The organism is Streptomyces sp. NPDC002499, assembly GCF_053595415.1.
On record NZ_JBSFXO010000003.1, the window covers coordinates 238,152 to 699,524 of the forward strand.

General features: G+C 70.1%; 358 protein-coding genes and 15 pseudogenes (2 of these 373 running past the window's edge). 177 read left to right on the forward strand and 196 right to left on the reverse strand.

Annotated elements, in window-relative coordinates; genetic code table 11:
• Positions 1-944 carry the 3' portion of an effector-associated domain 2-containing protein gene (locus tag ACWD5F_RS09120; RefSeq protein ID WP_451252577.1) on the forward strand. Its footprint begins 211 nt before the window's first position, so 944 of the gene's 1,155 nt are visible here — the last part of the coding sequence; its start codon lies off the left edge, out of view; it ends in the stop codon at positions 942-944.
• A gap of 9 nt (positions 945-953) precedes the next feature.
• Here the strand turns inward: ACWD5F_RS09120 and ACWD5F_RS09125 are convergent, their stop codons facing one another.
• On the reverse strand, positions 954-1,853 hold the full coding sequence (locus tag ACWD5F_RS09125; protein ID WP_451252579.1) for a hypothetical protein: 900 nt from the start codon (positions 1,851-1,853) through the stop codon (positions 954-956).
• Positions 1,850-2,953, reverse strand: coding sequence for an SPFH domain-containing protein (locus ACWD5F_RS09130; RefSeq protein ID WP_451252580.1), 1,104 nt, complete (start codon positions 2,951-2,953; stop codon positions 1,850-1,852). The genes ACWD5F_RS09125 and ACWD5F_RS09130 overlap by 4 nt, the downstream gene beginning before the upstream one ends.
• A 140-nt stretch (positions 2,954-3,093) precedes the next feature.
• Between ACWD5F_RS09130 and ACWD5F_RS09135 the strand changes: the two genes are divergently transcribed.
• Positions 3,094-4,317, forward strand: coding sequence for an arginine deiminase (locus ACWD5F_RS09135; protein WP_401721841.1), 1,224 nt, complete (start codon positions 3,094-3,096; stop codon positions 4,315-4,317).
• Positions 4,318-4,419: 102 nt separating this feature from the next.
• Entirely contained in the window at positions 4,420-5,427 is a 1,008-nt protein-coding gene (gene argF / locus ACWD5F_RS09140; RefSeq protein WP_451252583.1) for an ornithine carbamoyltransferase, read from the forward strand.
• A gap of 18 nt (positions 5,428-5,445) precedes the next feature.
• On the opposite strand, the gene ACWD5F_RS09145 is transcribed toward argF, so the two are convergent.
• The 7 genes from ACWD5F_RS09145 to ACWD5F_RS09175 form a co-directional block, all read right to left on the reverse strand.
• A complete protein-coding gene (locus tag ACWD5F_RS09145; RefSeq protein ID WP_401721837.1) occupies positions 5,446-5,901 on the reverse strand; it encodes an ATP-binding protein in 456 nt (151 codons plus the stop codon).
• Between the two features lie 269 nt (positions 5,902-6,170).
• The gene (locus ACWD5F_RS09150; RefSeq protein WP_451252585.1) at positions 6,171-7,370 is read right to left on the reverse strand and encodes a sulfate adenylyltransferase subunit 1; all 1,200 of its coding nucleotides are present in this window, start codon (positions 7,368-7,370) and stop codon (positions 6,171-6,173) included.
• A 2-nt stretch (positions 7,371-7,372) separates the two neighbouring features.
• Entirely contained in the window at positions 7,373-8,293 is a 921-nt protein-coding gene (gene cysD / locus ACWD5F_RS09155; RefSeq protein ID WP_451252587.1) for a sulfate adenylyltransferase subunit CysD, read from the reverse strand.
• The gene (cysC, locus tag ACWD5F_RS09160; RefSeq protein WP_451252589.1) at positions 8,290-8,841 is read right to left on the reverse strand and encodes an adenylyl-sulfate kinase; all 552 of its coding nucleotides are present in this window, start codon (positions 8,839-8,841) and stop codon (positions 8,290-8,292) included. The genes cysD (ACWD5F_RS09155) and cysC (ACWD5F_RS09160) overlap by 4 nt, the downstream gene beginning before the upstream one ends.
• A 151-nt stretch (positions 8,842-8,992) precedes the next feature.
• Positions 8,993-9,811: a PaaX family transcriptional regulator gene (locus ACWD5F_RS09165; RefSeq protein WP_451252590.1), complete on the reverse strand. Its 819-nt coding sequence runs from the start codon at positions 9,809-9,811 to the stop codon at positions 8,993-8,995.
• Between the two features lie 15 nt (positions 9,812-9,826).
• Positions 9,827-11,443 carry an AMP-binding protein gene (locus ACWD5F_RS09170; RefSeq protein ID WP_451252592.1) on the reverse strand — a complete coding sequence of 539 codons (1,617 nt, stop codon included), beginning with the start codon at positions 11,441-11,443 and terminating at the stop codon, positions 9,827-9,829.
• Between the two features lie 287 nt (positions 11,444-11,730).
• On the reverse strand, positions 11,731-11,919 hold the full coding sequence (locus ACWD5F_RS09175; protein ID WP_451252594.1) for a DUF5999 family protein: 189 nt from the start codon (positions 11,917-11,919) through the stop codon (positions 11,731-11,733).
• Positions 11,920-12,190: 271 nt separating this feature from the next.
• Here ACWD5F_RS09175 and ACWD5F_RS09180 point away from each other — a divergent pair, with 271 nt between their 5' ends.
• The 9 genes from ACWD5F_RS09180 to ACWD5F_RS09220 all read left to right on the forward strand — a co-directional run bounded on the left by ACWD5F_RS09180 (position 12,191) and on the right by ACWD5F_RS09220 (position 20,656).
• Complete coding sequence (locus ACWD5F_RS09180; RefSeq protein WP_451252596.1) at positions 12,191-12,622, forward strand: DUF6299 family protein; 432 nt, start codon at positions 12,191-12,193, stop codon at positions 12,620-12,622.
• A 127-nt stretch (positions 12,623-12,749) separates the two neighbouring features.
• The gene (locus ACWD5F_RS09185; RefSeq protein ID WP_451252598.1) at positions 12,750-13,916 is read left to right on the forward strand and encodes an NAD(P)/FAD-dependent oxidoreductase; all 1,167 of its coding nucleotides are present in this window, start codon (positions 12,750-12,752) and stop codon (positions 13,914-13,916) included.
• Complete coding sequence (locus ACWD5F_RS09190; protein WP_451252600.1) at positions 13,913-14,266, forward strand: (2Fe-2S)-binding protein; 354 nt, start codon at positions 13,913-13,915, stop codon at positions 14,264-14,266. The genes ACWD5F_RS09185 and ACWD5F_RS09190 overlap by 4 nt, the downstream gene beginning before the upstream one ends.
• Positions 14,214-15,662, forward strand: coding sequence for an FAD-dependent oxidoreductase (locus ACWD5F_RS09195; protein WP_451252602.1), 1,449 nt, complete (start codon positions 14,214-14,216; stop codon positions 15,660-15,662). Before ACWD5F_RS09190 ends, ACWD5F_RS09195 begins: the two co-directional genes overlap by 53 nt.
• 92 nt (positions 15,663-15,754) lie before the next feature.
• Entirely contained in the window at positions 15,755-16,654 is a 900-nt protein-coding gene (locus ACWD5F_RS09200; protein WP_451252604.1) for a dihydrodipicolinate synthase family protein, read from the forward strand.
• Between the two features lie 45 nt (positions 16,655-16,699).
• Entirely contained in the window at positions 16,700-17,701 is a 1,002-nt protein-coding gene (locus tag ACWD5F_RS09205; RefSeq protein WP_451252606.1) for a proline racemase family protein, read from the forward strand.
• A 40-nt stretch (positions 17,702-17,741) separates the two neighbouring features.
• A complete protein-coding gene (locus ACWD5F_RS09210) occupies positions 17,742-18,422 on the forward strand; it encodes a GntR family transcriptional regulator (RefSeq protein ID WP_401721807.1) in 681 nt (226 codons plus the stop codon).
• A 210-nt stretch (positions 18,423-18,632) separates the two neighbouring features.
• Entirely contained in the window at positions 18,633-19,910 is a 1,278-nt protein-coding gene (locus ACWD5F_RS09215; RefSeq protein ID WP_451252608.1) for a methyltransferase domain-containing protein, read from the forward strand.
• A 56-nt stretch (positions 19,911-19,966) separates the two neighbouring features.
• On the forward strand, positions 19,967-20,656 hold the full coding sequence (locus ACWD5F_RS09220; protein WP_451252610.1) for a M24 family metallopeptidase: 690 nt from the start codon (positions 19,967-19,969) through the stop codon (positions 20,654-20,656).
• Position 20,657: 1 nt separating this feature from the next.
• On the opposite strand, the gene ACWD5F_RS09225 is transcribed toward ACWD5F_RS09220, so the two are convergent.
• Positions 20,658-20,903 (reverse strand): hypothetical protein, encoded by a 246-nt coding sequence (locus tag ACWD5F_RS09225; RefSeq protein WP_451252612.1) that lies wholly within the window; start codon positions 20,901-20,903, stop codon positions 20,658-20,660.
• Between the two features lie 139 nt (positions 20,904-21,042).
• Between ACWD5F_RS09225 and ACWD5F_RS09230 the strand changes: the two genes are divergently transcribed.
• Complete coding sequence (locus tag ACWD5F_RS09230) at positions 21,043-21,519, forward strand: potassium channel family protein (RefSeq protein WP_451252614.1); 477 nt, start codon at positions 21,043-21,045, stop codon at positions 21,517-21,519.
• 149 nt (positions 21,520-21,668) lie between these two features.
• Positions 21,669-22,502 (forward strand): helix-turn-helix transcriptional regulator, encoded by an 834-nt coding sequence (locus ACWD5F_RS09235; RefSeq protein ID WP_451252615.1) that lies wholly within the window; start codon positions 21,669-21,671, stop codon positions 22,500-22,502.
• A gap of 4 nt (positions 22,503-22,506) precedes the next feature.
• On the opposite strand, the gene ACWD5F_RS09240 is transcribed toward ACWD5F_RS09235, so the two are convergent.
• Positions 22,507-23,271 (reverse strand): SDR family oxidoreductase, encoded by a 765-nt coding sequence (locus tag ACWD5F_RS09240; protein WP_451252617.1) that lies wholly within the window; start codon positions 23,269-23,271, stop codon positions 22,507-22,509.
• A gap of 341 nt (positions 23,272-23,612) precedes the next feature.
• Here ACWD5F_RS09240 and ACWD5F_RS09245 point away from each other — a divergent pair, with 341 nt between their 5' ends.
• Positions 23,613-24,419 carry a class I SAM-dependent methyltransferase gene (locus ACWD5F_RS09245; protein WP_451252619.1) on the forward strand — a complete coding sequence of 269 codons (807 nt, stop codon included), beginning with the start codon at positions 23,613-23,615 and terminating at the stop codon, positions 24,417-24,419.
• Here ACWD5F_RS09245 and ACWD5F_RS09250 read toward each other — a convergent pair.
• A complete protein-coding gene (locus ACWD5F_RS09250; protein ID WP_451252621.1) occupies positions 24,416-25,021 on the reverse strand; it encodes a flavin reductase family protein in 606 nt (201 codons plus the stop codon). The genes ACWD5F_RS09245 and ACWD5F_RS09250 overlap by 4 nt on opposite strands.
• Before the next feature lie 232 nt (positions 25,022-25,253).
• On the opposite strand from ACWD5F_RS09250, the gene ACWD5F_RS09255 reads away from it, so the two are divergent.
• Positions 25,254-25,913, forward strand: coding sequence for a hemerythrin domain-containing protein (locus ACWD5F_RS09255; RefSeq protein WP_451252623.1), 660 nt, complete (start codon positions 25,254-25,256; stop codon positions 25,911-25,913).
• 1 nt (position 25,914) lies between these two features.
• On the opposite strand, the gene ACWD5F_RS09260 is transcribed toward ACWD5F_RS09255, so the two are convergent.
• From ACWD5F_RS09260 to ACWD5F_RS09280, 5 genes are all read right to left on the reverse strand, one after another.
• Complete coding sequence (locus ACWD5F_RS09260; protein ID WP_451252625.1) at positions 25,915-26,808, reverse strand: dihydrodipicolinate synthase family protein; 894 nt, start codon at positions 26,806-26,808, stop codon at positions 25,915-25,917.
• 10 nt (positions 26,809-26,818) lie between these two features.
• The gene (locus ACWD5F_RS09265; protein ID WP_451252627.1) at positions 26,819-27,775 is read right to left on the reverse strand and encodes a redoxin family protein; all 957 of its coding nucleotides are present in this window, start codon (positions 27,773-27,775) and stop codon (positions 26,819-26,821) included.
• A 250-nt stretch (positions 27,776-28,025) separates the two neighbouring features.
• Positions 28,026-29,555 (reverse strand): helix-turn-helix domain-containing protein, encoded by a 1,530-nt coding sequence (locus ACWD5F_RS09270; protein WP_401721767.1) that lies wholly within the window; start codon positions 29,553-29,555, stop codon positions 28,026-28,028.
• Positions 29,556-29,619: 64 nt separating this feature from the next.
• On the reverse strand, positions 29,620-29,817 hold the full coding sequence (locus ACWD5F_RS09275) for a DUF4236 domain-containing protein (protein ID WP_401721764.1): 198 nt from the start codon (positions 29,815-29,817) through the stop codon (positions 29,620-29,622).
• Positions 29,818-29,905: 88 nt separating this feature from the next.
• Entirely contained in the window at positions 29,906-32,233 is a 2,328-nt protein-coding gene (locus ACWD5F_RS09280; RefSeq protein ID WP_451252629.1) for a hypothetical protein, read from the reverse strand.
• Positions 32,234-32,402: 169 nt separating this feature from the next.
• Between ACWD5F_RS09280 and ACWD5F_RS09285 the strand changes: the two genes are divergently transcribed.
• From ACWD5F_RS09285 to acnA, 6 genes are all read left to right on the forward strand, one after another.
• Positions 32,403-33,452 carry a LacI family DNA-binding transcriptional regulator gene (locus tag ACWD5F_RS09285; RefSeq protein WP_451252631.1) on the forward strand — a complete coding sequence of 350 codons (1,050 nt, stop codon included), beginning with the start codon at positions 32,403-32,405 and terminating at the stop codon, positions 33,450-33,452.
• 5 nt (positions 33,453-33,457) lie between these two features.
• Positions 33,458-35,053 carry an FAD-dependent oxidoreductase gene (locus tag ACWD5F_RS09290; protein ID WP_451253170.1) on the forward strand — a complete coding sequence of 532 codons (1,596 nt, stop codon included), beginning with the start codon at positions 33,458-33,460 and terminating at the stop codon, positions 35,051-35,053.
• Between the two features lie 36 nt (positions 35,054-35,089).
• A complete protein-coding gene (locus ACWD5F_RS09295) occupies positions 35,090-36,352 on the forward strand; it encodes an ABC transporter substrate-binding protein (RefSeq protein WP_451252633.1) in 1,263 nt (420 codons plus the stop codon).
• Positions 36,349-37,326 (forward strand): carbohydrate ABC transporter permease, encoded by a 978-nt coding sequence (locus ACWD5F_RS09300; protein WP_451252635.1) that lies wholly within the window; start codon positions 36,349-36,351, stop codon positions 37,324-37,326. Before ACWD5F_RS09295 ends, ACWD5F_RS09300 begins: the two co-directional genes overlap by 4 nt.
• Complete coding sequence (locus ACWD5F_RS09305) at positions 37,316-38,149, forward strand: carbohydrate ABC transporter permease (RefSeq protein WP_451252637.1); 834 nt, start codon at positions 37,316-37,318, stop codon at positions 38,147-38,149. The genes ACWD5F_RS09300 and ACWD5F_RS09305 overlap by 11 nt, the downstream gene beginning before the upstream one ends.
• Positions 38,150-38,438: 289 nt before the next feature.
• Positions 38,439-41,153 (forward strand): aconitate hydratase AcnA, encoded by a 2,715-nt coding sequence (acnA, locus tag ACWD5F_RS09310; RefSeq protein ID WP_451252639.1) that lies wholly within the window; start codon positions 38,439-38,441, stop codon positions 41,151-41,153.
• A gap of 66 nt (positions 41,154-41,219) precedes the next feature.
• Here the strand turns inward: acnA and ACWD5F_RS09315 are convergent, their stop codons facing one another.
• Together ACWD5F_RS09315 and ACWD5F_RS09320 are read right to left on the reverse strand one after the other, a co-directional pair.
• Positions 41,220-42,221, reverse strand: coding sequence for a helix-turn-helix transcriptional regulator (locus tag ACWD5F_RS09315; RefSeq protein WP_401721756.1), 1,002 nt, complete (start codon positions 42,219-42,221; stop codon positions 41,220-41,222).
• Positions 42,222-42,325: 104 nt separating this feature from the next.
• Entirely contained in the window at positions 42,326-46,057 is a 3,732-nt protein-coding gene (locus ACWD5F_RS09320; RefSeq protein WP_451252640.1) for a S8 family serine peptidase, read from the reverse strand.
• Between the two features lie 311 nt (positions 46,058-46,368).
• Between ACWD5F_RS09320 and ACWD5F_RS09325 the strand changes: the two genes are divergently transcribed.
• Both ACWD5F_RS09325 and ACWD5F_RS09330 read left to right on the forward strand, forming a co-directional pair.
• Complete coding sequence (locus tag ACWD5F_RS09325) at positions 46,369-47,094, forward strand: response regulator transcription factor (protein ID WP_451252642.1); 726 nt, start codon at positions 46,369-46,371, stop codon at positions 47,092-47,094.
• Positions 47,091-48,734: a sensor histidine kinase gene (locus ACWD5F_RS09330; RefSeq protein WP_451252644.1), complete on the forward strand. Its 1,644-nt coding sequence runs from the start codon at positions 47,091-47,093 to the stop codon at positions 48,732-48,734. The genes ACWD5F_RS09325 and ACWD5F_RS09330 overlap by 4 nt, the downstream gene beginning before the upstream one ends.
• Here the strand turns inward: ACWD5F_RS09330 and ACWD5F_RS09335 are convergent.
• A complete protein-coding gene (locus ACWD5F_RS09335; RefSeq protein ID WP_451252646.1) occupies positions 48,718-50,985 on the reverse strand; it encodes an NEW3 domain-containing protein in 2,268 nt (755 codons plus the stop codon). The two genes, ACWD5F_RS09330 and ACWD5F_RS09335, sit on opposite strands and share 17 nt — an antisense overlap.
• 332 nt (positions 50,986-51,317) lie before the next feature.
• Here ACWD5F_RS09335 and ACWD5F_RS09340 point away from each other — a divergent pair, with 332 nt between their 5' ends.
• Together ACWD5F_RS09340 and ACWD5F_RS09345 are read left to right on the forward strand one after the other, a co-directional pair.
• A complete protein-coding gene (locus ACWD5F_RS09340; protein WP_451253172.1) occupies positions 51,318-52,421 on the forward strand; it encodes a lytic polysaccharide monooxygenase auxiliary activity family 9 protein in 1,104 nt (367 codons plus the stop codon).
• 466 nt (positions 52,422-52,887) lie between these two features.
• Positions 52,888-56,154, forward strand: coding sequence for a GH92 family glycosyl hydrolase (locus ACWD5F_RS09345; protein WP_451252647.1), 3,267 nt, complete (start codon positions 52,888-52,890; stop codon positions 56,152-56,154).
• Positions 56,155-56,226: 72 nt separating this feature from the next.
• On the opposite strand, the gene ACWD5F_RS09350 is transcribed toward ACWD5F_RS09345, so the two are convergent.
• A complete protein-coding gene (locus tag ACWD5F_RS09350) occupies positions 56,227-56,709 on the reverse strand; it encodes a carboxymuconolactone decarboxylase family protein (protein ID WP_401721739.1) in 483 nt (160 codons plus the stop codon).
• A 188-nt stretch (positions 56,710-56,897) separates the two neighbouring features.
• Here ACWD5F_RS09350 and ACWD5F_RS09355 point away from each other — a divergent pair, with 188 nt between their 5' ends.
• Positions 56,898-57,800, forward strand: a complete 903-nt coding sequence (locus ACWD5F_RS09355) for an RNA polymerase sigma-70 factor (protein WP_451252649.1) — start codon at positions 56,898-56,900, stop codon at positions 57,798-57,800.
• Positions 57,801-57,891: 91 nt separating this feature from the next.
• On the opposite strand, the gene ACWD5F_RS09360 is transcribed toward ACWD5F_RS09355, so the two are convergent.
• Positions 57,892-61,695 carry a GH92 family glycosyl hydrolase gene (locus tag ACWD5F_RS09360; protein ID WP_451253174.1) on the reverse strand — a complete coding sequence of 1,268 codons (3,804 nt, stop codon included), beginning with the start codon at positions 61,693-61,695 and terminating at the stop codon, positions 57,892-57,894.
• A 382-nt stretch (positions 61,696-62,077) separates the two neighbouring features.
• Between ACWD5F_RS09360 and ngcE the strand changes: the two genes are divergently transcribed.
• The 9 genes from ngcE (at position 62,078) to ACWD5F_RS09405 (ending at position 74,407) form a co-directional block, all read left to right on the forward strand.
• Positions 62,078-63,544, forward strand: a complete 1,467-nt coding sequence (ngcE, locus tag ACWD5F_RS09365; RefSeq protein ID WP_451252651.1) for an N-acetylglucosamine/diacetylchitobiose ABC transporter substrate-binding protein — start codon at positions 62,078-62,080, stop codon at positions 63,542-63,544.
• A 302-nt stretch (positions 63,545-63,846) separates the two neighbouring features.
• Positions 63,847-64,782, forward strand: a complete 936-nt coding sequence (locus ACWD5F_RS09370; protein ID WP_451252653.1) for a carbohydrate ABC transporter permease — start codon at positions 63,847-63,849, stop codon at positions 64,780-64,782.
• A 15-nt stretch (positions 64,783-64,797) separates the two neighbouring features.
• A complete protein-coding gene (locus tag ACWD5F_RS09375; protein ID WP_451252654.1) occupies positions 64,798-65,733 on the forward strand; it encodes a carbohydrate ABC transporter permease in 936 nt (311 codons plus the stop codon).
• Positions 65,734-65,917: 184 nt separating this feature from the next.
• Entirely contained in the window at positions 65,918-67,117 is a 1,200-nt protein-coding gene (locus ACWD5F_RS09380; RefSeq protein ID WP_401721722.1) for an ROK family transcriptional regulator, read from the forward strand.
• Positions 67,118-67,250: 133 nt separating this feature from the next.
• Positions 67,251-68,354 carry a sugar ABC transporter substrate-binding protein gene (locus ACWD5F_RS09385; RefSeq protein ID WP_451253176.1) on the forward strand — a complete coding sequence of 368 codons (1,104 nt, stop codon included), beginning with the start codon at positions 67,251-67,253 and terminating at the stop codon, positions 68,352-68,354.
• Between the two features lie 203 nt (positions 68,355-68,557).
• Positions 68,558-69,349 carry an ATP-binding cassette domain-containing protein gene (locus ACWD5F_RS09390; RefSeq protein WP_402346258.1) on the forward strand — a complete coding sequence of 264 codons (792 nt, stop codon included), beginning with the start codon at positions 68,558-68,560 and terminating at the stop codon, positions 69,347-69,349.
• Positions 69,346-70,638, forward strand: a complete 1,293-nt coding sequence (locus tag ACWD5F_RS09395; RefSeq protein WP_401721717.1) for a sugar ABC transporter permease — start codon at positions 69,346-69,348, stop codon at positions 70,636-70,638. The genes ACWD5F_RS09390 and ACWD5F_RS09395 overlap by 4 nt, the downstream gene beginning before the upstream one ends.
• A 206-nt stretch (positions 70,639-70,844) precedes the next feature.
• A complete protein-coding gene (gene dxs, locus ACWD5F_RS09400) occupies positions 70,845-72,764 on the forward strand; it encodes a 1-deoxy-D-xylulose-5-phosphate synthase (RefSeq protein WP_451252657.1) in 1,920 nt (639 codons plus the stop codon).
• 140 nt (positions 72,765-72,904) lie between these two features.
• Positions 72,905-74,407 carry an amino acid permease gene (locus ACWD5F_RS09405; protein ID WP_451252659.1) on the forward strand — a complete coding sequence of 501 codons (1,503 nt, stop codon included), beginning with the start codon at positions 72,905-72,907 and terminating at the stop codon, positions 74,405-74,407.
• Positions 74,408-74,411: 4 nt separating this feature from the next.
• On the opposite strand, the gene ACWD5F_RS09410 is transcribed toward ACWD5F_RS09405, so the two are convergent.
• Together ACWD5F_RS09410 and ACWD5F_RS09415 are read right to left on the reverse strand one after the other, a co-directional pair.
• On the reverse strand, positions 74,412-74,786 hold the full coding sequence (locus tag ACWD5F_RS09410; protein ID WP_451252661.1) for an NTP pyrophosphohydrolase: 375 nt from the start codon (positions 74,784-74,786) through the stop codon (positions 74,412-74,414).
• A 42-nt stretch (positions 74,787-74,828) separates the two neighbouring features.
• A pseudogene (locus ACWD5F_RS09415) lies at positions 74,829-75,737 on the reverse strand (NAD(P)-dependent oxidoreductase); the annotation flags it as partial.
• 125 nt (positions 75,738-75,862) lie between these two features.
• On the opposite strand from ACWD5F_RS09415, the gene ACWD5F_RS09420 reads away from it, so the two are divergent.
• From ACWD5F_RS09420 to ACWD5F_RS09430, 3 genes are all read left to right on the forward strand, one after another.
• Complete coding sequence (locus tag ACWD5F_RS09420) at positions 75,863-76,879, forward strand: hypothetical protein (RefSeq protein ID WP_451252662.1); 1,017 nt, start codon at positions 75,863-75,865, stop codon at positions 76,877-76,879.
• Between the two features lie 215 nt (positions 76,880-77,094).
• On the forward strand, positions 77,095-78,366 hold the full coding sequence (locus ACWD5F_RS09425) for a nucleotide sugar dehydrogenase (RefSeq protein ID WP_451252664.1): 1,272 nt from the start codon (positions 77,095-77,097) through the stop codon (positions 78,364-78,366).
• Complete coding sequence (locus ACWD5F_RS09430; protein ID WP_451252666.1) at positions 78,363-80,075, forward strand: glycosyltransferase; 1,713 nt, start codon at positions 78,363-78,365, stop codon at positions 80,073-80,075. The genes ACWD5F_RS09425 and ACWD5F_RS09430 overlap by 4 nt, the downstream gene beginning before the upstream one ends.
• 62 nt (positions 80,076-80,137) lie before the next feature.
• On the opposite strand, the gene ACWD5F_RS09435 is transcribed toward ACWD5F_RS09430, so the two are convergent.
• From ACWD5F_RS09435 to ACWD5F_RS09465, 7 genes are all read right to left on the reverse strand, one after another.
• Positions 80,138-81,571: a polysaccharide deacetylase family protein gene (locus tag ACWD5F_RS09435; protein ID WP_451252668.1), complete on the reverse strand. Its 1,434-nt coding sequence runs from the start codon at positions 81,569-81,571 to the stop codon at positions 80,138-80,140.
• A gap of 14 nt (positions 81,572-81,585) precedes the next feature.
• Positions 81,586-83,010, reverse strand: coding sequence for a cellulose binding domain-containing protein (locus ACWD5F_RS09440; RefSeq protein WP_451252670.1), 1,425 nt, complete (start codon positions 83,008-83,010; stop codon positions 81,586-81,588).
• Positions 83,011-83,184: 174 nt separating this feature from the next.
• On the reverse strand, positions 83,185-85,314 hold the full coding sequence (locus ACWD5F_RS09445; protein ID WP_451252672.1) for a 3-hydroxyacyl-CoA dehydrogenase NAD-binding domain-containing protein: 2,130 nt from the start codon (positions 85,312-85,314) through the stop codon (positions 83,185-83,187).
• Positions 85,311-86,528, reverse strand: coding sequence for a thiolase family protein (locus ACWD5F_RS09450; RefSeq protein WP_123997096.1), 1,218 nt, complete (start codon positions 86,526-86,528; stop codon positions 85,311-85,313). The genes ACWD5F_RS09445 and ACWD5F_RS09450 overlap by 4 nt, the downstream gene beginning before the upstream one ends.
• A gap of 265 nt (positions 86,529-86,793) precedes the next feature.
• Positions 86,794-88,083: an HRDC domain-containing protein gene (locus ACWD5F_RS09455; protein ID WP_451252674.1), complete on the reverse strand. Its 1,290-nt coding sequence runs from the start codon at positions 88,081-88,083 to the stop codon at positions 86,794-86,796.
• A 129-nt stretch (positions 88,084-88,212) separates the two neighbouring features.
• Positions 88,213-88,875, reverse strand: coding sequence for a response regulator transcription factor (locus tag ACWD5F_RS09460; protein ID WP_019073943.1), 663 nt, complete (start codon positions 88,873-88,875; stop codon positions 88,213-88,215).
• Positions 88,876-89,126: 251 nt separating this feature from the next.
• On the reverse strand, positions 89,127-89,798 hold the full coding sequence (locus tag ACWD5F_RS09465; RefSeq protein WP_451252677.1) for a DUF3000 domain-containing protein: 672 nt from the start codon (positions 89,796-89,798) through the stop codon (positions 89,127-89,129).
• 105 nt (positions 89,799-89,903) lie between these two features.
• On the opposite strand from ACWD5F_RS09465, the gene hemE reads away from it, so the two are divergent.
• A complete protein-coding gene (gene hemE, locus ACWD5F_RS09470) occupies positions 89,904-90,971 on the forward strand; it encodes a uroporphyrinogen decarboxylase (protein ID WP_451252678.1) in 1,068 nt (355 codons plus the stop codon).
• Between the two features lie 7 nt (positions 90,972-90,978).
• Here hemE and ACWD5F_RS09475 read toward each other — a convergent pair whose 3' ends face one another.
• A complete protein-coding gene (locus tag ACWD5F_RS09475; protein ID WP_451252680.1) occupies positions 90,979-91,803 on the reverse strand; it encodes a rhomboid family intramembrane serine protease in 825 nt (274 codons plus the stop codon).
• Positions 91,804-91,928: 125 nt separating this feature from the next.
• Here ACWD5F_RS09475 and ACWD5F_RS09480 point away from each other — a divergent pair, with 125 nt between their 5' ends.
• Entirely contained in the window at positions 91,929-92,255 is a 327-nt protein-coding gene (locus ACWD5F_RS09480) for a hypothetical protein (protein ID WP_451252682.1), read from the forward strand.
• 78 nt (positions 92,256-92,333) lie between these two features.
• On the opposite strand, the gene ACWD5F_RS09485 is transcribed toward ACWD5F_RS09480, so the two are convergent.
• Entirely contained in the window at positions 92,334-93,722 is a 1,389-nt protein-coding gene (locus ACWD5F_RS09485) for an FAD-dependent oxidoreductase (RefSeq protein WP_451252684.1), read from the reverse strand.
• 27 nt (positions 93,723-93,749) lie between these two features.
• Entirely contained in the window at positions 93,750-94,748 is a 999-nt protein-coding gene (locus ACWD5F_RS09490; protein WP_451252686.1) for a DUF4349 domain-containing protein, read from the reverse strand.
• A gap of 159 nt (positions 94,749-94,907) precedes the next feature.
• Between ACWD5F_RS09490 and hemG the strand changes: the two genes are divergently transcribed.
• Both hemG and hemQ read left to right on the forward strand, forming a co-directional pair.
• Positions 94,908-96,500 (forward strand): protoporphyrinogen oxidase, encoded by a 1,593-nt coding sequence (gene hemG, locus ACWD5F_RS09495; RefSeq protein ID WP_451252688.1) that lies wholly within the window; start codon positions 94,908-94,910, stop codon positions 96,498-96,500.
• A 4-nt stretch (positions 96,501-96,504) separates the two neighbouring features.
• Positions 96,505-97,236 carry a hydrogen peroxide-dependent heme synthase gene (gene hemQ / locus ACWD5F_RS09500; protein WP_451252690.1) on the forward strand — a complete coding sequence of 244 codons (732 nt, stop codon included), beginning with the start codon at positions 96,505-96,507 and terminating at the stop codon, positions 97,234-97,236.
• On the opposite strand, the gene ACWD5F_RS09505 is transcribed toward hemQ, so the two are convergent.
• The 6 genes from ACWD5F_RS09505 to ACWD5F_RS09530 all read right to left on the reverse strand — a co-directional run bounded on the left by ACWD5F_RS09505 (position 97,237) and on the right by ACWD5F_RS09530 (position 104,121).
• Positions 97,237-98,871 (reverse strand): alpha/beta hydrolase, encoded by a 1,635-nt coding sequence (locus ACWD5F_RS09505; protein ID WP_451252692.1) that lies wholly within the window; start codon positions 98,869-98,871, stop codon positions 97,237-97,239.
• Positions 98,872-98,968: 97 nt separating this feature from the next.
• A complete protein-coding gene (locus tag ACWD5F_RS09510) occupies positions 98,969-99,769 on the reverse strand; it encodes a TIGR04222 domain-containing membrane protein (protein WP_451252694.1) in 801 nt (266 codons plus the stop codon).
• Positions 99,770-99,891: 122 nt separating this feature from the next.
• Positions 99,892-100,671 (reverse strand): DUF4142 domain-containing protein, encoded by a 780-nt coding sequence (locus ACWD5F_RS09515; protein WP_451252696.1) that lies wholly within the window; start codon positions 100,669-100,671, stop codon positions 99,892-99,894.
• Between the two features lie 121 nt (positions 100,672-100,792).
• Positions 100,793-102,394 (reverse strand): DUF692 domain-containing protein, encoded by a 1,602-nt coding sequence (locus ACWD5F_RS09520; protein ID WP_451252698.1) that lies wholly within the window; start codon positions 102,392-102,394, stop codon positions 100,793-100,795.
• 196 nt (positions 102,395-102,590) lie between these two features.
• The gene (locus ACWD5F_RS09525) at positions 102,591-103,379 is read right to left on the reverse strand and encodes a DUF4142 domain-containing protein (protein WP_451252700.1); all 789 of its coding nucleotides are present in this window, start codon (positions 103,377-103,379) and stop codon (positions 102,591-102,593) included.
• A 157-nt stretch (positions 103,380-103,536) separates the two neighbouring features.
• The gene (locus ACWD5F_RS09530) at positions 103,537-104,121 is read right to left on the reverse strand and encodes a TetR/AcrR family transcriptional regulator (RefSeq protein WP_401721663.1); all 585 of its coding nucleotides are present in this window, start codon (positions 104,119-104,121) and stop codon (positions 103,537-103,539) included.
• 197 nt (positions 104,122-104,318) lie between these two features.
• On the opposite strand from ACWD5F_RS09530, the gene ACWD5F_RS09535 reads away from it, so the two are divergent.
• The gene (locus ACWD5F_RS09535) at positions 104,319-105,206 is read left to right on the forward strand and encodes an aldo/keto reductase (RefSeq protein WP_451253178.1); all 888 of its coding nucleotides are present in this window, start codon (positions 104,319-104,321) and stop codon (positions 105,204-105,206) included.
• A 446-nt stretch (positions 105,207-105,652) separates the two neighbouring features.
• Here ACWD5F_RS09535 and ACWD5F_RS09540 read toward each other — a convergent pair whose 3' ends face one another.
• A complete protein-coding gene (locus ACWD5F_RS09540; protein WP_451252702.1) occupies positions 105,653-106,336 on the reverse strand; it encodes a TetR/AcrR family transcriptional regulator C-terminal domain-containing protein in 684 nt (227 codons plus the stop codon).
• Between the two features lie 52 nt (positions 106,337-106,388).
• Complete coding sequence (locus tag ACWD5F_RS09545; RefSeq protein ID WP_451252704.1) at positions 106,389-107,333, reverse strand: AraC family transcriptional regulator; 945 nt, start codon at positions 107,331-107,333, stop codon at positions 106,389-106,391.
• A gap of 153 nt (positions 107,334-107,486) precedes the next feature.
• Between ACWD5F_RS09545 and ACWD5F_RS09550 the strand changes: the two genes are divergently transcribed.
• Positions 107,487-108,578 (forward strand): polyprenyl synthetase family protein, encoded by a 1,092-nt coding sequence (locus ACWD5F_RS09550; protein WP_451252706.1) that lies wholly within the window; start codon positions 107,487-107,489, stop codon positions 108,576-108,578.
• Between the two features lie 65 nt (positions 108,579-108,643).
• Here the strand turns inward: ACWD5F_RS09550 and ACWD5F_RS09555 are convergent, their stop codons facing one another.
• Together ACWD5F_RS09555 and ACWD5F_RS09560 are read right to left on the reverse strand one after the other, a co-directional pair.
• Positions 108,644-109,045 (reverse strand): RidA family protein, encoded by a 402-nt coding sequence (locus tag ACWD5F_RS09555; RefSeq protein ID WP_451252708.1) that lies wholly within the window; start codon positions 109,043-109,045, stop codon positions 108,644-108,646.
• Positions 109,046-109,091: 46 nt separating this feature from the next.
• Positions 109,092-110,303, reverse strand: coding sequence for an FAD-dependent monooxygenase (locus tag ACWD5F_RS09560; protein WP_451252710.1), 1,212 nt, complete (start codon positions 110,301-110,303; stop codon positions 109,092-109,094).
• A gap of 227 nt (positions 110,304-110,530) precedes the next feature.
• Between ACWD5F_RS09560 and ACWD5F_RS09565 the strand changes: the two genes are divergently transcribed.
• Positions 110,531-111,511, forward strand: a complete 981-nt coding sequence (locus ACWD5F_RS09565) for an RNA polymerase sigma factor (protein WP_451252712.1) — start codon at positions 110,531-110,533, stop codon at positions 111,509-111,511.
• 84 nt (positions 111,512-111,595) lie between these two features.
• Positions 111,596-112,489 (forward strand): alpha/beta fold hydrolase, encoded by an 894-nt coding sequence (locus ACWD5F_RS09570; protein WP_451252714.1) that lies wholly within the window; start codon positions 111,596-111,598, stop codon positions 112,487-112,489.
• Between the two features lie 188 nt (positions 112,490-112,677).
• On the opposite strand, the gene ACWD5F_RS09575 is transcribed toward ACWD5F_RS09570, so the two are convergent.
• On the reverse strand, positions 112,678-113,250 hold the full coding sequence (locus tag ACWD5F_RS09575) for a PadR family transcriptional regulator (protein WP_451252716.1): 573 nt from the start codon (positions 113,248-113,250) through the stop codon (positions 112,678-112,680).
• A gap of 195 nt (positions 113,251-113,445) precedes the next feature.
• Here ACWD5F_RS09575 and ACWD5F_RS09580 point away from each other — a divergent pair, with 195 nt between their 5' ends.
• The 4 genes from ACWD5F_RS09580 to ACWD5F_RS09595 all read left to right on the forward strand — a co-directional run bounded on the left by ACWD5F_RS09580 (position 113,446) and on the right by ACWD5F_RS09595 (position 117,047).
• Positions 113,446-114,021 carry a hypothetical protein gene (locus tag ACWD5F_RS09580; protein ID WP_451253180.1) on the forward strand — a complete coding sequence of 192 codons (576 nt, stop codon included), beginning with the start codon at positions 113,446-113,448 and terminating at the stop codon, positions 114,019-114,021.
• A 23-nt stretch (positions 114,022-114,044) separates the two neighbouring features.
• Positions 114,045-115,406, forward strand: coding sequence for a carotenoid oxygenase family protein (locus ACWD5F_RS09585; protein WP_451252718.1), 1,362 nt, complete (start codon positions 114,045-114,047; stop codon positions 115,404-115,406).
• Positions 115,407-115,574: 168 nt separating this feature from the next.
• Positions 115,575-116,258 carry an RNA polymerase sigma factor gene (locus tag ACWD5F_RS09590; protein ID WP_451252720.1) on the forward strand — a complete coding sequence of 228 codons (684 nt, stop codon included), beginning with the start codon at positions 115,575-115,577 and terminating at the stop codon, positions 116,256-116,258.
• A 105-nt stretch (positions 116,259-116,363) separates the two neighbouring features.
• On the forward strand, positions 116,364-117,047 hold the full coding sequence (locus ACWD5F_RS09595) for an alpha/beta fold hydrolase (protein ID WP_451252722.1): 684 nt from the start codon (positions 116,364-116,366) through the stop codon (positions 117,045-117,047).
• 124 nt (positions 117,048-117,171) lie between these two features.
• Here ACWD5F_RS09595 and ACWD5F_RS09600 read toward each other — a convergent pair whose 3' ends face one another.
• Positions 117,172-120,009, reverse strand: coding sequence for an ATP-binding protein (locus tag ACWD5F_RS09600; protein WP_451252724.1), 2,838 nt, complete (start codon positions 120,007-120,009; stop codon positions 117,172-117,174).
• A gap of 237 nt (positions 120,010-120,246) precedes the next feature.
• Between ACWD5F_RS09600 and ACWD5F_RS09605 the strand changes: the two genes are divergently transcribed.
• Positions 120,247-120,942 (forward strand): alpha/beta fold hydrolase, encoded by a 696-nt coding sequence (locus tag ACWD5F_RS09605; RefSeq protein ID WP_451252726.1) that lies wholly within the window; start codon positions 120,247-120,249, stop codon positions 120,940-120,942.
• Positions 120,943-121,015: 73 nt separating this feature from the next.
• Here ACWD5F_RS09605 and ACWD5F_RS09610 read toward each other — a convergent pair whose 3' ends face one another.
• The 4 genes from ACWD5F_RS09610 to paaI all read right to left on the reverse strand — a co-directional run bounded on the left by ACWD5F_RS09610 (position 121,016) and on the right by paaI (position 125,174).
• Positions 121,016-121,867, reverse strand: a complete 852-nt coding sequence (locus ACWD5F_RS09610) for an isoprenyl transferase (RefSeq protein ID WP_451252728.1) — start codon at positions 121,865-121,867, stop codon at positions 121,016-121,018.
• Positions 121,868-121,877: 10 nt separating this feature from the next.
• On the reverse strand, positions 121,878-123,194 hold the full coding sequence (locus tag ACWD5F_RS09615; protein WP_451252730.1) for an amidohydrolase family protein: 1,317 nt from the start codon (positions 123,192-123,194) through the stop codon (positions 121,878-121,880).
• A 175-nt stretch (positions 123,195-123,369) separates the two neighbouring features.
• Complete coding sequence (gene paaK, locus ACWD5F_RS09620; protein WP_451252732.1) at positions 123,370-124,743, reverse strand: phenylacetate--CoA ligase PaaK; 1,374 nt, start codon at positions 124,741-124,743, stop codon at positions 123,370-123,372.
• On the reverse strand, positions 124,740-125,174 hold the full coding sequence (paaI, locus tag ACWD5F_RS09625; RefSeq protein ID WP_451252734.1) for a hydroxyphenylacetyl-CoA thioesterase PaaI: 435 nt from the start codon (positions 125,172-125,174) through the stop codon (positions 124,740-124,742). The genes paaK and paaI overlap by 4 nt, the downstream gene beginning before the upstream one ends.
• A 139-nt stretch (positions 125,175-125,313) precedes the next feature.
• Here paaI and ACWD5F_RS09630 point away from each other — a divergent pair, with 139 nt between their 5' ends.
• From ACWD5F_RS09630 to paaE, 8 genes are all read left to right on the forward strand, one after another.
• The gene (locus tag ACWD5F_RS09630) at positions 125,314-126,534 is read left to right on the forward strand and encodes a thiolase family protein (RefSeq protein ID WP_451252736.1); all 1,221 of its coding nucleotides are present in this window, start codon (positions 125,314-125,316) and stop codon (positions 126,532-126,534) included.
• Positions 126,531-127,373, forward strand: a complete 843-nt coding sequence (locus tag ACWD5F_RS09635; RefSeq protein WP_451252738.1) for an enoyl-CoA hydratase/isomerase family protein — start codon at positions 126,531-126,533, stop codon at positions 127,371-127,373. The genes ACWD5F_RS09630 and ACWD5F_RS09635 overlap by 4 nt, the downstream gene beginning before the upstream one ends.
• Entirely contained in the window at positions 127,370-128,221 is an 852-nt protein-coding gene (locus ACWD5F_RS09640) for a 3-hydroxyacyl-CoA dehydrogenase family protein (protein ID WP_451252740.1), read from the forward strand. The genes ACWD5F_RS09635 and ACWD5F_RS09640 overlap by 4 nt, the downstream gene beginning before the upstream one ends.
• Before the next feature lie 102 nt (positions 128,222-128,323).
• Positions 128,324-129,310, forward strand: a complete 987-nt coding sequence (paaA, locus tag ACWD5F_RS09645) for a 1,2-phenylacetyl-CoA epoxidase subunit PaaA (RefSeq protein ID WP_451252742.1) — start codon at positions 128,324-128,326, stop codon at positions 129,308-129,310.
• The gene (paaB, locus tag ACWD5F_RS09650; protein ID WP_401721605.1) at positions 129,307-129,609 is read left to right on the forward strand and encodes a 1,2-phenylacetyl-CoA epoxidase subunit PaaB; all 303 of its coding nucleotides are present in this window, start codon (positions 129,307-129,309) and stop codon (positions 129,607-129,609) included. Before paaA ends, paaB begins: the two co-directional genes overlap by 4 nt.
• A 9-nt stretch (positions 129,610-129,618) precedes the next feature.
• Positions 129,619-130,467: a 1,2-phenylacetyl-CoA epoxidase subunit PaaC gene (gene paaC / locus ACWD5F_RS09655; RefSeq protein ID WP_451252744.1), complete on the forward strand. Its 849-nt coding sequence runs from the start codon at positions 129,619-129,621 to the stop codon at positions 130,465-130,467.
• Complete coding sequence (gene paaD / locus ACWD5F_RS09660; protein ID WP_451252746.1) at positions 130,461-130,976, forward strand: 1,2-phenylacetyl-CoA epoxidase subunit PaaD; 516 nt, start codon at positions 130,461-130,463, stop codon at positions 130,974-130,976. The genes paaC and paaD overlap by 7 nt, the downstream gene beginning before the upstream one ends.
• Positions 130,977-130,987: 11 nt before the next feature.
• A complete protein-coding gene (paaE, locus tag ACWD5F_RS09665; protein WP_451253182.1) occupies positions 130,988-132,088 on the forward strand; it encodes a 1,2-phenylacetyl-CoA epoxidase subunit PaaE in 1,101 nt (366 codons plus the stop codon).
• A 9-nt stretch (positions 132,089-132,097) separates the two neighbouring features.
• On the opposite strand, the gene ACWD5F_RS09670 is transcribed toward paaE, so the two are convergent.
• Entirely contained in the window at positions 132,098-132,763 is a 666-nt protein-coding gene (locus ACWD5F_RS09670; RefSeq protein ID WP_451252748.1) for a TetR/AcrR family transcriptional regulator, read from the reverse strand.
• 164 nt (positions 132,764-132,927) lie between these two features.
• Here ACWD5F_RS09670 and ACWD5F_RS09675 point away from each other — a divergent pair, with 164 nt between their 5' ends.
• Both ACWD5F_RS09675 and ACWD5F_RS09680 read left to right on the forward strand, forming a co-directional pair.
• On the forward strand, positions 132,928-133,941 hold the full coding sequence (locus ACWD5F_RS09675; RefSeq protein ID WP_451252750.1) for a M28 family peptidase: 1,014 nt from the start codon (positions 132,928-132,930) through the stop codon (positions 133,939-133,941).
• Between the two features lie 377 nt (positions 133,942-134,318).
• Positions 134,319-135,626, forward strand: coding sequence for an MFS transporter (locus tag ACWD5F_RS09680; protein ID WP_451252752.1), 1,308 nt, complete (start codon positions 134,319-134,321; stop codon positions 135,624-135,626).
• On the opposite strand, the gene ACWD5F_RS09685 is transcribed toward ACWD5F_RS09680, so the two are convergent.
• Positions 135,619-136,248, reverse strand: a complete 630-nt coding sequence (locus ACWD5F_RS09685) for a TetR/AcrR family transcriptional regulator (protein WP_401721588.1) — start codon at positions 136,246-136,248, stop codon at positions 135,619-135,621. The genes ACWD5F_RS09680 and ACWD5F_RS09685 overlap by 8 nt on opposite strands.
• 93 nt (positions 136,249-136,341) lie before the next feature.
• Here ACWD5F_RS09685 and ACWD5F_RS09690 point away from each other — a divergent pair, with 93 nt between their 5' ends.
• Positions 136,342-137,973: a CocE/NonD family hydrolase gene (locus ACWD5F_RS09690; RefSeq protein ID WP_451252754.1), complete on the forward strand. Its 1,632-nt coding sequence runs from the start codon at positions 136,342-136,344 to the stop codon at positions 137,971-137,973.
• On the opposite strand, the gene ACWD5F_RS09695 is transcribed toward ACWD5F_RS09690, so the two are convergent.
• Together ACWD5F_RS09695 and ACWD5F_RS09700 are read right to left on the reverse strand one after the other, a co-directional pair.
• Positions 137,942-138,466 carry a hypothetical protein gene (locus tag ACWD5F_RS09695; RefSeq protein WP_451252756.1) on the reverse strand — a complete coding sequence of 175 codons (525 nt, stop codon included), beginning with the start codon at positions 138,464-138,466 and terminating at the stop codon, positions 137,942-137,944. The genes ACWD5F_RS09690 and ACWD5F_RS09695 overlap by 32 nt on opposite strands.
• Positions 138,467-138,594: 128 nt before the next feature.
• Positions 138,595-138,990 carry a hypothetical protein gene (locus tag ACWD5F_RS09700; protein ID WP_451252757.1) on the reverse strand — a complete coding sequence of 132 codons (396 nt, stop codon included), beginning with the start codon at positions 138,988-138,990 and terminating at the stop codon, positions 138,595-138,597.
• Between the two features lie 143 nt (positions 138,991-139,133).
• Between ACWD5F_RS09700 and ACWD5F_RS09705 the strand changes: the two genes are divergently transcribed.
• The 3 genes from ACWD5F_RS09705 to ACWD5F_RS09715 all read left to right on the forward strand — a co-directional run bounded on the left by ACWD5F_RS09705 (position 139,134) and on the right by ACWD5F_RS09715 (position 142,022).
• Positions 139,134-140,180 carry an EsaB/YukD family protein gene (locus ACWD5F_RS09705; protein ID WP_451252759.1) on the forward strand — a complete coding sequence of 349 codons (1,047 nt, stop codon included), beginning with the start codon at positions 139,134-139,136 and terminating at the stop codon, positions 140,178-140,180.
• Between the two features lie 243 nt (positions 140,181-140,423).
• The gene (locus ACWD5F_RS09710; protein WP_451252761.1) at positions 140,424-141,038 is read left to right on the forward strand and encodes a helix-turn-helix transcriptional regulator; all 615 of its coding nucleotides are present in this window, start codon (positions 140,424-140,426) and stop codon (positions 141,036-141,038) included.
• 216 nt (positions 141,039-141,254) lie between these two features.
• On the forward strand, positions 141,255-142,022 hold the full coding sequence (locus ACWD5F_RS09715) for a GNAT family N-acetyltransferase (protein ID WP_451252763.1): 768 nt from the start codon (positions 141,255-141,257) through the stop codon (positions 142,020-142,022).
• A gap of 59 nt (positions 142,023-142,081) precedes the next feature.
• On the opposite strand, the gene ACWD5F_RS09720 is transcribed toward ACWD5F_RS09715, so the two are convergent.
• The 8 genes from ACWD5F_RS09720 to zapE form a co-directional block, all read right to left on the reverse strand.
• Positions 142,082-142,975: an SGNH/GDSL hydrolase family protein gene (locus tag ACWD5F_RS09720; protein ID WP_451252765.1), complete on the reverse strand. Its 894-nt coding sequence runs from the start codon at positions 142,973-142,975 to the stop codon at positions 142,082-142,084.
• A gap of 108 nt (positions 142,976-143,083) precedes the next feature.
• Complete coding sequence (locus tag ACWD5F_RS09725) at positions 143,084-143,860, reverse strand: peptidyl-tRNA hydrolase (protein ID WP_401721574.1); 777 nt, start codon at positions 143,858-143,860, stop codon at positions 143,084-143,086.
• Between the two features lie 26 nt (positions 143,861-143,886).
• A complete protein-coding gene (locus tag ACWD5F_RS09730; protein ID WP_451252767.1) occupies positions 143,887-144,714 on the reverse strand; it encodes a polysaccharide deacetylase family protein in 828 nt (275 codons plus the stop codon).
• A 56-nt stretch (positions 144,715-144,770) separates the two neighbouring features.
• Positions 144,771-145,661: a polyphosphate kinase 2 family protein gene (locus ACWD5F_RS09735; RefSeq protein WP_451252769.1), complete on the reverse strand. Its 891-nt coding sequence runs from the start codon at positions 145,659-145,661 to the stop codon at positions 144,771-144,773.
• 107 nt (positions 145,662-145,768) lie between these two features.
• On the reverse strand, positions 145,769-147,232 hold the full coding sequence (locus ACWD5F_RS09740; protein WP_451252771.1) for a SulP family inorganic anion transporter: 1,464 nt from the start codon (positions 147,230-147,232) through the stop codon (positions 145,769-145,771).
• 8 nt (positions 147,233-147,240) lie between these two features.
• The gene (locus tag ACWD5F_RS09745) at positions 147,241-147,819 is read right to left on the reverse strand and encodes a carbonic anhydrase (RefSeq protein WP_401721563.1); all 579 of its coding nucleotides are present in this window, start codon (positions 147,817-147,819) and stop codon (positions 147,241-147,243) included.
• Between the two features lie 149 nt (positions 147,820-147,968).
• Positions 147,969-148,361, reverse strand: a complete 393-nt coding sequence (locus tag ACWD5F_RS09750) for a hypothetical protein (protein WP_451252774.1) — start codon at positions 148,359-148,361, stop codon at positions 147,969-147,971.
• A gap of 174 nt (positions 148,362-148,535) precedes the next feature.
• Entirely contained in the window at positions 148,536-149,642 is a 1,107-nt protein-coding gene (zapE, locus tag ACWD5F_RS09755) for a cell division protein ZapE (protein ID WP_451252776.1), read from the reverse strand.
• Between the two features lie 37 nt (positions 149,643-149,679).
• Between zapE and ACWD5F_RS09760 the strand changes: the two genes are divergently transcribed.
• The 4 genes from ACWD5F_RS09760 (at position 149,680) to msrB (ending at position 153,239) form a co-directional block, all read left to right on the forward strand.
• The gene (locus ACWD5F_RS09760) at positions 149,680-150,621 is read left to right on the forward strand and encodes a pyrimidine reductase family protein (protein ID WP_451252778.1); all 942 of its coding nucleotides are present in this window, start codon (positions 149,680-149,682) and stop codon (positions 150,619-150,621) included.
• Positions 150,622-150,755: 134 nt separating this feature from the next.
• Positions 150,756-151,229, forward strand: coding sequence for an indole-3-glycerol phosphate synthase (locus tag ACWD5F_RS09765; RefSeq protein WP_123997036.1), 474 nt, complete (start codon positions 150,756-150,758; stop codon positions 151,227-151,229).
• A gap of 200 nt (positions 151,230-151,429) precedes the next feature.
• The gene (gene murC / locus ACWD5F_RS09770; RefSeq protein WP_451252780.1) at positions 151,430-152,818 is read left to right on the forward strand and encodes a UDP-N-acetylmuramate--L-alanine ligase; all 1,389 of its coding nucleotides are present in this window, start codon (positions 151,430-151,432) and stop codon (positions 152,816-152,818) included.
• A 13-nt stretch (positions 152,819-152,831) separates the two neighbouring features.
• Positions 152,832-153,239: a peptide-methionine (R)-S-oxide reductase MsrB gene (msrB, locus tag ACWD5F_RS09775; RefSeq protein WP_451252782.1), complete on the forward strand. Its 408-nt coding sequence runs from the start codon at positions 152,832-152,834 to the stop codon at positions 153,237-153,239.
• Between the two features lie 161 nt (positions 153,240-153,400).
• On the opposite strand, the gene ACWD5F_RS09780 is transcribed toward msrB, so the two are convergent.
• Positions 153,401-153,607 (reverse strand): hypothetical protein, encoded by a 207-nt coding sequence (locus tag ACWD5F_RS09780; RefSeq protein ID WP_451252784.1) that lies wholly within the window; start codon positions 153,605-153,607, stop codon positions 153,401-153,403.
• 123 nt (positions 153,608-153,730) lie between these two features.
• Here ACWD5F_RS09780 and ACWD5F_RS09785 point away from each other — a divergent pair, with 123 nt between their 5' ends.
• From ACWD5F_RS09785 to ACWD5F_RS09795, 3 genes are read left to right on the forward strand one after another with little or no spacing between them, the layout of a single operon-like run.
• Positions 153,731-154,141: a hypothetical protein gene (locus tag ACWD5F_RS09785; RefSeq protein WP_451252786.1), complete on the forward strand. Its 411-nt coding sequence runs from the start codon at positions 153,731-153,733 to the stop codon at positions 154,139-154,141.
• Positions 154,142-154,177: 36 nt separating this feature from the next.
• Positions 154,178-154,519, forward strand: a complete 342-nt coding sequence (locus ACWD5F_RS09790; RefSeq protein WP_451252788.1) for a PadR family transcriptional regulator — start codon at positions 154,178-154,180, stop codon at positions 154,517-154,519.
• Positions 154,520-154,966 carry a hypothetical protein gene (locus ACWD5F_RS09795; RefSeq protein WP_451252789.1) on the forward strand — a complete coding sequence of 149 codons (447 nt, stop codon included), beginning with the start codon at positions 154,520-154,522 and terminating at the stop codon, positions 154,964-154,966.
• A 171-nt stretch (positions 154,967-155,137) separates the two neighbouring features.
• Here ACWD5F_RS09795 and ACWD5F_RS09800 read toward each other — a convergent pair whose 3' ends face one another.
• Positions 155,138-155,572: a hypothetical protein gene (locus ACWD5F_RS09800; RefSeq protein ID WP_451252791.1), complete on the reverse strand. Its 435-nt coding sequence runs from the start codon at positions 155,570-155,572 to the stop codon at positions 155,138-155,140.
• Positions 155,573-155,915: 343 nt separating this feature from the next.
• On the opposite strand from ACWD5F_RS09800, the pseudogene ACWD5F_RS09805 reads away from it, so the two are divergent.
• Positions 155,916-157,094, forward strand: a pseudogene (locus ACWD5F_RS09805) (IS110 family transposase).
• Between the two features lie 6 nt (positions 157,095-157,100).
• Here the strand turns inward: ACWD5F_RS09805 and ACWD5F_RS09810 are convergent.
• Positions 157,101-157,358, reverse strand: a complete 258-nt coding sequence (locus ACWD5F_RS09810; RefSeq protein WP_451252793.1) for a transposase — start codon at positions 157,356-157,358, stop codon at positions 157,101-157,103.
• A gap of 458 nt (positions 157,359-157,816) precedes the next feature.
• Between ACWD5F_RS09810 and ACWD5F_RS09815 the strand changes: the two genes are divergently transcribed.
• From ACWD5F_RS09815 to ACWD5F_RS09830, 4 genes are all read left to right on the forward strand, one after another.
• Complete coding sequence (locus ACWD5F_RS09815; protein ID WP_451252795.1) at positions 157,817-161,479, forward strand: helicase-related protein; 3,663 nt, start codon at positions 157,817-157,819, stop codon at positions 161,477-161,479.
• The gene (locus tag ACWD5F_RS09820; RefSeq protein ID WP_451252797.1) at positions 161,479-163,383 is read left to right on the forward strand and encodes a hypothetical protein; all 1,905 of its coding nucleotides are present in this window, start codon (positions 161,479-161,481) and stop codon (positions 163,381-163,383) included. The genes ACWD5F_RS09815 and ACWD5F_RS09820 overlap by 1 nt, the downstream gene beginning before the upstream one ends.
• 145 nt (positions 163,384-163,528) lie before the next feature.
• On the forward strand, positions 163,529-164,995 hold the full coding sequence (locus ACWD5F_RS09825) for an esterase/lipase family protein (RefSeq protein ID WP_451252798.1): 1,467 nt from the start codon (positions 163,529-163,531) through the stop codon (positions 164,993-164,995).
• 16 nt (positions 164,996-165,011) lie between these two features.
• A complete protein-coding gene (locus ACWD5F_RS09830; RefSeq protein WP_451252800.1) occupies positions 165,012-169,223 on the forward strand; it encodes an nSTAND1 domain-containing NTPase in 4,212 nt (1,403 codons plus the stop codon).
• A gap of 43 nt (positions 169,224-169,266) precedes the next feature.
• On the opposite strand, the gene ACWD5F_RS09835 is transcribed toward ACWD5F_RS09830, so the two are convergent.
• The 6 genes from ACWD5F_RS09835 to ACWD5F_RS09860 form a co-directional block, all read right to left on the reverse strand.
• Complete coding sequence (locus ACWD5F_RS09835; protein ID WP_451252801.1) at positions 169,267-170,568, reverse strand: restriction endonuclease; 1,302 nt, start codon at positions 170,566-170,568, stop codon at positions 169,267-169,269.
• A 106-nt stretch (positions 170,569-170,674) separates the two neighbouring features.
• Positions 170,675-171,355 (reverse strand): DUF6339 family protein, encoded by a 681-nt coding sequence (locus ACWD5F_RS09840; protein ID WP_451252803.1) that lies wholly within the window; start codon positions 171,353-171,355, stop codon positions 170,675-170,677.
• A gap of 86 nt (positions 171,356-171,441) precedes the next feature.
• Positions 171,442-172,368: a hypothetical protein gene (locus tag ACWD5F_RS09845; RefSeq protein WP_451252805.1), complete on the reverse strand. Its 927-nt coding sequence runs from the start codon at positions 172,366-172,368 to the stop codon at positions 171,442-171,444.
• The gene (locus ACWD5F_RS09850; protein WP_451252807.1) at positions 172,365-174,305 is read right to left on the reverse strand and encodes a hypothetical protein; all 1,941 of its coding nucleotides are present in this window, start codon (positions 174,303-174,305) and stop codon (positions 172,365-172,367) included. Before ACWD5F_RS09850 ends, ACWD5F_RS09845 begins: the two co-directional genes overlap by 4 nt.
• Entirely contained in the window at positions 174,302-175,336 is a 1,035-nt protein-coding gene (locus tag ACWD5F_RS09855; protein WP_451252809.1) for a PD-(D/E)XK motif protein, read from the reverse strand. Before ACWD5F_RS09855 ends, ACWD5F_RS09850 begins: the two co-directional genes overlap by 4 nt.
• Positions 175,333-177,930 (reverse strand): Z1 domain-containing protein, encoded by a 2,598-nt coding sequence (locus tag ACWD5F_RS09860; protein ID WP_451252811.1) that lies wholly within the window; start codon positions 177,928-177,930, stop codon positions 175,333-175,335. The genes ACWD5F_RS09855 and ACWD5F_RS09860 overlap by 4 nt, the downstream gene beginning before the upstream one ends.
• Before the next feature lie 586 nt (positions 177,931-178,516).
• On the opposite strand from ACWD5F_RS09860, the gene ACWD5F_RS09865 reads away from it, so the two are divergent.
• A complete protein-coding gene (locus ACWD5F_RS09865) occupies positions 178,517-178,747 on the forward strand; it encodes a hypothetical protein (RefSeq protein WP_451252813.1) in 231 nt (76 codons plus the stop codon).
• 17 nt (positions 178,748-178,764) lie between these two features.
• On the opposite strand, the pseudogene ACWD5F_RS09870 reads toward ACWD5F_RS09865, so the two are convergent.
• Positions 178,765-179,889: pseudogene (locus tag ACWD5F_RS09870) on the reverse strand (IS630 family transposase).
• A 115-nt stretch (positions 179,890-180,004) separates the two neighbouring features.
• Positions 180,005-181,180, reverse strand: a complete 1,176-nt coding sequence (locus ACWD5F_RS09875) for a DNA cytosine methyltransferase (protein WP_451252815.1) — start codon at positions 181,178-181,180, stop codon at positions 180,005-180,007.
• A 148-nt stretch (positions 181,181-181,328) separates the two neighbouring features.
• Here ACWD5F_RS09875 and ACWD5F_RS09880 point away from each other — a divergent pair, with 148 nt between their 5' ends.
• On the forward strand, positions 181,329-181,517 hold the full coding sequence (locus tag ACWD5F_RS09880; RefSeq protein WP_451252817.1) for a hypothetical protein: 189 nt from the start codon (positions 181,329-181,331) through the stop codon (positions 181,515-181,517).
• A gap of 79 nt (positions 181,518-181,596) precedes the next feature.
• Here the strand turns inward: ACWD5F_RS09880 and ACWD5F_RS09885 are convergent, their stop codons facing one another.
• Together ACWD5F_RS09885 and ACWD5F_RS09890 are read right to left on the reverse strand one after the other, a co-directional pair.
• Positions 181,597-181,788 carry a hypothetical protein gene (locus ACWD5F_RS09885; protein ID WP_451252819.1) on the reverse strand — a complete coding sequence of 64 codons (192 nt, stop codon included), beginning with the start codon at positions 181,786-181,788 and terminating at the stop codon, positions 181,597-181,599.
• Positions 181,789-181,832: 44 nt separating this feature from the next.
• On the reverse strand, positions 181,833-182,327 hold the full coding sequence (locus ACWD5F_RS09890; protein WP_451252821.1) for a very short patch repair endonuclease: 495 nt from the start codon (positions 182,325-182,327) through the stop codon (positions 181,833-181,835).
• A gap of 68 nt (positions 182,328-182,395) precedes the next feature.
• Between ACWD5F_RS09890 and ACWD5F_RS09895 the strand changes: the two are divergent.
• A pseudogene (locus ACWD5F_RS09895) lies at positions 182,396-182,689 on the forward strand (TSUP family transporter); the annotation flags it as partial.
• A 54-nt stretch (positions 182,690-182,743) separates the two neighbouring features.
• Here ACWD5F_RS09895 and ACWD5F_RS09900 read toward each other — a convergent pair.
• Positions 182,744-183,347: pseudogene (locus tag ACWD5F_RS09900) on the reverse strand (MFS transporter); the annotation flags it as partial.
• Between ACWD5F_RS09900 and ACWD5F_RS09905 the strand changes: the two are divergent.
• Positions 183,345-183,551, forward strand: a pseudogene (locus ACWD5F_RS09905) (peptide-methionine (R)-S-oxide reductase); the annotation flags it as partial. The pseudogenes ACWD5F_RS09900 and ACWD5F_RS09905 overlap by 3 nt on opposite strands.
• Positions 183,552-183,647: 96 nt before the next feature.
• On the opposite strand, the gene ACWD5F_RS09910 reads toward ACWD5F_RS09905, so the two are convergent.
• Together ACWD5F_RS09910 and ACWD5F_RS09915 are read right to left on the reverse strand one after the other, a co-directional pair.
• Positions 183,648-184,523 (reverse strand): hypothetical protein, encoded by an 876-nt coding sequence (locus ACWD5F_RS09910; RefSeq protein WP_451252823.1) that lies wholly within the window; start codon positions 184,521-184,523, stop codon positions 183,648-183,650.
• Positions 184,520-188,917 (reverse strand): hypothetical protein, encoded by a 4,398-nt coding sequence (locus ACWD5F_RS09915; RefSeq protein ID WP_451252825.1) that lies wholly within the window; start codon positions 188,915-188,917, stop codon positions 184,520-184,522. The genes ACWD5F_RS09910 and ACWD5F_RS09915 overlap by 4 nt, the downstream gene beginning before the upstream one ends.
• 512 nt (positions 188,918-189,429) lie before the next feature.
• On the opposite strand from ACWD5F_RS09915, the pseudogene ACWD5F_RS09920 reads away from it, so the two are divergent.
• From ACWD5F_RS09920 to ACWD5F_RS09945, 6 genes and pseudogenes are all read left to right on the forward strand, one after another.
• Positions 189,430-189,642: pseudogene (locus ACWD5F_RS09920) on the forward strand (peptide-methionine (R)-S-oxide reductase); the annotation flags it as partial.
• Between the two features lie 124 nt (positions 189,643-189,766).
• Positions 189,767-190,116, forward strand: a pseudogene (locus ACWD5F_RS09925) (site-specific integrase); the annotation flags it as partial.
• 25 nt (positions 190,117-190,141) lie between these two features.
• Complete coding sequence (locus tag ACWD5F_RS09930) at positions 190,142-190,627, forward strand: hypothetical protein (protein ID WP_451252826.1); 486 nt, start codon at positions 190,142-190,144, stop codon at positions 190,625-190,627.
• 373 nt (positions 190,628-191,000) lie between these two features.
• Entirely contained in the window at positions 191,001-191,312 is a 312-nt protein-coding gene (locus ACWD5F_RS09935) for a trypco2 family protein (RefSeq protein ID WP_451252828.1), read from the forward strand.
• Positions 191,313-191,429: 117 nt separating this feature from the next.
• A complete protein-coding gene (locus ACWD5F_RS09940) occupies positions 191,430-193,532 on the forward strand; it encodes an NACHT domain-containing protein (RefSeq protein ID WP_451252830.1) in 2,103 nt (700 codons plus the stop codon).
• A 29-nt stretch (positions 193,533-193,561) separates the two neighbouring features.
• A complete protein-coding gene (locus tag ACWD5F_RS09945; RefSeq protein ID WP_451252832.1) occupies positions 193,562-194,395 on the forward strand; it encodes a hypothetical protein in 834 nt (277 codons plus the stop codon).
• Here the strand turns inward: ACWD5F_RS09945 and ACWD5F_RS09950 are convergent.
• The 3 genes from ACWD5F_RS09950 to ACWD5F_RS09960 all read right to left on the reverse strand — a co-directional run bounded on the left by ACWD5F_RS09950 (position 194,369) and on the right by ACWD5F_RS09960 (position 205,094).
• Positions 194,369-194,866 carry a S1 RNA-binding domain-containing protein gene (locus ACWD5F_RS09950; protein ID WP_451252834.1) on the reverse strand — a complete coding sequence of 166 codons (498 nt, stop codon included), beginning with the start codon at positions 194,864-194,866 and terminating at the stop codon, positions 194,369-194,371. The two genes, ACWD5F_RS09945 and ACWD5F_RS09950, sit on opposite strands and share 27 nt — an antisense overlap.
• Positions 194,867-194,977: 111 nt before the next feature.
• Complete coding sequence (locus ACWD5F_RS09955; RefSeq protein WP_451252836.1) at positions 194,978-201,454, reverse strand: RHS repeat-associated core domain-containing protein; 6,477 nt, start codon at positions 201,452-201,454, stop codon at positions 194,978-194,980.
• A gap of 100 nt (positions 201,455-201,554) precedes the next feature.
• A complete protein-coding gene (locus ACWD5F_RS09960; protein WP_451253184.1) occupies positions 201,555-205,094 on the reverse strand; it encodes a LamG-like jellyroll fold domain-containing protein in 3,540 nt (1,179 codons plus the stop codon).
• Between the two features lie 624 nt (positions 205,095-205,718).
• Between ACWD5F_RS09960 and ACWD5F_RS09965 the strand changes: the two are divergent.
• A pseudogene (locus ACWD5F_RS09965) lies at positions 205,719-205,937 on the forward strand (peptide-methionine (R)-S-oxide reductase); the annotation flags it as partial.
• A 159-nt stretch (positions 205,938-206,096) separates the two neighbouring features.
• Positions 206,097-206,845: pseudogene (locus ACWD5F_RS09970) on the forward strand (IS5 family transposase).
• A 25-nt stretch (positions 206,846-206,870) separates the two neighbouring features.
• Here the strand turns inward: ACWD5F_RS09970 and ACWD5F_RS09975 are convergent.
• Positions 206,871-207,461, reverse strand: a complete 591-nt coding sequence (locus ACWD5F_RS09975) for a hypothetical protein (RefSeq protein WP_451252838.1) — start codon at positions 207,459-207,461, stop codon at positions 206,871-206,873.
• Positions 207,462-207,819: 358 nt separating this feature from the next.
• Here ACWD5F_RS09975 and ACWD5F_RS09980 point away from each other — a divergent pair, with 358 nt between their 5' ends.
• From ACWD5F_RS09980 to ACWD5F_RS09990, 3 genes and pseudogenes are all read left to right on the forward strand, one after another.
• Positions 207,820-208,353, forward strand: coding sequence for a hypothetical protein (locus tag ACWD5F_RS09980; RefSeq protein ID WP_451252839.1), 534 nt, complete (start codon positions 207,820-207,822; stop codon positions 208,351-208,353).
• A gap of 36 nt (positions 208,354-208,389) precedes the next feature.
• Positions 208,390-208,638 carry a hypothetical protein gene (locus ACWD5F_RS09985; RefSeq protein WP_451252841.1) on the forward strand — a complete coding sequence of 83 codons (249 nt, stop codon included), beginning with the start codon at positions 208,390-208,392 and terminating at the stop codon, positions 208,636-208,638.
• 791 nt (positions 208,639-209,429) lie between these two features.
• Positions 209,430-209,636 (forward strand): annotated as a pseudogene (locus ACWD5F_RS09990) (peptide-methionine (R)-S-oxide reductase); the annotation flags it as partial.
• Positions 209,637-210,556: 920 nt separating this feature from the next.
• On the opposite strand, the pseudogene ACWD5F_RS09995 reads toward ACWD5F_RS09990, so the two are convergent.
• The 4 genes and pseudogenes from ACWD5F_RS09995 to ACWD5F_RS10010 all read right to left on the reverse strand — a co-directional run.
• A pseudogene (locus ACWD5F_RS09995) lies at positions 210,557-210,682 on the reverse strand (IS5 family transposase); the annotation flags it as partial.
• Positions 210,683-210,809: 127 nt separating this feature from the next.
• Positions 210,810-212,510 carry an alpha-amylase family protein gene (locus ACWD5F_RS10000; RefSeq protein ID WP_451252843.1) on the reverse strand — a complete coding sequence of 567 codons (1,701 nt, stop codon included), beginning with the start codon at positions 212,508-212,510 and terminating at the stop codon, positions 210,810-210,812.
• Entirely contained in the window at positions 212,501-213,505 is a 1,005-nt protein-coding gene (locus ACWD5F_RS10005; RefSeq protein ID WP_451252845.1) for a TIGR03885 family FMN-dependent LLM class oxidoreductase, read from the reverse strand. Before ACWD5F_RS10005 ends, ACWD5F_RS10000 begins: the two co-directional genes overlap by 10 nt.
• Positions 213,506-213,533: 28 nt before the next feature.
• The gene (locus ACWD5F_RS10010; RefSeq protein WP_451252847.1) at positions 213,534-213,857 is read right to left on the reverse strand and encodes a hypothetical protein; all 324 of its coding nucleotides are present in this window, start codon (positions 213,855-213,857) and stop codon (positions 213,534-213,536) included.
• Positions 213,858-214,136: 279 nt separating this feature from the next.
• Here ACWD5F_RS10010 and ACWD5F_RS10015 point away from each other — a divergent pair.
• The 4 genes and pseudogenes from ACWD5F_RS10015 to ACWD5F_RS10030 form a co-directional block, all read left to right on the forward strand.
• Positions 214,137-214,349, forward strand: a pseudogene (locus tag ACWD5F_RS10015) (transposase); the annotation flags it as partial.
• A 518-nt stretch (positions 214,350-214,867) separates the two neighbouring features.
• Positions 214,868-215,254: a hypothetical protein gene (locus tag ACWD5F_RS10020; RefSeq protein ID WP_451252849.1), complete on the forward strand. Its 387-nt coding sequence runs from the start codon at positions 214,868-214,870 to the stop codon at positions 215,252-215,254.
• Between the two features lie 321 nt (positions 215,255-215,575).
• A complete protein-coding gene (locus tag ACWD5F_RS10025) occupies positions 215,576-217,780 on the forward strand; it encodes a glycoside hydrolase domain-containing protein (RefSeq protein ID WP_451252851.1) in 2,205 nt (734 codons plus the stop codon).
• Between the two features lie 49 nt (positions 217,781-217,829).
• Positions 217,830-218,483 carry a hypothetical protein gene (locus ACWD5F_RS10030; protein ID WP_451252853.1) on the forward strand — a complete coding sequence of 218 codons (654 nt, stop codon included), beginning with the start codon at positions 217,830-217,832 and terminating at the stop codon, positions 218,481-218,483.
• 72 nt (positions 218,484-218,555) lie between these two features.
• Here ACWD5F_RS10030 and ACWD5F_RS10035 read toward each other — a convergent pair.
• Positions 218,556-219,032: pseudogene (locus ACWD5F_RS10035) on the reverse strand (phospho-N-acetylmuramoyl-pentapeptide-transferase); the annotation flags it as partial.
• Between the two features lie 48 nt (positions 219,033-219,080).
• Between ACWD5F_RS10035 and ACWD5F_RS10040 the strand changes: the two are divergent.
• The 3 genes from ACWD5F_RS10040 (at position 219,081) to ACWD5F_RS10050 (ending at position 221,728) form a co-directional block, all read left to right on the forward strand.
• Positions 219,081-219,437: a hypothetical protein gene (locus ACWD5F_RS10040; protein WP_451252855.1), complete on the forward strand. Its 357-nt coding sequence runs from the start codon at positions 219,081-219,083 to the stop codon at positions 219,435-219,437.
• A 169-nt stretch (positions 219,438-219,606) separates the two neighbouring features.
• The gene (locus ACWD5F_RS10045; protein ID WP_451252857.1) at positions 219,607-220,401 is read left to right on the forward strand and encodes an ArsR/SmtB family transcription factor; all 795 of its coding nucleotides are present in this window, start codon (positions 219,607-219,609) and stop codon (positions 220,399-220,401) included.
• Positions 220,402-221,503: 1,102 nt separating this feature from the next.
• Positions 221,504-221,728, forward strand: coding sequence for a hypothetical protein (locus ACWD5F_RS10050; protein ID WP_451252859.1), 225 nt, complete (start codon positions 221,504-221,506; stop codon positions 221,726-221,728).
• Positions 221,729-221,993: 265 nt separating this feature from the next.
• Here the strand turns inward: ACWD5F_RS10050 and ACWD5F_RS10055 are convergent, their stop codons facing one another.
• The 6 genes from ACWD5F_RS10055 to ACWD5F_RS10080 form a co-directional block, all read right to left on the reverse strand.
• On the reverse strand, positions 221,994-222,419 hold the full coding sequence (locus tag ACWD5F_RS10055) for an SRPBCC family protein (protein ID WP_451252861.1): 426 nt from the start codon (positions 222,417-222,419) through the stop codon (positions 221,994-221,996).
• Between the two features lie 119 nt (positions 222,420-222,538).
• Positions 222,539-222,754 (reverse strand): hypothetical protein, encoded by a 216-nt coding sequence (locus tag ACWD5F_RS10060; protein ID WP_451252862.1) that lies wholly within the window; start codon positions 222,752-222,754, stop codon positions 222,539-222,541.
• Between the two features lie 310 nt (positions 222,755-223,064).
• Positions 223,065-223,904, reverse strand: coding sequence for an RNA polymerase sigma factor SigF (locus ACWD5F_RS10065; RefSeq protein WP_451252864.1), 840 nt, complete (start codon positions 223,902-223,904; stop codon positions 223,065-223,067).
• Between the two features lie 256 nt (positions 223,905-224,160).
• Complete coding sequence (locus ACWD5F_RS10070) at positions 224,161-224,514, reverse strand: PRC-barrel domain containing protein (protein WP_451252866.1); 354 nt, start codon at positions 224,512-224,514, stop codon at positions 224,161-224,163.
• Positions 224,515-224,631: 117 nt separating this feature from the next.
• Positions 224,632-224,802 carry a hydrophobic protein gene (locus ACWD5F_RS10075; protein ID WP_365736791.1) on the reverse strand — a complete coding sequence of 57 codons (171 nt, stop codon included), beginning with the start codon at positions 224,800-224,802 and terminating at the stop codon, positions 224,632-224,634.
• Between the two features lie 418 nt (positions 224,803-225,220).
• A complete protein-coding gene (locus tag ACWD5F_RS10080) occupies positions 225,221-227,239 on the reverse strand; it encodes an RICIN domain-containing protein (protein ID WP_451252868.1) in 2,019 nt (672 codons plus the stop codon).
• A 637-nt stretch (positions 227,240-227,876) separates the two neighbouring features.
• Between ACWD5F_RS10080 and ACWD5F_RS10085 the strand changes: the two genes are divergently transcribed.
• The 4 genes from ACWD5F_RS10085 to ACWD5F_RS10100 all read left to right on the forward strand — a co-directional run bounded on the left by ACWD5F_RS10085 (position 227,877) and on the right by ACWD5F_RS10100 (position 240,099).
• The gene (locus tag ACWD5F_RS10085) at positions 227,877-228,488 is read left to right on the forward strand and encodes an SLATT domain-containing protein (RefSeq protein ID WP_451252870.1); all 612 of its coding nucleotides are present in this window, start codon (positions 227,877-227,879) and stop codon (positions 228,486-228,488) included.
• A gap of 89 nt (positions 228,489-228,577) precedes the next feature.
• On the forward strand, positions 228,578-233,743 hold the full coding sequence (locus ACWD5F_RS10090) for an FtsK/SpoIIIE domain-containing protein (RefSeq protein ID WP_451252872.1): 5,166 nt from the start codon (positions 228,578-228,580) through the stop codon (positions 233,741-233,743).
• On the forward strand, positions 233,740-235,737 hold the full coding sequence (locus ACWD5F_RS10095; protein WP_451252873.1) for a metallophosphoesterase family protein: 1,998 nt from the start codon (positions 233,740-233,742) through the stop codon (positions 235,735-235,737). The genes ACWD5F_RS10090 and ACWD5F_RS10095 overlap by 4 nt, the downstream gene beginning before the upstream one ends.
• 15 nt (positions 235,738-235,752) lie before the next feature.
• The gene (locus ACWD5F_RS10100; RefSeq protein ID WP_451252875.1) at positions 235,753-240,099 is read left to right on the forward strand and encodes an FtsK/SpoIIIE domain-containing protein; all 4,347 of its coding nucleotides are present in this window, start codon (positions 235,753-235,755) and stop codon (positions 240,097-240,099) included.
• 21 nt (positions 240,100-240,120) lie between these two features.
• On the opposite strand, the gene ACWD5F_RS10105 is transcribed toward ACWD5F_RS10100, so the two are convergent.
• The 3 genes from ACWD5F_RS10105 to ACWD5F_RS10115 all read right to left on the reverse strand — a co-directional run bounded on the left by ACWD5F_RS10105 (position 240,121) and on the right by ACWD5F_RS10115 (position 243,073).
• Complete coding sequence (locus ACWD5F_RS10105; protein ID WP_451252877.1) at positions 240,121-241,140, reverse strand: VOC family protein; 1,020 nt, start codon at positions 241,138-241,140, stop codon at positions 240,121-240,123.
• A complete protein-coding gene (locus ACWD5F_RS10110; RefSeq protein ID WP_451252879.1) occupies positions 241,137-242,009 on the reverse strand; it encodes an alpha/beta fold hydrolase in 873 nt (290 codons plus the stop codon). Before ACWD5F_RS10110 ends, ACWD5F_RS10105 begins: the two co-directional genes overlap by 4 nt.
• 434 nt (positions 242,010-242,443) lie before the next feature.
• The gene (locus ACWD5F_RS10115) at positions 242,444-243,073 is read right to left on the reverse strand and encodes a TetR/AcrR family transcriptional regulator (protein WP_451252881.1); all 630 of its coding nucleotides are present in this window, start codon (positions 243,071-243,073) and stop codon (positions 242,444-242,446) included.
• 285 nt (positions 243,074-243,358) lie between these two features.
• On the opposite strand from ACWD5F_RS10115, the gene ACWD5F_RS10120 reads away from it, so the two are divergent.
• The 3 genes from ACWD5F_RS10120 to ACWD5F_RS10130 all read left to right on the forward strand — a co-directional run bounded on the left by ACWD5F_RS10120 (position 243,359) and on the right by ACWD5F_RS10130 (position 246,444).
• Positions 243,359-245,182 carry an AMP-dependent synthetase/ligase gene (locus ACWD5F_RS10120; RefSeq protein ID WP_451252882.1) on the forward strand — a complete coding sequence of 608 codons (1,824 nt, stop codon included), beginning with the start codon at positions 243,359-243,361 and terminating at the stop codon, positions 245,180-245,182.
• Between the two features lie 66 nt (positions 245,183-245,248).
• A complete protein-coding gene (locus ACWD5F_RS10125; RefSeq protein WP_451253186.1) occupies positions 245,249-245,824 on the forward strand; it encodes an RNA polymerase sigma factor in 576 nt (191 codons plus the stop codon).
• Positions 245,821-246,444 carry a hypothetical protein gene (locus ACWD5F_RS10130; RefSeq protein WP_451252884.1) on the forward strand — a complete coding sequence of 208 codons (624 nt, stop codon included), beginning with the start codon at positions 245,821-245,823 and terminating at the stop codon, positions 246,442-246,444. Before ACWD5F_RS10125 ends, ACWD5F_RS10130 begins: the two co-directional genes overlap by 4 nt.
• 80 nt (positions 246,445-246,524) lie before the next feature.
• On the opposite strand, the gene ACWD5F_RS10135 is transcribed toward ACWD5F_RS10130, so the two are convergent.
• Positions 246,525-246,941 (reverse strand): TetR-like C-terminal domain-containing protein, encoded by a 417-nt coding sequence (locus ACWD5F_RS10135; RefSeq protein ID WP_451252886.1) that lies wholly within the window; start codon positions 246,939-246,941, stop codon positions 246,525-246,527.
• Positions 246,942-246,987: 46 nt separating this feature from the next.
• Between ACWD5F_RS10135 and ACWD5F_RS10140 the strand changes: the two genes are divergently transcribed.
• The 3 genes from ACWD5F_RS10140 (at position 246,988) to ACWD5F_RS10150 (ending at position 249,219) form a co-directional block, all read left to right on the forward strand.
• A complete protein-coding gene (locus ACWD5F_RS10140) occupies positions 246,988-247,206 on the forward strand; it encodes a hypothetical protein (RefSeq protein ID WP_451252888.1) in 219 nt (72 codons plus the stop codon).
• On the forward strand, positions 247,199-248,056 hold the full coding sequence (locus ACWD5F_RS10145; RefSeq protein WP_451252890.1) for a carboxylesterase family protein: 858 nt from the start codon (positions 247,199-247,201) through the stop codon (positions 248,054-248,056). Before ACWD5F_RS10140 ends, ACWD5F_RS10145 begins: the two co-directional genes overlap by 8 nt.
• Before the next feature lie 173 nt (positions 248,057-248,229).
• Positions 248,230-249,219, forward strand: coding sequence for a L,D-transpeptidase (locus tag ACWD5F_RS10150; RefSeq protein ID WP_401717087.1), 990 nt, complete (start codon positions 248,230-248,232; stop codon positions 249,217-249,219).
• A 22-nt stretch (positions 249,220-249,241) separates the two neighbouring features.
• On the opposite strand, the gene ACWD5F_RS10155 is transcribed toward ACWD5F_RS10150, so the two are convergent.
• Positions 249,242-250,270, reverse strand: coding sequence for a thaumatin family protein (locus ACWD5F_RS10155; protein WP_451252892.1), 1,029 nt, complete (start codon positions 250,268-250,270; stop codon positions 249,242-249,244).
• A 249-nt stretch (positions 250,271-250,519) separates the two neighbouring features.
• Between ACWD5F_RS10155 and ACWD5F_RS10160 the strand changes: the two genes are divergently transcribed.
• Positions 250,520-252,499 carry a sigma-70 family RNA polymerase sigma factor gene (locus tag ACWD5F_RS10160; RefSeq protein ID WP_451252894.1) on the forward strand — a complete coding sequence of 660 codons (1,980 nt, stop codon included), beginning with the start codon at positions 250,520-250,522 and terminating at the stop codon, positions 252,497-252,499.
• A gap of 94 nt (positions 252,500-252,593) precedes the next feature.
• Here the strand turns inward: ACWD5F_RS10160 and ACWD5F_RS10165 are convergent, their stop codons facing one another.
• Positions 252,594-253,679 (reverse strand): thaumatin family protein, encoded by a 1,086-nt coding sequence (locus ACWD5F_RS10165; protein WP_451252896.1) that lies wholly within the window; start codon positions 253,677-253,679, stop codon positions 252,594-252,596.
• 240 nt (positions 253,680-253,919) lie between these two features.
• Here ACWD5F_RS10165 and ACWD5F_RS10170 point away from each other — a divergent pair, with 240 nt between their 5' ends.
• The 4 genes from ACWD5F_RS10170 (at position 253,920) to fxsT (ending at position 262,224) form a co-directional block, all read left to right on the forward strand.
• Positions 253,920-254,948, forward strand: a complete 1,029-nt coding sequence (locus ACWD5F_RS10170) for a trypsin-like peptidase domain-containing protein (RefSeq protein WP_451252898.1) — start codon at positions 253,920-253,922, stop codon at positions 254,946-254,948.
• 52 nt (positions 254,949-255,000) lie between these two features.
• Entirely contained in the window at positions 255,001-256,431 is a 1,431-nt protein-coding gene (locus ACWD5F_RS10175) for a VMAP-C domain-containing protein (RefSeq protein WP_451252900.1), read from the forward strand.
• Positions 256,432-256,627: 196 nt separating this feature from the next.
• Positions 256,628-257,746 carry an AAA family ATPase gene (locus tag ACWD5F_RS10180; protein ID WP_451252902.1) on the forward strand — a complete coding sequence of 373 codons (1,119 nt, stop codon included), beginning with the start codon at positions 256,628-256,630 and terminating at the stop codon, positions 257,744-257,746.
• Entirely contained in the window at positions 257,743-262,224 is a 4,482-nt protein-coding gene (gene fxsT, locus ACWD5F_RS10185) for an FxSxx-COOH system tetratricopeptide repeat protein (protein ID WP_451252904.1), read from the forward strand. Before ACWD5F_RS10180 ends, fxsT begins: the two co-directional genes overlap by 4 nt.
• Positions 262,225-262,258: 34 nt before the next feature.
• On the opposite strand, the gene ACWD5F_RS10190 is transcribed toward fxsT, so the two are convergent.
• On the reverse strand, positions 262,259-264,193 hold the full coding sequence (locus tag ACWD5F_RS10190; RefSeq protein WP_451252906.1) for an aKG-HExxH-type peptide beta-hydroxylase: 1,935 nt from the start codon (positions 264,191-264,193) through the stop codon (positions 262,259-262,261).
• Positions 264,194-264,199: 6 nt separating this feature from the next.
• Positions 264,200-264,409, reverse strand: a complete 210-nt coding sequence (locus tag ACWD5F_RS10195) for a hypothetical protein (protein WP_401717111.1) — start codon at positions 264,407-264,409, stop codon at positions 264,200-264,202.
• Between the two features lie 250 nt (positions 264,410-264,659).
• On the opposite strand from ACWD5F_RS10195, the gene ACWD5F_RS10200 reads away from it, so the two are divergent.
• Complete coding sequence (locus ACWD5F_RS10200) at positions 264,660-264,998, forward strand: CU044_2847 family protein (RefSeq protein ID WP_401717114.1); 339 nt, start codon at positions 264,660-264,662, stop codon at positions 264,996-264,998.
• Between the two features lie 239 nt (positions 264,999-265,237).
• Here the strand turns inward: ACWD5F_RS10200 and ACWD5F_RS10205 are convergent, their stop codons facing one another.
• From ACWD5F_RS10205 to ACWD5F_RS10215, 3 genes are all read right to left on the reverse strand, one after another.
• The gene (locus ACWD5F_RS10205) at positions 265,238-267,148 is read right to left on the reverse strand and encodes a M64 family metallopeptidase (protein WP_451252908.1); all 1,911 of its coding nucleotides are present in this window, start codon (positions 267,146-267,148) and stop codon (positions 265,238-265,240) included.
• A gap of 9 nt (positions 267,149-267,157) precedes the next feature.
• Positions 267,158-267,595: a hypothetical protein gene (locus ACWD5F_RS10210; RefSeq protein WP_451252909.1), complete on the reverse strand. Its 438-nt coding sequence runs from the start codon at positions 267,593-267,595 to the stop codon at positions 267,158-267,160.
• 195 nt (positions 267,596-267,790) lie between these two features.
• Positions 267,791-268,930 carry a lysylphosphatidylglycerol synthase transmembrane domain-containing protein gene (locus ACWD5F_RS10215; RefSeq protein ID WP_451252911.1) on the reverse strand — a complete coding sequence of 380 codons (1,140 nt, stop codon included), beginning with the start codon at positions 268,928-268,930 and terminating at the stop codon, positions 267,791-267,793.
• Positions 268,931-269,314: 384 nt separating this feature from the next.
• On the opposite strand from ACWD5F_RS10215, the gene nagZ reads away from it, so the two are divergent.
• A complete protein-coding gene (nagZ, locus tag ACWD5F_RS10220; RefSeq protein WP_451253188.1) occupies positions 269,315-270,862 on the forward strand; it encodes a beta-N-acetylhexosaminidase in 1,548 nt (515 codons plus the stop codon).
• A gap of 16 nt (positions 270,863-270,878) precedes the next feature.
• Positions 270,879-272,033, forward strand: coding sequence for an N-acetylglucosamine kinase (locus ACWD5F_RS10225; protein WP_451252913.1), 1,155 nt, complete (start codon positions 270,879-270,881; stop codon positions 272,031-272,033).
• Positions 272,034-272,085: 52 nt separating this feature from the next.
• Here the strand turns inward: ACWD5F_RS10225 and ACWD5F_RS10230 are convergent.
• Both ACWD5F_RS10230 and ACWD5F_RS10235 read right to left on the reverse strand, forming a co-directional pair.
• Positions 272,086-272,742, reverse strand: a pseudogene (locus tag ACWD5F_RS10230) (NEW3 domain-containing protein); the annotation flags it as partial.
• Positions 272,743-273,212: 470 nt separating this feature from the next.
• A complete protein-coding gene (locus ACWD5F_RS10235; protein WP_451252915.1) occupies positions 273,213-274,097 on the reverse strand; it encodes a MurR/RpiR family transcriptional regulator in 885 nt (294 codons plus the stop codon).
• A gap of 161 nt (positions 274,098-274,258) precedes the next feature.
• Here ACWD5F_RS10235 and ACWD5F_RS10240 point away from each other — a divergent pair, with 161 nt between their 5' ends.
• Positions 274,259-275,023: a sugar isomerase domain-containing protein gene (locus ACWD5F_RS10240; protein WP_451252917.1), complete on the forward strand. Its 765-nt coding sequence runs from the start codon at positions 274,259-274,261 to the stop codon at positions 275,021-275,023.
• Between the two features lie 21 nt (positions 275,024-275,044).
• On the opposite strand, the gene ACWD5F_RS10245 is transcribed toward ACWD5F_RS10240, so the two are convergent.
• The 7 genes from ACWD5F_RS10245 to ACWD5F_RS10275 all read right to left on the reverse strand — a co-directional run bounded on the left by ACWD5F_RS10245 (position 275,045) and on the right by ACWD5F_RS10275 (position 291,942).
• Positions 275,045-276,142 carry a class I SAM-dependent methyltransferase gene (locus ACWD5F_RS10245; RefSeq protein WP_451252919.1) on the reverse strand — a complete coding sequence of 366 codons (1,098 nt, stop codon included), beginning with the start codon at positions 276,140-276,142 and terminating at the stop codon, positions 275,045-275,047.
• A complete protein-coding gene (locus tag ACWD5F_RS10250; RefSeq protein WP_451252921.1) occupies positions 276,139-277,389 on the reverse strand; it encodes a glycosyltransferase in 1,251 nt (416 codons plus the stop codon). The genes ACWD5F_RS10245 and ACWD5F_RS10250 overlap by 4 nt, the downstream gene beginning before the upstream one ends.
• Entirely contained in the window at positions 277,386-278,213 is an 828-nt protein-coding gene (locus tag ACWD5F_RS10255) for an alpha/beta fold hydrolase (protein WP_451252922.1), read from the reverse strand. The genes ACWD5F_RS10250 and ACWD5F_RS10255 overlap by 4 nt, the downstream gene beginning before the upstream one ends.
• A 3-nt stretch (positions 278,214-278,216) precedes the next feature.
• Positions 278,217-278,474 carry an acyl carrier protein gene (locus ACWD5F_RS10260; protein ID WP_451253190.1) on the reverse strand — a complete coding sequence of 86 codons (258 nt, stop codon included), beginning with the start codon at positions 278,472-278,474 and terminating at the stop codon, positions 278,217-278,219.
• Between the two features lie 98 nt (positions 278,475-278,572).
• Positions 278,573-283,132: a beta-ketoacyl synthase N-terminal-like domain-containing protein gene (locus ACWD5F_RS10265; protein WP_451252924.1), complete on the reverse strand. Its 4,560-nt coding sequence runs from the start codon at positions 283,130-283,132 to the stop codon at positions 278,573-278,575.
• A gap of 1 nt (position 283,133) precedes the next feature.
• Positions 283,134-290,153 carry an SDR family oxidoreductase gene (locus ACWD5F_RS10270; RefSeq protein ID WP_451252926.1) on the reverse strand — a complete coding sequence of 2,340 codons (7,020 nt, stop codon included), beginning with the start codon at positions 290,151-290,153 and terminating at the stop codon, positions 283,134-283,136.
• 472 nt (positions 290,154-290,625) lie between these two features.
• Positions 290,626-291,942 carry a hypothetical protein gene (locus ACWD5F_RS10275; RefSeq protein WP_451253192.1) on the reverse strand — a complete coding sequence of 439 codons (1,317 nt, stop codon included), beginning with the start codon at positions 291,940-291,942 and terminating at the stop codon, positions 290,626-290,628.
• Positions 291,943-292,139: 197 nt separating this feature from the next.
• Here ACWD5F_RS10275 and ACWD5F_RS10280 point away from each other — a divergent pair, with 197 nt between their 5' ends.
• Both ACWD5F_RS10280 and ACWD5F_RS10285 read left to right on the forward strand, forming a co-directional pair.
• The gene (locus tag ACWD5F_RS10280) at positions 292,140-293,384 is read left to right on the forward strand and encodes a molybdopterin-dependent oxidoreductase (RefSeq protein ID WP_451252928.1); all 1,245 of its coding nucleotides are present in this window, start codon (positions 292,140-292,142) and stop codon (positions 293,382-293,384) included.
• On the forward strand, positions 293,384-293,911 hold the full coding sequence (locus ACWD5F_RS10285; RefSeq protein ID WP_451252930.1) for a hypothetical protein: 528 nt from the start codon (positions 293,384-293,386) through the stop codon (positions 293,909-293,911). Before ACWD5F_RS10280 ends, ACWD5F_RS10285 begins: the two co-directional genes overlap by 1 nt.
• On the opposite strand, the gene ACWD5F_RS10290 is transcribed toward ACWD5F_RS10285, so the two are convergent.
• Genes ACWD5F_RS10290 through ACWD5F_RS10300 form a run of 3 tightly spaced genes read right to left on the reverse strand, consistent with a single transcriptional unit; the run spans position 293,845 to position 295,891 of the window.
• Positions 293,845-294,549, reverse strand: a complete 705-nt coding sequence (locus ACWD5F_RS10290; protein ID WP_451252932.1) for a class I SAM-dependent methyltransferase — start codon at positions 294,547-294,549, stop codon at positions 293,845-293,847. The genes ACWD5F_RS10285 and ACWD5F_RS10290 overlap by 67 nt on opposite strands.
• Before the next feature lie 5 nt (positions 294,550-294,554).
• Entirely contained in the window at positions 294,555-295,172 is a 618-nt protein-coding gene (locus tag ACWD5F_RS10295; RefSeq protein ID WP_401717162.1) for a TIGR04282 family arsenosugar biosynthesis glycosyltransferase, read from the reverse strand.
• Positions 295,169-295,891, reverse strand: a complete 723-nt coding sequence (locus tag ACWD5F_RS10300; protein ID WP_451252934.1) for a glycosyltransferase family 2 protein — start codon at positions 295,889-295,891, stop codon at positions 295,169-295,171. The genes ACWD5F_RS10295 and ACWD5F_RS10300 overlap by 4 nt, the downstream gene beginning before the upstream one ends.
• Positions 295,892-296,002: 111 nt before the next feature.
• On the opposite strand from ACWD5F_RS10300, the gene ACWD5F_RS10305 reads away from it, so the two are divergent.
• Positions 296,003-296,809 (forward strand): response regulator transcription factor, encoded by an 807-nt coding sequence (locus ACWD5F_RS10305; RefSeq protein WP_451252936.1) that lies wholly within the window; start codon positions 296,003-296,005, stop codon positions 296,807-296,809.
• Positions 296,810-296,812: 3 nt separating this feature from the next.
• Complete coding sequence (locus ACWD5F_RS10310; RefSeq protein ID WP_451252938.1) at positions 296,813-297,931, forward strand: sensor histidine kinase; 1,119 nt, start codon at positions 296,813-296,815, stop codon at positions 297,929-297,931.
• Between the two features lie 30 nt (positions 297,932-297,961).
• Here the strand turns inward: ACWD5F_RS10310 and ACWD5F_RS10315 are convergent, their stop codons facing one another.
• Genes ACWD5F_RS10315 through ACWD5F_RS10325 form a run of 3 tightly spaced genes read right to left on the reverse strand, consistent with a single transcriptional unit; the run spans position 297,962 to position 301,153 of the window.
• Entirely contained in the window at positions 297,962-298,954 is a 993-nt protein-coding gene (locus tag ACWD5F_RS10315) for an NAD-dependent epimerase/dehydratase family protein (protein ID WP_451252940.1), read from the reverse strand.
• A gap of 52 nt (positions 298,955-299,006) precedes the next feature.
• Positions 299,007-300,467 carry a sensor histidine kinase gene (locus ACWD5F_RS10320; protein ID WP_451252941.1) on the reverse strand — a complete coding sequence of 487 codons (1,461 nt, stop codon included), beginning with the start codon at positions 300,465-300,467 and terminating at the stop codon, positions 299,007-299,009.
• On the reverse strand, positions 300,464-301,153 hold the full coding sequence (locus ACWD5F_RS10325) for a response regulator transcription factor (RefSeq protein ID WP_401717175.1): 690 nt from the start codon (positions 301,151-301,153) through the stop codon (positions 300,464-300,466). The genes ACWD5F_RS10320 and ACWD5F_RS10325 overlap by 4 nt, the downstream gene beginning before the upstream one ends.
• A gap of 154 nt (positions 301,154-301,307) precedes the next feature.
• Here ACWD5F_RS10325 and ACWD5F_RS10330 point away from each other — a divergent pair, with 154 nt between their 5' ends.
• Genes ACWD5F_RS10330 through ACWD5F_RS10340 form a run of 3 tightly spaced genes read left to right on the forward strand, consistent with a single transcriptional unit; the run spans position 301,308 to position 304,136 of the window.
• The gene (locus ACWD5F_RS10330; protein ID WP_451252943.1) at positions 301,308-302,645 is read left to right on the forward strand and encodes a ferredoxin reductase family protein; all 1,338 of its coding nucleotides are present in this window, start codon (positions 301,308-301,310) and stop codon (positions 302,643-302,645) included.
• Positions 302,646-302,665: 20 nt separating this feature from the next.
• Positions 302,666-303,391 carry an FMN-binding protein gene (locus ACWD5F_RS10335; RefSeq protein WP_451252945.1) on the forward strand — a complete coding sequence of 242 codons (726 nt, stop codon included), beginning with the start codon at positions 302,666-302,668 and terminating at the stop codon, positions 303,389-303,391.
• A 1-nt stretch (position 303,392) separates the two neighbouring features.
• Complete coding sequence (locus ACWD5F_RS10340) at positions 303,393-304,136, forward strand: FAD:protein FMN transferase (protein ID WP_451252947.1); 744 nt, start codon at positions 303,393-303,395, stop codon at positions 304,134-304,136.
• Between the two features lie 92 nt (positions 304,137-304,228).
• Here the strand turns inward: ACWD5F_RS10340 and ACWD5F_RS10345 are convergent, their stop codons facing one another.
• Positions 304,229-306,352 carry an ArnT family glycosyltransferase gene (locus tag ACWD5F_RS10345; RefSeq protein ID WP_451252949.1) on the reverse strand — a complete coding sequence of 708 codons (2,124 nt, stop codon included), beginning with the start codon at positions 306,350-306,352 and terminating at the stop codon, positions 304,229-304,231.
• Positions 306,353-306,631: 279 nt separating this feature from the next.
• On the opposite strand from ACWD5F_RS10345, the gene ACWD5F_RS10350 reads away from it, so the two are divergent.
• The 3 genes from ACWD5F_RS10350 to ACWD5F_RS10360 are packed head-to-tail and all read left to right on the forward strand — an operon-like array spanning position 306,632 to position 309,140.
• Complete coding sequence (locus tag ACWD5F_RS10350; RefSeq protein WP_401717192.1) at positions 306,632-307,762, forward strand: ABC transporter ATP-binding protein; 1,131 nt, start codon at positions 306,632-306,634, stop codon at positions 307,760-307,762.
• The gene (locus tag ACWD5F_RS10355; protein WP_401717194.1) at positions 307,759-308,475 is read left to right on the forward strand and encodes an ABC transporter permease; all 717 of its coding nucleotides are present in this window, start codon (positions 307,759-307,761) and stop codon (positions 308,473-308,475) included. Before ACWD5F_RS10350 ends, ACWD5F_RS10355 begins: the two co-directional genes overlap by 4 nt.
• Positions 308,472-309,140: an ABC transporter permease gene (locus tag ACWD5F_RS10360; protein WP_451252950.1), complete on the forward strand. Its 669-nt coding sequence runs from the start codon at positions 308,472-308,474 to the stop codon at positions 309,138-309,140. Before ACWD5F_RS10355 ends, ACWD5F_RS10360 begins: the two co-directional genes overlap by 4 nt.
• A gap of 66 nt (positions 309,141-309,206) precedes the next feature.
• Here the strand turns inward: ACWD5F_RS10360 and ACWD5F_RS10365 are convergent, their stop codons facing one another.
• From ACWD5F_RS10365 to ACWD5F_RS10380, 4 genes are read right to left on the reverse strand one after another with little or no spacing between them, the layout of a single operon-like run.
• On the reverse strand, positions 309,207-309,809 hold the full coding sequence (locus tag ACWD5F_RS10365; protein WP_280874662.1) for a GTP-binding protein: 603 nt from the start codon (positions 309,807-309,809) through the stop codon (positions 309,207-309,209).
• The gene (locus tag ACWD5F_RS10370) at positions 309,796-310,239 is read right to left on the reverse strand and encodes a DUF742 domain-containing protein (RefSeq protein WP_401717200.1); all 444 of its coding nucleotides are present in this window, start codon (positions 310,237-310,239) and stop codon (positions 309,796-309,798) included. Before ACWD5F_RS10370 ends, ACWD5F_RS10365 begins: the two co-directional genes overlap by 14 nt.
• 39 nt (positions 310,240-310,278) lie before the next feature.
• A complete protein-coding gene (locus ACWD5F_RS10375; protein WP_123996961.1) occupies positions 310,279-310,755 on the reverse strand; it encodes a roadblock/LC7 domain-containing protein in 477 nt (158 codons plus the stop codon).
• Positions 310,752-313,502 carry an ATP-binding protein gene (locus ACWD5F_RS10380; RefSeq protein WP_451252953.1) on the reverse strand — a complete coding sequence of 917 codons (2,751 nt, stop codon included), beginning with the start codon at positions 313,500-313,502 and terminating at the stop codon, positions 310,752-310,754. The genes ACWD5F_RS10375 and ACWD5F_RS10380 overlap by 4 nt, the downstream gene beginning before the upstream one ends.
• A gap of 382 nt (positions 313,503-313,884) precedes the next feature.
• On the opposite strand from ACWD5F_RS10380, the gene ACWD5F_RS10385 reads away from it, so the two are divergent.
• Positions 313,885-314,841 (forward strand): ABC transporter substrate-binding protein, encoded by a 957-nt coding sequence (locus ACWD5F_RS10385; protein WP_451252955.1) that lies wholly within the window; start codon positions 313,885-313,887, stop codon positions 314,839-314,841.
• Positions 314,842-314,946: 105 nt separating this feature from the next.
• On the opposite strand, the gene ACWD5F_RS10390 is transcribed toward ACWD5F_RS10385, so the two are convergent.
• The 6 genes from ACWD5F_RS10390 to ACWD5F_RS10415 all read right to left on the reverse strand — a co-directional run bounded on the left by ACWD5F_RS10390 (position 314,947) and on the right by ACWD5F_RS10415 (position 322,758).
• Positions 314,947-316,347, reverse strand: a complete 1,401-nt coding sequence (locus tag ACWD5F_RS10390) for a glycoside hydrolase family 43 protein (RefSeq protein WP_451252957.1) — start codon at positions 316,345-316,347, stop codon at positions 314,947-314,949.
• 189 nt (positions 316,348-316,536) lie between these two features.
• Positions 316,537-317,487, reverse strand: a complete 951-nt coding sequence (locus tag ACWD5F_RS10395) for an ROK family protein (RefSeq protein ID WP_451252959.1) — start codon at positions 317,485-317,487, stop codon at positions 316,537-316,539.
• Positions 317,484-319,163, reverse strand: coding sequence for a dipeptide ABC transporter ATP-binding protein (locus ACWD5F_RS10400; protein ID WP_451252961.1), 1,680 nt, complete (start codon positions 319,161-319,163; stop codon positions 317,484-317,486). Before ACWD5F_RS10400 ends, ACWD5F_RS10395 begins: the two co-directional genes overlap by 4 nt.
• Entirely contained in the window at positions 319,160-320,041 is an 882-nt protein-coding gene (locus ACWD5F_RS10405) for an ABC transporter permease (protein ID WP_401717215.1), read from the reverse strand. Before ACWD5F_RS10405 ends, ACWD5F_RS10400 begins: the two co-directional genes overlap by 4 nt.
• Positions 320,038-320,997 carry an ABC transporter permease gene (locus tag ACWD5F_RS10410; protein WP_402346034.1) on the reverse strand — a complete coding sequence of 320 codons (960 nt, stop codon included), beginning with the start codon at positions 320,995-320,997 and terminating at the stop codon, positions 320,038-320,040. The genes ACWD5F_RS10405 and ACWD5F_RS10410 overlap by 4 nt, the downstream gene beginning before the upstream one ends.
• A 3-nt stretch (positions 320,998-321,000) precedes the next feature.
• A complete protein-coding gene (locus ACWD5F_RS10415) occupies positions 321,001-322,758 on the reverse strand; it encodes a peptide ABC transporter substrate-binding protein (protein WP_451252965.1) in 1,758 nt (585 codons plus the stop codon).
• 182 nt (positions 322,759-322,940) lie between these two features.
• Here ACWD5F_RS10415 and ACWD5F_RS10420 point away from each other — a divergent pair, with 182 nt between their 5' ends.
• Together ACWD5F_RS10420 and ACWD5F_RS10425 are read left to right on the forward strand one after the other, a co-directional pair.
• Complete coding sequence (locus ACWD5F_RS10420; RefSeq protein ID WP_451252967.1) at positions 322,941-324,134, forward strand: ROK family protein; 1,194 nt, start codon at positions 322,941-322,943, stop codon at positions 324,132-324,134.
• Positions 324,135-324,212: 78 nt separating this feature from the next.
• Entirely contained in the window at positions 324,213-325,721 is a 1,509-nt protein-coding gene (locus ACWD5F_RS10425; protein WP_451252968.1) for a M81 family metallopeptidase, read from the forward strand.
• On the opposite strand, the gene ACWD5F_RS10430 is transcribed toward ACWD5F_RS10425, so the two are convergent.
• From ACWD5F_RS10430 to ACWD5F_RS10465, 8 genes are all read right to left on the reverse strand, one after another.
• Positions 325,702-326,313, reverse strand: a complete 612-nt coding sequence (locus ACWD5F_RS10430) for a GTP-binding protein (protein WP_451252970.1) — start codon at positions 326,311-326,313, stop codon at positions 325,702-325,704. The genes ACWD5F_RS10425 and ACWD5F_RS10430 overlap by 20 nt on opposite strands.
• A complete protein-coding gene (locus ACWD5F_RS10435) occupies positions 326,300-326,656 on the reverse strand; it encodes a DUF742 domain-containing protein (RefSeq protein ID WP_401717230.1) in 357 nt (118 codons plus the stop codon). Before ACWD5F_RS10435 ends, ACWD5F_RS10430 begins: the two co-directional genes overlap by 14 nt.
• A 1-nt stretch (position 326,657) precedes the next feature.
• On the reverse strand, positions 326,658-327,089 hold the full coding sequence (locus tag ACWD5F_RS10440) for a roadblock/LC7 domain-containing protein (protein WP_401717231.1): 432 nt from the start codon (positions 327,087-327,089) through the stop codon (positions 326,658-326,660).
• A 14-nt stretch (positions 327,090-327,103) separates the two neighbouring features.
• Positions 327,104-329,500 (reverse strand): nitrate- and nitrite sensing domain-containing protein, encoded by a 2,397-nt coding sequence (locus ACWD5F_RS10445; RefSeq protein ID WP_451252973.1) that lies wholly within the window; start codon positions 329,498-329,500, stop codon positions 327,104-327,106.
• 131 nt (positions 329,501-329,631) lie between these two features.
• Positions 329,632-330,633: a substrate-binding domain-containing protein gene (locus ACWD5F_RS10450; protein WP_401717237.1), complete on the reverse strand. Its 1,002-nt coding sequence runs from the start codon at positions 330,631-330,633 to the stop codon at positions 329,632-329,634.
• A gap of 226 nt (positions 330,634-330,859) precedes the next feature.
• Complete coding sequence (locus tag ACWD5F_RS10455) at positions 330,860-331,678, reverse strand: SAM-dependent methyltransferase (protein WP_451252975.1); 819 nt, start codon at positions 331,676-331,678, stop codon at positions 330,860-330,862.
• 204 nt (positions 331,679-331,882) lie between these two features.
• Complete coding sequence (locus ACWD5F_RS10460) at positions 331,883-332,299, reverse strand: DUF6114 domain-containing protein (RefSeq protein ID WP_451252977.1); 417 nt, start codon at positions 332,297-332,299, stop codon at positions 331,883-331,885.
• Positions 332,300-332,313: 14 nt separating this feature from the next.
• The gene (locus ACWD5F_RS10465; protein ID WP_451252979.1) at positions 332,314-332,967 is read right to left on the reverse strand and encodes a DUF6230 family protein; all 654 of its coding nucleotides are present in this window, start codon (positions 332,965-332,967) and stop codon (positions 332,314-332,316) included.
• Positions 332,968-333,617: 650 nt separating this feature from the next.
• Here ACWD5F_RS10465 and ACWD5F_RS10470 point away from each other — a divergent pair.
• Positions 333,618-334,274: a Tat pathway signal sequence domain protein gene (locus ACWD5F_RS10470; RefSeq protein ID WP_401717248.1), complete on the forward strand. Its 657-nt coding sequence runs from the start codon at positions 333,618-333,620 to the stop codon at positions 334,272-334,274.
• Between the two features lie 33 nt (positions 334,275-334,307).
• Here ACWD5F_RS10470 and ACWD5F_RS10475 read toward each other — a convergent pair whose 3' ends face one another.
• Positions 334,308-335,240: a lytic polysaccharide monooxygenase auxiliary activity family 9 protein gene (locus tag ACWD5F_RS10475; protein WP_451252982.1), complete on the reverse strand. Its 933-nt coding sequence runs from the start codon at positions 335,238-335,240 to the stop codon at positions 334,308-334,310.
• A 421-nt stretch (positions 335,241-335,661) separates the two neighbouring features.
• On the opposite strand from ACWD5F_RS10475, the gene ACWD5F_RS10480 reads away from it, so the two are divergent.
• The 8 genes from ACWD5F_RS10480 to ACWD5F_RS10515 all read left to right on the forward strand — a co-directional run bounded on the left by ACWD5F_RS10480 (position 335,662) and on the right by ACWD5F_RS10515 (position 344,668).
• A complete protein-coding gene (locus tag ACWD5F_RS10480) occupies positions 335,662-336,309 on the forward strand; it encodes a ScbR family autoregulator-binding transcription factor (protein ID WP_451252984.1) in 648 nt (215 codons plus the stop codon).
• A 22-nt stretch (positions 336,310-336,331) separates the two neighbouring features.
• Complete coding sequence (locus ACWD5F_RS10485) at positions 336,332-337,510, forward strand: damage-control phosphatase ARMT1 family protein (protein WP_451252986.1); 1,179 nt, start codon at positions 336,332-336,334, stop codon at positions 337,508-337,510.
• Positions 337,511-337,661: 151 nt separating this feature from the next.
• Positions 337,662-338,525 (forward strand): TIGR03619 family F420-dependent LLM class oxidoreductase, encoded by an 864-nt coding sequence (locus tag ACWD5F_RS10490; protein WP_451252988.1) that lies wholly within the window; start codon positions 337,662-337,664, stop codon positions 338,523-338,525.
• 226 nt (positions 338,526-338,751) lie between these two features.
• Positions 338,752-340,953, forward strand: a complete 2,202-nt coding sequence (cyc2, locus tag ACWD5F_RS10495) for a germacradienol/geosmin synthase Cyc2 (protein ID WP_451252990.1) — start codon at positions 338,752-338,754, stop codon at positions 340,951-340,953.
• 105 nt (positions 340,954-341,058) lie between these two features.
• A complete protein-coding gene (locus tag ACWD5F_RS10500) occupies positions 341,059-341,691 on the forward strand; it encodes a PDZ domain-containing protein (RefSeq protein ID WP_451252992.1) in 633 nt (210 codons plus the stop codon).
• Positions 341,692-341,789: 98 nt separating this feature from the next.
• The gene (locus ACWD5F_RS10505; protein WP_401717266.1) at positions 341,790-342,425 is read left to right on the forward strand and encodes a LysE family translocator; all 636 of its coding nucleotides are present in this window, start codon (positions 341,790-341,792) and stop codon (positions 342,423-342,425) included.
• Positions 342,426-342,542: 117 nt separating this feature from the next.
• The gene (locus ACWD5F_RS10510) at positions 342,543-343,670 is read left to right on the forward strand and encodes an aminopeptidase P family protein (protein WP_451252994.1); all 1,128 of its coding nucleotides are present in this window, start codon (positions 342,543-342,545) and stop codon (positions 343,668-343,670) included.
• A gap of 50 nt (positions 343,671-343,720) precedes the next feature.
• Positions 343,721-344,668, forward strand: coding sequence for an aminoglycoside phosphotransferase family protein (locus ACWD5F_RS10515; RefSeq protein ID WP_451253194.1), 948 nt, complete (start codon positions 343,721-343,723; stop codon positions 344,666-344,668).
• Positions 344,669-344,712: 44 nt separating this feature from the next.
• On the opposite strand, the gene treZ is transcribed toward ACWD5F_RS10515, so the two are convergent.
• Complete coding sequence (gene treZ / locus ACWD5F_RS10520; RefSeq protein WP_451252996.1) at positions 344,713-346,458, reverse strand: malto-oligosyltrehalose trehalohydrolase; 1,746 nt, start codon at positions 346,456-346,458, stop codon at positions 344,713-344,715.
• A gap of 173 nt (positions 346,459-346,631) precedes the next feature.
• Between treZ and ACWD5F_RS10525 the strand changes: the two genes are divergently transcribed.
• The 3 genes from ACWD5F_RS10525 to ACWD5F_RS10535 all read left to right on the forward strand — a co-directional run bounded on the left by ACWD5F_RS10525 (position 346,632) and on the right by ACWD5F_RS10535 (position 349,175).
• The gene (locus ACWD5F_RS10525) at positions 346,632-347,183 is read left to right on the forward strand and encodes an FHA domain-containing protein (RefSeq protein ID WP_123996929.1); all 552 of its coding nucleotides are present in this window, start codon (positions 346,632-346,634) and stop codon (positions 347,181-347,183) included.
• A gap of 214 nt (positions 347,184-347,397) precedes the next feature.
• The gene (locus ACWD5F_RS10530) at positions 347,398-348,762 is read left to right on the forward strand and encodes a M14 family zinc carboxypeptidase (RefSeq protein WP_451253000.1); all 1,365 of its coding nucleotides are present in this window, start codon (positions 347,398-347,400) and stop codon (positions 348,760-348,762) included.
• A complete protein-coding gene (locus tag ACWD5F_RS10535) occupies positions 348,759-349,175 on the forward strand; it encodes an SSI family serine proteinase inhibitor (RefSeq protein ID WP_451253002.1) in 417 nt (138 codons plus the stop codon). Before ACWD5F_RS10530 ends, ACWD5F_RS10535 begins: the two co-directional genes overlap by 4 nt.
• A gap of 45 nt (positions 349,176-349,220) precedes the next feature.
• Here ACWD5F_RS10535 and ACWD5F_RS10540 read toward each other — a convergent pair whose 3' ends face one another.
• From ACWD5F_RS10540 to glgX, 3 genes are all read right to left on the reverse strand, one after another.
• Positions 349,221-350,471 carry a M14 family zinc carboxypeptidase gene (locus ACWD5F_RS10540; protein ID WP_451253004.1) on the reverse strand — a complete coding sequence of 417 codons (1,251 nt, stop codon included), beginning with the start codon at positions 350,469-350,471 and terminating at the stop codon, positions 349,221-349,223.
• A gap of 526 nt (positions 350,472-350,997) precedes the next feature.
• Positions 350,998-353,352 (reverse strand): malto-oligosyltrehalose synthase, encoded by a 2,355-nt coding sequence (gene treY / locus ACWD5F_RS10545; protein WP_451253006.1) that lies wholly within the window; start codon positions 353,350-353,352, stop codon positions 350,998-351,000.
• 114 nt (positions 353,353-353,466) lie between these two features.
• Positions 353,467-355,575: a glycogen debranching protein GlgX gene (glgX, locus tag ACWD5F_RS10550; protein WP_451253008.1), complete on the reverse strand. Its 2,109-nt coding sequence runs from the start codon at positions 355,573-355,575 to the stop codon at positions 353,467-353,469.
• 183 nt (positions 355,576-355,758) lie between these two features.
• On the opposite strand from glgX, the gene ACWD5F_RS10555 reads away from it, so the two are divergent.
• The 4 genes from ACWD5F_RS10555 to ACWD5F_RS10570 all read left to right on the forward strand — a co-directional run bounded on the left by ACWD5F_RS10555 (position 355,759) and on the right by ACWD5F_RS10570 (position 360,137).
• A complete protein-coding gene (locus tag ACWD5F_RS10555; protein WP_450356653.1) occupies positions 355,759-356,574 on the forward strand; it encodes a Tat pathway signal sequence domain protein in 816 nt (271 codons plus the stop codon).
• A gap of 66 nt (positions 356,575-356,640) precedes the next feature.
• Positions 356,641-357,960 (forward strand): copper amine oxidase, encoded by a 1,320-nt coding sequence (locus tag ACWD5F_RS10560; protein WP_451253010.1) that lies wholly within the window; start codon positions 356,641-356,643, stop codon positions 357,958-357,960.
• Positions 357,961-358,063: 103 nt separating this feature from the next.
• Entirely contained in the window at positions 358,064-359,302 is a 1,239-nt protein-coding gene (locus ACWD5F_RS10565) for an SAV2148 family HEPN domain-containing protein (RefSeq protein WP_401717293.1), read from the forward strand.
• 112 nt (positions 359,303-359,414) lie between these two features.
• On the forward strand, positions 359,415-360,137 hold the full coding sequence (locus ACWD5F_RS10570; RefSeq protein ID WP_451253012.1) for an exonuclease domain-containing protein: 723 nt from the start codon (positions 359,415-359,417) through the stop codon (positions 360,135-360,137).
• Between the two features lie 42 nt (positions 360,138-360,179).
• Here ACWD5F_RS10570 and ACWD5F_RS10575 read toward each other — a convergent pair whose 3' ends face one another.
• On the reverse strand, positions 360,180-361,088 hold the full coding sequence (locus ACWD5F_RS10575) for a phosphotransferase enzyme family protein (RefSeq protein ID WP_451253014.1): 909 nt from the start codon (positions 361,086-361,088) through the stop codon (positions 360,180-360,182).
• A 186-nt stretch (positions 361,089-361,274) separates the two neighbouring features.
• On the opposite strand from ACWD5F_RS10575, the gene ACWD5F_RS10580 reads away from it, so the two are divergent.
• From ACWD5F_RS10580 to mgt, 5 genes are all read left to right on the forward strand, one after another.
• The gene (locus tag ACWD5F_RS10580; RefSeq protein ID WP_123996918.1) at positions 361,275-362,183 is read left to right on the forward strand and encodes a carbohydrate ABC transporter permease; all 909 of its coding nucleotides are present in this window, start codon (positions 361,275-361,277) and stop codon (positions 362,181-362,183) included.
• Complete coding sequence (locus ACWD5F_RS10585) at positions 362,180-363,013, forward strand: carbohydrate ABC transporter permease (RefSeq protein ID WP_451253017.1); 834 nt, start codon at positions 362,180-362,182, stop codon at positions 363,011-363,013. The genes ACWD5F_RS10580 and ACWD5F_RS10585 overlap by 4 nt, the downstream gene beginning before the upstream one ends.
• Positions 363,013-364,317, forward strand: coding sequence for an ABC transporter substrate-binding protein (locus tag ACWD5F_RS10590; protein ID WP_451253019.1), 1,305 nt, complete (start codon positions 363,013-363,015; stop codon positions 364,315-364,317). Before ACWD5F_RS10585 ends, ACWD5F_RS10590 begins: the two co-directional genes overlap by 1 nt.
• A 306-nt stretch (positions 364,318-364,623) precedes the next feature.
• The gene (gene erm / locus ACWD5F_RS10595; protein WP_451253021.1) at positions 364,624-365,403 is read left to right on the forward strand and encodes an ErmE/ErmH/ErmO/ErmR family 23S rRNA (adenine(2058)-N(6))-methyltransferase; all 780 of its coding nucleotides are present in this window, start codon (positions 364,624-364,626) and stop codon (positions 365,401-365,403) included.
• An 87-nt stretch (positions 365,404-365,490) separates the two neighbouring features.
• Complete coding sequence (gene mgt / locus ACWD5F_RS10600; RefSeq protein WP_451253023.1) at positions 365,491-366,729, forward strand: macrolide-inactivating glycosyltransferase; 1,239 nt, start codon at positions 365,491-365,493, stop codon at positions 366,727-366,729.
• A gap of 21 nt (positions 366,730-366,750) precedes the next feature.
• Here mgt and ACWD5F_RS10605 read toward each other — a convergent pair whose 3' ends face one another.
• Both ACWD5F_RS10605 and ACWD5F_RS10610 read right to left on the reverse strand, forming a co-directional pair.
• Positions 366,751-367,611: a DUF1963 domain-containing protein gene (locus ACWD5F_RS10605; protein ID WP_451253025.1), complete on the reverse strand. Its 861-nt coding sequence runs from the start codon at positions 367,609-367,611 to the stop codon at positions 366,751-366,753.
• A 108-nt stretch (positions 367,612-367,719) separates the two neighbouring features.
• Positions 367,720-369,981: an MMPL family transporter gene (locus ACWD5F_RS10610; protein ID WP_451253027.1), complete on the reverse strand. Its 2,262-nt coding sequence runs from the start codon at positions 369,979-369,981 to the stop codon at positions 367,720-367,722.
• A 423-nt stretch (positions 369,982-370,404) separates the two neighbouring features.
• On the opposite strand from ACWD5F_RS10610, the gene ACWD5F_RS10615 reads away from it, so the two are divergent.
• The 4 genes from ACWD5F_RS10615 (at position 370,405) to ACWD5F_RS10630 (ending at position 375,466) form a co-directional block, all read left to right on the forward strand.
• A complete protein-coding gene (locus ACWD5F_RS10615) occupies positions 370,405-370,959 on the forward strand; it encodes a DUF1697 domain-containing protein (RefSeq protein ID WP_451253029.1) in 555 nt (184 codons plus the stop codon).
• 56 nt (positions 370,960-371,015) lie between these two features.
• On the forward strand, positions 371,016-372,038 hold the full coding sequence (locus ACWD5F_RS10620; RefSeq protein WP_451253031.1) for a ketopantoate reductase family protein: 1,023 nt from the start codon (positions 371,016-371,018) through the stop codon (positions 372,036-372,038).
• A 67-nt stretch (positions 372,039-372,105) separates the two neighbouring features.
• The gene (locus ACWD5F_RS10625; protein ID WP_451253033.1) at positions 372,106-372,735 is read left to right on the forward strand and encodes a mycothiol-dependent nitroreductase Rv2466c family protein; all 630 of its coding nucleotides are present in this window, start codon (positions 372,106-372,108) and stop codon (positions 372,733-372,735) included.
• 124 nt (positions 372,736-372,859) lie between these two features.
• Positions 372,860-375,466: a right-handed parallel beta-helix repeat-containing protein gene (locus tag ACWD5F_RS10630; protein WP_451253034.1), complete on the forward strand. Its 2,607-nt coding sequence runs from the start codon at positions 372,860-372,862 to the stop codon at positions 375,464-375,466.
• 131 nt (positions 375,467-375,597) lie between these two features.
• On the opposite strand, the gene ACWD5F_RS10635 is transcribed toward ACWD5F_RS10630, so the two are convergent.
• The 21 genes from ACWD5F_RS10635 to ACWD5F_RS10735 all read right to left on the reverse strand — a co-directional run bounded on the left by ACWD5F_RS10635 (position 375,598) and on the right by ACWD5F_RS10735 (position 399,438).
• The gene (locus ACWD5F_RS10635) at positions 375,598-376,335 is read right to left on the reverse strand and encodes a sirohydrochlorin chelatase (RefSeq protein WP_451253036.1); all 738 of its coding nucleotides are present in this window, start codon (positions 376,333-376,335) and stop codon (positions 375,598-375,600) included.
• Positions 376,336-376,343: 8 nt separating this feature from the next.
• Entirely contained in the window at positions 376,344-377,234 is an 891-nt protein-coding gene (locus ACWD5F_RS10640) for an ABC transporter permease (RefSeq protein ID WP_451253038.1), read from the reverse strand.
• Complete coding sequence (locus ACWD5F_RS10645) at positions 377,221-378,006, reverse strand: ABC transporter ATP-binding protein (protein WP_401717336.1); 786 nt, start codon at positions 378,004-378,006, stop codon at positions 377,221-377,223. The genes ACWD5F_RS10640 and ACWD5F_RS10645 overlap by 14 nt, the downstream gene beginning before the upstream one ends.
• Before the next feature lie 31 nt (positions 378,007-378,037).
• Entirely contained in the window at positions 378,038-379,150 is a 1,113-nt protein-coding gene (locus tag ACWD5F_RS10650) for an aliphatic sulfonate ABC transporter substrate-binding protein (RefSeq protein WP_451253040.1), read from the reverse strand.
• Positions 379,151-379,385: 235 nt separating this feature from the next.
• The gene (locus ACWD5F_RS10655; protein WP_401717342.1) at positions 379,386-380,723 is read right to left on the reverse strand and encodes a sulfate adenylyltransferase subunit 1; all 1,338 of its coding nucleotides are present in this window, start codon (positions 380,721-380,723) and stop codon (positions 379,386-379,388) included.
• A gap of 2 nt (positions 380,724-380,725) precedes the next feature.
• Positions 380,726-381,661: a sulfate adenylyltransferase subunit CysD gene (gene cysD / locus ACWD5F_RS10660; RefSeq protein WP_123996901.1), complete on the reverse strand. Its 936-nt coding sequence runs from the start codon at positions 381,659-381,661 to the stop codon at positions 380,726-380,728.
• Complete coding sequence (cysC, locus tag ACWD5F_RS10665; RefSeq protein WP_401717345.1) at positions 381,658-382,194, reverse strand: adenylyl-sulfate kinase; 537 nt, start codon at positions 382,192-382,194, stop codon at positions 381,658-381,660. Before cysC (ACWD5F_RS10665) ends, cysD (ACWD5F_RS10660) begins: the two co-directional genes overlap by 4 nt.
• 35 nt (positions 382,195-382,229) lie before the next feature.
• Positions 382,230-382,940: a phosphoadenylyl-sulfate reductase gene (locus ACWD5F_RS10670; RefSeq protein WP_451253043.1), complete on the reverse strand. Its 711-nt coding sequence runs from the start codon at positions 382,938-382,940 to the stop codon at positions 382,230-382,232.
• Positions 382,937-383,116, reverse strand: coding sequence for a hypothetical protein (locus ACWD5F_RS10675; RefSeq protein ID WP_123996898.1), 180 nt, complete (start codon positions 383,114-383,116; stop codon positions 382,937-382,939). The genes ACWD5F_RS10670 and ACWD5F_RS10675 overlap by 4 nt, the downstream gene beginning before the upstream one ends.
• Positions 383,113-384,810: a nitrite/sulfite reductase gene (locus tag ACWD5F_RS10680; RefSeq protein ID WP_451253045.1), complete on the reverse strand. Its 1,698-nt coding sequence runs from the start codon at positions 384,808-384,810 to the stop codon at positions 383,113-383,115. The genes ACWD5F_RS10675 and ACWD5F_RS10680 overlap by 4 nt, the downstream gene beginning before the upstream one ends.
• Before the next feature lie 122 nt (positions 384,811-384,932).
• Entirely contained in the window at positions 384,933-385,016 is an 84-nt protein-coding gene (locus ACWD5F_RS10685; RefSeq protein WP_309486338.1) for a putative leader peptide, read from the reverse strand.
• 127 nt (positions 385,017-385,143) lie between these two features.
• Positions 385,144-385,716, reverse strand: a complete 573-nt coding sequence (locus tag ACWD5F_RS10690) for a GNAT family N-acetyltransferase (RefSeq protein ID WP_401717354.1) — start codon at positions 385,714-385,716, stop codon at positions 385,144-385,146.
• A gap of 37 nt (positions 385,717-385,753) precedes the next feature.
• Positions 385,754-387,031, reverse strand: a complete 1,278-nt coding sequence (locus ACWD5F_RS10695; protein WP_451253048.1) for a hypothetical protein — start codon at positions 387,029-387,031, stop codon at positions 385,754-385,756.
• 193 nt (positions 387,032-387,224) lie between these two features.
• Entirely contained in the window at positions 387,225-388,514 is a 1,290-nt protein-coding gene (locus ACWD5F_RS10700) for a GAF domain-containing protein (protein WP_451253050.1), read from the reverse strand.
• Between the two features lie 296 nt (positions 388,515-388,810).
• Positions 388,811-390,445, reverse strand: a complete 1,635-nt coding sequence (locus tag ACWD5F_RS10705) for an acyl-CoA dehydrogenase family protein (protein WP_451253052.1) — start codon at positions 390,443-390,445, stop codon at positions 388,811-388,813.
• A gap of 65 nt (positions 390,446-390,510) precedes the next feature.
• The gene (gene sbnA / locus ACWD5F_RS10710; protein ID WP_451253054.1) at positions 390,511-391,500 is read right to left on the reverse strand and encodes a 2,3-diaminopropionate biosynthesis protein SbnA; all 990 of its coding nucleotides are present in this window, start codon (positions 391,498-391,500) and stop codon (positions 390,511-390,513) included.
• A gap of 35 nt (positions 391,501-391,535) precedes the next feature.
• The gene (gene sbnB / locus ACWD5F_RS10715; protein WP_451253056.1) at positions 391,536-392,564 is read right to left on the reverse strand and encodes a 2,3-diaminopropionate biosynthesis protein SbnB; all 1,029 of its coding nucleotides are present in this window, start codon (positions 392,562-392,564) and stop codon (positions 391,536-391,538) included.
• Entirely contained in the window at positions 392,561-393,553 is a 993-nt protein-coding gene (locus ACWD5F_RS10720; RefSeq protein ID WP_451253058.1) for a TauD/TfdA family dioxygenase, read from the reverse strand. Before ACWD5F_RS10720 ends, sbnB begins: the two co-directional genes overlap by 4 nt.
• A gap of 15 nt (positions 393,554-393,568) precedes the next feature.
• On the reverse strand, positions 393,569-395,650 hold the full coding sequence (locus ACWD5F_RS10725) for a non-ribosomal peptide synthetase (protein ID WP_451253060.1): 2,082 nt from the start codon (positions 395,648-395,650) through the stop codon (positions 393,569-393,571).
• The gene (locus ACWD5F_RS10730; RefSeq protein ID WP_451253062.1) at positions 395,647-398,166 is read right to left on the reverse strand and encodes a Pls/PosA family non-ribosomal peptide synthetase; all 2,520 of its coding nucleotides are present in this window, start codon (positions 398,164-398,166) and stop codon (positions 395,647-395,649) included. The genes ACWD5F_RS10725 and ACWD5F_RS10730 overlap by 4 nt, the downstream gene beginning before the upstream one ends.
• Before the next feature lie 30 nt (positions 398,167-398,196).
• Positions 398,197-399,438 (reverse strand): heparan-alpha-glucosaminide N-acetyltransferase domain-containing protein, encoded by a 1,242-nt coding sequence (locus tag ACWD5F_RS10735; protein ID WP_451253064.1) that lies wholly within the window; start codon positions 399,436-399,438, stop codon positions 398,197-398,199.
• A gap of 498 nt (positions 399,439-399,936) precedes the next feature.
• Here ACWD5F_RS10735 and ACWD5F_RS10740 point away from each other — a divergent pair, with 498 nt between their 5' ends.
• Entirely contained in the window at positions 399,937-401,091 is a 1,155-nt protein-coding gene (locus tag ACWD5F_RS10740; protein ID WP_401717384.1) for a YihY/virulence factor BrkB family protein, read from the forward strand.
• 61 nt (positions 401,092-401,152) lie between these two features.
• Here ACWD5F_RS10740 and ACWD5F_RS10745 read toward each other — a convergent pair whose 3' ends face one another.
• Complete coding sequence (locus ACWD5F_RS10745; protein WP_451253066.1) at positions 401,153-401,998, reverse strand: NmrA family NAD(P)-binding protein; 846 nt, start codon at positions 401,996-401,998, stop codon at positions 401,153-401,155.
• Between the two features lie 80 nt (positions 401,999-402,078).
• Here ACWD5F_RS10745 and ACWD5F_RS10750 point away from each other — a divergent pair, with 80 nt between their 5' ends.
• Complete coding sequence (locus ACWD5F_RS10750; protein WP_451253068.1) at positions 402,079-403,044, forward strand: cupin domain-containing protein; 966 nt, start codon at positions 402,079-402,081, stop codon at positions 403,042-403,044.
• Between the two features lie 55 nt (positions 403,045-403,099).
• The gene (locus ACWD5F_RS10755; protein WP_451253070.1) at positions 403,100-403,780 is read left to right on the forward strand and encodes a helix-turn-helix domain-containing protein; all 681 of its coding nucleotides are present in this window, start codon (positions 403,100-403,102) and stop codon (positions 403,778-403,780) included.
• 15 nt (positions 403,781-403,795) lie between these two features.
• Here ACWD5F_RS10755 and ACWD5F_RS10760 read toward each other — a convergent pair whose 3' ends face one another.
• From ACWD5F_RS10760 to ACWD5F_RS10800, 9 genes are all read right to left on the reverse strand, one after another.
• Positions 403,796-404,191 carry a VOC family protein gene (locus ACWD5F_RS10760; RefSeq protein WP_451253072.1) on the reverse strand — a complete coding sequence of 132 codons (396 nt, stop codon included), beginning with the start codon at positions 404,189-404,191 and terminating at the stop codon, positions 403,796-403,798.
• A 76-nt stretch (positions 404,192-404,267) separates the two neighbouring features.
• Positions 404,268-404,897, reverse strand: coding sequence for a VOC family protein (locus tag ACWD5F_RS10765; protein WP_451253074.1), 630 nt, complete (start codon positions 404,895-404,897; stop codon positions 404,268-404,270).
• A 107-nt stretch (positions 404,898-405,004) separates the two neighbouring features.
• Positions 405,005-406,030 (reverse strand): DUF5954 family protein, encoded by a 1,026-nt coding sequence (locus ACWD5F_RS10770; RefSeq protein WP_451253076.1) that lies wholly within the window; start codon positions 406,028-406,030, stop codon positions 405,005-405,007.
• A 144-nt stretch (positions 406,031-406,174) separates the two neighbouring features.
• The gene (locus tag ACWD5F_RS10775; protein ID WP_451253196.1) at positions 406,175-407,194 is read right to left on the reverse strand and encodes a LacI family DNA-binding transcriptional regulator; all 1,020 of its coding nucleotides are present in this window, start codon (positions 407,192-407,194) and stop codon (positions 406,175-406,177) included.
• Positions 407,195-407,378: 184 nt separating this feature from the next.
• Positions 407,379-409,028, reverse strand: coding sequence for a family 43 glycosylhydrolase (locus ACWD5F_RS10780; protein ID WP_451253077.1), 1,650 nt, complete (start codon positions 409,026-409,028; stop codon positions 407,379-407,381).
• 32 nt (positions 409,029-409,060) lie between these two features.
• Complete coding sequence (locus tag ACWD5F_RS10785) at positions 409,061-409,969, reverse strand: carbohydrate ABC transporter permease (RefSeq protein ID WP_401717407.1); 909 nt, start codon at positions 409,967-409,969, stop codon at positions 409,061-409,063.
• Positions 409,969-410,853: a carbohydrate ABC transporter permease gene (locus tag ACWD5F_RS10790; protein ID WP_451253079.1), complete on the reverse strand. Its 885-nt coding sequence runs from the start codon at positions 410,851-410,853 to the stop codon at positions 409,969-409,971. Before ACWD5F_RS10790 ends, ACWD5F_RS10785 begins: the two co-directional genes overlap by 1 nt.
• 19 nt (positions 410,854-410,872) lie before the next feature.
• A complete protein-coding gene (locus ACWD5F_RS10795; protein WP_451253081.1) occupies positions 410,873-412,207 on the reverse strand; it encodes an ABC transporter substrate-binding protein in 1,335 nt (444 codons plus the stop codon).
• Positions 412,208-412,458: 251 nt separating this feature from the next.
• Positions 412,459-413,340 carry a helix-turn-helix transcriptional regulator gene (locus ACWD5F_RS10800; protein WP_451253083.1) on the reverse strand — a complete coding sequence of 294 codons (882 nt, stop codon included), beginning with the start codon at positions 413,338-413,340 and terminating at the stop codon, positions 412,459-412,461.
• 206 nt (positions 413,341-413,546) lie between these two features.
• On the opposite strand from ACWD5F_RS10800, the gene ACWD5F_RS10805 reads away from it, so the two are divergent.
• Positions 413,547-414,398 carry an oxidoreductase gene (locus tag ACWD5F_RS10805; protein WP_451253085.1) on the forward strand — a complete coding sequence of 284 codons (852 nt, stop codon included), beginning with the start codon at positions 413,547-413,549 and terminating at the stop codon, positions 414,396-414,398.
• A 246-nt stretch (positions 414,399-414,644) separates the two neighbouring features.
• On the opposite strand, the gene ACWD5F_RS10810 is transcribed toward ACWD5F_RS10805, so the two are convergent.
• Entirely contained in the window at positions 414,645-415,742 is a 1,098-nt protein-coding gene (locus tag ACWD5F_RS10810; protein ID WP_451253087.1) for a LacI family DNA-binding transcriptional regulator, read from the reverse strand.
• Between the two features lie 402 nt (positions 415,743-416,144).
• Positions 416,145-417,155, reverse strand: coding sequence for a hydroxyacid dehydrogenase (locus ACWD5F_RS10815; protein WP_451253089.1), 1,011 nt, complete (start codon positions 417,153-417,155; stop codon positions 416,145-416,147).
• Between the two features lie 295 nt (positions 417,156-417,450).
• Here ACWD5F_RS10815 and ACWD5F_RS10820 point away from each other — a divergent pair, with 295 nt between their 5' ends.
• The 7 genes from ACWD5F_RS10820 to ACWD5F_RS10850 all read left to right on the forward strand — a co-directional run bounded on the left by ACWD5F_RS10820 (position 417,451) and on the right by ACWD5F_RS10850 (position 428,695).
• On the forward strand, positions 417,451-418,800 hold the full coding sequence (locus ACWD5F_RS10820) for an extracellular solute-binding protein (protein ID WP_451253090.1): 1,350 nt from the start codon (positions 417,451-417,453) through the stop codon (positions 418,798-418,800).
• Positions 418,797-419,840: a carbohydrate ABC transporter permease gene (locus tag ACWD5F_RS10825; protein WP_451253092.1), complete on the forward strand. Its 1,044-nt coding sequence runs from the start codon at positions 418,797-418,799 to the stop codon at positions 419,838-419,840. Before ACWD5F_RS10820 ends, ACWD5F_RS10825 begins: the two co-directional genes overlap by 4 nt.
• Positions 419,837-420,751, forward strand: coding sequence for a carbohydrate ABC transporter permease (locus tag ACWD5F_RS10830; protein ID WP_451253094.1), 915 nt, complete (start codon positions 419,837-419,839; stop codon positions 420,749-420,751). The genes ACWD5F_RS10825 and ACWD5F_RS10830 overlap by 4 nt, the downstream gene beginning before the upstream one ends.
• A 56-nt stretch (positions 420,752-420,807) precedes the next feature.
• Positions 420,808-422,343, forward strand: a complete 1,536-nt coding sequence (locus tag ACWD5F_RS10835; RefSeq protein ID WP_451253096.1) for a glycosyl hydrolase family 28 protein — start codon at positions 420,808-420,810, stop codon at positions 422,341-422,343.
• The gene (locus tag ACWD5F_RS10840; protein WP_451253098.1) at positions 422,340-425,696 is read left to right on the forward strand and encodes a putative Ig domain-containing protein; all 3,357 of its coding nucleotides are present in this window, start codon (positions 422,340-422,342) and stop codon (positions 425,694-425,696) included. Before ACWD5F_RS10835 ends, ACWD5F_RS10840 begins: the two co-directional genes overlap by 4 nt.
• A gap of 27 nt (positions 425,697-425,723) precedes the next feature.
• Entirely contained in the window at positions 425,724-426,974 is a 1,251-nt protein-coding gene (locus ACWD5F_RS10845; RefSeq protein WP_451253100.1) for an alginate lyase family protein, read from the forward strand.
• Between the two features lie 128 nt (positions 426,975-427,102).
• Positions 427,103-428,695 (forward strand): carboxylesterase/lipase family protein, encoded by a 1,593-nt coding sequence (locus ACWD5F_RS10850; RefSeq protein ID WP_451253102.1) that lies wholly within the window; start codon positions 427,103-427,105, stop codon positions 428,693-428,695.
• On the opposite strand, the gene ACWD5F_RS10855 is transcribed toward ACWD5F_RS10850, so the two are convergent.
• The 4 genes from ACWD5F_RS10855 to ACWD5F_RS10870 form a co-directional block, all read right to left on the reverse strand.
• Positions 428,577-430,451: a glycoside hydrolase family 127 protein gene (locus ACWD5F_RS10855; RefSeq protein WP_451253104.1), complete on the reverse strand. Its 1,875-nt coding sequence runs from the start codon at positions 430,449-430,451 to the stop codon at positions 428,577-428,579. The genes ACWD5F_RS10850 and ACWD5F_RS10855 overlap by 119 nt on opposite strands.
• Positions 430,452-430,579: 128 nt before the next feature.
• Positions 430,580-431,635, reverse strand: a complete 1,056-nt coding sequence (locus ACWD5F_RS10860; RefSeq protein ID WP_451253106.1) for a LacI family DNA-binding transcriptional regulator — start codon at positions 431,633-431,635, stop codon at positions 430,580-430,582.
• Positions 431,636-431,849: 214 nt separating this feature from the next.
• Positions 431,850-432,797, reverse strand: coding sequence for a homocysteine S-methyltransferase (mmuM, locus tag ACWD5F_RS10865; RefSeq protein ID WP_451253108.1), 948 nt, complete (start codon positions 432,795-432,797; stop codon positions 431,850-431,852).
• 100 nt (positions 432,798-432,897) lie between these two features.
• Complete coding sequence (locus ACWD5F_RS10870) at positions 432,898-435,030, reverse strand: autotransporter (RefSeq protein WP_451253198.1); 2,133 nt, start codon at positions 435,028-435,030, stop codon at positions 432,898-432,900.
• Between the two features lie 196 nt (positions 435,031-435,226).
• Between ACWD5F_RS10870 and ACWD5F_RS10875 the strand changes: the two genes are divergently transcribed.
• Both ACWD5F_RS10875 and ACWD5F_RS10880 read left to right on the forward strand, forming a co-directional pair.
• A complete protein-coding gene (locus ACWD5F_RS10875) occupies positions 435,227-436,321 on the forward strand; it encodes a glycoside hydrolase family 43 protein (RefSeq protein WP_451253110.1) in 1,095 nt (364 codons plus the stop codon).
• Position 436,322: 1 nt separating this feature from the next.
• Positions 436,323-437,732, forward strand: coding sequence for an RICIN domain-containing protein (locus ACWD5F_RS10880; RefSeq protein WP_451253112.1), 1,410 nt, complete (start codon positions 436,323-436,325; stop codon positions 437,730-437,732).
• Positions 437,733-437,744: 12 nt separating this feature from the next.
• Here ACWD5F_RS10880 and ACWD5F_RS10885 read toward each other — a convergent pair whose 3' ends face one another.
• The gene (locus ACWD5F_RS10885) at positions 437,745-439,412 is read right to left on the reverse strand and encodes a rhamnogalacturonan lyase B N-terminal domain-containing protein (protein WP_451253114.1); all 1,668 of its coding nucleotides are present in this window, start codon (positions 439,410-439,412) and stop codon (positions 437,745-437,747) included.
• A 187-nt stretch (positions 439,413-439,599) separates the two neighbouring features.
• Here ACWD5F_RS10885 and ACWD5F_RS10890 point away from each other — a divergent pair, with 187 nt between their 5' ends.
• From ACWD5F_RS10890 to ACWD5F_RS10905, 4 genes are all read left to right on the forward strand, one after another.
• Positions 439,600-440,643, forward strand: coding sequence for a rhamnogalacturonan acetylesterase (locus ACWD5F_RS10890; protein WP_451253116.1), 1,044 nt, complete (start codon positions 439,600-439,602; stop codon positions 440,641-440,643).
• 233 nt (positions 440,644-440,876) lie between these two features.
• Positions 440,877-442,568, forward strand: coding sequence for a DUF2264 domain-containing protein (locus ACWD5F_RS10895; RefSeq protein ID WP_451253118.1), 1,692 nt, complete (start codon positions 440,877-440,879; stop codon positions 442,566-442,568).
• A 120-nt stretch (positions 442,569-442,688) separates the two neighbouring features.
• The gene (locus tag ACWD5F_RS10900; RefSeq protein WP_451253120.1) at positions 442,689-443,057 is read left to right on the forward strand and encodes a VOC family protein; all 369 of its coding nucleotides are present in this window, start codon (positions 442,689-442,691) and stop codon (positions 443,055-443,057) included.
• 106 nt (positions 443,058-443,163) lie between these two features.
• Complete coding sequence (locus ACWD5F_RS10905) at positions 443,164-443,592, forward strand: NUDIX hydrolase (RefSeq protein ID WP_123996856.1); 429 nt, start codon at positions 443,164-443,166, stop codon at positions 443,590-443,592.
• 39 nt (positions 443,593-443,631) lie between these two features.
• Here ACWD5F_RS10905 and ACWD5F_RS10910 read toward each other — a convergent pair whose 3' ends face one another.
• From ACWD5F_RS10910 to ACWD5F_RS10920, 3 genes are all read right to left on the reverse strand, one after another.
• Positions 443,632-444,363: a hypothetical protein gene (locus ACWD5F_RS10910; protein WP_451253122.1), complete on the reverse strand. Its 732-nt coding sequence runs from the start codon at positions 444,361-444,363 to the stop codon at positions 443,632-443,634.
• 40 nt (positions 444,364-444,403) lie between these two features.
• Entirely contained in the window at positions 444,404-445,786 is a 1,383-nt protein-coding gene (locus tag ACWD5F_RS10915; protein ID WP_451253124.1) for a hypothetical protein, read from the reverse strand.
• Between the two features lie 111 nt (positions 445,787-445,897).
• Positions 445,898-446,479, reverse strand: coding sequence for a TetR-like C-terminal domain-containing protein (locus ACWD5F_RS10920; RefSeq protein ID WP_451253126.1), 582 nt, complete (start codon positions 446,477-446,479; stop codon positions 445,898-445,900).
• Between the two features lie 272 nt (positions 446,480-446,751).
• On the opposite strand from ACWD5F_RS10920, the gene ACWD5F_RS10925 reads away from it, so the two are divergent.
• From ACWD5F_RS10925 to ACWD5F_RS10935, 3 genes are all read left to right on the forward strand, one after another.
• Positions 446,752-448,497: a PHP domain-containing protein gene (locus ACWD5F_RS10925; protein ID WP_451253128.1), complete on the forward strand. Its 1,746-nt coding sequence runs from the start codon at positions 446,752-446,754 to the stop codon at positions 448,495-448,497.
• Entirely contained in the window at positions 448,494-449,009 is a 516-nt protein-coding gene (locus ACWD5F_RS10930) for a hypothetical protein (protein ID WP_451253130.1), read from the forward strand. The genes ACWD5F_RS10925 and ACWD5F_RS10930 overlap by 4 nt, the downstream gene beginning before the upstream one ends.
• A gap of 413 nt (positions 449,010-449,422) precedes the next feature.
• Complete coding sequence (locus ACWD5F_RS10935; protein WP_451253132.1) at positions 449,423-449,899, forward strand: hypothetical protein; 477 nt, start codon at positions 449,423-449,425, stop codon at positions 449,897-449,899.
• Between the two features lie 31 nt (positions 449,900-449,930).
• Here the strand turns inward: ACWD5F_RS10935 and ACWD5F_RS10940 are convergent, their stop codons facing one another.
• From ACWD5F_RS10940 to ACWD5F_RS10980, 9 genes are all read right to left on the reverse strand, one after another.
• A complete protein-coding gene (locus ACWD5F_RS10940; protein ID WP_451253134.1) occupies positions 449,931-450,731 on the reverse strand; it encodes an ABC transporter permease in 801 nt (266 codons plus the stop codon).
• Between the two features lie 5 nt (positions 450,732-450,736).
• The gene (locus ACWD5F_RS10945; RefSeq protein WP_401717489.1) at positions 450,737-451,540 is read right to left on the reverse strand and encodes an ABC transporter permease; all 804 of its coding nucleotides are present in this window, start codon (positions 451,538-451,540) and stop codon (positions 450,737-450,739) included.
• A gap of 1 nt (position 451,541) precedes the next feature.
• On the reverse strand, positions 451,542-452,543 hold the full coding sequence (locus ACWD5F_RS10950; protein ID WP_401717492.1) for an ABC transporter ATP-binding protein: 1,002 nt from the start codon (positions 452,541-452,543) through the stop codon (positions 451,542-451,544).
• On the reverse strand, positions 452,540-453,709 hold the full coding sequence (locus tag ACWD5F_RS10955) for an MFS transporter (RefSeq protein WP_451253200.1): 1,170 nt from the start codon (positions 453,707-453,709) through the stop codon (positions 452,540-452,542). Before ACWD5F_RS10955 ends, ACWD5F_RS10950 begins: the two co-directional genes overlap by 4 nt.
• A 14-nt stretch (positions 453,710-453,723) precedes the next feature.
• Positions 453,724-456,600 carry a glycoside hydrolase family 2 TIM barrel-domain containing protein gene (locus ACWD5F_RS10960; protein ID WP_451253137.1) on the reverse strand — a complete coding sequence of 959 codons (2,877 nt, stop codon included), beginning with the start codon at positions 456,598-456,600 and terminating at the stop codon, positions 453,724-453,726.
• Positions 456,601-456,634: 34 nt separating this feature from the next.
• Complete coding sequence (locus ACWD5F_RS10965) at positions 456,635-457,501, reverse strand: carbohydrate ABC transporter permease (protein ID WP_401717501.1); 867 nt, start codon at positions 457,499-457,501, stop codon at positions 456,635-456,637.
• Entirely contained in the window at positions 457,498-458,466 is a 969-nt protein-coding gene (locus ACWD5F_RS10970) for a carbohydrate ABC transporter permease (RefSeq protein ID WP_451253139.1), read from the reverse strand. Before ACWD5F_RS10970 ends, ACWD5F_RS10965 begins: the two co-directional genes overlap by 4 nt.
• 20 nt (positions 458,467-458,486) lie before the next feature.
• Positions 458,487-459,752 (reverse strand): ABC transporter substrate-binding protein, encoded by a 1,266-nt coding sequence (locus ACWD5F_RS10975; RefSeq protein WP_451253141.1) that lies wholly within the window; start codon positions 459,750-459,752, stop codon positions 458,487-458,489.
• A gap of 258 nt (positions 459,753-460,010) precedes the next feature.
• On the reverse strand, positions 460,011-461,373 hold the 3' portion of the coding sequence (locus ACWD5F_RS10980) for a glycoside hydrolase (protein ID WP_451253202.1). The gene runs 497 nt beyond the window's last position; the window shows 1,363 of its 1,860 coding nt (coding positions 498-1,860); its start codon lies beyond the right edge, outside the window — the gene reads right to left on this strand; the stop codon is at positions 460,011-460,013.

Sequence of the window (461,373 nt, forward strand, 5' to 3'; positions counted from 1 at the left end):
TGTCGGCGTACGTCCCTGACGTGCCGTTCGCGCCCGCCGACCAGGCCACCCTGCGCCGGGTTCTCGTGCGCGAGCTGTCGTCGGCGCCTGGCGACGTGCTGTGGGTGTGGTGGGGCGGGCACGGTGTCCTCGACCGGTCCGAACGGCTGAGGCTGTTCTGCGCGGATGCCACCACCGCCGACAAACTGGCCATCGATCTGGACTCCGCTCTCGCCCGGTACGCCGGCGACGCGGTGCCCGCTCTTGCCGAGCAGTTGTGGGTCGTGGACGCCTGCGAGACGTTCGAGGAGGAACTCGACTTCCGGGAGCAACTGCCGCCCGACGCCCTGCCGATGGGGCGGCGCACGCTCGTGCATCGGCAGACCGTGTTGCGTGCCGCGGGCCGTGGACGGGTCGCCGGCAACGACCCGGTGCGGGGCACCGGACTCTTCTCCGACGTCCTCCTGGATCTGCTCGTCGAGCGCGCCGCCGTCCTGCCCGCGCTGCCCGATCCGGAGGAACTGTTTCCCGCGGTGCAGACGCGCCTTGCGGCCCTCAGAGAATCGGGCCGAACCCTGCAGCATCCCGAGATCAGGCTGCAGAGCCTCGGACGCACCGAGATCCTGCCGCCGGCAGGCGATGACGTGGGGGAGCGGTCGGCGTCGCCGCTGCAGCGGGCCGTGGACGCCCTGCTCGCCTATCCGTTGGTGAACGATCCCACCGAGCGGCAGACGGTGATCGGTGCGATGGATCCAGCCGTCACCGGCACGCTGCCGCGTCACGCCAAGGCCCGTATCGACGTCGCGGCGATCCTCACCGGACTCACCCGGCACCACCCGGAGGCGTTGTGGGAGCTCTTCGACGCCGTGGTGTCTATCGACGACCACCCGGGCCGCAGCCGCGAACTCTCTCAGGCTCTGCGCGAGTTCGAGGCGGCGGCGCGACGCCCGCGCGGCCGCCGGTGACCCGTCCGCTCACCCCACCAACCGCAACCGCTCCCCACAAACCCCCACCCGCACCGTCTGCCCCCAGGTCAACTCCACCGCATCCCCCTCCATCCCGTCCCCGAACGCGATCAGCCGCTCCGACTCGACGGTGAGGGTGAGGTGGGACGTGGCCGAGAGGTGGCCGGCGACCTGGGAGGTGCCGGTGGCCGGGGAGGGCCAGGCCTCGCGGACGAACCACACCAGGTGGGGGTCGGTGGGGCGGGGGAGGGGCAGGTCGCTGCCCCGCTCCTGCCACACCGACCGGAGCCAGCCCGTCGACCCCGTGCCCGTGCCCACCAGCACCCCGGAAGAAGCCTGGGCCTCGACGACACCCCCGTCGCCCTCCAGGCCCAGGCGGTATCTGGCCGTCTGATGTCCGACGGCTCCGACGTAGATCTCGTTGAGCGCGACCAGCCGCTGGGTGTCGTCGGCGACGGCCTCGACCATGGTGAGTTCGTCCACGGCGGTGCCGGCCGCGTGGGCCGACGGGAGGAGCGCGGCGGCCGCCGACGGGCGGTGGCGGACCAGGACGCCCGGGTTGCGGCCGGGGTCCGTGTCGAAGCCCAACACCGGTTGTCCGGTGAGGTACTTGGCCACATTCGCCACCAGGCCGTCCTGGCCGACCACGACCACGACGTCCTCGGGGGCGAACAGGAACCGGTCCAAGTCCACCCGCTCCACCCGGGCCTGACGCCAGGTCAGCGGGATCGCCGAGGAGACCTCGGCCAGGGCCCGCCTGGTCGCTCGGTGGCGTTCGGCGATCTCCTCGATGTCCCGTCCCCGTGAGGCGAGGAAGAAGGCGGCCTGGCCGTGCGTGCCGTGATGGGCCACCAACTCCTCGTACTCCGTGGTGCGATGGACCAGGACGACCCGCGGTGCGAGACTCACGCCCGCTCTCCGGCACCGAGCCGCGCCAGCAGACCGGTCAGGACGTCCGGCGAGATCGTGACGCTGTCGATGTTCGGCAGGTTCTCCGCAAGACGCGTCCCGGTCAGCGCGTTCAGGGTCGCCACGTCCACGTCGCCGTGCACCCGCAGCCACGCCGCCTGGGCCTGCGCCCGTGCCTCGCCCACCTCGCGGGCGCCCTCGGCCTCCGCGCGGGCCAGCCGCACCGACCGGGCCGCCTCGGCGTCGGCCAGCTTCACCGTGCGCGTCGCCTCCGCCTCGGCGAGCTTGACCGAGCGCTCCGCCTCCGCCTCCGCGAGCTTCACCGACCGGGCCGCCTCCGCACTCGCCCGTACCGCGTCCGCCGCCGCGTGCTCCTCCGCCTCGCGGCGGGCGTTGGTGCCGCGCTGGTCGACCAACTGCTCCTCGCGGCGGGCGAGTTCGATCTGGCTGGCCAGTTCGTTCTCGGCGATGGTGCGCTCCCGCTCGACGGCCACCGCCCGCCGCTCGTAGGTGGCCCGGTCGGCCTCCTGCTGGATCTGCTCCCGGGCCGGCGTGCGCAGCGCCCGCTCCACCTCGGGCTCGGGGCGCAGCGCCACCACGCGCACCGCGACCACCTCGATACCGGTGGCGGGCAGGCGGGGTTCCGCCGCCAGTCCGGAGGCCACGCGCTCGCGCACCGACGCCACCCCGTCGACCAGCGCCGCCGACAGTGTCGTACGAGCCAGCACGTCGAGCGCGTGCTGCTGGGCCGTCTCCGTCATCAGCGTGCCCAGCTGCTCCAGCGGAGCGCCCCGCCACACCCCGGTGTCCGGGTCGATGGAGAAGTCGAGGCGGGCCGCGGCGAGCGCCGGGTCGCTGACCCGGTAGGTGACCGTCGCCTGCACCGCCACGTCCTGGAAGTCGGACGTACGGGCGTGGAAGGTCATCGCCAGCTCCCGGTCGTCGACCGGTACCTCGGAGAGCGCCGCGGTCAGCGCGCGGTACCAGAAGCTGAGCCCCGGCCCGTCGTGCAGCAGCTTTCCGTCCCGGTGGTGGCGGACGTGTGCCGTCGGCGCTCCGCGCAGATGGCGCCAGCCCAGGCGCCGGGTGATGTCGGCCATGTGTGTGCGACCCCCTCCGTGTTTCTCGTCATCGCGACGATAATCCGCGAAGCCGTTAATCGTCAAGGGGACGAGAACAAGGAATCGCGGAAACGGGCGAGTAGGGGGTGAAGTCGGTCATGGGTGGTCAGGATGGAGGCATGGCATACCACGTCGACTCCGAAGCCGGGCGGCTGCGCCGCGTCATCCTGCACCGGCCGGATCTGGAGCTCAAAAGGCTCACCCCCAGCAACAAGGACGCCCTGCTCTTCGACGACCTGCTCTGGGTGCGCCGGGCGCGCGCCGAGCACGACGGCTTCGCGGACGTCCTGCGCGACCGAGGGGTCACCGTCCATCTCTTCGGCGACCTGCTCACCGAGGCCCTGGCGATCCCGGCGGCCAGAACGCTCGTCCTGGACCGGGTCTTCGACGAGAAGGAGTACGGGGTCCTGGCCACCGACCACCTCAGGGCCGCCTTCGAGAACCTGCCCTCGCCGGATCTCGCCGAGGTCCTGATCGGCGGGATGACCAAGCGCGAGTTCCTGGACGCGCACCCGGAGCCGACCTCCGTGCGCTTCCATGTGATGGACCTCGACGACTTCCTGCTCGGCCCGCTCCCCAACCACCTCTTCACCCGGGACACCTCCGCCTGGATCTACGACGGCGTCTCCATCAACGCCATGCGCTGGCCGGCCCGGCAGCGCGAGACGGTCCACTTCGAGGCGATCTACCGGCACCACCCGCTCTTCCGTGGCGAAACGTTCCGCGTCTGGTCCGAGGGGCAGGCCGACTACCCCTCCACCATCGAGGGCGGGGACGTCCTCGTCATCGGCAACGGAGCCGTCCTGATCGGCATGAGCGAGCGCACCACGCCCCAGGCCGTCGAGATGCTCGCGCACAAGCTGTTCGCCGCCGGCTCCGCGCAGACCATCGTCGCCCTGGACATGCCGAAGGCGCGCGCGTTCATGCACCTCGACACCGTGATGACGATGATCGACGGCGACACCTTCACCCAGTACGCGGGCCTCGGCATGCTCCGCTCGTACACGATCGAACCGGGCGTCGGCGACAAGGAGCTGAAGGTCACCGACCACCCGCCGGAGCACATGCACCGCGCGATCGCCGCCGCCCTCGGCCTGAACGAGATCCGTGTGCTGACCGCCACCCAGGACGTGCACGCGGCCGAGCGCGAGCAGTGGGACGACGGCTGCAACGTCCTGGCCGTCGAGCCGGGCGTGGTCGTCGCCTACGAGCGCAACGCCACCACCAACACCCATCTGCGCAAGCAGGGCATCGAGGTCATCGAGATCCCGGGCAGCGAACTGGGCCGGGGCCGCGGTGGACCGCGCTGCATGAGCTGTCCGGTCGAACGTGAGGCCGTATAGCGGCCCTGTGACGCCCCTTACCTGCTGTATATAAATGCGAATCGTCGTATAGACTTCCAGGGTTCCTGTTTCCGCATTCCCTCGCACTCCTGGAGCGCCCCCATGGCGACAGTCCCGACCGCCCTCGCCGGCCGCCACTTCCTCAAGGAGCTCGACTTCACTGCGGCGGAGTTCGTCGGCCTGATCGAGCTGGCGGCCGAGCTGAAGGCGGCCAAGCGGGCCGGGACCGAGACGCGGCACTTGAGCGGCAAGAACATCGCACTGATCTTCGAGAAGACCTCGACGCGCACCCGCTGCGCGTTCGAGGTCGCCGCCGCCGACCAGGGCGCCTCGACGACGTATCTCGACCCGTCGGGCTCGCAGATCGGGCACAAGGAGTCCGTGAAGGACACCGCGCGGGTGCTGGGGCGGATGTACGACGGGATCGAGTACCGCGGGGACAGCCAGGCCAAGGTCGAGGAGCTGGGGGCGTACGCGGGCGTGCCCGTCTACAACGGGCTGACCGACGACTGGCACCCCACCCAGATGCTCGCCGATGTGCTCACCATGACCGAGCACACCGCCAAACCGCTGACCGACATCGCCTACGCCTACCTCGGCGACGCCCGCTTCAACATGGGGAACTCGTACCTGATCACCGGCGCCCTGCTCGGCATGGACGTCCGGATCGTCGCCCCGAAGTCCTACTGGCCGGCCCAGGAGATCGTCGACCGCGCCCGGGAACTGGCCGAGTCGAGCGGAGCCCGCGTGACTCTCACCGAATCCTTGACGGAGGGCGTCCAGGGGGCCGACTTCGTCGCCACCGACGTCTGGGTCTCGATGGGTGAGCCCAAGGAGGTCTGGGACGAGCGGATCACGGCTCTCGCCCCGTACGCCGTGACGATGGACGTCCTGCGGGCCACCGGGAACCCGGACGTCCGGTTCCTGCACTGCCTCCCGGCCTTCCACGACCTCGGTACGAAGGTGGGCCAGGAGATATACGAGACCCATGGCCTCGACTCGCTCGAAGTGACCGACGAGGTGTTCGAGTCGGCCTACTCGGTCGTTTTCGACGAGGCGGAGAACCGTCTGCACACGATCAAGGCCGTCCTGGTGGCGACCCTCGCCTGACCTGGGGTTTCCCTCAGGTCACGCGGAACGCCGCTGCGGCGGCACCACCGGCAGCCTGAACCAGACCGCCTTGCCCGACTCGGTCGGACGGTGTCCGCAGGACGAGCTGAGAGCGCGGATCAGGAGCAGTCCGCGCCCGTGTTCCTGCCACGGGTCGGGCTCCCCGCAGTCGGGCCGGGTCAGGTCCCCGGGCGGCGCCGGGTCCGGGTCGTGCACCTCGACCTGACACCCGGAGGGCATCAGCTCCACCACGAGTTCTATCGGGGAGTCGCCCGCGGTGTGCTCCACGGCGTTGGCGACCAGCTCGGCCGTGAGCAGCTCCGCGGTGTCACTGTCGGCCCCGTACTCCAGCTCGGTCAGCGCCGTGCGCACCAGCGCACGGGCGACGGGCACGGCCGCGGCGGAGTGCGGCAGCGCGATGCGCCAGGAGGCGGCCGAGGAGGAGGGGCGATCGTACAAGGCGGTTCCGTTCATGAGCAGGCTGTCCTGCTTTCAACCTTATGTATGGTACGGCGCCGCCCGGCAGAGTCGTCCGACGGGCACCGTGCGGGACCTTCGACCCCGTACCGAGCGGCTTACCCAGTCCAACGCCCCGCCTCGCATGAGTGAGCCCGTTGTTACCGCGTTATTGACGAGCGGTGACATTGGCGCATCGCGAAGGTTTGTATCGTCATCCTGACGACAGTCAGGAACAGGCCCCGCCCCAGAGGCCTCCAGACGACCGGTCCTGCAGACGACCGGTGCTACAGCTCCACCATGCCCGCCGTCAGCGTCGCCCCGTCCGCCGGGTCGATCACCAGGAACGCCCCGGTGCGCCGGGAGACCGCGTAGTCGTCGAGGGCCAGCGGCTCCGCCGTCCGCAGACCGATCCGCCCCAGATCGTTCGCGCGCAGCTCGCTCACCCCGCCCAGGTCCTTGACGATCGCCTTGACGGTCCTGGTCGTGTGCCGGACCAGCACCCGGTCGCCGACCCGCAACGGCCGATCGGCGAGATGGCAGACGGCCGCCCGGACCTCCTGCGTGAGCGCGGGGACGCCGACGCCCGTCGTGAGCATGTCGCCGCGCGAGATGTCCACCTGGTCGGCGAGACGCACCGCGATCGACTGCGGCGCGTACGCCACCTCCGCCTCGGCGCCGAGCACGTCGATGCCGGTGATCTCGGAGTTCGCGCCGGACGGGTGCACGGTGACCCGGTCGCCGACCCGCAGCGAGCCGGACGCCAACTGGCCCGCGTAGTAACGGAGTTCGCCGTGCCGGATGACGTACTGCACCGGGAAACGGGCGGGCGCGTCGGCCGCCTCCGTGCCGACCGGGACGCTCTCCAGGAAGTCCAGCAGGGACGGGCCCCGGTACCAGTCCATGTGCGCCGAACGCTCCACCACGTTGTCGCCGACCAGCGCCGAGACCGGGATCGGCGTGAAGTCGGGCAGGCCCAACTCGGCCGCGTGGCCCGCGAAGTCCTCGACGATCCGTCGGAAGTCCTTCTCCTCGTACCCGACCAGATCCATCTTGTTGACGGCCAGGACCACGTGCGGGACGCGCAGCAGGGCGGCCACGGCCGCGTGCCTACGGGTCTGTTCCACCACGCCGTTGCGCGCGTCGATCAGGACGACGGCCAGCTCGGCGGTGGAGGCGCCGGTGACCATGTTGCGGGTGTACTGCACGTGGCCGGGGGTGTCGGCGAGGATGAACCGCCGCCTGGGTGTGGCGAAGTAGCGGTAGGCGACGTCGATGGTGATGCCCTGCTCGCGCTCGGCGCGCAGACCGTCGGTCAGCAGGGCGAGGTCGGGGCCTTCCTGACCTCGGCTCAGGGAAGCCCGCTCGACGTCCTCCAGTTGGTCGGTGAGGATCGACTTGGAGTCGTGCAGCAGCCGTCCGACGAGCGTCGACTTGCCGTCGTCGACCGAACCCGCGGTGGCGAACCGAAGCGTGTCCACGGCCATGACTAGAAATACCCCTCGCGCTTGCGGTCTTCCATCGCGGCCTCGGACATCTTGTCGTCGGCCCGGGTCGCGCCGCGCTCGGTCAGCCGGGAGGCGGCGATCTCGGCGATCACCTTCTCGATGCCGTCGGCATCGGAGTCGACGGCGCCGGTGCAGGACATGTCGCCGACCGTGCGGTAGCGAACCTGCCGTTTCTCCACGCTCTCGCCGGACTTGGGCCCGCCCCACGCGCCGGCGGTCAGCCACATGCCACCCCGGTCGAACACCTCGCGGTAGTGGGCGAAGTAGATGTCGGGCAGCTCGATCCGCTCACGGGCGATGTACTGCCAGACGTCCAGCTCGGTCCAGTTGGACAGCGGGAACACGCGGACGTGTTCGCCGGGCGCGTGACGCCCGTTGTACAGGTTCCACAGCTCGGGCCGCTGCCGGCGCGGGTCCCACTGCGAGAACTCGTCCCGCAGCGAGAACACCCGCTCCTTGGCCCGGGCCTTCTCCTCGTCCCGACGCCCACCACCGAACACGGCGTCGAACTTCTCGGCCTGGATCTTCTCCGTCAACGGCAGCGTCTGGAGCGGATTACGGGTCCCGTCCGGACGTTCGCGCAACACACCCCGGTCGATGTAGTCCTGCACGGACGCCACATGGAGCCGCAGCCCGTACCGCTCCACCGTGCGGTCCCGGTACTCCAGGACCTCAGGGAAGTTGTGGCCCGTGTCGACGTGCAGCAGCGAGAAGGGAATCGGCGCCGGCGCGAACGCCTTGAGCGCCAGGTGCAGCATGACGATGGAGTCCTTGCCGCCGGAGAAGAGGATCACCGGTCGCTCGAACTCGCCCGCCACCTCGCGGAAGATGTGCACCGCCTCGGACTCCAGCGCGTCCAGATGGGAGAGGCTGAAGCCCGTCGCGGGCGGCGCCGCGCTCACACCAACCCCCGCTCCGCCAGCAGCGCGTGCACCGCGTCCGCCGACTCCTCGGGCGTCTGCACCTGCGTCGGCAGCACGAGGTCCGGGTCGAAGGGCGGCTCGTACGGGTCGTCGATACCGGTCAGGCCGGTCAACTGCCCCGCCGCCTGGCGGGCGTAGAGGCCCTTCACGTCCCGCGCGCTGCACACCTCGATCGGAGTGGCGACATGCACCTCGATGTACGGCGTCGCGCTGGCCTGGTGCCGCTTGCGCACGGCCTCGCGGCTGTCGGCGTACGGGGCGATGACCGGGACGAGGGACAGCACGCCGTTGCGGGCCAGGACCTCCGAGACCAGGCCGATGCGCTGCACGTTGGTGTTGCGGTCCTCTCTGGAGAAGCCGAGTCCCGCGGAGAGGAAGCGGCGTATCTCGTCACCGTCCAGGACCTCCACGCGGTGCCCCTCGGCCGTCAGCCGATCCCCCAGGTGGCGGGCGATCGTCGTCTTGCCCGCGCTCGGCAGCCCCGTCAGCCAGACCGTGGCTCCCTGAGTCCTTGGCGTGGTGGTCATGCGCAACAGTCCTCTTTCCTACCCGTCGTGCGACGCGTGGAACGGTAGGTAAGAAGTCTGAGAGGAGGTGTTAAGGAGCCTGAGGTTTGGCTGAGTGACTCATGGGACGTCTCTCATGCGCCCGATGAGGAGGGGCCCGTCCGCATGCCCGTCATACGCCCGCGAAACCGGCCCCCGCGGCCCTGAGTCGCTCGTGCAGTCCCCGGAACACCGCCGCCGACCGTGCCCCCGGCCAGTCCTCGGGGAGCAGCCTGGCGGGCAGCCCGGGGTCGACGTAGGGGAGGTGGCGCCAGGAGTCCAGGGCGAGGAGGTAGTCGCGGTAGGCCTCCTCGGGCCGGGTGTCGGCGGCCGGGCGCCCTTGCCAGTCCCGCAGCACGCGTGCGTGGCGGTCGAGGAACGCGTCGTGCTCCTTGGCGATGGCGGCCAGGTCCCACCAGCGGGCGACCGCTTGGACGGTGGGCGCGAAGCCCAGGTGCTCGCCGCGGAAGAGATCGACGTACGGGTCCAGTCGTAGTCGTACGAGGGTGTGCCGGGTCTCCTCGTACAGCCGGGCCGGGGCGATCCACACGCCCGGTGCCGCGCTGCCGAAGCCGAGGCCGGCCAGGCGGGAGCGCAGGACGTGCCGTTTCTGCCGCTCCGACTCCGGTACGGAGAACACGGCGAGGACCCAGCCCTCGTCCTCGGGCGGCACCTCCGCGTAGATGCGGCGGTCGCCGTCGTCGAGCAACTGGCGTGCCTCCGCCGAGAGTTCGTATCCCGCGGTGCCCTGGGCCGTGCGGGCCGGCAGCAGCAGCCCGCGCCGTTTGAGACGGGACACCGAGGAGCGTACGGAGGGCGCGTCCACGCCGACCGCGGCGAGCAGCCGGATCAGTTCGGCGACGGGCACGGGGCCCGGCACGAAACGGCCGTACGCGCCGTAGAGCGTGACGATGAGAGACCGTGGGGCAGGCTGGTCGGACACGTTGATCATCTTAGGTCTTCGACATCACTGCTGGTCACCATCGGTGTCAACACCGGAGTGATCTTCGGTGCGCAGTCTGAACCGCTGGAGCTTGCCGGTGGCCGTGCGCGGCAGCGCGTCCAGGAAGACGATCTCGCGCGGGCATTTGTACGGCGCCAGCTCGGACTTGACGAAGGCGCGCAGGGCCTCGACGTCCCGTTCGGCGCCCTCCTTGAGGACGGCGTAGGCCACCACCACCTGACCACGGGCCTCGTCGGGCCGCCCCACGACCGCCGCCTCGACCACGTCCGGGTGACGCAGCAACGCGTCCTCGACCTCAGGTCCCGCGATGTTGTAGCCGGCCGAGATGATCATGTCGTCGGCGCGGGCGACGAAGCGGAACCAGCCGTCGCTCTCGCGCACATAGGTGTCACCGGTGACGTTCCAGCCGTCGCGCACGTACACGCGCTGGCGCGGGTCGTCCAAGTACCGGCAGCCGACCGGCCCTTGTACGGCGAGCAGCCCAGGCTCCCCGTCCGGCACCGGAGTTCCGTCCGCGTCCTGCACGCGCGCGTGCCACCCCGGCACCGGTTTCCCCGTCGTGCCGGGCCGGATGTCCTCGTCGGCGGCGGAGATGAAGATGTGCAACAGCTCGGTGGCGCCTATGCCGTTGATGATCGGCAGCCCGGTCCGCTCCCGCCAGGCCTGCCAGGTGGCGGCGGGCAGGTTCTCCCCGGCGGAGACACAGCGACGCAGGGACGAGACGTCGTACGCGTCGACCTCGCCGAGCATCGCGCGGTAGGCGGTCGGCGCGGTGAACAGCACCGAGACCCGGTGGGCGGCGATCGCGGGCAACAGCTGCCTGGGGCCCGCCTGTTCGAGCAGCAGCGCACTCGCGCCGACGCGCATCGGGAAGATCACCAGACCGCCCAGGCCGAAGGTGAAACCGAGCGGCGGACTCCCCGCGAAGACGTCGTCCCGCCGTGGCCTCAGCACATGCTTCGAGAAGGTGTCGGCTATGGCGAGCACGTCCCGGTGGAAGTGCATGCACCCCTTCGGGCGGCCGGTGGTGCCCGAGGTGAACGCGATCAGCGCGACGTCGTCGGCCGCGGTCCCGACCGCCGGATACGGGGTGTCGGGCGCCGGACGGTTCAGGAGGTCGCCGGGGGCGTCACCGCCGTACGTCGTGATGCGCAGCCCCGGTATCTCCGCCTTGGCGAGGTCGTCGACGGCCCGTATGTCGCACAGGGCGTGCCCTATGTCGGCGATCCCGCACATCGTGGCCAGCTCGTGCGGCCGCTGCTGCGCCAGCACCGTCACGGCGACCGCGCCCGCCTTCAGCACCGCCAGCCAGCAGGCCACGAGCCACGGTGTGGTCGGTCCGCGCAGCAGCACCCGGTTCCCGGGAACCACGCCGAGGTCGCCGGTCAGGACATGCGCGAGCCGGTCGACGCGGGCGCGCAGTTCGCCGTACGTCCAGGAGGGTCCTGTGGGGGTGTGGAACGCGGAGCTTTCGGCGTCCGGGCCGGTCAGCAGCTCGGCGGCACAGTTCACCCGATCGGGGTACCTCAGCTCCGGCAGCTCGAAGCGCAGGTCCGGCCATTCCTCGCGCGGCGGGAGGTGGTCACGCGCGAAAGTGTCGACATGCGCCGAGTCGATCATGGCGGTACGCCCCCTTGCCTGATGGGCGGGGTCCGGGCTCGCGCAACGAGCGTATCGCCTTGGTGACGACAGTCAACGGGGCGCGATACCGCCGGGGGCGGGGAGGCCGTGCGTCCGCGGGGCGGAGGGGCGCGGGAGAAGCGGGAGGGGGTGCGGACGCAAGGGGGCCGGCGGTCTTCGCAGTGTCGCTCGAACCGGCCGGGGCCGCTCGGTGGCGCCCGCTGGGGAGTCGTACGGGGGGTGGGGCGGCGGTGCTGTTACCGCGCCCGCGACTGCATCGGCGTGACTCAGGCCGCCATCGTCAGCGAAGCGACCCGGTGCGGCGCGACCGCGCGGCCGTCGGGGGTCAGTTCACCGGAGTCGTCGAACACGATCGCCCCGTCGCAGAGCAGGCTCCAGCCCTGCTCGGGGTGGGCGGCGACGACATGCGCGGCGATGTTGTCGGAGGAAGAGCTCGAAGGCTGGTGGGAACACATGTCGCACCTCCAGGTCGGTGGGGTTGCGCCGGTCGGCGTCCCCATGGAAGAGACCATCCTCCCGCCGTGAACTCATCGGAACAGCGCATCGGGAAGCGTGACAACACGCGGACAACTCCCGGACGGTTCCACGACCGTCGGTGCGGACTCGCCACCGAAGGAGTGACGAGCGTGACCATCGGTGTGGACTCGCCACCGAAGGAGTGACGATCACGGCCGTGGGCCCGCGCGCCCGGTACCAGTGGAGGCCCCACACTCAGGAGGTTTCCCCGTGTCCCTGCGCCCCGCGATCCGCACCGCCGTCTGCGCCGCGCTGTTCCTGCTGGCCGCCGCCCCGGCCGCGCCCGCGTCCGCCGACCCCTTCGAGACCGTGACCGTCGACCCGACGGGGTACATCGCCCCCGACGGCACCGTCACCCTCTCCGGCACCTACCGCTGTCTCGGCAACGGCAGCCCGGTCTTCGTCAGTTCCTCGGTCGCCCAGAACTCCCCGAACGTCCGCCACGGCATCGGCGGCACCCGCGCCGTGTGCGACGGCATGGAACACCGCTGGCAGAACACCGGCAAGACCTCGTCCGACAGCCTCGAACCCGGTGCGGCGAACGTCGAGGCGACCCTGATGGAACTCAACGCCCACGGCGGCCTGCCGCTGCCCCGCTTCCACGCGGCCCAGCGCGAGGACATCACGCTGACGGAGGGCTGACGGAGAGTTGACGGCCCTGGTGGGCGGTCGACCGTGCGGCTCCCGGTGGCGGAGGGCGGGACCCTCGGCCGCCGGGGCCTGCGTACGACCCCTTGGCGAGGACAGAGACATGTGACATTGTACTGACGTGAGCAGCCCACTGACCTGCGACGTCGTAGTCATCGGGGCCGGCATGGTGGGCGCGGCCTGCGCTCTCCACGCGGCCCGGGCAGGCTTGCGGACCCTCCTCGTGGACCGCGGCCCCGTGGCCGGCGGCACCACCGGCTCCGGCGAGGGCAACCTGCTCGTCTCCGACAAGGAACCGGGCCCCGAACTCGACCTCGCCCTCCTGTCCCGACGTCTGTGGGCCGACCTCGCCGCCGAACCCGGCCTGGGCGAAGCCGTGGAGTTCGAGCCGAAGGGCGGAGTCGTCGTCGCCTCCTCGCCCGAGGGCATGTCCGCACTGACCGGCTTCGCCGCCGGACAGCGGGCGGCCGGAGTCGACGCGCAGGTCGTCGCCGCCGACCAACTCCCCGAACTGGAGCCGCACTTGGCCCCCGGGCTGGCAGGAGGCGTGCTCTACCCGGAGGACTGCCAGGTGATGCCGACCCTGGCCGCCGCCCATGTAGTACGAGCCGCCCGACGCGCCGGCGCCGACCTGCGCACCGGGACCGCCGTCACCGACATCCTGCGCGCGAAGGACGGCTCCGTGCGCGGAGTCCGGACCGCGCACGGCGACGTGCACGCGCCGGCCGTCATCAACGCGGCCGGCACCTGGGGCGGCGAGGTCGCCGCGCTGGCCGGGGTGCAGCTGCCGGTGCTGCCGCGCCGCGGCTTCGTGCTGGTCACCGAGCCGCTGCCGCGCGGGGTGATCCGGCACAAGGTGTACGCCGCCGACTACGTGGCCGACGTGGCCAGCGGGGACGCGGGGCTCCAGTCCTCGGCGGTCGTCGAAAGCACGGACGCGGGACCGGTGTTGATCGGGGCCAGTCGCGAACGGGTGGGCTTCGACCGGACGTTCTCGCTCCCGGTCGTGCGCAGACTGGCCGCGCAGGCCACCGAGCTCTTCCCGATGCTCGGCAGGGCGCACGCGATGCGCGGCTATCTCGGCTTCCGGCCCTATCTGCCGGACCATCTGCCGGCCATCGGCCCCGACCCCCGGGTGCCGGGGCTCCACCACGCCTGCGGCCACGAGGGCGCGGGCATCGGACTCGCGGTCGGTACGGGGCACTTGATCGCCCAGACGCTGACCGACCGGACACCGGACCTCGACCTGACGCCGTTCCGCCCGGACCGTTTCGAGGAGGGGGAATGAGAAGAGGCGAGACCCCGCTGGAGCTGGCCCGGGCCCACCCCGGACCGGCCTTCACCGTCACCGTCGACGGCCGTGAGATCGACGCCCTGCCAGGCCAGACCGTCGCCGCCGTGCTCTGGACGGCCGGCATCACCTCCTGGCGCGGAACCCGCGGGAGCGGCGCACCGCGCGGAGTCTTCTGCGGGATCGGCGTCTGCTTCGACTGCCTCGTCATCGTCAACGACCGCCCGAACCAAAGGGCTTGCCTCGTCCCGGTCCACCCCGGCGACACGATCCGCACGCAGGAGGGCACCGGCCATGACGACCTCGCCCGGGACGGCGCTGACCACGACGACCTCGACCATGACTAGCGCCGACCTCGCCGTGATCGGCGCGGGCCCCGCCGGGCTCGCCGCCGCGCTCACGGCCGCCGACCGGGGCGTACGGGTCACCCTCCTCGACGCGGGTGCGCAGGCAGGCGGACAGTTCTACCGGCAGCCCGCGGTCGGGCTCGGCGCCCGCAGACCACAGGCGCTGCATCACGCCTGGGGCACTTGGGAGGCGCTGCGGGACCGGTTGGCCACACATGTGGCGGCGGGCCGGATCACCCACCTGGCGGACCGTCATGTCTGGTTCGTGGAACCGGAGTTCAGACCGGGTCGCTTCGGCGTCCACGCCCTGCTCGGCCCCGACCAGCAGACCTCGGAGACGGTCGCCGCCGATGCCGTCCTTCTCGCCACCGGCGGCTACGAGAAGGTGCTGCCCTTCCCCGGCTGGACCCTCCCCGGAGTGGTCACCGCGGGCGGCGCCCAGGCCATGCTCAAGGGCGGGCTCGTCCTGCCGGGGCGCACGGTGGTCGTCGCGGGGACCGGCCCGCTGCTGATGCCGGTCGCGGCCGGGCTCGCCGCGGCGGGCGCCGAAGTCGTCGCGTACGTCGAGTCCGTACGCCCCGCCGGGTTCGTACGGCACGCGGCCACCCTCGCCGCGCATCCGGGCAAGGTCGTCGAGGCGGCCGGGTACGCCTCCCAACTCCTGCGGCACAAAGTGCCGGTGATGGTCCGTCATGCGGTCGTGGCGGCCCACGGCACCGATCGGGTCGAGGCCGTCACCGTCGCCGCGCTCGACACCGACGGTCGGGTCAGGCCCGGCACCGAGCGGCGGATCGACTGCGACACCTTGGCCGTCGGGCACGGCATGCTCGCGCACACCGACCTCGCGGAGTCCCTCGGCTGCGCGATCGATGACACCGGTGACCCGCTCGTGGTCACCGACGCCGAGCAGCGCACCGACGTCGACGGAGTCTGGGCGGCGGGTGAGGCCACCGGGGTCGGGGGAGCGGTGCTGGCGCTCGCCGAGGGTGAGATCGCCGGGTACTCGATCGCCGCCCGCCTCAAGGGAGTTGAACCCCGGTCCGGCGGCTGGGCGGCAGCCACCCGCACCCGGTCCCGGCTACGGCACTTCTCCGCCGCCCTCGCCATCGCCTACGCCCCGCCCGCCCACTGGGTGGACCAGGTCACCGACGACACCGTCGTCTGCCGCTGCGAGGAGGTCCCGGCGGGCGCGATCCGCACGGCCACCGCCGAACTCGGCGCCACCGACCTGCGTACCGTCAAGCTCCTCACCCGCGCCGGAATGGGCTGGTGCCAGGGCCGGATCTGCGCGCCCGGAGTCGGCGGAGTGGCGGGCTGCGCGCCGGGACCGGCCAAGCGGCCCTTCGCCAGGCCGGTACCGCTGGAGGTACTGGCCCGGGAACCGGAGGGGCCCTGAGCGGCGCCCATTGGCTGACCAGGCCTTCCGACCACCGTCACCCAGGACATCCGTCAGCGATACGTCACCCCCATCGGAAAGTTGAGGCTCCCATGACCGTCACGCCCCCTCACCCCGTCTGGCGCGGCGTCCTCGTCGCCACCGCGCTCCCGCTGCACGACGACCTGAGCGTCGACTTCGACGGGTTCGCGGACCACTGCCGGTGGCTCGTCGCGAACGGCTGCGACGGGGTCGTCCCCAACGGCTCGCTCGGCGAGTACCAGGTGCTCACCGACGAGGAGCGCGCTCGGGTCGTCGAGACTGCCGTCGCGGCCATAGGCGGCGACAAGGTCATGCCGGGCGTCTCGGCCTACGGTTCCGCCGAGGCCGCCCGCTGGGCCCGACAGGCCAAGGAGGCGGGGTGTGCCGCCGTCATGCTGCTGCCGCCCAACTCCTATCGGGCCGACGAGCGTTCGGTGCGCGCGCACTACGCCGCCGTCGCCGAGGTCGGCATCGACATCGTCGCCTACAACAACCCGCACGACACCAAGGTCGACCTCACCCCCGAACTCCTCGCCGAACTGCACGCGGCCGGGCTCATCAAGGGCGTGAAGGAGTTCTCCGGCGACCCCCGACGCATCTACCAGATCCAGGAACTCGCCCCCGAATTGGACGTGTTGATCGGCGCCGACGACGTCCTGCTGGAGCTGGCCGTGGCCGGCGCCAAGGGCTGGATCTCCGGCTACCCCAACGCCCTGCCGAAATCGACGGTCGAGCTGTACCACGCGGCCGTCAAGGGCGACCTGGCCACCGCCGTACCCCTCTACCGCCACCTGCACGCGCTGCACCGCTGGGACTCCAAGGTGGAGTTCGTCCAGGCGATCAAGCTCTCCATGGACATCGTCGGGCGCCGTGGTGGTCCGGTCCGGCCGCCCCGGGTGCCGTTGCTGCCGGAGCAGGAGAAGGCCGTCCGCGAGGCCACCGAGAAGGTCGTCGCCCTCGGGCTCTCCTGACCCGTCCCGCGCCCCACCGAGGCCGCGCCACCGAGAGGAACTCCCATGCGCAGCAAGCTGGTTCTGCACGCCGTGGACTCGCACACCGAGGGCATGCCCACCCGCGTCGTCACCGGCGGCATCGGCACGATCCCCGGCGCCACGATGGACGAACGCCGGCTGTGGTTCCGCGAACACCGCGACGACGTACGGCACTTCCTCATGGACGAGCCCCGCGGGCACTCCGCGATGAGCGGGGCGATCCTCCAGCCGCCCACCCGCCCCGACTGCGACTACGGCGTCGTCTACATCGAGGTCTCCGGCTACCTCCCGATGTGCGGCCACGGCACGATCGGGGTGGCCACCGTCCTCGTCGAGACCGGCATGGTGCCGGTCGTCGAGCCGGTCACCACCGTCCGCCTGGACACCCCGGCCGGTCTGGTGGTTGCCGAGGTCGCCGTCGAGGACGGTGCCGCGAAGGCCGTCACCCTCCGCAACGTGCCCTCCTTCGTCGTCGGCCTGGACCGCAAGGCGACCCTCGCCGCCGGCCGCACGGTGACGTACGACCTGGCCTTCGGCGGCAACTTCTACGCGATCCTGCCGCTCGACCAGTTCGCACTGCCCTTCACCCGCGACCGCAAGGACGACATCCTCGCCGCGGGACTCGCCCTGATGGACGCGATCAACTCCGAGGCCCCGCCCGTCCATCCGGAGAACCCGACCATCAACGGCGTTCACCACGTCTACCTCGCCGCACCCGGCTCGACCGCCACGCACTCGCGGCACGCGATGGCCATCCACCCGGGCTGGTTCGACCGTTCACCGTGCGGCACCGGCACCTCGGCCCGCATGGCCCAGCTGCACGCCCGCAGCGAACTCCCGCTGCACCAGGACTTCTTGAACGAGTCCTTCATCGGTACGTCCTTCACCGGCCGCCTCGTCGAGACCACCGAGGTCGCCGGTCGCCCGGCGGTCGTGCCCACGATCACCGGGCGGGCCTGGATCACCGGCACCGCGCAGTACCTTCTTGATCCGGCCGACCCGTTCCCGTCCGGCTTCGTCCTCTGACCCCGCTCCTCCTCCCGCAGCCGAGGAAAGGACCCCTCCCATGGCCAAGGCCGCCGCACGGTCCCGCCCCGCCCTGCCCCTCCTCGGCGGCTCCCGTCCCAGCTACCGCGAGAGCGTCGCCAACGCCCTGCGGGCCGCGCTCGTCGCCGGTGAGCTGCGCCCCGGCGAGGTCCACTCCGCCCCCTCGCTCGCCGCCCGCTTCGGCGTCTCGGCGACCCCCGTGCGCGAGGCCATGCTCGACCTCGTCAAGGAGGGCCTGGTCGACACCGTGCCCAACAAGGGCTTCCGGGTCACCGCCGTCTCCGAGCAGCAGCTCGACGAGTACACCCACATCCGCTCGCTGATCGAGATCCCCACCACCACGGCGCTCGCGGCCACCGCCGACCCCGCCGCCCTCGAAGCGCTGCGCGCGGACGCCGAGGACATCGTCGGCGCGGCGGCCGACGGCGACCTCATCGCCTACGTCGAGGCCGACCGCCGCTTCCACCTGGGCCTGCTCGCGCTGGCCGGCAACCAGCACCTGGTCGAGGTCGTCGGCGACCTGCGCAAGCGGTCCCGCCTGTACGGCCTGACCGCGCTGGTCGAGCGGGGGCTGCTGACCTCCTCGGCCGAGGAGCACCTGGAGATCCTCGACGCGCTCCTCGCCCGGGACGAGGACCGGGTCCGGGCCGTCATGACCCGCCACCTCGGCCATGTGCGGGGCGACTGGGCCGCCCGCTGACGACTCCGACGCCGGCCCGTTCGCCGGGCGGCCGTGGACGGCGTGGCGCATCATGGTCACTGCACCCGCGGGGGAAAACGGCGCGCTGCGCACCTGCGGGACGATCGATGTCGTAGGACCGCACCTGCGGCCGTCTTCGTGCCATTACCTATGCATATGCGGTTGTGGCGCGTGGTCGCTCGGGTACGGTCGTCCGGGAGGTGGTGGCCCGTGATCCAGGTCGTGGAGCACGCACAGGGCGAGGGGCCCTACGCCGTCGGCGCCGCGCTGGCGGCGGCCGGACTGCCGTACCGGATCTGCCGGACCTGGGCCGGGGAGCCGGTGCCCGACTCGGTCGAGGGGCTGGCGGGTCTGGTCGTGATGGGCGGGCCGATGGCGGCGTACGAGGACTTCCCGGGACGCTCCGCCGAACTGGCGCTGCTCGCCGCCGCGTTGGAGGCCGAGGTGCCGGTGCTCGGGGTGTGTCTGGGGGCGCAGCTGCTGGCCGTCGCCGCGGGCGGTACCGGCCGCCCCGGGTCGGGGACGCAGGTCGGCTGGAGCGACGTACGGATGGCGCCCGCCGCGGCCTCCGACCCGCTGTTCGCCGGCGTCCCCGAGCGGCTGCGGGTGCTGCACTGGCACGGCGACACCATGGACCTGCCGGCCGGGACGACGCTGCTGGCCTCCTGCGAGCGGTATCCGGTGCAGGCGTTTCGGGTGGGCGGCTCGGCCTGGGGCATGCAGTTCCACCTGGAGGCGGACAAGGCGACGGTCGACGCCTTCGTCGCGGCCTTCCCGGAGGAGGCGGCCATCGCCCCCGGGCTGTTGGAGTCCGCGCCCGCCGAACTGGCCGCCGTGGCCCCGCACCGGGACGGCGTGTTCGAGCGCTTCGCCGCGTTCGTGGCGGACCGCGCCGAACAGACCGCCACCCGGGCCTTCTTCACCCACCGGGCGGCCACCTGGGAGGAACGCTTCGCGGCCGACCAGCCCCGGTACACGGCCGCGGTCGAGCGGATGGGACTCCGCCCTGGACAGTCGGCCCTCGACGTCGGCTGCGGCACCGGCCGCGCCCTGCCCGCCCTCCGCGCACAGGTCGGTGACGCGGGTGTCGTCCTCGGCGCCGACCTCACGCCCGCGATGCTGACGGCGGCGCGGCGCGAAGGCCGCGCGGACCTCGCCCTGCTCCTGCTCGCCGACGCCACCCGGCTGCCACTGGCGACCGCCACCATGGACGGCGTCTTCAGCGCGGGTCTCGTCGACCACGTGCCCGACCCCGCGGCGGCGCTGCGCGAGTGGGCCAGGGCCACCGCGCCCGACGGCATCCTGCTGCTCTTCCACCCCTCCGGCCGCGCCGAACGCGCCGCCCGCCACGGACGCCCCCTCGACCCCGCCGACCTGCTGGCCGAGGAGAACCTCCGCCCGGCCCTCCGCGCCGCCGACTGGGACCTGGTCCACTACGAGGACGCCACCCACCACTTCCTGGCCCGCGCGGTCCGCGTCCACCCTTGAGCGCGGACGGCGAAATCACATTGCCGGAAACGATCAGACGCCGTTACGTTCGGCCCATGGCGGACGACGAACCCACGCGCGCGGCGCGACTGCTGGACGCGCAGGCCAAGGCCGAACGACTCTTCGCGGAGATCGAGACACGGGGACTGGTGGCGCCCGGCGAGGGCGAGGGAGCGGTCAGCGACCGGATCCGCGACCTGGCGAACGACCTCTTCGGCACCACCCGCCACTGGCACAAGCGCATCGTCCGCTCCGGCCCCAACACCCTCAAGCCCTACCGGGAGAACCCGCCGGACCGGGTGATCGAGGCCGACGACATCGTGTTCGCCGACTTCGGCCCGATCTTCGAGGAGTACGAGGCCGACTTCGGCCGCACCTTCGTGCTCGGCGACGACCCGGTCAAGCGCCGCCTGCGCGACGACCTCCCGAAGGCCTTCGCGGCCGGCCGGGCCTTCTACGAGGCCGACCCCGACATCACCGGCGCCCGCCTCTACGCCGAGGTCGACCGCCTCGCCACCGAAGCCGGCTGGGAGCTGGGCGGCTGGCACGCCGGACACCTCGTCGGCGAGTTCCCGCACGAGACCATCGACGGCGCGGACACCGAGTCGTACATCACCCCCGCCAACGACACCCCGCTGCGCCGCACCGACAAGGCCGGCCGCGTCTGCCACTGGATCCTGGAGATCCACCTCATCGACCGCGAACGAGGCTTCGGCGGCTTCTACGAGGAACTGCTCGACCTCTGACTCAGCCGGACCCGGCGGACGCGGAACCGGGGGACGACACCCGCACCGCCCGGCTCCCGCAGCGCGGGCAGACGGCCACCGCCAGCGGCGAGCTGAGGGGCTCGTCGTTCTCGTCGACGTACTCCTGGATGTCCGGACGGCCGGGATCGGTGAAGAACATGAGCTTGAAGGTCCGTTCCCAGGTGTGACCGCAGTCGCCGCAGGTGAAGACGAACGTCTCGGTCACCGCGTCGGGCTCGGCTGTCATGGCGCAAGGCCATCATCCGACCGCGCCCCTCACCACCGTCCGGACCCGTCCGGGTGAGCGCCCGCCGATGGGGTGACGGCGGCGGTCCGCAGGCGCGCCGGGCCCGGGCGGCGGCCGTGCGTCGCGCAGGATCCGGGCCATGGTGCCCGGACTGTGGACCAGGACGGTCGCGCTGCTGCTCGGCCGGCACGGACGCTCGCTGCATCTCAGGGCCGCGGGCGGGGCGACCGCCGTCCTCGTGGCGGTGATGCTGGCCGGCTCGTACGTGGTCGTGGCCGCCGAGCGGGGTGCGCACGGGGCGCAGATCACCTCGTACCCCAGGGCGTTGTGGTGGTCGATCGAGACGGCGACCACGGTCGGTTACGGCGATTTCTTCCCGGTGACCCCGTGGGGCCGCGTCATCGGCTCGGTGGTGATGGTCGTCGGGATCACCGCGTACGGCATGGTCACCGCGGCCCTCGCGACCTGGTTCGTGGGCCGGGACGACAAGCGCCGCCATCACCTCGCGCGCGAGGCGGAGGACGCGGCGCGTGCGATGCGCGAGGACGCGACCCGGGCCCTGCACGCGCGCTTCGACCGCCTTGAGCGGCTGCTGGAGGACCGGGGAGACCCGTAGGACGACCGGGTGCGCGGACAGGGGGGACACCCCGTAGGGCGGCCGTGTGCAGGGACGGGGGGGGAACCTCGTAGGGCGGCCGTGTGCAGGGACGGGGGGGAACCTCGTAGGGCGGCCGTGTGTACGGCGCCGGGGGTACTGTCGCTCGTATGCGGAACGTGCCTGTCAACGCCCTCGGGGACTTCCTGCGGGCCGGCCGTTCCCGCCTGGAACCGGCCGATGTCGGGCTGCCGGTCGGTGGCGGCACCCGTCGGGTCAAGGGGCTGCGGCGGGAAGAGGTGGCCGTCCTCGCGGGGGTGAGCGCCGACTACTACATCCGGCTGGAACAGGGCCGCGAGACCAACCCCTCGCCGCAGGTCGTCGACGCGCTCGGCAGGGCGCTGCGCCTGGATGCCGACGCGCGCGGTCACCTGTTCCGCCTGGCCGGCATCAATCCCCGCGCGCAGTCCGCCGGCCCGCGCGACCAGGTGCACCCCGATCTGCTGCGGCTGCTCGACGCCTTCCCTACGGCCGCGGCCTACGTCCTGGGCCCCGCGTTCGACATCCTCGCCACCAACGTCGTCGCCGACGCCCTGCTGTCCCCCTTCGCGGGGGAGACCAGCATGCCGCGCATCCTGTTCACCCACCCGCTGGCCCAAGAGGTCTTCCCCGACCGGCAGTTGGTGACCTCGGCGACCGTGTACGCGCTGCGGCTGAACGCGGCCCGGTTCAGCGACACCCCCGAGATCGACGCCCTCGTCCGTGAACTGCTGGAGATCTCGGGGGAGTTCAGGACCCTGTGGAACGACCAGACGGTCCGGGCCCTCACCCGCGCCTACAAGGTGTTCGTCCACCCGGAGGTCGGCCGCGTCGAACTCACCTATCAGAGCTTCGACGTACGCGACGCCCCCGGCCAGGAGCTGCTCGTGGGCTCGGCGGAACCGGGAACCCGCAGCGCGGAGGCCCTGACGTACCTCGCGTCGATGGCGGCTCCGCGCCACTGAAGGGTCAGTTCTGGACCGTGGGGCGTACGACGATCTCGTTCACGTCGACGCCCGCGGGCTGGGCGATCGCGTAGCCGACGGCCTCGGCGACCGCCGCCGCGGGCAGCCCGATCAGCTCGGTAGCGGTGCGTGCCGCGCCCTGCGCCTCGGCGTCGCCACCCTTGGCGGTCAGCTCGGAACGGGTGAAACCGGGGCTGACGACCGTGACCCTGACGTCGGAGTTCTCCTGCCGCAGCCCCTCGGACAGGGCCCGCACCGCGTACTTGGTCGCGCAGTACACCGCGGCCGTCGGGTCGACGCGGTGGGCGGCGGTGGACGCGATGTTCACGACGTGCCCGGAACGCCGCTCCCGCATCGACGGCAGCACGGCCGCGATCCCGTACAGCACACCCCGCAGATTCACGTCGATCATCTGGTCCCACTCCTCCACACGCAGGGCGGCCAGCGGGGCGAGCGGCATCACCCCCGCGTTGTTGACCAGCACGTCGACGCGCCCGTGCCGAGCCAGCGTCGCTTCGACGAAGACACGGACACCGGCCCGGTCGGTGACGTCCAACTCGGCGTGTTCGGCGCTGTGTCCGGCCTCCCTCAGCTCCTTGGTGAGCAGCGCGAGACGGTCGGTGCGGCGGGCCCCGAGCACGACATGGTGGCCGGCCGCGGCGAGCCGGCGGGCGGTCGCCGCGCCGATGCCGCTGGACGCGCCCGTCACGATGACGATCTTGGGGGCGATCGGGGTGGCCGGGGTGGATGGGGTGGAGGCGGTGGTCACGGGGGTCTCCTGGGGGATACGGGGAGGGGAACTGAGGTGGGTCGGGCGCGGAGTCGGCGACTGCGCTGGGGAGTCGGGCGCGGAGTCGGCGACTGCGCTGAGGGGGTCGGGCTCGGAGTCGGCGACTGCTGACGATCCGCGTCCTCGCCCGACGATCCGAGTCTTCGCCCGCCCGCCTCGACGAGGAAGGCCGTACGGAGGTGGGTGCCGCGCACCCTCCCTCAGGCCTTTCCTCAGGTGTTCCCTCAGGCCTTCCCTCGGACCGGACCTCGCGCCCACGGGAAAGGGCTGTTCGTCGACGCGCAAGCGGCATGGCCGGAGCCTTGGCAGAGTCGTCGGACATGAGCACATACGCGATGGGCACCACCTCCGCGGAGACCGGCCGGCTGGACGTTCAGGACGCGCTGTACGGCGGTTTCACCGAGTACCTCTTGAGAGCCGCCGGCCTACGGGAGGGGATGCGGGTCCTCGACGTCGGCTGCGGCACGGGCGGCGTGTCACTCGCGGCCGCGCGCATCGTCGGACCGAGCGGTCAGGTCGTCGGCGTGGACATGAACGCGCAGGCGCTGGAGACAGCGCGGGGGAACGTCGCCGCGTCCGATCTACGCAACATCCGTTTCGAGCACCGGGTGTTGCCCGACGTCGAACTCCCGCAGCCTGTCGACGCGTTGGTGGGCCGACTGATCCTCATGCATCTGGAGGACCCGGTGGCGGTCGTGCGGGAGCTGACCGGATCGGTACGCCCCGGCGGTCTCGTCACGTTCCAGGAGGTCAACATCTCCCGGGCACGGGCCATCCCCGAGGTACCCCTGGTGACGACATGCCAGGAGTGGATCTGTGCGGGTCAGCGAGAGGCGGGCAGCAATCCCGACATGGGCGAACAAGTGGCCCAGGTACTGCGGTCCGTCGGGGTGCCCGACCCCAGCGTCGCCGTGGCGGTACCGACCGGCGTCGCGGACTCGGCGGCGATGACCCTCGTCACCGAAACCGTCCGCAGCCTCCTCCCGTTGATCGAGCGCAGCGGAATCGCCGACGCCAGGGAAGTGGACATCGAGACGCTGCACGGCCGTCTGTCGGAAGCGTGCGCGGCGGCGGAGGCGACGGTCTATCTGTCGGAACTGGTCGCGGCGTGGGGACGACTCGCCTAGCTGTCCGGCCAGTCCGCGTAGCGAATGCGGCGCAGGTCGAGAACCTCGCCGATAGTGCTCCATTCGTCCTTGCCCAGGCGGGCCAGTGGGCGCATACGGGTGACCTCGGGATGGCCGTCGGACAGGACGGCTTCGTCGACCGCGATGTGAACCACCCGTCCGAAGACCACAGTTGAGTCGCCCAGCCGGAGCGTGCTGTGCAGTTCGCACTCCAGCGCCACGGGGGAGCCGGCGACGCGGGACGCCTTCACGCGGGCGCCGGGCTCGCGCGCCACTCCCACGGCGTCGAACTCGCTCACGCCGTGCGGGAAGTCCGTGGCTGTCCTGTTGACCTCCTCGACCAGCGACTCCGGGGCGAGATTGACCACGAACTGCCCGGTGGCCTCGACATTGCGCAGGGAGTCCTTACGGCCGACCGAGGTGAACTGGACGATCGGCGGCTTGACCGACGAGACCGTGAAGAAGGAGTGCGGGGCCAGATTGTCGACGCCGTCCGCGGAGACGGTCGAGACCCAGGCGATGGGGCGCGGCAGGACGGACGCCGTGAGCAGTCGGTAGACGGCCGTCGGCTCAAGCCTGGACACGTTGAATTCGGTGCGCATAGCAGGGGTTTATCAGATGCCCCCGAGGCTCCGGGCAGCCCGCTGCAGCGTGCGGTCCTCGTCCGGCTGCTGCTCGCGGAAGGCCGCGGCCCAGCATGTGTACGAGGTGAGCGACCGCCTGCGGAAGGCAGCGGCACAGCGCTGACCAGCGCTTTCATCTGCCGTCGATCAGACGTTGATCCGTGTTCGGCACGGTGGTCCGAGAACAGCTGAGCAAAGGCTAGGGAGCACCATGTCCGACGTAGTCACCGAGAAGCCCGATGTCCACGACATGGTCGTGGTGCACCGCACGTTCCGGCGGTCGTGCGCCGAACTGCCGGATCTGCTGCGTGGGTTGCGGCCCGGTGACACCGCGCGGGCCGCGCTGGTCGTGGACGCGGTGCGGTTCCTGCTCATGGGTCTTGAAGCCCACCACGTCAGCGAGGACGAGTTCCTCTGGCCCCGGCTCGCGGCACGGGCCGCGGACCAGGCCGAGACGATCGCGCGCATGGAGGAACAGCACCACCGCCTCGACGAGTTGGTCACGCGGGTGACGGGCGCGCTGGACGGACTGGCGGCCGATCCCCGACAGCCCCTCTGCGCGCAGGTCGCGGACCAACTCGCCGAACTGGGCGCGGTGTTGACCTTTCACATGGACGAAGAGGAGCGCACCATCCTGCCGTTGGCCTCCGAATGCCTGACCGTCGCCGAATGGGAGCGGCTCGGCGAGATCAGCCTGGCCAAGCTGGACAAGAAGCATCTGCTGCGTGCCTTCAGCGCGTTGATGGCGGTGGCGACTCCCGAGGAGCAACGGACGATCCTCACCAAGGCACCCGTACCCGCCCGCCTCCTGTGGCGCCTGACCGGCCGCCGCTCACACGCCCGCTGGGAGGCCCGCCTGTACGGGACCTGACCTACGCGCGCAGTCCCAACTGCTCGACCACGTCCGCTACTTGAGCTCGGTCCTCGGCGCCGAGGCCGCGCAACGGTCGGGGAAGGCTGCGCGGCGGGGTCAGGCCGACGTACTCGGCCGCCTCGGCGATCACGCGCAAGGAGCCGTGCCGGGCGAAGAGGTCCCACAGGGGTTGGAGTCGCTGCGCGGCCTGTCGGGCCCCGTCGGCGTCGCCGGACTGTGCGGCCCGGGTGATCGTCAGTGCCGGCTCCGGGAAGGTGCCGGCGATCACCGAATACCAGGCGTCACACCCGGCGTTGAGCCCGGTGGCCCCGTAGGCGTCGCCGCTGACCCCCACGGTCACACGGTCGGGAAGGATCCGGCGCAGCTCCTCGACACGCGTCCGGGCGGCTTCGGGGTCGGCGGGCACACCGGGGATCTTGATGGACGCCACGTGCGGCAGCTCGGTCACGCGTGCGTACAGCTGGTCGGTGAAGGTGAAGTGCGTGGTGCCCGGGTTGTCGTAGACGACCAGCGGGACCGAGAGGTTCGCCGTGACGTCCTCGAAGAGTCCGAACACCTCGTCCTCGGTCAGCCGCTGGTACGACATCGGCGCGAGCAACACCCCGGCGACACCGGCGAGTTGGGCGTCCTCCGCCGCCTCCAGCACGTTCCGGGTGCGCAGTGCGCCGATGCCCGCGACGACCGGGGTCGAGCCGGCGTTCGCCATCGCGATCCGCAGCGCGCGGGCCCGTTCCTCGCGGGTCAGGTAGGCGTAGGACCCCGTGGAACCCAGGGCGCCGATCGAGTCGACGCCGGCCGCGGCGAGCCGGGCGACCAGCGCGGCGAACGAGTCCTCCTCGATGCCGTCCTCGGTGACCGGGGTGAGGGGAAAGGCACTCAGGCCGGTGAACATCGACTTCTCCTTACAGGGAGTTGGCCCGCAGCCACGCCAGCACCTCGTCCGCGTGGTCGTTCGGCGGGAAGACGGGATAGAAGACGTGCTCGATCACGCCGTCGCGGACGACGAGCGTCAGCCGTTTGTAGAGCGTCAGCCCGTTGGTCTCGAAGAGGGGGAGGTCCAGTGCTCCGGCCAGGCTCCGCTCCGGGTCGGAGAGCATCTCGAAGGGCAGGTAGAGCCGCTCGACCACCTCACGCTGGTAGTCGGGTTCCTGGCTGGACAGGCCGAACACCCGGACCGCTCCGGCGGCCAGCAGTTCCTGGTAGTGGTCACGGAAGCCGCACGCCTCGGGCGTACAGCCGCGCGCCCCGGGAATCGCGTCCCAGCCCTCGGGCAGGTCCGTGCCCGGCCGGCCGGTGAGCGGATACACGTACACCACCGTCCGCCCCTCACCGAGCGCGTCGAGCCGGACGGACGACCCGCCACTGCTGCGCAGCTTCAGGGGTGGGACCGGCAGGCCGGGCAGGTGGGCGGCCGTGCCGTCGTCCTGGGGGACGGGCAGGTCGGCGGGCAGGCTCGTGTAGTCCATCAATGGCTCCTGACGTCCGTCGGCCGGTGCGGCACAGCTGTTGCGGTGGGCGGCCGTCAGCAAGTGCGCGACCAGCGTGGTCCGGCGGGCGGTGAGGCCCGCGATGCGTTGCGAGAGATCGTCGATCGCCTCCCGGTACCCGGCCAGCGAGGCGGGACAGTCGTCGCCGTGCTCATGGCCGACCGCCAGGCATTCCAGGAAGGGACGGGTGCGCTCCACGGGGATCCCGAGGTCGCTCAGCGCCCGGATCTCCCGTACGAGCCGCAGGTCGTGCTCGTCGTAGTTCCGGTAGCCGTTGGGCAGCCGCTCAGGCGTCAGCAGCCCCAGCGATTCGTAGTAGCGCACCGCCTTGGTCGTCACGCCTGCCCGGCCGGCCAGTTCACCGATCTGCATGTCTCTCACCTCGAAGAACGCTAAACCCTGCCCCCGGGGGCAAGGTCAAGCCGCCCCCACTGGGCAGCACCGGCACCGGCACCGGCACCGGCACCGGCCCGGCACACGGACGCCGCCGCACCCCGACCCGATCCGCTGGACAGCAGGTCGGGTGGGGTGCGGCGGCGTCCGCGGTCGCAGTTCACATCTCCGGGAAGATCACATCTCCCGGAAGGCCAGATGCCCCGGAAGATCAGATGTCCTGGAAGGTCTAGATGTCCCGGAAGATCTCGATCTGCGCCCCGATGGAGTTCAGACGCTCGGCGAGGTCCTCGTACCCCCGGTTGATGACGTACACGTTGCGCAGCACGGACGTGCCGTCGGCCGCCATCATCGCCAGCAGGACGACCACGGCCGGGCGCAGGGCGGGCGGGCACATCATCTCGGCGGCCCGCCAGCGGGTCGGACCCTCGACCAACACGCGGTGCGGGTCGAGGAGTTGGAGCCGGCCGCCGAGGCGGTTGAGGTCAGTGAGGTAGATCGCGCGGTTGTCGTAGACCCAGTCGTGGATGAGGGTCTTGCCCTGCGCGACCGCCGCGATGGCCGCGAAGAACGGCACGTTGTCGATGTTCAGGCCCGGGAACGGCATCGGGTGGATCTTGTCGATCGGCGCCTCCAGCTTGGAGGGCCGGACCGTGAGGTCCACCAGGCGCGTACGGCCGTTGTCCGCGAAGTACTCGGGCGTACGGTCGTGGTCGAGGCCCATCTCCTCCAGGACCGCGAGCTCGATCTCCAGGAACTCGATGGGGACGCGCCGGACCGTCAGCTCCGACTCCGTCACCACCGCCGCGGCCACCAGGCTCATCGCCTCGACCGGGTCCTCGGAGGGGGAGTAGTCGACGTCGACGTCGATGTTCGGTACGCCGTGCACGGTCAGGGTGGTGGTGCCGATGCCCTCGACCCGGACGCCGAGCGCCTCCAGGAAGAAGCACAGGTCCTGGACCATGTAGTTGGAGGACGCGTTGCGGATGACCGTGACACCGGAGTGCCGGGCGGCGGCCAGCAGCGCGTTCTCGGTGACCGTGTCCCCGCGCTCGGTCAGCACGATCGGGCGGTCGGGGCGCACGCTCCGGTCGACCTGCGCGTGGTACTGGTTCTCGGTCGCCGCGATGTCCAGGCCGAACCGGCGCAGCGCGATCATGTGCGGCTCGATGGTCCGCGTACCGAGGTCGCAGCCGCCGGCGTAGGGCAGCTTGAAGTGGTCCATGCGGTGCAGCAGCGGGCCCAGGAACATGATGATCGAGCGGGTGCGTACGGCCGCCTCGGCGTCGATCGCCGCCATGTTCAGCTCGGCCGGCGGCACGATCTCCAGGTCGACCCCGTCGTTGATCCACCGGGCGCGCACGCCGATCGAGCTGAGCACCTCGAGCAGGCGGTAGACCTCCTCGATCCGCGCCACCCGGCGCAGCACTGTGCGCCCCTGGTTGAGCAGAGAGGCGCACAGCAGTGCCACACACGCGTTCTTGCTGGTCTTGACGTCGATGGCGCCGGACAGACGACGACCACCGACGACTCGCAGATGCATCGGACCCGCATAGCCCAGCGAGACGATCTCGCTCTCCAGCGCTTCACCGATTCGAGCGATCATCTCAAGGCTGATGTTTTGGTTACCGCGCTCGATGCGGTTGACCGCGCTCTGACTGGTGCCGAGCGCCTCCGCGAGCTGCGCCTGTGTCCAGCCACGGTGTTGCCGGGCGTCACGGATGAGCTTGCCGATGCGTACGAGGTAGTCGTCTGCCATGGGGTTGAGGCTATCTCAGATATGAGATGGCGCCTCCTGGGGGGTCCGTTCGGGTGACGGCCGGTCAGTCGTCCTTCTTGGTGCGCGTCTTGCGCCACCCGAAAGGTCCGGGCAAATCCATAGATGTCGTACGTCGTCCGGTCGTGCTGCGCGTGTGTCGCGGACCGTGCTTCCCGCCGGTGGTGATGGACATCGAGCGCTTGTTGATGTTCAACCGAAGCCAAGGAAGGATCCGGAAGCTCTTGCGGAACGTGAGCGGCATGCCCGCCCCCTTTCGTCCTGGAGCGGGTACCCCGAAGGTGCGCGGGTATGGCGGTCGGCACACACCGGATGTCGGGCCGCGTGCCCCGTCAGCCGCAGCCCGCAAGGGAGTTGGCGTCGGGTCCGGCCACCGGTGTCAGGCCGTAGAAGACGCGCGGCGCGCCGTCGAGGGTGAGGGTGACGCGGCCATGGACGGGTGACAGCTGCCGGCTGCGGCCGACGGCGTCCAGCTCGCGTACGGCGGTGGCGGCGGTGGCCTTGAGGCGGGTCTTGGTCGGCCAGGGATCCACCCAGACCTCGGGGGCGGGGAAATGCCAGTCGGTACGCGCGCCGGAGGTGTTCAGCAGGTAGCCGTCGGCCCGGTTCCACAGGACGACCGCCGGGCCGTCGGGTGTGTCGAACCACAGGCCGAAGGTCTTCGGGTCGGGGAAGGTCAGCCGGCCCCGGAAGACGGCCTCGTCGAGGACGCGGGCCGCGGTCGCGTACGCCAGCAGCGACGGCTTCGGGCTGAGGTCGCGGTTCATCAGCCCGTAGTGGTACTCGACGTTGTCCGGATCGGCGACCTGCGGCATGCCCAGCACGCTGTCGTGAAACTGGTACCAGCACACGCAGGTGACGCCCTCGGCCTTGGCCAACGCCAGGGAGAGCAGGACGTTCTCGGCGGCGTGCCGGTAGGTGTCGTGCCACCAGCTGTTCGGCTTGGTCGGCGCGTAGGCCTCGGTCAGCCAGATCTCCTTCTCGCCGTGCTGCGCCATCAGCGCCTTCAGCTGCTTGAGGCCGCCGTAGAAGTTCCAGTACGTGCCCGCCGAGCCGGTGCTCCAGTCGTCGCCCGGCGGTATGTAGTCCGGGGTGAAGTTGCCGCGGCCGGGGTGGTAGGCGAACGCGTCGATGAGGTCCCAGCCGCCGGCGGCGACGAAGTTCTCCACCCACGGCTTGTCCATCCCGGCGAGTCCGTTGTTCATCAGCTTCACGGCGGCCCCGGTCGCGGCCCGTCGGTCGAAGACCGGGCGCAGCGCCTTGTCCAGGTAGGCCTGGGCGGCCGTGCCGGTGTTGAACGGCTTGTTCAGCTCGTTGCCGACCTCGAAGTACCCGGCCCCGGCGCCCTGCGCCACGGCCAGCTTGTCGGCCGCCCAGGCCGCCGCCTCGGTGTCGGTCGCGTCGAGGGACGGCTGGAGTTCGATGTTGTGGCGCATGCCTCGCGCGTCGAACGCCGAGGGCGGCAGGCCCGGGCCGCCGTCGTAGGCGATGCGGACCAGGGAGATGCCGGCCCGCTGCCAGAGGTCGAGCACGGCGTCGGCGCTCGGCCGTTGCAGCCAGGGGTAGTTGGCGATGCCGAACATGCTGTCCGCGCCCGCCTGGTAGGAGAACGACGGCAGGATCGCGAGGTTGGTCCGGGCGAACGCCTCGTCGTCCCCGGACCGTACGACGACCTCGGCGAACGCGAGACCGGCGGCCGGCGCGGGCACGGTGAACGTGTGCTGCCAGGTGCCCGCGGCGGCGATGCTGCCGGTCACGGTGGCGGTCGACTGCGTGCCGTCGAAGTCCCGTACGGACAGCGCCAGTTCGGCCGTACGCGCGCCGCCGCCGTTCGCCACCAGGGCGGTGAGCAGCATCGGCTCGCCGGGGACCTGGTAGAGGTTGAAGTCGCGGTCGGTGGTCAGCTCCAGGCCGAGTTCGACACCGCGGCCGATGGTGGCCGTGGCCGACGGTCTCGTCTCGGAGAAGAAGAAGTCGGCGCGGCTGGTCCAGCCGCCGGCCGGGTCGGCCGTTCCCGGAGCGTGGATCCAGGTCGCGTTCGTCCAGGCCTGGCGTGAGCGGTCCAGCAGGAACAGTCCGTGCCGGCCGCCCCAGGTCGAGGTGTGCGCGACGCCGGCGGTCTCCTCGTAGGGGATGCCGCCGCCGGAGTCGCGGACCCACTCGGTGATCGCGATGTAGTCGTCGGGCGCGGTCGGCGCCTGGATCGCCCGGCTGAACAGGAAGCCGTCCGGCAGCAGGGTGGCCGCGCCGGTGATCCGCCACTCCAGCCGGGCGTGGCCGGTGCTCACGCTGAACCAGCCGGTGACGGTGGTCGGCCCGGCGGCCGCGTCGAAGCTGTAGTCCATCCGGATCGCCGGTGTCCCGTCCGGCAGGGCGGCCAGCGCGGGGGTGCCGCCGGTCGACAGGTGGATGCCGGTGAGCTGGTCCTTGATCTGGAATCTCGACCCGGCGCTGCGGGTGACACCGGCCGCGTCGCGGATGGCGAGCCGGCCGCCGACGCTCGCCAGCAGGCTGATCCCGCCGGCGGTCAGGGTGACGTCGCCGTCCGCGGCGTGGGCGGTCACGGGGGTGGACTCGGCGATCAGTACGACGCCGGCCGCGAGCGCCGCGCCGAGAAGTCCGCGACGGCTGAGGCGGCCGCCTTCGGCAGGTGGGGTCATCGTCTGCTCCTGTCTGGCCGGGAACCGCTGTGATAATGCCTATCATCAACTTCGTGCCACGGACCGTCTCAATCGGACATGCCGTCGGTCAAGGGGTATTGCGCATTTGTTTCGGTCGGTTTAACGTCACCGACGTCCGCTGAAGTTACGCATTATCAACGGAGGATCGATGCCAACGAAGCCGCGCCGGATCACCCAGCGCGAGGTCGCCGAGATCGCGGGGGTCAGTCAGACCACCGTCTCGCTGGTGCTGAACGACCGTGACGGCACCAACGTGCGCATCCCGGAGGAGACCCGGGCGCGGGTGAAGCGGGCTCTTGAGGAGGCGACCTACGTCGCCGATCCGGCGGCCCGCCGGCTGGCCGGCCTGGACAACCAGATCATCGGCGTCTTCACCTACGAGGAGGCCCTGTCGCCGGAGAGCCTCGACTTCTACGGCCCCCTGCTGAACGGGATCGAGGGCGCGGCCGAGGCGATCGGCTGGGACCTGCTGCTCTTCACGTCCTCACCGGTCGAGAACGGCACCCGCAGCCTCTTCCACCGCAAGACCCGGCTGCGGCTCACCGACGGCTGCGTCCTGCTCGGCCAGCAGATGGTCGGCTCGGAGCTGGAACGGCTGGTCGCCGAGCAGTTCCCGTTCGTCGCGGTCGGCCGCAGGGACGAGACGACCGCGGCCGTGCCGTACGTCGGCGTCGACTACGTCACCCCGGCGAACGCCCTGATCGATCAGGCCGCCGCCGGCGGACACAGCCAGGCCCTGTACGTGCACCGCGGCCGGGACACCGCCACCGCCCGGGACCGGCGCGGCGCGGTCGAGGCCGCCTCGGCGGCGGGCCGGATGGCGTTCATGCTGGTGGGCGAGGAGCGGGTCGCCGAGATCGCCCGGCTGGCCCGGGCCACGGAGGCCACGCTGATCATCGCCGAGGACGCCTTCCTCACCGAGGACGTCATCCTCGCGCTGGTCGGTGCGGGGGTGGACGTGCCCGGCGAGATCTCGGTCGCCGCGTTCGGTGAGGTCCGCGGTCATCGCACCGACGGACGGGCGCTGACGGGCTTTCGCGTGCCGCGCAAACAGGTCGCCGCCGAAGCACTCGGACTGCTCCAGCAGTTGATCACCACCGACCCGCAGGAGTGGGTCGAACTGGACATCCAGCGGCTCCTGGTGGCCGAGGTCGAAGTGGGCGACACCATCGCCGTGCGGTCGGCGGGGCTGTCGTGACCGTCGTGAACAAGGTCGCCGCCGAGGTGGCGGTCATAGGCGGCGGTCTCGGCTCGGTGGCGGCCGCTCTCGCCCTGCTCCAGCGCGGGCACCGGGTGGTGCTGACCGAGGAATTCCCTTGGTTGGGCGGCCAGTTGACGTCCCAGGCGGTGCCACCGGACGAGCACATCTGGGTCGAGCAGTTCGGCGTGACCGCCCGCTACCGGACCCTGCGCGACAACATCCGCCGCTACTACCAGGACCACTACCCGCTGTCGGCGGAGGCGCGCGCGGACCGCCGACTCAACCCGGGGCGCGGCCGGGTGAGCCGGCTGTGCCACGAGCCGAGGGTGGCGCTCGCGGTGATCGAGGCCCTCCTCGCGCCGTACCGGTCGAGCGGCCGGCTGACCGTCCTGCAGCCCGCGGTCCCGGTCGCGGCCGAGACCGTGGACGGTGTGGTCCGCACGGTCACCGTCGCCGACCCGCGGACCGGGCAACACAGCGTGATCACCGCGGAGTTCGTGCTGGACGGCACCGAGACCGGTGACCTGCTGCCGCTGACCGGCACCGAGTACGTCGTCGGCGCCGAGGCCCGGTCCGACACCGGCGAGCCGAGCGCCCCCGAGGTGGCCGACCCCGCCAACGTGCAGTCGATCGCGTGGTGTTTCGTCTTCGACCACGTCCCCGGGGACCACACGATCGCCCGGCCCGACGACTACGACGAGTGGCGCTCCTTCGAACTGCCCTACTGGGGCGCCCCGATGCTGTCGTTCACCGCGCCCGACCCACGCACCCTGGCGCCGGAACAGCGCACCATGATCGTCAATCCGGAGCAGGACGTCTCCGGCGATCCGCGCTTCGACGCCGGGGACCGTGACCTGTGGCAGTTCCGGCGCATCGCGGCCCGCCAGACCTTCGCGGACGGCCTGTACGACAGCGACATCGTGCTGGCCAACTGGCCCCAACTGGACTACGTCGGCGGCTCGATCATCGACACCGACGACCGGGAGCGGCACCTGGCCGCGGCCAAGGCCCAGTCCCGGGCCTACGTCCACTGGCTGCAGACCGAGGCTCCCCGTCCCGACGGCGGCCGGGGCTGGCCGGGACTGCGGCTGCGCGGGGACCTCGTCGGCACCGACGACGGCTTCGCGCAGGCCCCGTACATCCGCGAATCCCGTCGCATCAAGGCGCTGACGACCGTCCGCGAACAGGACATCTCGGTGAAGGCCCGCGGGTCCGACGGGCCCGCCCGCTTCGACGCCTCCGTCGGGGTCGGGATGTACCGGATCGACCTGCACCCCTCCACCGGCGGCGACAACTACATCGACGTCGAGTGCGCGCCGTTCGAGATCCCGCTGGGCGCGCTGATCCCGGTCCGGACCCAGAACCTGCTCCCCGCCGCCAAGAACATCGGCACCACCCACATCACCAACGGCGCCTACCGGCTCCACCCGGTCGAATGGAACATCGGCGAGTCCGCGGGCGAACTCGCCGCGTTCTGCCTGGACCGCGGGCTGAGCCCGCGGCAGGTCGCCGCCGAACCCGCACTCGTCGAGCAGTTCCGCCGCCGCCTGGTCGAGGCCGGCGTCGAACTCCACTGGCCCGAGGTCGTCGGCTACTGAGCCGGACCGGCACCCGCACGTGAAAGGAACCCACCCATGATCGGAACCAGAAAGGCGCTGAGCGCCGTCGCCCTGACGACGGTCCTCGCGCTGACCGCGGCCTGCGGCGGGTCGTCGACCGGCACCTCGGACAAGGCAGTCGAGCTGCGGATGACGGTCTGGACCGCGGACAAGGCCCAGTTGAAGCTGTTCGACGACATCGCCGCCGCCTACCGCGCCGACCACCCCGACATCGCGAAGATCACCTTCGAGAGCCTCCCGTTCGCCGACTACAACACGACGCTCACCACCCAGATCGCCGGCGGCAACGCCCCCGACCTCGCATGGATGGGCGACCTGTCGCGGGACCTCATCGCCTCCGACGCGCTCCTCGGACTGACCGACACGCTCAAGGCCACCCCCGGCTGGAAGTACGACGACCTGCTCGCCAGCGCGACGGCGGAGTACAGCCACGACGGCACGCTGTACGCCTACCCGTTCTCCAACTCGCCGTTCGCCCTCTACGTCAACACCGACCTGCTGGCCAAGGCCGGGCAGAAGATCGATCCGGCCACCCTGACCTGGGACCAGGTCGCGGCGGCCGGAGCGGCCGTGCACGCGAAGACCGGCAAGGCCGGCTTCGTCGTCCGCGACTTCGACTACAAGGCGTGGAACACGCTGGCCACCGTGTGGACCGGCTGGGGCGCGTCGGCGTGGAGCGCGGACGGCAGGACCTGCACCTTCGACAGCCCCGAGATGCAGCAGGCGTTCACCTTCCTGCACGACGCGGCGTTCAAGACCAAGGCGATGCCGGGCCCCGGCACCACCGCCGACTTCTTCGCGGGCGACGCGGCCTTCACCGTCGCGCAGGTCTCCCGCGCCTCGCTGCTGACCGGCTCGTTCAAGTTCGGCCTCCACCCGCTGCCCGCCGGCCCCAAGGGCGAGTACTCCGTCGTCGGCCAGGCCGGGATGGGCGTCCTCGCCTCCAGCAAGCACCCGAAGCAGGCGGCGGACTTCCTCGCGTACCTGACCGATCCGGAGAACGCCGCCAAGCTGGCCGAGTACTTCCCGCCGCCGCGGAAGTCGCTGCTGACCGGGGACAAGCTCGCCGCGAACAACAAGGTCCTCAAGCCCGCCCAGCTCCAGGCCGCAGTGGTCGACCAACTGCCGGGCGCCGTCACGCTGCCCAACCACACCAGCCCGGCGGAGATCGCGCAGAAGGGCAAGACGGCGCTGGACGCGATGTGGCGCGCCGACGCCGACGTCCCGGCCGTCCTGAAGTCGGTCTGCGCCGCGATCGATCCGATTCTGAGCAAGTGAGCGGGACCCGGGCCGCCGAGCGGGCGGTCGTGAAGTCCGCGGCCGGGACCGGGCGCCCGTCGGGTCCGGGCGGGCAGCCTGCGGGCCGGGCCTTCTGGACGACCCACCGACGGGACGTGCTGACCGGCTACCTGTTCGTCCTGCCGCAGCTGGTCGGGGTGGCGGTGTTCGTCCTGCTGCCGGTCGGCATGGCGATCTGGTACAGCCTGAACGACTGGAACGTCCTCTCCGGCAAGCAGACCTTCGTCGGCGGCGACAACTACGCGGCCCTGGCCGACGACCCGCAACTGCTCAAGGTGCTGCTGGCGACCCTGCTCTTCTCCGGCGGGGTGGTGATCGTCAACATCACGCTCGGGCTGCTGATCGCCGTCCTGCTCAACCGGAAGTTCCGCGGGGTCACGGTGTTCCGGACGCTGTTCTTCTCCCCGGTGGTGGTCTCCGTCGTCGCCTGGACCCTGGTCTGGGGCTTCCTGCTCCAGGACAACGGCGGCATCAACGGCCTCCTGAGCGCGGTCGGGATCGACGGTCCGAACTGGCTCCAGGAGGGCGACACCGCGATGGTGTCGGTGATCTTCACCCAGGTGGTGCGCAGCGTCGGCGTCAACATGGTCCTGTTCCTCGCCGCCCTCCAGGGCGTACCGCGGGAGCTGTACGAGGCCGCCCGCATCGACGGTGCGAACAGCCGCACGGTCTTCACCCGGGTCACGCTGCCGATGATCTCGCCGACGGTGCTGCTGACCGTCATCGTCACAGTGGTCGGGGCGTTGCAGTCCTTCGCCCAGATCGCCGTCCTGACCGGCGGCGGGCCCGGTCTGTCCACCACGGTCCTCGTCTACTACGTCTTCCAGCAGGCCTTCGAGTTCAACGACATCGGCTACGGCTCGACGCTGGCCCTGATGCTGCTGTCCTTCGTCATGCTGCTCACCTTGCTGCAATGGCAGCTGCGCCGTAAGTGGGTGTTCTATGAGGACTGACCGAGTCCGGTCAGCGCTGCTGGTGATCGCGCTGGGCGTGCTGGCGATCCCGTTCGTCGTGCCGACGGTCTGGATGGTCGCCGCGTCGGTCAAACCGCTGGCGGAGATCTTCCAGAGCCCCCCGTCGCTGTGGACCGACTCGCCGACCCTGTCCGCGTACCGGGAGGCGTTCACCTTCCAGCCCTTCGCCCGGCAGTACTTCAACAGTGTCTACATCGCCGTACTGGTCACCCTGATCACCCTGGCGGTGTCCAGCCTGGCCGGGTACGCGTTCGCCCGAATCCGGTTCCCCGGCGCGAACGCGCTGTTCATGGTGGTGCTGACCGGGATGCTGGTACCGAGCGAGGTGACGATCGTGCCGCTCTTCCAGCTGTTCAAGTCGGCGGGCCTGATCAACACGCACTGGCCGCTGATCCTGGTGACCGCGCTGGCCGGGCCGTGCGTACTGGCGACGTTCATCATGCGGCAGTTCTTCATCGCCCTCCCCGTCGAACTGGAGGAGGCCGGCCGCCTCGACGGCCTCGGGCGGCCCGCGATCTGGTGGCGGATCTGCCTGCCGCTGGCCCGGCCGGCCCTGTCGGCGGTGGCGATCCTGACGTTCCTGGCCTCCTGGAACCTGTACCTGGAGCCCACGGTGTACCTCACGTCGCCGGACCTCTTCACCCTGCCCCAGGCCCTGACCCGCTTCGCCGACTCCTACGGCGGCCCGATGTGGAACACGCAGCTCGCCGCCGCCACCATGACGGTCCTGCCGATGCTGATCGTCTTCGTCCTGGCCCAACGCCACTTCATCGAGGGCCTGTCCCACTCCGGCCTCAAGTGAACGGTCAGGGTCTCCGCGGCTCCGAGACCGCCCCAGCCGGACCACTGACGGCGTCCGCGTTCATGGCTCGGCAGAGGTCGGACACGGCCCGGGCATGACCAGTCCGCCCCCATGTACTAGAGTTATCTCGACATCGAGATATCTGCACCAGGAGCACCGCAGCCGCACCCCACCGCCGACCCGGCGGTAAGGCTTGCCTAACTTAGCCTTACCTTAGCGGATCGGCCAAGTAGCCGTGGCGGCAGGATCGTGGTGAGTGAGTACGCGCACATCAATGAAGGAGACTGTCGTGTCGGCGAACAGCTTCGACGCCCGCAGCACGCTGCAGGTGGGCGACGAGTCGTACGAGATCTTCCGGCTGGACAAGGTGGAAGGCTCGGCTCGCCTTCCGTACAGCCTGAAGGTGCTGCTGGAGAACCTGCTCCGCACCGAGGACGGCGCGAACATCACCGCCGACCACATCCGTGCCCTCGGCGGCTGGGACTCGCAGGCCCAGCCCAGCCAGGAGATCCAGTTCACGCCGGCTCGCGTGATCATGCAGGACTTCACCGGCGTGCCCTGTGTCGTGGACCTCGCGACCATGCGCGAGGCCGTGAAGGAGTTGGGCGGTGACGCGGCGAAGATCAACCCGCTCGCCCCCGCCGAGCTGGTCATCGACCACTCCGTCATCGCCGACAAGTTCGGCACCCACGAGGCCTTCGCGCAGAACGTCGAGCTGGAGTACGGCCGCAACCGCGAGCGCTACCAGTTCCTGCGCTGGGGCCAGACCGCGTTCGACGAGTTCAAGGTCGTCCCGCCGGGCACCGGCATCGTCCACCAGGTCAACATCGAGCACCTCGCCCGCACGGTCATGGTGCGCAACGGCCAGGCGTACCCCGACACCCTCGTCGGCACCGACTCCCACACCACCATGGTCAACGGCCTCGGTGTGCTGGGCTGGGGCGTCGGCGGCATCGAGGCCGAGGCCGCGATGCTCGGCCAGCCGGTCTCGATGCTCATCCCGCGCGTCGTCGGCTTCAAGCTGACCGGCGAGCTGACCCCGGGCACCACCGCCACCGACCTCGTGCTCACGATCACCGAGATGCTCCGCAAGCACGGTGTCGTCGGCAAGTTCGTCGAGTTCTACGGTGAAGGCGTCGCCGCCACCTCGCTCGCCAACCGCGCCACCATCGGCAACATGTCGCCGGAGTTCGGCTCCACCGCCGCGATCTTCCCGATCGACGCCGAGACCATCAAGTACCTGAAGCTGACGGGCCGCGACGCCCAGCAGCTCGCGCTCGTCGAGGCGTACGCCAAGGAGCAGGGCCTCTGGCTCGACCCGGCCGCCGAGCCCGACTTCTCCGAGAAGCTGGAGCTCGACCTCGCCACGGTCGTCCCCTCGATCGCAGGCCCGAAGCGCCCGCAGGACCGCATCGTCCTCGCCAACGCCTCCGAGCAGTTCAAGAGCGACGTACGCAACTACGTCGCCGACGACGACGAGGCGGGCAAGGAGTCCTTCCCGGCCTCCGACTCCCCGGTCGCCAGCAACGGCGTCCCGTCGAACCCGGTCACGGTGACCGCCCCCGACGGCTCGACGTACGAGCTGGACCACGGCGCGGTGACGGTCGCGGCCATCACCTCCTGCACCAACACCTCGAACCCGTACGTCATGGTCGCCGCCGCGCTGGTGGCCAAGAAGGCGGTCGAGAAGGGCCTGACCCGCAAGCCGTGGGTCAAGACCACCCTCGCGCCCGGCTCCAAGGTCGTCACCGACTACTTCGACAAGGCGGGGCTCACCCCCTACCTCGACAAGGTCGGCTTCAACCTCGTCGGCTACGGCTGCACCACCTGCATCGGCAACTCCGGCCCGCTGCCGGAAGAGGTCTCCAAGGCCGTCAACGACCATGACCTGGCCGTGACTTCGGTGCTCTCCGGCAACCGCAACTTCGAGGGCCGGATCAACCCCGACGTCAAGATGAACTACCTGGCGTCCCCGCCGCTGGTCGTCGCGTACGCCCTCGCGGGCTCCATGAAGGTGGACATCACGCGCGACGCCCTGGGCACCGACCAGGACGGCAAGCCGGTCTTCCTCGAGGACATCTGGCCCTCCGAGGCCGAGGTCAACGACGTCGTGGCGAACGCCATCGGCGAGGACATGTTCAACAAGTCCTACGCCGACGTCTTCGCCGGTGACGCCCAGTGGCAGGCGCTGCCGATCCCGACCGGCAACACCTTCGAGTGGGACGCCGAGTCGACGTACGTCCGCAAGCCCCCGTACTTCGAGGGCATGACGATGGAGACCACCCCGGTCTCGGACATCGACGGCGCGCGCGTGCTGGCCAAGCTCGGCGACTCGGTCACCACCGACCACATCTCGCCCGCCGGTGCGATCAAGGCCGACACCCCGGCCGGCAAGTACCTCACCGAGCACGGCATCGAGCGGCGTGACTTCAACTCCTACGGCTCGCGCCGAGGCAACCACGAGGTCATGATCCGCGGCACCTTCGCCAACATCCGCCTGCGCAACCAGGTCGCGCCGGGCACCGAGGGCGGCTTCACGCGTGACTTCACGCAGGCGGACGCCCCCGTCTCCTTCATCTACGACGCCTCGCGCAACTACATCGAGCAGGGCATCCCGCTGGTCATCCTGGCCGGCAAGGAGTACGGCTCCGGCTCGTCCCGCGACTGGGCCGCCAAGGGCACCGCGCTCCTCGGCGTCAAGGCCGTCATCGCCGAGTCCTACGAGCGCATCCACCGCTCGAACCTCATCGGCATGGGCGTCATCCCGCTCCAGTACCCGGCCGGCCAGTCCGCCGAGACCCTCGGTCTGACCGGCGAGGAGGCCTTCTCCATCGCCGGCATCACCGAGCTGAACGACGGCACCACCCCGAGCACGGTCAAGGTCACCACCGACACCGGCGTGGAGTTCGACGCGGTCGTCCGCATCGACACCCCCGGCGAGGCCGACTACTACCGCAACGGCGGCATCCTCCAGTACGTGCTGCGCAACCTGATCCGCAACTAGCGGCTCCGGTACGGCGGTTGAGGGCCGCATCCCCGGCGAACGGGGGTGCGGCCCTTCGTCGTTCCGCTACAGCCAGCCCCGCTGGGCCGCCCGCAGTCCGAGCTGGAAGCGGCTCGCCGCCCCGAGCCGTTCCTGGAGGTCGCTCACCCGCCGCCGCAGCGTGCGCAGACTGATCCCCAGGTGACGGGCGACCGCCTCGTCCTTCAGGCCCGCCGCCAGAAGCCGCGTCAACGCCTGCTCGTCCTCGGAGAGTTCGGCGTTCCCGGCGGGCCGGCCGAGCGGAGTCGCCTGCTGCCAGGCCAGCTCGAAGAGCTTCTGCAGCGCCTCGGTGACCGCCGAGTGCCATACGACGACGGCGCAGTAGCCGCCCGCCGCCGACGAGGTCAGCGGGAGCAGGGCCCGACGCCCGTCGACCACCAGCAGTTTGAGCGGCACGGACGGCAACACCCGTGCCTGCTCGCCGAGTTCGACCATGTTCCAGGCGCGGGACAGGGCGTTCGGATCCTCCAGGGCGGTCGCCGCGTAGATGCCGCGCGAGACGATACCGCGCTTGAGGAGATCGGCCTGGAGGTCCACCTGCGGTGCGGGCGGGGCGAGATAGGGCGGGGTGTCGAAAAGACACACCTCGTGCTCCGCGCGGGCGTACATCTCCTCCAGGCGGGCCGCGATGGCGCCCTCGCCCGAGGCGACCTCGATCAGCCGGGACGGCTCCTCGCGCAGCAGGCCCGCCTCGTACGCGGTCGCCATCTCCTCGGCGGTGGCGGCGACCAGTTCGGACTCCGTCTCGCGCCGCCGGATCAGCGCGCGGATCGCCACCCGCGGGTCGACCGCCCGTAACCCGCCCATGGAGTCCGGCGGTTGGAGCAGTCCCAGCGCGAGCAGCCGGTTGCAGGCCTCGCGCAGCCCGGCCGGGGTCGCCCCGCTCAGCAGCGCCCAGCCGACCGCGCCGGCGTCCGGCTGATGGAGGATCGACCGGTACACCAGCTCGTCGGACGCGGAGACCCCCACCGCGGCCCAAGGGCTCGCGGCAGGGGTCCGTCGTGCATGATCTTGTGCCGTGTTCACCATGGCTCGCCACGGTAGGGGTTCTTTGTTAAGAATCCTTACCGTGGCTCGGCCCGTCCGCTCACTTCGGGATCACTTCGAGCTCGACCTCGGGCTCGACGTCGTGCTCACTTCAGGCCGAAGGCCCGCAGTACGGTCTGGTCGACCGCGTTGCCGTCCCGGTCGGCGGCCCGCACGCGCAGCGACACGGACGCGGCGCCCTTCGCGGGCCTGAACCGTGCCTCGCCCTTCTTGACGCTCACCGCTTTCCAGGACGCGCCGTCGTCGTAGGAGACCCAGGCCTTCAGACCGCTCGTCCGGACGCTCCCCGACTGGTTCGCGACCGGCAGCCCGACCGTCAACTCCCGCTTGGCGTCGGCCCGGTTGAGGAGGTCGAGGCCCTTCGGGGCGATGCCGACGGTGAGCAAGGGCAGTGCGGTCTCGGAGGCGGTGTGCGCCGAGGCGAAGGTCCACTCGGTGTGCGTGCTCGTGGAGTACTTCGCCCAGCCCGCCTTGCGCTGCACGTCCAGATCGAAGCGGTACGAGGCCTTCGTCGCCGGGACGTCGAAGACGCCGTACCCGCCCAGCGTCGAGTCGCCCACGAACTGCCCGTCGGCGTAGAGCTTGCCCTGCGCGGTGGTGTCGACGCCGTCGACATATCCGTAGTGGCCCGGCGTGGAGTCGCTCAACTCCGGTACCGAGAAGGTGAGTTTGTCACCGTCGCGCACGGAGAGGCCGTACTCCTCGCTGCTGCCCGGCCGGACGACCTGGCGCAGCCAGTTCTCGGTGGGCTCGGTGCCCGGCTCGGTGAAGGTGTGCAACGGGCTCCACTGGCCCCGGCGCGCCTGCCAGTTCGGGTAGACGACATGCCAGGTGCGGGTGTCCGGGTCGACGTAGTAGTACTCGTCGCGTTCCGTGCCCAACTGGGTGTCCACGCTGGTCTCGACGCCGAAGAGCTGCCAGGGGCGGAAGGTGTACAGGGTGTCCGCGCCCGTCTCACCGGCCGTGGCACCGTAGTAACGGGCCTTCCGCTTCACGGTGTTGGACTTGTCGAGGCGGTAGGTCTGGTTCGCCGTGATGGTGCCGCTCTGTGCGGCGAGCAGGTTGTAGACGTAGGGGCTGACCGGTGTGCCGCTCAGCTTCAGTGTGACCTTCTTGCCGGTCTTGAGCAGGGCGGCCAGCCTGGCGCCCTCCTCGCCGGTGGCGATCATCAGCGGGACGGTGGTCGCCCGGTCTACGGCCTCGATCCAGAAACCGGGCGTCTTGCGGTAGACGATGAGGTAACCCGCCCCGGCCTTGGTCGCGTTGTCCAGGGCGCTCTGTGCCCGCTCGGTGGCGCCGACGCCGACCACCGCCACCTTGCCCTTGACGTCGAGCCCGGCGAAGTCGGCCGCGGTACCGCCGCCGGCGTCCACCACCCGGACCGTGTGGTCACCGCTGATCTTCAACGGGAAGTCGTCGTACGTCTGGGAGTAGTAGAGCGAGGACAGCGCGGTCTTCTGCGGGCCGGTGACGCTCGCCGTCAACTCCTTGGCGTACAGCCGGAACTTGGCGTAGAAGTTCAGGGTGCCCACGGTGACCGTCCGGGTCGGCGCCACATAGACGTGGTCGGTCCAGAAGCCCTGGCTGTAGGTGAGTCCCCAGGCGCTGCCCGGCCCCTCCCGGTGCCAACTGGTGCTGAAGCCCTGGAACTCGGAGTCCTCCTTCGTCTTCGGTCTGATCTCCACCGCCTTGCGGGCGTCGAGGACCACGGCGGTGTCGCCGTCGACCTTGATCTCCGGGTCGCCGACGACCGAGGTGCCCACCGCCAGACCGCCCGCGTCCCGGTCCGGGATCCAGGTCGCGATGGAGTAGGTGCCGGCCGGTACCTGCCAGGTCCAGCCGGTGCCGAGGAAGCCGTAGTCGTCGGGGTAGGCGCCGTTCAGCTCCTGGAGCGTGAAGAGCGAGGCCCCGGTGGACGGGTTGCCCTCGCGGTCCACGAGCGAGACCTTGAGGTCGTACGTCTTCGGCGCCTTCTCGAAGCCGACGGCCGTGCTGACCTGGACGCCGCCGTCGGCGGTCGCCGTGACATGGCCCGTGTACCGGCCTTCAGTCTCCCGCGCCGGGTCGACGCCGACGGAGACGGTCGCGCTGCCCCTCGCGGGCAGGGTCACCGAACCGGAGCCCAGAGCGAGGTCGGGCAGTGACGACGAGAGCTTCAACTCCACCGGACTGTCAGTGGTGTTGGTGTACGTGATGTCCTTGCCGACGACACCGTTGTCGCCGTCCTCGAACCTGCCGAAGCTCAGCGCCGAGGTCGCGAAGACGCCCTGCTCGACCGCCCGTACGGCGTCGACCCGGCCGTCGCCCTGCTCGAACACGGAGTCGTCGGCGTTCGTCTTCGCGGTGCTGGCCAGCGCCTCCTTGATCTGCTCGCCGGTCCAGTCCGGATGGGCCTGCACCACCAGCGCCGCCGCGCCCGCGACATGCGGGGTGGCCATCGAAGTGCCGCTCGCCGTCGTGTAGTTGTCGTCGACCGGCGTACCCATGGTCGTGCCGGCGGCGCGGGCCGCGGTGATGTTCACGCCCGGCGCGGTGATCTCCGGCTTGACCGCGGAGTCGCCGAGGCGCGGACCCCGGCTGGAGAACGAGGCCAGCTGGTCCGACTTGTCGACCGCGCCCACCGTCAGCGCCGAGTCGGCGATGCCCGGGGTGCCCAGGGTCTGCTCGCCCGGGCCCGCGTTGCCGGCCGCGATCACGAACAACGTGCCCGTGGACGCGGACAGTTGGTCGACGGTCTCACTGAGCACGTCGGAGGGACCGTACGCCGTACCGCCCAAGGACATCGAGACGATCTTCGCGCCGGAGCGCGCCGCCCACTCCATGCCCGCGATGATCCAGGACGACTGGCCGTGGCCCGTGTCGTCCAGCACCTTGCCGACCAGCAGCCGCGCGCCCGGCGCCACGCCCTTGTACCGGCCGCCCGAGGCCGCGCCCGAGCCGACGATCGTGGACGCCACATGGGTGCCGTGGCCGAAGCCGTCCTGGATCGTCTCGTCCGGTACGAAGCTCTCCGAGCCGGCGATCTTCCCGGCCAGGTCCGGGTGCCCGGTGTCCACGCCCGTGTCCAGGACCGCGACCTCGACGCCGGTGCCGTCGTAGCCCGCCTGCCACACCTCGGGCGCGCCGATCTGCGGCACGCTCACGTCGAGGGACGCCTGCACCTTGGCGTCCAGCCAGATCTTGTCGATGCCGTCACCGAGCCGCTTCGCGGCCTTCGCGGTGGGTGCCGTGCCGAGCGCCGGGGCGATGTCCGACCAGAAGGCCGTGGACTTCTTCGCGCTGAGCGCGGCGCCGTCGATCCCGGGCAGCGCCAGCGTCCGGCGCGTGCCCTCGGGGGTCTCGGTGCCCCTGCTGTACGTCGCGATGACCGGGGTGGAGCCGGTCTTCGCGTCGGTGTATCCCTGCTTGACCAACTGGGTGACGTTGAACAGGGCCGGGTCGAGGCGGCCCGCCTTGATCAGCGGGACGGCGTCCGCCGGCAGGACGCTGATCTCGCCGTTCTTCTCGCTGGACAGGAAGGTGGCGGCCTCGCGGCCCTTGCCGCGCCATACGTCGACGGCGTTCTTGCCTTCCGGTCCGACGGTGAGGGTCACGGTGTCGCCGGTGATGAGGGTGACGGTCTGCGGTGGGGTGGTGCTCGGGCCCGTGCGGGACGCGGCGGGCGCGGCGGATGGGGTGGGTGTGGTGGGTGCGGTGGCCCGGGATCCGTGGGCGGGTGTGGTGACCTGGGATCCCAGGGCGGCTGTCGCGGGCGTGATCGCCCCCGCGAGCAGTCCGGCCGCTCCTGCCACGGCCCACAGGGCGTGGAGTCTTCGCATGGGTGGACGTCCTCCCCTGAACGCGGAACGCCTCCGCCCGGTAAGCGGAAGCCACGGATCACAGTGGGCGTCCGGCCCCGGACCGCTCAAGGGAATCGAGTGGCCGGAGCGTGCCAATGCCCCCTTCGGTCAACGGAGTTGGCGCGAAACCGGCCAAGGGTGAACGGTCACGAGCGGCCGCCCGTCCCGGTCCGCACCCCGGTCCACAACCGGACTCCGCAGGTCCGCCTACCTGTCGGCCGTCCGTTTTGCACGGCTGCGGCTCAGTCGGAACACAGCATTCCCTCAGCCAACCGGGACAGGATCAGGACATGGCTGGCATCTCCGGTACCCGAAGCGGACGGGTCCGCGTTCTCATCGTCGACGACGAACCCGCGCTCACCGAAGTGCTGTCCGTGGCCGTCACCGAGGCGGGCTGGCGGCCCTATCCGGCCGGCGACGGACAGAGCGCGCTCAGGATCGCCCGCGGCTGCGCCCCGCACGCCGTCGTCCTGGACGGGATGCTGCCCGACCTCGACGGCATCCAGGTGCTGCGCCGCCTGCGATACGAGAACCCCAAGCTGCCCGTGCTCATGCTCACCGCCCGCGACGCCGTCGAGCACCGCCTCGACGGACTCGACAGCGGCGCCGACGACTACGTGACCAAGCCCTTCTCCCTGGAGGAGGTCGTGCTGCGGCTGCGCGGACTGCTGCGCCGGGCCGGCACCGAGCACAGCGCGGCCGACGACTCCGTACGCGTCCTCGGCGACCTCGTGCTGACCGAGGAGACCCGCGAGGTGCACCGCGCGGGACAGCAACTCCAGCTCACCGCCAAGGAGTTCGACCTGCTCAGCCTGTTGCTGAACCATCCCCGCCAGGTGCTGAGCAAGGCCCAGATCCTCGACCACGTGTGGAGCAGCTCCTTCGACGGCGGCGGCAACCTCGTCGAGGTCTACATCTCCAGCCTGCGCCGAAAGATCGACAAGGGCCGAGCGCCGATGATCCACACCGTGCGCGGCACGGGATACACCATCAGGCCCGTGGAGGAGGGGAGATGACCGCGCGACCGCGCGGGCGCTCCCTGCGGACCCGTCTGCCTCTCTTCGGCGGACGCTCTCTGCGGACCCGTCTGCTCCTGTTCATCGGCGCGGTCCTCGTCGTCGTGTGCGCCGCCATGGCGGTCACCACCGTCTACGCCCAACGCGCGTATCTGCTCGGCAACTTGGACCAGCGCGTCAGCGACGCCGCCGACCGCAGCCTGGGGGGCGCCTCGCTCCACCCCGAGCTGGACCGGGACCTCACCTTCCTCCACGAGAGCGGCCATCCGGCCGGGATGCTCGCCGCCCGGCTCGACGACGACGGCGCCGTCCTCGCCGCCGCGGTCGTCAGCCAGGACGCCGCCCCGCAGGCGCTCGGCGACGACCAGCGCGCCGCCCTCGAAGGCCTCACGGCCGACGGCGCCGAGCACACCCGTACCGTGCCCGGCCTCGGCGCCTACCGGCTCACCGTCCTGGACGACGACGGCGTCCGCGTCCTGGCCGGACTCCCGATGGGCGACGTACAGGACATGATCACCAAACTGATGGTGGTCGAGTCGGTCGTCGCCGCCGTCGGGCTCGGCGCCGCGGGGGTGGTCTGCGCGGTGGTCATACGACGTCAACTGCGGCCCCTGGGCCGGGTCGCCGCCACCGCCGTCGAGGTCTCCCGGGCGCCGCTGGACCGCGGCGAGGTCACCGGCCTCACCCGCGTCCCCGCCCGGGACACCGACCCCGGCAGCGAGGCAGGCCAGGTCGGCGCCGCGCTCAACCGGATGATCGAGCACGTCGAGTCCTCGCTCGCCGAACGGCAGCGCGGCGAGGAGGAGATGCGGCGCAGCGAGGAACGCATGCGGCGCTTCCTGGCCGACGCCAGCCATGAACTGCGGACCCCGCTCGCCTCCATCGCCGGCTACGCGGAGCTGATGAATCGCGGCACCGACCGGATCGAGCCGGTGCTGGCCTGGCGCCGGGTGTCGGCGGAGTCGGCACGGATGACCGGCCTGGTCGAGGATCTGCTCCTGCTCGCCCGGCTCGACGAGGGACGGCCCCTGCACGCGGCCGAGGTCGACCTCGCGGCCGTCGTCGCCGAAGCGGTGTGGGACGCGCGGGCGGCGGGCGACGGACACGACTGGCAGCTGTCGCTGCCCCTGGAGGTGCCCGCCCTGGTCGTCGGCGACGAGGCACGGCTGCACCAGGTGGTGGCCAACCTGCTGGCCAACGCGCGTGTGCACACGCCGGTGGGCACGGCGGTGGTGGCCGAGGTGGACGTGGTGGGGGAGCGGTGCGTGATCCGCGTACGGGACAACGGGCCGGGAATTCCGGCCGAGTTGCTGCCCAGGGCCTTCGAGCGCTTCACCCGCGCCGACTCGTCACGGGCCCGGGCGTCCGGGTCCGCGGGCGGCGCGGGACTCGGACTCGCCATCGCGGCGGCCATCGTGGGCGCGCACGGCGGCCGGATCGACGTGACCAGCGTGCCGGGCCGCACGGAGTTCACGATCGACCTCCCGGCGGACCGACTCCCGCCCGCCGAGCCGCAGTTGCGCGTCCGCCCGGCGCCGGTGCGGGAGAGCACCGTACGCCGGGCGGACGCCGTCGTCGAAGGCCGCGCCGGCGGAGTCCGTGCGGGACTGCCGGCCCGGACCGCTAGGGAGTGGTCGTGAAGGAGTCGAAGTCGGCCTCGCCGGTGGTGCCGGAGGCGTGCGAGGTCTGGGTGAGGCCGACGTCCTGGGTGGCCGCGGCGGTGGGCACGTCGATGGTGCCCACCAGGTTCCAGGTGGTGTTGTCGGTCGAGTAGTAGCCGCTGTACGAGGTGCCGGTGCGGACGAGCTTCAGCCACGAGGGATAGGTGGCGGTACCGGTGGAGTCCTGCGAGTCCAGCTTTCCGTCGCCGTCGCTGTCCCAGTCGAGGAGATAGCCGTTGCCCGGGGTCGCGACCAGGGCCACATAGCCGGGTGAGGTGTTGGACTGGGTGATGTCGTTGCGGACCATGATCCCGGCCTTGGCCCAGACGTCCGTGTTCGACTGCGAGTCGAGCTTCACCGTGGTCACGGAACCGTCGCGTTCGGCACCGGGCAGATAGATCGTGCCGTACTCGTTGGTGCCGTTGTAGAGGTCGGCGCCCTGGGCCCGGATGCCGAGTTGGGTGCCGGACCGGCTGAAGCTCGCCGTGGTGGAGGCGAACGTCTTGTACGGGGCCGTCACTTGGTGGTTGACGGTGATCGTGTCTCCGGCGGTGAGCCGGGTCCTCCCGTCCGACCGGAAGCGGTAACTCGCGCTCCCCTGGAAGTCGTTGGCGGCGAAGAGCTTCGACGAGGGCGGGATGGACACGGAGTAGGTGGCCTTCAGCGCATGTCCGCCACGGACCGTCCGGGCCCGGGTCACGTCACGCGTGGTGATCTTCGTGCCGGCCGGCCCGGTGAGGGTCAGGGCGGCGTCGGTGATCGGCCGCGACCCGTTGTCGGACAGGACCGCGGTCACCGTACGCGTGGTGCTGTCGCTCGACGCCGGGGCCCAGTCGAGGCCGAACGAGACGTCCGGCGCCGCACCGGACACCGTGCGGTGGGTGCCGTGGACCCGGTACAGGACCACGCCGTGCGGCGGCACGTTGGCGGCGATCCGGCCCGTGGACTCGGTCAGCCGCTTGCTCCACAGATCCCGCAGGGAGTAGTCGCGCGCCTTGGCCAACCCCAGCGCGGACGCGGTCGTGGCGACTTCCCGGGGCGCCGACCCGGTGTTGAACAGCCCGACGATCGCATCGCCGTTGGGCTCGGTCTTGGCGAACACCTGCGCGTTCGCGTCCGAGGAGATCCGCTTGGCGTCGATGCCGTCCTGGTCGACCGCGAGCACGTCGGTGTTCTTCAGCAGCGCGAGGTCGGCGGGGTCGAGATGGGTCAGGTCGGTGCCGAGGATGAGCGGGGAGGCGGCCAGCGACCACAGGCTCATCTGGGTCCTGCGCTCGTCCGGCGTGAGGCCGTTGTTCGCGCCGTTTCCGATCTCCAGCGAGTCGTAGTCGTTGTATCCGCCGGGACCGCCGTACCCGGCCCACTTGGCGACCTGGTCGAAGCGCGAGGCGATGGAGGCCCAGGTGGTCAGGGGGTAACTGCTGCCGTCCGGACCGCAGTAGCACTCGATGTCGCCGCCGGTGCGCCAGCCGTTGGAGAGCTTCTTCCAGAGGGCCGCGTTGTTGATGTCCAGGTTGTTGGACAGCTCCAGATGGATCGGCCGACCCGTCTTCCGCAGCGCGTCCGACCAGGCCTGGACGTCCTGTTGGTCGGGTGTGCCGACGCCGTCGATCTTGAGGTAGTCGATGCCCCAGCCGGCGAACTGCCCGGCCCACGAGTCCACGAACGTCTGCGCGCCGGGCTTGGTGTAGTCGATGCCCACCATGCCGCCGCAGTTGTAGTTGCTCTCCGTCGCCGTGGTGGCGATGTCCCGTGCGTGGTACGGCGTTCCCTTGATCCCGGTGTTCTTGGTGACCGCCTGCTGGGAGATGCCGGGCGTGACGTACAGGCCGAACTTCAGCCCCAGGGAGTGGACATAGTCGGCCACGACCTGGATGCCGTTCTCACCGCCGCGCGGCGGGAACCTGACGGGGTCGGTGACCCAGCGGCCGTACTGGTCGACGTCCGGTCCCTGGCTGCCCGGGCACTGGTACCAGAAGTCGTCGATGTTGGCGTAGACGAAACCATTCTTCGCGAGGCCGCTGGTCTTGAGCGCCTTCGCCTGCGCCTCGATGGTCCGCGCGGTCGGATCGCGGCGGACGAAGCTCCAACTGCTCCACCCCAGCACGGGTTTGAGCCCGACACCGTTGTCAGAGGCCTGCGCGGGCTGGCTGCCGGTCGCGGTGATTCCCGTGGTGAGCAGCAGCGCTCCCACGCAGGCGGCCAGTGCACCGCGGATGTGTCTTCTCATGAGCTGTTCCTCCGTCGCAACGCTCACTTGCCTCAGAAAGCGTCAAGAATCAACCCCCCGGACGCGACAAGTGAACATGACCGAACTCCAGTCACCACATAGCGCGCTTGGCCAAGAATGAGTCAAGTCTGTGGGGCCACTGTGGCGGGACCGCTCGGCGTTTACAGCCGCCCCACTTCGCGCTAGCTTCCCCATAGGTGGGGTGGGAGCGCTCCCATGTCGGCGGACCGGAACCCGCCGTCCAGTGGGCGTCGACCACCCCACCCCTCTCCGCATGGACGCATCCACCTGGCCGTACCCGAAGGAAATCGAATGTCATGATCCTGACAAGAATGGACACGGCGTCACGTCGATTAACCCTCTCCACCTGGACCCGCACCCGCATCCGCACCCTCTCCACCCGCACCCGGGCCCTTCTCCTCGTCCTCGTCTCCGTCCTCGCCACCCTCCCGGCCCTCGCCCTGGTCATGGCGGCCGGCGGTCCGGCGCAGGCCCACGGCACCCCCATGAAGCCCGCCAGCCGTACCTTCCTGTGCTGGCAGGACGGACTGACCGACACCGGGGAGATCAAACCGGTCAACCCGGCCTGCAAGGCGGCCCAACAGGTCAGCGGCACCACGCCGTTCTACAACTGGTTCTCCGTGCTGCGCTCCGACGGTGCGGGCCGCACCCGTGGCTTCGTGCCCGACGGTGAGCTGTGCAGCGGCGGCAACACCAACTTCACCGGCTTCAATCTCCCGCGCGACGACTGGCCGTTGACCCATCTGACCTCCGGCGCGACCGTCGACTTCTCCTACAACGCCTGGGCCGCGCACCCGGGTTGGTTCTACGTCTACATCACCAAGGACGGCTTCGATCCGACCCGGGCCCTCACCTGGAACGACATGGAGGCCACGCCCTTCCTCAGCGTCGACCACCCGCCGCTCAACGGCACCCCGGGCACGGTCGAGGCCAACTACTCCTGGACCGGGCAGCTTCCGGCGAACAAGTCGGGGCGGCACATCATCTACATGGTGTGGCAGCGCTCGGACAGCGCGGAGACCTTCTACTCCTGCTCGGACGTCGTCTTCGACGGCGGCAACGGTGAGGTCACCGGCATCCACGACCCGGGCAACCCGACCGATCCGGTGCCGGGTGAATGCGCGGCCACCCGTCGTACGACCGGGAGTTGGAACGGCGGCTATCAGTCAGAGGTGACCGTCACCAACACCGGAGACGTCCCGATGCTGGGCTGGATGGTCGACTGGACGCTGCCCGGCGGGCAGAAGGTCGAGAGTCTGTGGAACGGCAGTCCCACGTACACGGGACAGGACGTGATGGTCCACAACGCCGACTGGAACGGCTCGTTGAGTCCGGGACAGAGCACGACCTTCGGCTATGTCGTCTCCGGCGGCGGAGGTGACACGGCGACGGCTCTGCCCTGTCAGGTCGGCTGAGGCGGCCGGGCCGGCACGAACAGCTCTGGGCGGACCCCGGTGGTGGTCGGTGTACCACCGGGGTCCGCGAGCCGACCGGTACCAATGGGGGAGCGATACCGGGCGGGGTGAGAGCCCCCTGTGCCCGACCTGACCGGGCACTGAGGGAGAACGCCGAGAACGGGCATCAGGCTGAGAAGGGGAAGCAGGTCGAGAAGGGGAAGCAGGCTGAGCAGGTGGCGCGGCTTGTGGCGACGCTGTAGGTGCGACAACGTTGTCTAGTGGTGTGTACATGACTGTACTCCTCCAACCGACAACGATGTCAAGACAGTTGCGGAAGTGGCCGTAAGTGGTCCGTACGGGTGGCCCGCACGTGGGCCGTCACCTTCCCAGGCGCTCTTCCGTGGTACGGGTGGCGCACGTTACTGTCCCTGCGGCTTGTGCGACCTGTGGTGCGCGACCCGTCCGAAGGAGGAGGGGCCGCGTCATGCGTTTCCGTCCTACGTCCCTGCTGTTGGCCGCCGCCCTGGCGGTCGGCGGAGCCACCCCTGCCCTCGCGGCAACCGCCGCGCCGCCCCAGCTCGTCGACGACCCGACCGCGTACGTCGATCCGCTCATCGGCACCACGAACGGCGGCAACGTCTTCCCCGGCGCCGTGGTGCCCTTCGGCATGCTCTCCTGGAGCCCGGAGAACACCAGAGGCAACGCCACCAGCACCGCCGCGCCGGGCGGTTACCAGTACGACGCCACCCGCATCCGCGGTTTCAGCCTCACCCACATGTCCGGCACCGGCTGCGCGGGCGGCAGCGGCGACATCCCGTTCTTCCCGTACGCCGGTGAGGTCACCTCCTCCCCGGCGAGCGACACCAAGGACGCCGTCTACGCCTCCGACTTCAGCCACGCCGACGAGACCGCCGAGACCGGCCACTACAAGGTCGGCCTCGCCTCCGGGGTCACCGCCGATCTGACGGCGACCGCCCGCACGGGCTCGGCGCAGTTCACCTACCCCGCCGACAAGGCGGCCTCGCTGCTGATCCGTACCGCCAACTCCGAGGTGGGCTCGACCGATTCGACGGTCACCATCGACCCCAGGACGCGCACGGTCTCCGGCTCGGTCACGTCCGGCGACTTCTGCGGGTACCTGGACCCGGAGGGCCAACGGGCCTACTACACCCTCTACTTCACGGCGAAGTTCGACCGTGGCTTCAAGACCACCGGCACCTGGCAGGACGACAAGCTGACGCCGGGTTCGACCTCGGCGAGCGGCGGCACCGGCGGCTTCTCCACCGGCGGCCGTCCGGTCGCGGGCAAGGGCGCCGGCGGCTACGTCGAGTTCGAGCCGGGTGACGGGCCGGTCAACGCCAAGGTCGGCATCTCCTACGTCAGTCAGGCCGGCGCCACCGCCAACCTGGCCGAGGAGAACCCGCCGCGCCGCTCCTTCGACGCGGTGCGGAGGGCCGCCCAGCGCGCCTGGCGGGACCGCCTCGACGCGATCCGGGTCGGCGGCGGCACCGACGACGAGCGCACCACCTTCTACACCGCGCTCTACCACGCCCTCATCCACCCGAACGTGATCAGCGACGCCGACCGCAGATACCGCGGCAGCGACGGCGAGGTGCACCGGGTCTCCCGGGGCCACGAGGCCCAGTACGGCACCTTCTCCGGCTGGGACGTCTACCGCGACCAGGTTCAGCTGCTCACCCTGCTCAGTCCGCGCACCGGCTCGGACATCGCGCAGTCGCTGTACGAACTCGCCCAGCAGAACGGCGGCATCTGGGACCGCTGGCTGCATGGCGCGAGCGGCACGCACGTCATGAACGGAGACCCCTCGCCGACCGCCCTGGCCGGCATCCGCGCCTTCGGCGGCACGGACTTCGACCTGCGCGGCGCGCTGAACTCGCTGGTGAAGGCGGCGACCGTGCCGACCCCGCAGGACCTGTCCTCGTCGGGCAAGCCGGTCCTCTCGGTGGGCCAACGGCCCTCCCTCGACAAGTACTTGGACCTGCACTACATGCCCTCGGTCTCCAACGCCTGGGGCGGCGCGGCCGAGACGCTGGAGATGTCCACCGCCGACTTCTCGCTCTCCCAACTCGCCGCGGCGGCGGGGAAGAAGGACACGGCGGCCACCTTCGCCAAGCGCTCCCAGTGGTGGCAGAACAACTTCAACATCGCGGCCGACCCGACCGGCGGCTACATCGCCAACCGCAAGGCGGACGGCAGTTGGGTCACCGGCTTCACCCCGGCCACCGGCAACGGCTTCGTCGAGGGCACGGCGGCCCAGTACACCTGGATGGTCCAGCACAACCCGGCCGGGCTGTTCGCGGCCATGGGCGGCAAGGACGAGGCCCTCAAGCGCCTCGACACCTTCTTCCACGAGGACGACGGCAGCTGGGCGTTCACCGGCAGCGGCGGCGCCAAGTCCGAGCTGGACAACGAACCGTCCATCAACGTGCCCTACCTGTACGACTACGCGGGCGCGCCCTACAAGACGCAGGAGACCGTCCGCGCCGCGATGACCCAGCTGTGGTCCACCAAGACCAACGGCATCCCCGGCAACGACGACCTCGGCGCCATGTCGTCCTGGTACGTCTTCTCCGCGCTCGGCATGTACCCGCAGGTGCCTTCGCGTGCCGAACTCGTCCTGGCCTCACCGCTGTTCCCGCGCGTCGAGATCGACCGGCCGGAGGGCAACGACATCTCGATCCGCGCGACGGGTGCGGCGGCCGACGCGCCGTACATCCAGTCGCTGAAGGTCAACGGCCGCTCCAGCGACCGTTCTTGGCTCCCGGCGTCCTTCGTCCGGGACGGCGGCCGGCTCGACTACACCCTCTCCTCCACCCCGAACCACGACTGGGGCACCACCCAGGCCCCGCCGTCCTTCCGCGACGGTGAGCAGCCCTACCAGATCGGCGTCGGTCCGACCGCGGCGACGATCGCACCCGGCGAGAGCGCCGAGGTGGACATCCGCGCGCTGGCCGTGAGCGGCGGCACCGGACCCGAGGTGCGCTTCAAGGTCGAGACCCCGGACGGGATCTCGGCGACCCCGGCCGAGGGCACGGTGACCGACGGCTCGCAGAAGATCACCCTGTCCGCGGCGAAGGACGTCAAACAGGGCTTCTTCGAGGCCAAGGTCACGGTGACCTCCGGCGACGACTCCTACGTGCAGCCGGTCGCCCTCACGGTGGCGGCCCCCGGCACCCTGCTCGCCGCCTACAACAACACCGGCGTCTCGGACGACGTGGGCGAGCACGACGAGGCCGACTACGACGGCGGCGGCTGGAGCTACTCCCGCCAGGCCCTCGCGGCGGCCGGTCTCACCGCGGGCGGACAGGGCACGGTCGACGGACTGACCTTCACCTGGCCCAACTCGCCCGCCGCCCGTCCCGACAACGCCTACGCGGCCGGACAGACCGTCCGACTCGACCAGCCGGCAAGCAAGTTGTCGTTCGTCGGCAGCGCGGTCAACGGCAACCAGCGGACCAGCGCCACGGTCACCTACACCGACGGCAGCACCGGCACGGTCGACCTGTCCTTCACCGACTGGACCGTCGGCGGAGGCGGCGGCACCGTCCAGTACGGCAACGTGGTCGTCGCCAAGGCCGCGTACCGCAACGTGGCCGGCGCGGACAAGGACCCGGTGGCGACGTACGTCTTCGCCACCAAGGCCTTCGCCGCACCGGACGGCAGGACGATCGCGAGCGTGCAACTGCCGCAGAACACGGACCTGCACGTGTTCACCCTCGCGACCGGCTGACCGAGGAGTTCCCCGTGGGCGCCGCCGGTCGACTCGGCACACCGGGTCGACGGCGGCGTACGCCCCGCTCCTTCAGCGCGAGGCACTGAACATGCCGACCTCGTACGAACCGCCCTTCTGGTGCACGATCACGGCGAGCCGGTTGGCCGCGTTGATCAGCGCGACCAGGCACACCAGCGCGGCGATCTGGTCGTCGTCGTAGTGCTTGCGCACCTGGTCCCAGGTCTCGTCGGACACGCCCAGCTGGGCGTCCGCCATCCTGGTGCCCTCCTCGGCGAAGGCCAGCGCGGCCTGCTCGGCCTCGGTGAACACGGTGGACTCGCGCCACGCGGCCACCAGCATCAGCCGGACCGAGGTCTCGCCGGCCGCCGCCATCTCCTTGGTGTGGTAATCGATGCACCAGCCGCAGCCGTTGATCTGGCTGGCGCGCAACGACACCAGCTCCTGCGTCGACTTGGGCAGCGGTGACTGCTCGATCACCAGGCTCGTGTTGGCGAACCGCTTGGTGAACTTGGCGGCGATCTCGTTCTCGAACAGGTTGAATCGAGCTTCCATGATCTCGTCCTCACTCGGGGTGTGGCGCCGCGTTGCGCTGCGTCGGATGCACAAGAGATGCCGGCGCCCCGCTCCGTGTGACAGGACGGCCATGTGACGTACGCCACCGCGCTTGGGTGTCACAGAGCGGCGGTGGCCGGCGTCTTGTGCGCGTGACATCGTCGAGAACGAGCAGGCGGGAGCAGTCGGTGACGAGCGAGAACAGCGAGACCGCGCAGAACACGGCCACCGAGGCGTTCGTCGCCCACCGGAATCTGCTGTTCACGGTCGCCTACGAGATGCTCGGCTCGGCCGCCGACGCCGAGGACGTCCTCCAGGAGACGTGGATGCGGTGGTCCGGCGTCGACCTGGACACGGTGCGCGACCAGCGCGCGTACCTGGTCCGGATCACCACGCGCCAGGCCCTGAGCCGGCTGCGCACGCTCGCCCGGCGCAAGGAGTCCTACGTCGGCTCCTGGCTGCCCGCGCCGCTGCTGACCGCCCCGGACGTGGCCGAGGACGTCGAGCTCGCGGACAGCGTCTCCATGGCGATGCTGCTGGTGCTGGAGACCCTCGCGCCCACCGAGCGGGCGGTGTTCGTGCTGCGCGAGGTGTTCGACCTCGACTACGACGAGATCGCCGAGGCCGTCGACAAGACCCCGGTCGCGGTCCGCCAGATCGCGCACCGGGCCCGGGCACACGTCGCCTCACGCCGGCCGCGCGGGGCCGTCTCCGCGACCGAGACCCGGCACGCGCTCGAAGCCTTCCAACGGGCCGTCGACACCGGCGACTTGCAGAGCCTGCTCGACGTGCTCGCCCCGGACGTCGTCCTGCTGGGCGACGGGGGCGGGGTCAAACAGGCCGTGCTGCGGCCCGTCACGGGGGCCGACAAGGTGGGCAGGCTGCTGCTGGCGGGACTGGGCCGGGTCGCCGACTGGGAGCTGGGTCCGGCACTGGTCAACGGCTTCCCCGCGCTGGTCTTCCGGTTCGACGGCGAGGTCGACACCGTGCTGGCGGTACGCATCGACGACGGCCTCGTCACCGGCCTCTACGCCGTCCGCAACCCCGAGAAGCTGTCGCACATGGGGCAGGAGACGACCCTGAGCCGCTGAACGAAGGGAAAATTGAAGGGGGACGCGTCACACTCGACACGTCCCCCCTCGGAGCCGTTCACAGGCCGCCGTGCGGCCCCGACTCACCCGCTCACGCGAGCAGTTCGACCTCCGAGACCGTGGCCTCCGCGTCGAACACCAGGCGGTACTTCCCGTACGTGCCCGGCGAGTTCACGCTGAACGCCCGGGTCTGCCGGTCCCAGGTGAAGGACTGGCCGGACCGCTTGTCGAGCGTCTTCCACGTGGTCCCGTCGTTCGAGCCCTGAAGGGTCCACCCGGTCGGTGCCTTGGTGTGGTCGGCGGACGAGGTGAGCGTGTACTGGAGCCCCTTCGTGTCGCCGGTGACCGGCAGATCGACCGACGTCACCGTCGCGTTGGTCGCCGAGGTGTTGTCGAACAGCGCCCCGTCACCCTTCAGCACGTCCGCACGCGGCGTCGGCGCCTTGTCGTCCTGGGTGATGGAGACGGGACCCGCGTTCTTGCCGGTGCCCCACGAGGACGGCTTCGAGCCCATGTCGAAGTTGAGGACACCGCCCTCCTCCAGCAGCGAGTGCGGGAGCGAAGTCGACGTCCAGTTGTGGCCGTTGACCTTGAGGCCCTGCACGTAGATGTTCTTGTCGCTGTTCTTCGGCGCCTTGACGACGAGGTCCTCGCCGTTCTCCAGGTGCACGGTGACCTTCTTGAACAGCGGGGAGCCGATGGCGTATTCGCCGCTGCCCATCACCAGCGGGTAGAAGCCCAGCGCGGAGAAGAGGTACCAGGCCGACTGCTCGCCGTTGTCCTCGTCGCCGTGGTAGCCCTGCCCGATCTCGCTGCCGGTGTAGAGGCGGGAGAGCACCTCGCGGACGTTCTTCTGCGCCTTGGAGGGCTCGCCCGCCGCGTCGTACATGTAGATGACGTGGTGGGCCACCTGGTTGGAGTGCCCGTACTGGCCAAGTCGCACGTCCCGCGCCTCGGTCATCTCGTGGATGACACCGCCGTAGGAACCGACGTTCTCGGGCGAGGCCGTCTCCGGGGTGGAGAAGTACTCGTCGAGCTTGTCGCCCAGCGCGCCGCGGCCGCCGTACAGGTTGGCAAGGCCCCGGCTGTCCTGCGGGGCGGTGAAGGCGTAGCCCCAGCCGTCGGTCTCCGTGTAGTCGTAACCCCACACCTTGGGGTCGTACTTGGCGGAGTCGACGCGCCAGTTGCCCTTGGCGTCCTTGCCCTGGAAGAAGCCGGCCTTGGAGTCGTAGAGGTTCACGTAGTCCTGGGCACGGTTGAGGAAGTACTCCGACTCCTCCTTGTAGCGCTTGTCCTTGGTCTGCTTGTAGAGCGCCTTGCCCATCTGCGCGATGCCGTAGTCGTTGACGTAGCCCTCCATCGCCCAGGAGAAGCCCTCGCCGGTGTCGGTGCTGGTGTAGCCGAGGAACGGCGAGGTCGCCATGCCCTTGCGGCCCACACCCGACGACGGCGGCACGACGGTCGCGTTCTTCACGGCCGCGTCGTAGGCCGACTTGGCGTCGAAGTCGACGCCCTTGACGTACGCGTCCGCGAACGCCACGTCCGAGGAGGTGCCGGTCATCAGGTCCGCGTAGCCGGGGGAGGACCAGCGCGAGGTCCAGCCGCCGTCCTTGTACTGCTGCACGAACCCGTCGACCATCTCGCCCGCCTGAGAGGGCGTCAGGAAGGAGTACGCCGGCCAGGTGGTCCGATAGGTGTCCCAGAAGCCGTTGTTGACGTACACCTTGCCGTCCACGATCTTCGCGCCGGTGTGCGTCGGGGTGTCGGGCCCCGGCATCGGCGAGAACGGGGAGGCGTACTGGTACTTCGAACCGACCTTCTCGAAGCCGGAGTTGGGGTACAGGTACAGCCGGTACATGCTGGAGTACAGCGTGGTCAGCTGGTCCGCCGTGGCGCCCTCGACCTCGACCTTGTCGAAGATCCTGTCCCAGGTGCGCTGGGCCTTCTTCTTGACCGAGTCGAAGGACGTGCCGTCCGGGATCTCCTGGCGGAGGTTGTCCTTGGCCTGGTCGATGCTGATCAGCGAAGTCGCGATGCGCAGCGTCACGGTGCGGTCGGCGCCGGCGTCGAACTTCAGGTACCCCTTGACCCCGCTGGACGAGCCGTCCTTGACGGGCTTGTCGAAGGTGCCGTAGACGAACAGCCGGGTCGCGCCGGTCGACAGGCCCGACTTGACGTCCGAGTAGCCGGTGAAGGTCCCGGTCGCCGGGTCGAGCGTGAGCCCGGCCTGGTCGGTCACGTTGTCGAACAGCACGTTCGCGTCGTCACCGGGGAAGGTGAAGCGCATCGTCGCCGCGTGGTCGGTCGGCGTCAGCTCGGTCTTGAGACCGTTCTCGAACGTGACGCCGTAGTAGTACGGCCGCGCGATCTCGTTCTCGTGCCGGAACGCCAACTCCCGTGCCTCACGGCCGGTTTCCGGGGTGCCGGAGGCCGCCGAGGGCATCACCTGGAAGGTCTGCCGGTCGCCCATCCAGGGGCTGGGCTCATGGCTCGCGCTGAACGCCTGGATCGTCGGCAGGTTGTCGTCGTTGTTGGCCCGCGCGTAGTCGTACAGCCAGCTCAGCGAGGACGCGTTGGTCACCGGCGTCCAGAAGTTGAAGCCGTGCGGCACGGCGGTCGCGGGGAAGTTGTTGCCGCGCGAGAAGCCGCCGCTGGAGTTGGTGCCGCGGGTGGTGAGGGCGTAGTCCGACAGATGCGCCTTCGGCTTCTCCTTCGCCGCCCGGTCGATCTTCACGTCGTCCAGCCAGCCGCGGAACTTCGCCGGGCCCTTCGCGGAGTCGTACGCCACCAGGATCCGGTCGACGGTCTTGCCGGCCGCGACCGACCCGATCCCCGAGACCACGTTGTTCCACTGGTTGACGTACAGGATCTTCGCGGCGCCCTGCGCCTTCGGCGTCAGACCGAAGCCGTGCTGGTCGGTCGCGCCCAGGTCGCTCAGATAGGTGCCGTCGGTGAAGGCCAGGTCGACGGAGACGTTCGTGGCGTCGTAGTCGAGGTCACCGTCAGCCATCGACGGGAAGATCCGGTACGACAGTTCGGTGTCCCGCCGCACGGACACGTTCACGTCGAAGACCTTGTTGTACGAGTACGCCTGGCCGTCGGCGGTGTGGCGTCCCGCGTACCGCAGCGCCCGCTTGCCGGTGAAGCCCGCTCCCGCCTTCGCGGTCGGCGAGCCCGCCGGGCCGCGGTCGACCAGCGTCAGCATGTCCTGCGGCACCGGGCCGCCGCTGCCGCCGGTGGAGAACTGGACGTCGGCGAGTTGCAGGATGTCGGAGGCGCCGTTGTTCTTGGTGATGTCGAGGCGGAAGTGCGCGTACTCGGCCGGCTCGGCGAGGTCGTAGGTCTTGGTCTGGAAGCGCTCGGAGAAGGTCTCACCGGAGCGGGTGTCGACCGTCTTCCAGTCCTTGCCGTCCGTGGAGCCCTGGAGGGTCCAGTCCTTGGGGTCGCGCTCGTCGAAGTCGTTGGCGGAAGTAAGCGCGTACGTCACGATCTTGGCCGGCTTGTCGAGGTCGAACTCGACCCAGCCGGTGGGCTCGAAGGTCAGCCACTTGGTGCCGGCCTCGCCGTCGACGAGGTTCTCCTTCACCTCGCCGCCGCCGGTGTTCTCCGAGCTGGCCCGGACGTCCGTGACGTGGTCGGACACGTTGCCCGGGATGCCGGTGCTGTAGCCGCCGTCGACGCCCGAGGCCCGCTTGGTCCCGTCGGGCTTCGTGTCGACCGTGTTCAGCCAGTCCGGCGCCGGATCACCCGCCTCGAAGGAGGACGAGAACTCCCGGTCGGCCGGCTTGGGCTTCGCAGAAAGCGCTGTCGCCGCTCCCTGGGAGCCCACCGCCAAAGCAAAAGCGGCCGTCAGTACGACGGCCGTTCCCCATCTGTGTCTCGTTCTGTACCGCACCATCTCCGGCACCCTCCCTGCGCGATCGGACAACGTTGTCACCTTCCAGGCGCAGAACCCAGTAGTGGGTCAAGTGGCCAGGGATGTCAAGGGTGTTGAGTGTGGCATTCGGGGCCTATGTCGCGGATTTTTCCGGCAAGGCGCCCACAGGGGGCTCATATTTCCGCGAGGTCTCAACTCGGATAAGACCAACGGCCAACCTTGCATTCGATCTTGCTCCGTTGGCGGGAAGTGGACTATACCTGTCGGCGATTCACCCGATGCGTTCGTCATGATCCGCACGGCATGATTCGTTACTCCTGCACGACCCTGCTTGACCTGACCGCGGTGCCGGGAGGATCCGGTTCACCGCCTGAGTCCTGGAGAAGGCGAGGACTTGAGCATGGGATCCACTTCCGCCGAGAACAGCGGTTCCGAGAACAACGACGCGGCGGGCGTCGGCCGCCGCGATCTGATCCGGCGGTCCGCCGCACTGGGTCTGATCGCCGTACCCACGATGAGCTTCCTGTCGGCGTGTGCCAGCGGCGGCGGGGACGACGACTCGGGAGACACCAACGACAGCCAGGGCAAGACGTCCAAGTCGAACCCGTTCGGGGTGAAGAAGGGGACCAAGCTCGACGTGGTCGTCTTCAAGGGCGGTTACGGCGACGACTACGCCAAGGCGTGGGAGGCCAGCTTCAAGACGAAGTGGGGCATCACCTCCACCCACACCGGCACCCAGGAGATCACCGGCAAGCTCCAGCCGCGCTTCAACGGCGGCACCCCGCCGGACATCGTCGACGACTCCGGCGCCCAGCAGATCAAGATCGACGTCCTCAACCGCAACGGCCAACTCCTCGACCTGGCCGTGGTCCTGGACGCCCCGTCGGTCGACGACCCGTCCAAGAAGGTGCGCGACACCGTCATCCCGGGCACGCTCGACCCGGGCCTCCAGGAGGGCAAGATCGTCGCCCTCAACTACATCTACACGGTGTGGGGCCTGTGGTACTCCGGCAAGCTCTTCAAGGAGAAGGGCTGGGAGGAGCCGAAGACCTGGGCGGACTTCATCACCGTCTGTCAGGCGGCCAAGAAGGACGGCATCGGCGGCCTGGCCCACCAGGGCAAGTACCCGTACTACATCAATGTCGCCATCATGGACATGATCGCCAAGAAGGGCGGTCTGGACGCCATGAAGGCGATCGACAACCTCGACCCCAAGGCCTTCGTGGGGTCCGAGGCGGCGCAGGCGGGTGTCGAGGCGATCTACGAGATCGTCGAGAAGGGCCTGTTGATGCCCGGCACCAACGGCCTGACCCACACCGAGTCGCAGACCCGGTGGAACCAGTACAAGGCCGCCTTCATCACCTGCGGTTCCTGGCTGGAGAACGAGCAGCTCAAGCAGACGCCCGCGGACTTCGACATGAAGTTCATGCCGATGCCCGTGCTGCCCGACAGCAAGCTCCCCTTCGAGGCGATCCGGGCCGGCTCCGGCGAGCCCTTCATCATCCCGAAGAAGGCGAGCAACCTGGCCGGCGCCAAGGAGTTCATGCGGCTGATGCTCTCCAAGGAGTGGTCGACGACGTTCGCCAAGGAGGCCAACTCGCTGACCATCCTCAAGGACGGCGTCGACCCGAGCGTGAAGCTGCGCCCGGGCACCCAGTCCACGGTCGAGGCGTCCAAGGCGGCCGGTGACAACACCTTCCGCTTCCTCTACACCGAGTGGTACAGCGAGATGGGCACCGCCATCGAGGCCGCGTCCAACGAGCTGATGGCCAAGCGCATCCAGCCCAAGGAGTGGCTCAAGCGCTGCCAGGCCGCGGTCGACAAGCAGGCCAAGGACCCGGCCTCGAAGAAGAACCACCGCGACTAGGCCTGTCCGGCGGATCAGGTCGGCTGTGAGGTGCGGTGCGTCTTGGCCGAGCCGAGCGGGGTCTGGTGCGTGCAGCTGCAAGGCGGAGGAGGGAGTCGACGCGATGGGGGTCCCCCCGCGCGAGCGAAGCCGAGCGTGGGGGAGTCGGCGACCGACGACAACGCGGCAGATGTGCGTGCCAGGGCCCGCGACGCCGACATGATCCGCCGGACAGGCCTTGGCAGGAGCAGCACGTCGTCCGGCACCCGCGTCCCCTTCGAGGGGCGCGGGTGCCGACCGGAGCATCAGGGGCAGGAACGCCAATGCGCAAAGGGCAGTACAGGTTCGTCGCGGGATTTCTCTTCGCTCCCGTGGCGCTCTATCTGATCTTCGTCATCTGGCCGTACATCCAGACGTTCGGCTATTCGCTCACCGACTGGCAGGGCGAGTCGCAGACCTTCAATTTCGTCGGTCTCGACAACTACAAGGCGCTTTTCCAGGACGACATCTTCCTCAAGGCGATCTGGCACAACATCCTGTTCCTGGTGTTCATCCCGGTGATCACCATTCTGCTCGCCCTCTTCTTCGCCTTCATGCTGAACGCGGGCGGGCGTTCACGCGCCGGCGGAGTGCAGGGCGTCGCCGGATCCAAGTTCTACAAAATCGTCTACTTCTTCCCGCAGGTCCTCTCGCTCGCGATTCTCGCGGTGCTGTTCAACGCGATCTACCGCAGCGACGAAGGCGGCCTGCTCAACGGCGTCCTGACGAAAATCGGGCTGGTCGACTCACAGAATCCGGTGGAATGGCTCAACGAGCCCAACCTGGTGCTGTGGGCCCTGATGCTGGTCGTCGTCTGGCACGGCGTCGGCTTCTATCTGGTGCTGTTCTCGGCCGCCATGCAGTCCATCCCGCGGGACATCTACGAGGCCGCCCTGATCGACGGCGCGAACCGCTCCCAGTCCTTCTTCCGCATCACCCTGCCCCTGCTGTGGGACTCCGTACAGACCGCCTGGGTGTATCTGGGCATCGTGGCGATGGACATGTTCGTCCTGGTCTCCTCGATGACCGCGAACATGGGCGCGTACGGCGGCGGCCCCGACCACGACAGCGAGGTCATGGCCACCGTGATGATGCGCAACTTCCTCTACTACGGGAAGAGCGGCTACGCCTGCGCCATGGGCGTCGTGATGCTCCTCCTGACCCTGGTCCTGTCCGTGGTCACGCTGCGCGCCACCCGCCGCGACCGCATCGAGTACTGAGCGGAAGAGACGACGATGAGCGCACCTCTCAAGGAGACGACCCCCGCGGGCGGCCCGGTCCCGCCCCGGCCCGCGGTCGGCAAGACCCCGGCGGCGCCCGGCGACCGGCGCGGCGAGGGCACCGTACTGAACGCCTTCTCGCACGGCTTCCTCGCCCTGTGGGGCCTGCTGATCGTGCTGCCGCTGCTGTGGCTCGTGCTGAGCTCCTTCAAGACCGACGCCCAGATCGGCGGCTCCGCCTTCGGCTGGCCGCAGCACTGGTCCTTCGACGTCTTCTCGCGGGCCTGGGACAAGGGCATCGGCGACTACTTCATCAACACAGTCATCGTTCTGGCGTTCTCCGTGCCGCTGACGATGCTGCTCGGCTCGATGGCCGCGTACGTGCTGGCGCGCTACGAGTTCTGGGGCAACCGCCTGCTGTACTACTTCTTCGTCGCGGGCGCGATGTTCCCCGTGTTCCTCGCCCTGGTCCCGCTGTTCTTCATGGTCAAACGGCTGGACATGCTGAACACGTACCAGGGTCTGATCCTGGTCTACGTCGCCTACTCGATGCCGTTCACGGTCTTCTTCATGCACGCCTTCTTCCGGACCCTGCCGACGGCGGTGCACGAGGCCGCGGTCCTGGACGGGGCCTCGCACACCCGGACGTTCTTCCAGGTCATGCTGCCCATGGCGAAGCCGGGCCTGATCAGCGTCGGCATCTTCAACACGCTGGGTCAGTGGAACCAGTTCATCCTGCCGACGGTCCTGATGCAGCCGCAGAAGGGCGGCGATCCGGAGCGCTACGTCCTCACCCAGGGCCTCATCCAGCTCCAGCAGCAACAGGGGTACGCCTCCGACCTGCCCGTGCTCTTCGCGGGCGTCACGATCGCCATGATCCCGATGCTGGTGGTCTACCTGTCCTTCCAGCGCCAGGTGCAGGCCGGCCTGACCTCTGCGACGCTGAAGTAGCACTCCGCACCCGACCGTGCGCGCGCCGCTCCCGGGTCGGGGGCGGCGCGCTCATATGTGCGGGCGCGGACCCCGATCCGGTTCAACCTCTTGACGGGAGGCAACCCGAACGGCTCAGCTTAGAGTTCACTAGTTGGACATAGACGGGGCCTCATCGAAGCGGTCCCGTGCGCAGGAGGTCGTCGTGGAGACTCCGGGGTCGCAGTCGTCACTGCACCGAGCCAACCTGGAACGGGTGGTACGGGCCGTCCGGCTGGCCGGGTCGCTCACGCAGGCGGAGATCGCCAGGACCACGGGCCTGTCGGCCGCCACGGTCTCCAACATCGTCCGGGAGTTGAAGGACGGCGGAACCGTCGAGGTCACACCCACCTCGGCCGGCGGACGCAGAGCCCGCAGCGTGTCCCTGAGCGGGGACGCCGGCATCGTGATCGGCGTCGACTTCGGGCACACGCATTTGCGCGTCGCGGTCGGGAACCTCGCCCACCAGGTGCTGGCCGAGGAGTCCGAGCCGCTGGACGTGGACGCCTCCTCGACGCAGGGCTTCGACCGGGCGGAAGAGCTGGTCAACCGCCTGATCGCGGCGACCGGCGTGGACCGCTCCAAGATCGCCGGGATCGGCCTCGGCGTACCCGGACCGATCGACGTCGAGTCCGGCACGCTGGGCTCCACGGCGATCCTGCCGGGCTGGACCGGCACCAAGCCCGCCGAGGAGCTGCGGGGGCGGCTCGGCGTGCCCGTGCACGTGGACAACGACGCCAATCTGGGTGCACTGGGCGAACTGGTCTGGGGCAGCGGCAGAGGCGTGCGTGATCTTGCATACATCAAGGTCGCGAGCGGTGTCGGGGCCGGACTGGTGATAGACGGGAAGATCTACCGCGGGCCGGGTGGAACTGCGGGAGAAATCGGACATATTACACTCGATGAATCCGGTCCCGTCTGCCGCTGCGGGAACCGGGGATGTCTGGAGACGTTCACGGCGGCGCGCTATGTCCTTCCGTTGCTCCAGTCGAGCCACGGCACCGACCTGACCATGGAGGGCGTCGTGCGCCTGGCCAGGGACGGAGACCCGGGCTGTCGTCGGGTGATCGCCGACGTCGGCCGACACATCGGCAGTGGAGTCGCCAATCTCTGCAATCTGCTGAACCCGAGCCGAGTGGTCCTTGGCGGTGATCTCGCCGAGGCCGGTGAGCTGGTGCTCGGCCCGATCAGGGAGTCTGTCGGCCGCTACGCGATCCCCAGCGCGGCACGGCAACTGTCCGTTCTCCCGGGGGCACTTGGAGGCCGTGCGGAGGTGCTCGGAGCACTCGCTCTCGCGCTCAGCGAGATGGGTGATTCGACCCTTTTGGACGGCTCGCTCGCTGCGGCGGCACCTGCCTTCACTTAGAGAACGGATGGCACCGTTGCCAACCCGTTAAGGATTTACTTCTTGACGTCGCACGTGCGGCCGAGTTGACTTCCAGCCACCTCGGCCGCAACGACGCGGCCTCGTCAGGGAGGTTTCTGAAGTGAACACGCGTATGCGTCGTGCCGCCTTTGCCGTCGCCGCCGGTGCGATGGCAGTTTCCCTCGCCGCCTGTGGCAGTGCGAAGGAATCCGGTGACAAGGCCGACTCTTCCAAGTCGGCCAGCAGCAACAAGGGCGACAACATCAAGGTCGGTCTGCTTCTCCCCGAGAACCAGACCGCGCGTTACGAGAAGTTCGACCGCCCCTTGATCGAGAAGAAGGTCAAGGAGCTCACGAACAACAAGGGCACGGTCGTCTACGCCAACGCGAAGCAGGACGCCACCACCCAGAACCAGCAGGTCGACACCATGATCACCAACAAGGTGGACGTGCTGATCGTCGACGCGGTGGACTCCGCGGCCATCAAGAGCTCGGTCCAGAAGGCCAAGGACGCCGGTATCCCGGTCGTCGCCTACGACCGTCTGGCCGAGGGTCCGATCAGCGCCTACACCTCGTTCGACAACGAGACCGTCGGCAAGACCCAGGGTGAGGCCCTCCTCACGGCGCTCGGCTCCAAGGCCAAGTCCGGCAAGATCGTCATGATGAACGGCGCGGTCACCGACCCGAACGCCGCCCTGTTCAAGAAGGGTGCTCACTCCGTCCTCGACGGCAAGGTGAACATCGGCAAGGAGTACGACACCAAGGACTGGAAGCCGGAGAACGCCAACGCCAACATGGAGGCGGCGATCTCGGCCCTGGGCAAGAAGAACATCATCGGCGTCTACTCCGCCAACGACGGCATGGCCGGCGGTATCATCACCGCCCTCAAGGCCGCCGGTCTCAACGTCCCGGTCACCGGCCAGGACGCGGAGCTCGCGGGTGTCCAGCGCATCGTCGCCGGCACGCAGTACATGAGCGTCTACAAGCCCTACCCCGAAGAGGCCAACACGGTCGCCGAGCTGGCCGTCGCCGTCGCGCAGGGCAAGGACCTCGCCTCGGTCGCGCCCGACAAGGTCGACAGCCCGTCGGACAAGGGCATCCCGTCCAAGATCATCGGCGTTGTCGCGCTGACCAAGGACAACATCAAGGACACCGTCATCAAGGACGGCATCTACACGGTGGGCGACATCTGCACCTCGGCGTACGCCGCGGACTGCAAGAAGATCGGTCTTGAGTAAGTAGCCGCAAGTCCCTTTCCAGGTAGGGGAATTCGCTCTTGAATTCCCCTACACGGCTCCCTCCAGGGGGAGACGGGGACCGCACCACCCGGACTCCTCCGGCGCCCCGCACCAACAGCCCCGCAAGCTAAGCGGGGCGCCGGACGGAACATTCCCCCCAAATTTTTCTGCACAACCTCCCGCCGGGTCAGGCGGCGAAGGAGATGGTTCACGTGTCCGCTACGCCCGTGCTGGCGTTGCGCGGGGTCTCGAAGCGATTCGGTGCCGTTCAGGCGCTCACCGATGTAGAGCTCGAGGTCCACGCCGGTGAGGTGGTCGCCCTGGTGGGCGACAACGGCGCCGGAAAGTCCACGCTGGTCAAGACGATCGCCGGCGTGCATCCCATCGATGAGGGCGTCATCGAATGGGAAGGCAAGGCCGTCCAGATCAACAGGCCGCACGACGCCCAGCACCTCGGTGTCGCGACGGTGTACCAGGACCTCGCGCTGTGCGACAACATCGACGTCGTCGGCAACCTCTACCTGGGCCGGGAGATCCGTAAGTTCACGATCCTGGACGAGGTCGAGATGGAGCGCCGCTCCCGCGAGCTCCTCGACACGCTGTCCATCCGCATCCCCAGCGTCCGCATCCCGATCGCCTCGCTCTCCGGCGGTCAGCGCCAGACCGTGGCGATCGCCCGCTCCATGCTCGGCGAGCCCAAGCTGGTCATCCTCGACGAGCCCACCGCCGCCCTCGGTGTCGAGCAGACCGCCCAGGTACTCGACCTCGTCGAGCGGCTGCGCGAGCGCGGTCTCGCCGTCCTGCTCATCAGCCACAACATGGCCGATGTGAAGGCGGTCGCGGACAAGGTCGCCGTCCTGCGGCTGGGCCGCAACAACGGCGTCTTCGAGGTCAAGTCGACCTCGCAGGAAGAGATCATCTCCGCCATCACCGGTGCCACGGACAACGCCGTGACCCGTCGTGCGGCGCGCAGCACTGGGGAGATCAAGAAGTGAGCATCGACAAGACGTCCCCGTCTCCCGAGGACCACGTCGTGGAGAACCCCGAGGCGGCGGCCGGTGCGGCCACCGTCGTCGACCCCCGGCTGCTGGTGCGCGAACAGGGCTTCGCGGGCTACCTCACCGAGTTCAAGCGGAAGATGAAGGCCGGTGACCTGGGCGCGATCCCGGTCGTCATCGGTCTGGCGATCATCTGGATCATCTTCCAGAGCCTCAACTCCAACTTCCTCACCGCGGGCAACCTGTCCGACATCTCCGTCGCCATGGTCGGCACGGGCATGATCGCCGTCGGCATCGTGTTCGTCCTGCTGCTCGGCGAGATCGACCTGTCGGTCGGCTCGGTCTCCGGTGTCGCGGGTGCCGCCTACGCGGTGCTCACCGTCACGCACGGCATGGCCGCGTGGCTCGCGCTGGTGCTGGCCATCCTCACCGGCACGGTCGCCGGTGCGCTGCACGGCTTCTTCTTCGCGAAGATCGGTGTCCCGGCGTTCGCCGTCACCCTGGCCGGTCTGCTCTTCTGGAACGGCTTCATGCTCCAGATCCTGGGCGACAGCGGCACGATCAACCTGGACAGCGAGGGCCTGGTGGCCAAGCTGACCGGTTACTACTTCACCGACGTGGCCGCCTCCTACGGTCTGGCCATCGCCGTCGTGGTGCTGTTCTTCGTCACCTCCTTCCTCGGCAACCGGCGCCGCGAGGCCGCCGGCGTGCCGTCGAGGCCGGTGAGCGAGACCATCCTGCGCACGGTGCTGCTGGCGATCGTGGCGTTCGCCGTCGCGGCCGTCTACAACCAGTACAAGGGCCTGCCGCTGGCCGTCGTGATCTTCGTCGGTGTGCTGCTGCTCACGGACTTCGTGCTCCGCCGCACCACCTACGGTCGCAAGATCTTCGCCCTCGGCGGCAGCGTCGAGGCCTCCCGGCGTGCCGGTATCAACGTGGACATGATCCGGATCTCGGTCTTCGCGATCTCCGGCACGTTCGCCGCGATCGGCGGTCTGTTCATCGCCTCGAAGATCGCCTCCGCCAACCAGGGCGCCGGCGGCGGTGACCTCCTGATGAACGCGATCGCCGCGGCGGTCATCGGTGGTACGTCGCTGTTCGGTGGCCGTGGCCGCACCTGGAACGCCCTGCTGGGTGTCCTCGTGATCGTCTCGATCCAGTACGGCCTGGCCCTGGAGGGCATCGCCTCCCCGGTCCAGTACATGATCACCGGTGGCGTGCTGCTGGCGACCGTCGTCATCGACGCGGTCACCCGGAAGACGCAGAAGACGGCGGGACGCGCGTAACGGTCCCACCTGAGCACGACAATGCCCGGCACCCCGCAGGTGCCGGGCATTGTCGTGCGCCGGGAAAACCGGTCGGGTCATAGGTAAAGGTGTTCTTGGGTACAGCCGATCGCGTGACGTACGACGCACAGCCCGGGCGCGGTCCGCAAAGACGGAACATTAGACTCGACAAGCCCGGCGACAGCTTTTACTGCAAGGAGGCACGGGTGCCGCTGCTGACCCGCATCACGGGACCGCGCGATCTGGACCGGCTCAGCCTGGAGCAGCTGGACCAGCTGGCCGAGGAGATCCGGACCTTCCTGGTCGACGCGGTCTCCAAGACCGGCGGCCACCTCGGCCCCAACCTCGGGGTGGTCGAACTGACCCTCGCCCTGCACCGCGTCTTCGAGTCCCCGAAGGACCGGGTGCTGTGGGACACCGGGCACCAGTCCTACGTGCACAAGCTGCTCACCGGCCGCCAGGACTTCTCGAAGCTGAAGATGAAGGGCGGCCTCTCGGGCTACCCCTCGCAGGCCGAGTCCGAGCACGACGTCATCGAGAACAGCCACGCCTCCACCGTCCTCGGCTGGGCCGACGGCCTCGCGAAGGCCAACCAGATCCTCGAACGCGACGACCACGTGGTCGCCGTGATCGGTGACGGCGCGCTCACCGGCGGCATGGCCTGGGAGGCGCTGAACAACATCGCCGCCGCCAAGGACCGCCCCCTGGTGATCGTCGTCAACGACAACGAGCGGTCCTACGCACCGACCATCGGCGGCCTCGCGAACCACCTGGCGACCCTGCGGACCACCGACGGCTACGAGCGCTTCCTGGCCCGCGGCAAGGACCTCCTGGGCCGCACTCCGGTCGTCGGCAAGCCCCTCTACGAGACGCTGCACGGCGCGAAGAAGGGTCTGAAGGACTTCATCGCCCCGCAGGGCATGTTCGAGGACCTCGGCCTGAAGTACGTCGGCCCCATCGACGGCCACGACATCGAGGCCCTGGAGTCGGCGCTCGCCCGCGCCAAGCGCTTCGGCGGCCCGGTCATCGTGCACTGCCTCACCGAGAAGGGCCGCGGCTACCAGCCCGCCCTCCAGGACGAGGCCGACCGCTTCCACGGCATCGGCCCCATCCACCCCGACACCGGTCTGCCGATCAAGGCCTCCGGCGCCGACTGGACCTCCGTCTTCGGCGACGAGATGGTCGCGCTCGGCAAGGAGCGCGAGGACATCGTCGCGATCACCGCCGCGATGCTCCAGCCGGTCGGCCTGAAGAAGTTCGCGGACGCCTTCCCGGACCGGATCTACGACGTCGGCATCGCCGAGCAGCACGGCGCCGTCTCCGCGGCCGGCCTCGCCACCGGCGGGGTGCACCCCGTCTTCGCCGTCTACGCCACCTTCCTCAACCGCGCCTTCGACCAGGTCCTGATGGACGTGGCCCTGCACAAGTGCGGGGTGACCTTCGTCCTGGACCGGGCCGGCGTCACCGGCACCGACGGCGCCTCCCACAACGGCATGTGGGACATGTCGATCCTCCAGGTCGTCCCCGGCCTCCGGCTCGCCGCCCCGCGCGACGCCGACCAGGTCCGCGCCCAGCTGCGCGAGGCCGTCCAGGTCAAGGACGCGCCGACCGTGGTGCGCTTCTCCAAGGGCGCCGTCGGCCCCGCCGTCGCCGCCGTCGGACGCGTCGGCGGCATGGACGTACTGCGCGAGCCCGGCACCGACACGCCCGACGTGCTGCTGGTCTCCGTGGGCGCCCTCGCCCCCATGTGCCTGGAGATCGCCGGCCTCCTCGACCAGCAGGGCATCTCCACCACCGTCGTCGACCCGCGCTGGGTCAAACCGGTGGACGAGGCCATGGCCCCGCTCGCCGAGCGGCACCGCGTGGTCGTCACCGTCGAGGACAACAGCCGTGTCGGCGGCGTCGGTTCGGCGATCGCGCAGGCCCTGCGCGACGCGGGCGTCGACGTCCCGCTGCGCGACTTCGGCATCCCGCCGCGCTTCCTCGACCACGCCTCCCGCGCCGAGGTGATGGCGGAGATCGGCCTCACCGCACCCGACATCGCCCGCCAGGTCACCGGGCTGGTCTCCAAGCTGGACGGGCGCTACGACACCGCGGCCAGCGAGGTCGAACCCGCACGGGACTGACGTACACCGAGATGGGCCACTTTCCCCACCGGCAAGGGTGGTGAAAGTGGCCCATCCGCGTGAATCCGCTCGCGCCGGGGCATACGGACTACGCCCCCTCTCGATCATGTCGAGGACGACACAGCGTGGGAGGTACGCCCGTGAGCAACGCCCTCTTCAGAACGAAGAACATCGAGCAGTCCATCAAGGACACCGAGGATCCCGAACACTCACTCAGAAAGTCCCTGTCGGCACTGGATCTGACGGTGTTCGGCGTCGGGGTCATCATCGGCACCGGCATCTTCGTCCTCACCGGCACGGCCGCCAAGAACACCGCGGGACCCGCCGTCTCCCTCTCCTTCGTCGTCGCCGGAGTGGTCTGCGGCCTCGCCGCCCTCTGCTACGCCGAATTCGCCTCGACGGTCCCGGTCGCGGGCTCGGCGTACACCTTCTCGTACGCCTCGCTCGGTGAGTTCCCCGCCTGGATCATCGGCTGGGACCTGGTCCTCGAACTGGCCCTGGGAACGGCGGTGGTGGCCGTCGGCTGGTCCGGCTACATCGCCTCGCTGCTGGACAACGCGGGCTGGCACCTGCCCGAGGCGCTCAGCGGCCGGGACGGCGCCTCCGGGTTCGGCTTCGACATCCTCGCCGCCGCCCTGGTGCTGCTGCTGACCGCCATCCTCGTGGTCGGCATGAAGCTCTCCGCGCGGGTCACCACCGTCGTCGTCGCCATCAAGGTGGCCGTCGTCCTCGTCGTCATCATCGCCGGCGCCTTCTTCATCAAGAGCGGCAACTACGACCCGTTCATCCCCAAGGCGCAGGCCGTGGAGGCGGGCGGCAACCTTCAAGCGCCGCTGATCCAGCTGATGTTCGGCTGGGCGCCCTCCGACTTCGGTGTCATGGGCATCTTCACCGCAGCGTCCGTCGTCTTCTTCGCCTTCATCGGCTTCGACGTCGTGGCCACCGCCGCCGAGGAGACCCGCAACCCGCAGCGGGACGTGCCGCGCGGCATCATCGGCTCCCTGATCATCTGCACCACGCTCTACGTCGCCGTGTCGATCGTGGTCACCGGTATGCAGAAGTACAGCTCACTGTCGATCGACGCCCCGCTCGCCGACGCCTTCAAGTCCACCGGACACCCCTGGTTCGCGGGCCTGATCAGCTTCGGCGCGGCGGTGGGCCTGACGACCGTCTGCATGATCCTGCTCCTGGGCCAGTCCCGGGTGTTCTTCGCGATGAGCCGTGACGGACTGCTGCCGCGGTTCTTCTCGCACACCCACCCGAGGTTCCGCACCCCGTACCGGCCGACCATCCTGCTCGGCGTGGTCATCGCGATCGTGGCCGGCTTCACAAGCCTCAGCGAACTGGCCGAACTGGTGAACATCGGCACGCTCTTCGCCTTCATCATCGTCGCGGTCAGCGTCATCATCCTGCGCCGGACCCGCCCCGACCTGGAGCGCTCCTTCCGCACCCCGCTGGTGCCGGCCCTGCCGATCGTCTCGGTGCTCGCCTCGCTGTGGCTGATGCTCAACCTGCCCGCCGAGACCTGGCTCCGCTTCGCCATCTGGATGGCCATCGGCTTCGTCGTGTACTTCTTCTACGGCCGCACCCACAGCGGCCTCGCCAAGGCGGGCGCCCCTACTCGGGAGAGCACCGGGAAGTAGCCCGTCACGTCGGCCGGACCGTGCGCGGACCCGTGACCTGCGCGCCCAACTCCGTGACCCTGCGCCGCAGTTCACGGTCCGCGGTCACGACCAGCACGGTGCGGTCGCCGGCCCGCGCGACCAGGTCGACCATGTGGTCGTCACCGCTGCCCGGCGCCGACTCGACGTCGACGCCGGGCACGGACTCCACCCCGCGGGCCGAGCCCTCGACCACGAGGACGATCTCCACGGGACCGGTGTGGCCGGGGAGACCGTCCGCCGCGAGCCGGTCCCGCAGCCGTTCCGCGGCCCCCCGCCGGTCCCGCCACCAGCCGTCGGGCACCGACCCGACGACGTTGGCGGCGTCGACGATCAGGAGCAGGGGAGCGTTCTCGTCCATACGGCCAGGTTCGCACGGCCGCCGCTCACCGGGGGACCGCGCTCATTGCCCCGGCTTCTCCTCGAAGCTCGCGAAGTACGCCGCGGCCATGTCCTCGTCCGCGTGCCCCTGCGCCGCCGCCCGCTCCATGCGCTCGGCGCTCGCGGCGGCCACGTCCAGGCGTACGCCGTGCTGCCGGCCGGCCTCGACGATCAGCCGGGCGTCCTTGCCGGCGGTGACGACCGCGAACTGGGCCGGGGTCAGCCGCTCCTCCAGGATCATCGCCGCCTTCGCCTTGAGATAGCCCATGTCGAGCGGGCCCCCGGCGATGAGGTCGAAGAAGTGCTGCGGGTCGACGTCGAGGGCCTGCGAGAGGGCCAGCACCTCACCGGTCGCCGCCGTGGCCGCGAGCACCCAGCTGTTGGCCACCAGCTTCAGCCGGGTGGCGGTGCCGGCCGCACCGTCCTCGCCCGTCCACTGAGTACGCGCGCCTACCGCTTCGAAAACAGGCTCGACCAGCGCCCGTCCCTCGACGGGACCGGCCGCCAGCACGGTCAGCTGACCGGCCTCCGCGGGCTGTCGGGTGCCGAGCACGGGAGCGTCGTAGAAGACCAGTCCGTGCTCGTGGGCGAGCGCGGCCAGCTCCGTGACCCCGTCGAGTCCCGCGGTGGTCGACTGCACCCAGGCGACACCGGGGCGCAGCGCGGGAGCCGCCTCGCGGACGACGTCGAGGGTGCTGGGACCGTCGTAGAGCATGGTCAGGATCACATCGGCGCCCTCGACCGTCTCGGCGGGCGTGTCGGTGACCCGGACGCCGTCGGCGGCGAGCGGCTCGGCCTTGGCGCGGGTGCGGTTCCAGGCGCGGACGGTGTGCCCGGCGCGGGCGAGGTTGCGGGCCATCGCGGCCCCCATGATGCCCGTGCCCAGGACACCCACGGTGAGCTTGTCGGTCATGAGGTCGACTTCCTTCTCGTACGGCGTCTGCTGGGCACCAGCCTGCCTCCTCGGCGTCTGTCGCCCCCACCCGACCGGCCGTACGCGGGTGACCGGCCGGGGCCGGGCCGCGCGGAGCGGCGGGCGCCGCTTAGAGTGAACCGGTGAACGGCGACTGGTTCATACGCGGCCGCGACGGCCGGCTCAGTGTCTACCTGCCGACGGACGAGGCCCTCCTGTGCCGGGCGGAGCGCCTGCCGGGCGGCCCCTGGGCATCCGCGCAGAAGGTCGGCGGCGGCCAGAAGCTGACGGCGGTCCCCGCAGTCGGCCACGGCGCCAACGCCTATGCCCATCTGGTCTCCTGGCGGCCCACCGTCGCCGGCGAGGCCGGCCTGGTGCACTCCACCCACTACCGGCCCCGGCTCGCCGCTCTGGACTGGGTGCCGATCGGGCACCCGAACAAGAAGGGCGCCGTCACCGGTACGCCCGCCGTCGCGGTGGATGCCCATGGCCGCGCCCATGTCTTCGTGCGCAACCGGGGGCTCGGGGTGAGCATGCTCGGCCAGAAGGAGAAGGGCGGCTGGGGTCCCTGGCGCGACCTCAAGGGGAGCAGGGTCGAGGAGGACCTGGCGGCGGTGACGGGGGAGTCGGGGCTCGTCGAGCTGTACGCGGCCGTCCCCGGCGGCATCGTGCACTGGCGGCAGGAGAAGGCGGGCGCGACGCCCGTGCTGACCGAGGCCCTGGAGACCCCGGTGCGCCCGGGCAGCCTGTACGCCCTCGCCACCTCTCCCGAGAGCACCACGCTCTTCTACACCGACCAGTCGGGCGACCTGTGCGCCTGGCGCCCCGGCGGCAAGCCGGCCGCGCTGCTGTCCTCCGCCGGACCCGGCCGGGTCTGTGCCGTGCGCTGCGAACTCGACGGCCACGACTGCACGTTGATCGCCCAGCGCTCGACGAGCGGACGGGTCGCCTTCGCCGCCTACCCGACCGAACTGGAGTCGGCGGGCGCCTGGTGGACCGAGTCGGGACCCCAACTCCCCGCGGACGCCGAGGTGTCGCTCGCGGTGGACGAGGAGGACCGGGTGGTGGCGGCGACGCTGTCCCCGTCGACGGGACAGCTGCTGCTCACCCGCCGCAAGGACGAACCGGGCCTCGCGCTCGAGGCATGGCGAGCGGTGTGAGCCCCTCCGCTTAGTGGCTCTCGGTAACAGGGGACACACAACGTGCGTCGAGGGTTGTACGAATACTGACGTGACAAGGCGCACTTTGAGCGGTGTAGTGAGTTTGTGAAGGCCTTGTTAGCCTTCCTTGAACTGAACTTGTTCGAAATGCGCGCGGGCGACCACATGGCGCCCGCGCTTGTCTGTGCCGTGCCAACGGGGTAGGGAATGATGTCGTGAGCAGATCCTCCACGGTGGATCTTGTTGTTGTAGGGCTCGGTTACGTGGGTCTTCCCCTGGCCCGCTCGGCCGCGGCGGCCGGACTGAGAGTCGTCGGCCTCGACCGCAGCCGCACCGTCGTCGACGGCCTGAACGCCGGCCGCTCCCACGTGGACGACATCACGGACGCCGAGGTCGCCGCGATGCTCGGCCAGGGCTTCGAGGCCGTGGACCGTCCCGAGGTCATCGCCGAGTCCGCCGCCGTCGTGATCTGCGTGCCGACCCCGCTGACCGAGTACGGCTCACCGGACCTCGGCGCGGTCCACGCGGCCGTCGGGGACATCGCCGCCCACCTCGTGCCGGGCACGCTCGTCGTCCTGGAGTCGACGACGTACCCCGGCACGACCGACGAGGTCGTCCGACCGCAGCTCGAGGCCGGCGGTCTGAAGGTCGGCGAGGACTTCCACCTCGCGTTCTCGCCCGAGCGCATCGACCCGGGCAACGCGTCCTTCGGCCTGGAGAACACCCCCAAGGTCGTCGGCGGCGTCACCGCGGACTGCACCAAGGCCGCCCGCGCCCTCTACGAGCGGTTCGTGACGCGCGTAGTGGAGGCGAAGGGCACCCGCGAGGCCGAGATGGCCAAGCTCCTGGAGAACACCTACCGGCACGTGAACATCGCCCTCGTCAACGAGATGTCGATGTTCTGCCGTGAGATAGGCGTCGACCTGTGGGACGCGATCCGCTGCGCCTCCACCAAGCCCTTCGGCTTCGCGCCCTTCTACCCGGGCCCCGGCGTCGGCGGGCACTGCATCCCGATCGACCCCAACTACCTTTCCTACAAGGTCCGTTCGCTCGGCATCCCGTTCCGCTTCGTGGAGCTCGCGCAGGAGATCAACCAGCGCATGCCCGTCCACGTGGTCAACCGCGCGGCCGATCTGCTCAACGACCAGGGCAAGGCCGTCCGCGGCTCCCGCGTCCTGCTGCTCGGCGTGACCTACAAGGCCGACATCTCCGACCAGCGCGAGAGCCCCGCCCTCGCCGTCGCCGAGAACCTCCTCGCCCGCGGCGCCGAACTCGTCTACTTCGACCCGCGCGTCGAGGACTGGCGGGTCGACGGGGTCCCGGTCGAGCGCGTCGGCGACTACCTCGAAGCCGCCGAGTCGGCCGACCTGACGATCCTGCTCCAGCCGCACCGCGAGATAGACCTGGACGCCCTGGCCGACCGCGCCCGCGCCCTGTTCGACACCCGCGGCAAGTCCGCCGATCACCCCCGGGTGGTCAAACTGTGACCACCGACGATACGTACGTCCCCGGAGCCGTCGAATCCGGAAGCCGCCGCGCACACCGCAAGCGCCGGCACCTGAAAGTCTCGTACGTCGTCTTCCTCGCCCTGGCGGCGCTGATCGCCACCCGGCTGGACGCGGGCTCCCTGCACATCTACTCGCTGGGCGCGATGGGCCTGCTGACCCTCAAGATGTTCGGCGCCCTCTTCTACCGCCCCGCCAAGGCCGGGCGGGAGGAGCTGGAGTACCTGGACAACGCCTGGGTCACCGCGGTCATCCCGATCTACAACGAGGACCCGGTGATGTTCGAGCAGGGCATGCGCAGCCTCCTCGCGCAGAGCCGGCTCCCGAACGAGATCCACATCATCGACGACTGCAGCGCCAACGACTCCGGCATCCGCACCGCGAAGAAGATGCGCCGCGAGTTCGAGGCCAAGGGCGTCAAGTACACGGTCAGCGTGCAGCCCGAGAACAAGGGCAAGCGCGAGGCGCTGGCGCTCGGCTTCGAGGCGGCGCCGTACTCCGACATCTTCCTGTGCGTGGACTCGGACACCGTGCTCTCCCGGGACACCGTCCGCGAGCTGCTGCTGCCGCTGGCCGACGAGAAGATCATGGCCTCGACGGGCATGGTCCTCGCGCTCAACCACGACAGCAACATCTTCACCCGGCTCCAGGACCTGCGGTACGGCAACTCCTTCCTCTTCGAGCGAGCCGCCTACTCCCGCCTCAAGTCGGTGCTGTGCTGCTGCGGCGCGCTCTCCGCGTACCGGGGCACGCTGGTGCGCAAGTACCTGCCGGACTTCCTCAACCAGCAGTTCCTGGGCAAGCCGGCCGTCTTCGGCGACGACCGCCGCATGACCAACTACTGCCTGATCGAGGGCCAGGTGGTCTTCCAGGAGACCGCCGTCGGCTACACCGCGGTCCCCGAGAAGCTGCCGCACTTCCTGCGTCAGCAGGTCCGCTGGAACAAGTCCTTCTTCCGCGAGTCCCTGTGGGCCTTCCGGCACCAGAAGAAGTACCGCCCGGCCTTCTGGCTGACCTGCATGGAACTGGCGCTGTGGCTGGTCTTCGGCTCGGCGATGTTCTACTCGATGGTCATCACGCCGATCGTGCACCCCGACCGGTTCGTCGCCCACATCGGCGACTACCTCGTCTTCATGGTCCTGATGGGCTACCTCCGCAACGTCCGTTACCTCGACTTCCCCCGCCGCGGCATGGGCTTCATCAAGCGGTTCGGCATGTTCCTGCTGGCGCCGGTCTACGGCGTGATCCAGCTGACCCTGCTGACCCCGCTGCGGTTCTACGCCCTGCTCACCCTGCACAAGGGCAGCTGGGGCACCCGCCAGGGCGGCGTCGAGGTGTCCGTGGCGGGCGACCACGAGGCCGACGTGACGGAGATCTTCGAGGAGGAGGACCCGTACTCCGACAAGAAGGTCACCGAGACGCTCCAGCTGATGCGCCTGGAGGGTGTGGCCCTGCGCCGCACCGCCCAGCGGGTGGCCCCGGCCATCCCGACCCAGCCGCAGCCGCTGCCCGGCTACGACGAGCAGCACGCCCACGTGCCCCAGCAGCGCGTGTCGTGGGGAGCGCCCCAGCAGGGCGGCTACCCGCAGCAACAGCAGTGGCAGAACGGCCCCGACGGGCAAGGCGAGTACGACTACGTCGATCCCGCCTGGCAGCACAACCAGGGCCAGGGCCAGGGACAAGGCTGGTGAGACGGTGACATGAAGAAGGGGGCGACCCGGTCGCCCCCTTCTTCATGTCCGGCTCTTCGTCCCTACGTGTAGTACTCCATCGCCTCGGCGACCGTGACCACCGGAATGCCCCGGTCGGAGATCGCCTTCATCAGCGTGTTGAGCCCGGTCTTGCTGAGCTCCGTGCTGGCCGTCGGAACCCCGTCCACCACCCGGTGCAGACAGAGGATCAGCCAGTCGCCGCTGTTGGCGCAGCGGTCGAGCCGCCCGCCCGCCGCCGTCAGGTTCGACAGCGCCGTACCGCCGATGCCCGAACCGTCGTTGATGCCCGTCAGCGCCTTGAGCCGGTACGGCATCGCCGGGGCGAAGGACTCGATGGTCTCGGAGATGATCGAGCGGGCCGTGGTGAAGTGCCGGCCCGCGATCTGGTCGACCGGCACACCGTCCTTGGTCTTCTCGAACGCGCCGTGCGGATAGGCGAAGTGCTCGCTGCTGAAGCCGTTGCCCACCATCCACTCGCGCAGGGTCCGCAGGTCGTCGTCCACCTGCTGCGCGGTCAACTGGCTGTAGCTCGCGGTATGGGCGCTCGTCGCGTACGCGTGCCCACCCATCTCCCAGCCCGAGAAGTTCTGCATGGACCGCATCTGATCGAGCGTCAGAAAGCTGCCGGTGCCGATCGCGTCGGCGATGTTGTAGACGGTCCCGGAGAAGCCGTACGCGTCCATCACAGGTCGGGCGAGGCCGTGGACGGACGTGTGCGAGTCGTCGAAGGTGATCGAGACGACGCCCTTGGGGAAGACGGACGCGGTGTCGGGGATCAGCTCGACGGTCTGCAGGTGGTACGTCACCGGGCCGCCCGCGTTGTCGTACACGGCGAACGACATGTCCGTGAAGCCCGTCGTGGTGGACGGCACCCCGGTGGAGGAGAGCGAGTATGTCCCGGCGGCGCTCGTGACGTCGGCCCACTGGAGATGGACGGTCACCCACTCGCCGGACTGGACGTAGTTCGTCGACGTCGTGGAGTGCGAGTGGAACTGCCACAGGAAGTAGTTCGCGAGCGAGCCGCTGCCCAGGTAGAAGGACAGCTTCGAGAGGTTCGTGACGTCGTCGACGCGGAACACGAGCCGAATCGCCTTGCCGGTCAGGCTCGTTGACGTGCCGCCCAGCTTGCGGACGTAACTCTGCTTGCCCGCGCCCGTGGTGGTCACCCGCACCGACTGGGTTCCGCGCACGAACAGGGAGGTGTCGTTCACGTCCGCGGAGGCGGTACCGGTGCCGGCACCGCTCCAGCCGTGCCCGGACTGGAACTGCTGGGACCAGGTGGCCCGCCGGTGTCTCGGCCGACGGCCCGAAGGCGCGTACGTCGGTGGGGTGTTGAGGTCCGCGAGACCGGCGGCGGCCGCCGGGGTGCCGCTCACCAGGGTGCCGCCGGCCGTGACAAGACCCCCGGCCCCGGCCAGTCGCAGAGCGGACCGGCGACTGAACCCGCGTGCTGTGCGGGCCTGTTCGTGACTCATCCGTACCCCCCAGGTCAGGACGTGGTGTTGAAGTAGTTCAGGCCGCTCTGGCTGTAGTCCTTGACCGCCGTGTCGACGTCGTCGAGGGACAGCGCGTCCTTGGCGTTGTAGTAGAGCCAGTCGACCTTCATGTCCCAGGCCCGCTCGCCGCTCTTGAACGGCAGGTCGATGAACCAGGTGTTGAAGTTCACCGACATGCCCGCGCGCGGGGCGTACTTGCCGCTGGTGGAGTAGATCTTCTTGCCGTCGACCCGGTAGGTCACCACATCGCCGTCCACCGTCATCACGACGGTGTGCCAGCCGGCCAGGCTCTTGAGCGTCGTGTTGTACACCCGGTCGTCGACGGTGTGCCAGGTGACGTTGTCGAGCTTGGGCCCGTACCGCCCCCAACCACCGTTCGGCATGTACTCGTTGTCGAGCTCGCTGTACGAGCTGCCCTTGCCGCCGATGGTGTAGAAGGTCTGGTTGACGTGGTCGCCGTTCTTGCCGGTCGTGGGGTCGTCGCTGAAGTGGATCCGGGCGGCGTAGGTGCCCGCGCGGAACTCCCGCCCGGCCGTGCCGACGCTCGCCTGCTTCGTGCCCTTCTTGGTGCCGTCCGTGCTGGCCCGCAGATTGAGCACCTGCCCGTCGCCCAGCGCGTCCTTCGCGGACGGGAAGCTCACCCCGTCGGCCGACCACGTGTCGTCGATACCGGGACCGCCGTCACTGGTGCGCACGAGCCAGCCGTGCTTGAAGAGCGCGGGGTCCTTGGGACCGGTGTAGTGGAAGTTGTCGAACAGGACGTCCTCGGGCAGCACCGGCGCCGCGTCGGCCGCGGAGGCCTTCACCGACTTGTCGTCCCCGTCCGGCTTCTTCCCGTCCGGCTCCTCGCCCCAGGCGAGCACACCGCGCTTGTACGCGGTCACCGTCCTCGACTCCTTGTACGTGGCCTTCTCCGCGTCGAAGGACCGGTCGTCGGACTGCTTCAGCTTCTCGTGGTCGACGCGGTACAGCTGGACGTCGATGCCCTTGCTGTTGGCGCCCGGCTTCAGCGTGCCCGCCGCGTCCGTGAACCTGAGCTCCAGGTAGTGGTCGGCGGTCTCCGTCGGCTCGGTCAGCTCGGTCACGGTGCCCGCGATGTTCGAGCAGCCGACGGCCGCCTGGACGCAGTTGAAGGCGTACGAGCCGCCGTCCGCGGTGAAGTAGTAGCGCAGCGCCACGTCGCTCAGCGGCAGCGGCTTCTTCGACTCGTTGAAGATCTCGAGCGACGGCTCGGCCGCGGCGGCCGTCGCCGGCGTCGCGGTCCGGTACCGGACGGTCAGCTCGGGCGGGTCCGGGTTCGCCTTGCGCCAGATCGGATACAGCGCCGTGGCGCCCGCGGCCACGACGGCAACAAGAAGCAACAGCTTGACCTTGGGCCACACCCGACGTCGGGGTTGTTGGCGGCGGGTGGACGCCACGGAAAATCCTCCGCGAGAAAGAGGGGACGTTCCGATCCGGCTCTGATCAAGAACGTCTGGTGAATGTGAACATTTGATCTGTCTGTGTGCAGATCCTATCCACAGGCGCACGGCAAAAGGGGGCGGGCCGCATGGATCGACACCATGCGGCCCGCCCCCTGCGCGGGAGCGAGGTTACGCCGGGACGCTCGCCACGCCGGGAGCCAGGAACGGCTTGCCGTTCACGCGCTGCGAGACACCCTCACGGTCCAGGTACGGCGTGATGCCGCCCAGGTGGAAGGGCCAGCCGGCGCCCGTGATCAGGCAGAGGTCGATGTCCTGCGCCTCGGCGACGACCCCCTCGTCGAGCATCAGCCCGATCTCCTGCGCCACCGCGTCCAGGACCCGGTCACGCACCTGCTCCTCGGTCAGCACGGAGTCGCCCTGCTTCAGCAGCGCGGCGACCTCGGGGTCCAGCTCCGGCTTCCCGCTGTCGTAGACGTAGAAGCCGCGCTTGCCCGCCTTGACGACGGCGGCGAGGTTCGGGGAGACCGTGAAGCGGTCCGGGAAGGCCCGGTTGAGGGTCTCCGAGACGTGCAGGCCGATGGCCGGACCGACCAGCTCGAGGAGGACCAGCGGCGACATCGGCAGACCCAGCGGCTCGACCGCCTTCTCGGCGACCGCGACCGGGGTGCCCTCGTCGATGACGTTCTGGATCTCGCCCATGAAGCGGGTGAGGATGCGGTTGACGACGAACGCCGGGGCGTCCTTCACCAGGACCGCGGTCTTCTTCAGCTTCTTGGCGACGGCGAACGCGGTCGCGAGCGAGGCGTCGTCCGTCTGCTCGCCGCGCACGATCTCCAGCAGGGGCAGAATCGCCACCGGGTTGAAGAAGTGGAAGCCGACGACCCGCTCGGGGTTCTTCAGCTTCGACGCCATCTCGGAGACGGACAGCGAGGAGGTGTTGGTGGCGAGGATCGCGTGCGCCGGAGCGACCGCCTCGACCTCCGCGAACACCTGCTGCTTGACGCCGATCTCCTCGAAGACGGCCTCGATGATGAAGTCGGCGTCGGAGAAGCCCTCGGCCTTGTCCAGCACACCGGTGACCAGGGCCTTGAGGCGGTTGGCCTTGTCCTGGTTGATACGGCCCTTGCCGAGCAGCTTCTCGATCTCGGCGTGGACGTAGCCCACACCCTTGTCGACGCGCTCCTGGTCGATGTCCGTGAGGACGACCGGGACCTCGAGGCGACGCAGGAAGAGCAGGGCGAGCTGCGAGGCCATCAGACCGGCGCCGACCACACCCACCTTGGTGACCGGACGCGCGAGCGACTTGTCCGGCGCACCCGCGGGACGCTTGCCGCGCTTCTGCACGAGGTTGAACGCGTAGATGCCGGCGCGCAGTTCGCCACCCATGATCAGGTCGGCGAGCGCCACGTCCTCGGCGTCGAAGCCCTGCTGGAGGTCGCCGTTCTTGGCGGCGGCGATGATGTCGAGGGCGCGGTAGGCGGCCGGAGCGGCCCCGTGCACCTTGGAGTCCGCGACGAAGCGGCCCTTGGCGACGGCCTGGTCCCAGCCCTCACCGCGGTCGATCGCCGGACGCTCGACCTTGATCTCGCCCTTGAGAACGTTCGCCGTCCAGACCAGCGACTGCTCCAGGAAGTCGGCGCCCTCGAAGAGCGCGTCGGCGATCCCGAGGTCGAAGACCTGCCGGCCCTTGAGCTGCTTGTTCTGGTTGAGGCTGTTCTCGATGATCACCGAGACGGCCTTGTCGGCGCCGATCAGGTTCGGCAGCAGCGTGCAGCCGCCCCAGCCCGGGACCAGACCGAGGAAGACCTCGGGCAGCGAGAAGGCGGCGATGTGCTTGGAGACCGTGCGGTACTCGCAGTGCAGACCGACCTCGACGCCACCGCCCATGGCGGCGCCGTTGTAGTACGTGAAGGTCGGTACCGCGAGGGTCGCGATGCGCTTGAAGACCTCGTGGCCGCCCTTGCCGATGGCGAGCGCGTCGTCGTGGTTCTTGAGCAGCTCGACGCCCTTGAGGTCCGCGCCGACGGCGAAGACGAAGGGCTTGCCGGTGATGCCGACACCGACGATGTCGCCGGCCGCGGCCTCCTTCTCGACCTGGTCGATCGCGGCGTTGAGGTTCGCCAGCGAGGCCGGGCCGAAGGTGGTCGGCTTGGTGTGGTCGAAGCCGTTGTCCAGCGTGATGAGCGCGAACCGCCCAGCGCCGTACGGCAGTTCGAGGTGGCGGACGTGCGCGGACGTCACTACCTCGTCGGGGAACAGCTCGGCCGCACCCTTCAGAAGCTCGGTGGTGGTGCTCACTTGTCCCCCTCGAAGTGCGGGTTCTCCCAGATGACGGTGGCGCCCATGCCGAAGCCGACGCACATCGTGGTCAGGCCGTAGCGGACGTTCGGCTGCTCCTCGAACTGGCGGGCCAGCTGGGTCATCAGCCGCACACCGGAGGCGGCCAGCGGGTGGCCGTAGGCGATGGCGCCGCCGTACTGGTTGACGCGCGCGTCGTCGTCCGCGATGCCGTAGTGGTCGAGGAAGGCCAGGACCTGGATCGCGAAGGCCTCGTTGATCTCGAAGAGGCCGATGTCACCGATGCCGAGACCGGCCTTGGCGAGGGCCTTCTCGGTGGCCGGGATCGGCCCGTAGCCCATGACCTCGGGCTCGACGCCGGCGAAGGCGTACGAGACCAGGCGCATGCGCACCGGAAGGTTGTTCTCCCGCGCGAAGTCCTCGGACGCGAGGATCGAGGCGGTGGCACCGTCGTTCAGCCCGGCCGCGTTACCGGCGGTGACCCGCCCGTGCACACGGAACGGCGTCTTGAGCCCGGCGAGGTTCTCCAGCGTGGTCCCCGGCCGCATGGGCTCGTCGGCGGTGACGAGGCCCCAACCGGTCTCGCCCACCTCGGAGTTGGTGTTCCGCACGGAGACCGGCACCAGGTCCTGCTGGATCTTGCCGTTGGCGTACGCCTTGGCGGCCTTCTCCTGCGAGCGCACGGCGTACTCGTCGGCGCGCAGCTTGGTGATGTGCGGGTAGCGGTCGTGCAGGTTCTCCGCCGTCATGCCCATGAACAGGGCGGACTCGTCGACCAGCTTCTCGCTGATGAGCCGCGGGTTGGGGTCCACGCCCTCACCCATGGGGTGGCGCCCCATGTGCTCGACACCGCCGGCGATGACGGCGTCGTAGGCCCCGAAGGCGATCGAACCGGCGGTGGTGGTGACGGAGGTCAGCGCACCGGCGCACATGCGGTCGATCGAGTAGCCGGGCACCGACTGCGGCAGCCCGGCGAGAATTCCCGCGGTCCGCCCCAGGGTCAGGCCCTGGTCACCGATCTGCGTGGTCGCGGCGATGGCGACCTCGTCGATCTTCTTCGGGTCGAGTCCGGGGTTGCGGCGCAGCAGCTCCCGGATCGCCTTCACCACGAGGTCGTCGGCCCGGGTCTCGTGGTAGATGCCCTTCGGGCCCGCCTTGCCGAACGGGGTGCGGACGCCGTCGACGAACACGACGTCCCTGACGGTACGAGGCACGATTGGCTCTCCTCCAGGGTGCGGGTTGGCACTGCTGCGGCACGCATCCACTGAGCGCGCGCTCAGTCCCCATGCTACTTATGAGTAACGTAGCTGCCCACCCCTGACGCCCCGAGCGGCGAAGGTCACACCGGGGAGACCCCGAGGATCTTGGCGCAAACTAGACGTTCACGGGGAGGCAGGCGCCCAGGTGAGTTGCCTTCAGGGGCGCGGGGAACTGCGCGAGCAACCCACGACCACCCGCAGTCGCCCCACAAGAGATCCCCTACGGCGCCTGGGCGGAAAGCGCAGCCACCAGAACCGGCGCAACTTGCTCGACCTGCCAAGGCCGAGCCCCATGCCCCGCAAGCGCCCCACCCACGGACTCCACGTCCACAACCTTCGGCGGCTCCCAACAGACCCGCCGCACGGTGTCAGGCGTGATCAGATTCTCCTGAGGCATGCCCAACTGCTCGGCCAACGCGGAAACAGCAGCCCGAGCCGCAGACAACCTGGCCGCGGCCGCCGGATCCTTGTCCGCCCAAGCACGCGGCGGCGGAGGCCCGGTCACCGGCTGCCCCGGCGCCGGCAACTCCACATCCGCCAAAGCCTTCGCACGATCCACCGCGGACTGCCACTGCTCCAGCTGCCGCCGCCCCATCCGATGCCCGAACCCGTTCAGCGCGGCGAGCGCATGCACGTTGACCGGTATCGCCAACGCCGCCTCGACGATCGCCGCGTCCCCGAGCACCTTCCCCGGCGAGACGTCCCGCCGCTGCGCGACCCGGTCCCGTGTCTCCCACAGCTCCCGCACCACGGCCAGCTGCCGACGCCGCCGCACCTTGTGCATCCCGGACGTCCGCCGCCAGGGATCCTTGCGCGGCTCGGCCGGCGGCGCGGACGCGATCGCGTCGAACTCCTGCCGGGCCCAGTCCAGCTTGCCCTGCCGGTCCAGTTCCTTCTCCAGCGCGTCCCGCAGGTCGACCAGCAGCTCCACGTCCAGCGCCGCGTACCGCAGCCACGGCTCGGGCAGCGGCCGGGTCGACCAGTCGACCGCGGAGTGCCCCTTCTCGAGTACGAAGCCGAGGACGCCCTCGACCATCGCGCCGAGGCCGACCCGCGGGAACCCGGCGAGCCGCCCGGCCAGCTCGGTGTCGAACAGTCGCGTCGGCATCATGCCTATCTCGCGCAGACACGGCAGGTCCTGGGTGGCAGCGTGCAGCACCCACTCGACACCGTCGAGCGCCTCGCCGAGGCCGGAGAGGTCGGGACAGGCCACGGGATCGATCAGTGCGGTCCCCGCGCCCTCACGGCGCAGCTGGACCAGATACGCGCGCTGTCCGTAGCGGTAGCCGGACGCTCGCTCGGCGTCGACGGCCACGGGACCGGAGCCCGCGGCGAAGGCGGCGATCGTCCGGGCGAGGGCGTCCGGGTCGGCGATCACGGCGGGAATACCGTCGCGCGGCTCCAGCAGAGGGATCGGCGCCTCCGCAGCAGAAGATCCGCCGTCGTCCGGAGGAGCGCCTCCGGTGGTTCGCAGTGAAACGTCTGCTGCGGTCTCTTGGGCGTCGGTCACATGTCAAGGGTATCTGTGTATGGACAGCGCCTGCCGACGGAACGTTCCGTCGGCAGGCGCCTGAGGGTCGTAAACCAGTCAGCTCGGTGAAAGCTCCGATTCACGTCCGTGAGTGTGAGGGGACGGGGGTCAGTGGATGATGCCGGTGCGCAGGGCCACCGCGACCATTCCGGCACGGTCGCCCGTGCCGAGCTTGCGGGCGATCCGGGCGAGGTGGCTCTTGACGGTCAGTGCGGACAGGCCCATGGAGACACCGATCGCCTTGTTCGACTGGCCTTCCGCGACCAGTCTCAGCACCTCGACCTCACGGCCGGAGAGCTCGCGGTAGCCGCCCGGGTGGCTCGGGGCACCCGGGGGGCGGCGGTGCATACGGGCGGCGGCGGAGCCGATGGGGGCGGCTCCGGGTCGGGTGGGGAGCCCGACGTTGGTGCGGGTGCCGGTGACGACGTAGCCCTTGACCCCTCCGGCGAGGGCGTTGCGGACGGCGCCGATGTCGTCGGCGGCGGACAGGGCCAGGCCGTTGGGCCAGCCCGCGGCACGGGTCTCGGACAGCAGGGTGAGGCCGGAGCCGTCGGGCAGGTGGACGTCGGCGACGCAGATGTCGCGGGGGTTGCCGATGCGGGGACGAGCCTCCGCGACGGACGAGGCCTCGATGACGTCGCGCACACCGAGCGCCCACAGGTGGCGGGTGACGGTGGAACGGACGCGGGGGTCGGCCACGACCACCATGGCGGTGGGCTTGTTCGGGCGGTAGGCGACCAGGCTTGCGGGCTGCTCGAGGAGAACGGACACCAGGCCTCCTGGGGTGCGGGACGGCTTTGAAGGTCACAGACGTCTTCGGCACCGAACGAGGAGTCCTTTAGAGAATGATCACGATCTAGTGAGTAACAATTAGTGCAATTCGGACGTGCGATCGATCATTCGGTGAATGAATCGGTTCGTTCGAGGGTTCACTCCTGACTGAAAGTGGCCGTATCGACAAAGAGACGGTCAATCGGCCACCACGAGTGGAACCCATCGGAACTACCTCGGACCCCGGCGGATCAGCGGGACTGCTGCGGCCCCCGGCGCTGCGGCAGCGTGACCACCGACGCGTCGCCCGGGCCGGCCGGCGGGAGACCCGCCACCTGTGCCAGCAGATCGCACCAGGAGGCCAGGTGCGCGGCCGTGTCCGGAACCCCGCCGAGGCCCTCACGGGGCGTCCAAGAGGCCCGGATCTCGATCTGCGAGGCGGCCGGCCGCTCGGCGAGGCCGCCGAAGTAGTGCGAGCTCGCGCGCGTGACCGTGCCGCTCGGCTCGCCGTACGACAGTCCGCGCGCCTGGAGCGCACCGGTCAGCCAGGACCAGCACACCTCCGGCAGCAGCGGATCGGCGGCCATCTCCGGCTCCAGCTCCGCGCGCACCAGCGTCACCAGCCGGAAGGCCCCGTGCCAGGCGTCGTGCCCGGCCGGGTCGTGCAGCAGCACCAGCCGGCCGTCGGCCAGGTCCTGGTCGCCGTCGACGACCGCGGCCTCCAGCGCGTACGCGAACGGAGCGAGCCGCTGTGGCGCGCGCGTCGGCTCGATCTCGACCTGCGGCCGCAGCCGGCTGTTCCGCAGGGCCTGGACCGCTGCCTGGAAAGCCGGCGGAGCTCCACCGCTACCGTCCCGGTCACCCTCCTTGGTGTCGTCCATTCCGTCAGCGCCGTCCGACAGTCGTCCTTGAGCCGCAGCCATGCGGGAAGGTTAAGGGGAACGGAGGGCTCGTGCGGGACTAGACACCCCCTCTTGGGTCCACCGGGCCGCGCAAAACGCCCTGCGCGGCCGTGCGAGACTTGCCCCGTGAGCGCCAACGAGACCCCCGCGGGGCAGCCGCCGACAGCCACGTACGACTCCGCCTTCCTCAAGGCGTGCAGGCGTGAACCCGTGCCGCACACGCCCGTGTGGTTCATGCGGCAGGCCGGGCGCTCCCTGCCCGAGTACCGCAAGGTCCGCGAGGGCATCGCGATGCTGGACTCCTGCATGCGCCCCGACCTGGTCACCGAGATCACGCTCCAGCCGGTGCGCCGGCACGATGTGGACGCGGCGATCTACTTCAGCGACATCGTCGTCCCGCTCAAGGCCATCGGTGTCGACCTCGACATCAAGCCCGGCGTCGGCCCGGTCGTCGCGCACCCCATCCGCACCCGCGCCGACCTGGCACAGCTGCGCGCGCTGGAGCCCGAGGACGTCTCCTACGTCACCGAGGCGATCGGCCTGCTGACGCGCGAGCTGGGCCCGACCCCGCTCATCGGTTTCGCCGGCGCGCCTTTCACCCTCGCGAGTTACCTCGTCGAGGGCGGTCCGTCTCGCACGTACGAGAACGCCAAGGCGATCATGTACGGCGACCCCGAGCTGTGGGCCGATCTCCTCGACCGGCTCGCGGACATCACGGCGGCCTTCCTCAAGGTGCAGATCGAGGCCGGCGCGAGCGCCGTCCAGCTCTTCGACTCCTGGGCCGGCGCGCTCGCCCCCGTCGACTACCGCCGCTCGGTGCTGCCCGCCTCCGCGAAGGTCTTCGACGCGGTCGCCGGGTACGGCGTCCCGCGCATCCACTTCGGTGTCGGCACCGGTGAACTCCTCGGGCTGATGGGCGAGGCCGGCGCGGACGTCGTCGGCGTCGACTGGCGCGTCCCGCTCGACGAGGCCGTCCGGCGCGTCGGCCCCGGCAAGGCGCTCCAGGGCAACCTCGACCCGACCGTGCTGTTCGCCGGACCGCAGGCCGTCGAGACCAAGGCCCGCGAGGTACTGGACTCGGCCGCAGGCCTGGAAGGCCACGTCTTCAACCTCGGCCACGGCGTCATGCCGACCACCGACCCGGACGCGCTGACCCGGCTCGTGGAGTACGTCCACACGCAGACCGCCCGCTGAGGACGCGTCACCAACTCTGCCGGGGCCGGGCCCGCCTGCCGAACAGCAGGCCGCGCGGTTCCGGCGGCGGGGGCGTGCCCGCCTTGAGCGGCCAGGCCAGCACCATGCCGACGAGGAACCCGACCACGTGCGCCGCGTACGCCACCGTCCCCGCGGTGGAGACGCCCTCGCCGGACGAGTAGATCGCCTGGAGCACGAACCAGAAGCCCAGCACCATCCAGGCCGGCAGCCGCAGCGGCAGGAAGATCAGGAACGGCACCAGGACCCACACCCTGGCCTTCGGATACAGCACCAGATACGCGCCCAGGACACCGGCGATGGCCCCCGAGGCGCCGATCAGCGGGTCGCCGGAGTCGGCGTTGAGGAGCGCGAAGCCGTACGAGGCCGCGTAGCCGCAGACGACGTAGAAGAGCGTGAAGCGGATGTGGCCCATGCGGTCCTCGACGTTGTTGCCGAAGATCAGCAGAAACAGCATGTTGCCCAGCAGGTGCAGCCAGCCGCCGTGCAGGAACATCGCGGTGAACACCGACAGCACGGGCGACTTGTCGTAGTCCGGCGGGGCCACCAGACAGCCGGCGCCGTTGGCGCCCACTCCGACCTCGCCCGTCGGGACGAGCTTCGGCAGCTGATGGTGGATCAACTCCTGTGGCACGGCCGCGTAGTGGTCCAGGAACGCCTGAAGATGGCACAGCTGCGAGACGCTGCTGTCGCCCGCCACGGAGCCGGCGAGGCCGGGCGTGTACAGGAAGACCAGGAAGTTCGCGGCGATCAGCGCGTACGTCACCCAGGGGGTGCGGCGCACCGGGTTCACGTCATGGACGGGGATGACCACAAGGGATAAGTGCCCGCGATGGGCCCCGCGAACCGGTGAACACCGGCACGCGTGCGTGCGTATGTGTCCTCAACTGCCCGCGGCACGGGGAAGGCGGGTCGCGGGGACGACGTGAGGAACAGGCGATGAACGACCGAGTTACTCCTCCGATGCAGGCCACGCCGGACGGCGAGGCAGAGATCTCCATGGTCATCCGGCTCCCTTGGGAAGACGTGGCCCGGCTGGGCCAGGAAGCGGGGCGGCTTGCTGCGCAGATGCAGCGGCCGGTCACGCTCGACGAGGCGGTGAGCAACCGGTTGCGGTCCACTCGGCCTGCGGCCACGCACGCGAAGCCGTCGCCCTCCGGGGAGCAGCCGGTTGCCATGCCGGCGGCGTCGGTTTCCTCGTTGCCGGCGCGGCCTCCGGCGGATCAGGCGCGTCAAGCTATCGAGCGGATTAACGGGACTGCCTAGGGGGCATCGCCGTTGGGGTGCGGGTTGAGTGCCGGGTGACTGTCGTCCGTGGCTGGTCGCGCAGTTCCCCGCGCCCCTTTAGGTCGGCTGCTGTACCGCCTTTGTGGCCTTTCTGGCCGCTACCAGTACCGGGTCCCAGACTGGGCTGAAGGGTGGGGCGTAGCCGAGGTCCAGGGATGTCATTTGTTCCACCGTCATGCAGGCCGTGAGGGCTACCGCTGCGATGTCCACCCGCTTGCCCGCGCCCTCTCTGCCTACGATCTGGACGCCCAGGAGGCGGCCTGTTCGGCGTTCGGCGAGCATTTTCACTGTCATCAGGGAGGCGTCGGGGTAGTAGCCGGCCCGGCTGGTGGACTCGATGGTGACTGTCTCGTATTGGAGGCCCGCGCGGTGGGCGTCTTTTTCGCGTAGGCCGGTGCGGGCGATCTCCAGGTCGCAGACCTTGGAGACCGCCGTGCCCACGACACCGGGGAAGGTGGCGTAGCCGCCGCCGATGTTGGTGCCGATGACCTGGCCGTGTTTGTTGGCGTGGGTGCCGAGAGCGATGTGGCGCTCCTGGCCGGAGACCAGGTCCAGGACCTCTACGCAGTCGCCGCCGGCCCAGATGTTCTCGTGGCCGCGGACCCGCATCGCGAGGTCGGTGAGCAGGCCCTGGTGGGCGCCGAGGGGGAGGCCGGCGGCCGCGGCGAGGGTGGTTTCCGGGCGTACGCCGATGCCGAGGACGACCACGTCCGCCGGGTACTCGGCGTCCTGTGTGGCCACCGCGCGGACCCGGCCGTCCTCGCCGGTGAGGACCTTGGTGACCTGGGTGTTGTTGACCATGGTGATGCCGAGGTCCTCCATGGCCTCGTGCACCAGGCGGCCCATGTCCGGGTCGAGCGTGGACATCGGCTCGCTGCCGCGGTTGACGACCGTCACCTCGTAGCCGCGGTTGATGAGCGCCTCCGCCATCTCCACGCCGATGTAACCGGCGCCGACGACCACCGCGCGTCGCCCACGCGTGCGTGCCAGCGAGTCGAGGAGGGCCTGGCCGTCGTCGAGCGTCTGGACCCCGTGCACACCCGGCGCGTCGGCGCCCGGCATGTCGGGGCGGATCGGCCGCGCGCCGGTCGCGATCACGAGTTTGTCGTACGACGTCCAGGACTCGGCGCCGGAATCGACGTCCCGCGCGCGTACGCGTCCGCCGGCCACGTCGATCTCCGTGACCTCGGTGCGCATGCGCAGATCGATGCCCCGCGCGCGGTGCTCCTCGGGCGTACGGGCGATCAGCTCCTCGGGAGCCGAGACGTCGCCGCCCACCCAGTACGGGATGCCGCACGCCGAGTAGGAGGTGAAGTGGCCGCGTTCGAACGCGACGATCTCCAGCTCGTCCGGACCCTTCAGACGGCGGGCCTGCGACGCCGCGGACATTCCCGCGGCGTCGCCGCCGATCACTACCAGTCGTTCGCGCGCAGGGCTCGTGTCCATGTGAACACGCTACGGGCAGACGGCACTTCAGTCCTGCTCGTCGCCCTTCCTGGGAGCGGTGGTGTCAGGGACGGGCGGGGCCGCCGGCAGCGGGCCCAGCGCGGTCGTCAGGGGCGCGGTGGCCGGGCGGCGCGGCAGCCGGGGCCGGATCAGCCGCAGCCACGCCAGCACGAGCAGGGCCGCCACCGCGAGGAACGGCAGCACCGCGCCGAACGCCACCGCCAGCCAGCGCAGCATCGTCACGAACGCGTCCCAGCCGCCGGCCAGCGCGTCCACGAACCCGGTGTCGTCGTCCTTCGCGACCGCCTTCACGGGCGTCTCGGTCAGCGAGAGCGTGATGGTGGCCAGGCTCGTGCGGTCCTTCAGGGACGACTGCTGGGCCAGCAGCGCCTCCAGGTCCGCCTCCCGGGTACTCAACTCGCCCTCCAACTGGACCACATCGCTCAGCTTCGTGGCCTGGTCCATCAGCTCCCTCACCCGGGCCACGCTGACGCGCTGCGACTTGATGCGGCTCTCCACGTCGACGACCTGGTCGGTGACGTCCTGGGCCTTCGCGTTGCGCTCAAGGAGCTTGCCCGCGCCCTGGAGGTCGGCGAGGACCTCGTCGTACTTCTCTACCGGCACCCGCAGGGTCACGCGCGTGTGCTCGCGGCCCTCCTCGCCCCTGTTCGTGGTCTCGCTGCCGACATAGCCGCCCGCGTTCTCGGTGGTGGTGCGGGCCTCGTCGAGTGCCTTCGGTACGTCCTTGACCTGCACGGTCAGTGAGGCGGTACGGATGATGTGGCTCGCGGAGAGGTCGGGCGCGGTCGATGCCTTGCTGCCGCTCGCGCTCTTGTCGCCCGCGCTGTCCTGCTCGCCGCCAGGAGCCGCCTCGGCCGCCTGCGGGACGCTCTTCGCTTCGCCGCCGGCGTCACTGGCGGTGGTGTCGTTGCTGTCCGAGCCGCCGCAACCGGCCAGCGCGAGCGTCGCGGCGAGCAGGATTCCGGTCAGGGCGTGGACCGGCCGTACGGAATGTCGTGTGCGCATGAGGCGTACCCCCGAGTGTCATGACCGACTGATGCTCCTTCGACGCCGGGAGGGGCCAGGACGTTGGGGTGGATCGGTTCCGATGAGGTCACGGTCGGGACTCGTGCCGGACACCGGGTCCCGGCGGGAGTGTCAGTGGGGTCTGCGAGAGTGGAGGGCATGAGCGCAACGGGTAGGCGTGCGGGGCACGTCGTCGTCATCGGAGCCGGCATCGCGGGTCTCGCCGCGGCCCACCGGCTGCTGGAGCGCGGCGCGACGGTGACCGTGCTGGAGGCGTCGGACCGGGTCGGCGGCAAGCTGCTGCCGGGCGAGATCGCGGGCGCCCGCGTCGACTTCGGCGCCGAGTCCATGCTGGCCCGCAGACCGGAGGCCGTCGCCCTCGCACGCGAGGTCGGGCTGACGGACCGGCTCCGGGCACCGGCCACCGCGACCGCCTCGATCTGGACCCGCGGCGCCCTGCGCCCCATGCCCAAGGGCCACGTCATGGGCGTCCCCGGCACCGCCGCCGCCCTCTCCGGCGTGCTGTCCGACGAGGGCCTCGCCCGCATCGAGCGCGACGCGGACCTGCCGCGCACGGAGGTCGGGGACGACGTGGCGGTGGGGGAGTACGTGGCGGAGCGGCTGGGCCGCGAGGTCGTCGACCGCCTCGTGGAGCCCTTGCTCGGCGGGGTGTACGCGGGTGACGCGTACCGCATCTCGATGCGCTCGGCGGTCCCGCAGCTCTACCAGGCCGCGCTGACGCACCACTCGCTCACGGAGGCCGTCCGCGGGATCCAGGCCAGGGCCGCGGCGGCCCAGCAGACGGGCCCGGTCTTCATGGGCATCGAGGGCGGAGTGGGCCAACTGCCGCTCGCCGTCGCGGAGTCGGTGCGGGCGCGCGGGGGCGAGATCCTGACCGGGACGCCGGTGCGGGAGCTGCGCCGGATCGACGCGGGGGGCGCGGGCGCGGAGGGCGGCTCATCGGCCCTCGGCCACAGTGCTGACGCGGACGGTTCGCCGGCCCGCGGCCATGGCGGCCTCGCGGACGACTCACCGGCCGTCGGCCGCGGTGACGACGTGGCGTCGCCGTACGCGACCTGGCGGGTCGTGGCCGATGACCGCGTGTGGGACGCGGACGCGGTGGTCGTGGCCGCCCCGGCCCCGGTCGCCGCCCGACTCCTGCGCGCCGAGGCCCCGGAGGCCGCCGGTGAACTCGCGGCCGTGGAGTACGCGTCCATGGCCCTGGTCACCCTCGCCTACCGCCGTACCGACACCGCCCTCCCCGAAGGCAGCGGCTTCCTGGTGCCGCCGGTCGACGGGCGCACCATCAAGGCGTCGACGTTCGCCTCCCAGAAGTGGGGCTGGATCGCCGACGAGAACCCGGACGTGGTCGTGCTGCGCACGTCCGTCGGGCGGTACGGCGAGACGGCGGTCCTGGAGCGGGACGACGCCGGTCTGGTCGACGTCTCGCGGCACGACCTGCGCGAGGCCACCGGCCTCATCGCCACGCCCCTGGAGACCCGCGTCACCCGCTGGACCGACGGCCTGCCCCAGTACCCCGTCGGCCACCACACGCGCGTGGCCCGCATCCGCGAGCACGTCGCCAAGCTCCCCGGCCTCGCGGTCTGCGGCGCGCAGTACGACGGCGTCGGCATCCCGGCCTGCGTCGCGAGCGCGTACGCCGCCGTGGACCAGCTGGGCGGCGACCTGAGCGCGGTGCGGGAGCTCACCGCCAACCCGGTGCAGAGCCTGCACGGCGGAGCGGGAGAATAGCCGCATGAGTGACGACGCCCCCACCACCGAGCCCGGCCGCATCCCGAACAAGGGCAAGCTGGCCAAAGACCTCAACGAGGTCATCCGCTACACGCTGTGGTCGGTCTTCAAGCTGAAGGACGTGCTCCCCGACGACCGCGCCGGTTACGCCGACGAGGTCCAGGAGCTGTTCGACCAGCTCGCCGCCAAGGACGTGACGGTCCGCGGCACGTACGACGTGTCGGGCCTGCGTGCCGACGCCGACCTCATGATCTGGTGGCACGCCGAGACCGCCGACCAGCTCCAGGAGGCGTACAACCTCTTCCGCCGCACCAAGCTGGGCCGCGCGCTTGAACCGGTCTGGTCGAACATGGCGCTGCACCGCCCCGCCGAGTTCAACCGCTCGCACGTCCCGGCGTTCCTGGCCGACGAGACGCCGCGCAACTACATCAGCGTGTACCCGTTCGTGCGCTCCTACGACTGGTACCTGCTGCCCGACGAAGACCGCCGCCGCATGCTCGCCGACCACGGCAAGATGGCCCGCGGCTACCCCGACGTGCGCGCCAACACGGTGGCCTCGTTCTCGCTCGGCGACTACGAGTGGCTCCTGGCGTTCGAGGCCGACGAGCTGTACCGCATCGTCGACCTCATGCGCCACCTGCGCGCCTCCGAGGCCCGCATGCACGTCCGCGAGGAGGTCCCGTTCTACACGGGCCGCCGCAAGGAGATCGGCGAGCTCATCGCCGGCCTGGCCTGATCAACGGGTGGGGCGGGCGGCCGACTTCTCCTTGGACTCGTCCTCGGCACGGTCGTCCGCCGCGATCGGCCGGGGCGCCTTGTGCGGGGCGCAGGCGGCGTGCCGCACGGGGAGGCGGCCCTCCAGCAGATAGGCGTCCAGGTAGCCGTTGACGCAGCGGTTCGGGCCGCCCGCGATGCCGTGCGTGCCCGCGTCCCGCTCGGTCACAAGCACCGAGCCGGACAGCCGCCGGTGCAACTCCAGGGCACCGTCGTACGGCGTCGCCGCGTCCCTCTCCGCCGCCAGGATCAACGTCGACGGCAACTCACCCGGCGCGGTCCGCACATCGACCACCTGCTGACGCGGCGCGGGCCAGTACGCGCAGGGCAGGTTCATCCACACGTTGTCCCAGGTCTCGAACGGCGCCACGCGCGCGAGGCGCGTGTTGTCCCGGTCCCAGACCTTGAAGTCCGTCGGCCAGGACGCGTCGTTGCACTCGACGGCCGTGTAGACGGCGTTGGAGTTCTCCGACTCGGCCGCCGCCTCCGGGTGCGGTCCGGCCTGCTGGATCAGCGGCTTCGGGTCGCCCTTCAGATACGCCGACAGCGCCTGCGCGCGGTGCGGCCAGTAGTCGTCGTAGTACCCGGCCGTCAGGAACGCGCCCTGCAACTGGGCCGGTCCCACCTTGCCGCCGGCCGGCTCCGCCGCGAGCTGCGCGGCCGCCTTGTCGTAACTGCCCTGCACCGCCTCGGCCGTGGCCCCGAGCGCGTACACCTTGTCGTGCTCGGCCATCCACTCGCGGAAGTCCGCCCAGCGGCCCTCGAACGCGGCCGACTGGTCGAGGTTGTTGCGGTACCAGATCTGCTCCGGGTCCGGGTTCACCGCCGAGTCGAAGACCATCCGCCGCACGTGCGAGGGGAACAGCGTCGCGTACAGCGCCCCGAAGTAGGTGCCGTACGACGCCCCCATGAACGTCAGCCGGTCCTCGCCCAGCGCCGCGCGCAGGACGTCCAGGTCACGGGCGTTGTTGAGCGAGGTGTAGTACCGCAGCGCGCTCCCTGTCCGCTTGGCGCAGCCGCGCGCGTAGGCCTTCGCCTGCGCGATGCGTTCCTGCTTGTACGACTCCGAGGGGTGCGTCGGCGACTGCGAGGGCGCCTTGCCGAAGTGCTTGGGGTCCTGGCAGGACACGGGCGCGGAGCGGCCGACCCCGCGCGGGGAGTAGCCGACCAGGTCGTACGCGGAGCCGATGCGCTTCCACTCCGGCAGCAGGCCGATGAGCGGGAAGTAGAACCCGTCGCCGCCGGGGCCGCCCGGGTTGTAGACCAGCGCGCCCTGCCGCGGCACCCGGCGCTTGCTGTTGCGCGGGTCCTTGTGCGTGGCCCGCACCCGGCTGACGGTCAGTCGGATCTGCTTGCCGCGGGGGTGCGCGTAGTCGAGCGGGACGGAGACCGTGCCGCACTGCATGCTGCCGGGCATGTCCTGCGCGTCCGAGCACTTCCCGAAGGCCACGCCGGCGGCCGCGGCGCGCGCGGCCGCCACGGCGGTGCCCCGCAGTTCGACCGCGCCCGGCCGATCGGGCAGACCGGTGGCGGGGGCGGTGGCGAGGGTGGTCAGCAGCAGGGTTCCGGCGGCCGAGTAGAAGGCGGCTGCTCTCATGGCGTATCCCTTCGGTGCACGGCGGCGACAGAAAGGATGTTTCGTACGAGTTCGGGCCAAGGCAAGCACCGCCCGCGGGTGTCGGGCTCAATGCCCCCTATGCGCCCCCGGCGTGTGGTTCGCGCCACGGCTGGTCGCGGTGCTCGAAGGCCTCGCGCAGGTCCGGTTCGCCGATCGCGCGGACCCCTCGGACGGCGACGGAGGTGAGGTACGTACGGTCGTCGCCGCCGGCGGAGCGCCGGGTCAGGGCGCCAAGGAGGCGCTGGCCGGCCGGGGAGGCCCAGCGGGAGTACGGGTGGACCTCGACGCGGGCGATCGCCAGGCAGCTCAGGGTCAGCGCCAGCGGCAGCGCGAACCAGAGGGCGACCAGGCCGCGCGGCATGTCCGGCGGGGCGGGCAGCAGCAGCGCCGCCGCGCCGAGGCCGAACACGACGAGCGCCGCGAACTGCACCTGGCGGATGCCCGCCGCGATGCCCCCGCGACCGTCGGCGGGCACCGCGAGCCCCGCGCTGACCAGCCGGTCACCGAGGCTGCCCACGGCGTCCGCCGAGGCCGTCGCGGCGCGCACCGGGGCGATCCGGCTCTGCCCCTCGGGCCCGATGGCCCCTATCACCGAGCGCTCCATCTCGTCGCGTCCGCGCGGGTCGACGACCGTCGCCCAGCCGGTGCGGGCCAGCAGCAGCCGCTGCTGCCGGGCCATCGAGACCATGGTCAGATCGGCGACCCGCCCGGGGCCGCCGGACAGGAAGGCCGCCTCGTAGAGCGTCAGACCGCGCCCCCGGACGTCCGTGTCGGCATCCGCGTCCACGGCCGCCACGCGTACGGCGGCGAGACACAGCCGGGTACAGGCCGAGCCGGCGACGGCCCAGGCCAGCAGCAGGAGCAGGACCCAGAACATGCCGCGTTTCTATGCCAGGGGCCCGGGAAGCGCCATGCCCTGTTCACAATCCGGACGGAGTGTTGTCGGTATGTGACGTTCCGATTGGCGCGAAACGGCCGGTGGATCGGCTACGGCTACGGCTACGGCTGCGCGGGCGGCGGGCTGGAGGCGGGCGGCGGGAGCGTGTACGAGGACGACGGCTGCGGCCGGAAGGTCGGGGACGCCGGCGCCGGATCGAGGGTCACCGGGGGCGTGCCGACGAGGGAGGGAGGAGGCGTGGCGGCCAGGTCCCGGGCCAGGGAGCCCCAGTCGACGTACCCGGTGGCCTCCAGCACCTCGATGTGGTCGAGCACGGTCGTGTTCGCGTCGTCGGCGAGCGTGCGCACCAGCGAGTTCTGGGTGCTCGCGCGGACCTGGGCGACGACCGAGAACACCTTGCCGTGCGCCACTCGCAGGATGTTGGCGAACTTGCTGTCGTAGTCGCCGCCCTGGGCCGCACTGAGCGTCGCGAGCCACTGCTTCTGCTGGTCGTTGGGTTCGTTCGGCAGCGCGAGCCCGAGCTTCGCGGCGACGTCGCGCACCTGCTGGTCGAGGAAGGTGTGCCCCTCGACGAGGTGCTGCCCTGCCGTCCGTACGGCCTGGGTCGTGCCCTTCTGCTCCGCCTCCTGCCCGGCGGGCAGCTCCCACAGACCGGCCAGCCGCACCTTGGTGATGAACTCGCGGTCGAGCGCGGACAGCGGACCGTAACTGGTCGACACCGTCTGGGCGTTGAGGACGTTCGCGTCCGTGCCGACCCCCGACCGGTCGGCGTACGACCAGATCGGAAAGATCAACGCCAGGAGCGTCGCGGTCAGGCCCATGACGATGAGCCCGGTGCCACTGAAGATGCCCCGTCCTCTGACAGGGGGTCGCGGTCGCATGGCCCCTCCCGGTGCGGCACCGCACGGTTGTGTGCTCAGGGTGCGGATGTGTGCGGAAGTTGCAATGTTACCGCCCGGTCTGCACTCCGATGCCGCGTGGCCCGTCCCTTGCGGCCCCCGCTCAGCGGCGCAGCAGCACCCGCCGTGTCGCCCTGGCCAGCCGGACCCCGGGCCGCCGCGAGCGCGGCACCGGACCCGACCGCTCCAGCCACCACTCCCGCACCTCCTGTCGCGCCCCGGCCTCCTCGACAAGGCCGCCGAGCAGCAGATGCTCGGCGAAGTCCAGGGCGTCCCGTCGGTAGCCGCCGGTCATCGGGTGCCCGTGGGCGTACGCGAGGAAGTGGCCGCGATAGTCCGCGCCGAGGATCTCCGGCAGCTCGGGTGCGACCTTCGCCACTACATCGGCCCGCTTCCCGTCCAGCGCCCGCGCCTGCACAGCCAGCCGGACCCGGGCGAAGCCCTCGGGCACGGGCGTACCGGCGACGAGCGCGGAGAGCAGGGCGGCCTGCGCCAGGGCGAGGCGCTGGCGGGCGGGAGTGACCTGGGTGGCGGGGTTCGTCGGGGTGGGGGCGGCTGGGTCGGCGGGGGTGGCTGGGACGTGTGCTGCGGTGTCGGCCGGGACGTGCCCTGCGGGGTCGGTCGGGACGTGCGCTGCCGGGGCGACGCGGTCGCCGAGTACCCGGTCGACGCGGTGCCCAGGGCCGGCCACGGCGACGGCCGGCGCTTGCGCGGCGAGCGCTTCCCGGCTCCCGCGCTCCGTGCCGACGGTCTCCTGTCCGACGCGCGCGCCCCCGTCGGCCTTCCGGCTGCCGGGGACCGCCTCGACGGCCCCCTCGCCGCCGCGTGCACTCACCGCCGCTCCCCGGATCTCGCGTGCCACGGCCTCCCGGAACCCACGGTGCAGCGCCTCCTTGATCGACGCCAACTCCCTTTCCAGCTCCGCCGGTTCGGGGAAGTTCTCGTCCCGCTCCAGCAGGACGCCCGGCGGCGAGACCCGGGACGCGAGGTCGGTCAGGATGTCCAGGACCGGGCGCGGGACGGGGTGGGCGTGGCTGTCGTGCCAGACACCGTCCCGCTCGAAGCCGCCCGCGACATGGACGTAGGCGATGGCCTCCAGGGGAAGCTCGGCGAGCGCCTTGGCCGGGTCCTCGGCGCGGTTGACGTGGTTGGTGTGCAGGTTGGCCACGTCGATCAGGAGCCGTACGCCGGTCCGGTCGGCCAGCTCGTACAGGAACTGCCCCTCGGTCATCTCCTCGCCGGGCCAGGCGATCAGCGCGGCGATGTTCTCCACGGCGAGCGGCACCGGCAGCGCGTCCTGGGCGATGCGGATGTTCTCGCACAGGACGTCGAGGGCGTCGCGGGTGCGCGGGACGGGCAGCAGGTGTCCGGCCTCCAGTGCGGGGGTCGCGGTCAGCGGACCGCCCGCCCGGACGAACGCGATGTGCTCGGTGACCAGCGGTGATCCCAGTGCCTCGACCCGTTCGGCGAGCGCGGCGAGGCGGCCGGCGTCGGGCCGGTCGGCACCGCCGAGGCCGAGGGAGACCCCGTGCGGGATCACGGTCACCCCGCGCTCGCGCAGCCGCCGCAGCGACTCGGGGAGGTGTCCGGGGCACACGTTCTCGGCCACGGCCTCGACCCAGTCGATCCCCGGCATCCGCTCCACGGCGTCCGCGATCTCCGGCCGCCACCCGATGCCCGTCCCCAGCCTCGTCACTCGCTCCATCGCCCGTCCCCTCCTCGGCTTCCTCCGCGTGTCCGTGCCGTCCCCGTCGACGTGGAGGGGGTATGGCCCCGGCCGCCGCGGCCGAACCGCCGCCCGCTCACCTTCAGAGCAACATTTGAGGTTCGGGCGCCATCCGGGCCCACTGGGTCGCGAGGCCATCCGGGACCCCGGGATCACCTCGGGAAGATCTACGGGATCACTGGAGGACGCCCGCCGAGTCCACCGGGTCCGGGCGGCCGGTGTTGACGGTGCCGGGTGCGCCCGGCGACGGGCGGGACGTCGTGTCGATGTCGCCGCTGGCCCCGGCGGCCGGGGCCGAGGGCGCCACCTGACCGGGGACGGGCGCCGGCGGGCCGGTCGGGCTGGCGGTGGTGCCGGCCACGGCCTCGTTGGCGATGGCGTCGAAGTCGACCTTGCCGGTCTTCTCCAGGATCGTGATGTGGTCGAGGACGGTCTGGTTGGCGTCCGAGGCGAGCTGGCGCACCAGGGTGTTGCGGGTGGTGTTCCGGATGGTGCCGATGGCCGGGAAGATCTTGCCGTGCGCGGACCTCAGCAGGTTCACGAACTTGTACTCGTACTCCGCGCCCTGCGCCGCGCTCATCTCCTGGAGCCACCCCTGCTGCTGCTCGTTGGGCACGTTCGGCAGCGTTACCCCGAGCTGGGCCGCCACGATCCGCACCCGTTTGTCCAGGTCGGTGTGGCCGACGATGAGATGGTCGCCCGCCTCCTTGATCGCCTGGCTGGGCGCCCGCTCGATCGCCTGCTGCCCGGCCGGCAGCTCCCACAGCCCGGCCAGCCGCACTCGCACGATCAGGTCACGGTCGGCCGCGGTCAGCGGCCCCCACTGGGTGTTCACGGTGCTCGCCGCCACGTTCGCCTGTCCGGTGCCCATGCGGTCGGCGTACTGCCACATGGGGAACGCGACCGCGCCGAGGGTGGCGACGAGGGACGTGATGAAGATGGCTGTGCCGTTGATGCGCGGCAAGGGTGCCTCCCGGATGAGACCGACGGGTGCCAGGAGGTACGGGTGAGGTGGTCGTGATGTTCAAGGAAAGGGCAAAGATCTAAAAGGGCGGCAAAGAGGCCAGGTCAGGGTCTTGAGGGTGGCCAGGTCGGGAGGGTTCGAGACCGAGGCCGGCGGCTCAGGACGACTTCGCGCCGACCCGTAGACCGTCCATCAACAGCCCGATCAGCCGGTCCCCTTGGGCCCGCCAGTCCCCGGACGCGTCCAGTCGCAGCAGTCCGCTCATCGCCAGCACCACGTCGGCCGTCCTCAGGTCGGAGCGGATCGTCCCGGCGTCGACGCCCGCGGCGAGCAGGGTGCCGATGGTGTCGGAGATCCGGGCGTAGGACTCGGACGCCCAGGTCTCGCCGACGCCGATGGTCCGCAGCGCCTCGGACATGTGCTGCTTGGTGACCAGCAGGCTCGCCAGGTGTCTCATCCACTCCTGCAACGCCCGGTCCGGGGGCAGGGTTTCGAGGAGTCGGTCCGCGGCCGAGCACAGTTGCTCCACCTCGTAGTCGTAGGTGGCCAGGACCAGGGACTCCCGGTTGGGGAAGTGCCGGTAGAGCGTGGCGATGCCCACCCCGGCGGCCTTGGCGATGCTGCCCAGTGAGGCGTCCTTGCCCGCGTGGTTGAACTCCTCGATCGCTGCTGCCAGCAGCTTCTCGCGGTTGCGTACGGCGTGGGCGCGGACCGGCTGCGGCGGCCCCTGACGTTCCTGCATGTGTGCTCCCCGGGATCGGTGGCGCCGCCCGGCGGACGGCAAGGGCGACCCTGCTTGCTTACCGGAGGTTCCTCCGTTAACGTTGTTACTACCGGAGGGTCCTCCGGTATCTCCCTCACGATACAACCGAACGGAGACTTCCCGTGAACACGATTTCACTCGGCGACCTCACCACCTCCTCCCAGGGCCTCGGCTGCATGGGAATGAGCGAGGGGTACGGCCCGACCAGCTGGGACGACGCGATCGCCACCGTCCACCGCGCCCTCGACCTGGGCGTCACCCTCATCGACACCGCCGACGCCTACGCCTTCGGGCACAACGAGGTGCTCGTGGGCCGGGCCATCGCCGGCCGTCGTGACGAGGTCCAGCTGGCGACCAAGACCGGCATCGACCGCACGGGCAGCGACAGCTGGGTCTTCCGCGGCGAGCCCGGCTACATCAAGCGCGCCTGCGACGCCTCCCTGATGCGGCTCGGCGTCGACCACATCGACCTCTTCTACCTGCACCGGGTCTCGCCGAACACCGAGATCGAGGAGTCGGTCGGCGCCATGGCGGAGCTGGTCAAGGAGGGGAAGATCCGGCACATCGGCCTCTCCGAGGTCAGCACCGAGCAGCTGCGGCGGGCGTACGCCGTCCACCCGATCACTGCGGTGCAGAGCGAGTACTCGATCTGGTCCCGTGACATCGAGGAGACGGTGGGGGAGGGCCTGCGCGAGCTGGGCGTGGGCCTGGTGGCGTACTCGCCGCTCGGCCGCGGCTTCCTGACCGGCACGGTGGACGTCTCGGCCCTGCCCGCGGGCGACGCCCGCAGGCGGCTGCCCCGCTTCCAGACCACCGAGAACGAGGTCGTCGCGGACGGCGTCCGCTCGCTGGCCGAGCAGAAGGGCGTCACCGCGGCACAGCTGGCGCTGGCCTGGGTGTCCTCGCGCAGCGAGCACTTCGGCGTCCCGGTCGTCCCGATCCCGGGCACCAAGCGCGTGAAGTGGCTGGAGCAGAACGTGGCCGCCGCGGACATCGAGCTGACGGCCGACGAGATCGCCACGCTGGACGGCCTGTCGGCCCACGTGGTGGGCGGTCGCTACTGACCGAGGTGAGTGCCGTGGCCCGAGGACCGGCCCGAGGATCGGATCGAGGACCGGCCCGTGGGTCACGGCACTCTCGGTTGGCGGGGGAGTGGGCTCCTGGCGGGAGGGGGAGCGGGCTCCCGGTCGGACCGGACCGGACCGGACCGGACTGGGCCGGGCCGGGCCGGGCTGGGTCGGGTCGGGTCGAGGCGGGTCGGTGACCGGCGGAGGCGCATCGGACGGGCGTTCCACTGATCCCGCTTGGCGGCATATCGGGCCGGTCGTCTGCTGATTCCGCTCGGCCGGGCATCTGGCCGGTCGTCTCCTGGTCCTGCTCGGCGGTGCATCGGACTCGCTGTCTGGTGATTCCGTTCGGCGGCGCGTTGGACTGGCCGTCTGCTGATGTCGCTCGGCGGCACATCGGGCCGGCCGTCCACTGAGCCCCCGCGGCACATCGGCCCCGTCGGCTACTGGTCCCGCTCGGCCGTGTCGGCGATCCGCAGGCGCTCGCGCAGGCCGCCGAGGATCAGGCCGAGTCCGAACTCGAAGCGGCCGTCGAAGTTGACGAACTCCTCGACGGGCGTGGCGAACAGTCGAGGGTAGGTCTGGCGCGCACCGGCGAAGTCGAGCTTCTCGACGGCGCCTTCGGTCCGGCCCTGCTCCTCCAGGGTCTCGCCCAGCACGTAGCAGACGACCGTGGACGTGGCCCAGAGCGCCGAGACCCCGGCGAAGCCCGCCTGTTGCATGACGCCGACGAGGCGGTCCGCGAACGCCAGGCTGTGGCGCTGTGCCGCGTAGCTGCCGCCGACGATCCTCGCCCCCTCCCGCTGGGCCAGCAGGGCCTGCCTCAACTGGCGGGCAAGCAGGGTGACTTCGGCCTCCCAGTCACCCGCGCGGCTGTCCACCAGGGCTCCGGCGAGGATCGCCTCCGCCATCTCGTCCAGGAGCGTCTGCTTGTTGCTGAAGACCCGGTAGATGGCGGGCAGTTGCAGCTTGCTCGCGTCTGCGAGGCGCCTCATGGTGAGTGCTTCCAGCCCGCCGGAGTCGACGATCTCCAGGGCGGCGGTCACCAGCGCCTGGGCGCGGGTAGCGGGCGGCGGGGGGCCGGTCCGCACGGCGGGGGAGTCTGATTCTTTGGGACCCTTGGGCATGTTAACGATGTTATCGTCATTGTTCCGACGAGGCGACAACGGGCCGAGCATGTCAGCTCCGCCGACGCTCCGCACCCCGCCTGGCCTCGCGGGGCGTCAAGCCGAACTCCGCCCGGAACGCGGTGGAGAAGGCCGCGTGGCTGCCGAAACCGCAGGAGTGCGCGATCTGCGCGATCGAGTACGAGTCCCAGCTGGTGCCGGCCAGTCGGCCCCGCGCGAGGAGCAGCCGTTCGCGGCGGATGAGGTCGCGCGGGGTGGTGTCGGCGGCCTGCAGCACCTGCTGGACATAGCGCGCCGACCAGCCGAGCGCCCGCGCGATGCCGTGGACGTCGAGTCCGTCGTCGCCCGCGTGGCGACGGACGTACTGCCGGATGGAGGCCTCCACCGTGGCGCGCTGTCCGGCAGGGGCCGAGTCGGTGGCACCCTCCGCGGCCAGGCAGACCAGGTCGACGAGCCGGTCGCAGGCGATGTCGAAGGTCGTCTCGGAGAGCGCCTCGCGCTCCTCCTGGAGGGTGGACACCAACTGCCGTATGACACGGCCCAGTCCGCGGTCGCCGCTCAGCATCTGCGGCTCGCGGGCCGCCGCCGGGCTGCGCAGGGTGATGCTGTCGCCCGGCACGATGAGGGCGATCGACAGGAAGTCGGCGTCGTGCGCGAAGGTCAACGGCCGGTCGATGTCACACAGCACCATGGTGCCGGCCTGGATCTCGGCGGCCGCCTGCCCCTGCTCCACCCAGGCGGTACCGGCCAGCGGCACGAGGAGTTCGTAGGTGCCCCTGGGGTCGGCCCGGATGTGCTGCGTGTCCCTGGAGACGACTTCCTCGCCGCCCGCGCACAGCGCCAGGCCATGGGCCCCCGACTGCTGCCGGTCCAGGCGTCCGGTCCACGGGGCGGTGCGATCCGGCACGCTGATCCGGCTCGCGCCGTGCAGGTCGGTGAAGACCTCGTCCCACGCGCCGACCGTGGGGATGTCGCCCGCGTCCGTCCAGAAGTACACACCTCAACTCTAGCCACGGGGCGGTCGGCCCGGCCGGGGAGACCTCGCGGCGGTCGGCGGCGGGGTGGGCCGGGACGGCATGGAACCCTGTACGCGTGGTGGCGGCGCGGACGGCGCCGCCCTTGTGGCCTTCCTCGTACCAGGAGTTCTGGCATGCCCGACGCCGACGGTGGCAGTGACCGGTTGATGACTCGCCTCATCGGACACACGCGGAGCTTCGACAAGCTCTTCGAGGAGTACTTCGACACCTTGGACGGCATGCTCGACACACCGTCGTTCGGCAGCTTCACCCCCGAATGCCTGGGCCTGCTGCGGGAGTTGTCCCTGCGCGGCGGCAAGCGGATGCGGGTCGTGGTCCTTCACGAGGCGGCCGGACTGGTGACGGACGAACCCGCGCCGGGGTTGGCCGCCGCCGCCCTGAGCCTCGAACTGCTCCAGACCCACGGTCTGATCCACGACGACCTCATTGACGACAGCGCCACCCGGCGAGGCGGCCCGACCACCTACTACGCCTACCGCGAGAAGTTCCCCCACCACCCCCGCACGGCACTCGGTCTCACCGTGCTCGCGGGCGATCTCGCCCTGGCCCTGTCCCTGCGCGTGCTCCTCGACGCGAGGACGAGCCTTCCGGTGCGGCAGGCCATGATCGAGGTGCAGACCCGGGTCACGGCCGAGACCGTCATGGGTCAAGTCATCGACCTGGAACGGGACTTCACCGCCGTACCCCCGGACATCGACGTCATCCACGAGGTGGCCGACTACAAGTCCGCGCGCTACTCGCTGCTCGCGCCGCTGCAACTGGGACTGCTGGCCGCCGGTGGGCAACCGGGCGGCCACGACGGGGAGTTGCGGCGCTACGCGCGACTGGTGGGGATCTGCGGGCAGATGCGGGACGACTTCCTGGACCTGTTCGGGGACGAGCAGGTCATCGGCAAGTCGACCGGGACCGACTTCCGTGACGGGAAGCGCAGTTACGCCGTGACCGCCCTGCTGGCGACCGTCGGCGGTCCGGAGCGCGCGGTGGTGGAGTCGGCTCTCGGCGATCCCGCCTGCACCGCGGACACCATCGCCACGGTCCGCGAGATCGCCGAGCGGCACGGGGTGGCGGACCGGATGCGGGCGGACATGCGCCGGCATGCGGAAGAAGCCGCCCTGGTGGCCACCGGATGGCGGTCCCGGTGGCGCGCCGAGGCGGTCGACTTCTTCGAGCTGTTGCCGCACTGGGCCGTCGAGCGGTCCAAGTAGCCGTCGGGCCCGGACCTCCGGCGGATCAGCCGGGCCACCGTCGGGTCAGCCGGACCGCCGTCGCGTCAGAGTGTCGCCACCACTTCGATCTCCACCAGGAAGCCGTCCTGGAAGAGGGTGGTGACACCAACGGCGGTGCTGGCAGGCGGTGTTGGGCAGCCTCTACGCGCCGCGGTGAGCGCGGCGACCAGATCGCCGGCCTGGTCGGTGGTGTAGCCCGCCAGATAGACCGTCTCCTTGATGATCTTCTCGCGGGAGGAACCGGCCGCCCGGAGCGCCGCCTCGACGTTGTCGTAGGCCTGCTCGAACTGCGCCACGAGGTCGTCGCCGCCCACGAGTCGGCCGTCCTTGTCCCAGGCGACCTGGCCCGAGGTGTAGACGAGTCCGAGGGCCGGCACGGTCACCGCGTGGGAGAGAACGCCCGGCAGCGGGGGCAGTTCAGGGGGATTGACAGCATGGACCGACATCTTCGTTCCTTTCCGGAACCACAGAGGTGTTGAACGGTGGCCGGAGTCACGCCGCCACCAGGTGCCGTGAGTAGTCGTCGAGCAGGAACGCGTTCGACCTGTTGACCTGGCTCCGCAGCAGAAGTTCCTTGCCGGGGACGTGACGTGCCAGGCGGACGACCCCGTTGCGGAACGCGATGCCGCGTGCGGTCCGCGGTGTCATCACTTTCCCCTGGTCGGGGGCCCACTGCTGGATCTCCCCGATCCACGGGCGCAGTTTCGCCTCGTACCGGGTGAGCGCCCCCGCGATGTCGTCGGGGGTGGCCGCCAGTTCGCCCGCGAGCACATAGGCGCCCACCATGGCGATCGTGGTGCCGTGGCCCGACAGTGGCGAGGCGGAGTAGGCGGCGTCCCCCACCAGGCCGACGCGTCCGCTGGACCACTTGGGCAGCCTGACCTGACTGCACGTGTCGAAGTAGAAGTCGGGGGCGGTGTCGATCTGCGACAGCAGGGCGGCCGCCTCCCAGGCCATGCCGGAGGCCCTGGCCCTGACGATGCGCTTCTGCGCGTCGACGTCGCGCCAGTCGTAGGAGGGCCGCCCCGCGCGGAAGCTGAAGAACGCCATCACCTTCGAGTTGTCGAGGATGGAGCGCATCCCGATGGTCCTGCCGGGTTCGCTGTAGGCGACGGTCCAGTCCTTGACGCCGATGTGGTTGCGGGCGGTCCAGAAGGAGACGTACGTGCCGAGGTGGTGGAGGTGATCGGTCTCCGGGCCGAAGAGCATCTCGCGCAGTTCGGAGTGGAGTCCGTCGGCACCGATCACCACGTCGAACGATTCCGCGGGCGCGGACCTGAACTCGACGTGCACCTTCGCTCCGTCGTCATGGGCCGAGGTGATGCGGTCGTCGAACCGGTACTCGACCCGGTCCCGCGACTGTGCGTGGAGCACTTCGGACAGGGCGCCGCGCAGGATCTCGATCTCGGCGACCGGCCCGTCCCCGCCGAACTGGTCGGCCCGCAGCGCCCCCTTCGTACGTCCTTGGGCGTCGACGAAGGAGAGGCCGTAGTTGCTCTCGCGCGCGGCCCGTACCTCGGAGTCGACCCCCATCCTGCGCAGGACCTCCCGGGAGACCCCGCGGAGATCGACGAGTTGGCCGCCGGCCCGCAGTTCGGGCCAGCGCTCCACGACCGTGACGTCCGCGCCGTACCTGGCCAGCCACAACGCGAGTGCGGGCCCCGCGATGCTCGCGCCGGAGATCAGAACCTTGAGTCGCCCCATCGGCTGCCTCACTTCGCTGAAGGTGCCGCCGTCGAGTCTGTTAACGGCGTTACCGTCGACCGTAACGTTAACGGCGTTATCACGTCAACGGGCGGTGAACATCGACGTCGACGGCTTCCGGAACGCCCGACCGAATCTCGCCGCACCCGCCCGTCCCGCCCCCGTCCGCGCCCATGCTTGGGTGAGTGTCGTGGACCATGGGGCGGACGGGCGCTGGAAGGGGTCGCATGATTCGGGAGGTTGCCGAGGTGGCACGCGTCGAGGACGCGGCGCTCACCCGGGCGGCTCAGGCGGGGGAGATCGCGGCACTGGGCCTGCTGCTGGAGCGGCACCGGGCGGGGATGCGTGCGGTGGCTCTGAGCATCCTCGGTCCGGGTGCGGACGCCGATGACGTGATGCAGGACGCGGCGCTCACCGCGTTGCGGCGGATCGGTGACGTACGTGATCCGGGTGCCGTAGGCGCGTGGCTGCGGATGATCGTGCGCAACGCCAGCCGTTCCCTGCTGCGGAACGCGGTCGCCACCCGGCCGGTCGACGACCTGCAACTCCCCTCCACGGCCGCCGGTCCCGAGCGGTGGCTCGAGCAGAACGCGATGCGGGACTGGGTCTGGGAGGCGCTGGAGGAACTCTCGCCGGTACTGCGCATGCCCGTGGTGCTACGGCACTTCACCACCGGTGTCACCGCGTACGAGCAGATAGCGAAGGCCTGCGGGGTGCCGGTCGGTACCGTGCGCAGCCGGCTCAGCCAGGGGCGGGCCAAGCTCGCCGCGGCCCTCGCCGCCACGGCCGACGCCCCGCACGCGAATGTCGAGGAGCGGGTCCGGGCCAGCCGTGTCGAGGCGCGGGAGACCCTCGACGCCGCCGAGAGCGGACACTTCGGCAAGCTGCTGACCGAACGCTGGTCTCCCGAGGTCGCGCTTCTGCGGGGGAGCGACCGGGTCGGGGGCCGGGACGTCCTCGTACGCGCCATGGACAACGACATCGAGGACGGTGTGCGCCAGAGCCTCGTCCACGCCGTCGCCGGACGGTCGCTGTCCATCTGGGAGATGGACATCACCAACCCGGCCTTCGATCCGGAGCACTGCCCGCCCTCCGTGGCCTGGCTGATGACGCTGGACGACGCCGGTCGGGTGCACCGGTTGCGCCTCTTCCATCCCAGGCCGGTGCAGGTCCTCGAATCTCTTCCTGTCGTGGAATCTGCCGTGTGACGCACGCCACGCCACAGGGGCGAACTTCACCCTGTGCGTCGCGTCCTGTCCGTGTCATCACCCTTTTCCTGACACGGAGTTCCCATGACCAACCCTCTTGTCGACCCCCTGGCGACCGGTACGCACACCGTCGACATCGACGGAGTGACGCAGCGCTATCACGTCCACGGAACCGGACCGGTCTGCGTCGCGCACTCCGGCGGACCCGGTATCGACTGGGAGTACCTGCGCATGCCCGCGCTGGAGCGGCACCTCACGATCGTCTACCTGGAGCCGGTCGGCACGGGCGGATCGGGCCGCCTTCCCTCCCACCCGCACGGATACACCCGGGACCGCTACAGCCGGTCCCTGGAGGCGCTGATCGAGCACCTCGACGTGCCCAAGGTGCATCTCCTGGGCCACTCCCACGGCGGCTTCGTCGTCCAGTACCACGCCCTGCGCCACCCCGAGCAGGTCGCCGGCGTGATCCTGTACGAGAGCGCGCCGCTCACCGGCCCCGAGCACTCCGCCGAAGCCATGCGGCTGGTGCAGGAGTTCGCCGCGGGCCACGCCGACCAGCCCGAACTCCCCGCGATCCTGGCCGGGTTCGAGGCCCTCTCCGGTGCCGAGGACGACGAGCGGATCACCGAGGTGCTCAAGGCGCTGGTCCCGGTGTACTTCGCCGACTACTGGGGCCGTGAGAAGGAGTTCGCGCCCTTCCGGGCCGCCGTGAGCGCCGCGTACATCTCGGGTCAGGACGAGAACGGCCGGCCGATCGTCATCGACGACCGCGCGGAACTCGGGTCGCTCACCGTGCCGACTCTGGTCGTCGTCGGCCGGCACGACTTCATCTGCGGGATGAAGTGGGCCCAGGAGCTGCACGGGCTGATCCCCGCGTCGGAACTGCTGGTCCTGGAGAACAGCGGTCACTTCGGCCACGTCGAGGAACCGGAGGAGTTCGCCGGGGCGATCGCGGGATTCGTCGCCGCCGTCTCGTAGCGCCTGGCCTCCCGTTTCGCAAGGAAACCCTGCTCAGCGCGGTCGTTCGAACCTGGACAGTGCCCGTACGGGCTGTTCAGGTTTGACGCGGCCACGGGCGGGCGGGAGCGGTGATAGTCTCCAAGCGGAGAGACGCTCTCCGCTTGTAGGGAGTCCCCATGGCAAGCCGCAGGACGTTCGGCATGACCTCAGCGGGCCGGGTCGTCCGTCGTCGCCCCCGCCTCCGCGGCGGGCTCCGGGACGTGTCCCGCGAGGAGTTGGTCGGCGGCCCAGCGGGCCCACTCCTGTTCCAGGACGCGTTGGCGGATGCCGTGTTCCAGGACCAGCCTGCCGCACACGTTCAGCATGTCCCGGTCCCAGTTCTCCGAGTCCCGCAGGGCCACCAGGGCGTCGTGCTCCTTGGCCGAGGTGTCCGCGTGGTCCAGCAGGCGCTGCACGGCCTCGTCGCGCGGCAGGAGCCCCAGGAAGAAGGTCTGAAGGAGCATCGGGTTCCGCTGCGGCCGGCTCTCCTGGACCTCGGTCAGCCAGCGCACCGTCTCCGCGTGCCCGTCGGGGGTGAGCGAGTACTGCTTACGCCCCCGGGGGCCCTCCTCGGTGACCTTGATCAGGCCTGTCGCGTCCAGCTTCGTCAGCTCGCCGTAGATCTGACTCTGCTTCGCGGGCCAGACGTACCCGAGAGAGGTGTTGAAGATCTTCAGCAGGTCGTAGCCGCTGCCGGGGCGGAAGACGAGGAGTCCCAAGAGGGCGTGACGAAGGCTCATGTTCACAACCTTAACCCCCGGCCCTCCAAAAGTGACAGGTCGAAAACTACCCCTGCGGATCCCGCCTACAGGCCCCATGGGCATCGGATCGACTTCTGTTCAATATTCCGGTCTTGACATGTTGGTTTCGGAGCTTCTAGCTTTCACCTGTCAAAGTTGGAACATCGAGATGCGAGGTATCACGACGTGGGCGTTATGGGTTATCTGCGGGGTTTCACCCCATGGATCGCGGCAGGGGTCGTCTCCGCCTTCGACTGGCGCTGGGGCGCCGTGGCCGGCTTCGTCGTCGGCGTTCTCCTGCTGGTGCAGGACCGCAGCCGGGGCGTCGCGATGGACGCGATGGTCCTGGAGATCAGCACGATCATCTACTTCGTCATCATCGGAGCGATCTCCTTCAGCTCGCCCGACTCATCGGTCCAGGACCACAGCGACGTCCTCTCCTTCGTCTGGCTGGCCCTGACGGCCTGGGGCAGCATGGCGGTCAAGAGCCCCTTCACGCTGGGCATCGCCCGTCGCCAGACGCCCGAGGAGTACTGGAACACCCCCGGCTTCCTCGCCGTCAACAACCACATCACGGCCGCCTGGGGATCCGGCTTCACCTTCATCTTCGTCGTGCTGGCCATCGCCAACGCCACCGACGCCCCGGCCTGGGTCGGTATCACCGCGCACGTGGTCGGCCTGGTCGCCCCCGCGATGTTCACCGCGATCTACCCCCGTCGGGTCCAGGCCCGTCTCGAAGCCCTGATGGCAGCGAACGCAGCGAACGCCTGACCGCACTCCCGAAGGAACTTCCCGTGAGCACAGACACAACCCCTCCGCACCTCGCCGGAAACTTCGCCCCGGTGCCCGACGAGATCACGGTCACCGAACTGGCAGTGACCGGCTCCGTCCCGCCGGAACTCACCGGCTGGTACCTGCGCAACGGCCCCAACCCGCACGAGGCGGACTCGGCCCACTGGTTCACCGGTGACGGCATGGTCCACGGAGTGCGTCTCGAAGACGGCAGGGCCACCTCGTACCGCAACCGCTGGGTCCGCACCTCCACCCTGGAGTCGGGCGCCCTGGTCTACGGCCAGGACGGCGAGATGAACCTCGCCGCCGGCGTCGCCAACACCCACGTCGTACGGCACGCGGGCCGCACGCTCGCCCTCGTCGAGACGTCCTTCCCCTACGAGCTGAGCTGCGAACCCGGACGCGAGCTGGACACCGTCGGGCCCTTCGACTTCGGCGGCCGGCTGCGCACCCCGATGACCGCCCACCCCAAGACCTGCCCGGTCACCGGCGAACTGCACTTCTACGGGTACGGCGGCCTGTCGGCGCCCTATCTGACCTACCACCGCGCCGACGCCAGTGGTGAGTTGACCGTCAGCCGGCCGGTCGACGTACCGGCGCACACGATGATGCACGACTTCTATCTGACCAGGAACCATGTCGTCTTCATGGACCTGCCGGCCGTGTTCAGCATCGAGCGCGCCATGGACCCCGACGGCGGCATGCCCTACGTCTGGTCCGACACCTACGGCGCCCGGCTCGGCGTGCTGCGCAGGGACGACCCGCACGGGGACATCCGCTGGTTCGACATCGAGCCCTGCTACGTCTTCCACACGCTCAACTCCTACGAGGAGAACGACGGTCGGCGGCTCGTCCTGCTGGGCATGCGCTACCCCCGCCTGGGTGACGGCGTGGCCGTGGCGGACCCCGCCCAGCTGTGGCGCTGGACCATCGACCTCACCACGGGCGCGCTCACCGAGGAGCAACTGGACGACCACCCGGGCGAGTTCCCGCGCATCGACGACCGACTCCAGGGCCTGCCCTCGGACTTCGGCCACGCCACGGCGGGCCCGGTGCCGGAGCTCCAGCAGTACGACCCGGACGAGGCACGTGCCGCGATCCACCGGTACGACCTGCGCAAGTCCAGTGTCAGCAGCCACTACTTCGCCCCGGGACGCCTGCCGGGCGAGGCGGCCTTCGCCCCCGCCGACGATCAGCCCGGCGGACCAGGCTGGCTCATGACCTACGTCTACGACGCCTCGACCGACCGCAGCGACCTGGTGATCCTCGACGCCGACAACCTCACCCAGGAGCCGGTGGCCACCATCCACCTGCCCCGCCGGGTGCCCGCCGGCTTCCACGGCAGCTGGCTCGCGGACGCCTGACACGCAGCACACCCAACAGCGGGGAGCCGTTCCTCTGAGCACCCGTGCTCAGAGGGCGGTGCTCACCAAGTGCCCGCACGACCACGGGCGGTGAGCACCGCGAACTTCCCGGCGTCCTGACGCCATCACACAACCGACCAGGGACAGACGGGTGTTGGAAGGGTTCTCATGATTCGTGAGGTCGAGGAGGTGCCACGCGTCGAGGACGCCACGCTGACCCGGGCGGCCCAGGCGGGCGAAGTCGCCGCGCTGGGCCTGTTGTTGGAGCGGCACCGGGCGGGAATGCGTGCGGTGGCGCTGAGCATTCTCGGGCCGGGTGCGGACGCCGACGACGTGATGCAGGACGCGGCGCTGACGGCGTTGCGGCGGATCGGTGACGTACGCGATCCGGGTGCCGTGGGCGCGTGGCTGCGGATGATCGTGCGCAACGCCAGTCGGTCGGTGCTGCGGGACTCGGTCGTCGTCCGGCCCGTGGACGACCTGCATCTGGCGTCGACGGACGTGGGCCCCGAGCAGTGGCTCGAGCGGAACGCCCTGCGGGACTGGGTGTGGGAGGCGCTGGAGGAACTCTCGCCGGTGCTGCGCATGCCGTTGGTGCTGCGGCACTTCACCGCGGGGGTCAGCTCGTACGAGCAGATCGCGGACGCGTGCGGGGTGCCCGTGGGCACCGTGCGCAGCCGGCTCAGTCAGGGGCGGGCCAAGCTCGCCGCGGCCCTCGCCGCCACGGCCGACGCCCCGCACGGCAATGCCGAGGACCGGGTCAGGGCCAGCCGCATCGAGGCCCGCGAGATGCTCGCCGCCGCCCGCGGCAGGGCACATCGACCGGCCGCCGACCGCACACTCGTCTCCTGAGGCCGCCCCCGCACCACTAGGTCATTTGGCTGAAGCCCGGGCGGACGGACCGGCCTAGCTTGGAGCTGTCTCGCAGGGTCCTCAAAGACAACAGGAGCCACCTCCATGACCACCGTGAAGAACGTCGTCCTCGTGCACGGCGGATTCGTCGACGGGTCCGGCTGGCAGCCGGTGCACCGTCTCCTCACCGGCGAGGGGTACCGGGTCGTCGTCGTACAGAACCCGACCCTCTCCCTCGAAGGCGATGTCGCGGTCACCCACCGGGCCCTCGACGCCCTGGACGGACCGGCCGTCCTGGTGGGCCACTCCTACGGAGGCGCCGTGATCACCGAGGCCGGCCGGCACGAGAAGGTCGCCGCGCTCGCCTACATCGCCGCGTTCGCCCCGGCCAAGGGCGAGTCCGTCGGTTCGCTGGTCGCCGACCCGGCGCCCGGCGCGCCCGTGCCGCCGATCCTGCCGCCCCAGGACGGTTTCCTGTTCCTGGACCGGGAGAAGTTCCCGGCCTCCTTCGCCGGCGACATCCCGCCCGCGGATGCCGCGTTCCTGGCGGACGCGCAGGTTCCCTGGGGCCTGGACGCCGTCGGCGGCGAGATCACCGAGCCTGCCTGGAGCACCAAGCCGAGCTGGTACCTCGTCGCCGCCGACGACAGGATGATCCCGCCGCCGGTGCAGCGGACCATGGCGGAGCGCGCGGGCGCCACCGTGAGCGAGACCCCCGGCAGCCACGCCGTCCACGTCTCCCACCCCGAGGCCGTCGCGGAACTGATCAAGCAGGCCGCCCAGGGCTGACCCGGCGCCTTCGGACAGCATGCGTGGACCTTCGGTCTTCGGGTGACCCCCGACAGCCCGCCCTGCCGAGGCGGGCTGTTCGCGTTGCGGTCATCCCCCTTCACGGTGGCGGGAGTTGACGCCGTCAGGGGTGGTCAAGGCCGGTGAGCGCGTCGCGCAGGCCGGCCCGCGAGGTGACGTTCAGCTTCGGGAAGACGCCCCGCAGATGCGCGGCCACGGTGCGGGGCGACAGGAAGAGCTGGGCGGCGATCTGCTTGTTGGTCAGCCCGGTGGCCGCCAGCTGCGCGATCTGCCGCTCCTGCGGGGTCAGCAGCGCGTACCGGTCGTCGCTGGGCACCGCGGTCCTGATCGGGATGCCGCTCGCCCGCAGCTCGTTCGCCGCCCGCGCACTCCACGGCTCGGCCCCGAGCCGCTGGAACGTGCTGAGCGCGACCGCCAGATGGACGCGCGCCGCGCCGCCCGCCTTCGCCCTGCGCAGCCGCTCGCCGTACGCCAGCCGGATCCGCGCCGAATCGAACGGCCACCGTTCCGCGTCGGGGGCGTTGATGGCCCGCTCGAACAGGTGGTGGTCGATGACGTCGGGGTCGGCCATGGCTTCGGCGGCATCGGTCATCATGGCCAGCCGCGGCGAGACGGCGGGGATGTCGGACTTCCGGACCGCCGCGACATGTTGGACGGCCTCGGCGTGCCGGCCGGTGCGCGCCGCGGCCTCCGTGAAGTCCAGGAAGAGCAACAGGGCGTGCGGCATGTGCGAGGGCAGCGTGCCGGGCGTGCCCACCGACCGCAGCTGCCGGTAGGCGCCCTCGAAGTCGGCGCTGCCGAGCGCGGACAGGGCCCGGATGTGCGAGGCGTACACATGCAGCGCGCCCAGCCCCCGGGGGTTCCCCCAGGACACGAGCCGGTCGGCGATGTCCTGCGCGGTGCGGCTGTCACCCCGCGCGGCCGCCAGCAGGCCCTGCAGAAAACGGCCCGACCACGACGACAGCCGGTAGTTGTACGTCGCACACCACCGCAGCCCCTCGCCGGTGAGGTCGGGCACGTCGTCCCACTGCCCGCTGGCGTAGGCGTCGTTGGCCAGGATGAAGAAGGCCTCGATCGCCATGGCGATGGCCCCACCGCCGCGGCCGTCCTCGATGACCCGCCACAGGGCGCTGCGACAGCCGGGCACCCGGTCGACGTACGCGGCCGACTGGGCGGTGCGCACGATGCGCCGGGGATCGGTCTCCCGGTGCAGGTCGAAGACGAGTCCGTCGAGTGTCTCCAGTACGGACGACGCCGCATGGGCGGGATCGCCGAAGGCACCGCGCCGCACGGCCAACAGGGAGTCCGGGGAGCGCCGGCCGATCTCCGCGACCACGCGGTCGAAGGAGTGCCACAGCTCCGGCCTGCCGCCGAAGAAGCAGACCAGGAGCAGGGTGTGCAGGGCTTCGCTCATGATGTTGTTGCAGGTGGCGCTCGGCAGTGAATGGTTGCGGATCGCGCCCACGAGCAGCTTGTGGGCCGTGTCCACATCGCCCTCCCCGTTGAGGAGATGGCTGGCCGCCGCTGCCGCCGCCGCGAGGGACTCGGTGCCCACGCCCGCGGGGTCGACGAGCAGCGCGTTGTCCAGCAGCGCGCGGACGTTGCGCAGATCGCCGGTGATGTTGGCGCCGAGACAGGCCGCCTCGGCCAGCATCCGCGCCTTGGCCGTCGCCTCGCCACTCAGCTCGGAGGCGCGCAGCAGGGTGGTGATGGCACCGACCGCGTCGCCGCGGCGCAGCGTCCCGTAGGCCACTTCGTACAGCAGGGACGCCACCTCGTCGTCCGGGCCGACGGAGGCCGCGGCCAGGTGGCGGGCCCGGCGCTCGGAACCTTCCGGGAACTCACCGGCCAGGGCCAGATGACCGCGCCGGCGCTCCGCGCTCGTCGACAGCTCCATGACCGCGGAACGGGTCAGCGGGTGCCGGAAGACGAGCCGGCCCGTCACGGAGTCGACCTGCACCAGCCCCGCCTTCTCGGCCGGACCCAGCTCGGTCAGGGCGTCCGAGCCGATCGTCGCCCGCTCCAGGACATGCAGGTCGCCCGAGGCGTCCAGCACCGCGAGCAGCAGCAACTCCCTTGTCGCGTCCGGGAGTCCGCCGACCCGCACGGAGAAGATCCCCTTGAGCCGTTCCGACAGCGGCAGTACGGCCGGCAGCGGTCCGCGCTCCGTCTGCTGCGCCTCGTTGAGCGTGCCGGGCAGTTCCAGCAGCGCCAGCGGATTGCCCGCGGCCTCCGCGACCAGCCGCTGCCGGACCCTGGCCGCCATGGCCGGGAACCGCTCCGCCACCAGCTCGTTCGCGGACTCCTCGTCCAGCGGCCGCACCTCGTGGGTGGGTATCCCGGTGCTGCTCAGGAAGGACTCGTCGCCGGTCCGGGAGGCCGCGAGCAGGGCCAGGGAGCTGGTCCGGATGTAGCGGGCGACGGTGCCCAGGACCACGGCACTGGGCCGGTCGAGCCAGGCCACGTCGTCGATGACCAGCGCGACGGGCCCCCTCTTCGCGGCGGTCCGGGACAACAGGACGTGCACGGCGTTGGCGATCGCGAGCAGTTCGGTGGGCTGTTCCTCGGAGAGTCCGCGCACCGCCTGCAGTGTTTCCGCCTGCCGGACCGGAAGAGCGGGAATTTCTCCCGTCAGCGGCTGAAGTATTTGATTCAGGGCGGAGAAACTGACGCTTTCCTCGAATTGCGAGCCCACTACGCGCAGAACTCGGAAACCCGCTTCCGAGGCCCGCCGCGCCGCGGCGTCGAGGAGGGCGCTCTTTCCCACTCCCGGCTCTCCGGTCAGCATCAGCGCGACGCCCCGGGTGGTGGCCGATCTGAAGAGTTCGTCGATGAGCTTCAGCTCCGCCGATCGTCCGACGAGGCGCCCGATCGAGCCTGTGCCGGAGCCGTCGGCCAGGTGCTTGTCGCCTTCCCTGCCTGCTGGTGCGGGGGATGACATGAAGCCTCCCATCGTGGTCGAGCCGAATCATCGACATGATGGGACGGGCGGCGAAAAGTTCGAACGAGATCGAGTGGCCTGCATCACATTGGCAGGGGAAGGTGTGGAAATCGGCCACGCGAGATCGCGCAACACCCCTGGTTCCCTAGGTCATTTGGCCGTAGCTGTGCGGATGGCCGGTTCATAAAGTAGGGGTGACCCAAAAGCTGGACCCGGTACTGGGGAACGGAGGCTGTCGTGGCCGCGGACATTTCCGTACGGAATGTAGTTCTTGTCCATGGCGGATTTGTGGACGGATCCGGCTGGCAGGGTGTCCACGAGCGTCTGGTGAAGGCCGGTTACCGCGTCGGCGTCGTACAGAATCCGACCCGGTCCCTGGCCGGCGATGTCGCCGCGACCCGACAGATCATCGCCGCGCAGGACGGCCCGGTGGTGCTGGTGGGGCACTCCTACGGTGGTGTCGTCATCACCGAAGCGGGGCTGGACCCCAAGGTCTCCGCGCTCGTCTACGTCGCGGCCTTCGCCCCGGACAAGGGCGAGTCCGTCGGCTCCCTGATCGCCGACCCGCCGGCGGGCGCGCCGATTCCGCCGATCCTTCCGCCGCAGGACGGCTACCTGTTCCTCGACCGGGACCGCTTCCACGCGTCCTTCGCCGGTGATCTGCCAGAGGCGCAGGCGCGGTTCATGGCCGATTCGCAGGTCCCGTGGGGGCTCGAAGCCCTCAACGGCGAGGTGGGCGAAGCCTCTTGGCGGACCAAGCCGAGTTGGTACCTGGTCGCGGCCGACGACCGGATGATCCCGCCGCCGGCCCAGCGGGCGATGGCCGCGCGCATCGGTGCCACGGTCGCCGAGGTGCCGGGCAGCCACTCCATCTACTTGTCGCAGCCCGACGCGGTCGTCGACCTCGTCGAGCAGGCGGCCACCACCGGCTGACACCTCGGCCGCCCCCGGACGCTCCGGCCCGCTGCAGACCCTCCCCCCGGACTGCACGCGGGCCGGAGTTCTCTCATGAGGGCGTGGGATTCCCCGCGATGTCCCGCTTCATGGCGAGCAGATCCTCGTTCGGTACGGCGCCGCCGAAGCGCCGGTCGCGGGAGGCGAACTCGACGCAGGCCCGCCACAGATCACGACGGTCGAAATCCGGCCACAGGACGTCCTGGAAGACCAGCTCGGCGTACGCGCTCTGCCACAGAAGGAAGTTGGAGGTGCGCTGCTCACCGCTGGGCCGCAGGAACAGGTCCACGTCCGGCATGTCCGGGTAGTACAGGTACTTCGCCAGGGTCTTCTCGTTGACCTTGGACGGGTCCAGGCGGCCGGCCTTCACATCCTCCGCCAACGCCTTGGCCGCATCGCCGATCTCGGCCTGGCCGCCGTAGTTCATGCAGAAGTACAGGGTCAGTCTGTCGTTGTCCTTGGTCTGCTCCTGCGCGATCAGCAGCTCCTTGGCCACCGACTTCCACAGCCTGGGCATCCGGCCCACCCACCGCACCCGGATCCCCAACTCGTCCAGGGTGTCGCGGGTCTTGCGGATGAAGTCACGGTTGAAGTTCATCAGGAAGCGCACCTCGTCCGGCGACCGCTTCCAGTTCTCCGTCGAGAACGCGTACAGCGAGATCGCGCCGACGCCCGCCTCGATCCCGCCCTGCAACACGTCCAACACCCGCTCGGCGCCCACCTTGTGGCCCTCGGTACGCGGCAGCCCGCGCTCCTTGGCCCACCGGCCGTTGCCGTCCATCACGATCGCCACATGCTTCGGCACCAGCTCACCCGGCAGCTTCGGCGCCCGGGCGCCCGACGGGTGCGGCTCCGGCGCCCGGTACTCACGGCGCTGACGCCCCAGGATCCCGCGTACGGCCATGACGTGCTCCTCAGATGATGTGGGCGGTCGATCGGGCCGCGGCCCGCTGGGCGTCGACGCGGTCGACGCGGACGGTCTCGCCGTCCACGACGACGGGCTCGCCCGCCACCCAGACGTCCTGGACCGCGCGGGAGCCGGCCGCCCACATCAGGTTGGAGACGAGGTGGGTGTCGGAGACGTCCAGGCCCGCGGCGAAGTGGGGCCCGTCCACGGCGACATGGACCAGGTCCGCCCAGGTGCCCGGGCGCAGCGCGCCGATGTCGGTCCTGCCGAGTGCGGCCGCTCCCACGGTCGTCGCCATGAGGAACGCGTCCTCGGCGGTGAGCGCCAGCGGGTCGGAGGTGGCGAGGCGCGTGAACATCATCGCGAGCCGGGCCTCCTCCCACAGGTCGAGGTCGTCGTTGCTCGCGGGTCCGTCGGTGCCGAGGCCGACCGGGACCTCTGCCGCGCGCAGTTCGCGCAGCCGGGCCGTGCCGGAGGCGAGCTTGGCGTTCGAGCCGGGGCAGTGCGCGACACCCGCGCCCGCCTGCGCCAGCAGGGAGATGTCGTCGTCGGAGAGGTGGACGGCATGGGCGGCCAGCAGCCGTCCGTCCAACAGCCCGGTCTCCTTGAGGAGTTGAGGGACGGATCCGTGACGCTCGCGCGTCGCGATGTCCTCGGCGAGCGTCTCGGCGGCGTGGATATGGACCAGCGCGCCGCGCTGGGCGGCCTCCTCCGCGACGACGCGCAGGGCCTCCGGCGGCAGGGTGTAGGTCGAGTGCGGCCCGTAGCAGAGCTCGATACGGTCGCCCGGTCCGAAGCGGAGGCCGTCCGCGTCGATCCACTTGCCGATCGCGGCGACGTCGCCCCGCCAGTCCATGCCGGGCAGGTCGAAGACGGCGGGGGCGACCAGGACCCGGCTCCCGGCCGCCAGGGCCGCGTCGACGACCTGTTCGGCGTGCGCGTACATCTCGGCGCTCGTGGTCACGCCGAAGCGGAGCATCTCGACGCAGCCGAGCAGCATGCCGGCGCGGGCGTCCTCGGGCCGCATCCGTCCCTCGGCCGGCCAGATGGCGTTCTGCAGCCACTCCAGCAACGGCAGGTCGCCGCCGAGGCCCCGCAGCAGGGTCATCGGGGAGTGCGCGTGGGTGTTGACCAGTCCGGGCGTGAGGATTCCGGTCAGGCGGGTGCGGGGGACCTCGTCCGCGACCGGGGGAGCCGCGTCGGCCGTACCGCAGTACGTGATGCGGCCGTCCGGGCCGACGTCGAGGACCGCGTCGCGGATCACCGAGCAGGACGGGTCGGCGGGCAGGGCCACCGGGGCATGGAAACGTCGTGACGTCGACATGGGACGGGGTGGATCCAATCTGGTGCGGGGGGAGGGGGAAAGACGGTTGTCGCCGCACACAAGACGGTAGGCCCGCGCGGGAGTTCGCTCCGCACGGCGTGATCCCTCTCACAAGAACACCGTGGCCGGTGACGACTGCTGTCGCCACCGACCACGGCCGACCCCGTACGTGTCCTCAGTCGCGCAGGTCCTTGACGCGGCGCAGTTTGCCCACCGACCGCTCCAGGGTCTCCGGGTCGACGACGGCGACCTCGACACTCACGCCGATCGCGTCCTTGATGCCCCGCGTGATGTCCTTGACGGCGGCCTCGCGCTGCGCGGGTTCGCTGGTGGGACGTGCCTCCACGCGGACGGTCATGTGGTCCATCCGGCCGCGGCGGCTGAGCTGGATCTGGAAGTGCGGGGCGACCGCGGGCGTGCGCAGCACGATCTCCTCGACCTGGCTGGGGAAGACGTTCACCCCGCGCAGGATGATCATGTCGTCGCTGCGGCCGGTGATCTTCTCGATCCGGCGGAAGCCGGGCCGGGCGGTGCCGGGCAGCAGCCGCGTCAGGTCCCGGGTGCGGTAACGGATGATCGGCAGCGCTTCCTTGGTGAGCGAGGTGAAGACCAGCTCGCCGCTCTCGCCGTCGGCCAGCACCTCGTCGGTCAGCGGATCCACCACCTCGGGGTAGAAATGGTCCTCCCAGACGTGCAGCCCGTCCTTGGTCTCCACGCACTCCTGCGCGACGCCCGGGCCGATCACCTCGGACAGCCCGTAGATGTCGACCGCGTGGATGTCCAGGCGCTCCTCGATCTCGCGGCGCATCTCCTCCGTCCAGGGCTCGGCGCCGAAGATGCCGACCTTGAGCGAGGTGGAGCGGGGGTCGACGCCCTGGCGCTCGAACTCGTCGAGGAGGGTGAGCATGTAGGAGGGCGTGACCATGATGATCTCGGGTTTGAAGTCCTGGATGATCTGGACCTGGCGCGCGGTCATACCGCCCGAGGCGGGGATCACCGTGCAGCCGGCCCGTTCGGCGCCGTAGTGGGCGCCGAGTCCGCCGGTGAACAGGCCGTACCCGTACGAGACATGGACCTTGTGGCCGGGGCGGCCGCCTGCCGCGCGGATGGAGCGGGCCACCACGTCCGCCCACATCGACAGGTCGTTCTCGGTGTACCCCACCACGGTCGGGCGGCCCGTGGTGCCGCTGGAGGCGTGCACGCGCCGCACCTGGTCCATGGGCACGGCGAACATGCCGAAGGGGTAGGTGTCCCGCAGGTCCGCCTTGGTGGTGAAGGGGAAGCGGGCGAGGTCCTCCAGGGACTTGCAGTCCTCCGGACCCACCCCGGCCGCGTCGAACTTCGCGCGGTACAGCTCGACATGGTCGTAGGCGTGCCGCAACGTCGTGCGCAGCCTGGTGAGTTGGAGCGCCCTGACCTCCTCGCGGGACATCCGCTCGGCGTCGTCGAGGAGTGCCTCGGGAAGCGGGTCCCCGCGGCGGGCCCCGACGGGCGCGATCGCCTCGCCGGTCTCCTCGCCGACTGCTTCACCGATCACTTCGCTGCTCATTGCGGCTCCTCATGTCGTGTGCTGCGGAGGGTGCGACTGCGCCCGCGGAACTCGGCGATCACTTCGTCACCACGCAGGACACTCACGTCGTAGATGCCGCTACGGCCGAACCGGATGCGCTCGCGCGCGGTGGCCACCAGGACGTCGCCCTCGTGCGCGGGGGCGATGAAGTCGACGTCGGCGGCCGCGGCGACGGTCACGGGTCCGTGACTGTTGCAGGCGCAGGCGAAGGCCGAGTCCGCGAGAAGGAACAGGTAACCGCCGTGGGCGATCCCGTGTCCGTTGACCATGGCGGACGTCACGGTCATCCGCAGTACGGCGGTCCCTTCGCCGTACTGCACCAGCTCGATGCCGAGCTGCCTGGACGCCTGGTCCGCGGCGAACATCTGCTCCACGGGACCAGGTGTCGTGCCGGGTGCCTGGGTCGTCATTTCCACCACCTTGTGGACCGACCGAACATTCGGTTAGCGTGCGACACGGCCAAGTAATCCAGCAAGACCCCTGCATGTCAAGAGGCGGATCGCAGGCCGCGCAGACGCCCCCGTTCACCGATGCCGAGGAGTCCGCCCGATGTCCGACGTCTATCTCGTCGACGGGGCCCGTACCCCGCAGGGCCGCTACGGCGGTGCCCTGGCCTCCGTCCGCCCCGACGACCTCGCGGGCCTCGTCGTCGCCGAGGCCGTCCGCCGCGCCCGTGTCCCCGGCGAGGCCGTGGACGAGGTCATCCTGGGAGCCGCCAACCAGGCGGGCGAGGACAACCGTGACGTGGCGCGGATGGCGGTGCTGCTCGCCGGGCTGCCGCACACCGTGCCCGGCTACACCGTCAACCGCCTGTGCGCCTCGGGTCTGACGGCGGTGGCCTCGGCCGCCCAGGCGATCCGCGCCGGCGAGGCGGACCTGGTGGTCGCCGGGGGAGTGGAGTCCATGACCCGGGCGCCCTGGGTGATGGAGAAGCCCGGCACGCCCTGGGCCAAGCCGGGCCAGGTGCACGACACCGCGCTGGGCTGGCGGTTCACCAACCCGCGCTTCACCGCCGCGGACCGGGCCGTGCCCGCCGGATCCGACCCGCTGACCACCAAGCTCACGCTGACCATGGGGGAGACCGCGGAAGAGGTCGCCGCCCTGGACGGCATCACCCGCGCCGAGTCCGACGCCTTCGCCCTGCGCAGCCACCAGCGGGCCGTGGCCGCCCGGGACGGGGGCCGCTTCGACCGCGAGATCGTGCCGGTCCCGGTGGGCGAGGGCGAGGTGACCCGGGACGAGGGCCCGCGCCCCGCCACCACGCTGGAGAAGCTGGGCTCGCTGCGGACCGTCTTCCGTGAGGACGGCATCGTCACGGCGGGCTCGTCCTCACCGCTCTCCGACGGCGCCGCCGCACTGGTGGTCGCCAGTGCCGAGGCGGTGGACCGCTACGGGCTCACGCCCCGCGCGCGGATCATCGCCTCCGCGTCGGCCGGCGTCCAGCCCAACCTCATGGGCCTGGGCCCGGTACCGGCCAGCGAGAAGGCCCTGGCCCGGGCCGGCTGGGAGGTCGGCGAGCTGGACGCCGTGGAGCTGAACGAGGCGTTCGCCGCCCAGGCGTTGGCGGTCATGCGCCGGCTCAAGCTGGACGAGGACAAGGTCAACGCCGACGGTGGCGCCATCGCGCTCGGCCATCCGCTGGGCTGCTCCGGCGCCCGCATCCTGCTGACGCTGCTCGGCCGACTCGAACGGGAGAACGGCCGCCGCGGCCTGGCCACGCTCTGCGTGGGCGTCGGCCAGGGCGTCGCCCTGTTGGTGGAGCGGGTATGACGGCCACGAGCGATGGAGCGCGTACGACGGCCACGAACGACGGAGCGCGTACGACGGCCACGAACGATGGAGCCGGTGGGACGGCCGCCACCGAACTCCGTTCCTACGAGACCCTGTTGGTGGAGGAACGCGCCGACCGGGTCGTGGTCACCCTGCACCGCCCCGAGGCCCGCAACGCCATCAGCGGCCGCATGATCACCGAACTGCACCAGGTGTGCGAGCTGCTGGAACGCGACCCCAAGCTGCTCCTGCTGACCGGCCACGGCGGTGTCTTCGCGGGCGGCGCCGACATCGCCGAACTGCTGGAGCGCGGCCGCGACCAAGCGCTCCAGGGCATCAACAGCCGCCTGTTCGAGCGCGTGCGCCGGCTGCCCATGCCGACCCTCGCCGCCGTCGACGGCTGGGCCCTGGGCGGCGGTGCCGAACTCGCCTACGCCTGCGACCTGCGGATCGCCGGCCCCGATGCCGTGTTCGGCAACCCCGAGCCGGGCCTCGGCATCATCGCGGCGGCCGGTGCCTGCTGGCGCCTGCCCGAGCTGGTCGGCGAGTCGGTGGCCAAGCAGATCCTGCTCGCCGGGCGTCAACTCGACGCCCGGGAAGCCCAGTTGACGGGCCTGGTCATGGACGTCGTACCGGCCGAGAAGCTGCTGGAGCAGGCGCACGCGCTGCTCGACCGCATGGCGCGCCAGTCGGCCGCGGCCCTGCGGCTGACCAAGCTCGTCGTCGACTCGCCCGGCGCCCACCCCGTCGCCGACGACCTGGCCCAGGCCGTGCTGTTCGAGGGCCAGGACAAGAAGGACCGGATGACCCGCTTTCTCGAACGAAGGAGCCGCGCATGACGAACGCACCGAAGACCGTCGGGGTCATCGGCGGCGGCCGTATGGGCGCGGGGATCGCCCAGTCGTTCGCCACCGCAGGATCGGTGGTGACCGTGGTGGAGAGCGGGACGGAGGCCGCCGCGGCGGCCCTGGACCGGATCGGCGCCGGGCTCAGGAAGGCCGAGGAACGCGGTCATCTCGACGAGTCGGCGGAGCAGGTGACCCGCCGTGTCACCGTCGTACCGGCCGTGGACGCGCTGTCCGCGGACACCGAACTGGTCGTGGAAGCCGTGCCCGAGGACGCGGCGCTCAAGGCGCGCGTGCTGAAGGCGGCCGAGGAAGCGGTCGGCGGTACGACCGTTCTCGCGACCAACACCAGCTCGCTGTCGGTCGCCGACCTCGCCGCCGTACTGGACCGGCCCGAGCGCTTCCTGGGCATGCACTTCTTCAACCCGGTGCCCGCCTCCGCGCTGGTCGAGATCGTGGTCGCCCCGGGCACCGCCGCGCACACCGTCGAGGCCGCGCTGGGGTGGACCGAGGCGCTGGGCAAGCAGGACGTCGTCGTCAAGGATTCCCCGGGCTTCGCCAGCAGCCGGCTCGGTCTCGCCCTCGGTCTGGAGGCGATCCGGATGGTCGAGGAGGGCGTCGCCGCGCCCGAGGCCATCGACGACGCGATGCGGCTCGGCTACAAGCACCCGATGGGGCCGCTGAGGCTCACGGACCTCGTGGGGCTCGACGTGCGGCTCGCCATCGCGGAGTATCTGCACGCCACCCTGGGCGAGCGGTTCGCGCCGCCGCGGCTGCTGCGCGAAAAGGTGGCGCGCGGAGAACTCGGGCACAAGACGGGACAGGGCTTCTACACATGGTGAACGGCCGCACCCGCGGAACCCGGGGCCCAGAGCTTGCCAGCCCGTGGGGGGTGCACCGTATGATGAACCGAACGAATGGTCGGTAGGGGAAAGGTGGTAGAGATGGCCACGGCACACGCCGCCGCGTCGCCCGACGGCGACGCCGCGCGGGAGCTGGAGTCGCAGTTCGACGCGACGATCGCACGCGACCAGCGGATCGAGCCGCGTGACTGGATGCCGGAGGGCTACCGCAAGACGCTGGTCCGGCAGATCGCCCAGCACGCCCACTCCGAGATCATCGGCATGCAGCCCGAGGGCGAGTGGATCACCCGGGCGCCCTCGCTGCGCCGCAAGGCGATCCTGTTCGCGAAGGTCCAGGACGAGGCCGGCCACGGGCTGTACCTCTACTCGGCGGCGGAGACCCTCGGCATCGACCGGTCGGAGCTGACCCAGCGACTGCTCGAAGGGCGCCAGAAGTACTCCTCGATCTTCAACTACCCCACACCCACCTTCGCCGACGTCGGCGTCATCGGCTGGTTCGTCGACGGCGCGGCGATCTGCAACCAGGTTCCCCTGTGCCGCAGTTCGTACGGACCCTACGCGCGCGCCATGGTGCGCGTCTGCAAGGAGGAGTCCTTCCACCAGCGCCAGGGCTACGAGTTGCTGCTGACGATGATGCGCGGCACCCGGGAGCAGCGCGAGATGGTGCAGGACGCGGTCGACCGCTGGTGGTGGCCCTCGCTGATGATGTTCGGCCCGCCCGACGACGACTCGCCCAACTCGGCCCAGTCGATGGCCTGGAAGATCAAGCGGCACAGCAACGACGAACTGCGCCGGCGCTTCGTCGACATGACCGTGCCGCAGGCCGCCAAGCTCGGCGTGACCCTGCCCGACCCCGAGCTGCGCTGGAACGAGGAGCGCGGCCACCACGACTTCGGCACCCCCGACTACTCCGAGCTCAAGCGGGTGATCAGCGGCGACGGCCCGTGCAACACCGAGCGGATGGAGCGGCGCCGGACCGCCCACGAGGACGGCGCCTGGGTGCGCGAGGCGGCAAGCGCCCACGCGGCCAAGCAGGCGGCCCGGGCCCGCGAGGAGGCGGCGGCATGAGCGACACGCAGAACCAGAAACAGGAGTGGCCGCTGTACGAGGTGTTCGTGCGCGGCAAGCGCGGACTCAACCACGTCCACGTCGGCTCGCTGCACGCGGCGGACGACCGGATGGCCCTCACCCACGCCCGCGACCTCTACACCCGGCGCAACGAAGGCGTCAGCATCTGGGTCGTGCGCTCGGAGCACATCTCCGCCTCCACGCGCGACGAGAAGGACCCCTTCTTCGCACCCAGCGCCGACAAGGTCTACCGGCACCCGACCTTCTACGACATCCCTGACGATGTCCCGCACATCTAGGAGCCGGGCATGAGCGACGACCGCGACGACCACGACGACCACGTCTACATGACCCTGGCCGAGGGGCACGACGACGGCGATGCCCGCTGGGCGTTCGGCACCGGCTTCGAGGACCCGCTGCACGGCGTGGACACCACCGTCCCCGACGGCGTCGACGCCGTCGAACTGGCCGCCCTCTGCACGGCGTTGGGCGACGACGCCCTGGTCCTGGCCCAGCGGCTGGCCGAATGGGTCACCCGGGCACCGGAGTTGGAGGAGGAGGTCGCGCTCGCCAACATCGGCCTCGACCTGCTCGGCCAGGCCCGGCTGCTGTACGCGCGCTGCGGCCAGGTCGACGGCACCGGACGCGGCGAGGACGCCTACGCCTACTTCCGCGACGCCGACGAGTTCCGCAACGTACGCCTGGCCGAACTGCCCAACGGGGACTTCGCGTTCTCCGTCGTGCGGTTGCTGGTGCTCTCCAGCTGGCGCCTCGCCCACTTCGTCGAGCTGTCCGCCTCGCCCGACCCGGTGCTCGCGGCCGTCGCGGCCAAGGGCGTCAAGGAACTCACCTACCACCGGCAGTACGCCGCCGAGTGGACCGTGCGCCTGGGCGACGGCACCGCGGAGTCCCGCGCGCGCATGGTGGCGGCGCTGGAGTCGCTGGCGCCGTACTGGCCCGAGCTGTTCGCCGCGCACGACGTACGCGATGCCGTACTGGGCGACCTCCGGCAGGTCCTCGACGCGGCCGGACTGCCCCTGCCGCAGGCCGAGTTGCTGCCCGGTGCCGGTCGGCAGGGGGAACACACCGACCATCTCGGGCCGCTCGTCACGGAGTTGCAGAGTGTCGCCCGCGCTCACCCGGAGGCGACATGGTGACCGTCCTGGACGACGTCCGCCGCGCCCGGCACCTCGCCGAACAGGTGCCGGACCCGGAGCTTCCGATGCTCACCCTGGCCGACCTGGGTGTCCTGCGTACCGTCACGATCGAGGACGACGGGACGGTCGTCGCGAGCCTCACGCCGACCTACTCGGGCTGCCCGGCCATGGCCGAGATGCGGGCGGGCGTCGACGCGCGGCTGCGCGCGGCCGGCTTCGACCGGGTCGAGATCCGTACGGTCCTGGACCCGCCGTGGACGAGCGACTGGATCACCGCCGCCGGGCGCCTCAAGCTCGCCGAGCACGGCATCGCCCCGCCGTCGCCGGCCCCGAGGCATACGGCGGGTCCCGTCCCGCTCAACCTGTCGCCGACCCGGCGCACGATCCCCTGCCCGCGCTGCGGTTCGGTCGACACCGAGGAGACCTCCCGCTTCGCGGCCACCTCCTGCAAGGCGTTGTGGCGCTGCCGCAGCTGCCAGGAGCCGTTCGAGTACGTCAAGGAGATCTGATGGCAGAGGTGATGACACCGGCCGCCGGTGCCCCCGCGACGACCGTGCGTCGGCGCCGGGCGGCGTTCCATCCGCTGCGGGTCGCCGCGGTGGAGCGCCTGTGCGAGGACGCGGTCGCTGTCAGCTTCGAGATCCCGGACGCGCTCGCGGACGAGTTCGCCTTCAGCCCCGGCCAGTCGCTGACCCTGCGCCGGGACATCGAGGGGCGCGACGAAAGGCGCTCGTACTCGATCTGCTCGCCGGCCGGTGCACAGCCGCGCATCGGCGTCCGCGAGGTCCCCGGAGGTCTCTTCTCCTCCTGGCTCGTGCACGAGGTCGAAGCGGGCGACACCGTCGAGGTCATGGCCCCGGTCGGCGCCTTCACCCCCGACCTCACCGCGCCGGGCCACCACGTGCTCATCGCGGCCGGCTCGGGCATCACCCCCATGATGTCCATCGCCGAGTCGGTCCTGGCTGCCGACGACCGCTCCCAGGTCACGCTCTTCTACGGCAACCGCCGCACCGACACAGTGATGTTCGCCGACGAGCTGGCCGACCTGAAGGACGAGTACCACACCCGCTTCCAGCTGGCCCACATCCTCTCCCGTGAACCCCGCGAGGCCGAGCTCCTCTCCGGCCGACTCGACGGCGACCGCCTCGCCGCTCTCGTCGACGGACTGGTCGACGTCAAGGGCGTCGACCACTGGTGGCTGTGCGGCCCGCACGGCATGGTGCTCGACGCCCAACAGGTCCTCGGCGCCCTGGAGGTGCCCGCCGAGCGGGTCCACCAGGAGCTCTTCTACGCCGATGAGCCGCCGGCGCCCGTCCACCACGAGGAGAAGGTGCTCAGCGGCCCGGTCAGCGAGGTCACCGTCACCCTCGACGGCCGCTCCACCACCGCCGGACTGTCCCGCGAGAGCACGCTGCTCGACTCCGCCGCCCGCATCCGCCCGGACCTGCCGTTCGCCTGCAAGGGCGGGGTCTGCGGCACCTGCCGGGCCCGGATCACGGACGGCGAGGTGGACATGCGCCGCAACTACGCCCTCGAAGCCGCCGAGGTGGACGCCGGCTACGTGCTGACGTGCCAGTCCTATCCGGTGTCCGAGAAGGTGACCGTCGACTACGACAGCTGAACGGGCCCGCTACTCCGGTTCCGGCGCGGGCGGCCTGACCAGACCCATGACTTCCTCCACCAGCTCGTTGCCCAGGCTGGGGGTGGTCAGGGGTGGGTTGTCGGGGCGTTGCCTGAGGCCGTTGAGGAGGACCTCGATGTAACGGCGCCAGATGTCCGGGCGCTTGCCCTGGGTGAACTGGCTGGCCTGACTCAGCATGTGCACCATGACGGGGATGTCGGAGGGATGGACCTCCTCGCGCAGCTGACCGCTCTCCTGCGCCCGGCGGATCAGACCCTCCAGAAAGGGGAGCATGCCGCCGCGCGCCGTCTCCAGGGGCGCGGAGCTGTGACTGCCCAGCATGATCACTTCGTGCAGGCCGCGGTTCTCGGCGAGGTCGGCCGTCATCAGCATGAGGAAGTCGACCAGGCCCTGCCAGGGGTCGGTCTGCGCGAGCGCGTCCTCGGCCGACTTCTGCCGGATGGCCAGGTCGTGCTCGAACAGGGCACGCACCAGTGCTTCCTTGGTGGGGAAGCGGCGGTACACCGTGCCGACACCGACTCCCGCGTGCCGGGCCACGTCGTCGAGGGTGACCCCGAGCCCGTGCCGGCCGAAGACCTCGCGCGCGGCGTGCAGAATGCGTTCCCGGTTCAGCGCGGCGTCCCGCCGCAAGGGGCGGCCGTCGTCCGGCGGCATATTTCCCCGGGAACTTTCAGTCATAACCGTATGGTAACCCCGTTGATCACCTCTCTGATGATCACTCCCGCCCAGGTGCGCCGGTTATGATCGCCGGATCGCGGCGCGCGGGCGCGCATCCAGGAATCCCGCTTGTGCGAAGGCAGTTAATCCACGGAGTTGCGGTGACCCACGACCCAGCAGATGTGAGCGACTTCGAGCCGTTCGTGGACGAGTCGCGTCTGCGTCGTGATGTCGAGTTCCTCAGTGCGCATCCGCGAAGCCGGCGCCGGGCACCGGACCTCATGATGCGTGCCGAGTCATACGTGTCCGAGGAGTTGGCCTCGGCCGGCTGGCAGGTGGAGCGGCAGCCCTTCGAAATGCGGTGGCGGCTCGGCGCGACCGACCAACAGGGCCACCGGGCGCTCGCGTTGAAGCCGCGGCTGCACCGACGGCTCCAAGGCGCCAACCTCATCGCGTCGTTGCCCGGCGCAGACAACGCCGGCACCGTGCTGATCGGGGCGCACCTGGACAGCGTCGAGGGCAGCCCGGGCGCCGATGACAACGCGTCAGGAGTCGCCGCCGTACTGGAGATCGCCCGCCTGCTGGCCCGGCTGCCCGTCGCGCCCTCGGTGACTCTCGCGGTGTTCGACATGGAGGAACTCGGCCTGATCGGGGCGCAGCATGCCGCGCGCCAACTCACCGCCCGGCAGCGGGTGTTGGGGATGATCTGCCTGGAATCGGTCGGATACTTCGTGGACGGGCCCGACACCCAGCACCTCCCGGCCGGCTTCGCCACCGCCTTCCCCGAGGCCGCCGCGGCCACCAAGGCCCGTGACTCCCGGGGGGACTTCGCCCTCGTCGTCCATCGCAGGACATCCGTCGCCGCCGCCCGGTCCTGGGAGCGGGCCGCCGCCGCGACCTCGGCCGCGCTGCCGAGCATCCTGCTGCGCGACCCGAGGCCGGACGGACTGCTGGGCATGCTCATCGGGTTGGTGATCCCACCGGCCAACCACTTGGGCCGCAGTGACCACGCACCCTTCTGGAACCGACGTGTCCCCGCAGTCATGTTGACGGACACGGCCAACTTCCGTAACCCGAACTACCACCGGCCGACCGATGTGCCGGACACGCTCGACTTCCGACGTCTGGCCGCCGTCACCGCGGCCACGGCCACCACCGCGGTGAACTGGGTCTGACCATGTGCACCGGCAAACAGCCGGGCCGGTCGAAGGTGCGGGACATGTGAGTCCTGTGACGGCCGAGGGGTCGAGGGAAGACGTTCAACGGTTGCCCTGGGCACGGTCTTTCGCGGGCAAAATCCCATCCGTACAGCTCCCTTGACACCGGGTGCACGGCTCCCTTTACTTACCAATCACCAAACGACCAATCGTTCGGTCGGTTGGTCTTCAGCCGATTGGAAGGGCCCGGGCGCCACCGTGTCCCCGCCTTCCGTCGGTCATTACTGGCGCTGCCGGTTCACCCATCCCGTGACCCTTCGCTTCGGCACGCATTCCTCTCCCCGAGCCCCGTTGAACAGCGTCTGCGGCACCGCTCACCCTGTCAGGAGACAAAAGTGACCATCGACCGAAATCTGTCCGAGGCGGTCACGCCACAGCGGGTCCGTCCGCTGCGGGTGGCCACGGCCAGCTTCATCGGAACGGCCATCGAGTGGTACGACTACTTCATCTACGGCATGGCCGCGGCCATCGCGTTCGGGCCGCTGTTCTTCCCGACCGTCTCCCCGGCGGCAGGCACCCTGGCCTCGTTCGCCACCTACTCGGTCGGATTCGCGGCCCGCCCGATCGGCGGCATCGTCATGGGTCACTTCGGTGACCGGGTCGGCCGCAAGTCGATGCTGGTGATCTCCCTGCTCACCATGGGTCTCGCGACGGTGGGGATCGGCCTGCTGCCCACCTACGCGACCATCGGCGTCTGGGCGCCGGTCCTGCTGGTCACCCTGCGTTTCGTCCAGGGGTTGGGAGTCGGCGGCGAGTGGGGCGGCGCGGTCCTGATGGCCGTCGAACACGCCCCGGACCGCAAGAAGGCCTTCTACGGAAGCTTCCCGCAGATGGGTGTGCCGGGCGGGCTCATCATCGCCAACCTGGTCTTCCTCGGACTCACCACCAACCTCAGCAGCGACGCCTTCCTGTCCTGGGGCTGGCGCGTGCCGTTCCTGGCGAGCGCGGTCATGGTCATCGCCGGCCTGGTGATCCGGCTGACGGTCTCCGAGAGTCCCGACTTCGAGGCGGTCAAGCAGACCAGGTCCGAACAGCGCATGCCCCTGCTGGTCGTGGTGCGGGAGCACTGGCGCGAGGTGGGTCTGTCAGCCGGTGCCTTCATCGGGATCAACGCGGTCGGCTACATCTTCATGGCCTATCTGCTGGCCTACACGACCGCGGGACTCGGACTCGACCGCAACCTCATTTTGACCTTCACCCTCATCGCTTCGTTCGTGTGGCTGCTGGTCATCCCCTGGGCCTCGGCCTACTCGGACCGCAACGGCAAGCGCGGGGTGCTCATGGTCGGCTCCGTGGGCCTGGTCGGCTGCGCGGTCGTCCTGTTCCCGCTGGTCGACACTGCCGAATCGCCGTTGATCCTGCTCGCACTGCTGGTGACAGCGGTGTTCATGGGCCTGGTCTACGGCCCGATAGCGGCGCTGTTCTCCGGACTCTTCAAGGCCGAGGTCCGCTACAGCGGCGCCTCGCTCGGCTATCAGCTGGGAGCCATCCTGGGCGGCGGCCTCGCCCCGACCGTCGCCACGGCCCTGTACGACAACTGGAAGTCGACCACGCCGATCACCGTCTATCTCGCCGGGGTGACCCTGATCAGCCTCGCCTGCGTCTGGGTGCTGATGCGCAGGGAACGGGCCGACCTCACGTAGCGGCGCTCCGCGGGCCGGGGGACCGCAGCCCGTCGAGGACCAGCGTGACCACGGCATCGGCGAGCACCGGCACGGGCAGCTCCCCGTCCGGTCGGTACCACTCGATCAGGGAGTTGACCGTGCCGAAGATCAGCCTGCTCGCCAGATGCGGATCGATGTCCGCGCGGATGCCTCCGTCCCGCGCCGCCAGGACGACCAGTTCGGCGACGCGGTGGTCGAACTCGCGCCGGCGCTTCAGTGCCCGCTGTTCGGTGGCGCTGTTGCCGTGCACCCTCAACAGCAGTGTCACATAGGGCAGTTCGGCTGCCAGAACCCGCACGCTGCCGCGCACGATGTGTTCCAGTCGGGCGGTCGGTGCCAGCGCGGCGGCCGCGGGTTCGTCGAGGAGGGCGAAGAGGGCGTCCAGGGCCCGGCCCACAGCGAGTCCGAGCAGCTCCTCCTTGCCGGAGACATGGTGGTAGATGCTGGACTTGCTCAGCCCCAGCCGCCTGGCCAGCTCCTCCATGCCGGTGCCGTCGTAACCGCGTTCGTTGAACACCTCGACCGCGATGTCGAGGATCGATTCGCGGTCGTAGTTGGGTCTGCCGCGGCGACCCCGGTCCTGTGCTGACGCGTCGTTCACGGACCCATTGTGGCAAGGGGGCGGTCCAGGGCTTCCCGACAAGAAGAAGTGGAGATATATTCTCCAGATAGTGTGGGGCGAGGGGAGAGGTCCATGGCGGCATCCAGGGCGGCCGGTCCATTGGCCCGCGCACTCGGAGCCCTGCACACCAAGGTCATGGGACTGCCCCCGGTCCGCACCCGGTACCGCGTCCGCACCGCGCTGCGCGTACCGACCCGTGACGACGCCGAACTCCTCACCGATCACTACATGCCCGAGGGGGAGGCGCGCGGCACGGTACTGATCCGGTCGCCGTACGGCCGAGGTGTTCCGGTGAACTGGATGCAGGGCCGGATGCTGGCCGCGCGCGGCTACGACGTGCTGGTGCAGAGCGTCCGGGGCACCGCCGGATCGACGGGCACCCTGCGGCCCTTCGTCCAGGAGGCCGAGGACGCGCAGGACACCGTGGCCTGGCTGCGGACCCAGCGGTGGTTCGACGGACGGCTCGCGACGTTCGGCGGGTCCTACTCCGGCTGGGCCCAGTGGGCCCTGCTCCAGGATCCGCCGCCGGAACTGCGGGGCGCGGTCATCGCGGTGGGCCCGCACGACATACAGAAGGCGATCTACGGCACAGGTGCCCTCGCCCTCTCCGACTTCCTCACCTGGAGCGCGACGGTCGCGGCCCAGGGCGACGGCGGACTTCGGGGGCTGCGCGCCCAGTTGGCCGCGCGTCGGCAACTGGCCGCCGCCTGGGCGGAGTCGACCCCCGAGGCGGCTGCCGCGTCGGTGCTGGAGGGTGACGCGGCCGACTGGTTCGGCGAGTGGCTCGACCATCCCGACGCGGACGACCCGTTCTGGACCGACTACCGGGCCGACCCGGCACTGGACCATGTCGACGTACCGGTCCTGCTGGTCGGCGGCTGGCACGACGTCTTCCTCGACCAGACCGTCCACCAGTACCAGACGCTCCGCCGCCACAACCAGTCGGTCACCCTGACCATCGGCCCATGGACACACATGGACACCGCGGCGAAAGCGGCCCGGGTCATGGACCCGCAGCTGCTGCGCTGGCTCGACCGCCACCTGGCCGGCGACAGGACGGCTCCCGAAGCGCCCGTGCGGATCCACCACACCGGGGCCCGGACCTGGCTCGACCTGCCCGACTGGCCACCGCCCGCGACCGAACGGGCGCTGTGGCCGCGCCGGGACGGCAGCCTGGGCACCCACCCGGACCAAGGAGCGGTCGGATTCCGCTACGACCCGGCGGACCCCACTCCCGTGGTGGGCGGCCGGCACATAGCCACCAAGTCGGCGACGGTCGACAACCAGAAACTCGAACAGCGCGCGGACGTCCTCACGTTCACCACCGACGTGCTCACCGACCCCGTCGACGTCATCGGCACACCCACCGCGGAGTTGGAGCTGACCGTCGACCAGCCGCACGCGGACGTGTTCGTCCGACTGTGCGACGTCGACCGGCGCGGTCACTCGCACGTCATCACCGAACGCTTCGCCCGACTGCGCCGGGCCCCGCGCGAAGTCACCACGATCCGGCTGGAGTTGGGGGCCTGCGCCCACCGATTCGCCACCGGTCACCGAGTGCGGCTACAGCTCAGCGCCGGCGCCTACCCACGCTTCGCCCGCAACCCCGGCACGGACACACCTGGGGGCTTCGCCGCTGTCACCTATCGCGTCGGTCTCGCCGGCTCGGTGCTCACTCTTCCTGTGCCGAAGACGACACAGTGACCGTGCCCGACGCCTCGGGCGCGGTGTAGAAGACGGACGAACCCTGTTTCGTGCGCTGCACCTGACTCCTGGCGACCAACCCCTCAAGGGTCGTGCGCACCACGGTCGTCTTGATGGTCCGGTCCGGGTGTCGCTCACTGAGTGCGGTGGTGACCTCGGCCGCGGAACGCGGCTCACCCTCGGCCGTCAGGTACTCACGGATGATGCTGACCAGGGTGGGCTGAGCCGCCGCCGAAGTCTCCGGGACCTTCTTCGCCGCGGCTTTACGGGCGGTCGTGCCGCCCTTCTTACGAGGCGCGGGCGCAGTCGCCTTGGTGGTGGCGGGAGCCGAGGTGACGCCAAGTGCCGCCTGTACGTTGGTCAGTACCGCGTGATCCTGCTGCAGCGTGGCCAATTGCTCCTGAAGAGCGGCGATGTCGGCGCCGATGCGCTCCTGCTCCTTGAGGTTGTGCTCCAGATCCGCGGCCACCTGAGCGGCGTACTGCGATGTCAACCCGGAAACCCCAGGGGTGGTTTCGGACATAACGCTCACAACCCTTCCCGAATGTCGCCACCTGTGAGGGCGACGGCAGTTACTGCCGCAAACCTGCCAGCTCGATACTACGGAACGAGTCGGCGAACTCACCTCATGAGACCTGCTTCGGCGCTCTGCTCCTCGGTGTGGGGGAGGTCCTGCGGGAGCAGCAGGGTGAGGGCCTCCAGGTCCGGACTGGCGATGCTGCCGAGGCGGCCCGCCTGCCGGGTCATCATCGACTCGACCAACTGGCGGGCCGGCCGGGTGTTGCCGAACGAGCGGTCGCGCGGGAGTCCGTCCAGGTAGGTGTGCAGGGCCGTCAGGGTGGACGGGGCGCACTTGTAGCCGGCGCCGACGGTCATCTCCCGGACTGTCTCCAGCAGTTCGGCCGTCGAGTAGTCCTCGAACCGCACATGGCGGGAGATGCGGGAGGCCAGGCCCGGGTTGGACTCCAGGAACCGCCGCAGCGCAGGCATCACGTGCCGGGAGCGACCGTCGCCCATCGGGTCAGTGTCCTGTGCCCCTTCGTGCACCTGGCGCACCGGAAGTGCCGACAGCTGCGACGCGCACGGTTGACTGGGCTCAAGTCGTTGCGTTCGCGCCTCCCGGACGCACCCAAGGCCAAGGCGAAGGGTGGGCACCCCTGATGAGCGAGAGTTCGGTGGCGGCCTTGCCCGGCACGTCGGGACTGTGCCGGCTGACCGTACGGGCCCCGGAGAAGTCACTCGACCTCGCCGTCCCGGCCGACATCCCGCTCGCGGACCTGCTGCCGGTGATCGTCGGCCACGCGGGGGACGACCTGCACGAAGCCGGTCTGGAACAAGGCGGTTGGGCACTGCAACGCATCAACGGCCCGCCCCTGGACCCGGAGGGAATCCTCCAGTCGCTCGAACTGCACGACGGTGACGTGGTGTTGCTCCGCCCGGCGACCGAGACCTTGCCGCCGGTACGGTTCGACAACCTGGTGGACGGCGTCCCGGCGACCATCCGCGGACTGCCCAACTCCTGGTCGCCCACGGCCAGTCGGTGGGCCCTGCGCTCCGTCCTGACCGCGGTGCTGGTGGGCGCGCTGGCGTTGCTGACACTGTCCGACGGCGACCGCGACGGACGTGCCGCCGTGTGCGCCGAGGCGACGCTGCTGCTCCTGGCCGGGGCAGGCGCCGCGGCCCGGGTGCTCGACGACCTGCCCGGCGCGACTTTGCTGGGCCTGGCCACCGGCCCGTTCGCGGCACTGGCCGACGCCCTGGACACCGGCCGCTGGGCGGTGTGCGCCGCGACCCGCGCCACCGGCAGCAGCGAACACACCCCGTCCACCACGCTGGTGGTCGACGGCTCGACACCCGGCGGGGGACTCGCGGCCGACCAGTCACTGCCCGTCGCCACCGCCCAGGCCGCCTGCGTACGACTGGAGGCGGCTGGCGGCAAGGACAGCGGGTCGAGCGGCGTGGGCACCAGCGTCAGCGTCGCCCTGATCGACGCGGGCGCCCTGCCCACGAGCGTCAGGACCCCGGTCGGGCCCGCCTGTCCGCCCATGGACGCGGTGGCCGTACCGCCGGACGGCGGCAGCGTGGTCCGGGCACTCGGCACCGGGGGCGGTCAGGTCGGCGACGCCCCTACCTGGTCACCGAGACCGGGATGGAGTGCCTGGTGCCGTCCGCGGAGGCGCACCGCACCGGGCTGTACTTCACACTGAACCTGGTTGCTTGAAAATCACCCAAAGCGCGCCAAAGGTGGACGCATACGCCGAAGCTCCACTCGGTCATTTGACGGAAGCTCCGCGCAACAGGGCAGCCATATCGTGCTGATGGGCCGCATCGGCCTCATGCGCGGGACCCCACGTCCTCGTGCCATGCAGTCAGCTCTGTTTGGGGAATGCCAGGTGGTTGAGAAGCGAGCGGACGGAACAGGTGACGCGTTGAGCGCTCCGGTCTCTGTCGTGCTGAGAGCAAGTGACGCCATCCTGGAGCATGCGGCCACCGCCTACCTGCAGTCGTGTTCACGCGTCGACGTCGCTCCCCCGGAAGGGCCGCCCGCGGCGGACGTGTCCGTCCTGCTGCTGAACACTCTCAACGAGGAGTGGATGAGGGTCCTGAGGCAGGACGCGGCCCGCGCCGAGGGCCCACCCGTCCCGGTGGTGGTGATGGCGGACCGGATCACCGAGCGGCAGCTCACGCTCGCCATCGAATACGGGCTCACCAGTTTCCTGTACCGAGGGCACTCGAACCTCGACCAACTGGTCGACGCGATCGTCAAGGCGAGCGCCGGCCGCAGCCATATGCCGGACGACCTGTTGGGGCATCTGATCGCGGAGCTGGGATATCAGCAGCGGCAGCAGACGCTGACGGATCTGGCGAAGAAGGGCGGACTCCTCGTGCGCGAGATCGAGGTGCTCCGCATGCTGTCCGAAGGGCTCAACACGGTAGAGATCGCCGACAAGATGAGCTACTCGGAGCGGACCATAAAAGGGATCATCCATGACGCCGTGAAGAGGTTGAAGGTCAAGAACAGGACACAGGCCGTCGCGTACGCGATACGGGTCGGGATCTTCTGAGGTGCGTGGACCGACTCCGCCGAGCGTATGACCGTCGCCGCCGATCCGCCGCTTCGCAGGACGGTCTCTTCCCCTTGGTGCAGGCCGCTGCCCGTGGGTGCAGATCCCGGGGATGCCGGTTGCCGTGCGGGAGCGGGTGCGCAGACCTTCGACGAGCTATGGCGTACGTCACACATGGGGCGTCGAACTTTGCGCCGGGGCTCGTGTCTTGGAGGCATGAAGACGGACACAGACCTCGCACCCCAGCTCGCCAACTGCCGTGACTACTGGCTGGGCTGGGGCTCCGCCGAACGCGTCGACGGTGAACTGACCTACTTCCGCAGCGGAATCCCGAACGGTCAGATCAACGGAGTGCTGAGCCTGCGCGACAGCGCCAAGGTGGGGCAGTCGATCACCTACGCCGCCGAGCGGCTGGCCGGCGTCCCCTGGATGTGGTGGGTGGGCCCGGACAGCGCCCCGGGTGTCGCGGCCGGCCTCGCCGAACACGGCGCGGTCCGGCTCGGAGCCACGCCCGTCATGACCGTCCGGACGGACCGGGTGACACCGGCCCAGGGCCCGTCCGACCTGGACATCGACGTGGTGAAGGACGCGGACGTGCTCAAGGAGTGGGTGCGGGTCTTCGCCTCCTCGTTCGGCCTCCCGCCCGAGATCCACGACGACCTGCTGCGCAACGAGAGCGAACGCCACGACGCCGACCGGATCGTCCGGTTCGTCGGCCGCCGCGACGGGCGGCCGGTGGGCACCTCTCTCCTGTACGACGCCCACGGCGTGGCCGGTGTCTACGTGGTCGGGACCGTCGGGGACCAGCGCCGCCAGGGCATCGGCACGGCCCTCACCGCGGCGGCCCTCGCCGAGGGCGCGGAACGCGGACTGGAGGTCGGCACCCTGCAGTCCAGCCCGCTCGGCTTCCCGGTCTACCGGCGCATGGGATTCGAGACGGTCGGCGAGTACGAGCTGTTCCGGCTCCCCGCGTCCGAGGCCTAGGCACGGCGACGCCCAGCCACTCCGGGCTGGGCGTCGTCTTCCTCGGGTACCCGGTGTCCTTATTGGTGGACGTGGAGCCTGCGCTCGACCGCCGTCGCCATGGCCTGGTGTCCCGCGGCGTTCGCGTGCACGGGAGCCGCCGGGTGGACGGGGGACAGGTCCTCGATCCACCGCTCGTCGGCCGGCGCGCACATGTCGTGTCCGACGGTCGGCGTGTAGGTGTCCACGTAGGTGGCCCCGGCGCGCCGCGCCTGCTTCTTCAGCATGGCGTTGAGCGCCAGTTCGCCGTCCCGCATCCACGCGAAGTCACCCGCGGCGAACGGCGCCGTCGGGCTCGTGCAGGAGCCGCCGTCCGCGGGGAAGATGTCCGCGTAACCGACGACCACCACACGGGCGTGCGGGGCGCGCTTCTTGATGCCCCGCAGCACCTCGGCGACCTTCGGGGCGGTCGCGTTCACCGCGTCCTGGACCCCGTCGGTGCCCCCCTCGTTGTACTTGGCCTTGCAGGGCGCACCGGCCAGATCGGCGGACGCCACTGTCGCGCAGGTCCCGATGATCGTGCTGAAGCCGATGTCGTTGCCCCCGATGGTCAGGGTGACCAACTTCGTCGATCGGCCGAGCGCGTCGAACTGCGGCGGTGCCGTGCCCTGCGGAGCCGTCATCTCCGCGGTCGTCGCACTGGAGCAACTGACGTCGGTCAGCGTGGCCTTGAGCGAGGTCGCGACGAGCGACGGGTAGTTCTTGCTGGACCGCAGACAGTTGGCGTCGACCTGGTCGGGGATCGCGGGCCCGGAGGCCGCCGAGTCCCCGAGTGCGACGTACGCCAGGTCATGGGTCTTTCCGTGCAGGGGCGAGGCGCCGGCGGCGGGCGCCGTCGCGGCGACACAGGCCAGGGCCAGAACACCGCTCGCGAGAGCGGATCTGCCGAGACTGCGCGTGCGTGGGGTATCCACGTGGTTCACCCTTCGGTGATGGGCGTTGATATCGCCCGCAGGACGCGGGGGGTGCGGTAAAAGTTCGACGCGGGGCCTGTGTTGACGATCACAGGCGGACTGCCGAGGTCACTTCCAGGTGGCCGGCCGGTGGACGTGATCCGGCAGGGCGCCGACGCGGTCGTACCCCTCGACCGCGACCGTCAGCCCGGGCGCGATCTCCGTGAAGCCCGCGTCGCGCACCAACGGCAGCCCGCTCGTGGTCAGTCGGGGCCAGCGCGCCGGGTCGGCGGTCCGTACGGCGAGCGGGAAGCCGGCCGCGCGCCAGGCGTCCCGTTCCTTGTCCGACAGTTCCCACCAAGCGAGTTGGGCGCCGTGACCGGCCTGCGCCATCGTCTTCCCCGCGGTCATGTCGAGGTCCGGGTTCAGCCAGATCACGGGCTGTTCCGTCGGGTCGACCGCCAACGGCGGCTCGGGGTCGGCGAGTTCGGTGCCGGACACCTGGAGCTTGGCCAGGTCCTTGGGCCAGCCGTCCAGCGGCACCGGCGGGAAGACGCGCACCTCGGCCGACTCCCCGCTCACCGTGATCCCGGGCAGTGCCTCGGCCCGCCGCCACTCCGCGCCACGGGCCCGCCGTACGACCTTGCGGATCCGGGCGTCCTGCCAGTCCCGCACGGCCTGCGCCCATTCGCCCTCGCCGAGCGACCGCTCGTCGCTGAGCATCACCAGCACGGCCCGCGCGGCGGTCTCCAGGGCGTCGGTACGAGCGGGCGGCGCGGCCTTCTCGATCCGCACGACGAGGGGCAGCACGAACTGCGGCGCCTCGTCACGGGAGGTGGGCTCGTTGCGGAAGGGGCTCGCGTCGGGGGAGGGACCGGCGTCGGGGGAGGTGGGATCAAGGCTCACGACAGCCAAGCCTAAGGCTGTCGCGGTCAGGACCCGATCAGCTGGGACACCTTCACGAACCGGAAGCCCCGCGCGCGCAGCTCCGGCACGATCGTCCGCACCGCCCGCTCGGTCGCCGGGGCCGCACTCCGCGTGCAGTGCATGACGACGACCGACCCCGGCCGCACCCCGTCCAGCACCTGCCGGGCCACCGCGTCCGCGTCGGTGGCGAACGCGTCCCCGCTCACCACGTCCCACTGCACCGCGGTGACACCGGTCGCGGAGAGCGTCCGCAGCGCCTGGTGGTCGTAACACCCGCCGGGGAAACGGAAGTACGGCATCGCGTCCGGCACCCCGGCCCGGCGGAACGCGGTGTACGCGCGCTCCACGTCCGCCCGCATCCGGTCCTCGGACACCGTCGGCAGGCCGTAGCAGTCGCCGGTGAAGGCGTAGTGGCTGTAGGAGTGGTTGGCGACCTCGAAGAGCGGGTCCCGGCCGATGGAACGGGCCTGGACCGGGTACTGCTCGGCCCACCGCCCCGTCATGAAGACGGTCGCCGGCACCTTCAGCGCCCTCAGCGTCGCGATGAGCCGCGGATTGTCGAACCGTTCGCCCGAGGCCGCCCGGGCCCCCTGGTCCGCGGTCATGTCGGCGTCGAAGGTGAGCGCGACGGTCTTCCCGTGGTCGCGCGAGCCGTTCTTGAAGACGGGCGTGAGCCCTGCGGGGCCGGGGGCGAGCGTGGGCGGCCGGGAGGGGACGGCGGAGGTCGCGGACGGGGCCGGCCGGGCGGTGGGAGGCGCCGCGGGGGCACCACAGGCGGTGAGCGCGGCGCCGAGCGCACAGGCGGCGGCGACTCTTCGTACTCGAATGATCACCGTAGGAAAATAACGGAGTAAAAGCGATTAATCGGTCACCCACGCGGGGTGATCCGTCAGCCGGAGCGCAGCAGGCGCTCCCGGGCCTTCTCGACGTCGAAGTCGCCCTTCGGGTACTGGGGGTCCAGGGCCTCGAGATGTTCCAGGAGCAGGCGACTGATCGCCCAGTTGCGGTACCACTTGCGGTCGGCCGGGATCAGGTACCAGGGGGCGTCCGGCGGGGAGCAGCGTTCCAGGGCGATTTCGTACGCCTTCTGGTACGCGGGCCACAGCGCGCGCTCCTCGATGTCGCCAGGGTTGAACTTCCAGTGCTTGTCCGGGTTGTCCAGGCGTTCCAGCAGACGGCGCCGCTGCTGGTCGTAGGAGATGTGCAGGAAGCACTTGACGACGGTCACACCGTCGTCGGTCAGGGACTTCTCGAAGCGGTTGATCTGTTCGTACCGGTTGGCGATCTCCTTGGACGGGGCGAGCTCGCGGACCCGCGCGATCAGGACGTCCTCGTAGTGGGAGCGGTCGAAGATGCCGATCTCGCCGGGCTCGGGGAGTGCCCGTCTGATGCGCCAGAGGAAGTCGTGCCGGCGTTCCTCGGGCGTGGGCGCCTTGAAGGCCCTGATCCGGCAGCCGGACGGGTTGAAGAGGCCGATGACGTGCTTGACCGTGCCGCCCTTGCCGCTGGTGTCCATGCCCTGGAGCACCAGCAGAATCCGCCGCCGGTCACCCGCGGTGCTCGCCGCGAACAGGCGTTCTTGCAGGTCGGCGAGGTGCTCGGCCATGACGGAGGTGGCTTCGAGCCCTGCCTCCTTGTCCTGCGGGCCGCCCGGGGTCGCCCGCGCGTCGAAGGCCGCCAGCTCGATCCGCTCACCGCCCGGCACCCGCAGCAGCTCCCGCACGTTCGCCGCGTCGGTGCTCCAGATCCCGTTCTTCCTGTGCTTGCCGTTTTTGGCCATGAGCACCCCTTCCGGTCCGGTTCCTCGATCCTCCGGTGCGGGGGCGGGGCGCGCCAGTCCTGCTCCGGGGGCGCGGATGCCCACGAAGCAGGACAGGCGCTACGTGCTCACGCCGCCGTGACCTTCACCGGCTCGGTACCGGCCGCGCTGTGCCGCTCGGCCCAGTTCTCCAGGGCCGTACGGCAGGCGTGGTCGAGGTGGTGCAGCCCGGACAGGTCCAGCTCGACCGGCCGGTCCTGGGGGAGTGCCTCCAGGTCGTCGAGGATCTTCGGCAGCCGCAGGAAGGTCGCGTTGCCCGACAGATACGCCTGGACCGGTCCCGCGCCCTTGTCGACGACCTCCATCTTGAGGTGCGAGGCCTCCCACGCGGTCTTCGCGACCGCCAGCGCGAGCCCGATCAGCACGCCCTCGAACATGCTGACCGCGACGATCGACACGGCCGTGACGACCAGGATCAGCGCCTCACCGCGGTGCTCCCGCCACAGCGACACGATCTCGCGGACGGGGATCAGCTTGGCGCCCGAGTAGACGAGGATGCCGGCCAGGGCCGGGATCGGGATGTAGCCGAGGGCACCGGGCAGCAGCGCCGCGAACAGCAGCAGCCATACGCCGTGCAGCACCCGGGACGCCTTGGTCCGCGCGCCCGCCTGGACGTTCGCCGCGCTGCGCACGATCACCGCGGTCATGGGCAGCGCGCCCAGCATCCCGCAGAGCGCGTTGCCCGCGCCCTGCGCCACCAGCTCCTTGTCGTACTCGGTGCGCGGCCCGTCGTGCAGCCGGTCCACGGCCGCCGCGCTGAACAGCGACTCGGCGGACGCGATCAGCGTGAAGGCGACGACCGTACCCAGCAGCCCGATGCCCGCCAGCTCACCGAAGGCGCTGAGCGAAGGCGGCTGGACGGAGTCCAGCAGACCCTTCACCTCGACCATGGCGACCGGCAGCGAGAACACCGCGGCGACGAGCGTGGCCAGACCGACCGCGGCGAGCGGCCCGGGGACCGTACGCAGCCGCTTCGGCATCCGCTTCCACAGCACGAGTACGGCGATGGTGCCGGCGCCGAGCCCGAGCGAGGCCAGGGCGTCGGTGCGGCCGAGGGCGTCGAGGAGCGCACCGGGGAGCCGGGCTATCTTCTCCAGCCCCGAGACGGGGGCCTTCGTGTCGGCCATCGAGTACAGCTGCCCGGCGATCAGGACGAGCCCGATGCCGGCCAGCATGCCCTCGACGACGGAGACCGAGATGGCCCGGAAGTAGCGCCCCAGCTTCAGGACGCCCATGGCGATCTGGAGCACGCCGGTCGTGAGCACGATGACCCCGAGGGCCGGCAGTCCGAACTCCCGCACCGCCTCGAAGACGAGCACGGTCAGTCCGGCGGCGGGACCGGACACCTGGAGGCTGCTGCCCCGCATGAGTCCGGTGACGATCCCGCCCACGATGCCGGTGACCAGGCCCAGTTCGGCCGGGACACCGGAGGCGACGGCCACGCCCACGCAGAGCGGGAGCGCGACCAGGAAGACGACCAGGGAGGCGGCGAAGTCCTGCCGCAGATGAGGGAATTTCGCTGTCGGGGACATGGGCGCGCTCACAGGGCCGCGAAGGTGTCGGACTGCGGGTCGTGCGCCAGGACGGCGCCCGTGTGGACCTCGTAGTACCAGGCGTGCAAGGACAGTTGACGGTCCTTCAGTTTCTTGTCGAGGTACGGGTAGGAGCGCAGGCGCAGCAGCTGCGTCAGGACGTGGCTCTGCACGCCCTCGGCGACGGCCGGGTCCTCGACCGCTCCCGAGGGGCGCGGGGCGGCGTGCGCGAGCCAGTCGCGTACGGCCGGTACGGCGGTCAGGTCGTCGCCGCGCACCAGGGCGCCGACGGCGCCGCAGTGCGAGTGTCCGCAGACGACGATGTCGCGGACGCCGAGCACCTCCACGGCGTACTCGATGGTGGCCGCCTCGCTGGTGGGGTGCTCGGAGGCGTACGGCGGAACGATGTTGCCTGCGGTGCGCAGTTCGAAGAGCTCGCCGGGGCGGGCGCCCGTGATCAGGGCCGGGACGACCCGGGAGTCGGAGCAGGTGATGAACAGCACCTGCGGAGACTGGCCTTCGGCGAGTTTGGCGAACTCCTCAGGGCGCTGTCCGAACGTGCGGGCGTTGTCGATGAGGGGCTGCATGATGTGATGACTCCTCCTGGCGCGCGGCGGCGCGTCGGTGTGGGGGCAGGACAGAGAAGTGTGCGGACGGATGCGTCGTCGGACGACGGTGTCGTTCGGACGGATTCAGCCGCAGACAGATGTGTGTGAGTGGGGGGACTGCTCTGCTGTCAGCAGCGGAAGACCTGAAGTGCCGCTGGGGAGTGGGCTGTCGAGGGTCTCGACGTACGCGGCGTCCGGGGCGGGACCGGGGGGTGCTCGGCCGCCGGGTCCTGGACCAGCAGCGGGCGTTCGGGGTCTTCCGGTGTGACGTCGACCGCGCGGTGGCGGTCGCGGGTGCGCAGGGGACCGGTCGGGTCCTCTGGGTGATCGCAGTGTCGGAACGTGATCGTCTTGTCGCGAAGTGCCTTGCCGGAGAGGTTGATTCCGGGTGGGGCCTTGGCCTCGACCTGACGGACCGTGTGCGCGGATGCGAAGGAAGCGGTGGGCGCGAAGAACTGGAGGGCGAGCAGGACGGCGGCGAGGGCCGCGATGACGGTCCTGGTCGTCGTACCTCGGAACATGCGCCCCCCTCCGGACACTTCACGCCTCTTGTGCAGACCAAAGCCTGGTCAATGGCTGGTCAAGAAACACGGTAACCCTGCGAAGTCGTTTGCAGGGTTAACTTAACGTTTCGAGCTGAAGAGAGCCTGAAATGTGCGGGTGGCTTGGCGTGATCAAGTCGGTTTACGCCGCCGCTAGCGGGCCTCGACCAGCGCCTTGCCGTCGCGGGCCAGCGCGGTGAGCCGGGAGATCGCCCGGAAGTACTTCTTGCGGTAACCGCCGTTCAGCATCTCCTCGCTGAACAGCTGGTCGAAGGGCTGCCCCGAGGCCAGCACCGGGACCTCACGGTCGTAGAGCCGGTCCGCGAGCACGACGAGCCGCAGCGCCGTCGACTGGTCGGGGACGGCCTGGACGTCGGTCAGGCAGACCGCCCTGAGCCCGTCGGTCAGCGCGCCGTACCGGCTCGGGTGGACCTTGGCCAAGTGGGCGAGCAGCTGCGGGAAGTCGTCGAGCGAGGCGCCCTCGGTGGCGTACGCGGCCTTCGTCACCTGCTCGTCCGAGAACGGCGTCGGCGCCGCCGGCAGACCGCGGTGGCGGTAGTCCTCGCCGTCGATGCGCAGGGAGCGGAAGCGGGCGGCCAGGCCCTGGATCTCGCGCAGGAAGTCGACAGAGGCGAAGCGGCCCTCGCCGAGCTTGCCGGGCAGGGTGTTGGAGGTGGCGGCGAGCGCGACGCCCGCGTCCACGAGCCGGCCGAGCAGGGTGGAGACGAGCACCGTGTCGCCGGGGTCGTCGAGCTCGAACTCGTCGATGCACAGCAGCCGGTGGCCGGAGAGGGTCTGCACGGTCTGCTGGAAGCCGAGGGCGCCGACCAGGTTGGTCAGCTCGACGAAGGTGCCGAACGCCTTGAGAGCCGGCTCGGCCGGGGTCGCGTGCCAGAGGGAGGCGAGCAGGTGGGTCTTGCCGACGCCGTAGCCGCCGTCCAGATAGACACCTCGGGGCCCGGCCGGAGTCTTCGGCGCCCTGGCCTTCCCGAACCCGAGGAACCCGCGCTTGCCGCCCCCCACGGAGTGCGCCCCGCCGAGGCCGGCCGCGAAGCCCTCCAGGACCCGTACGGCCTCGGTCTGGCTCGGTTGGTTCGGGTCCGGGATGTACGTGCTGAAGCGGACCGAGTCGAAGCGCGGCGGCGGCACCATCTCGGCGACCAGCCGCTCCGCGGGGACGTGCGGAGCGCGGGCGCACAGGGACAGCGGGGCCGGGGCGGCTATCGGGCTGAGACCGGGAGCGGCAGGGGAGGACGACACGGTTCACCATGGTAGGCGCCGTGCCACACTGCACGACATGCGACGCCTGTTCCCTGTGACGGACGAGACAACGACGAGGGCCTCCGGCGCTGGGGCGGGACGGGGCGAGGGGGTGCCGGGCGCTTCCGAAGGACCCGGTGGTTCTCCCGGAGGGGACCTCGCAGATCGGGAATCCGGCGGGGACCTTGTGGATCCGGAGTCCGGAGGGGGCCTCGTAGGTCCGGAGCCCGGAGGGGGTCTCGGAGATCGCGAATGGACCCTCGCCGAGCTCTCCGCCGCCTACGCCTATCCCGAGGCGCCCGCCGACGGGCCGCCCGTGCCCTACCTGCGGGGCAACATGGTGTCGACGCTCGACGGGGCCGCGCAGCACGGTGGCAAGTCGCAGGGGATCTCCAACGCGGCCGACATGCGGATCTTCGGCACGTTGCGCGCGCTCGCGGACGTCGTGGTGGTCGGTGCGGAAACGGTACGCCAGGAGGGTTACCGGCCCGCACGCGCGCGTGACGACTTCGCGGCGGCGCGGGCGGCGGCCGGACAGGGCCCGGCGCCCGCCATCGCGGTGGTCACCGCGAGCCTGGACCTCGACTTCTCCCTCCCGCTGTTCACCTCGCCCCTGGTGCCGACGCTCGTCCTCACGGGCGCGTCGGCCGCCCCGGACCGGGTCGCCGCCGCCGAGAAGGCCGGCGCCCGCGTGGTGATCGCCGGCGACGGCGTGGGAGTGGACCCCGCCTGTGCCGTACGCGCGCTCGGCGAACTCGGTCACACGCGGTTGCTGACGGAGGGCGGTCCCCGGCTGCTGGGTCAGATGATCGCCGCCGGAGTCCTCGACGAGCTCTGTCTCACGCTGTCGCCGATGCTCACGGCAGGGGACGCCCAACGCATCGCGGGCGGCCCGTCCGTCGCGGTTCCACAACGATTCGCACTGGTGTCCCTGCTGACCGAAGAGGGCTTCCTTTTCGGCCGCTACCAGCGCACTTGAAATTCGTTCAACGGTTTCACCGGTCCCGAAATCAGCGGAATATACCGTTCCGCTTAGCGTTCGGCGGGCACACTGAATCTCGCAAGTCCCCGTGACACCACGGGGCAGGATGGTTTCCGCAGAAGGGGCGCCCGGTGTTCACAAGCGTATTGATGATCGAGAAAGCCCTGACGTCCGCCGACGTGGAGTTCGTCACCTCCCTGCACGGTGACGAGCAGGTCGCCTTCCATGTGCTGCTCCAGCCCCGCGGCGACCAGGCGGACCGCCTGCTGCGGGCCATCGACGACGTCGCGCTCGGCGAGCTGGACGAGGCCGCCCGGGAGAACGAGGTGCCCGAGGGCGAGGCCGCGAAGGACTTCGGCGAGCGGGCCCTGGAGGTGTCGCTGCAGGCGCTGCACGCGGCCGGCAGCGAGGCGGAGGGCCGGATCGTCGAGGACCACCCGCTGGACGCCCTCAGGGCGCTGGTGGAGGAGATCGGCGCGGACGAGGTGCTCGTGCTGACGGACCCGCACTACGTCGAGGAGTTCTTCCACCGGGACTGGGCGTCCAGGGCCCGGCACAAGGTCGGCGTACCGGTGCTGAAGCTGTTCTCGCACAGCAAGGCGTGACGGCGGCTCGGCGCCGGGCATGACGTGGACCTGACCTGGGGACGGCCTCGGGTCTGACGGGGGCGGGACTTGGGACGGCCTCGGGTCTGACGGGTCGGGACATGGGACGGGACTCCGGGCGGACGTCACTGATTGTCAGCGGCACGGCATAGGCTTGGCCGCTGAACGTCAGCCTCAGCAGCACGCACAGGGAGACACGCATGGCACCCGGCCTTCCCACCGCCATGGACCGACCGCACTTCATCGGCATCGGCGGCGCCGGGATGTCCGGGATCGCGAAGATCCTCGCGCAGCGCGGGGCCCAGGTGGCGGGCAGTGACGCGAAGGAGTCGGCGACCGCCGAGGCCCTGCGCGCGCTGGGCGTGACGGTGCACATCGGGCACGCGCGCGAGCACCTCGCCGACGACGCGAGCAGCGTGGTCGTCTCCTCGGCGATCCGCAAGGACAACCCGGAGCTGGCCCGCGCGGCCGAGCTGGGCATCCCGGTGGTGCACCGCTCGGACGCGCTGGCCGCCCTGATGGAGGGCCTGCGCCCGATCGCGGTCGCGGGCACGCACGGCAAGACGACGACGACGTCCATGCTGGCGGTGTCGCTGGGCGAGCTGGGCCTGAACCCGTCGTACGCGATCGGCGGCGACCTCGACGCCCCCGGCTCCAACGCGCTGCACGGCGAGGGCGAGATCTTCGTGGCCGAGGCGGACGAATCGGACCGCAGCTTCCACAAGTACGCCCCCGAGGTCGCGATCGTCCTGAACGTGGAGCTGGACCACCACGCCAACTACGCCTCGATCGACGAGATCTACGAGTCCTTCGAGACCTTCGCGGGACGCATCGTCCCCGGCGGCACCCTGGTGATCTCCGCGGACCACGAGGGCGCGCGCGAGCTGACCCGACGGCTGGCGGGCGCGGTGCGGACGGTGACGTACGGAGAGGCGCCGGACGCCGACGTACGCGTCCTGTCCGTCGTCCCCCAGGGCCTCAAGAGCGAGGTCACCGTCCTCCTGGACGGCGAGGAACTCACCTTCACGGTCTCCGTCCCCGGCCGGCACTACGCGCACAACGCGGTGGCGGCCCTCGCCGCGGGCGCCGCCCTCGGCATCCCGGCCGCCGAACTGGCCCCCGCGCTGGCCGCCTACACGGGCGTGAAGCGCCGCCTCCAGCTGAAGGGCGAGGCGGCCGGCGTCCAGGTCGTCGACTCCTACGCCCACCACCCGACGGAGATGACGGCGGACCTGGAGGCGATGCGGGCGGCGGTCGGAGAAGCCCGCATCCTGGTCGTCTTCCAGCCGCACCTCTTCTCCCGCACCCAGGAGCTCGGCAAGGAGATGGGCGAGTCCCTCTCCCTGGCCGACGCCTCGGTGGTCCTCGACATCTACCCCGCGCGAGAGGACCCGATCCCCGGCGTGACGAGCGAACTGATCATCGAGGCGGCCCGGGCGGCGGGCGCGGACGTGACGCCGGTCCACGACAAGGCGGACGTCCCGGAGGCCGTCGCGGGAATGGCGAAGCCCGGTGATCTCGTTCTCACCATGGGCGCGGGTGACGTGACGGACCTCGGCCCGCTGATCCTGGACCGTCTCGCGAAGTAAGGGGCTGAGCTTCATGTCGTACGACGTCGAAAAGCCGGACGAGGAATGGCGCGCGGAGCTGAACCCGGCGGAGTACGCGGTGCTGCGACAGGCCGCCACGGAACCGGCGTTCACCGGTGAGTACACCGACTCCAAGACCAAGGGCGTCTACTCCTGTCGCGCCTGCGGCGCCGAACTCTTCACCTCCAACGAGAAGTTCGAATCCCACTGCGGCTGGCCGTCGTTCTTCGATGCACGCAATAGCGATGCGGTGGAACTTGTGGCGGACCGGTCGCACGGGATGGTGCGGACGGAGGTGCGGTGTGCTCGGTGCGGGTCGCATCTGGGGCATTTGTTCGAGGGTGAGGGGTACGCGACCCCGACCGATCAGAGGTACTGCATCAACAGCATCTCGCTGAGGTTGACGCCCGACGAGGGCTGAGATGGCTGATCACGCCCCTGAAGGCGCGGGCGGAGTCAATTGCCTTTCAGCGGGTTGTCCGGGGACGGCGGACGGTATCGGCAGGTCGCGGCTTTCAAAGTCCTGGCGCAGGCCGCGCGGACAGCCGAATCCACCGGGCGCACGTAGAAGGGGGCCCGGGGTCAGAGGATGACCTGCCCCCAGAACGGGCTGCTCGACACCACTCCGGCCACGGTCAGCAACCACCAGATCATCGCCAGAGACATGGACAGCTGCAGATGCCGTCCGGCCCTGACCCGCATTCCCGAGCGATCCAGCCGGAAATCCCAGGCCAGCATCACGTCGCCGGGCTCCCGGTTCTCCGTCTCGTCCAGCTCACTGGCTGCCATGGCGCGTCCTTTCTCACGTCGTGCTCCGGACGCTACATGGCCACCTAGGTAGATGTCCACCTAAGTAGAGATAGCTTCTCGCCCTAGGTAGAGATAGCTCTGCAAGCTAGCTAGACTTCGAGAATGATTAGGACCACCTCGCTGGGCTTCGTGAGCATGGCAGTGGTTTTACTGGCAACCGTCTACGCGGTACCCCTCCTATCGCTCGACCGGGGGTGGAGCTTGGTCGTAATGCTCGCCGGCGGCGTGGCGAGCTCGGCCGTAGGCATCTACTTCAGCGCTGCGGATTCGCGTGACGCGCGTACGTGCGTGCGCCAGCACCGCAACGAGACGACGCGCGGCGTGCGGATGTCGCTGATCAACATCCTGTTGCCGCGAGCAGAAAAGTGGCGGACTGAAGCGATGATGGAGGAGCGAAACAGTCTCCGTCTGCAGCGGAAGCGTCTTCCCTGGGGGCATCACCTCCGCCTCTTCCGCAGCGCATGTCGGATCCTGTGGGACGCGAAGGTTCAGCCACGGCGCCAGGTCGACTGACATCCACAACCCCAACGAGAGGAGGCAGAGAGAGCTATGAGCGGAATCCGCATGACCCTGCAGACACAGCTGGTACTGAAGGAAATGCTCCTGAACCCCACACAAGCCCACTACGGCCTGACGCTCGGCCAGGCAGTGGGGCTCCAGAGCGGAACCATCCACCCCATCCTGGCGCGACTGGAACGCGCGGGGATCATCACGAGCTTCTGGGAGAAGCCGGAAGAGCACGAAGCGGCAGTGCCGCCGAGGCCGCGCCGACGGTACTACCAGTTCACCAACGATGGTGCAGAGCACGCCCGGACCGAACTGGCTGAAGCATACGAACGTCAGCACAAGCCCAGCGGCCGCACCGCAGGCAGGCCAGTCACCGACTCCTGAATGGACCAATCCAATATGGATACGGGCTCGACCGGGTTTGTGGCAGGTCTGGCGGCTGTAGTCGGAGCAGCTATAGCTGTGGTGGCCTATATCTCAATCAGAGCGCAATTGCCATCAGGATGGGGCCAATCGGGTAAGTCTCGTCTGTCCAGCTCTATGACGCTGTTGTCCCGCCTGTTCGACGTGGTCTTTCCCCTTTTGCGTGACCTGCAGGTCAGCAAGCTACGCAACCACCGTGAGACGCGAGTGGGCTTGAAGCTGAGGCTGATCTCTGTCGTACTGCCTTCGGGGGAGCGGGAGCGGTACATCGAGCAGTGGATGGACGAGCGGAACGCCATCCGGCGCGGAGAGTTCCCCAAGAAACGCTTTCACGGTCTGCGCCTTCTGTCCGGGGCTGTAATCCAGTCGTACGAGTCCCGCGTCGACGCCCGCCGCAGCGTCGACTGAAGTTGCAGCGCACCCGTGTCCCGGGAAATCAGGGCTCCCGCCACGGCGGGGGCCCTTTTGCCACGGTTGGCGTGGCAGCATCACGCGGGCCAGCCCCACCATCAAAGGGGAAAGAAGCTCCGCCGTTCCTATCGCCAACATCAGCCCCTGTTCAAGCGGGCGGTGTACGCGCTAGAGGAACAACAGGATCAACCACATGATTGCCGCCAGGGCCGGTAGTGCGTAGACGATGATCGGCATGGAACTGAGGCCGGGTGCACGGCTCGCTGCGCGCGTCTCTCGGTACTCCGGTAGCCGAATCTCGATCCGACGCTGTACGGCCTTGCTGTACTGGAAGTGCCGATGACCGACGTAGATCCACGACAATGTCAATACGATCCCGAAACCAGCGATGACTCGGGCTGCCGTCAAACTCGTATGACTATTGGGCCCGCCTCCCGCGCTCGCAGACAACACGGTGGCGTAGGCCACGACCTGGAGTGATTGTGCGAGCAGGAAGAGGTATCCGCGCTGGAAGAGCATTCCGTCTTCATGCACGCCGTGTTGCCACAACCGATCGTCCTGCGCGCGGCGTACCGCTGTCGGCTCCTCCCCAGGCGGCTCCATGGAGTGGATATGCCCTCTGAAAACGGAAGTATCCGAGCCGTATGCCGCATCCGTCCAGGACTACGCGTGCCCCCGAGCAGCGTGGTTGAGACGTCATACATCTCCTAGAGCCTGTCCTACCGTTCTAGCGCGGGCCCACGCCGGTCATTCGTAGGATCCGTGAGCCCGAGGACTCCGGGTATGGCTGTCAGCTTGACGCCGGTCGATGGCTGAAATGACTTGGCCGCCCGGAGCCCGTGACGGTCACAACCACTCATTGGGATAAGCGATTTGATCGCTGTGTAGGACAACGTCGGCAAGGCCGTCCGCGGGATCACAGAACGAACAGCTGACGGAGGGGGCCATGTTCACGATCTGGGCTGGGGTCGATATAGGCAAGGAACATCACCGTTGCGTGGCACTCGACGCCCGTGGTGAACGGAAGATGTCACGCCCCGTCGGCAACGACGAACCCGAGCTGCTGGACCTCATCCGTGAGGTGCTCGCTCTCGCCGATCCGGGCGAATAGCTGTGGGCGATGGACACCAACCACGACTGCGCCGCCCTGCTCATCGGGGCCCTGCTCAAACAGGGACAGCCGATGACCTACCTCACCGGCCTGGCCGTCCACCGCGGTCAGAGCAAGACCGAGGCCAAGGACGCCCACGTCATCGCCGACCAGGCCCGCATGCGCCAGGACCTTGGACTGCTCCGTCCCGGTGACGAGGTCGCCGTCGACCTGCGTATTCTCACCGGCCGCCGCCTCGATCTCGTCAACGACCGTACCCGGCAGATCAACCGGCTGCGCGAACAACTCCTTGAGATCTCCCCGGCCTTGGAACGTGCCCTGACTCGCAAGGGCCGAGGGCTCGTCGTCATGCTGACCGGCTACCAGACGCCGGGCGCGATCCGTCGCATCGGAGTCCGCCGCCTCGGGTCCTGGCTGAAGAACCGAGGCGTCAAGAACGCCTCCTCGCTCGCGGAGGCCGCTGTCGCAGCGGCAGAAGCTCAGTACATCGCCCTGCCTGGAGAGAAGCTGGCCGCCGCGATGGCGGTCCGGATCGCCAAGGGCGTTCTTGACCTGGACGCAGAGATCGCCGAACTCGATGCGCTCATCGAGGCCCGCTTTCACGACCACCCACACGCCAAGGTGATCGAATCCCTGCCTGACGTGGGGCCCCGCCTCGGGGCCGAGTTCATCGCGGCCACCGGTGGAGACCTTGCAGCCTTCGGAACCTCGGACCGGCTGGCAGGCTTCGCCGGCCTGGCCCCCGTCCCGCGCGATTCCGGCTGTGTCCGCGGCAACCTGCACCGGCCCCGCCGCTACCCCCGCGGCCTGCTGCGGGCCTGTTACCTCGCTGCGATGGCCAGCATCCGTTGCTGTCCCGTCTCTGAGCACTACTACCAGCGCAAACGCAACTAGGGGAAGAGCCACATCCAGGCTGTACTGGCCCTGGCCCGCCGACGTCTCAACGTCGTCTGGGTCATGATCCGCGACAACACCTCCTACGAATTCCGTTCCCCAATCCCAGCCGCGGCTTGACGACTGCTATTGGGAAGTCGTTTGAGTCTTGGTTTGGAGAGGCCCGTACGGCCGCTTGCCCGCACAAATATTGGAGAGGTGGACGAAGCCGAAGCGAGTGGTCAGGCACGGAGGGATGTGGTCCGCGCGGCGCATCCACTTCCACAGTGTCATCGCATGCACTCCGAAGTCGGCGGCCACCTGCTCCACCGTCACGCCCGGGCTGCGGTTCCTCGCGACCCGCACGACGTCCTCGCGGAACTCTTCGGGATAAGGCTTGGGCACAGCGACATCCTTTTCACCCGCCCCACAGAGCAAGCCAGTTCAGATGTCACCCGATCGTGCAGCAGACCCCAAGGCGCGGAACGCATGGTGCACACCGCGGACGCGGCGGCGGATGGCCACGCTCGTCGCGCGCTGGTTGGCCGGGGCTGTGCTGAGGGCGATGGCCAGCTACCTGTGGGGGTGGTGGGCCAGCCGGTGAGCAGAGGGGGGCAGTGGGGCGTCACCGTCAGAAACGACGGTCGCTGCCTGCTCTGGTCGCAGACACCTGGGACAGTCCTTTCGATCCCTGATCTGTTGGGACACGAAAGGGGTTGCCCGAAGGTCCGCTGCCCATCTCCACGCATGATCAACTCGGCCAACTACTGAGCATGGTCGGGTCAATTTCGATCAACATCGGCCAGCCGCTTGAGACTTCGTGAGGTGTCCACCGATGCTGATGAGGTTCGAAGAAGCAGAAGATGTCCGACCTTGGCGCCGTGCCGGGGCGGCTTCTGACTCGCGGACCTTGGAGATTCCGTGGACATTCATGTCCTACGGGCTGGTTCGGCATGCTTGCCGAACCCTGCCCCTGCGCCCTGCCTCGCCCCGTCCTGCGCCGACGGACACCTGCGGTTCGTGTCGACCGGCGTCCTCCGCCCCGTCGCCACGACCGGGAGGGCCCGATGAGCGCATCGCCTTTCGAGCCGACCGTCCCTCAACAGACGGCGATCGTCGACTACCTCGTCAACGCCGTCGTACGCGATGCGACCGGCGTATCGGACGGTGACGTCTGCTTGGGCGAACCCCCGAGCGCCCGTTACTACATGGCGAGCCTCGCGCCGAATTCTGGGCCCGGTGGCGCCGTGTCGAGCTACGGCCGCACCGCTCCGGACAGCCTCGGCTTCGAGTTCGAGGCCGAGAACGGCAGCGAGATCTCAGTCAAGGCCAGTGCCTCCTTCTACTATGCCGTGCTGCCGACGCGTGACCAGCAGCTGCAGTGGGCCGGCGAGCGTACGGAGCCATACCGGCTAGCGCCTGTGTTCCGGTGTCTCGAAGTGATGGTCGGGCCCGTCGACGTCGTCCTCGGACAGACAGGCCTGCGTCAGACGAAGACCCTGGAGACGGAGTTCCGGCGAGCCTTCGACGAGGCCGTACGCCAGGCGTTCCGGGATCCTCGCATCGACCGCCGTCAGGGACACGACCGCCGGGAGCGCATGGTCCCGCCCGCCGCGATGGCGGACGAATCGGCCTTCGAGAAGTGGCTGGCCCGGGAGGCGGTCGGCGAGCCCGTGCGTCCGTCTCCTGATGCCCATGTCGTGATCACATCGCGCCCGGTGGCGTCAAGCCGGCTTCGGGTGACCGTGACCCTGCAGAACCTCGCGACCGACCCGATGATCACCGTTCAGGGGCGCGGCGGCAACTCCGGACGAACCCGCCGGGACGAAGCCAGGGATCACACCCTCTTCCGCGTGGGACTCGAAGTCGAAGGCGACCGTCTGCTCCCCATCGAGATGGACCTCGGCGCCGATGCGTATCGCTACTCCGGTGAACTGGGCGCGTATGCCAACAACTGCGGAGTCGAACCACGTTGGCATGATGGGCGACTCGTAGGCATCAGCAGTGTGCCGGTTCCGGTGCACGACACACACCGCGCCGTGGCGCGTACCGACGAACGATGGGCGTACGAGGCTCTCGCCGCGGATCCGCTCCCCGCCCTCGACGAGCTCGCCGACACCATGGAGGCGTACCTGTCGGATCCGGTGTGGAGCACCGCCGATCTCCAAGGCGAGCCGGCGCTGGCCCGCCAGAAGGAGGCCGACAGGGAAGCCTCTGCGCTGGAGGTGGCGCGCTTCCGCGACGGCATCGCCTGGCTGAGGCGTGACGAGCGACTGCTGTTCGCCTTCCGACTGGCCAACGAGTCCATGGTGGAGCTCGGCAGCCGTCGTACGAAGCCGATCCGAGGGTGGCGCCTGTTCCAGTTGGTGGCCATCGTCAGCCAGCTCGGGGCTCTGGCATGGCGTGAGCACCCGGAGGAGGAGTTCACGCCGGGGCTCTGGGGCGACGAACACAACGCGGATCCCACCGAGGCGGCGACCGTCGTCTGGTATCCGACGGGTGGAGGCAAGACCGAGGCGTATCTGGGACTGGTCGTGGTGTGCATGTTCTACGACCGGCTCCGAGGCAAGAAGGAGGGCGTCTCGGCTTGGTGTCGTTTCCCCTTGCGTCTACTGACCCTTCAGCAGACGCAGCGACAGCTCGATGTGGTCGCCGCGGCCGACACCGTGCGTCGGCGCAACACAGACCGGATCAAGGCCATGGGAGGCGTGGACTGGCCCTTCTTCATCGGCTTCTATGCCGGCAGCGGCAACACGCCCAACTCGCTGTTGGCGGACGGGATGCTCGACCGGCTGCGCTCGAGCGAGGAGGCTCGCCACGAGTACCGTCTGGTTCACGTCTGCCCGTACTGCGGTGAGGCGTCCGTCAAGGTTCCACCTCCAGACCCGAAGAAGCTCAGGCTCCTGCACGTATGCGGCAATGAGCAGTGTGGGGAGACCTTGCCGATCATCGTCGTGGATGCGGAGATCTACCGCTATCTCCCCACGGTGGTGGTGGGGACGCTCGACAAGCTCGCCAACATCGGCCTGTCCGACAAGTTCGGCGCACTCTTCGGGGACGTCGACTGCCGCTGCCCGGAGCACGGCTTCGGGCGGGGCGGGAAGTGCAATGAGCGCTACGCGTCGGGTCACTCGAAGACCCCTCCACGGCCCCTGCAGGAATCTCTCTACGACCCGTCCCCGTCCTTGGAGATCATTGACGAACTCCACATGGTCAACGAGGAATTGGGGGCTTTCTCCGGGCACTACGAAGGCCTGCTCGCCGAGGTCCAGCGAACCCTTTCGGCCCGGCAGCGCTCCGATGGTCGAGGCGTGCGTATGAAGGTGGTGGCGACCACCGCGACCATTCGCGGCGAGGACCGCCAAAGCGAGCACCTCTTCGGGCTTCCGTCGGTGGTGGTGCCCCTGCCGGGGCCCAGCCTGGACGAGAGTTTCTACTGGAAGCTGGACCGAGACCGACCCATGCGCCGCTTCGTCGGGGTCATGCCGACCCGCGGCACGGCCGAGATGACGCTGGTCAGGATGCTCACGTCCGCGCATCGTGCGCTGTGGAAGCTCGTTCTGCGTCAGGACCTGCCCGACGAGTTCGCCGGCTGGCCGGAGGACGAGCTCACGGCGACCGTGGACCTCTACCGTACGAGTCTGACGTACGTGACCTCGCTCGTCGACTTCGGGAAGATCCGCCGCTCACTGGACACCCAGGTCAACGAGACCCTGCGCCGGTACGGCTTCCCCGATCTCCAGGTGGCCGAGCTCAAGAGCGAGAACAACCGAGGCCTCGACGGGGTGCGCGGCGTTCTAGAGGACCTGAGCACCACCGATGGGGATACGGGCATGGTCGTGGCCACCAGCATGGCCAGTCACGGCGTCGATGTGGACCGGCTGAATCTCATGCTGTTCAACGGCATGCCCCGCTCGATGGCCGAGTACATCCAGGCGTCGTCCCGAGTCGGCCGCGCCTATCACGGCCTGGTGTTCATGCTGTTCAACCCGGTACGGGAGCGCGACCGATCGCACTACCGCTACCACGGCAAGTTCCACGAGTACCTGGACCGCATGGTGGAGCCGGTCGCGATCAACCGATGGAGCCGTTTCGCGGTACGTCGCACCCTGCCCGGCATCCTCATGGGCCACGTCCTGCAGATCGCCAATCACGATTGGTGGCGGGAGGGCAAGGCCCCCGGGCATCTGCACGACCTGTCCAAGATGCAGGCGGCTCTGCGTGATCCGGCGGCCGGGGGCTTGTCCACGGTTCGACTCACTCAGTTGTTGGAGACGATGCACGCCGTCTTCCAGTCCGCGCGTCCCGAAGGAGAGGAACTCCGGACAGATCTGGAGGACCTGGTGGAGCACGCGATCACCAGCCTCCGATCTGCGGGTGCCTCCGCCGGTCTCGCGGGCGGCAACAACCGTGGTTACCGCGCCACCGGTGACTACCTGGGCCTGGAATACCGGCCCATGACGAGCCTCCGAGACGTCTCCGAGGGCATTCCCTTCCACATCGTTTCCGACGGTCGGAGGTCCTGATGGGTGCGTTCAATCCCAGGGAACACGACATGGCCCGCGACCGCGGCCAGGTCCTCTACCGCTTCCGCCCGGGGCAGACCTTCGACCACCGCGGCGGATACACCGCCCAGGTGATGCAATACGGGCGAGACGACGAGTTCGACGGCCCTTCACTCGACCGCGACCAATTGGTTCAGGCGGCGATGCGGTTCGTCGGCAGCTGGCGAGCAGCAGGCCGTGCGCTCGCCGCTGGCGCCGACCGAGCCCCTGAGTTTCCCGGAGACGAGGACCGCCTGGCTTCGCGTCACTACGAAGTCGTCGTTCCGGGCAAGGTGTTCTGCCGAGTCTGGCCGCGGGTCGTACGCTGCTCGAGCTCCGGCTGCGGACACGTCTGGGCGGCCGGCGATCCGCGCCCCGGGACCGATCAGTGGCCGCCGTCCTGTCCCAGCTGCGGCAACGGGGTGGGCAATCGTCAACTCCAGTTCGTCTTCGCGCATCGGTGCGGGGAGATCTCGCCGATGTATCCGCCGCAGAAGTGCCCCAGGGGGCATACGAAGTTCAGGCTCGACGACCGCCCGAGCCGGTTCCGCGACTTCCGCTGGGAGTGCATGACCTGCGGCTTCCCTCTCGCTGTACAGAGGAGTTGCGGCAACACCTCGTGCAGCTACCCGGACAAGCTCATGAGCCCTCTGCTGCACACGGCCGGAACTGCGCACGTCGGTCAGGGTCTCACCCTCGTCAACGTCACCACGACCGAGGAAGCGGCCCGACAGAGCAACCCGAACTACACCGTGGCGGTGCTGGCCCGGTGGCTCGGAGAGATCACCGAGGGCGAGTTCCGACGCCTCACCGACGGACATACGGTCGATGTCCCCGACGAGGTGATCGCCAGTGTCCGGGCCATGGAACAGGCGGGCCTCGTCGACCAGGCGAGGGCGCTGCGGGCGAGGTTCATGCCGGTCGAAGTGGACCGCCTGCGTGAGCAGGTCGGCAAGGCCCTCGGCCTCGACGTCGACGGTGACGACGTCCGCGTACTCGCAGCGGATCTGTACACCTATCAACGGGTGCGTAACCTGGAACGCCTCGACATTCAGCGCCTGGCCAAGGAAGCCCGTACCCCGGCACGCCGATCGCTGTACGAGCGTTTTCCCGAGGTTCTCTCCCAGGCCGGCTTCGACGGTGATCAGACTTGCCTGGTGACCGAATTGCCCATCACTTACCTCGCCATCGGCTACAGCCGTACCGGCTTCAGCCCCGATGAGGCGGACCTCGTTCCGTACCGCGGCCGGGCCGTCAGGGGCGCTCCGGAGAAGACCTTGCTCTACGCACACCCCACGCAGGCGGAGGCGCTGCTGTTCCCCGTGGACAGGGCGAGGGTCACCCGCTGGCTGGTGCGCAACGACCTTGTCGATCGGAGCGACTTGGTCGAGGCCGGGGGCGTCGCCCAATGGTTGGTGCACCAGCTAGGCCGGAGTGGCGGCAAGGCGCTCTCGCACGAAGCACCCCCGGGCCAGGAGCATCCCGACTACGCGGTGCACGAACTCTTCGGGCTGTTGCATTCGCTGTCCCACCAGTTGCTGCGGGCTCTCGCGGTCGACAGCGGGTACAGCGAGATGAGCCTGTCCGAGTACCTCTTCCCACACGATCTGGCCTTCGCCATCTATCCCAACGGAGGGAGCGACTTCACCCTCGGCGCCCTGCGCACCGTACTCGAACAGAACCTAGACGCAGTAGTGACCAGGGCGGTCGACAACGACTCCTGTCTGTACGACCCCAACTGCATGCTCACCAACAAGGGTGCGGACCACGGCTGTCTGCAACTCCCGGAAACGGCATGCCAGCACTGGAATCGCAACCTGTCGCGCTGGCACCTCTACGGTACGCCGGACGGTATGAAGATCGGTTATTGGGATCCGACGCTCTAGCGGAGAGCCGCCCCGGCCCGACTTCCCATCATGTGACTCGGCGTGCAGCGGCGGTTGGGGCTTGTACCGCCGTTCGACTCGCTCGGCCTTGGCGCGCTGGATATCGTTTCCAGATGTAGCCGACCGGGGGAAGGGAAAAGAACAAATGGCGGGGGCACAACGACGACCGTGGGCACCGCTGCCGTCCACGACTGCCGACATCACCAGGGACGCCGTCATTGTCATCCCCGGGATCATGGGCAGTGCGTTGGAAGACGCCGCGACCGGCGAGCCCCTCTGGGGACTGAGAGTCAACCTGCTCGCGCGCGCCTGGAGTCGCCGCGACGCACTCCTACCCCTGCATCTGACCCCCGATGAGCGCACCGAGAAGTACGGGCGCGTGAGGGCGACCGGACTGTTGAAGGTCCCCACCTGGGCGCCGTTCCTACAGGGTCTCGAACCGTACGGTGATCTGGTCGATGCGGTGAGAAAGACCGTTGCGGACCCTGTGGCCATCCTGGAATTCCCGTACGACTGGCGACTGCCCGTGACCGTCAACGGTGCGCGGCTCGCCGCGGCGGCCCGCTCCCACCTCGATGCCTGGCGCACTCATGCCATGGCCGATGGTGGCGACGGTCCCGCGCGTCTCGTCTTCGTCGCCCATTCAATGGGCGGCCTCGTCACCCGTGCCGCCCTCGCGGATTCGAGCGCGGACCTGATGTCGGACACGCGTGCAGTGATCACCCTGGGTACTCCCTTCCATGGCTCCGTCAAGGCGGCCGCCATCCTCAACGGAAGCCGCCACGATCCCCTGCCCACCTTGCCCCGATCCCGCATGGCCGCCCTGGCGGCGACTCTGCCCGGTGTGCACGACTTGCTGCCCGGCTTCCGTTGTGTCGACGCAGGTCTGGAGGTCCATCGGCTGACCCCGCGCGACGTGGGAGGACTCGGCGGTGACGAAGAACTCGCCGAACAGGCAGAGGAGTTCCGGCAGCGCATACGGATGGCCGGTCCACAGACTTTGCCAGGGCATCGGGCCGTCGTCGGTATCGCTCAACCCACCATGCAGAGCCTGCGATTGGAGGGCGGGATCGTCCACACGCAGTACGTCGGTTTCCGCCCGGATACCGACGGTGGTCTGCGTCGCACCCCCGACGGCATCCCCGAGCGTCATGACCGCGCGGGCGACGGCACGGTCCAGCGGGATGCGGCTTCCTTGGGCGGCGCAGGTGTCACCTACCTGCCCTTGCAGCATGGAGCCCTGGCCAAGGACAGCGTGGCACTGCGTTACGTACAGGCGGTCCTCACGGAACCCGACGAAGAGTTGGGCCTCCCATTGGGAGCTGGCGAGATCGGCGTCGTCGTACCGGACTCGGTCGAGGTGGGGGAGACCTGGATCTTGCATGTGACCGGAGTCGACTCGCCGGCGCGCATCCAGTGCAGCATCCACGACGCCGAGAACGACCGCCGACTCGACACCCCCCGCCTGAGATGGATGGACGGCGAGATCGGAGCCCCCGTGACGCTGACTTCCCCCGGGCTGTACCGGGTCCGGGTGAATACCGGCGGCAATTCCCCCGTGACGCAGCTGCTTCTGGCGGCCGCGCCCGACACCTCGGACTTGGACGGGTGAGGGAACGGTCGCCGCCATGTCGATGGATTCCGAGGACTTGCGTCCCCTTCAGTACTTCCCGGTCGCCATCGGCCGGTACGACCACCATGACCCGCTCGACACGGCGGTGGAAGTCGAGAGCGTGGCCGAACTCCTGGCTCCGTTCGGTGCCGAGGCCCACCCGTGGGAGGTGCCCGACGAAGACCGGGGCGCCGACGCGGTCGAGGAACGCCTGAACCACTGGGCCGCGCCGACCAGCCCCGCCGACACATTTCTGTACTGGCTCGGTCACGGGGAGAGCGACGGCCAGTCGGCGCGATTGGCCCACTCCCGTAGTCCTCGCCCGCTCACGACCGGGGGCATGTCCCCCGAGAGGATCGTCGAGTACCTCACGTCTCGCCAGGGCCACCGGCTGGCGGACGGGACATGGGCGATCGTCGTCATCGATGCGTGCCGGTCCGCCAGGTTCGTTCAGCTGATGAGCGCCGAAGCCCATGCCGATGCCGCCGGTGGCCCGCGCAACGTCCTGATGGTGGCGACCTCGGAGGAAGGCATCGCCAACCTGGGCCGGTTCCGTAAGGCTCTGGATACCGCCCTCACGGTCAACTTTCCCGCCGAGAACACCATCAGCCTATGGGCCCTTGCCGCCGAGCTCAGCCGGAACCTGCCCGGTTGCCCGGTCATCCCGCACGGCATCGAGCCCACCGCTGCGCTGGAGCGCAGGATTCCAACCTTGGCCGGCGCTATCACAGCTCCGCTGGACGTCCTCGCCGACATCGAAGCGGTACTCGCCGGCTTCACCGACGACGAGCGTCGCCACTTCATTCCCAAGGCGAGTGGTGCCGAATTCGGGGAACAGGCTTGGTACTTCGAGGGGCGGGCAGCCGAGCGCGATCAGCTTCTGAACTGGCTCGACAGCGCCCGTGGTGGCCTCGCCGTCGTCACCGGTGCGTCCGGCTCCGGTAAATCCGCGCTCTTGGGCCACGTCTTGGTGCATACGAGGCCGCAACTGAGCAGCCTGCTGGCACGCGCGGGGCAACTCGACCCCTTGCCTTCCGATGCACCGTGCCCGCGCGACCCCTTCGACGCCGTCCTTCATCTGACGGGTGCTGCACCGCAAGACGTGGTGTCCCGGATCGCGCAGGCCGCAGGGCTCCCCACGCCTCCCAGGGACCCGTCACCGACCGTCCAGACGGACTGGCTGCACACGCAGATGCAGAAACGGGGTAAACCCTTCACTCTGCTCGCCGACGGCCTCGACGAAGGTCACCTCCCTCAGGTCAGCGCCCAGCGCGTCCTGCGCAGGCTCGCGAAACTCCCTCAGGTGCGCGTCATCGTCGGCACCCGGCGCTCCACCAAGGAGGGCCCAGACTTCCCCCGGCCCGTTGACGAGGACCTACTCGACGCCCTGGGTGAGGCCGACCTGCTGATCGATGTGCCCCGAGACGGGGACGCCGTGACTCGCTACGTGCGCCGCCGCCTGACCGATGCGGTGTCCGCCCGGCCCGAGGCGGCCTCATCGAATCGCATCGATCAGATCGCCACCGCCATCGGTGAACGCGACCGGGAGTTCCTCTACGCCCGTCTGGCCGTCCACGAGATCTTGCAGAACCCGACCCTGCTCACCGGGGGCGACCAGCACGAGCTGAACGCTCTACTCGACAGCGACCACCGTCGGCTGTTCGCCCGCGCAGTCGACCGTTTGACCGCCGGCGCCGCGGTGAACGGCCCTCTCCTCGTAGCGCTCGCGCTGGCCCAAGGACACGGGCTGCCGCTGCGCGACGGCATCTGGGCGTCCACGGCGACTGCGATCGCCGACGGTCTCACCGTCACGGACGAACACATCGACACCCTGACCCGGACTGCGGCTCCGTACCTCATGCTCGATACGGAGTCCGGACAGAGCGTCTATCGCCTCGCTCACCGCACGTTCGCAGAGCACTTCCGTGTTCCGTCCCTACCGGACCCGCGCCACCACCTCATTTCCACCCGCCTCACAGCGGACGTCGACTCCCGGCTTCCCGAGCGCGAACTCAACCCCTACATCTCCCAGTACCTGCCCGCGCACGCGGCGCTCGGCGGCGCCTGGGAGGACCTCGCATGTCATCCCCGAGTTCTGGACCGTCTCGATCCCACAGCCGTCACGACCAACGTCATGCTCCACACGTTCGGGCGCTCCACCCTGCCGCCCGCCATCGCCGGAGTACTCGGGGCACAACACATGCTCGCCACCGCGGCACCCGGTGATCGCCGAGGCATCCGCGAACTGGCGAGCGTCCGCTACACGGATCACTCCGAGCCGGCCCTTCCCCGACCGGAGGCGCACGATCCGGTACCCGCCTGGACGGTGAAGTGGGCACGCTTGCCCCGCCACGCCGTGCATCTCGCCCTGACCGGCCACAGCGATGGGGTGGGTGCCGTGGCGACGTTCAGCGGCGGCGACGGCCGTGCCCGGCTGGTCTCCGGCGGCGGCGACGGCATGGTGCGGGTCTGGGACGCGGACAGTGGTACCCAGCTCACCGCTTGGCCCGGTCAGGCGGGATGGGTGGGTGCCGTGGCGGTGTATGCCAGTGGGGACACCGGTGTCCGGTTGGCCACTGGCGGTGACTTCGGCGATGGCGCTGTGCGGATCTGGGATCTCAACGGCGGCGCCGAATTGGCCGTATGGCCTGGCCACACCGGTTCGGTGGGAGCGATCGCGGCGTTCCAAGACGGGGAGGGCCGTGTCCGGCTGGTCTCCGGCGGCGGTGACGGTGTGCTCCGGATCTGGGATCCGGAGAGCGGTAAGGAGATCGCCGAGCTGAACGGTCACACCGGTTCGGTGTGGACGATCGCCGTGTTCACGGTCGAGGGTGACGGCGTTCGCCTGGTCTCCGGCAGCGGTGATGGCACGGCACGTATCTGGGATCCCGATGGCGGCTGTGAACTCGCGGTGCTGACCGGGCATCTCGGATGGGTGTGGGGCGTGACGACGTTCACGGGAGAAGACGACCGCATCTGGGTGGCCACCGGCGGTGACGACGGGCTCGTGCGTATCTGGGCCGCGGACACCGGAGCCGAACTGGCGGCGTGGCTCTGCCATGACGGCGGGGTGTGGGCCGTGGTGGCACTCACCGATCAGGATGGCGATGTGCGGCTGGCCACCGGTGGAAACGACGGGACGGTGCGCATCTGGAATCCGTGGACCCGTGCCGAGCTCGGAACTCTGGCCGGCCATAGCCGTTCGTTGGGGTCGGTTGCGGCGTTCGTCGGCACCGGCGACCGCGCTCGACTGGCCACTGGTGGGACAGACGGGACGGTGCGGATCTGGGATGCGGCCGGCGGCATCGAGCACGTCGCGCAGGCAGATCGGATCGGGGACGCGCAGGCGGTTGCATTGTTCACCGGAGCGGACACCGGTGCCCGGCTGGTCACCGGTGGGGCAGACGGCATGGTGCGAATCTGGGATACGGACGGTGGAACCGAGCTGGCCGCCTGGCACGGCCATGAGGGTGAGATCCATGCCGTGGAGACGTTCACCGCTGGCGACGACGGCGTTCGGATCGTCACCGGTGGTGATGACGGCGTGATACGGATCTGGGATCCGGACGGAGGCGTTGAGCTCTTCGCGTTGAACGGTCACGACGACTCGGTCGGTTCAGTGGCGGCGTTCACAGCCGCCGACGGCCGTCTTCAGCTGGTCACGGGTGGAGCGGATGGCACGGTGCGAATTTGGGATGGCCGAAGAGGTGACCATCTCGCCGCGTGGGGTGGTCATGGCCGCGGCGTGGGTTCGGTGGCAGCGTTCACCGGTACGGACGGTGGTTTGAGGCTGGCCGTCGGTGGAGCCGATGGTGTGGTGCGGATCTGGGACCCGGACCGTGGAACACAGATCGCCACGTTGACCGGCCATGTAGGTGAAGTGGGGGTGGTGGCTGCGTTCATGGATGTCGACGACAGTGTGCGGCTGGCCACCGGTGGGGCCGACGGTACGGTGCGGATCTGGGATGCGGGCAGTGGCACTGAGCTCAACACGCTGACCGGTCATCTCGGCGGGGTGCGGGTGCTGACGGCCTGCACCGGTTCGGATGGCCGTGTCCGATTGATCGCCGGTGACCAAGGTGCCGTACGGATCTGGGATCCAGGCTGCGAGCGTATTGAACTGACTGTTCCTCTCGGAACCCTGGTACGAGACGTGGCGGCCCTCGGTGCGGACGTTTCAATTGCCACCGAGGAAGGGATCGTTCACATCTCACTCACCTCTCGGTGACAGCGTAGGGGACTCGCTTTCGGTCGGGAGCCTCGACTCCGGGCTACTGGAGCAGGATCTCTTCCGGACGTCTGTTGGTGACGGCGGGCTCCCTGCCCTTGAGAACGTGCTCCATGCATGCCGGCAAATCGCCTCCATGGTCGTCGCGAGCCATGCTTCGAAGTTCGTGAACCAGGGTCATACCGTTGATGAGCACGATCGGGTATTGATCTTCGGCAATCTCCATCTGTGCAGGCTCGGAATACGAGCCCGTCGTCACGTAGACACCGATCCAACCTCGGCGGAGTCGGGCAACCACGCGAGCGATGTGCTCGGCTGTGATGAGGGTGTCGGGTTTGACGCACTTGGCCTGCCCGAGCACGACGAGGCTCGTGCCAGCCAAGCCGTTGCCGAGATCGAGCCGGCCGACGAAATCGGCTCCGCCGTCACCGGAACGGCGCGTCAACCAACCCTCGAAGTAGCTGTGGCCGGCTCCGCGCAACACACGGGCGGCCACCGTCGCAGCCAGTGCTTCGAAGTCGTGTTTGCGCCCGTCGAAGTGTTCGTAGACGAGCTCCAGGTCAGCGGCATCCGCACTGTCCGGTCGGGCACGCTGGTCGCGTACTTTGGCGACCTTGGCTCGGGCGACTCGCCGTCGGAGCCTCGGCAGAGCCGAGCTGCCTTGCTTGACCCACTCCCGCCACGCTCGTGGTGCCTTTTCGAGGGCCTGCGCGTGGGACACATTCTTGTCTCGGCGGGCGCAGATCCACTCCCATGCAACCGTGTCGTCCTCAGCGGTCAGGTCAAGGAGAGCGATGTCGTAGACGTAGTTGACGAACGTCGTGTGTTCGCCGCCGCCCCATTGGACCAGTCGCTCTGTGCGCTCGATGATCCCTACGCCGCAGAACTCCACATATCCCTTCACCTGGCCGTTCCGTGGAACGGCGCGAAAGAGGAGAAGAGGAGCTGCAGCTGTGCGCTCCGCGGGGGTCCGGCCTTGATGGCCGGTGAAAGCATCCAAGAGTGCCGAATTTCCGGTGGTAGACCCGGGTGCAACAGTCAGACCTGATTTGTGGTCGCCAAAATAGCGAACGTGCCCGTTATCCAGGTCGAACACGTCGTGCCATGGCGTCTGTTCGGTGCCGGCCTTCCAAGGGCTCGACCGGACGAGGATGGCGGGGCGCCGGGATCCATCAGGCGCATCGACTGCTGCTATCCCGTTGATTCCCGCGGTCAGTAATACCCTCTTTAAACCCGGTGAGTGTGTGACGTGGTGAAAGTTCGGATGGTCGTTGAGAGTTGCCGGCCTCGGGTCCTGGCTGCCCGCGTAGCGATAGACCTGTCCGACTCGCAGCCCGCTGGCCAAAAGTTCACCTTTCCGGATCCGAATCATTTTCCAGTGATCTTCTCGGTCGCGAGATCGTCTCAACCGCCGGTGAGACCGAGTGTTCACGCGGTCTTGCCTCGATCCCTCATTTTGTCAGCGCAGACCGGGCTTCGGACCGAACCTTCCTCACCACGTGCCCCAATTCCGGCTCCGATGCGGAGTCGAGGTCGAGGAACGCAGTAAGCCGGAGCAGCCGCATGAGACTCTGCCGGAATACCTCCCGGGTGGAGACGCTCGCGTCGGCCTTGTCCTCGCGGTGCGCCAGGACGATCGCTCTCACCAGCGCCGGCGACGCGGCGAGGCTGGAGCGTCTGGCCATGACCTGATCGAGGTCGTTCTCACCCAAGACGTCCAGCAGATGGTAGGGATCGTCGGCCATCGGGTCGTGAAGTACATGCGCACGGGTCCACAGACGGGCGAGCGCGTGTCGAGTCAGGTCGGTTCCCTTGAATCGGTCGGCCGGGTAACGGCCGTCCGAGTCCGCCGGCCACCGCCAGGCACACACGTCGGGCAGGAGGACGAGCGAGAGGAACGCCCACACCTGTCGCTGTGAGGCTTCGCCCGGCACCATGAGGCACTGCTCGTGCAGCACTTGCGCCGTTGCCTGATCGAAAAGGCTCCGTTGCACAGTGGATCGTGACGACGGGAAGCCTTGCTCGCGGGCCAGGCGAACAATGCCGTCCCGGAGCTGATCGAGCTCCTCCGGTGAGATCCGGCGCCCTCCTGTTGCCGCGTAGACCGCTCGTCGGGAGTGGTTGGCCACCATGGTCTGGTGCTGGTCCGGAGCCGTGTCGTGGAGTACGCGAAAGCGGTGCTCCGTCTCGCTAGGGAGTAGGCGCGGGTAGAGGAGGCTCATGTCGTGGCCTCTCGCGGAAATCTGACGCCAGCGTGGACGTCGGCTCTGAACCGGGACGGGTCCCTGCGGCGTTCGTCGCGGAGACGCTTGATCGCCTGCTCGGCAGACTCACCCGGACGCGCTAGGTACGTGCGCACGAGCGCACGCACCAGACCCGCCATAGTCAAGTCGCCGTCCGGGTCGTCTGACGGGGTTTCATCGACGAACGCATCATCGTCCAAGGCCCGTCCCACGAGGTCGGTGATGATATCGACCTCGAGCACACTCCACACCATTCCGGAGAGCTCGCGCTGCGCGGTCTCCAACGCCTGCTTGACCGCGGGATTGTCCTCGTTCAAGAGCACGAGCAGACTGCCCATCGCGGCTTGCTGCCAATCCCCACCGTCCATGCTTACGTACCAGGCGGAACCCGCCGGTAGACCGGCCTCCCTGAAGGACACTGGAGCGACGGGCAACAGACCTGCCCCGCCCTCGAGATGGATGCGTTTCTGATCGCTCCAAAGGATCGACCCGGCCCGGGTGGCGACGAAGGGCTCGGCGGCAGGCAGGTCGGCGGCCAGTTCTATGAGTGTCTCGACGGTCAGGAAACCGCCGAGCTGAGCGCTGTCGGCTGAGATCTGCACCTCGCACGAGGTTCGGTCTGAGTGCGCAGGGAGCACTTCCACAAAGGCGGACTTGCGAAGGAGCGACGTCGAAGGCCAGTAGCGTACGCACAGGCGCAGCGGCGCATCGGCTGGCAGCCCGCAGTCCTTGCGGAGCTCGGCGAGGTCGATCTCGATTACCCGTCCCAGCGTGATGTCGGTGGTGTAGTCCCAGGCCGTGAGCGCGTCGGGTGCGGGCTCGCCGGTTGCGCCACCCGATCTCCACCGCTCGGCGTGGACTCGCTCGACGGGCTTTCGGTAGGGCCACACGCGAACGCTCATGAGCGCCCCGCCACGTTGACGTCGATGAGCACGTCGGCAACAGCGCTGATGAGCAGATCGAAATCGGTGGCATCGCCGGAGTGATAAAGGACTTCTCCGACCACGACGCGGCCGTCTGCCGGCACGCGCCAGCCGTATACCACGGGCTGTATCGCACCCGTGGGCGACTGGCTCTCCGTTCCCCCGTCGCCGGTGACGACTCGCACGGAACCTTCCACCCGATCAGGCCCGTAGACCCGAACGGGTTGCACCACAACCGGCATCCCATTGATCACTTCGAAGTGAGGCTCGGCCGTCAGGGTCGGCCTGGGCACGCTGCGCCTTCGTCCGCCGCCTTGTTCCCAGCGGCCGTCACGCGACCCGCCCTCACCCTGCAGCGACAGCCCCGAGGGCACCGGCGGGGCCTGCGTTCGCGATGCGTCATCGGGGACGGGCGCCACGACGGGCCGAGAAGTCCCGGGAAGCGGGCTGGAGGGCAGTACAGCGGCTCCCGTTCCGCCGGGGCCCGCCAGCAGATGACCCAGCCGTTGTGCCACCGAGCCCATGGCGTAGGCGCCGACTTTGACGGCCCTTCGTGCCTGGGCTCCGCTCAACCTGTCGCACTCGTCCTTCAGACGCCGCCCGGTGGTGCGTACGAAGGTCGCCTCGCGCCCCTGCAATTGCTGATGCTCCCACGCGTCGTGAGTCGGTGGCTCCGCTCGTGCGAACGTCTGATCCAGTTCGTCGGTCACCTTGAAGACGGCGGCATAGCCGGCGTCCGGGTTCGACCTCTCCGGGCCGGAGTGATACCGGACCACGAGCTCGGGGCCGCGGAGAAGACAGACATGGTGCGGAGCTCCCTCGATGCCGAGTTCACGGGCTGCCAGGGAGGTCACGGAAGCGCCGTAGGTGTACTGATGGGCGAAGTGCCCCAGGTCCTTGCGCGGCCTGCCACAGGCCAGTGGCTGCGCAGAACCTTCGGCGACCTTGTGATAGGCGGACGCGAAGTCGGCGAGCGTCGCATCTGTCTCGGCGTTCGGAACGGTGATGTCCGCGCCGTTCGCGGTGACCGCGACATCCATGCGTACAGCTCGATCGACGAGCGTGATCGGCCACAGGTTCCAGGCTGCCGCGTCGGCGAGGTAAGCGCCTGTCTCGGGCACGGACAGTTCCGGGGTCGTGTCCGAGTCAGGCAGGCTGGGGTCTGTCAGATCGGGATCGACCACGACGAGTGTCGTTCCCGTTTCCCCCGTGTTGAAGACCGGAATGCCCAACTCGCGAGCAACCGTGTCGGCTTGAGCATCCCGCAGCGGCTCACAGTGTTCCTGCTCCGGTAGACCCCACCAGTGTCGTCCCGTGTACCGAGAATCTCCCTCCCAGAAGGATTGGCGAATGGCGACGCCGATAAATCGTGTGCACAAGCGTCCGTCATCGCCCTCGAAGCGGGTATAGACGAGGACGCAGCCGGCTTTCGACAGTTGGAACAGAGCGCTCTTGCCGTACCCATACGTACCCCCGCTCGACGTGTTCGCTGCTCCGTCACGGTCGCCGCTGTTGAGCACGAACCGCGCCCATTCTCTTCGCGTGGTTCGTCCGGCGTCGGAACGGGTGGGGCCGGCGAGGCCGGTGGTGCCGCGATCGGAGACTGCGAGATATCGGATGGCCGTCGCTTGAGTGAGAGAACGGAACATGCCGTTCTCGCGGCCGATGTTCGAGGAGCCCTCCGAGAACATGCGGCGCCAGGCGGCCGCGTGACCGGCGCCGACGGTGCTCAGGTCGAGTCGAAAGCGGACGACAGATTGCTCCGGCAGGCGCGCATCCCATGAGTTCTGGGCCGCTTCGCGCACGAGCAGCGTCAGCTGCGACAGACTGGGGCGGCCGAGTTGGCTCAGCAGACCGTTCGCGGTAATTCCACCATCGGCTCGAAAAGGCTGTGCGTACCAGCCGGGTTCGCTCACAGATCGGCCCCCACACGCTCGAGTACAGGCTGCCTTTCGGTGATGTACGGGACTGCGTCGAGGTCTATCTGATATTCCAGATCCTGGACCCCGACAGGGACGGCTGCGCCGACGAAGTTCTGGGGGATGACCCGAGGGAAATCCTCGGAAACCTCGTACCAGCGTTGCTCCGTAGCGAGAAAACGGGTTCGGCCTATCGGTCCCTCGCCGTCCTGCGGGAGACCGAGGGCCGTCAGCCGGGTCTCCAAGGCGCCGAGATCGTCGGCCATTCTGCGACACTCGTCGAGCATCTCGAGAATGGAACGGGCGCCGGGGGCCGTCGACTCTGTGACTCGCAACCAGGCGAGGGTGAGCGTGCCCTGCTCGGGCGCCTCCAGCTGATCCACACCGTGGATGTGGACGACGCGGCCTTCGGCGGACGCGGTGCCTTTGACCTCGATGGCGTGGTGGGAGCCGCGGAAATCCTGTGGACACCCCAGGGGGCCCAGCCAAGCACGAACGGCTCGCGGATCCACACCCAACAGCTCCTCTAGCACGACGAGTTCGGCGAACAAGCCCGTCAAACGCGGGACGGTCCATCGACTGGATCCTCCTCCGAGCAGGAGCCTCCAGGTGTGCAACGTACGGACGATGAGCGAAGGCGCCCGATCGGGCTCCATCGCGATCAACCCGGCCAGATCCGCGACCAGTCCTGTGAATGTTCCGGCGAGATCGCGTCGCCGACATGCGATGTCGGCGTAGCGGACGGGCAATGCGTCGTCGCGGGACAACGTCCGAGTGGTGAGATGGACGCCGGCGCTGCGGAGGTCGTCATCGATTCTGTCGCTGGGGCCGATGGGCACGAGCAGGTGACGCAGCCCCTCGGAATCACGACCCAGCCGAAGCGCACCGTGTGTGGTGCCGACCTCCAGCCCTGCCGTGATCATCGCGTTGTCGATCGTTGTGGCGGCCTGCTGGTCGAGCAGATCCCAGAGCCCCTCGAGTAGGTCCCGCAGGCGGAGAGAGGCAACTGACCAGCGGTGCTCGGTCATGCAGCGGCCTCGTTGCCGGCATCGAGATCCTGGTAGAGCACGGAGAGGTCTTCGTCCTCGTCCTCGCCTGCGGAAGGGAAGACGCGCGAGAGATCGGCTTGGAGGTAGTCGTACTCGACGCCCAGGTCAGGCCCGCTGGTCGGTTCGGGGAAGACGAGGGCGACGCCCCAGACGATCTCCCCCGGTGCGTCCAGCGGGGCCCGACCCGTCACCGGCTGCTCCTCGCCGTTCTTGGAGCGGATGGGCACGGGCGCCTTCGAATCGATCGGATAGAGGAGAACCAAGCCCCTCTCAGGTTGCTGCGAGACCCTCAGGCGCTTGAGCAGCGTTCGGTTGACCGGCCCGTCGCCCTTCGAGAGGTCGAGGTCGAGCGCTTCGTCGCGAGACCCTGTGAGCGTCTTGATGTCGGCGACGGCCTCGTCGACCGACGAGGCCAGACGGGTACGGACCACGGGATCTACTGAAGCATCATGAGGCAGTTCGACCCGGCCGCTCTCGGAGGCCGGCTTCTTCCCAATAACTCCGACGTTCCAGTGGCTCAAGCCACCGGAGTTCTTACTCCTGTTGACGATGTAGTCCTGCAGCAGTTTGCGAGCCGCATCGAGACCCTTGGGGTCGAATTGGTACTCGTCGATAAAATTGAGGACGTGGTCCACGGGAATACCACGCCACAAGGCGCGACCGTCGGCAACATCGTCGTCGACTACCCCATCGCGATCCGCAGCGGTCAACAACTTCCACACGGCAAGAGCGTTCTTAGCATGCCATTGCTCGTCTTCGTCGTTATTCCTGCATGGGAAGTAACGAGTTTCGACGAGCTGCCCTCCGTAAGAGGCTGCGGCACGGACTGCGTTCTTGGATTTGGAGGGAGTGGTCACCTTCATCTTCGGGTGAGAGCGGATCCGCACGCCCATATCGAGTGGGGTGAGGTGTTCGGTAAGGTATCGGTCGATCTCGATACGCATTTCCTCTTCGACCGTCGCCAGGTGGGCGAACCACCCCCGAGTCTCGTCAGGCATGAAGATGCGAGGAAGGTCCTCATAGCCTGGGCGGTACCCAAACCAACGACCCATCTGAAGCAGTGTGTCGTAGACATTGGACGAGCGAACGAAGAAGCTGACTACGAGGCCCTCCAGAGTGAGCCCCCGTGAGAGTGTGTTGCCCCCCACGGCGATGACGTTGACCGGCCCCGAGGCGTAGTCGAGACGATCCGTGCTGCGGTAGTGGTCCATAACGATCCTGGTCGTGGAGACGACCGCCTCCAGAGCAGGGAACACGGTCTCGAAGTCGAACTGTCGATTCCCATCCGCAGGTTTGACGCGGTGGGACTCTTCGTTCCACAGGTTCCGTAGTTCCTCGACAACACCGTTATTCGCTTGAATTCCGCGGAGGACCTCGCTGCGGAGTTTTTGGAGTACGGGGTGATAGGAGTCATGGACGCGCGTGTCAGTGTGAGCATGGATAAGCATTGAGGAATGCTGGTCGCTCTGCCCTCTCGCATGCCGTGCAGCGGTGGCCAGCCAGAACCAGAAGACGGCACGGCGAAGGGAAGGAGCAGCTGCGGGGTTGAAGTCCGGGATTTCGGCCTTTTTCGCTGGCCGTAGGGCGCTCAGCTCCGCTGCGGGAATGCTCCGAATCATGTCGAGTCCGCCGGGAACTTCGGACGGGTCTTCGTGATCGAGGGGGTACCGACCGAACAGCGTCTCCGGCCCCTGGTACCGCTCCCCACGAGGAAGGCTGAGGATGAAATCTCGAGGGTAGAAGTCCTCGTGGTCCACCGGGTCGACTAGAAGGTTGGCGAACGGTGTCGCCGTGTATCCCACGTAACAGACCTTGGGAATTCGGCCGATCACATCTCGGATGAGCGGATTGATCCGGCGAGTGGCGAGGGTTGCTTGATCGGCCTCGTCATCGATGATCAGCGTGGGGCAATTGCCGAGCTGCTCGCGCGCTTCCTCAAGCCAGTCTCGCAACTTTTTGAGCACGGGAGCATTCTTCTTGACCACCAGAAGGAGGTATTGGTCCTTGGAGGCCACCAACGACTGAGCGTTCGCCGGCGGTTGGAAGTCGTGCTCCGGCTTGGTGATCTGATGCCACAACGCTGGATTGAGGTCCACTAGGTCGCGGATGAGACGGGTTTGGGTCTGCTGACGCAGTGAGTTGTGGATGCCGGACAGCACGATGAACATGCGGTAGCCGCGATCTGCGGCCTTGCTCACGACGGCCGTGAAATTACTCGTCTTGCCGGACTGCACGTGCCCGATGACCAGGCCGCGGGAGCGGAAGTTCGGGGTGGCCGGATGGTCGAGCATCGCGACGACGCGATCGGATGCATCGTCGATCTTCCTGACTTCGTCCGAGTCCAGCTGGCGACGCAGACGTTTCTCGAATGCCGGCCAGTTCTTGTCTCCTGCACGCGGTCCTGCATACCAGGGAGGAGCGTTCTCGCGACCGACTGCAAGCGGCTCACGAAGGCTGACGATCTCTGTCGTGGCGGCCTCATGACGCCGCAGCAACTCTTCGACCACCTCTTCAGGGACGAAGAGGTCGCGGAGCTGCTGTGTGGCCTCGTGCGGGAGCATCCCGTCGAGCATGCTCCGAAAGCGTTCCCAGGCCGCGTCCATACGCGGGTTGCCCACCATGCCTCACAAGTGATCACAGTCGGCCAGCATCCCCTGCCTGGCCGATACGACGTCCTTCCACAGACTTACGCTACCGATCGGAGCTGACAACGGCGCTGGCTCTCCCCGAATCGACTCGCGTTCCGGAACCACCTGATCGTTGCTCAAGCCGCCGTTCAGGCACTCCCGCTGCCTTGTGGGACGTCTCCGCCATTGTCATTTGGAAGGCCGGGGCGGTTCTTCCCCGGCTGACACGGGTGGACGCAACGCTGGCCGCACACGGTCCGATCGGTACGGCGAAGCGCACCGGCGCATTGCAATCGGGGCCCTTCCACGCCAATCAGAGGCATCTCGGCTAGTGTGTCAGCCCACCCGAGATCGGGGGCGAGAGCCGCGGCCGAAGCCGGATGCCTGTTTCCCGGCCGGGGCGGGACGACGCGGCGACGAGGTGCCACCCGCATTGGCTAGTACTGTGACCGCGAAGGTTTACCGGGTTGGGTCGTATCGATGGCTTCCTGCACCAGCACAGTCGGCGCACTGAAGGAACAGAGGAGCCCCGGTGCGCAAGAGAGACAGCAACGCTGATGGTCACGGCCAGCGGGCCGTGACCATCAGGTGGATACAGGTCGTGCTGTTCGCAGTCGTTGTCCTGCTGGTTGGTTTCCGTATCGGGGAGCGCCATAACGGCGGTAGTTCGAGCCCGATCGTGTTCGGGCTGATGGCCGCATCAGCACTGTCCATCGGCGTGCTGGAACGCTATCGGGCAACCGTCGCCAAACGATCTCGGTGACTCACCTTCCCGCCGGCTCAGGCCGCCGCTGACAGGGGCCGACCGCCCCAGCGGATACCTTTCTCGCTGCGGATGCGGATGCGGGCGCGTTCACGTCGTTCGGCGGCCAAGACGTCGCGGTGTCGGGCGTTGGCGTTGCGCCAGCGCAGGTACGCGTGCAGGGCCCGCGTCTGCACGGTGTGTTGGGTGGTGGGAGTTGGCGATGGTGAACTGCCGCAGCGGTCCGAAGTGGGCCTCGATCGGGTTCGCCCACGAGGCGTAGGTCGGGGTGAAGCACAACTCGACCTTGTTCTTCTTCGCCCAGCGGCGGATGTCGGCGCCTTTGTGGGCGGACAGGTTGTCCAGGATCACGTAGATCGGGGCGCCGTCCGGGCGGGCAGCACGGATGGACTTCAGCGCGGTGAGCGTGTTGGCCGCATCCTCCCTGCGGCAGTTGACGCCCCATAGAGCGTCCTCGCCGACCGAGTAGCAGCCATGGAAGTAGCGCACTCCACGGGTGCGGTGGTAGGTGGCGGGCAGCCGGTCGGGACGCCCTTGTTCAGCCCAGCCCGAGCCCGAGGTGGGACGGATGCCGAGCGGGCCGAACTCGTCGAAGGCGAAGACCCGGTCCGGGAAGCGGTCCAAGACCTCCTCGATCCGGTCCAGTCTGGCGTCACGCTCGGGTCCGGGGATTCCTTCCACGTCTTGGTGCGCTGGAAGGTGATGCCCTGGCGGGCGAGCAGGCAGCGTAACGCTTCGCGGCCGATGTGGATGACCCGACCGTGGACTTTGCGCAGGTAGGCGACCAGCTTGCGCAGTGACCAGCGGGTGAAGGGCTGGCCGAGCTTGGCCGGTCGGGTGGTGGCCGTCGCCACGACGAACTCCTCGTCGTCAGGCTTGAGCAGGCAGGGACGGCCTCCCGCCCACTTAGGGTCCAGGCAGGTCAAGCCGACCTCGTTGAACAGGTGGATGACGTCCCGGACGGTGTCCTCGTCGGCCTGCACCAACTGGGCAATCACCGGCACCCGGTTCCCGCAGGCCGAAGCCAGCAGCATCATCGCGCGCCGATAGCGCACGGAACTGGTGCTGCCCCGGCGCACGATCTGCTGCAGCTTCTGCCCCTCCTGGTCGGTCAGTCTGCGCACACGGACAGGCTCAGCCACCGCGCCTCCACCGGTCGGATCGGACGTCACCGCACATCCAACCGCCACGACCATCAAACCGGCGAACCTACGCGGTCACAGCACTAGGTGCCGAACAGGCGCCGACGCAGCAGGCTCAGGCCCGTCGCGAGACGCGTACCGGCTGGTCGACGGGCGACGCTGCCTGCAAGGGAAACGTTCCCTGGACCTGCAGACCTGTGCTCCTGATCCCAGCCGGCAAGGGCGCTGATTCCGGCGCCGCCGCACGGCAGGCGATCGCCTCCTTCACAGCGGCGTCGCGAGCCTCGTTCCCCAGATACAAGGCAGCGGCGAGGACGTGGACGGCTAGCACCGGAGGGACGGCGTTGCCGATCTGCTGGGAGGGGTCGCTGCCCTGCCATGGGAAGTGCTCGGGAAAACTCTGCAACTGCCCGGCCTCGGCGTGGGTGAAACGATCCTCGGGGGCAGGATCGCCGGGGAGCCCCACCTTGTTCCTGCGGATCTTGCCCGTGACGGTGAATGCTGGCTCGTCGTGTCGTCGTCTGCCGCGTTTGCCGGGGTCACCGCCGGTTCCGTAGTTGGACTTGACTTCGAACGGTGCCGGACGACGGAGCACATCCCCCATCGTCACGCAGGGTTGCTTGGCGTCGTCTTCCGGGGAGTCCTTCTTACGGAACGCGCGATGCGTCTTCTCCGGCAGCATCGCCGGTCCGGTGCCGGAGAGGCGAGCGATCAAGACGGCGCGTTTGCGCGTTTGAGGCACCCCGTACTCCTCGGCCCGCAGTACATCGGTGACCGCTGTGTAGCCATTGCGTTTGAGGATGCTGGCGAAAGCGTCCCATACCGGCAATACGGTCGGGACCTGCTCCAGCACGATCGCCTGGTAGGGCTGCCCGTCATCCAGCGCTTTCAGAGCCCACCGCAACGGTTCGAGGACCAAACCCGAGCGGCCCTCATCGCCTGGGGCGGCAGCGAGTTTGGCGAGCTTGGCTTCGACGTTCTTGCGCCTGGCGATGAGGTCGGCCAGCTTCAAGACTTGGTCGAGTGCCCGACGCCCGGCACCTCCAGAACGTCCACCCGCGACCGTGTACGTCTGGCAGGGTGGTCCGCCGGCCAGGACCCTTGCTTCCGGGAAGTCGGCCGGGCTGAAGTTCTTCACGTCGCCCTGTTTGGTGATCAATCCCGCAGCGTCGCGCGTTGCGCAGGCGAGGGTGTCCAGTTCGACGCCTGTGACAGGGATACCCAGCCATCCTGCGGCCACATCCAGCCCACCGGGACCGGCGAAAAGATCCACAATCTGGTGGTCGGGCACGTAGTCTCCAGGTGGTAAGCGGTTCATGGAGGCGCTCACGAGGATGTCGCGAACGTAGCCGCCTCGATCTCCCCCCAAAGGTCGCCATCATCGATCCGACAGAATAACCCCTGTTCAAGGTGGCTGGCCACCGTGGCACGCTATTGCCATGCCGAGTCAACACAGATACCCGGCGGTCGTCTTCCGACCGCCCCCCGAGATCCATGAACGCGCGAAGCGAGCGGTCGCCGAGGTAGGCTCGGACATGAACGCGCACATGATCGAGTTCCTGCGCTGGCTCGTCGGTGACACGGACGACCTCCCCGCACGGCCGTCGCCGTCGGACGGCCCGGAGTAGTGGCGATCACAGATCGAAGGAGCGCAACCAGTGTGGTCCTACGGCCGACGCTCGGCGGTCTTGGCGTATTGCCATGCGATCACGCCAATGTCCCTTTTTCGATCAGATCGCGCATGGAGTCCTCGGCACGTCGCAGTACGATGCGGCCGTCGCCCTGACTGAAAGCCACCACAGAGCTCTCAGGAGAGAGCCCGGCCTCGGCGAGGAGTCCAAGGGGAAGCTCGACACGGCCGTGCTCGTCCATCTTGATTTCCGCCGGTTCGCGAATCATGCGCTCCAGTCTGACAGCCTCGGGTTTCGAGCGAGTCTGAACCATCAGGCACGGCGCGTGTGCGACCCATGGCGAGCACTCTTGCGCTCGGCTTGAGCCTTCGCGAGCTCTTGGTCCAGCAGGTCGTAAACTTCGCGTACTCGTCGGGCGGCGATCATTGGATCTTCGTGCTCCCACACGCGGAGCACCTCCCACCCCGCCTCGCGCAGCCACTGGACCGTCTGACGATCGCGCCGCCGATTCGTCTCGACTTTGTCCGCCCAGTAGGTTCTGTTGGTCGTCGCCACGGTGTGGTGCTTCGGACAACCGTGCCAGTAACAGCCGTCCATGAAGACAGCCAGTCGAACACGGGTGAAGACCAAGTCTGCCGTGCGCCTGACCTTCGGCAGTGGCCGTTCCGACACCCTGTATCGAAGGCCCGAGGCGTGGACGGCACTTCGGAGGGCCTTCTCGGGCTTCGTGTCCCTAGGCCTGTTCGACTGCATACTCGCCCGTGTGGCGGGCGAGGACGCCCACGAAGGCTTGCCCGACGTGGGCATGCTGCGGTCCGAGCCGGCCGTGTTCGGTCCGGTGGCCTCCGATCCCACCGTCTCCCGCCTCATCGCTGCCCATCCTCGTCGGCCGCGGCATCCCCGTCGCCAAGGTCGCCCCCGCGGCGCTCGCCTCCACCTTCGCCACCTCCGTCGTCGGAGCCTCCATCTACGCGCTCCTGTCCCTGGCACAATCAGGCAACATCGCCCCTGACTGGTTCCTCGGTCTGGCCTGCGGATTCGGCGGCCTCGTTGGTGGCCACCTCGGTGCCCGTCTCCAACCCCGCCTGCCCGAGACGCTCCTTCGTCTCCTGTTGGGCACCCTCGCGGCCGCGCTTGGGATCCTCTACGCCATCGACGCGCTCAGCTGATCTGGGCGCCAAGCAAGGCCCCGTTGAACGGACGCTGTCCGCCTGTGTCGGTTCTCACCAGCATCGGGAACCTGATGCCAGAGCGAAGACGCCCGCCAGAAGCGACACCTCGGCAAGAACCAGAAAGAGGTGCGAATGGCCACCCAACGCGGAGGCGAGAGCGGCTCCGACGAGAGGCGTTGTGGCGCTTGCGATGGTGACCGGCGCCGCGAGCATGCCCGAGAGGCGGCCGTAGTGGGTGGTTCCTCAGCGGTCGGAAGGCGATGGCCTGGAGGAGGGTGAGGTTGCCGCGCACCATGCCCGCCGCGATCGCCAGGGCGATGAGGAGGGGATCGGGCCGTCTACGAGCGCAAGGGCCGCTGTCGTCGTGCCGCCCGCCCCGATCAGAACGACGGTGCGGGCGGTCGGAGTTGAGCGGCGCGAGCCTCGCATACAGCGTGCGGCCCAGGGTCTGGCCAGCGCCTCCCAGGCCGAGCGCCCACGCTGCAACCGTTGGCCCGGCGCCGCGTTCCGTCATGAGGGGGACCAGACCGAAGACGACTGCGTACGTGGCGAAGTCGCTGAGGGTGAAGGCCGCGGCGAGAAGGAGGAAGAGGCGGCTTCGCGCGACCGATCCGGTGTCGTTGGCCTGGATGATGGTTGGCGGCGGTACCGGTGGCCGAGCTTCTTCGATGCGCGCAACTCCGATGCGGTGGAACTTGTGTCCGACCATTCACACGGGATGGTGCGGACCGAAGTGCGGTGTGCGCGGTGCGGATCGCACCTCGGGCATGTGTTTGAGGGCGGAGGATATCCGACGCCGACCGATCAGCGGTACTTCATCAACTCGATCTCGCTGCGGCTGGTGCCGGACGAGGGTTGACCACGAACGTCTCACCTACAAGCGGCTCACCCACAAGCGGATACTGCCCGCATAAGGAGTTTTGTGTGGGCAGTACGTGGATGGCTGTGGCGTGCGTCAGCGGTTCTGGATGTATGGCGACAGCGTTGCAGCCGCCGCGGCAGAGCGCAGGTACGGGGCTGCGCGGTGGAAGTCGAACGGGGCGATGCTCTCGGTGAGATCGAGATCCACCGTGGGGAAGCGGCGCGTGAGAGGGCGTGGAACGGCGACGATGTCCCCGTGATCGCACAGGTTGACCCAGCGGCGTACGCCTGCCGGACGTTCGCCGATGCCGGCGACAGGAGCCGGTGACAGGCGGTCGAAGACCCCGTGCCGGAGCGCGAGCGGGGAGCCGAGCGTCAGGAACAGATCGACTTCGAGTTCCGGATGGGCGTGGAGTGCCTCGTAAGCCACGACGCTGCCGAGGGAGTGGGCGATTATCACTCGGGCGCCCGTGGAGGCGATGGTGCCTGCGACTTCTTCGCGGGCCGCAGTGCGGGCGGAGTTGTCCTCCCCGCCCAGGTAGCGAACGACGTCCCTGAAGAAGGCGGCGATGAACGCGTGAGTCAGGCGTCCGTCGAGACTCAGGCGCTCGGAGATCGCGGCGACGAGGTGCCGGAGCGGCACGGCCAGGCGACCCTGGGCCGTCGCGGGCGGCCGCAGCTTCAAGGCCAGGGCATGGTCCAGAGATTCGGCCCAGTAGGAGATGTCTTCGGCGAGGCGCGGATGCTCGCGCATGAGCAGGTCGAGGTCGTCGGTCCCCTGTGCGACGGGCCTGCCCCGGTGGAGATGGTGGGCGTAGTAGGCGTAGGTGACGGAGAGGTTTTCGGCGGCTGTGTCGAGACCGGCTGCGAGGTCCCTGGCCCAGACCGCCGAGCGCGCGGTGACGATCTCTTCCGGCGGGACGGCGGAGAGGAAGTGGCCTACACCATGCACGGCCACCATGGCAGTCATCGGATGCTTGTCCTTTGGGCAGAGGTTGGATCCGGGTACGGGAGGCGTCGGCCGTCCGGTGCAAGGTGGATGATGTCGGGTCCGACTCCGATGTACAGCGCCCCGTCGGGAGCGACGGCGATGGCGAACACGGTGTCGGGGAACCAGAAGATGTCGACCTGGCTGCCGCTTCTCAGGTCCCACAGCCGTAGAGAGCGGTCGAGCCCGCCGGTGAAGAGGTGTGGGCAACCGTCGAGGAGAACCGGTGTCGAGGTGAAGACCGCCCGGGTGTGCCCGTTTAGCCTGAACGTCCGCGCGGCGTCGAGGGCGGTTACGCGCACCTCACCGTGGTCGTCACCGCTGACGGCGTAGGGCAGCCCATCGATGTCCACGGCGGTGACGGTGCGGACGGGGGCGGGGTGCCGGGTGAGGAGCTGCGGGCGGGGGGCACCCAGGAGGAAGGCGGACCGGACGTCGCCGGAACCATGTCCTGCGAGAACGTGGGTGGAGGTGGCTGCCAGACACAGGCACTGCGCAGCCTGGGACGAGGCGTCTAGGATGCGCTCCACCTCTCGCGGCCATGACGGGTCCACGAAGTCGCCTTCCGGCAGCACTGGTTCGGGAAAGGGCGGCAGCAGCGTTCGTTCGGCGCCTTCTGCCCACGCAGGGTCACCGAAGTCGTCATCCGGCGACCGGGCCGTACGGTCCACACAGTCGGCCTTCGATGCCATGACCTCACCACGGCCGGTTGTGTGGACGACGTACGTGGTGCCACGTACTTCGGTGGTCGTGATTGCGGACGCGCTCCCAATGCCGAGGACGCGTTCCTCAAGGGACTCATCCGTTGTGTTCGTGTCCCACAGGGCGACCTCGCCGTAGGCGCACGAGGCGAGCACGCGTGGGTGCTCGCCTGTCTCCATGAGCGCGATGTCGGTGGCCACGTCCGGCATCGGGTAGTCCGCCTGATGCCAGAGGGTGACCTGCCGTTCGATACCAGCGTCCACCGACCACAAGGCCATCCTTCCGTCCTCGCTGCACGAGACCAGACGGCCGTCGGGAAGGAGGGCCAGTGCGTTGATGGCGTGGGTGTGTCCGGGATGGCGTTGAGGGACCTCCCGCCTCGAGGCGTCCGTGATGCGGACAGTCCCACCATTGCCCGCGGTGAGGATGCGAGTTCGGTCGGGCCCGGTCACCACCCCGATCCGGGTGATCGCCGTCGTGTGGCTGGCGACCTGCCGTCGGCGGCCGTTACCGGAAACCGGGTTCAGCCGGGCGACGCCATCTGCACTCGCGCTGAGGATGTACCTGGCGCCGTCCAGTGCCACGGCAGTGAGGTCGGTGACGGCGTCGGCATGAGGGTGGTCCTCGTTGAGGAGTTCAAGGTATTCGTCGGTGCCAACCCAGATGATTCCGTCTCGATCGCCTGCCACCGGTTCGGGGCCGTCTCCCAGGTCGAGATAGCGATAGCAGGACAGCCGCTCATGGTTGGTGTGCGGCAGCTCAACCTCTTCACCGTGGACGGTCAGGACCTTGACCCAGTCGTCGTAGCAGGCAACGACACAATCGCCGATTCCGTCGACGAATACGCAGGACAATTGCCACACATGGCCGTTGATGGCCGTCAACTCGGTGGTGGCCAGCGGTTCCCCGGTAGCGAGGTCCCAGTAGCGGATCGTCCGATCCCTTCCCGCGCTGGCCACCGCAGGTGTGCCCTCGTACCGCAGGCCCACCATGGACCAGATCGGGCCCTGATGTGCTTGGGCCGTCCAGAGGGCCCGGCCCGTGGCCAGGTCCCATCCCCGCAGTTCGCCGCTGTCGCAGCCGGTCACGGCGAGAAACCGACCGTCGTCGACTTCCCCGGCGACCGCACCGCCCACCGGAGAGCGACGATGGTCCAGTTCAAGCGTCAGCGCCACCGAGTCGAGGTCCCACAGCCGAGCGGTTCCGTCCTGGCCGGCAGTCAGGGCGTGGGGCCGCCCGTGCATCTCGAGGGTCGTCAGATCCCAGATCTTGCCGCGGTGACCGGTCAGGGTCGCCAGCAGGCCGGAGTGAAGCGACCGGCCGGCGGTCCAGAGGATGCGGCGGTCCGGGTCCCGCGTGAGGTTGGCGGCCAGCCGCCACTGTTGGTGCCGGGCCGCGTCGACGGCCAAGATGTCGCGACGCTGATCGGGAGTACCGTCGTGGTGGGCGCCGTACGAGGTCAGATAGACCGCGCCATGCGGACCACGTTCGCCGTGGTACAACTCCTCGGCCAGCGGGGCGGGGTCCGCGTGGACCAGGAACTCCCCGTCCCCGAGCAGTTCGCCGAGCTTGTCGGCCAGGGCGCTGTGGCGTGCGGCATGGCGCAGCAGGTACGGCTCTGCGGTCGCCCACCGTCGACGGCCGGAGCGGCATGTGGGCACCGAGGCGAGCAGTCGCTCCCAGACGGTGGCCGCGTCCAGGACCGGATGCTCGCGGAGGCGGTCGGCCAAGCCTTGGTGGAAGAGCCGGTACTGGGGCGTGCCTTCCCGGTCGACGTTGCGGCGTATGTAGAAGCGCGCGGCTTGCAGCAGGTCAGCGGTGGTTTCCTGTTCCCCGCTGGACGCGATCGGGGCGGAACCTGCGACGTGTTCGAGGAGGTTCTCGGGCATCCCCGCCCCCTCGGCCCAAGCCAGCGCGGCCAGCAGCTCGTGCAGACCGGGGCGCGGGTCGAGGCGGAGGCGGAGGTCGAGGACCGCGTCGAGCGTACGGGGTACGCCACCGCCCAGCAGCATGGCCTGCTCGACCGTCTCCGGCGGTGTCTGCCGCTCCTGGAGGAGCCGCAGGTACAGTCCGGCGACGAGGAATTCGCCCCACTCACGTTCCCCGCGCAACAGTGTGTCGGCCAGCGCACCGCCCAGGCTCTCGGCCGCTGCGAGTGAGCACCATCGGCCTACGCCGGGAGCCAGGGGCCGAAGCACGCGACGTACGAATTCGACCAAGTCCTTACGGAGCCGCGGGGCCGGCACGCTGTCCAGATCGATCAGTCCGCCGTTCGCGCAAGCCGCCTCGATGAGCGGTCCCGGCGCCGGCTCGGGGCGTGTGGCGACGAGCATTCTGCACAGCGGTTTCCCGTCCGATCGCCGTCTGGACGACAGCGGCAACAGCACGGCGCTGACAAGGTCGGCGGGATACTCGGCCTCGTCCACGGCATCGATGACGAGGGAGGGCGGTACGGGCTTGGCGTGCAGCGCCGTGATCACCTGGTCCGTCGTCCACGGCATCGCACGGTCGGTGGGGTCGAGCTCCCACTGCGCTGCGAGGGAATCGAGGATCTCCGGAACGCCGCGTCGCCGCGCGTGCACGATCGCAAGGCCGTCAGTGGCTACCGGGATGTCGCCGCCCGACGGCCGCCACAGCTGCTCGGTGGCCTCGTGCAGCGCCGGATGAGCGGCGCATGTGAAGGCGCCGATCAGGGCTGACTTGCCGACTCCGGGTACGCCGGTGACGACGCGCAACGCGGGGCCGCGCCCCTCAAGCCAACCTGCCAGTTCCCTGAGTTCGTCGCTCCGACCGGCGAAGGACGGGGCGCCGAGGTCACCGAAGGCACTGTCGGCGCCGTGGGCCCGGATCACGAAATGGCGGGCGTCAGCCACTTCGTCGAGGAGCCTGAACACAGCGGGGTCCACGTCGGCGATCCTGCTCGCGTCGGTCGGCGCGTATCCAGGGTTCCGGAAGAACCTCAGGTGGGAGTGGTCCGCATCCATGGCAGCCAGTGGCTGCTGTACGGATTGCGGGTCCAGAGCCGTGCTCTGCCTCTCCACGCGGCGGGTCACTTCACGGCAGAACCGCTCGATGGGGATGTACTCCATCGAAGCGTCGAGCTTCAGGTCCCCCGAGGCGAATCCGCGGAGTACTTCGTCGACGGCGGTGCTCAGGCGACCGTCGTAGGCGCTTTCGTCCGACTGGCATGCGGCGAGGATCCAGACACGGCGTCGTTCCAGCCGGACCAAAGACCGCAGGTGCTCGGTCACCACTGCCCCGGAGTGGCACAGATCGAGGATCAGCAGGATGGCTGGATCGCCGCTGACGTCCGGTGCTCGGTTCTCGGCCAGATCGACCCAACGGGACAGGGTCTCGGTGAGGCGGCCGTCCCCGCCCACGGCTTGGATGCCATGGCCGTTGTATGTCGGTTCACCGTGTGCGAGGAGATGGATGACGGTGAAGTCGGCTTTGGTCTTGACGGCCTGCGTTAGGGCGTCCTCCAACGCGGCGGCGGTAGCCGCGGGATCGTGGCCGGATTCCAGGGCCACGTAGTTGTACTGCTCTTCCAGCGTCTCGCGTACCTGCTGAGCTAGCGGCGCCGCGAAGTCGAGCCGCTGCGGCTGCGGAAACGAATCGTCGGCTGGGTCTACGGCCGGTCCGGCGACCCCGACCACCAACGCATGACGCTGCATTGAGCATCCCCGTCCCCGTCAACTCCCTTGTGTTCGAGGCATTGTGCCAGGTGGCGTCAGGGTGGCCGGTGCTCTTTCGGCGCTGACCGAGATGTGCGGTGCGAGACGACGTAGGTGCCGCAAGCGCCTGCGTGCTGCGTGTCATGCGCTGGGTGCATGCCGCGACGCAGCCGATGGCGGAGATCACGAAGCCGGAGCGTTGGGAGGTTGAGGAGGCGCGCGGTCTCGTTCTCGGTGCCGAGCGGCAGTGGAGTGGTCGAGGCGGGCCGAGTGAGAGTGCGCGTTCCGGTCTACGACACCGGAATACTTATCGCGATTGCCGACTGCAAGGCCAAGGCGGTGTCCCTGCACGAGGGGCTCCGAGCGACAGCGATCCGCACGACATCCGCGCGTAACTCACGCTGCTGAATCCGCCGGACGTCAATGTTGTGGCGGTATGAGGCGAGGCGACCCATCGGGCTGAGATTTGGAGGAGCGGTGGGCGGGTGTGACCTGTGGGGTGCATGGGGCACGGCTGGCCGTCGTTCTTCGATGCACGCAATAGCGATGCGGTGGAACTTGTGGCGGACCGGTCGCACGGAATGGTGCGGACGGAGGTGCGGTGCGCTCGGTGCGGGTCGCATCTTGGGCATCTGTTCGAGGGGGGGGGAGGGTACGCGACCCCGACCGATCAGCGGTATTGCATCAACAGCATCTCGCTGCGGCTGACGCCTGACGAGGGTTGACGCGGGACCGCCGGTTCGAGTTCTGAGTGGAGCCTCAGCGTGTTCACGCTGAGGCCGCTGGTGGTCGTTCACAGTGCGACGATCACGTTCATGGCGACGTCTTCCACGAACACGGTGGCCCACCATGCGGACGGCGGCCGACCTCTTCCTCGACTCGCTCGGCAACCCGAACACGGTCCGCGTACCTACGGGATCTCGGTGGGCAAGACTGCGCTGCGACTCGGCGAGCGCCGCCCGCTCGGCTCGGTCACGGACGACGAAGTGGGGGAAGCCCTCGAACTGCTCTGGGGCACCGCAGCGGTAAACACCTGGAACTCCCGCCGAGCATCGGTGCTGTCCTGGCTGGCGTGGTGCCGCGAGCGCGGCTACGAGTGTCCGGTGGCCCCGGCCTGGGCCAAGCGGCTAGGGGTGCCGAACTCCGAGACCCCGGCCCGCTCGCGCATGGCCATCGACCGGCTGATCGCGCGGCGCGACGGGTCCATCGGAATGGAGGGGCAGCTTGAGCAGCTTCAGCAGCCAGACCGTGATTGCAGTTCTGGGCATCAGCGGCACCCTCGCAGCCGCCCTGCTCACACAGCGCAGTGCCAACCGTGCCAGGGAGCGGCGCACGTGCTGCACCACCCTCAACGCCGATACCCGTGACCTCGCCAACGTGATGACGAAGGCCCTCCACGCCCTGGAGAGGAGTGAGGCGACCGAGGACCTACGGTCGGATCTGGACCGGGCGCGTCGTGACCACCGCTTGCGCCACGCCGAGGCCCAGATGATGCTCCCCGACCCCGTGATGGCGACGGCCAGCACGGCGAACCGTCATCTTGGCGATCTGTACGGGCTGTTGATGCGGCTCGACAGAGGTTCTGCTGAGCAGGGTCAGAACCTGGAAACCGCCCGGGAGAGCATGAACGCGCTTTGGGATGCATTGAGGACAATGCGACACGTCATGCGTGTCGACCTCGGGATCACGGCGCCCGCCCAGGACCCGTAGGGGCCTGCGCTTCAGCGCGAACCCGACGGTGACCTTCCAGCTCATCACCGTGATGGACAGCGGAGAGATCGAACTGCGGAGCCGGACAGCACAGGGTGAATCCGCCCGCGGAACACGCACCTGTCGAGCAGGCCTGGCTCGGGTCCGGGCTGGGCGCCCGCGCCGAGCTGGAAGGACGCCAGCGCCCCGTCCCGGCTGGAGCGACAGAACGTGGAGCTGTCGTCGAACCTGGAGGAACGGGACGCCGAGTTGGAGGCGGCGCGGGCCGCCGACCGTGAGCTCACCAGGGCCCTGAACCATCGAGGGTGGCTACAGACCGGTGTCGAGTACAACTGCACTACCCTGAAAGGCCATTCGGGCGAGGGGGGAAACCGTGTCACAGGAGCCGTGGGCTGAGCTGGGAGAGACCGTAGCCGCCATCCGCACGGAGTTGCAGCAGGCCATGGATGAGGGCAGCGGCAAGGCACTGAGGTTCCGTACCGGACCGGTGGAGCTGGAGTTCACCGTGGAGGTCCGCAAGGAGGGCGAGGCCGGAACGAAGATTTTCGTGCTGCCGTGGTCCGCTCAGGCCAGCGGTGCAGCCAGCGTGAGCCGGGTCCACACCATCAGGCTCACCTTGCAGCCCATTGACGCCGAAGGCGAGGACGCCCACGTCTCCGGCGACGCCGTGCAGCGCCCGTCCTGATCACGGGCGCTGACGAGCCATGGGAATGGAGGCGGAGGCTCTGCTGCGGGTCGTCGAGGTGTGGGTCCCTGCCCCCCCCGGCGGGTGGGCAGCGGCTACCTGCTGACGGACCGCCTCGTGCTGACCGCCTACCACGTGGTGCGGGACCTGCCGCCTAACACGCCGGTGGAGGTTCGGCCGCTGGACCGGCATGCGCGCCACCGCTGGCTGGTGTCGCGGGTCTGCTGGCCGACCGCTCCTGTGGACCTCGATCGTTTCCCCGAACAGGACGTGGCACTGCTCGTCATCGAGGAACCCGCCTGGAGGGAGGAGGGACTGCCGGGCCGGATGCGCTTCGGTGAGGTCACCGGCCAGGAGCGGGTGCCCTGCCAGGGCATCGGATTCCCGGACGCGGAAGCACGCCCCGGCAACCTGCGCGACACCATGGTCGTACGCGGCAGCGCCGACCCCCTGCAGGCGGTCAAGTCCCGGCTGATGACCGTCCACGTCGACGAGGGCATCGTGCCCCGGCAGCTGGCCGGCGGATCGGGCTGGGCTGGCGCATCCGGCACCGCCCTGTTCTGCGGCCTGCTGCTCATCGGCGTACTGGTGACCGATCGTGCCGTCTCGGTCGATGCGAGTGTCCTGGCCGCGGTGCCCATCACCACTCCGGCGGGGCTGCCGGGATTCCGCGCCGCACTCGCTGCACAGGGTCTGCGCGACCTGGTGATCGAACCCGCGCCAGTGCCCGACACTGAGCGGCTGCTGGCCCCATACCTGGCGGCCGTTGCCAGGGCCGTCCGTGAACATCCCTACCCCGGAGCCCTGCCTGATCGGACAGTCAGCCGCCTTCCACCGCTTGCCGACGTCTACTTGCGCCAGGACTTGCGCACCCACCGTCGGTCGGATCACCCGCCGTTGGACGCGGACCGGTCTGTGGATGAGGCTGTGTTGGCGGACACGCTGTCGCCGGACGACGTGCTCGTGCAGCCGCACCATGGAATCGTCGTGGCTGGCCCCGGGGGTGGCAAGTCAAGCCTGCTACGCACTTGGACGGCCGAATTGGCCCGCCGTGTAGTGCAGGGGGCCTCAGCCCAGATCCCGGTGCTCGTCCAGGCCGCGTTGCTGACCCCCGCACCCGGGACGAAGGGGGTCCCGTTTCCGGAGGTGCTGGCCACCGCGGTCACGGACGAGCTTTCTCCCCACGGACCCAACGAAACTCTGACGCCCCATTTCTTTCGGACCCCGCCCCAACACGCGGCCCGTTGGCTCGTCCTGGTGGACGGCCTGGACGAAGTGACCGCCGAGTATCCGAGAAGCAGACTGATGAATACCCTGGCGGCCCAGGATCCTCAGGTGTACCGATTCGTGGTGGCCACCCGTCCGGCGCCGGAGAGCGAGCTAGCCGCTCTCGGCGCGGACGTGTCCCGCTACACGTTGCAGCCCTTCTCCTCGTCGGATCTGCGCACCGTAGCCCGACCCTGGTTCGCAGCCTTGCCCGAATCCTGTCGGGATCCGGAACGGGTCACCGAGGACTTCCTGCGCGCCCTCGACCGCGCACGGCTGCGGGGCCCTGCCGCCGTCCCGCTGATGGCCGCCATGCTGTGCCAGGTCTATGCCGAGAACCCCCGGCAGGCCCTGCCCGAGAGCCGCGGCGCCCTGTATGACCGCTTTCTTCTGCTGCTCCGCGAGCACCATGATTCCGCCGGCTCAGGTGGTCTGGGCGCCCAGACCGTTGCCTACATGGCCAGCCGGCGTGAGGTGGTCCAGAGGGCCGCCAACCATGTCGCGGAGAAGCTGCCCGACCTGCTGGAGCACCTTGCCGCCACTCGCCAGGCGGGCAGTACCGCGCTCGCGCTGGATATCGTCGCCGCCCACCCCGACGCCTGCCTTTCCTCCGACGTCGCCCGGCATGTCCCCCCCCCGACACCTGGCGCCGGTTTTTGGACGCTACCTTGCGCCGCAGCGGCCTGCTCAGCGCCATCGCCGGGGACCTGGTCTTCCCGCATCAGACCTTCGAGGAGCACCTCGCCGCCCGCCACGCCGCGCATGATCCCAGGACATTTCGCGAGCTTCTGCACCGCCCCGGGAGATACGGGCCCCGCAGTGACGCACAGGGCGTCCGACCGCGAGTCTGGTTCCGCCGGTACTGGAAGGCTCCGTACGGAGACGACTCCTACGTCGGCTTCCTGCTCGACGTTGCACTCCAGAAGGACCCCGACACCTGCATTCTCTATCTGAGCCGACTGGCGTCGCAGCGTGCGGGAACGTTGGGGTACAGATTCATCGCCGACCAGGCTCGCTTGGGCACCGGCATACCAGAGGAACTCGTTCGGCGAGCCGCCGCACGTCATTCCGACTACTACGCCGATCGCGCCAACGACCGCTCGTCTCCAGACTGGGCCAGATTGAGGGATACCGACTATCTTGCGAGGATCGATGGGCCCCGAGCCGCTCGCCTCTACGCCTCATTCGCCCTGAACACATCGGTTCAGCGCGAGGACAGGGTGATATCGGCCGCAGCGCTGGCAGGTGTCGGAGGACCGGACTGCGACGACGTGTACGCCGCCTTCGCGATAGACGACATGGTGTCGCCGAGTGGGCGCTTGGCGGTCTTGAAGGCACTGGCCCCGGGTACCGGGTCCCGTGCTGGCGACCTGTCCCTAGCTCACGCTGCGGACAGCACCCTTGACGACCTTCAACGGCGCTACGCCGTGGAGGCACTTGAGCTGTTGGGCGATCCGCGCGTCGCCCAGCTGTGCCATGACTTCGCCACCGACACTGGCATGCCGGTACACGTCCGGGTCAGGGCCTGCGCAGCGCTCGCCGGTCTCGGCGCCCCCCGGGCCAGCGAACTGTGCCACAGCTTCGCCGCCGATCACAGCCATGACATCCTCGACCGGTTGGACGCCGCCGGGGCGCTCGTGGGACTGGGAGACCCACGCGGCGCCGATCACTGCTACGGCGTTGCCGTCGACACCGGCGTGGAGGACTGGATCCGCTCCTACGCGGTGGGCCGCATGGCGGAGGGGACAGATCCTCATAGCGCCGACCGCCTCGACGGCCTAATACGAGATTTACACGGCGCCAATTCTTGGCGATAGAGTGATTTGCCGCGCGTAAAGATTAATCCCGGCAACTTCGACAGAGACTTCATCCCCAACCCGATATTCCGCGCGACTGGCGACTATCGCGGACTGCGGGATCAGCCCATCCATCCCTTCCGGCAGTGATACATGCACTCCAACGGGTGTCAACATTGCTACGCTCCCAACGACAAGTTTTCCAAAATTTTCGTGTGCAAAGTTTTTAAGAGGATCTTCCTCTAGACCCTTGACGGAAAGGAGTACTTGATCTTGCGCAGGGCTATGGCCGATAACTAGGGCATTCACCTCTTGCCCCTCGCGCATCACTTCCGAGATTTTCGCGTATCTCATCCACGTAATCTCGGAAGGATTCACAAATCCTGTACGACCCCCAATATCTACGAAAACGCCGAAGTCTGCGACATGGGAGACGACTCCCTTGCAGACATCGCCCTCCTTGAACCTCTGCTCCGTCGGCCAGCTTGCCATGTACGCCTCACAATTCAATCTCGGTACACCTTGAGAACGCCTCGCGAGCGCGGGTGGACGTGCTCCGTATTTCACTGACGTCCACCCACGCTCACTACACCAGCCAGGCCCTCAGTCTTGCCAACTGTAGCCATTGTGGTAGTTTGTCCAATTCGATTCATCAATGAATGAATTGAACCTAGGAATTTCCGCTTGCGGGATTATCCATTCAAATTCGATGGCGCCTCTGCTGTTCTCGTGAGGGGTGCGGTACGTCTCTGGAGGAAAAGCCTTCTTGAATCCGGGCCTCATTTTATACTCCCAGTATCCGTCTTCGAAGATTCCTTCCTTAGCGTACTGTTGGGCCACACCCGCCGATTCGCCAAGGAAGGCTAGCCCTGGCTCGGTGCGGTATTTTGTTTTGGTGGGTGGATGATTCTCTGGTCGCGGCCCATGACGTTCCGCCTCTTTATTCCCCTTATGTGGAGCACGATATAGATAGAAGATCTCCTCGTCATCGTCCTGATCGATCTTGGGTTGTCTGGGAACGAGTCTCGCTTCAGGCCCGTCACCGAAAAGCTGATCAATTGCCGAGTCGATGGGATCTTCGAATCCGAGAATTTGCGACGCTAGGCCAATTCCCGCACCAACCGGATTCCGCTTAGCTCCTACCTTAACGCCCCACTTGAGGAGTTCAGTCGCAGCGCCGCCTACCCCTCCCCTCAGGACAGGCGCCGGGCTTGGCCCCGTCTTGAATACAACCGTCGCTGAGGTGCGTCCTCCGCCGGTGCTGACGGTGGTGGTCATCGTGCCAGTTCCGGTGACGCCGCTCGCCGTCGTGTACTGGAATGACTGGGTGTAGATCTTCGTCGAGTGGTAGACGTAGGTCCCGTTGGGGCCCATGGTCATGTAGTCGCGGTAGGTGCCGCCCTTACCGTCGCTGCATCCGCGTTCGCATTCCGTTATCGGCCTTAGGCCGGTGGGGTCGGACTTGGTGACGGGGGTGTTGTTGGCGTAGGCGTAGCCGTTGAGGGATTCGTGGTCCTCGGGGGCGAGCACGGGGTCGACGGAGAGGAATCGTCCGGTGGCCGGGTCGTACTCGCGGGCGCCGATGTGTGTGAGTCCGGTGTCGGCGTCGGCGGGTTTGCCGAGGAAGCCCTTGTCGTCGGGCCAGGTCGGCGGTGTCGTTCCGCGGGCCTCGCCGAAGGGCTTGGTGTAGCGGCGGGTGATGGCCTGGGTGGTGGCGTCGACTGTCATCGAGGCGGTGCCGTGGTGGTCGTCGACCATCCAGGACAGGCCGGTCTCCTTGCGGATGGCCGTGGCGTCGCCAGCCGCGTAGTAGCGCTGGGCGGTGAACTTGCTGGCGGCGGTGTCGTAGTGGAGTTCCTGGCCAGCCAGGTAGAGGACGGTCTTGCCCGGGCTGCGGCGGATCAGGAGGTCGCCGTTGGCGTCGTAGAGGTAGTCGGTGGTCTTGCTGCCTTCGGTGAGGCGGCTTAGTTCGCCTTCGATGTCCCAGACGAGGTCCTGTGCGGTGCCGGTGGGGCCGTAGCGCTTGGTGGTGTTGCCCTGCTCGTCGTAGGTGTGCGTCTTGGCGGTACCGCCGTTGACGGCCAGCGAGGTCAGGGTGTGGGGCTGGCCCGCGCCATTGGCGTCGACGACGGGGTAGCGGTAGGCGGTCGTCGTGTCACCGGTCGACTTGTGCTCGACCTGGGTGTCGCGCAGGCCGCCGGGCTTGTACGTCCAGCTGGTCCAGTACGGCGCCGGGCCGCCGAGGGCGGACGCCGATCGGGCGGTAGCACAGTCGTTGGAGGACGGGGTCCATGCCTCTGCCAGGCGGCGGTAGCCGTCGTGGGCGAAGCACTGGGTGTCTTTGCCGTTCGCCTTGTCTGTGATCGACTTGACGTTGCCGGTGACGTCGTAGCCGTAGTCGACGTCGCTGGTGTTGCCGGTGTTGGTCTGGTCGACGGTGTGGGTGTTGGCCAGACGGCGGGTGCCGTCCTCGTAGCGGTTGAGGATCTGGAGCTGCTTGGCGCCGGTGGAGGTGCCCAGGCGGGTCTCTTCGATCTCGCCGTAGGGGGAATAGCCGATGTTCTGGACGTAGTCGGTCATGCCGTCGGTGCCGGTGAGCATGCCGAGGCTGTTATAGCTGTTGGTCACGGTCTCGGCGGGCAGGCCAGCCACCGCGGGCATCGAGGTGGACTGGACGGTGCCGTCGATGTTGTAGGCGATGGAGGTGGTGAACGTCTGCGGCGCGCCGGCGATGACCAGGGCGTCGCTGGCGGCGATGACGGTTTTGGTGCCCTGGGGGCGGCCGAGTGCGTCGTAGCCTGTGACGACCTGGGAGTAGATCTTGCCGGTGGTGCCGCCGACGTACCGGATCGAGGCCGTTGGGAGGCCCTTGGCCGGGGTGTCGAAGGTGAATTTGGTCAGGCGGTGAGCGTCGTCCTTCACCCCGTCCCACGTGCCGATCTTACGACCCAACTCGTCGTAGTCTGTGATCAGAGTGCGTGGAACCTTGTTCAACGTTGACGTCACACTGATGGGCTGATCGAAGTCGTTGTAGCCGGTTGTGACCGTGCCTTTGTCGGGGTCGGTGAAGGTGGTCTGGCGACCGCGCAAGTCATAGCCGTATGTCCAGACCGCGTTGTCCGGGCCGGTCATCTTCTGGAGCTTGCCGCCGGGAGTGTACTCGTACTGGGTGCGGGTGTAGTCGGTGCCGGTCGGCGCGGGGCCGCCGTACTCACGGCGCTCCGTGACCCGACCACGGACGTCGACGACCGTGAGAGTGCCAGTGCCACCTGCTGCGGCGGTGACGGCCGTACGGTCGCCCTGATTGTCGGTCTTGGTGCGCCACTTCTCCTGGTCGTAGACCCGGAAGATTGATTCGGTGGCGCGGCCAGCGGCGTCGAACACCGCTTCGGTGGAGGCGGGGACGGAGCCGGGGAAGGTGTTGGCCAGGGTGCCGGAGGGAGCGACGTTGTCGTGGACCTGGCTGTTGGTGATGTAGGCGAGGCCGCGGTCGTCGTAGAGGGTTTCAGAGATTACCCGACCGCCGTTGGGCGCGGGAGCCTGCTTCTGGCGGGAGCGCAGCAGCCCGTCGAAAATTTCGTAGGAGCTGGTGTAGGTCTGTCCGTCAGCCTTGAGCGTGTTGGTGCGGACCCAGGTCTCTTTGTCGTCGTTGATGCTGTAGGCGTAGACGGTGCTCGCGGCGTCGCCGAGGGTGCGGGATCGGTCCGGATCCCAGGTCGAGACCAGGCGGCCGAGCGCGTCGAAAGCCCACTCGCTGACGTTGTTGTTGGCGTTTGTGGCCTTGGTAGCCGTACCCCAGGCCGGGTCCACCACAGTTGTGAGGGTGTACAGCTTGGGGTCGATGGTGGTCTTGGACGTCAGCGGGCCGTAGCCGGTGTCGTCGGGAACGTAGGTGGTCTTGACCGTGTTGTTGAGAGCGTCAGTGTCGCTGAGCGGGCGGCCCAGGGCGTCGTAAGTGGAGCCGGTGACCTTCTGGTAGACGGGCGTCTTGTTGACTGTGTCGTAGCTGGAGACCCGGTAGGAGGCGGTGGTGTTCCCCTGCGTGGGTGCCACCCCGACTGCTTGGCTGTCATAGGCCGTGGTGACGTCGGAGAGGACGTCTGCAGGAACCGCCGGAGTGGTGGCGCAGGCGACGGAGTAGGACTCGACGCGGCTGACCTTGTTCACGATCCAGGCCGAGGTGTTGCGGGCGTACGAGGTTCGCGTGCAGATCTCGTCACCGGTCTTGGCGGTGTCGCCGCTGTCCTCCACGGTGAGCGGCATGCCATACGTGGTGTCGTACGTGGTCTTCTGCTTGACGGTGCGGGTGCCGGTGGAGATCTTGTTGCGGGTTTCGGTTTCGCTTGCTTGGACGATCCAGGAGTCGGTGGTGCCCCAGTTGTAGGTGTGGTTGCCGGTCTTGTGGGACCAGGGAGTGTTGATGGTGCCGCTGAGTTCTTCGGAGCCGTTGTAGACGATGGTCTCGCGGACGAAGCCAGCGTACTGGCGGGAGTCGTCAATGGCGGTGCCGGTGGAGTCGGTGACCTTCTCCACGCGGGTGGTGCCGTCGAGTTCCTTCTCGCCGTTCAGGCCGCGCATGTAGAGCGTGGACTTCTTGCTCCGCGGACCCTCGGAGTCACCGGAGGTTTCTACGACCTTGCCGTAGCCGCGCCACTGCGACCAGGTGCGGTTGGAGGTCTTGGTCAGGCCTTCGTCGTCGGCGTAGGCCCAGCCGGCGCCGCCCTGGTAGTCGTAGTACTTCTCGCCTGTGTCGCCGTGGCCGTAAGGGTCGTCTTGGAAGACGGAGGTGACGACGTACTTGTGGAACCAGTCGGTGACCGGGGTCGCGCCGGACTGGGACCACTTGACGGGGAAGCAGCGGCGGGTGTTCTTGTCGATGTCCGCCGGCATGCTGGTGCCCCAGATGCAGTCGGGGTCGGAGTAGTTGGCGGTGAGGGTCGAGCCGGTCTCGGACTTGATGGTGCGTACGCGCCACTTGATATAACGCAGGGTGTCCGGGGTGCTGCCTTCGACGTGGTTGGGCATCTGGATGCCGCCGAAGACAACTGGCGGCATCTGCGCCGTGGTGGTGTTGGCCTTGCCGATGTTCTGGATGGACTTCAGCCACAGGCTGGCGGAGGAGGCGTCGCCGTTGTCGGGGAAGCTCTGTTCGAGGTGCCAGGTGTCGACGTCGCGCTGGGTGGTGGCGGTGCCGGTCCACACGGAGGTGGTGATATCGGTCAGGCGCTTGCGGGTGAAGAAGGATGGTCCGATCTGGGTGGTGCACTTGGTGCCGGACGCGCAGATCATGTCGAAGGGCACGTCGGGCCAGTTGGCTTTGGTGTCCTTGGTTAGGCTGGAGCAGCCGCCGGAGACGACGCAGCGCTCGGCGTAGGTGAAGCGGACCTGCTGGGCGGCGGGCTTGGAGTAGATCAGGTCGCTGCGCAGGCCGTAGTCGATGCGGTTGAGGTACCCGCCGCGGGTGTAGCCGGTGCCGTTGACGGTGGTGTCGGCGTTCTTGGAGTAGTAGTTCGTCTCCTTGCTGTACCAGTAGGTGGAGGCGTTGCCGTGGGGGTCGACGACGTAGTCGAGGTTCCAGCGCCAGGCCTGGTTGCAGGAGGAGTCGGCGAAGCCGGTGGAGTTGTAGCAGGGCTCGCCGGAGTCGTCGCCGAAAACGGGGGCGGTCCATACGGAGTTGGTGACCGGGTCGTCGTCGGCGGTGCCGTTGTCGCTCCAGCCGGGCATCCGTTGCTTGCCGAAGAAGTACTGGATGCCGGAGGCGTCCGTGACCTTCCAGTATTCGGTGTTGTCGTCGCCGTTGCCGGTGGCGCCGGTCAGGTGCTCGACGCGAGTGCCGTCCTCGTTCTTCATTTTCCACGAGCCGCCGGACGCCTGCGAGAGGGCTGCGCTGTCGCAGGCTGCCTTGTCGGCACAGGCGTTGACCAGTTCTACGGCCTTGCCGTTGAGGACCAGGGTGGCGTTGGCGTACTTCCAGCACAGGTCGCCCTTGCCGGACTGGCCGTCGTCTTTGCAGGAGCCGTACTTGCGCTCGATGTAGGACTCGGTGATCGAGAAGCCTTCGCCGATGACGGAGGTCTGGTTGTTCTCCCCGGCCGTGCGGCCGTCCACAGAGGCGGAGTTGTAGGAGATCGACAGGTTCGGGGACGGGCCGGCCGTGGCCGGGGGAACCCGCAGCGGGTAGTTCCAGGTGAAGTCGCCTGTGCTTCCCCCGGCCTCCCAGGTGGCGGTCGGTGACAGCGGGGTGGCGGCGTAGTCGCCCCCGCCGCCGGAGCTGTCGGCAGCCGCCGCGAAGAGCACCGGGGTGCCCGCGCTCACTGCGCTGGCGGGGAGGGTGCCGGTCAGGGTCTGCGTCGCAGTGGCGTTGTCGGCTCCTACCACCGGGGTCTGAGTGCGGCAGGATTTCTTCTGCGGGGTGGTCAGCGCGCACGCCGGGAGGGTAACCAGGCGCAGTCGCGGGCCGAAGTTGCCGCCGTATACGTCACTGAAGGAGGAGTAGTCCAGGGAGACTCGGAGTTTGTCGCTGTCATCGGCGGAGCCGCTGGATGATGCTCGCGCCGGGTCGAGGGTGAGCAGGATGCCGTTGACGCCCGCCTTCTTCGCGGCTGTCTGGGAGTGGACGCTGAGTGCCACTTCTTCGGCCGGGCCGGTTGCCTTGGCCTTCTTCTTGTTCTTCGCTGACTTGGCTGCCGAGGCGGCGGGCTCCTGAGCGAGCTCGATGCCGAGCCCGCCGACGGGGACAGCGACCTGACCGGTCGCCGCGACCTTGACCGTGGCCTTCCCCGCCTTCGGCCACGTGGCCTTCTTCAGCCGATCGATGGTCTTGCGGGAGGCCGGTGCGGCTTTGTCCTTCGGTGCCTTGGACGTGCCGGGCTTGAGCACCCCTACCTTGTCGATCTTTGCGTGGGGCCGGTCCTCCAGCGGTTTGCGGGTCGCCGAGGCTTGAGCCTGGGCGGCGAAGTCGTAGCCCGAGGGAACCACGACCTGCGGCAGGACGGCGAGCGAGACGGCCAACGCGCCGCGGCCGAACCAGCGGCGTACGACCGCCCCTGGCAGGCGTCTGCGGAAGGGTACTGAAGACACAGTGATATCCAGATCCTTGGAGTGGGGGAAGTATCGACGGGCAGGTGGGAGTGCGGCGGGCAGGGCGGGTCACAGAGACCCGCCCTGCCGTGCGAAGCCGCTACTGCTGCTCGGTGTTGCGTCGGTTGGCGATGGTGTCGGTGGAGGTGGCTCCGGCCCAGACGCGGACGCTGTCGATCCGTCCGGGGAAATAGCGTGCGGCTGCCCCGTTGATCTTTGCCCGGCCGATCTCGAACACGCCGCCGCCCTGCCAGGGGGCGGAGTACGGCACGCCGTCCTCGTCACCCATCTGAGCGCTGTCGACATAGAGCTTGAGCCCGCCGAGCTTGGAGGTGTCCTCGGGGACGGCTTCCGCCTGGGCGTCGTAGACAACCGTCAGCATGACCGGGACGCCCAGTTGGGCCGTGGTGGAGGCAGAGGCCTCACTCTCGGTCCAGACGGCACCGGTACCGTCCTTGTTCGGGCGGCCGAACTTCCACCGTCCCTGGGTGCTACCGGCCGGCTGCTCGTACCAGACGCCCCAAGAGGACTGGCTCGTCCCGGACTGGCCGAACACCTGCACCGCGTACGACTTGCTGGTGTCGGCGAGCTTGGCCGGGTCCAGCGTCACCCAGGCGGTCGCGGTGAACGAACCGGAGTCGTCGACGACCGGGCCGGTGGCGCCGGCGTAGGCGCTGGTGCCGTTCAAGGTCATCGTCTGCCGGGTGGTGACCTCTTCGCCGAGGTCCGGGTCCCCGGTGGTGTATTGGGTGAGTGCGGCCCCGTTGAGGGTGAGGTTCCGGCCGAAGCCGCTGGTGTCCTTGACCGTGGTGCCGGTCGCGTTGGCCATGTCGGTGGCGTCCCACTTGGCGACGAGCGCCGGGACCGGGTCCCCGGAGGTGCCGTCGGACAGATCTTCGTCCTCCAGCCAGGCGTCATGGGCGACCTCGGTGTCCGCGAGCGCGCGCGACCAGACCTTCACCTCGTCGATCGTGCCGGCGAAGTTCTCCTTACCGGTCGCAGACGCCCACAGCCGCCCGACCTGCAGACCCCCCGACGCCTTCCATGGGGCGACTGGGAACGGTACCGGGTCGCCCTGCGGAATGCCGTTGACGTAGAGCTGCACGGTCTGCGCCGCCGCGTCGTAGATGCCCGCCAGGTGGGTCCAGGCGTTCAGGACCGGGGGCTTGGTGCCGATCGAGCGGGTGATCGCCGGATCGGTGACGTCCGTCTGGTGCCGGTTGAAGACCCAGGCGTTGGAGGCCGTGGAGTAGTACAGCTGGAACCCGGAGGCGTTCGTGCCCGCCTGGGACAGGACGGTGTAGTTGACGTCCTTCTTCGTCAGACGCGCCCAGGCCGAGACGGTGAAGGACTTGGTGGTGTCCAGCACTGCACCGGAGGTGGAGAGGTAGGCGGTCGTGCCGTTGAGCCTCGCCGCCCCGGAGCCGCTGCGGGCCAGAGTGTCCCAGGCCGCCCCCGAGGAGGTCAGCGGGTGCTGGGTGGCCGTAGTGGCGTCGGTGAGGCCGTTGTCCAAATGCCACATCCCCGACGGCAGTTCGGCGCCCAGCACCAGGAAGCTGTAGTAGCCGGTTAGCGAGCTGTGGCTGGCCGCGTCGTAGCCCCAGACCTGAATGGTGTTCTCACCGGCCTGGTTCGGCGTGATCGTCTGTGTGGTGGGCGCGCCCTTGGCGACAGGGATCGGAGGCGAGAGCGCGCCGCTGTTCAGCTTCCACCGGTAGCTGACCACGTCCGACTGGATGCCCGCCTTGGTGGCGTCGGTGTCCGCGGGGGTGAAGGTGAACCTGCCCGGCGTGCCCACACCGCCCGCGGCGGGCTCGGTCTCGGCAGGTCCGTAGACGCCGTCCTCGCTGGACACCACCGGAGGCGGCGGCGAATCGGTGTCGACCCGGAAGTAGCACCAGGACGACCAATCCGAGTCCAGCACCCCCGTGGCACCTCGGTCCGTCATGTAGTAAGCCTGCGTCCTGACCCGCATCTTGTAGTCCGTCTGCGCGGGCAGCGCACTGGAGGACGCGCTGCGGACGGCGTTGTCGGCCACCCAGGCGCCGTCCGGTGAGGCCGCGGACCAGGTGCGGCTGGAGGCACCGACCTTCCACACCTCGAACAGGGCGCGCAGCTGGGACTGACTGCCATCCGCGGACTGCACCGTCGCCAGCATCTTCGGGGTGGTGTCGCTGGTCGCAAAGGGCAGCGTGGAGGCGTTGCAGGCACGCCCCGTGGTGCCCTGCTGGACCCCATACGTAGTGGGCTTGCCCGGGTAGGAGACGTAGGTGACCGACAGCTTGGCGTCGTTACGGAACCGCGCCCAGGCACCGGCGTCGGACTCGTCGTGCGCGGTCAGAGAGAAGGTGATCTGCGCCGACTTGTTCGCGGCGTGGGACGCCAGCGTCGTCGTCAGGTTCTCGTTCGTCTCCTCGCCAACGTTGTCACTGAAGCGCACCCAGTTCGCCGGCTGCGACGGACTGCACAGGCTGCCCCGGCCGTAGGCCACGTTCCGGTCGCCCATCAGATCGTCCGCGGTGGGACGGGTCGACCACGTGGTGCTGGAGGAGATCCCCTTGTCCACATGGCTCAGGTCGTACCAGTGCGGGTCGCAGGAGAACGTCCACAGTTGGTACACCTCCATCGTCGCGTCCAGGATCTTCTTGCCGTGGATCGACGAGAGCGGGTACTCGAAGTACAAGCGCTGGGTGTACGGGGTGTTCGAGCACAGGTAGCCCGCGTAGTTGGAGCAGCGCCCTACGCCCTTGTCCCCGTCGAACTCCCAGAACTTGTCGCCGTCCGAGGACAGCGCCGTCCAGTCGCCCAGCACGATGCCCTTGGTCGGCGGGTCGATGTAGAGCGGGAAGACGGTGTCCTTGCCCTGCAGAAGGGCCGGATCGGGCGTGATCTCCAGGGCGGCGCCGGTGACCTTGAGCGGGACTTCGGCCTTAGCGTCTCCGCTGCCGGGACCCTCGGATGACGTCGGCTCGCCTCCGGCGGCGGGCAATGGAGCAGCTTTCGCTCCTTCTGCCTCATCCTCAACGCCCGTTGACGACGTCGCGCGGGCAAGGCGAGTGGTGGCGGAGGTGATGGTGGCCGGAGTGTCACCGGCCGAGTCCCACATCCGCCCTGCCGGGCTCTCGAAGACCGGGGTGCCATCGCCGTCACGCGCGACGAAACCGCCATCCGCCGTCGGGGAGATATCAAGATCACCGCCGGAGACGGTCATCTTGATCGTCTCAAGCGCCGGATTCTTCGCCGCCTCAGGAGTCTTGACCACGAGCACGGAGGTGTAGCCGGAGCTCAATGCCGTCAGTTTCAGATCGACGTCCGGGAGGACTCCGGCATAGGTGGCGGTGTCGCCCTCGATTCGAGGCTCAGGGAGCGCGGTGGGCCAACCGAGCTCCAGCTCGTGCCCCCCGTCCGCCAGCGTGACCATGCCGTCCCCGCTGCCGCCGCCTGAGAAGGTGAGACCGGCCGTCGTATTCGTCGCCTGCACAGACCCATCGGCCTTGTGTACGAGGGTGGTGTCGATGGGGGCCCAGGTGCCGTCGTCCTTCTGGGCACGGACTGGCGCCGCGTTCATCTCCTGTGTGAAGGTGCCGTCCGGGTTGGCGAAGGTCTGGGATGACTCGGTGGTCGCCGCGTCCACGGCCACCTGGTCACCGGTCTGCGCGGCGAGAGCACTCGCCTTCGACTCCGGAGTGCCGTCAGCCGCTACGGAGGCGGCCCGTTCGTGGGCGGGTGCGGGAGATGCGCCACCCACAACCCCTGAAACCACTCCCCCGAGCAGGCTGACGGCTATCACCCAACTCCTTACCGCCTGCCCCCACTTGTGTCTCCGCTTCTGCGTGAACACCTACACCCCGTCCTCTTACCTTTTCATTACAAAGAAGCTGTGAGGATCATGTGTTGATCGATCACGATGGTCAACGGTGGCGTGCATCACGTTGAGTTCTTCTCGCCTTACCGGTAGTGCGTGCTGACGGATGGGCAACTGAAACCGAAGAGGCTCTCGGGGGAGCGGACGACTTTGTTCCCCTCCGTCTCCACGATCAGCGAGACCAGGCCGGGGCAGCCCCAACTGCCCAGTGGTGCGCGATCCTGCCGTAGGAATCAAGCACGTCGGACCCGCCTTCTGGCAGTAGGCCGCCTCGTAGGGAGGTGGTGATCGGTGAGACGTGATCAGCTTGTCGATCACCGGAGAACTCCGCCTGGGCCATGTGCGCTCGCTCTGCATCAGGTCGTTGCCGCACTGGCCGAGAAGTGTGCATGCACGAAGCACGCCGGCTGGCCGTCGTTCTTCGATGCACGCAATAGCGATGCGGTGGAACTTGTGGCGGACCGGTCGCACGGAATGGTGCGGACGGAGGTGCGGTGCGCTCGGTGCGGGTCGCATCTTGGGCATCTGTTCGAGGGGGGGGGAGGGTATGCGACCCCGACCGATCAGCGGTATTGCATCAACAGCATCTCGCTGCGGCTGACGCCTGACGAGGGTTGACGCGGGACCGCCGGTTCGAGACCTGGGCGGGGCACCGAAAGCATCTGTAGGGTCGCGTGCCGCGTGAGCTGGTGATTTTCGGGACGATGGCTGCGCCGAAGAGCGGGCGGGTCGCAAGGGTGCGTGCGAGTACGGCGGCGATCTCCTACGGGCCGACCGGTGCTGGCGGGGCCTCTTCCACGTCGGTTGCCCACTCCTGCCAGGCGCCCGCCGTCAGCACCAGAAACACCGCCTCGCGGGACTCGAAGTAGCGCAGGACTGCCGCCTTGTGGATGCCGGCCTCGCCTGCGAAGCCGGCGTGTGGGACGAACTGCACGTTGTGTTGCTGGAGAACCTGCGGGTGGCGAAGAAGCTGGACCGGTCGTGGGCGGTGATCGATTCCTCCCGTGTCAGGGCGGCCCGGCGAGGCCCCAAAGCGGACCCAGCCCGGTCGACCGCGCGCGGCCGGGCGCAACGTCGTCACCGACGCCTAGGGCATCCCGCTCTGGCTGTCGCTGACCGGCGGAAACCGCAACGACATCACGCAGTTGCTGCCGCTGCTGGACAAGATCCCGTCGGTGGCGGGTGTCGTCGGCTGGCCCCGACGCAGCCCCGATACCCTGCTCGCCGACCGCACCTACGACCACGACAAGTACCGTCGCCTGCTCCGGCAATGCGGCATCCGCCCGGTCATCGCCGACCGAGGTGTAGAACACGGCTCTGGTCTGGGCACACCCCGCTGGGTGGTCGAGTGCACGATTGCCCGGCTGCACGGCTTCCGGCGTCTGCGGATCCGCTGGGAACGGCGAGCCGACATGTACGAAGCATTCCGCAAACTCGCCTGCTGCCTCATCACCCACCGACAACTCGGCTCACTGAGTAAGCCGTTGTTAGCTGGGACGCAGGTGGGTGCCACGGACAGAGAGTGACGATCCTTCGCGTCTGGCCTGCGGGTCAACTGAGTTCGAACGAGCTAGCTTTGTCGTAGCAGCCGTAGGGTACCTGCGTGAGATCCCAGTGCTTGTCGATCCACATATTCCCGCACTCGCCCTCGTAATTTTGGTCAGCCGAGAACCAAACGTCGCAGTGCGTCCCAGTTCCGATCTGAGTGCTGACGGAACTAATCCTATCATTCCAGCTACTCGGAAGTGACGGATATTGGTAATCCTTGTCCCGTAGCGATGGCGTACAGTCAATCGGAACCGCATAAGTGAGGGTGTCGCCCTGCGAGTTGTAGTTGACCCAGTCATAAAAAGTCACTACAGATACCCCTCTAGCGTTTCCTGCAGATATAGCTGACTGCACGGTGCTGAAATATCCTGAGCTTCCGTCCGGGTAAATTACCCGGTGAATGCCTGCGCTCGTGGTCTGGTCAGTGGCCTGGACGGACGCCACGGAGATGCCAGTTGTGAAAAGGGTCGCCCCAAAAGCGAGCAGGGCAGCGGCGCCGAGCCGCATGGATGAAATCAGCATGTCGCTCAGACTTCCTGTCAAGGTTTGATTGAGAGGGCGTTCATACGTCAGGAAATGAGAGTTCAGATCCATGTCAAACTGACTGAACGAAGCCGTGCAGCGCGAGGTCAAGTGATCTTACTGGTTCACTGCGGAAAGCTTGAGTTATCCGGATCTTGGACTCCCCAAGGTGGATGCATGGTCGAGGGAGGAATCGCGGTGAGGAGAGAGATGTCGGAGGTAGCGGCTATGCCGGTGCATATGCGATCCAAGCCATAGGGGCGCCACTTCAGCCGTGGGTCGATCTCAGGCTCAGACACTGCACCAGCGAAGGCCAGTAGAAAACCGGCCAAGCGCCATCCCTTGTCTGATACTGAGTACCGCGGAACGCCTACTGAGGGATGGCTCGTCGAGCTGGCGCAGGTCCACCTGATATGAAATATCGCAGTGCTTGGCCATACCCAAGTGGGCCCTGCCGAACGACTGCGACCAGGCATGCCAGGAATCTCTTGGGCGGCTCCAGTCCAAATACCTCAGCCGGAATGTTCCGGACGAGAAGGACGAAGAGGGCGCCATGGATAAGGTCCTCTCCTTCCTCGACGAACACGTCTACGTCCAGGGCCAGATCTGCGTGGTAGTCCTGTGCGGAAGCGCCACCTACCAGAACGGCTACGGGGCCGTCGGAGGAGCGATCAACCTTCCTCACCTGAGCCCGGAAAGCGCGGCCAAGAACAACTGGTCCACGTGGCGCATGTTCCGGGAAGGCGTGGGCTGGACCAAGAAACAGGGAATGGGGCTCAACAGCACTGTAGGCTTCAACACGGCCACTCCCGACCACCAAAATGCAGGCAGCATCGGCGTGTGCGCTGCCGACGCGTTGGCTGTATGCGCTGGAGGCGCACCGGCCTCCGAGGGCGACGGGCCCAACGCCTACGCCGGTCTGGGATTTGGCTACGGGCTGACCTTTTCTGGTGGAAGCACGTAGACGTTCGACCTGCGTGACCGCTGACCGGGAGAGGGCATGACGCACAGCTATTACGCGAAAGAAGTCATAGGACCTGACGACGTCACCTTCTCCGATGTGTGGCTCTTGGCCGGGTTCCTGCTCTTCGGGATCGTTGCGGTGGTCTACAACGTCTGGCGTCTCCGGAAGGTCGAGGAACGCAGCTTCAAGCAGGGTTGTGTAGTGGCCTGGGCAGCCACCATCTACCTGGGGCTGACCCTGTACGGCTTCGTCTGGGCTCTGGTCCACGCCATCGACAACAACTAGAAGATCACTGATGTCCGGTCGTTCTGGCCCCGGATCATGCTGCCCGGGGCCAGCCTGCCGAGCACCGGGGGCTGTTTCTGGAGTTGATGTCCACGGGCAGACGACCCTCGTCTGCTGGGCGGCCGCAGCGCGAATTTGCCGACCCTGCCTCGTCAACGGCAGGGTCAGCAAAGGCGGACTCCAGGCTCTCTATCCACGACACCGAGATGCCCTCGCGACCGAAGGAGCCTCGCACGAATCTTCCAGACAAGGGGCCTGTGACCGGCGAAGTACTCGTCCTCGTCTCCATATCAATCGCGGAGAGTGACAGATGCTTGCTGGAGTTCACCCCCTCCGGCACGAATCTGCGAGAGGCAGAGAAGGGCTGAAATCCTCATCTGCTGGCAGAGGACGCCCCGCAAAGTGTCGGGGGCGCCGTGCTGCACAGCGCCCGGCCTGCCCACGAGAGAAAGTGCGACAGGCAAGCCATGTGGTCTCTACCTGACCTGTGAGAAGACAGTGAGTAGGGGTCCGACCTGGCGAATTTGTGATCTGCCAGTGGTGAGTGCGGCGGCGGCCGTACCGTGGAAGGTCGCCGAGCTGCTTGTTCTCGGCCAAATTCACGCAACTCGGATAGCCTCCCGGCGTCTGCCACTCCGCTGAAGGCGTGGCATAACGCCTCGTCGACAGTGTGGAGTCGAGGCATCGGAGGCCGATTTGCTCGACCGCCACGGTCGTGCGGCCTGTGCCGCCAGGCCACTCCGTGAGAGTCCGTTGTCTGGAAGAAGTGTGCATACACGAAGTACGACGCCCGGCCGTCCTTCTTCGACCCCAAGGACACCGACGCGTTGGAGCTGATCGAGGACCGCACGCACGGAATGGTCCGCACCGAGGTGCGCTGCGCCCGCTGCGGTTCGCACCTGGGGCACGTCTTCGAGGGCGAGGGGTACGCGACGCCGACCGATCAGCGGTACTGCATCAACAGCATCTCGCTGCGACTGACGCCGGACGAGGGCTGACGCCGTGTAACAGGTTCGGAGCCTGGAGATCGTGCAACGGCCAGGAAGGCCGGGCACGAGACGGGCTCCGGCCGGCACCGCAGAAACCACCGGCAGTTGCCGTCTCTGGGCTCCTGCGTTGCCCAGGCGCGCAAGCTCGCGGCCGGTTTCCTCGTCGGCGCGTGCACGGATCAGGGCGTGTCCGTCCCCGCCCACGCTCTGACCCTCACAACCAGTGGTCAGCGAACTGGTCACCGACGTGCACAAATACGTCCGGGACCTGTTCGGATGGAACTGTCATGGACTCCACCGGCATCAACGTCCTGCCGACCGCAACGCAGTCACTGCGGGACCGGCCCGGCGCGTGGCTCCGTCGCAGCCGGTTCCGCGGGTCCTGCGGCTTGTCGGAGCCGAGACCGTTCTCGCGGTTCGCTACTCCCTCGCCGACTGAGGATGTCGGGCGGCACGGGTGGAATGGACACGGGCAGTTGATGCTCGGCGTGCGCCCGGTCGAGGAAGACAGCCCCTGTCCGTCCGGCTCGGGACGGCGGGGCAGAATCACTGCTCGCACCCCGTCCCGGAAGCGCGAGCGCGGCCGAGGAGACGGTGCCCTGTGTCGAGGAAACGGGCCGACCGCATCGGCTGTCCCTCACTCAAGCACCGCGTGGCAGATGGTGTCCGTGTCGTCATGGTGGGAGGAGCCCAGGAGTCGCCGTGTATTGCAGGCCCCCAGGAGAGCCTGTGCGGCGCATGCTTCCGCGACTGCACGCAATCGCTGAGCGTTTGGTCGGGTGATTCGTGTTCGGTCCCGGGTCAGGTTCCGCGCCACTTCAGGGTGGCTTCGTCGGAGACGTCGGCAGCGGTGACCCGGACGGTCAGCTGCAGGTCGGGGGTTTCGCAGCTGTGGTGGCGCTTGCGCCCGATGATCCGTTTCCCGGCCGGATGGCGTGGTTGATCCGGCGTAGGTCGTGATCGGGTGGTCGGCCGATGTCCGGCGCCCGGGCGCGACGCTGGTCCCGCCAGGATGTCAGGACACTCTCGGCCAGGTCCCAGCGCGCGTCCGGCAGGTCGCTGGGACAGGAACCGTGCGGTGGTCGATCGCCTTCGTCCTTCTGGCCCGGCGTACTTGATCAACCAGCTCAGGGCTTCCCCGGAGGAGGGCCGCACCTGGAGGCTCACCCGGCGGACGTGATGTCAGTCGGAGGCGACCCTTGCGGGGTCGTCGGCCGAGGTGCCGACGCGCAGCCACCGATAGCCGTAGGCGGGCAGTTCGACGCGGAGCAGGCCGTCGTCGTCCACCGTGAGACCGGCGTGCCCTTCGTCGAGCAGATCCATGAGCCTCCCGCCGGGCCCGGCCTCGGGCAGCCGTAGCCGTACGGTGACCGGCCCGCCCGCGAAGTTGTGCATTGCCAGGACAGCCCCGTCGGTGGTGCAGGTGATGTGCGCCAGGACGGCTCGCTCCCCGGTGTCCACGAGGCGGTGGTCGCCCCAGGCCAGCTCGGGAGCCTCCCGGTAGCGCTCGATGAACAGCCGCATGCGGCTGAGCAGCGAGCCCGGGTCGCGACTCTGCTCGTACACGTTGACGTTCCGGGGTCCGAACGCGCCGTCGGCCAGCGGGTTGGGGAAGGCGTCCGGGCCGGCCTCGGAGAAGCCGGCGCCCGCCTCCGGGGTCCATTGCATGGGCGTCCGTACGGCTTGGCGTCCCTCGGCGGCCAGGTTCTCCCCCATGCCGAGTTCCTCGCCGTAGAAGAGCACGGGCGTACCGGGCAGGGTGAACAGCAGGCTGTAGGCGAGTTCGATGCGGCGCCGGTCGCCCTCGACCATGGGCGGCAGCCTGCGACGCAGTCCCCGGTCGTAGAGCTGCATGTTCTTGTCCGGGCCGAAGGACGCGAACACCTCGGCCCGTTCGGCGTCGCTCAGCTTGTCGAGGGTGAGTTCGTCGTGGTTGCGCACGAACGTGGCCCAGTGGGCGTCTCGCGGGGCTGCGGGGCGGTCCCGCAGCGCGGCGGCCAGCGGCCCGGCGTCCTCGCGCGCCATCGACAGGTACATCTGCTGCATGGCGATGAAGTCGAAACACATGGTGAGCTCGTCGCCGCGGCCCGAGCCGGGGTCGCCGAAGAAGCGGGCGGTGTCGTCGTAGGGCAGATTGACCTCGCTGAGCAGCACTGCCTCACCGTTGCGGCGGCCGAGGAAGGCGCGCAGGTCGGCGAGGTACTCGTGCGGGTCCGGCAGTGCCCCGGCGTCGGCCTGCCCGTCCGTCTCCAGCAGGAAGGGCACGGCGTCGACCCGGAAACCGGACAGCCCGAGCTGTGTCCAGAACCCCATGACGCGGGCTATCTCGTCGCGGACCGCGGGGTTGGCGACGTTGAGGTCGGGCTGCTGCTTGTAGAAGCGGTGCAGGTAGTACTGGCCGCTGCCCTTGTCGTACTCCCACAGGCTGTCCTCCGCATCGGGGAAGACCACACCCTTGGGACCGTCCTCGGGGGGCTTGTCCGCCCAGACGTACCAGTCGCGGTGGGCGGAGTCCCGGCCGGACCGGGCGTCCTTGAACCAGGGGTGGTCCTCGGAGGTGTGATTGACGACGAGGTCGGCGATCACACGGATGCCGCGGTCCTTGGCGGTGCGGGCGAACTCGGTGAAGTCACCGAGGGTGCCCAGGCGGGGGTCGACACCGTAGAAGTCCGTGATGTCGTACCCGTCGTCGCGCTCCCGCGTCGGATAGAAGGGCATCAGCCACACGCAGGTCACGCCGAGACGCTCCAGATGGTCGATGCGCTGCGTGAGGCCCGCGAAGTCGCCGATCCCGTCGCCGTTGCCGTCCTGGTACGTCTCGACGTCCAGGCAGTACACCACCGCGTTCTTCCACCACAGGTCGGACGTACGGGTCAGACGCATCGGAACTCCTTCACCGTGGCGGGAAGCGGGCGGGTGACGTCGAGTCGAGGCAGTACCTCGGCCCCGAACGCGTCGATGAACGGGCCCTGTTCACGGCCCACGTGATGCAGCATCACCGCGTCGAAGCCGAGTTCGGTGTACTCCTGCAGCCAGGCGGTGTGCCGGCCCAGGTCGGACGAGATGTTGACCGAGCGCGCCACCTGCTCGGGGGTGACGTGCTCACTGACGACGTCGAACAGTTCCGCGGAGTCGAGGTCCCAACTGGCCGGGGGCCCGTGCACGTTGGTGCGCCATTGGTCGTACGCCAGCGCACGGGCCTCGTCCTCGCCGGGCGCCCAGCTCAGGTGCGCCTGGAGGTACAGCGGCCCACGGCCGCCGGCGTCGCGGTACGCGTCCACGATCTCGCGCAGCTGTTGACGCGGAGCGTTGACCGTGATCAGGCCGTCCGCCCACTCGGCGCACCAGGCCGCGGTCGCCGTGCTGCACGCGGCTCCGATCAGCGGCGGTACGTCGGGCGGCAGCGTCCACAGCCGGGCCCGGTCCACGGTCACCAGGCCGTCGTGGCTGACCTCCTCGCCCCGCAGCAGTGCCCGGATGACGTCGACGCACTCGCGCAGCCGCGCGGTGCGGACGTCCTTGCGGGGCCAGCCCGCCCCTGTGATGTGCTCGTTGGAGGCCTCGCCGGTGCCGAGCGCCACCCAGAACCTGGCCGGATACATGGCCGCGAGACTGGCGACCGCCTGGGCGACGATCGCGGGGTGGTAGCGCTGGCCGGGCGCGTTCACCACACCGAACGGCAACCGGTCGGTGGCCTGGAGGGCGGCGCCGAGCCACGACCAGGCGAACCCGGACTCCCCCTGACGGACGCTCCACGGCGAGAAGTGGTCCGAGCACATGGCGGCGGTGAAGCCCGCACGTTCCGCGTGCACGACGGCGTCGAGCAGATCCGCGGGCGGGACCTGTTCGTGCGAGGCGTGTAATCCATAGACAGTCATGCCGCGCGAGTACCCCCGGGAGGGACCCTCAGCGGAGAAGCGGCCGGACGTCCCCGAAACCGCGTGCGCGCTGCGGCAGCAACCGCACCAGCCGCACCCCGACCGGCGATCCTGACGGCAACCGGGGCTCCTCCGTCTCCGCCTCGCCCGCCCCGGCAACCATGACCGTCTCGTCACCGGACAGGATCTCGGTCATCCTCTCCCGCGTGATCTCCAACCGGGAGAACACGTCCTCCCGCTCAGCGAGACGCCAGGCCAAACCCTCGATCCGGTCCCGCAGTTCGGCGAACTCCTCCCACGCGGCGGCCTCCCGCCGATCAAGCTCCTCCGACCACGAACGGCAATGGCGCACGGCATCACCAGCTCACTGCGGAAGAGCCGCACCGATACGACGTCACCGCGCCGCAGCCGGCGGTGGATGGGGGAGCGCGCAGATCGACAGCTACGGCGATGGCATGCCTGCTCCGCGCAGGCTTTCTCGGCGGCAACCCGCGAGCACTTCGGTGCGATTCCATCCATGATCTCCTGAAGGAGCAACCCGTTGCTACGATTCATATACGGGCGGGCGGCCTTACCGACGTCTGGTGAAGTTGCTGATTGGGCGCATGAGTTGGAGTCAGCGTTCAATCGGGTGGATCCGTATCACCATCGGCGACGCAAGTTGAGCGTTCGGTCGGGTGTGGGGACATCGCCGTGGATCGTGTCGGGTGAGCTGTGGGACCGCCTGGAGCCGTTGCTGCCGCAGCGCGCACGCAGGTTTGGGTATCCGGGCCGCAAGGCGTTGCCGGACCGGGAGGCGCTGCGCGGGATTCTGTACGTGTCGCATACCGGGATCCGGTGGGAGTAACCCGCCCGTTGACGTCCTACCGGGCCGCTGTCGCCCGACGAGTCGAGTAGCACTGGCGCGGTGTTTCGGACCCCGTGCCCACCGCGAAGTCCCCGACGGGAGTGCGTTGTTCGGGATGTGCGCACCACCTGACGGGACATGCCGCGATGCAGTTCACAGGTGGGGCTTCTCGGACACGGTTGCCCTGACATGTGTCAGGACCTCGACGCCCGCTGTCTGGCTAGGGTCTGTCCATGTCGCCGGTTGCAGGTCAACGCCGTTGCTTCTGAGACGAGGGGAACTCATGAGGTCTGCCGTGTCCACAGCGGTGGCCGGATCGCTGGACCCGGTCCTTCGCTGACGGCACCTGATCAGTTCCGGGCCGTCAACCCGTATGTCCAGAACGGCACTTGGTGACCGTCTCGTCTGCACCGGCGGCGCATGCTCGCCGCAATCGCCATCTCGCATGTGATGCGTGCTGCCCGGTGTGGCCGGCGTGCCCGAACCGACCGTCAACACCCAAGGAGAAGACACACATGATCCGTTCCCTGAAGGCCGCCGCCGTGGCAACGGCCTCCACCGTCGTCGCCACCGCCGGCCTCGTCGTCGGTGCGGCGGGCGCCGCGCACGCGACCGGTCATGGCGAGGGCTTCTACGGAGTATGGGCCTCCGGTGTCAATGTCCGTGCCGGCGGCGGGGAGCAGTGCTACCTGTACCCGTCGTCCGCCAACTGCCCGGACGTGCAGACCACGGTGAGCAACCCGGCCCAGGTGTATGTGTACTGCCAGCAGGAGGGCGCGCAGAACGTCGGCGGCAACCCCTACTGGGTGTGGGTCCTCACCGCGAGTGGCCACCGCGGCTACATGGCCAGCTACTACATCGACAACACCACCAACTGGATCGACGGCGTCCCGCTCTGCTGACACGCCGTCGCAGGACCCGGCCGATACAGGGCAGTTGGCGAGCGACTGCCGGTGTGCCGGGCGACAAGGCCCGGACGGATGTCTTGGGCGACGGCGGAACGGGCCGGCCACGGGGGTGTTGCCCGTTCCCTGTCCGTGACGGCGGGTTCGACGGGCTGCTGATCCGGCCGACCCGTCCGACCCCCGTTCCCGCCCGCACCGGAGACCGCGCGCCCGCTCGACCCGCGGCGGAGCCGACCACCCGTCGTCTGTACCACCCGGTGGCAGCCGACGCCCGCGCCTGGCGGAGCACCCGCGCAGGAGCCCGTGAAAGGACACAGCGTGGCCGACCAGATGGTCATCGAGGCACAGAAGTTCATCAACTCCTACAACGTGGCCGGAATCCCGAAGGTCGACGAGAACGGACGCACCGGCTGGCCCGTCATGTTCGCGCTGACCCGGGCGCTCCAGTACGAGTTGGGCATCAGCTCCCTGTCCGACAGCTTCGGTCCGACGACGCTCGCCACCCTCCAGTCCCGCCATCCCGTCATCAACACGAGTACCCAGCACGAGAAGATCCTCAAGGTGCTGCAGTCCGCGCTGTACTGCAAGGGCTACGACGGTGGTGGCATCGACGGCACCTACAACGGCTCCGTGGCAGCGTCTGTCCGCGAGTTGACGCAGAACATGGGCGTCGACGGCGTCTTCGCGGACGGTGTGGTGCCCAAGGTGTTCAAGGCGCTGCTCACCATGGACGCCTACGTCGTCGTCGAGGGCGGCAGCGAGCTGACCCGTGCGGTGCAGCAGTGGATGAACGGCCGCTATGTCGGCCGCCGCAACTTCTTCGTCGTGCCGTGCGACGGTCACTTCTCGCGAGATGTGCAGAAGGCACTGATGTTCGCGATCCAGTTCGAGATCGGCATGAGTGACGACGTGGCGAACGGGGTCTTCGGCCCCGGCACCCAGCAGGGAATCAGGAACAACCCCCTCTCGGAGGGCTCGTCGGGGACATGGGTGAGCCTCTTCACCGCAGCCATGATCTTCAACAAGCGCGGCGGGGTGTTCTTCGACAGTCACTTCGACGCCGACCTGGCGACACGGGTGCGCAGCTTCCAGAACTTCGCGAAGCTCCCGGTCACCGGCCGAGGGGACTTCCAGACCTGGGCCTCGCTGCTGGTGTCCACCGGTGACGCCACCCGCAGGGGGACCGCGGCCGACTGTGTCACCGAGGTCACCGACGCACGGGCGGCGGCACTCAGGGACGCGGGCTACCAGATCGTCGGCCGGTATCTGTCCAACGTCCCCAACTCCTCACTCGACAAGAACATCAAGTCCGGCGAGCTGGGCCGGATGGCCGCCTACGGTCTGAACTGCTTCCCGATCTACCAGACCTGGGGCGGGGAGGCCGCCTACTTCCGCCGCGAGCAGGGAATCGCCGACGCATTCGCCGCCATCGAGCGAGCCAAGCACTACGGCTTCAGACCCGGCACACGTATCTACTTCGCGGTCGACTTCGACGCGCTCGACTACGAGGTCACCGACAACATCCTTCCGCACTTCCGAGCGATCCGGGACGTCGTCGACGAGCACGGCCAGGGGTACCTGGCGGGCATCTACGGACCCCGCAACGTATGCAGCCGTGTCGCCGCCGCGGGTTACACCTCGGCCAGTTTCGTCTGCGACATGTCCACCGGGTTCTCCGGGAACCTCGGCTATCCGCTGCCCAACGACTGGGCCTTCGACCAGATCTCCACGATCTCGGTGGGAGCGGGCAGCGGCCTCATCGAGATCGACAACAACATCGTGTCCGGGCGTGACGCCGGCCAGAACACCTACAACCCCGAGCAGATCACCGCGGACCTGGACGTCAACATGGACATGTCCCGGCGGAACTCCCTGCTCGCGGATGTCCAGTCGTATCTCCTCAACACCATGGGTGTGCCGGAGGAGGGCGGGAACCAGGGCGCCCAGGTGCTCACGTACCGGTCGACCACGCAGGCCTTCGACATTCTGATGAGCTTCGACGGGCTGGTCACCCAGCTCGCACGCACCTTCCGCATGCGCAAGGCCATCATCCAGAGCCCGCTGCTGTGGGAGATGCGGATGTACAACAGCCTGGACGTCATTGGCGACGAAGCGGTCATCGATCACTACGACGGGACCGGACTGAGCCCCAAGAACGACGCCAGCACCGGCCTCGCGCAGATCTTCGCCGCCACCGCCATCCGCGGACGCAACCACTGCATCCGGGCCGGTCTGATCGGCGGCACCATCATGGACGCCGCCAACGAGAGCGACCTGTGGAACGTCTGGCAGAAACTGCACAACGACAACAACTACAACGTCAGTACGCTGCCCGCGGTTCTGATCGAGGGGGCGGCCGACGTCGGCGTACCCCAGCCGTCCATGTTCACCAGTGAGGAGCAGACCCGGCTCACGCTGGCCCGCTACAACGGCACCGAGGGACGAGCCCAGGACTACGGCACCGCGATGCTCGGTCTGCACCGGGTGTTCGAGAAGTACAACGCGCCCCTGCGTGGCCTGTGACGGCACGGATCGCCACCCATCGCACCTCTCACTCTCAGACGGGACCGGCATGACCCTTTCATCCCCGCATCCGCCACGTCGTCGCGTACTGCGCACCGGACTCGGCCTGACCGCAGCGGCCGGCCTGGCGACGTTCGTGGCTCCCTCCCCGGCGTCCGCGTCCGCACGGTCCGCCGAGGAGGGCCCGCCTGCCCTCCCCACAAGTGCCAACGGCTGGCCGATGGAGTCGCAGACCGACGTCTCGGGAGGCATCTGGACCCGCCAGGTCCCGGGCAGTTCGGTCTCCGTGGCCCTGCGCATCGGTGCCGCGGCCACCGTGCTCGTCCATGTCATCCGCCGCTACCACTACGAGGTCGACACACTCGTCCACGGCGAGGTGATCGGTTTCCGCCCGGCGGACGGCACTCTCAAGGGCTACGCGACCAACCACGCCTCGGGGACCGCGGTCGCGATCCGCCCCACCTGGTACCCGGACGGCGCCAGGGGCGGTCTCTTCCCCCACCAACTGGCCGCCGTCCGCGACATCCTCACGGAGTGCCAGGACGTGGTCGCCTGGGGAGGGGACTTCCGCCGCCCGAACGAGTCCCACTTCCAGATCGACGTACCGCCCTCGGACCCGCGCCTGAAGCGGCTCGCGGCCAGGATCCGCGGCTGGGAGGACAACCCCGGCCAAGGCGCGGGGACGCTCGCACTGGGCGCCTGACACGGACACAGCGGAGCTGCTGCTCCAGCCGGCCCTCAGCGGTCCGCCCGGTGGTCCACGTCATCCCGAGTAGAACAAACCAATGATGACCACGGACAGGGTGATCAGGACGAACAGGCCGCCCAGCAGGGCGAGTAGCAGTTGGGTGCGCGAGCAGATGGCCTATCCGGCCAGGGCGCCGCCCAGCGCGAGTGAGCCGGTGTCACCCATGAAGATCTCGGCGGGCGACGTGTTCCATCACAGGAAGCCGAAGCAGGACCTCATGAGGGCCGACGCGGCGACGGCGAGGTCGCGCGGGTCGCGGACCTCGATACAGGACGCGGGGTGAAGCATCGTCATCGCGTTGGCGCACGATTCCTGGAACTGCCACAGCCCGATGAACGTGTACCCGCCGAAGACCATGACCGAGGCACCGGCGGCCAGACCGTCCAGACCGTCTGCCAGGTTCACCCCGTTCGACATGGCCAGGATCATGAACAGCGCCCACGCGACGAACAGCGCCGGTCCGATGGTCCAGCCGAAGTCGGTGACGAAAGACAGCCGCGCCGGTTGGAGAACCCGGAGGTCGCTTCGGCCTTGGCGTGGACTCGGCAGGCGATGGCGGAACGCCAGTGGCACTACGAGGTACGGAGCGAACCTTCCGCGATCGAGCTGGAGAACATCCGCTTCCTTGCCGGCTGTCGGCGCCCGTGGCTGTTCGATCCGGACCTCCTCGACGAACTGCGCAGCACCGACCTGGACGGCATTCCGTTGAGGCAGGCGGCGTCAAGATTGGCGCAGCGGTCCGAGTCCATTGTTCGTGCCGCGGTCCACCACCTTCTGCGGTCCCGCGAGCGGTACGCGGATCTCACCGAACTCCTGTGTCCTTCCTCCGTGTTGAGGAGGACGGCCAAGACCACCGGGCCGACAGAGGCACGGGACCGGACGCCCGGAGCCTCTTGTCGGCGGCGCTGAGCGCAACGGCCGGATGGGTGGAGCGGAGGGCGTCGCGCAGGAATCTCGGCTGACGATGCAGCTGGTGACGGCCCCGGACGCGTCGATCGCCCGATCAATCGGCCGTCGCTTCCCCCGCCCCTCGAGTTTGACAGGCAACCAAATGGTTGCCAATCTGATGAGGAGGGCGGTGAATGCCACGGACGAGGTCTTCAAAGCGCTCGCGGACGCGAGTCGCAGACGGCTGCTCGACCGGCTGAACGAGCGGTCGGGGCAGAGCCTGCGCGAGCTGTGCGCAGGACTGGAGATGTCGCGGCAGGCCGTGTCGAAGCACGTGGCGGTGCTGGAGGAAGCGGGCCTGGTCTCCACGGTCCGGCACGGCCGGGAGCGGCTCCACTACCTCAACCCCGTGCCCATCCACGAGATCTCCGACCGCTGGATCGGCCAGTACGAGCGAGGCCGGATGGCCGCGCTCAGCAACCTGAAGAACGCCCTGGAAGGGACGGCGATGAGCAAGCCCGAGTTCGTCTACACGATCTACATCCACACCACGCCCGACCGGCTCTGGGAGGGGCTGACCAGCCCGGAGTTCCTGAAGCAGTACCACGGCGACTGGGCTCCGTCCTCCGACTGGAAGGCCGGCTCGAAGGTCCTGTGGCCGGTCGAGGAGGGTGGCGCGCCGCAGGACCTCGGCCAGGTCGTCACCGAGTCGGAGCCCGGAAAGCGGCTCGCCTACACCTGGCACACGCTGCAGCCGATGCACCAGGAGATGTTCGGCATGAGCGACGAGGAGTTCACCGAGGCGGTCAAGGAGCGCTCAACAGTCGCGTTCGACATCGAGCCGGCCGAGGACCCGGAGCTGGGCGTGAAGCTGACGATCACCCACGGCGGCTTCGCGTCGGCCGAGTCCAAGATGCTCGAAGGCGTCAGCGACGGCTGGACCATGATGCTGTCGGAGCTGAAGACGATCCTGGAGAAGGTCTGACCTGGCCGGTCGGCGGCTGGGCCGCTGCCGGTGCCGAAGCGGGAACGTCGCTTGCGATACCCCGGCGGTGCGCCGGATCGCGGGATGCGTTCTGGCGCAGTGGTGAGCACGATCAGTTCGGCCGCGGTGTCGCGGTCACGGACGTGGACGTCGGGGTGGCGGGCGAGGAGATCGCGTACCGTGCAGCCTTCGCAGTGCCGGGCCAGAGTGTCCCAACGCCAATGTGCCCGCGTGACTTCAACCGGGACGTCCTCGCTGATACTGCATGGCAGACGCGGTAGCTCTGTCCGGCTGCAGGACGGGGTGGTATTGCTCCGCGGCGGACGGCGTACGGCGCCGGATACCAGTGGCGGCGGTACAACGGATCGACGTCCACGGTCCCAAGGGCCGACGGCTGACCGTCGTACTGACGGGCCGTGAGCCGTACGGGACACCGCCGAACTGCGGACGGACGGGGCGGGGCTTGTGACCGAGGAGCCACTGGCGCGGGCGGTGCCGAACCGGGCCCGGCAGCTGTGGTGGGGCCTGGGGAGCGCCTATGTGTTGGTGCTCGTCCTGCTGATTGTCACAGGCGCCGGGGTGGTCCCTGTTCTCCTCTGGGTGGCAGCTCCTGAGGCGATCGCCGGCGGCGGGTTCGGCGTGCACGTCGGATGGAAGTCGGTCCGGGAAGCCTGGGGAATACGTACCCGGGGCATCACGGTGGAGGGACGCCTGAAGCGGGTCCCATTGGTCCGACGGTGTCAAGCAGTACACCTACGCGTACGTCGACGGCCAGGGCGAACGACGTGAGCTCACGACCTCCACGGCGGGCGGCGAGCGGGCCGAGATCACCTACGATCCCGCACACCCCGCGACCGCCCAGGTCGGCGGTGGCACGACGGGATGGTTGGTGTTCGGTGCCGTGCCCATCCTGCTGCTGGGCCCGCTCCTCCTGGCCGGCCTCTCGTTCGTGGTGGTGGGCGTGGCGGCCCTGGTCTCTTGAATCAGCGACCCAGCAGTATCGGGAGCCCGGTCGATCACACTCTCGTCCGCCCGGCAGGCTGAGTGGCTCGGCGCGACCATCGCCTGCTGACCAGGCGGTGGCCGGTCTTACGATCTGTCCGTGACTGATACTCCGACGCATTGGGCCGTGCGCCATTTCTCGCAGGCCAACCCCGCCGGCCCGGGCTGCGACAGCGTTCCGGCGCTGCGGCGGCGGCTGGCCGATGCCATCGAGGCATTGGGCCCCGCCGAGATTCAGGATGTGGTGATCGAGTCGGAGATGACCGAGCACGGCCCCTGGCGCTCGGGGACCGTGTACTTCCACCTGCCCGAGGATGAGGGCTGAGTCCGGCCGTCACATGCGCAACCAGAGGGTCCACGGTCTCGCGTTCCGTGGTGTCGGCCGCCGTGCAGTCGAACACGTACGAGCTCATGACCTACCCGCGGACCATCCCGGTCGAGATGTTCGAGAACGAACTGGTGGACATGGTTACCCGCTATCTGCGGGGCGATCAGTAGCTCCTGCTGGCGCACAGAGGCTCGTCGGCAAGACCTCCTGCCACTCTGGCCCGGCGTACTTGAAGGGGGTCGAAGGTGCACGGGGCGCCCGGTCAGGGTGCTGTCGTCGTCTCAGCCAGTTTCTGGAACTCGCCCAGGTCGTAGTTGGCGAGCGTGGAGTCCAGATTGGTGAGCGCGCCGAGGTGTTCGATGAACCCCTTCGGGTCGTACTCGATCTGCAAGGTGACTCGGCTGGTCGTGTCGCTGAGGTGGTGGAAGGTGACCACCCCGGCGTGATCGACACCGTCCACGGTGTGCCAGGCGATCCGGTCCTCGGGGATCACCTCGGTGAGTTCCGCGACGAAGTTCTTTTCGGCGCCGGGGAGTTTCAATTGCCAGGCGAAACGTTGTCCGTCCAGCCTGTCGACACGACGCACGTGGCTCAGAAAGGTCGGCCACCTGGTGACGTCACTCCAGAGTGCCCATGCGACGGACACAGGGGCCTGAATATCGACAGTTTCGACTAGAGAGGCGGACACTTGACGACTCCTCACACAGGGGCTTCTTCCGGAAGGGCAGTGAATTCCTGCTACCCGGGATGAAACTGCACATGCGTCGTCGTTGAGCGTCCCCGGCTCACGGCTGGTCACCAGCAGATCTACCGCTGTGGTCTGCTCGCCTTTATCCGGGTCGCGATGAAAACGAAGGCGGTGTAGACCACGGCAAGTCCTATGCAGATCCACCCTTTTGTGTTGCCGCTCAGGATCATGGCGATGCCGACGAGCACCAGGACCACGGAGAGCGCATAGGTCGGCAGGGCATTTCTGCGCATGGCGGTCTGAGAGCCGTAGGTCGCTCTACCGAATCTGTTCATGGTTGCCTGCTTTGGCGGGAAGAATCCGAGTGTGAACTGGCAGGCGGTTTCGGTCGGGCTGGGTGAAGCGGCCGATGGCGGCGGTGAGGTAGAAGCGTCGTGCGCAGGCGCGGTTCCGTCACGTGCTCACCACCGCGGACCGGCGTGCGCAGGCACAGAGAAGCCTTCGCGGTGTGGAACGCCGGGGCGGCGATGTCCACTCCGAAGATCGGACGTACCCCGGCGCTCACCGTGGCGGGCGGAGGCCCGGAAGCGGCGTGGAGTGCGTGAAACTCTCCAACGCGTGACTCCGAGCTGCGGGTCGGGGTGGTCAGTCGGTGGCGAGCATGCCTGCGCGGAGTTTCGCGAGGGTGCGGGAGATGAGGCGGGAGACGTGCATCTGGGAGACGCCGAGGTGTTCGCCGATCTGGGCCTGGGTGAGTTCGTCGACGAACCGCATGTGGATGATGCGCCGTTCGCGATCGTCGAGTTCGGCGATCAGGGGGGCCAGGGCGTTGAAGTCCTCGACGAGTTCGAGGGCCTTGTCGTCGAGGCCGATGAAGTCGGCCAGCGCGGCTTCGCCGTCGTCGCTGGAGCCGATGGTGGCGTCGAGGGAGGCGGAGTTGTAGCCGTTGGAGGCGAGGCGCGCTTCGATGACCTCTTCCTCGCTGAGGCACATCAGCTGGGAGAGTTCCTTGGTGGTGGGCATACGGCCGAGCCGGCTGCGGAGCTCTTCGTTGGCTTTGGCGAGTTGGACGCGTGCTTCCTGGAGGCGGCGGGGGACGTGGACGGCCCAGGAGGTGTCGCGGAAGAAGCGCTTGATCTCGCCGGTGATGTAGGGGATGGCGAAGGAGGTGAACTCGACTTCGCGGGTGAGCTCGAACCGGTCGATGGCCTTGATCAGCCCGATCGTGCCGACCTGGACGATGTCCTCCATCTCGTCCTGGTCACGGCTGCGGAACCGCGAAGCCGCGTATCGGACGAGCGTGACGTTCATTTCGATGAGCGTGTTGCGCGCGTACTGGTACTCGGCCGTGCCCTCTTCGAGGATGCCGAGCTGGTCGAGGAACAGCCTGGTCAGCTGACGGGCGTCCTTGGGAGCGACCTGCGAAGGGTCCGCGATCTCCGGCAGCACCACGGTCTGCGCCTCTGCCGTCTTCGTCACCGTCATGTCAGGCCCCTCCGCGTGATCCAGACTCCGTGTCGCCGGTTCCTTGTCCACCGACAGTGATCGGGTTACCCAGGTTCGCAGAATGCATACCAGGTGATTTCAGAGCGGGTGTGTCGCTGCCGTCGGTGCGGAGTAGCGGGCCGCGGTGGGGCTGGGGGCGGGATGCCTGGTGGTCGGGTGCGGGTCGGTGGTGATCCACGGAAGTGGGGCGGGCCGGAGTGTCTCCGGCCCGCCCCACTTCTGGGCTGGTGCGAGGTCAGATGACTCGCTGGGTCTCGTAGTAGTCGGCTACCTGCTCGTGGTAGCCGGCGTCGCCGATGTGCTTGTCCTTGTCGAACTCGGGGGACTCCCGGATCTGGTCCTTCGTGAGGCCGACGTAGATCTTGCGCTCAGCCGGGTCGACCGACTTCACGGTTCCGGCGGGCAGCAGGACGTGCATGCCGAAGATCCACACGCCGGTGTCGACGACAAGGTAGGAGGAGGCGACGTCGTCCGAGTACTTGTCGACCTTGCCGATGCTGCCATCGGTCGCCTCGACCGTGTATCCGATCAGGTCGGTGCCCGTGGTGTGGCCGGTGATCGGCTGGTAGCCCCAGATGTTGTCACTCATAAGGAACGGCTCCCTCATTGAGATTCTTTGTTGCGCCCGCACGTGAACTGTGAAGTCGGGCAGACACCATCACATTCGGTGACGCCGCTTCAGACCTTCGGAATTCCGGATGCCCGCCTACCAGCGGTACCAGCGGCCTCGCTTGCCACCGTTCGCCGCAGGGCGGATCACAAAGCCCAGGACCCACACGACCAGCACGATGACGGCGATCCACCACAGGGCCTTGAGTGCGAAACCGGCACCGAAGAGGATCAGAGCAAGCAGAAGAACAAGAAGAATAGGAACCATTGTTATCAACCTCCGATCCATCGATTGCCCCGTCGATCGATCTTCACTCCTGCGGGATTCTGTGTGTTCCTTGGGTGGCCCGGAGCCGCCAAAGGTATGTGCGACAGAGGCAGGGGCGAGTGGTTGTGGCTGCGGATGAGAAGGCGAAGGCCGAGGACGCCATCAAGCCCAAGTAGGGCACCACTCGTGATCCCGGTCCCGGCAGCCCGTTGGCCGCCGGGCCAATACCAGGCAGGAGAGGCGTACGAGTCCTTCGAGGGCACCTGGGAGAAGCTGCCCGACAGCACCGTCCCGATGCTGATCACCAACGGCTCTCTCGACGAGATCACCCCGCCCGGAAACGCGAGCATCATTCGACGACGGCCGCGGCTCGATCGCCGAGCCGCGGCCGTCATGTGCCGTCCGGATACGAACGGGACTACTGAGGGGTGAGTGTGAAGGACTGGGCGGTACCGCCGGTGCAGGTCCACTGCTGGAGTCGGGCGCCGTCGGCGGTGGAGGCGTCGGTGACGTCCAGGCACTGGGCGGGATTGCTGCGTGGCGTCAGGGTGTACGTGCCGCCTGTCCCAGGGACCGGCTTCCACTGCTGATTCGTACCGCCGCCGTAGGCCCAGAGCTGGATCTTCGCTCCGCTGCCGACGCCCGTCCCGCCGGTGACGTCCCAGACGGCGTTGGCCGCGTTGCGGCTGACGACCTTGTAGTAGCCACTGTCGGTGGGCTGGAACTGCCACTGCTGGTTGGTGCTGCCGGACACGCAGGCCCACTGCTGCACGGCGGCGCCGTTGGCGGTCGAACCGGCCGCGTCGTCAACGCACTTGCCGCTGCCGGAGTTGGTGACCGTGTACCACTTCGTCGAGTCCACAGGTCCGCTGGTGCCCCCGCCGACGTCGGGCCAGATGTAGGTGCCGACCGTCTTGGCGGGCAGTGTGCTGCTGACCTGTTGGCCGGCGGCGCGCAAGGTGAAGGGCTGGTTGGAAGCCGTCTGGTTGACCACGACGGTCACCAGGCTGCCGTCGGGGTTGAGGAAGGCGACGTTGGTGACATTGCCGCTGTTGCCGTTGTTCGTCTGGACCCGGGTGGCGCCGCGTGCGATGAACTTCGAGAACTGGCCGACGATGTAGTACTCGGGCAGTGCCCAGTACGTGTCCGGGTTGCTCGGCGACTGGATGAACATGGTCGGGTCGGGTGCGCCGGACCACTGCTCGGGGCTGCGGTTCTGGTCGAGCATGGTGACCCAGTCCTGGTACATGATCGACTGGTTGCGGAAGTACTGGACGATCCGGTCCGCGCCGGCGGTGCCCCACACGGCGCGCTCGGTCATGGCCACGTCCTTGGTCGGGTAGCTCGACTTGACCTGTCCCATGGAGGACGGATCCCCGCCGTAGTCGTGGAAGGCGACGCCGTCGACCGAGTTGAACGCGCTGCTGGGTGAGCCGGGGTTGCCGAGGACTCCGGCGGTGTAGGACGGGCCGTCGCCGAAGTTGTGGTCGAAGGCCCAGATCTTGGTCGCCGAGGCGCCGTTGCCGTTCAGCTCGGTGCGCAGCGCGGTGGCGACCCTGCGTTCCTGGTCGGCGGTGAGCGTCATGCCCGGGTAGTCCGGGGGCGAGAACAGCGGTTCGTTCTGCATCGTGACGGCGTACAACGGCAGTCCCTGGCCCGCGTAGGCGGTGACGGCCTTGCGCAAGTAGGTGGCGAGCACGGGGATGTTCGCGTCGGGGAGCGTGCCGCCGATCAGGCTGTTGTTGTTCTTCATCCAGGCCGGGGGGCTCCACACACTGCCGAACAGCAGCAGGTTGGGGTTGATCGCCTTCGCTTCCTTGAGGACCGAGATGATCTTGTAGTCGATGTCCTTCTGGATGGAGAACCGCGACAGGCTCGGGTCGGCGGCGCCGTCGTCGTAGGTGTAGAACTGCCGCGAGGTGAAGTCGCTCGAACCCAGCGGGATCCGGGCGATGTTGAACCCGGCGCCGTTGACCGGGTCGACGAGCTTGCGGAGTGCGGCGGTACGCGCGGAGGCACTCATCCGGGACAGGTTGTAGATCGTGGACTCCTCCAGCGAGGAGCCGACACCCAGGACGGACTGGTAACGGGTGGCCGTGTCAGCGGTGATGGTGGCCGTGCCCGAGGCGGTGACCGCGGTGAGGTCGGACTGCCGCGACAACTGGTACGGGGTGGAGGCGAGACCCGTCGCCGGGTTGGTGAACCAGTTCGCGTTGGCCGGGCCGAATCCCGAAGCCGTCGACTCCGAGCTGAAGTACACCTGAACGGGAGCGCCGGCCGCTTGGGCCGACGGTGCGTTCACTGTGGTCAGAGCGACGGGTGCCAGCAGCGCGCCGACCGCCGTCGCCGTCAGCGCGAGCGTGGCCCGACGGCTGCGCACCACGGGAGTGGCGGTCCGGGAGCGCGGTCGCCACCAGTGGGGGTGTCTCAGAGGCACGGAAACTCCTGATCGGGTGGGGGATGTCGCCTGCCGCTCGGTGAGAGCCGGTGAGACTCGCTCGTCCGACGCCGGGAGGCTGAAGCGACTGGGCTGGGCGATCAGTTGGGGGTAACACGGGTGTTCACGGCTTTTTACAAGTCGTGAACTTAGAGGGGGCGCTGAAGCACCGTCAACCCTCGCGTCGCAACGGGCGTATCAGGTGTGGTGCCTCGGTATCGCCCGGATCTCCCCGCCCCGCGGTGAGTCCTAGAGGATGTGCCGTCCTGCGGCGACTACCCGGAGATCGGCGGCACCCTGGCCGGCGCGGAGAACAACACCTCGTGCGGCGACGGCACCGAGCCCAACTCCGCGGGCGCCTGGACCGCCAGGTCGACCACCGTCTTCGGCCGCACGGTGGAACTGCGCTACAACGGCACCCCCGAGTGCGCCTGGGGGCGTATCAGCGGCGGTGCGCCCGGCGACGTGAACGGAGGGGAGACCCGTCGACCGGAGAAGGTGTCGGGGCCCGACTCCCGGAGGGGTGAACCATCAGGTCGCGGCCGGGGGCCCTTCGGTTACCCTCCTACGCAAAGACCCTGCTGGGGAGGGTGAGTTGACGGGGAGTGCAGCGGCTGTCGCGAGCGGTGGTGGGCGGGTGCGCAGGAGAGATCTGCGGGGCCGGGCCTTTCCTGCGCTGACCACGGGTACGTCGGCCGAGCGGCTGAAGTCGGTCGAGTCCCTGCGGGCCTGGGTCGAGCAGGAGGCCGAGGACGCCATGGACTGGTACCTGGAGGACAAGCGGCTCAAGCGGCTCGGCTCCCGCGTCATCCGCGGCGTGATGATCGTGCTCGCGACGACCGGCACCGTGATCCCGCTGGTCGGCGCGGCCGCGGACGCGGACATCCAGAGCTGGGGCTATGTCTTTCTGGCCGCGGCGGCGGGGTGCAAGGGCTTCGACTACTTCTTCGGACTCTCCACGGCCTGGATGCGTGACATCACCGCCGCGCAGGCGCTGCACGGCGAGTTGAACGAGTTCCGGCTGGCCTGGTCGGCCGAGTTGTTGAGGGACTCGACGGGCGAGCCGGAGCAGGCGGTGATCGAGCGCAGACTGAGCCTGATCGGCGGGTTGGTCGGAAAGGTCCGTGGGCATCTCGAATCCGAGACCGCCGACTGGAGCACCGAGTTCCGGGCCGGACTCCAGCAGTTCCAGGACCAGTCCGCGGCATTGCCGGCGCCACGGGAGGCCGGTGCCCCGGCGGAACGCTGACCGGTCGATCCCGCCGTCCAGTTCCCGGCCGACAGCGCACGGCCGAATCCATGTCGCGGATCCGTCGGCCCCCCGAGGATGTACAAGTCATGCCACGATCCACTCGTTCAGCAGTCCGGACAGGCCACGTCTACGGCCCACGGCCCGGTACGAGCCCGGTCGAGGGGCTGTTGGTGCGCTCCGACCCGGTGGGAGCGCGGCTGCTGGGACGGGCCCTGCGCGCTCTCGCCGAGCCCGCGTCCCTGCTGCCGAGGATCAGCGCCGTCTGGCTCTGGGGCGACGAGATCGTCGTAGAAGTGGCCGATCCGCCGGACCGGTTGTTTCCCGAGCGGTGGCAGGCGCGGCGCGATGAGCGGTTGTGGTTCCTCAGTCGGGAGAGCGTCGGGGCGCACCAGGAGGAGGGCCGGGACCGGGACTTGGCCCGGGACTTGGACTTGAGTACGGCGATGGGCGTCTCCGCGTTTCCTCACCTCGTGTCCGTCGGTCGCGGCGAACAGCTGCGGCTGCTGCTCAACCTCGACGCGGGGACCGGCTTGTGTGCCGTGACCGGACCGACGGCGCACCGGGCCGCGCTTCTTGAGGCGATCGCCGCCGAGCAGGCCACGGCACCGTGGTCGGGCGACGTCCGCGTCACCTGCGTCGGAGTGGCGCACGGTCTGGACGCCGAGTTCCCGGAGCGGGTGACCGTGCTGCCCGATGTCCCCTCCCTGATCGAGTCGTTGGCGGAACGGGCGGGGCAGTACGCGCACTCGGGGTCGAACTCCCGTCCCGTGCTGACCGGTTGGGCCGCCCGGCCCGCGCATCCCGCCACCGCGGGCGAGGTGGTGCTCATCGGGACCGAGCCGACCCCCGCCGAGGCCCGGCAGCTCGCCCGGCTCGTCGCCCGGGACCGGACGACCGGGCCGCGCGTCCTCGTCGGCACGGCACACCCCGGTCTGCCCGGCGCGGGATACGGCATCGACATCGACCGCGACGGCCGGGTCACCGCTCCTCTGCTGGGGGTGGTCGCGGGGCCGCGGTCGGCACCGGCACCGGCCGCCGAGATCCGCGTACGGCGCCCGGCCCGGGTGACACCGCCCCCCTCGTGGTCGGCCGCGCCCATCGGCCCGGGGCGGCGCACGGGGGCCGCCGGCGCCCGCTGGAACATCACCGTCGTGCTGCCGGGTGGCGCCCAGCAGGACGTCGTACTCGAAGCCGACGAGTCGACCCCCGTCCGGGTCGTCGCGGAGCAACTCGTCCGGCTCGGTCCGGCTCGGATGGCTGCCGGACCTCCCGAGCTGTTCAGTAGCGAGGGGGAACGGCTGGCGCCGGAGGCCACTCTCGGGCAGACGGCTCTCTACGACGGCTGCCGGGTCTTCCTCGGGTCGCCGACGGAGCGTGCGGGTGCGGTCGGAGGCGGGGTTCCGGGGCTGGCGCCGGAGGGCTTCGCGCGATTCCGGGAGCTGTACGTGTCGTCGGCCGGGGGAGGGGCGCTGGCCTTCGATCGGCGGGCGGCGAGCGCGTCCGGCGCGGACGGGCCGGTCGAGTCCGGGGCGGATCTGGGGGATTCCCTCCGGCGGGGTCTCGTGCCTTGGCGCCGTCGGTCGTCCGACGGACCTGATGGGAGGAGGCCGCGCTTTCCCGATCCCCGTGAGCTCTCGTCGGAGATCTTCGGCTCCCCGTCGCGGTTGTGGGAGCGGGTCCCAGGGCATCGGGACGCCTTCCTCCTGCGCGTCGGCACGACGAGGACGGATCCGTTGACCGTCGACCTCCAGAACGAGTCTCCTCTGGGTATCGCGGTCGGCCGGGATCGCGGCCGTAGGCTGGCCGGCTGGCTCGTCGCGCAGACGGCCCTGTTCCATCCCCCGTCCCTCGTCGCGGTGCAGGTGCTCACCGACGAGTCCGGTCAGGATTTCTGGCGCTTCGCACGATGGCTGCCGCCCGACGGGCTGATGTCCCGGGGGACCCTGCCCGTGCGGGTCAGCCGCGATCCCGCCGCGCACGCCGGGCTTCTCGAAACGGTGGAGCTGATCATCCGCGAACGCCTGCGCGGCGAGCCCGCGGCGGGATCGATCTGGGGCCGCACCAATCTGGTGATCGTCGTCGACGACCTGAGCGCTCTGCGCGCGACACCGTCGGCCGAAGAGATGCTCCGCGTCGGATCGGACGTCGGGGTGCATGTGATCTGCCTCGCCGACAAACGGGCGGGGCTGCCGGACTGGTGCGGGACCGTGCTCCGGTCGGACGGCGACGGACTGTCTCTCGAAGTCTCCCGACCGGGGCGTACCGTCCTGACGCGTGAGTTCCGCGCCGACGACGTGTCACCGCACCAACTCGACTCCCTGGCCCGCCTCCTGGCCCCGCTGCGCGACAACTCCGCCGAGCCGACCGACAACCCGGCCGAACGCCTCCTGGACCTCCTCGACCTGGACCCCCCGACCCCCGAGAGGATCGCCGACCGCTGGGCGGGCACCCCGCGTTCCCCGGCGGCCGTGCTGGGCGGTTCGGTCGGTCGGCCCTTCGTCCTCGATCTGCCGGGCGACGGCCCGCACGCCCTGGTGACCGGGATGGCCGGTTCCGGGATGGAGGAACTGCTCTGCGCCTGGCTCGGCTCCCTCGCCGTGGCGAACCGCCCCGACGAGCTGAACCTGCTGTTCGTCCACCACGACGGCGGTGAGGCGTTCGCCGAGGCGGCCCGGCTGCCGCACACGGTGGGGGTGCACACCGCGCTCGACTCCTATGCCGCCGCCCGTGGACTGACCGCTCTCACCGCGGAACTGAGGCAGCGTCAGCAACTGATGAAGGAGGCCGGGGCCCGCGACTTCGAGCAGTACACGGTGATCCGGGCGTCCGAGGCCGCCGGGCTGCCCGTCCTGGCCCGACTGGTGGTCGTGGTCTCGGACCTCGCCCGACTCCGGGAGGAGACACCGGAGTTCGTCACGGGGCTGATCGACGCCATGCGGCGGGGAGCGGAGTTGGGCGTCCACGTGATCCTCGCGACCCGTCGCCCGTCCGACGCCGTGACCGGCGAGGTACTGGAGTTCGCCCCGCTGAGAGTGGTCCTGCGGCTCGCCGATCCCGCCGACAGCGACCTGTTGATCGGTACCCCGGCCGCGGCCCGGCTGGACGCGGGGCGGCAGGGACTGGCGTATGTCCGCCGTTCCTCAGGGGAGTTGGAGCTGGTCCGTTGTGCGCGTCTGGGGCGCCGGCAGGAGGGGACGTCCGCCGCGAGCGACACCGTCCGGATCCGGGCGACGGACTGGACGGGCGCCCCGGAGCAGCCCGCGCCCAGGATCGCGGCCGTCACGGGAGTGGGTGAGCCGGCCGACCTCGTCGACGCGACCGCACAGGCCGCGGCCACCCTCGACGACCTGCCGACGCCGCACGTTCCGTGGCCGCCGGCGCTGCCGCTGTCGGTCAGGCTGAAGGAGACCGCCGTCGGGCCGGACGCCCTGTGGCCCCTGCGGCCACGGCCCGGAACCCGGACACCGGTCGTCTTCGGGCTGCGCGACGCGCCCGACACCCAGGGATTCCAGCAGGCCACATGGGACCTCGACCTCGACGGCCCCCTGCTCGTCCTGGGCGACCCCGGCAGCGGGCGGACCCAGACGCTGCTCACCCTCGCCGTCGCCGTCGCCGAGCAGTACGGCGCGGACGACGTCCACCTCTACGTCGTCGACTGCGGCTCCGGAGCCCTCGGCGCCCTCACCGACCTGCCGCACTGCGGGGCCGTGGTGACCCCGGACGAGCCGGAGCGGATGCGGCGGCTCATCGACAAACTCGTCGACACCGTGCGCAGCCGTCAGGAACGCTTCACGCAGACGGGCCTCAGGAGCCTGCACGGGCAGCGGCAGGAGGGCCACGGCCGGGGGCGACAGCCGTATCTCGTCCTCCTGCTCGACGGCTTCGAGGAGTTCCGCGGCTGGGCCCGCGGGACCTCCAACGAGGGATGCCTCACGGACCTGCTCGACCTGCTCCGGGACACCCGGTCCGGGATCTGTCCCGTCGTCGCGGGCGGCCGGCAGGTACTGGGACTCCGCCGCGGTGCCGGGCGGAACACCACCCTGGTCCTCGGACAGGCCGGCGACACCGGCTACGAACAGGCAGGGCTGGCCGGACACCTGCGGCCACCCGTCGTCGTGCCCGGTCGTGCCCTGTACGCGGGGACCGGCGCGGAAGTTCAGATCGCGCTGCCCGACCGGATCCAGGAGACGGTGCTGGAGACGCGCCGGCGCGACGCCGAAGTGCCGTTGGAGAGCAGGCCGTTCCGGATCGGGAGCAGCGCGCTCGCGGCCGACCGCTTCTCGCTCGGACCGGCGGGCCGGCCGGTGGGCCGCGAGGACGTGTTCGCGTGGCTGAGCCGCACCTACCGGGACGGCGCGTCCGCCGCGCTGCTCGGGCCGCGCAGGGCCGGCAAGTCCTGGATCGTCAAGGAACTCCAGGAGCGCATGCGGTCCGACGGCCTGGGCGATGTGCAGAAGGTGGTGACCCTGTCCAACCGGGACCGGACCGGATCGCAGGACGACCTCGCCGTACGGCTCATGCCCGCGCTGGCTCGATCCACTCGGCCCGCCGACGAGTTGATGGACCGGGCCGCCGAGGGCACCGGTTCGTCCCGGCTCGTGCTGCTGCTCGACGAGGTCGGCCGGCTCACCGGCTACCACCCGGCGGCCGTGTCCTGGCTGCGCGACCTCGGCCAGGCCGGCGCCTGGCTCGTCTACTGCGGCACCTACAAGGACTGGAACGACGCCCTGCGCCACGCGCGCAAGGTGCCCGGGTCGAGCTACGGAAACGACGTCAGCCATTTCACCCTCGGGCCGCTGACCGAACAGGACGCCCGCGAGTTCCTGACGGGCACCGCCGAGAACGAGGGGCTGGAGATCCCCTCCGGCACCGCCGACCGCATCCTCAGGAACGTAGGACCCTGGCCCTTCTACCTCCAGGTGGTGGGCGACGCCCTGGTGCGGTCGGCACGCGCCGGCAGCACGCTGGCCGTCCACGACTCCGCCGAACTCGAATCGCTCATCGAGCGGGAACTCCTCGTGAAGAAGGCCGATGTCTTCCGCTCCCGCTGGAGCGAGATCGGCCCCGCGGCCCGCGAGGCCCTGCTCCGGGCCCGAGGTGGACAGCCCAGGGACCTCAGCCGCGCGCAGGGGAAGGAACTGCGCGAGGTGGGCCTGCTGTTGTCCCAGAACGCATGGCTGTCCGACCGGCCCTTCTTCGACTGGATCCGGCACGCGTACGAGGAACTGCACGACGAGGAGCAGCACCGATGAACCACTACCGGCCGAGCCGGTCGTTCGACCCGAGCCTCGACATCAGGTTCCGCGGCACACGGATACCACCGTGGGCGGTACCGCTGGTGGAGAGGCACGAGCCCAACGACGCCTGCTGGCTGGTGGTCATGCCCCGGCGCTCCGGCAAGAGCTGGCTCGCCGGGGCGGTACGCCGCGCCCGCCCCGAGGGACGCACCCGGCTGGTCGACGTACGCAGCGACACCGATGTGCGCAGGGCGGCGCTGACCTGTCTGACGAACGGCAAGGCCGCCCGCCCGCAACTCGGCGACGTGGACATGGTGCTCGTCGACGAGCCGGCCATCGGCCCGTCGGGGAGACAGGCCCGGGATCCCGGGACGCTCGCCGCGGGACTCGGACGGTTGCGGGAGGAGGGCGTCGTACCGGTGGTCTTCGCCACGCCCGCCGAGTACGAGCTGCTCGCCCCGCACCTGGGGGCCGACGCCTCCAAGGACGTCCGCATGCCGCCGCCGGTCACCGACGAGGAGGCGGCGTGGATGGCGGACCGGGCCCCCGAGTGGGCGCACGACGTCGTGGCCCTGCTGCGGGCCGAGCAACCCGGCTGGCTCCTCACCCCCTTCCTGCTGGAACTCGCCCTCCAGACCGCCGAGGCCGAGCCCGACCTGCGGACGGATCCCGCCGAACTCTCCCGCCGGGCCGGCGAAGAGGCCGACCATCCGCAACACCGGTATGTCGACCAGTGGTTCCACAACGGCATGTCCGCGACGCACCGTGCCGTCATACGGCGTGAGCGATGGCGCGACGCCGGGCTCGACTTCACCTCCGACGCCCGCGACGCGCAGACGATGCGGGAGGTGCTGCGCCCGGTGGCCGCCGACCCCGTGATCGCGCACCACCTGCCCGCGGTGCTGCGCGTGCATCACGTGTCCGACCTGCACTTCGGCGGCCGCCTGCGGTCCAACGTCGACCAGAAGGACCGGACCCAGGCGGGTGCCGCCCTCGCCCGGCTCACCGGCGAGGGCACCCCGCTGGAGAGCTATCTGGAGCACGTCCAGCACCTCGCCGGACAGGGCAGGGCCCCGCACCTGGTCATCGTCTCCGGCGACCTGGTCGACCGCCCGCTCGACGAGTACGGACGCGAGGCCCTCGACTGGTTGGACCGTCTGGCCCGGCTTCTCACCGATCACCCCGACCTGCGCCGGGACGACCCGCGGATCCTGCTCGTGGGCGGCAACCACGACGTGTCCTGGGACCGGTGCCTGGACCCGAGGCCCGGCGCCCGCCACGAGTGGTTCGCGCGGGCCTTCGACGCGTACCCGCACCCCGACCTGGACAAGGACAAGCACGAGGACCGCCGCCTCTACGTCCGCTACCCCGACGCCGGCCTGCGGGTCGCGCTGCTCGGCTCGGCCGAGTCGGGCGGCGAGCCGGCGAGCAACGAGGACCGCGACCGCGTACGCCAACTCCTCGCCGAACTCGCCCAGTCGGAGGACGGCGTCCAGATCAGCGACCTCATGGGGCGACTCGAACGCCACGACCCCGGAGTCGTGGCCCATCCCGTGCTCAGACGTCTGAGCAGGGAGACGGGGTGCGTGAACCTGGCCGTCGTCCACCATCCGCTGTCCCCGGTGCCTGCCGTGGAAGTGGCGCCGTACGCCGGTGTCGTGAACGCCGGCCAGGCCAAGGCGTCCCTCGCCGAGGCCCACACCGCACTGGTGCTGCACGGACACACCCACCTCGGCTTCCTCGCCTCGGAACGGCTGATCGACCGCGACCGGCCCTGGACCACCCGCATCGCGGGCGCCCCGGCGCTGGCCAGCATCCACTCGAACGAGGAGAACGGCTACAACGAGGTCTTCATCGCCCGGGAGGGCGACGGCCACTCCCTGGCGGTACGCACCGTCCGCCTGCGCCAGGGCCAGTGGAGGGCGGACCTGGCCTTCGCCTTCCGCCCGGGAGATCCCGACGAGTGCGCCTTCGACGAGCTGGGCGCCGACCGCTCCCCGCGGAACTGACGAAGGAGGGCTGCTGTGCGTCTCACCCTCACGGTCGTCGACCCCCGCGACGGGAACTCCGCCGACGTCGTCCTGGACGCCGATCCCGACTCACCCATGGGGGAGGTCGCTCGCGCGCTGGAGCGCGTCCTGCTCCGCGGGGAGAGCGGTGAACGGACACCGCCCGTCGTCCACGTCGATGGACTGGCCGTCGACGCGGCGGCGACGCTGGCCCGGTCACCGTTGACGGAAGGGTGCGTCGTCAGTCTGCACACCCCCGCCGGCTCTCCGCCCCGCGAGGTGACCGGCATCGTCGAACTGCGCGTCATCGGCGGCCCGGACGCCGGGGCCGTGCACCGGCTGGGCCTCGGGCACACGGACATCGGTCGGGGAGCCGAGGCGCATGTGTGCGTCGACGATCCCGAACTGGCCGAACTGGCGCTGACGTTGACGGTGGGGGTGGACGGCGGGTGCACGGTGCGGAGGTACGACGCCGATGTGCGGGCCGCGCTGGACGGGGCACCGCTGTGCGAGCGTGCCGCGTGGCCCCTCGACGGTCAACTCGCCGTGGGCGGAACGCTGTTCGAACTCGTCGCCTGCGCGCCGTCCGACGGCGCTCTGCGTCGGTCGGAGGATGGTCGGGGGTTCGTCTTCGAGCGGCCCCCGCGGATGACCGCGCCTAAACGAGTGCGCCGTGATCCGGCCGCCACATGGATGCACAGTGCTCAGCGACGGGCCCTTCGCCGCAGGTGGATCCTCTTCCAGCTGTTCATGGGGCTGTTGCTCGTCGTCGCGGTGGTCTGCTGGCTGCTCCTCCACGACTGGTACCTCCTGCTACCCGGGCTGCTGAGTTCGCTGGCCGCGATGGCCGGCCACCGGTACTTCTCCCGTCAGGTCAGGGTGCAGGAGGATTCGGAGGCACTCCAGGACGAGCTGCGCGTCGAACTCGTCCGGCAGCGCCGCGCCGCCCCGTCCCCTGGAGCCGTACTCTCACTCGCCGCCGACCCCCGCGCCGGGTTGTGGGAACGCCGACCCGGTGATCACGACCATCTCCAACTGCGCGTGGGCACCGGCGCGATCAAGGTTCCCCCCGACTCGCCCGTCACCCTCCCCCTGCGCAAGCTCGGCGTGATCGGCCTGGCCGGCCCCGGGGACTCCGCCCGCGCGCTGGGGCGTTGGGCCGTGGCCCAGATCGCCGCGCTGCACAGCCCCCTCGACGTCCGGGTCTGCGTACTGACGGAGCGGGACGCGCAGGACTCCTGGGACTGGCTGAGATGGCTGCCGCACGCCCGCCCCGTCGGCGGCGCCGACGCCAACACCGCCCTCGGCATGGACTCGGAGACCGTGGGGGTTCGTATCGCCGAACTCGTCAACCTCCTTCACGCCCGGAAGCAGGAGCGGGGGAGCGGCGACACCGCTCGTGCGCCAGCGCCGGACATCGTCGTGGTCTTCGACGGCGCCCGGCGGCTGCGGGCCATGCCCGGTACGACGTTGCTGATGAGCCAGGGGCCCGCTTTGGGCATCCACGTGCTGTGTCTGGAGGAGGACGAGCGGTTCCTGCCCGGCGAGTGCCAGGCCGCAGTCGTCGCCGAACACCAGGAACACACCGGCCGGTCGGCACTTCGCCTCCGTGTCGATTCCGCAGACTCGCCCCGGGTGAACGACGTCCGGCCCGACTTCGTGTCCGCGGCCTGGTGCGCCCAACTGGCCCGCTCCCTGGCGCCCTTGCAGGCCGTCCGTGACGAGGCCGAACCCGCGTCCCTGCCCGACCGCTCGCGCCTGCTCGACGTACTCGACCTGGCGTCGCCCACCGGATCGGCCGTCGCCGAACGCTGGACCTCCCGCAGTCCGTCGACCGTCGCCGTCATCGGCGAGACCTACGACGGCCCGTTCGGCATCGATCTGCGCCGTGACGGACCCCACGCGCTCATCGCGGGTACGACGGGCTCCGGGAAGTCGGAGCTGTTGCAGACGATCGTCGCCTCGCTCGCCCTCGCGAACTCTCCCGAGCACCTCACGTTCGTGCTCATCGACTACAAGGGCGGTTCGGCGTTCAAGAGTTGTGATCGGTTGCCGCACACGGTCGGCATGGTCGCCGACCTCGACCCGTACCTCGTTCATCGGGTCCTGGATTCCCTGGGCGCCGAACTGCGCCGCCGCGAGCACCTGTTGGTGAGCGCGGGCGCGAAGGACATCGAGGACTACCACGACCTGCTGCGGCGTCACCCGGGCGAGCACGAACCCCTGCCACGGCTGGTCATCGTGGTCGACGAGATCGCCTCGATGGTGGGAGAACTGCCCGACTTCGTCACCGGCCTGGTCAACGTGGCGCAGCGGGGCCGCTCCCTCGGCGTCCACCTGGTGCTCGCCACACAGCGGCCCAGCGGTGTCATCTCCGCCGAGATCCGTGCCAACACCAATCTGCGCATCGCCCTGCGGGTCGCCGACCCCGGTGAGTCCCACGACATCGTCGGCTCGCCCGAAGCCGCGACGATCCCGAAGTCCACGCCCGGTCGCGCCTACGCCCGGCTCGGCCAGGCGTCACTCATCCCGTTCCAGTCGGCGCGCGTCGGCGAACGGCGCCGCCCCAGCGACCCGGAGTCGACTCCCCGCGCTCCGTGGGTCGCCGCGCTGACCTGGCCCGACCTCGGCCGGCGGGAACTGGCTGCGCCGAAGAGCCAGTTGGAGCGGGGAGCCACGACAGCCACCGACCTCGACGCGCTCGTCGCCGCCGTCCGCGAAGCCCACTCGGCGCTCGACATCCCGCCCCAGCGCACTCCCTGGCTCCCGCCGCTGCCCGAGATCCTGTCCCTCGACGAGGCGGGTTCCGCAGCGGCCGAGGCCGACGGGCCACGGCCCGGCCACCTGCCCCCGGTGGTGTTCGGAGTCGAAGACCTGCCCAACCAACAACTCCGGCGCCCGGTCCGCATCGACTTCGCGAACTTCAGCCACCTGCTGATCGGCGGCGCACCGCGCTCCGGCCGCTCCCAGGTCCTGCGGACGATCGCCGGGGCGCTGGCCCGCACCCATTCCTGCGGCGATGTGCACCTGTACGCCATCGACTGCGGCAATCGAGGACTCGCCGCGCTGGCCGAACTGCCGCACTGCGGAGCCGTGGTCACCCGCCGCGAGCCCGAGCGCGTCGCCCGGCTCCTGTCCCGGCTCAATGGCGAACTCGCCCGCCGTCAGGACGAGTTCGGCGCGCTGGACGCCGTCGACAACGCCGACCGCCGCGGCGGACCGGCGCGCCGGCCGCCGTACCTGGTCGTCCTTCTCGACAGCTGGGAAGGCTGGGTTCCGACCCTGGGCGAGTACGACTTCGGGCGGTTGACGGACGACTTGACGACGCTGATGCGGGAAGGCGCATCCGTCGGCATCCATGTCGTCATCACCGGCGACCGGCAGGTGCTCGCCGGCCGGATGGCCACCCTGACCGAGGACAAGTACGCGCTGCGCCTGATGGACGGCGCCGACTACTCCATGATCGGCGTACGGGCGCGCGCCGTGCCCGAGTCGATGCCCCCGGGCCGGGCCCTCCGTGCAGAGCGCGGCACCGAGACCCAGTTCGCGCTGCTGACCGAGGACCCGACCGACCAGGCGCAGGCCGAGGCGCTCGCCGTGATCGGCCGGGCGGCGACCGCCCGGGACGTCGAAGTGCCGCGTGAGCGGCGCCCGTTCACCGTCGCCGCACTGCCGGACCGGATCGGTTTCGACGAGGCGTGGCGGCTGCGCGACCGGGAGGGTTCGCGTTCGGGGCGCTGGACGCTGGCCGCCGTCGGCGGGGACGAACTCACGGGGTACGGTCCCGATCTCGCCGTCGGTGTCCCGGCGTTCGTCGTCGCGGGACCGCAGGGATCGGGCCGCTCCACCGCCCTGCTCACCATGGCCCGAGCTTGCCTCAAGCAGGGCGCCCGCCTGGTCGTGGCGGCGCCGCTGCCGTCACCGCTGCGCGAACTGGTGTCGCGGGAAGGCATGTTGGCGTACTTCACGGGCGCCGAGCTCAGGGCGGGGGCGGTCGAGGAGGCGGTGGCGTCGGCCTCGCCCGAGCGGCCGATCGTGGTGATCGTCGACGACGCGGAGATCCTCGACGACTGCGACGCCGCTCCCTCCCTCAGGGACCTGGTCCGGCACGGCACCGTCCGAGGGCTCGCTCTTGTCCTCGGCGGCGACGAGGACAAGGTCTGCGCGGGCTACTCCGGTTGGCAGGTCGAGGCGGCGAAGGCCCGGCGCGGACTGCTCCTGTCGCCGCAGCAGCCCTCGTCGGGAGATCTCATCGGCCATCGGATCGGCCGCGGTTCGACGGGCCATCCGGTGCAGCCCGGCACAGGCCTCCTGCACCTCGGCGACGGCAAGCTCCTGTCGGTGCGGGTCCCGGCGCCGTGAACCTCTGCCAGGTGCGGGCCGTCAGTCGTCCGCGATGCCGGCGCCGCTGAGGGCGGGCACGGTGTTCTCCTGGCGGGCCAGGGAGCGGGCGCCGACGCGGAACTGGGCGAGCTTGTCGAGGATGGTCTCACCGACCGGGAGGTGTCCCCAGATGCTGATGCCCTGGTGGGTGCTGGGTTCCCACGTCGCCTCGTCGACGACGATGGGGTTCCAGCCGACCTCCCAGTCGAAGCCGGAGGGGGTGCGGGCGTAGTAGGAGAGTTCACGGTCGTTGGTGTGCTGACCGACGGTCAGCGACCCGAAGCCGAGTTCGCGGACGCGCTGGTAGCTCAGGGCGACGTCGTCGAGGGTCTCGGCCTGGATGTTGAGGTGCTGCACGCGGGTACGGACCGGGTCGAGCGGCAGGCGGAGGGCGTTGCCCACCGCGATGGTGTGGTGGCGTTCGTTGACACGAAGGAAGCGGATCTTCACTTTGAGGCCGCTCATGGTCTCGTCGATGTAGTCGCTCAGGCGGGCGTCGAAGACGGTGTTGAAGTAGCCGCGGATCTGCGTCGGCCTGGTGGAGGTCAGGGCGATGTGTCCGATGCCGGCATCGCCGGTGACGAAGCCGGAGGCGAGCATGCGCAGGGGCTCGGCGGACTTCACCGGGGTGGTGTAGATCTCCTGGGTGATGCCTTTGGGACCGGGGAAGCGCAGCAGGCGTTCGACGCCGCGCAGGGCGGCTTCCTCGTCGCTCCCGACGACGAGCGGCACACCGTGGGCGCGTATGCGGGCCTCGATCTGTTCGAAGGAGACGTGGTCGTCGATGTGCCAGCCGGTGGTGACGACGTCCTCGGCGGGGCCGCGCCGCAGCAGGAAGCGGCACTCCTGGTCGTCGAGGCGGAAGCGCATCAGGTCGCGGGAGAGCGTGTCGTGATGCATGCCGATGGCGTCGACGCCGAAGCGGCGCCAGTCGGAGAAGCGGTTGGTCTCGATGATCATGTAGCCGAGGTGGACGGCTCCGAAGACGGACGGGGTGTCGTGCCCCTCGTATGTGTTCATCGGTGGCCTGCCAGGAAGTCGGAGCAGAGGCGGTTGAACAGGTCGGCCTGCTCGAACTGCACCCAGTGCCCGGTGTTGGCCGCGATGTACAGGTCGCAGTTGGGGATGCGGTCGGCCAGCATGCGGGCACCGGAGGGACGGTTGACCATGTCCTCGGCACCCCACAGCACGAGGGTGGGCACGGGCAGCCGGCTCAGGCGCGGGTCGCGGGTGAAGTCCATCTTCAACAGGGCGCGCAGTGCTCCCCGCCCGGAGGGGAGCCTGGTGGGCGGGGAGGCGACGACCTCGGGGTCGATGCTCGCCTGGTAGCGGTCTTCGATGGCGGATTCCGGGACGGCGGCGGCGTTGAAGACGAGGTAGTCGCGGATGAACGTCTCCAGCTTCTGCCGGGAGGGTCCCTCGCTGGTGTAGTAGCCGAGCAGGCTCCTGGCGCCGCGGGTGGGCACGGTGCGGCTGGTGCCGATGCCGGCGGGGCCCATCAGCAGCATGCGGTCGACCCGGTGGGGAGTGTCCAGGGCCAGGCGCAGGGCGCAGGCGCCGCCGTAGGAGTTGCCGACCAGGTGGACCTTGTCCAGGCCGAGTTCGTCGATCAGACCGCGGATGTGGCGGGCGAGGTAGCCGACGGGGTCGGCGCTGTCGACGCCCTTGCTGCTGCGGCCGTAGCCGGGCATGTCGGGCACGATGACCCGGTACCGCTCGGCCAACGCGGCGATGTTGCGCGTGTAGTTGGAGACACCGGCGGCGCCGGGGCCGCCGCCGTGCAGCATCACCACCGGCGGGCCGTCGCCCGTCTCCGCAACGAAGATCTTCTTTCCGGCGACGTCATACGTCGTCTCCTGCATCGTCGGCAGGTCGGTCGGCGTGGTCATCTCGTTCCTCGCTCTGCGGTGATGGTCGGTTCGGCGAAGGGCTGTTGGCGGGGGGGCGACGGGGTGAGTTCTGTCGGTGGTGTCGTACGAGGCGATCACGGCGACTGCGCGGCGGTGGGCTCGATCCCGACGCGGTCGAGGTCTCGGTCGTGGGGCGGTCCCGATGTGGCGCTTCGATGCGCTCCAGAGCAACGGGGCGCGCATGTGTCCGCGACCGGTGCGCGGGCTCAAGTGCCGCCGCGGCGGGCGTGGGCGGGGGTGCTCGCGGTGCCGCCGGGGTCGTATTCGGGAACGTAACACGTTATTGGCGACCCGACAATAGGAGGCGTGAGGGGTCGGCGGGGGCGCCTGAGGGTGTGGGGTTCCGTGCGTCGGGAAGTGCTGTACGCAGGGGGTACGTCGAAATCCGCGGGGTTACTTCGGCCCGCGTGCCGTCACTTCCCGCGGCTCTCCGGCCCGAACTCCGTGATGATCAGCAGGAGAGTGCGCTCCAGCAGGGCGAACGTCTGCTCCCGGCTCAGGGTGCCGCGGTTGAGCCATTCGTTGGTCGCGGACCGTGTCATCGCGGCGAAGGCCCGGCACATGCCGCGCAGCGGTTCGTCCGTCCCGGCGCCCGGGTCGATGCCGAGTGCGCGCAGGGTCTGGTCGACGGTCGTCTCCTCCGCCTCCCGTATGACGGCGTCGACGTCCGGGTCATGGCCGTGCGACAGCGCGTCGACAGTCGCCAGCCACATGCCGCGATTGCGGTCGACGACGCTCAGGAAGCGTTCGACGACGCCGTTCACCCGCTCCTCGAGGGTGCCCTTGGGCAGCCGCTCCAGCACGTAGTCGGGTACGGCGACCATCTCGCGCAGCACTTCCAGGTACAGCTCTCGCTTGCCGCCGAAGTAGTGGTTGACCAGGCCCCGGGTGACGCCGGCCTCGCGCGCGATGTCCGCCAGTGACACGGCGCCGTAGGGCTTCTCGCCGAAGGCGCGGCGGGCGCAGGTGATGATCTGGCCGCGGCGGGCTTCCGGCTCCATTCGGGTCCGTGCCCGGCCTTCGGCGGGGGAGGGGGCTGTCACCGCGTCATCCTTTCACGCCTGTCGTCGGCGAAGATCGGTGGAGATCGGCGGGAGCCGTGGTGCGCCGGGGGTGCGGACTCGTCACTCTCGCCGTTTATTAGCGACCCGTCAAGAAAGGGAGGGTGGAATCGCCCGGCCGCTATTGACGTGGCGCCAATAGCGGGTCGACAGTGGTGCCACGCACATGCCCACACACACGCACGCTCGGTGCGTGACGGGCACCGCGGGACTCCGGCAGTCTCCGTCGAGTACGCCTGTTTCCCCCGACAGCGAAGGAGCTGCCCGGTGACGTCGACCTTGCCCCGGACGTTTTGTGAGGCGTTCCAGCAGACCGCCGAGCGTCAGGCCGGTCTGGTGGCCCTGCGTACCGTCGGCGGTACGAAGTCGCTGCTGTGGTCGGAGTACGCCGACCGGGTCCGGGCCCTGGCCCAGGGGCTGACGGCGCTGGGGGTGCGCCGCGGGGACACGGTCGCGCTCATGCTGCGCAACCGGCCCGAGTTCCACCTCGCCGACACGGCCGTCCTGCATCTGGGGGCGATCCCGTTCTCGCTCTACAACACCTCCTCGCCCCAACAGGTCGCCCACCTGCTCACCGACTCGCGGGCCCGGCTGGTGATCACGGAGGAGTGCTTCCTGCCCGTGCTCGACCATCCCGCCCGCACGGCGGACGCGACGGTCGTCACCGTCGACGGCGCCTTCCCCGGCACCCTGTCGCTGGAGGACGTCTGCGCCCGCACGGTCGCTGGGTTCGACTTCGAGACGACCTGGCGGTCCGTGCGTCCCGACGACGTCCTCACGCTTATCTACACCTCGGGTACGACCGGGCAGCCCAAGGGCGTGGAGATCACCCACCGGGCCGAACTCGCCCTGTGCGTGGCCTCCAACGAGCGGCTCGGCATCACCGCCGGGGACCGGATGATCTCCTTCCTGCCCTCCGCCCACATGGCCGACCGCTGGTCCTCGCACTACACCCAGATGACCGCCGGAACCGAACTGACCACCCTCGACCAGCCCCGCGACATCGCCGCCGCCCTCGCCGACGTCCACCCCCAGATCTTCGGAGCGGTACCGCAGATCTGGCAGCGCCTCTACAACGGCCTGTCCGCGGCCCTGCGACAGGCCGCCGACAGCGAGCCCGACGAGGCGCGCCGCCAGGCCCTGGCCCAGACCCCCGCGCTCGGGCTGCGCTACGCCCAGGCCGCCGAGGACAGGCAGCTCACCGCCGAACTCGCCGACCGCTGGGCCGCCTTGGACTCCGAGGTGCTGGCACCCCTGCGGGAGCGGTTCGGCCTGGACCGGCTGCGGGTGGCGGCCTCCGGCGCCGCACCCATCGACCCCGGCCTGCTGCTGAACTTGCGTGGCCTGGGCATCCCCGTGAGTAATGGCCTGGGCATGTCCGAGCTGTCGGGGATGGTGACCTATTCGCCTCCTGGTGAGGCACCGGTGACCTCGGTGGGCCACCTGCTGCCGGGGGTGGAAGCGTCGATCGCCGCGGACGGCGAGCTGCTGATTCGCGGCGAGATCGTCATGCGCGGCTACCGGGACGCTCCCGAGAAGACCGCCGCCGCGTTCACCGCCGAGGGCTGGCTGCGGACCGGCGATGTCGCCACCATCGACCCGACCGGCGCGATCACCCTGGTGGACCGCAAGAAGGACCTCATGATCAGCACGGGCGGCAAGAACCTGTCGCCCGCCGCCATCGAGGGAGCCATCCTCACTCACACCCCGCTGCTCGCCCACGCGGTCGTGATCGGCGACAACCGCCCCTACGTGAGCGCCCTGCTGGTGCCCGACCCCGACGCACTCACCGCCTTCGCCGCACGGCACGGCCTGGACGGCAAACCTGCCGAACTGTGCCGGCATCCCGCGGTCCTGGCTGCGATCGAGACGGGACTGGCCGCGGCCAACTCTGTGCTGTCCCGGCCCGAACAGGCGCGCGCCCACACCGTGATCACCGACGACTGGCAACCCGGCAGCGACTACGTCACCCACACCCGCAAAACCCGCCGCACACCCATCCACCAGCACTACGCCACCCAGATCGAAGCCATGTACACCCACCACACCGAACACGCCGCAGTCACCGGCATCGACATCGACACCGCCTGATCAGGACAGGACGGCCCTTGCTGAAAGGAGCCGGCCTGTGTCGGACACGGACCGTTCGTGGAATCCATGACGGAACAGGAGACCCGTCGACTACGACGGGCACGCTTCGAGGGACTGGCGCACGTGGTGACGCAACCCCTGCACCGGTATCTGTTGCGACGAACGGCCCCTGACATGGTCGAGGACGTCCTGTCCGAGACGATGCTGGTGCTGTGGCGTCGCGTCGACCACGTACCCGGGCTCAGGGACGGGTCGCTGCCCGAGCGCGACGAAGTGCTCCCGTGGTGCTACGGGGTGGCGCGGGGCTGCCTGGCCAATGCCCGGCGGGCGGACGGACGCAGGGTCCGTCTGGTGGAGCGGCTGATGAGTGTTCAGCAGGCACCCGTGTCCGTGGTCACCGATCACAGCGACCTGCATGCCGCGCTGAGTGCACTCGGGGAGCTGGACCGCGAAGTGATACGGCTGTGGGCGTGGGAGGAGTTGGCGCCGCGGCAGATCGCGGAGGCGACGGGAATGACGTCCAACGCGGTGAGCATGCGGCTGCACCGGGCGAAGAAGAAAATCGCCGAACAACTCCAGTCGGGGCGAAAGAACGCCGAGCGCGCCGGACACAAGATGAGTGAAGGAAGGAGCGGTCAGTGAATGACAACGAGTTGCTGACCCTAATGAGGGATGCGGATCCCGCAGCGACCTCACGAGCTCCGCTGCCCGACATCAATCGTCTTGTGGAGGCTGCCATGAAGAACAACTCCGTAGCAACGCCGGAAAACACCGACATCGACGCCACGAATTCGATCGCGAAGATCTCCGCCGGAAGGGGCCGTCAGCGGTTCTTCGGGATCGCGGCGGCTGCCGCCCTGCTCCTCGGGGGCGGCATCACCGCGGGAATCACGGCGAACGCCGGAAACGGCCACACGACCGAGGCCGTCAAGCAGTTGAATCTCACCACCTCCGGGAACGGCAACGGAAAGTGCCAGGCGCCGGTTCCCGACCAGCTGGCGGGATACCCGACGCTTTTCTACGGGACGGTCGACTCGGTAAAGGGTCCGCTGATCACCCTGCACGTCGATCACTGGCTGCGCGGTGGTGGCCCGCGCACCATTCTGGTGACCAATGACCCCGACTTCCCGGAGAACCTGACCTTCACGGTCGGTCAGCATTACCTCGTGGCCGCCGACAGCGACGGTGCCATTCCTTCGTGCGGTGCGAACTGGGTCTCCGAGGAGACCTGGGAGCAGTTCGTCGACCCGATCGTGAACTAGCGCCACGGCTCCCCCCCCGGGTCCCGAGCACCACGGCGATCTCGTCGCGGTGCTCGGGACCGCCCCCATGCCCGCTCCGCTCAGGGGCGGGGTTCGGCGGCGCTCTTGGGTGGGCGCGAGCCCACGCCTGTCAGGGCGAGGTCGACCAGGCGGCCGATGTAGTCGCGGTCCACGGGCAGGTAGCGTTGCAGGATGCGCAGGTGGAGCGTGCCGCCCAGCACTTCCAGAACGAACTCGGGAACGGTGCCCGGGTGGAGGTCGCCGCGATCGATCGCGCGCTGGACGATGACCGCGGCCTTGTCGAAGCGCGCGGTCCAGAACCTCGTCCGGAGTTCGTCGGCCTGGGCCGCGTCCTCGGGCGGGGTGAGGCCGAGCCGGGCCATGTCGCGGCCGGCGGGTGCGCTCAGGAACGCGGCGAGGGCGGTGACGAGGAGGGTCAGGTCCTCACGTGTGGAGCCGGTGTCGGGGAGGGGCACATCCGCGTCCAGGCGGCTCACGACGGCATCGAGGATCAGATTGGTCCGGGTGCCCCACCGCCGGTAGATGGACGTCTCGTGGACGCCGGCCCGGGCGGCGATGTCGACGACGCGCGAGGACGGTCCGATCGTCTTCAGGTGTGTGCGCTACGCCGTGTCCGAGCGGGGCGAGCAGGGCGAGGACTGTCTCAGCCTGACCGTCACCACACCCGCGGTCGACGACCGGGCCCGCCCGGTTCTGGTTCGGCCTGGCCGACCAGTTGGCGGCCCTGCGGTGGGTGCGTGAGAACATCGCCGCGTTCGGCGGTGACCCCGACGAGGTCACCGTGGGCGGCCAGTCCGCGGGTGCGCACAGCGTGCGCTGCCTGCTGGGCATGCCCGACGCGGAGGGGCTGTTCCGCCGGGTCATCCTGCAGAGCACGCCGGCCCGCTGCCTCAACACCCCGAGCGGTGCCGAGGAGTCCGCCGAACTGTTCCTCGACCGGCTCGCCACCGACCCGCGGACCGCCTCCCTGCCCGAGATCCTCGACGCCCAGGTCGCCGCCGCACGCGATTCCGCAAGCAGGCTCGGATTCAACGCCGCACCCCTGTTCACTCCCGTCAGCGGAGTCGGACCGCTCCCTGACGAAGACCGTTGGGAGGCGTGTCTCGCCGGGCGGGCTCCGGGACTGGACGTCGTCATCGGCACCACGCAGCGGGAGATGAGCGCCTTCTGCTCGGTGAACCCGGTACTGAACCGGGTGCGCCGGATCCCCTTCCTGGGTCCCGCGGCCGCCGGCGCCGTCGAACGCGCCGTGACCAGGATCGCCTTCGGCCGTCCCACCGAGGACCTGGCCACCCGGCTGAGCGAGGCCGGTGCCCGGGTGCGGAGCTACCGCTTCGACTACGCCGCCCCCGACTCGCCCTTCGGCGCCACCCACTGCATCGATCTCCCCTTCGTCTTCGGCACGTACGCCGACTGGGCCGCCGCGCCGATGCTCGCCGGCGCCGACCCGCACGCATTCGAGACCCTCGGCCGCCGTGTCCGTACCGCCTGGCTCGGTTTCATCCGCGACGGCGCTTCGGCCGCTGACGCTCCCCGGCCGCGGTACACAGCGGATCTACGACACGTCGCATCCGTCCCGGGCCTGCCGTAACGCTGCTCAGGCGGGGTGCCCCTCGCCCCAGGAGATCGCTCGTGGCAACAGTGACGCGTACCGAGTCTTGAGACACGTTTTACGTGGTACCTGCAACTGCGGGGCACGCCCCGACCGTCTGACAGGGAGCCGGGTCTGTCAGGGCCGAAGAGCGAGAGAGAGCGGGGCACGCCGTGGGACGGCGCAAGGGCAGCATAGGGATCGCACTCATCACGGGTGTGGTGCTGGTGGGCGCGAGTGCCTGCGGCGGGGGCGGCAGTGACAAGGCGAGCGGGGGCGGCGACGCCAAGGCGTCGGGCAAGCCGAGCGTGAGCGCCTCGCCCTCACCGACGAAGCCCGCCGGGCCGCCGATGCTGCTGGACACGATCACCCCGCAGACCGGGACCACCGTCGGCGTGGCCATGCCGATCTCGGTGATCTTCACCAACCCGGTCGCCGCCAAGGCCAAGGCCACGGTCGAGAAGCACATGAAGGTGAGCGCCTCGCAGCCGGTGGCCGGCGCCTGGCACTGGATGGGCGACCGGCGTGCCGACTGGCGCCCGAAGACGTACTGGCCCTCCGGTACGACGGTGAAGATCGACGCCGACATGAAGGGCGTCAGCAACGGCAACGGACGCTACGGCGTGCACGGCTACACGCACACCTTCAAGGTCGGTGACGACGTCCGCGCGGACGTCTCCGTGACCGGCCACACCATGAAGGTGACCCGCAACGGCTCCCTGGTGCGCACCCTGTCGATCAACGCGGGCAGTGCCGAGTACCCGACGTGGAACGGCACGATGGCCGTCATCGACAAGCAGAAGAAGGTCCACATGACCTCCTGCAGCGTCGGCATCAGCTGCGACAAGGGCAGCCCCAACTACTACGACCTGACGCTGCCCTGGGACGTCCACCTCACCCAGTCCGGCACCTACGTGCACTACTCGACCGGCGACCCGAACCCGGGCAGCGGCAGCGCCCGCGGCTCGCACGGCTGCGTCCACCTGTCCATGGCGGACGCCAAGTGGTTCTACGGCCAGGTCAAGCAGGGCGACCCCGTCACCATCACCGGCTCGCCCCGCGCCAAGGCCCCGGCCGACAACGGCTACGCCGACTTCAACCTGAGCTGGGACCAGTGGCTCGCGGGCAGCGCCTCCGGGGAGAGCACGACCGCCACCCTGTGACGCACGGCGGGCGGCCGGCTCCCTAGGACGAGCCGGTCGTCCCGAAGGTCACCTTGTAGTAGCAGGCACCCTTGCAGGGCATCGTCGCCCCGTCGTCGAAGGCGTACGAATAGGCGTACGGGGCGGCCCGCTTGAAGACCTGGGTGTAGTCGACCGGCCACTTCGACGGGACGCAGTTCTCGCGGCCCGCCCAGGCGCCGCGGCAGCAGTACGTGTCGCCGCCGAACGCCGCGCACGGCGGTTTGCAGCCGACGACCTGGCCGCTGCGGACCTCCCGCATGGCGGTGGGGCAGTCGACGTCCGTGGTGCAGACGCCCTTGTAGCAGCCCGTGGAACTCACCGGGTCTGCGGTCGTGGTGTGGGAGATGTTGATGTACATGGGCAGGTTCGAGCCGTCGACCATGCTCACGTCGTAGAAGTCCATGCCCGCGAACGCGTCGAAGGTGAACTCACCCAGTGTGGTGGGCGGGTTGCCGCCGCTGCACACGCTGGTGCAGTCGCCGGTCGCGCAGTAGCCCGCGGCCGTACCGGTGCAGCCCGTGCGGCCCCAGATGCGTCCGCCCCAGTTGTTCGCCACGGTCACCGACATGCTCTGGCCCGGCGCCAACTTGCTGCCCTGCGGGTAGACGGCGGTGTTGGTGACGACCGCCCAGACCGTCTTCGGGGTCCGGTTGACGACCGTGATCAGCCGCTTGCCCGCCGGTGCCGTCGAAGGCTGCTGCGCCGAGCCGTCCGACCCGGCGGCCGACTTCCGCGTGCTCTTTCCGGACGCGCTGGCCTTGACCGACGGCGAGGCCGAGACCGAGATGGACGGAGAGGGGGAGGCGGAGGGGCTGTGGCTCGGTGCGGAGGGCGAGGAGCTGCGCGGTCCGGACGGGAGCGCGGCGGCGTCCTGGCGGTCCGCCGTGGGGGAGTTGCCGTTCCCTGACGGTGCCCACGCGCCGTACGCGATCAGCACCGTGACGGTCGTCGCGAGGGCGGCTGCCCCGGCGTACCACCACCGGAGCCGGCGGGGTGATCGTGCGCCGTGCCGTCTGCGTCCTCGTGCCATGCCTGCGCCCTTCCTCGTGCTCTGCGGACGCTTCTTCGGACTCTTCGGATGCGTCCCTGCCTATCGGTGACCTGGTCCACGACGGCCGGACAACATAAATTGCGAAGCCGATCGGCCGATTTTCTGTTGTACGCGGTTGCGTCGGCGGTCTCCGTTCCAGGGAGCGCGCTCCTCAGGTCCGTGCCGGAAGTCCGGTTCCGGGCCCGGGAAGCCGCCGCAGCCGGACCACACGCGGAGGAACAGAACCACATGCCCAAGTTCCACAGGAGTGGACCCGACTCCGCCGTGGTGACGGCCGCGGGCGCGGGCGACAGACAGGCCCTGGACGCCTTGGTCACGCAGTGCCTGCCGCTGGTCTACAACATCGTCGGCCGGGCCCTGAACGGTCACGCCGATGTCGATGACGTCGTACAGGAGACGCTGTTGCGCATGGTGCGGGGGCTGCCGAAACTGCGGGACCCGTCCGCGTTCCGGTCCTGGCTGGTGGCCATCACGATCAGACAGGTGCGGGACCGCGAACAGTCGCGGGCCACGGACCGCGACCGCAGGGCGCACCTGGAGGACGCCGAGGCGATCACCGACCCCGCCCTCGACTTCGCCGGACTGACCATCCTGCGGCTGGGACTGACCGAGCAGCGCCGCGAGGTCGCCGAGGCCACGCGCTGGCTGGACGCGGACGACCAGGAACTGCTGTCCCTGTGGTGGCTGGAGGAGACCGGCGAGCTGGAGCGAGCCGAACTCGCGGGCGCGCTGGGGCTGTCCGACCGGCACGCGGCCGTCCGCGTGCAGCGCATGAAGAAGCAGATGGAGATATCCCGGGTCGTGGTACGGGCGCTCGCGGCCGGCCCGCGCTGCGCCGAACTGGACGAGACCGCCGCCCTGTGGGACGGCACGCCGAGTGCCCTGTGGCGCAAGCGGTTCGCCCGGCACATCCGCGCCTGCGGGGTCTGCGAGGGCCTCGACGACGGGCTGCTCCCGATGGACCGCCTGCTCAGCGGCCTCCCGCTGCTGGCCGTGCCCGCCACCCTCGACCCGTCCCGCGTGCTGGTCACCGTCATCGGTCAGCACGCGGACTCGGGTGCCGCTTCCTCGTCCGGTACGGGATCCGACGGCGGTTCCTCGTCCGGCTCCGGCACCCCGTCCACGCACTCCGCGCACAACGCGGGAGCGGGCCGCGGCCATCGGGCGGCGCGCGGAAGCCACGGGCGCCGAGCGGCTCGTACGGGCCTGCGCGCCGCTCGTGGCCAGGTGATCGGCGGCTCGGCGGCGGTCGCGGTCCTCGCGGTGGCCGCGCTGGTCGCGGCCCGGCTGACGGGGGACACCGCCACCCCGGCCGCGGAGTCGGCACCGCCCAGTCCGGTGGCCGTCACCTCACCCAGCCCCACCCCGTCCCCGTCACTCTCCCCGTCCGCGAGCCCCAGCAAGTCCCCGACCAAGAAGCCCAAGCCGAGTCCCTCCAAGCACACCCCCGCCGCCCCCGTGCACATCGCCTCCGGCGCCAAGAAGGGCGTCGGGGTGTGGACCTTCAACGGGGTGAGCCAGGCGCTCGGCGCGAGCGGGGCGAGCTGGTACTACACCTGGAACACCCAGCACCAAGGGGTTACGACCCCGTCGTCGACCTCCTTCGTGCCCATGATCTGGGGAGCGGACTCGGTCACCGACAGCGCGCTGGCCCAGGCCAAGGCGAACGGCCCCTATCTCCTGGGCTTCAACGAACCGGACATGGCCGAGCAGTCCAACATGTCGGTCGAGCAGGCGCTGGGTCTGTGGCCCAAGCTCATGGCCGCCGGCAAGACGCTGGGCAGCCCGGCGGTCGCGTACGGCGGGGACACGGCGGGTGGTTGGCTGGACCGGTTCATGTCCGGGGCGGCGGCGAAGGGGTACCGGGTCGACTTCATCACGCTGCACTGGTACGGCGGTGACTTCCGCACCCCGCAGGCCGTGGACCAGCTGAAGTCGTACCTGGCGGCGGTGTACGCGCGCTACCACAAGCCGATCTGGCTCACCGAGTACGCGCTGATCGACTTCTCCCAGGGAACCCGCTTCCCCTCCCCGCAACAGCAGGCCGACTTCGTCACCGCGTCCACCAAGGCCCTCGACGGCCTGTCCTACGTGCAGCGTTACGCGTGGTTCGGGCTGGGCGCGGATCCGTCGAAGCCGAGCAGCGGGCTGTTCACGAACGGCACGACGGCGACGGTGGCGGGCCGCGCGTTCCAGGCCGCCGACTGATCTGCGACCGACATACGGGACAGGCGCCCGCCCCCACGGAGACGGGGGCGGGCGCCTGTTGTGTAGGTCATGGCTCAACGGCATGGGTTCGGCGTCATGGACTCACTCCCCAAGTGATGCGGTACCCGCACTCACCCGAGCAGGTCAGCACGCTCGTCTCGTCGTCGTTGACGTAGGAGTACGCGAAGGGCTCGGCCTTCTTGAACACGGCCGCCGAGTTGACCGGCCACGACGAGGGCACGCACTGGGGCCGCGCCGCGTACGCGCCCTCGCAGCAGGTCTGGTCCGTCTTGAAGACCAGGCAGGCGCTCAGACAGGCCACGACCTTGCCGCCCCTGATCCGCTGCAACTTGGCGGGGCAGGTCGCGTTGGCGTCCTTGGTGCAGCCCGCGGCGGAGCAGCCGTTCGCGTCCATCTTGTCGCGGGACGAACCGCCGTAACTGTTGATCCACATCGGCAGGTTGTTGCCCTCGACCAGGCTGACGTCGTAGAAGTCCATGCCGTTCCAGGCGTTGAGGTTGAACTCGGCCAGGGTGGAGGGGAATTCACCCCAGGTCGAGCCGCACTGGAAATGACCGCAGTCCCCGGTCACACAGTGGCCGTTGCCGGCGGAGTCGAAGGAGCAACCGGTGCGCGCCCATACCCGGACGTCCCAGTGATCGGGGACGGCGAAACTCAGGCTGGCCCCCGGCTTCAGCACCCAACCCGTCGCCCCCACAGGGTGGTTGGGGTCGGCGGCGATCGCTGGCCAGATCGTCTGGTCGAGGCGATTGACCAGGGTGACGGTGCGCTTGCCGGGGCTGACCCCGGTGTGCTGCTCGACCGAACGCGACGGCGAGGCACCGGCGGACGGCTTGCGTGCGTCGGGCGACTTCGAGGGAGAGGGCGAGGGCGTGGTGCGCGGCGAGGGCGACGTCGTAGACGAAGGGCCAGGGAGAGAGGGGGAGTTGGTGGCCGCCGTACTGTGCGCGGACTTCGGGTCCGCGAGGTCCGTACGCCCTCCCGACGGGGTTCCGGTCTGGCCCCGGGCCAGCAGTACGCCGGTCACCACGGCGAGGCAGGTGAAGAGCACCGCGACGACCATGCCGACCCGACCGCGTCTCGGACCGCGGGCGTTGGGCGGGGACGCGCGGTGGCGGCTCACCGGGGAGCGTTCGCGCCCGCGTCGGGGGATGGGCAACCGGCGACGATGCATGTCCACAACACTCCTGTCCGCTCCACGACCCGCCGCGCCGCGCTCCGGGGGACGGGGGTTTCCGTAGAGGAGACCGGGGGCTTTCGGGGTGGATAACGGAAACGGGGATCGAAGGCGTGGAGCATTCGATGACGTGACCGCACAATCCGGCCAGGCTTCCCCCGTACACAAGCGCTTCGCTTCGGCTTACCCTGTTTTTCCCGCACGGGCACACGAGGGGGACACGTGGGGTTACGGGACGTCGGTGCCTCCGCATCGCCGGGCATGGGCGCGTGGCGGGTCCGCGTACGGGACCAGGAGCGCGCGGGAGTTGTCGGTGCCGGAGTGCTCGTGGCGAGTCGAACCGTCCTCACCTGCGCGCATGTCGTCGAGGCGGCACTGCGTCTGCCGCGGCCCCGGACCGGCGCGGCGCCGAAGGGGAGGATCCTGCTGGACTTCCCCACCACCGCACAGGGCACCCCCGAGCCGATCCACGCGCACGTGGCCGAGGACGGCTGGTTGCGCTCGCCTCCGGCGGGCGATGTGGCGGTGCTGCGACTGGAGAGTGAGCCCCCGGCGGGCGCCGTTCCCGCGCCGCTGGGAAGTTGCGGCACCGGAACCGGTGAATCGGTCGCGGTGTACGGGTATCCAAGCGGGGTGCCGGACGGAATCTGGGCCCGCGGGCAGATAGTGGGAGCGGGCGGCGTCCACCCCGCCTGGCGGCAGATCGACGGTCTCGACCCGGTGGGCGCCCCTGTCACGCGGGGCTTCAGCGGCGCGGGCGTGTGGGACCTCGGGCGCGGTCTGGTCGTGGGCGTGCTCGCGGCCGTGCTCGCGGCGCGCACGACGGAGGCCGCCCCGGCGGCCCGGGTCGCGTGGATGATTCCGCTGGACGTCCTGGACGGGACCCGCTTCGAGATCACGGCGGCCGCCCCGGCCCGCGAAGCCGCCCAACCGGCCCGCGTCGACGAGCCGTTGCCCGCCCGCGCCCTGTGGGCCCTGGTGGACCGCCTGCTGGCGGTCGAGTCGTTCCGGATCGACTCGGGACACCAACTGCTGCTCCAACTGCCGTCCGAGATCGTCTCCGGGATCGCGCGGCAGAACAGCCCACGCATTCAGCTCTACCAGATCGTCCGTAGGTGCGGAGAGTTCGAACAGGGCCCTGTCGCCCTGGTATCGGCCGTGCAGTGGATCGAGGGGGACACCACCGCGGTGAAGAATTTCGTGGAAGAGGCGAGGAAGATCTGGCCCGGCCGGCTGGGCAGCGATGACTGACTCGGCGGTGCCTCCGGATTCGCAGTCCGCAGCCCAACTGGCGGACGCTCTCATGAAGGTGTCGGTGCTCGACGACCTGGAAGTGCGCCGCATCTGCGTGGTCGACGCCATGGAACGTCTACGACTGCGCCTGTCCGTGGCCGAGTTCGACGACAAGAAGATCCATATCGTGGTGATGGTGCGTGCCTTCGGAGCCGTGCCCGACGGCTGGCGCCATCTCACCGAGGCGGTACAGCACTTGGCGGACTACGACCTGCCCTCCCGGCATGCCGCCTCGCTGGCCCACCCGGTCGTCGCCCCGCTCCTCGGTGAAACCGACCAGCACGACCTGAGCGCCCTGCTGGCCGGTCTCGACCGGACCGCCGTGCCGGAGCTCGCCGCCGTCTACCACTCGGCCGCCGGTGACCACTTCGGCCCGTTGCCCGACAGCGTCCACACCGCGTGGGACGCCTACCAACTGCTCGCGCACACCAACCGCCCGGCCGACGGAGCTCCACGCACCCTGCGGTTCCTCCAGGAACTGGCGGTCGTACTCACCCCGGAACGCGGCGACGCGATCCGGTCCTGGACGAGCCGCCATGTCCGCACCACCGTCCAGGACAACCAGGTGGCCCAGTGGATCCTCGACGATTCCCGTACGCACACGGGCGGATGGCGTACCGAGCCCGAGCATCCGGCCCATCTGCTCATCCGGCTCGCCCCGTCCACCGGTTCGCCCGGTCGGGTGGACATCGCCTGCTGGGCGAACAGCGGTTCCGCCTGGGCGCCCCGTCGGCGCGACGAGCGTCCCGTGCCGCTGTCCGAGATGCGACGCCATGTGGCGATGCTGCTCGACCGCGAGGAGATACGGCTCCGCACCCACCGGGGCGGTCTCGTACTCGAGTTCATACTCCCCTTCTCCTTGGTGAACGAGCCGGTGGAGCAGTGGTCCACGCACGGCGCCTTCGGTGAGGAGAAGGTGTGGGACAGCGAGTTCGGCGGACCGTCCATCGGAGACGGCCACAAGGTCGTCGTACGGAGCCTGGAGCGCATCGAAGCACTGCAGTTGCACAGAGTGTGGAACGAGCGGTGGGACGTACTGACCGACGCCGCGGGGGGCGCACGGATGCATCGCTGCGAGGAAGGTGACGGAGCGGAGCACGAGCGGCTCTACGCGCGTCTCTTGGACGATCCCGCCGTAGTCCTCATGACCTTGGGTTCTCCGCCCGACGATCAGCACGGCAGGAGCGAGTTGCTGGTCGGCCTGCAGGCAGGTCTGCCGCTGGTCGTGTGGAGCCGATCGGGGTCGCTGCCCGAACACGCGCACGCCTTGGCCGAGAGCGCGCTGGAGGGCCGACTGGCAGAGTCGCTGGGCGTGTTGACGCGCTTGCGCTCCGCTCCCCGTACGGGGGACCATGGCGGCGAGGGCTTCACCGGCCCTCGTATTGCCGTGCTATGGGACGACCCGAACAGGCTCCCGGAAGTACCGGAGCCAATTAACTGAGAACGACCGAGGCGCTGCACGACCCACTAGGGTGTGACCGACCTGATCGTCGGTCACAACGCTATTCGTGACTGGCCAGCACGACAATCGATCGAAACCGGGCATCGCTGGATCCGGGGCCGGTCGCCCAGTGGACCCCGTCCGGGTCCCGGGAGAGGGGGTGGCTATGGGCGACGACGTCCCGCGGGAGCCGCGTGTGCCTGGCGGCGCATCGGCGCCCTCAGGTGATGCCAATGACTGGTGGATCTACGACGGCACGGGTGAAGTGTCCTCCGAGCCGCTGGCCGACCGGCTGCCCCCGCCGCCCCCGTGGCGCGACTTCGACGGCGGACCCGTCGTCCCCGGCCCCGCTCCTCGCGACGACGCCGAGATCCGCCGTCGCCTGGGCGCGCCCGAGGCGACGGCCCGTACATCCTCGGACGAGGCCGACATGGTCAACGCGGCGCTGTTCTTACGCCGGCCGCTGATCGTCACCGGCCCGCCCGGCATCGGCAAGTCCAGCCTCGCGCACCGGGTCAGCCGCGAACTCGGCCTCGGTCGCGTTCTGCGCTGGACGATCACCAGCAGGTCCACGGTCAAAGAGGGGCTGTACGCCTACGACGCGATCGGGCGCGTACAGGACGCCGCCGCACGCGGTGCGTTGCACGACTCCGCCGCGACGGCGGACCGGTTGTCGCAGGACGGGTCCGAGGCCGGCGCTCCGCCGCCCGGCGGTCCCGACGGTCTCCACGGGCTTGGCGACTTCGTCCAACTGGGCCCGCTCGGCACGGCGTTGGTCCCCCGGGACACTCCGCGGGTGCTGCTGATCGACGAGTTCGACAAGGCCGACACCGATTTGGCCAATGATCTGCTCGGGGCGTTCGAGGACGGCGAGTTCCAGATCCCCGAGCTCTCCAGGGTGCGTTCGCGGATGCCCGAGGTCGAGGTGCACACGGACGACCCCGACGACACCTTCGTGGTGCACCGGGGACGGATCCGGTGCCGGGCCTTTCCCTTCGTGGTGATCACCAGCAACGGCGAGCGGTCCCTGCCGCCCGCCTTCCTGCGCCGTTGTCTCAGCCTGGAGATGCCGCCGCCCGACGCCGACCGGCTCGCGGCGATGCTGGCGGCGCAGTTCACCGGCGGCGAGGGAACCGAACGCGCGGCGATGATCCGCGACTTCCTCTCCCGTGCCCTGGCGGGCGGCACCCTGGCCGCCGACCAGCTGATGAACGCGGAATTCCTGCGCGTCTCGCCCTCGGGTCCGGGCGAAGCCTCCTGGAACCGGCTGCTGCACTCGCTGTGGCGGAGGCTTGATGAAGTTGGTTCTGCATGACCCTGCCGCCCTCCCACCACGGTAGGGCGAGTGACGGTACTGCTCCGGGTATCGCCTCGCGCGAGGAGACGTGCCCCGATCTGACGCTGCACGAGGCCGGTGAGGTCGCCTGGCTGGCCGTTCAACTCGACCTGCGTGTCCGAGCCGTACGCGAGGCCCGGGCCGCGGCGGCAGGGAACGCCGCGTCCGCGGAGCCGACCCCCGACGCCGGCGGCGCCGACGACACTCCGCCCCGCCCTGTCGACCCTGACGAGACCGACGTACCGCCGCAGGAGGAACCGGAAACCGTCCCCAAAGGGCGTCCCGAGGAGCCGAGTCGGGCGGGGGCGAGGGACGAGATCCCCGCGTCACCGCCGTGGCCGACGCACGTCGGCCTGCCCGTCTCCCTTTCCCGCGCGCTGGAGTCGGAGCCGGCGGGCGGCGCGACGGCGTTCTCGGACGTCCAGGACGGTCCCGGACTCGACCGGGCCCGGCAGATCGAGAAGGCGTTTCTGCCGCTGCGCAGGCGTCTGCGCTCGCGCACGGTGCGGGTGCTGGACGAGGAGGCCACGGCCGAGTCCCGGGCCGAGCGGGGTGTATGGGTGCCCCGGTTCCGGCCCGCCAGGGAGCGCTGGCTGACCATGACCCTGGTGGTCGACTCCGGCGACTCCATGGGCCTGTGGCAGCGAACCGCCGCGCAGTTCGCGGCCGCTCTGAGGGGCTCGGGTGTGTTCCGCGACGTACGGGTGTGCACCTGGCGGTCGGCGGACGGCGGCGACCCGGACGGTGGTGCGCCCGTCCTGTCCGATGCTCGCGGCCGGCAGACGGCCCTGGTGCTGACCGACCTGTACGCGAATCGCTGGCGGGACGGGAACGGGCAGCGCGTGCTGGCTCGCTGGGCGGCCCGGATGCCCGTCGCCGTGGTGAGCGTCCTGCCGGAGTACCTGTGGTCACGCATGGCCGTGGTGCCGCACCGGACCCTGCTGAGCAGCCCCGGCCCCGCGGCGGCGAACAACCTGTGGACGCATCGCCCCGACGGCTTCGACTTCGGGAGAACCGATGCGGACGCGAACGACGCGATGGCCCCGGCCCTGCCGGTACCGGTGCTGGAGCTGACCCCGGAGGCCCTGGGCACCTGGGCGGGGTTCGTCCGCCATGAGCGACCGGCCGAGTACATGATGCGGGCCATGACGGTGTCCGCGAGGACGCGGGCCACCGCACCCGCGTGGTTCCCGACCTCGCTGGTCTCGCCGACCGACCGGGTACGCCAGCTGCGGGCACAACTCAGCCCCACCGCCTATCACTTGGCTCTGCTCGGCGCGGCGATCCCGGTCAACCTGGCGATGCTGGAAGTGCTGCGCAAGAGGCTGTTGCCCGAGGCCCGGCCCTGGCATCTGACCGAGCTGCTGCTGAGCGGGCTGCTGCAGCCCGCCCAGGCCGATCCCGACGTCCCGGCACCGGCGCGGGTCGAGCTGGAGTTCGCCTCCGGGGTGCGCCAGGAGCTCCTGGCCGAGGGCACCCGCAGGGAAACCGCACTGGCGATGAAACTGGTGTTCGACCATCTTGCGACAGTCCTGCCCGGTTCTGCCAGTAGTGCCTTGCGCCAAATGCGCGATCTTGTGGCGGACCCGAGCCGAGCCGCCCTGGTGCCCCTGGAGGGGGTACGGACATGGCTCACCCCCGCACTGCCCGCGCTGAAGGCCCTCGACGGGCAGCACACGGCGGCAGCGGCGGTTCTCCATGACCGGCTGCGGGCCGAGGAGGAATCGGCCTCCGCACGGGCCGGACAGCGGGACCCCTCCGCCCACGAGACCACGGCCAGCATCCCGCGTGATGGCCGTGATACACAGAGTAGTGAGTATGCCGGTTCGGACATCGCCCTCCCCGGCGGTGGGAGCGATCACGTTTCCGCCGGAGTGGGTCAACCCGGGCCATCCGAAGACGCTGGAGGGAACGTGTCCGTGAGTGGCGTGCAGCCTGTCCCCGCAAGGACGAGGGGAGATGGGGCGCAGAAACCGCCGCCCGTCTGGGGCAACGTCCCTCCACGGAACCGCGCATTTACCGGGCGTGGCCAACTGCTGGAGGACTTGCACCGTCGACTGCAGGAGGGCACCACCGCCGTCCTGCCGGAAGCCCTTCAGGGCATGGGCGGTGTCGGGAAATCTCAGCTCGCCGTCGAATACGTGTATCGCCACATCAACGAATACCAGGTGGTCTGGTGGATCCCCTCCGAGCAGTCCCAGCAGATCCGGCAGGTGCTGGTGGAGCTGGCCAGGCGACTCGGACTTGAGGTCGGTTCCGGCGAGGCCAACACGGCCGTGCCCGCGGTCATAGAGGCCTTGCGGGTAGGCGAGCCGTACAAGAATTGGCTGCTCGTTTTCGACAACGCGGAGGACCCCGAAGCCGTCCGCGAATTCTTTCCCACCAACGGCCCAGGACGCATTCTCGTGACCTCTCGCAACGCTCAATGGGCGACCGCGGCACGACCATTGGAAGTCGATGTGTTCGCGCGCGAAGAAAGCCGCCAGTTGCTGCAGCTGCGCGCGCCGAATCTCGACGACCCCACCGCCGACCGGCTCGCCGAGACCCTCGGCGATCTGCCCCTCGGTATCGAGCAGGCCGCCGTCTGGCTTTCCGAGACCGGAATGCCCGCGGACGAATACCTACGACTTTTCGAGCAGCAGGCCGCCGAGTTGATGGTCAGCGACCCTCCCCGGGACTATCCGCTGTCCGTCGCCGCGGCCTGGAACGTATCGCTGGAGCGACTGCAGAAGAACCACCCGGCGGCCCTGCAACTGCTCCAGGTCTCCGCGTTCTTCGCCCCCGAACCGATCTCACGGCGACTGCTGACCGGTGTCCGCGACGCTCCCGTACCCCCGGAACTCGCCGCCGCACTGAGCGATCCGATCCGCCTTGGCCGGGCCATCCGGGAGATCAACCGGTACGCGCTGGCCAGAATCAACCACAGCACCAACACCATCCAGCTGCACCGACTGGTCCAGCGCGTGCTCATCAACCAGATGCCGGACGCACTCAAGGAGCAGATGCGCAACGGCGCGCACCGCCTGCTCGCCAAGGGCGACCCCGGTGCACCGAGCGACCCGCGCCAGTGGCAGCAGTACGGCGAACTGCTCCCGCACGTGCTCAGCAGCCACGCCGTCGAGTCCGCCGACCCCTGGGTGCGGCAACTGATCCTCAACGAGATCCAGTACATGTTCTCGTGGGGCGACCACGAAGGTTCTCGTGACCTCGCGCAGCAGGCCTACGACACCTGGAAACGCCTCGACGGCGAGAACCACGAGCACGTGCTCCTGGCGGCCAAGCTCTACGGCGACGCGCTGCGCATCCTGGGCCACTACCAGGCGGCGTACGAACTCGACCAGCGAACCCGGCAGGCGATGACCGAGACGCTGGGACCCGAGCACGAGATGACGCTGGAGATCACCAGCATGCTCGCGTGGGATCTGCGTATGCGCGGTGACTTCACCGGTGCCTCCGAGCTGGACCGGGAGACCTTCGAGGCCAGCAGGCGCCTGTTCGGGCCGAACGACGTGTCCACCCTCATCGTCGCCCACCGCATCGCGCTGAATCTCCGCCTCACCGGCGACTTCCGCGAGGCGCTGGAGCTGGACCAGGACACCCACCGCCGCAAGGTCGAGGAACTGGGCGAGGACTCGCTGTCCACGCTGGCCACCCTGGCCGGTGTGGTCGTCGACCGGCAGGAGGCCGGCGAATACGTCGAAGCCCGCGACCAGCAGCAGGAAGTGTCCGGACGCTACGAGTACAACTTCGGGCCGACGAACCCCAACACCATCGACAGCTATCGCGGTCTGGCGGTCGCCGAACGCCGGGCGGGCCGCCACGAGCAGGCCCTGGAACTCTCCGCCAGGGCGCTGGCCCTGTTCCGCAACCGCTACGGCGACAACTACCCCAGCACCCTGGCCGCGTTGCTCGCCCACGCCGTCGATGTCCGGCACAGCGGCGACCTCCAGTCGGCGCTCGACCTGAGCGACGAGGGCTGCAAGGGTTATGAGCGCCTGTTCGGACCGAGTCATCCGCACGCGCTCGGCGCGCAGGTCAACCATGCCGTCTGCCTCCGGCTGCTGGGACGCACCGAGGAAGCCCGCCGACTGAACGAGCAGATCGTCGCGGACCTCGGTGAGCGGCTGGGCTCCGATCACCCGAACGTGCTGGCCTGCTCCACCAACCTCGCCGCCGACCTGTACGAACTGGGTGAGGTCCAGGCGTCCGTGGACCTCAGCACCCGTGCCCTGGAGCAGAGCCGGCGGCGGCTCGGAGAGGACCACCCGGCGACCCTCGCCACGGGCGTCAACCTCGCCCTGGGCCTGCGGCTGCTGGGCCGCGTCGACGAGGCCGACGCCCTGCGCGCGGACACCCTGGCGCGCTACGAGCGGGTGCTGGGCGCCGACCACCCGGCCACCGCCGCGGCGGCCGACAACAAGCTGGCCAACTGCGACATCGACCCGATGCCGCTGTAGTGACACGGACCGGTCGGGCCGGCCGAGGTCCCGGTCAGGACGCGTCGCACACCGAGCGGTTCCGCCCGACCCAGTCGGCCATGTCGACCGGGTCGGGCGACCGCCCGTAGCGCTCGGCCGCCTGCCGGTGGACCGCCCGGACCACCTCCGGGCGGCGCAACAAGGCGTGCGCGGCGACGGGTTCGTCGGCGTCGGACAGCGCCAGCCCCAACCCGGCCCAGGCCGACGGCAGTTCGGGGTGTGCGGCCAGCACCTCCAGATAGCCCCGCACGGCGCGGTCCGCCTCGCCTCGAAGCAGGGCGACATCGGCGGCCACCAGGTCGGAAGGCCGACCCGTGGCCTCGCCCAGGGCGCGTGCCCGGGTGGGCAGCGCATCCGGCTCGGCCAGTTGTACGCGCCGCAGCTCACCCCGCGCGTCGGGCGAGCCGGCCTGTGGGTCGGGGCGCAGGCGGGAGTGGACACCGGGCGCCGTGCGCGGATCCGCGCCGCTGCGCCAGGCCTCGGTGAGTGCCCGCACCTGACCGGGGTCCGGCCGGGTGTGCCGGGCTCGCCATACGGCCCGTAGATCGGCCCCCTCGGCACGGGCCAGCTTTCCCGGCCATCCGGGTACCGGCTCGTAGGGCCAGTCGTCGGCCGCTTCGGCCATCCGCTCGACGAACTGCCGGCCCGCCTCGGTCAGTCCGGCCGCCGCGTGCAGCGTCGCCAGCGCCTCCCCTACCGCGGAGTGCCACACGGCGTACTCGAAGTGGGCGAGATCGGCGGCCGGACCGCTCAGCGCCCGGCGTTCGACGCGCCAGAACTCCGTCACGCCCGCGAAGGCGTAGGCGCCGTGCAGCACGCCGGAGAGCGGACGCGGATCGCCCCGCCACGGCGCGTAGAACAGCGGAACCTCCGCACCCGGTAAGTCCTCATCGCACAGCGGGAGTTGATGCAGCAGGCCGTTGAGGACGGAGTGTCGGGCCTCGTGCACCATCGTCACGGCCAGTTCGACCGGATCCGGGGGCAGCGAGATCAACGCGCTGCCGAAGGCCTCGCTGTAGGAGGCGCTGGCGGTACGGAAGCGGGGCGTGGGCGGCAGGGGGACGACGACCCGCAGCGCCGTGGTCAGCAACTCGACCGCCTGCGGGTGCCGCGCGGACAGCAACTGCCCTGCCGTGCGCAGCAGTTGCTGCCAGCGTCGGGCGTGATCGCGGTTCAGTGAGACCCTGGCCGAGGGCAGTGTGCGGGTGCGGAAGTCCCGGTACGGATCGCAGTCCTCCAGCACCACGGAGAGGGCGTTCCGCTCCGGATCCCAGGCGGCCCGGTGCACCGGCTGCCAGTTGCCCGAGGCCCGGCCCGGGTCGGCGGGCAGACTCAATCGGCGTTCACCCGTGGCCAGTACGGCCGGGCCCGAGCCCGCGCGGGGGATGCGGAGGGTGGCGACGGTGGGCGTCCGGGCGCCTTCGTCGCAGTCCGTCGTCGCAGGCAGGCGGATCCGGCCCAGGGTCGGCAGCGCCACGCAGTCCTCGCGGACCGGTAAGCGAATCGTTCCCTCAGTTCCCGAGCGCAGTGCCGCGGCGGCCGCCAGGCAGTGCAGGTAGCCGAGTTCCGCCCACAGGGGGAGCTCGCTGTCGCCCTCGTCCGGACTCCTGTCGCCCTCCCGCAGCCGCTCCAGGACGCGCACCGCCCAGATGCCGGTGCCGGGATGCTCCAGCAGGTCGACGACCACGTCGGGGCGGTGCCGCTCCACCCGGAGCAGGAGATCCAGGGCGGTGCGCAACGGTGGCAGCGCGGGACCGGCGTCCACGCCTCGCTCACGCGCGGTCTCCGTCACCGCGCGGACCATGAGCATGCGGCGACCGCGCTCCACGGCGCGGATCCGGTGCGCGGTACCGGGTGTGAGGCGTCCCGCGGCCAGTGCGTCGACGTCGGACGCCGGCGTGCGATGTCTGCCGAGTGTCGTCCTGGTGCCGGAAGGCAGCTCTGACATCCGGCTCTACTGGTCGCCGGTGTCGCAGTCGGCGGCGAAGTACGGGCTGCCGCCACCTCCGCTGGCGCTCTGGGCGGTGGACCTCTCGCCCAGGTGCCGCACCAGGGTGTGCAACGCATCCACGACCAGTGGGTCATGGAAGGTCATCACTTCCTGGAGCCCGCACTGGCTGAGATCGACAAGATCGGTCTCGAACTCGGTCGCAGAAGTCGTCACGTCCCGTTGCCCCCTGTCGGTGTGGCCAGGTCGGTTGCATCGCATCCACAGGTCCCCTCTCATAGTGGACCGTTGATTGCGGCACCGGAAGGGTGCCCAGAAGCCACATCGTCCGGAACTAGGTACTCCACTTCGGGATTTCGGACATCGTGTCCCGCCGTGGCAGCCACTTCGCTACCGTCTGCCGGGAGGTACGCGAGTGCGTCAGGAGGCGCGCGACGCACGTCGAAACGGCCGGGGGGCGTGAGCAGTGGGCGAGTTGCTGCGGTTCGAGCTGGAGGACGGCGGGTCCGTCGTCGCGCAGATGGACGACCTCGATGGCGGTGTAATCCCGGCGACCGGCGCCTCGGACGTCGTGGCCCGCGCCACCGGCTCGTTCGAGTCCGCGCTGGAAGGGGTGCGCAGAGCGGCCGCCTCGACGCTGAACCGGATGAGCAGTCTGCCCCAGCGCCCGGACGAGATCACCGTCGAGTTCGGCATCCAACTCGACGCCGAAGTCGGTGCCGTCCTGGCCCGCACCGGGGCACAGGGCCACATCCAGGTACAGGTGACATGGCGACGGAAGGAAGAGGACGGCCAAGGCGATTGAGCCGCAGCGGTCGAGGTCGGCCGATCCGCCGTCCCGCGTTCCCCGGTCGCTGGGCAAATTGGCCGAAGGCAGCGGTCGTTCAGGCCGTTCGGTCTGTGCACGGGGTCGGCCCACGGCGACGAGCCGTTGCCCGCGCGACGCCGGCTCCCGGCCCCTCACCATCGCCATGCCCACCACCCGGCCGAGGTGTCCCCCCTCCCCACCCCCGGTGCGGGAGTGGGGAGGGGGGCCGGTCCGGCCTAGGTGATCGCCAGCCGGAACCAACCCGCCCAGCCGCCCGTGGCGTCCCACCACGTGCTCTGGATCAGGCCGTCCGTGCCGACCGCGAACACGTCGAGGTGTTCGGTGACCCGGCTCAGCGCCGCGATCTGGCTGCCGGGCTTGGCGAAGCCGCCGGAGATGTTGAACCAGGCGGCCCAGCCCGTGGTGTCGTGCCACCACGTGGAGTAGACCCGGCTGTCGGTGCCGACGACGAACAGGTCCATGTGGTTGGTGTAGCGGACCACGGCCGTCACCGGGGAGCCCGCCGAGGCGACCCCGCCGGCGATCTGGAACCAGCTCGCCCAGCCGGTACGGGCGTCCCACCACGTCGACATGATCTTTCCGTCGGACGCCGTGGTGAACAGGTCCAGGTGGTCTCGGTGACGGGCGACCGCGGTGACCGTGGAGTCGGGACGGCAGGTCACGCCCGGCAGCGGGAACCAGTTCGACCAGCCGGTGCGGTCGTCCCACCAGGCGCTGTAGACGCGGTTGTCCGTGCCGACCGTGAACACGTCCAGGTGGAAGGGGTACCGGGCGACCGCGGTGACGGTGGCGCCGTTCGCCGCGACCCCGCCGCCGATCTGGAACCAGTCGGCGGCCCAGCCGGTACGGGCGTCCCACCACGTCGACATGGTGCGGCCGTCGGACGCGGTGGTGAACAGGTCCAGGTGGTCGGCGTAGCGGCTGACCACGTTGACCGTCGAGCCGGGGCGGGCGACGAGGCTGCCGACCCGGAACCAGGGCGCCCAGCCGCTCGACCGGTCCCACCACGACGAGTAGACGCGGTTGTCGGTGCCGACGACGAACAGGTCGAGGTGACCGGAGTAGCGGGTGATCGAGGTGATCGGCGCGCCCGTGCCGCCGGGTGAGGCGAAGCCGCCGGACAGCTGGAACCAGCCCGCCCAACCGCTCGACTGGTCCCACCAGTCGGACATCGTGCGCCCGTCCGAGGCGACCGCGAACACGTCTAGGTGCTCGGGATAGCGCGCGACGACACTGATCGGCGTACGGTCGCGGGCCGGCAGGGTGGCCAGCGGGCCGATCCGGTTCCAGATCACCTGACGGCAGACCCGGCAGAACGGGACGCTCAACTCCCGCATCTTGCAGTTGTGTTCGGGGCGGAAGGCGCCGCAGTGGTAGTAGTGCGCGCCCTCGAAGCAGCCGACCGTGCCGGCCGGGACGGTGCTGGCCCGGTTGTCCACCGTCGCGCAGTCGGGGTTGCTCATGGTGGGCAGCGCCGTGGCCGCGGCGACCGCCCAACCCCACTTCAGCGTCGTGCGGTTGGTGTTGAGCGTGACGTTCGGCTCGCCCGGCTCGCCGGCCGGATGGTGGTCGTGGCCGGTCTCGTTGCCGCCCGCGTAGTAGGCGTACTCGTCCGCGAGACCGTAAGCCGTGTGCCCGATCTCGTGGAGGGCGATCTCGGTGGCGCCGGCGGCCAGCGAGTACGTGCCGACCGAGCCGCCGCTGCCGCCGTAGACCGTGGAGTTGACGACGACGATCGCCACGGAGAACTCCGGCACCTGGGCCGCGGCGGTCTGTAAGACGGTCGAGTTGTTGCAGACCAGCAGCCGGCGGATGCCGTTCGCGCCGAAGGTGGAGTCGAAGTAGGTGCGGGCCGTCGCGCCGGTGCCGCCGGCCGCGACCGGGTCGTCCGCGCCGGAGTCGGTGGAGGCGACGTTGACGCGCCAGATGTTGATCGCCGGCGCGAGTTCGTCGTAGGGAGGCGTGGCGACCAGGGCGTCCACGAACTCCTTGCAGACGGTCTCGAAGTCGGCCTGCTGCGCGGCGGTGAAGCCGTCGCCGAGCAGCACGACGGTGAAGGCGCGGTTGCGCGGCGCGGAGCCGAATATCTGCGTGCGGCCCTGGACGGTGCCGTCGGACGTGGTCATCGCCGCCCCCTACCGCTCTAGCCGGAAGGTGGCGAGATCGACGTCGACTCCCGCGCCGGGCGGTGGACTTGTCGTGCCACCGAAGGCCTGGGACCCGGGCCGGTCCACGCGCAGGACGGCGACCTCGGTGGCCTCGGGCGGGGCCGGGAGCAGCACGGTGAACGCGCCGCGCGCCGCCACGTCGACGCGGGTGATGGGCTCCGAGTGGTTCTCGGGGAAGACCTCGGCGCTCTGCTGGAAGGCCCCGCGCGCGGCGACCCGGGCCAGACCGTGTCCGTCCTCGTCCCGCGCCTCCACGAAGTGGCCGGGGCGTACGTCCGGGTGGGCGTCGAAGCCGCTGACGACGGTGTCGACGGGCTGCTGTGCGACAAGCGTGACGGACTCGCCCTCGTACTCGAAGATCAGGCGGAACGCCTGGCCGGTCGGTGTCTGTTCTGGGCTGGTCATGCTGAATCATCCCCCGGAGAGTCGGTTGTCCGGAGATGCTCCTCGGTGACCATGTGCCCGGCAAGCCCTGGGAGTTGGCGGGTACGGGAAGTCGCACCGTCCTGCGCCGTGCCGTCTAGCGACGGCTCGGGCAAAGGGGCGAGGGCTGAGGGAGGTAGCGCTCCGTCCGCTCGGAGCGCCTGTCGCCCGGCGGGTTCAGAGCACCTTTCGCTGGACGAGCGCCGACAGCACCAACGCGCCCGGCAGCAGCGGCAGCCACACCGTCAGGACCCGGTAGCCGATGAGGCTCGCGGCGGCGAGGTCCACGGGGGCGCCGAGCACGGACAGGGTGAAGACCATCGCCGCGTCGATCGGACCGATGCCGCCCGGCGCGGGCACGGCGCCGACCGCGGTGCTCGCGACCAGGAACGCGAAGGTGACCTGCGCCCAGGTCAGGGTGAGGCCCAGCGAGGAGCCCACGCACATGATCACGGTCGCCTGGAGCACCGGCGCGGCGGCCGCCCCGCCCCACAGGGCGATGATGCGCGAGGGGCGGGTGTGCAGCGTGCGTACGTCGGTCAGGGCGGTGCGCACGCCGTCCAGGAGCGGGCGGCGCAGCGGCCGTACGGTCGTCACCAGGACGACCGCGGTGCCGAGACCGAGCGTCGCGCTGCCCGTGACCAGGAACAACGTCCTTTTGTCCGGGACGAGTTCACCCAGGCCCAGCAGATCGGGGTAGGCCACCAGGAAGCCGAGCAGCACCATCGTCTTCGCGATCGGCCGGACCAGGGAGTACAGGGCGAGGGAGGCGGTGGCCCGGGCGAAGGGGATGCCGCGGCCCAGCAGGAAGCGCAGGGTGACGGCGTGGGCGCCGAGGCTCGCCGGCAGTACGTGGTTGGCGGCGCCCGCGGCGAACTGCGACGCGATCAGCAGACCGGTCGGGAGCTTCTCCGGCAGCGCGCCCTGCCGTACGCAGGAGGCGGACAGCCAGCCCAGGCAGGTGAAGAAGAACGCGGCCAGCAGCCACCAGGGGTCGGCGGAGCCCAGCCGGGCGGTGCCGTCGTACAGCGTCCGCCAGTCCGCCACCACCCACGCGGCTATCAGGAGGACGGGGAGCAGTACGAGGGTGCGCCGCGCCGCGCGGGCCCAGGAGCGGGGCAGGCGCGGGAGCGACAGGAACGAGGGGAGCGGCGGGAGGGGGACGGGAGTCAGCGCGGGGGGCGCGGTGCCGGTGGGGGCGCCGGCGACCGCGGGGACGAGGGTTGCGGCGGGGCAGGCGGCCGGGGCGGGGAGTGGCCCGGCGGTGAGCGGATCGGAGGGGGCGGTGGGCGTGGCGTCGAGCGGCAGCAGGGTCACGGCGCACGTCGTCCTTCCACGTCACTCCCGCGCGCCGCGGGGGCGGCGTGCGAGCGGGACGGATACGGGGCGAGGCAGGAGGGGACGGCCGAACCGTTCCCGTCCGGCGTGACGCCATGGTGTCCGGAAACCGACGCGCCGCGGGCGCGTACACGTACGAGTCTTCCCACACCGCCCGGGTCCCACCCGCCCACGGTCCTGTCACCGGTCCCACCTCTCGTCCCGTCGGTGGTCGGGCCCTCCCGTCACCAGGGCACGCCTCGGTGACGCGGCCACCGCCGGACACGAAACGCAGGTCGTCGCGTCGGTGAATCAAACAATCCAAGGCTATGTTGACTTTCGGCTGATTGAGCCAGAAGAATTCCAGGGGTGACCCCCGAGCGCGTGTCCGTCGGCCAGGCCTCCGACCCGGCCCTCTCGTCCGTCTCCTCCGACCTGGACGAGGCGGTCCACCGCTGTCTGGTCGCCGGCTTCGAAGGCACCACCACCTTCCCGGACACCCTGAAGCGGCTCATCGACCGCGGCCTGGGCGGCGTCATCCTGTTCACCCGGAACATCCGCGACGCCCAGCAGGTCCGCGAGCTCACCGACTCGCTGCGCGCCCTGCGCCCGGACCTGATGATCGCCATCGACAACGAAGGCGGCGGCATCGGCCACCTGAAGAAGGCCGGCGCCCCCGAGATCCCCGGCTCCTACGCCCTCGGCGTCGCCGACGACCCGGACCTCACCGCCCGCTGCGCCGACGCGCTCGCCGGCCACCTGGCCACCCTCGGCATCACCGCCTCCTACGCCCCGGTCGCCGACCTCCAGTTCCGCCCGGACAACCCGATCGTGCGCACCCGCTCCTTCGGCGCCGACCCCGAGCTCGCCGCCCGCCATCTGCGCGCCTGGATCACCGCCACCGAGGCCCGCGGGATCGCCTCCTGCGCCAAGCACTTCCCCGGCCACGGCGGCACCGTGACCGACAGCCACCACGGCCTCGCCGTCGACCCGCGGTCGTACGACGAACTGTGGGCCGATCTCGCGCCGTTCCGCGCGGCGGTTGCCGCCGGGGTGCCGATGCTGATGAGCGCGCACGTCGTCTTCCCGGCCCTCGACGCCAACCGCCCCGCCACCCTCAGCCGTCGGATCCTGCGCGACCTGCTCCGGCACGACATCGGCTTCGACGGGGTCCTGGTCAGCGACGCCCTGGAGATGAAGGCGATCGCGGAGCGCTACGGCGAGGCGGCCGGCGCGCGCATAGCCCTGGCCGTGGGCGCCGACCAGGTCGTCGTGGCCGTGCCCGACCTGGAGGTCACCCTGGCCTGCCGGGACGCGGTGCTGGACGCCCTGCACTCCCGGCGGCTGACCGAGGAGCGGGTGTACGAGGCCGCGGCGCGGGTCCGCAAGCTCACCGACCGGTACGCGGCACCGGCCGCCGTCGCGGTCGCCGGCTGGGACTCCGGCGCGGGCCTCACCGCGGCCCGCAAGGCCGTACGCGGCCGCGCGCTTCCGGCACCCGTACGCGGCGCCCATGTCGTCGACCTCTTCCCGACCCCGCACCCCGCGCTCGACTGGGGCGGCGAGGACCTCCTCACCGAACTCCGCCCGCTCGACCCCTCGGCCACCGGCACGGCGGTCACCGGCGAACCGTGCGATCCCGCCGACCTCGTCGACGGCATCCTGCGCGTGGTCGGCGACTCGCCCCTGGTCCTGGCCACGTGCGACGCCGGCCTGCACCCCTGGCAGACCCACCTGCGCGACGCCCTCCTGTCCCGCCGCCCGGACGCCCTCCGCGTCGACACCGGCCTTCCCGAGGGCGGCGCCCTCTGCTCCTACGGACGCGGGCGGGTCAACCTGCGGGCGACGGCCGAGGTGTTGGCGGGGAAGCAGGGCGAGATCCTCGCGGTGTCCGCCTCGAGGGGCGGGTACTTGTCCCGGCCGAATGTCTGAACCACCATGGCCCGCGATGAACAACGATTTCAACCGGAGCGAACCGGCGCTCGTCGTCGGCCTGGACGCCGGCGGCACCCGCACCCGTGCCGTCCTCGCCACGGCGGCCGACGGCCGTCCCCTCGGCGAGGGCGCCGGCGGTCCCGGCAATGCCCTGACGGTCCCGCTGCCCGAGCTCACGGACCATCTCGTCGAGGCCGTGGCCCAAGCGGTGCCGGAGGCCGCGCGGGGCCGGGTGGTCGCCGTGGCCGGCGGTTTCGCGGGCGCGACCGGTGCCTCGGCGGACGACCTGGGCCACCGCAACGCCCAGACCGCCCTCACCGTCGCCCTCCGGGGGCTGGGCATCTTCGCCGGCCCGCCCCACATCTGCAGCGACATCGAGGCCGCCTTCGCCTCCGCCCCCGGGGCCCCGGCCGACGGCCTCGCCCTGGTCGCGGGCACCGGAGCGGTCGCCATGCGCATCACCGACCGGCACTGCACGGCCACCGTGGACGGTGACGGTTGGCTTCTCGGCGACGACGGCAGCGCCTTCTGGATCGGCCGCGCGGCGGTACGGGCCGCGTTGCGGATGGCCGACGGGAGGGGACGGGGGACGGCGCTGGCGGGTTTGGTGGGGCGGGAGTTGGGGTTGCCGGGGGAGGCGCTGCCGGACGGGGGCCGGTGGGACGGGGGCTCGCGGGGTGGAGGTTCGCGGCAGGAGAGCCCGCGGTACGAGGACGCCGGCACTGCTGCCGCCTCAGCGCTCGGCACCGCCGGCGCCTCTGAGCCCTCGGGCGTCCCGGCCACTCCTCTTGTCCCCGCCGCCACCCCCTGGTCCCGCCCCGGCCGAGAGGCCTACCGCATGCACCTGCTCCCCGTCGTCATGTCCGAGGCGCCGATCCGGCTCGCCCGTCTCGCGCCGCTGGTCGTCGAGGCGGCCCGGGACAAGGACGCCGTGGCGCTGGCGATCCTCGACGAGGCCGCCGATCAACTGACCGCCACCGTGCGGGCGTTGGAGCCGAGGTCCGGCGAACGGGTCGTGGCGACCGGTGGCCTCCTCGGTCCCGACGGCCCCCTCACCGACCTCCTCGCCGCCCGGCTCCACCCGCTCGGCCTGACCCTGGACCGGGTCGCCGACGGCTGCCTGGGTGCCGTGGCCCTGGCCCGGCTGGAGCACGGACGCTGGTCATGACACGGGCATCAGCCGGCCGCTCCGTGGCGCACCGGCGCCGCGTGCTCCGCGGTCACGGCGTCACCTCCAGGTCGACGGCCTCCGTGCAGGCGACCCGCCCGTGCCAGGCGGCCTTCGCCGACAACCAGTAGGAGCCCGGTGCGACGGCCCCGCCGTCCACGTCGACGAAGACCTCCAGTCGCTCTCCGCCGCCCACGGTGAAGCCTTGTTGGCCCGGTCCGCCGCCGGGCCAGGTGCCCCACGCGGACACCGCCCACAGGGTGCCCTCGACCGGACCGCGGGTGGTGTTGCGCAGGATCACCGGAACGCGGACCCGCTCGCCCGCGCGCACGCTGACCCGGTCGACTCCCAGGTACACCACCAGAGTTGGCGCGGCGTGGCGCTCGCCCGGAACGTCGAGCGCCACGACATCCTCGTAGTCCTGTCCCTGGTGGGACAGGTGTGCGGTGAGCCAGTGCCGGCCGGGTGCGGGGGACGGCGGCGGCGTCACCTTGACCTCGGCGAGCGTGCGGCCGCCGGGGTCGAGTGCGTACGGCAGTCGGGCGGGCTCGGCGTGCCAGCCGGGCGGGACGCCGATCGTGACGATGCCCGAGACCGGCGCGCCCGTGAGCTCCGAGGAGACCCGGACGGTCGCGGTGACCGGGCCGCCGGACGTGGTGAGCGCCCCCGGCGAGAGGCGGAGGGCCAGCGGCGGGTTGCCGCGGGGCGCCAAAGGCGGGTCGAAGGTGCGGTGCGGCAGCTCGGTCGGGGCGGGTCCGGCGGCGACGTTCCAGGTCTCGGCGGCCGTGAACTCGACCGCGTGCCGGGCCACTTGCTCCCCGCTGACGACGGTGAGCGTGACATCGCCGCGGTCGCCCGGCGCGAGGCCGTCGACGCTCACGGGTATCTCGACGCGGACCCTGCCGCCCTCGCCCGTGGTGGCGACGCCGTCCCCGGTGACCCCCGGGCCCTCGATCGTGCACAGGACCGTCCGGCCCGGGACGTCCTCGATCTCGGCGACCACCACCTGGTGCGGGTGCTCGGCGGTCCCGACGAAGAGCTCGGTCGACTCGGCGGCCGTGACACGCATGGGTCTCCTACGAGAAAGCTCGGCGGAGCCCCATCCTGGCACCGCCGGGATGGTTCAAACAACCATCTTCACGTTTCCTCGGTGGTTCATCCACGCACCCTCAGCCGGGGTCACCTCGTCCGGCGGGACTTCACCTCGTGCTGCGGCGTGATGTGGTCGGTCAGCGCCAGGGAGGCGCTCGCGCGCTGGTAGGAGAGCTGCGCGACCCGGACGTAGAGGCAGTCGATGAGCATCAGGACGGAGTGCCTGCCGCCGATGCTGCCGGTGCGGAAGCTGGTCTCCGAGGTGGCCGAGACGAGCCGGATGTCGGCGGCTCGGGCGAGCGGCGAGCGCGGGTTCGTGGTCAGCGCGACGGTGGTGGCGCCCCGCTCCCTGGCCATCTCGAACGGTTCCAGCGTCTCGCGGGTCGCCCCCGAGTGGGAGATGCCGATGGCCACGTCCGCCGGGGTGAGCAGGGCCGCTGAGGTGGCCGCCGCGTGCACCTCGGTCCAGCCGCGCACCGCGCAGCCGATCCGGAACAGCCGGGTCTCCGTCTCCTGCGCCACCGCGCCGCTGCCGCCCACGCCGTACACGTCGATCCGGCGCGCGCGGGCCAGGGCCTGGGCCGCGCGCTCGATCGAGTCGAGGTCGATCCGGTCGATCGTCTGCTGGATGGCGCGCAGGTCCGCGGTGCCGACCACCTGGACCACCCGCTCCAGACCGTCGTCCGGGGAGATGTCGGGACCGATCTCCGCGGAGCCCCAGTCGGAGACCTCGCCCCGGCCGCGCTCCTGGGCCAGCTCGATCAGCAGATGCTGGTAGGAGTCGAGCCCGATGGCCCGGCAGAAACGGGTCACCGTCGCCTGCGAGGTGCCGGTGCGGCGGCCCAGCTCGGCGGCCGAACAGTGGGTCACGGCGGCCGGGTCCTCGAGGATCAGCTCGCCGACCTTCCGGAGCGATCCGGCCAGTCGCGGCAGCTCGGTGCGGATCAGTGTGGTGACGTCCGTCGAGGGCATGAAGGGAAGGTATCAGCCACCGATGAGAAGCCTCTTTGAATACCAGGACCCGATCGTGCCGCCGACGTGGGTTCATTGCCCGGATCCCGCACGTGTGATTTATTGATTCACTAGTTGTGTCATACACAAGGTGGTTCAATCCACCAGTGGGGAGTGCTCGCGTGTCCGTCGAGTCTGTGAGCGCCGAGGGCTTCGCGCGGGAAGGCCTGGCCGTCCTCCAGGACCTCACGCGGTCCGCACGCGACGAAGTGACACGCGCCGCCGGACTGATCGCCGACTGCGTGCGCGGCGACGGTGTGATCCAGGCCTTCGGCACCGGCCACTCCCAGGCGATGGTCCTCGAACTCGCGGGCCGCGCGGGCGGGTTGGTGCCCACCAACCGGCTGAGCATCGCCGACCTCGTCCTCTACGGCGGCGAGGACCCCGGCGTCCTCGACGACCCGCTCCTGGAGCGCCGCGCCGGTGTCGCCGAGCGGATCTACCGGCTCGCCGATCCGCGCCCCCAGGACCTCTTCGTCGTCATCTCCAACTCCGGCGTGAACAACGTCGTCGTCGAGACCGCCCTGCGGGCCAAGGAACAGGGCCACCGCCTGCTGGCCATCACCTCCCTCGCCCACACCCGCGCCGTCCCGGCCGGCCACCCCAGCGGCAAGAAGCTCGCCGACCTCGCCGACGTCGTCCTCGACAACCGGGCCCCGCGCGGCGACGCCCTCCTCGACCTCCCCGGCGGTGGCGCCGTCTGCGCCCTGTCCACCCTCACCGGCGTGATGCTGATCCAGATGACGGTCGCCGAGGCGTCCCGCCAACTCCTGGCCACCGGCGACCGCCCGCCCGTCTACGTCTCGGCCAACGTGCCCGGCGGCTTCGAGGGCAACCTGGAGCTGGAGAAGCGGTACGCCGGCCGCATCCGACGCACCGCGAGCTGACGGGCGAACATGCCGCCGGGCTCAGTCCCGGCGGGCCACCAGCCGATAGGCGTTCGACAGCCGCAGCCTGCCCGAGAGCGGCTTCACGGCGAACCGGTCCAGAAGCGTGCCCAGCAGGAAGGCCGGAATACCGGCGATCAGCACGGCGGTCCGCAGACAGCGCCGGAACGCGGACGGCGGCTTCGCTTGCCAGGGCACGTCGTCGGGCACCGCCGCGTCCAGGGCCAGCCATACGGCGGCCAGCAGATCGACCGGATCATGGGGCTCGGCATGCTGCTCCGCGACCACCGTGTAGCCCAGCTCGGTCAGCCGGCCGCGCAGGTTCGCCACCGGGACGAAGTGCAGGTGCTGCGGCTGGAGCCAGGGCAGCCACCAGCGGCCGAGCAACCGGGCGAACCGGCTTTCTGGGTCCGGGACTTCGATCAACAGGTGACCGCCGGGACGGATCACCCGGTGCGCGGCCCTGAGTTCCAGGTCCGGCTGTGTGCTGTGCTCCAGGTAGTGGAACATGCTCACGACGTCGTAATGGCCCGAGAACTCAGGGGCCAGTTCGGGGAAGCTGCCGCGGTAGCCGCGCTCCACCCGCCCTTCCCGCTCGGCGAGTTCGGCGCCGTCGGTGAAGTCGAGACCGTCGAAGGCGGTGTCCTGGTAGACCGTGCGGGCCGCCTCGCAGAAGTGACCGTGCCCCGTCCCGACGTCCAGCCAGTTCTTGGGGGTCGGGGAGTGCGCGAGGAGCGACCGCGCGCGCTCCTCGTACATCTTCGTCCGGCCCCCGAAGGTGGCGCCGAGCTGCTTCTCGCCCAGGCCGTCGTAGAAGTCCCGGTAGTAGAACTCCAGCCCCGCCTCGCTCAGTCGGGGGTTCTGGAAGGTGTGCCGGCAGCTCCGGCAGCGGTCGAGGACGAAGGCGCCGGGTTTGTGCTGGAGCAGGTCCGTGGTGCGCAGCCGGGTCTTCAGCTCCGCCGAACCGCACCAGGGGCAGGTGGTGCGGCGGGGTTCGAAGAAACGGGCGGTGCCTTCGGCGAGGTCGGCCTGGTAGACCGGGCGCAGGGCGGCGACCTGCTCGGTGCGGGAGGGTGCGGGTGGCTCGGTCGGCTCGGTCGGCTCGGGGGTGCTGCTCACTGGTCCTCCTTCGAGGGACGCGCCAGTCGTTGCGGCGAAGGGCACGCCAGTCGTTCCAGGTGGGTGGCCGCCGCCCCGCTGCCTCCGGCCGCGCGGAAGGCCGTACCGATCCGGCCGGCGGCCGCGCGGTGCTCCGGCTCGTGCAGTACGGCGTCGATCGCCGCGCCCAGCTTCGCCGCGGTCACCCGGCCGAAGCGGACCCGGACACCGGCTCCCGCGGCGGTGACCTGGCCCGCGATGACCGGCTGATCGTCACGGATGGGGGCCACGACCAGCGGGACCCCGTGCCACAGGGCTTCGCAGACCGTGTTGTGGCCGGCGTGACTGACGACCGCGTCGACCCTTTCGAGGAGCGGGAGTTGGGGGACGGAGGGGACGATCAGTACGTCCTTGTCGTCGGCGGGGTTGCCGGGGGCGGGGCTGCCGTGGCCGGCGTCGGACCCGGCGAGTGTGCCGCCCGGATCCACGATCACCGACTGCACCCGGTCCGCCCGCGCCCGCAGCGCGGTCAGACACTCGGCGAGGAAACGGCCGCCGACGTCGGTGTTGGCGGTGCCCAGGGTCACCAGGACCCGGTCCCGGGACGGGTCGAGCCACTCCCAGGGGAAGCCGGGTGCCGCCGGACGGGGCGCGATCGACGGGCCGACCCAGCGGATGCTCTCGCCGGCCAAGGCCTCGGGACCGGCCAACTCCCGTGTGCTGAAGGCGAGTACGAGGTGCGGGGAGAACCGGGGATCGGCGCTTCCCGCCGGGTCGCCGATGCGGACGCGCAGGGCGTGGAGTTCGTCCTCCAACCAGCGCCTGACCTTGGGCAGACCCGCCAGTGCGTCGGTGAGTTCGGCCGAGGTGGTCGCCGATGTGGCCCACGGGACGCCGAGCCGCTCGGCCACCAGGCCGCCGGCCAGGGTCTGTTGGTCGGCGACGACGGTGTCCGGCGCGAACTCCGCGACAGCGGCCTCCACTCCGGGCGCCATCTCGACGGCCAGCGGCACCAGGAACCGTTCCCACAGGAACTTCAGCGCCTCCGGGCCGCGCAGGTCCGGCGGCCGTGAATCGTCACCCGAACCCAGCATCGGTCCCGCGCACGGGTACACGCGGACGCCGTCGCCCGCCAGGCGCCGGACCAGGGCGGGATCGGCGCAGGCCCACGCCGACTCGTGGCCCCGGGCGGTGAGTTCGGCGGCCACACCCACGGTCGGGTTGATGTGCCCCACCAGGGGCGGCACGACGAACAGGAATCTGCTCACCGGACGGCCGCCGGGCTGCTCGCACGGGTCCGCTCGGTGGCGTCCCGGATGTGTTCCAGCACATGGCCTCCCACCGCACCCGCCGCCTCCACGAGCACCGAGTGCTCGTGCCCCGGCAGGACGACCGTCCGGCAGTCGGGCAGCAGGCCCTCCAGCCACGGGGTCAGCAGCGCGAGCCCCGAGTCGGCGCCGTACACCCCGAGCACCGGGCAGGACACCGCCCGGATCTGATCGTCCGTCAACACCCGGCTGGCGGCGATGTCCTGGGCGAGGCTGGTCTCACGGGCCAGCCGGGCCGCGCTCTTGGCCAGCCGCGCGGTGTTGTGGCTGCGGTTGACGGCGATCCAGGCGAGCGCGTCCGCCTCGTTGAACGCCAGCTCGTGCAGCACCTGTTGGAGGACGGCGTCCATCTTCTCCGACCAGGTCGCGGTCGCCGGCTGCGACTCGACGAGGGAGACGCTCGCCGCCCGCTCCGGGTGCCGGGCCGCGTAGCCGAAGGCGATGGTGCCGCCGTAGGAGTTGCCGACCAGGTGCACCGGGCCGGTCACGTCCAGGGTGTCGAGCAGAGCTTCCAGGTCGTCGAGGTTGTCGTCGAGCGTGTAGCCGCCCGCGGGACGCTCGCTGCGGCCGTGGCCGCGCAGGTCGTACATGACGACGTCGAGGCCGGCCGCCGCGAACGGCGGTCCGATCGTGAAGTAGTAACTGGCCAGGCTGTCGGTGAGCAGACCGTGGACCAGCACCACGGTGGCGGTGGGGGCGCTGCCGTCGCGGGGCCCCATTCTCTGTACGTGCATGCGGAGTTGACCGGTGTCGACCAGTGCCATGACTCAGCCCGCCTCCGCCGACTTCAGGCTCTGCACCACGTACTCGACCAGCCGGCCGACGGTGAGTTCGATGATCTCGTCGAACTCCATGTCGGCGAGGAACTCCGCGAAGTTGACCCGCCTGCCGTACTTCTCCTGCAACAGCCCGGCCAGCGTCACCAGGTCGATGCTCTCAAGCTCCAGATCGCGGTTGAACGTGGTCGTCATGCCGATCTCGACGTCGTCGAGGCCGTACTCGTCCTCCAGCAGGCGCGCCAGCATGCCGGTGATGTCGGCGAGAACCGCGTCCTCGGTGGTGGCGGTGGACTCTTCCGTGGCGGGGGACTGTTCCGTGGCAGTGGAAGGGGCGATGGGATCGGTCATCGGTCGTACGACTCCTCTGCGTGCTGCGGGCCGGTGGTCCAGGCCACGACGTAGTCCCGGTCGGGCAGTGCGGGGGGATTGGCGGTGCGTTCGAGGTGCACGGTGTACGCGCGTTCCAGCCGCCCCGAGACCAACAGCCGGTCCGCGCCGGTGACTTCGAGAACCTCGAAGTCTCTGGGGCGTCCGCCGAAGCCGGTTCCCTCGGCCTTGGCGACGGCCTCCTTGGCGGCCCAGAGGCGGGTGAACCACAGGGCTTCGGACTCGCCCGTGTCGGCGCATACGGCGTGCAGCAGCCGGAGTTCGGTCGGGCCGAGTGCGGTGGCGACGGTCGACGGGTCGCGCTCCACGACCTCTTCGAGGTCGATGCCGGGGCCGGGACCCGGCGTGTGCGGTCGGACGATCGCGACCGCCGACTCGGCCCGGTGCGCCAACGAGACGTCCAGCGCGGGCAGTTCACGTCCGTGCAGGCCGGTGACGTACGGGCGGCCCAGGTCGTCGTTGTGCACCCGGATCTCCGCCGGGAAGACGGGCCCCTCGCCGTGGTCCCACAGCCACTGCCGTACCGCGTCCTTGAGTGCGATCCGGCCGAGCAGCCACTGCCTGCGTCCGCGCGGCGCGTGCTCGGCGTACTGCGAACGCTCCGCGCCGCTCAGCGAGTTGCGCATGATCAGGTCGCGCGAGGCGAGGTCGGGCCAGCGCTCGTGCAGCAGACTCCAGCCGCCGGGGCGCGCCTCGGAGAGGGTGTTGCGGTCCGGGAAGCGCTCGACGGGACGGGTCTTGGGGTCGTTGTCGAAGCGCCGGTCCTGCCAGCCGGTCACCTCCGCCCAGACCTGGCCGCCGACGCTCAGCCGGACGTCGGCTTCGAGGACGGCGTCGGTCAGGGAGGTGATCCGGACCACGCACTCCACGTCCGTACCGGGGCGCGGGTGCGGGCCGTAGAAGCGCATCTCGCGCAGCTGGACGGGGAAGACGACCGTCCGCTCCGTGCGGGTCGCCATGATCCAGTAGCCGAGGATCTGGCCGACGTTGTCGAGGAGCGCGCCGGGGGCCGGCGGGGTCGTGATCACCCCCCGGACGTGGTGCTCGCCGATGCCGGTGAGCTCGGTGACGCCCTGGAACGCCGGGCCGTGGAACATCCAGCGCTCGCTGTAGAGCTGGGCGGCGGTGTGCTCGGGGGTGCGGTCCCCGCCGGGGTGGGGGTGGTGCGCGGGGGCGACCGGGTAGGCGGGGGCCAGCTCCACGACGGCTCGGGCGCCGGGGCCGAAGGTGACGGCGAGCCGGTTCGGGCTGTCGGGGGTGACGGTCACCGGCACGTCGACGGGGGGTGTCGCCGTCAGCCACTGGTCGAAGCGCGCGCCGTGGACCGCGACCGCCCGCATGCCGGGAGCGTTCGCCTCGGCCGTCTCCATGATGTGCTGCACGATCGTCGTCGCGGGGACGACCGGCCACCGGTCGGCGACGTCGGGCCAGCCGGGACGCTGCGGGAAGAAGCAGTGGTCGAGGAGGTAGGGCATGGCGTCGGGGGAGACGTGGAGGGTGGTGCGTCGGCTGGTGGTCGGGGGCGCCTGGACGGCACTTGCGGTGATCAGCGCGGCGGCGGTGTCGGCGGTGTCGCGCAGCAGGGCGGACAGTTCGGCCGCGACGGGGGAGTCGGCGACGAGGGCTTCGAGGGCGGGGGAGGTGCCGACTGACGCCAGGGGAGATGGAATTGCGGCGGCAGGTGTCCGCGCGGTGGTCATCGGCACTAGCTCTGCGCGGAGTTCTTTGAGGGCCCCGGCCCCCAGCGACACCAGCGCCCCGCCCAGGTCGAGGCGGATCGGTGGTCGGTCGACTCGTGCACGTCCCTGAGGAGCATGAACTCGAGGTGTACGTCCCTGGGGTGGCAGGTCGGGTGCGATGCCCGCCCCCGCCATCCACAACGCCGTCGCCACCCGGCGGAGTTGGGCGAGACCCGTGCGGTGGGGCGAGTTGGCGGCGACGACCAGATGCTCGCGGGCGCCGAGGGTGTCGCCCACCAGGGAGCCGAGCTGGCCGGTGCCGACCTGGACGAAGACACGGTGGCCGGCGGCGTACAGACCCTCGACGAGCTGCCGGAACCGGACCGGCTCCAGCAGGTGCCGGACGAACAGCGCACGCACGGCCGCCTCGTCCTCGGGAAACGGTGACGCGGTCGTCCCCGACCACAGGGGGACTGTCGGCGGGTGGAGGCGGAAGCGGTCGGTGGCCTCCTCGATGGGACCGAGGTACGGCTTCAACATGGGTGTGTGGAAGCCGGATTGGAACGGCAGCACCTGACTCAGCACACCCTCCGCCCGGAAGGCCCGGACGAACTCCGTCACGGCTTCGACCGGGCCGCACACCATCGACTGGCCCGGCGCGTTGTCGTGCGAGAGGACCACACCTTCCGCCGCCCACATCTCGTCCAGCGCGGCGAGAACCCGTTCGGCGGACGTGCCGATCGCACCGAACGCCAGCCCGGGGACGGTCAGTTGGTCGGGGTCGAACGCGTCCATGAAGGCGCCGACCTCGTCCCCCGCATACACCCCGGCCGTCACCATCGCCGTCCACTCGCCCACGCTGTGCCCGGCGACCGCGTCCGGCACCACGCCCATACGGCGCAGAGCGGCGTCGAGCAGCCGGCCGACGGAGACGACACCCAGGCCGTGCCGGCCCACGTCCCCGACCCGCGCCGGACCCGCCGAACGCACCGGTGGCAGACCGAAGTGGTGGGCCACATCGTCGACCTGGGGGTCGAAGTCGCCCTCCAGGCCGGGGAAGAGAAAGGCCGTCCCGCCGGTGAGCGGGCGCGGCGTGAACCACACATCGCTGCGCCCTTGCCAGGCCCGCCCCTTCGCGACCGCCCGCCGGGCCAGCGCGAGCCGCTTCGCGGTCGGATCGACGATGCCGAGCCGCGCGCCGCCCGCCGCGACGGAGGGGCGCGTGGTGTCGAGGCCCGCGGCCAGTACGGCGCCGTCGTCGGTGTCGAGGAGAGCGGCGAGGCCTTCGGGGCTGTCGGCGGCGAGTGCGAGGACGCGCTCGGGTTCGGCGACGGTCACGTGACCCGCCTGACCGGCCTGTCCCGCTTGACCCGCCTGTCCCGGCCGCCCCGCATCAAGGGCGGTCGCCGACCCCGCCCCCCGACCCCGTACCGCACCCGGCGCCTCCTCCAGCACCACGTGCGCGTTGATCCCCCCGAACCCGAACGCGTTCACCGCCGCCCGCCGCACCGGCCGCTCGGCCGACGTCTCCCAGGGGGTCGCCTTCTCCAGCGGGCGGAAGCGCGTGGCCGCGAGTGCGGGGTGCGGGTCGTCGCAGTGGAGGGTCGGGAGGAGCATGCCGTGGTGGACGGCGAGGGCCGCCTTGACCAGGCCCGCGACACCGGCGGCGGGCATGGTGTGGCCGATCATCGACTTCACGGAGCCGATCACCGCATCACCGTCACCCTGGCCGAACACCTCCGCCAGCGTGGCCAGTTCGGCCCCGTCACCAGCGGGTGTCGCCGTGCCGTGGGCCTCCAGGAGGCCGATCGCACCGGGCTCGGCGGGATCGAGACCGGCCGCCCGCCACGCCTGGCGCACCGCGTGGGTCTGGCCGGCCGAGTCGGGGTTGAAGAGGCTCGCCGCGCGGCCGTCGCTCGCCACACCCGTGCCCCGGATCACGGCGTAGATCCGGTCGCCGTCGCGTTCGGCGTCGGCGAGGCGCTTGAGGACGACCACGCCCGTGCCCTCGCCGATCAGGATGCCGTCGGCACCCCGGTGGAAGGGCCGGATGCGCTGGCTCGGGGAGAGCGCGCGGAGCTGGGAGAAGACGCTCCAGAGCGTGATGTCGTGGCAGTGGTGGACGCCTCCGGCCAGCATCACGTCACAGCGCCTGGAGTCCAGTTCGGTCACCGCCTGGTCGACGGCGACCAGCGAGGAGGCGCAGGCCGCGTCCACCGTGTACGCGGGGCCGCGCAGGTCGAGACGGTTGGCGACCCGGGAGGCGGCCAGGTTGGGCACCAGGCCGATGGCCGACTCGGGGCTGTCCGGGCCGAGCCGCTCGGTGAACGCCGTCCGCAACCGGTCGAGTTGACCGGGTGTCAGGTCGGGCAGCAGCTCGCCCAGCGTGCGGACGAGTTGTCCCGCCGTCCGCACCCGCTGGTCGAGCCGGACCAGGCCGGGGGTCAGATAGCCGCCCCGGCCCAGGATGATCCCGACGCGGTCGCGGTCGGGCAGCCGGTCCTCGCCGCCCGCGTCCGCGACGGCCTGCGCCGCCACCTTCAGCGCGATCAGCTGGTCCGGCTCGGTCCCGGCCACCGAGTTCGGCATGATCCCGAACCGGGTGACCTCGACCTCCGCCAGCGTGTCCACGAACCCGCCGCGCCGGCAGTACACCTGGTCGGCGACGGCGGGGCCGCCGGCGGAGCCCGGCCGGTAGTACGCCTCCGCGTCCCACCGGCCTTCGGGCACCTCCGTGATGGCGTCGGTGCCGTCCAGCAGATTGCGCCAGTAGGTGTCCAGGTCCGGGGCGCCCGGCAGCAGTACCGACATGCCCACGATGGCCACGGGGCCGGTCATGTCACCAGCCCGACGCGGTGTAGACGACGGACCGGATCGACTCCTCGCCCCAGGCGAGTTCGCGCAGCAGTGCCGCGGTGCCCTCCTCCGGGTCGATCAGGCCGATCCCGCGCCGGGCGTACTCGCGGCCCAACTCCGGTGTCACCATGCCGTGATGACCGCCGGTGGGCGCCCACGGCCCCCAGTGCACGGTCAGCGCGCGCCGCCCGGTGCGGGCCGCCCAGGCGGTGCCGAGGCTCTCCAGCGCGTCGTTGGCGGCGGCGTAGTCGACCTGGCCGCGGTTGCCGAGCACGGCCGAGATGCTGCCGAACAGCACGGCGAAGGCAGGGCCGTTGGGGAGTTCGGCCAGCGCCGACAGCAGGGTCTCGGCGCCCTCCGTCTTGGTGCCGTAGACCCGCTGGAAGGACTCGGCGGTCTTCTCCGCGATCAGCCGGTCCTCGATCACCCCGGCCGCGTAGACGACCCCGTCGAGGCGGCCGTGCTCGGCGTGGATCTCCTTCACCGCCTGGAGGGCGCCGTCGGGTTCCCGGAAGTCGACGGAGTGGTAGCGCGCCGGGCTGCCGAGCGCGGCCAGTTCCGCCAGGGTGGCGGTGATCTCCCGCTGGGCCAGCAGGAGTTCGGCGGCGCGGTTGATGTCGGCGGGGGAGCGGCCGCCCTGGGCGGCGAGGGCGGCGCGCAGTTCGGCGGGGGTGCGGGCGGCGGCGGTCGCCGGGTCCTCGGGGCCGGCCGGGGCGGGCGTACGGCCGAGCAGTTCGATACGGCACCGGGAGGCCCCGGCGAGCGCGGCGGCGAACTTCGCGGTGATGCCCCGCGCGCCGCCGACCAGCAGTACCACCGAGTCGCGGTCGAGTCCGAGCGCGGCGGCCTCGGCGGCGCCGTCACCGGCCGGTCCGGCCCCGTTGGTGGCGAGTGCCCCGAGCGGTACCTCGGTCAGCTCCAGACCGTGCCGTCCGGACGCGCCGCGCACCACCACGGGAGCGTCGTCGTCGGCGGTCAACTCGCCGATGACCGCGTCGGCCACGGCAGTTGGCGTGAGGTCGTCGACGTCGACGATCCTCGCGCGGATCTCCGGGTACTCGCGGGCGACCGTACGGAACAGCCCGTGCAGACCCGCCGAGCGGAGCTGCGACTCCGCGGGACGCACCGCCAGCAGGTGGCGCGGCGCGCGCCGCAGGACCGCCTGGAGGACGGAGAAGGCGTCGGGCAGCACAGGGGGCCGGGCGCCGGCGAGCGGGTCGAGGAACAGCACGCCGTCCACGGCTCCGTCGGCCTCGGTCAGCAGGTGGTCTGCGGCGAGCGGCGTCACCTCGGCGCCGTGCGCGGCGAGCCGGGCGGCGACCTCACTGGCCACGGCCGCGGTGTCGTCGTCACCGAGGAGGACGAAGCGCTTCCCGGACAGGGCGGTTTTCCCTTGCGGGGCGAGGGAGTTGGGGTCGACGGAGATGCCCTGGCCGTCAAGGGCGCCGCCTCGGCCGGGGAGGAGAACGGGCCGGAGTACGAAGCGCCGGGGCGCCACGCCACCGACCTCCGGGGTGTCGGGCTCGGCCGGAGCAGCGGGGGCGCCAGGTCCGTCTTGGGTCGTCCCCGGCTGTTCGGGCGCCGGCGCCGTGGGTCCGGTCAGGCGGGCCGCCAGCCAGTCCGTCACCGCGCCCGCCGTACGGGCCTTCGCCAGGTCCTCCAGTTCGGAGTCGTCCAGAGCGGTCACATCCATCCCGGCGCCGATGCCCAGCCGCTTCGCCAACTCGCCCGCTATCTCGGCCCGTTTGATCGAGTCGATGCTGAGGTCGGCCTCCAGGTCGAGGTCGGGTTCGATCATGTCGACGGGGTAGCCGGTCCGTTCGCTGATGATCTCCAGAACGACGGCTAGGACGTCCGCCTCGCCGAGAGCCTCGGCGGCGGGCGCGGATTCCTGGGCAGCCACAGGGAGTTGGGGCGAGGGCGCGTCCTGCGGGACGGCGGCGACGGCTGCCGGTACCGGTGCGGTGGCCGTCCCCGGGACCCACTGCACGGGAGGGGCCGCGGGCGCGGGTACCCACTGTCCGGGGGCCGTCGCGCCGAAGTACGTCAGCAGGACGTCCCGTTGCGCGGCCACCATCTCCCGGCTGGTGCGCAGGAATTCGGCGATCAGCTCGTCCCGGTTGACCGGGGCGGGGCCCGGCTGGTTCGTCGTCACGGTCGTCTCCACAACGCGTCGAGCCGGTGCGAGCGCACCGGGAAGGGTGTCTCCTGCGGCCGTACGGACCAGCTGGCCGTCGACCGTCCAGCCGGGGCGCCGGGGCGGGGTCGCCTTGGTCGCGTCGACGGCGTCCCGCCCCTGGAACAGCCATCCGGTGCGCACCGGCACGCCGGCGACGGCCAGTTGGGCCAGCGCGTCGAGCCAGCCGCGCAGCCCGCTGCCGGCCCGCGGCTCGCACGCGACGACCTGGTGCGGGCGGTCCCCGAGGATCTGGCCGACCAGCCGGGTCAGCACCGTCCCGGGCCCCGCCTCCACGAAGATCCGCGCCCCGGCCTCGTACATCGCCTCGATCTGCGCGACGAAGCGGACCGGTGAGCCGATCTGGGCGGCGAGTTCGGCGCGGATCGCGTCGGCGTCACCGGCGTAGGGGGCGGCGGTGCGGTTGGACCAGACAGGGAACTCCGGTGGCTGCACAGGCCGTTCGGCAAGCGCCTCGGCGAACCGCTCGCCCGCGTCCGCCACCAGGGGGCTGTGGAAGGCGCAGGCGACGGGGATGCGTTTGGCGCCGAGACCGGTCTCGCGCAGCAGTCGTACGGCGGTGGTGACCGCGTCCGTCGGGCCCGAAACCACGGTCTGGCGGGGCGAGTTGTGGTTGGCGAGGACGACCGAATCGGGGGCACCGGTCGCCCGCAGAGCCGCCGCGACCTCCTCGGCGCCGGCGGCGACCGCGGCCATCGCGCCCGGGTCGTCCCCGCCGGTGGCCGCGAGGATCGCCGCCGCGCGCTCGGCGCTCAGTTCCAGCAGCGCCTCCGGTTCGATCACGCCGGCCGCGCACAGGGCGGCCAGCTCGCCGTAGCTGTGCCCGGCCGCCATGTCGGGCCGCACGCCCGCCGCCCCGAGCAGGGCGTACGCGGCGAGCGAGGTGATGCCGAGGGCGGGTTGGGCGACCCGCGTGTCGGTCAGATCGGCCTGCGCGCGGTCGCGCGCGGTGTCGTCGAAGGCGGTGGGCGGGTACAGCGCGGTGGCGTGGTCGCGCCCGAGCTGGAGGAAGTACTGGAGCTCGGGAAAGGCGACGAAGACGTCCGCGAGCATCCCGGGCCGCTGGCTGCCCTGCCCGGGGAAGAGGAAGGCAACTTTGCCGGGCGCTTCCGGGACAGACCGTACGCCGGGTTCCGTGCCGATTGCCGCGGCAGATTCCGCGCCGCTCTCTCCGACGGCTTCCGCCAGATGGATCCCGGCCCCCGGATCATGCTCCCCGGCCAGCGCCCGCCGCAGTTGGGTCACGAGCCCCTCGACGTCCGTCGCGACCACGGCCGCCTGGACGGGCTCATGGCGGGCGTCCGACCTGCGGGACGCGGCGAGCGCGAGATCCCGCAGGCGCCAGGGCAGGCGGCCGTCGGTGCCGGAGGACTCCGCCGTCTTCAGGAGGGTCTCCATGCCCCGCCGGGCCGCCGCCTGGTCCGTGCCCCGGAAGGTGAACAGCTCGGCCGGCCAGGCGTCGAGGCCGTGGGCGGGCGGTACGGCGTCGGCGTGGGCCTCGATCACGGCGTGGAAGTTGGTGCCGCCGAAGCCGAACGCGCTCAGGCCCGCGATGCGTTCGCCGGCCGGCACCGCCCAGGGGCGGGCCTCGGTGTGGAAGACGAAGGGGCTCTCGCCCTCCCGCCAGGCCGCGTTGGGCCGCCGTACGTGCAGGGTGGGCGGCTTGACCCCGGTGTACAGGGACAGCACGGTCTTGATCAGTCCCGCCAGCCCTGCGGCGCACTTGGTGTGCCCGATCTGCGACTTGACCGAGCCGAGCGCACAACTGCCGGGCGCGGCACCGGACTCGGTGAACACCTGGCTGAGGATGGTGAGTTCGGTACGGTCGCCGACCACGGTCCCGGTGCCGTGCGCCTCGACGAGACCGACCTCGGCCGGTGAGACCCCCGCGTTGCGGTACGCCCGCTGCAGCGCGGCCCGTTGCCCCTCCGGGCGCGGCGCGGTCAGGCCCAGTGAGCGGCCGTCGCTGGAGCTGCCGACTCCCTTGACCACACCGTAGATCCGGTCGCCGTCACGCTCGGCGTCGGACAGCCGCTTCAGGACGACGCACGCGACGCCCTCGCCGAGCGCGATGCCGTCGGCCGAACTGTCGAAGGCCCGGGAGCGGCCGGTGGGGGAGAGGGCGTGCACGGATGAGAAGAGCACGTAGTCGTTGATGCCGTTGTGCAGGTCGGCGCCGCCGCACAGCACGACGTCGCTGGTGCCGCCCACGAGTTCCTTGCAGGCGACGTCCAGCGCGGCCAGCGAGGACGCGCAGGCCGCGTCGACGGTGTAGTTGGCGCCGCCGAGGTCGAGCCGGTTGGCGATCCGGCCGGAGACAACGTTGGCGAGCATGCCGGGGAAGGAGTCCTCGGTGAGGTCCGGCAGCTGCTCGGCCAGCCCGTCGGGGACCTTGCCGTAGTACGAGGGCAGGACGGCCCGCAGGGTGGTGGCGTTGGAGAGGTCGCTGCCCGCCTCCGCGCCGAACACCACCGAGGTGCGGGCCCGGTCGAACTCCCGTCCCCGCTCGCCGTATCCGGCGTCCTCGAGCGCCCGCCGGGCCGCTTCGAGGGCCAGCAGCTGCACCGGCTCGATGTTGCCGAGAGAGGTCGGCGGGATGCCGTAGCGCAGCGGGTCGAAGGGGATCTCGGGCAGGAAGCCGCCCCACTTGGACGGGGTGACGCCCGTGCCGTCCTCGGACCAGTGCACGGCGGGATCCCAACGGGCGGCCGGCACCTCGCCGACCGCGTCGTGACCGCCCAGGACATTGGCCCAGAAGGAGGCGAGGTCCGGTGCCCCCGGGAACATGCAGGCCATGCCGACGACAGCGATGTCGAGCGGCTCGGGTGCGGCCTCCTCACCCAAGTCCCCGTCCTCGTCGAGGAGTTCACGGGACCGCCCGGCGTAGAACTCGGCGGCGCCCGCCGTCACCGAGCGGTGCAGCGCGCCGACGGTCGTGGTCGCCAAGCGCAGCACGGCCACCTCGCCGGCCATGAACATCCCCTCGGCGAGCTGGCGTTCCTCGTCGACGGCGGCCAGCTCCCCACCGGCATCCCGCTCCACGCCCTTGCTGGCGATGCGCAGACGGCCGACGTTGAGCCGCTCCAGCTCCTCCCACATCCGCCGGTCGGGGACGCCCCGCGCACGCAGTTCGTCCCCCAACTCCCGGAAACCGTCACTGAACGGGCTCCGGACGCAGCGGGTGGCATGGCCGGGCGCGGTCTCCAGGAGGGCGGTGCCGGTGGCCCGTACGACCTGTTCCTGGAACAGGGGCCGGATCGCCCCGCACTCCACCGCCTCCTCCGTGAACAGATAGGCGGTGCCCATGAGGACGCCGACGGCCGCGCCGCGGGCCGTCAGCGGGGCGGCGAGCGCGGCCACCATCGCGGCGGACCGCTCGTCGTGCACACCGCCCGCGAAGAACACCTCCAGGCCCTCGGCCTTGGGAAAGTCCTCCAGTACGGCGAGTTGGGCCTCCCAGAGCGGGAAGCTGTTGCGGGGCCCGACATGGCCGCCGCACTCCGAGCCCTCGAAGACGAACCGGCGGACGCCCGCCTCCAGGAACTGCCGCAGCAGCCCCGGCGAGGGCACGTGCAGGAAGGTGCGGATCCCGGCACCCTCCAGCGCCTCGGCCTGCGAGGGCCGGCCGCCGGCGATGATCGCGTGCGTGGGCCGGAGTTGTCGTACGGCTTCGAGCTGGGCGTTCCTGGTCTCCTCGGGCGCGAAGCCGAGCACTCCGACGCCCCAGGGCCGTCCCGCCACGGCGTCCCGGGTCTGGGTGAGCACCGCGTGCGTCTGCTCGCCGGTCGCCAACGCCAGCGCGATGAACGGCAGTCCGCCCCCGTCGGCGACCGCCGCGGCGAAGCCCGCCTGGTCGCTGACCCGGGTCATCGGCCCCTGGGCGATGGGCAGTTCGGTGCCGAGAGCCTGGCTCATGGGGGAGTGGTGGCGCAGTGCCCGGGCGGGTGCATCGCTTTGCACGGCGTCCCGCACGGCGGCCGTCAGTCCGCGGACCACCCCGCCGACATCACCCCACCGCTCGGCGAACTGAGCTGCGAGAAAGCCGTCCTGACCCACAGGCAGCAGTTGGGTGCGCAGATCCTGGGCGCCGAGGGAGCGGGCCACCTCGGCCGGGTCACCGGTCCGCACCTTGGGAGCGTCAGGCCCCCGGCGGTGCAGCACCCGATGCCCTGCCACGACCGTCGTCTCGGAGCCGTCCATCGAGCGCAGCGCCGCCGCTGCCGCCTCGGGCAGCCCGGACTCGGCCAGCAGCGCGAGCTGGCTGTCGAGCACGACCCCGGCCGCCCCGCCGGCCACCGCCGCGGCGGCCGTACGCGGACCGATGCCCCCGCAGGCCCAGACCGGGACGTCCACGCCGGGTGCGCCCAGCAGCTGCTGGAGAAGCACGAACGTGCTCAACTCGCCGACCCGCCCGCCGCTTTCACTGCCGCGGGCGATCAGCCCGTGCGCGCCGGAACGGACCGCGTCGAGGGCCTGGTCGAGGTCGGTGACCTCGACGAGGACGCGATGAGCCCCGGCGAGATCCGCAACCCGCAGCGGCGCGTCGGCGGCCAGGACCACGGTGGTCGGGCCGTCCGCGAGCTCACCGGACCGGATCCGGCAGCCGGCTCCGAGGCGCACCCCGTAGGTACCGGGCGCCCAGCGGCGCAAGCGCGCCAGGGCCTCTCTCGTTCTTCGGTCACCGGGTCCGAGATCCAGTACGCCTAGACCGCCGGAGTGGCTGACGGCCGCGGCGAGTCGGGCGTCCGGTTCACGCAGCGGGGTGATTCCAATGATCAAGTCTTCGGCGCGCAGGGCAGACGTCATGATTCTCCGAATGAACGGCGAAACTGCACGGTGGGGGGATACGGCCTACGAGCGGCGAACCGGTGCGAAAGGGCACACCGTTATGCGTGGAAAGTCGTGTGGATAACTAGTGAAAAGCTAGCCCCATGGTTACCCGCGGGTCAACATCGCCTACGCGGTCGATCGGCCCTCCGCCATGATCCAGCCAGTTGCGCCAGCTCATCCCAAACTTCCGAAAATCCGGCCATTCCGCGACCAAGTCCCTCCGGGGCGCGCTCACATTCACTTGTGTCACATGCCTTCGAAACGTGACGGACAGGGAGGCGGAGCCCACGTAAATACTTCGTGTCGCGGTCCGCGTGGGAACTGTGCGCGGAATTGTGCGTCACCGAATTCCGTCCATCCGCAGTCAAAAGCCGCTGTTGTAGTTTCAGTCGACAGTCACCGGAATGGGAGCGCTTTCTTCGCGGCCGCGTTCTTCCCGCCGCGTTGTTCACCAACCCGTCAGCAACAGGTGATTGACGAGCAGTGCGAGTACGGCCTGGGCGGTGAGCCAGGCGCGTGGGGCGGACAGGAACGCGCAGGCCGGCAGAAGCCACATCGCGAACGGCAGCCAGATGCGTTCCGTCTCCGCCTTGCTCATGCCGGACAGGTCCGCGAGGAGGAGGGCGAGCAGGGTGGCGGCGACGAGGAGCGCGAGGCGGCCGGTGGACGTCCGGTCGGATCGCCGCAGGGCCGCACCTGCCCGGCGCAGGCCGGCCGCCGTCGCCGGGCCCACGATGATCGCCGCGCAGGCCAGGTTCGCCCACACCCAGTAGCCGTACGGGCGGACGCCGCCCGCACCTTGGTAGTACCGGGTGACCAACAGGCGGTACGCCTCCCACCAGTTGAAGCCCAGCGCGGTGAACACGGCCGGTACGACGGCGAGTCCGGCCAGGACAAAGGGGAGCGCGCGGGCGCGGGAGCGGCCCAGGACGAGTACGGCCGCGGCGATCAGGGCGAAGAGGGTGAGGCCGTACGAGAGGTAGGCGGTCAGGCCGAAGAGCAGACCGGACGCGAGGCCGGTCCACCGCGGCCGGTGTCCCGTGACCGCGAGGGCGAGCAGCGCGAGTGCCCATGCGGCGACGGCCGCGAAGTAGCCGTCCGCCGAGGTGCCCACCCACACCGCGGCCGGCGCCAGCAGCAGGAAGGGGGCCGCGCGCCGGGCCAATTCCTCGTCCGCCAGGGCCCGTACGGCGACCAGGACCGCGACCGCCGCGGTGGTGCCGACGGTGATGACGAAGGCGCCTGCCCAGCCACCGCCGCCCAGTCCGATCCGGTCCAGCAGCACGAAGGTGAGGGTGGCGCCCGGGGGGTGCCCGGCGACATGCGCGGGCCAGTTGGCGGGCGAGTCGATCAGGATGTGGTGGGTGAAGTCCCGCAGGGCGTACGGGATGTCGTGGAAGCGGTCGACGGAGCGCAGGTACTCGTTCCTCGTGGTCAGCTGCTCGGCGACACCCCGGTACCAGCCGTCCACCAGGGCCAGGGACCACGTCCACGCCGATCCCGCCGCCCAGACCGCGAACAGCAGCGGGCGCCAGGGGAGTCGGGCGGCGAGCGCCGGGCCGTACGCGACGACGCCGACCGCGACGACGATCGCGGCCGGCGTGCCCGGGCCCACGTGCGGGTGCCAGTCCGCTAGCAGGGGCGGCCAGTTGACGCGGAGCGAGCCGTCGCGGTGCTGGATCGCCCGGCCGACGAGGACGGCGGCGAGGACGAGGAGGGCGGCGGCGAGAGCTGCGTAGAGATCACGACGTGGGCCACGAGACAGATCGCGACGGAGGCCGCGGCCAGGAGCACGGACGAGCGGTCGGTGAAGGGCGCGGGACAGGTCCTCGAGAAGGTCGCGGTGCACGCGGCAACGCTAGGCCGCCGTGGCCCGTCCGAGGCGCTGACGTGGGCGGACGTCAGACTTTCGTCATGATTCGCAGACCCTCTCAAGGGTGGTCGCGGACCTACCGTCGGGGCATGCCACGCACTCCCTTCTCGCCCGCGTTCTGGCGCAGCCCGTTGCGCGGGCCCTGGTTCACCTCGCTGCTCGGCCTCGTCCTGCTCGGCGGGATCACGGTGCTGTTCGTGACGGGACTGCTGTCGTACGCCGCCTACAACCCGGACCTGTCGTCGGTGAACGACAAGACCCCGGGCAAGGGGCTGCTCGGCTTCTACCTGTTCGCCTGGCCGACCGACCCGCACTGGCTGTACCGGCTCACCCAGGGCGTCCACGTCACCCTCGGGATCGCCTTGATCCCCGTCCTGCTGGCCAAGCTGTGGTCGGTCGTGCCCAAGCTGTTCACGCTGCCGCCGGCCCGCTCCCTGGCCCACGCGCTGGAGCGGCTCTCGCTGCTGCTCCTGGTCGGCGGCGGCCTGTTCGAGTTCGTCACGGGCGTGCTGAACGTCCAACTCGACTACATCTTCCCCGGCTCCTTCTACACCCTGCACTTCTACGGCGCCTGGGTGTTCTTCGCCGCGTTCGTCGCGCACGCCGTGCTGAAGACACCGGTGGCCCTGCGGAATCTGCGCGTGCTGCGGGGACGGCCCGGAGCGCACGAACCGCCGGGCGAGGGCGACGAGTTGACCTCTCCGAACCCCGGCCCGACCACCGTGTCCCGGCGTGGAGCGGTCGGCCTGGTCGGGGGCGGTTCGCTGCTGCTGTTCGGTACGACGGTGGGGCGGAGCTTCGACGGGCTGCGCTGGAGCGCCGTCCTCGCCCCGCACGGCGGCGCCGAACCCGGGAGCGGACCCGGCGCCTTCCAGATCAACAAGACCGCCGCGTACGCCGGGATCAGGGCGGCCGAGACGAGCGAGGAGGCCTGGCGCCTGGTGGTGACGGGGCGCGGCGGCACCGTCCGGCTCAGCCGGGCCGAACTGCTCCGACTCCCTCTGAACAGCGCCGCGTTGCCCATCGCCTGCGTCGAGGGCTGGGCCACCTCCGACCAACGGTGGCGCGGGGTACGGCTGCGGGACCTCGCCGCCCTCGTCGGACACGACGAGCCGACCGACGTCTTCGTCGAGTCGCTTCAGATGCACGGCTCGTTCCGCCGGGCGGCCCTGCGCGCCAACCAGGTCGCCGACCCCCGCTCCCTGCTCGCCCTCTTCGTCAACGGGGCGGAACTCACCCCCGACCACGGCCACCCGGCGCGGATCATCGTGCCCGCGGCGCCTGGAGTGCTCAACACCAAGTGGGTGGCCCGACTGACGTTCGGAGACCTGTGATGAGACTGACCCTCGGCTGCCGGCGACCCGCGATGCGCCCCCGGTTCCGGCTCGGCGGCCCGTTCCGCCCCCGCTTCGAACTCGGCAGCCCGTTCCAACTCCTGCTGCTCGCCTGCTCGTTCGCGCTCGCCGCCTACGCGGGGGTGCGACTGCTCGACCGTGACTGGTTCGACGTGGCGCTGTGGATCGTCGGCGCCGCCCTGCTCCACGACCTGGTGCTGCTCCCGCTGTACGCGGCGGCGGACCGCGTGCTCGTGCGGGCGGCGGGCCGACGGCCGGGCGCGGTGATGTACGTCCGCGTGCCCGCCGTCCTGTCCGGGCTGCTCCTGCTGGTGTGGTTCCCGCTGATCGGCGGCGAGGTGGCGGGGCGTTACACCGCCGCCACCGGCCTGTCCGCCGACGGCTTCGCGACCCGCTGGCTGCTGCTGACGGCGGCGCTGTTCGGCGGCTCGGCCCTGCTCTACGTCCTGCTGTACGCGGTGCGGCTGCGCAGGGCGACGAAGGAACGGCCGTCGGCCGACCACTGATCGACGGCACGCCAGCCCGCCCGCTCACCGAGGCGCAGCAGGGCCGGCGTGCCGAGCCGGGCCCACGGGAAGGCGGTGCCGACGGTCCCGCGGGCGTCGGTGACGCGTACGTGGATCTGCTCGTCGACGTCCAGTCCCGCCACCGTCTCGGCGATCAACAGGCCGCCCGGGACGAGGAGTTGGGCGGTCCGGTCGAGCAGCGCGCGCGGGTCGCCGCCGATGCCGACGTTCCCGTCGATCAGCAGCGCCGTGCCCCAACGGCCCTCACCGGGCAGCGGTTCGAAGACAGACCGGTGCAGGGCCTGTCCGCCGAGGGCGACCGTGCGGGCCACGGCCGCCTCGCTCACGTCGATGCCGAGCACCCGCCGGCCCCGTACGGCCAGAGCCGCGACCAGCCGCCCGGGCCCGCAGCCGACGTCCAGCACCGCGCCCTCGCAGCGCCGCAGCACCCCCAGATCCACCGCGTCGGCGTCCGCGCACCACCGCTCGACCTCCAACGGCAGCAGCCAGCCGTCGGCCCGCCGCAGGAAGAGCGGCCCCCGGCCGCTGCGCAGGGCGTCGGAGTACGGATCGGCGGACCAGGGCCGTCCCTCGACCGAGCCGCTCTGCCGGGCGACCCGCTCGGCCACCCTCGTCACGCCGCTCACCGAACCCCCGTTCCGCTCAACTCGGTCCATCGGGCGGCGAATCGACTTCCGGCCGCCGCCCTCGCGACGACCTCCGCGTCGTACGCCGTGTCCACATCGCGGAGGCACGGCAGCTCCCGTACCCGCAGGCCCGCCAGCCGGGCCCGTTGGGCGGCGCCGGTGTGCGGGGTCGACATGGGGACGCCGAGGAGGAGCGCGGGGTCGGGGGCGGCCAGGCCCAGGGACCAGAAGCCGCCGTCCTCGGCGGGACCGAAGTACGCGTCGCAGTCGGCGAAGTCGACGGTGAGGAGGTCCGGGGTGACCTGGGGGGTGTCCATGCCGACGAGGAGGGCCGGGCCGGTGCAGCCGGCGAAGGCCGCCGCGAGCCGGACGTCGAGACCGCCCGCGCACTGCGGCACCACCTCGAAGCCGGGCGGCAGCCAGGGCCCGGGCGCGCCGTCGAGGACCAGGACCCGGCGGTCGGCCGGGGTGCGCGCCACCGTGTCGAGGGTGTCCGCGAGCGCCGCCTCGGCGAGAGCCGCGGCCTCCGCCGGCGTGAACGGTGGGGTCAGTCGCGTCTTGACCCGGCCGGGCCGGGGTTCCTTGGCGATGACGAGGAGCGTGGTCGCGGTCATCGCAGGGCTCCCTGGTCGGCGGGGCGTTCGGCCAGTACGCGGTTCATGTCCCGTACCGCCTGCCAGGTCCCGCGCCAGGTCCCGGTCACCTTCGAGGCACCGAGGCGCGGACGGTACGGGACGTCGTACTCGGCGATCCGCCAGCCCGCCTCGGCGGCGCGCACGACCATCTGGAGCGGGTAGCCGCTGCGGCGGTCCGTGAGGCCGAGGGAGAGGAGCGCATCGCGGCGGGCGGCGCGCAGCGGGCCGAGGTCGTGCAGGCGCAGACCGGTGCGGCGGCGCAGGAGCCGGGCGAGGGCGAGGTTGCCGGCCCGGGCGTGCGGCGGCCAGCTGCCGCGGCCCTGCGGTCGGCGCCGGCCCAGGACGAGATCGGCCTCGCCGGACCGGATCCGGTCCACGAAGGGCACCAGGTCGGCCGGGTCGAGGGACGCGTCGCAGTCGCAGAAGCAGACGATGTCCGCCGTGGCGGCCAGCAGGCCCGCGTGGCAGGCGGCGCCGAAACCGCGCCGCTCCTCGCGCACGACGGTCGCGCCGAGCGCGCGGGCGAGCTCGGCCGAACCGTCCGTGGAGCCGTTGTCCACGACGAGGGCGCGCCAGCCGGCCGGCACCCGCGCCAGGACTTCGGGCAGCGCCTCGGCCTCGTCGAGACACGGGAGCACGACGTCGACGCCGGCGGGCGCCACGGCCGGGAAGGGAGAGGGAGTGGGGGTGGTCGTCACGGTCTCACCCTACGAACGGAAAACGGGCATTCCGGACTTCGGATTCTTACGAAACGCGGACGTCAGAGGCCTGCGACGGCATCGGAGCGGGCCGGGTGCGAGGCTGGCGGCATGGAGCAGCAACAGCCGTACGCACCGGACGGGGCGAGGGTCCTCGTCGTGGACGACGACCCCACCGTCGCCGAGGTCGTCTCCGGATACCTCGACCGGGCCGGATACGTGGTCGACCGGGCCGGCGACGGCCCCGACGCGCTGGCCCGGGCCGCCGCGCACTGGCCGGATCTCGTCGTCCTCGACCTGATGCTGCCCGGTATGGACGGCCTGGAGGTGTGCCGGCGGATGCGGGGACAGGGACCCGTGCCGGTGATCATGCTCACCGCGCGCGGCGACGAGGACGACCGCATCCTCGGCCTGGAGGTCGGCGCCGACGACTACGTCACCAAGCCCTTCAGCCCCCGCGAACTGGTGCTGCGCGTCGAGTCCGTCCTGCGCCGCGCCCGGCCCGTGTCGGCGCCGCGCGGCCCGCTGCGCGCGGCCGGTCTCTCGCTCGACCCGGCGGCCCGCCGCGCCGACAAGGACGGTGTCGAACTGGCCCTCACCATCCGGGAGTTCGACCTCCTCGCCTTCTTCCTGCGGCATCCCGGGCACGTCTACAGCCGGGAGGACCTGATGCGGGAGGTGTGGGGGTGGGACTTCGGCGACCTGTCGACCGTGACGGTCCATGTCCGGCGCCTGCGCGGCAAGGTCGAGGACGATCCGGCCCGGCCGCGCCTGATCCAGACGGTGTGGGGGGTCGGCTATCGGTTCGACGCGGCGGGACAGGACGCGGCCGCGCACGATGGCGCAGGTCAGGACGCGCCGGGTCAGGACAGCTCCGGGCCGGACGCCCCCGGAGACGGTTCCGGACAGGAGGCCTGAGCCATGCGAGACACCGTCCTCATCGCGCTCTTCGCCTTTCTCGGCGCCGCCGCGGCCGGGCTCCTCGGGGCCGGTGTGCTGCTGCTGATCCGGCGGCGCTCGGTCGTCGCGCACCTCGCCGTGGTGGCCGCCGTCGCCGTCACCGCGATGCTCGCGGGGACGCTGGCCGTGGCGCAGGCGATGTTCCTGTCCAGCCATGACCTGAGCGTCGTCACGACGGTCGTCGCGATGGCCACGGTGGTCTCCCTGGCCACCGCGCTGCTGCTGGGCCGCTGGGTCGTCGGCCGCAGCCGCGCCCTCGCGCTCGCCGCCCGCTCCTTCGGCGACGGCGGCGACTTCACCACCCCCGAGGGCGCGGCGACCGCCGAACTCGCCGACCTCAGCCGGGAGTTGGAGAGCACCAGCGCCCGACTCGCCGAGTCCCGGGAACGCGAGCGCGCCCTGGAGTCCTCCCGGCGCGAGCTGGTCGCCTGGATCTCCCACGATCTGCGCACCCCGCTGGCCGGACTGCGCGCGATGTCCGAGGCCCTGGAGGACGGCGTCGCCGACGACCCCGACCGCTACCTCCGCCAGATCCGCACCGAGGTCGAACGCCTCAACGACATGGTCGGCGACCTCTTCGAACTCTCCCGCATCCACGCGGGGGCGCTGGCGCTGAGCCCCAGCCGGATCTCCCTGTTCGACCTCGTCGGCGACGCGCTGGCCGGCGCCGACGCGCTGGCCAGCGAGCACGGCGTACGGCTGATCGGGGGCCGGGTCGAGCCCGTTCCGGTGGAGGTGGACGGCAAGGAGATGAGCCGGGTGCTGGGCAACCTGCTCATCAACGCGATCCGGCGCACCCCGGCCGACGGCACGGTCGCGGTGGCCGCCGAACGCTCCCCCGAAGGCGTGGTGTTGTCCGTGACGGACGGCTGCGGAGGCATCCCGGAGGAGGACCTCCCGCGTGTCTTCGACACGGGCTGGCGCGGTACCCACGCCCGAACTCCCCCCGCCGGAGCGGGCCTTGGCCTCGCCATCGTCCGGGGCATCGTCGAGGCCCACCAGGGCCGGGCCACCGTACGGAACATCCCCGGCGGATGCCGCTTCGAGGTGACGCTGCCGGTCGCGGTGTCCGAGGCGTGAGCCGCCCGTCCCACCCCACGCCCATGACCTCTACTCCGCCGCGGCGAACTCCCGCATCCCCTCCTCGAACCCCACCCCCGCCTTCCACCCCAACTCCGTGCGCAGCAGCGTCGAGTCGGCCGCGATGTGCCGTACGTCGCCGAGCCGGTACTCCCCGGTGACCACCGGCTCCGGGCCGCCGTGCGCGGCGGCCAGGGCGCGGGCCATCTCGCCGACCGTGTGCGGTTCGCCGCTGCCGGTGTTGTAGACCGTCAGCGCGCCCTCGGCCGAACTCGCCTCCAGCGCCGCCACGTTGGCCGCCGCCACGTCCCGTACGTGAACGAAGTCCCGTAGCTGGCGCCCGTCTTCGAAGACGCGCGGTGCCTCACCGCGGGCCAGCGACGAGCGGAAGAAGGAGGCGACGCCCGCGTACGGGGTGTCGCGGGGCATGCCGGGGCCGTACACGTTGTGGTAGCGCAGCGACACCGCCGAGGCACCGGGGGTGGCCCGGGCCCACGCCGCCGCCAGGTGCTCCTGGGTCAGCTTGGTCGTCGCGTACACGTTCCGCGGGTCGACCGGGGCGTCCTCCGCGACCAGCCCGCGCGACAGCTCCGCCCCGCACACCGGACAGGACGGTTCGAAGCGGCCGGCGTCGAGGTCGGCGACCGCACGCGGGCCCGGCCGGACCACGCCGTGCGCGGGACAGACGTACCGCCCCTCGCCGTACACGACCATCGACCCGGCCAGCACCAGGCGCCGTACGCCCGACTCGGCCATGGCGGTGAGCAGCACGGCGGTGCCGAGATCGTTGCGGGAGACGTACTGTGCGGCGTCCGCGAAACCGACGCCGAGGCCGACCATCGCCGCCTGGTGGCAGACCGCGTCGACGCCGGACAGGGCGCCGCGGACGGCGTCCGGGTCCCGTACGTCGCAGGCGGGGTCGGCGCGGTCGTCGTACACGACGGGCTCGTGCCCGTGTGACTCCAGTGCCCGCACGACATGGGACCCGATGAACCCGGCACCGCCGGTGACCAGTACACGCATGCGTCCACGCTAGGGCGGCGACCCGGCTCGGCGAGGGCCCACGCCCCGCACGTCACGGGTCCGTAAGACCTGCCGTACCGCTGAGCGGGAGCCGTACGGTGAACACCGTCCCGCCCGGTCCTCCGCCCACCTCGATCGTCCCGCCGTGCGCCCGGATCAGCGCGTTCGCGACCGACAGGCCCAGGCCGCTGCCGCCCCGGTCGCGGCTGCGGGCCTTGTCCACGCGGTAGAAGCGGTCGAAGACGCGTTCTCGGTCGGCGGCCGGGATGCCGGGGCCCGCGTCCGTGACCCGGACCACCGCGCCGGAGCCCTCGGCCGCGACCGAGATCGAGACGGGGGTGCCGACGGGGGTGTGGACGGCCGCGTTGGTGAGGAGGTTGTCCAGGACCTGGCGGACGCGCTGCGGGTCCAGGCGCAGCCGGAGCGACTCGGGGCCCTTCTCGACCGTCAGCGGATGGTCGGCGTGGCTCGCGCGGAACGCGTCCGACGCCTCCTCGGCCAGTTCCACCAGGTCCGCGTCCCGCATCCGCAGCGGCGCCTCCACCTCCGCCGCGTCAAGGCGGGCGAGGAGCAGCAGGTCGTCGAGAAGCACGCCCATCCGGGCGGCCTCGGCGCGCAGCCGGGCCAGGTGCTTGTCCCGCTCCTCGGGCGCGTTGGCGGCGGCGTACTGGAAGAGGTCCGCGTAACCCCGTACCGACATGAGCGGAGTACGCAGCTCGTGCGAGGCGTCCGCGACGAACCGGCGCAGCCGCTGTTCCGCCTCCGCGCGGACCGCGAGGGAGTCGTCGATGTGCTCCAGCATCGTGTTGAAGGCGGTGCGCAGCTCCTCGACCTCCGGGCCGCCGCCCCGCTCGTCCGCGCGCAGCGGCAGCCGCGCCGCCGACTCGGTCAGGTCGTGCGAGGCGATGCCGTGCGCGGTGTGCGCCATGTCGCTCAGCGGTTGCAGACCGCGCCGCAGCAGCCGGCGGCCGAACACCACCAGGGCCAGCAGCGCGGCCCCGAAGGCGACCACCTGGATGACGACCAGGTGCTGAACCGTGTCGTCGATGTTGTCCATCGGCGCCCCGCTGACCAGCACCACCCCGGGCTCGACCTCGCAGGCGCGCAGCCGGTACTCGCCCTCGCCCGTGATGTTCCGGGTGCGCAGCAGTTCCGAGTCGGCGGAGGCCTGCGCCTTGGCCAGGGCTGTCAGGTCCTTTATGTCCGTGGGCAGGTCCGAGCTGTCCTCGGGCTTGCGCAGCACCGGGTTGCCGTCCTTGACGTCGTACACCGCGTAGTACCAGCGGTAGTACTTCTTGCCCTCCAGGGAGCCCTTCGCCGCGATGTTCTTCGACTGGGCGGTCTGCGCGAGGCCGAGCTGGTCGTCGAGCTGGGCCGACAGATAGTCCCGCATGTACATCGTCAGCGCGGTGCCCACGACGGCGAACGCCACCAGGGCCAGCACCCCGAGGCCCAGCGCCAGGCGGGTGCCGAGCCGCAGCCTCCGGTACGTCCGGCTCAGCCTCCCGATCACTCGGCGACCAGCCGGATCACGTATCCGAAGCCCCGCACGGTGTGGATCAGCGGCTCGCCCGTGTCGTCGAGCTTGCGGCGCAGCCGGCTGACGACCAGCTCGACCACGTTCGAGCGGCCCCCGAAGCCGTACTCCCACACATGGTCGAGGATCTGCGCCTTGGTCATCACGGTCGGTGACTTGCGCATCAGGAAGCGCAGCACCTCGTACTCGGTCGGGGTCAGCGTGAGCAGCTTGTCGCCGCGCCGCACCTCACGGGTGTCCTCGTCCATCGTCAGGTCCGCGACCTGGAGGACCGACCGCTGGAACCCGGGCCCGGCGCTGCGCCGCAGCACGGTCCGCAGCCGAGCCATCAGCTCCTCCACCGCGAACGGCTTGACCAGGTAGTCGTCACCGCCCCGGGTCAGCCCGGCCACCCGGTCGGCGACCGCGTCCCGCGCGGTCAGGAACACCACCGGCACCATCGTCCCCGAGCCGCGCAGCCGGTCGAGCACGCCGAAGCCGTCCAGGTCCGGCAGCATCAGGTCGAGCACCACGATGTCCGGATGGAACTCGGCGGCCCGCCGCAACGCCTCCTCACCGGAGTTCGCGGTGACCGCCTCCCAGCCCTCGTAACGGGCGACCGTCGCGACGAGGTCGGCGATCGGCGGGTCGTCGTCCACGACGAGGAGTCGTACTTTTTCCACCCGCACATAGTGCGCCACCCAGGCTGGAATGCCACGGCCGGTGTCCTCGGGCGACCGTATCGATAAGCACTTGAAAGTTGTCCGACAGCAAAACGACAGGCCTGGCCAGCCAAGCTTTCGGATATCCAGGTCCCGATCTAGGAGCTGCCGTCCCGTGACGACCGTCCAATCGCCCCCCGCGCCCCCCACGGCGATACGGCCCAGGGTGGTGGCGCGCACGAGCCTGTACGCCGTGCTGGCCGCGAACGTGGCCGTGGTCGCCTACTTCTTCGCCCAGGCGGGTTTCGCCTCCAACGCGCTGATCGTGATCGGCCGGGCGGCCGGCCTCTACGGCGCCCTCCTCATGGCCTTCCAGCTGGTCCTCGTGGCCCGGCTGCCCTGGCTCGACCGCCGCATCGGCATGGACCGGCTGACCTCCTGGCACCGCTGGACCGGTTTCGGCATCCTGTGGACGCTGCTGGCGCACGTCGTCTTCATCACCTTCGGCTACGCGGACGGCACCGGCGTCGGCCCGGTCAGCGAGATCATCGACCTGGCCGAGACCACCGAGGGCGTCTTCCGCGCCGTCGTCGCCTTCGGCATCATCCTCGTGGTCGGCGCGGTCTCCGCCCGCTCCGCCCGCCGCCGCCTCGCCTACGAGACCTGGCACTTCATCCACCTCTACACCTACGTGGCCGTGGTGCTCGCCTTCACCCACCAGGTCGCGGTCGGTACGACCTTCACGTCCTCGTCCGCCGCGACGGCGTACTGGTACGGGGTCTGGGGCGTCGCCCTCGGCTCGGTGGCCCTGGGCCGCCTGGTCCTGCCGCTGTGGCGCAACACCCGCCACCAGTTCCGTGTCGCGGCGGTCGTGCCCGAGTCCCACAACGTCGTCTCGATCACCATCACCGGCAAGGACCTCGACAAACTGCCCGCGCAGGCCGGCCAGTTCTTCCTGTGGCGCTTCCTGACCCGGGACCGCTGGTGGCAGGCCAACCCCTTCTCCCTCTCCGCCGCCCCCGACGGCCGCAGCCTGCGCCTCACCGCCAAGGCGGCCGGCGAGGGCAGCGCCGCCCTGCGCCATCTGAAGGTCGGCACCCGCGTCTTCGCCGAGGGCCCCTACGGCGCCTTCACCACCCTGCACCGCACCAAGGCGGAGTCCCTGCTCATCGCCGGCGGCGTCGGCGTCACCCCGATCCGGGCCCTGCTGGAGGACCTGGAGGGCCACGCCGTGGTCATCTACCGCGTCGCCTTCGACCAGGACGCCGTCCTCTACGACGAGTTGCGCGACCTGGCCCTGGCCAAGGGCGCCGAACTCCACCTGGTCACCGGACCGCCCGTGCCCGACAAGCTGGCGCCGCGCGAACTCGCCCGGCTGGTCCCGGACATCGGCGACCGGGACGTCTTCCTGTGCGGACCGCCCCCGATGATGAACGCGGTGCTGCGCAGCCTCGGCGACCTGGGCGTGCCCAAGCAGCAGATCCATTTCGAGCGCTTCAGCCTGGCCGGTTGAGAGAGACTGAGAGAGCCATCGTGAAGCGAGCCATACCCGTCGTCGTCCTGAGCATCGCCGGCCTCGTCCCGGTCTGGCGCTACGAGCCGTCCCTCGGCACGACGTCCACCGAAGCGTCCGAGCCCGCCTCGACACCGTCCGCCTCCTCGGGCACCTCGTCCGGAACGTCCTCCGGCACAGTCGTCAAGGGCACGCTGGTCAACACCGAGAAGGGTCCCGTCGAGGTCCAGGTGACCTTCGACGGCGACAAGATCTCCGCCGTGAAGATGCTCCAGCAGCCGAACCATCCGCAGACCACGGCCGCCGTGCCGGTGCTGATCTCGGAGACGCTGGAGGCGCAGAGCGCGGACATCGACACGGTGTCGGGCGCGACGATCACCAGCGGCGCCTACAAGGAGTCCCTCCAGGCGGCGATCGACGCGCACGACGAGTCGGCGGCCGCGTCGCCTTCTCCTTCGGCATCGGCCTCGTCCCCCGCCGCGACCTCGCAGACCCTCACCGGTTCCACTGTGAACACGGAGAAGGGCCCCGTGCAGGTCCAGGTGACCCTTGAAGGCGACAAGATCAGCGCCGTGAAGATGCTCCAGCAGCCGAACCACCCGCAGACCACGGCCGCCGTGCCGGTCCTGATCTCGGAGACGCTGAAGAAGCAGAGCGCGGACATCGACACGGTGTCCGGCGCGACCATCACCAGCGACGGCTACAAGGAGTCCCTCCAGGCCGCGCTCGACGCGAAGGCGGCCTGAGATGCGCCGCGTCGAACACGTCATGGGCTTCCCGGTGTCGTTGCGTGTGGACGACGAGGGGGACTTCGAGGCGGCGGCCGATGCCCTCTTCGCCTGGCTGCGCGAAGTCGACGCCCGCTTCAGCCCGTTCAAGGCGGACAGCGAGGTTTCTCGTTACGACCGGGGTGAGTTGGAGCGCCACGAACTCAGCGCCGACCTCACCGAGATCCTGGCCCTCTGCGAGCACTACCGCCTCGCCACGGGCGGCGCCTTCGACGTCCGGCTGCCCGGCCGCGCCCTCGACCCCTGCGCAGTGGTCAAGGGCTGGTCGGTGCAGCGGGCGGCGGAGCTGCTGACGTCCGCCGGCGCCCGGCGGTTCTGCCTCAACGCCGGGGGAGACGTGGTCGCGTCCGGCGGGCCCTGGCGGGTCGGCGTACGGCACCCCGAGCATGCCGACCGGCTGTGCACCGTCCTGGAGTTGACCGACGGCGCGGTCGCCACCTCCGCCCGTTACGAGCGCGGCGACCACATCATCGACGGCCGCACGGGCCGTCCGGCGACCGGCCTGCTCAGCCTGACCGTCGTCGCCGACACCCTCACGGAGGCCGACTCGGTCGCCACGGCGGCCTTCGCCATGGGCACCGAGGGCATCGACTGGGCCGCCTCACTGGCCGGTTGCGAGGTGTTCGCGGTGGACTCGGACCGACGCGTTCTGCGCACGCCCGGCTTCCCGAGCGTCGCGAAGGAGCCCGCCGCGGCGGCGTGACGGACGTACGCCCGAAGGGCGGGCCGCCGGTTTCTCAACCGGCGGCCCGCCCTTGGCTGTTGGGCCGGATACCTGATGTCAGGTGTCGGACGTCAGCTGACGTCGGAGGCGTCCAGGCGGTACAGCCCGCTGTAGTCGCTCACCGCCGTGCCGTTCTTCTTGACCCAGGTGGAGATCTCGGAGTTGGTGCCCTGTCCGCCGTCACTGCTGACGACGATGTAGTGCAACTTGCCCGACTTCACCAGGCTCTTGAGCTTGGCGAGGGTCATCGCGTTGTCGGACCCCGACCAGCCGCCCATGGAGATCACCGGCTGACCGGACTCCAGGATGATCGAGGACGCGGTCTGGTCGGTGGCCACCGCCACCAGCCAAGTGGCGCCGTCCTGGTGCTTCTTGAGGTACGTGATCTCCGCGGAGGAGACCTGCGAACCGCCGCCCATACCGCCACCGGTCGCGCCCTCGGTGCCCGACTTGCCGCCGGACTCCGCCTCGGACGACGACCCGCTGCTCGACGACCCGCTGCTCGACGATCCGCTGGTCGAAGAACCGCTGCCCGACGGCGCGCTCCCCGACGGCGGCGTCCCCGTCGACTGACCGCCCGAGCCGCTCGTGCCGCTGCCGCCCGGACCGCCGTTGCCGCTGGGGCGCTGGCCGCCGCCCATGCCACCGCCGCCGCCCATCCCGCCACCGGTGCTCGGACCGGCCGTCGGGTTCGTGCCGTTGGTACTGGAGGTCGCCGCCGAGACCGAGTACGCGGCGGGCCCGGCGAGCAGCGCCACGACCGCCGCCAGTGCCGCGATCCCCGTAAGCCGCTGCCGCCTGGTGAACCGCCCGACCAGCAGCCCGATCACCGCGGCCGCACCGGCGACCCCGGCCACGACCTCCGCGACCGTGTAGAGCGTCCCGGAGCCGGAGACCCGCTGGAGCAGGACGATCGCCCAGACCGAGCTCGCCGCGATCGCGGCCGGCAGGACCCAGCCCCACTTCGCGGCCGAGCCGTCCTTGAAGGCGCGGTACAGCATGACCCCGCCGGCTCCGGCCAGTGCCGCGATGCCGGGTGCCATGGCGGTGACGTAGTAGGGGTGGAACGTGCCCTCGGCGAGGGCGAAGGTCAGGTAGTGCAGGACGAACCAGCCGCCCCACAGCATCAGGGCCGCCCGCTTGCCGTCCGTGCGGGGTGCCCGGCCGCGCAGCACCAGGCCGCCGATCAGGGCGATCGCCGCGAACGGGATCAGCCAGGAGATCTGTCCGCCCATGATGCTGTTGAAGAGCCGGTAGAGCCCGGCCTCGCCGCCGAAGCTCGCGCCGTTGCCCTGCGAGCCGACCGACGAACTCGCCCCGAAGATCCGGCCGAAGCCGTTGTAGCCGATGACCAGGTCCCAGACGGTGTTGTCGGTCGAGCCGCCGATGTAGGGGCGGGAGGAGGCGGGGATCAGGTCGACGACCACCATCCACCAGGCACTGGAGACGATCAACGCCACCGTGCCGACGGCGAGGTTGCGGATGCGGCGGCCCAGGGAGATGCGCGTGGCCCACAGATAGACAAGGAAGAACGCGGGCAGGACGACGTACGCCTGCATCATCTTCGTGTTGAACGCGAAGCCGATCGCGACCCCGGCCCAGACGAGCGGCATGAGCCGGCCGGTGCGTACGGCCTTCATCAGGGCGGCCGCGCCCAGCAGCATCAGGAAGACGAGGATCGGGTCGGGGTTGGTGTCGCGGTTGATGGCGACCGTGATGGGCGTGAGGGCGAGCACGAGGGCGGAGATCGTGCCCGCCACGACGCCGAAGTCACGCTTGATCATGCGGTACAGGAGGGCGACCGAGCCCGTGCCGACCGCGACCATCGGCAGCATCAACTGCCAGGTGCCGTAACCGAATACGCGGGCCGACAGGCCCATCACCCACAGGGCGAACGGCGGCTTGTCGACCGTGATGAAACTGCCGGAGTCCAGCGCGCCGAAGAAGAACGCCTTCCAGCTCTTGGTGCCGGAGTAGACGGCCGCGTCGTAGAAGGTGTTGCCGGTGATGGAGGAGAGGTTCCAGGCGTACAGGGCCGTGGCCAGAATCAGGATCGCCCACAGGGCGGGGCGGGCCCAGCGCGGGTCCTCGGGGGCGCCGGTGAACAGCCTGCGGACACGGGTGACCGGCGGAGTGGTGGCCCGGTGGCGGCTCCGGTCGGCCGGAGGCGCGGGCGGCGGGGCGAGGGTTGTCATGCCGGTGACCATCCGGCCCGCTTCTGGGGGATCCCTGAGCGGCCTCTGAGCGGAGAGTGAGAATCAGGGAACTCACAGGCAGGACACAGCGCGGTGACCACGGACCCCAAGAATCCGGCCCCGCGGCGAGGGTGCCGACCCTTTTCGTAACGGGCGGATGAATCTCGTCCGCTCCAGGCGATACACCAAAACCCGGACGGTTTAGACTCTCCCGGCAACGGCCTGTGACCGTTGGCCAAAGCGGGCATTTTCTGCCAGTCCCGAAGGGTATTCGGCGTTTTGATACGGATAGATTCAGTCACCAAGCGGTACCCGGACGGCACGGTGGCGGTCGATCGCCTCTCCTTGGAGATACCCGACCGCTCGATCACCGTCCTCGTCGGACCTTCGGGCTGCGGCAAGACCACGACCCTGCGCATGATCAACCGGATGATCGAGCCGACCGAGGGCACCATCCTCATCGACGGCAAAGACGTCATGAAGCAGCCGGTCAACACCCTGCGCCGGTCGATGGGTTATGTGATCCAGAACGCGGGGCTGTTCCAGCACCGCACGATCATCGACAACATAGCGACCGTGCCCCGGCTGCTGGGCTGGAGCAAGGACAAGGCCCGGGAGCGGGCCCGGGAGCTGATGGGCCGGGTCGGCCTCGACGGCTCGCTCGCCAAGCGCTACCCCTACCAGCTCTCCGGCGGTCAGCAGCAGCGCGTCGGCGTGGCCCGGGCGCTCGCCGCGGACCCGCCGGTGCTCCTCATGGACGAGCCCTTCTCGGCCGTCGACCCCGTCGTCCGCAAGGGCCTTCAGGACGAACTCCTGCGCATCCAGGAGGAGTTGGGCAAGACCATCGTCTTCGTCACGCACGACATCGACGAGGCCGTCAAGATCGGCACGATGGTCGCCGTGATGCGCACCGGCGGCAAGCTCGCCCAGTTCGCCCCGCCCGCCGAGCTGCTGTCCAGCCCCGCCGACCCGTTCGTCGAGGACTTCCTCGGCGCGGACCGCGGCATCCGCCGGCTCTCCTTCTTCTCCTCCGCCGGCCTGGACCTGCTGACCACGCCGATCGTGGCCGTCGACGCCACCGCCGAGCAGATCGCCGCCCGCACCACCCCGGACGCGCCCTACCTCCTCGTCACCGACCTGGACGGCAAGCCGCTCGGCTGGAGCGAGCCGGGCGCCCTGGCCGCGGGCCGGATCGACCCCGCGCGGCTGGTGTCGCACGGCCGGCCCTTCGTGCACGGCACGGAGTCGCTGCGCGCCGCGCTCGACGGCGCGGTGCTCTCGCCGACCGGCTGGGCCGTCGCGGTCGACACCGAGGGCCGGGTGGCCGGCGTCGTCTCGCAGCAGACCATCGGCGAGGCCATCCGCGCCGCCCACGCCGAGGGCCGCGCCGACGCGAAGGTCGCCGGATGAACGGTTTCTTCGACATACCCAGCGACCTCCAGAACACCTACTGGGGCCTGGTCGGACTGCATCTGCGCGAGGCCCTGATCCCGGTCCTGGCCGGCCTGGTCGTCGCGCTGCCGATCGCCCAGCTGTGTGTGCGGCTGCGCTGGCTGTACCCGCCGGTGCTGTGGATCACGACCATCCTCTACGCGATCCCCTCGCTGGCCTTCTTCGTCGTCCTCATCGACTACACCGGCCAGACCGAGACCACGGTGATGATCCCGCTGGCCGTCTACAGCCTGGTCGTGTTCGTGCCGGCCATCGTCGACGGCGTCCGCTCGGTGCCGCAGGAGACCCTCGACGCCGCCACCGCCATGGGCCTGGGGCCGATCCGCCGCTACGTCCAGGTGCAGCTGCCGATCGCCGCGCCCGCGATCATCGCGGGGCTGCGGGTGGCGACCGTGTCCAGCATCTCGCTGGTCAGCGTCGGCATGCTGATCGGCAACCAGGGCGGCCTCGGCAACCTGCTCAACGACGGCATGATCTACCACCAGCCGCGGCTGATCTGGCTGTCCGTGATCGGTACGGCCGTCCTCGCGATCCTCGCGGACGCCGTCCTGGTCGTCATCCGGCTGGTCATCACGCCCTGGATGCCGCGCGGCGGGCGCAGGACACGCCCCGTCGACGAACCGGCCCGGCCCGAACCGGCCGCGCCCGCCCTGGAGGACGCGGTCCGGTGAACGTACTGCACTACATCAACCAGTTCTTCAGCGACAGCGCCCACTGGCACGGCTACGACGGCATCCCCACTCGGCTGCGCGAGCACATCCAGTACTCGCTGACCGCCCTCGCCATCGCCGCCGCCATCGGACTGCCCATCGGCCTGCTCACCGGCCACACCGGACGCGGCGGCAACTCCCTGGCGCTCATCGCCACCGCCGCCCGCGCCCTGCCCAGCTTCGGTCTGCTGGTGCTGATGTTCGTGCTGCTGGGCCTCGGGCATCTGCCCGTGATGATCCCGCTGGTCGTCCTCGCCGTCCCGCCGATCCTGGTGACGACGTACGAGGCGATGCGGTCCGTGGACCCGTCCCCGGTGGACGCGGCACGCGGGATGGGCATGGCGGAGCCGCGGATCCTGTTCCAGGTCGAACTCCCGGTCGCGCTCCCGCTGATCCTCAGCGGACTGCGCTCGGCGGCCATCCAGATCGTCTCGACGGCCACCATCGCCGCCTACGTCAGCCTCGGCGGCCTCGGCCGGTACATCGTCGACGGCCTCTACCAGCGCAACTACGAGAAGGTCGTCGGCGGCGCCACCCTGGTCGCCGTTCTCGCCCTGATCACCCTCGGACTGTTCTGGGCGATCAACCGGTTCACGGTCTCCGCGGGCGTACGCCGCGGCGCCTGACGACCGACACACGAGAGCGGGCCCGGAGCGGACAGTACGTCCGTTCCGGGCCCGCTTCTCGTGCGGCTACGCCTGCGAGCGTGCCAGCGCCAGTTCCAGTACGACGAGCAGCGCGTCGCGGACCGAGCCGCGCTCACGGGCGTCGAAGACCACCACGGGGACGGGCCCGGCGACGTCGAGCGCCCAGCGGACCTCCTCCAGCGTGTGCTCTATCTTCCCGTCGAAGGCGTTGACGGCGACCGCGAACGGGATCTGCCGGTGCTCGAAGTAGTCGACGGCCGCGTAGCAGTCGTCGAGGCGGCGGGTGTCGACGATGACGAGCCCGCCGACCGCGCCCTCCACGATGTCGTCCCACATGAACCCGAACCGCTCCTGCCCGGGCGTGCCGAACAGGTACAGCTTCAGGGTCGGGTCGATGGTGAGACAGCCGAAGTCCATGGCCACCGTGGTGGTGGTCTTGCGCGGGGTGTGGCTGAGGTCGTCCACCCCCGCGGCGACCTCGGTGATGGCGGCCTCGGTGGTCAGCGGCTCGATCTCGGAGATCGCGCCGACGGCGGTGGTCTTGCCCACGCCGAAACCGCCGGCGATCACCATCTTCACCGGGAGCGGCGGGCGTACGGCGGCCACCGGAGCGGCCGTGCCGCGCGTGGCCGGTTCAGTCGGTGTCACGGACTGCCCCTCGGGAGTCGGGTATGGCGCGCAGGGCGTCGATCACCCTGCGCAGGACGGTGGCGTCATGGGTGACGCCGGAGTCGGGAACGTGCACCGCCAGCTGACCGGCGGCACGCAGGTCCTCGGCGAGGACCCGGACGACGTTGAGGTGCAGCCGCAGCCGGGCCGCCAGTTCCGCGATGGACTGGGGCACCCGGCAGGCGGCGACGATGTCGTGCTGCTCGAAGGAGAGCGAGTCGAGCACCGCGAGCCCCTCGGCGGTGGCCACCACCTGGGTCTCCACGGGCACCGGCCGGCCGACCGCCGCGGTGGGCGCCACCCGCCCCGCGGTGACCAGGAACGGCCGTACGGCGGAGGCGGGTCCGACCGGGGCCTGGCCCGGGCGCTGCGTACCGTCCTCGCCGGCCGGTGCACGGCCGTCCGTCATGAGTTGTCGTCCTCCTCTTCGGACCGGTCGGCGACCGGGTCAGCGCTTCGACGGGACGCCGACGGTGTTCTTCAGTTCGAGCACGAGCTGGGGGCTGAGCGCGGCCCCGGCCCGGTTGGCGAACAGCGTCATCTCGTAGGCGATGTTGCCGAGCTTGGCCTCCTTGTCGGCGACCACGCCGAGCACGGCGCCGCTGCCGATCGCGGAGACGATGACGTGACCGCCCTCCAGGTCGATGATGACCTTGTTCAGACCGCCCAGACCGTAGTTGCCGGAGGCTCCGGCGGCCAGGCTGGTGATGCCCGAGACGATGGCCGCCAGCCGCTCGGAGTGAGCCCGCTCGCGCAGCTCCGACACGGCGATCAGCAGCCCGTCGGAGGAGACCGCGATGGCGTCCACGACGCCCGCGGTCTCGGTGGCGAATCGGTTGAGCAGCCAGTTGAAGTCTGCTGCGGCGGCCTGCAGGTCGGTCGGCGTGGTGCTTCCCGTCGGAGTGTCACCTGTCGACGTACTCACTGCTCCGCTCCTTCCGGGAGATGGTTCTGGTCTTGCGGATCGGGGGTCGTGCGTACGCCGGTCCCGGCGGAGGTGCTGTCGCGGTTGGCCCGCTCCACCGCCGCCTCGAACTCGTCGAGCGAGTCACGGACGGCGTCCGCGTCGGCGGGCCGGGGGGCCTGCCGTGCCGACTGCTGGGCGTCGGCGGTCGTGTGCAGCGTCGCGCCGCGAACGCGGCGGCGCAACGGGCGCGTCGCGCCGTCCTCGGCGGACACCGTTGTCGGCGCCGGGGGAGTCTCGGTACGGGCTTTGGGTATGAACGGGGCTTCGGGCTCCGCCGCTTCCCGCTTGGGGACGCGACGGGGGAGTGGGTCCGGTCGCCCGTCGGCCGGAGCGTGATCCGACAATCCGGTGTCCTCCTCGACGCCGGTTGGCTGCCGCCGGCCTGACACGTGATCGACGGCCGAGTCGTCCTGAACGGCCCAGCTGGGAGTGGTGGCCGACGCCGGCGCGGTGCCGTTGCGGCCGGCCACGGAGCCGTCCCGCTCGGTCGCGCCACCGACGCCGCTGCCGGGCCCGACCGCGTCCCACGCGGCCCGCACGGGAGTGGCCGCCGTCGAGTCCCGCTCGGGCAGGCCGACGCCGGTCGTGGAGTCGTGGGTGACGGCGTCGGTGGAACCCACCGGGTCACTGTCACGTCCGGCCCACGTGTCCTGTGCGGCCCGGCGGTCGGCCGACGGCGCGTCCTTCCCCGCCGAACCGTCGGAGGCCATCGCTCCGACGGGGCTCATCGTCAGCAGCAGCGACGAGGGGACCGTCACCTCGGCCGTGACACCGCCGCCCGGGGTGCGGGAGAGGGTGACGTCGACCTCCCAGCGGCGGGCCAGGGTGCCGACCACGAACAGGCCGAGCACCTTCGTCGGTACGAGGTCCAGGCGCTCGCGGCGGATCAGCCGGGCGTTCTCCTCGGCGATCCGCTCGCTGCTCATGCCCAGACCGTGGTCCGCGATGACGATCGAGGCGCCCGAGCCGTCCTCGACGGAGGCGTCCCGTACGGCCACCTCGACCGGGCTGCCGGCCGGCGAGAACGACACCGCGTTCTCCAGGAGTTCGGCCACCATCAGCGTGAGGTCGCCGATGATGTCCGGCTCCACCATGATCTCGGTGCGGGCCTGGAGCCGTACCCGCTGGAAGCCCTCGATCTGGCCGAGCGCGGCGCGTACGACGTTGGTGAGCTCGGTGGGTCCGGAGTCCAGGACCGTCTCGCGGATGCCGGCCAGCAGCATCAGGGAGTCGGCGTTGCGGCGCAGACGCACGGCGATGTGGTCGATCGAGTAGAGGCGTTCGAGCAGCGCCGGATCCGTCTCGCCGCGCTCCACCGCGTCGATCAGGGCCAGCTGGCGGGTGGTGAGGTTGCTGACCCGGCGGCCGACGTTGCCGAACATCTCGGCCACGTTGCGGCGGCTGAGCACCTGACGCTCCAGGAGGGCGATCGAGGTGGTCTGCACCCGGTTGAACACCTCGGCCAGCGTGCCGATCTCGTCGTTCGCCGTCACCGGCATCTCGCGCAGCATCGGCGGCCCGGAGTCCTCGGTGTCGTCGTCGGCCACCCGGGCCAGCTCGCGCCCGGCCACCTCGGCGACCTCCTGCGCGGCCCCGGTCAGGGCCATCACCGGACGGACCACCGAGCGGCGTACCACCACGGAGAAGGCGATCCACAGGACGAAGCCGATCAGACCGGCGCCGAGCAGCAGCGCGGCGCGCAGCGAGGCGTCGCCGGAGGCGTCGTCGGCCCGGTCGGCAATGTCACCGATGAGCGAGGCGGTGATCTTCAGCCGGGTCGCGGACTGGTCGCGGTAGTCGGGGTAGTCGGCCAGCGCGGCCGACAGCGCCCTGCCGATCTGCGCGGGCGACTGGGCCGACAGTCCGCTCGGGTCGATCTGCAGCTCGGCGTAGTGCTGGGTGATCGTCGCCTGTGCGGAGTTGTGCTCGATGCCGTTCAGCCGGTCGGTCTGTTCCTCCGACGCGAACCGCGCGAAGCGCTCCGCCTGGTGGCTGTAGAGCTCGTAGGCGCCGACCGCGTTGATGAACTCGATCAGCGCGTTCGTGTCGCCGGTGCGCGCGGAGAACACGCTGGTCTCGAAGGAGCTGTGGGCCGCGTCGGCACGCAGCAGCGAGTCCAGCAGGTTGCCGGTGAAGGTCGCGGCCAGCGACTCGTTGCGGTCCAGGCCCAGGCCGTCGATCAGGCCCTTGGAGGCGTTGGTGTACGCCGGGTCGATGTTGTCGGCGGGCAGATAGCCCTGCTCGATCGTCTCGCGCAGGCTGGTCAGGCCCTCGACCTCGCGCAGCGCCTGTGCCTCGGTGCTCGGCAGCTGGTCGCCGAAGGCGTCGCGCACCTTCTCGACCTGTCGGCTCACCGCCTGCTGCGCGGTCCGGTAGCCGGCCAGCGAGGGCTTGGCGCCGCCGTCCACGGCCTCGAACCGCACGGAGAGCAGGATGGCCTGCTGATGCTCGGCCTCCACCCGGTCCACCAGCGTGGCGACCTGGGCGCTGTTGCGCACCAGCCGCGCCGCGTCGGACGCGGAGGTGGACTGGCCCACCTGGTCGACGACGAGATAGGTGAGCAGGACGGCCACCACGGCCAGCGGAATGCCGACCAGGAGGTTGAGTTTGCGCCTGAACGGCCACCGGTCGGCGAAGCCCCGAATACCGCCCTTCGACGGCGGCGGGGCCTGCCGGGCGGGCGCGTCCACTTCGGTCGTGGACACCGGTCCTCCTTCGTGCATGTTCTCGTCGGACGCGTCGATGCGCGTGACCGATTCTGATCGATGAGCCGGACCCCGGAAATGGTGCCGATGACACCGAAGCGGCCCCCGCACACCGCTGTGACCGACGCCAACTGCCGTGAGACTACCGCCTCTTTGAACGATCAAGCGCGTCGCCCTACGTCAAGAATCCGTTACAAAGAGCCTCCGGTTCCTCACCTGTCCGTTCGCCGTTCCTTCACAGGTGATCACGCATTGAGGCGTAAGCGATCACGCATTGAGTCCAATCGGTGACCAGGCTGCTCTTGACTGGGTGAGAACAGGCTGGATTGGATCAGTTGCAGCGCTCGCTTCACACCAATCCCCAGAGTCCGGAACGGGAATCGTGACTTCCAACGCCCCACGCAGCAGGTCCTTCAGGATTCATCCCGCGGCCGCCGTAGCGCTCGCCGCCACCACGGCCCTGCTGGCGGGATGTTCCTCCTCTTCCGACGACAACTCCGACCCCCTGGCCGGGGACAAGTCGGACGGCAAGACCGTCGTCGTCGGATCCAACAACTTCGCCGAGAGCATCCTGATCGCCGACATCTACGGCGAGGCGCTCAAGGCGAAGGGCATCAAGGTCACCTACAAGCCGAACATCGGCAGCCGTGAGACCACCTACGGCCTGCTGAAGAACGGCTCCATCACCGTGCTGCCCGAGTACAACGGCGCGCTGCTGGCCTACCTCGACCCGAAGGCCACCCCGAAGACGGTGGAGGCCACCACGGCCGCCATCGACGCCAAGCTGGACACCAAGCTGACGCTGCTCGACCCGGCCTCGGCGCAGGACAAGGACTCGGTCACGGTCAACGCGGCGACCGCGAAGAAGTACAACCTGACCGCCGAGTCCAGCATCGCGGACCTCAAGGACATCGCGAAGGACCTGTCGATCGGTGCCTCGCCGGAGTTCCAGACCCGCCAGCAGGGCCTGGTCGGCCTGAAGTCGGTGTACGGCCTGGAGTTCAAGTCCTTCAAGGCGCTGGACGCGGGCGGCCCGCTGACCCAGGCCGCGCTGAAGAAGAACACCGTGCAGGCGGCGGACCTCTTCACCACGGACCCGACCATCGTCAAGGAGAAGCACGTCGTCCTCCAGGACCCGGAGAACCTCTTCGGCTTCGAGAACGTGCAGCCCCTGGTCTACAAGAGCGGTCTGTCCTCGGACGGCGTCGCCGCGCTGAACGCGGTCTCGGCCAAGCTCGACACCAAGGCCCTGCTCGACCTGGACTCGCAGGTCCAGCTCGACAACAAGGACCCGCTGGACGTCGCGAAGGCCTGGCTGAAGACGGTCGGCCTGGGCTGACCCCCGGACCTCTGAAGCGGGCGTCCCTCTCCGGACCTTTCCGGGAGGGGCGCCCGCTTTCGTCCTGCCCGCCGCTCAGCGGCCCGTGTCTCCGTACCCGACGTCTCAGTAGCCGACGTAGAAGGTCGCGTCCTGCTGCTCGGTCGACGTCGAGATCGGGTCGATGCGCAGGACGTAGTTGGAGTGCCGGAGGTAGCGGGTCGGGTTGTTGTACGAGCGGAACGAGGCCCAGCTCGCGTCGGCGAGGCCCGCCGTGCGGTAGAAGGTCGCGTCACCCGCGAACGTCGACGTGCCGTCGTTGACGTCGAGTTGGAGCGCGTAGTTGTAGTGCCGCAGATACCGGGTCGGGTAGTTGACCGACTGGAAGGACACCCCCGAGCTGTCGGCGAGACCGGGGACCAGCTTCCACTGCGCGTCGGTGTACGGATCGAAGGCGTACTCGTCTATCCGGCCGATGTAGTTGCTGTGCCGGACGTACCGGGCCGGGTGGTTGTAGGACTTCAGCCGGTTCCAGGCGGGCGTGCCCCACTTGGCGACCAGGTTGTTGTACTGGGCCGTGGTGATGGGCTGGATGCCGCAGTGCTTGGAGTTCAGCGGCTGGGTGTACGTCTTCTGGTCGAGCGCGGTCCAGGTGCCGGTGGCCAGGCTGCTGGTCTGCCAGGCGTAGAAGACGCCGTTGGGCGACCAGGTGTCTCCCCACAGGTACCAAGTCGAGCTGGACGTGAGGGACTTGACCAGCGTCGGGGCCTCGGTGCCGTTGTGCGAGACGGCGGTGCTGAACTCCGTGAAGCTGCCCGGGTCCAGTGAGGTGGAGCGCGCGCCGACCAGGGTCGAGTTCTTCTTGAAGTACAGGTAGTTGTAGCCGCCCACGCCGACGGCCATGTCCCCGTCGATGACGTCGTAGCCGGGGTCGAAGAAGACCTGCGGGGAGCCGGCGGTCACGAAGTCGGTGGTGTAGTTCGCCATGATCACGTTGTGGCCACTGGAGTTGACCGCCGAGTAGATCACCGCGTACTGGCCGCGCTCCGCGTCCCAGAACGCCTCGGGCGCCCAGGCGTGGGTGTCCAGATCGTGCACCTTCATCCGCCGGTAACCGGTGAAGGTGCGCAGGTCGGTGGAGTCCCAGACGTGGAGGTACTGGCTGACGTACGTCCAGTCGGTGCCGTTGAGGTCGGTGGCGAGGACCACGAACGTGCCGTCCTGCTTGCGCAGGATGAAGGGGTCGCGCAGGCCGAGCGAGCCGGCGGTCGGCGTGGCCACGGGGGCGTTCTGGTTGAGCGGGGTCCACTGCAGGCCGTCGGTGCTGACGGCGAGATGCAGGCCGTAGTTGGCGGCGAGCATGTCCGGGGACTCGGTGAAGTAGGCCATCACGTACGCCGAGTCGGCGGCGTGGGCGGTACCGGCGCCGAGCGCCAGAGCGCCGGTGGCGGCGAGCGGCACGGTCGCGGTCATGCCGAGGAACAGGCGGCGGGAGGGGTGGGGGCCGGGGTTCGGTCTGGCGTTCATCTGGCTCTCCTGGGGGCGTGCGGGGGGTGCCCAAGTGTCGGTATATCGAACGAGGTTCGGTAAACCGATCAGAAGGTAGGGATGTGACACGTGAGCGTCAATCACCCGGTCACGCTTGGCCGGATTCGATCGATGATCCACAAGCACGTCACAGACGGGACATGGGTACGCCGGTGGGGCCGGCGGGGCCTAGGCCCGCGCCCGCTCCGCCGCCGCCCCCACCGCGCCCAGCTCCGCCCACGCCCGAGCCGCCGCCCCGACCGCCACCGCGTCACCGCCGAGAGCGGCGGGCAGCACCCGCAGGGCACGTCCGCTGACGGGCGGCTCGACGGTCAGCGTCCGGCGTATCGCGGGCTCGAGGAGCGACCACGACCGGCTGACGCCCCCGCCGATCACGCACGTCGTCACGTCCAGCAGACCGGCCGTGACCAGCAGTGCCCTGGCCACACCGGCACCCGCCGCCTCGTAGACCGCGAGGGCGTCCGCCTCGCCCCGGGCCGCCGCGGCGGCGACCTCGTGGGCGGTCAGGTCCCGGCCGGTGCGCTCGCCGTACCGCGCGGCGATCGAGCGGCCCGACGCCAGCGTCTCCAGGTGGCCGCGCCCGCCGCAGGTGCACGGCAGCTCGCCGAAGCCGGGCACGTGCCCGATCTCGCCGGCCGCCCCGTGCGGGCCCTCGTACAGGGCGTCATCCAGCCACAGTGCCCCACCGACCCCGGTGCCCAAGGTCATGCCGAGCACATACGGTTCGCCCGCGACCGCGCCGGCCGCCGCCTCCCCGCGCAGGAACGCGTTGACGTCGTTGTCGAGGAACGCCGGTACGCCCAGGGCCCGTTCGACCGTTGCCGTCACCTCGAACCCGGCCCAGTCCCGGAAGGAGTCGCTGGCCACCAGGATCCGCCCGGCCCGAACGTCCACCAGACCGGCCGCCCCGACACCAACTCCCAGCAGCCGACCGGGAGTCCGTTCGAGCAGCAGCCGTACGGCGTCCAGCGCGGCGCCGACCATCGCCGTCCCGCCCCGGTCCGCGGGCGTGGGCACCTCCAGGCGGTCGCCGATGCCGAAGTCCTCGGCGCACAGCACGACGTGGGTGGTCGTGCCGCCGATGTCGACGCCCGCGACCACCTCGGGGGAGCGCGTCACGCGGTGACCCCCGTACGCAGGGCCGCCCGGCGGCGGCGCTGCACGACCGGGTCCGGCACGGGCACGGCCGCGATGAGCCGGCGGGTGTACTCCGTCTCCGGACGCAGCAGCGTGGTCATGGTCGGCCCCTGTTCCTCGACGCGTCCGGCCCGCATGACGACGACCCGCTGGGCGAACTGCTGGACCACCGCGAGGTCGTGCGACACGAAGAGACACGCGAACCCGAGCTCGCCCTGCAACTCCGCGATCACCTCGAGCACCGTCCGCTGCACACTCACGTCCAGCGCACTGGTCGGCTCGTCCGCGACCAGCAGCCGTGGTTCGAGCACCAATGCCCGTGCGAGGCTGACCCGTTGCCGCTGACCGCCGGACAGCTCACGGGGCCCGCGCCCCGCCAACTCCCGCGGCAACCGCACCCGTTCCAGTACTTCCGCGACCAGCGTCCGCCGCTCGGCCGCCGACAGACCCCGGCGATGCATCCGCAGCGGCTCGGCCACGCACTCCCCGACACTCATCCGGGCGTCCAGCGAGGCCACCGGGTCCTGGAGCACCACACCGACCCCGGACAGCAGGGCTCGGCGCGCCCGCCCCCGGGTCCGGCCGAGCTCCCGCCCGAACAGCGACACCGCCCCGCCGCTCGGCGCGACCAGCCCCAACGCGACCCTCGCCGCCGTCGACTTGCCGGACCCGGACTCGCCCACGAGCCCGACCGTCTCACCGGGCCGCACCGTGAGAGACACGTCCTGAAGGGCCTGCACGGCCCCCGGCCCACGTCCGAACCGCACGGAGACATCCCGGAGTTCGACCACGGCTTCCCCCTCCGGGTCCGGCGGTGGGGGTGCCGGTGCCTTCACCGCCGGCTCCTCCACCGCCAGCCGGGGAACAGCCTCCAACAGCCGCTGGGTGTACTCGTGTTCCGGGTGCAACAGCACCTGCTCCACCGACCCGGACTCCACGACCTCACCGTTCAGCATCACCGCGACCCGGTCGGCGAAGTCGGCGACCACGCCCATGTTGTGCGTCACCAGCAGCACACCCGTATCGGAGTCGGCCGCCAACGCCCGGAGCAGATCCAGGATCTCGGCCTGCACGGTGACGTCGAGGGCGGTCGTCGGCTCGTCCGCGATCAGCAGGCCCGGCGAGTTGGCGATCGCCATCGCGATCACGACCCGCTGCCGCTGCCCGCCCGACAGCTGGAACGGAAACGCCGACGCCCGCCGCTCCGGCTCGGGAATGCCGACCCTGCGCAGGAGTTCGACCGCCTCACGGGCGGCCTCGGCACGCGAGACGGCCCGGTGATTGCGTACGACCTCGGCGATCTGCGCACCGACCCGGGTCAGCGGGTCGAGCGCGGTGGCCGGCTCCTGGAACACCATCGACGCGGTACGGCCCCGCAGTCGCGAGAGTTCGGCCTCGCCGGCCCCGACGACCTCCGTGCCGTCGACCGAAACCCGCCCCGACGCACGGGCGTTGGACGGCAGCAGACCCATCGCCGCGAGCGCCACCGTCGACTTCCCGGACCCGGACTCGCCGACCAACGCCAGCGTCTCGCCGGGCCGCACGTGCAACGACACCTCGCGCACGGCGTGCACCTCACCGGTGTCGGTGCTGAAGGTGACCCCCAGATCCGCGACCTCCAGGATGTTCGCCACCTTCGTCCCCTCTGTTTCCGTCACCCTCGGCCCCTCACGTCGAAGGCGTCGCGCAGCCCGTCGCCGATCGCGTTGAACGCGCACACGACGAGGATGATCGCGAGACCCGGCGGAACGATCAGCCACCAGCGCCCGGAGTACGCCGCCGTCAGCCCGGCGGACAGCATGCCGCCCCAGTCCGTCTTCGGCGGCTGGACGCCCAGACCGAGATACGAGACGTACGCGACGAGCAGGATCGCGTCGGCGACCTGGAAGGTGGCCGCGACGACGATCGTCGACACCGAGTTCGGCAGGATGTGCCGCCGGATGGCCCGCCCGTGGGTGCCGCCGGTCGCGCGCAACGTCAGCACGTAGTCCCGGCTCTTGAGCGTGAGCGTCTCGGCCCGCACGAGCCGGGACGGCACCAGCCAGGACACCAACCCGAGCACGACGATCAGGCCGAGCGTGTCCGGGGTCGTGATCGCGGAGACGACCAACAGGATGAACAGGGCGGGGATGGCGATCCCGGCATCCACGATCCGCATCATCACCGCGTCCAGCCAACCGCCGGCATACCCCGCGGTGGCGCCCCACAGGGTCCCGATGACGGTGGCCAGGATCCCGGCCGCCAGCCCGACGAGCATCGAGACCTTCCCGCCGTACATCAACCGCCCGAGCTCGTCGTGTCCGACGGCATCGGTACCGAGCCAATGGGAGCCGCTGGGCCCGAGGTTGACCTGGGTGAGGTCGGTGTGGGTCTGGTCGGTGGAGTACAGCAGCGGTCCGACGAAGCAGAAGAGAAGGAAGAGGACGACCACGGCGAGTCCGGCGACGGCCAGCTTGTTGCGCGTGAACCGTCGTAGCGACAGGCGGTAGTTGGCCACCGGCTCCGTCGTGGGCGTGGTCTGCAGGACGGCTGTCATACCTGGCCCGCCTTCACTCGGGGATCGACGATCCGTTGGACGACATCCGCCAGCAGCGTTCCGACGACCGTCGCCACGGAGATGACCAGCACGCACCCCAACAGCACCGGGTAGTCGGAGGACTGAGCCGCACTCCAGAACAGCAGCCCCATCCCGGGGTAGTTGAAGAGCTGCTCCACGACCAGCGCACCGCCGAACAGCACCGGCACGTAGTACCCGAGCATCGCGATCACCGGCGTCAGCGAGTTCCGGAAGACATGCCGGAAGAGAATCGCCCCCTGCCGGGCCCCACCGGCCCGCGCGGTGCGGACGTAGTCCTCGGAGAGGTTCTCCAGCGTCGACGCCCGCATATAGCGACTGAACACGGCCACCATGGACGCGGCCCCCGTGACGACCGGCAGCACGAGCCCCACCGGATCCGCGAACACGTCGGCCAGCGTGTCCCCTTGGGGCGCCTGGGAGGGGAACCAGTGCAGGGTCTGCGTGAAGACCAGCACCAGGATCAGCCCCAGGAAGTACACGGGCGTCGAGTACGCGACGAAGCTCAAGGTCGTGATCACGTAGTCGGCCGGCTTGTTGCGGCGCACGGCCTGCCACATGCCGAGCGGAATCGCGAGCAGCAGCCCCGCGAGGGCCGACAGCACCGTCAACACCAGTGTCTTCGGCAGCCGTTGCTCGATGAGCTTGGAGACCGCCTCGTTGAGCGTGTACGACGTGCCGAGGTCACCGTGGAGCAGGGTGCCGAGATAGTGGACGTACTGGACGGGCAACGAGCGGTCCAGTTCCTGTTCGTGGTTGAACGACGCGATCTGCTGGGCCGTCGCCTGTGGCCCGAGGATCCCGCGTGCGGGACCCCCGGGCAGCGCGTGCAGCAGGCAGAAGACCACGACCGTGACGATGAGGATCACCACGAGGGACTGGAGCACCCGCCGGGCCAGGTAGCCGAGAGTCTCCATGCCTCAGCTGGTCCACTTCCACTGCGCAGGATGGAAGTTGGCGAGCGAGTCCTGCGAGAAGCCGCCCAGCCCCTTCTTCATCACCGAGATCTGGTAGTCGGGCTCCGGCAGCCAGATCACCGGCAGATCCTTGGCGAGGGCCGCGCTGTACTCCTGGACGGCCTGGTTCGAACTCGACGTCGTGGACGCGGAGATGAGCTGGTCGACGCCCGTGTCGGAGTAGTTGCCGAAGTTCGAGCCGCCCTTGGTCTGGAAGAGCGAGTCGCCGGTCGGGAAGGCGTTGAAGTACCAACTGCCCATCGTGCCGAAGAAGGAGAGCTGCCACTTGCAGATCGACTGGCTCGCCGTGCACTGCGGGGTCTGCGAGAGCACCGAGTTGACGGGCGCGGTCTTGATGGAGAACTTGATGCCGGTCTTCGCGAGCGAGGACTGGATCGCGCTCATCATGTTGTCGGTCACCGTCGAACCGGACTGCGACAGCACCTGCATCTGGAACTTGGTGCCCTTGGCCACCCCTTCACCGCACTGCGAGGCGCCGGTCCCCGGGCTGGTGCAGGTCATGACCCCGCCCTGCGAGGTCCAACCATGGCTGGTCAGCAGGGACTTGGCGGCCGAGGTCGAGAACGGGTACGGGTTGTTCTTCTGCGTCGGCGACAGGAAGTCGGACGTCTGGGCCTGCGGGATCGGTCCGTAGCCGGGGACCGCCGTCCCGTTGAAGACAACTTTCGCCAACGTCGTCTGGTCGATGGACCGCTGGACGGCCTGGCGGGCGTACAGCTGCTTGAACACCGCGCCCATCGACGGGTTGTTGAAGTTGTACGGCATGTACGTGATCGCCCAGCCGGACCACGGCTTCACCTCGTAGCCCTGGGCGGTGAAGCTGTCCTTCTGGTCGAGGTCGGTCGCCTCGATGTAGCCGTAGTCCACGGTCCCCGACCGCAGCGCGTTCTTCTCGGCGTCCGCCGTGGTGAAGGGGAGCAGGTTCACCGTGGGGATGCCGGGCTTCTCGCCGCCGTCGTACTTCTTGTTGGCGGTGAGCACGACCTTGCCGGCCGTCGAGAAGGACTTGATGTCGTAGGGGCCGCTGGTCGTCTTCCACAAGGCGTTGGAGGCGTAACCGCCGATGTTCTTGGCCGCGTTGTTGAGGTACGTCCAGTCCTGCTTGGCGTCCCCGGGCTTGTCCCAGACGTGCTTGGGGAGCGGGTTGATGGAGTTCAGCTCGTTGGCCAGCATCCACTGCGGGTTGTAGGCCTTGTCGAAGGTGATCGTGAAGTGGCGGGCGTCCACGGTCTTGAAGGACGTCCAGTTGTCCGGTGCCTTGCCCGGGTTGTAGCCCGCCCACTCGGACTTGTTCGCCTTGATGAGGTCGAACCAGAACTTCACGTCGGCGGAGGTGATCGGCTTGCCGTCGCTCCAGTGCCGGTCGCCGAGCGTGATCGTGACGCTCTTGTTGTCGGCGGCGAAGTCGGCGGCCGTGGCCACCGAGCCCTTCTTGTTCCAGCCGATGGTGCCGGTGGAGCCGTCGTAGGCGATGAGCGGTTCCCACAGCGTGTTCGCGATGGAGATGTTGTTCGTGTTGAGGTGTGCGGCCGTGCCGATCGGCAGGATCCAGTTCGGCGTGAAGTTCGCGGGCAGCGCGTAGTTGATCGAGTCGTGCGACCCGGAGGACGACGTACCGCTCGACCCGGAACAGCCCGCGAGCAGCAGCGTGCCCGCGCTGAGGGCGGCTCCGGTGAGGAGTCTCGTGCGAGCAGGGGACATGGCTCTCCTCGAAGGCGAAAGGTCTGAGGGGCGGAGTGAGCCCAGTGAACGACTCGCGGGGACGAAGAAACAGGCGTGCCGCTGTAAAAAGCCTGTTACTGCTGTTCTGAAAAAACCCTGGAGGGTGCCCGTGAGGCTTACTCTCGACGCCCCGGCCGTCGAGATCGGAAGTTACTTCGCTCATGGTTGAAAAAAGCCCTCCGCCCCGGCGTCACGCAGCGGGCTTCTCCTCACTGGCCGAGCGCGTCCTCGAACTCCTCGCCTCCGGACAGGCGGCGACCCGCACGGAGCTGGCCGGTCTGCTCGGCGCCGCGCCCTCGACGATCTCGTTCACGGTGGGCCAGCTGCTCGACCACGGACTGGTCGCGGAGGAGGGCACGGTGGCCTCCGCCGGCGGGCGCCCGCGCAAGGTGCTGCGGCTCGGCGGCAGCGACGGCTTCGCGGTGGCGGCCGAACTCGGCGGCCGGCACGCGCACGTGGGTGTCGTGCTGCCGGGTGGCGGGATCACCGACGTCTCCACCGTGCCGTTCCCGACGGCGGACGGACCGGAGGCGGCGCTGCCGGGCCTGGCCGAGACGTTGGAGGCGCTGGCGGACAAGCACGGACGGGAACTGCTACGAGGCGTCGGGCTCTCCCTTCCGGGCCCGGTCGACGTCGAGCAGGGCGTCGTCACCCTCCCGTCCCGGATGCCCGGCTGGAACCGCTTCCCCGTCCGCGCCTGGCTCGACGACCGCTTCGGCGTCCCCGCGGCCATCGAGAACGACGCCAACTGCATGGCCGTCGGCGAGCACACCGTCCAGCCCGCCGGCCGCCGTCAGTCGATCATGGTCAAGACCGGCACGGCGATCGGCGCGGGTGTCATCGCCGACGGCCGCCTCTACCGGGGCGCCACCGGCGCGGCCGGCGAGATCACCCACGTCCGGGTCGAGGCGGCCCACGACATCCCCTGCTCCTGCGGGAACACCGGCTGCCTGGAGACGGTCGCCTCGGGCGCGGCCCTGGTCCGCATCCTGCGCGAGCGGGGCCTGCCGGTCACCTCCACCGAGGACGTCGTACGCCTCGCCTCCGACGCCGACCCCGAGGCGACCCGCGCGGTCCGCCAGGCCGGCCGCTACCTCGGCCAAGTACTGGCCGCCAACGTCAACTTCTTCAACCCGGATGCCGTGTACCTCGGCGGCATCCTCTCCACCCTGGAGCCGTTCGTGGCGGCAGTCCGCAGCCAACTCTACGAAGGCTGCCACCCGTTGGTGACGGAACACCTGGTGATCGACCGGGCCAGCTTGGGAGCCGACGCGGGCTTGGTGGGAGCAGGCCAGTTCGCACTGCAGAGAGCACTGGCTCAGGCATTGCAAACGGTCACAGACAAGACACGGTGACTTGTGCTTTTAGGGGCGCGGGGAACTGCGCGACCAGCCACGACGAACCAGCAGTCAACACGCGACCTGGAGCCCCCTTTGCCTTCTTCCCTTCCTGTAATCGCCATCGCAGGCCTCGGCATCGAATCCTCAACCTTCTCCCCAGCCCGCACCGAGGCCCCCGCCTTCCACCCACAGCGGGGCCAAGACGTCCTCACCCGTTACCCCTTCCTCAACCCGGGTACCGAACTCCGTACCACCGCCGAGTGGCGCGGAGCCCTCGTAGGCAAGGCACTCCCCGGCGGCACGGTGACGGCGTCCGCGTACGCCGACCTGACCGCCGAACTCCTCGACCGACTAAGGGAGTTGGGCCCGCTCGACGGCCTCTGGTACGACATCCACGGCGCCATGACGGTCGAGGGCGTGAACGACGCCGAGGCCGAACTCCTCGCCCGGATACGAGAGGTGATCGGCCCGGACGTCATCGTCTCCACCTCCATGGACCTGCACGGCAACGTCTCCCGCGAACTCGTCCACCGCAGCGACCTGATCACCTGCTACCGCATGGCCCCGCACGAGGACGCCATGGACACCAAGGAACGCGCCGCCCGCAACCTCGTCGACCTCCTGACGAGCGGCGCGCCCCGACCGGCCAAGGCCTGGGTGCCGGTACCGGTGCTGCTGGCCGGCGAGCAGACCTCGACCCGGATCGAGCCCGCGAAGAGCGTGTACGCGGCGGTCGAGGAGGTGGAGGCGGCCGAGGGCGTGACGGACGCGGCGATCTGGGTCGGCTACGCCTGGGCGGACGAGCCGCGCAACCGGGCGGCGGTCGTGGTCACCGGACCGGACGAAGACGCCGTTTCGGCGGGCGCCGAACGCCTGGCCCGCGGCTTCTGGGAGGCGCGGCACGACTTCGCGTTCGTCGCCCCCACCGGCACCCTGGACGAGTGTCTCGACGCGGCCCTCGCTTCCGCCGCCCGCCCCTACTTCGTCAGCGACACGGGAGACAACCCGACGGCGGGCGGCGCGGGAGACGTGACGTGGGGCCTCCAACACCTGCTGTCCCGACCGGAGTTCAAGGACGACACCGGCCCGGTGGCGATCTACGCCTCCCTGCCGGGACCCGCCGCCGTCGACGCGGCCGAGCGGGCCGGCATCGGGGCGACGGTCACCGTCACCGCGGGCGCGGAGGTCGACGACCGTCACGCGGGGCCCCTCACCCTCACCGGCGTGGTGCACGCGATCCGGCACGGTGACCGGGACGCCGGGACGGAGGTGGTGCTGAAGGTCGGCAGCGTGCACGTGATCCTGACCCGCCTGCGCAAGCCGTACCACCATGAACACGACTTCACCGACCTGGATCTGAGTCCCCGTCAGGCGGATCTCGTGGTCGTCAAGATCGGCTACCTGGAGCCCGAACTCTTCGCGATGGCCGCGGACTGGAAGATGGCCCTCACCCCGGGCGGCGTCGACCAGGACCTGACCCGCCTGGGCCACCACCGCATCCGCCGCCCGATGTTCCCCTTCGACCCGGAGATGAGCGAACCCGACCTCACGGCCCGGATCATCGCGCCGTCCGATCAGCCCCTCACGGGCCCTGACGAGTGAGCCGGCCGGGCCCGTCGGAGCCCGACGCGGTGGCGATCAACTGGTCGATCAGCGCGATCAACACGTCCCGGCACGAGCCGCGTTCACGTGCGTCGCACAGCAGTACCTGCACATGGTCCGGCAGGGCCAGGGAGTCGCGGATCTCCTCGGCCGGGTAGGGGTGGCTGCCGTGGAAGCCGTTGACGCCGACGACGAAGGGGATGCGCCGGCGTTCGAAGAAGTCGATGGCGGCGAAGCTGGACTCGGGGCGGCGGACGTCGATCAGGACGACCGCGCCCAGGGCGCCGATGGCCAGGTCGTTCCACATGAACCAGAAGCGCTGCTGGCCCGGGGTGCCGAACAGGTACAGGACCAGTTCCTGGCTGATGGTGATGCGGCCGAAGTCGAGCGCCACCGTGGTGGCCGTCTTCTCCTCGATGCCGTCGAGGTCGTCGACGTGCAGGCCCGCCGAGGTCAGCGATTCCTCGGTGCGCAGCGGGACGATCTCGCTGACCGCGCCGACCATGGTGGTCTTGCCGACACCGAACCCCCCGGCGATCAGGATCTTGACCGTGTCGGGTGCCGTCCGGGTGATGGCGTCAGAGCCGGCCAAGGCCGTCCCTCACTTTCTGCAGCAGGTCCAGATCCGGGGTCCGGGAGACGGGGTGCGGCGGGCGGGCGGTGATCCAGCCCTCCTCCAGCAGATCGCAGAGCATGATGACGACCACGCTCACCGGCAGGTCGAGCAGGGCCGCGAGCTCCGCGACGGCGATCGGCTCGACGCACCGGCGCAGGATGCGCTGGTGCTCGGGCTGTGACCGGGTGGCCCAGGTCGGCGGCGGGTCCACCGCGGTCACGGTCGTGATGAGGGTGAAGTCGGCGCGGCTGGGCGAGGTCCGCCCGCCGGTCAGCGTGAACGGCCGTACCAGCCGGCCCGCCGTGTCGCCTCCGCTCACCTCACGCGCCGGTGTCGACGGTGGGCCCGATGCCCGCCCGCGGGGCCGCGCTGAGGTGCTCGCCGATCTTCTTCACCAGCATGTTCATCTGGTACGCCACCACACCGACGTCCGCGCCCTGGCTGGTGAGCACGACCAGGTGGGCGCCCGGCCCGGCCGCGGTCAGGATCAGATAGCTGTGCGCCATCTCGATCAGCGCCTGCCGCACCGGGCCGCCGCGGAAGTCCATGGAGACGCCCTTGCTCAGGCTCATCAGCCCCGACGCGGTCGCCGCGAGGCGTTCGGCGTCGTCGCGCAGGAACCCGGTCGACTTGCTGACCACCAGCCCGTCCTCGGAGAGGACCACGGCGTGGTTCACCTCGGCGACCCGGTCCACCAGTCCGGTCAGCAGCTGGTCCAGTTGAGTGTGCGTGGCGGGAATGGGGCGTGTCATGGCGGTGTCCTTCGTCAGCTGTCGGCGGCGGGCGGAGTCGAGGTGACAGGGGTGCCGCCTGCCGGAACATGGGCACCCGGTGCCGGCGGTGGGGACGGTTCCTCCCGGTCGTACCGCTTCTCGGTGTCGTCGTCACGTGCCTGGAGCGTGCCGCGCTGGAAACCGGCGAGCGAGGACGCGGCGCGATCGGCGGTGAACTCGTCGCCGTCGACGTCCTCTTCGGCGGGCGCGGCCTCCTCGCGCAGCTCGGCGGCCAGACTGGTCTGCGGGACCCGGCGGGGGAGCGGCGTCAGCCCCTCGGCGCGGACGGCGGCCGACGGCGCACCGCGCGCCGGAGCGGGACGTGGCTCCCGTACGCCCTCCGAGGGGCTCTCCTCGGCATGGCTGTGGCTCTCCTCCCGGGCGTCCGCCCGCTCCGGCGCCTCCCGCGGGGCGGGCACGCCCGGTACGTCGGACGTGCCGGGTACAGCCGGGGTCTCGGGTACTTCCTGTACGACGATGTCGTGCGGGAGCAGCACGATCGCCGTCGTGCCACCGTAGGGCGAGGGGCGCAGGGTGACCGCGATGCCGTGCTGGGTCGCGAGCCGGGCGATGACGAACATGCCCAGGCGCAGGTCGTCGGCGAGCGCCACCACGTCGAACTGCGGGGGCTGCCCCAACTGGGCGTTGAGGGAGGCGTATTCCTCCTCCGACATGCCCAGGCCCCGGTCCTCGACCTCGACGGCCAGGCCCCTGGCGACCAGGGCGGCGCGGACGCCGACCGGGGCCGGTGCGGGGGAGTAGACGGTCGCGTTGTCGATCAGCTCGGCCAGCAGGTGGATCACGTCGGCCACCGCGGGCGGCGCCAGGTACACGTCCTCGTCGGTGTGCACTTCCACCCGCTGGTACTCGGCGACCTCGCCGACGGCGCTGCGCAGGATGTCGATCAGCGCGACCGGCTCCCGCCAGCTGCGCCGCGGCTGCTCACCGCTGATGATGACCAGGTTCTCCTCGTACCGGCGCAACTGGCTGGCCGTGGAGTCCAGTTCGTACAGGCCCTTGAGGACCTCGGGGTCGTTGTGCCGGCGCTCCAGCGTGTCCAGCTTGGTGAGCTGGAGGTTGACCAGGTTCTGGCTCTGCCGGGCGATGCCCAGGATGACCTTCTGGAACCCGCGCCGGGTGTCGGCGAGTTCGACGGCCGTGTGCACCGCCGTGCGCTGTGCCTTGTTGAACGCCCGTGCCACCTGGCCGAGTTCGTCGTCGCCGTAGTCCAGCGGCGGGGTCGCGAGATCCGCGTCGACCGTCTCGCCGCGGTCCAGACGGGCCACCACGTCCGGCAGCCGCTCCTCGGCCAGGCTCAGGGTCGCCTCCCGCAGACCGCGCAGCCGGCGGGAGAGCGAGCGGGTGATCCGCCAGGACATGACCACGCACAGCAGCAGCGCGACCAGGCCGCCCAGGCTCAGCGAGGCGGCGGTGATCAGCAGGCTGTCCGCCTTGTCGGAACTGCGGTCGAGCAGGCCGGTCGTCTGACGCTGGATCAACTTGCCGTACTCGTCGCCGACCTCGATCAGCGCGGCCCGCCACTGCTTCGCCTCGTTCGGCAGCGCCACGTTCCCGTCGGCGCCCTGGGGCCGGGCCGCGAGCACCCGGTCCTCGATGCTCTGGAGGGTCCGCCACGCGGGGCTCTGCAGGATCTTCTCGGTCTCCGTCTTCGTGCTGCCGCGCAGCGAGGGGACGATCTGGTCCGAGACCAGCCACCGGCGGGTGTCGACGACCTTGGTGAACGCGGTCCAGGACGCGGCGTCGAAGTGCCCGGTCGGGAAGGCCAGGGTGAGCTGCGCGTCCTCCTGGGAGACCATCTCCGCCGCGTGCTCCAGCGCGACGAGCGGTCCGGCCTGCGAGGTGAGGTCGCCGTCGTCGACCTGGGAGAGCTCCTGGAAGGCGTGGATCTGGTCGTCGATGATCGAGCTGTACTGGTCGAGGGACTGCTCGGCGGTGATGTCCGTCGGCTTGTCGACCTGACCGCGGTAGTACTCCAGGCTGCCCACCGAGCCGAGGACCGAGTAGAGGCGGTCCGAGATGCGCGAGGGCGCGTTCTGGATCGCGTCGGACTGGCGGACCAGCTTGGCGACCGCCCGGTCGGTCTCCGCGCGCTGCTTGTCGAGCGCCTCCCGGGAGCCTTCCGGCGCACCCGCCAGCCACACGGCCGACAGACTGCGCTCCCGCTGCAGCGCGAGCGTCGCGTCGGTGCCCATCGCGCCGGTGGACCGGCTCAGGTCCGTCTGTCCGCGCAGCCGCAACCCCTCGGCGAACATCTGGGTCGTCGTCACGCCCCACACGGCGGCGAGCGTGACGCTCGGCACCAGGGCCAGAAGGATCAGGGAGAGACGTATGGAGCCGAGACGGCGCCGGGCACCTGTCCGTGGAGACATCGTCGTCCTAGGCGATCAGCGGGGCGGGAACGGGAAAGGGGACAAGGGGTGTTCAGGATGCTATCCGCACAAGTGACCGCACGTGGCGCAGGTCACCGAATCGGAGCCGACAACCGGAAGGGATGTGTCCGTCAGCGCGTGCCGGCGGCCGCGAGCTTCGCCACCGAGGCCACGTTGGTCTTGGTCACGAACGCCGGGCCGGTCAGTACGGGGGACACCCCGCCGCCGCTGACGTTGCCGTTGGTCTTGTACAGCCACAGCGAGTCCACCGCCAGATAGCCCTGCAGATACGGTTGTTGATCCACCGCGAACTGTACGGCGCCGCTCTGCACGGCCTTGACCAGGTCACTGTTGAGATCGAAGGTCGCGACATGGGCCCTGCTGCCCGCCGACTTCACGGACTTGACCGCGGTGAGCGCGAACTGCGCGCCGTTGGCGATGACTTCGTCGATCGTCGAGTCCTGCCGCAGCCGGGCCGTGATCATGGCCTCGGTCGCGTCGAAGTCGGTGCCCTCGACGTAGAGCATGTCGGTCTGGCCCGCGAAGGTCTTCTTCACTCCGGCGCAGCGCGCCTCCAGCGCGACGTTGCCGCGCTCGTGGATGACACACAGGGCGTGCTTGGCCTTGAGGTCGTCCAGTTTGTCGCCGACCGCCCGGCCGGCCACGCTCTCGTCCTGGCCGAAGTACTCCAGCAGCCCCACCGACTGCCAGGCGTCGATACCGGAGTTGAGGCCGACCACGGGGATGCCCGCCGCCTTCGCCTGGGCCACCGCGCCCGTCATGGCCTGCGGCTTGGCGAGGGTCAGCGCGATGCCGTCGACCTTGTCGCGCACCGCGTCCCGCACCAGTTCGGCCTGGCCCGTCGGGTCGGGGTCGCTGGCGTACGTCAGTTGGACGCCGTCCTTCGCGGCGGCGGTCTCCGCTCCCTTGCGCACCAGGTCCCAGAAGGCGTCGCCCTTGCCGCCGTGCGTGACCAGGGCGACCTTGAGCCCGGCACCCGCCTTGCCGGCGGAGTCCAGGCCGGCGTCCGACCCGCCCCCGGAGGAGCAGCCGGCCACGAGCAGCCCGACCACGGCCGCCAGAGCGGCGGCGCGGGAGAGTCTGTGGGACGCGGGGGGTGGGGGAGTGTTCATGAGGGTGCGGCACCTCGCTGTGCGCAGAGCTGGAGGAACGGCGAGAAGGAGCCTTCCGGGCGGCGCTCGCTGCGCGGTACGCCGACCGGGTGACTCTCGCTCGCCGGAGCCAATCGTGTGTGAGCACCGGTAGTCAAGTGAGCAGCCACTTGGAGTGAGTTGTCGACGCCCCATCGTGATGATGTTCCGGCCGGCGGGACAAGGCGGGTTCCAGGTGGCGGGACCATCAGGGCTTACGGGCCACGGCCCCGTACATCGCGATGTCCTCGTCGCGGATCCCGCCGTCGTCCGTGCCGTCGGGGTGCCACTTGTGGACCTGGACGATGCCCGGATCGACGAGTTCGAGCCCCGTGAAGAACTCGTTCGCCTCGGCGAAGGTGCGCAGCCGCATCGGCATGTCACGGGCCGCGTACTCGCGGGCGACCCGGCCGACCTCGGCGGGCGCGAACTCGGCCGTGCCGATGGACATCGCGAGGTAACTGCCGGACGGGAGCGGTTCCATGAGGCGGCGGACGATGCCGACGGCGTCGTGCTCGTCGAGCAGGAAGTGGACGATCGCGACGACGGTGAGGGCGACCGGCTCGGTCAGGTCGAGGGTGTCGCGGAAGGCGGGCGCGTCCAGCACGGCCGCCGGGTCGCGCATGTCCGCCTCGATGTACGCCGTGCGGCCCTCGGGGGTGCCGGCGAGCAGGTCCCGGGAGAGTTCCAGGACCAGCGGGTCGTTGTCGACGTAGACGACCCGCGACGACGGGGCCGCCGCCTGGGCGATCTCGTGGATGTTCGGCGAGGTGGGCAGGCCGGTGCCGATGTCGAGGAACTGGCGTACGCCCGCCTCCTCGGCCAGCCAGCGCACCGCGCGGTTCAGCCAGTCGCGGTTGGCGCGCATGTGGATCGGCAGGGCGGGCCACTCCCGGCACATGGCGTCGGCCGCCTCCCGGTCCGGCGGGTAGTGGTCCTTGCCGCCGAGGATGTAGTCGTAGATCCGCGCGGCGTGCGCGGTCCCGGTATCGATGCGGCCGGGCGGCGGGGCACTGTCGTCGGGCACGGCGTTCGCTCCTCTCGTCGGGGGCGGTTCTCTCGGGTACTTCGTCAACTCCCGCACATCGCAAACCACTTGAGCCTCACCGGGCACGACCCGGACGGACTCGGCGGGCATGCCGAAGGGACCCTCGGCGGGAGAGGGCCCGGGGGATCGCGCGACCGGCGGGCCCACGGACGTGGACCCGCAGTCGAGGGAGCGGCCGAGGGGTTACAGCTGGACGGCCGCCTTCGCCGCCCGTGCCTCTTTCCTGCGGCGCCGGCGGCTGACCCGGGGTTCCTGGTCCGGGAGCCAGCCGAAGATCATGCTGGCGCCGACGACCCCGAGGAGCAGGCCGATGAAGAAGCCGCCCAGGTTCGAGGTGACCCAGCTGCCCAGGGCGGCCAGGATGCCGACGATCGAGTAGAACAGGCGCTGGGCGGGGCTGAAGAGCGTCAGCAGGCCGCACAGCACCATCAGGGCGGGCAGCAGATAGCCGGTCATGCCCTGCATGCCGATGTGCATGGCGACCTTCAGCGAGACCTTCTCGGTGACCAGGATCTCGGCGCCGCCCAGCGCGAGCAGCAGCCCGCCCAGGAACGGCCGGGCGGCCCGCCAACCACGGAAGGCGGACCGCACGTCCTGCATCGAACGGCCCTTCATCAGCAACCCGTGTCGCTGAAGCTGAGCTTCAGGCCCGGCAGCTTGAAGACCCCCGCCGTGGTGGCGTAGTTGGTCTGCCGCAGGTTGTCGATGTGCACGGTGTCGGCCTGCTGGCTGAAGACGCCCTTCTTGCCCTGCACCCCGGCCTTGGTCAGCGTGCTGGCGTCGTTGCCGATCTCGATGTTGTTGAAGGCGGCGTTGCCGGACAGCTCGGTCGAGTCGGTGGTGAGATCGCTCGCGGTGACCTTCGTCGCGCCGGAACCCGCCTTGATGAGCAGGTTGATGCCGCCGAGGTCGACGCTCTGGCAGAGGCTGTCGAGCGTCGCGTTCTTGATCGCGGACGTGATGATCAGGACCTGACCGCCGGTGTCACCCTCGTTCGGGCTGTTCGGGATCATGTTGTCCAGATCGCCGAACTGCTCGAAGCCGGTGCCGTCGAGCGACTTGGCGGTGACCGTGAAGGGCATGCCGGAGATGGAGAACTGCACGCCCAGGGCGCCTTCGGCCGTGAGGATCGCGAGGCCGGCGGTGACCGCGACGGCGGGAACCGCCATCACGGCGGCGCGCCGCATCCGGACCCGGCCGCGTCTGGCGGGTTCGGTTGGGGAACCGCTTTCGGGGTTCTCCGGGGTGTTGTCGGCGGACGAGGCCATTTCTGCTCCCATGTGCATAGTCAGTGCGGGTTGGGCATCACGGCACGTTGTCCTGGCGCGGACAGCGGCTGCGGCGCACGCTCCTCACTGCTCCCGGTGGGCGTAAGGGCTTACTCGTACTCCGCAGTAGCCGTCGAGGAAGTTACCGGGGGTTACATTTTGTGGTCAAGGGAGTTGTGCAAAAAGAGTGTTGGTTATGTGTCATCTGTGCGTCACGGTCATGATGCGTCCCCCGCAAGGTTTTTGAACGAACGTCAACTCCCTTACTGGCTATTGACGTTGACTGACTCGCAGGTCTAGAACTGCCCCTGGCTTCCCTCGGATCCGTGGCGCCGGATCCCGCCACGCGGCACTGCCCGCGTCTCCCGGAACCCTCCTGTCCAGCACGGGCACTTCCCCCCTGGGCCCGTGTCGGACGCTCTCCCCGCCCGGCCCCGCCGACGGCCCTCCCCACGGGTCTTCGGCGGGACACCGGCCGGTCGTCGTCGCCGGTCCGTTGCGTACGGAGAAGGCGTAACGGGCCGGCGTCGACGGACGCCCGTCGGCGTCCGCCCATCCCCCCGATCCCGAGGCAGCTCCCTCGATCTCCGAGAAGCTCCCTCGGTCCCCCCAACCCCTTGAGTCCCACTCATGGAAAGAGGCACGCCCGCATGCGCACTCGCACCCTCATCACCCTCGTCGGAGCCGTCGCCGCCCTCTCGATCCCGGCGGCCGTCGTACCCGCCTCGGCGGCCGACACCCCCGTGCTGACCACCGGCTCCCTCGGCGGCACCCCCGTCGCGGTCGGCGACGTGCTGACCGCGCCGCTCGCCAGCGGCACCACCGCCACGCTCTACTCCAGCGCGACCGGCACCAGCGGCATCAAGTGCACCTCGTCGCAGCTCACCGCCACCGTCACCGACAACCCGACGGCGCCCGGCACGGCCACCGAGTCGGCCACCGCGCAGACCTTCGCCACCAGCAGCTGCACCAGCAACGTCCTGGGCGTGCTCGGCGTCAGCAGCATCACGGTCGACAACCTGCCCTACAGCACCACCGTGGCCTCGGACGGCACCCTGACCGTGACCCCGGCCAGCGGCTCCGCCATCCAGACCACGGTCAAGCTGACCACCCTGCTGGGCAGCATCACCTGTGTCTACCAGGCCCCGAGCCTGACCGGCACGACGAGCAACACCGACGCCAGCATCGCCTTCGCGAACCAGGCGTTCACCAAGACGTCGGGCTCGTCGCTCTGCTTCAGCGCCGGCTACTTCACCGCCAAGTACGCCCCGGTCACCTCCAACGGAGCGACCGTCTACGTCAACTGACGATCCGTCAATGATCCTGCGCCGGCGCTGACTTCAGCGTCGGCGCAGGCGCAGCGCCAGGGCGACGCCGCCGGTGAGCACCAGCACGGCGGCGGCGCCGCCCGCCATCATGGGTGCCGACGGGCTCGAATCGGCGGTGGGTGTGGAGGCGAGCGGGGTGCTGTCGGGCGTCGACGCGGCCGGAGAATCCGCGGCCGTCGGCGTGGGACTCGCCTGCGCGGGACGCGGACTGGCCGTAGGTGAAGGGGACTTGCTCGCGGGCTTCTTCGTGCTCTGCCCGCTGCCTCCGGTCGACGACGTGGCCTTCGTGCCCGTACCGCCGGACTTCGCCGCCGGGAACACCACGTCGGAGCAGGAGTAGTAGGTGTCCGACGTGCTGGTGTTCTGCCAGATCGTGTACAGGACGTGATGTCCCGTCCGGTCCGCCGGGAGCTTCGCGGTGATGCGGTAGGCGCCGTTCGTCAGCGCCGGGTCGGTGACCGCGGCGAAGGGCTGGTCCGGGATCTCGGACCACGTCAGCGGCTTGGCCGGGTCGTAACCGGGCTTGGTCAGATACAGCCTGAAGGTGCCGGTGTGCGGGATGGTCGAGGCGTACTTCATCGTCATCGTCGCGCCGGGCTTCAGCTGCGTCGACGGCCAGTCGGCGCGGGTCAGGTCGAGCCCCTTGTAGGCGGGCAGGTTGCCGCTGCACAGCTTGCCGTCCGGAATCGTCTGCCGGTCCCGCCCGTTGACGTCCGCCACCCGCAGGTTGTCCCACAGCGTGAAGGGCGCGCCGTTCGCGGCGATCGCCGCCCGGCAGGCCGAGGTGCCCGTCGAACCGCCGTCCGGGGAGCAGGCGTACACCCGGCTGACCGGATCCGTCGGGGCGCCGTGCGCCTGCGCGGGTCCGGCCGCCCACAGGGGCAGCAGGAACGGGGTCACGAGGGCTGCCGCGAGTGCGGTGCGGTGTGCGGTCATCCGGGACATCCGGAACGTCTCCTCGGCCGGCGCGGTAACGGGGTACTCCCGTGGAGTACGGGAAAAGGGGGCGGCGCGTTCATCGTGTGACACCGGGCGCGAAGGCGGGTGATACCGGTCAGCGAGGCGAGGGGCGGAAGTCGATCCGCGCAACGGGGACGACGGTCGGGAGCCGATCCACGCCGCATTGAAAACCAACCGGTCGCCTCGTACTCTTGGCGGTCAACGGCTTGGGAACCTGTCCGTCCGGTTTGTCGGCGATGAGTACCACGGTGACACGTGTCGTCGCACCCCGGCGGACGAACCGCCCGGCCAGGCCGGCGATCTCGAGGTGCGCAGGTCGGGGCCGCAGTACGGTGAGCTATGGTGTACGGGGAGTGAAGAACAAACGGCATGACCCGTTCTTTCCAGTCCCAGGAGTGTTCAGTCGATGCCGAGGCAGTTACGCGCCGAGCAGACCCGAGCGACGATCATCGCAGCCGCCGCCGACCTGTTCGACCGGCACGGCTATGAATCGACCAGCCTCAGCGACATCGTCGAACACGCCCAAGTCACCAAGGGCGCCCTCTACTTCCACTTCGCCGCGAAGGAAGACCTCGCGCACGCCATCATGGAGCTCCAGTCCAGGGTCTCGCGCGAGGTGGCGAGCGAGCTGGAGGGCCGGGGCTACTCGTCCCTCGAAGCCCTGATCCGCTTCACGTTCGGCGTCGCGCGCCTGTCCGTGGAGGACCCCGTCCCGCGCGCCGGACTCCGGCTCGCCACCGGGGTCGTCGCGATGCCGCCGCCCCTCACGCACCCCTTCACCGAGTGGCGCGACCTGGCCGCCCGCAAACTGCACGGCGCGGTCAAGGAGTCCGACGTCCACCCGGACATCGACATCGAGGCCGTCGCCCACGCCCTCGTCAGCTGGTTCGTCGGCACCCGCGTGGTCGGCCGCTCCCTCGAACCCGTCGCCCGCCAGCCCCGCCGGGTCGCCGAGATGTGGCACGTGATGATCCGCGGCCTGGTCCCGGTCACCCGCCGCGCCCGCTATCTGAGCCTCGCCTCGCGCCTGGAGCGGGAGATCCGCCCCGCCTGACCCGCGCGATACGGTGAGGCGCATGCCCCACACCCCGTCCGCGCCCGTGCTCCTGGCCGACGAACCCGGATCGTTCCCGCACAGCGTGCTCGCCGAGCGCCACCCCGCGATCGTCCGGCAGGTGCGAGAGGCCTTCCCGTACGGCCCCGCACAGCACCGCGCGCTCGACGCGCTCCTGGAGAACTGCACCAAGGGCGTCATCGAACCCCTCCCCGCCGACGCACCCGACCTGGACCGCTGGACGGCCTGGGGGCTGCCCGAGTACGTCGGCCGGTCCTGGTTCGACGTGCCGTGGCTGTGGTCGGAGAGCTGGTTCTACCGCCAACTCCTCGACGCGGTCGGCTACTTCACTCCAGGCCCCTGGCAGGGCATCGACCCGTTCCGCCTCTTCAAGCTCGCCGAACTGGACGGCCCGGAGACGGACGAGGAACTCGCCGCCCTCGACGACCTCGCGGACCGGCCGGCCGACGAGCGCGGCCGGGCGCTGCTGCACGGCTCGCTCTGGGGCAACCGCGCCGACCTCGGCTTCCGTCTCTCCGACGCGAGCGCGGCCGAAGCCGAAGTCGCCCCCGCACTGGTCGCCGACGACAGCGACACCTTCTGGTCGCTGCTCCCGCCCGGCGGCACCGGCACCCTGCACCTGATCGCCGACAACGCGGGCCGCGAACTCATCCCCGACCTCCTGCTCATCGCCCACCTCCTCGAGGAGGGGCGCGTAGGGGGAGCCGTCCTGCACCTCAAGCCGTATCCGTACTACGTCTCCGACGCCACGACCGCCGACTTCGTCGACGCCCTGCGGAAGTTGACCGGGGCGAGCGGCGCCGCCGCCGTATACGGCCGCACCCTGTGGTCCGCGACGGCCGACGGCACCCTCACGGTCCGCGCCCACCCCTTCGCCGCCGCGCCCCTGCCGTTCTCGGCACTCCCCGACGACCTGCGCGCCGAACTGGCCGGCGCCGAGCTGACCGTGGTCAAGGGCGACCTCAACTACCGCCGCCTGGTGGGCGATCGCCGCTGGCCGCCGACCACCCCCTTCTCGGACGTGACCTCGTACTTCCCCGGCCCGGTCGCCGCACTGCGCACCCTCAAGTCCGACGTCATCACCGGCCTGACCGCCGACACGGAGGCCGCGCTGGTGGCGGCCGAAGGGCAGCGCTGGCGGACCGGCGGCACCCACGCGCTGCTCCAGGTGCGCGTCTGACGTCACGTCAGCAGGCTCTGGGGGAACGCGTATGCGACCGAGATGACGTGGTGTGCGGGCTCAGGTCGCAGAATCCGCACGGGCGCCGACGCAGCCTCTAGCGTGGTCGGTTCAGGAACCGGCACCGCGCACCGAGGGAGTACCGAACGACATGCTGCGTATCGGAGTGGCACCGCACCGCCTGTGGCCCGCGCGGGAGGAGGAGGTCGACGGAGTCCTGGCGACCGCCCGCACGGCCGAGGAACTGGGCTTCGACCACGTCTTCGCGAGCGGCCACGCACTGGCGGGCGACTCCGGCGTGACCCCGGACCCGCTGGTGACGCTGGCCGCCGTGGCCGGGGCCACCGAGCGCATCGGCCTGGTCACCAGCATTCTCGTCCTGCCGCTCTACAACACGATCGTCCTCGCCCACCAGGCCGCCACCCTCGACCGGCTCTCCGGCGGCCGGTTCACCCTGGGCGTCGGCACCGGCTGGGACGCGTCCGAGTTCGCGGCCGTCGGCGTCCCGTTCGCCGGACGGGGCCGCCGGATGGACGAACAGCTGGGCACCGTACGGAAGTTGTGGCGCGGTGAGGGCGAGCCGCGGCTCGGGGTGCTGCCGCGCACCGAGGGCGGGCCGCAGGTGTGGGTCGGCGGGGGAAGCGACGCGGCGCTGCGCAGGGCGCTGCGGTACGGCGACGCCTGGCACGGGGCCGGGCTCGACGCCGCCGGACTGACCGCCGTACGGGAGCGTCTCGACGGCCTCGCCGAGGGGACCGGGCGCGATCCGGGGACGCTCGCGCTGACCACGGGCGCCTTCCTGGTGCCGCCGGGCTTCGCGCCGGCCGTCCCGGTGCCCGGCCGGCCGCTGGGCGGCGCGGACCCGAGCGCCGAGAGCGTGCGCGACGAACTCGGCGCGCTGGCCGAGGCCGGGCTCGCCGCGTGCTCGCTGTGGCTGCTGGTCGCCACCGACGAACTGCCGGACGCGCTCGGCTGGGTGGCCGACGAGATCCTTCCGCACTTCGCCAAGGACTGACATCGACTCACCTCGACTGACGTCGTTCCGCCGAGGACCGACGTCACCGCAGAAGCGGCACGCGCGCGTGGAGGCCGCACGCGCGCGTGGCGGTGGTGCGCGTCGCGTGAACGTGACCGCCACAAGAGGGCACCACCGCACCGGACTTCGCCCCTGATTCACGCGATGGTGTGATCATGTGCCGCCGCGCGGATGCCCCCGGAGGGGCGCGGGTAGGGCCCCGGCCATGACGCAGCAGCCCTTTGAACTCCCGCACTTCTACATGCCGTATCCCGCGCGGCTCAACCCGCATGTCGACGAGGCGCGCGCCCACTCGACCGCGTGGGCACGCGAGATGGGCATGCTGGAGGGGTCCGGGGTCTGGGAACAGTCCGACCTCGACGCGCACGACTACGGCCTGCTGTGCGCCTACACCCATCCCGAGTGCGACGGCCCCGCCCTTTCCCTGATCACCGACTGGTACGTGTGGGTCTTCTTCTTCGACGACCACTTCCTGGAGATCTTCAAGCGCACCCAGGACCGCGCCGGCGGCAAGGCCTACCTGGACCGGCTTCCGCTGTTCATGCCGATGGACCTGTCGACGCCGATGCCCGAGCCGCAGAACCCGGTCGAGGCCGGTCTCGCCGACCTGTGGACGCGCACGGTGCCGGCCATGTCCGAGGAGTGGCGGCGCCGCTTCTCGATCGCCACCGAGCACCTCCTCAACGAGTCCCTGTGGGAGCTGTCCAACATCAACGAGGGCCGGATCTCCAACCCGGTCGAGTACATCGAGATGCGCCGCAAGGTGGGCGGGGCGCCCTGGTCGGCGGGGCTCGTGGAGTACGCGACCGCCGAGGTGCCCGCCGCCGTCGCCGGGACGAGGCCGCTGCGGGTGCTGATGGAGACGTTCTCCGACGCCGTCCACCTGCGCAACGACCTGTTCTCCTACCAGCGCGAGGTCGAGGACGAGGGCGAACTGAGCAACGGCGTGCTCGTCCTGGAGACGTTCTTCGGCTGCACCACCCAGGAGGCCGCCGAGATCGTCAACGACGTACTGACCTCACGCCTGCACCAGTTCGAGCACACCGCCCTCACCGAGGTGCCCGCCGTCGCCCTGGAGAAAGGTCTCACCCCGGTCGAGGTGGCCGCGGTCGCCAAGTACACGCAGGGCCTTCAGGACTGGCAGTCCGGCGGCCACGAATGGCACATGCGCTCCAGCCGCTACATGAACGCACGCGCGCGTGCCACCACCCCCTGGCAGGCCCCGACCGGCCCCGGCACCTCCGCCGTCGACGTCGGCGCGCTGCTCGCGGCGGCCGGCGCCGAGCGGCTGCGCGCGTACACACACCTGCCGTACCAGAAGGTCGGCCCGTCCCTGCTGCCCGACTTCCACATGCCCTTCGAGGTCGAGCTGAACCCGCACCTGGACGCCGCCCGGCCCCGGCTCACCGCATGGATGCACGCCATGGGCATGCTGGAGGAGGGCGTGTGGGACGAGGACCGGCTCGCCGCCGCCGACCTCCCGTTGTGCGCGGCGGGCCTCGACCCGGACGCCTCGGCCGACTCCCTCGACCTGAGCTCGGGCTGGCTCGCCTGGGGGACCTACGGCGACGACTACTACCCGCTCGTCTTCGGCCACCGCCGCGACCTGGCCGCCGCCCGGCTGACCACCCTGCGCCTGTCGGACTGCATGCCCGTCGACGGCGAGGCGGTCCCGGTCCCGCTGAACGGCATGGAGCGCGGCCTGATCGACCTGTGGGCGCGCACGACGGCACAGATGTCTCCCGCGCAGCGGCGCACCCTCAAGGACGCGGTCGACAAGATGACCGAGAGCTGGGTGTGGGAGCTGTCCAACCAGATCCAGAACCGCATCCCCGACCCCGTCGACTACCTGGAGATGCGCCGCTCCACCTTCGGCTCCGACCTCACCGCGGGCCTGTGCCGCATGGGCCACGGCCCCGCCGTCCCGCCCGAGGTCTACCTCAGCGGCCCCGTCCGCTCCCTGGAGAACGCGGCCTTCGACTACGCGTGCCTGGTCAACGACGTCTTCTCGTACCAGAAGGAGATCGAGTACGAGGGCGAGATCCACAACGCGATCCTCGTCGTGCAGAACTTCTTCGGCATCGACTACCCGACCGCGCTTGCTGTCATCCACGACCTCATGACCCAGCGCATGGAACAGTTCCAACACGTCGCCGAGCACGAACTGCCGGTCATGTACGACGACTTCGACCTCACCGGGGAAGCGCGCGAGGTCATGGAGGGCTATGTGGCGGACCTGCGGAACTGGCTGGCCGGGATCCTCAACTGGCATCAGAAGGTGGACCGTTACAAGGCGGAGTACCTGGCCCGGCGCACGCACACCTTCCTGCCGGACCAGGTGCCGGCGCCGGTGTCGACGGTGATGTCGACAGGAGTGCCGACGGGGGTGTCGCTGCCGGTCGGCTGATGACACCGACCCGTCTTTCCCGGGTCAGTCTCACTCTTTCGTGGCATGTCGGGCGCCGGTGCCCCGGGTAGATCCCTTCCGGAGGCCGAACCACGGAGGCGATCCATGGCACAGACCGCGTTGCGTCCCAAGCCCATGCCCGGCCAGGAGCCGGGCGGCGGCGCCCCGACCGACCCCGCCCGGCGCCCGCATGCCGCGCGCCGGCGCGGGCGACGGGTCAGGGCCCTGCTGTTCGCCCTGTTCGTCGGCACGGTCCTGGTGCTGTCCGGGGTCGGCCTCGGCACCGTCGGCGCCACCGTGATCGGGATGAGCAAACTCGCCGACATGCAGCGCGAGGCGGCCCAGCAGGCACCGAGGTCCCAGGCGGGCGCGGCCCCTTCCCACCCTGCGTCGAAGGCGACCCCGGGCTCCTCGGCTGCCTCGGACTTGTCGGACACCTCGACCTCGTCGTCGACCCCGGCGCCGGCCACCCCGGCCGGCACCCTCGGCGTCGAGGCCGTGGACGCGGAGAAGACCGGCGCCCTGGTCGTCGGCGTCCACGTGCCGGGCCCCGGCTACACGGCGGGCCTGGTGCGCGGCGACGTACTCCTCAACCTCGACAAGACCCGCATCGACTCGGCGGCCGACCTCGCCCGGGCCGTCGCCGACGCCCGCCCCGGACATGAAGTCACCCTGACGGTCCGTCATCAGAGCGGCAACTACCAGCAGTTGACGGCCGTACCCGGCATCGTGACCTGACCGCCCGGCGGCGGGGAACAGGAGGGGCCGGGCCGTCGGGCACGGCCGGCCGGGAAATCCGGTGGCCCGGCCCCCGGACGCGGGCCACGATGAGCGCCATGCTGAGCACCCTTCTCGCCTTCCTCGGCGCCTGCACGCTCATCGCGGCCTCACCGGGCCCCAGCACCGTGCTGATCATCAAGCAGTCCCTGCGCAGCCGACGCTCCGGCTTCCTCACCGTGCTCGGGAACGAGACCGGCGTCTTCGTCTGGGGCGTCGTCGCCGCGTTCGGCCTGAGCGCCCTGCTCGCGGCCTCCCAGATGGCCTACGACGTGATGCGGATCGTCGGCGCGGTCGTCCTGGTCGGCTTCGGCGTCCAGGCCCTTCGCCAGGCGCGCCGGGCGAAGGGAACGGCACAGGGGACCACGGAGGACGAGTCGTCGGACGCGGCGGGGGAGAGCGGCCGGGCCGCCTACCGGCGCGGGCTGCTGCTCAACCTCGCCAACCCCAAGGCGGCCGTCTTCGCCCTCTCCTTCCTGCCGCAGTTCGTGCCCCAGGGCGCCCCGCACCTGCTCACGACGGTCGGCCTGGCCGCGCTCTGGGCGGTCTACGAGGTCGGCTACTACGGCCTGTACGTGTGGTTCGTGGGGCGCCTGCGGACCGTCCTGTCCCGTGCGGGAGTGCGCCGGCGTCTGGAGCAGGTCTCCGGCGGTGTGCTGGTGCTCCTCGGCGTCCGCCTCGCCCTGGAGGGCTGACGGCAGGTCCGTCGGGCGGGTACGAGACCCGCGAACCGGCTCGCGCGACCCCTTGTGTCCGGGCAGGATGCTCCCCGTAGGCCCCAGTGGTTCCCGCATCCGTCCAGGGAGGCCCGGATGACCGGCAGTACGCCCGCGCCCTTCACCGCCGACGACTACCGGGCCCGCATGGAGCGTGCCGCCCGGGCCGCGGCCGAGGCCGGTCTCGCCGGGCTCCTGGTGGCCCCCGGGCCCGACCTCGTGTGGCTCACCGGTTACGCGCCCACGGCGATCACGGAACGCCTCACGCTGCTGGTCCTCGCCCCGGGCCGGGCCCCCGTCCTCGTCGTCCCCACTCTGGAGGCCCCGGACGCCGCCAACGCCCCGGGCGCGCCCGCGCTGAACCTGCGCGACTGGACCGACGGCAAGGACCCCTACGCCGCCACCGCCGCCCTGCTCGACTCCACCGGCCGCTTCGGCGTCAGCGACAACGCCTGGGCGCTGCACCTGCTCGGCCTCCAGCGGACCCTGCCCGGCACCACGTACGCCGCCCTCACCGAGGCCCTGCCGATGCTGCGGGCCGTCAAGGACGCGGCGGAGCTGGACCTGATGGCAGCCGCGGGCGCGGCTGCGGACGCAACGTTCGAGGAGATCCGGAAGGTTCCCTTCGGCGGCCGCAAGGAGTCCGAGGTCAGTGCCGACCTCGCCGACCTGCTGCGCCGCTTCGGCCACTCCCAGGTCGACTTCACCATCGTCGCCTCGGGCCCCAACGGCGCCAACCCGCACCACGAGGTCGGCGAGCGCGTCATCGAGCGGGGCGACATGGTCGTCCTCGACTTCGGCGGCCTCAAGGACGGCTACGGCTCCGACACCTCCCGTACGGTCCACGTCGGCGAACCCACCGAGGAGGAGCGCCGGGTGCACGACCTCGTGCGCGCGGCCCAGGAGGCGGGCTTCCGGGCGGTGCGTCCCGGCGTCGCCTGCCAGGAGGTCGACCGGGCCGCCCGCGCGGTCATCGTGGACGCCGGGTACGGCGAGTACTTCATCCACCGCACCGGGCACGGCATCGGCGTCACCACGCACGAGCCGCCGTACATGATCGAGGGCGAACAGCAGCCCCTCGTACCCGGGATGTGCTTCTCCGTGGAGCCCGGCGTCTATCTGCCGGGCCGGTTCGGGGTGCGCATCGAGGACATCGTCACGGTCACCGAGGACGGCGGCCGTCGGCTCAACAACACCGATCGCGAACTGGTCGTGGTGGACTGACCGGCCGCATGGACACCCCCAGCACACCCCCGAGCGACAACGGCGCGACCATGACCCAGGCACCGACACCCACCGCGGACACCGTCCGCCGACTGGTCCGTTCCCTGCTCAAGGACGGCACCGACAGCGGCACGGGCCCCGCCGTGCGGCCCGTCGCCGAGAGCGGCGAGCACTCCACCTGGTGGGTCGGCACCCGCCATGTGCTGCGGCTGGCCCCCGACCGCGAGGCCACCGTCCGCCAGCGCCGCGAACTGCGCCTGCGCGACCTCGTACGCCCGCACCTGCCCGTCGCGGTGCCGACCAGCGTGGCGCACGGCGAGTGGTCGCCCGGGCTGACGTACACGCTCGACACCCTGGTGCCCGGCGGCACGGCGGGCGAGCACGACGTGTCCGCCGTCGGCGAGGCCGACCTCGCGGGGCTGCTGACAGGGCTGCGCGAGGTGCCCGCGCGGCAGGCCGAGGTGTTCGGGGTGCCGCGGGTCGCGCCGCGTTCCCTGGAGGCGCTGCGCCGGATGGCGGTGCAGGACGCCGAACGCCTGGGCGCCGCCGACGAGTTCGACCCGGCACGGCTGCACCAGCTGCCCTCGCAGGCCGCCGTCCAGCTGGCCGCGGCCCAGCACGGCGGAGCGGTCCTCGTGCACCACGCCCTCAAGGGCGAGCACCTCGTGGTCAGCGTCGACGGCCGGGTGCGCGGTGTCCTCGACTGGACCGACGCGGCCCTCGGCGACCCCGCCGAGGACATCGCCGGACTCGCCGTCGCCGTCGGCTCACCCGCCGCCGTCCGCGCCGCCACCCTTGCCGGCTACGGCGCCCGCCCCTGTCTGCGCGGCCTGTGGCTCGCCCGCTGCGACACGGTGATCCGCCTCGCCGCCGCCCTGAAGGATCACGACACCGACTCCCTGCCCCTGCTCGCGCTGCAACTCCGGCACGCCTGGGAGGCGATCCTGCTGGAGCGGGTCACGGAGCTGCGGGAGGACGGCTCGGACGGCGAGCTCTGAGGGCCCCGGCACCCGGCCCGTGGCCTCCCGCCGTCTCGCCGCCGCTACCCCTGGAGCAGCACGACGGCCGACTCCCCGGGCACGTTCAGCACCCCGTCCGCGCCCGGTGCCTCCACCGGCTCCCACGCGGCGAGCACGCGCGCCTGGCGCGGGCCCAGGGGGATCGCCGCGGGCTCCTTGGCGAGGTTCACGGCCACCCGGACGTCCCCGCGCCGGAAGGCGAGCCAGCGCTCGCCCTCGTCGTACGCGACCTTGGTGTCGGCGAGGTCGGGGTCGGTGAGGTCGGGCTGCTCCTGGCGCAGCGCGAGGAGGCGGCGGTACCAGGCCAGTACGCGCGCGTGGGGCTCGTCGTCGAGTTCGCTCCAGTCGAGGACGGAGCGGTCGCGGGTCGCCGGGTCCTGCGGGTCGGGCACGTCCTCCTCGGCCCATCCGTGCGGTGTGAACTCCCGCCGCCTGCCCCGCCGTACGGCGTCCGCGAGCTCGGGGTCGGTGTGGTCGGTGAAGAACTGCCAGGGCGTGCCGGCCGCCCACTCCTCGCCCATGAACAGCATCGGTGTGAAGGGCGCCGTCAGCGTGAGGGCGGCCGCGCAGGCGAGCAGGCCGGGGGAGAGGCCGGCGGACAGGCGGTCGCCCTGGGCGCGGTTGCCGACCTGGTCGTGCGTCTGGCTGTAGCCCAGCAGGCGGTGCGCCGCCACGCGCACGCGGTCCAGGGGGCGGCCGTGGTGGCGGCCGCGGAAGCTGGACCAGGTGTTGTCGTGGAAGTAGCCGCCGGTGAGCGTCTTGGCCACCGCGGCCAGCGGGGCGCGCGCGAAGTCGGCGTAGTAGCCCTGCGATTCACCGGTCAGTGCGGTGTGCAGGGAGTGGTGGAAGTCGTCGTTCCACTGCGCGTGCAGCCCGAGGCCGCCCTCCGCGCGCGGGGTGATCAGCCGCGGGTCGTTCAGGTCGGTCTCGGCGATCAGGAACAGCGGCCGGCCGAGGTCGATGGCGAGGGCGTCGACGGCGGTGGACAGCTCCTCCAGGAAGTGCAGCGCGCGTGTGTCCGCCAGCGCGTGCACCGCGTCCAGGCGCAGCCCGTCGATGCGGTGGTCGCGCAGCCAGGACAGGGCGCTGCCCAGCAGATAGGCCCGCACCTCGTCGGAGCCCGGCGCGTCCAGGTTCACGGCCGAACCCCACGGTGTGTGGTGGGTGTCCGTGAAGTACGGCCCGAACGCCGGCAGGTAGTTGCCGGACGGACCGAGGTGATTGTGCACGACGTCCAGGACGACGCCCAGGCCCAGTTCGTGCGCCCGGTCGACGAACCGTTTCAGCGCCTCGGGTCCGCCGTACGGCTCGTGCACCGCCCACAGCGAGACGCCCTCGTAGCCCCAGCCGTGTCTGCCGGGGAAGGGGCACAGGGGCATCAACTCGACGTGAGTGATGCCCAGTTCGGCGAGATGCCCGAGGCGTTCGGCCGCCGCGTCCAGGGTGCCCTCGGGTGTGTACGTGCCCACGTGCAGCTCGTACAGGACCGCGCCCGGCAGCGGCCGTCCGGCCCACTCGGCGCGCCACTCGTAGCTCCCCTGGTCGACGACCGCGCTCAGCCCGTCGGGGCCGTCCGGCTGCTGGCGCGAGCGCGGGTCCGGCAGCACCGGGCCGTCGTCGAGCGCGAATCCGTAGCGCGTGCCGGCCCGCGCCTCCGCCTCACCACGCCACCAGCCCTCGCGCCCCGGATCACGCTCCAACGCGCGCGTGGCGCCGTCGCAATGGAGCGTCACACGGTCGGCCTGCGGTGCCCACACCTCGAACTGCACGGACGGTTCCCCTTCGTCTGCTCACCGGGATGTAGCCACACCATCGTGCTTCAAACGCGATCAATCCGCTTTTGGATCCGCCCTTTTGTGGTGGGTGTCGTCAGGTACGCACGCGTGGTGACCGTTTTCTCGTTTTCTGGACACCCGGAGTTCGCTGCCCGACAATCACGAACGTGACGTCGTCCTTCGAGTTCAACACGTACCCCGCGCGGCTGTCCGACGCGGAGCGCGACAAGGCGCTGAAGGTGCTCCGTGACGGCGTCGCCATGGGACGGCTGTCGCACGACACGTTCATCCGCCGGATGGAGGTGGCGCTGGCCGCCCGCCGCTCCGACGAACTGGCCGCGCTCACCGCCGACCTGCCCACCGAGAGCCGCGTCTCGCGCCTGGTGTTCGGCACCGTGGAGGCCGTCTCCGGCTTCACCGTACGGCTGCGCAGGGCCTGGCAGGCCGAGCGGCTGCCCAAGTTGCTGCTGCCCCACCCGGCGAGCGGCTACCCGCTGCGCATCGGCCGCGACCCGGCGAACGGGCTGCGCCTGACCCACGAGACGGTCTCCCGGGTGCATGCCGAACTGAGCCGGCAGGGCGGCATGTGGGTGCTGCGGGACCTCGGCTCGACCAACGGCACGACGGTGAACGGACGGCGCGTCATCGGCGCGGCCGTCGTCCGAGAGGGCGACCAGATCGGGTTCGGACGGATGACGTACCGGCTCGCCGTCGACTGAGCGCTTCCGCGCCGCTTCGACGAGCTTCGGTCGTGGACGCCCGGCCGTGGACTTTCCGACCGCCTACTTCCGGCCATCGTTGGCCTGAGCATGACAGGCTGTTGATCTGTTGCGGAGGGCCGAATCCCTTTCCCGGCAGCGGTGTTGACGTACCTCCCCGGCCGTGACTGACTGTGCGTACACCATGCACATCCGGTGAATCGGCGGTACCACTATGTGGAGGTGTGCCCTGGTACCCCTCCTCCGCTACCCGACCGTCGACGAACTCGGCGCGCGGGCGGCGGCTCTGGTCGCCCGGCGTCCCCAGGACGCCCGGCTGCGCAGGGTAGGCACCTCGCGCGCGGGCACCCCCCTGTGGCTCCTTTCCGTCGGACACGGCGTCAGACAGGCCCTCGTCGTCGCCGGACCGCACGCCAACGAACCCGTCGGCGGCGCCACCGTGCTGCGGCTCGCCGAACGCGCCCTCGCCGACCCCCGGCTCACCGAGGGCGCCGACGCCACCTGGAACCTGCTGCTCTGCCTCGACCCCGACGGACTGCGCCGCAACGAGGGCTGGCTGCCGGGCCCGTACACGCTGGGCCGGTACTTCCGGAACTTCTTCCGGCCCGGCTTCATGGAACAGCCCGAGTGGCTGCCCGACGGCGCGGCCGGCGCCGTACTGCCGGAGACCCGCACCCTCCTCGACCTCCAGGACGAACTGCGGCCCTTTCTGCAGTGCTCCCTGCACGGCGTCGACGTCGGCGGCGGCTTCGTCGAGCTCACCCACGACCTGCCCGGCCTCGCCCGCCGCGTCGCCCACACCGCGGCCCGCCTCGGCGTACCGCGCGAACTGGGCCCGTACGACACCCTGTACTGGCCCAACCTCGGGCCGGCCGTCTACCGCATCCCGCCGCCGCAGCGCGGCGACCTGGCCGCGGCCATCACCGAGGCGGCCGTCGAGTCGACCTGGTTCCACCCCTACCGGCACGGGACCGTGACGGCGGTCGTCGAGGCGCCCATGTGGGCCGTCGACGCCGTGGCCGACGGTTCGCCGCCCGCCGACGGGGCCGCGGTCCTGCGCACGGTCAGCCACACCCTGCGCCACGACGCCCGGCGCCTCGCCGACCTCCTCGCACGCATCCGCCCGCACCTCGCGGGCGTGCCGGACGCGGCGCGCCTGCTCGCCCCGGTGGACGACTATTTACTGGTCTGCCCCGGCCTCGCCGACACCTGGGACCCCGACATCGCCGCCGGCGCGCGCCCGTTGCCGCCGCTCAGCACCGCCCACCTGGCCGCCCTGCGCATCGCCGGACGGCGCCTGGCGCTGCGCACCGCCGGACTGCTGCACCAGCTCGTGACCCGGGCGGGCCGCGACCAGGCCCGGGTGCGGGCGGACCTCGACCGCCTGATCGACGAGTGGTGCGCCGACTACCGGGACGGCTGCGGCGCGCGGTGGATCCCGGTCTCGCGCCAGGTCGAGTACCAGTCGCGGGTCGTGCTCGCCGCGTTCGAACTCGCCGGGCGGCACGCGTCCGCGCGCTCCCGTTCGGGTGAGCCGGGGTGGGGTTCCGAAGCCGCCGTGCCGATGCATCGGGAATGACTGCATCTGCTTCGACCGCGACCCGGGGAGGGCTGTTGTCGGCCGCCCTCCTGCTCCTCGCCTGCTCGGCCCCCGCGGTGGCGGCGCCCACGGACGCCTTCCCCGGCAACCACCTCTACCTCACCGTCACCAAGGGCGACGCCCGCTCCAGCGACACCCGCGGCACGCTGCTGCTGTGCGACCCGCCCCAGGGCCACCACCAGGCGGCCGAGGCCTGCGCCGAACTCGCGGCGGCGGACGGCGACATCGCCGCGATCCCGGCCAAGGACGTCTTCTGCTCGATGGTCTACGCGCCGATCAGCGTGCACGCGCGCGGGGAGTGGCGGGGCCGCCCGGTCGAGTACGCGCAGACCTTCTCCAACGCGTGCGTGCTGGCGGCCCGGACCGGATCGGTGTTCGCGCTCGACGGCTGAGGACAGGAGACGGGGGTACGGCGACGAGCTGTACGCGTGCGTGCCTCACCCGGCCCGCTCGCGCGCGTACAGCGCTGCCGCCACGACCGTGCGGGACTGGTGCTCGACCTGGTGCTCCAGCGGGACCCAGCGGGCGCGGAAGCGGTCCGCGAAGGCGTCGCTCCAGATCGCCACGAGCCGGTCCAGGCGCGCTGCCGCATGGTCGTCGGTCTCCCGCAGGACCCGCAGCAGCATGGCGGCCGCGCGCAGCGGCAGCCGCCGGGCGAAGGCGTCCACGCTGCCGACGTACGCCATCGTGTTGTCGGCGGGCGGTGTGTGCATCCAGTCCGCGGCCAGGCCCGGTATCAGCTCCAGCGCCCACCTGGCGGCGCGCAGCAGCGGCCCGTCGACGCCCGCAAGGCGCGGCAGCGCCTCGGTGAGCGTCCGGTCGACCTCCGTGCCGTCCCGCAGCAGCCGGCGCGCCAGTTGACGGATCGCCGCGGCCGGCGCGGGATGCGGGGCCGCGTCGTCCACCAGGTCGCTCGCCCACATCGGCACCTCCACCACCGCGGTCAGGCCGCCGTAGCGATGGGCGTGGTACCAGGTGCTGTGCCGTGCGTCGTCCGGCATGCTCGGGTACGCGGCGCCCGCGCCGGGCGAGGGCATCACATGCACCCCGGGCCCGGACGCCGACCAGCCGGCCGCGTCCGAGGCGCCGGTCTCCACCGGGATGTGCAGCTCCGCCGCGGACTTGGCGAACGGCTCGGCGAGCCCGGGCAGGTCCTTGGTCAACTGGACCCAGCTGCCGCCCAGATCGGTGCCGTGCAGGGTCACCTGGAGGTAGGGGCGCAGCTCGTCGATGACCCGGGTCAGCGTCCGGGTCTCGGGCGGCAGCCGGTCCGGCGGCAGCACCGAGGGCGCCCACTCCGGCTGCTCCTCGGCGGCCGGCCGGAAGAAACCGCGGTGGTACTCGTACAGGCTGCGCGGTGCCGGTGTGACGTGCAGGCTCGCCCCGTCGGGGTCCGCGCAGAGCAGGAAGTGCCAGGACGTGTCGGAGCGCAACTCCCGCTCCTCCAGCACGCGTTCGGCGAGCGCGAGGACCGTGGCGCCGCCGGTGGGTTCGTTGGCGTGGGCTCCCGCGACGACGAGCACGGCGCGTCGGGCATGGCCGACGGACAGCAGGTGGAGGGGCCTGCCCGCGCGGGAGGTGCCCACTTGTCGCAGCGTGCACAGAGCCGGCCGACGTAAGGCCACATCCCGTGCGAATGCTGAGAGTTGGGCCACGGTGGGGTAGCGCAGCTGCGGCAGGAGACTCACCCCCGTCACGTCCGCCCGGCTTCGCATTCGCAGTACCCCATGGCGGTTCGGGGCCTGTCAAGGACGGCACGGGGGAGGCTCCAGGGGGCGCCCAGAGGCATTTACCGCCAGCGGGAAGGGCCGTTGCTGCCAGCGGGGGTGCGGTATCCGAGAGCCCGGGGGCGTGGGCACCGGCGTACGGCAGTCGGGACCCACCAGGTGCGTGCCGAACACCCGGTACTCGGCCGCCATTTGACGAACGGTGAGCGGATCGGCCCGATTCCGCCGCCGCCCGGCACCGGGAGGGCCGCGGGACGGCCGCCGGACGGTGGCGGGGAGCCCGGGCGTGCACCGGCCGTCGCCGCCCGGCACCGCGCGCCGGCCGTCCGGCGCCGGCCCCGGGAGTGCGCGCGGACACGAGCCGGTGGCCGGTACGACGGACCGGCGCGCCGTGAGGTTCCGCACGCGGGTCGGAGCACTCGGAGCACTCGGAGAACGAGGCCGGGTGCCGGACCGCCCGTACCCCTCCTCAGGTGTCCCGCACCCGCTAGGCGTCCCCCACCCGCTCCAGCAGCGCCACCGGCAGCCGCTCGAAAAGCTCCTCCACGCGTGCGTGCCCCGTGAACTCCCGTTCCGGAGCCAGTACGTCGGCCCAGCGGCCCGGCGGCAGCGCGAGATCGGTGTCGCGCCAGCCGCCCGCCTCCGCGAGGCGCAGCGACAGGCGGGTCACGGCCGTGACGGTCTCACCGGAGCGCGCGAACGCCACGCAGTGGGCCGCCGCCGGGCCCTCGGCCGCCAGCGGCGTGTAGGTCGCCGTGTCGCCGAAGACGCCCGGCCTGCGGGCGCGCAGCCGCAGCGCCGCCGCCGTCACCGCGTCCTTCTCGCCGGGGTCCGCCGCCGGGAACGGCACCGGACGCCGGTTGTCCGGGTCCACCAGGGCGCGGTACTCGCTCTCCGTGCCCTGATAGAGGTCCGGCACCCCCGGCATCGTCAGCTGGACCAGGGCCGTGCCCAGCACGTTCGCCCGGATGTGCGGCGCCAGCGCGCGGCGCAGGGCGACGACCTGCTCGCCGGGCGGCCCGCAGGGACCCGCCGCGACGAACGCCGCCACGGCCTCCTCGTACGCGGGCTCCTGCTCGGTCCAGCTCGTGTACAGGCCCGCCTCGCGTACGTGCTTCAGCAGGGCCTGTCCGACGCGGTCCGCGTCCGTCTCGCCGAGCCCGAACACCGTCTGCCAGGCCGCCCACGCGAGCTGCGGATCCGGCACGCCCTCGCCCGCCGCGGTCACGTCGGCCAGGACGTCCGCCCATCGCTGCGGGCTCTCGGTGAGCACGGCCAGCGCGGCCCGCACGTCGGAGCTGCGCTTGGCGTCGTGCGTCGACAGGGCGGTCCCGGTCAGCGGCCAGTCGCGCTGCACGCGCGCGCAGTACGCGTGGAAGTCCGCCACGGACACCGCCGGGCTGCCCGGGTCGCCGCCCACCTCGGTCGCCGACAGCAGCGGTACGTAGCGGTAGAACGCCGTGTCCTCGACGGACTTGGCGCGCAGCGCCGACGAGGTCTGCGCGAACCGGACCTGGAACTCGGTGAGCGCGGGCCCCTCACCGGCCCGCCCCAGCACCAGGTCGTGCACCACGCCGACCGCGCCCGCCTCCTCCGGCACCACGAAGGCGAGCCGGGCCTCGGCGGCGGCCTCCTCGGTGACGACCGCCCCCGCGTCACCGGAGGCGTAGGGCCGGTAGACCTCCATGCGGACCAGCAGCTCCTGGAGCGCCGTGCGCAGCGCCCAGGGCGCCCGGTCGCGCAGCGCGGGATCAGGCGAGGTCGCGCACAGCCGGGCGGTCACCCGGGTCAGCCGGTCGACCTCGGCGGCCAGCTCGTGCGTGAGCACCCGGTAGGCGGCCCGCCGCACGGTCGCCGCCCAGTCGCCGCCCCGGTCCGTCTGCGGGGCCGCGAACCGGCGGTACTGGCCGAGGAGTTCACCGAACCCGGCCGGGTCGGTGAAGACGCCGTCGACGTGCCGCAGGGCGTCGTAGCCGGTGGTGCCCGCGACCGGCCAGGAGGCGGGCAGGGACTCCCCGTCCGCCAGGATCTTCTCCACCACCGTCCAGCGCCCGCCGGTCGCCTCGTGCAGCCGGCTCAGATACGCGTCCGGGTCGGCGAGCCCGTCGGGATGGTCGACACGCAGCCCGTCGATCACGCCCTCACGCAGCAGCTGGAGGGTCTTGGCGTGCGTGGCCTCGAACACCTCCGGGTCCTCGACCCGCACGCCGATCAGCTCCGAGATGCTGAAGAAACGCCGGTAGTTGAGCTCGGTGCGGGCCAGCCGCCACCACACGGGGCGATACCACTGCGCGTCGACGAGCTGCGGCAGCGGCAGCTCCTCGGTCCCCTCGCGCAGCGGGAACTCCTGGTCGTAGTAGCGCAGTACGCCGTCCTCGACCCGCAGGTCCGCCAGGGCCTCCCCGAGCGGCTGCCCGAGCACCGGCAGCAGCACCTGGCCGCCCTGCGCCTCCCAGTCGATGTCGAACCAGCGCGCGTACGGCGACTTGGGACCCTCCCGCAGCACCTCCCACAGGGCGCGGTTGTGGCGCGGAACGGCCGCCATGTGGTTCGGCACGATGTCCACCACCAGCCCGACACCGTGCTCCCGCGCGGTGCGCGCCAGCGCGCGCAGCCCGTCCTCGCCGCCCAGTTCCTCGCGTACGCGCGCGTGGTCCACGATGTCGTAGCCGTGTGCCGAACCCGGCACGGCCTCGAGGACCGGCGACAGATGCAGGTGCGAGACGCCGAGCGAGGCCAGGTACGGCACGGCCGCCGCCGCGGCCGCGAACGGGAACTCGGGCTGCAGCTGGAGTCGGTAGGTCGCCGTGGGCACCACGGGGTCGGGTCGCTCAGGTGTCATGCAGACCTACGTACCCGCCCCGCCGCCTTTCGTGTCATCGCAGCCGCCATGCGTGTGCCGCGTGGGCCGGCACACGGGTGCCCGCGTCGGCCGGCCCACGGCCGCGCGCCCGGCCTAGACCGGCCGTTGCAGCACCGTCATGCTCCGGTCCACCAGCGTCAGCCGGTCCCCGGCCTGCACCTTCGGCCCGTCGCTCGGTGGCACCCCGTCCGAGCGGGCGGTGTCGACCACCACCTGCCACTGCCGGCCGTGATTGACCGGGACCACGAACTCCAGCGTCTTCGGCGAGGCGTTGAACATCAGCAGGAACGAGTCGTCGCCGATCCGCTCACCGCGCGAACTGGGTTCGGAGATCGCGTTGCCGTTCAGGAACACCGTCAGCGCCGAGGCCCGGGCCGAGTCCCAGTCCCGCTGGATCATCTCCTCGCCCTCGGGCGTGAACCAGGCGATGTCCGACAGCTCGTCGTGGGTGCCCTCCACGGGCCGGCCGTGGAAGAAGCGGCGCCTGCGGAAGACCGGATGGTCCTTGCGCAGCCACACCATCGCGCGCGTGAAGGCCAGTAGTTCACTGTCCTCGGTGGGCCAGTCCACCCAGGCGACCTCGTTGTCCTGGCAGTACGCGTTGTTGTTGCCGCCCTGCGTGCGCGCGAACTCGTCGCCGTGACTGATCATCGGCACGCCCTGGGAGAGCATCAGCGTGGCGACGAAGTTGCGCATCTGGCGCGCCCGCAGTCCGGCGACCTCGGGATCGTCGGTCTCGCCCTCCGCCCCGCAGTTCCAGGACCGGTTGTGGCTCTCGCCGTCCCGGTTGTCCTCGCCGTTGGCCTGGTTGCGCTTGTCGTTGTAGGAGACCAGGTCGTGCAGGGTGAAACCGTCGTGACAGGTCACGAAGTTGATGGAGGCCAGCGGGCGCCGGCCGTCGTCCTGATAGAGGTCCGAGGAGCCCGTCAGCCGGGACGCGAACTCCGCGAGCGTGCGCTGCTCACCGCGCCACATGTCCCGCACGGTGTCGCGGTACTTGCCGTTCCACTCGGTCCACAGCGGCGGGAAGTTGCCCACCTGGTAGCCGCCCTCGCCCACGTCCCACGGCTCGGCGATCAGCTTCACCTGGGAGACCACCGGGTCCTGCTGCACCAGGTCGAAGAACGACGACAGCCGGTCCACCTCGTGGAACTGCCGGGCCAGGGTGGCCGCGAGGTCGAAGCGGAAGCCGTCCACGTGCATCTCGGTGACCCAGTACCGCAGCGAGTCCATGATCAGCTGGAGCACGTGCGGGGACCGCATGAGCAGGGAGTTCCCGGTGCCGGTCGTGTCCATGTAGTGGCGCTTGTCGTCGGTCAGCCGGTAGTACGACGGGTTGTCCAGGCCGCGGAAGGACAACGTCGGGCCCAGGTGGTTGCCCTCCGCCGTGTGGTTGTAGACCACGTCCAGGATGACCTCGATACCGGCCTCGTGCAGTGCCCGCACCGCCGACTTGAACTCCAGCACCTGCTGGCCGCGGTCGCCCCAGGAGGCGTACGCGTTGTGCGGGGCGAAGAAGCCGATCGTGTTGTAGCCCCAGTAGTTGTTGAGGCCCATGTCCACCAGGCGGTGGTCGTTGACGAACTGGTGGACCGGCATCAGCTCCAGGGCCGTGACCCCGAGCTCGGTGAGGTGCTCGATGATCGCCGGGTGCGCGAGCGCCGCGTAGGTGCCGCGCAGCTCCTCCGGCAGCCCCGGGTGGCGCATGGTCAGGCCCTTCACATGGGCCTCGTAGAGCACCGTCTCGTGGTAGCCGCGGCGTGGGCGCCGGTCGTCGCCCCAGTCGAAGTAGGGGTTGACCACGACCGATGTCATCGTGTGCGGCGCCGAGTCCAGGTCGTTGCGCTCATCGGGTGCGCCGAAGTGGTAGCCGTACACCTCCTCGCCCCAGCCGATCGAGCCGCTGACGGCCTTCGCGTACGGGTCGAGCAGCAGCTTCGCCGAGTTGCAGCGCAGGCCGCGCTCGGGGGCGTACGGGCCGTGCGCCCGGAAACCGTAGCGCTGGCCGGGCATGATGCCGGGCACGTACGCGTGGCGCACGAAAGCGTCGCTCTCGCGCAGTTCCACCGCCGTCTCCGAGCCGTCGTCGTGCAGCAGACACAGCTCTACTCGGTCCGCGGCTTCCGTGAAGACCGCGAAATTGGTGCCGGCGCCGTCGTACGTGGCACCGAGCGGATACGCCTCGCCAGGCCAGACCTGCATGGTCACGACTCTTTCAGGTGGAGCGCGCCGTGGGAGGCGCCTTGGTCATGAGTCTCCCCGAAAGTGATGGAACCACCTATGACTTACGTCCCTCTTACCGATCGACCAGCGGGCATACGCGGTATGCCGAACATGTGGGGCAGACACGTACTCCCTGTGACAAAGGGGGAGTAGGGGGAAGAAGTGCGCAATCTAGTGCACCGCCATCTGGGCAAGGTGGTGGCCGGTGCGGCCATCGCGGTCGCCGGGACCGCCGTGATGATCGGGATCACCCTGCCGGGCACGGCCGGGGCCGACGAATCGGGCGACGGCAAGAGCGGCGGCGGTACCCAGGCCGCTCAACAGGCCGGGCAGGACGGGGCGGTTCAGCCGGGCGTCGTCCAGCAGGCGCCGGCCGAGGGCGACAAGGGCACGGGCGGCGACCCGCTCACCGACGACGAGACGAAGCGGGCCGAGCAGATCGCCGCCAACCGGCAGCTGCTCAACTCCACCGAGAACGTGACCGGTCAGCGCGGTCCGCAGCGGCTCACCGTGGACCTCGCCGACCCGGAGAACAACGAGACGGACGACCCGGACGCGCCCCGGCGCGCCGACGTCACGTTCTACGACTACAAGGACGACACCCTCGTCACCAAGACCGTCAACCTCGACACGGGCAAGGTCGAACAGACCGGCACCCAGCACGGTGTCCAGCCTCCGCTGAGCCGTGCCGAGAACGTCGAGGCGGGCAGGCTGCTGATCGCCGACCCGCTCGGCGCGGGCCTGAAGGCCGACTACAAGGACGCCACCGGCAACGAACTCACCTCCCCGGACCAGCTGTTGTTCAACGGCGCGGTGTACCGGGCCACTCCGGGCGCCCAGCCCGCCGCGCTCGACCAGTGCGGCGAACACCGGTGCGTGCGGCTGTTCCCGAAGGTGAAGAACGGGCCCTGGATCGACGCCCGTGAGCTCGTGATCGACCTGAGCGCCCGCAAGGTCGCCCGCCTCGACCGTGGCTGAGTCTCCGCCCGCGGAACACCATCCACTTGTCCAACTGACACCTCCTGCAAGGGGAGTTACCTCGTCATGCGCGTGAACAGACTCAGCCGCGCCCGCAGCCGTACGGCCGTCGGCCTCTCGGTGGCCGCGCTGGCGGCCGGCGCGACCACCGGCGCCGGACCGGCCGTCGCCCAGCCGAAGGCGGCCCCCGCGGCGGCCGCCGACTGCAGCGCCGCCTACAAGATCGAGCAGAAGCTCGCCAGCGGCACCACGTGGCGGATGTGCTACCGCTACGACAGCAAGGCCGGCCTCGTCCTGGACAACGTCTCGTACCAGCCCAAGGGCGAGACCAAGCCGATCAAGGTCCTCAACAGCGCCCGCCTGGCCCAGATCGACGTCCCCTACGACGACGGCAGTGTCGAGTACGACGACCTGACCGGCTTCGGCTTCGCCCAGGGTCTGGTGAACCTGGCGCCCGGCGAGTGCCCCGGCGGCACCATCAAGACCGTCAAGGTCCCCGACGCCTGGGACCCGGCGCACCCCGACGTCAAGGGCCTGTGCACCACCACGCGTTCGCGCGGCCACGCCTACCGCATGCAGGGCAACAGCGCCAACCAGGTCTACCAGGCCCAGGGCAAGGACCTGCTCGTCTACACGGTCAACCAGGTCGGCTGGTACGAGTACATGACCGAGTGGCGCTTCCAGGACGACGGCACCATCAACATGAACGTCGGCGCCACCGGCAGCCTCTCCTACGAGGACTACGACGCCGGCGACGGCCGCGGCTGGCCCATCGGCAAGGGCGCCAAGGCCTTCGCCACCAGCCACAGCCACAACGTCTTCTGGCGGCTCGACTTCGGCCTGGACGGCTCCTCCAAGGGCAAGGTCGAGCAGTACGACTCGGCCGTCACCGCGCCCGCGCCCGGCCGCCAGGCCCCGAGCACCAAGACCACCCGCACCAGCGTCACCAAGGAACTGGCGGGCGACGCCAAGACCTATCGCTGGTGGCGCATGGTCAGCGCGACCGGCAAGAACAAGGACAACCACGCGCGCTCGTACGAGATAGTGCCCGGTACGACCACCAGGTACCCGGGGCGCAGCTTCACCAAGCACGACCTGTACTTCACCCAGTACAACAAGTGCGAGCAGTACGCCAGCAACAACCCGGGCAACTGCCCTGCTCCGGCGGGCAAGTCGGTGGACAAGTGGGTCAACGGGCAGACCCTCACGCACCCGATCGTCTGGATGAACGTGGGCTTCCACCACATCGCCCGGGACGAGGACCAGCAGCCCATGCCGATCCACTGGCAGGGCTTCTCGATCTCCCCGCGCGACGTCACGGCTATGAATCCGCTCACTCCCGACGCCCTCGCGTCACAGAACGGCCACTGGCGACCGAGTAGTTGAGAAACGACCCTGTCCAAGCGGCTGCACCGCCGACCGCTCCCGGAGTACCCTTCCTTGATCGTTGACACGGAGAGTGCTCGGGGGAGCGGAAGGCGGTGCGCGGGTGGGCTCGGGAGGGCTGGAGCTGCCCCCTGGTGACGAGGGTCACGAGGGGAACTCCACAGACGTCCCGCCCGGCACGGTGTCCCTGGCCAGGCCCATGGAGACGAGTTCCATCGGGCCGGAGCTGGACTGGGACGCCGACGCCTGGCGCGAGGTGCGTACGCGCGCCCAGCGAGCCGGCCGGGCCTACATCTGGCTGAACCTCGTCGAACAGCGGCTGCGAGCTGTCGTGGCCGCTGTTCTGCGTCCCATCTACGAACCCGTCCACGCCGACGACTGGGTGGTCGCCGCCGCCGGACCGGCCGGTCAGGAGTGGGTGCAGCGGGCCGTCGCCGTCCGCGAAGTCAGCCGCCGCAAGGGCTACTTGCTCGACCCGGCCGACGACAACGTCCTCAGTTTCCTCACCCTGCCCCAGCTGCGCGAGCTGATGGTGCAGCACTGGCCGTGCTTCGAGCCCTACATAGACGACCGCCGGGACGTCGAACTCGCCCTGGACGAGCTGGAGGTGACCCGCAACGTCGTCTCCCGCAACCGGGCCCTGTCCGAGGCCGTCCTCAACCAGGCCGAGCGGGCCTCGGCGAAGCTCCTCGACGTCCTCGGCGCCGGCGGGGACGTGCCGTCCGCGCGCCGGCTGCCCGTGGACGCGGTCGAGGACCTGGTCGGCGACCGGTACGCGGACGTGGTCGCCGTACACACCGACCGGGTACGGCTGTTGCGCCAGTTCCCCGCCGAGGACATCTTCGGCGGCGCCCGCCGGCTGGACGCCGTCGGCATCGGCCTCAACCTGCTCGTGCAGAACTTCTCCGGGCGCCGGCTGGTGCGCCTGGCCGAGGCCGGCTGCCGGGTGCGGCTGCTGTTCCTCAACCCGGCCTCCAGCTCGGTCAAGCGGCGCGAGCGCGAACTGGGCATGAAGCGCGGCGAGTTGAGCCGCGCGGTCGAGATGAACATCCTGCACATGCGCCGGGTCCGCTCCCGGCTGCGCGACCCGGGCGCCTTCGAGATCCAGGTCTACGACGAGACCCCGCGCTTCACGGCCTACCTCGTGGACGGCGACGGCGCCGACGGCATAGGGGTCGTCCAGTCCTATCTGCGGCGCTCCAGAGGCATGGAGGGCCCGGTGTTCGTCCTGCGCAACGGGAACCGGGTGGTCAAGTCCGGCGATGTGGACGACACCGGTCTCTTCCCGACCTACCGCGAGGAGTTCGAGACGTCCTGGGCGGATTCGCGGCCCGTGTCCTGAAGTGTCGTGCACACCTCCCGCCGGTAAGCGGAAGGCGGTCCTCTGATTGTCAGTGGCACATGGGATCGTGGAGACCACTGGGGGAAAGCACCACCAAGAAGGGGGGCCGCCGATGGGCTGGCACCAGGAGCTGCTGGTCGGCTTCGACCTGGAGACGACCGGGACGGATCCGCGTCAGGCGCGCATCGTCACGGGTGCCGTGATCGAAGTAAGGGCGGGCGAACAGGCCGGCCACCGGGAGTGGCTGGCCGACCCGGGCGTGGAGATCCCGGCGGACGCGGTCGCCGTGCACGGGATCAGCAACGAACGGGCTGCGGGCGAGGGCCGCCCCGCCGACCAGGTGGCGGACGCCATCGCGGACGTCCTCGCGGGGTACTGGAAGACGGGCGTCCCGGTCGTCGCGTACAACGCGGCCTTCGACCTGAGCCTGCTCTCCGCCGAACTGCGCAGGTACGCCCTGCCGTCCCTGCGCGACCGGCTGGGCGGCATCGACCCGGCCCCGGTCATCGACCCGTACACCATCGACCGCTGGGTCGACCGCTACCGCCGCGGCAAGCGCAACCTGGAGGCGGTCTGCACGGAGTACGGCGTCCCGCTCGACTCCGCCCACGACGCCTCGGCCGACGCGCTGGCCGCGGCCCGGCTGGCCGGTGCCATAGCCGACCGCCACCCCAAGATCGCGGCCCTCGGCCCGGCGGAGCTGCACCGCCGTCAGATCGAGTGGTACGCCGAGTGGGCGGCGGACTTCCAGAGCTTCCTGCGCCGCAAGGGCGACGAGACGGCGGTGGTGGACGGCGTCTGGCCACTGCGCGAGCCGGCCGACGAGACCGTCTGAACAGCCTTGTGTCACAAGGGGTCGGGCCGTGCGCCAAAGGGCTCAGAACGGATACCAGCGCACCGACTCGTCCCCGTCCCGCAGTGACGCCACCCGGCGTTCGAACTCGGCCAGCGCCTTGGGGTTGCTCGGCGCGTGCTGGGCGACCCAGGCGCAGCTGGCCGTCTCGCGGGCACCGCGCAGCACCGAGCAGCCGTCCCACTCGCGCACGTCCCAGCCGTACGCCTCGGTGAAGGAGTCGTAGGCCTCGGCCGACAGGCCGTAGCGGTCGCGGGAGAGGGCCATGACCACCAGGTCGTGCTCGCGCAGGTCGGCGGAGAAGGTCTCCAGGTCGACCAGGACAGGACCGTCCGGGCCGACATGCACATTGCGGGGCAGCGCGTCGCCGTGGATCGGGCCGGGCGGCAACTGCGGAGTGAGCGCGGCCGCCGCCGACGCGAACCCGTCCCGGCGTTCGCGCAGATACGCCGCGTCCGCCGGGTCGATCGCGTCGCCCGCCAGGCGCAGCCAGCGCTCCACTCCGCCCAGCAGCTCGCGGGGCGGGAGTTCGAGGGTGCCGCCGGAGGAAGAAGGGGCGAGGGAGGAGGGGGCGGAGGGGGCGGGGGAGGGGAGGGCGTGGACCAGGCGTAGCAGTTCGGCCAAATCGCGGGGCTCGGCGGGGCGTACGGGATCGGGCATGCGGTGCCACACGGTCACCGGATGCCCCTCGATCAGCAGCGGCTTCGGCCGCGCCGCGCGCACCGCGGGGACGCCCGACTCGGCGAGCCACAGCGCGATGTCCAGTTCGCGGCGTGCCCGGTCCAGGAGTTCGGCGTCGCGGCCCACCTTGACGACCAGGTCACCGGCGGCGAACACCGCGTTCTCGCCCAGGGCGAGGAGCCGCGCGTCCCGCGCCGGCCCTGGCAGCACGTCCGCCGCGGCCAGTACGTCCCGGGCCCGTGCCTCGTCCATCGTCCGCCTCCGTGCTCGACCTCGCGTTGGCGTCGGGTTCTCGCCATCGGACGTTCAGTCTCGCATCCATACAGGTGAGGCCTGGTGCGCACGCCCTTGACGGGGCGGTTGACCTTCACGACCATGGCCGGGTTTGGCCGCGCCGAACAGCCGAACAGAGGAGAGCCGAACAAAGGGGAAGATTCCGTGGCGTTGGTGTCGAATGCCGGGAGACCGACCGCGCGCCCCGGCGAACGCACCGCATGGTTCCTCGTGTTGCCCGCGCTGCTGCCGATCCTCGTGCTGAGCGTCGGCCCCCTGCTCTACGGCATCCTGCTGGCCTTCACCGACGCCCAGTCGGGCCGCACCCGTTCCACCCAGTGGATCGGCGGTCTCAACTTCCAGGACCTGCTGCACGACACCCTGTTCTGGGAGTCCTTCCGGATCGGGCTGGTGTGGGCGGTCGGGGTGACCGTGCCGCAGTTCCTCCTCGCGCTCGGCCTCGCCCTGCTGCTCAACCAGGACCTGCGGCTGAGATGGCTGGCCCGCGCCCTCGCCATCGTCCCCTGGGCCATGCCCGAGGTCGTCGTCGGCATCATGTGGCGGCTCGTCTACAACCCGGACGCGGGCGTCCTCAACGAGACCCTGCGCGATCTCGGCCTCGGCGACGGCCGGGACTGGCTCAGCGGCCTGGGCACCGCCCTGCCCGCGGTGATCGTCGTCGGCGTCTGGGCGGGCATGCCGCAGACCACGGTCGCACTGCTCGCCGGGCTCCAGAACACCCCGCGCGAACTCCACGAGGCGGCGGCGGTCGACGGTGCCGGCGCCTGGCGCCGCTTCCGCACGGTCACCTGGCCCGCCCTCAGACCGATCGCCCTCGCCATCACCGCGCTCAACCTGATCTGGAACTTCAACTCCTTCGCCCTGGTCTACGTGCTGACCAGCGGCGGACCCGGCGGCCGCACCCGCCTGCCCATGCTGTTCGCCTACGAAGAGGCCTTCCGCTACGGCCAGTTCGGCTACGCGGCGGCCATGGGCTGCGTGATGGTCGCCGCGATCTCGGTGCTGCTCGCCCTCTTCCTGGTGGGCCGGCTCAGGGGAGGCGACGACGCATGAGGACCCGCACCAGCGCCCGAGTCGGCCAGTACACGGCCCTGCTCGCGTATCTCGTCTTCCTCGCCTTCCCCTTCCTCTGGCTCATCTCCACCGCGTTCAAGTCCCCGCGCGAGCTGGGCAGTCTGCACCCCACCTGGATCCCCGACCACCCCACCCTGGACAACTTCCGCCAGGCCTTCGACGAACAGCCCCTGCTGCACGCGGCGTTCAACTCCCTGCTCGCCGCGGCCGGGGCCGCGCTGGTCGCCGTGGTGATCGCGACCCCGCTGGCCTACGTCATGGCCCGGCAGCGCGGTCCGCTCACCCGGGCCGCGACCGGCTGGGTGGTGGTCAGCCAGGCCTTCCCGCTCGTCCTGGTGATCATCCCGCTCTTCCTGGTGCTGAAGAACCTGCGCCTGATCGACTCCCTGATCGGGCTGATCCTCGTCTACGTCGTCTGGGCGCTGCCGTTCTCACTGTGGATGCTGGCCGGCTATGTCCGGGCGGTACCGGCCGAGTTGGAGGAGGCGGCCGCGGTCGACGGGGCCGGGCGGCTGCGGACGCTGGTGTCGGTGGTGGCGCCGCTGCTCATGCCGGGGATCGTGGCGACCGCGCTGTTCGCCTTCGTCACCGCGTGGAACGAGTTCTTCTTCGCACTGGTCCTGCTGAAGACCTCCGACAAACAGACCCTGCCGGTGGTGCTCACCCACTTCATCGGCGCCGAGGGCGTGGCGGACCTCGGCCCGCTCGCCGCGGCGGCCTTCCTCGCGACCCTGCCCTCCCTGGTCGTCTTCGCGGTCATCCAACGGCGTATCACCGGCGGCATGCTCACCGGGGCGGTGAAGAACTGATGCGCGGCAGGACAGTCGGTGCCGTCCCCGCGGTCACGGCCCTCCTGACCGTGCTGGCCCTGCTGCTGGCCGGCTGCACCAGCGGTGGCGGTGACTCGGCCGACGGTCGCGTCACCCTCCGCTTCCAGTCCCTGGCCTGGCAGGAGGAGTCGGTCAAGGCCAACAAGGAACTGGTCGCGGAGTGGAACAGGACCCACCCCGACATCAAGGTCGAGTACGTGCAGGGCAGTTGGGACAGCGTCCACGACCAGCTCCTAACCTCCTTCGAGGGCGGTGAGGCACCCGACATCATCCACGACGCCTCCGACGACCTGGCCGACTTCGCCTACGGCGGCTACCTCGCCGATCTGCGCGAGCTGCTGCCCGAGCGGCTGAAGTCCGACATCCCGCAGCGGAGTTGGGAGACGGCGACCTTCGGGAACGGCGTCTACGGCGTGCCGTTCCTCCAGGAGCCGCGGGTACTGATCGCCGACGCGACCTGGCTGAAGGAGTCGGGCGTACGCATTCCGACGCCCGAACATCCGTGGAGCTGGGCGGAGTTCAGGGACGTCACCCGCCAGCTGAGCGGGGACGGGAAGTACGGGGTCGCCTGGCCGCTGAAGGAGCCCGTCTCCGCCACGCTCAACCTGTCCCTTTCGACCGGCGGACAGCTCTTCCACCGGGGCGCGGACGGCAAGGTGACCGTCCGGTTCGAGCCGAGCGACGAGGTGGTGCCGCGCACGGTGCACGACCAGGTGAACACCGATGACAGCGCGCCGAGTTCGACCCTCGGCAGCGGCGGCTCGGACACCCTGCCCGGCTTCTTCGGCGGCAGGTACGCGATGGTCCCGCTCGGGTTCTCCTACCGCCAGCAGATCGTGCAGCAGGCGCCCAAGGGCTTCAAGTGGCAGGTGCTGCCCGCCCCGGCCGGCGCCGACGGGCTGACCCAGGGCGTCAGCCCGCAGACCCTCTCCATCGCCGAGGACAGCCCGCACAAGAGAGAGGCCATGGAGTTCGTCGACTTCCTGCTGCGGCCCAAGAACATGGTGCGGCTCGCCCTCGGCGACTGGATGCTGCCCACCGGCACCCAGGCACTCAAGGACCCGGCCCTGCACACCGCCGAGAACGGCTGGGCCACGGGCACGGCCCTGGCGCGGTACCTGCGGCCGGCGCCCGCGCAGTCCGTGCGGGGCTATCCGGAATGGAAGGACAAGGTGGCGACCCCCGCCTTCCAGGAGTACTACAGCGGGGCGATCGACCTCGACGAACTGCGCGAACGGCTGGAGAAGGACGGGAACCTGGTGCTCGCCCGCTATCAGCGCTGACACGCCGGGCGGAAAATCCGTTGCCGGGTGGCGGCGGGCGCACCTAGCGTGCCGTTCATGGCAGCGTTCAACGCGATCTTCAACACCGGTCTCGGCCGGGGCACCACGCACTCCGTTCGGATGCGTCGTGGTCCCGGTGCCCTGACCGGTACGGGAAGCCACGCCCGCTGATCGCCACTGAAATCAGCTGACCTTCGCTGATTTCCTCGCGGTGCGGTCCGCGCCCCGTTCTTCGCTTTCGCCTGTCTTCCGGTCAGGGCCTTCGGCTGCCCTTTCCCCTTTTACGGAAGACAAGGACCGCAGGCCATGGCCCGCCCCACCCGGACTTCTCGCGCGCTCTCGCAGAACTTCCTCGCCGACCGCGCCACCGCCGAATACGTCGCCCGCCTCGCCGTCCCCCGCGGACGACAGGTACCCCTGCTGCTCGAAGTGGGAGCAGGGAAAGGCGCGTTGACCGTGCAGCTCGCTCCCCGGTGCCGGGAGCTGCACGCCCACGAGATCGACCCCCGGCTCGTGCCCGAACTCCGCACCCGCTTCGCCGCCACGCCCCAAGTGCGTGTCGTCGCCGGGGACTTCATGGACACCCGGCCCCCACGCACGCCGTTCGCCGTCGCCGGGAACGTGCCCTTCTCCCGTACCGCCGCCATCGTCGACTGGTGCCTGCGGGCACCCACCCTCACCGACGCCACGCTGCTCACCCAGCTCGAATACGCCCGCAAACGCACCGGCGACTACGGCAGTTGGACCCTGCTCACCGTCCGCAGCTGGCCTCGCTACGAGTGGCGGCTGGTCGGTCGCGTCGAGCGGAGGCGGTTCCGGCCGGTGCCGAGCGTCGACGCGGGGATCGTCCGGATCGAGCGGCGCGACACCCCGTTGCTCGAACCGGATGTGTTTGAGGGCTGGCGGCAACTGGTCGAGCTGGGCTTCTCCGGTGTCGGCGGCTCACTGCACGCTTCCCTGCGACGGGCCTGCCCCCGGCGCCGGGTCGATGCCGCGTTCCGGGCGGCGGGGCTGGATCCGCGGGTGTTGGTGGGGGAGGTGTCGCCGGAAAAGTGGCTGCGGCTGCATGAGGTGTTGGCGAGGTAGGGACGGTGGGCGCTGACGGTGCAGGGCGTGCCTGGCGTGCAGGTAATTGATTGGACGAGACGTCTCGTCTCGCCTACCGTCTCTCGTATGACCAGTCGCCCCCGCACCGCCGCTCCCGCCCGCACCACCACCCCCGCCCACATCGCCATGTTCTCCATCGCCGCCCACGGCCACGTCAACCCGAGCCTCGAAGTGATCCGTGAGCTCGTCGCCCGTGGCCATCGGGTCACCTACGCGATCCCGCCGGCGTTCGTGGAGAAGGTCGCCGAGACCGGTGCCGAGCCCAAGGTGTGGAACTCCACGCTGCCGGGGCCCGACGCCGATCCGGCGGACTGGGGCAGCACCCTCCTCGACAACGTCGAGCCGTTCCTGGCCGACGCGATCCAGGCGCTGCCCCAGCTGATCGAGGCGTACGACGGCGATGAACCGGACCTCGTCGTGCACGACATCACCTCGTACCCGGCGCGCGTCCTCGCCCACCGCTGGGGCGTGCCCGCGATCTCGCTCTCACCGAACCTCGTCGCCTGGGAGGGCTACGAGGAGGAGGTCGCCGAGCCGATGTGGGCCGAGCCGAAGAAGACCGAGCGCGGCCAGGCCTACTACGCCCGCTTCCACGCCTGGCTGGAGGAGAACGGGATCACCCAGCACCCCGACCCGTTCGCCGGCCGCCCCGACCGCTCGATCGTCCTGATCCCCAGGGCGTTGCAGCCGAACGCCGACCGGGTCGACGAGTCGGTGTACTCCTTCGTCGGTGCCTGCCAGGGCGCCCGCGCGGCCGAGGGGGAGTGGCGGCGGCCGGCCGGCGCCGAGAAGGTGGTGCTCGTGTCGCTCGGGTCGAGCTTCACCGACCGGCCCGACTTCTACCGGGCCTGCGTCGAGGCGTTCGGCGGGCTGCCGGGCTGGCATCTCGTCCTGCAGATCGGCCGGCACGTGGACCCCGCCGTTCTCGGTGACCTGCCGGCGAACGTCGAAGTCCACTCCTGGGTACCGCAGTTGGCGATCCTCAAGCAGGCCGACCTGTTCGTGACGCACGCCGGTGCGGGCGGCAGCCAGGAGGGGCTGGCCACCGCCACCCCGATGATCGCCGTACCGCAGGCCGTCGACCAGTTCGGCAACGCGGACATGCTCCAGTCCCTCGGTGTGGCCCGCCATCTGCCCACGGCGGAGGCGACGCCCGAAGCCCTGCGCGCGGCAGCCCTGTCCCTGGTCGACGACCCCGAAGTCGCCCGCCGGCTCAAGGAGATCGGTGCCGAGATGTCCCAAGAGGGCGGTACCCAGAGGGCGGTCGACCTGATCGAGGCGGAACTGCCGCCACCGACCGCCTAGTTGCTCAGGCGTCCGGCGCTGTCAGGGATTCCAGAACACCGTGGCGCACGTACGGTCGAAGCGCTGTGCGGCCAGGTCCTCGCGTTGGATCGCCCAGTGCACCGTGGCGCCTTCGATGCCGTCGATGCCGGGGTTCCAGTCGGCGAGCAGGACCCAGTCCGCGACATCGGCGGACACGGTCCCGCCGCCGGGCCACCGGCCCTCCTGCGCCGTATGCACCGCGCACTGCACCACGGTGGTGACCGGGTCGAGGTAGACGGCTTCCTCGGAGGAGTAGCCGCCGAGCTGGAGCGGCCCGTCGCCGGCGATGTCGTCGAGGGTGTCGTCCCACACGCGGACCAGGTCCTCGGAACGGGGGTGGCCGGGGAGCGGTCGGCTGTAGGGGCTCTCCGGGATCTCGACCGCGCAGTGGTACGGCAGGGAGACGTCGGTCGTCGCGCGCAGCTCCTCCTGCGGGAACTTCTCGATCAGCTCCCGGAATTCGTCGACCTCGAAGAGGTCCCCGGAGTCCTTTTCCCGCTCCGTCACGGCCGTGCCCGCGGGCACGTACACCACTTCGCCCATGTTGGCGAGGCTGCCGTCGCCCTCGGGGAAGGCGAACAGCAGCAGGTGGCCGTCGGCCGGCAGGGGCAGGTCCGTCGCGTCGGCGGGCAGGGCCGCGAGGTCGATGGAGGCGACGAAGGGGAAGTAGGGGTCCGGGACGTCGGCGGGCAGCAGCAGGGGCCCGCCGAACCGGCCCACCACCGGCCCGTCCCCGTCCTTCGACAGGGTCGCGCAGGGGCGGGCGGTGTCCAGCCAGCGCTCCACGTCCTCGGCCGGGATGCCCCGGGCGATCGCCGTGTCACGGAAGGGGCCTAATCTGTCCCGCAGTTCAGGAGTCATGCGGGGAACCGTAGTGCTCGGCTCCGACAACGGTACGGCGAGGGCCCGTTGGCTCCCCCGGGATGCCAACGGGCCCTCAGTACAGGGACGTTCAGAATCTGCGGAGGATCAGACCCGCACCCGCTCGCCCTCGTCGTCCCGCGTCACGGGCGGCGCGGCGATCTCCGCGGACTCGTCGTGCGTGAGGTCGGGCAGCCGGTTCATCCACTTCGGGAAGTACCAGTTGCGCTCGCCCAGCAGGGCCATCACCGCGGGGAGCAGCACGCCCCGGATGATCGTCGCGTCGATGAGCACCGCGGCCGCGAGGCCGACACCCATCTGCTTCATGGACTGCATGGACAGGGTCCCGAAGATCGCGAACACGGCGACCATGATGACCGCGGCGCTGGTGACGACACCGGCCGTGGTGACCACACCGTGCTGGATCGCGTCCCGCGTGGTGCGCCCGCGCAGCCGCGCCTCGCGGATCCGCGAGACCACGAACACGTGGTAGTCCATCGACAGGCCGAACAGGATCACGAAGAGGAACAGCGGCAGCCAGGTGATGATCGCGCCGACCCCCTCCGCGCCCACCAGGGACGCGCCCCAGCCGTGCTGGAAGACGGCCACGAGGATGCCGTAAGCGGCGCCCACGGACAGCAGGTTGAGCACGATCGAGGTGATCGCGATCGTCAGCGACCGGAACGACAGCAGCATCAGCGCGAAGGCGAAGACCACCACGAACACGAAGACCGGGACGACGGCGCCGCCGAGCTGGTCGTTGAAGTCCTGTGAACCGGCGACCTGTCCGGTGATCGGCGCCTGGACGCCGTCCACCTTGCCGAGGGTCGCGGGCCGCACGTCGTCGCGCAGTTTCTTCAGACTCGCGCCCGCCTTGTCCAGATCGGAACCGCCGACCAGCGGGACGTACACGTAGGCGATGTTCTGCGCGTTGTGCAGCTTGATCTCTACCGGGCCGCGCGAGGCGCCCGAACTGATCGCCTGCTCACGGAAGTCGGCGAGCGCGGACTTCACCTCGGGTGCGTTGATGTCCTTCGCCTTGACGATCACCTCGGCCGGCTCGGAGCCGCCGGGGAAGGCGTCGTTGACGCGGTTGTACGTCTGCACGATCGGCAGCGAGTCGCCGAACTCCTGGTCCAGCGTGAGGTTCTGGGTCTTCATGCCGAGCGCGGGGGCCGAGATCGCCAGCAGTGCGCCGGCCGCGACCAGCACGGCCACCAGCGGCTTGGCGAGCACCCCGCGCAGGACGGCGGTCCAGAACCGGCTCTCCCCGCCGGTGCGTGCGGCCCGGCGCTCCATCGCCTTGCGCAGGAAGGGGATACGGCCCTTCTCGACCCGCTCGCCCAGCAGCGAGAGCACCGCGGGCAGCACCGTCACGGAGCCGACCATGGCGACCGCCACGACCATCAGCGAGGCCAGGCCCATCGCCTCGAACTCGGCGAGCCCGGTGAAGAGCATGCCCGCCATCGCCACGCAGACCGTGACACCGGAGACGATGATCGCGCGGCCACTGGTGGCGGCGGCGATCTGCAGGGCTGTGCGGGCGTCGTGGCCCGCGGCGCGCTCCTCGCGCTCACGGCGCAGATAGAACAGGCAGTAGTCGACACCGACGGCCAGACCGACCAGCAGCATCACGGAGTTGGCGGTGTCGCTCATCGGCATCACATGGCTGACGACGCCCATCAGGCCCATCGTCGCCATGATCGCGGTGATCGCCAGAGCTACCGGCAGCAGCGCCGCCACGAGCGCGCCGAAGGCGATGAGCAGAATGCCGAGGGCCACCGGCACCGCGGAGAGCTCGGCCTTCTCGAAGTCGTCCCCGAAGGCGTCGTCGAAGGTCTTCTGCATGCTCGCGCCGCCGATCTCCTCGATCCGCAGCGTCTCGTGCTCCTTCTGCACCCCCTCGACGGCCTTCAGCACCGGCTCCACCCGCTCGCCCGCGGTCTCGGAGTCGCCGCGCATGTCGAACTGCACCAGCGCGCTGCGGCCGTCCTTGGAGATGGTGTCCGTGTCGTACGGCGACGTCACGTCCGTGACCTTGCCGGTCCCGTCGACCGCCTTGACGACCGCGTCGACCGCGGCCCGGAACTGGGCGTCGGTGGCCTTGATCCCGCCGCTCTTCGCCTGGACCAGGACGGTCTCACTGGCCGGCTCGTCGATCCCCGCGTCCTCGATGATCTTCGCTGCGGTGTGTGTCTCCCCCTTGAGCTGGTCGCTGTCCTTGACGTCGACCCGCCCCGAGGCCGAACCGAGCCCCATCGCCAGGACGACGAACAGCACCCATATGCCGATCGCCGCCCATCGGTGCCGAGCGCTCCAGCCACCGGCTCGGGCCGCTACGCCCCGCACCCGCGATTCTCCGTTCCCCATGACGGGCTTGCCCCCTCGTCACGGTGACGACCCCTGCCGCCACCTGTCCTTTCGAAGGTATGGGCCGGGTAAACGCATCTCATCGTGCTCGCCGGTGAGGTGTTCCGGCCGGGGTCCTCCCCACGACCCACCGGTAAACCCCCGGGTGTCACCGTCAGGGAGGACGAGGGTCCCCTACATCTATCCGGGACAGGGGGGCTCGGCATCAGGGAAGGACGGACCGCCGGGGTGTCCGGTCCGTCGGGCAGGGTCCCGTTTGTGATTACGAAACCTTATTGAATAAGTCACAGCTGTGTGGAGGTGTTGCCCCCGGCCCGCCCATCGGCGAGAGTTTCGCGCAGCCCGCTCGCGTACCCCACTCCGCGCGGCCCAGGCCGTCGTGCCCACCCCCACTGGGCACGACGGCAGTCTTATGGTGTGCCCATGACGACGACGTACGCGGCGCTGCTGCGCGGGATCAACGTGGGCGGCAAGAAGAAGCTTCCGATGGCCGAGCTGCGTCAGCTCATGGACGGCCTCGGTCACGACGGCGTACGCACCCACCTCCAGAGCGGGCAGGCGGTCTTCACCACCGGCCGCGGCGACGAGGAGGCGTTGGCGGCGGAGCTGACGGAGGCGATCGAGAAGCAGTTCGGCTTCCCGGTGGACGTGATCGTCCGCGACCACGCCTACCTCGCCGCGATCGCCGCGGCCTGTCCCTTCCCGGCCGCGGACCTGGAACCCAAGCAGCTCCACGTCACGTACTTCTCCACCCCCGTCGACGCGGACCGGTTCGCGGAGATCGACCGGGACACCTACCTCCCGGAGGAGTTCCGCCTCGGCGACCGCGCCCTGTACCTCTACGCCCCCGACGGTCTCGGCCGTTCCAAGCTCGCCGAGCATCTCGCCAAGCCCCGCATCAACAAGGGCCTGATCGCCACGACCCGCAACTGGAACACCGTGGCCAAGCTGGTGGAACTCACCTCACCGGCGGCCTGACCGGGATTTCACCGAGCTTTGATGGACCTTACACATTGCTGTGCGAGGCTCGTGCCATGCGCTACATCATCATCGGAGCAGGTGCCGTCGGCGGTGCGATCGGCGGACGCCTGGCGGGGGCCGGACACGAGGTCGTTCTGGTCGCGCGGGGTGCCCACCTCGCCGCGTTGCGGGACGGCGGGCTACGACTGCGGGTGCCGGACGGCGAGTTCACGCACCGCCTGCCGGCCGTCGAGGGCCCGGACGAACTCGGCGAACTGCGCGCCGACGACGTCCTGATCCTCGCCGTCAAGGCGCAGGACACGGTCGCCGCCCTGGCGGCCTGGAGCCCGGCACCGGTCGCCGGCGGCGGCACGGCGGCCGAACGCCTGCCCCTGTTCTGTGCCCAGAACGGCGTCGAGGGCCAGCGCCTCGCCCTCCGCGTCTTCCGGCACGTGTACGGCGTCTGCGTCTGGCTGCCGGCCACCTTCCTCGAACCCGGCTCCGTCTCCGCGGGCGGCGCGCCCCTCACCGGCATCCTCCACCTCGGCCGCCACCCGCACGGCACCGACGAGACCGCCCGCCTGGTCGCCGCCGACCTGGAGAAGTCCCACTTCGAGTCCCCGGTCGTCCCGGACGTCTCCCGCTGGCAGTACGCCAAGTTGCTGGGCAACCTCGGCAACGCGCTGGAGGCGGTCGCCGGCCCGGTCACCGGCGAGGAGGCGCAGGCACTCTACGAGCGGGTCCGCTCCGAGGGCGAGGCAATCCTCGACGCGGCCGGAATCCCGTACGCGAGCCTCGACGAACAGCGAGCCCTGCGCGGCCACAAGGTGGACCTGGTCCCTCTGGAAGGCGCCCCGCGTGGAGGCGGCTCGACCTGGCAGTCCCTCACCCGCGGCACGGGCACGATCGAGGCGGACTACCTCAACGGTGAGATCGCCCTCCTCGGCCGGTTGCACGGCGTCCCGACACCGCTCAACGACCTGCTCCAGCAGCTGGCCAACACCTTCGCGCGCGAGCGCCGTGCGGCGGGATCGATGCCGATCGGGGAACTGGTCCGGCGTGCCGACGAGGCTGTCGCGTCTGTTCAGGAGTCCTGAATGGGTCAGTGAATAACTGATCGATTGGTTCAGGACGTCGGTCCAATCGGCGCCTAATGTCGTCGGCATGACGAACAACGCATCCGCCGCCGCGTCCACCCGCGTCGACTTCTGGTTCGACCCCGCCTGCCCCTTCGCCTGGATCACCTCCCGCTGGCTGCTGGAGGTCGAGCGGGCGCGTCCGCTCGACCTCCGCTTCCACGCCATGAGCCTGTACCTGCACAACGCCGACAACGAACTCCCCGACTGGTACCGGGAGTTGGTCGACAAGTCCATCGGCCCCGTCCGGGTCGCCGTGGCCGCCGCCGAGCGGCACGGGGAGAAGGTCCTGCGCGATCTGTACACCGCGTTCGGCACCCGCATCCACGAGGACAAGGCCGAGGACTTCGACACGGTGATCGCGGACTCCCTCGCCGAACTGGGTCTCCCCGCCGACCTGGCCGCCGCCGCGCACGACACGGCGTACGACGAGGCCGTACGCCGCAGCCACGAGGCCGGCGTCGAGCCCGACTCCGGCGGCTACGTGGGCACACCCACCATCCATGTCGACGGAACGGTGTGGTTCGGCCCCGTACTGCGCGCGATCCCGCGAGGACCCCGGGCGGCCGAACTCTTCGACAGCTTCCGCGTCCTGGCAGGCGACCCCGACTTCTTCGAGCTCAAGCGCACCCGCACGGGATCACTCCGCTTCGACTGATCGGATGAATCACGGTACGGAAGGAGGGGTTCTGGTCATTCTCTGCCCCGTTCATTGACTGGGGCACTCAAATGCTCCTACCTTTCCCGGCGTTGGGTTCAGGCTGATCCCACGGGAGGGGTATATGCCCACGCACCGAAGAGCCGCCCTCGTCACCCTTGTCACCGCTGTGCTGGCCCTCGGGGTCCCGGGTCTCGCGGTCCCGGCCCAGGCCGCGGCCTCCGACCTCTACGTCTCACCGACGGGCGACGACCACGCCGACGGCAGCGCACGACATCCCGTCCGCACCCTGCAACGCGCCCGCGACCTGGTCCGCACCCGGGCCGGCCGGCTGAGGTCCGATCTCACGGTCCACCTCGCCTCCGGCACCTACCGCCAGTCGGGTCCGCTCACCCTCGACGCCCGCGACTCCGGCACGAACGGCCACCGGGTGATCTGGCAGGGTGCCGGGGACACGGAAGTCAGCGGCGGCCGTCAGGTCGTCGGCTGGCGCCAGGTCCCGGGCCGCAAGGGGCTGTGGTCCGCCCCCGCACCCCAAGGGCTCACCGACACACGGCAGTTGTACGTCGACGGAGTGCGCGCCCAGCGAGCCCGTGGCGCCGTACCCGTCCAACTGACGCAGACGGCGGCCGGCTACACCGCCTCCTCGGACACCCTCGCCCACTGGAAGCACCCCGCGGACGCCGAGTTCGTCTACACCAGTGGCGAGGCCCTGTGGAACATCGAGCGCAACGGCCTCGGCCAGTGGACCGAGCCGCGCTGCCGGATCGCCTCGGCCGAGGGCACCACGATCACGATGGTCCAGCCCTGCTGGGAAAACTCCAACAAGCGGGTCGAGTTCCCCGACATCCCCGGGCGCACGGTCGGCATGGTCGGCCCGGGGCATCTGACGAACAGCGGAAAGGCCACGTACGTCGAGAACGCCTACGAACTCCTCGACCAGCCCGGCGAGTGGTACCTCGACCGGAGCGCGCACAAGGTCTACTACCTGCCCCGCGAGGGCGAGAACCTGGCCCGCGCCGACGTCGAGGCCGCCGCGGCCGAGAAACTCGTCGACGGGCGGGGCACGGCCGACGCGCCCGTGCACGACATCGCCTTCCGCGGCATCCGGTTCAGCTACGCGACCTGGCTGACTCCCTCCCGGCCCGAGGGCTTCTCCGAGATCCAGGCCGGCTACACCGTCACCGGTGACCAGGGCTGGGCCACCCAGGGCCTGTGCCAGTACGTCGAGGGCGGCACGTGCCCGTTCGCGTCCTGGACGAAGATGCCCGGCAACGTGTCCTTCGCGTACGGGCAGCGCATCGAGTTCGCCGACGACGTCTTCGCCCACCTCGGCGCCGCCGGACTGGACCTGGGCACGGGGAGCAGGGACTCCTCGGTCCGGGGAAGCATCTTCACCGACATCTCCGGCAACGGCCTGGAGATCGGAGGGGTGGACGGCAGCACACCGGCCTCGGGCGTGCAGGTGACGGACAACCACCTCTACGGCCTGCCCCGCGAGTACCACGGCGGTGTCGCCGTCCTCAACGGCTACACCCAGCACAACACCATCGCCCACAACCAGATCGACCACGTCGGCTACTCGGCGATCTCGATGGGCTGGGGCGGCTGGCCCGACAAGATCGAGGACCCGGCCACCCCCAACGCGAGCCACGACAACACCGTGCGGGACAACCTCGTCCACGACTACATGCAGATGCTCGACGACGGCGGAGGCATCTACACCCAGGGGCTGACCGGGACGTCCATGACGGACGGCGAGAAGGTCACCGGCAACGTCGTCCACGACCAGTGGGGCCTGGGCAAGAACATCTACACCGACAACGGCTGCACCTACGAGACCGTCGAGGGGAACGTCCTCTACAACGCCTCCTACGCCAATGTCGCCTCCCGCCACACGGACTACCGCGACGCCCTCGGCAACAACGACCCGACCCTCGTCAAGGACAACTGGTGGGAGGAGGGCACGGCCGACGGCGACAACAAGGGGCTGGTGACGACCGGCAACAAGACCATGACCGCCCTGTCCGACGTGCCGTCGCGGATCCTCGACAACGCCGGACTCGAACCCGCCTACCGGGGATTGCTCGACCGCCGGATCGGAGCGGCGTCCGTCCCCGAGGCGCCGTCCCGGGTCGGGACCGGCACGGCGGGCACGGACGCGCTGTACGTCACCTTCAACCCGACCTTCGCCGACGGAGGTTCGCCGGTGCGGTCGTACACGGCACGGGTGTACGACGCCTCGGGCACGCAGGTCGCCCGACAGGGCGTGCAGGCAGCCGAGTTCAAGCGGACGGCGCTGCTGCGCATCGGTGAACTGCCGTCGTCCGGCGGCCCGTTCACCGTGACGGTCGCGGCGAGCAACGCGTACGGCAGCAGCGCCCCGTCCCTCGCCTCGCTGCCGCTGACCCCCACGGCGGCGGTCGTCCTGCCCGGCGCACCCACAAGTCCCAAGCTGCGCACGGCGGCCACGGCGGCCACCCTCGCCTGGACCCCGCCCACCTCGACCGGGGACGCGAAGATCACCGGCTACCGGGTGACCGTCTCCGACGGCCGTGACCCGATCGACGTCACCGGCCGGGACGTCCTGGTCACCCAGCCCTCCGCCAAGGGCATGTTCCGGGTGATCGGCGGCCTGGAGCCCGCGACCTCGTACACCGTGACGGTCGCCGCGGTGACAGCGGCCGGCATCGGGCCGACGGCCACGGTCAGGGCGACCACCAGGTCCTGAGGCCGCCAGGTCCGGCAGCCGCCACCTCGTCCCGCCGTGCCCCGAGCACGGCGGGACGGCACGACCCGGCTCGCGCGCACAGGAGAGGCGGGACGGTACGGGCCGGACGGGTACGGACCGGCCCCGCTCGATCAGGCGCCGACGGCCGCCAGTTGTGGCACCCGAGCCGCGTCGTACCGCTCCAGCAGCACCCGGGCCACCTCCGGCGCCGGACCGAGCACATCGGCGAGTACGTCCGCCTCCGCCGCGCCCCGCGCGATGCGGTCCGGCAGGAAGCCGGGGGCGAGAACGTAGGGGGCGACGGCCACCCGCGCGCAGCCCGACGCCCTGAGTTCCCGCACCGCGTCCTTGGTCCGGGGAAGGGCCGCGGAGGCGAACGCCGGTCGCACGGCGCACCAACCGGTGTCCCGCCACTCCCGCGCGATGTCCGCGATCACCGCGATCGCCTCCGGGTCCGTGGACCCGGCCGACGCCAGCACAACCCCCGTCGACGACCTGTCCGCCGGCGTCAACCCAGCCTCGTACAACCGCCGTTCGAGCGCCGACAGCAGCAACGGCGAAGGACCCAGCACCTCCGCCTGCCGGATCCGCAAGCGCGCCGGCGCGGACGCCAGCACCGCCGGGATGTCCGCCTTCGCGTGGAACGCCCGCGTCAGCAGCAGCGGCAGGGCCACGACGTCACGGACACCCTCTGCGTCCAGCGACTCCAACACCCCTTGCACGGAAGGGATGTTGAAGTCCAGGAAGCCGACCTCCACCCGCACCCCCGGCCGCGCCGCCCGTACCCGCCGTACCAGGGCGTGCACGGTCGCCGCATGCCGTGGGTCACGGCTGCCGTGGGCGATGACGAGGAGGACCGGGGAGCGCATGACGTCGTTCAGCCCTTCACCAGCAGGCCTCGGCTGCGCAGCACCCACCGCTCCAGCGGACTGAAGATCAGCAGGTCGATCGCGATGCCGACGAACAGGATGAGCAGGATCGCCTCGAAGACCATGGCCATGTCGCTGGCGGTACGAGCGTTCTCCAGCAACTGACCGAGGCCCACGCCGAGATCGGGGAAGCTGGCGATGATCTCGGCCGCCATCAGCGAGCGCCAGGAGAACGCCCAGCCCTGCTTGAGGCCGGCCACATAGCCGGGCAGCGCGGCCGGCAGGGTGACGTGCCAGATGCCCTTCAGCCCCGTCGCGCCCATCGTGCGGCCCGCGCGCAGGAACAGCGGCGGCACCTGATCGACGCCGGAGACAAGGCCGTTGGCGATGGACGGGACCGCGCCGAGCAGGATCACCGCGTACATCATCGAGTTGTTCAGGCCCAGCCAGATCACGGCCGGCGGCACCCACGCCACCGACGGCAGGGACTGGAGCCCGGACAGGATCGGGCCGATGGCCGCGCGGACGAACTTCACCCGCGCCACGATCAGTCCCAGCGGGGTGCCGATGAGCAGCGCGAAGAAGAAGCCGAGCAGACCGCGCGAGACGCTGGTCCAGATGTAGCCGAGCAGATCGCCCTCTAGCCAGGCCTCCTTGAAGGCGCTGCCCACGGCGCCGGGGGAGGGCAGCTTGGAGGGGTCGTCCACGATCGGGTAGAGGATGAACCAGACGGCGAGGACCACCCCGAGCGCGATGATCGGCGGCAGGATCTTGCTGACGAAGGTCTGCCGGAAGGTCGGGCGGCCGGTGGTCGCGGTCTCCAGCGCGTCCAGGCCCGCCTCGACGCTGCCGTTTCCGGCACCGGCGTCCTGGACCCGTGTCGTCTCAGTGCTGGCCATGACGGCGGATCTCCCCACGCAGGACTTCGGTGATCTCAAGGGACAGTTCGGCCACGGGCGCGTCCTCGATCCGGCGCGGTTGCGGGATGTCGACCGTCCATTCGCGCGCGATCCGGCCGGGCCGGGAGGACAGCAGGATCACCCGCTGCGCGAGCCGCACCGCCTCGCGCACGTTGTGGGTGACGAACAGGACGGAGATCCCGGTCTCCGCCCAGATCCTGGTGATCTCGTCGTGCAGCACGTCCCGGGTGATGGCGTCGAGCGCGGCGAACGGCTCGTCCATCAGCAGCAGGTTGCTCTGCTGCGCCAACGAGCGAGCCAGCGCCACGCGTTGGCGCATACCGCCGGACAGTTCGTGCACGCGCTTGCCGTACGCGCCCTTCAGGCGGACCAGTTCGAGGAGCTCCTCGGCCTTACCGCGCCGTTCGGGCTTGGGAACTCCCCTGAGCTTCAGGGCGAGTTCGATGTTCTTGCCCGCGGTCAGCCACGGGAAGAGGGCGTGCTCCTGGAACATCAGGGCCGGGCGCCCCTCCGTCGTGATGGAGCCGCCGGTGGGCTGGTCGAGCCCCGCCACCAGGTTCAGCAGCGTGGACTTGCCGCAGCCCGAGGCGCCCAGGAGGGTGACGAACTCGCCCGGAGCGACATCGATGCTGATGTCGTCCAGCACGAGCTGCTGCCCGCCCGGCGTCGCGAAGGACTTCGAGACATGCTCAAGGCGTGCGGCGTACTCGACGGACTCGTCGGCCTTGGCGAGTGTCGTGGTCGTGGCCATGGTCGTCACCTCCTGGGACTCGTCGGGTACGTCAGCTCGTGCCGAGACCGGCTGCGTCGACCGGGCTCTCGCCCGCGGCCTTGAGGACCTTGTTGAGGAGCGTGAGGTCGTAGATGCCGTCGAGGTTCGGCTTCTCCAGCAGACCGGCCTTGACCGCGTGCTCCGCCTCGGAGTTGAGGGTGGAGGCCAGCGGGTCGTTGGTGATCTCGATCGACTTCCACGCGGGGTCCAGGACGTCGGCGGGCAGCGCCTTGCCGGAGTCGATCTCCAACTGCTTGTTCGCCGAGGCCTTCGCCTCGTCCGGGTTGGCGTTGATCCACTTGTTGGTCTCGACGGAGGCCTTCAGCACGGCCTCGACGGCCTTGGGGTGCGCCTTCAGGAACTTCTGCGACACGATGATGTTCGTGATCACGAACTTCTTGTCAGGCCACAGGTCCGACTCGTCGAGGAGCACCTTGGCGCCCTCGGCGACCAGCTTGGACGCGGTCGGCTCCGGCACCCAGGCGCCGTCGATGGAACCGGCCTTGTAGGCGTCCGGTGTGATCTTGTTGTCGGTGCGGACGACCGTGACGTCACCCTTGCCGCTCTGCGCGTCGACCTTCCAGCCCTGGTCGGCGGCCCAGTTGAGGAACGCCACGTCCTGCGTGTTGCCCAGCTGGGGCGTCGCGATCTTCTTGCCCTTGACGTCCTTCAGGGTCTTGATCTTCTTCGGGTTGACGACCAGCTTCACGCCGCCCGAGGCCGAACCGCCGATGATCTTCAGGCTCTTGCCGTCGGACTTGGTGTAGCCGTTGATCGCCGGGGAGGGGCCGATCCAGCCGATGTCGATGGAGCCCGCGTTCAGCGCCTCGATCTCCGAGGGTCCCGCGTTGAAGATGGCGGGCGCGACCTTGGTGGCGCCGAGCTCCTTCTGGAAGAAGCCCTTCTGCACGCCCACGAGCGCGGTGGCGTGGGTCAGGTTGCCGAAGTAGCCGATCTTGACGGAGTCGAGGCCGTCGATCTTCTTGGACCCGGCGGCGACCTTCGCACCCGAGGTGTCGTCCTTGGAGTCCGACCCGTAGCCGCAGGCGGCGAGTGCCAGCAGGGGAAGTGCGGCGACCACGGCGACGCCGCGGCGGAGGAATATTGAGCGGTTGGCAGGCACGGGAGGCGTTCCTCTCGTTGGCCCGGCGGGTCACGGTCTCTCAGGTCGTGGCCGGGAAGTTCGGCAAGGGTCTTCGTCGTGTCCGGGACGTCGGGTGGGGGGATTGGGCGCGCAGGCGGTGCGCGTACGTCAGCGCACACATCGCGCGACTCCGCCCTGCCCGCTGCCGAGGGCGCCGCTGCCGACGCGGCCGCCCTCCTTCGCGAACGTGGAGTAGAAGTCCTGGGAGTTCATCTCAGAAGTCCCAACTGTCGTCGTCGGACTCGTTCTTGACCGGCTCCGGGGACGCGAACGACTCGCCGACCATGCCGGCGGTGAGCGTGGTGCCGTCGTTCGGGTCGATCAGGATGAACGAGCCCGTGCGCCGGGAGTCGGCGTACGAGTCCACCGGCAGGGGCTCCGCGGTGCGGATCTTCACCCGGCCGATGTCGTTGGCGACGAGCTGTCCCGGGTGCGGGTGCAGGGACAGGTCGTCGAGCGTGAGACGGGACGGGATGTCCTTGACGATCGCCTTGACCGTGCGGGTGCCGTGCTTGAGCAGCACCCGGTGGCCGACGGTCAGCGGCTGGTCGGCGACATGGCACACGGTCGCCTCGACGTCCTGCGTGGTCGCCGGGGCGTCCTTGCTGGGCACGATCAGGTCGCCGCGCGAGATGTCGATGTCGTCCTCCAGCAGGAGGGTCACCGACTGCGTGGTCCAAGCGGCGTCGACCGGCTCGCCGAGCAGGTCGATCGCGGCGATCCGCGAGGCACGGCCCGAGGGCAGTACGGTCACGGGCTCGCCGACGTGGAAGCTGCCGGCGGCGATCTGGCCCGCGTACCCCCGGTAGTCCGGGTGCTCGGCGGTCTGCGGCCGGATCACGTACTGCACGGGCAGGCGGGCGTGGCAGTGGCTGAGGTCGTGGGCGACCGGGACCGTCTCCAGGTGCTCCAGGACCGTCGGGCCGCCGTACCAGTCCATGTTCGCGGACGGCTCCACCACGTTGTCGCCGGCGAGCGCCGAGATCGGGATCGCGGTGACCTCCGGGACGCCCAACTCGTGCGCGTACGCCGTGAATTCCTCGGCGATCGCCGCGAAGACCGACTCCTTGTACTCGACCAGATCCATCTTGTTGACGGCGAGCACCGCGTGCGGGACGCGCAGCAGGGCGGCGATCGCCGCGTGCCGGCGGGTCTGCTCGACCACGCCGTTGCGGGCGTCGACCAGGATCACCGTCAGCTCGGCCGTGGAGGCACCCGTCACCATGTTGCGGGTGTACTGCACGTGGCCGGGGGTGTCGGCGAGGATGAACCGCCGCCTGGGCGTGGCGAAGTAGCGGTAGGCGACGTCGATGGTGATGCCCTGCTCGCGCTCGGCGCGCAGACCGTCCGTCAGCAGCGCGAGGTCGGGGCCCTCGGCGCCACGGCTCGCCGAGGCACGCTCCACGGCCTCCAGTTGATCGGTGAGGATCGACTTGGAGTCGTGCAACAGGCGCCCGACGAGGGTGGACTTGCCGTCGTCGACCGAGCCGGCCGTCGCGAACCGCAGCAGGGTCGTCTCGGCGAGTCCGGTGAGTTCCGTGGTGGTGCTCATGCTTAGAAGTACCCTTCGCGCTTGCGGTCTTCCATCGCGGCCTCGGACATCTTGTCGTCGGCCCGGGTCGCGCCGCGCTCGGTCAGCCGGGAGGCGGTGATCTCGGCGATGACGGTGTCCAGCGTGGTCGCGTCGGAGTCGACGGCGCCCGTGCAGGACATGTCGCCGACGGTCCGGTAGCGGACCTGCCGCTTCTCCACGCTCTCCCCGGACTTGGGGCCACCCCACTCGCCGGCGGTCAGCCACATGCCGGCCCGCTGGAACACCTCGCGCTCGTGCGCGAAGTAGATCTGCGGCAGCTCGATGCCCTCGCGGGCGATGTACTGCCAGACGTCCAGCTCGGTCCAGTTGGACAGCGGGAACACGCGGACGTGCTCACCGGGCGCGTGACGCCCGTTGTACAGGTTCCACAGCTCGGGCCGCTGCCGGCGCGGGTCCCACTGCGAGAACTCGTCCCGCAGCGAGAACACCCGTTCCTTGGCCCGGGCCTTCTCCTCGTCCCGCCGACCGCCGCCGAAGACCGCGTCGAACTTCTCGGCCTGGATCTTCTCCGTCAACGGCAGTGTCTGGAGCGGATTACGGGTCCCGTCCGGACGCTCCTTCAGCACCCCGCGGTCGATGTAGTCCTGCACGGAGGCCACATGCAGCCGGAGCCCGTGCTTCTCGACCGTGCGGTCCCGGTACTCGAGCACCTCGGGGAAGTTGTGGCCCGTGTCGACGTGCAGCAGCGAGAAGGGCACCGCCGCCGGGGCGAACGCCTTGAGCGCCAGGTGCAGCATGACGATGGAGTCCTTGCCGCCGGAGAAGAGGATCACCGGTCGCTCGAACTCGCCCGCCACCTCGCGGAAGATGTGCACCGCCTCGGACTCCAGCGCGTCCAGGTGGGAGAGGGCGTACGGACTGGCCGTACCGTCCTCCGTCGTGGCGACGGTCGTCATGCCAGTCCCCTCTCGGTGAGCAGCGCGTGGAGTGCGGCCGCGGACTCCTGGACGGTCTGGTGCTGGGACTCGATGCGCAGGTCGGGCGACTCGGGCGCCTCGTAGGGGTCGTCCACCCCGGTGAGCCCGCTGAGTTCGCCCGCCGCCTGCTTGGCGTACAGACCCTTCACGTCCCGCTCGGAGCACACCTCGACCGGGGTCGCCACATGCACCTCCAGGTACGCGGCACCGCTCTCCTGGTGGCGCTTGCGCACCTCCTCGCGGCTGTCCGCGTACGGCGCGATGACCGGGACCAGCGCCTTGACGCCGTTGCGGGCGAGCAGTTCGGCGAGGAAGCCGATCCGCTGCACGTTGGTGTGCCGGTCCGCGCGGGAGAAACCGAGGCCCGCGGAGATGAACTCGCGGATCTCGTCCCCGTCGAGCACCTCGACGCGGTGGCCCTCCTCGCGCAGCCGGCCGGCCAGCTCGTAGGCGATGGTGGTCTTGCCGGCGCTCGGCAGACCCGTGAGCCAGACGGTGGCTCCGGTCGTCACGTGTGTCTCCTGTATCTCCTGAGTGGTCGTCATGGTCAGCCGTGCAGCCCGCACTCGGTCTTGTTGCGGCCCGCCCAGCGCCCGGCCCGGGCGTCCTCGCCCTCCAGCACACGACGGGTGCAGGGGGCGCAGCCGACGGACGCGTAGCCGTCCATCAGCAGGGGGTTGGTCAGTACGCCGTGCTCGGCGACGTAGGCGTCCACGTCGTCCTGGGTCCAGCGGGCGATCGGCGAGACCTTGACCTTCTGGCGCTTCTCGTCCCAGCCGACGACCGGGGTGTTCGCCCGGGTCGGGGACTCGTCGCGGCGCAGCCCGGTCGCCCAGGCCGTGTACTTGGTCAGGCCCTGCTCCAGCGGCTGGACCTTGCGCAGCTTGCAGCACAGGTCGGGGTCGCGGTCGTGCAGCTTGGGACCGTACTCCGCGTCCTGCTCGGCGACCGTCTGGCGCGGGGTGAGCGTGATGACGTTGACGTCCATCACGGCCTCGACGGCGTCCCGGGTGCCGATGGTCTCGGGGAAGTGGTAGCCGGTGTCGAGGAACACGACGTCCACGCCGGGCCTGGCCCGGGAGGCTAGGTGGGCGACCACCGCGTCCTCCATGGAGGAGGTCACGCAGAACCGCTTGCCGAAGGTGTCGACGGCCCACTGGAGGATCTCCAGCGCGGAGGCGTCCTCCAGGTCGCGGCCCGCCTGCTCCGCCAGGGCCTTCAAGTCGTCGGTCGTGCGGTCTTCCTGAACGGTGGTCATATCTCGTCCCCTCCCGTTTCGGTGCGCTGAAGCCCCCGGGACAGCAGCCCGAGGAACTTCAACTGGAAGGCTCGATTGCACGCTCCGCATTCCCACGCGCCGTGGCCCTGCTCGCTGGGACGCAGGTCCTCGTCGCCGCAGTAGGGGCAGTAGAAGGGGGCCGCCCGCTCGCTCACGACAGGGCCTCCTCGGAGGCGCGGGTGGCCCAGGTCGCGAACCGCTCGCCGTCCTCGCGCTCGGCCTGGAACCGCTTCAGGACGCGCTCGACGTAGTCGGTCAGCTCCTCCGAAGTCACCTTCAGACCACGGACCTTGCGGCCGAACCCGGCCTCCAGACCGAGCGCGCCGCCGAGGTGCACCTGGAAGCCCTCGACCTGCTCGCCCTGGTCGTTGAGGACCAACTGGCCCTTGAGACCGATGTCCGCGACCTGGATGCGGGCGCAGGCGTTCGGGCAGCCGTTGATGTTGATGGTGATCGGCTCGTCGAACTCCGGGATCCGACGCTCCAGTTCGTCGATCAGCGCGGCGCCGCGCGCCTTGGTCTCGACGATGGCGAGCTTGCAGTACTCGATGCCGGTGCAGGCCATGGTGCCGCGCCGGAACGACGAGGGCTTGGCGGTCAGGTCGAGCGCGGCGAGGCCCTCGACCAGCGAGTCGACCTGGTCCTCCTCGACGTCGAGCACGATCATCTTCTGCTCGACGGTGGTACGGACCCGGCCCGAGCCGTGCGCCTCGGCCAGCTCGGCGATCTTGGTGAGGGTGGCGCCGTCGACGCGGCCGACGCGCGGGGCGAAACCGACGTAGAAACGCCCGTCCTGCTGGCGGTGGACGCCGACGTGGTCGCGCCAGCGGGCCACCGGCTGGGCGGGCGCCGGGCCGTCGACCAACTTGCGCTTGAGGTACTCGTCCTCCAGGACCTGGCGGAACTTCTCCTGGCCCCAGTCGGCGACGAGGAACTTCAGGCGGGCGCGCGTGCGCAGGCGCCGGTAGCCGTAGTCGCGGAAGATGCCGATCACGCCGGCCCAGACGTCCGGGACCTCGTCCAGCGGGACCCAGGCGCCGAGCCGGACGCCGATCTTCGGGTTGGTGGACAGACCGCCGCCGACCCACAGGTCGAAGCCGGGGCCGTGCTCGGGGTGCTCGACGCCGACGAACGCGATGTCGTTGATCTCGTGCGCCACGTCCAGCAGCGGGGAGCCGGAGATCGCGGTCTTGAACTTGCGCGGCAGGTTGGAGAATTCCTTGGTGCCGATGTAGCGGCCGTGGATCTCGTCGATGGCCGGTGTGCCGTCGATGATCTCGTCCTCGGCGATGCCGGCGACGGGCGAGCCGAGGATCACGCGGGGTGTGTCACCGCAGGCCTCGGTGGTGGAGAGCCCGACGGCTTCGAGCCGGTTCCAGATCTCGGGCACGTCCTCGATGCGGATCCAGTGGTACTGCACGTTCTGCCGGTCCGTGAGGTCGGCCGTGCCGCGCGCGAACTCCTGCGAGATCTCGCCGATCACCCGCAGCTGGTCCGTGGTCAGCCGGCCGCCGTCGATCCGGACGCGCAGCATGAAGTACTTGTCGTCCAGCTCCTCCGGCTCCAGGATCGCGGTCTTGCCGCCGTCGATCCCGGGCTTGCGCTGGGTGTAGAGACCCCACCAGCGCATCCGGCCGCGCAGGTCGTTCGGGTCGATCGAGTCGAAGCCGCGCTTGGAGTAGATCGTCTCAATGCGTGTCCGCACATTGAGACCGTCGTCGTCCTTCTTGAACTGCTCGTTGCCGTTGAGCGGGGTGAAGTGTCCCGCTGCCCACTGACCCTCACCGCGGTGACGGCTCACCTTGCGGCGGGGCGCTGCGGCACCAGGGTTCTGCGGGGTGGCGGCCATGTTGGAGGTCCTCCGGGACAGACGGGAGCGGCTCTTACCTGCGGGTACGGGCGCATGGGTCTACGTGCGCGTCGTTGCGCGGGATGAGACGTATGCAGGAGATGTCGGTGTCGCTGCGGCTCTCAGCTCGCCGGACAGATGGCGCTGGACATGCGGCCGAGATCGACGTGCCGCCGACTCACCAAGGCAATTCCAGTTCCGGACATGACGGAAGCGTGTCATGGCGATCTGGACACAGTCCAGCTTCGTCCGACATGCGGACACCCTGGTCTCGAAGTGCGAGACACGGGTGTCATCGGTCACATGCGCCGCACGCGGTCTTGTCTGCGCAGGTCAGGCGGGGTATGCCCCGGGCCAGGGGCCGGGCGTGGTCACCTCCCGCTCCTCCTCGACCTTGGTGTCGAAGAGCGTGAAGCCCCGGCGCAGATAGTTGTCCATGGCGTGCTCCCCGTCCTTGCTGCATGTATGCAGCCAGACCCGCTTGGTGCGGGCGAGACCCGGCCACCGGTCCGCCAGGTCCCAGGCGCGGGCGGCGCCGTACGCGAGCAGATGGCCACCGATCCGGCGGCCCCGGAAGGCGGGGATCAGCCCGAAGTAGGCGATCTCCACCACCCCGTCGTCCTGCGGGTCCAGCTCCACGAACCCGGCGGGCGTCCCGCGCTCGTACGCGACCCACGTCTCCACGCCCGGCCGGTCCAGATACTGCTCCCAGCGCGCGTACGGCCAGCCGAGCCGGTCGGTCCAGAGGATGTCGCCGCCGACGGAGGCGTACAGGAAACGGCTGAACTCGGGGGAGGGCAGCTCGGAGCGGACGATCCGGACGTCCCCGTCCGGCGCGGCGGCCGGCAGCAGGTCGGTCGGGGCGGTCTGCTCCAGGGACCAGGTGGTCACGGGGAAGGTGCTCATGTCCGCCAGGGAATCATCCGGCCCGGAGGCTTGTCGATTACCGGCCGGCGGACTTGTCGATCGAGGACAGCGGCAGCGCGTACAGCATCCGGCCGGACTGGGACCAGACCTCGCCGGTCGCCGCCCAGTAGGAGAGCGAACCCGCCCGGCCGCTCCAGCACTGGTGCGAGGCGTCCGAGCCGCACTCGGTGGTCTTCGCCTCGTCCGCGTTCTGCCGCCAGAGGGTGCCGTGGTCGCCCGCGGTGTCGGCCGCCCGGTCCAGATACCAGGTCGAGTCGAGCGAGAGGACGCCCGCGACGCCGGTCACCTTCGTCTCGTAGGCCGCGTCCGCGACCGCGTTCCCGGCGGAGTCCGTGGCCAGGAGCCCGGCCCGTGCCGGGTCCGAGCTGAACGCGTAGCGCCACAGCCGGGTGCGCAGATCACCGTCCACGGGCACCCGCTCGCTCGCGACCAGACTGTCCGGCGCGGTGCTGCGGTCCAGAGAGATCGCCGTGGGACGGGGGGACCCGCCGCCGAGCGTGTACGAGCCGATCGCCGGCAGCACGTATCGGTAGCCGTACGCCGCCCAGCCGCCGCGCACCTTGCCGACCTTGAGGCTGTCGACGGTGGCCCGCTGCACCCGGTGCATGTCGTACGCGTAGAGGCCGGTGTCGGTGGTGACCAGCAGCTTGCCCTGGTACCAGACCATGCCGGAGACCGCGGAGGGCAGACCTCGGTAGTCGCGTCCGCCGTCCACCGGGACCGCGAGGACCGCCCAGGTGTACGTCAGATGCGCGGGATCGTCGGCGTTCACGAAGGCGACCCGGGCGATGCCGGAGCCCTTGCCCCGCGTGGTGTCGTGGCTCCAGCCGGACAGGATCACCCGGTTCTCGCCCCAGTGGCCGTCGTCGTCCGCGTCCCCGGAGGTGGTGACCGCGCCGGCCTGCCAGCCGCTGCTGTCGGCGCTGTCCCAGCAGTACGCGCGCGTGGCCGCCGGTTCGACGGGCAGGGTGCCGCGCTCGGAGGTGGTGCAGTCGGCCGCGTCGCGCAGGGTGCGGTCGCTGTCGTCGAGGACCGCGCGGACGCCGACCGGCTTGCCCATGGCGGCGGAGAGGCGGTCGAGGGTGCCCTGGGGGACGAGGTGCTCCTGGAGCCTGAGGTCGGCCCCCTTGGCGTCTGCGGCCAGCGGCTTCAGACCGCCGGGAGTGTCACTGACGGTGGCCTGAGAAGCGCTGATCATGGTGGCGGCCGCGGTGAGGGCGAGCGCGGTCCCGGCCAGGAAGCCGCGCACCGCCTGGCCGCGCCTTTGCCTGCGGTGTCTGCCGCGTTGCTTCATCGAACCTCCCGAGGCGAGCCAACTGCGGTGGTTGGTCCGAGCGTTGACCAAGGAGCAGGTGGGGTGGCCCGTAGAGGGATGCTACGGCAGGCGAGGGCCGCGGGGGACGAAGACCCTGCAAATATGCGGAAGATGCCGCCGCTCGGGCACGCACGGTGACGGAACGGGCATATTCAGGGGGTCCCGGTCGGATTCAAGGGGTCCCGGTCGGAGTCCGTCCCGCCGTCAGCGCGGGGGCCGTCGAGTACGGCAGCAGGTCCAGCGGGTCGTCCGGGAGGAGCACCTCGACCTCGGCCTGCTCGCGGAACCGGTAGGGCCGATGCTCCAACAGCCCGCCGAGATACCGGCGTACCCGTGACATCTCGGCCCGTACGGTCACCGTGCGGGCCGCGTCGCCGAACACGTCCTCGGCCAGGCCCGCCGCGCTGCGCCCGTTTCGGTGCAGCGCCAGCAGATAGAGCAACTCGGCGTGCCGGGGGCTCAGTTCGCGGCTCCAGGAACCCGCGCACTCCGACACCGTCACCGTCCAGCGGCGCGGGCGGGTCAGATCCAGCACGACGCGGGTGGCGGCGCGCGGGGTCGGCTCGTCGGACGCCCTGATCAGCCAGCCGCCGGCCAGCGGCTCCACCGAGCAGGGCCCCAGCGGCGGCAGCCACCGGCGGCCCGGCGCCAGGGACTTGGGCAGCGCGATCCGGCCGGGGGCCGGCAGCCCGGTCACCGCGGCGGTCCAGCCGTTCCGGTCCACCACCAGGGCCCGCCCCGACAGCCGGGCGAGGACCGGGGCCGCCACCGCGCGCAGCCGCTCCAGCGAGGTCATGTGCAGCTCGCGCAGCCGGGCCTCGGCGAGCTTGGCCACCGAGTCGACCCAGGCGAGCGTGGCCGGGTGCATCGTCTCCAGCGGTCCGCTGACGTCCACCACCCCCAGCAGCCGCCCGTCGCGCGGGTCGGTGATGGGGGCACCGGTACAGGTCCAGGTGGCCAGCGAGCGCACGAAGTGCTCGGAGGCGAAGATCTGCACGGGACGGCGGACCACCGCCGGGGTGCCCACGCCGTTGGTGCCGACGACCTCCTCGCGCCAGTCGGCGCCGACCTCGAAGCCGAGACCGTCGGCCCGGCGCAGCACCGGTGTGCTGCCCTCCCGCCACAGCACCCGGCCGTCCGGGCCCGCGACCACCATGATGTGGTGGGCGACGTCCGCGACCGACAACAGCCCCTCGCGCAGCACCGGCAGCACATGCCGCAGCTCCGTCGAGTCCCGGCGCCGCCGCACCTCGTCGGCGTCCAGCACCCCGGCCCGCAGGTCCCGTTCGGGATCGACGCCGCTGCGCAGGGTGCGCCCCCAGGACTGCTCGATCACCGGCCGCGGCGCGACGGGCGCCCGCTGCCCCGCGAGCGTGGCGGAGCGGACCTCGCTGAGCACCCGCGCCGCGCGCGTGGTGTCGACCGCGGCGAACTGGGTGACGTCCGTCGGCGAGAGCGCCACGGGACCTCCAGGGAGAAGGGGTCGGGACCGCCGGACACACCGTCGCGATTCGGCCACGGAGCCGGCAGTCCGTTGACTGACCGTCTCATAGTGTCGTTCCCGCCTGAGGGACGTGCACGGTCCAGCCACAGAAAGCAGCAAGTTGCAACCCTCTGCAACCCTGGTGAACTGCCAAACCCTGGTTGAAACTTGAGCAACGCCGTCCCGAGCGGCGTACCAGGCCTGTCTACGGGCCACTGGGCGGGGGTGGTGCCGTGTCGGCGCAGCACCACCCCCGCGTCCGGCTCCCACGCAGGTCAGGACAGTGGCCGGGCCCGCTCCACCACCGACGCCAGGTCGAGCGTGGACGGCAGCGTCCCGAAGGTCGCACCCCCGTCGCTGCCCAACCGTGCGGCGCAGAAGGCGTCCGCGACCTCGGATGGCGCGAACCGGACCAGCAGTGACCCCTGGAGCACCAGCGCGAGCTGCTCCACCAGCCGCCGCGCCCGTCCCTCCATGCCCTCCAGATCGGCGAGTTCGGTCAGCACGCCCTTGATCGCCCCGTCCAGCCGGTGGTCCGCGCCCCGCGCCCGGCCCACCTCCTGGAGATACGCGTCCAGCGCGGCCGGCTCCCTGCGCAGCGCCCGCAGCACGTCCAGCGCCTGGACGTTGCCCGCGCCCTCCCACACCGAGTTGAGCGGCGACTCGCGCACCAGCCGGGGCAACCCCGACTCCTCGACATAGCCGTTGCCGCCCAGGCACTCGGCGGCCTCGACCGCGACCGGCGAACAGCGCTTGGTCACCCAGTACTTGGCGGCCGGCACCGCGATCCGCAGCAGCGCCCGTTCCTGCTCGCCCCCGTCGTCGTAGGCCGCCGCGAGCCGCAGGGCGAGGGTGGTGGCGGCCTCGGACTCCAGCGCGAGGTCGGCCAGCACGTTGCGCATCAGCGGCTGGTCGACGAGCTTGGAGCCGAACGCCTCGCGGTGGCCGCAGTGATGGACCGCCTGGGCGACGGCCTGCCGCATCAGCCCTGCCGACCCGATCACGCAGTCCAGCCGGGTCGCCGTCACCATGTCGATGATCGTGCGCACCCCGTGCCCCTCCGCGCCGACCCGGCGCGCCCAGGTCCCGTCGAACTCGACCTCGCTCGAAGCGTTCGACCGGTTGCCCAGCTTGTCCTTGAGCCGCTGGAGCAGGAACACGTTCCGGGTGCCGTCCGCCAGCACGCGCGGAACCAGGAAGCAGGTGAGTCCGCCGGGAGCCTGCGCCAGCACCAGAAAGCCGTCCGACATCGGCGCCGAGCAGAACCACTTGTGCCCGGTCAGCTCGTAGGTGCCGTCCTCGTCGAGCGGCCGCGCGGCCGTGGCGTTCGTCCGTACGTCGCTGCCGCCCTGCTTCTCCGTCATGCCCATCCCGAACAGCGCCCCGGCCTTGAGGTGGGCGGGGCGCAGTTCGCGGTCGTAGACCGTCGACGTCAGCCGCGGCTCCCACTCCGCGGCCAGGTCCGGGTCGGTGCGCAGGGCGGGCACCGCCGCGTGGGTCATCGACAGGGGGCAGCAGTTGCCGGCCTCGACCTGCGTCCACACCAGGAACGCGGCGGCCCGGCGGACATGGCCGCCGGGCCGGTCCCAGGCGGCCGTCAGCCCCGCCGCGACGCCCTTGCCGAGCAGCCGGTGCCAGGCCGGATGGAACTCGACCTCGTCGATCCGATGCCCGTGCCGGTCGTGCGTCCGCAGCCGCGGCGGGTTCTCGTTGGCCTGCACCCCCCACTCCTGCACCTGCGCCGACCCGGCGGCCCGCCCGAGGGCGGCCAGTTCGGCACCGGCCTCCTCGGACAGCGCCGGATCGAGATGCCGCTCGACCGCCTCCGTCAGGACGCGGTCGGCGGAGTAGACGTCGTACCCGGTCAGGGGCGGGGCCTGGTTGGTCACGGTGTGGGTCGTTCGCGCCATGCCCGCGAACCTACCGCGCACGGACCTGCCCGGAAGCAACCGTCAGGCCCGCGCCCGTCACCCCGTCAGGCCGGGCGGGCCATCGCCACCGCCTCCTCGGTGTCGAGGCTGGCGACCGTCTCGGTCGGCGTGAGGGGCCAGTCCTCGTGGTAGACGGTGTCGAGGTAGCGTTCGCCGAGGTCCGGGGCGATGGCCACCGAGGTGAGGCCGGCCCGGCCGTTGCGGGCCAGCCACTGGCCGGCGCCGCTGACGACCGTGCCCGTCGAGCCGCCGAACAGGAAGCCGCGGGCGGCGAGGCGACGGCAGGCGAGCACGGTGTCGGTCTCCTCGACGCGGACCACGTCGTTGACGTAGGACTCGTCGAGCATGGGCGGCGGCACGCTCGTGCCGAGGCCGGGAATCATCCGCGGTCCCGCCGGGCCGCCGAAGCTCACCGAGCCGACGCTGTCGACGGCGACGATGTGCACCCGGCGCCGCCACTGCCAGAACCAGCGGGCGCAGCCCATCAGGGTCCCGGTCGTGCCGGCCCCGACGAACAGGACGTCCAGGTCCGGGAAGCGACGGGCGATGGCCGGCGCGGTGGTGCGGAAGTGCGCCCGCCAATTGCCCTGGTTGGTGTACTGGTTGAGCCACACGTACCGGTCGTCGGACGCGCACAGCGCCCGTACGTACGCGATCCGCGCGCCCAGGAACCCGCCGTGCACGTCCGGTTCCCTGATGACGTGCACCCGGGTGCCGAGCGCCTCCATCAACCGGATCGTCGGCAGGTTGCAGCGCGAGTCGGTCACGCACAGGAACCGGTGGCCCCGGCTCGCGGCGATCACGCTCAGGGCCACGCCCAGGTTCCCGGACGACGACTCCACGAGCACCGAGCCGGGCCGCAACAGGCCCTGCCGCTCGGCGGCGTCGACCATCTCGGTCGCCGCCTTCAGCTTCACGGAGCCGGCGAAGTTGAATCCCTCGCACTTCAGGTAGAGCGGGAGCCCCAGTGCGGCCCGAAGGTCGACATAGAGCTCGTCCTCGTTGAACTGTGCCGGTTCAGAAATTACGGGCATGACGCCCCCCTCCTCATGCGCCACGTGCATGGCCGTCAGCCGTACCGGCGCAGCTCGTGGAAGAACCCGTCGACGACGTGCAGCCCGCCCCTTCGGGCCACTTCGTCATGGACGAACCTGCCGACCGCCAGGTCGAGCACCCCCAGTCCGAACGGCGAGAACACCACCGTCCGGTCACCCGGGACGGTGGCCCGCCCGGTCAGTACGTCGTTCAGCGTCCCGTCCAGGAACTCCCGCCCGCCGGTGAGCTGTTCGGCCAGGTGCGGGGAGGTCTCGGCCTTCAGGCAGTGCTCGACGTCGTCGACGAAGTTCGCCGAGTCGAGCAGGATCTTCGGGTCGAGGTCCCGCAGCGACACGTGCAGCACCAGCGGATGGTGGGCGAACCAGGACGGGTCGTGGATGTACGGCGCGGACGCGACGGTCGCGAAGACCACCAGGTCCGACGAGCGGATCAGGGACTCCGGATCGTCGTGCACGGTGATCCGGCCCTTGGCGTCCGACCGTTCCAGATAGCCGCGGAACCCGGCCGCGCTGTCTGCGTTCAGGTCGTGCACGCCCGTCTCCTCGAACTCCCAGCCGGTGCCGGTGAGATGAGTGTGCACATAGCGTGCGATGAGCCCGGTGCCGATGAAACCGACCCGCGTCGGACGCGTCCGCGTCCGGCTCAGCCGGTCCGCGGCCAGCGCCGCCGAGGACGCCGTCCGCGTCGCGCTGATCACCGAGCTCTCCAGACAGGCGAACGGATAGCCCGTGTCGGGGTCGTTCAGGATCAGCACCGCCGACGCCCGTGGCAGCCCCGACTTGGTGTTCTCCGGAAAACTGGAGATCCACTTCAGCCCGTCCACCGGCAACGGCCCGCCCAGCGAGGCCGGCAGCGCGATGATCCGGGACGACGGCCGGTCCGGGAAGCGCAGGAAGTACGACGGCGGGTTCACCGAGTCGCCCTCCCCGTGCAGCCGGTACACGGCCTCGACGAGTTCGCCGATCTCGGACTCCCGTCCGCTCAGCGCCTGTTGGACCTGCTCGCCGGAGATGACGGCGAAGTCCGGTGCGGCCGTGCTCATACGCCGCTCACCTCGCACTCCGTGCGCCCCACCGGGTTCCCGAACGCCACCAGCACCTCGCGCGGTCCCTCGAACGGCTCCCGGCCGTGCGCGGTACGGATGTTGTCCACCAGCAGCAGATCCCCCGAGCGCCACGGCTCGCGCACGGTGTGCGCCGCGTAGGCCTCGTTGATCTCCAGCACCACGTCCTCGCCGATCGGATCGCCGTCGCCGAAGCGGGTGTTGAAGGGCAGTCCGTCGGAGCCGTACTCGTCCACCAGGTAGTCGCGCACTTCGGGTTCCATGGTCCATTCGTTGAGGAAGGCGATCTGGTTGAACCAGCAGCGCCGCCCGCTCACCGGATGGCGCAGCACCGCACTGCGCCGCTGCCGGGTGCGCAGCGAACCGTCGCCCTGCCAGGCGAACTCGATGCCCTGGGCGCGGCAGTAGCGCTCGACCGCGCCGCGGTCGTCGGTGCCGAAGGCCTCCTGGACCGAGGCCCCGATCTCGTCGTTGTACGAGCGGGTCAGCAGCCAGCCCTCCCGCTCGAACCGCTCGACCAGCGCGGCCGGCAGGCTCTGCAGCACCGCCGACGCGTCGGCGACCGCGGTCGCGCCGCCGGACTCGGGCGCCTCCAGACCGGCGAACAGCAGCAGGCCGGGGAACTCCAGGCCGTAGCTGACCTCGTGGTGCATGCACATCTGCTGGTTCGGCGGCCACTTGGTCGACGAGTACACGCCGTCCGCGTAGCCGCGCCGGGGCGCGAAGGGCTCCCGGTCGGACATCAGCCGGTCGGTCAGCCGGCGGGCGACGGCCTCGGTCGCGTCGGGGTCGGCGAGCCCCAGCCCGCGGACCAGCACACAGCCGTGCTCAAGGAGGACGGCGTGCAGCGCGTCCCGGTGGGCGGCGACCCAATTGGCCGGGTGGAGATCGGACTTGGCGTGCAGCAGGGGTGGAGCGCCGGGCGCGAGTTCCAGGCCCGGAAGCGTGGCTTCAGAGGTGTACGACATTGCGGGTTGTCCCTTTCAGTGGTGCTGGTCGAGCAGCCCGGCCAGGTCCGCGAGGACCGGGTGACGGGTGACGTCCTTGAGGGTGATCGCCCGGTCCAGGACGATCGCGAGCTTCACGGCGGACAGCGAGGTCCCGCCGCGGTCGAAGAAGTGGTCCCGGCGGCCGATCCGCTGCGCCGGGATGCCGAGCACCTCGGCCCAGGCCGCGGCCAGCCGCCGCTCACCCGGTGTGTCCGGGGTGCCGGACCCGGCGGCGTCGAGGTCCTCGGCGAGCGCGGTCAGCGACTTGCGGTCGGTCTTGCCGTTGGCGGTCAGCGGCAGCACGTCCCGCCAGTGCACCAGGGACGGGACCATGTAGGCCGGGAGCGAGGCCCCCAGCACCTCCCGTACCTTCTCGGCGTCCACCGGGTGCGGCCCGGTGCAGAACGCCACCAGGCGCACACCGCCCACGACCACCACCGCGCCGTCCCGCACGCCGGGCACCCGCAGCAGCGCGTTCTCGACCTCGCCGAGTTCGACGCGGAAGCCGCGGATCTTCACCTGGCTGTCGCGCCGGCCGAGGAACTCCAGCTTCCCGTCGGGCCGCCAGCGCCCGTGGTCGCCGCTGCGGTACAGCCGCTCGCCGGGCCGGTAGGGGTCCTCGGTGAAGGCGGCCCGGGTGCGCTCGGGGTCGTTGACGTAGCCGCGTCCCACGCAGACCCCGGAGAAGACGATCTCGCCGGGCGCGCCGAGCGGTACGGGCACCAGGTCCTCGTCGACGACGTACACCCGTACATTGCGGATCGGCCGCCCCAGCGGCACCCGGTCCCCGGTCGGCACCTCGTGCATGACCTCGTGGTTGGTGTCGTCCGAAGTCTCCGTCAGGCCATAGGCGTTGACGAGCCGGATGCCGGGCATCGCGGTGAACCAGCGTTGCACCAGCTCCTGCTTGACCGCCTCGCCGGTGACCGACACACAGCGCAGGTCGGGCAGTTCGCGCGGGCGCTGCTCCAACTCGGCGAGGACGGCCTCCAGATACGACGGCACGATCTGGACCACGTTCACCCGGCCGCGGGCGATCGTGTCCACGAAGGCCGACACGTCGAGGATCGTCTCCTGCCCGACCAGCAGCGTGCGCCCGCCGACCAGCAGCGCCGAGACCAGCTGCCACAGGGAGATGTCGAAGCACTGGGGTGCCGTCTGCGCGACCGTGCCCCCGGTCTCGAAACCCAGGTCCTCGATCTTGGCGAGGACGTGGTTGACGAACCCGGCGTGCTCGCACATCGCGCCCTTGGGCTCGCCCGTGGAGCCGGAGGTGAAGTAGATGTACGCGGCCTGGTCGGCGGTGACGGGCATGCCCAGATCACCGTCGGCGTGGTCCTCGGCGTACGCCGTCTCCACGAACAGCCGGTCGAGCGACTCCAGGTTGGTGTCGCTGCCCCGCTCGGTCAGGACGAGGCCGCAGCCGGCCCGGCCGAGGGTGCGGGCGATGCGGTCGGCCGGGAAGTGCGGCTCGACCGGCAGGTACACCCCGCCCGCCTTCAGGACGGCCAGGACAGACGCGAGCCAGTCCAGGTTCCGCTCCATGATGACGGCGACCACGCCCTCGCGCTCCAGACCGCGCGCGAGCAGTGCCCGACCGACGCGGTTGGCCCGGGAGTTGAGCTCCCGGTACGTCCACTGCCGGTCGCCCTGCACGGCCGCCACGGCGTCCGGGTGGGCGGCGACCCGCTCCTCGAACAGCTCGTGCACCCGCCGGTCCGGCAGGTCTCGCACCGGTCCCGCCAACTCGTCGAGCTGGAAGCGGAGTTCCTCCTCCGACAGCAGCGTGGGCCGGTCGGGTTCGGCGAGCGCGGTCAGGTGGTAGCCGGCGATCCGCGCGGCCGCCTCGGCGTCCAGGACGTCGGTGCGATAGCGCAGCCGCAGCACCCCGTCCGTGACACTCACGTCCAGGTCGTCGTCCTCGGCGCCCGGCTCACCGGTCAGCGCGGCCAGCACCTTGGCGTGCGCGGACGCGAGCGCGGTCGGCCCGGTCCGCTGCCCCGGCGGCAGCGGGACCTCGTACTCCGCCGTGCCCGGCACCGGAGTCAGCGTCCAGTGCGGGATCGGTTCCCTCATGTCTTTCCCCCCTTGGCGGGCACCCCGTTGCGGGCCGCCCCGTTCACAGGCACCGCTCGCGCGGACCCCCCTGTCACCGGCGCCGCCGTCACGGGCACCGCCGGATTCCCGCCCCAGTGCGCCGCCGCCGGCATCTCCTCGCCCTTCATCAGGAAGGAGTCGGGTGCCAGCAGGGCGCCGTCGCCCATCGAGACGCCGTAGTGCACCAGCGCTCCGGTGCCGAGCGTGCAGCCGGCGCCGATGGTGATGCGCTCGGACTTGTAGGTGCCGTCCTCCTGGGAGTGGGCCTGCACCTTGGTGTGCGCGGCGAGCGTGCAGTCGTCGCCGATCGCGGTCAGCGTGCGCTCGGTGATGTAGGCGCCGTCGTCGAAGACCCGACGGCCCAGCCGGACGCCCAGCAGCCGCCAGACGAGGTTCTTGTACGGCGTCCCGTTGAAGACGACGAGGTGGTTGTCCGGCACCTTCCACAGGCGCTCCTGCCACCAGAACCACGGGTCGTAGATCGAGCACAGCGTCGGCTCCAGCGACCTGAACCGGCCGATCATCCGCTCCACCAGCACGTAGTAGCCGGTGCTGAACACCAGGCCCACCATGAGCGAGGCGCCGATCAGCAGACCGCCGAGGGCGCCGCTCGCGCCGTAGAGGTCGACGGCGGCGAAGCCGAGGACCGTCATCGCGAACCAGTGCAGCCAGCGCACGAACAGGAACAGGCCCATCGAGCGCAGGTTGTAGCGGTTCTTCGCGGCCAGCCGGCGCGCCAGTTCGGGGCCCTCGCGCAGGTGGTCGAAGCGGGAGTCGCGCTCCACCGAGCGCGGGATCTCGAAGGAGGGCGAGCCCAACAGGCCCACGCCCTCGCGGAGTTCGCCGTCCAGCGGGACCATCACCTTGGTCGCGAGCAGGCAGTTGTCGCCGGTGCGGCCGCCGCTGGGGTAGGCGATGTTGTTGCCGAGGAAGTTGTGCGGTCCGATCGTCGCCCGGGTGACCCGGAAGGAGGTCGCGGAGAAGTCGGCGTTCACGATCGACAGACCGTCCGCGACCATCGTGCCGCTGCCCACGGTCGCCAGGTACGGCGTCTCGTGCGACACCTCCGTACCGAAGTTGGAGCCGGTCTGCTCCACGTGCGAGAGGTCGTAGCCGATGGCCCGCAGGTAGTGGACGATGTACGAGCTGTCGCCGCACAGCCACTTGAAGAACTTGATGTTGGTCATGCGGGCGATCGCGCGCTGCACCGAGTAGTGGAAGCCGTAGAGCGGATAGACCCGGTCCGGGCGCAGGAACGGCTTCAGCAGACGCGGGATCAGCGTCACGACGGCGAGGCCGACGAGGACGGAGGCCACGAACAGGCCGACGGACAGCCCCAGTGCCTCGCAGTAGAACTCGGCCGAGTCCAGCTGTTGGCGGGTCGGGTCGAGCAGGGTGTCCAGGGCGGGCAGCAGGGTGAGCAGCAGATACGAGCCGCCGACCGCGAGCGGGACGTACACGAACACCGTCTGGAGCAGTCCGCCGAGTCCGAACAGGGTCCGGCGCAGGGTGGTGCAGCGGGCCGGTGGTACGCGGATGTAGTCGACGTCGGTGCGGACGGCCGGGGAGCCGTGCCAGCGCTCGCCCGCCGGGACCGCGGCGCCGCCGTACAGGGCGGAGGAGTGGCCGAGTTGGGCGCCGTCGCCCATCGTCGTGCCGATCTCCAGGACGGTCTTCTCACCGATGTACACGTCGCTGCCGAGCGTCACGCGGCCGGTGCGGATGCGGCCGGCCTCCGCGCGGTAGCAGAGCAGGTAGGAGTCCTTGCGGAGCACCGTGCCGGCGCCGACCGTCAGCAGGTCGGTGCAGACCGGCACCGAGTGGGTCAGGATCGTGACGCCCTTGCCGATCCGCGCGCCCAGCGCCCGCAGGTACAGCACGTACAGCGGGCTGCCGGTGAACAGGATCAGCGGGTTGGCGTGCAGCAGCGCCTTGACGGTCCAGAAGCGGACGTAGGCCAGGCTCCAGACCGGGAACTCCGTCTCCTTCCAGCGGCCCACCAGCAGCCACTTGGCGACCACCGGCAGGACGCAGGCACCGGCGAACACCGCGGCGCCGAAGACCAGCGACCGCAGGTAGACCGAGACCACGGCGTCGGTGGCGGAGATCCACTCGTAGCCCCGGCCGAGCACCAGTCCGGCGAGCAGGCAGTAGGCCGCGAAGACGAGCAACTGGAGCGCGCCGCACAGGAGATAGCGCGGGGTGCTGCCGGGCGGCGGGGCCGGGGCCACGACCTCGGCGGCCGGCGCGACGGCCGGTGCCGTGTCGAGGGCCGCGGCCAGACGGCGGATCGTGGGATGGCCGTAGACGTCCTTCATCGACACCGACGGCAGATCCTCGCGCTTCCTGACGCGGGCACAGAAGTGGGCCATGACAAGGGAATTGGCACCGAGATCGTCGAAGAAGTGGCTGTCCACCGGTATGTGTTCCTTGCGTACTACACCGGCCAGCACCTCCGCGAGGACGCTCTCGGTGACCGTGTCGGTTTTTCCCACCACGTGTGCTCCTTACTGGTTTTACATGCTTTACGAGCTTTGTGAGCTCTGCGGTTCCACCGACGGCCGGGTAACTTGACGCGCCTTTCCGGCGATCACGGCGATGCCGGCCTCCAGCGGTCCGCGGCCCACCGCGCGCCGCCAGCAGACGGCGAAAAGCAGCGAACCCGCGGCGAGCAGGCCGTACAGGAGGTCGGGGGAGTCGCCCAGGGCGCCCGTGGCGAGGAGCAGGACGTGGGCGCAGTAGAGGGTGAGCGGCATGGTGCCCGCCGCGGTGAGGGGGCCGAGCAGCCGGCGGGTGGGGGTGAGCCGGGTCAGCAGGAGGGCGGCGCCGAGCAGGGCGCACGCCGAACCGAGGGTCTGGAGCAGGTCGAACGGTGAGGTCGAGTGCGGGGCGCGGGAGATGAGCGACCACCAGGTGGCGTCGTCGCCGGTGTCCCACAGCACCTCGGGCCGGGCCTCGCGCCACGGAGTGTCCGCGAACTCGGCCCGCCACAGGTGCCACAGCCCGCCGAACTGCGTGAGCCAGGCGGTGGCGGTGAGCCAGGCACCGGCCGCCAGGGCGAGCCCGCCCAGCAGCAGCCGCTGTGCGATCCGTACGGACGTCAGGTCCAGCCGGCCTACGGCGAGTCCCGCGCACAGATACGTCATCCATGCGACCACCGGGTAGTTGCCGTGCACCAGCAGGTCCGAGAGCAGCCCGAGCGGATCGGTGACCACGTCGGTGAGGACGGGGTCGCCGTCGAAGGCCGGCTCGGGAAGCACACCGCGCAGGAGGTGCACGGCTACGGGACCGGCCAGGGCCAGGGTGAGGGAGAGCGCCGCCAGGGTGCGGGGGCGCAGGCGGAGTAAGGGGATCGAGAACAGGAACAGCAGGGCGTAGAACGCGAGGATCACGTCCACGCCGAGGTCCGCGGCGCGCGAGGCATAGCCCAGCAGGAGCCCGGTGAGCCCGATCAGCGCCGCCCGGGTGGCGACCGCCGCGTACTGCGGGCGCCCCACGACCGGTCGGCGCCCGCCGGTGGTGAACGCCAGGCCCACCCCGGCCAGCAGCGCGAACGTGGCCGCAGACCGGCCGCCCGCGAACATCCACGCCGGGGTGGGCGAACCGTCCGAGGCGAAGGCCCCGTACACATGTACGGAGAACATCCCGAGCAGTGCGAGACCGCGGGCGGTGTCCACACCGACGATCCGCGGCGCGGCGGAGTCCGCGCCGTCCGGCGGGGCCGGTGGCGGCGGTGGTGTGCGCGTCAATGGATACGGAACAGGCATACGAATTCCCCGGAAATAAGTACGAAGGAATTCGCTCCGCTGTTCAGGGCAGGGCGAAATTCCAGAACATTGGGAAAGGGTTGGATTCGAGTTCAGAATGGTGCGGATGTGTGTCGAGTGGTCGCGTGAAAATGGCGCAGGGCAGCACGGCGCGATCCGCATGGATCCCATGCGGACCACGGGTAACGCGACTGGATCGGGTCCTGGTCAGAGACCCTCGATGTCCCCCGTGTCGTGTGCGTCTGAGTCGTCCTCAGCGAACGCAACGAATGCAAGGCGGATTCTTTCGGAAACTTCACGAATGGTTCAAGGGGGTTTCAGCCATTGGCTTGTTTCTGACCCTCTGGGATTCGTGATCAAGTCGCCGACGTGTGGCGTTTACAGAAATGACCGATTGAGCGAGCGAACAAACCGGCCATCACGGTCATGACAGAAAATTCGTTCGTTTTTGCCGGGCCGAGGATGAGTGCACGCAGCCACGGCGGATACCTTTAGGTCGTGCAGCCAGCAAGTGACTCCCCACAACGGCCCTCCGGCCGTCTCCACCGGGCGCGTGCCCTCTATCGGAACGTCTCGAAGCGCCGGACCGCCTGGCTGTTGCTCAAGGACACCGTCAACTCGTGCATGGAGTACCGGATCCTGGGCCTCGCCGCCGAGGCCGCGTTCTTCACGCTGCTGTCCGTGCCACCGCTGCTGCTCAGCCTCATCGGTCTGCTCGGCTACGTCGACGACTGGACCGGCACCGACACCATCACCAGCCTCGAGAACAACATCCTGGAGGCGTCCCGCACCGTCCTGTCCGACAAGGGCGTGGCCGAGATCGCCCAGCCGATCCTGCACGACGTGGTGAAGGGCGGCCGGCCCGACGTCATCTCGGTCGGCTTCCTGTTCGCCCTGTGGTCGGGCTCCCGCGCGGTGAACGTCTTCATCGACACCATCACCGTCATGTACGGCCTCGACGGCGTCCGCGGCATCGTCAAGACCCGAGTGATGTCGTTCCTGCTGTTCATCGTGGGCCTGCTGATCGGCTCGGTCGCGCTGCCGCTGATGGTCGCCGGGCCCGACGCGGTGGTGGGGGTCGTGCCGTGGTCGGAGACCCTCGTACAGGTCCTGTACTGGCCCGTGGTGATCGTCCTGTCCGTCGTCTTCCTGACGACGCTCTACCACGTGTCCGTACCCGTGCGTTCGCCCTGGATCGAGGACGTGCCGGGCGCCCTGGTGGCGCTGGGCATGTGGGTGCTGGGCAGCTTCCTGCTGCGCATCTACATCACCAGCACCATCGAGGGCGCCACCATCTACGGCTCGCTCGCCGCGGCCGTCGCCGTGCTGCTGTGGATCGGCGTGTCCGCGTTCGCCGTCCTGGTCGGGGCCGCGGTCAACGCCGCGATCGACCGGATCTGGCCGACCGCCGCCACCGCCGCGGCCCGCGCCTCCAACGAGCGGCTGCGCGAGGCGCAGGTCGCCGAGTACGCGGCCCGGGCCGCCGCCGTCCGCGGCCCCGACCACGATCCCGACCATGACCCCGAGGACCCGGACATGCCCTCGGAGTTCCCGGAGCGCTGGTCGCGCTTCCTCCCCCCGGAGGACGTGACCTCACGCCTGCGCACCCACGCCAAGAGCACGCATCCGCCCCGCAAACGGGAGGGTTCCTGAGGGGTCCGCAACGGAAGCGGGAGGGCTCGTGGGCCGTCCGTCGGCCGAGCGGTCCGCCGGCTCAGGCCTTCCAGGTGCCGGCCGCCGCGGCCTCCCGGGCGAAGTCCGCGAAGTCGCGCGGCTCGCGCCCGAGGATCTCCTGGACGCCGTTCGACAGACGGGAGTTGCGGCCGTCCAGCAGCGTCCCGAACACCTCCACCAGGAACTCCGCCTCCGGCTCCGGCACCCCGAACCCGGTCAGGTGCGCCCCGTACTCGCGCGGCGACACCGCCCGGTACGTCAGCTCACGCCCCGTCGCCCGCGCGATCTCCGCGACCCCGTCCCCGAAGGTCAGCAGCCGCGACCCCGAGATCTCGACCTCCTTCCCCACGTACCGCTCGCCCGCCGTCAGCACGGCCACCACCACGTCCGCGATGTCCCGCACGTCGATGAACGGCTCCCGCACCGCACCGCCGGGGAACACCAACTCCCCGCTCCGGCGCAGCTCTTCGACCAACGGCCCCTCGCTGAAGTTCTGCGCGAACCACGCGGCCCGCACGACCGTCCAGTCCGCGCCGGACTCCTTCACCCCCGCCTCGGTGGGCCGCGCCTGGTCCTCACCGCGCGCCGACAGCAACACCAGCCGCCGTACGCCCAGTTCCACCGCCTCGCGCGCCAACAGCCCCACGTCCCGGGCCGCGTCCGGCGATCCCACATCCGACGGATAGGCCAGATAGGCCGCGTCCGCGCCGCGCAGCGTGGCGGCCCACGTCGACCGGTCCTGCCAGTCGAAACCCTGCGCACGCGACGCCGCCCGCACCGTCAGACCCGCCGCCTCCGCGGCCTGCGCCACCCGGCTCCCGGTCCGCCCGGAGGCCCCCGTCACCACGACCGTCATACCCTGCTCGCTCTGCGTGTCGTCTGTCATGCGGCCAGTCAACTGCCGCACTTCACAAGGAACCATCGCTGAACGGCTCATTCCCATAATCGCGCGTCTACGCTGGCCCCATGGACGCACTCGCAGGCCTGCTGGAGGGTCCACGCGCGCGTGGCGCCTTCATGATCCGTGCGTGCTTCGACCCGCCCTGGGCGATCCGGGTCGAGGACCGCGCCCCGCTCACCGTGATGCTGATGGTGCGCGGTGACGCCTGGATCACCCCGGACACCGGACCTCCGCTGCGGCTGCACGCCGGCGACCTCGCCATCGCCCGCGGCCCCGACCCGTACACGTGCGCCGACGACCCCGCCACGCCCCCGCAGGCGCTGATCCTGCCGGGCGCGGAGTGCTCCTACCCCGACGGCCGCCCCCTCCAGGGCTCCATGGACCTCGGAGTGCGCACCTGGGGCGACCGGCTCGGCGGTTCCACCGTCATGCTGATCGGTACGTACCTGATGCAGGGCGAGATCAGCGGACGCCTGCTGGACGCGCTGCCGCCGCTGCTCTCCCTCACCGGCGACGTCTGGGAGTGCCCGCTCACCACGCTCCTCATGGAGGAGATCGGCCGGGACGAGCCCGGCCAGGAGGTCGTCCTGGACCGCCTCCTCGACCTGCTGGTCATCGCCTCGCTCAGGGCCTGGTTCTCCCGCCCGGAGGCCGCGGCTCCCGCCTGGTACCAGGCGCTCGCGGACCCCGTGGTCGGCCGCGTCCTGCGGCTCCTCCAGGACGACCCCGCCCACCCGTGGACGGTCGCGTCCCTCGCTGCCAAGGCCGGCGTCTCCCGTGCGGCCCTGGCCCGCCGCTTCTCCGAGCTGGTGGGCGAACCCCCGATGACCTACCTGACCGGCTGGCGCCTGGCCCTGGCCGCCGACCGCCTGCGCGCCTCCGACGCCACCCTCGACAGCATCGCCCGCCAGGTCGGCTACGGCAGCGCCTTCGCCCTGTCCAGCGCCTTCAAACGGGTCTACGGAGTCAGCCCCCAGGAACACCGGGCCCGGGCCGCGGAGGACGCCCCGCTGATCGGCGCGGGCTCCTGACGCCCGGAACGGAACGTCGGCGCCCGCCCCTGGCGCCGGGCGTAGCCTGATCCATGTGTACACGGAACGGGCGTCCCGGCTGACCGGCGCGGTCGTGTGGACGAACACGCCGTCCCCGGCCGCACCGGGACGGGTGCTGCCCGACGGCTGCATGGATCTGCTGTGGCACGAGGGGCGACTGCTGGTCGCGGGACCCGACACCCGTGGATACGTCACCGAGGGCGCCCCCAGCCCCTGGGCGGGCGTCCGCTTCTACCCCGGCACCGCGCCCGTGCTCCTGGGCGTGCCCGCGCACGAACTGCGCGACCGGCGCGTGGAGCTCACCGAACTGTGGCCGGCCGCCCGCGCACACCGGCTCACCGCACGCGTGAACGCGGCACCCGACCCGGCGCACGGCCTCGACGAGGCGGCCCTGCGCCTGGCGGCGGACGCCGACGCCCCCGACCCGCTCCTCGGCCACCTGGTGACGGCACTCGACGCGGGCCGCCCCGTCGCCGCCACCGCCGACGAACTCGGCCTGGGTACCCGCCAGTTGCACCGACGAGCCCGGTCCGCCTTCGGCTACGGCCCCAAGACGCTGGCCCGGGTCCTACGGCTGCAACGCGCCCTGCGGCTGGCCCGCCGGGGCATGCCGTTCGCGGACACCGCGGCCGCGGCCGGCTTCGCCGACCAGGCCCATCTGGCGCGGGACGTCAAGGAGTTGGCGGGACTGCCGCTCGGTGAACTGCTGCGGTAGCGGCGCGCGGGCCGGCTACTGGGGCAGGGGCGCGAACAGGTCGACGCCGTTTCCGTCCGGGTCGTGCACCGTCGCGTACCGCTGCCCCCAGACCGCGTCCCACGGCTTGAGCTCCCCGTGGTACCCGGCGCCGACCAACTCCTCGTACACCGAGTCGACTTCGGCGGGCGCCGCACACCGGAAGGCGAGCGCGACCCGCCCACCGCCGACCGGCGCCTGCCACCCGGCGTGGAACGAACGGATGGTCTCCTCGGTGTCCAGGGCCAGCTTCAGCCCACCGGGCAGTTCGGCCTCGACATGGGGCAACTCCTCGGCCCCGTCCGGAAAGACGAGCCCGAGCCGACGGTAGAAGGCGAGCGAGGCGGCCAGGTCGGAGACGACGAGGCCGATCACGGAGAATTGTGGAGTCATGCGAGCACCGTAGGCAGGCCGCGCCCGCCGGGTCTTGAAGGAATCGGACACGCGGGCCCGACCCTCGCCGCCGCCCTCAGAAGGTGACCGGACCCCGAGGCGTGTCCACGGTGAACGAGAGACCGAACGGCCCCTCGGACAGGGCGAGTTCGGCCTCCACCGCGGCCAGCAGCGGCCGGATCTCGTCGGGGTCGGGCGCCGTCGCGGACAGGGCCAGCAGGGGAGTGGCGGGCAGAGCGGACGCCGTCGGGTGGTCGGAGGCCTGCCAGTCGATGAGGAACGGGACCAGCCCTGACGGGTGCGCGGTGTCTCCGTCGGTCAGCCGCCACTCCAGAAGGGTGCCGTCGGGACGACGCCGGCTCATCGGGTGGATGCGGCCGGGATCGTAGCCCCGCGCACGGGCACCCGCGACCGCCGCGTCCAGGTCGGGCGGGCTGATCGCCCAGGTCACCGTCCGTGCGGCGGCCAGCTCGTCGACGTCGAAGGGGCGGGGACCGCTCGGCTCCGGCTGTTCCGGGTCGGGTCCGATGATCTCCAGATAGCTGCGGCCGCCCAGCGACACAAGGTAGTTGCGGGTGCCGAAGCCGACATGGACACCGCCGGGCGCGGGCGCCACACCGGTGCGCCGCGTGAAGTCGGCGACCGTCGCGGCCAGATCGGGGGTCGCGAGGACGAGATGGTCCAGTCGCGCGGGAATGGCGTTCATCGCAGCAGAGGCTACGGGGCGCGGTGGCCTGAATGGAACACCTGTGTGGCAGGGAGGGTGAGGCCTGGGGAGGTTGCTCGCTGGGCCATTCTCTTCCCACCGCCCGATCAGTCGCCGTGCGTGAGCGTGCCGTCCTCCGACATCCTCGGGTGCAGCTTCATGGGGCCGTACGCGTCCACGTCCGAAGGGCGCGGGGACTCCGGGCCGTTCGGGCCGGTGCGCAGGATGCGCTCCACCCGGCAGATCCGGAAGAGACGGTCGTCGACGCGGAACTCGTCCGCACGCCCGAGAGCGCGGAACTCCTGGGCCGCCGCCGCGTACCTGGCCTTGGTCCTGTCGTCGAGGCCGAACAGCAGCGCCCACATCTCGGCCAGGCCGTCGTACAGCATCCGGCGGGCCGCGTGCGGGGTCGGTGCCAGGACGCCGAGCGGTCGCCAGCCGCCCTCGGGCTCGACCCGCTCGACCACGCCGAAACCGGTGGGGAGCAGGACCGGCTCCGGATGGGTGGCGACGGACTTCTCGGAGTCCGTGCGGACCTCGACGGGGAAGTGGGCGCCCGTGTACGTGAAGGCGCGCAGCCCGAGTTGGATCGCCCCCGCGGACGGGCCCTCGGCGAGCCCGGGGTCGATGGTGAAGCCGACGTCCCGGAGCTTGTGGTCGCGCGCCTGCCGGTCCCACAGCCGGATGGTCGGCTCGGGGTCGGTGGGCCGGGGCGGCTCCGGGCCGCCGTCGCCGATCCGCGCGAACTCGTCGCCGCGCACGACGCGGTAGCGCACCCCGCAGGCCGTCACCTCGTCCACCCGCTCGCGCTCCAACACGGCGACGCCCGCCAGCAGTTCACGCCGTACGGCCCGGTCGTCGGTGTCGTCCTTCGCGGTGAAGAACAGGTACGACTGCAACCCGTCCCGCGCCATCTGCGGCACCCGGTCCACGACCGGCTTCAGCACCCGCCACCGGGGCCCCACCGCCGGATCCTGGGTCGCGATCCCGAACACCGGTCCCCGCAGGGCGAGTCGGGGATAGCGCCGGGCACCCTCCATCGCGTCGGCCTCGCGCACCCAGGCGGCGGGGTCGTCACGACGGATCAACTCCTCGTGGAGCGCGTCGATCTGTTGCTGCCAGTCATCGGACATGAACGCATTGTGTCGAGTCCGCCGGGTGCGGACACCCGAACCGACGCAACTTCCGCCGAGGTTGGACAGGAACCCGGCACGGAAGCCGAGAAGGGGGTAAAGAGCGTGCCGTCGTGACAGGTGTCGGCTGAAGTCGGCGACGAGTCACGCCCGCGGACGTGCCGTGCTGCTCCGCTCCACCAGCCGCGTCGACAACTCCGTACGCGTGCTCTCCGGGCGCTCGCCCTCCATCATGCGGACCAGCAGCCGTAGGGCCGTCGCCGCCATCTCGGCCAGCGGCTGGCGGACCGTGGTGAGGGCCGGGGCGATCCAGCGGGACTCGGGCAGATCGTCGAAACCGACCACGCTGACGTCGTCGGGCACGCTCAACCCCCGTTCCGCCAGGGCCTCGTAGACACCCAGGGCCATCCGGTCCGAGCACACGAACACCGCCGTCGGCGGCTCGCGCAGATCGAGCAGGTCCAGCATCCGCCGCCGGGCCGCGCTCTCGTCGAAGCCGGCGTGCCGGACGTACTCGGGACGGTGGCGCACCCCGGCCGCCGCGAGTGCCGAACGGTAGCCGGCCACCCGCGCGCTGCTGCACATCTTGTGCTGATGGCCCGCGACGACCGCGATTCGCTCATGGCCGAGGGCCAGCAGGTGCTCGGTCGCGGTGACCCCGCCCTGCCAGTTGGCCGCCCCCACCGACACCACACCCGGCGGCGGTTCGAGCACCGGGTCGATCAGCACGTACGGGATCCGGCGCTGCTCCAGCCAGGAGTACTGCGCCGGAGTCAGCTCGGCCAGGTTGAACAGCACCCCGGACGAACCGCGCACGACCAGCTTGTCCAGCCAGCCGCGCTCCGGGTGCCCGGTCCGGGTCCGGTTCAGTGCCGCCGAGACCACGACCTCCAGGCCCGCGTCGTGCGCCGCCGCCTCCACGCCGTGCAGCACGGCCCCGGACCAGGAGGTGTCGAGCGCGTGGACCACGAGGTCGACCAGACCGGGCACCTTCGACGTGTCGAAGCGGGGTCTGCGCACGTAACCGAGCCGGTCGAGCGCCTCCGTCACGCGGCGGCGCGTCTCGGGCGCCACGTCCTCCCGCCCGTTGACGACCTTGGACGCGGTCGGCACGGACACCCCCGCCTCACGGGCCACGACCGCCAGCGTCGGCCCGGCGGCCACACTCGCATTCCCCGTACGGACCATCGGGAACCACCTCTCCGGCCCGCCCGAGGGCCACCGAAAATTTCGACCAGCGACGAAGGGGTAAGCGCTTCCTACCCTAGGTTCACCGCAACGCACCGGGAAGAGGTTGGACTTCGCAGGCTTGGAACGTCCCTGACTTTCGAAACTTCGAACAGGGTGGCTACCGACAGTTGAGCCGAAACCCGGTGAAGTCGGCGGTGAACGCGGCATCGACGAGGTCCACGACGTGGATGCCGACCATCGCGCCGGTGAAGCGCAGCTTGGTCCCGTGGTCGTCGGAGAGCTTGCTGAAGTCGAGCACGGGACCTACCGGGGTACGCGCCGCGCGCTCGACGGGAGTACGGGCCTCGCCCTCGACTGCCGTGCGCGCGCTGCCCCCGACGGCGTACCAGAAGCGGGCGTCCACGCCGTCCACCGTCACCCCGAGGGTGAGCGGCCCGTCCGCGTCGATGTCGACCACGGCAGCCTGCCGGGTGGCGGACTCCTCGCGCTCTACAAGGCGGAGGACGGTACGGCCCCTGCCCTGCCACTGCTGCCCGTGCTGCTCCTCGCCTTCCGGCTCCGCCCACGTCACATCGAGGCTCACGTGGGCCTCGGTGCCGTAGAAGAGCACCAGCCCCGCGGCCTGCGTGAACGTCCGCGGCCGAGCCTCGACGGTGACCTCGGCCTCCGCCCGATGCTCGGTGATCCGCTGAGCAAGGAGACTGTGCGCCCACCGCGACTCGGGCCCGTGCCGACCGCGCAGCCGGATCCAGCCGGGGCGGGAGCGGTCGTCGGCCCAGGACGGATCGGGATATCCGCGCGGGGAACTCCATGGCCAGCCCAACTCGCCAAAGGGCAGGCCTGTCGGCACATCAGGGCGTGCGGAAGAAGCGCGAGGCGTCGGTACGGCGACCTCGACCGCCGGATGATGGCCGCCCTGCCGAAGCCGGGGCCACCCCGCCGCGTCCCACACCACCGCCTGGACCGCGGTCTCCCGCCCGAGCGGACAGCGCGGCCCGCCACCGGTGTCCAGCGGACGAGCCGTCAGATGGCTCAACACCCACTCCCCACACGGCAGTTGGACCAGTTCTCCGTGCCCCGCCTTCTGCAACGGCAGCGAGGGATCGTCCCGGGAGGTCAGCAGCGGCCGGTCGTCGAGCGTGTAGGGACCCGTGAGCGAGCGGCTCCGCGCCACCCGCACGCCGTGCTCGAACCCCGTACCCCCTTCCGCGAGCACCAGGTGGTACCACCCGTCCCGCCGCACCAACTTGGGCCCCTCGATGAGGCGTTCGTGCTGGACCAGCAGATGCGTACCGCCGACCGGAGCCAGCGTCTCGCGGTCTAGCTCGCTCAACACGATGCCGGCGAACCGCCGTCCACCCGGCCGGTGGTCGTTCTGCAGATTGAGCAGCCACAGCCGACCGTCCTCGTGGAAGAGCGCGGGGTCGAAGCCGTGACCGGCCACCCGCCGGGGAGCGCTCCACTCGCCACCCACCTCGACGGCCGTACTGACGTACACATCCGCGTCGAAGTACGCCGTCCCCACCGACCGCACGACCGCGTACACCACCCAGAACCGCTCGCCGTCCCAGCTCAGCGAGGGCGCCCAGATGCCGCCCGAGTCGGGCACCCCGGCCAGCGAGTCGCCGGGTACGGCGCCGCGCACATGGCCGGCGTACTCCCAGTGCGCGAGGTCGCGGGAGCGGTGGACGGGGATGGTCGGGAACCACTCGAAGGAACTGTTCGCCACGTAGTACCAGTCACCGACCCGCACCATGGAGGGATCGGGGGCGAAGCCACGGAGAACGGGGTTGCGCAGCAAGGTCACTTGAGAACTTGGCTCCTGGCTCGCCTCAGAGCTCACTTGAGTGCTCCCAGGGTGACTCCGGTGCGCCAGTACCGCCGCATGGCGACCATCATGATCGCCATCGGGACGATGGAGAGCAGCGCGCCGGTCAGCACCAGGCTGGTGAGGTCGACGCCGGACTCCAGGCGTTTGCCGGACCAGTTGTACAGGCCCAGGTTGAGCGTCCAGTTCTCCTCGCCGCGCAACACGGTGAGCGGCAGGAAGAAGGCGTTCCAGGTGTTGACGAAGGCCAGCAGGAAGACGGTCGCCCCGCCGGTCGTCATCATCCGCAGCACGATGCTGAAGAAGATCCTGAGCTCACCGGCCCCGTCGATCCGGGCGGCCTCCAACAGCTCGAAGGGGATGGTGGCCTCGGTGTACACCTTGGCGAGATAGACGCTGAACGGGTTGATCAGGCAGGGGATCAGCATCGCCCACGGGGTGTCGACGAGCCCGATCTCCGAGAACATCAGATACAGCGGCAGCGTCAGCAGGGCGATCGGGATCAGGAACGACCCCACGACGCACGCGAACACCAGGTTCCGGCCCGGGAACTGGAAGCGGGCGAGCCCGTATCCCGTGGCGAGGGCGAGCAGGGTGCCGCCGAGGGAGCCGACACCTGCGTACAGGAACGAGTTGGCGGTCCAGCGCAGGAAGATCCCGTCCTCGTAGGTGAACAACTGCCGCAGATTGCCCCACAGATGCCACCCGGAGAACCACAGCCCGTTGCTCTGATAGAGCCCCGTGCGGTCCTTGGTCGAGGCGACGATCAGCCACCACACCGGGAACAGGCTGTAGACACTCGCCAGCACCAGCCCGACGAGCAGGAACCGCTGCCCGCCCCGCGAGCGCGAAGCCCGGTCCGGCGTGCTGATCCTGCCCGACTGCCGTACTTTCGCGCGTGGTTCCTCGGTGATCGTCATCAGTCGACCTCCCTCGAAGTGAGCCGGTAGAAGAGGAAGGAGGCCATGCCGAGGATGAGTGCCAGCAGGACCGACAGGGCGGCGGCGTAGTGGTAGTTGCCGGCGTTGAACGCCTGGTTGTAGATGATCATGATCGGCGTGAAGCTGTCGCTGACCGTCTGCGGCGTGATGTTCCGGAACAGCGCGGGCTCGTTGAAGATCTGCAGCATCTGGATGACGGAGAGCATCCCGGTGAGCACCAACGCGCCCCGCACATAAGGGATCTTGATGCTGAGGGCGATCCGCGGCTCCGAGGCGCCGTCCAGCCGGGCGGCCTCGAACAGCTCACGCGGGACGCCTTGGAGCGCCGAGTAGATGATGACCATGTTGTAGCCGATGCCGTGCCAGGTCAGCAGGTTGCCGATGGACGGCCACACCATGGAGGGCGCGAAGAAGTTCCAGTCGAAGCCGAACACCTTGCCGAGCGGTGTCAGCGGACCGACGGCCGGGCTGTACAGGTTGATCCACACGAGCGCGGCGACCACACCCGGGATCATGTACGGCACCAGCAGCACGATCCGGAACCGGCTCGCGGCCCGGGAGGCGAGCGCGTCCAGGAACAGCGCGAGCAGCAGACTGATGACGAGCATCACCGGGATCTGCACACAGGCGAACAGCACCACCCGCAGCACGGACCCCATGAACGCCGAATCGGTGAGCCCCTGCCGGTAGTTGTCGAACCCGGCGAACTTCTCGGTCGACCCCCCGAGCCCCAGCCCGGACTGCTGCTCGCGGAACAGCGACTGGTAGACGGCGTACCCGATCGGGAGCAGATACAGAAAGACGAAGCCGAGCTGGAAGGGCACCGTGAAGGCGGCGCCTTTCCAGCGCAGTGAGCGAGTCATCGTCGATCGACCTCAGCCTCTAACCCTCGACACTGATGCCGCGGGACTTCAGGTCCTTGACCGTCCACTCCTGCATGTGTGCCAGCAGGTCGGTCACCTTCTGCTCCTTGCTCACGACCTTGGCCCAACCGGCCTGCATCTCGGTGAACATGGCGGTCCAGTCGGGCCCGAAGGTCCAGTCGGTCGTCACGGTCCCCAGGCTCTCGGTCACCACCTTCTGCGCGGCCTGGTAGTTGCTCCCGAGCAGCTTCTCGGAGACCGCCTCACCCACGTACGACTGACTGTCGGCCAGCGCCGGCATCACGCCGTTGCCGGTGGTGGGGGAGGCCATCGTCTTCACGGCACCGGCGTCGGTGGACATCCACAACGCGGCCTCCGCGGCCTGCCGGACGTTCTTGCACTGCTTGGTCACCAGCGTCACGCTGCCGGTCAGGTTGGTCCCCGCAGGTGTCTTGGCGGCCTCACCGGCATACGTCGGCCACGGTGAAAGGGCCCACTTCCCGAAGGACTTGGTGAAGTTCTGCACCATGCCGGCCATCTGCCAGGTCGAGATCTGCCGGGTCGCGGTCCCGCCCTCGTCGTAGTTGCGCTGCACGGCGGCGTAGTCGGCGAAGGACAGCTTGGAGTTCAGATCACCGTCGATGATCTCCTGAATCACCTTGGCGGCCTTGAGACTTCCCGCGTCCTGGAAGTCCACCTTCCAGGAGTTGCCGTCGATGGCGTACCAGTGCGCGCCGGCCTGCATGGCGAGCACCTCCAACGTGCTCGGGTCCTCCCCGGCGAAGTTGGTGATCTTCACCCCGTGCTTCTTCAGCACCTTGCCGGCGGCGATAAAGTCGTCCCAGGTGGCCGGCGCGTCGATCCCGTACTTCTTGAAGAGGTCGGTCCGGTAGATGGTGAAGTTGGGCGAGGAACTCGTAGGCACTCCATACGACTTGCCCTGCACCTGAGCACTGGCCCAGGCACCGCCGTTGAACTTGCCCTTGCTGCCGTCCACGTACTGGCTGATGTCGGCGAGCGCCCCCTGCGAGACCCAACTGGTCACGTACTCGGCGGTGTTCTGCACGAGACAGGGGGCGTTGCCCGCCTTCACGGCGTTGGTCAGCTGCTTCTGCATGGTCAGCTGGTCGGTCACCTTGGTGTACTTGAGCTTGACGTCCTTGTGGGCGGAGTTGAAGGCCTTGACCACCGCCTCCTGACCGTTGGCCCAGCCCCAGAAGGGCAGGGTGACCGGACCGGACGACTTGGTGTCGTCCCCCGAGTCCGACCCGCCGCAGGCGGCGAGCAGACCCGTCAGCGCGATTCCGGCGACGGCGGCGTGGGCGAACCTTCTCCGGGAGCTGGTGAAGTTCATCTGACCGTGATCCTTCGGGGATTGGACGTTCTCAGCGGAAGGGGGACGCTGCGGAAGATGTAGAAAGCGGTTGTCGTGAAGGTAGGTGGGCGGTCCGGCCCGTAGCAAGAGGTGTGCGCGAACTTCTTCGCTGAGGTTGGGATATGTGCTGGTAGAACGCGGAAACCGGTTACGAAACGATGGCGCAACCGGTTCCCGAAACTTGGCGCGGCCCTGCGGCAGACCGCTCCTCTCGGACCGGCGGGGAGGGGCTAGTGATCCGCGTGCTGCCCGTGCTGCTCATGCGGGGTCTCGGGCCGCCGGATCCACGCGTCCAGCAGCCGCAGTGCCTCTTCGGAGCTGGAGCCTTCCGCGGCGGTGTAGACACTCAGCCGCTGGTCCGGGTCGGCGGGCGTGGTGAGGGACTCGTAGGTGAGAGTCAGCGGGCCGACGACCGGGTGGTGGAAGTGCTTGCTGCCGTGCGTGTGCCGGTACACGTTCTGGTCGGCCCACCAACGGCCGAAGTCCTCGTCCGCGATGGAGAGTTCGCCGACGAGTTCGGCGAGGAGCGGATCGTCGGGGTGGCGTCCGGCGTCGAGCCGGAGCGAGGCGACGATGTCCTGGGCGTGGGTGTCCCAGTGGGTGTACAGCGAGCGGGCCGTCTCGTCGCGGAACATGAACCGCACCAGGTTCCGCTCGCGGTGCGGCAGCGCGTCGAAGTCGGTGAGCAGCGCGCGTGCCATCCGGTTGGACGCGAGTACGTCCAGTCGCCGCCCCAGCACGAGCGCGGGGGTGTGATCGAGGACCCGGAGCATGTCGCGCAGCCCCGGGCGGACCGGCTGCGGACGCGTCGCCGCGCGGCGGGGCCCGCCCGCGGAGGGCTTGGCGAGCTGGAACAGATGGGCGCGTTCGACGGGATCGAGGCGCAGCGCGCGGGAGATCGCGTCCAGCACGGACTCGGAGACGTTCAGCCGGCGTCCGCGTTCCATGCGTACGTAGTAGTCGACGCTCACGCCCGCCAGCCGCGCGATCTCCTCGCGGCGCAGTCCCGGCACCCGCCGGGTGCCGCCGTCGTCGGACAGGCCCACCTGGCGCGGGGTGATCCGCGCCCGCCGGGAGCGGAGGAACTCACCGAGAGCCGTGTTGCGGTCCATACCGTTCACGATAGGGCCCGAGATCGTGCCGACGGCCGGCGTGAGGGGGACTGGCAGTACCCCGGTCCGGCCGTCCCCGGGGCCGGGCGGACCCCTCGGATGCCGAGAAGCAGCCGATTCCGGTGCTGAAGTGGAACGTGTCGAGACCGGCCGCGGCCCAACCGCCCCCGCTCGGCGCCCGTTCGCATCGCACGAAGGGAACTCCCGTGTCGGACAGCAAGACATTCCTGATCACCGGCGTCAGCACCGGCCTCGGCCGCGCACTCGCACGCGCCGCGTCGGCCGCGGGCCACCGGGTGGTGGGCACGGTGCGTACGCCCGCCGACGCTCGGGCCTTCGAGGCGCTCCCCGGCGACGTGCACGCGCGCATCCTGGACGTGACCGACCACGACGCGGTGAACACGGTCGTGGACGAGACGGAGCGCGACCTGGGCCCGGTCGACGTACTCGTCGCCAACGCCGGGTACGGCCACGACGGTCTCTTCGAGGAGTCGTCGATGGCGGACCTTCGCCGTCAGTTCGAGGTGAACGTCTACGGAACCGTGGCCGTGATCAAGGCCGTGCTGCCGTACATGCGGAAGCGCCGTTCGGGCCACATCCTCGGCGTCACCTCGATGGGCGGGCTGATCACCATGCCGGGCCTCAGCTTCTACCACGGCAGCAAGTTCGCGGTGGAGGGCATCCTCGAATCGCTCGGCAAGGAGGTCGCCGGTCTCGGCATCCATGTCACCGCCGTCGAGCCGGGCAGTTTCCGCACCGACTGGCTCGGCCGCTCGATGACCCGCGCACCCCGAGCGATCGCCGACTACGACGAGCTGTTCGAGCCGGTGCGTGCCCGGCGCGTCCACGGCAGCGGGCAGCAGCCGGGTGACCCGGACAAGGCCGCGGCCGCGGTGCTGCGCATCGTGGCCGCCGACCGGCCGCCGACGCGCCTGCTGCTCGGCCCCGACGCGCTTCGGCTGGTCCGCGCCGGACGGGACGCCTTCGAGCGCGACCTGCTGGCATGGGCCGAGCTGTCGGCCTCAACCGACTTCGACGACATCAGCGGGTCCGCCTGAGGGCACGGGCCGTCGGGCCCCGGCGCGGAGTCCGGGCGGCGGCCGTCGTCACCAGGCCGCAGCCCGCTTGTGGAGAGAGACCTCTCAGCTCGTCCTGCGTCCTCTGGGCCCGTCAGGATGCCCCCGACCCGAGCGCCGCCTTCAGCCGTCATGCCGAGCACGTTGTCGCCGGGCCTGGACACCGTCGGCCCCGGACCGCCCGACGATGTCGCCGCCGTCGCCCTCATCGGAGGCTGAGGAACAAGCTCAGCGCGGACCGCCCTGGCCGGCCGGCGGCCGCACCGAGTTGCGTACGACGACATGGGTGCCCAGCACCACATGGTCGCCGTCACCTCCCTTGCGCCGCCCCGAGCCGCCCTCGCGCCGGTCGGCCACCGCGCGCAGGGCCACCCGGCCCATCTCCTCGTACGGGACGTGCACGGTGGTGAGTTGAGGGGTCAGCTGGGAGGCCAGCGGGATGTCGTCGTAGCCGACGATCGAGACGTCCTCCGGCACCCGCAGCCCCGCCGCCCGCAGCGCCTGCATGGCACCCGCGGCGACGACGTCGGTCCCGGCGAGCACGGCGGTGAACTCCAGTCCCGCCCCCAGGCTCTCCTCCACGGCCTCGTACCCGTGCTCGTAGTCGTAGGGACCGTGCCGCACCATGCCCGGCTCGAAAGGCACCCCGTACGCCTCGAAGGCCCGTTGGGCGCCTCTCAACCGGCCTTGCGCGGTGGTGAGTTCGGAGTGGCCCGGCAGGACGAGCACCTTGCGATGGCCGGCCGACAACAAGTGGCTGGCCATGGCGTAGGCGCCGCCCTCGTTGTCGTAGTCGACGGTCGTGGCCGGCACGTCGCCCTCCAGCGGAGGCCGGCCCACCAGCACCAGATGCGAGCCGGCGGCATCCAGGGACCGTGCGAACCGGGCCATGCGCAACTGGTACTCGTCGTAGTCGTAGGCGCCGCCCAGCAACACCACGGCCGCGACGCCCTGTTGCCGCATGAGGTTGACCAACGCCAACTCCCGCTCGGGGTCGTCCCCGGTGGTACCCACCAGTGACAGCCAGCCCCTCAGTGTCGCCGCGCCCTCAACTCCCTTGGCCACGTGGGCGAACGCGGCTCCGGTGATGTTGTTGATGAGGATGGCGACGGTCGGAGTCCCGCCGCCCGCCAGCGACCGGGCATGCGCGTTGGTGACGTAGTCGAGATCCTGTACGACCTTCATCACCCGCCGCCGCAGCTCCTCCGACACGGGATAATTCCCGGACAGCACCCGGGAAACGCTCGCGACGGAGACGCCGGCCCGCTCGGCCACGTCACGGATGGTGGCCCGCCCGACATCACCGGCAGCCTTGCGCTGACTCACGGCCAGGACTCCTCGAACTCACTACATCCCCACCGGAACAGATCAGTCACCGGCGCGGAAACCGTATCCCATCCAAACCCCCGTCCCCCCGAACCACCACAGGCCAACGGCAAGGGCCCACCAACGGTTCGTGTGCCAACGCGCCGGCCGCGAGGGAGCCGTAGGGGCGCGCCGGTGTCGAGAGCGCGAACGCGCGGAGGCGCGCAGCGCTGAGCACGATCGGGCTCTCGACACCGGCATAGAGCGCCCCGGAGGCGACCGAGCAAGACATTGTGCACGGCACATGTAGAAGTCACAGCCAAATGCCGTTCCCTCAAAGCCAGTTCACCCGCCGTCATCCAGCTCACCCACCCCTTGCTCAAACCACTTCAAGCCAAGCCACCCCAACCAAACGCACCCAACTCAAGCCACCCGAACCAGATCCACGTACCGCACCTCATGCCCCAACCCCACCCCCTCCGCGACCCGCTCCAGCTCCTCCACCACGATCAGGCCGAGCCGCTCCAGCTCGTTCCCGAGAGACCCGGCGATATGGGGTGTGAGGAAGACATTGGGCAGCCGGTACAAGGGCGAATCCGCGGGCAGCGGCTCGGGTTCGGTCACGTCGAGCACCGCGTGCAGCCGCCCGGAGACCAACTCGTCCGTCAGCGCGTCGGGGTCGACCAACGCCCCCCGGGACGTATTGATGAGCACACCCCCGTCCCGGATCAGCGCGAGCCGCGACGCGTCGAGCATCCGATACGTCTCCGGGATGTCCGGCGCGTGCAGCGACACGATGTCACTCCGCCGCAGCAACTCCTCCAACCCGACCAACTCGGCCCCCAGCGCCTCCGCCTGACTTGCCGTCACAAACGGGTCGTACAGCAGCACCGAGAAGTCGAACGGCCGCAACAGCTCCAGCAGCCGCCGTCCCACCCGCGACGCTCCGATGACCCCGACCCGGCGCCCGACGTTGCCCGTGCCGGCGGTCTCCGCAGGGGACGGATGCCGGTGCTCGGCGCGGAAGCGCTCGCGGTGGGTGAAGGCGTCCTTCCCGGTGAGCAGGATCATCGCCAGCGTGTACTCCGCGACCGGCAGCGCGTTGCCGGTCACCGCGCTGGAGACGGTGATCCCGCGTTCCCACACCGCGTCCCCGACCAGCGAGCGGACGGAGCCGGCGGCGTGCAGGACGGTGCGGAGCCGGGGCGCGGCGGCCAGGACGTCGGCGTCGAGGCGGGGGCAGCCCCAACCGGTGATCAGGACCTCGGCCTCGGCGAGGGCACCGGCCATCGAAGGGTCGGCGAAGTCCCGTACCACGAGCGCGGGATCGAGATCGGAAGCCTGTGTCAGCCGGGCCATGAGCGGCGGCGGGAAGAGCAGGGGAAGGTGCACGGGATCCATCGCGAACACGGCCCTGGGCTGCGGGTTGGGCATGACTCTCCTGACCACGAGATCTGAGCACGGGATGGAAACATTTTCAGAAAGCGCCTTCTACCGTAGATCTACCGTAGGTCTCCCGAGAAGGGCCGGTCAATCACTCCGACCGAAGGCCAACCGGTTGCCGGATGTACGGCGGAAGTGAGCCCGTGATCCCCGGCTCCCAGCACCCCCAGAGTTTTCGAAACTTGGTCATCCCTCTTGACGGCCCCAGCGGCCGGAAGGAAGCTCCCTCCACTGCCTGTAGAAACCGGTTCCCGAAAACATCTCAGCGCAGAGACTTGGAGGGTTCATGCACACCCAGGCCGGTGCTCCGCCCAGCCGCCGCCGCTTCCTCGCCCTGTCGGCGGGGGGCGCCGCGGCCGGCGCGGCGGCGTTGAGCGGCTGCGCCCTGCACGTGGCCGGTGCCGCGACCGGCGGCGGCGAGCGCGTCACCGTGATGGCCAAACTCGACGACATCTCACCGGAGTTGATCCAGCAGGCGCAGCAGGAACTCGGCATCGGGATCACCGTGGTGCAGGACGACATCACCCGACTGATCGCGATGCTCACCAACGGCAGCCCGCCGGACCTGGTGCGCGGCAGCGGCGCGCTCGACACGCCGTACTTCGCCGCCCGGGGCGTGGCCGAGAACCTCGACCCGTACTTCGCGAAGTCCACCGTCCTCAAGGTGGACGACCTGGCCCCGGCCAACGACCTGTGGCGCTACGACGGCCACACCCAGGGCAAGGGCCCCCGCTACGGCATGGCGAAGGACTTCTCGCAGGACGCGATGTTCTGGTACAACGCGGCGCTCTTCGACAAGGCGGGCGTCGACCACCCGCCCGACACCGAGCCGATCACCTACGAGGCCTGGCTGGAGAACGCCAAGCGCCTCACCCGGCGCAAGAACGGCCAGACCACCGTCTACGGAGGCAGTTACAACGGCCTGGGTCTCGGCATCCTCTTCACCAACCTCACGGCCGCCGCCGGCGGCAGCCTCTTCTCCGCCGACTTCGGCCGCGTCGACTTCACCACCCCCGAGGCCCGCAAGGCCCTTGCCTGGTACGTCGATTACGCCAGGGCCAGGGTCGGACCGAGCCTCGTCCAGCCCAATCCCGACGGCTGGGACGGCCCCACCTATGTCGCGAACCGGATGGCCATGTCCGGCAGCGGCTACTGGCTGGGCGGCATGATCAACGCCGAGCCGAAGCTGGCCGAGGTGTCCCGCCTCGCACCCGCGCCCGTCTTCGAGGGCGGCCCGCGGCTCAGTTCCTGTCAGGGAGCCACCGGCATGTGGATGCCGAAGAAGGCACGCAACAAGGACGCGGCCTGGCGGGTCTTCGAGTGGTTCTTCGGCGAGGGACCGGCCAGGGCGCGCGCCGAGGGCGGCTGGGGGATCCCGAGCCTGAAGTCGCTCCAGCCGCTGATGCCGCACAAGGAGGACTACCAGCAGCGCGTCATCGAGGTGCAGCAGGCCGAGTCGAAGCACTTCTCGGTGACTCCGTTCACCCCGTACATCAAGTGGGACGCGCTGGAGGCCCTCATCAACCAGGTCATTCCGGCCGCGATGAACGGCCGGATCTCCGTCGACACCCTCGCCGGACGCCTCACCTCGGTCGTCAACGAGCAGCTGAAGCGCGGTAAGGAGCAGGTGGGATGACAGCGGAACAGATCCCCGAAGCGGTACGGCGGCCCCGGACCGCCGCGCCCCCCGGCACCGGACGCACCACCTCCGCCCGCACCACCCCCACCCGCACCGGCGCGGGCCACTCCACCCACCTGCCCCGCACCTCCATGACGGCCCGCCGGCGCCGGGCGTTCTACCTGTTCACCTCGCCCTGGATCATCGGGTTCGCGCTGCTGACCGTCGGTCCGATGGCGTACGCGCTCTGGCTGAGTTTCACCACCTTCGACGGCATCTCGCCGCGCTGGCGCTACGTCGGCCTCGGCAACTACCGCGAGCTGCTGTCCGATCCGGTGACCTGGGACTCCCTGGGCCGGGCCGGGGTGTTCGCGCTCACCTCCGTACCGCTGTCGATCGTCGCGGGACTCGCCCTCGCGGTCCTGGTCAACCGCCCCATCAAGGCGCGCGGTCTGTTCCGCACCCTGCTCTATCTGCCGGCCGTGGTGCCGCCGGTCGGCGCGGGGCTGATCTTCAAGCAGCTCTTCAACCGGGACTCGGGTGCCGCCAACGGTGTCCTGCACGTCTTCGGCATCGACGCCCTCGCCTGGCTCGACGACCCGTACGCCCGCTACGTGATCCTGATGGCGGTGCTGTGGGGCGCCGGGAACGTCATGATCATCTCGCTGGCCGGCCTCCAGGACGTACCCCGTGAACTCCACGAGGCGGCCCGGATCGACGGCGCGAGCGCGTGGCGGACCTTCCGCAGCATCACCGTTCCGCTGCTCTCGCCGGTGCTGCTGTTCCAGGCCGTGACCGGGATGATCGCGTCGGTGCAGATGATCATGCCGCTGCTGATCGCGCCCATCTCGACTCCCGCCGGAGTCACGGGGATCCCGCAGACCAACTACATGTACATGATGCACGTGTTCGCCCAGTACTTCGCGATGGGCCGCTACGGCTACGCCTCCGCGCTCCTGTGGGTGCTCTTCGTCCTGATCCTCGTCGTCACCGGGATCGTCTTCAGGGCCACGTCCGGAGTGGTGTTCTACAACGTCGATCCGGAGGCGAAGAAGTGACGTCCACGAGCCTGTCCCCGAAGGGTGCGTCCCCGAAGCCCACGGAAGCGAAGCCCACGGACGCGAAGTCCGCGGAAGCCGCCGGCGTCCGTATCCGCGTCAACCGCCTCGTCCTCTACACCGTCCTCGTCGTGATCACGGGTCTGATGCTCGGCCCCTTCGGCTGGCTGATCGTCACCGGTCTCAAGACGACCCCCGAACTGGCCGCGTCCCCGGTGCACTGGCTGCCCGACCGGATCCAGTGGCACAACTTCGCCGACGCCTTCACCCAGATCGACTTCCTGGGCTACGCCCGCAACTCCCTGATCGTCGCCCTGATCTACGCCACCCTCGTCACCCTCAGCTCCGCCTGGGTCGGCTTCGGCTTCGCGCGCCTCAACGCCCCTGGAAAGAAGGTCCTGTTCGGGGTGCTCCTCGGGTCGATGATGCTGCCGCAGATGATCACGCTCTTCCCGACGTACCTCATCTTCGCGAAGCTCGGCATGGTCGACACGTACTGGCCCTGGGTGCTGTGGGGCCTGGCCGGCGCCCCCTATCTCGTCTTCCTGTTCCGGCAGTTCTTCGCCGGGATGCCCAGGGAGCTGGAGGAGGCCGCGATCGTCGACGGCTGCGGGTACGCGGGTATCTTCTGGCGGATCTTCCTGCCGCAGTCCTGGCCGGTCCTGGCCGCGAGCTTCGTGATCGCCTTCACCTGGAGCTGGGGCGACTTCATCGCACCGATGCTCCTGCTCTCCAACGACCGCACCACGCTCTCCGTCGCCCTCATGACCTCGTACGTCACTCCGGGCGGCCTGCCCGTGAACAACCTGCTGGCCGCGGGCTCGGTGATGTTCGTCGTGCCCGTCCTGCTCATCTTCCTCGTCGCCCAGCGCGGCTTCGTGGCCGGCATGTCGACGACCGGCCTCAAGTAGCCCCTCTCGTAACCCCTTTGGCAGCCCCTTCCGTACCACCTCGCAAGGAGTCGCAGATGAACACGCCCCTGTCCCGTCGTACCGCCCTCCAGGCGGTCGGCGCCACCACCCTCGCCGCCGGTCTGTCGGGCGGTCTGACGGCCACGCCGGCCCAGGCCGGCGACCACGGCCACAACTCCCGCCCGAAGCTGGTCACTTACCCCCGCCCGGCCACCATGCCGACCAACACCTCCTTCAAGGTGCGGGCCCGCACCGCACCCGACGGCGAGTGGCAGACCCTCGACATCTGGCGGCCGCAGCTGGAGGAGATCAACGCCACCACCGGCTCCGGCAAGGTCTACAACTCCTCGATGGTGTACTTCGACTTCCGGGGTTCCGTGGAGCTGGAGATCACCTATCTCAAGGGCGGCACCACCAAGGCCCGGGTGAGACCGGACGCGCTCGGCATCACGCCCGAACTCCTCGGCGACACCCTGCGGTTCACCCTCGATGAGCCGCGCGACATCGTCGTACAGATCAACGACGAGATCTTCGACTGCCTGCACGTCATCACCAACCCCCTTGAGAAGCACGCCCCGTCGGCCGACGACCCGGACATCATCTACTTCGGACCCGGCGTGCACACCGTCACCGGCAACGTCCTGACCGTCCCCAGCGGCAAGACCGTGTATCTCGCGGGCGGCGCGGTGCTCACCGCCCAGGTCTACTTCAAGGACGTCGAGCGGGCCCGCCTCGCCGGGCACGGCGTGCTGTACAACAACCCCGGCGGCGCGATCCTCTGCGAGGGCAGCAAGAACATCCGCGTCGACGACGTGATCATCCTCAACCCGGCCGGGTACGCGGGCACGTTCGCCGAGAGCAAGCGCGTCCGCATCACCAAGGCGCGCGCGTTCAGCTCGAAGGGCAACGGCGACGGTTTCGACGTCTTCTCCTCGACCGGGATCACCTTCGACGGCTGCTTCATGCGCAACTCCGACGACTGCATCGCCATCTACTGCCACCGCTGGGACTACTACGGCGACACCCGCGACGTCACCGTCAAGAACTGCACCCTGTGGGCCGACGTCGCCCACCCGATCAACGTCGGCACGCACGGCAACTCCGACGCGCCCGAGACGATCGAGAACCTCGTCATCAAGAACATCGACGTCCTCGACCACCGCGAACCCCAGATGAACTACCAGGGCTGCATCGCCCTCAACCCCGGCGACTCCAACCTCATCAAGAACGTGCGGATCGAGGACGTACGGATCGAGGACTTCCGCTGGGGCCAGGTCATCTACATGAAGGTCATGTACAACACGAAGTACAACACCTCGGTCGGCCGCGGGATCGACGGCGTCTACGTCAAGAACCTCACCTACACCGGCACCCGTGCCAACCCGTCCCTCCTCCTCGGCTACGACGCCGACCACGCGATCAAGAACGTCACCTTCGAGAACCTGGTGATCAACGGCCTGGTGGTCGCCGACTCGATGAAGAAGCCGACCTGGTACTACACCACCGACTCGGTCCAGTGGTTCTCCAACGAGCACGTGACGAACCTGAAGTTCCTCACGACCGCCGAGGCGGAGGCGGCCGCGGCGTCATGACCGTCCCGACTCCCGTGCCTGTTCCCGCTCCCGTCACCCCGAGCCGCCGGGGCTTCCTCGGCGGCACCGCCGCCCTGCTGCTGGCCTCGGGTGCGAGCGGCCTGCTCGTGCCCGGCCGGGCGGTGGCGGCCGGCGGCGACTCCGAGGTGACCTTCTCCCACCCCGGCCTCCTGCACACCGCCGACGACCTCGCCCGGATGAAGGCGGCAGTGGCCGACAGACAACCCCCGGTCCACGACGGCTACTTGGCGCTCGCGGCCCACGCCCGCTCCTCCTCGTCGTACGTCGTCCAGAACACCGGCCAGATCACCACCTGGGGCCGAGGCCCCGCCAACTACCAGAACCAGGCCGTCGCCGACTCGGCCGCCGCCTACCAGAACGCCCTGATGTGGTGCGCCACCGGGGAGCGCACCCATGCCGACAAGGCCCGCGACATCCTGAACGCGTGGTCGGCGTCCCTGACGACGGTCACCGGCGCCGACGGACCGCTCGGCGCGGGCCTCCAGGCCTTCAAGTTCGTCAACGCGGCCGAACTCCTGCGCCACACGGGCTATGACGGCTGGGCGCGGGAGGGCATCTCCCGCTGCGAACGATCGTTCCTCGACGTCTGGTATCCGGCGGTGTCCGGCTACATGCTCTACGCCAACGGCAACTGGGATCTGACGGCTCTTCAGACCATCCTGGCCATCGGCGTGTTCTGCGAGGAACCGGTCCTCTTCGAGGACGCCCTGCGCTTCGCCGCGGCCGGCGCGGGCAACGGCAGTGTGCTCCACCGCATCGTCACCGACGCCGGCCAGGGCCAGGAGTCCGGCCGCGACCAGGGCCACGAACAGCTCGCCGCCGGCCTGACCGGCGACCTCGCCCAGGTCGCCTGGAACCAGGGCGTCGACCTGTGGTCCTTCGACGACCACCGCATCCTCGCCAACTTCGAGTACGCCGCCCGCTACAACCTCGGCGGCGACGTCCCCTTCACCCCCGACCTCGACCGCACCGGCAAGTACATCAAGACGTCCGTCTCGGCCGTCTCGCGCGGCACCCTGCCGCCGATCTACGAGATGGCGTACGCCCACTTCGCCGGCGTGCGCGGCCTCGACGCCCCGTACACGAAGAACGCCGTCTTCCGCGGCACCGGCGGCACCCGCGCCGTCGAGGGCAGCAACGACGACCTGCCCAGCTGGGGCACCTTCACCTACGCCGGCACCACCGCCCCGACGCCGACCGCACCCACCGCCCCGGCCGGCGTCACCGCGACCGGCACCGACGACTCCGTCACCGTGGCCTGGCTGCCGTCCAGTTGGGCGGACACGTACACCGTCCGCCGCGCCACCCGCCCCGAGGGCCCGTACGAGAAGATCGCCACCGGAGTCGTCCAGCCGACCTACCGCGACCGCCGGGTTCGGCAGGGACGGACGTATCTCTACACCGTCCGCGCCACCAACTCCCAAGGCAGCAGCGGTGATTCGCCCACCGTCTCCGCCACAGCCGGCCTCCCCGGACCCTGGTCCACTCAGGACCTCGGCGACGTACGGACCCCCGGCTCCGCCGCCTTCGACGGCGAGCGCTTCGTCCTGGAGGCGAGCGGCACCGCCGACACCTACCGGCTCGCCCACCTCCCGCTGCGCGGCGACGGCACGGTCACCGCGCGGATCGTGTGGCCGCTCAGCTCGCAGTACTCGAAGATCGGCGTCACCGTCCGCGCCTCGCTGGACGCCGGCGCGCCGCACGCGGCCATGCTGATCCAGGGGCTGCCGCTGCACACCTGGAGCGGGGTGTTCTCCACCCGGCCCGCTACCGGCGCCGAGATCTCCGCGACCGGCAGCACGCCCGTGCCGCCCACGCAGCAGCAGGCGATTACGACGTCGGCCGCCTTCCCGATCTCCGACCTCGGCACGCTGCCCGAGTCGGCGACCCCGCTGGAGGCGCCGTACGTCGAGGGCGCGGGCGACGGCTACCGGCTGCGGGCGCCCTACTGGGTGCGGGTCGCCCGCAGGGGCCGGCGACTGACCGGCGCGATCTCTCCCGACGGCATCCGCTGGACCCAAGTCGGCGCCACCGAGGTCGAGTTGGGACGCACGGCGTACGCCGGCCTGGTCCTCACCTCCTGCCTCGGTGTCGACGCGGAGTACGCCGAGACCGGCACCGGAGCCTTCGACAACGTCAGCGTGACCTCCGCGTCCGGCGAGGTGTGGTCCGTGCCGCGCCCCGCCCGCACCGTTACCGACCTGCGCGCCGAAACCGGTGCCGACGCCGTCGAGCTGGCCTGGACCGACCCCGACCTCGCCGCCCGGTTCACGGTGCTGCGGGCCGCCCACGCCGACGGCCCGTACCGCACGATCGCGACCGGTGTCGGCGCGGTCGGCTTCGGCACCCGCGTCCGGTACGCGGACGCGACGGGGGCGCCCGGCTCGACGTACCACTACGTCGTCGTGAAGACCAACACCGCCGGCCGTGGCCCGCGTTCGCGGTCCGCCGCGGCGGCGATGCCCACGCCCACGGTTCCCCGGCTCACCTCGGCCACCGCGCTCTTCGCCAACAAAGGCGCCCCCTTCCGGTACCAGCTGCGTGCCGCTCACGAGCCCGTGCGCTTCACCGCGGACGGCCTGCCCGAGGGGCTGCGCGTCGACCGCCGTACCGGCCTGATCTCCGGAACGCCCGCCGGGACGGGCGAGTTCACGGTCACGGCCGGTGCGGGCAACGCGGCCGGTGTCGGCTCCGGCACCCTCGCCCTCACGGTCGGCGCCGCGCCGCCCGCGCCGTGGACGTACGGCGATCTCGGCGACACCGTGCTCGACGACCGTGCCTTCGGGACGCTGGGCGTGGTCGCGATCACCACGCCGGGCAGCACGTCGTACGCCGGCGGGAACTTCACCGTGCGGGGCGCGGGAGTCGATCTGAACGCCAACGGCCAGGGGATGACAGGCCAGTTCGTGCGGCGGCCGGTCCGCGGCGACTGCGAGGTCGTCGCCCGGCTCGTCTCGCGCAACGGCGTGAGCGCCGACCGTGTCGGGCTGCTCGTGGCGAAGTCGCTGTCGCCGTTCGACCAGGCGGCGGGGGCGATCGTCACCGGCGGGAGCACCGCTCAGCTCATGCTCCGCAAGACGGTGGCCGGAGCCTCCGCCTTCACCGGTGGCGCGGCCGTCACCCTCCCCGCCCTGCTGCGGCTGAAGCGCGTCGGGACCGCCTTCGGCGCGGCCCTGTCCACCGATGACGGCGTCACCTGGACCCCCCTCGCCGACGGAGTGATCCCCGGCTTCGGTGACGCCCCCTACTACGTCGGACTGGTCGTCTGCTCGCGCAGTCAACTCGTCCGCTGCACCGCCGAGTTCGACGAGGTGAGCATCACGCCCACCTGAGCCGTCATGGATTGGAGATGCACAGGAATGAGCCGCACATCCCCCCACGAGCACCTCCGCACAACCGAGTTGAGCCGCCGCGGTCTCCTGAGGACCGCCGGTGGCCTCACCGCCGCCCTCGCCCTGGGCGGCACCACGGTGGCCACCGCCGCGCACGCGGCCCCGGCGACCTTCACCCACCCCGGCATGCTGCACAACGCCGGCGACATCAACCGGGCCAAGGTCAGGGTCGCGGCGGGAACCGACCCCTGGCTGTCCGGCTGGAACAGGCTGACCGCCAACTCCCACTCCCAGTCCACCTGGACCAACCGGGCCACCGCCACGATCATCCGCGGCGGCACCGGACAGAACTACAGCCTGCTCTACAACGACATCGCCGCCGCCTACCAGAACGCGCTGCGCTGGAAGGTCGGCGGCACCGAGGCCAACGCCGTGTGCGCCGCGAACATCCTCAACGCCTGGTCGTCGACGCTGACTTCGGTCACCGGGAACGCCGACCGGTTCCTCGCGGCCGGCCTCTACGGCTGGCAGTTCGCCAACGCCTGCGAACTCATGCGGGACTACAGCGGGTTCGACCTGGCCGCCGCCCAGCAGCTGCTGGCCGACGTCTTCTACCCGCTCAACAACAGCTTCCTGACCAACCACAACGACGCCTGCATCACCAACTACTGGGCCAACTGGGACCTGTGCAACATGGCCTCGATCCTGGCCATCGGGATCCTCAACGAGGACAGCGCCAAGTACGACCAGGCCGTCACCTACTTCAAGTCCGGGGCGGGCAACGGCTCGATCGCGCACGCCGTGCCGTACCTGTACACCGACTCCGACGGCTACGCGCTCGGCCAGTGGCAGGAGTCCGGCCGCGACCAGGGCCACACCGTCCTGGGCATGGGCCAGATGGGCGCGATCTGCGAGATGGCCTGGAACCAGGGCGACGACCTCTACGCGTACGACAGCCGTCGCTTCATGAAGGCCGCCCAGTACGTCGCCAAGTACAACTCGGGCGGCGACGTGCCCTTCACCACCTACACCTGGGGCACCGGGCAGAGCTGCGCCCAGTCGTCCCAGACGGTGGTCTCCGCCGCCTCGCGCGGCCAGATCCGGCCGGTGTGGGCGATGCTCCACTTCCACTACAACCGCCGGATCGGCCTCGACGACAAGTACATCTCCGCCATGTACTACAACCTCGTCGCGCCCGAGGGCGGGGGAGGTGACTACGGCTCCGACAGCGGCGGCTACGACCAGCTCGGCTTCGGCACCCTGATGTACGCCAAGTAGGGACCTGGCCAAGCGGTGCCCTGTACGCCAAGTAGCCGTCTCACCGCGCTCTGCACCGGAATACCCGAGCGATCTGTGGTGCTCTGTTGTTCACGGTGCAGTAGCGCGGTGGGAAGGCTGGTGGGCAGATGACAGCAGTCGGGGCAGCAGTGCAGACGGACCCCGTGGTGGGCACGCCGTACGGGGCCGTGCGCGGCCGGTACGAGCACGGGATCGCGGTATTCCGGGGCATTCCCTATGCGGCGCCGCCCTTCGGTCCCCGCCGGTTCCGGCCGCCCGTGCCGCCCGAGCCCTGGGACGGGGTGCGGGACGCGGGCGCCTTCGGGTCGACGGCGCCGAAACCGCCGTACTCCGAAGCCTTCGCGAAGCTGCTCGCCGACCCGGTCGTGCCCGGCGACGACTGTCTGAATCTCAACGTCTGGACCCCCGAGCCGGGTCCCGGCGCCAAGCTCCCGGTGCTGGTGTGGCTGCACGGCGGTGCTCTGACCAGGGGTTCCTCGGCAGTGCCGGTGTACGACGGGCACACCTTCGCGCGGGACGGCGTGGTCTTCGTGTCGGTGAACTACCGACTGGGCGTCGAGGGCTACGGGCTGTTCCCGGACGCCCCCGCCAACCCCGGGCTGCGCGACCAGCTGGCCGCGCTGGAATGGGTGCACCGGGCGATCGGCGCGTTCGGCGGCGACCCCGACCGGATCACCCTGGCCGGACAGTCCGCGGGAGCGATCAGCATCGGCGCCCTGCTCGCCGCCCCGCAGGCGCGGGGCCTGATGCGGCGGGCGGTCCTGCAGAGCGGGCCGCCCGAGGCGTTCGACCGGGACAAGGTACGGCGCATGGTGCGCCGCATGGCCACCCGGCTGAAGGTCCCCGCCACCGCCGCGGCCTTCGCCGAGGTCGACCGCGAGCTGCTGCTGCGCGTCCAGGCCGACGTGGGCCGGCTCAGCAGCCCGGTGCTCGGCGGCCCCACCTTCGGGCTCGTCGTCGACGGCGACCTCGTCCCCCGCGACCCGCTGGAGGCGCTCGTCGACGGCGACGCCTCGAAGGACGTCGACCTGATGCTGGGCTGGACCCGCGACGAGTACCGCCTCTGGCTGGTCCCCGGCGGACTCCTGGAGCGCGTCGACCGGCTCGGCGCGGTCGCCCTGGCCGGGGCCATGGCCCGCTGCCACTGCGGTACCGAGGTGCCGCGCGGCTACCGCGCCCTGCACCCGGAGGCCGGCACCGCCGAGATCGTCGGCCAGCTCGTCACCGACCACCTCCTGCGCCTCCCGCTGCACCGCCTGGCCGAAGCCCGCCCCGAGCGGTCGTACGTCTACGAGTTCGCCTGGCCCTCCGGCCTGCCCGACCTCGGCTCCTGCCACGGCCTGGAGCTGGGCTTCGTCTTCGACACCGGCGACGTGCCCGAGTCCCGCAGACTGGCCGGCGACCACGCCCCGCAGGAGCTGGCCGACGCCATGCACGGCGCGTGGGTGCGGTTCGCGACCGACGGGGACCCCGGCTGGCAGCGCTGGGACGACTCGCACCCGGTGCGGATCTTCGACGCGGGCGAGCCGCACACCGCGTACGGGCCGCGCGACGCCGAGTTCGCCCTGTGGGCGGCCGACGTCACTCCCGCGGAATCCACACCCGCATCGGTCCCGCCCCTCGGTTTGCCCACACGTGGTACGGAACTGCGCTCAGTCGTACGACGTCTGCGCCTGCCCGGCTCCGTCCGTCGGCCGTGACCACGGTGACCCCGCCCAGCAGCTCCGGCTCGTGCCGGGCGCTCAGGTGGGCGTCGTGCGGGAGGGTGAGCTCCTCGAACGGGATGCCGGCCCGCTGGTCCTCGCCCTCCAGGCAGTGCACCAGCGGGCCGCGCTCGATCGCGACACAGCCGCGTACGCCGTCCACGCGCGGGTCGGGCAGGGTCAGCCGGGGGCTCAGGTCCAGGTCGACGGTGAGCGAGTCCCCGGGGTGCCAGCGCCGGCGCAGCCGCAGCCAGCCCGGCACCGTCTCGGCGGGCGAGTCCCCGTTCGGGGCGGTCGCCGTGAAGTCCGGGCACCACGACGGGATGCGCAGCGACAGCGTCCAGTCCGCGTCGGCGGGCGCGGCCTCGACGGTCACCGCGATCCGGCCCCGCCAGGGATAGTCGGTCTCCACCCGGACCCGGCCGCCGCCGGCCTCGTACACACCCGTCGCGTACTGGTGCAGCTGCAGCCCCTCGGCGTCGCCGCTCGCCATGTAGTGGGGGAGCGAGGCGAGCAGCCGCATCACGTTGGGCGGGCAGCAGGCACAGCGGAACCAGGGCGTGCGGCGCACCGAGTCGTCACCGCCGAACTCCTCGTGCGCCTCCCGGACTTGGAGCGGATTGACGTACAGCCAGCTGTCGCCGTCCAGGCCCACACCGGACAGGAAGCCGTTGAACAGCGTCCGCTCGACCAGGTCCGAGTACTTCGCCTCGCCCGTCAGCAGCGCCATCCGCCAGGACCACTGGACGGAGGCGATCGCGGCGCAGGTCTCGGCGTAGGCGCGGTCCGGGGGCAGTTCGTACGGGTCGCCGAAGGACTCCCCGTCGTAGCGGGCGCCGAGCCCGCCGGTGAGGTAGGTCTTGGTGCCCGCCATCGCGGCCCAGATCCGCTCCAACGCGGCCCGCAGCCCCGCGTCCCCGGTCTCCACCGCCAGATCGGTCGCGCCGGCCAGCAGATACAGCTGTCGTACGGCATGACCGGTGACCGTCGTCGCCTCGCGCACCGGGACGTGGTCCTGCCAGTAACCGGCGCCCGGGTCGCGGCCTGCGCCCTCGCCCAACAGGCCCTGCCCGCGCCGCTCGACGAAGTACGCGGCCAGGTCGAGCCAGCGCTGCTCCTCGGTCTCCCGGTACAGCTCCATCAGCGCGGTCTCGATCTCCGGATGCCCGCACACGCCGTCGATCGCCCGGTCCGGCCCGAAGAGCGTGTCGACGAGCACCGCGAACCGCACGCCGATGGCGAGGAGTTCGAACTTCCCGGTCGCCCGGTGGTGCGCCACGGCCGCCTGGAGGAGATGGCCCACGCAGTACAACTCGTGCCCCCAGCGCAGGTCCTGCCACCGCTGCTCGGGCCGGGCGAGCCGGTAGTACGTCTGCAGGTAGCCGTCGGCCTCCTGGGCACCGGCCAGCAGGGCGATCAACTCGTCGACGTGCGCGGTCAGTTCAGAGTCGCTGGGGGTTTCACTGTCGTCATCGGCGCGGTCGGCGAGTTGCCAGGACGCGGCCTCCAGCCACTTGTGCACGTCAGAGTCCTGGAAGGGGTAGTCGCCGACGAAGGTGCCCTTGCCGTCGGCGGCGGCCCGCAGGTTGGCGAGATTCCCGGCCGCCTCCAGCCGTTCCGGCCCCTGCGGGATGCTGACCTCGGCGTTCGTACGGCGCCGCGCGGCCCAGAAGCCGCCCGTGATCCGCGCTGCGGAGGCCGGACGCAGGGCGGTGGACGCGCGGCCGGTGGGACGGATCGGGCCAGTGCTCATACTGGGCGCTCCGGGATGAGAAACCGTTTTCCGACGGCGCGAGCCTAGGAAACGGGGGCGATCCGGACAAGGGGGCGCTCGGGGTGACGGGGTTGCGCGGGCCGCCCGCTTCGAGCTGCCCGCCGCCGCTATTCCTTGAGCGGGGCCACCGAACCGCGCACCACCACATGCGTGCCCAACAGCAGGTGCTCGTCCGGGGTTTCGGGGGTCCGGCCCAGGGCCGTGCGGACGGCCAGCCGGCCCAACTCCTCGTAGGGGACATGGACCGTGGTCAGCGCGGGATACAGATCGCGGGCGAACGGGATGTCGTCGTAGCCCGCCAGCGAGACATCGCCCGGCACGTCCAGACCCCCCTCGCGCAGGGCGGTCAGCGCGCCGGCCGCGACCATGTCGGTGGCGGCGATCACAGCCGTGAACTCCAGGCCCTGCTTGAGCGCCCCGCGCATCAGCCGGTGGCCCGAGTCGCGGGTGAAGTCGCCGTGCAGGAGCAGCGCCGGGTCCGGTTCCACCCCGCGGGCGCGGTGCGCGGCGAGATAGCCGCGCTCCCGGCCCAGGGCGGTGGTGTGGTCCGGCTTGCCGCCGAGGAACAGGATCCGCCGGTGGCCCTGCGCCAGGACATGGGCGACCAGGGCGTACGCGCCGCCCTCGTTGTCGTACTCGATGACCGTCACCGGCGCGCCGGGCCCGAGCGGCGGGCGGCCGCACAGGACGAGCCGGGAGCCGGCCGACGCGAGCGAGTCGGCCATACGGCGGGTGCGCTCGCGGTACTCGGCGGTGTCGGCGGCGCCGCCCACCAGGATCACCGCGGCGGCACGCTGGGCCCGCATCATCTCGACGAACTCCAGCTCCTGCCGCACGTCACCCTCCGTGCCGCACACCAGGCACAGATGCCCGAGCCGGGTCGCCTCGCGCTCCACGCCGTACGCCATGTGGGCGAACGACGGACCGGTGATGTCCTCGAGCACGAAGGCCAACGTGGGCGTGCCGACCCCGGCGACCGCCTTGGCGCGCGCGTCGGCGACGTAGTCCAGGTCCCGGACCGCCCGCTCCACGCGGGTACGGGTCGCCGCGCTGACCGGGTACACCCCGCCGAGCACCCGCGACACCGTCGACGCGGACACGCCCGCGCGGGCCGCCACGTCCCGGATCGTGCTCCGCCCGACGTCCTCGCTCTTCCGCGTCATCCTCGCCCGCCCTTCTCCCGTCCCTGTCGCCCACCCTCGGGAACTGCGACAACACGGGTGGCAACCGGTTCCGGGTGCGGAGGCTAGCAGGGGGGTGCGGGCGGCGACAGGAGGGTGGAGGCGGGTGGTCGGGGGCGGGAGGGGGAGTGCGGGTGCGGGGGTGGCGGGCGCGCGGGTGTCGTACGCCCCCTGCGGGCGCCCTCGGGGAGGTCGGCTACGCCCCCGCCAGCACCTTCCTGATCCCCGAGATCCCCTCCGGCCCCACCCGGCAGCAGCCGCCGATCAGCCGGGCGCCGGCGTCCCGCCAGCCCGTGACCTGCTCCGGCGCGAACGTGGCGCGGCCGTTCCAGGCGCGAGCCTCGGCGTCCCAGGTCTCGCCGCTGTTGGGATAGGCGACGACGGGCTTGCCGGTGACGCGGGCGGCGGTCGCGACGGCGTTGTCGACGTCCTCGGGGGCGCAGCAGTTCACGCCGACCGCGATCACCTGGTCGGCGTCCGCGGCCAGGGCGAACGCCTCCTCCAGGGGCTGACCGGCGCGGGTGCGGTCACCCGCGATCGAGTACGACAGCCAGACGGGTACGTCGAAGTCGCGCACCGCTCCGAGCAGCGCCTCGGCCTCGACGGTGTCCGGGATCGTCTCCAGGGCCAGCACGTCGGGACCGACCGCGGCCAGCGCCTCCAGGCGGGGCCGGTGGAAGTCCGCGAGCTCGGCCACGCTCAGCCCGTACCGGCCCCGGTACTCGGAGCCGTCCGCGAGCATCGCGCCGTACGGGCCGACCGAGGCCGCCACGTACAGGGGCCGGTCGACACCCCGCCGCCACGCCTCGGTCGCCGCGTCCAGGGCCAACTCCACGCTGAGGCCGATGAGTTCGAGCGCCTTGTCGCGCTTGACCCGGCGCCGGGCGAAGCCCTCGACGGTGGCCTGGTAGCTGGCGGTGATCGCCACGTCCGCGCCCGCCTCGAAGTAGGCGAGGTGGGCCTCGGTGATCGCCTCGGGCGAGTCGGCCAGCAGCCGCGCCGACCACAGCTCGTCGCTCAGGTCGTGCCCGGCGGACCTCAGCTGGTTGGACATACCGCCGTCGAGCACGAGCGGTCCGGCCGCGAGCGAGTCGGCGAACGAGCGGGAGAGATGGGCGGGCGGGAACGGGGTGTCGCTGGTCATGCCCCGACGCTAGCCGAAGGGGCACGCGAGAGCGGAGTCCGTCCGATGAGTGAACGAATCGCCCAGTATGTGGGATGCCCGGAGGCCCGGGCTCGGTCGCCTACGGGTGCGGCGCCGCATGCCGACCGCCCCCACCTCCTCGGCCTCCTCGGCGGCCCCCGCGCCGCACCGCCGGTATCGCCAGCCCGATGAGCAGGCCCACCGCGAGGACGTACGGCCACCAACCGAGCCTGGCGCTAGCGGTGTTGGCGGTGTGGAGGGTGGCTGCGGTGGTCGGGCTCCCGGAGGCCGTGTCGGGGTGGTTCGCCGCCGGTGCGGGAGTGGCCGTGGTCGCGGCCAGGACGACGTCGTTGCCGTCGCCGCCCCGGTAGCTGACGCGGTACGTCGTGTCGGCGAGCTTCAGGCGGGCGCCCTCCTCGAGGCCCTTGAAGGCGCCGGTGGTCTTCGCCTTGCCGGTGTGGTTCAGGACGGTGATCGTGCGGGCGGGTGCGGTGCCGGCGGCGGAGAGGTCGAGGTCGCCGGCCAGCCGGACGGCCCCGTTCACCTTCAACGGCCGTTGCGCGAGGACCAGTTCGCCCTTCGTGCTCTGCGTGTAGTCACCGGCGACGGTGACCCCGCCCGCGACCACACCGTCGTTGGTGACCGCCCCCTTCACCGTCCCCGTGCCGCTCAGCGAGGTCGCCACCCGCAGGCCGGCCGGTCCCGGGTCGAGACGTGCGCCCGTCGACGTGAGCCGAATGGCCGAGCTGCGGGCGAGAGTTGCTCCGTCGCGCAGCGCCAGCGTGCCCTTGGTGACCGTCGTCCTCCCCGTGTACGTCACCGCCCCGCCCGTCAGTGTCGTCGTCGCGGCGCCCGACTGGACGAGCGAGCCGGAGCCGCCGATCCGGGACAGGGAGAGGGGCGTGGAGGCGTTCCGTACGACCAGGGTTCCGTCGTTCGCCACCCGGCGGCGGTCCGTCCCCGTCATCAGGGAGCCGTCGCCCTGGGCCGAGGTCCCGAGCCCCAGCCGCAGCACGGCCCCCTTCTCGATGGTGGTCGAGCCGTCGTAGTACTGCTTCGCCGCGAACGTCACGTCGTTCCCGCGCGTCCCCGCGATGACGACGTCCCCGGCGCCGGGCGCGCCCAGCGTGTCGTGGTAGCGGCCGCCGCCGATCGGCGCCCCCAGCGTCACCGGGCCGTTGTAGTCGAAGGTCAGCCTGGAGCGGCGCCCGCTCGCCTCGTGCAGGTTGATGTAGACGGTGTCCTTCGTGCCCGGTATGAAGATCTGGTGCGTGGTGCCGTCGCCCCAACGCACGTCGGCGCCCTCGATGTTGGTGCCGCGCTTGTTCAACTGGTGGGCGACGGAACGCCAGTTGAGATTCGGGTCGCTGAGCGAGGGGTTCGTGTCGCCGCCCCGGTCGCTGTAGCTGTACTGGCCGGTGAGCACGACCTTGCTGCCGGGCCGGGTGTGGACGTTGACGTCACTGCCGTACGCGCGCTGGTAGAAGTTCTGGCGCAGGGTGATCGTCCGGTACAGCGGGGTGTCGATGATCCAGGACCCCTGGTTGAGGATCGCGCGGGCGGCGGGCAGCGCCACCGGGTACTCGGGGCGGCCGACGGCCATGCCGGTGCCGTTGTCGATGACCCCGGAGAACGGGTGGGTGCCGGCGAGGTCGAGGGTGCCCCACATGTTGCGCGGCTGGGTGACCAGGCCCGAGCCGCTGATGGTGCCGATGTTGAAGGTGCGGGTCAGAGATAGGCGGAGGGTCCCGTCGACCCGGACGTTGAGCTGGTTGAGCTGATAGCCCGGGGTGTCGTACGGGAAGTGCCCGATCAGGCCGGTGCCGCCGCCCGTGCCGTACTGGAGGGTCGCCCCGCGCCGGACCGTGATAGCCGGCGGGTCCGGATTGGTCACCGTGGTGTACGGGTGGTTGCCGCCCTGCGTCCTCACGACCTGCCGCTGCCGTGCCTTCGGGAGCGTGAAGTCGCTGTCCTTGCTGAGGACCAGCGTCCCGCTCCCGCGCACGGTGAGCGTGCCCTCACCGCGCAGGACACCGTCGTACGTCGTCGTCCCGGGCGGCACGGTGACCACCGTGTCGCCGGTGAGCGAGACGTCCCGGTCGGCGAGGACGTCGGCGGTCACGTCCCGAGGACCGGTGCCGGCCGCCGCGGCCGGGGGAGCGGAGGTGAGGAGGGCGGCGACCGCGGCGAGGGCGCCGGCGGCTGCTGCTGTGGTGTGGATATGGCTGCGCACGGGAGTGGAGACGGATCGGGGCACCCCTGGATAACAGAAAATCCGGCCGGAGATGAAAGAGCGGGGGAAAGCGCTCTCTCTTTGTCGCGTCGGACCCGTTGACCTCGTGGTGGCACACCCTTACCTTTTCGGCGTTCGAGCTGTTCGTAATGACAGATGGCGTTCGCCATCTCGAACGTCCCCGAGAGGCAGCCGTATGAGCCGCAACGACGACCTGCCGCATGTCCCCAGCCGGAGGCTGACGCATGCCCCCAGCCGGAGGCTGATGCTGAAGGGAGCCGCCCTGGCCGCGGGCGCCCTGGCCATCGCCCCGCCCCCGGCGACCGCGTCCCCGAAAGCAGCCCCGTTCGTGAACCCGCTCGTCCGCCAACGCGCTGACCCGTACATCCACCGGCACGCCGACGGCCACTACTACTTCACCGCCACCGTCCCCGAGTACGACCGGATCATCCTGCGCCGCTCCCGCACCCTCAACGGCCTTGCGACGGCAGCCGAGTCGGTGATCTGGACCAAGCACGCCACCGGCGTCATGGGCGCCCACATCTGGGCGCCGGAGATCCATCGCATCGGCGGCAAGTGGTACGTCTACTTCGCCTCCGCGCCCGCCGAGAGCGTCTGGGACATCCGCATCTGGGTCCTGGAGAACGCCAACCCCGATCCCTTCCAGGGCACTTGGGTGGAGAAGGGCCAGCTGAAGACGGCCTGGGAGACCTTCTCCCTGGACGCCACCACCTTCACCCACCGGGGCACCCGCTATCTCGCCTGGGCCCAGCACGAGCCCGGCATGGACAACAACACCGCCCTGTGGCTGTCGAGGATGGCGAACCCGGGGACTCTGACGGGCCCTCAAATACGCCTGTCCACACCGGAGTACGACTGGGAGACCATCGGCTACAAGGTGAACGAGGGCCCGGCCGTCATCGCCCGCCAGGGCCGCCTGTTCCTGTCGTACTCGGCCAGCGCCACCGACTGGCACTACTGCATGGGCCTGTTGACCGTCGACGCCGACGCCGACCTGATGGACCCCGCGAACTGGTCCAAGTCGCCGACCCCCGTCTTCACCAGCAACGACACCACCCGGCAGTACGGCCCGGGACACAACTGCTTCACGGTCGCCGAGGACGGCCGCAGCGACGTCCTCGTCTACCACGCCCGCCAGTACAAGGAGATCACCGGCGACCCCCTGAACGACCCCAACCGCCACACCCGGATCCAGCGCCTCGGCTGGCACCCCGACGGCACCCCCGACTTCGGCGTCCCCGTGGCCGACACGGTGAAGGAGAGTGTGTGAGATGAGACGTGCGTACGCCGTGCTGCTCGCCCTGGTCTGCGCCCTCGCCGCCGCCCTGGTGACGGCGGGACCGGCCCAGGCCGCCGCCCAGACCGTCCCCAACGGCACCCAGTTCACCGACACTTCGGGCAACGTCGTGCATGCCCACGGCGGCGGAGTCATCAAGGTCGGCTCCTACTACTACTGGTTCGGCGAGGACCGCAACGCCGACAACACCTTCAAGTACGTGGACGCGTACCGCTCCACCGACCTGAAGACCTGGGAGTTCAGGAACCACGTCCTCACCCAGTCCAGCGCCGCCGAACTCGGCACCGCCTACATCGAGCGGCCCAAGGTCATCTACAACGCCTCCACCGGCAAGTTCGTCATGTGGATGCACAAGGAGAACGGCGTCGACTACAGCGAGGCCCGCGCGGCCGTCGCCGTCTCCGACACCGTCGACGGCAGCTACACCTACCAGGGCAGCTTCCAGCCGCTCGGCCAGTACATGTCCCGGGACATCACCACCTACGTCGACACCGACGGCACGGCCTACATGGTCTCCGCCGCCAACGAGAACTACGACCTGCACATCTACCGGCTCAACTCCGCCTACACCGGCATCGACAGCCTGGTCGCCAACCCCTGGGCGGGCGGCCACCGCGAGGCCCCCGCGCTGTTCAAGCGGGGCAGCGTCTACTTCATGCTGACCTCCGGCGCGACCGGCTGGAGCGCCAACCAGCAGCAGTACGCCACCGCCACCAGCCTCGCCGGCCCCTGGACGTCCTTCACGAACGTCGGCGACTCCACGGCGTACAACTCGCAGACCGCGTACGTCCTGCCGGTGACCGGCACTTCGGGCACCTCGTACCTGTTCATGGGCGACCGCTGGGGCAACTCCTTCGGCGGCACCGTCAACGACTCCCGTTACGTCTGGCTGCCGTTGACCTTCCCGACCTCCACCACGATGTCCATGTCCTGGTACCCGGAGGTCACCGTCGACACGACGGCCGGCACCATCGGCGGGACCGGCGCCACCTACAACACCCTTATCGCACGCAACAGTTCGAAGTGCGCGGACGTCCCGAACCAGTCCCTGTGGCAGGGCGTGGCGATCAGCCAGTACACCTGCAACAGCGGCACCAACCAGAAGTGGTGGTTCAAGGACCTCGGCACCGGCTACTACGAACTCGTCGGCCGGGGCAGTTCCTTGTGCCTCCAGGAGAACGCCACCAATGTCACCCAGGAGAACTGCACCGGCGCCACCGCCCAGCAGTGGAGCCTGACCACGTCCGGCAGTTACGTCCTCGTCAAGGCCCGCGCCAGCGGCGAGTGCCTCGACGTGAACGGCGCGTCCACCGCCAACTCCGCCGCGATCATCACATACACGTGCAGCGGAGCGACCAACCAGCAGTGGACGCGCGGGACCTGACGATCACTCGGGTCAGGACAACAGGTCGATCGCGTCGATCGCCGTACCCGCACTGAGGAAGGACGTCGAACCCGAGCCGCTCGCCACGTAGATCTTCAGCGTGTTGTACGCACCGGTGTCCGTCAGCCAGGCGGACGCCGGGACGCTGTAGGTGAACGTGTAGTTGTTGCCCCGGTAGGAGCCCACGGTCAGCGACCGGGTGCTCGGCTGGGTGGGCGGTGAGGGGACGGCAGAGGTCCAGGTGTCGTTCACGACGACCTGCGGCCGGCCGTTGGCATAGGCCGTCGTCACGCCGATCCGCAGGGTGTGCGCGGCGGCGGCCTGGGCGGCGGTCAGCTTGAAGTACACGATGATCCCGCTGTTGACGTCCTTCCAGAGGTAGCAGGGGAACGCCGAGGTCTCGGTGCCGCTGCCGATGACCACATTGCCGGTCCAGGCCGCGGCCCGGACGTCGGACGGATGGGCGTACGTCATCAGGGCCGCGTTCTTGAAGCCGCCCGGCGTGCCGTCCCAGTCGTTGATGCGCCAGATCGCGCTCGCGTTGGACGGGTCGTTGGAGGACGGGATCGCGATCGTGTTCAGGGTGGTCGTGCCGCCGGCGGTGGCGGTCACCGACGTGGTGTAGACGGCGAGTTCTCCTTTGAAGACGGTCAACGTGTACGTCCCCGGAAGGACTCGGCCGATGGAGAAGTAGCCGTCCGAGGCGCGGGCCGAACCCCAGTACTGGGCGGCGGAGTTGGCGAGCCCGACCGTGTACGCGTACGCCGTGTTCCGGCCGCTGATTCCGACGCCCGCGACCCGGCCCCGGCCGCTCGCGGGGACGTAGCCGGAGATGCCGAGCGCATCGGCCCAGGAGGTGGTGAGGTTGGCGTGGTACAGCGCGGAGGAGGGCGCGCCGCCGTCCGTGAAGGCGATGACGTACGGGCCCTGGAGACCGAAGCGTTGGGCCTCCGTCTGGTTCTCGCCGTAGTACAGGATCTCGTACAGACCGCCCCGGCCGGTGCTCTGGTGGCGCAGCAGGGAGCGGTAGAACGGGCCGCCGGAGGCCTTCTCGTGGTTGGAGCGGACGACGTAGAGCCCGACGCTGCCGGTGCTCCAGCCGATGTAGTCGTAGTCGGCGACCCGCAGCTTCGAGTAGTGCTTGGAGCGGGTCTGGCCGTCGGACTTCTCGAAGACGTCCGAGGCCTCGATGGTGGTCGGCGCGTAAGTGTAGGAATCCGGCTCGTCGTTGAGGAACAGACCGGCCTTGACGCGCACGATGTAGCGGGTCGCGCTGACCGAGGTGTCGGCCTTGTTGGTCCAGAGATAGACGTTGTTCTCGCCGCTGCGGGCCGCGTAGTAGTGCTTCAGCGTGCCGTGCGTGACGGAGATCAGGATGGTCGTGCCGGACTGCGCGAGGGTCACCGTGGAGGCGCCGAGGCCGGACTCGATGTGCGAGTTCATGCCGCCGTAGCCCTGGTACTCCGTGCCCTTGTAGACCAGCGAGGTCAGGTCGCCGTTCGTCTTGCCGACCTTGAACACGAGGCTCGCGCCGGTGTCGACGACGTAGTTCGAACCGTCGTCGCTCCAGCCGAAGTCCGCGGCCGAGGCTGTCTCCGCGAGCGCCGCCGTACCGGCGACAGCGGCCGTGCCGAGGACGAAGGTGCGGCGACGGACCGGTCTGTTCACAGAACCGGACATGGGGGTGCCTCCTTCGGGAGGTGGGGGTGCGGGTGCTTTGGAGGGTGACAGTTGAATCGATTTCGCGAAAGGGCTTTCGCGGCCCCGGAGTTGGCAATGTGGTGAAATTTGACGCGGGACTAGAAAGCGCTTGTCCAGAGCGGTACGGTCCACCGCCAGGCCTTGTCGTCGGACGGAGGAGCCACGGATGAGACGTTTCAACATCGCCCTGCTGGCCGCGGTGACCCTGAGCACCGCCCTGTCGACCGCACCCGCACAGGCCCACGACCGCACGCCCCCGCTCGGTATCGCCAACTGCACCGCGACCGCCTGCCACTTCGACGTCCCGCCCGGCACCTACGACGTCACGGTCCGCCTCGGCGGCGAGGCGGCGGCGAGTACGGCCGTCACCGGTGAGACCCGGCGCTCCCTGCTCCCCGAAACGGCCACCGCCGCCGGGCGGACCGTGACCCGCGGCTTCACCGTGAACGTCCGCACCCCGGAGGGCGAACCGACCGGCCCCGACGGCACGCCAGGGCTCGACCTCGTCCTCGGCGGCACGGCCCCGGCCCTCGCCGACATCCGCGTCACGCCCGCCCGGCACGCCCGGCAGATCCTCCTGGTCGGCGACTCCACCGTCTGCGACCAGCCCGGCGACCCCTACTCCGGCTGGGGCCAACAGCTGCCCCAATACCTGCGCGCGGGCCTGTCCGTGGCCAACTACGCGGACTCCGGCGAGAGTACGGTCACCTACCTGGGGAACCCGCAACTGTGGGGCACGGTGCGGCCGTTGATCCGCCCCGGCGACCTCGTCCTGATCCAGCTCGCCCACAATGACAAGACGACCGACGAGGCGACGTACCGTGCCAACTTGGAGACACTGGTGGCGGGCGTACGGGAGAAGGGTGGACGGCCGGTGCTGGTGACACCCATCGTGCGGCGCTGGTTCAATGCGGACGGCACCCTGAACAACGACACCGCGCTTCTGGTCAACGGGCTCGGCGTGAACCATCCTGCCGTCATCCGCTCGATAGCGGACGAACAGGACGTTCCGCTGATCGATCTGACGGCCAGGACGAAGACTCTGGTCGAATCCCTCGGCGTGGAGGGCTCCAAGGCGATCTACTTGTACAACGAGAAGAGAGACAACACCCACACCTCCGTGCACGGCGCCACCGTGTACGCGGGCCTGGTGCGCGACGAACTTGTCGCACGGCATCTGGTGCCCGCGGCCCTGGTGCGGGTGGGATGAACCCTGGGGCGTCCCGACCGGAACCGGGGCGCCCCAGGCCTCGACCGCCGCTCCCGCGCGGCGAGTCCCGGTGCGGCGCGCAGGGCCCGAGTGCGAGGCCCTGCGCGCGGAGCCGTGGTGAGGACCGCCGTGGAGAGCCGTAGTCGAGAACCTTCGTAGAGAACCGCCGTAGCGAGCCGTAGTCGAGATCCGCCGTAGAGATCCGTCGTCAAGAGCCGTCGTAGAGAGAGCCGATGCAGCTGCCCGCCGAAGACCGCGCCCTCAGCCCGCGCACCGGCTACACCCGCGCCCACTGGGAGGCCGCCGCCGACGCCCTGCTCGCGGCGGTCGAGCCGTACGCGGTCGAGGGCGGTGCGCTCTACGACCTCCCCGGCGAGCACACCAGTTGGTCCGGTCGCCTCTCCGACGGCCTTGAGGGGTACGCCCGTACGCTGCTCCTTGCGGCCTTCCGCCGGGACGAGACGGCCCTGGAGCGGTATGCCGACGGACTCGCGGCCGGCGTGGCGGGCGTCTGGCCCCGCATCGAGGACCGCAGTCAGCCCCTGGTCGAGGCGGCGTCGATCGCCCTCGCCCTGCGCCTGACCCGCCCCCTGCTGTGGGACCGGCTCGACGAGGGCGTGCGGCAGCGGGCGGCGGCCTGGCTCGGCGACGCCCTGACCTCCGAACCCTGGCCCTGCAACTGGGAGTTGTTCCCGGTCACCGTCGGCGGCTTCCTCCAGGAGATCGGCCACGAGCCCGACGAGTCCCGCAAGGCGATCGACCGCGGTCTGGAACGCATCGAGGACTGGTACGTCGGCGACGGCTGGTACACCGACGGCGACGGCCGCAAGTTCGACTACTACAACGGCTGGGCGATGCACCTCTACCCGGTGCTGCACGCCTGGCTGGCCGACGACCCCCGCCTGCTCGCCCACTACGGCGACCGCCTCTCCCGCCATCTCGCCGACTACGCCCGCCTGTTCGGCGCCGACGGCGCCCCCATGCACCAGGGCCGCTCCCTCACCTACCGCTTCGCGACGACGGCCCCGCTGTGGCTGGGCGCGCTGGCCGGCCGTACGCCGTTGCCGCCGGGGGAGACACGGCGGCTGGCGTCGGGCGCGCTGAAGTACTTCCTGGACCGGGGCGCGGTGGACGACCGGGGCCTGCTGACCCTCGGCTGGCACGGCCCCAACTCAGCCCTCCTGCAAGGCTATTCGGGCCCCGCCTCCCCGTACTGGGCCAGCAAGGGCTTCCTCGGCCTGCTCCTCCCACCGGACCACGAGGTGTGGACGGCACCGGAGGAACCGGGCCCGGCGGAACGAACGGACGCGGTGACTCCGGTCCGCCCCGCCAACTGGCTCCTCCAGTCCACGAGTTCGGACGGCCTGGTCCGCCTCCACAACCACGGCAGCGAGGACGTCCGCTACGACCCGTACTACACGCGGCTCGCGTACTCGACGTCGACGGAACCTTCGTCGTCGTACGACAACAGCGTGATCGTGGCCGAGGATCCGAGCCGCACGCAGATCGAACCCCTGGGTGTGGGCGAGGGCTGGGTGGCATCCCGGCATGTCGCGGGTGGGGGAGCTCGGGTGACCAGCGTGGTGCTGGCTCGGGGGGCTGTGGAGGTGCGGGCGTATTCGGTCGCGGGCGCCGAGCCCGGGACGGCGATCCAGGTCACCGGGTGGGCGGCGGACCGGGACGGCGTACGGGCCGAACTGCGCCCCGCCTTCGGCCTGTCCGACGCTCTCACCGGGGTGGCAGGGGACGGGGACACGCTGTTCGTCGCGTTGGCGCGGTTGACCGGGGAGACGGATGCCGGGCCGTTGGAGGAGACCGTGAGCGTGCGGGCTGACGGGCCCGGGGAGTTGGCGGTGCGCTGGGCGGACGGGCCTGACGTGCGGGTTCGGCTGGACGGGACCGGGGCCGAGATCGTCGTCGTATAGCCGCGTCGGGCACGACGCTCCCGTCGACGCGCTCCCACCACGCCCCAGGTCGCCGCCCGATGATCAAAAGGTTGCCGCACGCGTTGCCCCGATCCGCCCTCGCCGCCGAGAATCCCTCCCATGACCTCCGCCATCCGCCACGTGACCATCGACTGCGCCGACGCCTACGCGGTCGCCCACTTCTGGTCCCGGGTTCTGGACCTCCCGCTCGCCGAGGAGGACCGGCCCGGTGACGAGGAGGCGCTCATCGAGGACGCGGGTCTGCTCTTCGTCACCGTTCCCGAGCGCAAGACGGTCAAGAACCGCGTGCACTTCGACCTTCAGCCCGACGACCGCACCCGAGACGAGGAGGTCCAACGCCTTCTCGCTCTCGGCGCCACGGTCCTCGACGACCAGCGCACGGGGGACGGCGCGGGGTGGGTCGTTCTGGCCGATCCGGAGGGAAACGAGTTCTGTGTGGAGCGGAGTGCGGCGGAGCGGGGGTACTGAGGGAGCGAGCTGTCTCACAGCGCTCCGATGGGCCATCCTGGTAGAGTCGAGACTTTCTTGGGTATCAAAACCTTTGGACTCATCACCGGCGAGGGACCGAGGAACCATGGACATGGAGATCCCCGGCGACAGGCGCCTCGCGGCGGCCGTCGTGATGGACGACGACGACCGGGTGCTGCTCGTGCGCCGGAGCGAGAAGGAACGGTTCCTGCCACGGGTGTGGGGTGTTCCCTGCGGCAAGCTGGAGCCGGGGGAGAGTCCCGAGGCCGGTGTGCTGCGCGAGCTCAAGGAAGAGACGGGGCTGCGCGGCGAGATCGTCGCCCGGATCGGCGAGTCCTCCTTCGTGAGCGAGTACCGCGGGCACGAGATCAAGAACTGGCAGCAGAACTTCCGCGTGCGATTGCTGTCCGACCCCGGCGAGATCAAGCTCCCCGAGGCCGACCAGGACAGCAAGTGGCTCAGTCTGCAACGGCTGACCGAGGTCGACATCGACGACTACAACCTCGACGTCGTCCGCCAGGCCTTCTCGTACTGACGTATCGCCGCCTTCTCGTACCGACCTATCGCGCGCTCCTCACGCGGTCCTGAGCAGCTCTGCCAACCCCCGCAGCGCCCCCAGATACTCCTCCGCGTCCAACGGCACCTTCGGCACCGCCCCCGGATGAGGTCCCGCCGACGTGAACACGTCGGTGTGCTCCCGGCGTTCGCTGCCCGTCTCCAGGAACAGCGTCACCGTCGGCCCGTCCGTCTCGCACCAGGCGCGGTGCAGGGTGTGTGCGGGAAGGGCGTAGGAACTGCCCGCCGCGTACTGGCCCACGTGGGTCAGCCGCAGCCGCGCCGGACCGGTCGGCTCCAGCAGCCAGTCCGCCGAACCATGGTCGAGGGACTCCTCGTAGCGGGCGGCCGCGAAACCGTCCCCGTCGCCGCGCTCGACCTCGTACAACTCCATCGCGAGCCGGCCAAGCACGATGTACGAGGCCAGCGGTGAGCGGTGGTTGTGGATGTCCTCCTCGCCGACCGCGCCCGATCCCCGGTGCCACAGATGGGCGCGGAGCATATGGCGCGGTCCGCCGTCGATCAGCAGGAGTTTGTCGAAGCCGAGGACATGGCGGTACGACAGCCGGGCGCACTGTTCGGGATCGCCCTCGCCGCAGGCGAGTTCGGCGATCAGCTCCAACAGCCGTTCCCGCATGCCCAGTTCGGCCACGACCGAGCGGGCCGCGGCGGCCAGCCGGCGTTCCGACAGCTCCCCGTCCAGCGTCTCGGTCAGTAATCGCCGTGCCGCCAGAACCTGCCGACCGCCCATGCACTCCTCCTCAACGACCGCCCCCGTGCGCAGAGTTCGGTCAACTGGTCTCTTCCTGCCGATATACCCATACGGCATGTGCGCGCAGTGCCGACAGCCCTTGGTAGGTCATCCACATCGGATGGCGCAGTTCGTTGTTCTCGATCCGCCCCCAGGACCAGATGCCGTCGGTCTGCGCGGCCCACACCGTGGCGGCGGCGTGCTCCAGCAGTTCCCGCCACGCCGTTTCCAGGCCGTCCTGCTCGGCGACCTCCCTGGCCCCCGGGGTCATCAGCGCGCGCAGGGTCCAGGAGGCGGTGAAGTGCCTTACGTTCAGCACCTCGTGGCGGGAGGGGTCGTCCGGGCGGGGCCGGCGCACCTCCTCGCGCAGGTTCCGCAGATCCTGGGCCGGGTCAGGGCAGGCCAGCAGCCAGCGGACGCCGTCCTCGCGGGCTGCCTTGGCGGCGGTGCCCTCGCCGAGGATCTTGGCGGTGCGGTCCAGGGCGACCACGGCCTGCGCGGTGTGCAGCGCGGAGGGCAGTCCGTACGGCGGGTCGAGCCGGTAGCTCCAGCAGCGCAGGTGGTCGCGGCGCGGGTCGCTGACGGCGCCGTCGACGAGGGACTCGCGCAGCCGGGGCAGGATGTCGGAGTGGGGCGCGGCGCGCAGCAGTCCGCGCAGCACGGTCGTCACGACGTGGGTCGACTCCCGTCCGGGGCGGTCGAGTTCATGGGTGAAACCGGCCGTGCACCGGCCCACCTCCGCCGCGACCCGTTCGCTGGACGCGCCCGCGCGGGCCAGTACGCCCAGGACGAGTGCCGTGATCTCGGGCCGGGGGTCGGTCCCCTGTGAGCGTGCCGACCAGCCGCCGCCGGGCAGCCGCAGCCGCCACAGGGTGTCCACCAGGTCGCCGGTGCTCAGCCGCCCGTCGGGCACTCCGAGGTCGAGCATGATGTGCAGGCCGTACGCGGTGCCCAGCGCGGTGGGGCGGGACGGGGCGCTCTCGCCGAGGGAGTGCGTCCAGCCGGTGAGCAGGCCGCGGGCCGGGTCGTCGACGACGGACACCTGGGTGACGAGGGCGTGGTGGGCGGCGGCGAAGATCTGGGGGAGCGGGCCGGGCGCGCTCGGGGCGGGTGGCGCGGGGGCAGCGGGGCCGGCGTCCGCCCGGCCCGCCGCCGCTCGGGCCCGGACCAGTGCCGCCGCCAGCCAGGCCGCCGCGGCCGTGCCGATCCCGCTGACCCCGGAGATCAGATACCTGGCCGCGTCCCCGCCGAGCGAGTCGGGCAGCAGACCGAACAGGAACTGGAACACCACGTACCCGGCGGTCGCGCAGCCGAGACTGCCCAGCCAACCCACGAAGCGCGCGGCCTCACTTGGGCCGCCCGGTTCCGGAGCGGTGCTGTCGTCGGATCTCAAGGGACCGCGTCCCAGCTGCTGTTGAGACAAGGCGCGCTCCCTCCCCCGGGGCGGCACGTGACCATCGCGAAGATTCCAGTCTAAGTGGTCAACGGGACGGCTGTGGCATCGACCGGAAGCGCCCCCTCGACATGGTGAACTTCAGCGGTTCGCCTGCTCCCGCGGCCAGTTCTCCAGTGCGATGTGCAACGCCGCCACGGCCTTGTCCCACGACCTCCGGACATCGCGCGGGGCGCCGAAACCGCCGCCGGCCTCCAGGGCGCAGTAGCCGTGGAAGGTGGCGCGCAACAGGCGGACGGCGTCGGTGAGATCGGGTTCTTCGAGACCGTAGGCGCGGAGCATGCCGTAGGTGATCTCGGCGGTGCGGCGGAAGGCGGGGGTGTCGGCGATGAGGTCCTGGTCGATCCGCAGCTGCGTGGCGGCATAGCGGCCCGGCCGCTCCAGGGCGTACTCCCGGTAGGCGTCGGCGAAGGCGGTCAGCGCGTCCTTGCCGGCCCGGCCGGCCACGGCTTCGGCGATGCGGTCGATCAACTCGCCGCCGGCCAGGAGCGCGACGCGGGTGCGCAGATCCTGGGCGTTCCTGACATGGACGTACAGGCTCGCGTCCTTCACCCCGAACCGGCGGGCCAGCGCGGACAGGGTGACGTTCTCGAAGCCGACCTCGTCGGCGAGGTCGGCCGCTGCCGCGACGACACGCTCGGTGGTGAGCCCGGCTCGGGCCATGCGTCACTCCCTGTGAACCTAGGAATCCCAGGCCGGAGCCTACTGGGTGCAGGTCATATCGGGCTCAAGGCGCATCCGGCCCACGTCATCTCGTCCGGGACGAGGGAGAGTTGAGGCAAAAGGTAAGAGAGAGGTGAGACGCCGTGCGGGAGACTCCCGGCGATCACCCCGCGGTCGTCAGGCGTTCATCTCCCCCCTCAATTCTCCTCACGCGACGTGGTCGCGTCGCGGAAGGCAGCCGCTCGGTCAGGCAGCGGCATCGGGAGGGTTCCATGGGGCACGGGCACATACACGGACCGCACGGCCACGGGCATGACCACGGTCATGACCACGGGCACGGTCACTCGCACGACGGGGCGACGGCTCCGCTGCCCGCCGCCTTCGACACCTCGGTGCCCGACGAGGCCCTGTCGCCCGAGCAGTCCTCGCGTCGCGCGATGCTGCGCCGCGCGGGTCTCCTCGGTGCGGGTCTCGCCGCCGGGAGCGTGATGGCGGGCGCCGCGGGTGCCGTGCCCGCGTACGCGTCGTCCGCCTCTTCCGCCTCCAACTCCCGCCGCAAGAACGGCTTCCTGTGGCTGGCCGGCGACCACCACATCCACACGCAGTACAGCAGCGACGGCAAGTACCGCGTCGTCGACCAGGTCCGCCAGGGTGCCCGGCACGGCCTGGACTGGATGGTCATCACCGACCACGGCAGCGTGGCGCACGCCAAGATCGGCGTGGACAAGGTGAACCCGGACATCCGCGCCGCCCGTGACGCCTACGACGACACCCTCGTCTTCCAGGGTCTGGAGTGGAACATCCCGGGCGCCGAGCACGGCACGGTGTTCGTGCACCCCGGCGCGAACGAGGTCTCCGTCCTCAAGCAGTTCGAGAACGACTACGACGGCAGCGTCAAGAACGCCTCCGGCTCCTCGCCCGCCAACGAGGCCCTCGCGGTCGCGGGGCTCGCCTTCCTCGGCGACCAGGTCAAGCGGCGCAAGGTCAAGGACGCGCTGATGCTCGCCAACCACCCGGCGCGGCGCGGTGTCGACTCCCCGCACGAGATCCGCGCCTGGCGCGACGCGACCTCCGCGGACCACCAGATCGCCGTCGGCTTCGAGGGCGCGCCCGGCCACCAGGCGGCCGGTCTGCCCGCGCCGCTCGGCATGGGCCGGGCCCGCGGCATCTACGACAACAACCCCAGCGTCGACTCCTTCGCCGGCTACCCGCTGGAGAGCTACCGCACCTGGGGCGGCTTCGACTGGATGACCGCCACGGTCGGCGGCCTCTGGGACAGCCTGCTCGCCGAGGGCCGGCCCTGGTGGATCACCGCCAACTCCGACTCGCACCAGATCTACGCCGACACCGCGGCGCGCGGCACCGGCGGCAACTTCGACGCCGACGGCCGCCACCCCGACCCGGTCTACAACGGCCAGATCGACGTCACCCAGGGCGACTTCTGGCCCGGCCACTACAGCCGCACGCACGTCGGCTCCGACGGCTTCTCCTACGGCGCGGTCATGGACGGCATCCGGGCCGGCCGTGTCTGGGTCGACCACGGCCAGCTGATCAGCGGCCTCGACGCGCGGCTGTCGGGCGGCAACCGCTGGGCCACGCTGGGCGGCGCGCTGCATGTCCGCAAGGGCACGCGCGTCACCCTCACCGTGGACGTGGCGCTGGCCGGCGGGCCCAACTGGGCGGGCTTCCTGCCGAAGTTGGCCCGCGTCGACGTCATCCAGGGCGATGTGACGGGCCCGGTCGCGGACAAGGACACCTTCACCGCGCCGACCGCCAAGGTCGTCAAGACGTACGAGGTGAACAAGTCCACCGGCACGGTCCGGCTCAGCTACGACCTCGGCCGTGTCGACACCCCGCGCTACGTGCGGCTGCGCGGCAGCGACGGCAACCGGTCCGCCGTCGGCGCGCTGGGCGCGGCGGTCGACCCGGCCGGTCCGGCGATCGACGTCGTCGGCTCCGCCGACCCGTGGCTCGACCTGTGGTTCTACTCCAACCCGGTGTGGGTCCTGCCCTCGTGACCTCGTACGCCCTCACGGTGGACGCCGGCCTGCGCGACCTCCCCGCCGCCGACCACCTGCTCCACACGCTGGCCGCCGAACTCGCCCTCCCCGAGGGCGTGTTCGGCTGCACGCACCTGATCCGCGACGACCGCCCACGGGTCGCCGTGTCCCTCACCCTGCCCTCGGAGCCACTCCTGCGCACCGCCCTGGAGCGGCTCACGGGGGCGGGCCACGAGGTGACCCCGGGCACCCCGGACGACCTGGGCCGCGCGGTCCTCTTCCCCGGCGCCGCGACCCTCACCGGCACCGTGACGCTCGCGGACCTGCTGTCCGCCACCGCGATCGACCGGGTCACGGTCCTGGGCACCCCCGGCCAACCCGCCCCGGACACCCGCCTGGTGACACGGGATCACGTCCGCCCGCAGTGGACACCGTCCGGGGAACTGGTCCTCACCGCGATGCCGGCGGCGGGCGACACCCTCGTCCCGTTCGAGGTACCGGATCCGACGCCTTGCTGTGCGGATCACTGACAGCTCGGTCACCGGCTCGGCAGGTGTGGTTCGCGTCGAAGACGATGCGCGCCGCAGGCCGGATGGGCGCGGGAGCTGAGCAGTGGGGCCTGGCCGTGTGCGGTGGGGGGCCACACCCGGGGCGGATCCGGATCGGTGAGTAGGCAAGTGACGGTGGGTTCCGGACCGGGCGTCACGGCCGAGACCTGACGTCCTCTCAGGACGCCTCGTTGTCGCGCCGGTTGGTGCTGCCGACACTCGCGGAATGGGTAGCAAATGCGGTGCGGCGACGCTGAAGCGGACGTTGTCGTAGGCGAGTGCGCGAATCCGGCCTGCGGTGCTATCAGCACCCCGGGCGAGCGGCGCTCTCGGCTCCTGGCTCGGTTCCCAGGTCCGCTGCCCCGGACCGCGAGCCGAGGCGAGTGCCGCCCGGCGTGGCGGAGTGGTGCGCCGAACTGCTCAGGGAGCCAGCGCTGGACGTGATCGCCGCGCATGCCGCCGAGTACGCCACGGAGCGGGTATGGCGGGACCTCGTGCGGCAGCATCGACGGCCCGGCGGGTGCGACGAGCTCGCCGCGGCTGCCCGCGAACTGCTCGCCATGCGCCGGACCGTCCGCGACAGCATGACCGCGGCGACACCGGGGCCCCACCGCGACACGTTCGTGGTCGACTTCATCGGCGAGGTACTGAGCCACGTCGTCATGCTTCCCGTTGCCTCCCAACTCGCCGTCGCAGCACGCGGACTGCAGATCGCAGGCATCTGCGTGTGTGCGCTTGCCGGTGATCTCGACACCTGCGCATGCCTTGCCGACATCCTCAGGGCCGAGACCGAGGAACAGGTCAAGTCGCTGGTGACCGGTGCCATGGAGGACTGGCGGGACCTCCCTCGCCGTATGGGAGACAGCCTCTAGCAGCCCTGGGCCCCACCACCCACCGGCGCCGTCACCCGTTCACCCCCGTGTAGTGGTTCAGGCTCCAGCGCCACAGGACCCGCCCCGCCAGATACGCGACCAGGCCCAGCAGCGGGGACGCCGCCGCCAGCCAGTACGGCGTTCCGGTGGAGTGGCCGTGGCCCGTGAGGACCGCCGCCGGGAAGTAGGCGACGAACGCGAGCGGGAGGCCGTAGGTGAGGAAGTTGCCCACCGCCCGGGGCAGGACGTTGAGCGGGTAGCTGCCGAAGGTGCCGAGGAGTTCCTCCAGCCAGCGGCCCCAGTAGTCCGCGGCCGGGAAGCGCAGGGACGCGGCCGCCACCACCGTGAACAGCGCCGCCTCCAGGAGCATCCCGCCGAGCACGGCCGCGATCAGGTACGAGATCCGGCCCGCCGTCCAGTCCAGGTCGCTGCGGCTGATCGCGCCCACCATCAGGCCGGTCGCCACGGTCAGGTCGCCGATCGCGTTGGTCGGGAAGTACTGGAGCTGGATCTGGCGGTAGACCGGCATCGGGCGGAGCAGGTAGGCGTCGATCTTGCCTTCCTGGATGTGCCGGCCGAGGCCGTGCACCCGGCCCAGAAGCAGCACGAACAGGCCGTGCGCCAGCATCCGGGTGGCCGGGATGAGCAGCACGTCCGAGCTGTCCCAGCCGCCCATCCCGGTGAACCGGGTCAGCAGCACGGTCGCGAAGACGATCACCGAGACCTGCCAGATCGCGCCGATCGCGATCATCATCAGGAACTCGGTGCGGTACTCCAGCTGGGCACGGAAGTTGAGACGCGTGATGCGCCACATGATCCGGACGGCGTTCATGGGCCTCAACCTCCCTGGGAGACGACACGGCGGGCGGCCCGCCGCCACAGGAACCGGGTGAGCAGGCCGAGGATGACGACCCAGGCCGCCTGCAAGGCGAGTTGGGCGCCCGCGTCGGACAGCGGGATACGGCCCACGTACAGCGAGAGCGGGACGCTGAGCGTGGCCTGGAAGGGCAGGAAGGCGCTCAGGGTGAGGAACCAGTCGGGGAAGAACCACAGCGGCGCGTACACCCCGGACAGCAGGTTCTGCGCGAAGATCAGGATCATGATCGCGGCGTCGTTGCGCAGGGTCCAGAAGCACAACTGGTCGATGAGCAGCATGACGTAGTGCAGCACCCACTGGCCTAGCAACAGGCTGAGCGCGAACACCCCGGTCACGGCCGCCGACTTGGGCGGCTCGACGACCCCTGCCGCCAGGCAGATCACGTATCCGATGAACGCCCAGGCGAATCCGTACAGTTGCTCGCCCAGCGCCCGCAGCGCGTAGTAGCGGTGCGGCGGGAGCGGGCGCAGGTACCAGTAGACGATCGTGCCGTAGTGCAGGTGCTGCACGACCGTGTCGCGGGCCGCGTACTGGTCCAACTCCCGCAGCCGGGAGGCGAGTACGGCCAGCACCGCGTACGTCACCGCCTGGTCGCGGGTCAGCCCGGCCGTCGTGCCGGTGTGCGCGTACAGGCCGTGCCACAGGGACGCGACCAGCACGATCTGCACGGTCAGCCGCAGCACGGCCGCGGTGATCCGGGGCGGTGTGTACAGCTCGCCGAGCGGGGTGACGCGCATCGCGCGCCAGGCGTACAGGCTCGCCATGTCAGACCGCCTCGGCCCGGGCCTGCACGTACGCCGCCCGCATCACGTCCTCCAGGTCCGCCTCGTCGACGGCGACGCCGGTCACCTCGTACCGCTCGATGACCAGCTTCAGCGCCGTGTGGACCGTCGGCGCGGCCGGCCCGTCGGGGCCGAAGACCACCTGCGGGCCGTCCCGGCGCACCAGCGCGATGCCGGGGAGCGGGCCGACCGGTGTGTGCGGGTCGGCCAGCGTCGCCCGCACCTGCCACGTCGAGCCGAACCGCTGGCGGATCTCGTCGAGCGTGCCGTCGAGCACCAGCCGCCCGTGGTTGATCAGCACCACCCGCTCGGCCAGCCGCTCGACCTCCGTCATGTCGTGCGTGGTGAGCAGGACCGTACGCCCGCGCTCCTCCACCTGGTGCCGCAGGAACTCCCGCACCTGCTCCTTCACCACCACGTCCATGCCGATGGTCGGCTCGTCGAGGAAGACGACCATCGGGTCGTGCAGCAGCGCGGCGGCCAGGTCGCAGCGCACCCGTTGGCCGAGGGAGAGATGGCGGACGCGGGTGTCCCAGAAGGCGGACAGTTCGAGGATGTCGTCGAACTCCCGCAGCCGGGCCGCGTGTTCGGCCCTGGGCACCTCGTAGATGTCCCGCAGGATCGCGAACGACTCCCGCACCGGCAGGTCCCACCACAGCTGAGTGCGCTGCCCGAACACCGCGCCGATGTTACGGGCGTTGCGTTCCCGTTCCTGGTAGGGCACCACACCCGCGACCCGGGCCTCGCCGGAGGTGGGCGTGAGGATGCCGGTGAGCATCTTGATGGCGGTGGACTTGCCGGCGCCGTTCGGGCCCAGCAGGGCGAGGAGTTCGCCCTGGGCCACGTCGAAGGTGATGTCGGAGACGGCGTGTTTGACGGCCCGCTCCGGATCGACCAGGGAGCGGAGCGCGCCCGTGAAACCCGGGCGGCGGACGGTGGTGTGGAAGGTGCGGGACAGCCCGCGGACCTCGATGCTGCCGATCACTCGACGAACCTCCGGGTGAGCTGGATCAGCCAGACGGTGGCCGCTAGCGAAGCGGCGGAGAGCGCGGCAAGCAGCCAGGGGACCGCGTGGATGCCCCAGGCCTCGATGCCCACGCCCAGCAGTGGCGGCGCTGCCACTCCGCCGATCATCGACGCGGCGATGACCCAGGCACCGGCACGCTTCGCCTGGGGAAGCGCCCTGTTCAGCCAGGGCAGGCCGGTCGGGAAGACCGGCGCGATGAACAACCCAACACCCGCGTACGCCACGGGCGCCACTCCTTTTATCAGCGCCAGGAGCAGGCACACCGTCATGCCGGTCGCGCAGATCGTCAGGATGCGCTCGGGGGAGTACTTGAGGGCGAGCGGTACGACGAGGAAGCGGCCCACCGTCATCATCAGCCAGTACACGGAGGTCGCCGAGGCGGCCGCCGTCGCGCTGTGGCCGACGGTCTCCAGATGGGTGGGTTCCCAGCCGCCGACACCCAGCTCCACAGCCACATTGAGGATGTAGAGGGCGAGAAAACCGACGAGGACACGGGAGAGACCGAGGCCGGGACCGGGACCGGATGCCGTCCCGGCGGCCGGCGCTGTCCCGTCGACCACCTTCGTGCGTACGCCACTTGAGCCCGGCACGATCAGCGCCGCCGCCAGCACCGCACACGCCCCGAAGGCGTACGGGTACGCGTCAGGACCCAGCCACGCCACCACCGCCGGACCGAGCACCGCCCCGATGCCGAAGTGGGCGTTCAGGACGTTCAGCATGGCCGTGGAGCGGTCGCCGAAGCCGGCCGCGAACAGCAGGTTGAGGCCGTAGTCGATCCCGCCGAAGCCGAGCCCGCCCAGGAAGGCGGCGGCCAGCGCGAGCGGCCAGTTCGGGGCGAGCGCGAAACCCGCCGCGCCCAGCGCCATCAGGACGTAACTCACCGAAAGCAGCGTTCTGTTGCTGATCCGGGAGTGGATCGCGTTGAAGACGAGGACGCCGGCGACACCGCCCGTGAAGTGCAGGCTCAGACCGAGCCCCGCAGCCGACGGGGACAGCCCGAACTCCGCGCGCAGGCCCGGCACGGACGGGCCGTACAGCGACTGGAACATGCCGATGAGGACGAAACCGACGCAGGACGCGGCCGCGGCCGGCCGGGTGAAGAGCCGGCCGGCCGCGGGGGCTATGAGGCCCCTGTCGCTTAACTGGGTTCCGAGAACACGAAGGAGAACTCGGCGGGCTCCGCACGCAGGTAGTACTGCGGCAGCGGGCCCGGACCGCAGGACTGCGAGCCGATGCCGTGCAGCCCGTGGTCGAGGTTCACCCACACCGTGTCACCGGGCGTGAGATCCGGGAGGTGGGTGGCCGCCGCCAACTGCTCGGTGGTCCAGCGCCGGGCGGTGAAGGAGAACTCCGGGTCGCCGTCGATCCGCAGCCCGCCGATCTCCGCCCACCGGACGTCGGCCCGTGCGCCGTTCTCCTGCGGCCGCACGTACGGCGTCTGGAGCTCGTCGACGGTCGCGTCCCAACGGGCGAGCCGCGAGGCCGACTTGGTGTCCGGGTAGCCCTCGCCAGGACCGCCGCCGAACCACCGCACCCGGTCCGCCGAACCGTCGATCCCGAAGCGCACGCCGAGCCGCGGCAGCGGCACCGTCCAGTCGCCCTCGGGCCCCACGGACACCGTCAGCCGCAGCCGGTCGCCGTCCGAGGTCCAGCGGTACACCGTGCTCAGGCCCACCTCCCAGGCAGCCGGCGCGACCCGGGTGCGCACGGTCAGCGCGTCCTCGCCGACCTCCACCGCGTCCAGCCGGTGCCGCATGCGGTGCAGGCCGAACTTGCGCCACAGCAGCCCGTAGCGCGTGTCCGACTGCCACTCGGCGCCGTCGTCGTTGTCCGTCGGGGCCCGCCACACGTCCAGCCGCAGGCCGGTCACGTGCACCCCGCCGATCGTGCGCAGGTCGCCGGTGCGGGCGTCGAAGGTGGCCGGGCCGAGGGTGATCAGCCGTTCCCCGACGACAGGCGCGTCGGACGCGGCGACCGCGGGCAACGGCCGTGTGGCGACGGCCACTTGGCCCCACGCCACCTCGTGCCCCTTCGGCGCCCACAGGGTGTCCTCGGCGAGCACCGCCCGTACCGTCCACCCTGTCTCGGCGCCCCGGCCGTCCGGCGCCCCGGGCAGCTTGACGTCCGCGGACTCGCCGGCCGCGAGCTCAGGCACGGACAGACTGCCCAACTCGACCGTTTCGCCGTCCACTTGGTAAGACCACTCAAACGCGAACGCGGACAGATCGGCGAAGTCCTGCTTGTTCGTGATCCGTACGGTGCCGTCCGAACCGTCGCCCTCGATGCCGACCGGCTCGATGACCTTCTTGAACTCGACGAGCCCGGGGGAGGGTTGCCGGTCCGGGAAGACGAGACCGTCGCAGACGAAGTTGCCGTCGTGCAGCTCCTCGCCGAAGTCGCCGCCGTAGGCGAAGCCGTACCGCTCGTCCTTGATGCCGTGGTCGATCCACTCCCAGATGAAGCCGCCCTGGAGCCGCTCGTGCGCCTCGAACAGCCGCTGGTAGTCGGCGATCCCGCCGGGACCGTTGCCCATGGCGTGCCCGTACTCGCAGAGGATGAAGGGGAGCCCGCGCCGCTTGTGCGTACCCCCGTCCAACTCCCGCCCGATCCGGTCGACTTCCTCGTGGAAGGCGTACATCCGCGAGTACATGTCGGTGTCACGGCAGTCGATGTCGCCCTCGTAGTGCACGAGCCGTGAGCGGTCACGGTCGTGGATCCACTCGGCCATCGCGGTCAGTCCACGACCGGTGCCTGCCTCGTTGCCCAGCGACCAGATGACGACCGAGGGGTGGTTCTTGTCCCGCTCGACCATGCGGGCCGCGCGGTCGAGGAGGGCCGGGGTCCAGCGGTCGTCGTCGACGGGGTTGTCGCGCCAGGCCTGCTCCACGAAGCCGTGGGTCTCCAGGTCGCACTCGTCGATCACCCACAGCCCGTACTCGTCGCACAGGTCGAGGAAGGCCGGGTGCGGCGGGTAGTGCGAGGTGCGGACGGCGTTGAGGTTGTGCCGCTTCATCAGCAGCACGTCCGCGCGCATGGTCTCCAGGTCGAGGGCGCGGCCCTGCTCGGGGTGCCACTCGTGCCGGTTGACTCCCTTGAACAGCAGGGGAGTTCCGTTGACCTTGATCAGCCCGTCCTCCAGCACGACGGTACGGAAACCGACGCGCAGCGGCACCCGCTCGCCCTCGGTGACCAGCTCACCGTCGTACAGCACCGGGCTCTCGGCGGTCCACGGCCGCACCGGCACCGTGACCGTCTCCCCCGTCGCGACATCGATGTCCAGGCCGGGTACGGACACCCGTCCGTCGACGTCGGAGTCGACGCGCAGGGTGCCCTCGCCGCTGACATGGTCGTAGGAGGCGTGCACGAAGTGGTCGAGGACGGAGCCCGCCGGGCGGTGCAGCAGCGTCACGTCACGGAAGATGCCGGGCAGCCACCACTGGTCCTGGTCCTCCAGGTAGGAGCCGGCCGACCACTGGTGCACGCGGACGGCGAGCACGTTGCCGCTCGGCCTGAGCAGATGGCCGACCGCGAACTCGTGCGGCAGCCGGGAGCCCTTGAACTCGCCGATGTCCGTGCCGTTGAGCCAGACCCGGGCACAGGACTCGACGCCGTCGAAGCGCAGCACGACCCCGCCCTCGGACAGGTCCGGCCAGTCCGCGGGCAGGTCGAAGACGCGCAGGTGGTCGCCGGTCGGGTTCTCCGTCGGCACGTGCGGCGGGTCGACCGGGAAGGGGTAGAGGTGGTTGGTGTAGATGGGCGAGCCGAACGCGCCGTCGCCCTGGAGGACCCAGTGACCGGGGACCTGGACCTCGGCCCAGTCCCCGGCGTCGAACCCGGGCTCGGCGAACGCGTCGTCCTCGGCGTCGGCGGTCGCCGACACCCGCAGGCTCCACGCGCCGTTCAGGGAGAGGGACGCGGCGTCCGAGGACGCGTACCAGGCGCGGGGCGGGAGGGCGCCGTTGCCGGGCGACACGTCCTCGACGTACTCGACGGCCGTTGTTGTGCGGAAAGACATCGGACTCCAGGTCTTGGGTCTTGGGACGGGTGTGTCAGCCCTTGATACCGGTCTGCGCGATCCCCTGCACCAGCCAGCGCTGGAGGAAGAGGAACACGAAGACCAGGGGCAGGATCGAGACGGCGGTGGCCATGAAGATCAGATGGAAGTTGACGGTCTGGTTGGTCATGAACGAGGAGAGCGCTATCTGCACGGTCCAGGAACTCGGATCCTGCCCGATGACCAGCGGCCAGAGGAAGGCGTTCCAGCCGCCGATGAACGTGATCGTGGCGATCGCCGCGAAGAAGTTCAGCGAATTGGGTACGACGATCCGCCAGTACGCGCCCCAGTAGCCGAGCCCGTCCACGCGCGCCGCCTCCTCCAGTTCCTTGGGGAACCCCAGGAAGTACTGCCGGAACAGGAAGCAGGTGAAACCACTGAAGAGGCCCGGGATGATGAGGCCCCGGTAGGTGTCGACCCAGCCGAGGGACGAGACGAGAACGAAGCTCGGCACGAAGGTGACGGCCGTGGGAACCATCAGGGTCGCCAGGACCGCGTAGAAGACCTTGTTGGCGTGCCGGTAGGGGATGCGGGCCAGGCCGTAGCCGGCCAGCGAGCACACCAGGAGGGTGCCGACGGTCATCAGGACGGCGACGACCGTCGAGTTCCACAGGGCGCGGCCGAACTGGACGGTCTGGTCGTCGAACAGCTCGGAGACGTTGCCCCACTGGAAGGACGGGAGCAGTTTCCAGTTCTCGCCGGTGATCTCCGGGTCCGTTGATAGGGCGTTGCGGAGGATCAGATAGAAGGGGATGAGGAAGAGCAGGGCGGCGATGCCGACGGCGAGGTACAGGCCCGTGTTGCCGAGGATGCCGCCGCGCTTCTTGCGGCCCTTGCCGACCTGCGGTGCGGTGGTGGTCACTTGGACTCCTCCCCCCTTCCGAAGCCCAGGATCCGGCCCTGGGCGAGGGTGACGACGCAGATAAGCAGCGACAGGATGACGGCCCCCGCGCTGCCGGCGCCGTAGTCCTGGCTGGTGCCGAGAGCGGTCTTGTAGAGCTCCATGAGCGGGGTCTGCGCCCAGGTCGCCTTGGTCCCGATGATGTTGAAGAACTCGTCGAACGCCTGGTACGCCGCGACGAGCAGCAGCAGGACCACCGCCGTGGAGGTGGCGCGGAGCTGGGGCAGCGTGATGTACCGGAAGGTCTGCCAGCCCGGCTTGGCGCCGTCGATCTCGGCGGCCTCGTACAGCTCGGCCGGGATGTTCTGCAGGGCCGCCAGGAACAGGATCATGTAGAAGCCGGCCTGGATCCACAGGCGCAGGGTCACGATGACCAGCCAGTACCAGGGCGGGCTCGGGTTGGCGAGGTAGGCGATGTTGTCGACGCCGAACCAGCCGAGGACGGTGTTCATCAGGCCGAAGCGGACGCCGCTGAAGATGGACATCTTCCAGATCAGCGCGGCGGCGACGTAGGAGACGGCGGTCGGCAGGAAGAACACCGACCGGAAGAACGCCCGCATGAACCGCAGTCGGTTCACCAGCAGCGCCAGACCCAGCGACAGCGCCCAGGTGGTCGGCACGATGAACGCGGCGAACACCGTGAACGTCAGCAGCGACTGGGGGAAGTTGCTGTTGGTCAGGATCTGCTTGTAGTTGTCGAAGCCGATGAAGTGGCTCGGTGTGACGGTGTAGCGGGCGTCGAAGAAGCTGAGCCAGATGCTCCATCCGATGGGGACGAAGACGAAGATCACCAGGCCGATGAGGAACGGCCCGGTGAAGAGCCAGAAGTTCAGGGTGGCGTTGGACCGCAGGCCGCGCCGCGGCCGGGCCTGGGAGGCCTTGGCCGCGGCGGGCTGGGCGACCCCGCGCGTGGTGGTGGTCGACATGTCGGGTTCCGTCCGCCGGCCTATCCGAACAGCTTCTTGAGCTCGACGTTTACCTTCTTGTCGCAGGCGTCGAGCGCGGCCTCCGGGTTGCCGTTCTTGCGGACGGAGTTGGCGATCACGTCGGCGAACGCGGTGAGCATGGTCTGGTCGAAGCCGATGTTGTCGAAGTGCCCGTAGTCGGTGAAGAGCTTGACGCCCTCGGCGGGGAGGCCGGACTTGAGCTTGGTGGCGCCGGCGGCTATCGAGGACCGGGGCGGGATGTGGAAGCCGTAGGACAGCGCCCAGTCCTCCTGGTACTTCTTCTGGTCGATCCACAGCCACTTGACGTAGGCCTTGGCCGCCTCGACGTTGTCGCCCTTGGCGTTGACGAACATCGACCAGCCGCCGTTGTAGACCGACTGCTTGCCGCTGCTGCCGATGCTCGGGAAGGGGAAGACGCCCAGGTCGTCGCCGAGTGCCTGCTGCATGGCCGGCATGGACCACATGCCGCCCCACTGGATGGCGCACAGGCCTTGGTTGAGCGAGGACGGGTCCCAGAAGTCGGTCGGGGCGTCCAGGAGCACATGACCGCTGGTGAACAGCTGGCGGAGCTTCTTGAGGCCCTCGACGACGCCGTCCGTGTGGTAGGCGATCTCGTTCTTGTCGTCGAGGGTGTCGGCGCCCGCCGACCAGATGATCGGGTTCTGGATCGCGGTGAAGTCGTTGCCGAGGAAGGCGCCCTTGACCTTGCCGGTGGTGAGCTTGGCGGCGGCCTCCAGCAGCTCGTCCAGCGTGGTCGGGACCTCGACCTTGGCCTTCTCCAGCATCGACTTGCGGTAGTAGAAGAACTGCGGGTCGTCGATCATCCGGACCCCGTAGATCTTCCCGTCGACCGTGTGCGACTTGATGTCGGCCGGGTTGAAGTCGTCCTTGACCGGATCGATGATGTCGCTGAGGTCGGCCACCTGACCGCTCTTGACCAGCTGGAGCTGCGGGTGGAACTCGAAGACGTCGGGCGCCTGCTTGGTGAGCAGGGACGAGAACAGCTTGGCCTCGAAGTTGCTGCCGGTGATCCAGTTCGTGGTCACGTTCGCCTTGGAGTACGCCTTCGCGTACCGCTTGATGGCCTGCTCGGTCCCGGCCTCGCCGTACGCGTGGAAGTACTGGACGAGCTGCTCGCCCGAACCGGAGCCGCCCCCACGCCCGTTGTTGCCCCCGCACGCGGCCAGCGTCCCCGCCGCCGCCATGCCCGCGGCGGCCCGGAAGATTGATCGACGGGACCAGTTGCTGTTGCTCATTGCCGACATGCTGACGTCCTTGTCTGTCGAGTGCGGTTGCGGCTCCACGGCTCAGCGGCCAGGTGGCTGAAATCAGGTGCGGTGCGGGACGTTAACCTTCGGCTAAGGCTTCGGCAAGGGGTTGGACGAAGTCTGTTCGAAGCGTTGTGCGCGGTTCGGGATGCCGAACGCGGGGGTGGGGCGAGGAGGTTGAGGGCCGCCGGGTCGCAGGACGTCGGCGGCCCTCTGAACAGGGAATATGAAGTGCCGGAGGGCTAGAGCGGGGGGCTAACCGCTCCTGGTCCAGACCTCGTTGGACCCGCCGTTGCAGCTGTACAGAATCACCTTGCCGCCGTCACCGGTCGCCTGCCCGCTGACGTCCAGGCACTTGCCGGACGCCTCGCTGAGCACCTGCCCGTTGGCGTTCAGCAGCCAGCGCTGAGAGGCGTCACCGGTGGCGTCGACGGCCGTGGTGAGACCACCCGAACTCCCCGCCGTCAGATAGCCGTTCACGCCCTTCAGACGGCCCTTCGCGTCGTACGACCACGACTGCCCGGCGTCGCCGGTGCAGGTACCGATCGTGGCCCCGGAGGCGTCCGCGAGCAGGCACTTGCCGGACTGCTTCCCGATCAGCGCGCCCGTGACCGCCGTACTGCCGTGGCCCTTCTGGTCGAGGACGTACGTCGTGATCGAGCGGCCGGCGAGCGTCGCGGAGACCGTGCCCGAACTCACCGACGGCTTCGCCACCTTGGCCCAGTCCTCGGTGGCCGAGGTCCGCACGGCCTGTGAAGTGCGCACCGGGGTGCGGCTGTTGAAGTGCAGACTCAGGGGTGTGTCCGTGGCGTTGTGGTTGTTGACCACGACCACCCACTTGCCGTCGCGGTCGTACGTCGACACCTCGACGCCGTCCGGCACGCCGGTCACGTTGTGCGCGACCGAGCCGGGTTTCACGAACCGGCTGTACTGGCCCAGCGCGTAGTACCGCTTGGTGAAGTACAGCGACTGGTTGCCGTCGGTCGCGTAGTCGGGGTCGTAGTAGATCAGGCCGTCGTTCCAGCCCTCGTCGTTCCTCGTGTACGGGTCGCTGCCGTAGCCGCTCGCGAGCGCCACCCACCACTGGAAGGCGGAGTCGTGGGAGCTCGCGAAGTCCTTGTAGATGATCCGGGACATCAGCAGGGCGTTGTCGATGCCCGGGTCGTACTCCTGGTTCCAGCCGGTCGTGCCCTTGCCGAAGCAGCAGATCTCGGTGGCCCAGGAGGTCTTCCCGACCGACTTCGCGGTCTCGTAGACGTTGCCCAACTGCCCGTCGCTCGGGTTGTTGTACGTGTGGTGGGCCAGCTTGTCGACGTACTGGGCGGTGTCCGGCTGGGAGATCCACTGCGGGACCTCGGTGCTGAACTGGACGGTGCTGCTGGACTCGTCGGCGATGATCCCGGTCCGCTGGTGCCGGGCCCGCTGCTCGGCGCCCAACGCCCGCACGATGTCGTCGCGTTGGTCGACGGTGACCTGCATGCCCTCCTGGCCGCAGGAGCCGAAGTCGTTGTCGGGTTCGTTGAAGGGGCTGATGTAGTCGAACCTCGCGCCCTGCTTTGCGAAGTGCGCGGTCACGTCGGCCACGTACTGGGCGAAGTCCTGCACGTGCTCGGCCTTC

Coding starts and splice junctions, on each gene's coding strand:
- ACWD5F_RS09130 (WP_451252580.1), bottom strand. CDS start 2,953: ATGGCCGACATCACCCGGCGCCTGGGCTGGCGCCATCTGCGCGGAGCG.
- ACWD5F_RS09135 (WP_401721841.1), top strand. CDS start 3,094: ATGGCATACCACGTCGACTCCGAAGCCGGGCGGCTGCGCCGCGTCATC.
- argF (WP_451252583.1), top strand. CDS start 4,420: ATGGCGACAGTCCCGACCGCCCTCGCCGGCCGCCACTTCCTCAAGGAG.
- ACWD5F_RS09145 (WP_401721837.1), bottom strand. CDS start 5,901: ATGAACGGAACCGCCTTGTACGATCGCCCCTCCTCCTCGGCCGCCTCC.
- ACWD5F_RS09150 (WP_451252585.1), bottom strand. CDS start 7,370: ATGGCCGTGGACACGCTTCGGTTCGCCACCGCGGGTTCGGTCGACGAC.
- cysC (WP_451252589.1), bottom strand. CDS start 8,841: ATGACCACCACGCCAAGGACTCAGGGAGCCACGGTCTGGCTGACGGGG.
- ACWD5F_RS09165 (WP_451252590.1), bottom strand. CDS start 9,811: ATGATCAACGTGTCCGACCAGCCTGCCCCACGGTCTCTCATCGTCACG.
- ACWD5F_RS09170 (WP_451252592.1), bottom strand. CDS start 11,443: ATGATCGACTCGGCGCATGTCGACACTTTCGCGCGTGACCACCTCCCG.
- ACWD5F_RS09175 (WP_451252594.1), bottom strand. CDS start 11,919: ATGTGTTCCCACCAGCCTTCGAGCTCTTCCTCCGACAACATCGCCGCG.
- ACWD5F_RS09190 (WP_451252600.1), top strand. CDS start 13,913: ATGAGAAGAGGCGAGACCCCGCTGGAGCTGGCCCGGGCCCACCCCGGA.
- ACWD5F_RS09195 (WP_451252602.1), top strand. CDS start 14,214: ATGACGACCTCGCCCGGGACGGCGCTGACCACGACGACCTCGACCATG.
- ACWD5F_RS09200 (WP_451252604.1), top strand. CDS start 15,755: ATGACCGTCACGCCCCCTCACCCCGTCTGGCGCGGCGTCCTCGTCGCC.
- ACWD5F_RS09205 (WP_451252606.1), top strand. CDS start 16,700: ATGCGCAGCAAGCTGGTTCTGCACGCCGTGGACTCGCACACCGAGGGC.
- ACWD5F_RS09210 (WP_401721807.1), top strand. CDS start 17,742: ATGGCCAAGGCCGCCGCACGGTCCCGCCCCGCCCTGCCCCTCCTCGGC.
- ACWD5F_RS09220 (WP_451252610.1), top strand. CDS start 19,967: ATGGCGGACGACGAACCCACGCGCGCGGCGCGACTGCTGGACGCGCAG.
- ACWD5F_RS09225 (WP_451252612.1), bottom strand. CDS start 20,903: ATGACAGCCGAGCCCGACGCGGTGACCGAGACGTTCGTCTTCACCTGC.
- ACWD5F_RS09230 (WP_451252614.1), top strand. CDS start 21,043: ATGGTGCCCGGACTGTGGACCAGGACGGTCGCGCTGCTGCTCGGCCGG.
- ACWD5F_RS09235 (WP_451252615.1), top strand. CDS start 21,669: ATGCGGAACGTGCCTGTCAACGCCCTCGGGGACTTCCTGCGGGCCGGC.
- ACWD5F_RS09245 (WP_451252619.1), top strand. CDS start 23,613: ATGAGCACATACGCGATGGGCACCACCTCCGCGGAGACCGGCCGGCTG.
- ACWD5F_RS09250 (WP_451252621.1), bottom strand. CDS start 25,021: ATGCGCACCGAATTCAACGTGTCCAGGCTTGAGCCGACGGCCGTCTAC.
- ACWD5F_RS09255 (WP_451252623.1), top strand. CDS start 25,254: ATGTCCGACGTAGTCACCGAGAAGCCCGATGTCCACGACATGGTCGTG.
- ACWD5F_RS09260 (WP_451252625.1), bottom strand. CDS start 26,808: ATGTTCACCGGCCTGAGTGCCTTTCCCCTCACCCCGGTCACCGAGGAC.
- ACWD5F_RS09265 (WP_451252627.1), bottom strand. CDS start 27,775: ATGCAGATCGGTGAACTGGCCGGCCGGGCAGGCGTGACGACCAAGGCG.
- ACWD5F_RS09270 (WP_401721767.1), bottom strand. CDS start 29,555: ATGGCAGACGACTACCTCGTACGCATCGGCAAGCTCATCCGTGACGCC.
- ACWD5F_RS09275 (WP_401721764.1), bottom strand. CDS start 29,817: ATGCCGCTCACGTTCCGCAAGAGCTTCCGGATCCTTCCTTGGCTTCGG.
- ACWD5F_RS09280 (WP_451252629.1), bottom strand. CDS start 32,233: ATGACCCCACCTGCCGAAGGCGGCCGCCTCAGCCGTCGCGGACTTCTC.
- ACWD5F_RS09285 (WP_451252631.1), top strand. CDS start 32,403: ATGCCAACGAAGCCGCGCCGGATCACCCAGCGCGAGGTCGCCGAGATC.
- ACWD5F_RS09295 (WP_451252633.1), top strand. CDS start 35,090: ATGATCGGAACCAGAAAGGCGCTGAGCGCCGTCGCCCTGACGACGGTC.
- ACWD5F_RS09305 (WP_451252637.1), top strand. CDS start 37,316: ATGAGGACTGACCGAGTCCGGTCAGCGCTGCTGGTGATCGCGCTGGGC.
- ACWD5F_RS09315 (WP_401721756.1), bottom strand. CDS start 42,221: ATGGTGAACACGGCACAAGATCATGCACGACGGACCCCTGCCGCGAGC.
- ACWD5F_RS09320 (WP_451252640.1), bottom strand. CDS start 46,057: ATGCGAAGACTCCACGCCCTGTGGGCCGTGGCAGGAGCGGCCGGACTG.
- ACWD5F_RS09325 (WP_451252642.1), top strand. CDS start 46,369: ATGGCTGGCATCTCCGGTACCCGAAGCGGACGGGTCCGCGTTCTCATC.
- ACWD5F_RS09330 (WP_451252644.1), top strand. CDS start 47,091: ATGACCGCGCGACCGCGCGGGCGCTCCCTGCGGACCCGTCTGCCTCTC.
- ACWD5F_RS09335 (WP_451252646.1), bottom strand. CDS start 50,985: ATGAGAAGACACATCCGCGGTGCACTGGCCGCCTGCGTGGGAGCGCTG.
- ACWD5F_RS09340 (WP_451253172.1), top strand. CDS start 51,318: ATGGACACGGCGTCACGTCGATTAACCCTCTCCACCTGGACCCGCACC.
- ACWD5F_RS09345 (WP_451252647.1), top strand. CDS start 52,888: ATGCGTTTCCGTCCTACGTCCCTGCTGTTGGCCGCCGCCCTGGCGGTC.
- ACWD5F_RS09350 (WP_401721739.1), bottom strand. CDS start 56,709: ATGGAAGCTCGATTCAACCTGTTCGAGAACGAGATCGCCGCCAAGTTC.
- ngcE (WP_451252651.1), top strand. CDS start 62,078: ATGGGATCCACTTCCGCCGAGAACAGCGGTTCCGAGAACAACGACGCG.
- ACWD5F_RS09370 (WP_451252653.1), top strand. CDS start 63,847: ATGCGCAAAGGGCAGTACAGGTTCGTCGCGGGATTTCTCTTCGCTCCC.
- ACWD5F_RS09375 (WP_451252654.1), top strand. CDS start 64,798: ATGAGCGCACCTCTCAAGGAGACGACCCCCGCGGGCGGCCCGGTCCCG.
- ACWD5F_RS09385 (WP_451253176.1), top strand. CDS start 67,251: ATGCGTCGTGCCGCCTTTGCCGTCGCCGCCGGTGCGATGGCAGTTTCC.
- ACWD5F_RS09390 (WP_402346258.1), top strand. CDS start 68,558: ATGGTTCACGTGTCCGCTACGCCCGTGCTGGCGTTGCGCGGGGTCTCG.
- ACWD5F_RS09410 (WP_451252661.1), bottom strand. CDS start 74,786: ATGGACGAGAACGCTCCCCTGCTCCTGATCGTCGACGCCGCCAACGTC.
- ACWD5F_RS09435 (WP_451252668.1), bottom strand. CDS start 81,571: ATGAGTCACGAACAGGCCCGCACAGCACGCGGGTTCAGTCGCCGGTCC.
- ACWD5F_RS09465 (WP_451252677.1), bottom strand. CDS start 89,798: ATGGCTGCGGCTCAAGGACGACTGTCGGACGGCGCTGACGGAATGGAC.
- ACWD5F_RS09480 (WP_451252682.1), top strand. CDS start 91,929: ATGAACGACCGAGTTACTCCTCCGATGCAGGCCACGCCGGACGGCGAG.
- ACWD5F_RS09485 (WP_451252684.1), bottom strand. CDS start 93,722: ATGGACACGAGCCCTGCGCGCGAACGACTGGTAGTGATCGGCGGCGAC.
- ACWD5F_RS09490 (WP_451252686.1), bottom strand. CDS start 94,748: ATGCGCACACGACATTCCGTACGGCCGGTCCACGCCCTGACCGGAATC.
- hemG (WP_451252688.1), top strand. CDS start 94,908: ATGAGCGCAACGGGTAGGCGTGCGGGGCACGTCGTCGTCATCGGAGCC.
- hemQ (WP_451252690.1), top strand. CDS start 96,505: ATGAGTGACGACGCCCCCACCACCGAGCCCGGCCGCATCCCGAACAAG.
- ACWD5F_RS09505 (WP_451252692.1), bottom strand. CDS start 98,871: ATGAGAGCAGCCGCCTTCTACTCGGCCGCCGGAACCCTGCTGCTGACC.
- ACWD5F_RS09510 (WP_451252694.1), bottom strand. CDS start 99,769: ATGTTCTGGGTCCTGCTCCTGCTGCTGGCCTGGGCCGTCGCCGGCTCG.
- ACWD5F_RS09515 (WP_451252696.1), bottom strand. CDS start 100,671: ATGCGACCGCGACCCCCTGTCAGAGGACGGGGCATCTTCAGTGGCACC.
- ACWD5F_RS09520 (WP_451252698.1), bottom strand. CDS start 102,394: ATGGAGCGAGTGACGAGGCTGGGGACGGGCATCGGGTGGCGGCCGGAG.
- ACWD5F_RS09530 (WP_401721663.1), bottom strand. CDS start 104,121: ATGCAGGAACGTCAGGGGCCGCCGCAGCCGGTCCGCGCCCACGCCGTA.
- ACWD5F_RS09535 (WP_451253178.1), top strand. CDS start 104,319: ATGGGAATGAGCGAGGGGTACGGCCCGACCAGCTGGGACGACGCGATC.
- ACWD5F_RS09540 (WP_451252702.1), bottom strand. CDS start 106,336: ATGCCCAAGGGTCCCAAAGAATCAGACTCCCCCGCCGTGCGGACCGGC.
- ACWD5F_RS09550 (WP_451252706.1), top strand. CDS start 107,487: ATGCCCGACGCCGACGGTGGCAGTGACCGGTTGATGACTCGCCTCATC.
- ACWD5F_RS09555 (WP_451252708.1), bottom strand. CDS start 109,045: ATGTCGGTCCATGCTGTCAATCCCCCTGAACTGCCCCCGCTGCCGGGC.
- ACWD5F_RS09560 (WP_451252710.1), bottom strand. CDS start 110,303: ATGGGGCGACTCAAGGTTCTGATCTCCGGCGCGAGCATCGCGGGGCCC.
- ACWD5F_RS09565 (WP_451252712.1), top strand. CDS start 110,531: ATGATTCGGGAGGTTGCCGAGGTGGCACGCGTCGAGGACGCGGCGCTC.
- ACWD5F_RS09570 (WP_451252714.1), top strand. CDS start 111,596: ATGACCAACCCTCTTGTCGACCCCCTGGCGACCGGTACGCACACCGTC.
- ACWD5F_RS09575 (WP_451252716.1), bottom strand. CDS start 113,250: ATGAGCCTTCGTCACGCCCTCTTGGGACTCCTCGTCTTCCGCCCCGGC.
- ACWD5F_RS09580 (WP_451253180.1), top strand. CDS start 113,446: ATGGGTTATCTGCGGGGTTTCACCCCATGGATCGCGGCAGGGGTCGTC.
- ACWD5F_RS09590 (WP_451252720.1), top strand. CDS start 115,575: ATGATTCGTGAGGTCGAGGAGGTGCCACGCGTCGAGGACGCCACGCTG.
- ACWD5F_RS09595 (WP_451252722.1), top strand. CDS start 116,364: ATGACCACCGTGAAGAACGTCGTCCTCGTGCACGGCGGATTCGTCGAC.
- ACWD5F_RS09600 (WP_451252724.1), bottom strand. CDS start 120,009: ATGTCATCCCCCGCACCAGCAGGCAGGGAAGGCGACAAGCACCTGGCC.
- ACWD5F_RS09610 (WP_451252728.1), bottom strand. CDS start 121,867: ATGGCCGTACGCGGGATCCTGGGGCGTCAGCGCCGTGAGTACCGGGCG.
- ACWD5F_RS09615 (WP_451252730.1), bottom strand. CDS start 123,194: ATGTCGACGTCACGACGTTTCCATGCCCCGGTGGCCCTGCCCGCCGAC.
- paaK (WP_451252732.1), bottom strand. CDS start 124,743: ATGAGCAGCGAAGTGATCGGTGAAGCAGTCGGCGAGGAGACCGGCGAG.
- paaI (WP_451252734.1), bottom strand. CDS start 125,174: ATGACGACCCAGGCACCCGGCACGACACCTGGTCCCGTGGAGCAGATG.
- ACWD5F_RS09630 (WP_451252736.1), top strand. CDS start 125,314: ATGTCCGACGTCTATCTCGTCGACGGGGCCCGTACCCCGCAGGGCCGC.
- ACWD5F_RS09635 (WP_451252738.1), top strand. CDS start 126,531: ATGACGGCCACGAGCGATGGAGCGCGTACGACGGCCACGAACGACGGA.
- ACWD5F_RS09640 (WP_451252740.1), top strand. CDS start 127,370: ATGACGAACGCACCGAAGACCGTCGGGGTCATCGGCGGCGGCCGTATG.
- paaA (WP_451252742.1), top strand. CDS start 128,324: ATGGCCACGGCACACGCCGCCGCGTCGCCCGACGGCGACGCCGCGCGG.
- paaB (WP_401721605.1), top strand. CDS start 129,307: ATGAGCGACACGCAGAACCAGAAACAGGAGTGGCCGCTGTACGAGGTG.
- paaC (WP_451252744.1), top strand. CDS start 129,619: ATGAGCGACGACCGCGACGACCACGACGACCACGTCTACATGACCCTG.
- paaD (WP_451252746.1), top strand. CDS start 130,461: ATGGTGACCGTCCTGGACGACGTCCGCCGCGCCCGGCACCTCGCCGAA.
- paaE (WP_451253182.1), top strand. CDS start 130,988: ATGACACCGGCCGCCGGTGCCCCCGCGACGACCGTGCGTCGGCGCCGG.
- ACWD5F_RS09670 (WP_451252748.1), bottom strand. CDS start 132,763: ATGCCGCCGGACGACGGCCGCCCCTTGCGGCGGGACGCCGCGCTGAAC.
- ACWD5F_RS09690 (WP_451252754.1), top strand. CDS start 136,342: ATGGCGGCATCCAGGGCGGCCGGTCCATTGGCCCGCGCACTCGGAGCC.
- ACWD5F_RS09700 (WP_451252757.1), bottom strand. CDS start 138,990: ATGGGCGACGGTCGCTCCCGGCACGTGATGCCTGCGCTGCGGCGGTTC.
- ACWD5F_RS09705 (WP_451252759.1), top strand. CDS start 139,134: ATGAGCGAGAGTTCGGTGGCGGCCTTGCCCGGCACGTCGGGACTGTGC.
- ACWD5F_RS09715 (WP_451252763.1), top strand. CDS start 141,255: ATGAAGACGGACACAGACCTCGCACCCCAGCTCGCCAACTGCCGTGAC.
- ACWD5F_RS09735 (WP_451252769.1), bottom strand. CDS start 145,661: ATGGCCAAAAACGGCAAGCACAGGAAGAACGGGATCTGGAGCACCGAC.
- ACWD5F_RS09740 (WP_451252771.1), bottom strand. CDS start 147,232: ATGTCCCCGACAGCGAAATTCCCTCATCTGCGGCAGGACTTCGCCGCC.
- ACWD5F_RS09745 (WP_401721563.1), bottom strand. CDS start 147,819: ATGCAGCCCCTCATCGACAACGCCCGCACGTTCGGACAGCGCCCTGAG.
- ACWD5F_RS09750 (WP_451252774.1), bottom strand. CDS start 148,361: ATGTTCCGAGGTACGACGACCAGGACCGTCATCGCGGCCCTCGCCGCC.
- ACWD5F_RS09760 (WP_451252778.1), top strand. CDS start 149,680: ATGCGACGCCTGTTCCCTGTGACGGACGAGACAACGACGAGGGCCTCC.
- murC (WP_451252780.1), top strand. CDS start 151,430: ATGGCACCCGGCCTTCCCACCGCCATGGACCGACCGCACTTCATCGGC.
- msrB (WP_451252782.1), top strand. CDS start 152,832: ATGTCGTACGACGTCGAAAAGCCGGACGAGGAATGGCGCGCGGAGCTG.
- ACWD5F_RS09780 (WP_451252784.1), bottom strand. CDS start 153,607: ATGGCAGCCAGTGAGCTGGACGAGACGGAGAACCGGGAGCCCGGCGAC.
- ACWD5F_RS09785 (WP_451252786.1), top strand. CDS start 153,731: ATGATTAGGACCACCTCGCTGGGCTTCGTGAGCATGGCAGTGGTTTTA.
- ACWD5F_RS09790 (WP_451252788.1), top strand. CDS start 154,178: ATGAGCGGAATCCGCATGACCCTGCAGACACAGCTGGTACTGAAGGAA.
- ACWD5F_RS09795 (WP_451252789.1), top strand. CDS start 154,520: ATGGACCAATCCAATATGGATACGGGCTCGACCGGGTTTGTGGCAGGT.
- ACWD5F_RS09800 (WP_451252791.1), bottom strand. CDS start 155,572: ATGGAGCCGCCTGGGGAGGAGCCGACAGCGGTACGCCGCGCGCAGGAC.
- ACWD5F_RS09815 (WP_451252795.1), top strand. CDS start 157,817: ATGTCCGACCTTGGCGCCGTGCCGGGGCGGCTTCTGACTCGCGGACCT.
- ACWD5F_RS09820 (WP_451252797.1), top strand. CDS start 161,479: ATGGGTGCGTTCAATCCCAGGGAACACGACATGGCCCGCGACCGCGGC.
- ACWD5F_RS09825 (WP_451252798.1), top strand. CDS start 163,529: ATGGCGGGGGCACAACGACGACCGTGGGCACCGCTGCCGTCCACGACT.
- ACWD5F_RS09830 (WP_451252800.1), top strand. CDS start 165,012: ATGTCGATGGATTCCGAGGACTTGCGTCCCCTTCAGTACTTCCCGGTC.
- ACWD5F_RS09840 (WP_451252803.1), bottom strand. CDS start 171,355: ATGGTGGCCAACCACTCCCGACGAGCGGTCTACGCGGCAACAGGAGGG.
- ACWD5F_RS09845 (WP_451252805.1), bottom strand. CDS start 172,368: ATGAGCGTTCGCGTGTGGCCCTACCGAAAGCCCGTCGAGCGAGTCCAC.
- ACWD5F_RS09855 (WP_451252809.1), bottom strand. CDS start 175,336: ATGACCGAGCACCGCTGGTCAGTTGCCTCTCTCCGCCTGCGGGACCTA.
- ACWD5F_RS09860 (WP_451252811.1), bottom strand. CDS start 177,930: ATGCTCGACGGGATGCTCCCGCACGAGGCCACACAGCAGCTCCGCGAC.
- ACWD5F_RS09880 (WP_451252817.1), top strand. CDS start 181,329: ATGCCGAGTCAACACAGATACCCGGCGGTCGTCTTCCGACCGCCCCCC.
- ACWD5F_RS09885 (WP_451252819.1), bottom strand. CDS start 181,788: ATGATTCGCGAACCGGCGGAAATCAAGATGGACGAGCACGGCCGTGTC.
- ACWD5F_RS09890 (WP_451252821.1), bottom strand. CDS start 182,327: ATGCCCACGTCGGGCAAGCCTTCGTGGGCGTCCTCGCCCGCCACACGG.
- ACWD5F_RS09910 (WP_451252823.1), bottom strand. CDS start 184,523: ATGACTGCCATGGTGGCCGTGCATGGTGTAGGCCACTTCCTCTCCGCC.
- ACWD5F_RS09915 (WP_451252825.1), bottom strand. CDS start 188,917: ATGCAGCGTCATGCGTTGGTGGTCGGGGTCGCCGGACCGGCCGTAGAC.
- ACWD5F_RS09950 (WP_451252834.1), bottom strand. CDS start 194,866: ATGGCAAGCTGGCCGACGGAGCAGAGGTTCAAGGAGGGCGATGTCTGC.
- ACWD5F_RS09975 (WP_451252838.1), bottom strand. CDS start 207,461: ATGGATCTGAACTCTCATTTCCTGACGTATGAACGCCCTCTCAATCAA.
- ACWD5F_RS09985 (WP_451252841.1), top strand. CDS start 208,390: ATGACGCACAGCTATTACGCGAAAGAAGTCATAGGACCTGACGACGTC.
- ACWD5F_RS10000 (WP_451252843.1), bottom strand. CDS start 212,510: ATGCGTCTGACCCGTACGTCCGACCTGTGGTGGAAGAACGCGGTGGTG.
- ACWD5F_RS10005 (WP_451252845.1), bottom strand. CDS start 213,505: ATGACTGTCTATGGATTACACGCCTCGCACGAACAGGTCCCGCCCGCG.
- ACWD5F_RS10020 (WP_451252849.1), top strand. CDS start 214,868: ATGATCCGTTCCCTGAAGGCCGCCGCCGTGGCAACGGCCTCCACCGTC.
- ACWD5F_RS10030 (WP_451252853.1), top strand. CDS start 217,830: ATGACCCTTTCATCCCCGCATCCGCCACGTCGTCGCGTACTGCGCACC.
- ACWD5F_RS10040 (WP_451252855.1), top strand. CDS start 219,081: ATGGCGGAACGCCAGTGGCACTACGAGGTACGGAGCGAACCTTCCGCG.
- ACWD5F_RS10060 (WP_451252862.1), bottom strand. CDS start 222,754: ATGAACAGATTCGGTAGAGCGACCTACGGCTCTCAGACCGCCATGCGC.
- ACWD5F_RS10065 (WP_451252864.1), bottom strand. CDS start 223,904: ATGACGGTGACGAAGACGGCAGAGGCGCAGACCGTGGTGCTGCCGGAG.
- ACWD5F_RS10070 (WP_451252866.1), bottom strand. CDS start 224,514: ATGAGTGACAACATCTGGGGCTACCAGCCGATCACCGGCCACACCACG.
- ACWD5F_RS10075 (WP_365736791.1), bottom strand. CDS start 224,802: ATGGTTCCTATTCTTCTTGTTCTTCTGCTTGCTCTGATCCTCTTCGGT.
- ACWD5F_RS10090 (WP_451252872.1), top strand. CDS start 228,578: ATGCCACGATCCACTCGTTCAGCAGTCCGGACAGGCCACGTCTACGGC.
- ACWD5F_RS10095 (WP_451252873.1), top strand. CDS start 233,740: ATGAACCACTACCGGCCGAGCCGGTCGTTCGACCCGAGCCTCGACATC.
- ACWD5F_RS10105 (WP_451252877.1), bottom strand. CDS start 241,140: ATGAACACATACGAGGGGCACGACACCCCGTCCGTCTTCGGAGCCGTC.
- ACWD5F_RS10110 (WP_451252879.1), bottom strand. CDS start 242,009: ATGACCACGCCGACCGACCTGCCGACGATGCAGGAGACGACGTATGAC.
- ACWD5F_RS10125 (WP_451253186.1), top strand. CDS start 245,249: ATGACGGAACAGGAGACCCGTCGACTACGACGGGCACGCTTCGAGGGA.
- ACWD5F_RS10140 (WP_451252888.1), top strand. CDS start 246,988: ATGGACGTCTCGTGGACGCCGGCCCGGGCGGCGATGTCGACGACGCGC.
- ACWD5F_RS10155 (WP_451252892.1), bottom strand. CDS start 250,270: ATGGCACGAGGACGCAGACGGCACGGCGCACGATCACCCCGCCGGCTC.
- ACWD5F_RS10160 (WP_451252894.1), top strand. CDS start 250,520: ATGCCCAAGTTCCACAGGAGTGGACCCGACTCCGCCGTGGTGACGGCC.
- ACWD5F_RS10175 (WP_451252900.1), top strand. CDS start 255,001: ATGAAGGTGTCGGTGCTCGACGACCTGGAAGTGCGCCGCATCTGCGTG.
- fxsT (WP_451252904.1), top strand. CDS start 257,743: ATGACCCTGCCGCCCTCCCACCACGGTAGGGCGAGTGACGGTACTGCT.
- ACWD5F_RS10190 (WP_451252906.1), bottom strand. CDS start 264,193: ATGTCAGAGCTGCCTTCCGGCACCAGGACGACACTCGGCAGACATCGC.
- ACWD5F_RS10205 (WP_451252908.1), bottom strand. CDS start 267,148: ATGACCACGTCCGACGGCACCGTCCAGGGCCGCACGCAGATATTCGGC.
- ACWD5F_RS10210 (WP_451252909.1), bottom strand. CDS start 267,595: ATGACCAGCCCAGAACAGACACCGACCGGCCAGGCGTTCCGCCTGATC.
- ACWD5F_RS10225 (WP_451252913.1), top strand. CDS start 270,879: ATGAACAACGATTTCAACCGGAGCGAACCGGCGCTCGTCGTCGGCCTG.
- ACWD5F_RS10235 (WP_451252915.1), bottom strand. CDS start 274,097: ATGCCCTCGACGGACGTCACCACACTGATCCGCACCGAGCTGCCGCGA.
- ACWD5F_RS10255 (WP_451252922.1), bottom strand. CDS start 278,213: ATGGCACTGGTCGACACCGGTCAACTCCGCATGCACGTACAGAGAATG.
- ACWD5F_RS10260 (WP_451253190.1), bottom strand. CDS start 278,474: ATGCTGGCGCGCCTGCTGGAGGACGAGTACGGCCTCGACGACGTCGAG.
- ACWD5F_RS10265 (WP_451252924.1), bottom strand. CDS start 283,132: ATGACCGGCCCCGTGGCCATCGTGGGCATGTCGGTACTGCTGCCGGGC.
- ACWD5F_RS10270 (WP_451252926.1), bottom strand. CDS start 290,153: ATGACGTCTGCCCTGCGCGCCGAAGACTTGATCATTGGAATCACCCCG.
- ACWD5F_RS10280 (WP_451252928.1), top strand. CDS start 292,140: ATGCCACGCACTCCCTTCTCGCCCGCGTTCTGGCGCAGCCCGTTGCGC.
- ACWD5F_RS10285 (WP_451252930.1), top strand. CDS start 293,384: ATGAGACTGACCCTCGGCTGCCGGCGACCCGCGATGCGCCCCCGGTTC.
- ACWD5F_RS10295 (WP_401717162.1), bottom strand. CDS start 295,172: ATGACCGCGACCACGCTCCTCGTCATCGCCAAGGAACCCCGGCCCGGC.
- ACWD5F_RS10305 (WP_451252936.1), top strand. CDS start 296,003: ATGGAGCAGCAACAGCCGTACGCACCGGACGGGGCGAGGGTCCTCGTC.
- ACWD5F_RS10310 (WP_451252938.1), top strand. CDS start 296,813: ATGCGAGACACCGTCCTCATCGCGCTCTTCGCCTTTCTCGGCGCCGCC.
- ACWD5F_RS10315 (WP_451252940.1), bottom strand. CDS start 298,954: ATGCGTGTACTGGTCACCGGCGGTGCCGGGTTCATCGGGTCCCATGTC.
- ACWD5F_RS10340 (WP_451252947.1), top strand. CDS start 303,393: ATGCGCCGCGTCGAACACGTCATGGGCTTCCCGGTGTCGTTGCGTGTG.
- ACWD5F_RS10345 (WP_451252949.1), bottom strand. CDS start 306,352: ATGACAACCCTCGCCCCGCCGCCCGCGCCTCCGGCCGACCGGAGCCGC.
- ACWD5F_RS10355 (WP_401717194.1), top strand. CDS start 307,759: ATGAACGGTTTCTTCGACATACCCAGCGACCTCCAGAACACCTACTGG.
- ACWD5F_RS10370 (WP_401717200.1), bottom strand. CDS start 310,239: ATGACGGACGGCCGTGCACCGGCCGGCGAGGACGGTACGCAGCGCCCG.
- ACWD5F_RS10390 (WP_451252957.1), bottom strand. CDS start 316,347: ATGAACGCCAGACCGAACCCCGGCCCCCACCCCTCCCGCCGCCTGTTC.
- ACWD5F_RS10405 (WP_401717215.1), bottom strand. CDS start 320,041: ATGACAGCCGTCCTGCAGACCACGCCCACGACGGAGCCGGTGGCCAAC.
- ACWD5F_RS10410 (WP_402346034.1), bottom strand. CDS start 320,997: ATGGAGACTCTCGGCTACCTGGCCCGGCGGGTGCTCCAGTCCCTCGTG.
- ACWD5F_RS10415 (WP_451252965.1), bottom strand. CDS start 322,758: ATGTCCCCTGCTCGCACGAGACTCCTCACCGGAGCCGCCCTCAGCGCG.
- ACWD5F_RS10420 (WP_451252967.1), top strand. CDS start 322,941: ATGGTTGAAAAAAGCCCTCCGCCCCGGCGTCACGCAGCGGGCTTCTCC.
- ACWD5F_RS10440 (WP_401717231.1), bottom strand. CDS start 327,089: ATGACACGCCCCATTCCCGCCACGCACACTCAACTGGACCAGCTGCTG.
- ACWD5F_RS10445 (WP_451252973.1), bottom strand. CDS start 329,500: ATGTCTCCACGGACAGGTGCCCGGCGCCGTCTCGGCTCCATACGTCTC.
- ACWD5F_RS10450 (WP_401717237.1), bottom strand. CDS start 330,633: ATGAACACTCCCCCACCCCCCGCGTCCCACAGACTCTCCCGCGCCGCC.
- ACWD5F_RS10460 (WP_451252977.1), bottom strand. CDS start 332,299: ATGCAGGACGTGCGGTCCGCCTTCCGTGGTTGGCGGGCCGCCCGGCCG.
- ACWD5F_RS10465 (WP_451252979.1), bottom strand. CDS start 332,967: ATGGCCTCGTCCGCCGACAACACCCCGGAGAACCCCGAAAGCGGTTCC.
- ACWD5F_RS10470 (WP_401717248.1), top strand. CDS start 333,618: ATGCGCACTCGCACCCTCATCACCCTCGTCGGAGCCGTCGCCGCCCTC.
- ACWD5F_RS10475 (WP_451252982.1), bottom strand. CDS start 335,240: ATGTCCCGGATGACCGCACACCGCACCGCACTCGCGGCAGCCCTCGTG.
- ACWD5F_RS10480 (WP_451252984.1), top strand. CDS start 335,662: ATGCCGAGGCAGTTACGCGCCGAGCAGACCCGAGCGACGATCATCGCA.
- ACWD5F_RS10485 (WP_451252986.1), top strand. CDS start 336,332: ATGCCCCACACCCCGTCCGCGCCCGTGCTCCTGGCCGACGAACCCGGA.
- ACWD5F_RS10490 (WP_451252988.1), top strand. CDS start 337,662: ATGCTGCGTATCGGAGTGGCACCGCACCGCCTGTGGCCCGCGCGGGAG.
- cyc2 (WP_451252990.1), top strand. CDS start 338,752: ATGACGCAGCAGCCCTTTGAACTCCCGCACTTCTACATGCCGTATCCC.
- ACWD5F_RS10500 (WP_451252992.1), top strand. CDS start 341,059: ATGGCACAGACCGCGTTGCGTCCCAAGCCCATGCCCGGCCAGGAGCCG.
- ACWD5F_RS10505 (WP_401717266.1), top strand. CDS start 341,790: ATGCTGAGCACCCTTCTCGCCTTCCTCGGCGCCTGCACGCTCATCGCG.
- ACWD5F_RS10510 (WP_451252994.1), top strand. CDS start 342,543: ATGACCGGCAGTACGCCCGCGCCCTTCACCGCCGACGACTACCGGGCC.
- ACWD5F_RS10515 (WP_451253194.1), top strand. CDS start 343,721: ATGACCCAGGCACCGACACCCACCGCGGACACCGTCCGCCGACTGGTC.
- ACWD5F_RS10530 (WP_451253000.1), top strand. CDS start 347,398: ATGTGGAGGTGTGCCCTGGTACCCCTCCTCCGCTACCCGACCGTCGAC.
- ACWD5F_RS10535 (WP_451253002.1), top strand. CDS start 348,759: ATGACTGCATCTGCTTCGACCGCGACCCGGGGAGGGCTGTTGTCGGCC.
- treY (WP_451253006.1), bottom strand. CDS start 353,352: ATGACACCTGAGCGACCCGACCCCGTGGTGCCCACGGCGACCTACCGA.
- glgX (WP_451253008.1), bottom strand. CDS start 355,575: ATGCAGGTCTGGCCTGGCGAGGCGTATCCGCTCGGTGCCACGTACGAC.
- ACWD5F_RS10560 (WP_451253010.1), top strand. CDS start 356,641: ATGCGCGTGAACAGACTCAGCCGCGCCCGCAGCCGTACGGCCGTCGGC.
- ACWD5F_RS10570 (WP_451253012.1), top strand. CDS start 359,415: ATGGGCTGGCACCAGGAGCTGCTGGTCGGCTTCGACCTGGAGACGACC.
- ACWD5F_RS10575 (WP_451253014.1), bottom strand. CDS start 361,088: ATGGACGAGGCACGGGCCCGGGACGTACTGGCCGCGGCGGACGTGCTG.
- ACWD5F_RS10585 (WP_451253017.1), top strand. CDS start 362,180: ATGAGGACCCGCACCAGCGCCCGAGTCGGCCAGTACACGGCCCTGCTC.
- ACWD5F_RS10590 (WP_451253019.1), top strand. CDS start 363,013: ATGCGCGGCAGGACAGTCGGTGCCGTCCCCGCGGTCACGGCCCTCCTG.
- erm (WP_451253021.1), top strand. CDS start 364,624: ATGGCCCGCCCCACCCGGACTTCTCGCGCGCTCTCGCAGAACTTCCTC.
- mgt (WP_451253023.1), top strand. CDS start 365,491: ATGACCAGTCGCCCCCGCACCGCCGCTCCCGCCCGCACCACCACCCCC.
- ACWD5F_RS10605 (WP_451253025.1), bottom strand. CDS start 367,611: ATGACTCCTGAACTGCGGGACAGATTAGGCCCCTTCCGTGACACGGCG.
- ACWD5F_RS10610 (WP_451253027.1), bottom strand. CDS start 369,981: ATGGGGAACGGAGAATCGCGGGTGCGGGGCGTAGCGGCCCGAGCCGGT.
- ACWD5F_RS10615 (WP_451253029.1), top strand. CDS start 370,405: ATGACGACGACGTACGCGGCGCTGCTGCGCGGGATCAACGTGGGCGGC.
- ACWD5F_RS10620 (WP_451253031.1), top strand. CDS start 371,016: ATGCGCTACATCATCATCGGAGCAGGTGCCGTCGGCGGTGCGATCGGC.
- ACWD5F_RS10625 (WP_451253033.1), top strand. CDS start 372,106: ATGACGAACAACGCATCCGCCGCCGCGTCCACCCGCGTCGACTTCTGG.
- ACWD5F_RS10630 (WP_451253034.1), top strand. CDS start 372,860: ATGCCCACGCACCGAAGAGCCGCCCTCGTCACCCTTGTCACCGCTGTG.
- ACWD5F_RS10635 (WP_451253036.1), bottom strand. CDS start 376,335: ATGCGCTCCCCGGTCCTCCTCGTCATCGCCCACGGCAGCCGTGACCCA.
- ACWD5F_RS10640 (WP_451253038.1), bottom strand. CDS start 377,234: ATGGCCAGCACTGAGACGACACGGGTCCAGGACGCCGGTGCCGGAAAC.
- ACWD5F_RS10645 (WP_401717336.1), bottom strand. CDS start 378,006: ATGGCCACGACCACGACACTCGCCAAGGCCGACGAGTCCGTCGAGTAC.
- ACWD5F_RS10655 (WP_401717342.1), bottom strand. CDS start 380,723: ATGAGCACCACCACGGAACTCACCGGACTCGCCGAGACGACCCTGCTG.
- cysD (WP_123996901.1), bottom strand. CDS start 381,661: ATGACGACCGTCGCCACGACGGAGGACGGTACGGCCAGTCCGTACGCC.
- ACWD5F_RS10670 (WP_451253043.1), bottom strand. CDS start 382,940: ATGACCACCGTTCAGGAAGACCGCACGACCGACGACTTGAAGGCCCTG.
- ACWD5F_RS10680 (WP_451253045.1), bottom strand. CDS start 384,810: ATGGCCGCCACCCCGCAGAACCCTGGTGCCGCAGCGCCCCGCCGCAAG.
- ACWD5F_RS10685 (WP_309486338.1), bottom strand. CDS start 385,016: ATGTCCGGAACTGGAATTGCCTTGGTGAGTCGGCGGCACGTCGATCTC.
- ACWD5F_RS10690 (WP_401717354.1), bottom strand. CDS start 385,716: ATGAGCACCTTCCCCGTGACCACCTGGTCCCTGGAGCAGACCGCCCCG.
- ACWD5F_RS10695 (WP_451253048.1), bottom strand. CDS start 387,031: ATGAAGCAACGCGGCAGACACCGCAGGCAAAGGCGCGGCCAGGCGGTG.
- ACWD5F_RS10705 (WP_451253052.1), bottom strand. CDS start 390,445: ATGGCGCGAACGACCCACACCGTGACCAACCAGGCCCCGCCCCTGACC.
- sbnA (WP_451253054.1), bottom strand. CDS start 391,500: ATGCCCGTAATTTCTGAACCGGCACAGTTCAACGAGGACGAGCTCTAT.
- sbnB (WP_451253056.1), bottom strand. CDS start 392,564: ATGAGCACGGCCGCACCGGACTTCGCCGTCATCTCCGGCGAGCAGGTC.
- ACWD5F_RS10720 (WP_451253058.1), bottom strand. CDS start 393,553: ATGTCGTACACCTCTGAAGCCACGCTTCCGGGCCTGGAACTCGCGCCC.
- ACWD5F_RS10725 (WP_451253060.1), bottom strand. CDS start 395,650: ATGAGGGAACCGATCCCGCACTGGACGCTGACTCCGGTGCCGGGCACG.
- ACWD5F_RS10735 (WP_451253064.1), bottom strand. CDS start 399,438: ATGCCTGTTCCGTATCCATTGACGCGCACACCACCGCCGCCACCGGCC.
- ACWD5F_RS10745 (WP_451253066.1), bottom strand. CDS start 401,998: ATGACAGACGACACGCAGAGCGAGCAGGGTATGACGGTCGTGGTGACG.
- ACWD5F_RS10750 (WP_451253068.1), top strand. CDS start 402,079: ATGGACGCACTCGCAGGCCTGCTGGAGGGTCCACGCGCGCGTGGCGCC.
- ACWD5F_RS10760 (WP_451253072.1), bottom strand. CDS start 404,191: ATGACTCCACAATTCTCCGTGATCGGCCTCGTCGTCTCCGACCTGGCC.
- ACWD5F_RS10765 (WP_451253074.1), bottom strand. CDS start 404,897: ATGAACGCCATTCCCGCGCGACTGGACCATCTCGTCCTCGCGACCCCC.
- ACWD5F_RS10770 (WP_451253076.1), bottom strand. CDS start 406,030: ATGTCCGATGACTGGCAGCAACAGATCGACGCGCTCCACGAGGAGTTG.
- ACWD5F_RS10785 (WP_401717407.1), bottom strand. CDS start 409,969: ATGACGATCACCGAGGAACCACGCGCGAAAGTACGGCAGTCGGGCAGG.
- ACWD5F_RS10790 (WP_451253079.1), bottom strand. CDS start 410,853: ATGACTCGCTCACTGCGCTGGAAAGGCGCCGCCTTCACGGTGCCCTTC.
- ACWD5F_RS10795 (WP_451253081.1), bottom strand. CDS start 412,207: ATGAACTTCACCAGCTCCCGGAGAAGGTTCGCCCACGCCGCCGTCGCC.
- ACWD5F_RS10800 (WP_451253083.1), bottom strand. CDS start 413,340: ATGGACCGCAACACGGCTCTCGGTGAGTTCCTCCGCTCCCGGCGGGCG.
- ACWD5F_RS10815 (WP_451253089.1), bottom strand. CDS start 417,155: ATGCCCAACCCGCAGCCCAGGGCCGTGTTCGCGATGGATCCCGTGCAC.
- ACWD5F_RS10820 (WP_451253090.1), top strand. CDS start 417,451: ATGCACACCCAGGCCGGTGCTCCGCCCAGCCGCCGCCGCTTCCTCGCC.
- ACWD5F_RS10825 (WP_451253092.1), top strand. CDS start 418,797: ATGACAGCGGAACAGATCCCCGAAGCGGTACGGCGGCCCCGGACCGCC.
- ACWD5F_RS10835 (WP_451253096.1), top strand. CDS start 420,808: ATGAACACGCCCCTGTCCCGTCGTACCGCCCTCCAGGCGGTCGGCGCC.
- ACWD5F_RS10840 (WP_451253098.1), top strand. CDS start 422,340: ATGACCGTCCCGACTCCCGTGCCTGTTCCCGCTCCCGTCACCCCGAGC.
- ACWD5F_RS10845 (WP_451253100.1), top strand. CDS start 425,724: ATGAGCCGCACATCCCCCCACGAGCACCTCCGCACAACCGAGTTGAGC.
- ACWD5F_RS10850 (WP_451253102.1), top strand. CDS start 427,103: ATGACAGCAGTCGGGGCAGCAGTGCAGACGGACCCCGTGGTGGGCACG.
- ACWD5F_RS10855 (WP_451253104.1), bottom strand. CDS start 430,451: ATGAGCACTGGCCCGATCCGTCCCACCGGCCGCGCGTCCACCGCCCTG.
- ACWD5F_RS10860 (WP_451253106.1), bottom strand. CDS start 431,635: ATGACGCGGAAGAGCGAGGACGTCGGGCGGAGCACGATCCGGGACGTG.
- mmuM (WP_451253108.1), bottom strand. CDS start 432,797: ATGACCAGCGACACCCCGTTCCCGCCCGCCCATCTCTCCCGCTCGTTC.
- ACWD5F_RS10875 (WP_451253110.1), top strand. CDS start 435,227: ATGAGCCGCAACGACGACCTGCCGCATGTCCCCAGCCGGAGGCTGACG.
- ACWD5F_RS10880 (WP_451253112.1), top strand. CDS start 436,323: ATGAGACGTGCGTACGCCGTGCTGCTCGCCCTGGTCTGCGCCCTCGCC.
- ACWD5F_RS10885 (WP_451253114.1), bottom strand. CDS start 439,412: ATGTCCGGTTCTGTGAACAGACCGGTCCGTCGCCGCACCTTCGTCCTC.
- ACWD5F_RS10890 (WP_451253116.1), top strand. CDS start 439,600: ATGAGACGTTTCAACATCGCCCTGCTGGCCGCGGTGACCCTGAGCACC.
- ACWD5F_RS10895 (WP_451253118.1), top strand. CDS start 440,877: ATGCAGCTGCCCGCCGAAGACCGCGCCCTCAGCCCGCGCACCGGCTAC.
- ACWD5F_RS10900 (WP_451253120.1), top strand. CDS start 442,689: ATGACCTCCGCCATCCGCCACGTGACCATCGACTGCGCCGACGCCTAC.
- ACWD5F_RS10905 (WP_123996856.1), top strand. CDS start 443,164: ATGGACATGGAGATCCCCGGCGACAGGCGCCTCGCGGCGGCCGTCGTG.
- ACWD5F_RS10910 (WP_451253122.1), bottom strand. CDS start 444,363: ATGGGCGGTCGGCAGGTTCTGGCGGCACGGCGATTACTGACCGAGACG.
- ACWD5F_RS10920 (WP_451253126.1), bottom strand. CDS start 446,479: ATGGCCCGAGCCGGGCTCACCACCGAGCGTGTCGTCGCGGCAGCGGCC.
- ACWD5F_RS10925 (WP_451253128.1), top strand. CDS start 446,752: ATGGGGCACGGGCACATACACGGACCGCACGGCCACGGGCATGACCAC.
- ACWD5F_RS10940 (WP_451253134.1), bottom strand. CDS start 450,731: ATGAACGCCGTCCGGATCATGTGGCGCATCACGCGTCTCAACTTCCGT.
- ACWD5F_RS10945 (WP_401717489.1), bottom strand. CDS start 451,540: ATGGCGAGCCTGTACGCCTGGCGCGCGATGCGCGTCACCCCGCTCGGC.
- ACWD5F_RS10960 (WP_451253137.1), bottom strand. CDS start 456,600: ATGTCTTTCCGCACAACAACGGCCGTCGAGTACGTCGAGGACGTGTCG.
- ACWD5F_RS10970 (WP_451253139.1), bottom strand. CDS start 458,466: ATGTCGACCACCACCACGCGCGGGGTCGCCCAGCCCGCCGCGGCCAAG.
- ACWD5F_RS10975 (WP_451253141.1), bottom strand. CDS start 459,752: ATGTCGGCAATGAGCAACAGCAACTGGTCCCGTCGATCAATCTTCCGG.